The organism is Chryseobacterium sp. CBSDS_008 (assembly GCF_049959325.1).
Taxonomy (GTDB): domain Bacteria; phylum Bacteroidota; class Bacteroidia; order Flavobacteriales; family Weeksellaceae; genus Chryseobacterium.
In genome coordinates this window covers 403,700-865,072 of record NZ_CP188202.1, presented here as the reverse complement: position 1 = coordinate 865,072, position 461,373 = coordinate 403,700, and the positions used below count along the sequence as shown (strand labels likewise).

The window sequence follows — 461,373 nt, the reverse complement described above, 5'->3', positions numbered from 1 at the left end:
CTTTATTTTCAGTTTTCCAGCCTGTAAAAAACTGTCCTGTAAGAGAAATGATCATCAGCGTAATCAGAACTATGCTCAGGCTGTTACGGTAAAAGAAACTTGGACGTGACATACTTTTAGGTTTAGGTTAAGAATTCAATGTTTAAGATTCATGTTTTTGATAAGGAAATATTTTCTGCAGGTTCTTTGTAGTGGGTCCGGTAAGAATTTTTCCGTTGACATTGAATCTTGAGCCATGACATGGACAGTCCCAGCTCAGTTCTCCACTATTCCAGCGAACCTCACAACCGGCATGAGGACATGTGCTTCTGAGAAGGTGTAACGTTCCGTCGTTTTCTTTGTAAAGCGCATAAGATTCTGATTCGTAACGGATTACTTTTGCTTCGCCTTCACGAATTTCTGAAAAGGATTCGATTTTATCCTTAAAAATTTTATCCTTTATAAAATCAAATGCTACTGTTGCGGTTTCTTTCACAAAATCTGAAAATCCGGCTACAGGTTTTATTCTTGAGGGATTAAATAAATCTCCATACTTACTTTTTCCTGTAACAATAAGGTCACGGAGAATCTGTGATGAAAGCGTCCCGAATATCATTCCGTTTCCTCTGAAGCCTGTAGCTGTAAAAATTCTGTCTTTAGCCCCGGGAAGTTTTCCAATGTACGGAAGCCCGTCCACCGGTTCATAGTATTGGCTGGACCAGCTGTAATATACTGTTTCCACTTCAAAGTATTTTCTCACATAATTTTCAAGCCTTGAAAAACATTCTCCGGTATCGTCGGCATGCCCTGTTTTGTGATCTTCGCCACCTGCAATCAATAAATTTTCACCCTCGATATTCTGAATACGGTAATAATGATAAGGCTCACAAAGATCGTAACCAAGTTCCCACGGATATTTATCATTTTTTAAGGTAAATGCCATGGCATAGCTTCTGTAAGGTGCATTTGTGAAGTGAAGGAGATTAACCCCCGGCGGAATATGGGTTGCATATACGATGTGTCTGGCCTTTATTTCTCCTTTTGAGGTTTTTAAAATAACATAATCCTCCTGTTCATCATGGGCTTCACAAAGACAGTTTTCCTGTATGGCTCCCCCCTGCTTAATGAAAGCCTCGCAAAGTCCTTTGATATATTTTATCGGGTGAAAATGCCCCTGTCCGGGAATAAGTACCGCTTCTTTAAAGGGTATCGGAAAAGGAATTTCATTTATATAGCTCATTTCATGACCTACATTTGCGGCACCTTCTACAATATTTTTCAACTGTTCTTCCTGTTTTTCGTCCAGGGCAAAAAGGTAAGCTGATTTTCTTGTAAAATCACAGTTAATGTTGTACTGTTCTATGTTATCTTCAATGATTCTGATAGCGTCAGCGCCGGATCCGGCATAGAGTTTGGCATTTTCCAGACCAAAATCCCGGATAAGCTGGGTAAAGGGTGTATCAAAGAAATCATTCAAATGAGCGGTAGTTCCGCCTGTAGTTCCAAATCCGATATTGGCAGCCTCAAGGATAATGCAGTTTTTACCTGATTCCTGAAGCTTCAGGGCTGTTGAAACTCCGGTAATACCACCTCCTACTATGGCAACATCAAATAATGTGTTGAGATCCGTTTCTGTAGAAAATTTTCTGATTTCTTCCTGCCATATACTTTTTCTTGCACCATCTCTGTACATAACGAAAATATTTTATTGTTAAACTTATCTGATACTCAGTGTATCACTTTCGGGCATTCCTGCTTTACCAGCTGCCGCGGCCTTGTTCTTCTGATCCCTATTCCTGTCCTCATCTTCATCAATATTACATCTGCAGGATGTAAAAGTAAATAAGCCCAGAACTCCTAAAATAAATACTGTTGTTTTCATATTACAAAATGTTGATGGTTTAATATTTTTTTAGCCGTTTACAATCAATCCTCCATTGGGATGAAGTACCTGCCCTGTAATCTGTGCCGAATCCTGACTGGCGAGAAATAAAAAGCTGGAAGCTACTTCTTCCGGGGTTGCATTTCTCTCCAGAGGAGGCTTGTTGGGGTCTTCTTCTTTTTCATCAAATGTTTCTTCAGTAAGTGGTGTAGCAACAGGTCCCGGAGCAACAGCATTGATGCGGATTCCTTTAGGTTTTGCCTGTAATGCCAGTGAACGGGTAAAAGAAACAATAGCTCCTTTTGTTGCTGAATAATCAAGCAGCTCAGGATGTCCCTGATACGCAGAAACCGATGTTGTATTGATGACACAGCTTCCTTCTTTCAGATAAGGAAATACCACTTTCGTTAACAGGATCATTCCTACAATATTGGAATCAAAAGTCTGTCTGATATTCTTCTCTTCAAGATTTTCAATGCTTTCTGCAGGAAACTGAATGCCTGCATTGTTGATGAGAATATCAATTTTTCCGAATGCCGAAATAACTTTTTTCACTGTTTCTTCACAAAATTCATAATCATTAATATCGCCTTTAAAAATGATGCATTTTTTGTTCAGATTTTCAATTTCGGCTTTTGTTTTTCCGGCATCATTGTCGCTGGAGTGATAAATAATAGCAATATCGGCTCCTTCCAGGGCAAAAAGAAGCGCTACTGCTTTACCTATTCCACTGTCTGCACCGGTAATCAAAACAGATTTGTTTTCTAATTTTCCTATCATAGAATATTTTATTTTTCTGTGACCGGCTTTTGCATTTCTGCCATTCTGTGCGCAGCCATACTATCGGTTGACATATTGGCCATTGCTACAGAAAGCTTATTTTTCAGACCCGATACTACTTTATCATCACCGTTCATCAAAGCATTATAGCCGTCAGCAGCAACTTCTTCGGGAGATGCAAGAGTGTCTCTGTCCTCAAGTATTTTGCTCCTGTTCATATCTGCTTTATTGAAGAAATCTGTGTCGGTAGGTCCTGGCAGAAGTGTGGTCACGGTAATTCCTGAATCTTTTAATTCTTCACGAATGGCTTCAGACCATGATAAGACGAATGCTTTGGTACCATGATATACAGAATTCCACGGACCCGGAACTTTACTGGCTACAGAAGCCACATTTAAAATTTTTCCTGATCCCTGGGAAAGGCGGTCCTTTAAAAAAAGCTTAGTCAGGATAATGACTGAAATAATATTTAACTGAACAATGTCTATTTCCCTGTGAATATCCGTATCTTCAAACTTTCCATACACTCCCTGTCCGGCATCATTGACTAATACTGCAGGACTTATTCCATTCAATTTTAATTCTGAATAAAGGGAATAAGCTTCTTCCTGCAAGAATAAGTTTTTGGAAATCGTGATCACATTCACGCCGTATTGTTTTAATTCATCGGCCTTTTTTTTCAGTGCTTCCTGATCTCTGGCTACAATAACGAGATCGTATCCGTTCATGGCAAACTGTTTCGTCAGTTCGTATCCTATACCGCTGGTAGCTCCTGTAATCAGTGCATATTGATTCTTGCGTTCCATATTGTTTATTTTAAGATTAAAAGCCTGTTAAGTTCGCTCTTAAAGCATCCTAAAATAAATTCCGTGTAATATAGCTGAGCATTCAGGGCCTGCGTTTTAGGGTGCAGTTCCAGCTTTTTAGTCAGAATAATCTCACCTTTGTAGGAGAAAGCGAAATAAGCAAAAATTTTATAGCCTGAATTCCGGGTCGGTGTACAATAGCCGGTAGTGGCAATAGACCAGTCAGATTCATACATTTTTGCAACGTTCAAGGCCATTGTTTCTGCAATATTTTCAGAAACGCAGTCACATTCTTCAGCTTCCCGTCTGTTGACTTTTAATAACCTTACTTTTTCCGGTAATGTATAGGCTGTCATTCCTCCCTTATAGAACAGGGAAGCATTCGGCATCTGTGAGAAAGCCAGCTGTAAGCATCCTGAGGTAACACTTTCCGCGATTGAAATGGTTTCATCCGTGGTGACCAGAGACTGGCTTATATATTCAAGAAGATTTTGTTGAAATTCCATATCGTTAAATTTGAGTGATTGGTTGATAATTTATATTAAAAGCCTGTTAGCCTCCAGGGGTCAAGAACGACCTTTACACATCCGTCTTCTTTTTTATCAAAAATTTCGTATCCTTTGCTTACTTCATCAAGAGATAAACGGTGGGTAATAACATCATCAAGAGTGACTTTTCCGGTCACGACATAATCCATAAGCTTGTCTATAATAGGATGAACATTGCACTGTCCTGCTTTAAGTGTAATTCCCTTGTCAAAAATTTGTCCAAGTCTGAAATTATCATAATTAACGGGATAAACTCCCAGAACAGAAACAATGCCACCTCTTCGTACCGCACTCATGCATGCTTCCAGAACTTTGATAGAGCCTTTTTCAAAGTTTAAAACAGCCTTTGCACGGTCTATAAAACTTCTTTCCGGTTCAAAACCTACGGCCTCAATACAAAGATCTGCACCCCGCCCGTCTGTCATATCCCTGATTTGCTCTATAGTACTTTCAGCATCTTTCCACAGAATGGTTTCGCATCCGGTAAGCATTTTGATTCTGTCTAATCTGTATTGAAGAGTATCAATTACAATAACTTTCTTTGCGTTATGAAGAACGGCACTTTTTGTGGCCATTGTGCCTACGGGGCCTGCTCCAAAAACAGCAACGGTTTCTCCTCCTTTAAGCTCTCCCCACATCACTCCGGTATAGCCTGTGGGGAAAATATCAGTAAGAAATAAAACCTGATCATCGCTAAGGTTTTCCGGAACTTTTCTGGGACCAAAATTCGCATATGGAACTCTTACATACTGGGCCTGGCCACCGTCATATCCCCCATACAGGTCGGTATACCCGAACAGGGCTCCGCCTTTTTCTTTAAAAATACCTCCTTCCGGGCCATAATAATCAGGGTTACTATGCTCACATGCGGTGGGAAGATCATGCTGGCAGAAGAAACAGCTTCCACAAGCAATGGGAAAAGGCACTACTACCCTGTCGCCTACTTTCAGGTGACTGATATTTTTCCCGGTCTCTTCTACTATACCCATAAATTCGTGTCCCATTACCATGGGCCGGGCCTGCGGAATTCCTCCTGAATACATGTGGAGATCACTGCCACAAATAGCTGTGGAGGTCACTCTCAGAATAATATCATTTTCATCCAGAATTCTGGGATCTTCTACGGTGTCACAGGTAATATTGCCTGGTGAATGAAAAACGGCCGCTTTCATAATGTAAATATTTAAAGTGATTGGTGTTGGTGTGAAGGGTGTTTTATGATTACGAGTTTCTCTCCTTTTCAAGATCCCAGACTCTGTGTTGAGCAATTGCCTGGATAAATTTATCCACCGGCGCTGCATCTTCCCATGTAACAATTCCCGGATCATCATGCTGTTTTGCTGATACATTGGAATTCTGATAAAGAGCCTGTGTATCTGTTCCGAAGTAAATTGCCTTACAATGTTTATATGCTTCATTGATAAAATGCAGAACATGTTTTATATGTTCAGGAATCATCAGTTCTTTTACAGAATCTGCTCCCGGACAGATAACAAGCGCATCAAAGCATACACTTGCAGTACTTGTAAGAGAATGTTTAGGGATCAGCTCAGAACCATCATTCATTCGTACAGGTGCAACACTTGGGGCAATTAATTCCACTCTGCCACCCTCTGCTTCAATCTTTGTTTTAATATCATTGACAGCGCCGCCATCAGCACCGCTGGCCAGAATAAATCCTATTTTTCTGCTTTTAATGGTGTCTTTAACGGTATCTTTCATGCTTAAGGCTGCAGACATCTTGGTGTTAGGTTCTCTTTCTTCACTCTGAAGTTCTACAATATTGCTGTCTGCCGGTAAGCTCTGATTAGGCCATTCCAGTTTTTTAACTTTAGCGCCTAATTTTTCTGCAACTCCCTGGGCCAGAAGCACATCTACATAAGCCAGTTGTCCTACCATTCTCTCTCTGATCTCCGGAATAGTTACTTTTGACAGTTCAAAAATCAATGCATTCTGAAGGTGAGTTTTTTCCGGGGCTGACTGGCTGTTATAAAAGAGTTTGGCCTGGGAATAATGGTCTACAAAGCTTTTGCTTCTCTCCCTGATTTTAGCTCCGGAAACCCTTTCTTCCTGGGAGGTAAATCCGCCTTCTGACATCATCGCCTGAAAAGGGCATCCTCCGCCTATGGAATTGGGTTCATAACTGCTTTTTCCTTTGACGATCTGCTGTCTCATATGACCATCCCTCTGGTTGTTATGAACGGTATTGAGAGACCTGTTGATTGGTATTTCATGGAAATTGGGAGATCCAAGCCTTGACAGCTGAGTATCAGTATATGAAAATAATCTTCCCTGCAGCAGCGGGTCGTTGGTAAAATCAATTCCGGGAATGATATGTCCCGGGTGAAAAGCTACCTGTTCAGTTTCGGCAAAGAAATTATCAGGATTTTTGTTAAGGGTTAATGTTCCTACAATTTCTACAGGTACTTCTTCTTCAGGAACAAGTTTGGTAGGATCAAGAAGATCAAAATCAAATTTATGTTCATCTTCCTCAGGAATCAGCTGTACCCCAAAATCCCATTCCGGGTAATCCCCGTTTTCAATGGCTTCCCAAAGGTCTCTTTTATGAAAATCAGAATCTACTCCTGAAATCATCTGCGCTTCGTTCCAGGCAACTGAATGTACTCCCAGTTTCGGTTTAAAATGGAATTTCACGAAATGTACCTTTCCTTCTTCGTTGATGAATTTGAAAGAGTGTACGCCAAAGCCCTCCATCATTCTCAGACTTCTGGGAATAGCCCTGTCACTCATCAGCCACATGATCATGTGCATACTTTCCGGCATGAGGGAAATAAAATCCCAGAAGGTATCATGTGCGGAAGCCGCCTGCGGAATTTCATTGTCCGGTTCAGGTTTTACGGCATGTACAAGGTCCGGAAATTTCATGGCATCCTGAATAAAAAATACAGGCATATTATTCGCTACCAGATCATAATTTCCTTCGTCAGTATAAAATTTAATGGCAAAACCTCTGACATCTCTTGCCAGATCTGTACTTCCTTTACTTCCTGCAACTGTTGAGAATCTCACAAAAACCGGAGTTTCCTTTCCCAATTCTGTTAAAAATTTTGCTTTGGTATACTGTGCAAGACTTTTGGTAAGTTTAAAAACTCCATGCGCCCCGGAACCTCTTGCATGCACTACCCTTTCCGGAATTCTTTCATGATCGAAATGAGTGATTTTTTCTCTCAAGATAAAATCTTCCAGTAATGAAGGACCGCGTTCTCCGGCTTTTAAAGAATCCTGATTGTTATTGATTTTCAGGCCCTGATTGGTGGTAAGCTTTTCATTTTCGTTGGATGTACTGTGTAAGTTCAGCTGTTCTGCTTTCTTATTCTGTTCGTTGGTTTTCATATTCATAATCTTTTTTTGTGGTTGGTCTATCTTAAAAAGCAGTTCAATAAAGGGAGAGTTTAAAATTAACCTGCTTTACCTTTCTCCAGGATTTCAAGAAATCTGTTGATGTATTCTTCTTCCTTCAGAACCTTATAGTAAGCTGTTTTAGCATATAACGTGAAGGAAGGGGATTCAAATCTTATTTCAGCATCCATATCATCATTTCCTATCGTATTTTTTGTATGAAATTCGTGGATATGGAGAAGGTATTCTTCTATATAAGTATTAATTGTATGCTTGAGAACATCACATTTTGTATTATTTTTAATCTTTTCCAAAGACTTGATCAGAAAAGCAGTCACTCCATAAGAATTGATAATCGGCGGAAATAAAGACTCATTCTCTATGGCATTATTTTTATCATTCAGTCCGGAATGTTGTAAAGTTTCGTTTTCAAATATCATATTCCAAAATGGTATTAGTTATGAGAAGCATTTAAATATTGCTCAAAATAGTGAAGATCATTTTTATCTTTAATAGAAAGGTAAAACATGATCTGTTCCGGTTCTTTTAATCCGATATTACTGAAGCAGTCGAAGTGAGCAATTAATGCCTGAATATTGTCAATATCAATATCTTTCAGGATAATGAATAAAAGAAAGAGGTTTTCCCTGATTTCTTTGGCATAGACTGCTGCTCCGTCTTCAAAACACTTCCCTGAATGGGTTATTTTTATAAAATCTTTGTGTATCAGCGTTTTTATTATTTTCTGACAGTCCATATATTTTGATTCAATGTTAAAATAAGCTATGCAGAGATTATACTATATGGCTTATGGTATTGTTTAGTCTTCTTGTTCTGCATCAAAATTGATGGATGTTTCAGCAATTTCTGTAAGGTGCCAATCGGTATCTTCTTCTTCCTGAAGTGTTCTTTCAAGAAGATCGGCAGCCTTGTCGTGGCCCATAGTAATAGCCAGTTGAGCCAGTCCGCCATAGGTGGCAATTTCGTAATGTTCTACTTTCTGGGCCGCAATAATCAGTGCTGCATCCCGTGTTGCGGAGCCATCTTCTGTGGATCTGATAACTTCTTCACCTTCTTCAATGATCCCTTTGATGGCCTTGCATTCTTTTTTTTCAGGCTTTTCATCAATAAGCTGAAAAACTTTTTCCAGACGCTTAACATGTTTTTGCGTCTGAAGATGATGATCCTCAAAAGCATCCTTCAGCTCTTCGGCAGTAGCTGCTTCCTGCATTTTTTCCAATGCTTCCAGAATAGCACTTTCCGCATAATAGATATCTTTAAGGGCACTTACAAAGAATGTATGAAGAGGCGCATTTTTCATTTCATCCTCCTTGATCTTTGTTCTATCTGCTGTTCCTCTTTTGGTTGCAGATACCGGACTGTTATTCTCTAAAATTTTATTTGGCATGGTGTGATTGGTATTTGGTTTTTAAAAAGATTACCCCTTATAGATAGCTAAAGAGGCAATCCTGGAAAAAGAATTATGAACTGTGTCTGCCCCCGAATCCGTAACGTCCTGAGGACCGATCGTCTCCGTGGAATACCTGCCCGCTCAATTTTGCAGCTCGTGTGCAGTCTGCTTTGCTCATTGCAGCAAAACTTTTTCCTGAGCTGCCTGAATCTGAGCCGGAAGTATTGTTATTTGTTGATATTGAATTTGAAGACCATCCACCGCCCTGATATGCTTCATCTTCATCTGAATGATATGCTGAAAAATCATCATCTCCTGATCGTGGTTATAACCATGATCATAGCCTAGCCGGTAAACTTTTTCAAGCTTTACCCGTGAATATGTCTGACTTTTTGAATTGCGGCTTCGTGAATTTCTGGTGTTCATAATTCAATTTTATTATTAATATTTGGTCATGTATATTGCAGTCCGTGGCTAATATTAGACGGCAACAGTTGGGTGTCGGTAATTAAAATGAAATAAAAGCAAATGCTTTTTTATGTTCCTATTACTAAGCTATGATCTCAGGAATTATATGAATAATTATATCTCAAATATACGTCAGAATAACTCACTTTTTTATGACTTGGATCATGTTAATGCATATTAATACAAAATTTTCCGGTCTTTTAATGTAATACTTCCTTCTTTTTCCATCTTTTTTAATGTTCTGATCACAGTTTCCACACGCAAACCTGTAAGATCGGCAATCTGCTGCCTTGTAAACTCGATGTGGAAGCATTGCTGGCACTCATTATGGTGATAGCTTTTAAGATAATCCAATAAGCCCAGCAATCTTTGCATAGGGTTTTGAGAAGCCAAAGCTTGCGTCATTTTTAATTTATAATAAATCTCCTGTGAAAAACAGGCATTCATTTCCAGAGAAAGCTCAGGATACTGACTGACCATTTCCAGAAAATTATTTTTAGGAAGTTTTATAATGCTGGATTCTTCAAGGCATATTGAATTGATCGGATAATGCTGGTTAAGAAAAATCATGGCTTCCCCAAAACTCTGCTTTTTGCCTAAAATATTATGAATAAATTCTTTCCCATCCTCATTATAATTATTAAGCTTTACTTTTCCTTCACTGATCTGAAAGTAATAAAGTGCAGAGTCTCCCTCGTTAAAAATAGTTTCTCGTTTTTTATATTCTGTGTTTTCTGCACCAAATGAGTATAGAATACTTTCATCAATGTTCATACAGCTTATCGCTTTCATAGCTTCTAAAATTTTAAATATAGAAAATTACAATAATATATTTAAAATTTTAATATAAGATTTTGCGATTTTCAATTTTTACAATTTTATCTCTTTCCATGTGCTTAATCGTTCTTATAGCGGTTTCCACACAAAGGCCTGTAAGACTTGCCATCTGCTGTCTGGTTAAGGGAACTAAAAATGAATATGGCCGGGCATCTTTTTGAAAGCTCTTAAGATAATCCATCAGTCCTCTGAGCCTTGTAGACGGATTTTGAGAGGAAAGATTTTGCATCATAATAAACTTATAGTAAAGACGCTGCGAAAGAAAGCTGCTCACCTCCATGTATAATTCCGGAGACTTATTCAGCAAATTGAAAAAATGAGATTTATGCAGCCTTAATACACTACATTCAGTAATGGTTTCTGCATTTACAGGATAAGGCTTATCTATAAAAAGAACAGACTCTCCACAGCTCTCACCGGCAGACAGGATATTTTGAATAAATTCTTTCCCTTCCTCATTGTAATTGTTAAGTTTTACTTCCCCTTTAATAATCTGGTAATAATAATTGGGAGAATCCCCTTCGTAGAATATAGTTTCTGAAGGGGTGTAATGTTTCGTTTCTGCTCCCGCTGAAATCAAAATATTTTCGTCGATAACCATAATAGTTGTTTTGAAATTGTTTTCTTCTTCCTATTCTCTTAGTCTTAGTAAAAATATCATTGGGAACTGATTGTAATCTGTATGCAAAAACCGAACCTTAATAAATGGTAAAAAAGTTAAAAAACGTTAAAATAATTATTAATTTTAACCGCTTTTATTTTTATTCACCAAAACTTATTAATTAATTCATTTTATTTTTAATATATCAGGAAATTAAAACTCATATTTTATATTGTAATGCTGATTATTTGACTAGTCCTGAAATAATGATACAAATTAAAGGATAAAAATAAATAATTAAACCAGAGTAAATTTATTTTTGCTTTGGTTTTTTGTTTTATAAGTTTTCATTTTTAATTTGGACTGTTCATGCATTTGATTTGGTGTTAAATAATGATTTGAAAAATGTGGTCTGAACTCATTATAGATGCTAATGGATTGCTCCACAATTTTTCTTCTCATTGAAGTCTCAATATCATATTTATCAATATCGAATTCCTGTTTTAAAATACCATTTACTCTCTCTGCAATAGCATTTTCATAAGGATCAGAGTTCTGTGTCATACTGCATTTTATCTTATGCTTTATCAATATTTTCTGATACTCATTTGAGCAATATTGCAATCCCCTGTCAGAGTGATGAATCAATGATTCTTTATCAGTTTTATTGTTCTTTAATGCCTTTTTCAATGCCATCAGGCTACTTTCCGTATTGAGATTATCTGCAACATAGTGACCTACAATTTTCTTAGAATAAGCATCAGTTATCAGACTTAAGTAACTCGGTTTTTTCCTGTTTCCAATATAGGTAATATCTGCTACCCACACCTGGTTGGGTTTGTTGATACAGTACTCCAAAATCAGATTTTTATGTTTTCTGAATCTATGATGAGAATTGGTTGTGATATGATAGCTTCTCTTTGATGTGATCAATAAATGATTAGCTCTCAAAATATCAAAGAACTTATCCCTTCCTATTTTCAGAGATCTTAAAGGTTCCCTCAAAATAAAATATAGCTTTCGACCTCCTAATTTTGGCATTTTTATGCGGATATCTTCTACGAGGGTTATTACTTTTAATGCTTTGCTTTGTGAGCGTTTATATCCTCGGATACTTCTGTAATAGACTTGTCTATCCAACCCGAACAATTCGCAGGTAAAAACTATGGTTTCTTTTTCTTCACTGCGGAAGTTGGTGATTGTTCGGGTGATGAGTTTTTTCTGATATCAATATCATATTCTTTCTCAGCAAGATTTATCATCATATCAAAAAATATAGCTTTTTTATCAGCAATGTAAGCCTGTTTCTCTAAAAATGCTTTCTGTTTTTCAAGCACTTTAACTTCTGCCTCTAATTCCATGATACGCTGTTCAGGAGTCTTTTTCATGGTAAATGGTGTTTGGTATTCCCAATCAAAGGTACCATATTTTCTCAACCAACTAACAATTGTTGAGCGTGCTTGTATACCATATTTTTTCCGACTGTCTGTAATTCCTGATTTTCCCGTTTCTATTTCTCTTACAATTTGAAGTTTCAAATTCAAACTGTAATCTTTCTGGGTACGCTTGACATAGCGCGTTTCTAAGTTTTCTTCCATAACGATTGTTTTTTTGTGTATCGCTATTTCAGGACGGGACAATTGAAACATAAAAAACCCCATTTCTCATCAGGAAACGGGGTTTTTATGGATAAACAGCACGGTTATTTCTTGTGGCTACCATTCTTTTTAAAATTATTTCGCAAATTTTTTAGTTCCGGCCACACATAGGATTACTCCTATTGTTACCCCAACCATTCCTATGCTCACCTGCTCATGAAGAAGCCAGGCGGCCAATGCCAGCCCAAAGAAAGGCTGAAGCAGCTGCAGTTGGCCTACAGTAGCAATACCACCCTGCGCCAATCCTTTATACCAGAATATAAAACCAATGAACATACTGAAAAGAGAAATATAAGCCATTCCAAACCATCCGTGAACGCTGACATTTCCAATATCATCAGGAAAATAAATAAAAAATAAAGGAATCATAACAGGCAATGCCAGGACCAGCGCCCAGGAAATCACCTGCCAGCCGCCTAAGGTTTTAGATAGTTTGGCCCCTTCAGCATAGCCCATGCCACATAAAATAACAGCAAGCAGCATGAGAATATCTCCGATTGGCGAAGCGGATATTCCTTGCGAAACGGCATATCCAATCACTAAGAGACTTCCTACCACTGAAAAAAACCAAAATACAGGATGCGGCCTTTCTCCACCTCGTAAAACCCCAAACACAGCCGTTGCCAAAGGCAGCATTCCCAGAAATACAATAGAATGAGCCGAAGTAAGATATTGAAGAGCTAATGCAGAAAGAAGAGGAAATCCTACTACACAGCCAAGGGAAACCAAAAGCAAAGGAATCAGATCTTTTTTGACAGGGCGTTTTTCTTTACCCATCCATAATACAATAAGAGCCAACACTCCTGCAACTGCTGCACGAACTATTGTTACAAAAGTTGGACTCATCTCCATCACCGCTAATTTGGTAGCGGGTAACCCACCGCTAAATAGGACTACTCCTATAAAACCATTGATCCATCCGCTTATATTTTCATCTTTTGATATTTCTTTTGTCATCATTTTATTCAAGCTTTTTAATTAATGGTTCAAAATTAGAAAGGATAATTAGATAAACACAGTATCAGTTTTGTATATTTGCATGAGCACAGTTTGAAATATGAGCAAAGAATTTTTATATACAGAAATTGCAGACGGTATTGCCGGACAGATCAGAAATGGTATTTTAAAGGCCGGAGATAAGCTTCCTTCGGTAAGAATGCTATGCCAGGAGCATCAGGTGAGTATGAATACCGCCAAGCGGGTTTTTCTGGAGCTGGAATCCCAGTCTTTGGTTGAATCCAAGCCACAGTCCGGTTATTTTGTAAGCCAGCTTCTCTCTGTAAAACTTCCTTTACCGGAAGTAAGCCGCCCGTCACTGATCGCCAATAATGATGAACCGGATGAACTGATCAGTAAGATATATGAAAATATGGGTAAAAAGAATCTTACCTTTTTCTCTATTGGTATTCCGTCAGGAGATCTTTTACCACAGGCCAAACTTAAAAAAGAAATTGTAAATGCTACCCGGGAGCTCAAAGATGGCGGAACAGATTATGAAGAACTTCAGGGAAATCTGAAGCTAAGAAGAATGATTGCCATACGTTCTTTACAGTGGGGAGGAAATCTGAGTGAAAATGATCTGATCACTACCAATGGTGGTATGAATGCCCTTTCTTTCTGTCTGATGGCTTTAGGAAAACCCGGAGATACTATTGCTATTGAAAGTCCTTGTTATCCCGGAATTCTACAGCTCGCAAACGGATTAGGGTTAAAAGTTCTTGAGCTTCCCACCCATCCTACTACCGGAATAGAAATTGAAGCGTTAAAAAAAGTAATTCCCAAAATAGATATCTGTCTGCTCATTCCCAACTTCAATTCACCTTTGGGAAGCTGTATGCCTGACGAAAATAAAAAAGAAATTGTAAAAATACTCTCTGAAAACAACATTCCGCTCATAGAAGATGATGTGTATGGAGATCTTTATTTCGGATCCAGCCGTCCGAAATGCTGCAAATCTTTTGATAAAGACGGAAGTGTGCTGTACTGCAGTTCTATATCTAAAACTTTAGCACCCGGCTATCGTGTAGGCTGGATTGCTCCCGGGAAATATAAAGACAAGATTATGAAGCTTAAACTCCTTCATTCTACCTCTTCTATTTCTATTGTAAATGAGGCTGTTGCGAACTTCCTGAAATCCGGAAAATACGAAAAACACCTTCAGCAGCTCCGCAGAACGCTGCAGTTCAATTATCAGAATTATGTTCAGACCATTGCAGATTCTTTTCCGGAAGGGACGAAAACCAGCCGTCCGCAGGGCGGATTGTCTTTATGGGTAGAATTTGATAAAAAAATAAAAACCACAGAATTATACGATCTGGCCATCAAGCAAAATATAAGCATTGCCCCCGGAAGAATGTTTACCTTTCAGGAGCAGTTTGAAAACTGTATGAGGCTGTGCATAGGGCTTCCATGGTCGGAAGATACACAAACAAAGCTTAGACAGGTTGGGCAGCTTGCCAGAAAGATTTATTTAAAGTAGAGAAGATGGAGGCTGGAAGATGGAAGTCATTATAGTTTTAAGAATAGCTTATGTCAATTCTTATTAATTTTATTAGGATGTTTAAATATTAACCAGTTCTTTTGTGTTACCAGAACTTCAAGCTTCCTATTCATCTTCCAGCCATTCTTATTTATTATCCGGAACGAAATTTTTTCTTGCGAGTTCTTTTCTTACCCGGCTCAGACTCTCAGGAGTAATTCCCAGGTACGATGCAATCATCCATTGTGGTACTCTCAGCAGCAAATCCGGATACATTTTAATGAATTTCATGTATCTTTCTTCTGCGGTCTCTCCCAGCAAAGAATTGATTCTGTTCTGAAGGCTTCTGATGTGTTTCTGAAGAAGGAAATCACTTCTTTCAATACTGTTCGGAAATTGCTCTACCAGTTTATTAAAGAAATCAGGGTGTAAAAACAGAACCTCTGAATCTTCCACAGCTTCTATATAGTAGATAGATTTTTCATTGAAATAAAGACTGCTTCGGTCAGAAATCAGCCAGCTTTCAGGGGCAAACTGTATAATATGTTCTTTTCCGTTTTTATCAATAGAATACATCTTTATCAATCCTTTTTCTACAAAGAAAATATGTCGGCAGATTTCACCATACTGAAGAAGAAACTGGTTTTTAGGTATTTTCTTTACTTCATAGTGCAGGCTGCATGTGTTCACATTCTGAAGCGGAACATTTAACACTTTGGCTAGATAATTATTTATATTCTTCATGATACGATCTGACTTAAAGAGATATCCTGGTGGGAAGCATTGTTTACAGGTTTTCCGTTCTCTATTACAATCAGCTGCGGACTTTCATGTCTGATTTCAAAATCTGCTGCTATTTTATTGGAAACAGGTCTGTGAGCCAGCAGATCCAGATAATATACATGAACCGGCTGATCTGAATTTTCAACTTCTTTTTCAAAATTTTTCAGAACAGTCCTGCTGATGAAACAGCTTGTAGAATGTTTAAATATTGCTATTCTATTCTGAAATGAATCTTCTATTGCTTTGGCAAGATCTTCTTCAGACTCTATCTTTTTCCAGAACGATTTTCGATCAGGGGTTTCATTTTTTCCTCCGAATATTTTATCAAAAAAACTCATACATTAAATTGTTTTAGATGGTGATCAAGATGTTTGTATTCTAAAAATGTCCAGTCTTTTTCAGTCATTTTACCAAATAATCTGTGATGATCCGGAAGTTGGCCTTTTTCACAAACTTCCCGGAATTTTTCCAGCGTTTTCAGCAGATTGGTTTTTGATGCATCGAAATCACACTCAAAATTAACGATTAGTTTTTGAAAAGTAGGCATGTTTCTGGGAATTCCATTATTGAAAACATACATTTCTATTTTAGTAGCAGACCCTATTGCCTTAAATAAAATATTGATACAGGGAAGTTCCACTTTTCTCAAAGCCACCTGAAGCACCAGATCACAATGCCTTAGCATCTGGCATACGTTCATTTTCCCCCATTTTGCAGGGGAATTTTCAGATAACATGGAAATCCTGCTGACAATTTCCTTATAATATATAGGATTATTAAGACTTTTTCTTACCAACCTTTTTCTATCTTCAGATTTTCGATATGAGCATAATGGTGATTACAATGCCAGGCGTATAAAGCAAGGCTTTCTCTCAGATTATAATTTTTATTGTGCTCAGGATGATGGAAGGTTCTTTCAAACTGTTTATTGGTAAGGCTTTGAAGAAGTGTAACCCATCTTTGATGTGTTCCTTTTAACATTCTCATAGCAGGTTTTACAGGCATATGAAAACTGTCCTGAAGCTCGGCCCATTTCGCTTCATCATAAGGCTTTATAGTAGGATTGTCTTCCGTAAGAGCCAGTTTAAAACGGATAAAACTATTCATATGGCTGTCTGAAAGATGGTTCACAACCTGTCTTACTGTCCATCCGCCTTCTCTGTAAGGAGTATCCAGCTGGTCGTCTGTAAAATGTTCAATGAGGTTTTTTAGCCGGCCGGGAAAATCTTTGATTACTTTGATATAAGTATCCAATGTAATATCACATATATTTTCAGGAACTTCAAACGGTCCTATTGGAAACTTTTTTTTCTCTAAATCACTCATTGCTCAGGTTTTAATTTTAAAAATATGTACCGATTTGCCCGATTTTTATTTTTTGGACAACTTTCAAATATCACGGATGTAAATTTATCAAAATTTCAAGAATATGAAGTGAATAAAGCATTAATTATACAGATAATACTTTATAAAAATGCACTTCTTGGCTAATAATTAAGGCTTCAATTATAAAAACTGAAGCCTTGTGTATGTAAAATCAGGTATTAGTACCCATGTAAATCAATACCTTCTGTCCGTTGCAGTGTTACTTTTCTGCCCATTTTCTTTTGAATCACTCTGAAATGCTGCAATTCATCATCTGTCAGAATACTGATTGCTGTTCCCTTTTCATTGGCACGTCCTGTTCTTCCGATACGGTGAATATAATCCGAAGGTGAGCGCGGTAATTCATAATTGATCACACAGGGCAGGGATTCGATATGAATTCCACGGCCAATTAAGTCTGTCGCCACCAAAATCTGCGCTCCGTTTACTTTGAACTCTTCCAGGTTATTTCTTCTGGCTCCCTGTGATTTCTGGCTGTGAACGGCCACTGCTTTAATTTTATTCTTTTTAAGCTTCTCTACCAGATTATCCGCAGATCTTGTGGATGAGACAAAAACCAGCGCTTTTTCAACTTTCTTTTCTTTAATCAGATATCGTAAAAAAGGTCCTTTATTTTCCGGAGCAACATGATAGGCAAGCTGCTCGATATTATCAATTTCAACCTCTTCTTTTTTAATTTCTATAATGGTTGGGTTGATAGACAGGCGTTCTTTCATTTCAGCAACTTTATCATTCAGGGTTGCTGAAAACAAAGTTGTCTGTTTCACTACAGGCATCAGCGCGAAAAGTTTATTCATTTCCTCACCAAACCCTAACTGAAACATTTTGTCGGCTTCATCGATTACCAGATGCTGAATTCCTGAAATACTCAATGCATTATGATCTATTAAGTCCAGCAAACGTCCCGGAGTTGCGATCAGAACTTCCACGCCAAACATTCCTTTCATCTGCGGATTGATGGAAACGCCACCATATACGGCCATTGTACGGATCTCCCTTTTCAGATTTTCTGTGAAAGCTTTGAAAACTTCATCAATCTGAATTGCTAATTCACGGGTAGGAACTAATATTAAAACCTGAATATGACGTCCTTTTTTAATTTCTGCATGCTGTAATTTTTCTAAAATCGGCATTACAAAACAAGCCGTTTTTCCGGAACCCGTCTGTGCAATTCCCATCAGATCCTTCCCCTGCAAAATTATGGGAACCGCCTGTTCCTGTATCGGAAACGGTTTTAAATACCCCAATTTGTTAACAGAACGAATAATATTGTGTGATAATCCTAAAGACTCAAATGACATAAAATACTTATTTCCTGCAAAGATAAGCTATTGATATTTGGTTTATGCTTCAAATCTCATACTCAGCTGACAAAGATTAATTATTTTAAATTTTAACCTCTTCATTCTTTGAGTATTAAAAATTTACATTGCCGATTTGTCCGATAATTCAGTTTTGGACAAATTTTTGAAGATTAGTTTTGTAAATTTATCAAAAATTCGAGAAATCAAAATATGAAAAAAGCGTTAATAATAGTCGACGTGCAGAATGATTTTTGTGAAGGCGGAGCACTTGCCGTTCCCGGATCCGGTGAAGTTATTCCTTACATCAATCTTTTGATGGAGGAAAATGCATATGACCAGGTTGTCCTTACACAAGACTGGCATCCGGCAGGACATAAAAGCTTTGCAAGCAGCAATGGAAGAAAGGTAGGAGAAAGCATTATTTTAAATGGTGTTCCACAATTTATGTGGCCTGATCACTGTGTCCAGGGAACCTTCGGTGCGGAATTCCACAAAGATCTGAACAGAGACAAAGTAACACACATTGTACAGAAAGGGAAAAATATTGAAATTGACAGCTATAGCGGTTTCCAGGACAATAACCACTTTATGAAAACCGGTTTGGATGATTTCCTGAAATATCATGATATCCAATTGGTAGAAATCGTGGGACTGGCATTAGATTATTGTGTTAAATTCACTGCGTTAGATGCTGTTGCCAACGGATATGTAACTTGTCTTCATTTCAACGGAACACGTGCGGTAAACGTAAAGCCTGATAACGCCAGAGATGCAATCTATGAAATGATTGAAAAAGGGGTAACGGTACTAGGATAATAATGAATTATGATTGTCCTGTTTAGAATATCAAAATTCACAGGCAGATAAAATAAAAAAGCGCAGAAAATTCTGCGCTTTTTATTCTTTACTCTTGCATTACTTTTAAAAGAATTATGAGTTACCTCATTCTTTTAAAGCATTTTAAGGTTGTTTACTTCCAGCTCTGTAAGGATTCTCCAGTGTCCTCTCTTGATATTCTTCTTCGTTAATCCTGCAAACATTACCCTGTCTAAAGACTCTACTTCGTATCCTAATCTTTGGAAAATTCTTCTGATAACACGGTTCCATCCGATGTGGATCTCGATTCCAATTTCATTCTTCGGCTTTCCTTCAATGTATGAAATCTGATCAACAACTGCTACTCCTTCATCAAGACGGATTCCTTCTGCAATAAGACGTAAATCTTCACCGGTAAGTTTTTTATCCAATGTTACATGATAAATCTTTTTAGCATCAAAAGATGGATGCGTTAATTTTTTTGTCATATGCCCATCATTGGTCAATAAAATAACACCTGTTGTAGAACGGTCAAGTCTTCCAACCGGGAAAAGTCTGTAAGGCGAAGCATTAGCTACCAGATCCATTACAGTTTTTCTTGCTTTATCATCTTTTGTTGTAGAAATATAACCTTTTGGCTTGTTCAGAAGTACATATACAGGCTTTTCAGGCGTAATATTCTGTCCATCAAAAACTACTCTGTCTGTTTTCTGCACCTGGTATCCCATTTCAGTTACCACCTTTCCGTTTACTTCCACCAATCCCTGAGTAATAAGGTCATCAGCTTCTCTTCTGCTGCAGATCCCGGAATTCGCGATATACTTGTTAAGTCGGATGCTGTCTTTAACAACGTCTTTTTCAATTTTATTCAGCCTTCTTTTCTGTACAAAAGACTTAGCTCTGTCATCATTTCTTTCCTCACCGTTAGAAGGTCTTCTTCCGTATTTCAGACTGCCTCTTTCATACTTATCCCTTGTATCGAAACTTTTTCCGCCTCTCTTAGGTTTTCCGAAAGATTTCTTCTCATAGCTCTCACTTTTGTTCGTGATATAAGGTTTTTTTTCAGATTTTGAACCAAGATCGTCATTGGAATTTTCGAAACTGTCGGTATTACTTTTGAAAGGTTTCTTTTCAAATCTTGAGTTGGATCCTCTATGTTCCGGGCCTTTTTTTCCTCCATCTTTAGAGAAAGGCTTTTTAAAAGGTTTTGATCCTGAAGAATTTCCAGATCTGGAAGCACGAGAATCATCAGAACTTTTCTTGGTTGAAATTCTTGGTCTCTTTGGTCTGTCTGAATTATTATTATCTCTGCTCATTCTAAAAATTTCTGCAAAGATAGTAATTTAGTTACGAGTTAAAAATTAAGAATCATAACTTTGCATTATAGTTTACATTTTAATTTACATACAAACGAAGATGATAACAATATTAAATGATAATTTTTCACAGCTCAACCAGTTTCTTCACGAGAATTCTTTCAGTAAAATTTTCATTCTTGTAGATGAAAATACCCATGAATACTGCCTTCCTGTTCTTTTAGGAAATATGGAAACAGATCTTGGCTTTGAAATTTTAGAGATCGAGGCCGGCGAGGAAATGAAAAATATCCAGACCGCCAATCAGCTTTGGGAAATTCTTACAGAAATGCAGGCCGATAGAAAAGCACTGGTTATCAACCTTGGTGGCGGTGTAATTACTGATATGGGCGGATTTGTTGCATCTACTTACAAAAGAGGAATACAATTCATCAATATCCCTACTACCCTTTTATCGATGTGTGATGCCTCTATAGGAGGAAAAACGGGTATTGATCTGATGCACTATAAAAATATGGTGGGAACCTTCGCTTTCCCGGAACAGATATTCATTTTCCCGAAATTTCTGGAAACACTGCCTTTTAAAGAATTGAGAAGTGGATTTGCTGAAATGCTTAAGCATGGATTAATCGCCAATAAAAACCATTGGGATCAGCTGATTCAGATCCGTAAACTGGAAGTGGAAACCATAACTCCCCATATTCAGACCTCTATGAATATCAAGCAGAATGTCGTAGACCAGGATTTCCATGAACAGAATATAAGAAAAACACTGAACTTTGGCCATACAATAGGCCACGCTGTGGAAAGTCTATGCTTGCAGCAGGGAAACCCTATCCTTCATGGCGAAGCAGTTGCCATGGGAATGATTGCCGAAGCACATCTGGGATATCTTGAAAACCTTATTTCTGAAGATGATGCAAAAATGATTATTGAAAACATACAGCGGTACTATCCGTATCTTGATATCAGTGATTTTAAAGATGAAGATATCACAGCCTTATTATTGAATGACAAAAAGAATACAGACAGTAAAATAAACTTCTCCCTGCTTTCAGGAATTGGTTCCTGTACCTATGATAACCAGTGCAGTCAGAAAAACATCCTTGAATCGCTCACATTTTATAGAAAATTGAATGATGCTTAACGGGTTTTTAGAAAAAAATATCCGCTTTAACGGTTGTTTTTGATAAAATCATCAATTTAGATTTCTTCTAAACAAATGTTTGTTTATTTTTCAACATCATGTAAATCAGCAACATAAATATAAAATCACTTACGTACTAAGTGATTTTTTTATTGATTTTACTCATGAAAAATATTTTGGCAAGCAATTTGAAAGATACTCTGCGTTCAACTGAAAATGCTGAACAGTAGTAAAATTTAAAATTAAGAAAGAGTAAAATTAAAAAAATTAAAGTTATGAAAAAGTTAATTTTAGGATTAGCGTTAACTGCAGGAACATTCGCATTCGCTCAACAGACAGGAAACACATCTACTAATCCGGTTTCATTTGGTGTAAAAGGGGGAATGAACGTATCTTCACTTTCAAAAGACAGTGGTCTTGATGATCAGAAATCTAAAATAGGATTCAACGCAGGTGTATTTGCCAATATTCCATTAGCAGCTTCATTCAGCGTTCAGCCGGAGGTGCAGTATTCACAGTATGGTAATAAATCAGATTATACTTTAGCAGGAACAAAATATTCAGCTTCTACTAAATTAGATTATATTACAGTACCGGTAATGTTCCAGTACAACCTTATTCCAAACCTTTATGTGGAAGCAGGACCAGAATTCGGTTTCATGGTAAGTGCTAAAAACAAATTCAAAAATGAATCAAGCGGTCAGTCAAATACCACAGACAATTACAAAGACAACTTAAATACATTTAACTTTGGTATCGGACTTGGTGCTGGGTATTACTTCACTCCGAACTTAGGTCTTACAGCAAGATATGTTGCTGGTTTAACTGATGTGGCAAAAGACAGACCTAGCGGATCTGATGCTGTCAGAAACAACCTATTTCAGGTAGGATTAGCTTATAAATTCAAATAAGCGTATACATTCACTAACAAATTTTATATTCAATAGAAAAGATCAGATTAATTTTTAATCTGGTCTTTTTTTTACGGTAAAGTATTGAACCTTTGATAAAATATAAAAAATACTTCCCAAATAATTGATTTATCGATCTGTTAAAGTATAATAAAGTCTTTATCGAAGGGGTTTCACGGCATATAGTTTGTTGCTTTCCGAGCGTTAAACAACTTATAATAAAACTAATCTATGAAAAAGATTTTTTTAGGCCTGGCAACTATTGCAGGTACTTTTATTTTTGCTCAAAGCACTTCCACTTCAAATGATGCAACTGTTTCATCAGCACCTTCTTCCTCTACCATCAGATTCGGTTTGAAAGCAGGACTTAATGTTTCCAGCCTTTCTAATATGGATATGAATTCAAAAGCAGGATTTTATGGCGGGGCTTTTGTGAACATCCCTGTCGCAAAAGACTTCTCTGTTCAGCCTGAAGTATTGTACAGTGGTGTAGGCGCCAAAGAAAAGGGAGGCAGTAATGCAAAACTTAATTTAGAGTATCTTTCAGTTCCTGTAATGTTTCAATACAATGCACTTCCTAATTTATATGTGGAAGCAGGACCGCAATTTAACTTTTTAATTGATGCTAGGCTAAAGAAAAGTGCTTCTACTGGTGCTTTCAAAGATGCAACTAAATCTTTTGACTTTGGAATCGGATTGGGAGCAGGCTACTACATTACTAAAAACATTGGTATAAACGCAAGATATGTTGCCGGATTGTCTGATATTGTGAAAACAAAATATCAATACGGATATGACAGAACCGGATCTGTGAAAAACGGTGTATTCCAGATAGGGGTAAATTACAAATTCTAAAGCATTATCAGCTTTTTTCATCAGTTTTTATAATTAAAGTAAGGCCGGGCTCATTTTGAGTCCGGTTTTTTGCTTAAAAGAAGAAAAACTGCTTTGAATAGAGATAAATAAGGGATCAACAGGATTTTTTAAAACTTTGGCACGGTGTTTGATTCTTAATGAAATGTTAAATAAAACTTAAAAACTATTAAAATAAAACTTATGAAAAAGATTTTTTTAGGTCTTGCACTAATAGCAGGTACTTTCGCATTCTCTCAGAAGACTTCAACTTCTACTGCTTCATCTTCTCCAGTTAGATTCGGAGTAAAAGCAGGTCTTAATATCTCTACTATTTCTAACAGCGATTTAAATTCAAAAGCTGGATTTTATGGTGGTGTTTTCGCAAATATTCCAGTAGCACAAGATTTCTCTGTACAGCCAGAAGTATTATACAGCGGCTTGGGTGGTAAAGCTAAGTCTAACAGTGATATAAAATTAAATATGGATTATATCGCAGTACCGGTAATGTTACAGTATAACCTGATTCCTAATCTATATGTAGAAGCAGGTCCTCAATTCGGTTTCCTTATCAGTGCTAAAGGAAAAGGTAACGGTGCATCTGTAGATGTTAAAGACAATTTGAAAACTTTTGATTTCGGAATTGGTCTTGGAGCAGGATATTATTTCACACAAAATATCGGAGTGAATTTAAGATATACCGCAGGATTATCTGATGTTCCTAAAAACAATAACGGTGATGCTTCTAGAAACGGAGTATTCCAGATAGGTTTAGCTTATAAATTCTAAGGACTCAGGTAGGCTTTAAAGCAGGCCTTTTAATCAATACAAGCCGGATTTAATGGAAATCCGGCTTTTTTTATGTATTTAATTTTTTTGGCAAGAAATTTGCCTCTTGAGTAGTGATTGTACTCTATCCGGCATTTCCAATGTTGCGGTTTCTGTTTTTACAGGAGGTATATATGGATTCACCTGATAAACCCAGCTGAATTTCAACACAGAAATATAACTATTACCATAAACTTTAACGAGAACGACATCCAATTGGTTGGCATTTAGAGCCACACAAAATATTGAAAAATGTTTTGTGTATTAATTAAAATACATTTTGATTTCAATAGAAAAAGTCAGGTTTATTAGTTTAAGCCTGACTTTTTCGCTTATCGTATGAGTTTTATCACTTTTCCCTTTTGTGGCAGGTATTTTGCGGCAATGAAGCAAATTTAAATTAAACTTTTAATCATGAATAAATTTTTTGCAGCAATGGCCTTAGCTACGGGTCTTTTTGCAAGTGCACAGGAAAAAACTCAAACTGCAGCCCCTTCATCTCCTGTTACATTCGGGATTAAAGCAGGCTTGAATGGTTCTACGCTTACCAGAGGAGATGGTTATGAGTATGATAACAATGAAAAAATGAAAGCAGGATTTCATGCAGGAGTATTCGCAAACATTCCTGTTTCTGCTAAATTCAGTATTCAGCCGGAGCTTCTTTTCAGTCAGTTAGGATCAAAATCAGATTATAATTACAGAACAAGTTCAGGCAGTTATAGAAGAAACCAACACTATGATTACAGCACAACACTAAATTACCTTACACTTCCTGTAATGGTGCAATATAATATTCTTCCCCAGCTTTATGTAGAGGCTGGCCCTGAATTTGGGTATTTGTTAGGCGGAAAAACAAAAGGAGATTTAACCACTATTGAAACTACCGGAAATTCAGTAACGATTGACCATACGGAACATGTTTCACAAAATATTTCAATGAGTCTCTTTAACCGATTCAATGTTGGATTAGGTATTGGTGCCGGATATTCTTTTACTAAAAACTTTGCTGTTACAGCCAGATTTACAGCTGGTATTACTGAAGTTTATAAATACAATCAGGAAGACAAAATCAGAAATAATGCGCTTCAGTTAGGAGTAGCTTATAAGTTTAAATAGAGATATTGATTATTTTCAATTGATACCGGGCTTAAAGTCCGGTATTTTTATGTCTGGGTTTTCTAAAAAATATTCCTGATTTTAAATTTTCATCAATTCAATTATCAACAAAAAAGCATTTTTGGCATTAAACTCTTCACAAAAATACAGAGCCTGACAATACATTTATTCATTAAAAAGGGATAAATGATTAAAAAAAAACTTTCTTAAAACCACGCAAAACCCCTTATAAACAGGAGTTTTTCAACTTTGGCAAGCAATTTGCAAAATAATCCGAGTCTGGTAAGAAATCATCCGACACACAAATAGTAAAATTAAAAAATAAAATTATGAAGAAGTTATTTTTAGGATTGGCATTAACTGCGGGTACGCTTGCTTTTGCTCAGGAGACAGAAACGAAAACAGTCAATGCATCACCTTTAAAAAAAGATGTTCAACCCGTTAGGTTCGGAATCAAGGCCGGAGGAAACTCAGCTTATTTCAGTGAGCAGAAGTTTGGTATCAACAGCCAGCAACTAGGTTTCCACGCAGGTGCATTCGTTAATATTCCAATTTCAAAACAATTCAGTATCCAACCAGAAGTATTATACAACCAAATGGGTGCAAAAGATGTACTTTCTTCTACAGAAACTGATAATGGAGTTACGAATGTAAAGACTAAAGAAGAAGGCAGAATAAAGATGAATTACATTTCAGTTCCATTAATGGTTCAAATGAGACCTACTGATAAGTTTTATATTGAAGCAGGACCTGAATTCAGTTATTTCATTAATGGTAAAACTAAAGGAGAAACTACTGTAGCAAGTACTACAGGAGGTGTTACTACCACTACTACAAGTTCAAATACTGAAGATATCAACAAAGATGATATCAATAGATTCAACTTTGGATTGGGTCTTGGTTTAGGATATGACATCACTCCTAATATCGGTATCAGTGCAAGATATGTAAACAGTTTGACAAAAATTGAAAAGAGCAGACCTGCAGCTGAAAACAACAACAGAGTGTTTCAGTTAGGGCTGAACTATAAATTCTAATTAGAAGAACCAATTTTTTTAACCGAAGTGCATTAACCTGCACGCATAAAATAGCCGGAAGAATTTCTTCTGGCTATTTATTTTATGCATTTGAGTCATCTCAATTGTTATTCAAATATTCTCGGGTCATCACTGATTACACCATCTATTCCCATTTCTTTTAATTCCTTTAATCTTTCTTTGGTATTCACTGTCCATGGGATTACTTTCATCCCTAATGAATGGCATTCCTGTACCAATTGAGGTGTGACAAGATGATGATCGGGACTGTAAATTGTTGGAGTAAAGCTTAGGAATTTCATATCTCCAGCTACTCCACTCAGATGATCAGGATACATTTTGAATTTTTCTGCAGGAATGTTTTTAAAATAAGCCTGCTGCTGAGCCCGTTTTTTATCATCTACTTTTTCTACCAGTAAAGCAGTCATGATCGCAGGATATTCCTTATGGACGATTTCCAGTGTTCTCGGATCAAAAGACTGGATAATCACTCTATCCTGGATCTTCTTTTCTATAATAACCTTCATCATAAGATCAACAAATTCTTTGGGTTCCGGATGCAATATATTATCGGAGAAAGGACGCGTTTTTGTTTCTATATTATAAAAAGGCAGTGGTCTTTTCAGCTCGCGGGCATAAGCCTCACATGCGTCTATTACATTCGAAAATAGTGGTTTCCGGACCTTTATTTTCTTTTGATCCGGATAATTAGCCAATTTCTTTAGACCTACATCAAAAGTTTGAATTTTGGCATAGGGCATTTCATAAATTTTATAATAGAAGCCGGAGTCTTTTGGAATATACGTTCCATCCGGCTTTGTTACCAATTCAGGAGAAAGAAAAGCATCATGGGAAAGAATTACCTTTTTATCTTTCGTGATGGCCAGATCCATTTCCAGTGTTGTTACGTTCATTTTTAAGCCATTTTTCATGGCCGGGATTGTGTTTTCCGGATAAAGGGATTTTCCTCCGCGGTGTGCCTGCTTATCAAAAGTCTGTGAAGAATATAATTGGGCCCATACCAGAAGAACACCCGTAAAGAATACGCTTTTCATATTGAAGTTTTAATCTGTCAAAATTAAAACTCTACTGTATATTGTATAATACTGGAATATTAAGCTTTTGCTACATTTATGAAACAAAATAGCCGGTTGTTATAAAACCCGGCTATTTTATTTACTATTTCAATAAAGAGGTTAATTGAATAAATCTACCTCTTCTCCTTTTCCTACAGGGTACTCTTCTGTAAAACATCCAAAACAGTGGTTGGCTGATCCTAAAATATCTTTCAGGTTATCGATGCTTAAAAACTCTAAAGAATCTACACCAAGGTAGTTCTTAAGTTCTTCAGTTGTCATATTGGCAGAGATAAGGTCATCTTTAGACGGAGTATCAATTCCAAGATAACATGGTGCAATAATTGGCGGAGAAACACTTCTGAAGTGGATCTCTTTTACACCTGCATCTTTTAGAATTTTAACAAGTCTCTTAGATGTCGTTCCTCGAACGATAGAATCGTCAATGATCACTACTCTCTTATCTTTCATCTCAGAGATGATAGGGTTCAGCTTAAGGTTCACTACCCTTTCTCTCATTTCCTGTGTAGGAACAATGAAGCTTCTTCCAATATATCTGTTTTTGATCAAAACCGGGCGGAAAGGTATTCCGGAAGCTTTTGAAAAACCAATAGCAGCAGGAACCCCGGAATCCGGAACTCCGATTACCAGATCAGCTTCTACAGGAGCCTGTTCCCAGATTTTTTCTCCGGATTTTTCTCTGATCTCATATACATTAATGTTTTCTAAGGTAGAGTCAGGTCTTGCAAAATAAATATATTCAAAAGAACAGATTCTCTGCTTTCCTTTGGCCTCATCCATCATATAAGAATGAAGCTTGCCGGGTTCGTTTTCATTGGTATAAATGATCTCACCAGGAAGGATATCACGTACATACTGAGCGCCTACAGCGTCTAATGCAACAGATTCTGAGGCCACTACATAAGACTTTTCATCAATAGCACCCAATACCAGCGGACGGATACCGTTAAAGTCTCTGAATGCAAAGAATTTATTCCTTGTCATTCCTACTACTGAATAAGCGCCTTCAATCTTTTCCATGGTTGCTTTAATAGCACCGCGAAGACCCAGGTCAAGGTTTTTCTGGATCAGTCTCAGGATGACTTCAGAATCGGAAGTCGCTCTGAAAACAACGCCTTCAGCCTCTAATTCCGCTTTTAATTCTTTTGCATTGGTAAGATTACCGTTGTGTGCTATAGAGAGTATAATCTGGTCATATTCGTTTTTCGCGAAAAATGGCTGGAAATTATATTTCTTTTTATCTCCTGCAGTGGTATAGCGGGTATGCCCGATTGCAGAATTTCCCATAAAAGTTTCAGGTTCCTGAATGTCTTTATAAACATCTAAAACAAGTCCTTCGTCTTTCATGTTGGTGATTCTTCCATCTTTTAAAACGGAAATACCACAAGCTTCCTGGCCTCTGTGCTGTAAAGCAAAAAGTCCAAACTGTGAAAGCGAGAATGTATCCAGATCATTATCAGAATACAACCCGAAGATCCCACATTCTTCGTTCGGAGCATCCAGTCTTTCCTCTTCCTGAGTTCTGAAAAGATTCCTTCCGTAAGTCTGGGTTTCAAACTGTTTTAAATATTCACTTTTATGAATGTCTAAACTTTTCATTTCTATTTTTTCTAATTGTAGATCTTAGAAGTCAGATTTCAGATTTCAGACTAAAGCCAACTTCAAATTTTAATTTTGCTTGAATTAACAAATTATTTCAGCGCCAACATCTGAAATCTGTTATCTGAAATCTTATTTCTGTAAAAGATTTTTAAGACGGTTGTAGATTTCTACATAAGCCTCAGTAACTTCTCCCAGGTCTCTTCTGAATCTGTCTTTATCTAATTTCTTCATGGTATCTTTGTCCCAAAGTCTGCAGGTATCAGGGGAAATTTCATCTGCTAAGATGATTTCACCGTCTGAAGTTTTTCCTAATTCGATTTTGAAATCTACCAGAATGATATTGATTCTATCAAACAGGTCGATAAGGATGTCATTGATATCTGAAGATAACTCATACATCTCGTCAAGCTCTTCGTAAGTAGCTGCTCCCAAGAAAACAGCGTGGTGATCATTGATAAGCGGATCTCCCAACTCATCTTTTTTATAGCAGATATCGAAGATCGTTACCGGAGACTTAATTCCTTCTTCTACTCCTAATCTTTGTGCCATACTTCCTGCAGAGTAGTTTCTTACTACCATTTCCAAAGGAATGATAGAAACTTTTCTTACCAGCTGCTCTCTTTCGTCTAGTTTTTTGATGAAATGAGTTTTGATCCCTTTTTCATTTAAGTATTCAAAAATAAGGGTTGTGATTGCGTTGTTCATTTCCCCCTTAAGGTCTACCTGACCTCTTTTTTGAGCGTTAAATGCTGTAGCATCGTCTTTGAAACGTACTACTACTTCATCAGGATTATCGGTTGCAAATACCTGTTTTGCTTTCCCCTCGTACAACATTTCTTTCTTTTGACTCATAATTTTACTTTCTAAATTGTAGTTAGATTTATTGATTTATTGTATTATTATTCCTGTTAAGACAGCCAGTCCAAAACTCAGTAATGTACCAATTAATACATACTCTGTAAGTTTTCTCTGTTTTGCCTGTGCAAGGTCGCTGAACCTGAAAACAGATTTGGCAGCCACCATGAAACCTACGCCTTCCCAGTGATTCACCATGATAAAAGTGAAAACCAGCAGGCGTTCTAAAATTCCGATATATTTCCCGGCACTTGATAAAGATTCGGTTTGAATAGTGTTGGGGCCATCCGGAGCAGGTGTCCATGATGACAATAAGATTTTGATAAAAATAGAAGCCGGTGTTGTCAGAAACAATGCTGCCATCATTATCTTTAAAAATTCCTGATTCTGTAAAAACCCGAAACTGAATTCCTGGAAATAATAGGAAACTCCTGCAATCACCAGAACATGCAGCAGCTGATCAATGAAAAACCATCTTTTTTTATTTTTTACATTCTGGAAAGTAAGCTTGGCAGCATCAATAATGAAGTGAGTAACTCCCACTAAAGCCGCCACCCACCAAAGCTGCAGATCCCAAAGGAAAATAAGGCTTAAAATGGTGTGAATGAGAACATGAAAGTATAAAAACTTACTTTTTAGTTTATGGTTCTCCTTATCCGCAACCCATGAATTTGGCTGAAGTATAAAATCTCCGAGTAAATGTGCCAATATGAGTTTGATGAAGATCATGCTTATAGTTCTGAAATTTTCTTTCTGAAATACTGATTGGTTTCCACGATGAGCTCATAGTTGGCTCGTTTCAGTCTCTGGCTTACAGAAGACTGTGAAATAGCAAATCTCTTAGCAAGATCTTCCTGTGTGATATCCTGATTCATGATCATTTCATGAATAATCTCCGAAGTAGCCATCGTCCAGTTATCAAAATCTTTGGACGACCATTTCAACAGAATATTAAGATCTCTGTCTACCGGGTCACTGGAAGTTTTGATCGCAACGGTATGTCCGTCGTTTTTAAGGTCATTAAGCAGTCTTCCGGAATGCACATAAGCCGTACCGTTAGATTCTGTGATTTTCTCAGAAGAAAAACTTTCCTCGCCAATACCTATAGCCATTCTTACATCTAAATTTTCGAGACTTTTAATAAGAGATTTTATGGCCAGAAAACGCCAGAAAACATCATCAATATTGCATTTGAACTGGAACTCATCTCCTCTGTAGATTTCCCATGTATGAGGAGCGCTTCCCCATCTTTCGAGAAGATTTTTAAGTCTGGTAATCCAAACTTCAGTGTCCGCATGCTGTGAATTTATAATATCACCGGTAATGACCGCTATCATACTGCAAATATAAGCATAATTACTTATATATAAAAAATATAAGCAGAAACCCTTATAGATATTGATTATTAGTGAATCAGCTTATATCAATGATGCAGTAAGCATAAGGTTTTTAAGGCATTGTATAAAAGCTGCAAAATTATCAATAACCAAAATCAAGTGGGAATTTTTAGTATTTTTTTATTTTAACTCTACTTTTTTGCACTTTTTATGGTAAGAAGCTATTCCTGCTATCCGCTCATACTCCCCGCTCCAATCTTTCCAGCTTCTTAACCTTCAACTCTCCCACTATGCTCCGGGGTAACCGCTCCTATCAGGGCTAGGACAGTCATTGCGAGTAAAGCGAAGCAATCTTTTAAACTATTATACACAATATAAAAATAAACCTAACAGGTTTTAAAAACCTGTTAGGTTTGGCTTGTTATAAAAATAATAGTATTTAAATCTGATATTTATTTTTTAATAAACTGATGTGTCTTTTCATCAAGCTTCAAGAAATAAATTCCCGTTGGGATACCTTGCACTGAAATATTTTTCTTATACCTGAATGGATCTTTTTCCGTGTAAATCACTTTTCCTGAAAGATCAATGATCTGAGCTGTTTTCACTTTCTCCGTTTCTCCTTTTACATAGATATTATCATAAACCGGGTTCGGATAGATGGTAAATTCATTATTGGCAGCAATCAATTCTGCGGCAGACAGGGTGCCACCCAGGTTCTGACAATAATCGGAGGGATAAGAATCCCATTCGCTGATATTAAATGTATTGGAGGGCTGGCTGATGGTGCTCTTTCTGTATAAAGATACATTCCCGTTGTTATTGATAGCATATTTCACTCCGATAGCATCTACCGTTACTGTTTTATTATACGCAAGTTCCACATAATTTTCTCCCGCAAACATCATAGGATCAGAAGCCGTCACAAATTTTGCCTGATCAGGGGTGTAGCATGACAAAGTACCTTTTGGATTCAGAATAACAAAAGTTTCATTGTTTCCTACTTTGCCTTCCAACTCATATGTATCCCCGCTGTAGATGGCATTTGTAGAACTGTTTTTGAACTGGATGTTGATCCTGTAATTATTTAAATTAACCTCATGTCCGGTTTTATTAACAATTTCCAGAGCGTTATTCTTAACGAAATCTGTATTGGTCCCTGATATATATTTTGTAATCATAAGATCCGGAGCAAATGAATCCGAAGCAATTGTTGAAGCTGTAACTGTATTACTGAATGGAGACTCCAGATAGGCTTTATCAAAAGCTTTCACAGTAAAAGTATAAGTTGTTGACGGGCTCAGGTGGTCTATGCTTATAGAAGTTCCCTTTGTAACAGCTACAGGTGCTGCTGATCCGTTCATATAAACCCGGTATCCTAAAATATCTGTGTCAGGAGAGGCTATCCAGTTCAGATTGATAAAATAAGCATTCTGCTGGGTTGAAACCAGTGATCCCGGAGCTGCCGGAGCAATATTGTCCGGAGTTTCTGACCAGATCATATCAATCCACTCTGGATGATCAATAAAGGGGTTTCTGTTTTTTTGTATGGTATAGATGGCATTATTCCGGTCAATTTCTCTTTGGGAAACAGGATCTGCAGTACTCCACTGCTTCAGCATTGCGATATAGGGAAGATCAATGGCTCTTTCTTCAGTCCCATCCAATGGGCATTGATCTGTAGCCGGAGTAAGATTGGCAGATGTAGTATACGCTGTATTGAATGAACCTAATTTTCCTTCGTATCTTACTGCAAAGTACAATAAGGTCCTTGCAATGTCACCTTTGAATTCATTAACAGGCTCGTAAACCCTTCCGGTATAAGGATAATTCGGAATGGCTGCGTTAGAGATTCTCGAAGTATTGGTAAAAATATAATGATTCGTATTGTTTCCTATTCCATAAGGATAGTTGCTCCTCCGTTGGTTAATATATGCATCAGCAGGAATAATAAAATTCAGATCCGAATACATAGGATAATCGCTGATGGATGAGTTTGTACTGAATGTACTCTGCGGTATCATATGCTCCCTGTTATACCCTTGGCCTTCCATACTGACACCTGCCACCATCTGACCCGCAGTATATTCATATGCATCCGGACCGGAAGGGATTTCTGAATAGATATCCAGCAGGTATTGAGTATTGGATGCATCATGATCATAATATTTATCAAGATCAGTTTGTCCGTACAACACTTTAAGGTCGTCATAATGCCAGTTAACCATTTTTTCCGAAATAATATCGTGGAGTTTTGACTTCAGGGCATACCCCGTCAATCCGGCCGTTCCGTTATAATATCCTGCAGGAGCCTGCGCTGAAAAATAAGAGGAAATTAAAACGATAGGAAGTAGAATTTTTTTCATACCTTAAAAATTGGGACACTAAAATAGTGAAATAAAAAATCTAAAAAGCTGAATATTTTATTAATAAAGTATTAATTATCAAAGTATAAAAAATTGAAAATTAAAAGCATTGCTTTCCAATATTATCCATAAAATAATTTTTCTTTAGCATTCCGTCAATTTGGTTATCTTTGGGAACTAACTATTATTATATGAATACAGAGACTATTGACAACATCAAAATGATAGCGGAAACGGCTAGAGAATTTGCAGAAAAGAATATCAGACCGAATATTATGGAATGGGATGAAAGCCAAACATTTCCAAAAGACTTATTCCACCAGTTAGGTGAGATGGGTTTTATGGGAATTGTAGTTCCTGAACAATATGGAGGCTCTGGTTTAGGCTATCATGAGTATGTTGCTATTCTGGACGAAATTTCTCAGGTTGACCCCTCTATTGGTCTTTCTGTAGCAGCACACAACTCTCTTTGTACCAATCATATCTATGAATTCGGAAATGAAGAGCAGAGACACAGATGGCTTCCCCAGTTAGCTTCAGGGAAAGTAATTGGTGCCTGGGGACTTACAGAACATAATACCGGTTCAGATTCAGGAGGAATGTCTACTACTGCTGTGAAAGATGGCGATGAGTGGATTATCAACGGCGCTAAAAACTTCATTACCCATGCTATTTCAGGAGATATTGCCGTAGTAATGACAAGAACAGGCGAAAAAGGAGCTAAGAACAACTCAACAGCTTTTGTTTTAGAAAAAGGAATGCCTGGTTTTACTTCCGGGAAAAAAGAAAATAAATTAGGAATGCGTGCTTCCGAAACTGCAGAATTAATTTTTGATAATGTACGCGTACCGGATTCTCACCGTTTAGGTGAAGTTGGTGACGGTTTCAAGCAGGCAATGAAAATATTAGATGGTGGTAGAATTTCTATCGCAGCATTAAGCTTAGGTACGGCAAGAGGCGCTTACAAAGCAGCTCTAAAATATGCAAAAGAAAGACATCAGTTCGGAAAACCGATTTCAGACTTTCAGGCAATCAACTTTATGCTAGCAGATATGGCAACAGAAATTGATGCTGCTGAACTTCTTATCCAAAGAGCTTCCACTCTTAAGAATGCAAAACAAAAAATGACCAGAGAAGGAGCAATGGCAAAACTCTATGCTTCTGAAGCTTGTGTGAGAATTTCAAACAATGCGGTTCAGATCTTCGGAGGATACGGTTATACAAAAGATTTCCCTGCTGAAAAGTTCTACAGAGATTCTAAACTTTGCACCATTGGTGAAGGTACTTCTGAGATTCAGAGACTGGTTATCGGAAGAGACATCACAAAATAACTTTTAAAATCCCAATACAAATGATTAAACAGGCACTTTTAGGTGAGTTTCTGCATGAAGCCGAAAACACCAGAAAAATTTTACAGGCAATCCCTGACAGCGCATTAGACTGGAAACCGTCTGAAAAAAACTGGACAACCGGCCAGCTGGCCTCTCACATTGCTGAAGTATACAATTGGTATGAACCCACTTTCAATCAGGATACTTTTGATATGGGTGCATATAAGTATGACAAAGGAGATATTTCCAAAGCGGAAAATATCTTAACAAAATTTGAAGAAAATGTTGCCAACGCACAGAAAGCTCTTGAAAACTCTGATGAAAATACTTATTTCAATGAGTGGAAAATGGAAATGAACGGAAATATACTTTTCCCGCCATCACCAAAAATCCAGGTTGTAAGAGGCTTTCTTTATAATCATTTGTACCATCACAGAGGTGAACTGGTTGTTTATTTAAGATCAACCGGCAATAAAGTTCCCGGACTTTACGGTCCTACTGCTGATGATAAAATCTAATTAAGGATTAATAAAATACAATAAGCTGTTTCAAGATGAAACAGCTTTTTTTGTAGACAAACTGTAGAACGTATGGCAACCGTTGTAAAAATCAATTTAATACTATTATTTAAATATAATTAAATAAATAACAAATTACATGTCTCATTTTAATAAATTAATAAAAAAAACACAGCTATTTTATTTTTTAAAAAATTAAAATTCACTTCATCATTTTTACTTTTCTTTATTAATAAGCTTTTTCAATTATATTTAATGTATTGCATAATATTTTAAAGCAACATTCTAAATATTCCTTAAAAAATTTTGTTTTTGATAATATATTTTTTATTAGCTTTGATATTCCACAATCAAATTTAATATTTAATATGAAAAAACAATTAACGCTGATTGGAATGCTCCTAATTTCGGGTATTTCTTTCGCTCAGACTGACCGTCTTTGGTCTGAAGGTTCCAGAAAAACTTCATCAGAGATTTTTGAAAACAAAACAGGCATCAGCAATCCTAAGGTCTACAGCCTTGATATCAACGGATTGAAAAATGCCCTGGCAAAAGCTCCCAAAAGACTGGCTGCAGGCGAAAAATCAGAACTCATCATCTCTTTTCCGAATTCTGAAGGCAGAATGGAAAATTTTAAAGTGAGGGAGAATTCCAATTTTGCCCCTGAGCTGGCAGCAAAGTATCCGGATATCAAATCCTATGTAGGACAAGGTCTGGATGATCCTAACTCCACAGTCTATTTCAGTGTTTCCCCACTAGGACTGTCATCTATGGAGATTTACGGTGATAAATCAGCAGTATTCATTGAGCCCTACACGAAAGATCTTTCCACGTATGTAGTGTACAGAAAATCTGATAAAAAAGATGATCTTAACAAATTTGAATGTACGGTTGTAGATGCTGCCCAGAAAGGAGTTTCTAATTCTGCTCTTGCGGCAAGACCAAATGCTGACGATGCTAAACTGAGAACATTCAGACTGGCATTATCCTGTACAGGAGAATACACTGCTTATTTTGGAGGAACAAAAGCTCAGGCTCTCGCTGCTATGAATACCACAATGACCCGTGTAAACGGTGTTTTTGAAAAAGATTTCGCAGCAAGAATGGTTCTGATCGCCAACAATGACGCTGTTATCTACACCAATGCTTCTACAGATCCTTACTCCGCTGCTTCAGGAATGAGCAACTGGAATTCTCAGCTGCAAAGCACTTTAACTTCTGTAATTGGTGAGGCTAACTACGATATAGGACACTTATTCGGAGCTTCAGGAGGCGGTGGAAATGCTGGCTGTATTGGCTGTATCTGTACAAACGGATCAAAAGGAAGCGGATATACCTCTCCGGCAGATGCTATTCCTTCAGGAGATAATTTTGACATCGACTATGTAGCCCACGAAATGGGACATCAGTTCGGAGGAAATCACACTTTCTCAATGAACAATGAAGGAACAGGCGCTAATATGGAACCGGGATCAGGATCAACAATCATGGGATATGCAGGAATTACCAGCCAGGATATCCAGCCTCATTCTGATGCGTTTTTCCATGCGATAAGCATTCAACAAATTACCAATAATATTAAAGCGAAAACCTGCTCTGTTAATACCAACACAGGAAATTCAATTCCTACCGCCAATGCAGGTTCAGATTATACCATTCCAAAGGGAACGCCATTTGTGCTGACCGGAACAGGAACAGATGCTGACGGGGATTCCCTTACATACATCTGGGAACAAATGGACAATGCTTCTTCTTCTCAGACAGGAGCAAGTTCTGCAGCAAGTGCTACAAAAGCTTCGGGACCTAACTTCAGATCCTGGACTCCTACTACTGCACCTGTGAGATATTTCCCAAGAATGGCTTCTGTTTTAACAGGTGCAACTACTACAGCTGGCTCTGAAATCACTGTAGAGGCCCTTTCTTCTGTTGCCAGAACATTAAACTTCAGATTTACTGTTCGTGACAACAAGGCCGGAGGTTCAGGAAATAACTCTGATGACGCTGTAATTACTGTTAACGGAACGGCAGGACCATTCAATATAACTTCGCAGAATTCAGCAACAACATATGCCGGAGGAAGCTCCCAGACTGTTACCTGGAATGTGGCCGGAACTACAGCAAACGGTGTGAATGCCGCCAATGTAGATATCCTTTGGTCAACAGATAACGGAAATACATGGACTACTCTTTTGGCAGGAACGCCGAATGATGGTTCGCAGGCGGTAACTATTCCGAATTCAACTACTACCACAGGAAGAATTATGGTTAAAGGATCCAACCACATTTTCTTTGATGTTAACAATGCCAACATCTCTGTAAATGCAGGTTCCGGAACTCCTGACACAGTAGCCCCTACAGCTCCTACCCTTGCAGCTTCGGGAACTACGGCTACAACGACCAATCTATCATGGTCAGGAGCTACAGATAATGTAGGTGTTACCGGATATGATGTATATCAGGGAACTTCATTAATCGGTTCTACCGCTACTACTACTTATACAGTAACAGGACTTACTCCATCAACAACGTATTCTTTCTCTGTTAAAGCAAAAGATGCGGCAGGAAATGCTTCTGTTTCCAGCAATACAGTAAGTGTTACCACTCTTTCAGGAGGAACGGTTACTTATTGTTCTTCTTCAGCATCTAATACAGCAGATGAAAGAATTGGAAATGTAACGTTTGGAACTATCAACAATACTTCTACAGGTACTGCAGGGTATGAAAACTTCACTTCTGTTTCTACCAATGTTACAAGAGGAAGCGCTTATACAATTTCCATAACTCCGGTTTGGACTTCTACAAAATACAGTGAAGCATACGCTGTTTATATTGATTACAACGGAGACGGAGACTTTACAGACAGTGGAGAATTAGCATGGACAAAAGCAGGTTCTACAACCAGCCCGGTAACAGGATCTATTACCATTCCATCTACAGCAACTGTTGGATCAACAAGAATGAGAGTAATGATGAAATACAGCTCAATCCCTACGTCTTCTTGTGAAGCCTTCACGTATGGTCAGGTTGAGGATTATACCCTTAATATTGTTTCTTCAGGAAAAGGAGATCTTCAGAATCCAAGAGATCTGATTACAGATATTAAGCTTTATCCAAACCCGGTGAGAGACCTGCTTTATATTTCAAATACGACTTCAGAAGATTACAAAATCTTCGATATGGGTGGAAAACTGATTGACTCAGGAAAGCTTCAGAGAGGCTCTGTGAATGTAAGCAATCTTATCAAAGGTGCTTATATGATTCAAATCGGAGAATCAACCAAGAGATTTATTAAAAATTAATAGACTTTTAAAATTAAACAATGTGAAAAGCTGTTCTGCATGGAACAGCTTTTCTTTTTTTGTAACGTTTTGTATTGTTTCAAACAGCCCTTGATCTATGGGGTATTTCCGACAAAAGCATGTTGATAAAATGTAGTTCCATTTTTTTTTATTAATTTTGATCAAAATACATTTGCGTGAAAAAACAACTATTGATGACGGGAATGCTTGCATTGTCGGGCATGTCATTTGCACAGACCTATCGTTTATGGACCCCGAGCTCTTCAGGAATATCCTCTCCTGTTTTAGAAAACATGTCACGTTTTGAAAATCCACAGCTTTATCATTTAAATATAAACGGATTAAAAGATGTATTGGCAAAAGCTCCCAAAAGATTAACAGAGAAATCTGAAACAATCATTTCTTTCCCTGATTCGACAGGGAAAATGGAAAATTTCAAAGTATTCGAAAATTCTAATTTTGAACCTGAACTGGCTGCCAAATATCCGGATATCAAATCCTACATGGGTGAGAGCCTGGAAGATCCGGCTTCAAAAGTTTATTTCAGCATTTCTTCCCTGGGGCTTTCCTCTATGGAAGTTTACGGGAATAAAGCTGCCGTTTTTATTCAACCCTACACTAAAGATCTTTCAACCTACATCATCTACAAAAAGTCTGACAGAAAAGACGTTTTGAATAAACTCGAATGCAGGGTTTTAGATACAGCCTCAAAAGGAAACTCTAGCGCCATTGCCAATAAAAATGCTGATGACTCCACCCTGAGAACGTTCAGGCTTGCGCTCTCATGCACCGGAGAATATGCCTCTTATTTCGGAGGAACAAAAGCTCAGGCATTAGCAGCTATGAACAATACAATGACCCGGGTAAATGGTATCTTTGAAAATGAATTTGCAGCGAAAATGGTCCTGGTCGCCAATAATGACGCTCTTATTTATACCGATGCAGCCACAGATCCTTATTCTCCGTCTTCACAGATGAAGCACTGGAATCTGCAGCTGATGAATACGTTAAGCTCTTCTATCGGAAATGATCATTTTGATATCGGTCATCTTTTCGGCAGGGATGGCGGCGGCGGTAATGCGGGATGTATCGGATGTATTTGTGATAACGACATGTCTACTTATGAAGACCAGGGTATTACCTATCCCAGCAGCTACAAAGGAAGCGGATATACTTCACCGGCAAATGGTATTCCTTCAGGAGACAGCTTTGATATCGATTTTGTAGCTCATGAAATGGGCCATCAATTCGGAGGCAACCATACATGGTCATATGACATTCAATCAGGATTAAAGCCTGTAGAGCCGGGTTCAGGATCTACTATCATGGGATATGCCGGCGTTACCAATTATGACGTTCAACAGCATTCTGATCCGTTTTTCCATGCTTTGAGCATTGAGCAGATTACCAATAATATCAAAACAAAAACCTGTTCTGTCAACTCCCCTACAGGAAATACAATTCCTACAGCCAATGCAGGTCCTGATTATATGATTCCCAAAAGCACTCCTTTCATGCTTACCGGATCCGGAACTGATGCAGATGGAGATCAGCTTACTTATATATGGGAACAGATGGATGAAGGAACAGCTTCTGAAACAGGTGCCAATTCTGCGGCAAAAGATTCAAAAAATGCAGGGCCAATATTCAGGTCATGGACGCCTTCGGGTTCTCCTGTGAGATATTTTCCCATGATGTCTTCTATCTTAACAGGTGCGCTCAAAACTTCAGGAACTGAAATAGATGTTGAAGCCCTTCCTGCTGTAGCCAGAACTTTACATTTCAGATTCACCGTTCGGGACAACAAAGCCGGAGGCGGAGGAAATAATTCTGATGATGCAGAAATAACTGTTAACCCAGCCGCCGGACCATTTATGATTACGTCACAAAACACAGCGGTTTCCTATATAAAAGGAAGCTCACAAACGGTTACATGGGATGTAGCAGGAACCACAGCCAACGGAATCAATACAGCCAATGTAGATATTCTATGGTCAACGGATAATGGCAGTTCTTGGACAACATTATTGACTGCAACACCTAATGACGGCTCACAAACCATTACAATTCCTGATATTTTAACCAATTCGGGGAGAATCATGATAAAAGGAAGCAATCACATTTTCTTTGATATCAATAATGCCAATATTTCGGTAAAAGCTTCTGACGACAAGCCAACGGACGAAAATTCGTCCACAGAAATCATATTGTATCCGAATCCTGTAAAAAACATCCTTACCCTTACCCATACCAGTAATGAAGAATATAAAATCTATGACATGGCCGGAAGACTGGTCAGTGGAGGAAATCTTGAAAGCGGAACGGTAAATGTAAATAAACTAACCAGCGGAACTTATGTCATCCAGATCGGAAGATTTACAAAACAATTCATTAAAAAGTAAAAAGAATATAATGTAATCAAAAGCTGCTCATCCGGAGTGGCTTTTTTTATATGTAAAAATGTAAAATATCACCTTAATGAGTTTATTATTACAACAAATTCCGTAATAACATTTTATTTTAAAGAAAAATCACTACTATTTGAGTTTTTTAATTTAAATTTATCGAATAACAATATTTTATTGTACCGTTTGCCCAGATTGTATTGAGGGAGCTCTGAAGCGTTTTTAACGTCTGATGCAGTTGCTTCTTTTGACTCTATTCTGATTTTTCAACAATCTACTGCCAGAAAAGTGTATTACGATAATTCCAATCTGAATTTTCTTTTTACAGACTGGCAAACAGTAATAATATGCTTATCAGTATTTCATATACTATTCTTTTGTAAAGAAAAACGATGTTTCAAAAAAGGTACCCTTCAAATACCTATATGATTTTAAAATAATTTAAAATTTTTTATATGAAACATTTATTTAAGTACCTCTTTTTTTTAGCCATTACTTCATTCTCGGTTGCCTGTAGCTCAGACAATGATGATATAATTGATGTTAATCCTGACGTTACCAGTGTATTCTATAAAAATGCTGATGAGCTGGCGGTAACTTACGATACAAACAACAGTGTAAGCCAGTCCATCAAAAACCAGGCATATGATCTGTACAAACGAGGAAAATGGAGCGAACTGGAATCACTTTTTAAGGCTAATAATCTGAATGGAGGATGGCCGCCGGCAAACGGAGGTTATAATATTATTGACGATGTTCCTTTACAGGTTGGGCAGAAGTTTGACAGATATAGCGGAGCTGTCGGGAGTTATAACGGAACCGGTGTTCCTACTTTAGGCGGAAGTTTTACAAGTCCGATCATCAATGGATATGTGTATACTTTCACTCAAAGAGCTTTAAATCAACCTGAAGATAAATACGATTTTTACTATGAAATTGATGTATTGAATAATTCTATGCAGTTTAAAACCCAGACAGCAGACATTATTCCGTGGTTCGGCCAGACAGGAAAAGGAAAACAGACCATGTGGAAAATCCCTGTTGATATCAATACCGGTTACCAGAAAACATGGAATAAACTGGCAGAGGAAGGGTATATAAAAATCACCATTAAGAAAAGTCCAAGCGGAAAATATCCTAACTTAGCAGGCACAGTTATTCAGCCATAAATCAACTCAGATGTATTCAATATCAGAAAAAATAAACATTACCGGAAAAGCGCTTGTTGAAAAAAATACCTTCATCAATGATGAGGCTCTTCCATCAGCAAAAACAACTTTCATCTGCTGTAGCTGCGGAAACAAAAATACACTTAAAATAGCCCCGTACGAATCCGGGTTCCCCATTCTGCAGGTCTACAATGAAGATAAGGTGCTATCCAAAAATGAATTATTACAACACGGAATCGTGAACGGCACTTCTCAAAGCATGTTTCATTTCGGCGAACTGACCGTTAATAATCTGCCTACTTTATATTTTGGGGTAGATTGTTCTTCCTGTCACTCCAACTATATCTGTGTATTCAGCTATGGAGAAAAGCAGCCGGGATTGATGATGCTGAATATTTCCGGTGTCTGGAAATATGAATAATTGTAATAACTGAATAGAATTAAAATATTTCAAAATAAAACCACAATTTTTATAGTTGTGGTTTTATTGATTTTTGCAGATTAAATTTTGTTTTGAAAAATTTTCACCAATTCTTTATTCACACATTTAGTCCTGTACATTTCACATTTTAGAAATCCTTTTCTATCTTTGTGAAAATAAAAAAATTCATGGATAAAATTGATAGTCTGAACCAAGTAGCAGAATTCCATACTACTTTCAAAGCCCCTATTTTAGATACCCCACAAATCCCTTCTCCGGAAAGATGTAATCTGAGAGTGGAGCTTTTACAGGAAGAATTAAATGAACTGAAGCAGGCCATTGCAGATCATAATATTGTAGAAATTGCTGATGCTTTATGTGATCTTCAGTATGTTTTAAGTGGTGCTGTACTGGAATTCGGACTTGGCAGCAAATTTGTAGAGCTATTCAACGAAGTTCAGCGCTCCAATATGTCGAAGGCATGTGATAATGAAGAGCAGGCGAAGGAAACTGTTGAATTTTACAAAGAAAAGGAAGTAGAATCTTTTTATGAAAAGTCGGGAGAAAAATTTAACGTTTACAGACAGGCAGATCATAAGGTATTGAAAAACAAATACTACTCTCCTGCTGATTTAAAATCAATTATCGAGAAATAATATGAAAAAATTTATTACCAATATTATTGCCTTTTCAAGCTTATTTTTAGCTGCACAACAGCTAAGTGCTCAAAAAGTAGTGGTAAACCGTGAGGTTGAAACTCAGAAAGATGGCAAAATGCTTTTGGGAAACCAACTGAAAGAGCAGTTTTTAAAAGCTCCTTATGCAGATTGGTATGTAAAAGAGCATGATGAGTATGTTCTTGACCAAAAAGCAGTCAGTGAATTAAAAAAAGAGAAGATCGGCACGTATGATATCATTGTTTTCATGGGGACATGGTGTGAAGACAGCCACAGGGATTTTCCAAGACTGATGAAAATATTGGAAGCCGTAAATTATCCGGAAAATAAATTAAATATTATTGCTGTAAACCGTAAGAAAGAATCTCCTACAGGGGATGAAAGTCTTTACAATCTTCAGAAAGTACCTACCATTATCGTGAAAAGATATGGAAAAGAATTGGGCAGAATTATAGAAATGCCTACTACAGGGTATATTGAAAGAGATTTAGTTGAAATTCTTAAAAAGAATGATTCGTCTGTCATTAAAGAAATTTTTAAATAGATTTTGAGAAATTATAGAACAATATTGTCCTTCGCAGCCGGTGCCGGCGCTATGGTACTTCTGTTTTTTGGCCTGAAGTCTTGTCTGAACCTTGGAACTAAAACTGAACAGTCGGATTATTATATTCTGACCAATCAGATTTCCAAGATGAATAAGATGGTGGTGATGGAACAGAATACCTCCAGCATGCAGAAAACCAAAATGGGTTATGAAGTTTTTGGGAAAGAAGTTTCCAGCAACAGCATTATTACTTATACCAAGACCAATGCACAGGTTTCTTATGATCTCAATAAAATGAAGATCGAAGTAGATTCCATCAATAAAAAACTGATCATTACCGAGCTTCCTGATGCTGAAATAAGAATTACCCCGAGCGTTGAAATTCAATCGCTGGATGATTCTTTCATTAACAGAATTTCTGAAAAAGACATTAAAAATGTTACACAGAAAGCTAAAGAAACGGCGGAAAAATCAATTGACCAGAATCAGCTGAGAAACGAAGGCCGCAAACAGCTGATGGAAAACCTGAATAATATTTTTGTTTTGGCCAAGGCATTGCATTATGAAGTAGAAGACAAAACCGGAAAAATTGGTGTTTTAGGACTTTAGGATAAAATATTTCCGTTTGGCAAACACTTTGAATGATAATATCCATATTCTTGAAATTAAAATTTAAAGTCATGGATTCAAAAGGAAACACCAAAAAGAAAGAATCTGCCAATACCGCAGAGACCCAAAAGCAAAATCAGGATTTTCAGGATATTCCTGCAGCTTCGAAAAAGACCAATCCACCTGATATTGATAAAGAAGATGTTCAAAAGTCTTCCAAAAATAAATCAGGAAAAACGGATAATACAAAATCAAAATAATAAAAATTATTTATAATTTAAAAAATGAAAAGTTCCGCCTCATTTGAGACGGAACTTTTCGTTCTAACTATCTAACTGAACTTTTGTTTCTATACAATGGTTGACTTTCCGATCCTGATATTTTCAAAATTGTAATAGGACTTTTCGGAATACCGGATATGATCGGCAATAAAACTTCCCACTTCACTCGTTGAGTAATACTGCTTGGAATTAAGATCAATCGTAACATATTTGTTTTCAATGGCATGTTCTACAGATTGTCTCAGTTTTTCGGCTGCAGTCTGCAGATTAAGATGATCCAGCATCATGGCAACACTTAAAATAGAAGCCACAGGATTGGCAATTCCTTTGCCTTTCGCCTGTGGATAAGATCCATGAATAGGCTCAAACAAGGCATTCTTCTCTCCTACCGATGCAGATGGCAGCAGCCCGATAGAACCTCCGATCACACTTGCTTCATCTGAAATAATATCTCCAAACATATTTTCGGTCAGGATAACATCAAAATGCTTAGGATTAAGGATCAGCTGCATGGCAGCGTTGTCTACAAACATATAATCAAGCTGTACATCAGGATATTCGGGTGCTATTTCCTGACAGGTTTTTCTCCACAATCTTGACGTATCCAGAACATTGGCTTTGTCAATAAGCGTAAGCTTTTTCTTTCTTTTCTGAGCTTCCTGAAACGCCATATGTGCAATCGGAATAATATCTTCGCGGCTGTATTTGCACACATCATAGGCATAAGCTCCTTCCGGATCTGTAAATTTTTCGCCAAAATAAATTCCGCTTACCAGTTCTCTGAAAATCTGGATATCTGCACCTTCAATAATTTCTCTTTTCAAGGGACTTTTATCAATCAATGACGGATATGTTTTCAATGGACGGATATTGGCAAACAATCCCAGTTCTTTACGAAGTTTCAATAATCCTTGTTCAGGTCTTACTTTTGCTTCCGGATTATTATCAAAAACCGGATCGCCAATAGCTCCGAAAAGCACTGCATCAGATTCTTTACAGATTTTTAGGGTTTCTTCAGGCAAAGGATTTCCTGTTTTGAAAATAGCTTCTGCACCGATTAATCCATAGTTAAAATGGAATTTACATTGAAAAGCTTCAGCAATAGCATCTAATATTTTAATGCTTTCACTGATGATTTCCGGCCCGATCCCGTCTCCTGGAAGAACCGCGATTTTAAAATAATTGTCGCTCATTTGCTTTTTGTGTTTTTAATTCAAATTCTGTGATCGTCTGCTTTCTGCTGATTAAAAAATCAATATCATCATAACCGTTCAACAGGCATATTTTTTTGTAAGAATCGATTTCAAAAGTCTCTGTGGTATCTTTAAAACTGACAGATTGCAATTCAACATCAATGGCAATTTCATTATCAGGATTTTCGTTGATTCCTTCTAAAATTTCTTTTAAAAATCCTTCGGAAACTTTTACAGGAAGAAGGCCGTTGTTCAGGGCATTTCCTTTAAAGATATCGGCAAAATAACTCGAAATAATAACTTTAAATCCATAATCTGTTAATGCCCAGGCGGCATGTTCCCTGCTGCTGCCACAACCAAAATTGTTTCCAGCAACAAGAATTTCACCACTGAATTTAGGATTGTTTAAAACAAAGTCAGCATTCGGTTCTCCTGTATGCATATTAAACCTCCAGTCTCTGAAGAGATTTTCCCCGAAACCTTTTCTGTCTATACTTTTCAGGAATCTTGCCGGAATAATCTGGTCCGTATCTATATTTTCTGCCGGCAATGGAACTGCGCGGGATTTTAAAACAACTAATTTTTGCATGTATTCTATATTGTTTAGACTTAGAACCACAAAAGGCACAAAAGCTTTTTACTTTTTAGGCTCCTCTTCATTTAAAGAAATTTCATATAAGAAGTTTACATAAGGATAAAAATCAAAGATTTTCAAAAAGCTTACGTACTCTTGTTCTGCAACCAGATGGAACCTTCTTCTTACTTAAGTATTATCATCTTTTGTGTCTTTGTGGTTAAGTTCCTTTTTAGTTTAAGCTTTCAAAAGCTGAGATTTTACCTTCTATAGCTGCTTTTGCTGCAGTAAGCGGACTGGCAAGAATCGTTCTTGAACCTTGTCCCTGTCTGCCTTCAAAATTTCTGTTGGAAGTGGAAACACAATATTCCCCTTCAGGGATCTTATCATCATTCATCGCCAGACATGCCGAACATCCCGGCTGACGGATCTGAAATCCTGCATCATTGAATATTTTATCCAAACCTTCCTCATAAATCTGCTTAACCACCTGTTGGGAGCCTGGAACAATCAGTGCTTTCACCGCTTCTGATTTGCTTTTCCCTTTAATATACTGGGCTGCAGAACGGAAATCTTCTATTCTTGCATTGGTACAGCTGCCTATGAAAACATAATTAACCTTGATACTGTTAACTGTCTGTCCGGCTTCCAGTCCCATATATTTCAATGCTTTCTCTTCAGATTCATTCTGCGGCGCCGGAATAACTTCCCGGATTGAAATACCCATTCCCGGATTGGTACCATAAGTAATCATCGGATAGATATCCGAAGCATCAAAACTGAGTTCCTTATCAAATACAGCACCTTCATCGGTCTTCAGGGTTTTCCAGTACGCTGTTTTTTCATTCCAGTCTTCACCTTCAGGAGCAAATTTCCGGTCTTTTACATATTCAAAAGTCGTTTCATCGGGAGCAATCATTCCTCCTCTGGCACCCATTTCAATGCTCATGTTGCAGACTGTCATTCTTCCTTCCATTGACATTTCCTCAAACACATTCCCTGCATATTCACAGAAATATCCGGTTCCGCCGTCTGTTCCTATTTTTGAAATGATATAAAGAATCACATCTTTCGGCTGAACATTTTCATTCAGTGTTCCATTAACGGTAATTCTCATAGATTTTGGCTTGTTCAGCAGCAGACATTGGCTTGCAAATACCTGAGCGACCTGGCTTGTTCCGATTCCAAAAGCAATAGATCCAAATGCTCCATGGGTAGACGTGTGGCTGTCACCGCAGACAATGCTCATTCCGGGCTGGGTAATCCCTAATTCCGGAGCGATGATATGAACAATACCCTGGTACTGATGTCCCAGTCCGAAAAGTTCAATATTATTTTTCTTACAGTTTTCTGTAAGCTGTTCTACCTGATTCCTTGAAAGCTCATCCCGGATAGGCTGTTCCTGATGCAAAGTGGGTACATTATGATCCGCTGTTGCCACAATCTGTTCCGGCCTGAATATTTCCAGATTTCTGGACTCCAGCTCTGCAAAAGCCTGAGGACTGGTTACCTCATGAATAAGATGTTTGTCTATATAAATGATCTGAGGTCCGTCAGGAATGGTTTCTACTACATGCGCATCCCAAACTTTATCAAAAAGTGTCTTTTTACTGCTTTTCATTTTTTACTTTATTTTGATTTAAATCAAACCTATCCTATTTTTCTGCTGAAAGAGTCCATCATCATACTCAGATCATTGTTGTCTATTTCTTTTTTGAGGTCAGCGATCTTCAAAAACTCCTGATACAGATAGTCAAGTTCATTTTTGGTCACTTCATAACCGATATGCTTAAAACGGTAAGCTAATGCTGAACGCCCGCTTCTGGCAGTAAGAACAATCGAAGAGGCATTCACTCCTACTTCCGCAGGATCAATGATTTCATAAGTTTCCCTGTTCTTAATTACCCCATCCTGATGAATTCCTGAACTGTGTGCAAAGGCATTGGCTCCTACAATAGCTTTGTTGGGCTGCACGGACATTCCCATCAGATCAGACACCATACTGCTCATTTCATTGAGCATTCTGGAATTGACATTGGTGTACAGGTTCAGGTCTTTATGCTGTTTTAAGATCATGACGACTTCCTCCAAGGCTGTATTGCCTGCTCTTTCTCCTAATCCATTGATTGTACATTCAATCTGGCGGGCACCGTTGATGGCTCCGGAAATAGAATTGGCAGTAGCCAGTCCAAGATCATTGTGGCAATGGCATGAAAGCACAGCCTTTTCAATTCCTTTTACATTTTCTTTCAGGTATTTTATTTTCTGGCCATATTCTTCCGGAAGACAATATCCTGTTGTATCAGGGATATTCAGAACAGTAGCTCCTGCTTTGATAACTGCCTCGCAGACTCTTGCCAGGTATTCATTATCTGTTCTTCCGGCATCTTCAGCATAAAATTCTACATCTTCCACATAAGTTTTCGCATATCTTACTGCTTCTGCAGCCCTTTCAATAATCTCTTCTCTTGTGGAGTTGAATTTGTATTTAATATGAGAGTCGGAAGTTCCGATACCGGTGTGTATTCTTGGTCTTTTGGCAAACTTCAGCGCTTCTGCTGCGGTGTCGATGTCTTTCTTATTCGCCCTTGTCAGTCCGCATACCTTAGCATTTTTCACAAGCTTTGAAATTTCTGAAACAGACTCAAAATCTCCGGGACTGGAAATCGGAAACCCTGCTTCAATGATATCAATCCCCAGCTCATCAAGCTTTTCTGCAATAACCAGTTTTTGTTCCGTATTTAATTTACATCCCGGAACCTGCTCCCCATCTCTCAGTGTGGTATCAAAAATTTCAATTTTCTCAGAACTCATAAGTGAAGTTTTTTACTTAATTTTGATTCAAAACTACTGCTTGCATTATTTTTTTATTTTCACTTTTCCTGAAAATTACAATATTCAACAGTTGAAAAAACAATCATACTTATCTATTAATCAGTATTTTAATTTATAAAAATTTACAATGGCAGAATTGCAGAAAGATTTTTTGTTTGTATTGGTAAAGTCATTGACCACCTCTGAAAAACGACAGTTTAAGCTGTATGTAAACCGTCTTGGAATTAACGTAGATGCCAAATTTCTATTGTTATTTTCCGAAATGGATAAGATGAAGGAATATGATGAAAGTATTATTATTGAGAAAAAAATCTCCACAAAACAGCAGCTTTCCAACCTTAAAGCCCATCTTTACAAACAGATCCTGGTGAGTCTCCGTATGAACCCGAGTCACCAGAATTACAGAATCCAGCTTCGTGAACAGTTGGATTTTGCCAATATTCTCTACCAGAAAGGGCTTTATAAGCAGGCTTTAAAAATATTGGATAAGACCAAGCAGACCGCACTGGAACTGGATGAGAAAAGTATTGCTTCGGAAATCATTGATCTTGAAAAAGTAATTGAATCACAATTTATTACACGAAGTATTGAAGGACGGGCCGAAGAACTTATCAGGCAATCCCAGGAGATCAGCAGGCAGAACCGCTATACTACAAAATTATCTAATCTTTCCCTTAAATTATACAGTGAAATGCTTACCCACGGCTATGTAAAGAATGATACAGACCGACAGGCAGTCATGGATATTTTCAATGCTGAAATTAAAAACATCAATCCTGAAAAACTGAATTTCACTGAAAAACTATGGTATTATAAAGCTCACGTGTGGAAAAACCAGCTGCTGCAGGATTATAAATACACGTTAAAATATGCTTATCAGTGGGTAGATCTTTTTCATAAGAAACCTGAAATGATCTACAGCCATCCGGTTTGGTATATTAAAGGAAATACTTATCTGCTGAAAATTCTGTTTTTGTATGGCAATATTGATATGCTGGAGAAATATTTCCAGAATTTTAATACAATGGTGCATGCGGAAAACTTCGTTCAGAATGAGAATCTTCAGTCCCTTATTTTCCTTACTCGGTACAATACACTGATGAATATCCACTTTGTAAAAGGAGAATTTTTTACCGGAACAAAACTTATTCCTGAAGTGGAATTAAAAATGGATAAACTCAGAGAAAGAATTGATGAACACCATTTTATGATTCTCTACCTTAAAATGGCGGCCATGTTCTTCGGCAGTAAAATGTTCGAAAAGTCTATTGAGTATGCTATGAGGATAATAGAATCTAAAGGGAATGTACAGGAAGATCTGCTGTTCCATACGCGGATTTTGATTTTAATGGCAAAATATGAATCCGGAAAGGATGAAGATTATGATGAATTTATTGCATCCACGTTGAAGTTTGCTAAGAAAATGAAGAAACCGGAGGAGTTCCACTTTGAGAGCATCCAGTTTTTCAAAAACCTTAATAATCAGATATTGGATAAGAGACAGAAAGCATTTGAAAGTTTTAATAACAAGCTGGAAGAGTTTTCGAACAATGAATATTACAGAAGGTCATTATTCTATATTGATATTCATGGATGGATCAAATCTAAAGTTCAGCATGTAGACGTTATTGAGATTATCAAGCAGAAAGTAAAGTACAAAAGAAAACATTAAATAAAAATTCACAAACCTAATTTACAATATTTTATCATATTTTATTTAATGTAAAGTAAAACATCAAACGAACCATTTTTTTATATAATCTTACAGATTCAGATATTAACAGGTCGCTCCTAGGGAGCTTTATTTTTAAAGGTATGTCATTTTTTCTATTAACAGTAGATCCCGATGGGATCAAATCCAGCTCCAATAGGAGCTAACTGTTAACAGGGCATATTTGTTATAAAATTATAGCTCCGGAGGAGCGACCTGTTAATTATACTTTGATTTAATCAGACAAGAATGTTTTTATTTATACATATCCTTTATAAAATTCAAGGCATTTCTATGGCTGATTTTTTCTGCCAGTCCGGATGAGAAGCGTTTTTCAATTTCTTTATTGATCATATTGAAAGCAGACGCATCATCATATCCCTGAAAGAAAAAAGGATGGCGGGTTTTATCAGGATGGTTTTTGCAAAAGAAAAAATCTGCACCATACGCAACAGCATCTTCTGCACCCAGATCAAGGCCGTACTGAATATGTTCATATAATATTTCGGGATTTTTCTCATCTACACAGTTGCGGATAAAATTGAGCCCTATTAATCCCTTTCTTTTAATAACTTCTTTTGCCAGTTCATCAGGAAGGTTTCTTTTTTTATCATGTACATGTCTGTAGTTAGAATGACTTGCCAAAACAGGAATTCTGTAGTTTCTCTGATCTATATAATTAAGAATCCCATAGGCAAGCTGATCACTGGTATGAGCCAGGTCAATAGCGATATTCTTTTCTGAAATATAATCAAGCAGGATTTTTCCGTCATGTTTCAGTCCGGCATCAGAATAGTTTCCTCCTCCAAAGCGGTTCTCAGTATGGTGGGTTATTCCGAGATAAAGAATCCGCTGTGTTTTTTCAATGATTGCCTCCAAATTTTTAAAACCAGTTTCCAGAGTATCATCTTCGCCACAAAAGCCGGATGCGTTTTCAATGGAAGCAATTATTCCTACTTTATCTTTGTTCTCAGGATTTTTATAGTTTTCACCGTCAAATAAGAAAAAACTTTCATTCTGCAGGAGATCAGAAAATATTTCGCTCTGTTTTGCTCCATAAACCGTACTGTTGTCTCCTGTTGCCGAGTATATAGCCATCACCTGGAGCTTTACATTTCCTTCCTGTAAATAAGGAAGTGAACAGCCAAGCTCTTTATCATCAGTTAATGAGCCGGGCTGCAGTAAATAGCATAATAAATCGCAGTGCAGATCTACATTTATAGCATTCATATTAAATTATAATTTATTTGTTTATAAAGACTTACAGAAAGAACAAGATGCTTACTATTATAATTACAAAGAATAAAAACGTTAACGTATTTTTCTGTGAAAAATGAAATATGAAATTCAGCTATACGAAAATGATCAGTCTCTTTTTCATTTTAATATTAATTCTCATTCTAAAATATAGGCTAATATAGTATTTTATCTAAAAAATGCGTATTTTTGCATCTTAAAATTTCTTAGTAAACAATGATAAAAATTACACTTCCAGACAATAGTGTCAAAGAATTCGAAGGAGCAGTTACGCCCCTAGATGTGGCAAAATCTATAAGCGAGGGATTGGCTAGAAACACCATTTCCGCAATCGTTAATGACAAACAAGTAGAAACAACCACACCTATAACCACGGATTCTACGGTACAGCTTTTGACCTGGAATGATGATCTTGGAAAGAAAGCTTTCTGGCATTCTTCGGCCCACCTTTTGGCGCAGGCAATCCTTGAGTTTTATCCTAATGCTAAGCTGACCATCGGTCCTGCTATTGAAAGCGGATTCTATTATGATGTGGATTTCGGAGACGAAAACTTATCTGAAAAAGATTTTGAAAAGATTGAAAAAAAGATCTTAGAAAACGCTAAGAAAGGTTCTACCTTCTCTCTTTATCCGGTTTCTAAAGAAGATGCTTTAAAAACATATGCAGATAACCCTTACAAAGTGGAACTGATCTCCAATCTTAATGACGGAGAAATCACTTTTGTAACGCATGATAATTTCACAGACTTATGCCGTGGCGGACACATTCCGAATACAGGGATTGTAAAAGCGGTTAAAATTTTAAATGCAGCAGGAGCTTACTGGAGAGGTAATGAAAAGAACCCTCAATTGACAAGAGTATATGGTATTTCTTTCCCTAAACAGAAAGATCTTACTGAATATCTTGAAAGATTGGAAGAAGCAAAAAGAAGAGACCACAGAAAATTAGGTAAAGAACTTGGTATTTTTGCATTTTCTGAAAAAGTAGGTGCCGGGTTACCACTTTGGCTGCCAAAAGGAACTGCTTTAAGAAGAAAACTGGAGAATTTCCTTTCTGATGCCCAGAAAAAAGGAGGTTATGAATTTGTAATGTCTCCACATATCGGGGCAAAAGAACTGTATGTAACTTCAGGACACTGGGATAAATATGGAGCAGACAGCTTCCAGCCTATTAAAACTCCGAATGAAGGAGAAGAATTTTTGCTGAAGCCAATGAACTGTCCCCACCACTGTGAAATCTATAAAACTTCACAATGGAGCTACAGGGATCTGCCTAAGAGATATGCAGAGTTCGGTACCGTATACAGATATGAGCAAAGTGGAGAGCTTCACGGTTTAACAAGAGTTCGTGGATTTACTCAGGATGATGCCCACCTTTTCTGTACTCCGGACCAGCTTTCTGAAGAATTTGAAAAAGTAATTGATTTAACGCTTTATGTTTTCAAATCTCTGGGTTTTGAAGATTTTGTAACCCAGGTATCATTAAGAGATCCTGAAAACAGAGAAAAATATATCGGGTCTGATGAAAACTGGGAGAAAGCAGAAAGTGCGATCATCAATGCTGCTGAAAAGAAAGGTTTAAAAACGGTAGTTGAATACGGAGAAGCTGCATTTTACGGCCCTAAGCTGGATTTCATGGTGAAAGATGCCTTAGGAAGAAAATGGCAGCTCGGAACCATTCAGGTAGATTATAACCTTCCGGAAAGATTTGATCTTCATTATATCGGAAATGATAACGAAAAGCACAGACCGGTAATGATCCACAGAGCACCTTTCGGTTCTATGGAGCGTTTCATCGCTATTTTGCTGGAAAACACCGCAGGAGATTTCCCGCTATGGCTAAGCCCAGATCAGTTTATTATTCTACCGATCAGTGAAAAATATGTAGATTATTCAAAAAAAGTTTCACAATTTTTGGAAAATCACGATATTAGCGGTCAGATTGATGACAGAAACGAGAAGACAGGTAAAAAGATCCGTGATGCTGAATTGAAAAAAATTCCATTCATGCTTGTAGTGGGAGAAAATGAAGAGAAAGAAGGCACGATTTCTGTAAGAAGACGTGGTGAAGGAGATCTTGGAGTGATGAAGCTGGAAGATTTCGTTGCTTACTTCAAAAAAGAAGCAGCCATATAAATTTTAAATTAAAAGATTGAAGGATTCAAAGATAAGATTAAAGAATTAATGGAATCTTTAAATATTTAAATCAATTAAATTAGTAATTAACCAATAAAATTATAATACAATAGCACAAAGATTTAACAACAGGGGCCCACAAAGACGTCCGGTACAAGAGGACTTACACTTGATCAACGATAAAATTCGTGTGAGAGAGCTTCGTTTGGTGGGCGATAACGTAGAGCCAGGAATTTATCCAATTGATAAAGCAAGACAGATTGCTGCAGATCAGGAATTGGATTTAGTAGTAATTTCTGATAAAGCAGAACCTTTTATTGCAAGAATATTAGAATATAAAAAATTCTTATATGAGCAAAAGAAAAAACAGAAGGAACTTAAAGCTAAGCAGGTAAAAGTGGTAGTAAAAGAGATCCGTTTCGGACCTCAGACTGATGACCATGATTATGAATTCAAAAAGAAGCATGCTGAAAAATTCCTTGAAGAAGGTTCTAAACTGAAAACCTACGTATTTTTTAAAGGACGTTCGATTATCTTTAAAGACCAGGGAGAAATCCTGCTTTTAAAACTTGCTCAGGAATTAGAGCACGTAGGTAAAGTAGACCAGCTGCCTAAGCTTGAAGGAAAAAGGATGATTATGATGATGAGTCCTAAAAAACCAGCAAAATAATTAAGTCATTATTTTAATATAAAAACCTCAAAGTAATTTGAGGTTTTTTTATAGTGAAGTTTTCATGGAAAGGGTATAGAAGATCTAAAAAAAAGCTGATCCGGATCAAGCGTCGAAGTTGGGAATCTGACTCATGCAAATGTAAGTTTCATGGTATCTGATGCTATATTATAAAGGTGCAAAAATGAAATCAATCTTACTGACTCCTTCTAAACTTATATCAATATATAGCCTGCTTTACAAGTAAAATGATTCTATATTATTTTGTGTTTTTATACAAGCAAATCATTTTAAATGTACACTTTTTTAATAACTAAGGATTCTCTCCCAACTTATATGACTGCCCTGCAACTCCATATTATCCTCCCCCCGGACCAACTGTCAGTTTCTAAATAAGATTGTATTATCCTTCAAAATCACCACAGTCATGCTCCTTAAAGAGAGGCAGTGTTTTTTTGGTGGTAAAATATCTTGATATTCTTTTATTATTTAATTTCAGCTTTTCACCTTCTATAAGCAACTCGTAAACAGGTGCTTTATCGATTTGAGTTAAGATATATTTTCTTTCTGATGTTTTAATAATAGTTTTATTTCCTTCGGTAAAGCATGAGAAAACATCAATTTTAAAAGTGTCCTTTTCATCGCAGATATTAGTCCATATCATTTTATCTTTTGTGATGGATAAGCCTGCCAGATCACATGAATAACAGTTACCTGAGAACTCTATGCCGTATTTTTCGTATACATTTGTACTTTTACTATCCAATAGATCAATAGGAACGAGTGCTGAAAAATCACCTGGTATAACAGCTTCCGGGATATGATTCTTTACCGGACCGGATGCAGCGGAAGTATCTGTTTTTACCTCTGTGGAAGCTGCGCTGTTCACTTTTTTTTCTGTAGCAGGTGAACAGGATGCCAGCAAAACGAGTACAGCTGAACAGCTGATTATTACATTTTTCATCTCTATTAAAAAAATTTACAGTCTTAATTTATCTTTTGCAAAATTGTAAAAAATATACCATTCAACATATCCCGGTTTTCAGGTATTTATTATCTGTATCAAACGGAGATTATCATTATTTTTTCATATCAAAAAACCCCTGAAATCAGCCAGTGCGTGCAGTGAAAAAGTCTAATATCTTTGCTGCAATTATTTATAAAGAGATACAATGAAAAAATTAAGTCTAACAACCCTTTTTTGTTTACTGAGTTTTATGACTTTCGCACAATCGTTAAAAGTAGTTATAAAACAGGATGGAAAAGTGATTCAGCCGGTGAATGATGTTTATGAACTGAAGAAATCTGCTTTCCTGTTTGAAATTACCTCTGTCAACCTGGAGGGCTTTTTAGTTGGGGCCACTACGAATAAGGATATTTATGCAGGAGCTGTGGGGATTTTCAATACCGAGGTTCCGTGGTTTCAGAATACGGGTATGGCTGAGGAGTTATACAACAAAGACAAAGAACTGTTTCTGATGGACTCTGCGCCTTCATATTGGTATTATACAGATGCAAAAGATCATAGATTCGATAAAAATCCTAAAGGCAATATAAAACAATGGTCTGCAACACGTACTGTTACAAGGTTTTATGATATTATGACAGATCAACCAATCAATTTAAAAGATTTTGACGGCAGTGTTTATTTACTAATGTACAAGCCCGTATATAATGACGAATATGATCTGACAGGAAAGAAAAACCTATTCCAGGCCGCGCTGAAATTCAGGGATTAATGAGTACACACCCAATTATTTGATTATATAAAAAAGGCCTGCTTCCATATGAAAGCAGGCCTTTTATTTTACTCGATGATCAAACCGTATTCTATAGCCAGTTTTATGGCAGAGCTAAGGTTGGAGGTCTGGAATTTTTCAATGAGATTTTTCCTGTGGCTTTCTACGGTGTGTGGGCTGATAAAAAGTTTTTCTGCCATTTGATTGGTGGTAAGGCCTTTCGCTGCTTCCCCGAGAATTTCCTTTTCTCTTCGGGTCAACCTGGGAACCTGATGTAATCCGTCTGCCTGTTTTTTCTCCAGAACCGCCCGGGTTTGTGAGCATAAAAAACGATTCCCTTCATATACTGCCGTAATGCCTTCAAGGATCTCAGACACTGAAGCATTCTTTTGAATATATCCCAAAGCGCCCTCGGCCAACGTGCTGTTAATTACAGGCAGTTCATTGTGAACACTCAGGATAATAATCCGGAGATTTCCGTGCTTTTTCTTTAAAGGCTTTATAAGTTCAGTACTGTTGATGTCTGCCAGATTGATATCCAGCAACAAAATATCGATATCTTCTTTTGCAAGGCCTGCATTCATTTCTGAAACGTTTCTGAAACAATTTACAACATCTATGGTATCACTGTTTCCTAAAATATTCTTCAGTCCTTCTAAGAGAAGTGGATGATCATCTGTTATGGCTACTTTTATCATGTTTAATGAATAGGGATTTGAAGTTCTATACTGGTACCGATATTCAATTCGGAAATGATATTCATCGATCCTTTTAAAAACTGTACTCTTAATTCTATATTATGAAAACCGGCTGTTTTTCTCACATCTAAACTTTGACGGTCAAAACCTTTACCGTTATCCTCTACCGTAAGGTTTATTACATTTTCTTCTTCACTTATCTGAACAATAATTTCGGAAGTATGGGCATGTTTTATAGCGTTGTTGACCAATTCCTGAATAATTCTGTAAATGATCAATTGTTTTTCCTGTGATATGGAATTGCTGTAGTTGATAAATTCCGTATGGATTTCTAATGCGGAATTGGAAATGCGGGAAGCAAACTCCTTAATGGCTGCTTCCAAGCCGTATTTCATTAATAAATCAGGCATTAAATTATGCGCTACACGTCTTAACTCTTCTACAGCACCGTCGATCTGATCTATTGATTTTGAAATTCCTTCCTCTATATTTTCGGATTGATGAGGATTTAAATAGGACAGCTGATGCTTGGTTCCGGAAAGCAGGCCTCCCAATCCGTCATGAAGGTCCCGGGCCAAGCGGCCACGCTCCTGCTCCTGCCCTTCCAGCAATGCGGTAAGCGTGGATATTTTTGAGTTCTGTTTTTCTTTTTCCAGGGCTAAAGCATGCAATTCATCGCTTTGCTTCATAGACTTAGCACGCTGTTTATAGGCATACAGCAACAGCAGAATCAAAACAATGAAAAAGACGATAAAAAATATATAGTAGGTATTGATCTTTTCTTTGAATGCCAGAAGCTTTTTAAAGTTGTTGATATCATTATTTTTCTGCCGGGTTTCTAGTTTTGCCAAACGAAGCTGCTGTTCTTTTTTCTCGGATTCAAGTTCTGAGAATTTCAGTCGCTCACGCTGATTTTCTTCCACCAGCTTTAAATTGTTATACACCTGTTCACGTTGTGCCCGGAGTATGTTGATTAATTTAATTTCCTGTGCTTTCTTATCACTTTCAAGCTGCAGCTTTATATATTTCTGTTCCTGCCGTTCTTTATCAAACTGAGATTCCAGTCTTTTGGTAATATCCAGTTTTTCCTGATCGTAAACACTTTTATATTGATCAACATAGCGTTTATAATAAGTGAGTGCTTCTTTATAATTCCCTTGTTCTTCGCTTATCCTGGATAAAGATTCAAGAATAGACAATTCTATATTATGATCTCTTACCGGACTTTTTTCAATTTCCATGGAGGCTTTCAGAAAATAAGACTTGGCTAAGTCATAATTTTTATCCTGGATGGCCAATTCTGCCAGGATTCCAAATGACGAAGCAATATGAATGGCATCTCCTATTTCCAGGCTTACAGTATTGGCCAGCCTGGCATATTGCATTGCTTTATCCCTATCAAAATCAGTATACAAATTAGCCAAATTGATGGCAGCATATGAAAGGCTGCTCCTGTTAAGCATTGCATTTTTATTTTTATTAAAAGTCGCGATCGCCTGCAGATAATATTGCTCTGCTTTATTTCTGAACTCAGTATTTGATGCCTGTTGGGTGTATTTTTGTTCATATACGTACCCCATACGCATATACGCATCGAAGAGCAGGTTAGGATCATTTTGTTTAGATGCTAATAACAAAAACTGCTTACTGTATTTTTCTTCCAGCTGATATTCATTGAGGTTAGAATAAATGGTGGACAATTCTTTGGCTGCATTGCCAAATCTCCCGTACAGCGTGGAAGTGATCGGCGAGTTTTCGTAATAATCTATAGCTTTCAGATAGGCGGCAACCGCTTCTGTCGCTTGATTATTACGTGTCAGAATCCAGCCTTTTGCATAGTGATAGTAGCCTTTAGCCTCATTACTATTCGTTTTTGAGCTATAAACCCTTGCCATATCGAGGCTTTTCAAAGATTCAGCAGCTTTATTATCAAGCCGGTAGTTCATAGCCTGCACAGCATATAAAATGGTGGCGTATTTTCCATCATTCTGTTTGACTGCCATGGAAATGCCGTTTTTTAAAATCTGATAGGATTGAGGTTTCAGGTTATGAAAAAATAAGGCAGTAGCGTATCTGGGAGTCAGACTGAGCTGCTCCGTTATATTATTTGAAGTCTGGCTGTATTCCCTTTCCAATTTGCTTAAAACATCCTGCGCCTGAACAAAAAACGGACAAATAAGTAAAGTAAATAAAAATAGTAACCTGTTTATCAAACCCTTATCTTTAGTAGTTTTAATATTATTAAAAACGTAAATATAAATAAATACGGTTAATAGATTTCTATGCCTTTTTCTACGGCTAAAGAAGGACTTTCATTCATCACAAAATGGCTGGTCTTTCCTTCTGTGTGTCTATTGCCTTTATAATCCGATCACCAAAAGTTCACCATGAATTTAATTTGTCAGATCAATATTATAGAGAATAGAAATTATAGGGGGTTTGCCATTCAAATCGGACATCTATACCTGCCCTATTGATGTACATTAAAATTTCTTTTCATGTATCACTTTTTTTTCGTAATTTTGCACACTATTATTCCTAATGTCTTAGGAAACCATAAACAGATATTGATAACAAAAACAATAAAAAAGCAGAACAATGCCAAAATTAAAAACGAAATCAGGTGCTAAGAAACGTTTTGCTCTTACCGGAACAGGTAAGATCAAAAGAAAAAACGCTTACAAAAGCCACATCTTAACTAAGAAAGAAACTAAGCAGAAGAGAAATCTTACTTCTACTTCTTACGTAGCTAAAGTGGATGAGAAAAGCGTTCAACGTCAATTAGCAATTAAGTAGTTTTTATAAATCTATATTCGGTTTATAAGAATTCAAACAAATTCACAATTTTAACCCTGAAACGGAGCCTATAAGAGTAAGACAATTGCCGCCCTTTTCAAAAAAAACAATTTAAATTATGCCAAGATCAGTAAATGCCGTAGCTTCAAGAGCTCGCAGAAAGAAAATTTTTAAGCACGCTAAAGGTTTCTTCGGAAGAAGAAAGAACGTTTGGACTGTAGCTAAAAACGCGGTAGAAAAAGCAATGCAATATGCTTACCGTGGTAGAAAAGAGAAAAAGAGAAATTTCAGAGCACTTTGGATCACTCGTATCAACGCGGGAACTAGAGAGCACGGAATGTCTTACTCTCAATTTATGGGAGCTCTTAAAAAGAACAACATCGAACTTAACAGAAAAGTTTTAGCAGATTTAGCAATGAATCATCCTGAAGCTTTCAAAGCTGTTGTAGATCAAGTAAAATAATGTAGAATAGATTTTGTTATCAATATAAGTCCCGGGTTTTCCCGGGATTTTTTTGTTGCTTACATCTGAAACTGACAGGGGCTTTCTTTACTTTAATATTCCCTTTGCAGTATAAATGCCTCTGCAATGTTCTGCATTCCAATTTTTTGATAGAATCCTGCAGCATCTGAATTTGAATGTAAAATTAGTTTACACTCTTTGCCAGCTGTTTCTTTTGTTATTTCAATTAATTTTTTGCCAATAGCATGATTTCTATAGCTTTTGTGTACACAAATATCCGAAAGATAACAACAGTAACTAAAATCGCATAATGAGCGTGCAATTCCCACCAGTTTATTTTCATCCCAGGCAGAAACAATAATATCAGCATTTTCAAACATCTTATGCAGGCGCTTTCGGTCAGTCATATCAATTAACGGTAAATAATCAGAATCATACAATAACTTAATAATTGTATCCATTTCAATACCTGTATTTATTTTATAAATGATATCTTTCATAGTATGTATGCTAATGCTCAAATTTATATATTTCCTGAATACCAATTATTAAACCTGTTCTAATTTTTAAAAAAAATCATCTTGGAAGCGACTCAGTAAATACATGCCAGACTGGTATAATAACAAATTATATAAAAGTCATATAATTATCAAAAAAATACGTGAATCTATGTTAGTTCGCTTTATTGCCAATAATAAATGATGATTTATTATTATATTAGCAATCTCTAAAGAAAGTATCAAAATGAAAAAAGTTACAGCTTTTTTATTCACCTGTATGGCACTGCAAAATATGAGTGCACAGAGTTTTATTCAAGCTTATAAAAACAGAGCGGATATGGTTACTCAAACCAATATCAATACAAATCTTCAGGATTTTGCAGGGCTGGGTGTTAAAAAAACAGGTACAACAGCTAATAATAATGCTTTGGACTGGCTTAAAAGCAAATACCTGTCCTACGGATATACCGCAGCCGACCTTTCAGAAGATACTTTCACCTATGCAGGCAATACATCAAAAAACTTAATCATCACTAAAACCGGGACACTTTATCCTAACAAATATGTTATCATCTGTGGGCATTATGATACGATTGTAGGGGCCGGGGTAAGCGATAATGGCAGCGGAACTTCCATTATTCTTGAAGCCGCAAGGATCCTGAAAGATGTTCCTACAGAATATTCTATCAAGTTTATCCATTTTTCAGGGGAAGAACAGGGCCTTGTAGGAAGCAGCCATTATGTAGATAATGTGGCTTATCAGGGAAACACCCGAGTTCTGGATATCAAACTTGTTTTAAATATCGACCAGGTAGGAGGCCTGATAGGAAATAATAACAATACGATTACCTGTGAAAGAGATACAGGCGGTGTATCATCTAACAATACAGCCTCTAATGCTGTAACACAGGAACTGATGGCCTGCACTACGCTTTATTCTCCTCTTCAGACCAATCTTTCTTACGCCTATAATTCTGATTATATACCTTTTGAAGCCAAAGGATATACCATTACCGGATTTTATGAAACTATTGAAAGTAATAATCAGCATACCGTAAGTGATACTTTTGCCAATCTGGATCCTGTATATGTTTTTAATGTAGGAAAAGCGGCTGTGGGAGCCTTACAGCATTTTGCCGTTGCTTCTACAAACAATAACCTGCTAAGCACAAACGAATCATCTGTACAAAAATCCGGGGAAGCCGTCAGAATTTACCCTAATCCTGCCCAAAATCTTGTTACGGTAGAGTTTCAGCAAAAAGTAAAGCAATTCAACATTGAGATAAACGATATGGCAGGCAACACTGTTCTAGCCCTTGAAAACCAGGAAAAAATAAACACTTCAGGGTTAAAAAACGGCGTTTATACCTTTACCATTAAAACAGAAAAAGGAAATACAACAAAAAAAATAATTATTAATAAATAATGCCCGGCCAGGTATTCTTAATTGAATTTTCATTCAAAAATAATTTACAATAAAACATATTAAAGAGAAAACCTTTGAAGCGATTCAGAGGTTTTAATTTTTATCAGTATTAACATTGAAGCATTTGCAAAGCATTCCGGATTATTGATATGATACTCATAATAAATTTCAATTTATTTTAAAATATTAAACACCTTATTGTGATTTATTTACTACATTCGTGTACCAAATAATATCATAATATGAAAAAATTCACAACACTTTTATGCACTGCACTGATGATGCAGAGTATAGTGGCACAAAGTTTTATCCAGGCTTATAAAGACAGAGCGGATATGGTTACCCAGGCAAATATTACGGCAAATCTTCAGGATTTTGCCAGTTTGGGAGTAAAAACTACCGGTTCACAAGCCAATGTCAATACGATGAACTGGATCAAAAACAAGTACCTTTCTTATGGTTACACAGCCAGCCAGATTGTAGAAAGCCCTTTTACTTTCGGAAGCACAAGTTCAAAAAATTTAATCATTACCAAAACCGGAACACTTTACCCTAATAAATATGTCATTATTTGCGGGCATTTTGATACCATTTATGGTCCGGGAGTGAATGATAACGGCAGCGGAACTTCTATTATTCTCGAAGCGGCAAGAATTCTGAGAAATGTTCCGACCGAATATTCTATAAAATTCATCCATTTTTCCGGTGAGGAACAAGGACTGAGAGGAAGCAGCCACTACGTGAATAATGTTGTATATCAGGGCGGCGTCCGTAAACTGGATATCAAACTTGTTTTCAATCTGGATCAGGTAGGTGGTGTGAAAGGAAATAACAATAACACCGTCTATTGTGATGAAGATCAGGGAGGTCTTTCGAGCAATAATGCGGCCTCTGCGGCAGTAACCCAGCAGCTTAGAAACTGCACGGCACTCTACTCTCCTCTTCAGACAGCTGTGGATCCGGCAGAAGATACCGATTATATTCCTTTTGAGCAGAAAGGTGAAATCATCACCGGTTTTTTTGAAAGAATAAGAAGCACTTACCCGCACTCCTCCAAAGATACCTTTACCAATATGGATCCTGTGTATGTTTATAATATCGGAAAAGCTACCGTAGGAGCATTACAGCATTTTGCAGCGGCCTCTTCTACCATGAGCAAACCTGCTTCTAAAAACTCATTGGAAGCCGTAAAAATTTATCCTAATCCAGCCAGTAATGTTCTCAATATTGAGCTTCCAGATTTTAAAGAAACGAATTTCAGCTTTGAAATCAGCAATTCTATGGGAAGATCGTTGCTGAAAGTAAATAACGAAAGAAATATTGATGTTTCAGGACTTCAGAACGGAGTGTATATCGGAGTTTTGAAAGCAGGTGACGAGACTCTTGTAAAGAATATTATGATTGAAAGATAAATATCTTGAGATTCCAAGTAAAAGAAACGGCAGGAGGAACTCTCCTGCTGTTTTGTATTTCAAAAGCAAATGTTTCATTTATCCCTGTCCTGAAGAATTGCTTCTATTTCCTCTAATGAGAATCCTTTTGCTTTTAATAAAATCAGGAAGTGATACAGAAGATCTGCAGCTTCATTTTTAAAGAGTTCCTCGTTATTATCTTTTGCCTCAATAACAAGTTCTACGGCTTCTTCCCCTACTTTTTGAGCCATTTTATTGATTCCTCTCTGGTAAAGTGAATAAGTATAAGAACCTTCAGTTTTAGTATCTATCCTTTGAGAAATTTTTTCTTCCAGTTCATATAGAAATCCTTTGGTATCTTTTTCTCCAAAGCAGCTGAAACTTCCTGTGTGGCAAACTACATTCTTTGGAACCGCTTTGATTAAAATGGTATCCTGATCACAGTCGATGTCAATACTTTTTACGGTTAAAAAATTACCCGATTCCTCGCCCTTTGTCCAGAGTCTGTCTTTGGAACGGCTGAAAAAAGTAACAATACCTTCTTGTTTTGTTTTTTCAAAAGCTTCTTCATTCATGTAGCCCAGCATCAAAACCTGCAATGTGCTGCTGTCCTGAATGACTACCGGAACAAGCCCATTATCTTTATTAAAATCTATTCTCATCGTACTTCTATTTTTTGAGTTTTTAACTGTTGTTTTAAGTCCCGAATGCCTATTTCGTTAAAATGGAAAATACTGGCAGCCAATCCTCCTGTAGCTTTTGTTTCATTAAATACTTGAACAAAATCATTCACAGTGCCTGCTCCTCCGGAAGCAATCACAGGAATGTTTATATCGTCTGAAACAAGCTTTGTAATCCGAAGATCAAAGCCATTTTTCGTGCCATCTCCATCCATCGAGGTCAGCAGAATTTCTCCTGCTCCAAGAGTTTCAGCTTGTTTTGCCCATTCTACCGTAGAAAGTCCTGTGGCTTCTCTACCTCCTTTGACGTGAACCAGATCTTTATCACCCACCTGTCTTGTATCAATAGCCACCACAACGCACTGGCTTCCAAATTCTTTGGCTAAATCAGAAATAAGTGCCGGATTTTTTACCGCCGAGGAATTGATACTAATCTTGTCTGCACCTGCTTCCAAAAGCTTTCTAACATCTTCCACAGACGAAATTCCACCTCCCACTGTAAAAGGGATGCTGAGCTCTTTGGCAATCTCTTTTACCAGGTCAACAAAGGTTTTTCTGTTCTCAATAGTGGCCGTAATATCAAGGAAAACAAGTTCATCAGCACCTTCCTTTTCATATTTTTTGGCAAGTTCTACAGGATCTCCTGCATTTTTAAGGTCTTCAAAATTGATCCCCTTCACGGTAGCTCCATCTTTAATATCCAGACATGGAATAATTCTTTTTTTAAGCATTTTCAATAAAATTCTGAAGTTGTTGTAAGCTTATTTTTCCCTCGTAAATTGCTTTTCCGATGATTGTCCCCGCACATCCTATATCTTTCATTTTATACACATCAGCAATCCCTGAAATCCCTCCGCTTGCCACCAGCTGAACGGATGTTTTATATAAGATTTCAATATAAAGCCCTGTTGATGGACCTTCCAGCATACCGTCTTTTGCAATATCAGTACAAATGGTGGTTTGTATTCCTTTTTCCTGATACTGAAGGATGAAATCAATGATGTCATTATCACTTTCTTCGAGCCATCCGGAGGTTTTAATTTTCCTGTTTTCGCAATCAGCACCAAGAATAATTTTCTCAGCACCATATTTTTGAATCATTTCATAACAGAATTCAGGATTTTGCACTGCAATACTTCCCAAAGTGATCTGTTTTGCCCCGGAGTTAAAAGCTGTTTCAATATCCTCCTGGGTTTTTAAGCCTCCTCCAAAATCGATATGCAGCGAAGTAGAATCGGCAATATTTTCCAAAACCTTCTGATTGACAATGTGCTTTGATTTTGCCCCATCAAGATCTACCAGGTGAAGAAACTGAATGCCGAAACTCTCAAATTCTTTTGCCACTTCTACAGGATCTTCATTGTATATTTTCTTTGTGTTATAATCTCCTTTTGACAGACGCACACATTTACCGTCGATAATATCAATAGCCGGAATTATTTTCATCATTATAAATTTATAAAGTTTTTAACGATCTGATTTCCTATTATTCCCGATTTTTCAGGGTGAAACTGCACTGCATAGAAATTGTCTTTCTGCAATGAGGCACTAAACGGCAGGATATAATCACAGACAGAAGTTGTAAAGCCCGAAAGCTCACAATAATAGCTGTGAACAAAATAAACATCACTGCTCTTTTCAATTCCTGAAAACAGCGGTGAAGCCTGCCCTGAAAGCGTATTCCATCCCATATGCGGAACAATATCCTTTGCTGGAAATTTTCTGACATTGATATCAAAAATTCCCATTCCTTCAGTATCCCCTTCTTCATTTTCCTTACACATCAGCTGCATACCCAGGCATATTCCCAGAACAGGCTGTTTAAGACTTGGAATTAGAAGGTCAAGCTCTCTTTCCTTCAGCAGTTTCATAGTGGATGAAGCTTCTCCCACCCCTGGAAAGATCACTTTATCAGCTTTTAAGATCTGCCCGGGATCATCGGTGATTATAGAATCTACATTCAGTCTGTTGAGAGCGTTCTGAACAGAGTTTACATTTCCTCCGTTATATTTTATTATGGCAATCATATTTATAAACTTCCTTTTGTAGAAGGTAAACTGTAATTAGTATCTGTTTGATTTACCGCCATTTTAACGGCTTTTGCAAAGGCTTTAAAAATGGATTCAATTTTGTGGTGTTCATTATCACCTTCTGCTTTGATATTCAGATTGGATTTCGAAGCATCTGTAAACGATTTAAAGAAGTGAAAAAACATTTCCGTAGGTACATCTCCAATCTTTTCTCTTTTAAACGGAGCATCCCAAACCAGCCAAGGTCTGCCGCCGAAATCAATAGCCACCTGAGAAAGGCAGTCATCCATCGGAAGCAGAAAACCATATCTTTCAATGCCTTTTTTCTTTCCTAAGGCATGTAAAATGGCTTCTCCCAGAACAATTCCTGTATCTTCAATGGTGTGGTGCTCATCTACAGCAAGATCACCTTTTACTTTGATGGTTAAATCCATATTTCCATGTCTCGCAATCTGATCCAGCATGTGGTCAAAAAAATGAAGTCCGGTTGAAATTTCTGACCTCCCGTTTCCATCAAGATTAACTTCAATTTCAATATCTGTTTCATTGGTTTTGCGGGAGACTTTAGCCTTTCGCATTCCGGATTTTAAGAACTGATAAATCTCTGACCAATTTGTTGTAGACAGCTCAGCATCACTATTTAAGTTTTCATTAAGATAAATAGCTTTAGAAGCCATATTTTTAGCCAGTTGCACATCCGTACTTCGATCACCAATTACATAGGAATTCTCAAGGTCATAATTCCCATACCTATATTTCCCAAGCATTCCGATTCCTGGTTTTCTGGTAGGAAGATTTTCAGATTCAAAGCTTTTATCAATTAAAATATCACTAAAAATGATCCCTTCATTTTCAAATGCCTGCAGCATTTTTGCATGAGGTTTTATGAAATCTTCTTCAGGAAAACTATCCGTTCCCAACCCATCCTGATTGGTTATCATCACCAATTCGTAATCTAACTCATTGACAATTTTTGCAAGGTTTTGAAAAACCCCGGGATAAAATTCAAGCTTTTCCAGAGAATCTACCTGAAAATCCGTAGGCGGTTCAATAATCAATGTTCCGTCCCGGTCTATAAATAATACTTTTTTCATTGTTGAATACTTTTCAAAAGGTTAATTAATTTTTCATTTTCTGCACGGTTTCCTACATTAATTCTGATACATCCCTGAATAACAGGATCTCTTCTGCTGGTTAAAATTTCCTGTTCCAACATTCTTGTATATACTGAATCAATATTTTTCATTCTGATCAGAAAGAAATTGGCATCTGTGGAAAAGACTTTTGAAATACATGCAATTCCTTCAAACTGCTGTTTCAGCCATGTTCTCTCTTCCAGAATACGGTTTACATTTTCCTGAAGCCTGTTTTCTTCCTCCAATGTCTTTAAAATGAGTTCCTGACTCAGAACATTCACATTATAAGGTGCTTTTACCGTATTGATCAGGCTGATAATCTCTTCAGACGCATAAGCCATACCTACCCTTGCTCCGGCAATTCCCCATGCTTTAGAAAAAGTTTGTAATACAATCAAATTAGAATATTTTTCCAAAAGCTCCAGACTTGATTTTTTCCCAGAAAATTCAATATAAGCTTCATCTACCACTACAATTCCGTTGAAATTCTGAAGGTAAAATTCAATATCATCTACACTGTTTCCCGTAGGATTATTAGGTGAGCATAAAAAGAAAATCTTAAGTAAAGGATCTGCTGTCGCTTTTAAAAAATCATTCTTTACGATTTCAAAGTTTTCATTCAGATTCACTTTCAAAACTTTATTTTCATTGATGGCTGCATAGAAACCATACATCGCAAAAGACGGATTCATCATCAGAATAGCATCTTTTTTAGGCTCACAGAAAATTTTAATGATAAGGTCTATCAGCTCGTCGCTTCCGTTTCCTATGGCAATCTGTGAGGGCGAAACATTTTTGAGCCCCGCAAGCTTGCTTTTAAGCCTTTTCTGGGTAGAATCCGGATAGCGGTTGCATTCCCCGAATGGACTTTCATTGGCATCCAGCATAACGGGAGCATTAAATTCATTGTGATCCCTGAAACTGATGTAGGGCTGTAATTGTAATATATTTTCTCTTACGAATGTTTTGATACTGTTATTTTTCATTGTATTGTTTATTTAAAACTATTTTTAAACCTTTAAGATGGATTAAGTTATTAAGAATAATGAAGAAAATATCTTCCGATCTTTATTAAGCCGTCAGCTTAATTCAAATATTTTTGAATCTTAACTTTGCCTAAAAGCTTCATTTACTTAATGGTTCAAATTGTTTTTTTGGATGAACGCAAGGGCGCAAAGTCTTTTAATTCTTTAATTTTTTTAAGGCGCAAAAAAATCGAAGATTTTCAGCAAGGAAATGAATTTTAATTTCTGGTTTTAATTATATACTATTCAATTTTATCGGAGATAAATCCTTGCGCCCTAAAAAATATATTTTCCAATATTATTTTGCGTCTTTGCGTTTTCCAACATTTATTATTTTAATCTTATGGACACCGCATTTTTGTGAGCAAACAATCCTTCCGCTTCTGCCATGAGTTCTATTGTTTTTCCTAAATGCTGAAGTCCTTCTTTTGAAAGATGCTGGAATGTTATTTTTTTTACAAAGCTATCCAGTGACACTCCGCTGTAATTCTTCGCATAAGCATTCGTAGGAAGTGTGTGATTCGTTCCGCTGGCATAATCTCCTGCACTTTCACAGGAATAGTTTCCAAGGAAAACAGAACCTGCATTCTGAACCTCCGGAATATATTTTTCAAAATCATTGATCGCCAGAATAAGGTGTTCGGGAGCATAAAGATTACTGAATTCAAGAGCTTCTTCCAGAGAACTTACTAAAATAAAAGAGCTATTTTCCAATGCCTGACCTGCAAATTCATTTCTAGGTAAATCTTTGATCTGCTGACCAACAGACTCTATTGTCTCTTCAAACACTTTAAGGTCAGTCGTCATAAAAACAACCTGACTGTCACTGCCGTGTTCTGCCTGTGAAAGAAGATCTGCAGCACAGAATTCCGGAACGGCTTGTTCATCGGCTATAACAAGAACCTCACTTGGCCCGGCAGGCATATCAATGGCCACTCCATAACGCTGTGCATATTCTTTTGCTGCTACAACAAACTGGTTTCCAGGACCGAAAATTTTATTGACTGCAGGAATACTTTCCGTTCCAAAAGTCATTGCTGCAACAGCCTGTGCTCCACCTGTTTTAAAGATTTCCGAAACGCCACAAAGTTTTGCTGCATAAAGAATTGCAGGATTAATATTTCCATTTTTATCCGGTGGTGTGCAAAGGACTATTTCTTTACATCCCGCCAGATTTGCAGGAACCGCCAGCATCAATACAGTGGAAAATAAAGGAGCTGTTCCTCCCGGGATATAAATCCCAACTCTTTCTACAGCACGGTTTTCACGCCAGCAAACTACTCCTTTTGTTGTCTCTATTTTCTGAATTTTCTGCTTTTGAGAAGCGTGAAATTTTGAGATATTTTCTTTTGCCTGCTGAATGGCTTGTTTTAATTCATTTTTAATCTGATTTTCTGCCTCCTGAATTTCGGCATCAGAAACTTTTATGTTCTTAGTTTCTGCTTTATCAAACTTTTTGTTGAATTCTATTAAAGCTTGATCGCCGTTTTTTTCAACTTCTGCAAATATTTCTGTAATCAGACCTGAAATTTCTTTCTGCTCCAAAACCGGGCGCTTAACCAGGTCTTTCCAAGTGTCTTTTGTGGGATATCTGTATATTTTCATTGTATTATTTTTAAACCTTTTTTGAATCATTAAGATTCTTTTAAGTTGTTAAGTTTCATTAAGATCATAGCTGAAGCTATTTTATTGAAGTGCCTGACACCCTAATAACTCAATTTTTTTATGAACGCAAAGGCGCAATTTTTTTAAATCTTTACTTTTTTAAGGCGCAAGAAAATCTAAGATTTTCAGCAAGTGCGTTAGTATAGTTTTGTGATTTAAAACGGCATTCAATTTATCGCAGATAAAATCTTTGCGCCTTAAAGCAGTATCAAATTCATTTTTATTGCGCCTTTGCGTTAACCAACATTCGCTATTATTATTTTTCTAAATAACCATTTTATCAATTGGAATGATTAGAATGTCCTGAGCGCCATTTTCTTTGAGTTCATCAATGACATCCCAGAAACGTTCTTCATCAATAACAGAATGAATACTGCTCCAGCCTTCTTCTGCCAATGGAATGACTGTCGGACTCTTCAGTACAGGAAGAACTCCCGCTACTTTCTGGATTTTTTCGTTGGGAACATTCATCAGAATGTATTTTGAATTTTTTGCTCTTAAAACGGACTTAATTCTGAAGACAAATTTTTCAAGAATGGCTTCTTTTTCAGCTGATAATTGGGGCGTTTGAGCCAAAACAGCTTCCGATTTCAGTAAAGTGACTGTTTCTCTTAATCCATTTTTGAATAAAGTACTTCCGGAACTGACAATATCACATATCCCATCTGCCAGACCTATATTAGGAGCGATTTCTACTGAACCAGATATAACGTGAATATCGGATAGGACCCCTTCTTTCTCTAAAAAGCTTTTGAGCGTGTTAGGATACGAAGTAGCAATTTTTTTACCTTGAAAATAAGACAGCTCATCGGTTTCTACTTCTTTGGGAACGGCCAGTGAAACGCGGCATTTTGAGAACCCAAGCTTCTGGATTGTTTTGATATTTTTAGCTTTTTCAATCAGAAGATTTTCGCCAACAATGGCTACATCTACCACTCCGTCTTCCAGATATTGAGGGATGTCTGAGTTCCGGAGGTACATGATTTCCATCGGAAAGTTATCTACTGAAACTTTAAGCTGGTCTTTACCGTTGTTGACAAAGATTCCGCAGTCTTTGAGAAGCTGAAGAGATTCTTCGTAAAGCCGGCCGCTTTTTTGGATTGCAATTTTTAATTTACTCATTTTGCCTTTTTTGGGTCCGAGCAAATAAAAACTGATCTATTGAAATTTCTGAGGAGAATTCAGGAAACAAAAAAACCGCCTATTTACTCAGACGGTTTTAATTATTTTTGATTTTAGCACAAACTTATATCAATCAATTCCGCCTAACAGAGATGATGATGATAATGATGTAATGCTAAAAAAATTGGTTTCATTGTATTGAATTATGATGCAAATGTAGGATTTATTTTTAAAATGCAAAGTTTTTTCAGATAATTTTTTGATAGAACTTTATCAGTTCCTTTGCAATAGGTTCGTCATTAAACTTCTGAACAAACTCGAAACCCTTTTCCTCACGGCGTTTTCTCTCGGATTCATTTTCCCAGAGAAATTTGAGTTTGGACCGGATATCAAGATCGTTATCAGGGTTGATGTATACGGAGTCTTTTCCTCCTGCTTCGGGCAGACAGCTGGTATTGCTGGTAACGACGACAGTTTTGGAGAAAAGAGCCTCAATTACTGGAATTCCAAAGCCTTCAAAGAAGCTTGGATAGACAAAAATATCGGCCAGTTTATAGAGACAAGCCAGCTCATCCATGGAAACACCTTCCAGGAAGAGCACCTGCTTTTCCATTTTGTTTTTTTTCAGGAACTTTTCTATTTTCTGGTAATATTTGGTTTTTCTTCCCACTACAACGAGCGGAATTTCTGTACCGCTGATTGCCTTTACAACATTCAGTAGATTTTTGCGGTCTTCGATGGTTCCAACATTCAGTATAAACCTTTCCGGAAGCTTAAATTTCTCTTTTACTGCCTGCATCATTTCCGGAGACTGCTGTTCTTTAAAAGCGTGATGACATCCCTGATAAATAACTTCAATTTTATTCTCAGGAACTTTTAAATACTGGATAATATCTCTTTTGGTCTGTTCTGAAATAGCAATAATTTTGTCCGCTGAACCAGCCGCTTTTTTGAATTTCCAGAAATGAATTTTCCTGTCAAAAAAAGAATAATACTGCGGATATCTTACAAAGATCAGATCATGAATGGTAACGACCTTTTTAATAGGTTTTGGATCCCATTGTAAAGGAAGTTCACCGGATAATCCATGGAAAATATCAGCTCCCTGTTTTTGGGCATCTTTACCCATTTTCAGCTGGCGGGAAAGGCTTCCTTTTGAGGTTTCAATAAATTGAACATTAGGACGCTCCAGAATCTCTTTTCCGCGCTCGGATTTGTTTTTGTTGAGCAACAGATATTCATTGTCCGGTTCGTATTCAGAAAGGATTCTTACAAGGTCTCTCGAGTAATTTCCAAGACCGGATGTATTGTGGAAAAACCGTTTTGCATCAAAGGCAATCTTCATCGTTCTATCTGTTTTTGAAATTCCTGGAATGTACCGAATGTATATCCCTTTTCTTTTAACCAGCCTACAAACGAATCAAATCTTTCCACCATGTCTTTCCCTGAGTTTTTTACCGTAAATCCAGGAAGTTTAAATGCTTCATCTTTTATTTCTGCAAATTCCCACGGATGGAAATAAATGTTCAGATATTTATCTTTTTTCAAACTGTCCGAAGCCAGCTTTTTGTAGAAAAATAAAGGAAAATTGTGAAAACTTAGCCAAAATAAAGGAATTCTGAAATTAGGAGAAACCGAAGCCGGAACCTGAGTTACATTTCCTTCTTTGAAATAGGTTCTGGATACTTTTAAATTATTATATCTTCCCGGCAAAAAAGTAGGATTGATGGATGAATTGTATGAATATCCTGCTCTTTCCACTTCTTTTTCGTCTACAGGCATCATTCTCGGCATTCTTAATCCGGTAACCTTTGTAGAAAATAATTCTTCCAGTTTTTCTCTTGATTCCTTCAGATGCTTGTCTTCAAATTCTGAATGAAACCAGGTGTGAGAAGCCAGTTCGTGACCTTCATTTAACAACCTTTCGATAAGATGTCTGCTGTTTTCTGCAAAAACTACTGTAGAAAAGAAAGTAGCTTTGGCATTATGTTTTTTAAGGATATCGAGAATTCTCTCTAATCCTGTCTGTGAAATTGAAATCTGCTTTTCAAAGGGAATTTTACCCTTATATTCTAATGGCATATCAAATTCTTCAATATCAAAACTCAATAAAACCATTCTAAAAATTTTTGTTTTTAATAATATAATTAGGTCTGTCTTTCACCTGTTTGAATATTTTACCTAAATAAATTCCCATAATTCCTAAGATAATAAGCTGCAGTCCTCCAAAAAAAACAATGGTCATAATCAAGGATGCCCAGCCTGAGATCTCCGTTTTGGCAATAAAGGAATGAATCACATACGCTCCATATCCGATCACAGAAAGTGCTGAGAATAAAAATCCCAGGTATGCTGCCAGATAAAGAGGTTTCACACTGAAAGCAGTGATTCCCGTAAAGGCAAAAGTAAACATCTTTTTAAGGTTGTAGCTGCTTTTCCCTGAGAGCCTTTCTGCTGCAGTAAAGTCGATTCCTGCTTGTTTGAAACCCATCCAGCTCGTTAATCCTCTGAGGAACAGGTCATCTTCATTAAAATTTCTCATAACTTCCACAGCGCCGGCATCCAACAGTCTGAAATCTGAACCGCCCCCTTTCGTCAAATTAACGTCTGACAAACTTGATAAAAGCTTGTAGAATAAGTCTGATGTTTTCCTTTTAAAAAATGAAATCTCTTTGGGATACGTTCTAAAGGTAAAAACTACGTCATTGCCTTCTTCCCATTTCTGAATCATTTCCGGAATAAGCTCCGGCGGGTGCTGAAGATCTCCGTCCATAGAAATGACTGCATTTCCATAGGCATTGTCCATTCCTGCTTTTACTGCAGGCTGGTGTCCAAAATTACGGGAGAATTCGATGAATTTCACTTCATCATATTGTTTGGAAAGCTCTTCTAATTTCTGTTGGGTATTGTCTCGGCTGCCATCATTGACAAATATGATCTCAAAGTCGTAATTATGTAAGCCATCAAAAACTTCTTTTATTTTCTGATGGATCATAGCGACATTTCCCTCTTCGTTATAGGCGGGAATTACAATTGAAATTTTCTTCATATGTATTAATTCAGGCTGTAATTTTTCTCAAAATCTTTAGTCAGAAGTTCATAAGTTACCCTCAACCAGATTACAATACAAGGTACGGCTTTTAATGAATATTTGATGATATAGTTTTCTTTTACAAATTTCGGGAACAGATCCGAAGTTGAAAAACATGTAAAAATAATAACGAAAACCAGCAATCCTATGATAAGCGGTGTTCTTTCTTTCTGAAGGAAAAACCATATCAGCACCCCTACCACTGCAATAATATACGTTGGAGATTCTGAACTGGAGCTGAACAATACCAGAAACAGTAATGTGGAAGCCAGAATCATCAGCTGGAAAGCATAATGCTTATACTGCTTTATTCTGATGTAAGGTAAAGCAAAAAGTGGCAATCCACCTGCTAAAAATACAAGATTGGAGATGGAGGCGTCTCCCAAGACTCTTCTCACAAAGCCCATCAGTGAGATATCCTGCATATTTCCCAACACCTGGTTTTCATTATTCTTCTCTACAATAGACTGAAACCAGTCTGAGTAGCATTGAATTACAAACTGCGGACTTGAATAGGTCATTGGAAGTACAAAAAACAGTACTGCAATGGCTACTCCTGAAAGAATAAATTTAGTCTTGTTTTTAATAAAGAAAAACTGCGTTAATCCTACAATTCCGTAGATTTTCACAAATATTCCTATTAAAATGGCGGTTACAGACTTTACTTCTTTTCTTTCATAAATGTATACTGCAGACAATAGCAAAAGACCTGTCAGCGCTACATTAAACTGCAAACTTAAAGCCGCTGTAATGTATTCCTGAAGGCAAAGTAATCCGAAAATTGCTTTTTTACTGTCTGAAAACGGCAGCTTATAAATTCCATAAATGAAGATAAAAGTATTGGCGATATTCCACAATGAGATTCCCAGCCAATCCGGCATCATGGCGAATGGAGCAATCAAGGCACTGAAAAATACGCCGTAATGATTTAAATCAAAATAAAGATCGGGATAATGGATAAATAAGTTTTTCTGATGAATAGTATTAAAAAATACGTTTTTAAAAATCAGATAATTATTGATCGCATAATCTCCTCTCAGGTATTTGGAAATTGCTGTAACAACTGATATAATAAGATAAACCCCAAATATGTATTTAGGGTTTAAAAGTATTTTAAGAAATTTTTCTTTCAAGATTGTGGTATTAGCTTAGAATATTAATCTTAAACGGCTACATTATTCTCTCTTAATGCATCATTCAGGGATGTTTTCTTATCCGTAGATTCCTTTCTCTGACCAATGATCAGTGCACATGGAACCTGATATTCTCCAGCCGGATACTGTTTTGTATAGCTTCCTGGGATTACTACTGAACGGGCAGGAACCCTTCCTTTGATTTCAACTGGGGTATCTCCCGTAACGTCGATAATTTTTGTAGAAGCCGTTAATACTACGTTGGCACCCAATACTGCTTCTCTTTCTACATGAACTCCTTCTACAACGATACATCTTGAACCGATAAAGCAGTCATCTTCAATGATTACCGGAGCAGCCTGTAATGGTTCCAATACACCACCGATACCAACTCCACCGCTTAAGTGAACGTTTTTACCGATCTGTGCGCAGCTTCCTACTGTTGCCCAAGTGTCAACCATTGTTCCTGAATCTACATAAGCACCAATGTTCACATAAGATGGCATTAAAATAACTCCCGGAGCAATATAAGCACCTTCTCTCGCCACTGCATGTGGTACAACTCTCACCCCTTTTTCAGCATAGTTTCTCTTCAAAGGCATTTTATCATGAAATTCAAACGGGCCTACTTCAATAGTTTCCATCTTCTGGATCGGGAAATACATTACTACGGCTTTCTTCACCCATTCATTTACCCGCCATCCGTTTTCTGTAGGTTCCGCAGTACGAAGTTCACCTTTATCAACTAAAGAAATAACTTCTCTGATCGCCTTTTGGCTGTCTTCATTCTGCAATAATTCTCTGTTGTCCCAGATATTTTCAATAGTTTGTTGTAACGACATGTTTCTTATTTAAATTAGTTTGAAAAATTATACTGCCCAAAGATACAAAAAGTTCAGCAAAACAGTTTCTAACATGATGCTTTTAATAAAGGCCCAGCATATGCTTTACCCTCTTTTTGCAGGTCAGATAGATTTGTCCGAAAGAAACTCTGATTCAAGCCGGATGTGAATCTGCATCAAATACTTCCTGTCAGAAGAAAAGAAAAAGCAATTACAGTGGGGACAACAAGGAAAAATCCGATAAGGCTGATGCCAGTTGAATGTCGTTTTTGATTTAAACGGTCTTCCTTCTACTACGCTCAGGATAACAGCCCGTTTCTATCAATATTTTTAACTATTGAAACTTTTTACAGTACTCTTTGAGCATGCAGGTAGGCTTTATTCCAGTACTTTTCGTTCAGGGATGAGATAATCACGCCTTTTGAGGTGGAAGCATGGATAAATTTCACTTCTCCGTCAGGACCAATATCGTGAACAATTCCTACATGTGATACCCTGCTTCCTCCTGCTGTTGCAAAAAACAGCAGATCACCTGGTTTTACATCTCTGATATCAATATTCTTTCCGGCTTCTGCCTGATCAGAAGATCTTCTGGGAAGACTAAAATCGTTTTCTTCAAATACTTTTACCGTAAACCCGGAACAGTCAAATCCTGATGATGTACTTCCTCCGAACCTGTACGGTGTTCCGATGTATTTTTCAGCATCCTTCAGAATATCGCTGACAGATCGTGGTACGCTACCATTAAATTTTGAATCCAGTTTTCTTAGGTTCTCAGATTTGGCAACTGTTTTTGTATTTGATTTTTTACTGCCGGAAACACTTTTCGAGGATCCGCAGGAAGCCACGAAAACAGAAGCTGCGAGTACAACAACAATCTGCTTTATCTTTATTTTTTGTTGAAATAATTCCGTTCCCATACTCTTCTGATTTATAATTAATTAACAAAATATATGGCAAATATACATTTTATCTTTTAATTATACTATAACTATACTACAACTGTATTATAAATATATGTTAAAATTTTAATTTTCATTATTTATTGGTATATTTGATTTCTATTTTTAAGATATGGCAACCTATGAAAGCGTAATCAAGATCACAGGAGCTGTTGGCGACCTGGTATTTTATAATCTGAACGGCAAAAATGTGGTTCGGAAGAAAAGCGGGTTCAATAAAAATGCTTTTAAAAAAAGCCCGTCGTATGAGAAGGTACGGCAGAACAGTTCGGAATTCGGGCACTGCTCCAAAATCGGAAAGGCCATCCGGAACAGTTTAGACAGGTATATCAAAGAAGCAGGTGATCCCCTCCTCTACCAGAAATTTGCAAAAGTAATGACAGCCATCAAAGATTTAGATACAATTTCTGAAAGAGGAAAACGAACGGTTGAGAATGGTTTAAAAACCGAAGAAGGGCGAGTACTTTTAAGAGAATTTCAGCTGGGTACAACAAACAATGTTTCGGGTTGTGTAAAAATTCAGGATCAAATACTGCATAAGAGTAGCGAGTGTGCTTCAGATCAGGCAGTGATTGTCACTATCAAATTGGATTCAGAAAATTATATGGCTGAATATGCCGAAGAAATGATTACCTGGAATCAGGAACAGAAAATTTTTTTTAAAAAGTATTTTTCAGAAGATGACCTTCTGCTCTACTTTGTTGTACTGAAGAATGAAAATGATGAAATTATCCGGATGGGATTTATTTAAATAAAAAAGTCTGCAGTAGATTCTGCAGACTTTTCATTTATTTCTTTTCTCCTTTCCAGGTTCCTGATTTGGCAGGTGTAGGAAGTGAGTTGGACCAGTTTCCGTTTCCTTTTTTATCTGTAGAAGATAAGGTTCCTCTGAATTCTCCTTTTGAAGGAAGTCCTAATGTTGCATTCAGATCTCCTGTTTCACTTAAATTCCCGGAAATATTATAGTTTTCATTATTAACATCGGAATGCATTGTTCCTACCACTTTACCACTCTCATCTACCACAAAATTCCAAACTCCTTTATCATTTCCTTCATAAGAACCAGACCATGTTCCTACATAATCATAAATGGTATCATCATCAGAGCTGCAACCGATAAATACAAACGCCGTTAATAAAAGTAAAAAAAGTTTCTTCATAGTTTCAGTAGTTTTATAACCTAAAATCCTGTTATTCTCATGTACTTTCCTCCTAAAAAATCCAGTCACAGAGAATATTGTTTAATATTTATTATTTTTTTGTTCCGTGCAAATCTACTAATTTTTTTATTCAAATTATCTGAATTTTAATCAGTAACCAATATGTTTATTAAAAACCAACATATTTTGGCTAAAATACAAATATTTTTCAAACAAATACAAGGTGTTTAAATTTTGAGTTATTTTAAAAGATACCTGAAAAATATATGATAATGTTCAATATTTGTTTACAATTATTTATATCCTATTTCCGATGTATTTCATTCCTATTTTAAAGATATTTCTTACCTTAGTGAAAAATTTAATCTTCTCAATACATAACATGAAAACAAAAGCATTCTTTTTGGCAGCATGTGCTATTTACACTAGCACAATAGCATAGGTAGAGATTAATACTTCTATTCCAACTCATACAATAGACATCAATGGGCTGCTGAGAGTAAGAGGTCTTTCAAATGCTGAAAAAAAAACTGTTGCAGCGTATGCAAGGAGTTCTGACCTTAATTTCTCCTGAAAAAATTTTTGCTCCGAAAGCATTATTAAACACATCAATGTCATCTGCTGAACAAAGACAGACCATTTATGAAGGAAAATGTTTCCAGCCTATTGACAACGCTTCATCCTGTACGGTTTCAATAAACCATTATACATCTTGTTCCGGATTCACCAATCCTGTTGATACCCAGATTGTAGTAGGGCAAGGAATTAATACCGGCAACGGACAGTTTTCAGGAGCATGGGAAGCCAGATATATTGATAATAAAGGATTTGCCAATATAACTCCTGCTGCCAATCAGACAGCTCCTGATTATCCAAGAATTTCTTATCCGAGCGCCAATACAGTAAATTATTTAGGAAGCGGTAGTTTTGCCGGACAATGCAACGCTGATCTGGTAACAACCATCAACCAGACTACCGGAGACATAAAAGTAGAGTCTGTGAAACGAAGCATGTATGCACATCTTGTGTATCTTATTAATATTGCCCGTTCCAGATCTTTATAATACCTGATATCTGTTTTCAAAAAGGCAGCCGCAATATAAAGTGCAACTATTTTTTTTATGAATAATCCTTTTCAAGGGTTTGGTTTATTTTATATTCCTTACATGCAACAGGTTTATAAAAAAGTTATCCAACAGAAAAAACCCAACAAAGAGGTTAAAACTATTGGATAATGAAAAACTTATCCCAAATGTATGAAATACCCTTCCCTTGTTTTATGAGTACAGTCATAATCAGCTCCTATCATTTTAAAAGTGATTATCAATTGTCCCATTCGAAAAAAGTGATTTTTGACTGTTTACTGCAATCACACCGGTTTGCTTTGCTAAAAAAGCTGCAAAGAATTAACTTTACAGCTCCATTTTCATAGTATGTTTTTAGAATCTTTTTTAGTCGGATGATTATCTGTGATTTAGTTTTGGAACTTTACAAAATCCAGATAAAAAGAAGGGTTTCCGCCATTAAATCCGGTCGGAACTACTAAATTGGTCTTGTGAGCAAAGATAGGGTAAACCCCGGGGGCTGCGAAATACAATACCCGGGTCTGATCTCTGGGCACAAAATTAATAGGATCAGGGCCGCCTGAGCCACAATATGCTTTCCATACTTCCCCTACTCCAGGAATATAAAACCAGTAGTCATTACAAGTAGAGGTAATGGTAATTCCGGAACGGAAAAAATACCATCCTTTGGCGGGGATATTGACAGAAATTCCTGTCGGCAGATTATCTGCACCTGAGTTTCCGGTAAAAGGATTGATTAATGTTCCCGTATAAGAAGTCCAGTTATCAGCAAATGCAGTAGTAACGGTAGAAGACCATGTTGCCAGTCCGTTGGCATCACTTGTAAGGACATAGCCTAGCTGCTGGGTGCCGTCTTTGATCTGCAGGGCACCATTGGTAGTACCGTTATCAATAACAATTTTTGCGCTGGAAGCTCCTGCCGGTACGGTATTGGTTCCTACCAGTACTTTTCCTGTTCCGTTGATGCTTAGATTGTTTCCTGCTGTTGCAATATCAGTGGCTTGTGACAGAGTTCCTCCCAGTTTTACATCTGTCCCGGATAAAGTCAGACCGTTGCTTGCTGTGATATTGTTGTTAATAATTGTTGTACCACCGTTCCCATTACCTCCCGCGAGTTCCGTAACAGTCATAAATCCGATCCCCGGATTCAGCTGGGCTGTTCCGGCTCCTCCCAATCTTACTTTTACAGAAGTATCCACTACAGGCCTGTAAATAGCATAGGCTTCCGGCTGGCCGCCTATTGTATTGGTCGGGTAATTATTGATGGCATCCACAACTCCGGTGGTACTGGAAGGAAGAACAGTATTATTGGAAGCATCTACCCAATCATAGACAAAGAAACCGCCTGCCAGCGAGAAATCTGTTGCATGAAGCTGACAACGGAGCACATAGGTTTTTCCGGCTTTAAGGTTGAAAACACCTGCGTTATATGTAATGTTATTGGATGCAATTACGGATCCGAATGTCACATCTGATCCTGTAGATACTGTTTGAGCGGCATTGGGTTTTACAATGATATAATCTCCTGTAGATGTTGTTCCTGTTGAAAGAAGCTCCCAGGTAGAATTCGCTCCTGTAAGTCCTGTACTAATCAGCTCGGCACTCTGATTGGCCGCTATAGAAATGCTGGCACTGCCATTAATTGTTTCCGGAGCTGTAGCATTGACCGTAATCTTAAAGTTGGTGTTATTTTTAATCCTGTAAATCCTTCCTTTGAAGTTTCCGGCTCCACTGACGGAAGGCGGCAGATTGAATATAGCATCAGAACTGCCATTATACGAAACATGAAAGTCTGATGATGTTAAATTATAAGAGGCTGTATTAACCGCTTTGTAATTGGCAGCTAATGATCCGTTAATATCCATGGTAGACCCCGGATTTACAGTATTGACTCCAACATTTCCTGCCTGGGCAAAAGCAACGGCCGGACTTATAGCCATCATTGCTAAGATTAGTTTTGTAGAAATTTTAAACATTTATCATTATTTTATTTACATTAATAAACCCTATTGTTTAACATAATGTAAAAGTATCAGAATAAATTCTACAGAATACATCACAATGCGTAGAAAAAAACTAAGCGATTTGTAGAAAATTTTCTACACCTAAAAACCAGCTTCTGTGGTGGGAAATAAAGTAATATTATGACATATATGCTTCATACAGTTTAATAAGATCTGCGAGATTATTTGTTTTCAGTTTCTTATGGATTCTTTTTTTATAAGTACTGATCGTAGACATCTGAATGTCCATTTCATTTGAAATTTCCAGATTGCCATTTCCTTTTACCATCAGCAAAAAAATCTCATACTCTCTTTCGGACAAGCTTTTTATAGCATCAAGTGTGGAAGGCTGCAAAAGTTTATTAACAATACCATGTGGATAATAGTTTCCTTCTGAAAACATTTTCATCACTGCTTCAGCAATGGTATCTACTTTACTCAGCTTATTAATATATCCATCTGCTCCTTTTTTGATATATTGTATAGCAATATCTTCTTCATAAGCAGAAAAAACAAGTATTTTCAAATCAGGATCGAGTATTTTAATTTCTGAGATCATTTTTTTATTTCTGCTTTCAGGCATATTGATATCCAGAATAAGGAGGTCGTACTTCTGTCCGGAAATTTTATCAAGAGCTTCCGGATAATCAGCTGCCGTATCTATGAAAACATCAGGAATACGTGATTCTAAAATGATGGTTGTTCCCGTTAATACAATATCATGATCATCTGCTATAAGGATCTTTTTAATCATTTTTTTGATTTTTTTAAAATTAATTGGAAAGAGGTACCTTTTGTTGTGTTTCTTGTGATTATAATTTTACTTTCTATCATCTGCAGCAACTGCAGTATCAGATGGAGTCCCATGCCGTATTTCTGCAACAATAGTTTCTCATTTTCAATATTTTCCTGGAGCTTAGTATAATATTTAATTTTGTGTTCATCCATTCCGATTCCTGTGTCTTTAATTTCAAGAACAACTGCCTCCGGTTCATCTGAGCCACTTATCATAATAATTCCGTTTCTGGTATATTTTACGGCATTATCCATGAGGTTGTGAATGATAACCGCCAGAATATTTTTGCTGATTGTGATCATTACCTTTTCATCCACATTATTTATAATTATGGTATTATGATTGGCCGCAATCTCATCAAAAAGAATTTTCTTTTCTTCCACCAGGCTGTAGAATGAATACAATTGGGTTTCATCAGTTCTGTATTCACTATATATATCAGCATATTCTTTCAGGGTTTTGGTAAAATTGTATAACTGGTTTGATGATTTATAGATAGAATTCAGAATCCTTTCCGTACGCTGCATATTCATTTCCTGATGGTCTAAAGCTTCTTTGCTGGTTAATGCAATAAATTTCAGTGGTGTTGTAATATCATGGGTAATTGTTCCGATAAGCTTCTTCTGCTGTTCTATTTCTTTACCCAGCTTTATTTGGGTTATTTCCAGATTTTCTACAGTTTCTGACAGAATTTTGGTCCTTAACCGAATTATTGATTCCAATTCACGGTTTTTCTTTTTATGAAAACTTGTCCGCCATTTTATGGATAGATAGAGTAATAAAAGTACCAGGAAACCTATACATAATTTAAACCATACAGTTTCGTAGAAAAAAGGCGGAATAATAATCTTAATTTTTTTTAAAGTATATTCCTGCCGGTCAGAAACAAGCATTCTGACTGTAAGAAAATGGATTCCGTGGCCAAGATTATTCAGTGAAACTTTCCGGTCTTTTCCTATGGGGATCCATTTACCGCTCTCCTCATCATGCAGCTTTGCCTCAATGACAATATTATCAGGATTGGCGTAGTAAGGAACATCTATAAAAACGTCAACCCTTCTGTTTTGCCGGCTAAGTTCTAGGGTATTTTTAAACAGCTTTTCTTTGTCATCCACTACAGCACGTTCTATATACAAATCTGCAGGATAATAACTTTTAATTTTTAATGGATTAAAGAATACAAGTCCGTTTAACGACGGCAAAACAAAATCACCGTTTTTAAGCTTGTTCCCGTTTATATTACTTCCACCATTGAATTCATTTGTATTAAAGCCTGCCTCTTTTGAATATTTATAATAATTCAGTTTAATATTCCGATTCTGTGCATATTTTAAGAGCATACCTTCCCTGATTTTGTACAGCCCATTATTGGTAGGAATCCATAAGCAGCCATTCTGATCATCCATAAGCGTATGTGGTGAAAGAAGGTTACCTTCAGGATCAACAGGCATTTTTATAAGACGGTTGTTTTTTAAAAGATAGAATCCCCTGCCCAAAGTTGTTATCCATAAGTTTCCATCAGCTGTATAGACAATGTCCCGGATTGACAATTCGTTTTTTCCGGATATATTATATATTTTGTTCTGGCGGGTGGATATTTTATACAACCCTTTTGTAGTGCCTGCCAAAATATCTCCGTCATCCATTAATAAAATTTTGGAGGGTTCGTGTGCAAACAGATATCTTTTTTTTAAAGATTTGTAAGGCAGGTCTTCATAAATGCTTAGTGTACCTGTGAATTCTACATTTCCTTTTTTTTGCTTTACCGCCAGTATATAATACTTTCCATTGGCGAAGAAAAAATCTTTCACCGTCTCTTCCCGTGTTGAAATGACTTTAAAATCTTTAAAATCGGAATTTTTCTCATAAGCGAAAAGAGTCTGGCCTTTTCTGGCTATGAGATTTCTGTATTTGTCAAAACTTAAAAAATAGGATATATTTTTTTCAGATTTTCCATGCCTTACCAGCCCGTTCCGGCTATAAATTTCACCTGCAGGACTAATGACACAGGAATCATTGTAAGGGCGGGTAGCATAAAAAACTGCTGATTTCAGTGAATTCTTTTTAGAGGATATGAAATCTGTTAAACTCACAATTTTTAATCCGTCAGTACTGCTTCCCAGATAGAGTTTTTTATATTTTTCATCATAATAAATGCTCATCAGGGTGCCTTCACCCAGATCATCCATCCGGAGCAGCTTTGATAATTTGAGTGTGCCCTTACGATAGAGGCATCTGTAAAGAGTATCATGATTCAGAACAAATCCCTGTCCATTTGTCCGGTTCCAGAAGATTTTACTTCTGGTATCAGCCATAATAGGCAGATCATAAGAAGCAGTCATTCTGCCTTCTTCTATTTTTCTTACTTTTTTAGAAGTTCTATCAATATAAAACAGAGATTCACCTATGGCAAAGGCATTAGGGTCGTTTTCATAAAGTGGCTTTACATGGAGCGTCAGCCGGGACTTTGAAACATGGTTTTCATAAATAAAAGAACTGCTGGATATTAAATATCTTCCTTTTTTGAAATCCATGAAGAAGCATACTCCCGGAGATGGACTATAGCTATAGTTTGAAATGCACAAATGGTAATTGATATTGTCCCTGACAATAATTGTTGGAAATCTCTTTATATTATTAATTACCTTGGGAACTTTCTGATGAATCAGTACTGTCTTCCCATTATCTCCTTTTGTAAAAATGCTGTCTTTTTCGGAATCACCATAAAAATAAGTAAACCGCTGGCTATTCAGAGGAAAATTTTTATGGACAAGAAATTTAAGTCCGTCATATCTTACGACACCGTTTTCTGTAGTTAACCAAATAAAACCATATTTATCTTTAATAATATCTTTTACACTATTCTGAGGAAGCCCATTATCCGTATTGAAAAGCTGAACAGTATACCGCTGAGAATAAATCGAAAGAAAAACAAACAGAAAACCAACTGCAAGAATATTTCTATACAAACCAATCATTTTTACCAATACTGTAAAGATAAATTATTTAATTAATTTATTCACTAAAACAGTATTCATTCTTTTAAAGGCGGGGATATTTTATTCTCATCATTCCATATACTGATCATAATCAGTTTATGGATTTCAGAAATATGACGGAAAATACAGATGATTTTGACAAATTGTGAGTAAAACTTTTACAGTCATAAGAAAAAAGTAAGGCATTAGCTGTTCGCAGGCTTTTAGTCTGTATTCAGAATGACAGAGCCATAATACTAAGATAGCAGGATTAATGTAAAATTGTATAATTACCTAAAATAAAACACTTATGATAAAAATTTAATTGATAATCTCTCCTTTGCTGTCTGCCAGCTTTTCACGAAACTTTTGAAGGTCTTCCGGTGTTGGCCTGGTCCATTCTGCAGCTTCTCCGATAATTTTCAAAGGCATTTCAGAACGGTAAGAACGGGTAGGATTTCCGGGAAATTTCTTATCAGTGACGTTCGGATCGTTTTCAAAATTTCCTGTTGGCTCCACAATATACACACGCTCTGCACCCTCTCCTTTTGCCAAAGCAGCAGCAAGGCCTGCACCGTTTATCAAAGCTGTGAAGTAAATATGGTTCATCTTTAATTCTGACTTATAATTAGAATTTCCACCTGCAGTCAAAAGATCTCCCATCTTTAAATCTGCTTTTGTTCCGTGGTAGAAAGGTCCTTTATCGGACGGATGGTTTTTTAACAGCACTGCCAGGTCAGAATTTTTTTCCGACATTTCTGCATCTCCCAGCTCCGCATAGCATTTAGAAATATGCTGATAAAGAGAAGGCAGCGCACTTTTTACGGTATCATCATTTATTTTTAAAGCAAACTGTAAAGAGGTTTCGAGCCATTTTAAACGATCTGCAACCGTTTTTTGATGACGGGACACATAATGGGCAGCCAAAAATTTTTCATGGTCATCCGTAGATTCCTCCCAGGCCTGTAAAAATAGTCTTGCAGCCTCTTCAGCCATTCCATTTTCTTCCATACTCATGCCTTGCAGACATAGTTTAATCACATTATTGAAAGGTGAAAATTCCATACTTTATTTTTTAATGATTTGCGAATCTATATATAACAAATTTATATAAATATAACGAAATGGAAATCACCTTACAGGACTGTTTATTCTAAACTAAATTAATTATTCGTTAATAATGAACGAAATTAAACTAGATTAATTTCAGTGAACTTTAACCTTCTTACATTTGCTAAAGAATTAAAATAGCAAATACATTAATCATTAAAAATTTAAACTATGAGTACATTAAAATTAAAAGACGGAACTGAAATTTTTTATAAAGACCAGGGAGAAGGACCTGTATTGATGTTTCACCACGGATGGCCATTATCATCTGATGACTGGGATGCACAGGTTATCTTTTTCCTGCAGAGAGGGTACAGAGTAATTGCACACGACAGAAGAGGCCATGGCCGCTCAAGCCAGAACATTTATAACCATACTATTGAGCAATACGCTTCCGATGCTGCAGAGCTTGTTGAGTTTCTTGATTTGAAAGATGTTGTTCATATAGGACATTCTACAGGTGGTGGCGAAGTCATCCGTTATGTGAATAAATATGCGAACGGCAGAGCGAAAAAAGCAGTATTGATCAGCGCCGTTCCGCCTGTTATGGTGAAGAGTGAAACTAACCCTGATGGAGTTCCTATGGAAGTTTTCGACAATATCAGAGAGCAGACATTAAACAACAGACAACAGTTTTATTTTGACCTTACCTTCCCTTTCTATGGCTACAACAGAGAAGGTGCTGACGTTAAAGAAGGAATTCAGAGAAACTGGTGGAGACAAGGAATGATGGGAGGAATTGTTGCCCATTATGACGGTATTAAAGCTTTTTCTGAAACTGACTTTACTGAAGACCTGAAAGCCGTTGACATTCCTGTTCTGGTACTGCACGGCGAGGATGATCAGATTGTTCCGATTGAAAACTCTGCTGTAAAATCAGCAAAATTATTAAAGAATGGTAAGCTGATTACCTACCCTGGCTTCCCTCACGGAATGCCAACTACGGAGCATGAAACTATTAATAAAGATCTTCTGGAATTTATCCAGGCTTAACAAAACCATACCCTATTATAAAAAGGTGGACTATTGCAGTTCACCTTTTGTTTTATGCATCAAATTTTCATCATAAGAATAAAAAATGTAATAAAAACATTTCCCCTGAAATGAGTAAAGTCGCCGATGATTCAAGGAATAATAAAAAATCCGGCATCGTAAATTCTGTTATTGATGTGAAGAAGTCTTAGAGCCATGTTGAACGCAGTATCTACCCCATTGTTTCACCAAATATGCTGATAAACAGGAAGCGTAGAAAATCACTATATAGTACCAATATATACTACAATTATACCTGAATATATTCTGCTCTAATCCTACTTAAACATAACCAATCAATCTCAATAGGAAAATATTAATTCAAAGTATAGGGAAAATACCTATGTGACTTTCAACCATTTTTAAGTATACTTGTATCATAAAAAAAACAAATTCAATGATAATTTATTATGCCAAATCCGGGCAGTCCCTTGCTGATCTCTGTAATGAAATAAGGCTTGAAAATCCCGAGTATTTAAGGGATTATCATAATCAAAAATGTTCTAAATTGGAACGCTTTGATGGTGATATTCTTCAGGGAATGAAGCTTTATATTCCATCATCAACTGAAATCCTTGAGCTCAATAAAAAAATCAGAGATAATAATCAAAGCTTTTATGATTTACCAGCTAAAGGAAAATTCCCTTTTGACTTTAAACTCTGGGAAGGTGCTTATCAAGTTACCCAGACGGCCTATTCTGATAATACAATCCTTGCAAAGTATGAAAACAAAGTAAAATTAGATCTTGAAGGAATTAAAAATGGATATTATCATTTCCTCTTTTCAGCATTTGATTTCAGAAAAAATGAGAACATTTCAGATTCCAAAGTGGACACCCTTGCCAAAATGTGCATAGGGATTATCTATCCAATTCGATATAGTATAGATCCTGAAGGAAAACTTATTAATATAGTACTGACAAAGAAAACAGAAGATATTGTTTCTGAATTGGATACCATAAAGAACTTTTTTCCAGATCTATATTCCTGTGATTATATTGAAAAGATGAAAGGTATCATTGAAAGTCCGGAAATCATTTCACAGAAGTTTAAAAATACACTATTTAACTCTTTTATGTTTGGGATATTCTATAGGACTCAATTAGGAAATTGGGTTACTTCAAATGTTTACTATGATGGTTATCCCTGGATCTTTGATGCTCAGCCAATACAATTTGAATTTCAAAACATATTATTATCCAAAGATATTGTAGATGATGAAAGAGTAAAGATTCAGCAAAAAGGTACTTCTATCGATAATCGAAATCTGGAAGACTTATATATTACAGATTCCAAGTTTGATCAGAAAACAGATATAGAAAAGAAACCTATAGATTGTGAACATTTTGCAGAATATCTTTTTAACCGGGAAAATTTATCATTGTATAAAATTGAAGCAAGATTCCAATATTTCGGGCATGAAAATACTCAGAGAAAAGATTTTTTATTAGAAAGAATTACAGATAATTATTAAATTTGAAAACCACCAAAAACACAATACGATGTCAGAAAATTCATCCCCTCACGACGGTAAATATTTCGTGATCCAAAAAGGAAAAGCACAGTGCAATCAAGGCAATCAGTTTCCACAGTTTAAAGTAACCTCACACCAAAAACATTATTGGAATAATAAAGATGGACAAGCCGATTATCTTGCCGTTACAGAAGATGATCTACAATTCACACCATCTGGTCCCAGCTTTGGACAGTGTAAGCTCAAACCAAGTTCAGGAGGTTATTTACCCTGTGCTTTTGCTGCTGCAGGAAAATGGCAAAAACCCTATAAAAAAACCAAAGTCATGAATAAGAGCTGTATTACAGAACTTTCTGAACTTATGTGTTCCACGGGTGGTAAAATAACCATAAAAGATCATGGACAAACTGCGGAGATAACCCAGCAGAATATCAGGAATGCAGATCCAAAACAGCAGCAGAATATTAACCCGTTGCTTGACTACAAAGAATTTCAGGATGAGCAGGAAGAAGATGTAAACATCTGCGAATAAACACAAACACAAATATGGGAAAATTAACAATCATCGGAAATGACAAGCCTGTGATCGGAAAACAGGAAATGTATTCTGTTTCTACAATAAATGGCTGGCTGAATCCTTTACAACCTACTAAAAGTCCTTTGCAGGTATCCAAGACACATTGGGAAGTTATGGTACAGACCAAAACAGGCTGGAGAAAAGGAGGAAGCGATAAAGAAGGCCAAATAGTTCCGTATATTTTCGGACAGAAAAGTTTATTGCATAAGGGAATAAAGATCATTGTACGTCAGGGCGAAGACTATGGAGAACTGATTGTACATCCACAACGGGCTAAAGAATCTAAAATAACCAGGGTGGAACTTCTGGATGCCAATTATAAGCCTATTCCCAAAGGTAAAAAGTTAAGCTACAAAGACACCATTATTGCAAGGGCATACTGTGTAGAAATGTTTGAGATGAATATTGCTTTTACCCTTTGGGAAGATGATGCTCAGGGTGAAGGACACAACCCCACAGTAAATGCTTTGAATAAGATAAATCCTGTACCTGTTCTTAGCAGAGTGAATGAAAAAGGAATGGCAGAAGCTGTTTTCAGATTACCCTTTTACACGATGGCTGTACTGATTGCCAATGCACGCACTGCATCAGGTGATAAAAGCGAGGAAGCAACTCATGAATATTACGTAACGGCTGATGTAGTGAGCAAACATATCCAAAAAGCAAGTCCTAACGTTAATGTAGTTAACCCTACTCATATTCCAGAACCTCCAAGAAAAAAAGAGGTTCCTAAAGGGCATACTCCCACACCGGCAAAGCCTAAAACAATTCCAGTTCCAGAGAAACCCAAACCTGATGGGAATTCAGCAAAATTCCCAGTCACCACAGGCGGAAAAAAAAGTGATGACCCACAAGGAAAGATCCTGAGTGCTGAATTTGTTGATGGAAAAGGAAACAGACTCCACTCTTCCAAAGTAGGAACAGCTGTAGCTGTAAAAATCATGGCAAAGGATATGAAGAATAAAAAAGTAAAGATCAAAATATGGGAGGAAGACAATTTCAGCTGGACTCATGATTTAATTTATGAAAAAGATTGTGTATTGGCAGGTGATTCTAATTTTATAGGGGTACAGCTTACAAAGCAAATGTTTGACAAAGCCAGAGATGGTGGCACTGATAGTAGTAGACAAGATTATTTTATAGAAATAATACATAATGATACTTCTGTAAAATCTGCGGTGATGCCTGTGAGTGCGGATGCTGTGCCTACTGAGGCGGAAAGTGGAAATAGTGCAACAATGGTGAAAGAACCGAAGCAAGGGAAAACTCCTTCTAGTTGTATTTGTAAAGAACAATATAAAGATTTAATTTGGGGAGGAAAAGTAAGTTGTGAATTTAGGAAAAAGGTGGTACAAATAGCTAAAAGATTAGGTAAAGATCCAAATCTATTAATGGCAGGAATGGCGCTGGAAACAGGAAGAACATTTTCACCAACCGCAGGAAAAGGAAAAAATTACGTTGGATTAATACAATTTGGAGATTCTGCGGCAGAATCCGTTGGAACAACAAGAGCTGATTTATTAAAAATGACCGCAATACAGCAATTAGATTATGTTGAGAAATATTTAGCAAAAAAGAAAGATAAAATAAACACCCTTACAGATTTCTATTTATCAATATTAATGCCTGTTGATGTTGGAAAAGGAAATCAACCCAACCATGTTGTTTTTGATAATCAATACCCTTTGGCATATAATAAAAATGGGAAATTGACAGATTTAAGTAAATCCAGGCATTACGGCTACAGACAAAATCCATCTTTTTTATATGAAGGGAAAATACATAAGAATATAAAAGTAAAAAAGAGTTCGGGTAAAGTACAAGCATTTAAAGAACTATATGATGAAATGAAAATATGGTATGAAAACGGTGAAAATAAATATGATGGTCCAGGTAAAACTTATATTTGGGAAATAGAGAAGAATATTACAAAATTTTATGAAGAAGGAAAATTAAATACCGCAAAAACGTTTGAGTGCGAAAAAGAAAAATCCGAGACAAAACCTATTTTGGACAAAGGAACCTGGAATATTATAATTACTGAACAGTACACAGGAAATAACTGTACACATTTAGAAAAAACAAAAGTTAGATCTAATTGTAGAAGGGGGAAAATTTTTGTATATAATCATAATCAAGAAATTGTATTAACCATTAAAGATTGTTTATTAGAAGGAATAGCAGGTGAAGATCATATGAAAACTAATGCTGACGTTCCTTTCGGAGAATTTCAAATAAATGAGAGTACCCCATTTTATTCTTCTGATAAAGAGAACAGAGAATCTTATGGACCAAATCCACGTTTAGTTTTTGAACCAATTCATGGTAATAGTGATGAAGCAGCAAAAAGCAAAAGGAGTGCTATTAGGATTCATGGTGGGAGACAGGAAGGATATGAAATAAAACAGTTAAAAAGAACACAAGGATGTATAAGAGTTTGGGATAGTGATGCAAAAGCATTATATGATTGGTGGGTGGGTTATAAAAAAAGTAATCCAAACGTTAAACCTGGAAAAGTAACAATAAAAAAATAGTATGAAAAAATATATTAAATTCTTTTTATTATTTTTTTTGCCTTTGATAGTAGGATGCAAAGACAAGAACAATACAAATATTGAAAAAAATAAAGAAATGGAAAAAATAGTACATATAGATGATAAGTTAAAAGATGGAGTAAATATTTCTAAATCATTTATAGATGGTTTAGATTTTAATAAGTATAAATACAATGGAGAATATATAGAGCAAATAAGTATAAGTTCACTAGAAGATAAGACATTTAGAGAAGACTTTTTTAAATATCTAAGTAATCGAAATTTTGACAAAAATCAATATGAACAGATATTTTTTATTAAATTATTGTTAGTCAGAATACAACAGCTTGATGACATAAGATCTTATAACCTCTTGTCACAAGTTTATAATAATGAGAATTTAGGGTATTACCTAGAAAATTATGAATTATATTTATTTCAATTGTTTTTATATAAACCTTATTTTTTTATTAAAGGAGAATATAAATACAAACAAGATCAGCTTACTGAATATATTATTCAAAGTTTACCCTCTGCTTTCTTAACGAATGAAAAATACTTTAAAGACAATATAGTTGAAATTCAAATCAACGAGGACGCACTATTGATAAGTGAAAACTCTATAGACCGTTTTACAATTGAACAATTAAAAAAGCAAATAGAACAAAAATCAAGTAAAATTGAAGCTTTTTTTTCTCCCTCGTACGATACAGAATGGAAGAGTAAAACAGTTGTTTATTATAATTTATATAATTACATGAATGAAATCACAATTACTAATCTTGATAAGAATGAACTTTTACTTTATAATGTGAAATATAAACCTTTTTTTAAAAGCTATATAATCAAGGTCGAAAAAGAATATTGGAAGATTCAAGATCCAGATGGCTATACCAATTTAAGAAAAGATAAAAACATCTCCTCAGAAATTCTGCAAAAGGTAAAATCAGGAGAACATATTGAGGTTTTGGATAATACTGGAGATTGGTTTTTGGTAAAAACCAATGAAGGAAAAGAAGGGTATATTCATAAAAGCAGGATAAAATCAAAGTGATGTATTTAGTAAGAAGCTAACCAGAAGAAATTAATCATCTGAAAAACTTTCAACAGAGTCAAAAAATTATTTAAACATTAAAATTAATAATGATCTGAATGTATCAATTGGTGAACCAGCAACTTTTCGATTTGCTTCCGCTCTTTCATCCTTGAACCGGTTTGGCTCGTAAAGCGACATTGAATAAACCAATCATCTTTTGAGTTGTTACTAAAAAATCGGATCTCTTACATCCGAAGTTTAAATTTTCATACGTATTAATTTTGTTATTGATTAATACGCTTCCAAAAGTATAAATTTAATAAAAGCCCTTCTAAGAAGGGCTTTCCTGTAGTGGAGAATACGGGATTCGAACCCGTGACCTTTTGACTGCCAGTCAAACGCGCTAGCCAACTGCGCCAATCCCCCGTATTATTTAAAGCGGTACAAAAGTAAGTATTTAAATGATATGTGCAACTAATTTTATTAATTTTTATTGAATAAATGATCTGATACTCGATCTTACCCGTGGATTTGATAAATTTTTGAACCTTCTATCACCAGCCGAAACAAAATTTTTAAAGAATTTCAGGATATAAAGATGGATTTCAGGCATTATTCATACCCTGCATATACTTTCAGCCGTTATTTTATTGCAGGACAATAAGTGAAAAATTTTCAGCCTTCACTTTGTCTAACATGACCAAGAGGTTAAAAAAATAAATACATGATTTATAAATGCAAAAAGATATATCAATTAATCCTTCTTTAATAGTATATTGTACTATGAAACCAATTATAGATCTATCCTTGTCTAAAATAGATTAACCATTTTTTATTGAAGCTTATTATATGTACGTGATCACAGAGCAATTAAAGAATTTAGGATTTAGTATCAACACATTAAGTAATATTATACAGAGAAATAATAATAAAAGAAGTTTTAATACACTCGAATATTTCTGTATTTACATCATTATAGAAGATATAACACTGGAGATCGAAAATATTCCATATCCCATAAAAGCCGGCCATATAGCATTTGTAGGACCTCAAAAACAAATTGTATTTGGTGAAACGAAAAGGGGCGAAATTTATATAATCGCATTTTCATCAAGTTTTTATGAAAGATCTGCAAAAGACAGTATGTTTATCAATTCAAGGCTTTTTTTTAATTATGATTCTGATGTTTTTATTGCCCCTTTTGAAAATATTAAAGAAATGAACGTGGTTTTTATGGGAAGAATGCAGAGTTTTCAGCATAAAGATGAAAGCTTATACATTTCGGCAGCCCATAACGCTATTGAAAGATTGATTCTGGATGCTTTTCTCTATATCCCGGCTGAAACACTGAAACAAGATATCAAATTTGATTATCTCCACTACGTAAACAGATTTAAAGTTCTTCTGCAGAGAGACTATAAAAAGGCTAAAAAGGTTTCCTACTATGCCGGTGAGCTCAATATCACTCCGAGAAAATTAACTGAAATGACAGAATATGTTCTGGGAAAAACTGCCAAACATATAATTATTGAAAAACTCATTAATGAATGCAAGAAATCTCTTAATTTCTCAAGCAATAATATTTCTGAAATTGCTTATGAACTGGGATTCAGTGATGAAGGCAATTTTAGCAATTTTATTAAGAAACATACAGGAAAAAATCCCTCAGAAATGAAATAATGTAAAAATAATATTGTATTTTTGGATAAATAACAGATCAGTGAAAAATTAGCATATGTTGACAAGATGTATTTTTTCAGTAATTTTCTTTTTTGTTTCAATGAGCATGTATGCTCAGGTGGATGATGTTCATGTCAATATAAGACTCCACCCTATTCAAACGCTGGCTCTTGGGGGTGACAGTGAAATAAGTGACGATGCTGCCGGTGAAAGCATGGAACCGGAGGTAAATTCCGTGGTCATTTCAAGTCCATCTGGTTTTCAGTTAGGAATTCAACAGGATGATGAAGGAGAATACCACCTCATCAAAAGTCAGCATGGAGTTGTAGAAAAAAAATTCATGATAAATCAGAAAATAGATAAAATTATAAAGCAATTTAAAGATAAGTCTACTTCTATGATGTTAACTTTAATATCTCAATAAGCCGATCTGGAGCCTGTTTTCTATGTATTAAATATTATTTTTTTTAATTTTCAATCTTTTGTTTTTAGTAAATTGACAATAATATAATATTGATTTAACAACATTAATAATTTTTCCAATTTTTTATTAACTTAAAATCGCCTATTTATTTATAAAATACTTTTTATTAGCAAGATTATTTCAAAAACCAAATTTACAAATCTTTAGTACTTTTTTACAAAACAAGTACTTAGAGCCCGCTATAAATTTGCACCTGAAAAAAAACAAGAATTAATACACTAATAAAAACTCCCGTTATTTTATGAAGAAATATATTGTGGCTTCTATAGCACTATTTGGTTTTGTAACTTTAAAGGCTCAGCAAAATGTAACCTTAAATGTAAGACTTAAGCCTATCCAAACTCTTATTGTAAATCCAGCTCAAAAGGTTGTTAACCTAGACTATAAAACCAAAGATGACTATGCCAACGGAGTATCATCTGTAAATGCTGATCATTTAAGCATTTATAGTACCGGAGGCTTTCAGGTTAAAGTAAAGAGTGCTAATGCAGCATTGCAAAGTGGCGCTAAGAACATTCAGACCAATACAATTCAGATTAAGGCAAGTGCTGGAACTGAAGTTCTTAACGGAGCTCAGTATGCACAGAATGTACAGCTTTCCGCTAACGACGCAATATTGGTAACATCAGCAAATGGCGGTGTAGATAAAAAAATTAACATCGAGTATAAAGGTGCAGGTGCAAATGCTTACCTTGACAATTATATTGCGGGTCAGGATCCTACCGTTTATACAACTGAATTAACCTATACTATTATTTCACAATAAGTATTTAGATATTATATAAACTATACGGATAAAGTGTTACAAGTTGTAGCACTTTATCTTTAATTTAGTAGCAAAGTATAATAATGAACCGGTTTTATATAATCACTTTACTCTCTTTATTTTTTTGGTGTTCTGAAGCCAAAGCTCAGACAGGGGTATCTGTATCTCCTCCAAGGCTTTATTTTGAATCTGACGCAGGGAAAAGTTCCACCCAAAAAGTAACAGTCACCAATGTAAGCGCCAAAAATTCTTTGGATATGGCCGTTAGCCTCGGTGATTGGGAATATAATGAAACGGGAGAAAACAAAATGTTTCCGGCCAATACACTGCCTGCATCTTGTGCCAGCTGGGTATCCATAAAAAATGAAGATACCTATTTTACCTTGGGTCCGGGTGAAAGAAAAGATATTGATGTAACCATTACTCCTCCAACTATATCAGATCAGATGTTAGCCCATACTGCGGTTCTGTATGTCAGCCAGATGAATCCTGTGAATGATGTGGATAATAAAGGAGCCAACATTAAGGTAAGTATCCGGTCAGGAATTAAACTCTTTCATAAGTTTACGGCAAAAGCTGATAAAAAAATTGAAATCCATAACCTGACATTGGCTAAGTCAAAAAAAGACCTTAGCTTATTATTTGAAAATCAAGGCAATATATGGACAGACGGAAAAATACAAACGGAACTTGTCAATACAGAGAACGGAAATAAGGTATCCCTTGACCAGATTATTTTCTATACGATGCCCGGCAATAAAAGAGAAGTGAATATTCCGCTTCCTGCATCACTTTTAAAAGGGAAATATACGGCATCAGTAATGATTGATTATGGTGATAACAATAATCTGGAATTGGCAGAACTGAATTTTACCTATGAATAAAAAACTAGGCCTTCTCATACTATTGATCTCCATGCGCTGTTTTTCACAAATTTCATACAGCTCCTGGGTAAACGGTTATCTGCAGATTAATTCTTATAACGGTAATACAAATCCCGATGCCTATACGCTTACATTATCGGGAAATGGTAATTTCAATGTCCCTTACTGGAGAATATCAGTAAGGCTGAAACAACCTGTTACATCCAATAAGGGAAATTATATTTTACCCGCGAATAAAATTTCTTTTCAGCCGGTTTCATCATCAGGAAAGGCTTACCCAAACCCCGTTCCATCTATTCCACAAATTGGCATGCCTCTTAATGTGATTTTGAAGGAAGGACAGGAAGTTTTCTTAATTCCGCAGTCAAATGCAGCATTATTTAACCAGCCGGCTCAGCCAAACGGTTATTATAACCTGCAGATTAAATATAGCCTTACTCTGGCAGGAGGATCTTATCTTTCGGCCTATCCTGCCTGGATCACTTTTATTGCGCCATTACAGTTTACGGCCTATGATCAGTACAACAATATAATTGGCACTGCAGATCATAATTTTCAATTTCAGATCGGCACACTTTCAGGTAGCCCTACAGATATTCCGGAGCTGTCTATGCAATTTGGAGCTTCGGCTATGAATGCGAACCTTGAGTTTAAAAATATGCAGGACTATGTAAATGGGGCCAATGTCGCCTATTCTAATGCATTGATTGTAAAAAGTAATACTAATTATCAGATCAAATTAAAATCCCTTCAGCCTCAGTTCAGTTCTTCTTCCGGAAATTCACTTCCTCTGGATTCTGTACTGCTTAACCTTATACCTGTTTCTGGTAACATGGGTAATGTATATACTGTTTTGCTGAGTACAGTACCACAGCTTATTGCTAATGGCGGTTCTACACAGAATGCTGAGGTGTATTATGATATGAAATATTCTACCCAGGCTAATGATGAAAGGTTTATCAATGCTAAAGCAGAAGACTATACCACAACTCTTCAATTTGAGATTACTCCTCAATAATTAATAATGCTTCATAACAAGGTGCTCAGGAAAATACTGCTTTTTTTTGTGATCCCGCTTTCTGTTTGGGTTTCAGCTCAGGCCGATACAGGTATAAGCATGGAGATCCGTAACGAGCATAATCCGGGTAATCCTAACATTATAGATATTCTGCTCGTCCTGAAAAACAATGAAAACAATCATTTTAAAGGGAGAATTGATGTTAAAACGCCCAAAGGTTTCAGGACAATTTCTGACAATAATTCTGAAATAGAACTGAATGCCGGCCAGAACCTGTTTATTCCCATTAAAGTGCTTACCAGCAACTCTATAGTTTCCGGTAAAGCGGATCTCACCTTCACCATTACTGATGAAAAATATCATCAGGTTGTAAAAAAAATACTTTCCTACGCGGTGACGGAGAATAACACTATGAAGATAACTGCTGAAAACCCCGTTGTCTACATGGGAATGCAAAAAGATTCTTTGGAAGTCCGGGCAAGGGTTTCCAATTTAGGAAACAAAAAGCAGCATGTCACCATTGTATTTAAAATTCCGGAAGCTGTCCAGAAAAACCTTTTTATTGAAAAAAAAGGCACTATTGATGTCCAGAAAGACTCCGTATTTATTTTTCGGTTTTTACCTTCAGGCAATTTGCTCAGAAGTTCCCAGTTTACGGTTAATATTGCAGGTTTCAGAGAACCTGATAAGGAAATTTTTGGCAATGCATCTGTATCTGTACAAAATGTTTCTTCTACACAGCGCTATCAGGACGTTGAGTTTGATCTGTTTTCAAATTACAGCAAAAATACCATTACGGCCAGTTACAGACGCGTCGGCAATGCTACAGATATGTATCAGCTGATAGGGTCAGGCGGCTTTAATGTTCCTTCAGGCTATATGTTTATCCGGGGTAATATTTATACCCTCAACAACCAAAGCGATCCTGTGGTGAGTAATACCTACGTATCCTATCATAGAGAAAAAAGTGAATTTACCCTGGGGAATATCAGTAAGCTTATGGAGCTTTCATTATTTGGAAGAGGTGCAGAATATAGCTATACCTCTTTAGACAAAGAAAAGAAAATAGAAGTAGGTTTCGTAGATCAGAGTTTCAGCCTTATCGAAAGGAATTCTTTTCTAAAATATGGATATGGATTTTATGCCAAAGGAATTCTTGGCGTTCAAAATGCCTCAAAGAATTTCTCAGCAACATACATCTTCAAGAAGGACCCTTATGAAAAAGCTAGTCATAATGTATTGGGGACGGATATTCAATATACTTTCAACCAATACTGGAAAATGAATTCCCGCATATACAGCGGGCTGAGTTTTTATGAAAATTCAAATCTTACCCAGCCTTCCATGGCTTTAGAATCACAATATTCAGGAAGTATTAAAAAATTCAATCTGAATGGAAATTATTTCTACAGCACCAACTATTATCCCGGAAACAGAAGAGGCATATTACAGATACAGCAGAATATTACAACCCAGATTTTTGAAAATCATTATTTGTATGCGAATATTATGATTTCTAACTTCTCTCCAAAATTTTATTCTTTTAATAATGATTTTAAATCAAATACGACGAGAGGAGATATTGGAATCAACTTTGCGAAAAGGAAAAATTTCGGATTTGCAGCGGGCGCACAATATCAGCAGGAAAACTCTAACTCTTATAATAACTTTTTTGATACTTCTGGAAACCTGGAGATAAAAAAGCTGGAAGCATTGAGAGTCATCCAAAATCTAACCTGGATAAGCAATAATAAAAAGCATTCTACATTACTGGCACTGGAAGCAGGATCGGCCCGATACCCTGATGCTGATCATGCACAATATCAGATGAAGGCCACAGGAAATTATAGTTACAAATGGTTTAATATAAACGGAATATATCAGTATGGCAGCTATTATCTTTCTGAATTTGCTTCCTCAAGAAACATCAGTCAGGATATCACTTATAAGAAGTTTTCACTCTCCGCATTTTTTAACAAGAACCTTTTTGGCGAAAAGCTTACTATTACTTCAGGATTATCATATACTGATGATGTCTTATATGGTAAGTCCCCGTCGGGATTTGTTAACCTGAAATATACAAAAGAAAGATATGGAGTATTCCTCAATTCTTCGTGGTACAATTATTCTTCCAGCAATTTTAACAACAATTTTTTTACCGTTGAAGCAGGAGTTACTCTTAATTTCCAGCCTAACAGACTGATAGCGGCCAGGAAAGGAGAAATATCAGCCGTTGTATACTATGATCACAATAATAATAATATTTATGATGAAGGTGATCAAAGTGCTGAAAATTATATTATTATGATCAATAATGTTTCTTTCAAAACAAATAATGAAGGCAAAATTGTTTATAAAGCCATTCCGTTTGGAAAATATATGCTAAAACAAGTGATTCAACAGGGCTGGTATTATAATGAAATGGAATTTGAAGTGAAAAAACACAGCTGTTTTCTACAAATTCCTCTGCACCAGAACGGAACAATGCTGGGAAAAATAAATTATGAATTTGATGCTAAAAAGGCATTGGAATTTGAGCCTAAAACGGCAGGAATTATTTTCAACATCTATGATAAAGATAAGTTTATACAGCACGTAGTGACAGATGACAATGGCGAAATAGGATCTTTCCTCGGATCCGGAGATTACAGAATACAGCTTGTTGAAAGCTCATTACCCGCTCATACATACTGTGAGAAAATAACCCGGGATTTTACAGTTCAGGCGGGAAAAATAATAAACCTCGAACCCTTTGTCATTAAAGTTTCTGAGAAAAAGATACGGGTCAAGAAATTTGGAAATTAGACAAAGAGAAAGACCTACCCTGCTTCGGGTACTATCTAAAATCATATTGACTGGCCGTTATCATAAACTCTATGGAGCTATAAATTAATTTGCCTAATTTTTTAATAAAAGGTTACAGCACTGTATACTTTTCATACAACAGGCCAGCTTTTTTCTTTACAATAATTAAAGTAATTAAATCATCACAAATCAAACAGGATATACTCATGGTCCCATACCATCTTTTAATCCTGACATTGATCCGGTCCTCTTCTTCTATCCATTGGTACATCTTTTTCTTAAAGTACCTTACAGCATGATCCTTCTGCTTTCCTTCCAGTGAAAATAAATCTTTCAATTCTATTGTAGTTTTTAATTTAAAAAGGCTTTATATAGGCCTTTTTTCATGAATCAGTTTATTATTCCAAATATAGTGAAATAAATGAATATGTATTATTAATTTAATCATATAAACATATTAACAGAAATAATTTCATATTGATTTTGGATATGTTTCCTCAGAAAGAAAAGTTGACAGCATCTTCAGAAGGTCTGAAATTGGAATGCATTGCCGCCGTAAAATAATCGCAGAATACCTGATAAACCGCAGAATGAGTATCCGTTGCCCGGATTCCCAGCTGTGTATATACAGTAAGAATCTGAAGGGATAATTTCTGAACCAGCTCTACTCCATATCTGTGGATCTCATTTTGTTGATCTTCAGAAATACTTTTGTGATTCCCAAGTATATTTTCTACCTCATTTGCCATGTTTACTATTTTGTTCAGATGCTTTTCAACAGACGCAGTAAAATTTTTAAAATTGAGCTCAGGACGGATACGTTCTGCTTCTTCAATAAAATGAGAAGCCATTCCCAGGTAATTGGCCAGCAAAGTTAAATCTGCAAAAACCCGAAAAGGAATGCTGTCCAGAATATCATTGGTAAAAAAATGATCATACACAAAACTACAGTTTTCATTTACTATCACATTTTCAACGGCAAAAGAATAAGTACTGGTGGCTTTCATCCCCATGGACTTCCAGTTGGGAATAATTTCTGCCTGATCTTTCGGAACTATGAATGAACGAATAATTTCGCGCCCATCACGATCCGTTACAGGTTTCCCGTTTTGTGTGATTTTAGCATTCAGTGTAAAATGGGTCAGATATGGCGCTCCGGTTGCAAAATTCCAGAAACCATTGATAAGGTAAGTATGATCCTTCAGCTTTTCAGCAGTTCCGCCAATCATGCCGCTTCCGCCAAAACAGGTTGTGGGATGGGTAAAAAGTAAATGTGCCGCTTCAGGTTTGATATTTCTGGAAAAATAATTGGCTCCTGCACAAAGGGTCAGCATCCAGCCAAAGCTCCCATCGGTTTCTGCCCATTCGAATAATGCTTTAATTCCTGTTTCAAAACGATAGCCGAGTCCACCATATTGCCGGGGAACCCAGATCTTAAGCAATCCCTCTTCATAAATATATTGCATTACTTTATCAGAAATTGAAGAAGCTCCGTGAAGTTCTTTCCGGATATCTTTAGTGCTGAGCATCTGCTTTGTTTTTGATGAGTTTTTGCCATTCTATATAACCGGAGATCGCCACTAAAAATAAAAATGACGTTAAAACAGCATAGAGATATAATTCCTTATGAATCATTAATGGAATGGAAATAATATTGCTGATATTGAGGATCACCCAGTTTTCAATTTTCCGTCTCGCCATCAGCCACATCCCTGCCCAGGCAAAGGCACTTACCAAAGAGTCCCATACCGGAACATCCGAATCTGTAAAATGAGTGAGAAAAGACCAGAATAAAATAAAGGTTCCCAGGACAATTCCTCCCGCAATCCATTTTTCAGCGGTTGATGTCACAGAGATCTCCATTTCGGATTTTTGCCTCCCGAATTTCCAGTAAAGCCATCCGTAAATGCTCATGACCAGATAATAAAGATTTAATGTAAACTCAGCATACAGCTTTGAGGTCAGCATCACATACAGCGTAAGCAGAATACCTGCAGTCCCGAAAAGATAATTGTTGACATTGTTTTTGCGGGCCAGTAAAACCTGGATTACTGAAAATAAGACCCCGAACCATTCAGGCCATGTGATTTGTTTTAAAATTTCCTGCATCATATTAATTTTAGAAATCAAATGATGAGATGATAAGTAAGCAATCCCTACGCCGGCATTATCCGGATCAGGTGTGGAAATATATTCCTGGGTATCATCTCAGCCACTGTATCCGCAGCACCCCATTGTTGGGGCAAAGGTGCAGTTTTTTCCTGAAAAATAAAATACATGAGGCTTTTATTTTTGAAATATATGATCAGGATTATAAAGAGTCTGCCCGGTAAGTTATAATTTAGTAAATCATTATATATCAAATCTAAAAAATTATAGTATGGATCATCAGCAAGAAATACCGGTACTCAATGATTTACTTCACATTACCAATGACAGAATAGAAGGCTTTGAAAAAGTTGAAGGAAAAGTTTGGGAAATGTATCCGGATGTAAAGGATGAATATGATCATATGATTTCGCAATCGAAAATTATGAAAAATGAACTGGTCAACCTCATCACAGAAAAGCAAGGTGTTCCGGAGGATTCAACGTCCCTCGCAGGAGCCATTCACAGAACATGGATCGACATTAAAAATTCGTTTACCATGGGAAATCTGATAGAGTCTACATTAGAAAATGTAGTATTTGGAGAAAAAGCAGCGATAGAAGCTTATCAAAATGCGCTGGATACAGGTAATCTTAGTGAAAAAAGCACAGAAGTTGTCTCTGAACAGCTTCATAACCTGAAAGATTCTTACAGGCAGTTTAAGAAAATTGAAGAATATAAAAAGAAAGAACAATAAAATAATAAGCTCCTCACAGAGGAGCTTATTATATGAATAACATATCCTGTCTTATAATGTAAATCATAAGACCAGTACATTTCTGATATTACTGTACTGCACTTTTAGCTTTTTCGGATTCATGTAAATGATGCTTTAATGTAGGCAGGGTCTTACTGGCAAATGATTTCAGGGAAGCTTCTTTTCCTTCTGAAGCTTCTTTATTGAAGGCTTCTATATCTTCTTTATGATCACTGACCATAAGATCTGTATACTTTTTGTCAAAGTCTTTTCCTTTCTTAGCTTTCAGATCATCATACATCTTCTGTTTTTCTGTATCTAAGCTTGCAGGTAAGGTATACCCTATTCCTGATGCCCATTTCTTAAGTTCATCATTCGCTTTGGTATGATCTGTTACCATCATAGCTCCCAAAGATTTTACCGCTGAACTTTCAGCATTCGTTGCGGCCAGTTTTCCCATCATAACTTCCATCAAACCTCCTATCGCTGCAGCATCTGCAAACTTTTTGTCCTGATCGCTGAGCGTGGAGGCCTGGTCTTTTGGTTCTGACATTTTGGTAGAATCGCTTACCGTCATCCCGGATTCTGCAGGAGCAGATATTGTTGTGCTTTCCTTAGACTGACTGTCTGCTGTCGGTTCATTTTTTTTGCAGGCTATTAAAGCAGCAGCTGCAAAAATTGTTACTACAAGATTTTTCATAATAATACATTTTAAGTGATGATCTATATAAAGTCTAGCTGACTTGTTTATAAATGCAACAATTTTTTTGCCAAAAAAGGTTTATTGCAAATATTAGAACGTATCGTAAACCATTACGTACCGAATTCCTGCAGCGGATGGACCAACCGGAATGTAAGATTGATACGCTCTTTCATAGGGGTAAGAGATTTAGCAATGCGATGTTCCCAATGTTCCTGCAGATCTCCTTTCATTATCAATAATGAACCATGAGGAAGAGGCAGGCTGTATTTGCTCTGATGATGATCTTTTTTCCGGAAGTCAAAGTTTCTGGTCTGCCCCAAACTCACCGATGCAATCACAGGACGTTTTCCATATCTGCTTTCCTTATCCCGATGCCATGCAACAGAATCGTTATGATCTCTGTAAAGGTTTAGCAATACGGAATTGAACTGATACCCGAAGGTCTCCTCTATTTTCTGCTTTAAAGAAAGCAGCTCAGGAGTCCAGGAATTGGTTTCCAGCTCACCGGTACCCGAAGGATGAGCATTTCCCGGATCACCATACCATGCGGTTAAGCGTGGGGTCAACACCATCTTATCATACATCTTCTGGGTACGCTGCTTCCAGGGAGCGGTTTCAAGCACATGAGCCTTAAGCCGGTCGGCTTCGTCCTGATTCAGGAAATGCTCTCTGTATTCCAGCAGGTCTTTTGGAAATTCATACAGTTCTTCCGGATTAAATAAACTAAGCTGCCCCATTGTTATTACTATTTTCTGCTAAAGCAAATAATTCTTTCAATATATTGATACAAAACATATCTGCAAATATATTAAATATGATACATAAATTAACAATGCCTTTTCAACAGGAATTTAAAATGATTTGCAGCAGCAGCAGAATAATGGCGGTCAATATCAGAAATATTAATAAAGAAGGATAAGAAAGGAACAAGCACCGGAAACCCTTACCAACAAAAAAGGAGACCCAAATAAACAGGGTCTCCTTTTTTATAATATGCATAGCTTCTACACCGCTTTGCTGTTAAGGTTGGTATCTGCAACTTTTGTTAACAGTTCATCGCATTTTTTTTCTTCTTCCAATGTGCTTAAAAGATTTTTAAGGCATTCCTCTTCTTTCAATACTTTTGCGAATGCTGAAAGTGTACCATAGGTAGCAATTTCGTAATGTTCAACTTTTTGTGCAGCTGCAATGATACCCGCATCTCTTACTGCTCCGGGTTCCGTCTCTTCCATAATGCTTTTCCCTTCATCCAGCAATCCCTGCATGGCATCACATTTTTTTGCCTGGGCCTTTTTACCTAATGCCTTAAAACATTCTTCCAGCCTTTCAACATGACCTTGCGTTTCAGTAATATGCTTATCGATAGCTGTTTTAAGCTTTTCATCGGTTGCATTTTTCATCATCACAGGCAGTGCTTTCAGTAGTGCTTTTTCTGCCCAGTAAATGTCTTTCAGAGAATCTTCAAAAAGATCTTCCAAACCTTTGGCTGCATCTTTTTTAGCCGGAGTTTTTGCGGATGTCTTCGCTGTTGTTGTTTTTTTGGCCGGTGCCTTTTTGGTTGCTGTTTTAGTTTCCATAATATAATATTTTAGTGTTTGATTGGTGATAAATCTGCAACTATAAGACCATTTTTGTCTGAAATACAAAGATGTGGTATCTAAAATTGCCTTCCGGAATAAATATTTTAAGATATAATCAGGAACAGCTGTTTGCCGAAAATGGTTCTGCAGCCTAATAACTCTTTATGGTGTCTGTTTTTTTCACCCAAACACTTACAGAACCCGAATTTACCTTAAATACTGCTTTTCCATTTTGATCAGTATGAATTTCTTCGTGGCGGTTCTTTAAGAAATCAATATAGCCCGAATCTGCATGTTCTTTTCCCAGTTCTATCTCTTTGTAGCCTTCTTCGCTGTTAGACATGATCACAACGCAGCCCGGATGCTTTTCATTTCCTGTCCGTACAAAAGCCACGCAGTTTGGATGGTCAAAATAATCGATCTGCTTACCGTAGGCAAAAAGCTTTCTGGCTTCCAGAAGATCGGGAAGAACTTTAACTTTCGGCATGATAACATGCACTTCCTGGTCTTCTTTTACATCAATATATTCTGCACCAAAAAGATCAGGATAAAATACACAGGGATAAGCCTCATCGGTAAGAAGAATAATAGCATAGGCCAAAGGCTTGAACCAGTCTTTCACAAAAGATTCCAGAGCCTGAAGCTGCTGCGTATCATGATTTTCCACAAAAGAAACTGAGAAAACCGGCTTCTTTTCCAAAAAGCTTCCTTTTAAAATCCGGCTGAGGTCATAGTCCTTACCTTCCTCTGAAGCCCTGAAGAAATTATAATGCAGCGGGGCATCAAAACAGGAAATAAGATCTTTCATTTTATCAGAAAAATATTCAATTTTCTCAGCTTCATCTTTCCAGAATTCCCCCAGAATATAGCATTCGGGGTTTATTTCTGTTTTAATGTAGCTAATCCATTCTTTCAGAAAATCTGAAGAAATATGTTTTAAAGCATCCAGCCGTATACCATCAACTTTCGTTGTATCCATATACCATCTGATCCAGTTTTTCATTTCCTCCACAACATAAGGATTACGGTATTCTATATCAGCTCCCATCAGGTAGTCGTAGTTACCGAACTGGTGGCTTACGGCATCCGTCCATTCCTCACCATATTCATTATGGATTTTAAAGATACCCTTTAGCTCCTCGCCTTCTTTTATTACATAATCAATACCGCTGAAGCAGCGATAATCCCATACAAAGTCCGAATAAACGCCGTTTCTTCCCGGAAAAGTAAATTTCGTATAGGCTGAAACCTGCATATTTTCAGAGATTCTTTCATTACGGTTTTCTTCATTCAGCTGATGCACCATAATCTTTTCTTCTTCATCTCCTCCCATCCTATGGTTTAAAACTATATCTGCATACACAGACATTCCCACTTTATGCGCTTTTTCTATAGCAATTAAATATTCAGCTTTCGTCCCGTACCGCGTCGGTATGCTCCCTTTCTGATCAAACTCTCCTAAATCGTAAAGATCATAGACATCATAGCCCCGGCCTTCCATATTGAGACTGCATTTATTGGCAGGTGGCAACCAGACGGCAGTAAAACCTAAATCTCTTAAATACTCTGCTTTTTCAACAAATTCATTCCAAAGGTTTCCCGGATGGTACCAGTGGAAAAACTGTATAATAACTCCGTTCATATTCAACATTATAATTAACCGTTAACAATTAAACCACCATTCGGATGAAGAACCTGTCCCGTGAACTGTACTGAAGCGTCTGTCGCAAGAAATAAAAAGCTTGCAGCCACTTCTTCAGTAGAGGCATTACGTTCTAACGGCGGTTTATTCTGATCTTCATCTTCTTCCCCGAATGTTTTTTCTGTAAGCGGTGTGGCCACGGGCCCGGGTGCCACGGCATTTACGCGTATTCCTTTGGGTTTAGCCTGAAGTGCCAGTGAGCGGGTGAAAGAAACAATAGCTCCTTTGGTAGCAGAATAATCCAGTAATTCTTCATGGCCCATATACGCGGTGGCAGAGGTTGTATTAATAATAACACCACCTTTTTTTAAATGAGGAAATACAATCTTTGTCAGCAGGATCATTCCAATAATGTTTGAATCAAAAGTCTTGCGAATATCTTCTTCCCTGAGGTCCTCAATATTGTTACAGGGAACCTGTGTTCCTGCATTATTAACCAGGATATCTATTCCACCGAATTTTGAAACGACCTCATCAACAGCAGACTTACAGAATGCACTGTCATTAATGTCTCCTTCGAATGAGAGAACTTGGTGACCCAGATTTTCAATTTCCTGGCTTGTTTTCCGGGCATCTTTGGCATCATGATAATGTATAAATGCAATATCAGCTCCTTCTTCAGCAAACAAAAGAGCTATGGCCTTACCGATTCCGCTGTCTGCTCCTGTAATAAGGACAGATTTGTTTTTCAGTTGTAAATTTTTCATAAGTTTATTATTGAATAGGTTTATTCTTTGTTTTTACGGTGCTTATCCAGCTCCAGCTTAAAGCATCCCAGAATGAACTCACTGTAATAAAGCTGAGCGTTAACAGACTTTGTTCTGGAGTGCAGATCTAGCTTTTCTGAAAGAACAACCTTTCCTTTATAGGCTATGGCGAAGTAAGAGAAGAGCTTTCCCTGTGATTCGTCTACCGGAGTTGCATATCCTGTTACGCCAATAGACCAGTCTGTTTTGTATAATTCAGCTGCGTGTAATGCCATCGTTTCAGCAATATGAGGAGATACGCAGTTATATTCCTGCGCTTCCAAAGCATCTACACCCAGAAGATTTACTTTTTCTTCTAAAGTATATGCTGTCATTCCTCCTTTAAAGAATTGAGAGGCATCTTTCATCTGGGAAAAGGAAAACTGTAAAAATCCGGCAGTAACACTTTCAGCTGTTGAAACAGTTTCATTACGTGAAAGCAGATATTCTCCGATGCGCTTAAACAGTTTTTCCAGTTCTATGACAAAATGCACTAACGATTTCACTGACAATGAATCAGCGTGAGCAATTTGTGAAGATTTTAAAATCATTGATTATATTTTTATAATTTCCGGACTTCTCAACTATTTTTTTGTATCGTCCTTTGTATTTTGTTGTTCTTTGGACAGCTGGCCCAGCTTCTCATAATATTTATGTAGCCTGTCAAGCTCCTCTTCCGTCAGATCTTCAATATCAACCAGCCGGTTACTGGCTTTTTCATAGGATGCTATCAGTTCATTAAGCTTTATCTGAATAGCTTTGGAATCTTTGTTCTGAGTTTTTTGAATCAGAAATACCATGAGGAAAGTGATAATGGTGGTTCCTGTATTGATAACGAGCTGCCATGTTTCGGAATAATCGAAAAGAGGTCCGGAAACCGCCCAGACAATAACCAGTAAACTTGCAGTAATAAAAGCACCGGGACTTCCGGTTATACAAACAACACGATCCGAAAACCTTTCAAAAAAATTCTTTTTCATAAATAAATATTGTTTTAAATATGATACAATTTATCAAAACAATAGTGTAAAGTTTATGATTCAAGTCACTACAGCCTGTGATATAGTACATTTTCAGCAACAGCCAGTGGTTCTCACCGAAAATATAAGGCATCACATAATTATTATATTCATTTAAAACAAAGCCGTTTTTATCCATCTTGGATTCTGTAACAAATTGTAAATTAGTCATCTGAAAGAATTAATACATTCAAAAAAAAACATTAATAATGCTTTATCTGCACACAATATGAAATCACTTCCTCAAGATTTAATACTGAATTCAAAAATAATTATCCATCTTTGCAGCCTTAAAATCAAACACGCTAGTTTATTTCATGAGCATTATTTTAAAAAAGCGACTAATCATAGCGCTTGTATTACCTACGGCAGCCTTGTATTACGGGCAGAGTACGAAGGATTCATTAGAAAAATCCAAATCTATTGACGAGGTGATGTTGGTGGGTAGAAACCTGTCCCAAACAGCCAAAGAGAGAAAAACTCCTGTTGCAGTTTCCAACATTAAGGCGGCAGAAATTCAGGAGAAGCTGGGGAACAGGGAATTCCCGGAAATTATGAAGTCTACCCCATCCGTGTATGTTACCAAAGTAGGCGGAGGATTCGGAGACAGCAGAATCAACATGAGAGGTTTTGACGGTGCCAACATTGCAGTGATTATCAACGGCCAGCCGGTGAATGATATGCAGGGAGGTACGGTGTATTGGTCTAACTGGACAGGATTGGCAGATATTGCCAGCAATATTCAGATTCAGAGAGGGCTGGGAGCATCTAAATTTGTTGTTCCGTCTGTAGGAGGAACCATCAATATTGTAACCAAAGCCACCGATGCTGAGCAAAAAGCAATGATTAAAGGAGAAGTTGGAAATGATAACTACTCGAGGATATCTGCGATGTACTCTTCCGGCTTAAAAAACAAATGGGGAACAACCGTATTGCTTTCCCGCTGGCAAGGTGACGGATACATCAATGGAACAAAAGGTGAAGGCTACTCATGGTTTTTCTCAACAGGTTTTAAGCCTAATGAAAAACATGCATTCAATTTAATTGCTACCGGAGCACCACAGGTACACGACACAAGAAGATCTTCAGCTACCGGGGCAAATGTAGCAACACTGCAGCAGTTTGAAACCTATGGAAGAAGATACAACCCACAAACGGGGATGCTGAACGGATCTCAGTTCAACCTGGCCCCGAACTTCTATCATAAGCCTATTGCATCATTAAACTGGGACTGGACGATGAATGACAATCTGAAATTATCCACAGTTCTTTATGGTTCATGGGGACGTGGCGGCGGCGGTACCGGACTTAACGGTTCTATCAAAAATGCATCCGGACAAACCATGAATTTCATGAATTATGGTGCAGGCGGAGACGGTACGATCAACTGGGATATGATTTACCGTTATAACAGAGGCGGTATGGTAACTGATTATAATGGAAATACCTTCCAGAAATCAACCTTTACTGCCCCTGCAGGTTCTCCTGGTGATTATAACGGACAATACGTATCAACACTGAACGGAACCAACGGTATCGTTAGAAAGCAAAGTATCAACGCTCATGACTGGTATGGAGTTATTGCAGACCTTAATTACAAAAAAAACAACTGGACTTTTAACGGAGGTATTGATCTTAAAACGTACAAGGGAGCTTTGTATGACATTGTGACTGATATGTTAGGATCGGATGCATTATTTGTTCCTGGGACTGCAAATGCTCCAAAAGGATACTATATTAATCAAACTGTAAAACCGGAACCGCTTACCAAACTTAAAGATGCCCAGAAAGTATCGATACACAACGAAGGTCTGGTAAAATGGGCAGGGATTTATGGAATGGTTGAATACAGCTCTGAAAAACTAAGTGCATCTGTTCAGGGATCCCTTTCCGAGCAGTATTACAAGAGAAGAGACTATATGCTGTATACTCCGGGAAACCAGGAGACCAAATGGTATCACAAAACGGGGTATATTGTAAAAGGAGGTGCCAATTATAATATAGATGATCATCATAATGTATTTTTCAATACAGGGGTTATTTCAAGACAGCCGTTATTCAATGCTTTATTCCCGTCAAACCAGAATATTTATAACGATGCCAAGAATGAAAGAATCTTCTCTGTGGAATTAGGATATGGCTTTAAATCACGTTATATAGATGTGAACATCAATGCTTACAGAACACAGTGGGATGACAGATTTATCTCAAGGACATTCAACGCAACAGCTGCGGATATTGCAAAATTCCCACAGCTAAGCCTTGGAAATGCCTATTTCTACAATGCACTGAATGTAGGTCAGCTGCACCAGGGAATCGAACTGGAAGCCAAAGCAAGACCTTTTGCTAACCTTAGGCTGAGAGGAATGGTATCACTGGGTAACTGGAAATATAAAGGAAATGCCAACTTCAACATCCTTGACGTTCAGAACAACCAGGAAATAACAGGAGCTACAGGAACAATCAATATCAAAGACCTGAAAGTTGGAGATGCTGCTCAGACAACAGCAAGCATCGGAGCTGATTATAATATCACCAAAGCTTTCAGTATTGATGCCAACTGGGAATATTATGACAAGCTGTATGCACAGTTCAACCCGATTAATTTCCTTACTGAAGCGGCAAGAGAAAAAGGAATTGTAAAATTGCCAAGCTATCATTTATTTGATGTAGGAGCCTCTTACAAATTCACATTGGATGCGAAAAAATCTTTAACTCTGAGAGCGAATGTATACAACTTATTCAATAAATATTATATTTCTGAATTAAGCTCCAATATCTTCGCAGGCGATAAAATTGCCAACGGTCCGGATGCCGGAAAAACTTACCAGGATGCTGGCAGAGTGTATCAGGGTGTTGCAGATGGCAATACAGGATTCCTTGGTTTTGGAAGAACCTGGTCTGTAGCAGCGACTTTGAGATTCTAATATAAGATTATCCTGATAAATAGAATAAATCCGCCAGTCTAGACTGCACCCAAAAGTTTAGACAAAATTAAACAATATTATTATATGAAAGAGTTCGGTACTGTACCGGGCTCTTTCCTTTTAGATTAAGTCTTATCCTGTCGTTATTGTAGTAATTGATATACTTCTTTATTTCTTTTTTGAGCTCATCAATGGTTTTAAATTTCTTAGTATAGAACATTTCAGATTTTAAAGTTCCAAAGAAGTTTTCTATTACCGCATTATCCAGGCAGTTTCCTTTGCGGGACATACTTTGGATAATGCCTTTTTCTTTTAACAGCTGCTGATAGGCCTTCATCTGATATTGCCAGCCTTGATCAGAGTGGATGATGAGGTTTTCAGTATTCTTAATTTTTCTGAGCCCTTTTTTGAGCATATTCACAACCTGCGTAAAGACAGGTCTTTCCGAGAGATCGTAACTGATAATCTCGCCATTGTAAAGGTCAATTATCGGCGAAAGGTACAATTTACTGCCCGAGACATTAAATTCTGTCACATCAGTGGCCCATTTTCTGTTTGGCTGATCTGCCTTAAAGTTCCTCTTCAGAATATTTGGCGCTATCCTGCCTTGCTCTCCCCGGTAAGATTTGTATTTTTTAACCCTAACGATACTTTTCAATCCCAGGGTCTTCATCAGTCTTAAGACCGTTTTATGATTAATTACAATTCCTTGTTGATTCATAATCAAGGTAATACGATGATATCCAAACCGACCCTTATGCCTATGATAAATTTGTTTTATCAAAGTTTTTACTTCTCCATATTTATCCTTTTTATCAAGATCTTTCTGATGGTAATAGAAACTGCTTCTGGCCATACCTGTACAATCCAGCAGGAGCGACAGGTCATATTTTCGCCTTAATCCTTCGATGGCCTCTGCTTGTTCTTTTTGAGAGTTAAGGCGTCTAACTTTTTTAGAAAATCAATTTCAGCTCGCAGTCTTTCATTTTCCAGTAAAAGTTCTTCTTCCCTGGTCAATGGCTTATCCGACTTTCTTTTCTTACGTTTGTAATCACTCATAATCCTGGGTCTTCCTTTGGGGGTATTCTTTAACCCTAAAATACCACTTTTTTCGTAATCCCTCTGCCAGCTCAATACTGTAGACTGAGCTGCGATATCGAATCGGATACATGCTTCCCTTTGTGAGATACCTTCTGTTTCGATGGCTTTTAAAACTTTAATCTTGAAATCCAGGGAGTAGCTTCTGTTTTTTCTAGGTTGTAGTCCTGAGATTCCGTACTTGTTATAAAATCCAAGCCATTTGCGAAGATTAGATTCATTAAAACTCTTTTCTAATGCAATTGATTTTATGGAACGATGGGAACCTAAATGAAGTTCAATACATTCCAATTTGAAATCAATACTAAATTTTTCTTTCTTATACATAAAAATGCCCCTAAAAAGCGTCTAACTTTTTGGGGGCAGTCCAATTTTGAGGGATTTATTCTATTATAGTATTGTCTATTGTTTTTTCGTAACAATTGAAGATTCCTTTTCGGAAGCGAACTGTTCCTACAAACTTATATCCTTTTTTAGTATAAACAGCATTCGCAGTATCTAATTATTTAATAATTGACTACATCTATTTTTCTATCAATAACAGATATTTACCTTGAATTCTTAAGCTGCATCGCCCGCTGATAAAAAGACTGATTGGCAATTTTTTCTTCAGCTTCATTGATCGCTTTCAGGAGATTATTTTCATTATCTGCGATCTCACTCAATACTATGGTGACCAACTCCCAGACCGGTTTCATTTTTTCAACCAGCTCAATACCTTTAGGAGTCAGCAGAAATAATCTTTTACGTTCATCATTTTTATCTTTTTTCCATGCTAAAAGCTTGAGCTTTTCAAGTTCTTTGAGCAGGGTTATGGTGGAGGGATGGGTATACCCTATCTCATTCGCAATTTCAACCACACTTGCTGTTTCTTTCTTGTATATGGTAAAGATGACCGGAAACCATTTGAGTTCAAAATCTATCCCAAATGCTTTGTAGATCATAGCACCATCTTTTCTTAATTGTTCACTCAGACGGTGCAATCTGGTGGAAATAGCAAGAATTCCTGCTTCGTTGATAACATTCATAGAGTCATATTTAAATGATAAAAGACATCATCGGAACCCATCAATGGAAATAAAGCCGGAAGTTTTTCTTTCTCAATCTTTTCAAATTCATTCCGTTCATAAAATCGTTGAGCAGCCTTCAATACCGTGATGGTTCCCAAATATAAATCATCTATTCCATTTTCATGACAGAAAGAAATTAAGACTTCCAATAATTCCTGTGCAATATTCAGTTCTTTTCCCCGAAATTCTTTTTTTACAAACATCTTCCGGATCGCTCCAGCTTTTTCATCAAATTTGACCAAAGCAATGGTTCCCACCAGCTCTCCCTCTATAAAGGCTCCCCAAAAGTTTCCTCCGGCTCCGGTATAAAAACTTTCAATCTCAAAAAGATCCGGCTGATCATGAATTGTCAGCGGAACATTAAACTCTTTTTGCTGAATTGTAAGAATAAGGTCAACAGCCTGCTCTGAATAAGAATTTCCTATAGGATGTATTTGCAATTTCATAGTGCTTGACTTTAAAAGTACAAAACTACGTAGTTAAATACATATATACAAATTAAATTTTTCTCTTATATTTAATAAATAAAAATTCACATTATGATGACATTACCTTTTTTAACATTCGCACTAGCATTCTGGCTGGGCTGGAAAAACCGCAGAAAACCGGCAATAATATTAGTCGTAGTAAGTATTTTACTTGTTATTGTAGTAGCAAAGTATCATATAACAAATGAACTGAATCTTCAATTTTAAAAAAAACTATTATGAATAATCAAAATATTGCTTACATCAATTTCTTGGGAATAATAATCGTTTCCGCTATTTTATCAGGTGCTTATTATTTTCAATTTGTAATGCATGAATACCCATGTCCTTTATGCTTATTACAACGGCTATGTTTCTTTGGGCTTATGTTCGGGCTCTTTTTAAACCTCAGATTTGGATTTAGTTCAGTACACTATGGGTTGTCTATCCTGAGCGCATTGCTGGGAGCTGGAATTTCTTATCGACAAATATTACTCCACATATGCCCAAGCCCCACTGACCATGGTTTTGGAACTCCTGTGTTCGGAATGCATCTTTATAGCTGGGCTCTTGTGGCCTTTCTCTCCGCAATACTGGCTATTGCCCTTTTACTTCTGTATTCAGGCCAATTTGAAAAAAAAGAAAATCATCAGCATAATCCTGGTTTCAAGGTATTAGCTAATCTGGCTTTTGGAATCTTTTTTTTACTGGCCTTAACGAACGGCCTGGCTACTTTTTTTGAATGTGGTATCGGCTTTTGCCCGGATGATCCGGATTCCTACATGCTCTTTAATGGAGAATGGTGGTAATCGGGTCATGAACAAAAAAAAGAGTTGCAGGAAAACTGCAACTCTTTTTTTTTAAAGGATATATAAATTATTTCCAGCCTCCGCCTAAAGCCTGATAAAGCTCTACGGCAGCTTTCATTTTACTGTATCTGGCATTGGAGATGTTAAGCTCTGCATTCAATGAATTTACACTGGCGTTCAACACTTCAAGATAGTTGGCCATACCATAGTTCACCAATTCCTGAGAATAGTCAACCGATTTTTTATAGGCGTCCAGTTCTTGTTGCTTTAATTCAATAAATGAATCCTGAACGGAGAAAACTCTTATAGCGTCTGAAACTTCTTTTCCGGCAGTCAGAACTGTTTTTCTGAAGTTCAGATAAGCTGTTTCCTTATTGGCCAGGCTTACGTCATAGTTGGTCTGGATCTGTCTTTTATTTAGAATCGGCTGAGCCAGTCCCGCCACTATATTCGCAAACAATGAGTTTACACTGAATAAATGGTCAATATCCACAGACTGAAGCCCACCGCTTCCTGTTAATTTTAACGTTGGATAAAACTGAGCTTTGGCTGCATTGGTTAACTCAAAAGCATTCATTAAGTTAAATTCAGCTCTCATTACATCCGGGCGGTTGGCCAGAAGTTGAGAAGGATATCCCAGCTTCAAATCGATCGGAAGCTTTTGCCCTTCCAGTGTAGATCTTTCAATAGCATGAGAAGGCTCTCCCATCAAAAGACTCATCGTATTTTCAAGCAGCTGAATTTGTGTATCAATATCAATCAGTAATGATTTGGCATTGAAAACAAGTGCTTCGCTTTGCTGTACTGCAACTTCAGTCACTGTTCCGGAAATTTTTAAAGCCTTTGTAGCTTCCAGGTTTTTCTCTCTTACCGCGATGGTTTCCGTAATAATTCTCTTCTGTGCATCAAAAGTCAGCAATTGATAATAGGCAGAAGCAATGGAAGACACAAGGCTGCTCTTTACGGCTTTGTGGGCAGCAACAGTTCCTAAATAGGTAGCTAACTGCGCTTTTTCCTGTGCTTTTAATTTCCCCCAGATATCTGCTTCCCATCCGATACTTGCCGTAATGTCAAACTGGTTTACATAACGTCTTTCTCCAATGATTTGCCCAAACTGGGTATTGATAGACTGTGTCTGGAATGTATAGTTAGGTCCTACGGAAAGTGTCGGCTGATAGGCGGCTTTACTTTGTTTCAGATAAGCTTCCGCAGAATTGATACTTTCTAAGGCAATTCTGATATCCAGATTGTTTTCCAGGGCTTTAGAAATATGTCCCTGCAGTATAGGATCGGTAAATATTTCTTTCCATGAAATATTGGCGATGCTGGCACTGTCTGAAGGAAGCATATCGGTGCGGAAAAGCTTTTCGTCAACTACGTTCTTCGGTCTCTCATACTCTTTTCTGGCCATACACGATGTGATGGCTCCCAGTATGATTGCTGAGAAAGTTATTCCTTTTATGATGTTTAATAAACTCTTCATTATTTTTAATTAGAAGTTAGAGTTTAGAAGTTAGAAGTTAGTTTTTAGACTCATCTCTAATTTCTAACTTCTAATTTCTTAAATCTTAATTTTATTCTGCTAAATTGATTTCTTCTTTTTTGATAGGTTTAATTTTTTCCTGCAGTGTCTCAAAGATGACATACAAAACCGGAATTACAAATAATCCTAAAATAGTTCCTATCAATAGTCCTATAGCCGCACCGGTAGCAATAGACCTGTTCCCTACAGCACCAATTCCGCTTGCTAATACCAGCGGCAACAGACCGAAGATAAAGGCGAATGATGTCATTAGGATAGGTCTTACCCTGGCTTTAGCTGCATTGATAGCTGACATTACAATGGTTTCACCATGATGCCTTCTCTGAACAGCAAATTCTACAATAAGGATGGCATTCTTCGCAAGTAATCCCACAAGCATGATCAGGGCAATCTGGAAATAAATGTTATTTTCCAGTCCCATCACCTTCTGTCCTAAGTAAGCCCCCATTACCCCTAAAGGAAGAGAGATTACAACAACGAGAGGAAGGATATAACTTTCATACTGTGCAGAAAGAATAAAGTATACAAAAATTAAACTCAATGCAAAGATCAGAAGGGTCTGGGATCCTGAATTTAATTCTTCTCTTGTTAACCCGGTAAATTCTACAGCATAGTTTTGATTCAGTGTTTCACTTGCTACCTGCTGTACAGCCGTAATGGCATCCCCGGAACTGTATCCTTCAGAGTTTGCTCCCGTTACTTTCACGGATGTAAACAGGTTATAACGGCTTACAGATTGTGGTCCGTATGCTTTTGTTAATGTTACAAACTGTGAAATCGGAGACATTACACCTGAACCTGTTCTTATATAGAGTTCGTTTAGATTTTCAATATTCTTTCTGTTCTCAGGAAGAGCCTGAACCATAACCCTGAACTGTTTTCCGTACTTGGTAAAGTCGGCAGTATAAATACCCCCGATATAGCCCTGCATGGTAGCCAGGATATCGTTTACAGAAACCCCGAGCTGTTTGCTCAGAGGAACATTAATTTCCATCTGATACTGAGGATATTTGGTATTGAATGATGTTTGTGCAAACTGAATTTCCGGTCTCTGCATCAGCTTACCGATGAATTCATTTGTTTTATTATCCAGATCAGCATAATCCCCACCGGATTTGTCCAGCAATACCATTTCAAAACCGGCACTGCTACCAAAACCTGGTACACTTGGAGGCTGGAAGAATACTACTTTGGCATCAGGAACGGCTCCCACAATTCCAAACAATTTTTTCGTGATATCTTCAGAGGTCTGTCCGCCTGCTTTTCTTTCTTCAAATGGCTTCAGTTTAACAAAAGCAAGACCGTTATTACTCCCGTTTCCGGATAAGAAACCTCTACCTGTAGAAATGGTAACGTTTTGCACTCCCGGAACCTTCATAGCTTTAGCCTGAAGCGTTTTCAAAGCGTTGTAAGTTCTTTCCATGGAAGCACCCGGAGGAAGCTGAACATCTGTAAAGATAATCCCTCTGTCTTCTGTAGGTACAAATCCTTTCTTCATACTGCTGCTTGCCCAGAATAATATCCCTCCGGTAATGGCAAAAATAATCAGGGTAACCCATTTATGTCTTAATAAGAACACAAATCCTCTTCCGTAACGTTCAGTAGTAGTTTTAAAAGCAATATTAAACTTATAGAAAAACTTCTGAAGCAGGTTTAAGTTTTTGTACTCTTTATGATGTTCTTCGTGAGGTTTTAGGAATAATGAACATAAAACCGGACTCAGCGTCAATGCATTAATAGCAGAAATGATGATCGCTATGATCAGTGTAATACCAAACTGTTGGTAGAATACCCCTGTAGGACCCGTAATGAAGGTCACGGGGATAAATACGGCTGCCATTACCAGAGTAATAGAAATAATAGCTCCTGTAATCTCATCCATTGCTTCTACCGTAGCTTTTTTCGCATCAGAAATACCGTGCTCCATTTTCGCATGGACGGCCTCGACGACCACAATGGCGTCATCCACCACAATACCGATCGCCAGTACCAACGCAAATAAGGTTAATAGGTTCAGTGAATACCCGAAGAGATTCAGGAAGAAAAATGCCCCTACAATAGATACCGGAACCGCAATGGCCGGAATCAGTGTAGACCTGAAGTCCTGAAGGAAAATATATACTACAATAAATACCAGGATAAAGGCTTCGATCAGAGTATGGACTACTTTTTCAATAGAAGCTTCCAGGAATTCGTTGGTATCAAAGTTAAACGTATACTTGATTCCCTGTGGAAAAGTTCCCTCCGCAGATTTCAGATATGTCTTGATATTTTTAATAATTTCCTGTGCATTGGACCCCGGCGTCTGGAAGATCCCCATACTGATGGAAGGATTGTTTCCGTTCTCCCCGATTCCTGTGTAAGACTGTCCTGCCAGTTCTACTTTGGCAACGTCTTTCAGCATCAGGTTTTGTCCGTTTGGAAGAGATTTGATGATGATATTATCGTACTGTTCTTTATCGTTGAATTTACCTACGTATTTGATGATATATTCAAAAGAGCTTCCGCTGTTTTGCCCGATAGAACCCGCTGCAGCTTCCCTACTTTGCTCATTGATCGCGTTGGTAACGTCAGTTGGAGTTACGCTGTAGGCAGCCATTTTCGCCGGATCCAGCCAGATTCTCATCGAGTAGTTTTTACCCCCGAAAACATTCGCATCCCCCACACCATTTATCCTTTTCAGGTTTGGAATAATATTAATATTCATAAAGTTCTGAAGGTATACATCATCAAGGTCTTTGTTTTCAGAATAGAAAGACATATACATCAGGGCACTGGTCTGCTGCTTCTGGGTAACAACCCCCGAACGCGTTACTTCGGATGGCAGAAGAGGCGTTGCTCTGGCCACACGGTTCTGTACGTTTACCGCTGCAATATCCGGGTCTATTCCTTGTTTGAAGAAAACCTGGATCTGCGCAGAACCATCGTTTCCGGCACTGGAAGTGATATAATCCATACCTTCCACCCCGTTGATCTGTTCTTCCAAAGGTACTACCACACTCTTCATTACCGTCTCAGCATTGGCTCCCGTATAGTTTGCGGAAACACTCACCGTAGGCGGTGCAATATCCGGATACTGGGTAACCGGTAACGAGATCAGTCCCAGCACACCGAGAATCACAATCAAAATTGAGATTACGGTAGATAAAACCGGCCTGTTAATAAAGTTCTTTATCATTAGAATTTCGGTTTTATTGATTCAACAAGACTATCCATTTTTACGGGTTTCGGCTTTACTGCTGTTCCTGGTTTCAGTCCTCCGATACCGGCTGCAATAACTTTTTCACCTTTATTAACTCCTGATTTGATAAGCGCTAAATTGTCGATTCTGTCAATAACATTGACTACAACATTTCTGGCAGTATCTCCTTTTTCCACTTTATATACGTAAACAATACCCTGCTGCTCGTAAGTAGCACTTTCAGGAACTACCAATACATTATCATAATGCTGAGGGAATCTGATGGTTCCGCTGTTACCGTTGCTTAATAATTTCTGGGCATTAGGGAATGCAACTCTGAACTGAATGGTTCCCGTTGTTGGATCAATCTGTCCTGTAATCGCTTCAATTTTTCCTTTTTCAGGATAAAGGCTTCCGTTTGCAAGCTGAAGCTCTACCATGGGTAAGTTTCTGATTTTCTCAGGCATAGAAGCTCCCGGAGCTTTTTCAAGAAAATTGAAGTATTCTTTTTCATTCATGGCAAAGTAGGCAAAGATCTCAGAAGTATCAGAAATCGTTGTCAGAGGGGTCTGATCAGACGGTCCTACCAAACTTCCTACTTTTAAAGGAAGCCTTCCGATCACGCCTGAAATAGGTGCACGGATGATGGAATATTCAATGTTGGCTTCTACTCCTTTGTAATTGGCTTCAGCCTGTCTTTTGGCTGCATTGGCCTGTTGTAATTGAGCCTGAGCCTGAGCCAGCTGAGCCTGAGCGGTCTGTAACTGTACGTTGCTGATGATATTTTTCTGAACCAGCGGTTTTAGCTTGTTCACTTCAACCTGAGCTGCATTTACAGAAGCCTGAGCCGCTGCAACACTGGATGCCGCAGCACCGATTCCTGCCTTAGAAGCGGCTGCATTTTCATTCAGGATATTGGTCTCCAGACGGAACAATGGCTGTCCTTTTGTAACATATTGTCCTTCATCTACCAATACCTGGGTAATGTATCCCTGTATTTTTGCACGTACATCATTGTTTACCCTACCCTGAATGGTAGCCGGAAACGTCTGATAACCTACTATATTTTTTGACTCCACGGAAATAACAGGATACGGCTTGGCACCATCCTGTTTTGGAGCTTCTTTTTTGCAGGCCGTGAGTGAAAGCGCTGCAATGGAAAGTATAACTAGCTTATTATTCATTTTTATAGTTTATTAAGAGATTCCTGAATATTTTCTATGTTTTTATTTAAGAGTGCTTTGTAAACTTCTATTCTTTCATTGTATCCATCGTCTTTACTTGTTTTAAAATTGTTTAAATCATCTAATAGTCGTAATTCGTCCTGCATTTTCTGGACAATTTTTTCGAATCTAATTTTTTTGTATTCATCATTGATGAAAAAATACCGTTTCCGCTCATCCATTTTGTTATGGTCTACGATAAGCTGGGCATTGAGCAGTAATGAAATACTGGTGGAAACAGAGCTTTTGCTTGCGGAGAGCACTTCAACAAACTCGTCAAAAGTAATTCCTACTTTCTCATAGTCAAAAAGAAGGTAGGAATAAATTTTCGATGCTAAAGGGGGTAAGCTGAACACGGTGCCATAGAATTTTACGGCATCCTGAAAAATTTTTTCATCAATTTCTATACTTTTATGCATAATATAAAAATTTGAACAAAAGTAAAAATTAGTTCAGAACTAAACGAACAAACCTGATAGAGTTTATAAATACAAGATGTTTTAAAAATTCAATGAAAGTTGATTTAACTTTTGGTCTAAATTATAATCTTCTCAAAAGCTTTTCTCATTCCGTCTCTCAAAAGAACTTCTCCGCAATAAGAATACCCTCTGCCTTCAAGGATTTTTAACATCGCGATATTGTCATGGTTCGTATCTACTTTAATACTCTGAATACCATGGGATTTGGTGAATTCTTCGATATGGTCGAAAAGTTTTTTCACCATTCCCTGTCCTGCAAATTTTTCATCAACGGCCACTCTGTGAACAACCACAAACTCACCATCGCTGAGCCATTTACCCTCAATCGTGCTGTAAGCCGGCTCATCATTCAAAATCAGGGCTGCATATACCGCAATCTCCCCATTTACTGTAAGAACGTGTCCGAAGCCTTTGGCGATATCACTTTCTACCGTTCCAAGATTGGGATATCCGTTCTGCCACTGGGTGCTTCCATCCTGTCTCCTTCTTTCTATAGATTGCTGGATGATTTCCCAAATATTATTTCTTTCTTCTATTTCCGCTTGTCTTAGTTTAATCTCTGGATTCATGTTGTTGATTTTGATTAAAAAGTATAAAGTTAAAAAGCTAAAGTCTGAACTGTTTCTCTTTGATTATCTGAACTAAAACCTAATTTTTATTAACGCAAAGATTTTATTTATAAAAACTTAAGATTTTAAGTGAGCAAAGATTTGCGACTTCGTCGTTGAATAAGCGAATGGCTACCCGCTCGCTTAATGAGAATCAATGAAATTGATTCCTTCTTTGCTTCCTTAAAATATAATATAGAGTTACTAAAACTTTGCGTCAAATTTAAAACTGACCAATACAAGCTTCTGGTTCTGATATAAAATAACAGTTCTTCAAGTCATCTTTTAAACATTTAGTTTTTCAATAATTTAAAGATTATTTTAATTAAAAAACCGAAAACTAATTAAAATTAATTTTCGGTTCGAAGTAGTAAAATTTAAAATTATGAAATTGTTTATTGATTTTCACTTTGTTGAAGGTAAGCATCAATAATTTCAAATGCTCTTTTTTCTTCTTCCAGATCTACCATTACCTTCAGCGAGGTTGCTGTGGGTGTTGTGGTAAACGTAAGATAATTATTTTCAACGGTGTTTGTAATTTGTGCATCATCCAATTTAGACTTAACCAACTGAATTTCTGAAGGGTTATCACTTTCATAAACTGATACTCTCGTACTTCTTTCCATATCCTAAATGTTTGAGTACCTAAATGTACGATGTTTTTTTTAAAATTACAAATTCCGGATTTTAAATTTTATTAATATTGTTTTCAATTTTGTCTAAAGCAAGCTGAATTTCTTCTTTTGTAACATTCAGATGAGGTCTGAAACGAAGAGACTGATCACCGCATGGAAGAATGATTAATCCATCGTTGAAAAGCTCGTTCATCAGGTGGTTTCTCTGTTCTGCAGTGGGCAGGTCTACCGCACACATTAAACCTCTTCCTCTTGCATTTGACATTTTTTCAGGATATTTTTCAGCAAGAGCTTTTAAACTTTCCAGCAGGAAGTCTCCAACAACTCTTGCATTCTCCACAAGGTTTTCTTTTTCGATCACTTCCATTACCAGCTGGAAACGAAGCATATCGATAAAGTTTCCTCCGAATGTAGAATTGATTCTTGAGCTTTCTCTGAATACATTGTTCGGAACTTCATCAAACTTTTCTTTATTAGCCAGTACCCCGCAAACCTGCGCTTTTTTCCCGAAAGAGATAATATCCGGTTTTGCTGTAAAATGCTGGAATGCCCACATTTTTCCTGTAATGGCAATCCCTGTCTGAACTTCATCAAAAATAAGTAAGATTTCGTTATCATCGCAGATTCTTCTTAATCCCAACAGGAATTCGTCTCTGAAATGATTGTCACCTCCTTCAGCCTGAATAGGTTCTATGATGATACAAGCCACTTTATCAGGGTGCATCAGAATAGCTTCTTCAATCTGAAGTAAAGCAAGGTTTTCATTTTTGATGGTTTCTTCAAGATTTTCTTCAGTGATCGGGAACTTTAATTTTGGATTTAAAATTCTCGGCCAGTTGAACATTGGGAAATATTGGTACTTTCTCGGGTCAGAAGTATTGGTTAAGCTCAATGTATAACCGCTTCTTCCATGGAAAGCCTGTTTGAAGTGAATACAAATTCCTGCCTCAGTCTCCAGCCCTTTTTCAAAATTTTTGCGGGTTTTCCAGTCGAAGCATGCCTTCATTGCATTTTCAACGCCCAGGGTTCCGCCTTCGATAAAGAAAGCATATTGTAATTCTTCAGGAATAACCACTCTTTCGAATACTTCAAGGAAATGAGCATATTCTTCTGAGTAAACATCAGCCAGAGTTGGCTTATTTACCGCCATTCTTCCCAGCCATTCTGATCTTTCTACAAGGTAAGGGTGATTGTAGCCGACAGATGCTGAAGCGAACATAGAAAACATATCCAGGTATTCTTTGTCTGTAAGTTTATCATAAAGCCACGATCCGTGTGATTTTTCAATATCCATTACAAAATCGAAACCGTCTGCCAGCACATGCCTTCCTACTGTTTCTTTTACTTTATTTACTTTTATATCTAATGTCTGTTCCATAATAAATTGTTGTGTGATTTAATAAGTGAATGATTAAATGATCCGGATAATGAACTAATTAATCCTTCAGGTTATTAAGTTTTTATGTTTTTTGAGTGCTTTAAGTAAAGCTTTTATAAATCAAATTTAATCCCTTGTGCTAAAGGAAGTTGTGCGGTATAATTTATAGTATTGGTTTGTCTTCTCATATAGTATTTCCAGGCATCAGATCCTGATTCTCTCCCGCCTCCGGTTTCTTTTTCTCCACCGAAAGCACCGCCGATTTCGGCACCTGAAGTTCCGATATTGACGTTGGCAATACCACAGTCTGAGCCGGCATGGGAAAGGAATAATTCTGCTTCCCTTAAATTCTGGGTCATGATCGCAGAAGACAATCCCTGAGGAACATCATTCTGAATAGCGATCGCTTCTTCCAGTGTTTTGTATTTGATCAGATATAAGATTGGCGCAAAAGTTTCGTGCTGAACAATCTCGTAAGAGTTTTTCACTTCCGCAACGCATGGCTTTACATAGCAACCGGATTCGTAATCTTTTCCGGTCAAAACTCCGCCTTCAACCGCAAATTTTCCACCTTCTTTTTTACATTTCCTGATCGCTTCTTCATATTGGTTTACAGCATCAGTATCAATGAGAGGACCTACATGGTTATTCTCATCCAATGGATTTCCGATTTTCAGCTGACCGTATGCTTTTACCAATCTTGTTTTTACTTCGTTATAGACACTTTCGTGGATGATCAGCCTTCTTGTTGAAGTACATCTCTGGCCTGCCGTTCCTACAGCTCCGAAAACAGCTCCGATGATCGACATGTCGATATCAGCTTCTTTGGTAATGATGATCGCATTGTTTCCTCCTAATTCAAGGATGGATTTCCCGAATCTTTCTGCTACTTTAGAAGAAACCATTCTTCCTACTCTTGTGGAGCCTGTGAAAGATACCAGGGCTACTCTTTTATCATCTACCAGTTTCTGTCCAATTTCGTGGTCTGATACCAATACACTTGAAATTCCTTCAGGAAGGTTATTTTCCTTAAGAACTTCCATCATGATATTCTGGCATGCAATGGCACAAAGCGGTGTTTTTTCAGAGGGTTTCCAGATGGTAACGTTACCACAGATCCATGCTAATGCTGTATTCCATGACCATACGGCTACCGGAAAGTTGAATGCAGTAATGATTCCTACGACTCCCAGCGGGTGGTATTGCTCATACATTCTGTGTCCAGGTCTTTCGGAGTGCATAGTATACCCCTGAAGCTGTCTTGAAAGTCCTACTGCAAAATCACAGATATCAATCATTTCCTGAACTTCTCCAAGACCTTCCTGTAATGATTTACCCATTTCATAGGAAACAAGTTTACCCAGATCTTCTTTATATTCTCTTAATTTTAAGCCCAGCTGTCTTACGATCTCTCCTCTTTTGGGAGCCGGGATCAGCCTGAATTCCTGAAATGCTTTTTGAGCAGTTTCAATTACTTTGTCATAATCACTTTCTCCGGAAGTCTTTACTTTAGCGATCAATTTTCCGTCCACAGGAGAAATGCTTTCTATCACCTTTCCTGAAGCGAAATATTTCCCGCCCACTGAAGTCCCTTTGTTCTCTTCTTTAATCCCAAGGTTTTTGAGTGTTTTTTCGATTCCGAAATCCTTTACTTTTTTTGACATAAAATCTTACTTTTCGTTCTCTCTAAAGATAAAAATATTATGTGAACCTCAAAACTTTAATTTTTAATAGGCTTTTTATTTGGACTAATTATAAACATGCTTATCTTTGCAGGGCAATCATTTTGATAATCACCAATGGAAAATTCACAAGAAAATAACTCAAAGCTTAAAAAGTGGTTCAAGCGTGTGGGATGGGCAGGACTTGCTTTCTTTACCATTAAAGGCTTGATTTGGCTCGTCATATTCTACGTTGGAGCAGATAGTCTCCAGAGTTGTATACAATAAAAAAAGCAGAGAAAATTTCTCTGCTTTCTTTTTTACTCTAAGGGTAACTAAATTATTATTTCTTTATTGAAATGCTAAAAAAAGAAACCTTTTTTATATTTCCTGTAATTTTAAAAGGAGAAGAAGTAAACGATTCCGGTGAATTGGCTTCCCAAAAAGGATGTTTTTCTCACAGATTTTTCCTTTTAATTATTCTTTATTCTTCCTTCCTGCATTGACCAGGCTCTGATGCAACAGGTATTCTATCTGTCCGTTCACACTTCTGAATTCATCATTGGCCCACTTTTCAAGGAGTTTATAAGTAGACTCATCTATTCTTATCACAAAGGATTTTTTACCCTTGCTTTCCGAAGAGTTTTGAGCTTTTTCTGATTTCATTTTCTAAATTCTCTAACATTATTTCTGACTTTTTCAGTGCAGAATCCGTCTGCACTAAAATCTAACGGTTAATTTTCACTTTTAATTATAAAGTGTTCCTGCATTTAATACAGGTGTTGCTGCTTTTTCACCGCAAAGAACTACCATTAAATTACTTACCATAGCGGCTTTTCTCTCATCATCCAATTCAACGATATTGTTTTCCGACAGTTTTTTCAATGCAAGGTCTACCATTCCTACGGCTCCTTCCACAATCTTGGTTCTTGCAGCAACGATAGCTGTCGCCTGCTGTCTCTGAAGCATTGCTCCTGCAATTTCCGATGCATAAGCCAGGTGTGAAATTCTTGCCTCCTGAATTACAATCCCCGCTTTTGAAAGACGGTCTGTAAGTTCCTGCTCCAAAATGGAATTGATTTTATCACCTCCTTCTCTTAATGTGATCGGAGCATGGTCATCTTCTAAATTATCATAAGGAAAGCTCATTGCCAAATGACGTACCGCTGCTTCACTCTGCATTTTCACAAAGTCAGAATAGCGCTCTACATCAAAAGCAGCTTTGTAGGTATCTCCTACTTTCCATACGATTACCACTGCAATTTCAATAGGGTTACCCATTTTATCATTCACTTTCAAAGTCTGACCTTGTAAATTTTCAGAACGTAATGATATTTTCTGTGATGAATACAGAGGATTGATAAAGAATAATCCGTTCTCTTTTACGCTTCCCACATATTTCCCGAAGAAGTTTAATACTCTCGAGTGATTAGGCTGAATAATCATTAAGCCTTTTAAAAAAAAGCACGAAAGAAGAAAGCAAAGCATTGCAATAACCACATAGGCTACACTTTGATCTACTCCACTGATAAAAAAGTAAACTGCTGCAACAAACAAGACAAGGCAGATAACCAGGGTAAGATAACCCGACATGGGTTTTAATGTTTTTTCCATGATTGAATTTTTATTTTGATATTATTTTGATATCATAAAGATAGTAATGAATTTTGAATTATGAGTGAAAAATTTTGTTTTTTTGAGCGAGGGGTCGAGATTCGGGTATTTTAGTTAAACGCGGGGTTCGCAAGGTTAATAATTACTATGCGCTTTATTTTTGTTCGCAAAGCCACTTCGTTTAGCTAGGACAACACTTTTTCTTGCTTAGTAAAAGTCTTTGCGAACGATATTTCATCACAATACATACTATTGCAAACTTAGCGGTTACAAGATATTTACCTTAAAGCTGGGCACAGCATGAACAAAAAAAATCCCGGAAAGTGAATTCCGGGATTTTAATTTATAGTTTCAGTATTTTATTTCTTTGTTAAAGCTTTAAACTTGATATAAGAAACAGCTGATAAAAGAATCATTGTTCCTATTCCGATATATACCCAGGCTGGTACCGGTACCGGATCGCCTGCTGCATAAGAGTGCAGTCCGCTTAAGTAGTAATTCACCCCAAAATAGGTCATTACCATTGAGCAGAACGCAAACATTGTTGCTACATGGAACGCCCATCTGCTTCTCAATCCAGGTACTAATCTCATGTGCAGTACAAAAGCATACACCATGATGGAAATGAAAGCCCATGTTTCTTTCGGGTCCCAGCTCCAGTATCTTCCCCATGATTCGTTTGCCCAGATTCCTCCTAAGAAGTTGCCCACCGTTAACGCAAACAATCCGATGGTTAATGACATTTCAGAAACAATTACCAATTCCTTTAATGTAGTATCGTGGTGAATTTTATAGGTCTCTTTATTTGAAATAATATAGAATACCAATGAGATTACAGCAATAATCATCGACAGTGCGAAGAATCCATAACTTGACGTAATAATAGCTACGTGAACAATGAGCCAGTACGATTTCAATACCGGAACCAGCGGCGTGATCTGTGGATCAAGTGCGGATCCTCCGTGTGCAAATCCCATCATGATAACCGCCACCATAAATCCTGCTGCCGGAATCAGTGCATTGGCATTTCTGTACAGGATTAAACCTGCTGTAATACCTACCCATGAGATAAAGATAATGGCCTCATATCCGTTACTCCAAGGAGCGTGACCTGAGATATACCATCTTGCAACAAGGCCAAGGAAGTGACACAGATATCCAATTAAGCCAACCGCAATGATTACCTTAATGATTTTGTTTAATACTTTATTTGATTTGAATAACTCAACAAATCCTAAGATCAGAAGAAGACTGCCGATAAGCGTGTAGAAGATCAACAATTTGAAGTTGATATCTACTTTATTCATGAATACTTCAAGATCTACTTTAGATTTAGCAGGAACTACTGCTTTACCCCATTTCTGCTGATAGTCTGAAAGCTTTGCCAATTCAGCATCTGCTTTGCTCCAGTCACCTGTTTTTTGTGCTGTAAGAGCTTCCGCAAAATAAGGCCCCATTACCTGCTGAGACTCCATGTCCGGTTCGAATTTCTGGTCTAACCATGAATGCCATGTGTGATTGGCATCATTTTTCACAGGAACAATTCTCATAAACTGACCACTGAAGAATTCATTGAAGATCTGCACTCTTTCATTTACAGCAATTACTTCTTTATCATAATTCGTCTGCTCAGCCGGTTTTTTACGGAATGCAGTATTGTAGTCGTGCTCTAAGATATAGGTAAGATTACCGTTTGCATCTGCAGGGAAAAGGTTCATCAAAGAAGTATACCCATCTTCATCTGCTTTTGTTTTATTCTTCAGCTCATCACCTCCTTTCGTTCCTACTTTAATCATCGGAACCATTGTCCAGCTTGGTGTGTCTGTATTGATGGAAAGGAACCATTGGTTGGCCGTAAGAGACTTTCCGTCCGTTCCTTTGAATTCGTCTTTTTTGTACAGCTTTCTTAAAACATCTAATGCCTCTGTATTGATAGGGACAATTCTTCCTTCAAAATTCTGAACTAAAAGATATCCGAATTTATCTGCATGTTCTTTGCTGATTTTGTTTCTTGCAATGATCTCATCCGGAGAAATAGATCTCATTTTCCCCATCGGAGTTGCCAATGAATTCTGCTTTGGAGCAGCGCCATCAAGTGGCTGTGCAGGAGCCTGAGCATGAGAATGATTGTCGCCTTCCACATGAATATGTTCTCTGCTTCCATCTGTTGTTCCGTGGGTTTCTATTTTCTGTGCATTTAAACCTAAGCTTAAGAACAATAAAAGTATACCTGCTGCTTTCTTTTTGTTAACGTCAGCCAACATTTTATTTAATTTCCAGAAGTGAGTACCTTTCCAGAAGAAGATCACAAACATTCCTAAGAATAGAAGCCCATATCCGATGTAAGAAATCAAAGTTCCCCAATAATCATGGTTCACAGAAAGAACGGTTCCCATTCTGTCCGGATCAAAACTCGACTGGAAGAAACGATATCCTTTATGGTTAAGAACGTGGTTCATATATATTTTATAGGGAGTTTCTTTACCTTCATCAATAATTTTCACATGGCTTTCGTAAGCACTTGGAGATGAACTTCCAGGATATGTTTCCATAATGAAGTCATCCAGTTTTAATGCGAAAGGCGTGTTGTATACTTTAGGTCCGAAACCTACCATGATATTTAAACCATCCATGGTAACCTGCTTGTAAGCATTTGGGTTCCCTTTTTCAACTGAAAGGTCTACAATTTGTTTTGTTTTTGGTCCCTGAAGTTCAATCTGAAGCATATCAGGAACATTAGCATCTTTCTTTCTGTCGCCTTCAATAGCCATCAGTCTCCCTTTTTTAAGACCTTCAGGAACTACCAGCTTCAGTTCGTTGATGGTATATAAACTTCTTAATGCCAGCGGCTGGAATTCATCTTTCACGGTACTTCCTGTAGCCTGCGTAGCCATGGTCATATAGCTTGCATCCACAGGAGTTTTGATAAATAATTTTCCACCTTCATTTTTGAATTCAACAGCTCCTTCAATCGCTCTGTTGAATGTCACCAAAGTTCCGTTGATAGATTTTGTTTCTCCCGGTTTGATGTAAATATTTTGTCTCCCGGTAGTTCCGGTAGAAACCAGATGAAGATACTCAGCACCATTTGGTTCAGCGATAAGGCTGTCTTTTTTTCTTTGAATGTATTCCTTTGCAAATACCTTCACTTCTTTTCCGTGGAAGTCATAAGTTGCTTTTAAATCTTTGTGCAATGGAGACATCAGATAAGGAACATCCTGATAATTCAGCACATCCCCTTTTTCTTCGATCTGAATTTTAAAGAAATTTTTATCGGTTACGATTTCGTTGGATGTTTCACCTTCTCTGATGTGCATTTGTCCTTCGAAACTGATATATCTGGTGATAGCACCACCAATAAAAATAAAAACAAAGGCAAGGTGGAACACAAGAACCGGCCATTTATCTTTTCTCCACAGTCTGTATCTTCCGATATTCCCTATGAAGTTAAGAATAAGCAGGACCATGATCATTTCGAACCATTTAGCCTCATAAATTAATGCTTTTGCTGTAGGAGTTCCGTAGTCGTTTTCTAAGAACGTTGCATAAGCCATCGCAAATGCGTACACCAGCAACAATACAGCCATTGTCCTGGTTGAGATAAGAATATCTTGGAGCTTCTTCATGATTTATTGTACTTGACATGCAAAAATAAGCATGATAAACCATAAAGAGCTTAAAAAAAGCTGTTTTTTGTCACTTTGATCCCCGTTTTGCTTATTTTGAAGCATTCTTAATAAGCCTGTAAAAATTAGGGAAAATTTAATTTTACAAATTATCAGAATATGGATTCATAATACCTATAGCGGCAATTGAGACCTTCTATTCCCAATCTCTTTAAAAAAATCAAAACATTGATAAACAGGCAATAAAATGTTTGGCAGTTATTTTTTCAACCTGTGCGGTAAGCCAGACGGTATGTTTTTATATACAACCTAAAGTTACAGAGACCTATGGCCTGACTTAAGCTTTTTTAAAACTTCATTGCAGTAATGTCCAAACCTTTAATATTGTTATTTTTTTTCACTTATATAGATTTAAATAAGAAATTTTGTTATCTTTTTAAATAAAATAAATGATGATCAGTTAAGATAATTTAACGGTATCAGATTTGGATAAGCAAAGAAAATAGCCTTATTTTATTGTGTGATAACAAAAAGTATTTTTAAAACAAATAACCCTTGTAAAAGCAGGATTACCAAAATGTTTTTTGGCTAAAAAAGATTTATTTAGTGTTGAATAAAACATTAAATTTGCGACATTGATATTATGGATAAAAAGACACAAAAAAAACCGACTGAATCGCCTGAGAAAGGCAGAATTTTATCTAAGCCACGTATTTTTTCGGGGCTTACTTTTATACTTTTATCGGCTGTTCTTGCATTCTCATTCATTTCTTATCTGATGAACTGGAAAGCAGATCAAAGCCAGGCAGGAACTATGCTGGACAAGAGCATAAAATCTTCAAATATCTTTGGCAAGGTAGGTGACTGGCTTGGAAATATTTTCATTTTTGAAAGTATTGGTATTGCGTCATTTATCATTGCATTTTTGCTGCTTGTAGTGGGTACCCTGATTCTTAAAAAGAAAATATTCAAACCCTGGAAAACGATCGGACATTCTTTATTTTTTATCTGCTGGCTTCCTATTTTTATGGGAGCACTTACTAAAGGACAGGGTGTTTTAGGAGGAGTGTATGGATATCAGATCATGGATTATCTTAATTCCATCATCGGAGCAGTAGGTTTGTGGACGGTATTGGTAGCAAGTATTCTTTTATATTTTATTCTGGAATTCAATCTTCGCCCAAGTTTAATCAAAGCAAAACTGGATAAGATCAATGAAAATACCATCGGAAAAGTAAAATCTATGATGCCGGACTCTAATGATGATTTCGAGGCAGACGAAGAGCTGAAGGACGAAGCAGAGGAAGTGGAGGAAGAAACCGCATCCAGAGTTACAGTAAGTGATATTAGCAATAGTTCATCCCAACATCCGATGAAAGATCCGGAACCTGTAAGTGTTCCGAAAGGATTTCCTGAAGTTCCTGTTTCTTCCGATATAGAAACTATTACCACTCCTAATCATACTTCCTTTGATACGGAGCCAAAAGATATTACCCAACCGGTAAGTTTGAACCTTTCTGCAAAGCCAATTGTTCCGGTTTCAAGTCCTGAGGAAGCATTTGACATCAGGCCATCTGCTCCGGCTGTAACAGCTGTACCCGCACAGGAAAATATCAAATTTAATGTTGAAGTAGCTCCTGTTATAGATATTCTGGACGATTCTGACAGAAAATCCCAGGACCTGGTGGAAAAGCATGGTTTATATGACCAAAAGCTTGACCTTCCTAATTTCCAGATGCCGCCTGTAGATCTGTTGAAAGATTATGGTAACGAAGAAATTTCTATCAACAAGGAAGAACTGGAAGAAAATAAAAATAAGATCGTTGGACTTCTGAAGAACTTCAATGTAGGAATTGCAGAGATCAAAGCTACAATTGGTCCTACTGTTACCTTATATGAGATTGTTCCGGAAGCAGGAATCAGAGTGGCAGCCATCAAAAAACTGCAGGATGATATCGCACTGAACCTTTCTGCTTTAGGAATCAGAATTATTGCTCCAATGCCGGGAAAAGGTACGATTGGTATTGAAGTTCCGAGAAAAAATCCTACCATGGTTTCTATGCGTTCAGTGATTGCTTCTCAGAAATTCCAGAATACAGATATGGATCTTCCGGTAGTTTTTGGGAAGACCATCTCTAACGAAATCTTCATGGCTGACCTTTCAAAAATGCCTCACTTGCTAATGGCCGGTGCAACAGGTCAGGGTAAATCTGTAGGGATCAATGCCATCCTTACTTCCCTGCTTTATAAAAAGCACCCAAGTGAACTGAAGTTTGTAATGGTGGATCCTAAAAAAGTGGAACTTTCATTGTATTCAAAAATTGAAAGACATTATCTGGCAAAACTTCCTGATGCGGAAGAAGCAATCATTACCGATACCAATAAGGTAATCAATACACTGAACTCTCTTTGTATTGAGATGGATACCCGGTATGATCTTCTTAAAAATGCGTTTTGTAAAAACCTGAAAGAATACAATAAGAAATTTACGGAAAGAAAATTAAATCCTGAAAACGGACACCGTTACTTACCTTATATCGTGCTGGTGGTGGACGAGTTTGCAGACTTGATCATGACAGCAGGAAAAGAAGTTGAATTACCGATTGCCAGGCTTGCCCAGCTTGCAAGAGCTGTAGGTATTCACCTTATCGTTGCCACACAAAGACCGTCAGTAAACGTAATTACCGGTATGATCAAAGCCAACTTCCCGGCCAGAGCTGCCTTCAGAGTAATTTCCAGCGTAGACTCGAGAACCATTCTTGATTCTCCGGGCGCTGATCAGCTGATCGGAAAAGGAGATATGCTTTATTTCAACGGAAATGAGATTTTAAGACTTCAGTGTGCTTTCGTAGATACTCCGGAAGTGGAAAGACTGGCAGAGTTTATCGGAGAACAGAAAGGATATGCTTCAGCTTTACTGCTTCCTGAATATGTTTCTGAGGACTCAACAAGTTCAGTAGGCACTTTTGATCCGAACGAAAAAGATGCCCTGTTTGAAGAAGCGGCAAGAATTATAGTTTCTACCCAGCAGGGTTCTACATCAATGCTTCAGAGACAACTGAAGCTAGGTTATAACAGAGCCGGAAGAATTATGGATCAACTGGAAGCAAGTGGTATCGTTGGAGGCTTTAACGGAGCTAAAGCAAGAGAAGTCCTGATCAGTGATCTTCATTCTTTGGAACAGTTTTTGGAAGATCTGCGTAGTTAAAGGAAAAATGAACAGTTTTAACCTTAAAAGTTAAAAAAAATCTAACGTTTATTAAATTAAGAAAATGAAAAATATTATTTCAAAAGTTATATTAGGAAGTTTTGTTGTAGGTGCAGTAGGTATGGCCAATGCTCAGAAGATTGATGCTAAAGCTAAAAAAATATTGGATGATATTACGGCCAACTACAATTCTAAAAAGAATTCTTACTTCAAATTTTCTTTTGGAAGCGGTCTTAACGGTCAGGTAACGAAAACAGAACCCGGTATTTATTATGTTGCCGGAGAGAAATACAAACTGAAGATTATGGATACAGAACAGATCTTCGACGGAAACAAAATTTACAATATCAATGCTGATGATATGGAGGTAACCATTGCTAAACCTAACGGAAGCAGCACCATGTTCTCCCCTATCAACTACCTTACGACGTATAGAAGCGATTATAACGTAACATACAACGGTAAAAAAATGGTCAATGGAGTCAATGCTGATTTTATTAAGCTGACCCCTGTAAAAGCAAACGGAATAAAGTTTGTGTATCTTTTTGTAGATTCAGCGAAAAAGCAAATGGTAAAGCTTGAACAGCACGGAAACAACAAAGATGTTGCTGTAATCGCTATTAAAGAATACAAAGAGAATCAGGAACTGGATCCTAATATGTTTGTTTTTGACAAGAATAAGTTTAAAAACTACATCGTTACAGAACTTTAGAAAGTTGAAAAAGCAAAGCTGCCCATTGGCAAATTTGCTTTTTTTATGATCAGCTTAAAAAAAAAATAACAAAATATAAAAGCCACAAGTAAACTTTGTGGCTTTTTGATTAATTTTGGCGCATGTTAAAAATACTAGACCGATATATCATAAAAACCTTCTTTGGACCGTTTTTCTTTATATTCAGCGTATTGTTTTTTATTTTTATTGTAAACATTATCTGGGTTCAGTTGGGGCAATTTATGGGAAAGGGATTAAGCTACTGGCAGATCCTCAAGCTTCTTTTTTATCTGGGGGTAAACGTTATCAGTATGGTTCTCCCGCTTACCATCCTTCTGGCGAGCATTATGTCATTCGGAGAATTTGGAGAACGTTATGAACTTGCAGCAATGAAGGCCGCAGGAATTCCTTTAACCCGGGTAATGACTCCCCTGCTGGGAATTTCAACAGCACTTGCTATCATGCTGTTCTTTTTCTCCAATAATATTATTCCGGATTTTCAGAAAAAAGCCAAAAACATGCTTTTCAATATTGCCCAGACAAAGCCGGCAATTAACTTTACTCCGGGACAGTTTATTGATCAGATTCCCGGTTATATGGTAAAGTTTGATAAGATATATGGGGAAAACGGAGAGAATATTGAAGGCGTTTTCGTACATAAAAAGGCCAATGCTTACGAAAATCAGCAATCAGTTGTAGCAGAAAAAGGAAAATTTGTTCCGGCTGCCAATAAGAATTTCCTGAAACTTGTGTTGTATAACGGATATGTATTTGAAGATGCATTCGCCGGCAAAGGTGACAATGTAAGACAGAAACAGCCTGATCAGGCCATAAAGTTTGATACGTTAGTTTCTCACTTCGACATCAGTGAAATCATCAATAAGGCTATTGAAAAAGAACAGATCACGGATGACTACCGTTTCCAGACGTATAACCAGCTTGACGGAACGATTACCAAAACAAAAAAAGACAATAAACAGTTCTTTGATAATGTCGGGAATGAGGTCCTTAATCAGACCAATTCCGTCATCACCTACATGGATAAAGGCAATAAACATAAAGCCGCGCCCAAAACACAGATAAAACTGGATACAGTAAAAAGTGACAAAAAACTGGAAATCATTTACAACTCCTACAGCAGGCTGGACAACCTGAAATCAACACTGGAATCTAAAAAGAATGAATACAGTTCAAATGTTAAATACTTCAGCAAAGTTGTGATTTACCAGCAGAGAATCATTGCTTATTCAGTAACCTGTATCATCTTTTTCCTGATCGGAGCGAGTTTAGGTTCCATCATCAGAAAAGGAGGAATGGGACTTCCTGTCATCATCGCTATTGTTATTTTCATTATCTTTTATGTAATGAATGTAGGAGTGGAAAACATGTCCTGGAGCGGTAAGATGAATCCTTATCTTGCGGCCTGGCTTCCTAACCTGATCCTTCTTCCTTTTGGAGTATGGATGACGTACAAAGCCCTTACAGATTCTCAATTGTTTGATGCTGAAAAATACAAGGCCCTCTTCAAACCGATCACAAAAAGGTTTACAAAAAGTAAAGAGCATCAGAGATACCAATAATCCTGATATGAAAATAATATTAAAGGCTTCGGGGAAATTCCGGAGCTTTTTTGTTTTACAGATGATATCAATAAAATGACAGGTACAACAATTAAGGGCCTTTCAATTGAAAACCTTTTCTGAGGCATTAATTTTTTTGTATTTTTATCAGACACTAAATAATCTATCTTATGAAAAAACTATTTCTGACAGCCAGTCTGCTTCTTATATTTTCATGTAAAAATGACAAAGATAAAACTGGCCATAAAGAATCCGTTTCTAAGGATAGTCTTGTGGTAAAAAAGGATTCAGTGCAGACCAGCAGAGAAGATCCTATTGATCAGATCAAAAAAGAATATGCCGCCCTACAGGCTCAATTGGCAGCTAAAAAGCTGAATTCTTCAAAATTGACTTATGACTGTAACGATGAACCTTCCGGAGAAGTTATTTTTTATTCCGATAAGGATGGAATTAAAGTTATAGAGCATTTTTACGCAGAACATAGTCATTTCTCGGCATCTGAAAAGTATTTTGTTAAAGATGGAAAACCATTTTTTATCTTCAGACAGGAAACTGTATGGAATTTTGCCGGCGGAACACCAGAAAAGCCGGTTACGAAGGATGATATCACTGAAACCCGAATCTATTTGAAAAATAACCAGCCTTTGAAATGCCTTGAAAAGAAATACACCATAAAATCCGATCAGAAAGAAAAAACAGTCCCTGATAATATTCCTGGTAAGGAAATTCAATGCAATGTAAATGATGTAATCAAAACCTATCAAACATTATTAAAGAATAAAGACCGGAAAGGACTAATACAGTGTCTGTAAAAAGCAAAGAGACTTCCTCAGAAGCCTCTTTTTTATTTTTAAAACTTGTAAACCAAAGCATTGATATTCATTCCAGCTCCTACTGAAGCAAATAATACCACGTCGTTTTTCCTGATTTTATGGTGCTCCAGCTCATCCTGCAAAATCATTGTCAATAAAGAAGGAATGGTAGCGACACTGCTGTTTCCTAATTTATGAATAACCATAGGCATAATATTTTCCGGAACCGGCTTTTGATATAACTGATAAAACCTGTTAACGATAGCTTCATCCATTTTTTCGTTCGCCTGATGAATAATTATTTTATTCAGCTGGTCAATGGAATATCCACTGCTGTCAAGACACTTTTTCATCGCATCAGGAACATTCACCAGGGCAAATTCATATATTTTCCTGCCATCCATTTTGATGTATCGTGTATCCGGACATCTTTCGTTGTTATAGGATTTTCCAAAATACAGGTAATCTTTCTCATTAAGCGTATGAGAAGCCGATAAATGAGACTTTATTCCGGAATCATCATCATTATTCACCTCCAGAACAGCAGCTCCTGCCCCATCAGCATAAATCATACTGTCTCTGTCGTGAATATCAACCACACGGGAAAGTGTTTCTGCTCCAATGACCAAACATCGTTTTGCAATGCCTGATTTAATAAATGCATGAGCCTGAATCACGCCCTCAATCCATCCGGGGCAACCAAACAGGACATCGTAGGCAACACAAAAATTATTTTTGATCCCTAATAAATGTTTTGTCCTTGCAGCAAGGCTTGGTACCGCATCAGACTGAACTGTTCCGAAACGGACATCCCCAAAGTTATGGGCAAATATTATATAATCTAATGTTTCAGGATCTATTCCTGCATTTTCTATTGCTGAACGGGCTGCAATAACTCCCAGATCCGAAGTAACCTGTGTATTATCAGCATATCTTCTTTCTTCAATACCTGTAATTTTTTTTAACTTATCTGTAATGGAAGCATTATCATCTTTTAATAATACACCTTCTTCATTAAGAAAAATATGTTTATCAAAAAATAAATTGGTTATTGTTTCCGACGGGATATAGTTTCCTACACCAATAATTTTAGTCATCGCTTTAGCATTTTGATTTCCAGATCATTATATAATAAATCGGAATGATCCTGTAAATATAACAATTAAAAGCTAAAAATCAATATTTCTTTTTATGCAAAGAATACTGATTATCACTGGTAAAATGCAACATTCTATCATTCAATAACTTTAATTTTCAAAAAAAATAAAAAAAAATGCTGTTAAAAAATTCTTCAAAAGCCCACTCAGCTTTTGGCTTCTATCACAGGTATTCTTACAGCACAAAAAAAGAGGCATCCGCCGGAAACCTCTTTATTATTTTCAAACCTGAAATTATACTTTCATAATTTCAGCTTCTTTTGTCTTAAGATGCTCATCGCAAAGCTTAACATATTTATCAGTATAAGTCTGGATTTCATCTTCCACTCCTTTTATTACATCTTCAGAAACTCCGTCTAACTTTTTAAGTTCTTTCAAACCGTCCTGTCTGGCGTTTCTTACCGTTACTTTAGTGTTCTCAGTTTCCACTTTAGCCTGTTTTGCAAGCTCTTTTCTTCTTTCTTCTGTTAAAGGCGGAACATTCAGGATAATGTTTTCACCGTTATTAGAAGGAGCAAAACCCAGATTTGAATTGATGATCGCTTTTTCAATCGCATTGATGGCAGTTCTGTCCCAAGGTTGAATAGAGATGGTCATTGCATCCGGAACAGAAACATTCGCAACCTGGTTGATAGGAGTCATTGCTCCGTAATATTCTACCATTACATCCTGAACCATTGACGTAGAAGCACGCCCTGCTCTAATTCTTTGAAATGCGTGATCCAGGTGCTTTACAGCTGCATCCATGTCTTGTTTTACAGATTCTAATATAAGATCTAATTCTTCCATTATTATATTAAAGTTTGATAAATTGCACATATTTTCATATCCACTGACAATCAAATAGTTAATCTTTATAAATCGCCTGTTTTCAAGCTGTTTTTTACTATTTTTCACTATTCAGTGCTGCAAAAATAATGATTGTTTTCGATATTTTGGTAACTGCACTCTGTATTTTACTAAAACTATGATATTTTTAAAATCGGACATTTCACAAAATTATTTAGTTTTGTTATACGGTGTTGAACTCAACGGAGAAAGAAAAGACGGCTATAAACCGTCTTTAAAATTCAAATAATCAATAATTAATACTTCAGGATTTAGTTTAAAGCAAATATAACAAAAGCCTTCTCAAGGAGAAGGCTATCATTACTACTAAAATAGAAGATATTTAATTACTAAATTTCAATCTTATTCTTATACCTTTTGCGGCAGGTATACAAAGATAGCTTTCAGTAAAAATGTGTACTGCTACTACATGCTTACCTTGAGATGTCCATTGGTCAATATAAGTCTTAAAATGATGATAAACAGTATTAGCCGCATCATTCGTCATTGGTGCATTATAAGGGAAAATATCTCCGTAGTATAACGCATTATCCTCGTCTTGCCCGTACGAATACTCGGCATTATTATCATAAGGGGTAGGATCGCTTAGGTAATCTCCATATGCATTATATCCATAGTAAATTGTTGGACCGCCTAGAAAGGGACCGTTTATAGACGGAAATAAAGCCTGCGCAACAAATTTATCAAGGTATATCTGGTTTCTTCCCCACATTGGAGTTCCTTCCTTGTACAGTACCTCGTAATTACTGATATACGGATAGTTTGGATTTACGTTGATAGGATTAATGAAGCTGGTCGAACCACACTTAAAAGTAGTAGGATCACCAGATGACCCTTTTTCGGAACCTCTTTTAAAAGCTTGAATTTTTGCTTCAGAAAGTGTAGATTTTTCATGTTTCTCTATTTCTTCATTTGTTGAACAAGAAAATAGCAATACACTGCTTGCTAGCAGAAGTAATTTTTTCATAGTTAATAGTTTAGTTAAGTCCCAAAGATATAAAAATTATTGAATCCATAAAATACCATGAGGTTTTTATTTATTTCCATCAAAGAAACAGGCATTATTTTTTCAGATCCACACTTGCTTTTTTCTCCATTTCAGAATTGATTTCCGCTTGCAACGTCCTTTATTCCGGCTTTCTCCATAGTTGCTTTTTGGATGAACAATGGTTGCTTGTTAACATTTTGTAGAACTTAGCGCCGTTGTTGATAATAAGGAGTAATAGCCGGCTTACCGTCGAGATCATATTTCGGAATAATGATTGTTTTCGAATCATAGCTATTTCCATAGATGGATTTTGTGTACTTGCCTTTGTTTGAAAAAGAAAGTAGTGTTTATCTTAAAAATTCAACTTATAACGAAGAGAATTCAGGTACAAATACCTATAAAATATTTCGGTTATTTCTGCTTATAGGCATATCCTTTTTTATGGCTTATTTTACGATATCATTTAGTGAAGTTTTTTTGATCCGCTACATAGCAGGTTCCAATACGAACTATATGTTATGATGAATGGAATAACTCACGAAAGAGAATTCCCTGAAAATTTAATTCTTAATCACTTTATACACTAATTTTAAACCAATCACATCATGACAAATCCATCTTTAGATGCTTACCAACAGGTTTTTGGTATGGCAGGTCTTGCAAACCGTGCCGGAGGCTACAATGGTACCGGCACCGAATTGCAGCAACAGCTTCAATATGATTTATCTTATTATTTGAGCAATGTTCCCCCGGTTACCATAATGGGCCAGACAGAACCTTCGACGCCCAACTCTTTAATTCCTCCTCTGCTGGGAAACTGGAACCTTGTCTGGGGACCTGCTCTCATAGAAGAAACAGATGAAAATGGTAAACCAACAGGAGTTGCTGACAATGCCCTGTATGTAGCACAATGCGATGCTGTAGCATTTCCCGGAGGTCCTACGCTGCCCACGTATGTTGTAGCCATTGCTGCAACCAATCCATCTTCCCTCTATGACTGGGAAACAGAAGATTTCTCAGTAGCCGAAATAGTCAACTGGACAACTTATGATCCTTTCAATTTCACGCCTTCACCTTATAATGGTACTGACCCCTATATTTCAAAAGGAACCGCTACCGGAATAGGGATACTTCTTGGACTTACAAGCCCGGATACTGCAGCTTCGCCCAATACTACCTTACAGCAGTTGCTCTCCGGTTTAAACCCGGATCCGGATACGGCCATCATTTTTTGCGGACACAGCCTTGCAGGGGCATTATCACCCACTCTTGCCCTTTACCTGAAAGAGAATAAAAACCTGGATGCATTCGGAGTGGCACTGGTGTATCCCACTGCCGGACCAACGCCCGGTGAGGCAGCTTTTGCCAGCCTGTTCAATACTACATTTCCGCCGCTGCCTGCCGGCTGGTATTCCCAAACGGGAGATTACCAGAGCTGGAACACGATGCATTGGAATGATCTGGATGTTGTACCTCATGCCTGGCCAAAAGCAGACCTGGAACTGATTGCTGATCTATACGGCCCATCTCCTGACAAGCTGACCGCTTTTGCCCTAGATGCATTACAGAAAGTAGCTATTGCTGAAGCTTCAGAATCAGGAGCAGCCTATACCAGGATCCGGAACCAGTCACTTCCGGGACAGCTTCAAAAGATGGACGGTTCTGTACCCATTACTATTCCCCCACAGTCTTTGTATGACTATGTACAGCAGTTATTCCTGCAGCATGTAACCCTGTATTCAGGCAGCCCGGCTTCGGACAATGCTCCTGCGATAAGCGGGCTGATTCTACAGCAGCCACTTCCCCAACAATATCCACCACAGCTGGTACCGGGAGTAAGCCTGGTGACAAAAGACGAAATGATCCTAAAAATAATACAGCAAATCATCGGCTGGATTTCTTCTCATTATCTGGCAGACCAAAACCAGTTGGTGAATGAGAATACCGGCTATAAAAATGATGAAATGTCTATAAATCTTTCAGGAAATACCAATCATTAGCATTGGCTGGAGAAGGTAGTTTAAAAACAAAACACCTGTCACAGTAGTTACTGCAACAGGTGTTTTATATTTTTTAGTGGTAAATGGATTATAAATCAACCAAAGTACCTACATTTTCTCCGTCTACGATTTTTTCTAAATTTCCATCTTTATTCATATCGAATACAATGATAGGCAATTTGTTTTCGTGGCTTAAAGTAAACGCAGTCATATCCATTACTTTAAGGTTTTTTTCAAATACTTCGTCAAAAGATAATGAGTTGTATTTTACAGCATCTGCGTTCTTCTCAGGATCGCTGTCGTAAATTCCGTCTACTCTTGTTCCTTTTAAGATTACATCAGCACCAATTTCGATTGCTCTTAAGGTAGCCGCTGTATCTGTAGTAAAGTAAGGGTTTCCTGTTCCCGCTCCGAAAATCACTACTCTACCTTTTTCAAGGTGTCTTACCGCTCTTCTTTTGATGAAAGGTTCAGCCACTTTGTCCATTTCGATAGCAGACTGAAGTCTTGTCTTGATTCCTGCATCTTCCAATGCTCCCTGTAAAGCCATCCCGTTGATGACAGTAGCCAGCATTCCCATATAATCTCCCTGCACTCTATCCATTCCTTTTGCAGCCCCTGCAACACCACGGAAAATATTTCCTCCTCCAATTACGATCGCCACTTCACAGCCTTTCTTAACTACTTTTTTGATCTCAGCAGCATACTCCTGCAGTCTCTCGTTGTCAATACCGTATTGTCTGTTTCCCATTAAGGCCTCACCGCTTAGTTTCAGAAGGATTCTTTTATATTTCATCTTTTATTTTTAGTAACTTTTTATTAGTATGGGTTTCCCCGGAATTTGATTTTGCAAATATAATCATTAAAGATATTGATGAAAGAAAAATATTTAAATAGAAATAATGTAAGAAATATTTTGAAAAGTACGAAAAAGGATTATTTTTGCATTAATTATAAATTGAGTTGAAGAAAATTATCATTTTTTCATTATTTCTATCAGGAATTGTTTCTTATGCGCAAACAGGAACAAATGTTTATCCATTCTTAAACGTACCTGTATCTGCAAGACAAGCCGCTCTAGGCGGTGATGCAATTTCGGTAAGAGATTATGATGTTTCCTTTGCTATTGCAAACCCTGCCCTGTTAAATAAAGATTCTGACAAACAGCTTTCCGTCAATGCAACGGCTTACCTGGCCGACTCAAAATACGGAACTATTGCTTATGCCAAAGATTTTGAGAATGGTCATATGGCCACCATCAATGCAAGATATATGAGCTATGGAAGTATTCCGAGAACAGACGAAAGCGGTTTTGAAAACGGAGAATTCAAAGCTTCAGATGTAGCCATTGGCGCAGGCTATGCCTATCAGTTTGAAGAAGACTGGACTATTGGTGGAGGGCTTAATTTCGTTACCTCAAAAATTGACAACTATACTTCTTCCGCGATCTCAGGAACTGCGGGAGTTACCTATCATAATAAAAAGACCAAAGAAGTGCTTTCACTTGTGATGAGGAATTTCGGTTTTCAGCTGAAATCTTTCAATGGGACAAGAGAAAACCTTCCTTTCAGGGTTGATCTGGGATATACCAAAATAATAAAGAATTTCCCTCTTGCGATTACCATTACAGCACACGATCTTCAGAAATTTGATATTTCTTCGGAATATAATCTAGACGGACAGAAAGTGAATGCCGGCAGAAAAATTGCAGACCACTTTTCATTGGGAGCAGAACTGTTTCCTGAAAAAAACTTCAACATCAGGCTGGGATATAATGTAAAAAGAGGAAATGAACTGGCTGTTGCAGATCAAAGAAACTTCTCAGGACTTTCTGCAGGATTTGGAGTTAAAGTTTCCAGATTCCGTATTGATTACGCCCATGTAAGATACCACAACTCTTCGAATGTCAACCAGATAGGAATTTCCATGGACCTTTCCAGCCACAGAGGAGAATAGTTTCCCGGCTGAAAATTTCTTAATTATTCCGAAAATTTACTACTTCCTCTTGATTTTTAAGAAAAAATCTTGAAATTTGCAGTATGAAAAAACCTGTAATTGCTATCGATGGGTACTCGTCTACCGGAAAAAGTTCTATATCAAAAATCATTGCTGATCAACTGGGACTTATTCATATGGATACAGGAGCGCTTTACAGAGGAGTTACCTGGTATGCTCTGCAGCATTGTCTTAACGAAAACGGTGAAATTGACCTGAATATACTGTTTTCATCTTTTGACCAAATCAAGCTTGAATTTAAAAACAACAACGGCACCCTTATTCTTTTTCTTAATGATTCTGACATTTCTAAGGAAATCCGTACCCATATTGTATCTGACAATGTAAGTCTTGTGGCCAAACAGAAAGAAGTAAGAGACTTTTTACTGCAGTCACAGCGCACTTTGGCAGAAAAAGGAGGTGTCATTATGGACGGACGTGACATTGGGACAGTAGTTCTGCCAAATGCTGACTATAAGTTCTTTCTTACTGCCAGTATTGATGAAAGAACCAACAGAAGGTTTCTGGAGCTGAAAGGTATGGGAATAGAAGCAGACAAAAACCAGGTAAAACAAAATCTTATAGAACGTGACAAAATTGACAGCGAGCGTGAAATAGCCCCATTGAAGCAGGCTGATGACGCTATTGTTATTGACAATTCAAAATTAACCAAAGAAGAAACTATACAGCTTATTTTATCTCACATCGAAAAGATTTAACAATTTTTAATAGCTTTCAGGCCTCCTTTGGTATACAAATTGTAAGTTTTATTACTGTAAAAACTAATCTATTATTAATTATTAAAAAACTTAAAATGTCTAGAAAAGGAAATAATACAGCAGGTATATTGGCAGGACTTCTTGCAGGTGCTGCGGCAGGTGTAATCTTAGGAATGTTATACGCACCGGAAGAAGGTAAAGAAACCAGAAAAAAAATCAAAACTAAAGCGAATGATCTTAAAGATCAGGCAAAGAATAAATACGGAGAGGTTTCTGAAAAAATGAAAGACCAGTACAGCAATATTTCTTCTACTTTTAAAGAAACTGCAAACAGCGTAGCACATACTGTGAAAGACGGATATGACAAATACAAGGATCAGATTGTTTCCAAAACTGCAGATTTAGCAAAAGATGTAGAGGCGGAACTGAATGATCTTAAAAAATAAGTAATTTATCTTTTTTAAGTAAATTACAGAAAGGAACTTTTGTGCGAAAGTTCCTTTTTTTGTAACTTTAAAAAAAAACAATGATAGAAACTATTAAAGAATACGCCTCTAAGAGAATAGATCTTCTGAAAATTGAAGCGACTGAAAAGTCGTCTCTTTCTGCCGGGCTCATTACTTACTTTGTAGTACTGCTTGTTGCTTTTGCTTTTTTTATTATCCTTTTCAATTTTGGAATTGCTTTCCTTATTGGAAAAGCACTGGATAATTACTCTTACGGATTCTTAATTGTTGCCGGATTTTATGCTGTGGTAATGGCAGTTGTCATTGCCTTTAAAGGTAAAATTGTCAACGCTGTTGCAGATCAGGTTATTAAATTTTTAAATCATTAAACTATGGGCAGAAAATACGAGAGCATAGAAGAATTAAGAAGAAAGAAAAAACTGCTTCAAGGTGAAATAAGTGATCTGGAGAATCTTCTTACCTTCAAAAACACCAAGGAAAGTTTAAGTGCATTTACCAATGGCTTAAGTGACCAGTATCTTCAGGAAAAAGTAGATGAAGACGGTGATGAAAAAGTGGTTCTGAGAAAGGACGTTATTGCCAAACAGCTTACTTCAGAAGTAAAAGATTTGCTGATCAATAAAAATACGGCTGTAGGGATTGCAAGCTCGGCCTTCAGAGGTGGAAATATTACAGACAGCCTTGTTAAACTTGGAGTCACTGCTATCGTAGGAAACTATGCCAAAAAGAATATGAAAAGCTCCAACTGGAAGAAAAAGCTCATTGGTGCTGCGTTGATCTACCTTGCTCCTATAGCACTGAAATATGTCAGAAAAAAGATCGAAGTGTATCAGAAAAATAAAAGTGTTTCAAGTATGGAACAATTGATATAGAAATAAGATATTAGAAACTAGAGGTTAGATACTATTCAGTACTATTTTACAATAATTCTAACCTCTAGTTTCTAATTTTCTATTTTGAAAATAGCTGTCCTAAAATAATCCCTGCAGCCATTGATACATTCAGGCTTTCTGTAGACTGGGATTTTCCAAACCTCGGAATGCTGATACTTTTTTGTAGAAGTTTTTCTGTTTCCGGCCTCATCCCATTTCCTTCGTTTCCTAAGATCAGATTTATTTTTTGGGGCTTCTCAAAAGTATAGAGGTTCTCCCCTTCCATATCGGTTCCGATATTTACATTCTCCGTTGCAGAAAGATATTCCACAAGATCTGTATAAACCACATTTACTCTGGTAAAAGAACCCATTGTCGCCTGAATCACTTTCGGATTGTATACATCTACGGTATCTTCACTGCAGATAATCTGCTCTATTCCGAACCAGTCTGCCAGCCGTATAATAGTTCCCAGATTTCCGGGATCCTGTATTCCATCCAGAACCAATTGTATATTCTTATCCTCCAGTTTTTCTTCCTGAGCAAGGTAACACACCGCTACGGAATCTTTTGGTGTTTTAAGAAAACTGATTTTTTTTAATTCATTTTCAGAGATATGGGTAACAGGGATATCAGTACGGTCCAATTTTTGTGGATCGGTTGACAATATTTCTTTAACTTTAAAGTTAGAATTAAAAAGTTCACAAATGATTTTATTACCTTCAACCAAAAACAAATTGTATTTTTGTCTGAACTTCTTTTTATCTAAAGATTGTAAAACTTTTATTGTATGAGCTGTAAGCATTATAAGAATTCTCCTCAAAAATATTATAAAATTATCTCATTTGCAACATTTGTTGGTCTCCTTTATGCTTGTAGTACTACAAAAAAAGTTCCTGATGGTGAATACCTGCTTACCAAGAACAGTTTAGAGTTCGAGGATAAGAGAGTATTTTTTGACGAGGAACTCAAGGACTATATTCAGCAGAAGCCCAATAAAAAGCAATTCCTTTTCATGCCGTTAAGTCTCCTTCTGTATAATATGGCTGATCCAAAATACGACACAATACTTAACGAATATATGACTTATCCCGGTGAGATGAGAAATCAGAAGCTGAGAGACTCTTTATTCCTTAAATATAATATGAAAAGCAGTGTTGGAAAAAGTCTGCTTTTCGACCGTCTATTGCACAACTGGGGAACACCGCCGGTAATCCTTGATCAGGCAAGAAGCGAGAAAAGCGCTGAATCTATCAAAAAAAGACTTACCTACAGAGGATATTGGGATGCTGATGTGAAATTCAGTCATACGCTGGATTCCGCCTCTAAAAAAGCATCTGTTAATTACTCCATCAAGCATAACGATCCTACCCGCATCAAGGATTATTACTATGATATTCCGGATCAGGGAATCAAAGGTTATTACAACTATAATCTCAATAAAAGCCTTGTGAGATCGGGGCAGATTCTTGACCAGACCGTTCTTGAAAGAGAGGTAACCAGAATTACCGACCTTATGAGGGAGTTTGGTTTCTATAGATTCAATGCCTCCAATGATGAGGTATATTTCGTTGCAGATTCCCTTAAAAGCAGAAAACAGGTTCCTTTAACATTGGAAATTCATAAAGATTCCCTGGATACTCCTTACAAGATTGCTACTTTTGGAAATATTGACGTTGCCATTGTAGATGAACCCGGTGATTATCCTAAAAATACCAAAAAAGACAGCTTAAGGAGGATAAGATTCCATACGATGAATGATAAGTATAAACTTTCATCTATATGGAGGGCTATAATTCCGGATAGTAAAAAGGTTTTTGACCAGACCAAACTGGATGTAACCAAGAGAAATCTTTTGGCGATGAACAACTTTAGCATCGTTAAAGCAAGAGACTCTCTGAGACAGGGAGGAATGACTTCTCCTAATGATAGTATTGTGGATGTTTTATATGTATTAAAGCCACTTCCGAAATATGAACTTAAGGTAGGAACTGATATCAATTATTCACAGGTCCTGAACCTGGGGATCTCTCCTTCCGTTGACCTTACCACCAGAAATGTTTTCCGGGGGGCAGAAAACCTTTCTACGAGCCTTTCAGGAACATTCGGATCGATCAGAAGTACGAAAGATATCAGCAAAAGGGTTGCTGCCTACGAAATATCGGCACAGGCATCCCTGAATTTCCCCAGACTGCTGCTTCCATTTAATTATTATAAGTTTATTCCTAAGCGGTATACGCCTACTTCATCTATTTTACTGGGAGCATCTATACAGAATAACATTGGTTTGGGAAGAATCATTTTTAATACAGGATTGAATTACCAGGCAAGTGTTAATGATCAGGTATATCATAAGCTTACGTTGTTCAATACCCAGGTCAGTCTGACAAAAAATAAAGATGCTTATTATGACTATTTTGTGAATGACGGAAGGGTAAAAGATGAGGTTTTCGGTGATTATTTTAAGTTTGACCAGGAAACAGCACAAACCGGACAAGAGTATAAAGACGGGAAGCTCAGCGTAGATGAGGTTTCTAAAAAGATTATTGAAAACGAAGCTTACCGTGGAAGTCTCAATCAGCAGGGAAGAGATCTTTTGACAGCGTTCAGAGGAACATTGGTCAACAAAGACAGACAGACTCAGGATGTTCTTATTTCTTCGATGATTTATAACTTTGTATATAGTGAAATTGGGAAAAAAGAATATCCAAATGCATTTTATTTTAACGGAAAAGTTGAGCTTGCAGGTAACATCTTAAGTTTATTCAACAAAAAAGATAACGGCGGAGGTATTGTTATCGGTCCTCAAAGAACTATTTTTGGACTGCCTTATGCACAGTTTATAAAATTCGATATTGATACAAGGAAATATTTCAGATTTAATGGAAACCAGACATTGGTGCTTCGCCAGTTTATCGGAGTAGGAATACCTTATGGAAACTCCCAGGATATGCCGATCATCAAATCTTACTTCAATGGAGGTTCCAATGATATCAGGGCCTGGGTGGCATTTGGAGGATTAGGTCCTGCAGATTCTCAGGTGGATGAAAGAGTTCGTACCTATATGACAGACAATGTAAAGCTTACCACTAATATTGAATATAGAATTCCTTTCAATAAAACCTATGAGGGAGCTTTATTTACCGATATCGGAAATACATGGAGCCTTCGTAACTATAATGACGGATACGGAGATGAATTTAAATTTAATAAATTCCTGAAACAGGTGGGGATCGGAAGCGGATTCGGATTAAGATTGAATATTGCTTATATCACAGCCAGAATTGATCTTGCCTACAAGATCTATGACCCCAATAAACCTGAAGGCGACCGATGGAGATTCAAGTATTTCCAGCCTTTCAAACCAACAGTGAATATTGCGTTCGGATATCCTTTCTAATCCGGAGAAACGCCTAAGATAAAATAGACTACAGCAATCACACGGGCGAGGACTTCCCTCGCCTGATTCCTGTAAAAGCTTTCGGGCTTTGTGACATCCTGCGCATCAAACCCTAAAGCATTCATATCATTATTTCTTGCAAAAAACAACGCTCTGAGGTTGTGGTAGCCCTGAGATACAATAATGACATTTTTCTTTTTATAAACATCCTTACAACGAAGAATACTTTTATAGGTATTGAATCCTTTCGGATCTTCCATAATAATATCTTCCGGAACACCTTCCTGATAAATCAGGTAATTTTTCATGGCTGCCGGTTCATTGTAGCCTTTGCTTTTCTCGCCACTTACTATAATTTTCTTGATTTTCCCATGATGATAAAGAAGCGCCGCGGCATCCATTCTTTTGGTAAAATAAGGATTGGATTTTCCTGATCTCATTTTCGGAGATGTTCCCAGAACCAAAGCGATTTCCCTGGGCGGAATTTTTGAAATTTTGGTATATGTTCTCCCATTGGTAAGCCCGAAAACCCACGCATTACATAAGCATATCATCAGAATTCCCAATTCCAGCGATATGAACCCAAGGTTAAATATGTTCTTAATAACTCTCAACTAAGATCAAAGTTAAGCTTTATTTTTTTACTTTTCACTATAGACATGCAGGCTAAAATATGTCCCTGACCCTCCTCTTTTTCGGTAAGGTACTCGTTCTCCAGCAGTTCCACTTCACCTTCCTCCAAAGAACATTCACAGCTTCCACAGATTCCGGACTTACAGGAATAAGGCACAGGAAATTTCTGAATCAAAAGCTGCTGAAGGATTTTATCCTTATTATCAGGAAGCTGGGTCTTATATTTTTTCCCCAGCATGGTAAATTCAACTTCAATATTTTCAATCAGAGGAAATTCTTTTTCTACAGGATAAATATCATCATTAAATTCCTCAAAAAGTTCAAAATGGATATTCTTCTTTGGAATTCCGTGGTGATAGCAGGCATTGGCCAGCGTCTTGATCATTTCTCCCTTTCCGCAGATCAGCACCTCGTCTACCGCATCCCAGATGGTAGATTCTTCATCTGTATCATCCAAATGAAGAATCTGATTGATAATAAGATTCAATTTTTTTTCATCCAGCCGCCCGTAAAAAAACTGATCAGCTGTTTTTTCCTGTGAGAAAAAGTAAAATATCTGCAGTCTGTCTCCACATGTTCTCGCCAGATTATCCAGTTGATCCCGGAACACCAGACTATCTGAACTTTTATTTCCAAAAAATAAAAACAAACGGGTTCTGGGCTCGTTATGAAGAATATTTTTAAAATGACTCAAAATAGGTGTAATTCCTATACCGGCAGCAAAAGCAACGATAGTTCTGAATTCACTCGGTTTAGAAACCAATGTAAATCTTCCCGCAGGTTCACTCACCCATAGCATATCACCTGCATGATAGTTTTGAAATAACTGGGAAGCAGCTCCTTCAGAAGAATTGATCTTTATTCCCAGACATATTTTACCCTCATAAGGTGCTGACGTCATTGAATAATCATTAATAACCTCTTTCCCATGGGATTGAAATTTCATACTGACGAACTGCCCGGCTTCAAATCTGAAATTTTCTTTTAGATTCTCAGGAATATCAAACTCCAGAGAAAAAGTATTTTTGGTCAGCTCTTCCTTTTTCGCTATTTTTAACGGATGAAACTGTATCAGTTTCCCTTTATAGATTTGTTGTTCCATAACTTCAATTCAAAAATAGATAAAAAATAATTTATGAAGAAGATAATTTTCTCCACGTTACTTCTTACTGCACTGTACAGCTGTAAAAAAGAAGGTCAGAAAACCGAAAATACGGCAGCTGCAGACTCCGTTTCTGTATCTCAAAATACAGAACCAGAAGGAAGTACAGTTCTTCCCAAAGAACTTTCTCCCGAAAATGTAAGCCAGCATTTAGCAAAAAATAATGACACGTTATATGTTACTAATTTCTTTGCAACCTGGTGCGGTCCATGTATGAGAGAGATTCCAAGCTTTAAAAGTAAAATGGAGGAATTAAAAGGGAAGCCTGTAAAATTCACTTTTGTAAACCTTGATGATAAAGCTGAATGGGCTGGTGCTGTTAAGAATTTTGCAGCAGAAAACAAGCTTGGTGGCAGTATTATCTTGCTGGATGAGCAAAAATTAGATCAGAATTTCTTTCATAACAACTTCAAACAATGGGATGGAGGTTCTATACCTTTTACTTTCATGAGAAAAGGAGATAAAACCGATGAATATCTGGGAATGATGACGGAAGATGTATTGAATTCAAAAATCGATTCTTTCTTAAAATAAAATAGACTGAACTCTTTCTGAATCATGTCAAAAAGATTTAAAATCCTGTGTTTATTATTCGTGATTGCAATTATTGTAAGTGCTGTCATTAATCTGAACACAGGATTTTTAAGTTTAAACTTCCAGGATTTCTTTCAAGATTCTGCTCATAGCCAAATTGCTGAAATCCGTATCAACAGGGTTCTTGTCATGATGCTGGCCGGAATTTCAATTCCTACTTCAGGTTTTCTGATGCAGGAATATTTTCAAAATCCGCTGGCTGGCCCCGATATACTGGGAATCACTTCGGTCGCCAGTCTATCAGTTGCCTTTTATATTTTCTTTTCTCACAATATTTTACTGCCTGAATTTTTGCAGAACAGTTTCCTTAGCTTATCAGCTATTGGTGGAAGTTTGCTGCTAATGTTGATTCTTTTGTCAATGTCGAACAGATTTCAAGACAAATCTTATCTTATTATTTTTGGATTTCTGGTATCTGCTTTTGCCGGAGCAATTGTATCCCTGCTGCAATTTTATGCAGAAAATCAAAGTTTGAAAAACTATATTTTATGGTCTTTCGGAGCCAATAATATGGTAACAAGGAATCAGATTTATGTATTGTTCATCATAGTTTTAATAGGTATATTTATTTGTTTCAGAGTGATAAAGCCGCTTATTGGAAACTCACTGGGCAATTCCTATGCACAAAGTTTAGGAGTAAACCTGAAACAGCTGAAACTTTTAATAATTGTTGCATCTTCTCTCCTATCGGCTTCTGTAACTGCATTTCTAGGACCTATTCTCTTTATCGGAATTATTGTTCCCCACTTTTGCAGACTGGTCTATAATCCTTCAAAATTATGGCAGCAATGGGTTCTTAATATGTTTCTGGGGATGCTGATCATGTTATTTTTCTCGGTGATTGCAGAAAAAACACAGATTCCTCTGAATGTGATAAGCTCCGTATTTGGAATTCCTGTCATTCTGTTGATGCTTTTGAAGCAGAATAAAGTGTAGTTTTTGTTGGAAAACGCAAAGGCGAAATAAAAATGAATTTGACATTGTTTTAAGACGCAAAGATTTTATCTCCGATAAAATTGAACACCGCATATTCTAAACAAAAAATATCCGCAACCCCTTGCTGAAAATCTTTGATTTTCTTGCGTCTTAAAATATAACACAAAATATTAAAAATATTTGCGTCTTTGCGTTTACCCAACAACATACATAAATAAAATATTTTAAGGTATAATATCCTTTTCCTAACAATTCATATATTTAAACTTAACAAAGCACCACAAATGACAGAAAATGAATTATCAAAGTAGTTTTTGAGACAGGATTAAAAATTCATAGAAAGCTTGGAGCAGGATTGTTTGAACATGTTTACGAAGAATGTATGTTTTATGAATTAACAAAATCAGGTTTCCATGTAGAAAAGCAAAAATTACTTCCTATTATTTATGAAGATTTGAGAATAGAAAACGCTTTCAGACTTGATATGATAATTGAAAACAAAGTGATTCTGGAAATAAAAGCAGTTGACTACATAAGTCCTACTCATAAAGCTCAATTACTAACCTATTTAAAAATGTCAAATTGCAAATTGGGTATGCTGCTTAATTTTCAATCTGATGTTTTCAAAAACGGAGTAACAAGAATGGTGAACAACTTATAAAAATAAAACAACAGAAAAATTTAACAAAGTCAGAATCCTTGCGCCTTAAAACATTATTTTTGTAAAACATTTTCCGCCATTGCGAATAATCAACAACATGCATCTACAGATAAAACAGGCAAATATCGGCTACAAAACAATACTAATCTCCAATGCCAATGCAGATTTGAAGCTTGGTGATGTATGCCTGCTAATTGGTAATAACGGAGTTGGAAAAACGACATTAATCAAATCTATCCTGCATCAGATTCCTTTAATGAATGGAGAAATTGCGATCAATGGGAAAAATGTAAAAAACCTTTCCGTAAAAGAAATTGCGGAGAATATTGCAATTGTCTTTTCAAAATCGGTTATACCGCAGCATTATACGGTTGAAGATCTTATTTCTTTGGGAAAATACATTTACTACCCTTTTTATTTTGAGCTCAAAAAAGAAGACCGTGAAGAAATTGTTCATATTATTGAAGAACTGGATCTGACCCAATACCGATATACTCTTTTGAAAAACCTGTCGGACGGAAACCTTCAGAAAGCATATATCGGGCGCGCTATTACTCAAAATTCCCCTATCATCATTCTGGATGAGCCTACTACCCATCTTGATGAAAAAAACAAGATCATTATTCTAAAAACCTTGAGAAGACTGGCTAAAGAACAAAATAAGCTCATCCTGTTTTCGTCTCATGACTGGCGGCTGGCCAAAGAGTTCGCAGATAAGATCTGGTATGTAAAAGAAAACCATCTGTATTCAGGCATTGTTGAGGACATTTTACTGCAGCATGATGAACTTACTGGCGCATCATTATTTCAAATCAACGAAACTTTTATTCCGCCACTTATCGCTGCACCGCAGTTTCACAAGGAAATGTTGTATTCTCTGCTTCAAAAAAACTTCCAAAAAGACCTGTCTGACCTTAATTTCAAGTTTCAGAACGATTTTTGGGTAATTACTAAAGATTCGGACACTTATCAATGTGAATCTTTTGAAAAAATCATCAATTTAGTTTCAAACATTCATTAATACTACATTTTATTTGATTAATTCACATACTATGCATGCATAGTATTATGCTAGTCATATAATTTAATCTGTTTATTTCCAGCCTATTAACAAAATTTAACGTTAATAAATACTATGCATGCATAATATTTACTAAATTTGGGTAAAACCATTGGCGCAAAAATGATGGATAATAATAAGGAAAAAATAGAAAACGTAGATTTAATTTTAAAGCAGACCTGGCTGGCTGTCTCTAAAATGTACACAGAATTAGCCCAGGAACATGATTCCACAGCGGTACAGGCACTCACTCTTCTTAAAATTGACCCTAAGGAAGGAACCCGGAGTACCAATCTTGGTCCAAAGATGGCTATTGAACCCACTTCATTAACAAGAATCATCAAACTCCTGGAAGACAACGGATATATCTATAAGGAAAAAACAACCACTGATAAAAGAGAGGTTATCATCAAGCTTACAGATAAAGGATTAAACTCCAGAAATATGTCTAAGGAAGTCGTTGTGAACTTCAACAAGAAGGTGATGGAAAAAATATCTCCGGAAAAGCTGGAAGCTTTCAAAGATGTAATGGGTGAAATCATGAAAATAGCAAACGAATTACTAAATAACAGAAAATAAATTATGATGAAATCTTCGGGTATCATATAATCTTATAAAAATAAAAATTTACATATGAAAAGAAGAATCAAACATGTAACGGTTCTTGGTTCAGGAATTATGGGAAGCGGTATCGCAGCTCACTTCGCCAACATCGGTGTTGAAGTATCACTCTTGGATATTGTTCCTTTTGAACTTACTGAAGCTGAACAGAAAAAAGGTTTGACCAAAGATGACAAGGTAGTAAGAAACAGAATTGCTGCCGAAAACTTTGAGAAACTTAAAAAAGCAAGTCCTGCACTTCTTTATTCACCAAAGTTTGCAGACAGAATTAAAATCGGAAACTTCGATGATGATTTGCCGAAAATAAAAAATACAGACTGGATCATTGAAGTAGTAGTAGAAAGACTTGACATCAAGAAGTCTGTATATGAAAAGATTGAACAGTTCAGAAAACCGGGAACGTTAATTTCATCTAATACATCCGGTATTCCTATTCATTTCCTTACAGAAGGGAGAAGCGAAGATTTCAAAAAATACTTTGCAGGAACACACTTCTTCAACCCTGTAAGATATCTTCCTCTTTTAGAGATTATCCCAACTAACGATACAGCTACTGAGATCATCGATTTCTATATGAATTACGGAGCGAAATTCTTAGGTAAAACAACTGTTTTAGCTAAAGATACTCCAGCTTTCATTGCCAACAGAATCGGGGTATTCTCTATGATGGATCTTCTTCACAATGTTCAGAAATTAGGACTTACCGTTTCTGACGTTGATAAATTGACAGGTCCCGTAATCGGGCGTCCAAAATCGGCTACGTTCAGAACAGCTGATGTGGTAGGTCTTGATACTTTGGTAATGGTAGCCAACGGAGTTCGTCAAAGCGGTGCAGAAGCGAATGACTTCAATGACGTATTTGCCCTTCCTCCTTATATCCAGAAAATGATGGATAATAAATGGTTAGGCTCAAAAACAGAACAAGGTTTTTATAAAAAAGTGAAAAACGCAGAAGGAAAATCTGAAATTCACGGATTAAACCTTGATACTTTAGAGTATGAACTTCAGGGAAAATCATCATTCCCTACTTTAGAATTAACAAAATCTATCGACAAACCGATTGACAGATTCAAAGTCTTAATTGGTGGTAAAGATAAAGCCGGTGAATTGTACAGAAAATCGTTAGGAGCATTATTCGCTTATGTTTCGCACAAAGTACCTGAAATCTCTGACGAAGTTTATAAAATTGACGACGCTATGAGAGCCGGTTTCGGATGGGAAAACGGACCATTTGAAATCTGGGATGCTGTAGGGGTTGCCAAAGGTATAGAACTGGCAAAAGATGCAGGATATGAAGTTTCAGACTGGGTAAAAAATGTAGAAACTTTCTATAAAGTAAATGATGAAGGACAAAGCATTTATGTTGACAAAAATTCAGGAGAATACAACAAAATTCCGGGTCAGGATGCCTTTATTATCTTAGACAATATCAGAAAAAACAAAACACTCTGGAGCAACTCAGGAGCTGCAATTGAAGATTTGGGAGACGGTATCATCAACTTTGAGATCCGTTCAAAAATGAACTCTCTCGGAGGCGAAGTTCTTGACGGATTAAACAGAGCGATCGATTTAGCAGAAAAAGAATACGATGGATTAGTAGTTGGAAACCAAGGAACGAATTTCTCTGTAGGAGCCAACCTTGCGATGATCCTTATGATGGCTATCGAACAGGATTGGGATGATTTGAATATGGCCATCGCCTACTTCCAGAAATCAATGATGAGAGTACGGTACTCTTCAATTCCTGTAGTTGTAGCTCCTCACGGAATGACTCTAGGCGGAGGATGCGAGATGACCATGCATGCCGACCGAGTGGTTGCAGCCGCAGAAACATATATCGGTCTTGTAGAAACCGGTGTTGGGGTAATTCCTGGCGGAGGTGGAACTAAAGAATTGACTTTAAGAACTTCCAGAGAATTCCACAACGATGATGTTAAAAATAACAGACTTCGTGATGCCTTCATGAATATCGCAATGGGTAAAGTTGCCACTTCTGCTTATGAAGCTTATGATATGGGAATCCTTGAAAAAGGCAAAGATATTGTTTCCGTAAGCAAAAACAGACAGATTGCTGAAGCTAAAAAAGTGGCAAAACTATTAGCAGAACAAGGATATACCCAGCCAATCGAGCAAAAAGTAAAAGTTCTTGGTAAAGATGCATTAGGAATGTTCTATGTAGGAACAGACCAGATGTTAACCGGAAACTTCATCTCTGCACACGATAAGAAAATTGCAGATAAACTGGCCAACGTAATGGTAGGTGGAAATTTATCTGAACCGACAGTCGTGACTGAACAGTATTTATTGAATCTTGAAAGAGAAACCTTCCTTCAGCTATGCGGAGAGAGAAAAACTCTGGAGAGAATTCAGTATATGTTACAAAATGGGAAGCCATTAAGAAACTAACGGGAAGCTCCGTAGGAGCGAACTGTTAGTAGCATGAATAATTTAAAAATTGGAGAGCCTCGTAGAGGCGGCCTGTTAATCTTATGGCAAATACCTACACTCAGATTTATATTCAAATTGTTTTCGCTGTAAAAGGAAGACAAAATCTGATTTCAAAAGAAAACAGAGAAGAATTACATCAGTTTATAACAGGTATTATTTCCAATAGAAACCAAAAATTATTCGCAGTTTTTGCAATGCCAGACCATGTGCATATTCTTGTAAGTATGAATCCGGCACTTTCGGTTTCAGATTTAGTAAGAGATATTAAAGCGGGTTCTTCAAAATTCATCAATGAAAAAGGATGGATGAATGGAAAATTCAATTGGCAGGAAGGGTACGGAGCTTTTTCTTATTCTAAAAGCAGTGTTGATTCTGTTGTAAAATATATTTTAAATCAGGAAGAACATCATAAAAAGAAAACATTTAGAGAAGAATACCTGGATTTTATGTCAAAATTTGAGATAGAATATGATCCAAAATATTTATTCGAATGGATTAATGATTAACAGGTCGCTCCTACGGAGCTCCTCAAAAAGCAAAAACAAAAATCTATGAACAGTTTACCTCTACGAGGCAAAAACTCTAAAAACAATTTAATTTAAAAAAAATGAAAACAGCATACATAGTAAAAGGTTTCAGAACTGCCGTTGGAAAGGCTCCAAAAGGAAGTTTAAGATTTACAAGACCTGACGTGATGGCGGCTACCGTTATTGAAAAATTAATGGCTGAGCTCCCACAATTAGATAAAAATAGAATTGATGACCTTATCGTAGGAAATGCAATGCCGGAAGCGGAACAAGGGCTTAATGTGGCGCGTCTGATCTCTTTGATGGGATTAAATACCGATAAAGTTCCGGGAGTAACTGTAAACAGATACTGTGCTTCAGGAAGTGAGGCGATTGCTATTGCTTCTGCAAAAATCCAGGCTGGTATGGCGGATTGCATTATTGCAGGTGGTACGGAATCTATGTCATACATCCCTATGGGAGGCTACAAGCCGGTTCCGGAAACGGATATTGCAAAAACAAATCCTGATTACTATTGGGGAATGGGTTACACGGCGGAAGAAGTTGCAAAACAATATAATATTACCAGAGAAGAACAGGATCAGTTTGCTTTTGAATCTCATATGAAGGCTTTAAAAGCCAATCAGGAAGGAAAATTTGCCAATCAGATTGTTCCGATTCCTGTAGAATACAATTTCCTGGATGAAAATCAGAAAATGCAGACTAAAAAGTTTGATTTTTCAGTTGACGAAGGGCCTAGAGCAGATACTTCTTTAGCTGGTTTAGCAAAATTAAGACCTGTATTCGCCAACGGAGGAAGCGTAACGGCTGGAAACTCTTCTCAGATGAGTGACGGAGCGGCTTTCGTAATGGTAATGAGTGAGGAAATGGTAAAAGAATTAGGACTGGAGCCTGAAGCAAGATTAGTGGCTTATGCTGCTGCCGGATTAGAGCCAAGAATTATGGGAATGGGACCTATTTATGCTATTCCAAAAGCTTTGAAACAGGCAGGTCTTGAATTAAAAGACATCGACTTGATTGAGCTTAACGAAGCTTTTGCTTCTCAATCCGTTGCCATCAAGAAAGAATTAGGTTTAAATCCTGACATCTTAAACGTAAACGGTGGAGCTATCGCCCTTGGGCACCCGCTGGGATGTACAGGAACAAAACTTACCGTTCAACTTCTTGACGAAATGAGAAAACGCGGCAACAAGTACGGAATGGTTTCTATGTGTGTAGGAACCGGACAGGGAGCGGCTTCTATTTTTGAACTCCTTTAATTAATTATAGATTTTAAATTATAAATTTTAGATGCTATGAGTTTCAAAGAAGATAATTTGATACAAATAAAAACTTTTGATTTTGCTTTAAGAATAATTAAATTTTATACTGAATGTAAATCTCAAAATGAGTTTATCTTATCAAAACAAATTCTTCGTTCTGGAACTTCAATTGGCGCAAATGTAGAAGAAGCTATAGCTGCTCAATCTAAAAAGGATTTTATATCAAAACTTTCTATTGCTAATAAAGAAGCAAGGGAAACAAAATATTGGCTGAAACTTTATCATTCTTCAAATCTTGTTCAAATTGAGATCACTCCATATTTAAAAGATATTGAAATGATCATTAATATTTTGACTAAAATCATCAAAACATCATCTGAAAATTTATAAACAAAATCTAATTTAAAATTTATCATCTAAAATTTAAAATAATAACAAATGAGCAATATACTTAAAGGCGGGGAATTCCTGATCAAACAAATTCCTGCAAACGAAATTTTCAGTCTTGAAGAACTGAGTGAAGAGCAAAAAATGCTTCGTGATTCTGCGAAAGAATTTATAGATAGAGAAGTGATTCCACATCATGACCGTTTTGAGAAAAAAGACTATGAATTGACCGAAAAAACAATGCGCCAGTTAGGTGAAATGGGACTTTTGGGAATTACCGTTCCTGAAGAATACGGCGGTCTCGGAATGGGATTTGTGAGTACGATGCTGGCTTGTGATTATGTTTCAGGAGGAAATGGCTCATTAGCAACGGCTTATGGAGCACACACCGGAATCGGGACGCTTCCAACTCTTCTTTACGGAAGTGAGGAACTAAAAAAGAAATATCTTCCGGATTTAGCTACGGGAACAAAATTTGGAGCATATTGCCTGACAGAACCGGATGCCGGATCTGATGCCAATTCAGGAAAGACAAGAGCAAAATTGTCTGATGACGGAAAACACTACATCATCAACGGACAAAAAATGTGGATTTCCAATGCAGGCTTTGCTGATACCTTCACTTTATTTGCTAAAATTGATGATGATAAAAATATCACAGGTTTTGTCATCAACCGTTCAGAATTAGAAGATCCAAACAGCTTATCTTTTGGTGAAGAAGAACATAAATTAGGGATTCGCTCCTCTTCTACTCGTCAGGTTTTCTTTAATGATATGAAAGTTCCTGTCGAAAATATGTTAGGAGAAAGAAACAATGGTTTCAAAATCGCTTTGAATGCATTAAATGTTGGTAGAATTAAATTAGCTGCTGCAAATCTTGACGGACAAAGAAGAATTTTAAACCATTCTATTCAGTATGCAAACGAAAGAAAACAATTTGGAGTTTCCATTTCAACTTTTGGGGCAATCAGAAAGAAAATTGCTGAAATGTCAACCGGAGTTTTCGTAAGTGAAGCTGGTTCTTACCGTTTAGCAAAAAATGTAGAAGATAAAATTGCTGAATTGGTTGCCGGAGGAATGGATCACCAGCAAGCTGAATTAAAAGGGGTTGAAGAATTTGCAGTTGAAGCTTCTATCTTAAAAGTTTTTGTGTCTGATCTTACTCAAAATACAGCTGATGAGGGAATTCAGATTTATGGTGGAATGGGATTCTCAGAAGATACTCCAATGGAGTCTGCTTGGAGAGATGCAAGAATTGGAAGAATTTATGAAGGTACCAACGAAATCAACAGACTTTTGGCCGTAGGAATGCTTATCAAAAGAGCAATGAAAGGTGAATTGGACCTTTTATCGCCTGCAATGGCAATCAGCAAAGAATTGATGGGTATCCCTTCATTTGAAGTTCCTGATTATTCAGAATTCATGAGTGAAGAAAAAGCAATTATCGCGAATCTTAAGAAAGTATTCTTAATGGTTTCCGGAGCGGCTCTTCAGAAATTCATGATGGATATTGAAAAACAGCAGCACTTATTATTAAATGCTTCTGAAATCCTTAACCAGATCTATATGGCAGAATCTGCAGTATTAAGAGCAGAGAAACACTTCTCTCCTGATTCTGTGGAGGCAGCTATGGCTCAGCTGAATCTTTACAAAGCTGTTGAAAAAATCATCACTGCCGCTAAAGAAGGAATCATTTCTTTCGCCGAAGGAGATGAGCAGAGAATGATGCTTTCCGGATTAAGAAGATTCACGAAGTATACGAACCATCCGAATGTAGTAGCTTTAACTGAAAAAGTTGCAGCTCATTATATTGAGAAAGGAGCTTATTAGTCCTTAAATAACATAAATTTTGATTGAGCGTCTCATTTTTGAGGCGCTTTGTTTTTAATCCATATGTAGTATAGCTAGCATTGAATTTTCAGGCCTTTAATAGTTTGATTCAAAAAAAATTATTATTTTTATTATAAATTAAACACATGAGAACTTTATTATTTCCACTCCTCCTCATTTCAGCTGCTCTGACAGCACAAAAAAAAGAAAACTTAATTCCCGTTCCCAAAGCAGATACCGCGAAGCTGGGAAAGAATGAAAAACTGCACGGGTATTTTACATTGAAATCTGAGCATCCACGAAAAGAACTGTATAAAATACTGACTGTTATCCCTAAAGACACCGCTCTTTATCTGGCTTTAAAGGAACCTTCAAAGGATGAGTCACAATATAAAATTTTAAATGCCATTACGCCTGAAAAACTACAGGCAGATCCCAAAAAACCAATACCCTCCAAATAACACAAACTAAAAACTATTACCATGGGAAAATTTATCATCTCTAAAAGAACAAACGGGGACTTTCAGTTCAATCTTAAAGCAGGAAACGGACAGGTTATTTTAACCAGCCAGGGATACAGCACCAGGCCATCCTGCGAAAACGGAATTGGATCTGTAAAAACACACTCACAGGAAGACTCAAAATTTGAAAGAAATATGGCCAATGACGGCAGATGCTATTTTAATCTCAAAGCAGGAAATGGACAGATTATAGGAACCAGCCAGATGTATGAATCCGACAACGGCATGGAAAACGGAATAGAATCTGTAAAAAACAACGCTTTACATGCTCATATAGAGGATGAAACCCACTTGTAAAATTCATCTGAAATATTCTTTATAAAAATGCTTTACTTTTTAAGGCATTTTTTATTTTTGTAGTCTATTTTTCATTAGAATGACAAAAGAAGAATTACTGAATAAAGCAATCAAAATCGCCGATAAGGCTCATAAAGGACAAACCGATAAATACCATGCGCCATACATTGCGCACGTAATGCGTGTGATGAACTATGGTAAAACACTGGATGAAAAAATTGTAGGAGTGCTGCATGATGTCGTAGAAGACCATCCACAGGAGTTCAGCCTGGATTATTTAAGATCTGAAGGGTTTCCAGAATATATTATTTTCGCTATCAGCTGTCTTACCAAGCTTGATCCGGAAGAAGATTATGACGAATTCATTAAAAGAACAGAGAGGTCTCTCCTTTCCGTTGCGGTAAAACTGAATGACCTTCGCGACAATATGGACCTTAGAAGAGTTAACAGAGAGCTTACTCCCAAGGACATTAAAAGATTCAATAAATATCTGAAAGCCTACCGCTATCTGATAGAAAAATATTAATAAAAAACACATGACTAATAACCTACCCAAAATTTCATCAGCTTATCAATCTAAGCTGGTTTCTGCCATTGTATCCGTTTCAGTTTTTTTCCTGATCTACCTGATACTTATTTTGGTCTCTCTGCTTATGGTATTCCTGTTAGGATACGGAGCCGTAAAAATGCTGAGCGTGTATGTTAATTATTTTACCCTTTTAGGGGCGGCAGGACTCTTGAGTGTGGGTATTTTTGTTTTTATATTTCTTGTTAAATTTATTTTCAGAAAAAACCATTACAGTACGCGTCATTTGCTTGAAATTAACAGATCTCATCAGCCTGAGCTGTTTGCTATCATTGATGAAATTGTTGCTGAAACAAAAGTGATGGCTCCTCAAAAAGTTTTCCTTTCTCCGGATGTAAATGCCAGTGTAAGCTATAATTCTATTTTCTGGAGCATGTTTTTGCCGGTAAAGAAAAATCTCACGATTGGCGTTGGGTTGATCAACACTACAAGTGTAGGAGAATTACGGACAATCCTGGCCCATGAATTTGGACATTTCTCCCAAAAAAGTATGAAAGTCGGTGGTTATGTAAATCAGGCAGAAAAAATAATTTTTGAAACCGTTTACAATAATAAAGACTACGAAAACTTTATCCTGGAATTTTCGGGAGGAAATGCTATTTTTAAAATCTTTGGTCTGGTTTCAGTTGGTTTCATTAATGCATTTCAGTCTGTCCTTAAAAGTATGTCCAATTTTCTTTTCAAAAATCATGCATCCCTGCAGAGAGAAATGGAATATCATGCAGATGCTATTTCAACCTATATTACCAATCCTGAGGAGCAGTCTTCATCTTTATTAAGGCTGGAATTAAGCGATGTTGCTTTTAATAGTTCTTTTAATTTTTATATTGAAAGCAAGCAAAAATATCTTCCCAAAGACCTGTATAAGAACCAGTTTTCTTTAATGAAAATCTTATCCGAAAGGAATAACCATCCCTACATAAACGGACTTCCGAAAATAGATGCTGAAGATCTTACCCGCTATAATAAATCCAGAATAGAAATTGAAGACCAGTGGACCTCACATCCTGATATTTTAAAAAGAATTGAAAGGGTTAAAACAAACGAAACCAGACGTAAAGCTGCAGACCACAGATATGCAAAAGAAATTATCAGCGGATATGATAAGATCTGCGAAATTATGACCTCAAAATACCTGACTTTACACACGGTGAAAAACGTGGGCGAAGTGATAGAAGATGAAACTTTCATCAAGCTGTATCTGGATCACAATATCTATCAAACCTTCAGTTCAGATTTTAACGGATATTACGAAAGACATAATCCTGTTATCGAAAATATTGAATCTGTTATTCCCGATGCTGTGTCTCACCAGGATGGAGATCTTTTCAGTGACAAAAAGGTATCTTTAGTCTACGAAAAAACAGGAATAGAGATGGATATTCAGACCCTTCAATACCTGGCTTCCCATCCGAAAGAAATAAAAACATTCAGATTTAACGGCACTTTATACAAAGCAAAAGATGCTGCTGGCCTTATACCTCAACTGGAAAGTGAACTGAGCAGAGTAAAAGAAGAGCTTCAGGAAAATGACAAAGCAATTTTTCAGCATTATTATCATGTTTCCAACGAGGATATTAAGAAAGAGCTTGTTAGTAAGTACAAGAAACTTGCGGTATTAGACAGAGAATTCGATGTATTCCAAAAAAGCCTTAATGACTTTACGGTATACCTGCAGTTTATGGCCGTTACTTTACCCTTTGAAGAAATCCGCAAGCACAGAGCCAAGCTTTTGAAAGCAGAAGAACCTTTTAAATTAAAGACTAAAGAGCTGATCGAAAATTCTGCTTATAAAGATGCTTTAAAGATTGAAGATAAAATCATCTTACAGGAATTTGTAAACTCTGAATACATCTATTTCAACAAAGACAAATACCTCGAACATGAAGTAAATGCCATATCATCAGTGATTGAAAAATATCAGACATTGCTGAATGATCATTATTTTAATTCTAAACTGGAGCTGTTAAATTTTCAGGCAGATCTAAATAGCAATTAATCCGCACCCGGGAAATCGTAGGTCTTCGTGTGGTGGTTTGTTCCGTCAATGTTAATATTTAAAGCAAGATAAACAAAATGTAAATTTTTGTTTCCCTTTGCTTCAAATTCACGCTGCCACAGATATCCGCTTACAATTCCGAAATAATCATCAATCTGATAGCCGAAACCGCCATAGACTCTGTTTCTGGCAAAAGTAGGCTTCATAGGGGATACAAAGAAAACTTCATCATAGGCATTGGCGAAAACAGTACCTTTTTTGATCGTTTTGGAATTTAATGGAACACTTACATTCAGACGATACCTGTAACGCATTCTCTGGGAAGTCTGATCAGTTTTCGGTTCGTAAAACCAGCTCTTTTCAGCACGGAAACGGTTTTCAAACTTCACGATGCCCTTTTTAACATCGATGACGTCCTGAAGCCACACCCTGAATTCCTCTCTGCTTAAGCTGTGGTCTTTATAATTCACATATCTTCCAAGTCCAATGAAAGGTTTATGATCTTTGGTAAGATTATACCCCAGACCTCCTTTTATTTCATAATAATCAGGATAGGTGTAGTCTTCATTACCACGCATCTGTCCTTCAGCATACAGAAAAAATTTTGGATGAAACTTATAGGTCAGAGTCACTGCATTGAAGCTGGAAATGTGTTCCTGCGCTTTAAAAAAAGAAATCCCAAGTAGTAATCCTAAGCCTATAAGACGTTTCATAAAAAAATTTTTGCAAATGTATATTTTTTAACAATTTGTTAATATTAACTTTCATTAATATTGAATTAATACCTACTTAATATTAATTGTATATGAAAACCCAATATGGAACCACCTTTGTGGCATTGCTACCCCAAATGCTTCCGTATAATTTGTGTTCGTAATATTAGTGACCAAAGCATAAACCGAGTAGTCTTTCTTCGCAAAACTCAGCTTCTCATCCACAAGATTATAAGTTCCAAGATTTACCCTTTCGTTGTAACGGTAAACAAGCTCATTGGTAAAGTATTTCAGGAATTTTACCTCTAATTTAGATATAAACTGGTGTTTCAGATTGTCCAGGATATATCTTGAAACCAGGCCGGTTTTTTCTTCATACTGGCTGTCGATATACGTATATCCAATTGTATATTTTAACCAGTCCATTGGTCTGTGGCTCCACTCTGCCTCAATCCCTCTGGTTTTAATATCTCCTACATTTTCTGCAAACCACACTTTATCTTTCACATCATTTTTCACCCAGTCAATAGAATTACTGGAATTCCTTAAGAAACCACTGATTTTAGCTAAAATCCTGTTGTTCTGATATTGATATCCAACCTCTGATGAAACTGCATTTTCAGGCTGCAAATCCGGATTCCCCTGTTCTGTTCTGCTGACATAATACAGTTCGGTAAAAGTCGGAATACGGTGTACTTTTGCAATATTTCCATAGATTTTATTATGAGCATTAAAGTTATACCCCACATCCAGTCCGGGATAGAAGAAGTTTCCTTCCTTAGAATAATTAGCCCATGAGATCCCTGGACTGATATTCAGTTTTTTATCCAGTAATGAGAAATGATGTTCAAAGAAAATCTGGGAAACAAAACGGTTTCTGTTGCCTAAATTACTGCTCGCCAGAAATTCTTTTCTAAGCTCAACACCAATTCCGGTTGTTCCCAATCCCCATTGGTAGCTTGAATTCACTTCTCCTCCTGCATTATTCCCGATATGCATATTTCTGTAAAAATCAGGATCCCATCTGTCATAAAGGTACATATCCTGTCCCCTTCTCCAATATACATTTGAATTAAGCTTTAGTTTCCCGAAAGTCTGCTGATGAGCTACACTTACGATAGAAGCCTGCGTTTCCTCATACTGCTTCGTAGCAGCACTGGAAGCATAAAAACCATTGGCTCCGAATTTCTTTTCCGAAAAACCTGCCTGCACTCTGACGTCGCCGTTTTTAATATCCAGTTTCCCCTGATAAAATACATTCCTGATTTCATAATCGGTATTGAACATATACCCGTCCGAAGAAGCAGAATTGGCCTGAAGAGAGTTCGTGAATTTTTCATTTCCCATCTGCGCATTGAATCCAAGACCATACGTACTGTAATCTCCTCCCTCAGCACTGATCTTCACTTTTTTTCCGGGAACAGCTTTGGTAACAATATTAATAACACCGGCATAAGCATTCTGCCCGAAACGTCTGGCGGCCGGTCCTTTTATAATTTCTATCTTTTCTACATCATCCAGATCTACCGGAATATTCATATTATTATGACCGGTTTGGGAATCGTTCATTCTTATTCCGTTCAGCAACAGGAGAACCTGTTCAAAAGAACTTCCACGGAAACCGATATCACTCTGCACCCCATTGGCTCCTCTCCTTCTGATATCCATACCCGGTACCTGCTGAAGAATCTCATCTATGCTTCTGGCAGGAGAATTCACAATATCTTCCCTGGTGATCACACTGATGTTCTGATTGGCACTTTTATAGGGTGTCGAGATGAATTTTCCCTGAAATTCAATGCTTTCAATATCTGTTGTCCTTTCTTGTGCATGTACCCAAAGTAAAGATCCCAGAAAAAAAGCACTTCCTATCTTTTTGATCATAATCGTTTCCGTAGTTTTCTTAAATAACAGGTTCCAAAAGTAAGGGAGTTCACCAAGACAGGCAAATGATAGTTGTCATAAAAAAGATGCAGCGCTATGCTGCATCTTGTGAGGGAGTAATTTCTATCTTTTTCTCATTAAATGTGTAACCAGATCTCTGAATAATTTTCTCATTTCTATATTACATATTTACAGGTACAATTTTAAATAATTTTATAACATAAAACAATAGTTAAATAAAAAAACATAATATATTTTAAAAAATTATGTAAAATACCGTAAAATAAAACAGTAAAACGAGAGTAATACCACAAAAAATACTTATTTTTTATTTCTTACCATCATAAGAGCCTGTTTAAATTTTTTTTCAATAAAACTTTTACAACAGATAATTTGACCATATTTTCCGATGTTTCCATTAAGAAACTCATAGTTTCTACACAGTCTTCTGTCATTATCAAACCATGCAAATGTGCGCTCCAATCCATCTCTTATGAACAGGTTTCAAAGCTTATAGTAGTTTTATTAAAGCTTATTAAGTTCTATCGGATTATTTCTCTTATTAAAATTTGCTTTTGCTCGTTCTACACTTTCCGGAGAAATTGTTAATCCACTCATAGAAGCTTCATTTATAATGTTTTCATTAATATTCTTAATAACTTTTAGATATTCTTCCTTTGTTAGCTGCTTATGTTTTTTCAAATAATTTTCACTAAAAACCGTATTATCATTAGGAAAATTGCCTTTTTTTATACTGATCAATTCAAAATTATAATCATCTTTAGTATCTGAAATTTGAATAATTAAACCTGGTAAACCATTAAATTTATATGGTCCTTCGTTTATTGATATTTCTGTAGTGTACCATGCAATCCAAGTTCTTCCAGCATATACTGTTTCAGCCTTAGAACAACTATAATCGCCAATTTTCTTTTTCTCACTAATCAGTTTCCAATTAAAATTCGGAGTTTCCTGATAGCTAAAATAGTATTTTAATATGTTGTCGTAAAAAGAAATGTTTTTAATTCCACTATCTTTTATTACTACTGATCTAAACCTAGTATTAGGTGTATTAGCAAAATTAAAACCTATGCCTTGTTTTTTTTGGATAGAATTTAATATAGAATCTCTCTTTAAAAAATTATCACTTACAAAGTAAGATTTACCATTTTCAACAAATAAGGTAAAATCTTCTATTTTACTATTTAAGGTATCTGTTGAGTCAGGAACATATTTTAATCTGTATCCAAATGAATATTTTTTTTGTTGAGAAAAAAACACTGAAGAAACAAAAAGAAAGACCAGTAAATACTTATATTTATATGAGCTCATTGAATTATTATAGAAAAGCACTATTTATAAGAATAATTCTTTTCTTATTTTTTAATTAGTTACCACAAAAAAGACTATCTCCATCCCAAGCATTAGACAGCATTTCCATCACAGTTGCACCACATGCCCAGCCTGATACTCCACAACTATAGGAAACAGGAACACAAGCAGCAGTAGTTTGAGCTTTAGTAGTTTCTTTTTTGGGAGCTTCAGCTTCTTTTTTTGATTTTTCTTTGATAGTAGTTTCTTTCACAACTAAATTTTCAGCGCTTACAAGACCCGCAACTCCAAAGGCTGCTAATAAAATTAATTTTTTCATAATTGTATATTTATAATTAGGTAGTAAATGTAAAGAATTAATTCGATCACTGTATAGGGAAATTTATTATGTTAAATTGCTTACATACAGTTTTTTACAGAGGTTAAAAAAAATAGCAATTGTTTTTTAACTTTTCGTAGACCAACCTATAAAATCCAAAGAGATAATTTCTGAAAAAAGATTTTTGGTGCCATAGATAAAAGCAATGAAGTGTCTATCTCTTTGGACTGTATAATTAAAAAATTAACTAAAAAGCTTTATAAGAGCTGTTTAAATTTTGCTCAATAAAAGTTTTTTAAGGTATTCAAAAAAGTTCCCAACAAAATTTTCGCTAAAAATTCGTAATTTTGTGGGTCTTAATTTTACGAATGAAAATATTCTTTTTTATCTGAATTTTCTGACCACATTCTTTAAAAATGTCGTTATAAATATGATGAATTCAGGAATATACTGAAATGTTCAATTAATGACTGCCCGGAATATGCTGAGGCAAAACACCATTACTGAAAGCATTAATGCTATGCAGTTACTTTTATGAATAAACAAAATATGGCTAACACAACAGAAATAGACATAAAAAAACAGATTTTTGTTAAGAATGCACATCTTAACAATCTGAAACATATAGATGTCCTGATCCCAAAGAACAAACTGATCGTTATTACCGGGGTTTCAGGAAGCGGTAAATCGTCTTTGGCTTTTGATACTATTTATGCAGAAGGACAAAGAAGATATGTGGAAAGTTTAAGTTCTTATGCGCGTCAGTTTTTGGGGAAATTAGAAAAGCCAAAAGTAGATGACATCAAAGGACTTGCACCTTCTATCGCCATCCAGCAGAAAGTAATTTCATCCAATCCCCGTTCTACTGTGGGAACATCTACCGAGATCTATGATTATATGAAGCTTTTATTCGCAAGGATCGGGAAAACTTTTTCTCCCATTTCCGGAGAAGAAGTAAAAAAGGATTCTGTTTCGGATGTGGTAGATTTTATTAAATCATCCAAAAAAGATACTTCTTTTTTATTGACAGCTCCTTTGGAATATGATGCTGACAATTTTAAGGAAACTTTAAATGTCTTAAAACTGGCAGGTTTCACCAGGCTTGAAATCAATGGAAATGTGGCAGGAATTGAAGATCTGGAAAGCTTTGGTTTTGTACCTGAAAAAGGAATGACCATCAACCTTGTCATCGACCGTTTCTCCTATGAGGAAGACGAAAGCTTTTTACAAAGGCTTGCAGACTCTATTCAAATGGCCTTTTATGAAGGGCGCGGCTACTGCTCATTAAAGAATACAGATACCGGAAAAGTAAAAGAGTTCTCTAATAAGTTTGAACTGGATAGAATGGAATTCCTTGAACCGAATGTACATTTCTTCAGCTTTAACAATCCTTACGGAGCATGTCCTGCATGTGAAGGATACGGCAAGGTAATCGGAATTGATGAAGATCTTGTAGTTCCCAATAAAACATTGTCCGTCTATGAAGATGCCGTTGTCAGCTGGAGAGGAGAAACCATGAGTGAATGGAAAAAAGACTTCATCAAAAAAGCAGGTGACTTCCCTATTCATAAACCTTATCACCAGTTAACAAAAGAACAGAAAAACTTCCTTTGGAAAGGTGATGGAAAGAGCAGCTTCCCATCCATCAATAATTTCTTCAGAATGCTTGAAGAAAACCTGTATAAAATCCAGTACAGGGTAATGCTTTCCCGTTACAGAGGGAAAACACTCTGCCCAACCTGTGAAGGATTGAGACTTCGTGAAGAAACCAGCTGGGTAAAAGTAGACGGACACAATATCCAGTCGATGATTGAACTTCCTTTGGATGAGCTTGCTCCGGTAATTAATGGATTAAAACTATCAGATCACGATAAAGAAGTGGCCAAAAGACTGATCTACGAAATCACCACCCGTCTGGAGTTCTTATTAAAGGTAGGATTAGGATATTTAACCTTAAACAGAACGTCCAATACGCTATCAGGAGGAGAAAGCCAGAGAATCAATCTGGCCACCAGTCTGGGAAGTTCTTTGGTAGGTTCTATTTATATTCTGGATGAGCCTTCTATCGGACTTCATTCTAAAGATACGGAAAACCTGATCGAAGTATTGAAAAATCTTCGCGACCTGGGAAATACCGTGATTGTTGTGGAACATGATGAAGACGTGATGAGAGCCGCTGACTATATTATTGATATTGGTCCGGAAGCTGGTTATCTTGGTGGTGAACTGGTATTTGCCGGAGATTATAAAGATCTTAAAAAAGCCAATACCCTTACTTCAGAATACCTTACCGGAAGACTGGAGATTGAAGTTCCGAAGAAAAGAAGAAAAGCAAAAGAATGGATTCAAATTAAAGGAGCCCGTCAGAATAATCTTAAAAATATAGATGTAGATGTTCCTTTGGAAAGTCTGGTCGTCATTTCAGGAGTTTCAGGAAGCGGAAAATCCACGCTGATGAAAGAAATTCTTACCAATGATATTCAGATTCAGCTCGGAATGGGTGGCAAAAAAGGAGATTATGATTCTGTAGAATTCCCGAAAAAACTGATCAAGAATATTGAACTGATTGATCAGAATCCGATCGGAAAATCATCCCGTTCAAACCCTGTAACCTATCTGAAAGCTTACGATGACATCCGTGATCTTTTTGCCAAACAGAAAGTAGCCAAAATGATGGGCTATAAACCTAAACATTTCTCTTTCAACGTAGATGGCGGAAGATGTGATGAATGCAAAGGAGAAGGGGTAATCAATGTTTCCATGCAGTTTATGGCAGACATTGAGCTTGAATGTGAGGTTTGTAAAGGAACGCGATTCAAAAATGAAATCCTTGAAGTAAGATTTGATGAGAAAAATATCTCTGATATCCTTCATATGACCGTAGATGAAGCCCTGGAATTTTTTAAAGATAACAATGAAGATAAAATTGTAACGAAACTAAGACCTCTGCAGGAAGTAGGTTTAGGCTATCTGCAGCTGGGACAAAGCTCTTCTACCCTTTCCGGCGGTGAAGCACAGCGTGTGAAACTGGCTTCATTCCTTGTAAAAGGGGTAACAACGGATAAGACGTTATTCATCTTTGATGAGCCTTCTACGGGACTTCATTTCCATGATATTCAGAAATTACTGAAATCATTGCAGGCATTGATTGACCTTGGACATTCAGTGATTGTTATTGAGCACCAGCCTGATATCATCAAATGTGCCGATTATATTATCGATATCGGTCCGGAAGCAGGAAAACATGGTGGAGAAGTGGTTTTTGCCGGCACACCTGAAGATCTGACCAAAAATAAGAAATCTTATACGGCGAAGTACATCAAAGAAAAACTTGAACAATAAATAAAACCGGCTGTTTTTGAAAAACAGCCGGTTTTTTATTGAGACGTACGCTACAAACCTTTTTACGATTTAGCAGCATTAATTAAGCCCGAAAATACTATAAAAGCTATTGACCTGGGCTGTGGAACCGGAGAACAAACCTCCATTCTGACAGAAAAATTCACAGGCTCTACATTTTTAGGAATCGATTCATCAGCAGAAATGCTTGAAAAATCGAAGAAGTATGAAAATGAGAATCTGCATTTTAAGCTTCAGACCATTGAAGAAGCTGTACCATCTGATCAGAAGTGGGATCTTATCTTCAGTAATGCCGCGTTACAATGGACAGATGATCACGAAACGTTATTTCCTAAAATTATTGGATCACTTTCACCCGGTGGCCAGTTAGCCATCCAAATGCCTGTTCAGAATGAAAATATATTGAATCAGATTCTGATGCAGATGGTGGATGAAGAGCCTTATGCATCACAGTTAAATCATTTCAAACGCGATTCTCCGGTACTTTCAATGGATGATTATGCACAGATACTGTTTGATAACGGAGTTCAGGATATTGAAATATTTCAGAAGGTTTATCCTATCATTGCAGATGATTATGAAGATTTATATACTTTTATTTCAGGAACAGCATTGTTACCTTACCTGGAACGTCTGGAAGGAGAACAGAAAGAAAATTTTATCTCTGAATTTAAATCGCGTATAGTCCAAAGGTTTACAAAATATCCGGCAATATATGCATTTAAGCGCATCCTGATGTATGGCTGTAAAAAATATTAAAACAGAAACAACCGTCTCAAAATTCAAATAGTTAGAGCTTTGAACGTTGTTCAAAGAATTTTATTACTGACTAATGATTTGAGATTCTTCATTACATTTTATTTCATTCAGAATGACATTTCTGAGACGACTGCTTCTGTTGATCAATTAAAACACTTTACTCTTTCACATTATACAAAAACGGGCTTTTCCTGATATATTCAGAATCCTCGATCTGAGAAGCCAGAAATTCTGCCAGATCTGCAGCACTGATGCCTTCACCTTTGCAGTCTGTGAGGCTTGTTTCCACTGGAAAGTTTCCCTCTGTAAGATGAATCAGAGGGAGTCTTACCAACGTCCAATCCAGGTTGCTATCCAAAAGAAGTTCATATTCTTTTTGCTTATCTGCCGTTGTCTCAGGATAATTCTGGTACATCCAGTCTGTGGCCATTTTTACCTTTTCATTTTTATGATCGAACGGTGTATTTACACTCAAACCAGTAGTTACAATATAGCGGGTGATTCCATAATGGCTCATTGCAGAGATGATATTTTTTGCAGCATCACTGAATATAGACTTCTCTCCTTTTGGCTGCCCTAAAGTACTCATGACAAGATTAGTTCCTTCAATCAAAGTATGGATAGCTGCTTCATCCCTCGCGTCTCCTTTTACGACTTCTATTAATGGACGCTGAAGGGTAAAATTTTCAGGATGTCTTACTAAAATTTTGAGAAAATATCCTTTCTCAAGAAGATGTTTTACCAGATATTGTCCGGATTTTCCTGTTCCGCCGATTACGGCAATTTTATATGTTTTCATAATGATTTTTTAATATTAAATATCAACAATCAGAAGCCTATAAGTGCTAATGACTATTGAAACCGCAAAACAAATTGTCTTTGCTTTAGTTATGGATAATAGGTATTTTGGGTTCAGAAAATTGAACCTGGGATGATCAGGGTAAAAATAACACCTGAATAGGAGTAATATGTATTACGAGATTTTAATGAATTAAAGTTACTTATTTTTCATCATTTAAAAAATCAAAAAATTTATGATTTTGACAACATTTATTAAAAGAGAAAGTTTTTAACTTTGGTAACCATCTTACTATCAGTATTTTCCACAAATAACATTTACACCAATAAAATATATAATATGGAACCATTTACAGTAAACATTCCCGAACCGGTTATAGACGACCTGAAAAACCGCTTACAAAATACCCGATGGCCCGGCGAGCCTGAAGATTCCGGCTGGAACTATGGCACCAGCGAAGCTTATCTGAAAGAACTTATCCATTATTGGATGCATGATTACGATTGGAGGATCAATGAGCAGCAACTGAATCAGCATCCACAGTATACAACCCGGATAGACGGAATTCTGATTCACTTCCAATACATCAGAGGAAAAGGCCCCAATCCCAAACCTTTAATTCTTACTCATGGCTGGCCGGACAGTTATTACCGTTTCCATAAAATCATCCCGCTGCTTACAGAGGGTGAACAAACTTTTGACCTCATCATCCCTTCCATTCCCGGATTCGGATTTTCTGATAAAACAGCGGTCAACAGTGAAAAGGTGGCAGATCTGTGGAAAATACTGATGACTGAAGTACTTGGATATGAAAAATTCTGCGCTGCGGGAGGGGATATAGGCATGGGAGTTGTAAAATCACTGATTTCAAAATATCCTGAAGTAATGGAAGCCGTTCATCTTACAGATGTAGGATATCCAACCGGTCAGGAAGATCCGGCAACAATGAGTGAGGAAGAAAAGAAATTCGCACAGTTTGTCCAGCAATGGTGGTATAGTGAAGGCGCCTATGCCATGGTGCAGTCTACCAAGCCTCAATCTCTTGCTTATGGACTGAATGACTCTCCTGCCGGACTGGCAGGCTGGATCATAAGCTTTATCAATGCCGGAGCTTCTCCTGAACTGATTGAAACTGCATTGGGAGGAAAAGATGAATTGCTTACCAATATAATGATTTACTGGGTCACTCAAACCATAGGTTCTTCTGCCAGAATGTACAAAGAAGATGCAGCAGCTTTATGGAGCGGTACACAGATTCATCAAAAAAGCAATGTTCCTGCAGGGGTACTTGTATTTCCGCGGGAGGCTCAGTTTCCAAGAGAATGGGCAGAACGTTTTGTGAATGTTAACAGCTTCAAAAAGATGGACGAAGGCGGGCATTTTGCAGCCCTGGAATTACCTCATATATTTGCAGATGAATTAAGATCATTCTTTTATTCTGTTAAATAAAAATCAAACCATGAAATACTCTGTATCCGTTATTTTTACAATTCCCCTGATGATCATAAGCTGTACCGTACAAAAAAAGAATACTAAGCACAGGGATTACGTTGTACAATTGGATACATTAACCCTGTTTGATCAAAGCAGAAACCGTAAAATTCCTGTTGCCATTTACCAGCCTAAAACAAATAAAAAGATTCTCCGTCAGCAACTGATTATTTTCAATCATGGATATGGCCTTAATAAAGGCGGAGATTATTTTGTGTATTCTTATTTAACGGAAAAGCTGGCTTCAAAAGGCTATTTCACGGTAAGCATTCAGCATGAACTTGCGACAGACAATCTAATACCTGTAGAAGGAAAGCCGCAAATCGTGAGAAGGCCCTTCTGGCAAAATGGCTCAGCCAATATTCTGTTTGTCATTAATGAACTTAAAAAAACAAATCCTGAACTTGATTTTCGGCATCTTACATTAATCGGGCACTCCAATGGTGGTGATATGGCGGCATTATTCAGCAATCAGCATCCCAATATGGTCTATAAACTGATCACCATGGATAACCGGAGAATGTTCCTGCCGAGAACTTCCATTCCTAAAATTTATACCTTACGTTCCAATGATTATCCGGCGGATGAAGGAGTACTCCCTACTGAAGAGGAACAGAAAAAGTATCATATGACTGTGCAACCTACTCTTATCAATCATGGACATATGGATAATAAAGGAAGTAATGAAGAAAAGCGGATCTTAAATGATTTTATTTTACAATATCTTTCAGAATAGAAATACTATTTAAAAAGACCGCAAACTGTTAATCCTTCTGAACCACTAAAATTTTGTTCTCAAAGAAAGACAATATGGATATTGAGACGGAAAAACGTGGATTTTAAACCAGCTCAAGAGTTATCCACAAAAAAATGTGGATAACTTGTGAATTTTAACATTTAATTCATATTTCGTATTAAATTTATTACTATATTTACTATGTAATAAACATCGAAGTGGAAACTTTATTTGCTTTTCTTACTACTATTGAAATTGCAATTAAATTTGAAATAAAAATTTAAGCACAGCATTGTCGGCTGTGCTTTTTATTGTTGTCTAATTAAAAAAATGAGATGTTTTATCTACTGAATCTGCCTCTAAAGGGCAGATTCTTTTATCGATAAAGCCTTTTAGATAAAGTTTTCTGAAAATTACTCCTGTCAAACCTGTTTCACAGAATAATTTGTAATTTTACTTATAAACAGGCCCCATAGTTCAATGGATAGAATAGAAGTTTCCTAAACTTTAGATCCAGGTTCGATTCCTGGTGGGGCCACTATATAAGCAAATAATTTAAATCTGCTGATAAAACAGAGCTACAAGATCTATCTACCATTTTTCTAATAAGGAACCTGTCCTTTCTTCAGCTTAAGTACCACCTGCCGAACCTGTGGCAGCAGCAAAAGGACTATTATAACCCCTAATATCCCGGCAAGCATCAGGTTATAATAATCACGGGTAGCATTTACCAATACCTGTTCTTTTACCAGACCGCTTATATATCCGGCAGAAGAATTTTTTGCTGTATACATATCATTTCCTGCATTCATATACGTCTGATAAACATTCTGCAGAACAATGGAAAGCTGGGGATCTGTTTCATTCATATTTTCACGTATTTTCTCTGTGGCCGAAGCTTTAGTATATAGCTGAAGTTCATTATTAAGTGCCAGGCTTGACGTAAAACCGGTAAATCTTGCAAGAATACCGACCAGTGATGCATTGACAGCAATCTTTGGAGGTGCTGCAGAAGTCGTAAAAGATACAATTGGAACAAATAATACCCCTGTTGCAAAACCATAGATAAACAAAGCGGGAATAAAATCACCTGTCTCTCCCCCGACGCTTACAAACAGCAGCATATAGACATAAAACAAAGCCATCATTCCAAAACCTGCAATAATAATCTTGATCAGGTTATAACCCATGAGAACAAAACGGGAAATCACAAACATCCCGATCACGGTTCCTGCAATGACTGCTATCCATATGGGAATTGTATTGAGTGGATCATTTCCCAGAATGATTTCCAGATATCCATAAGCAAGGCCGGTACTTCCTTTAAAAATATAAAAAGTAAAAAGCAGCAGCAGGCCAATCACAAAATTCCGGGTTTTAAAAATTTGAAGGTTTATTAGAGGACGTTTAAGTTTGAGTTCCCTGGTTATAAAAACAAAAAGGACCAATATGTTAAACAGACTTAAAAAAGTAACCAAGGGACTGCCGAACCATCCCAGCTGCCTGCCGTATACCAAAATGTATCCTGTTATGAGAATAAAAGTGATATAGAAGAGATATCCTATCCAGTCTACCTGGTAAAGCGGAATTTTTTTATAAAATCTTGCTTTCCCATTCATTGTAACCATTACCATGCCTGTTACAATTACCAACAGTACAATTAATCCGTAAAACAACCAGTTGAAATCAAAAAAATAAAGCATTATGCTGTAATAGACTGAATATAGAGGAACCGAAATCTGTATGCCGCCGTACAGAATGGTATATCCTATTACCCGTGCCCGTACAGATTCTAAACGTGGAAATATCATGTTCAATACGATTCCGGACATCAGAGCACAGGTAATTCCCTGAATGAACTGAACCGTTATCAAGATCGTCCAGCTCCTGGTATAGAAACATATCAGTGAACATACCGCATTCACAGCAAGCGCCGCCAGAAGATATTTACGGGGAGTAAAATACTTCACCATACGAAAATCCAACGCCAGAAAAGCCACTGTAGATCCATAAATAACAACCATAGCATATTGAATATCCGTAGATTCCACTCCGTAAAAACCCATTATTGTCGCAGGATGGGTATACAAGGCAAAACTATAGAGGCAGGTCATCAATATCGTAAATATCACTGATCGGGCAATCCATTCGGGTACCCACTTTTTAAAAACAGGAATTCTATGTGCTTGCATCATTAGTCATTTATAACATCAACATTGGCGTTCATGCCTGCAGAAAGCCGGGTTAACTTTTCGGGAGTATCGGTCAGTTTTATCCGGACAGGAATCCGCTGTGTAATCTTCACAAAATTACCTGTGGCATTATCAGGCGGCAGAATCGAATAACGCGATCCGGTTGCCGGAGAAAAAGATTCTATAATTCCATTCCATTTTTCACCCGGAAAAGCATCTACCTCAACCCATACTTTCTGCCCCTGTTTAAAATTACCGATCTGTGTTTCTTTAAAGTTAGCAATTACCCATTTCGGCTCTGAGCTGTTGACCATAAAAGCCAGCGTCTGTCCGGGCTGCACCAGCTGTCCTTCCTGAATGGTCTTTTTGCCGATCTGTCCATCGAAAGGAGCTGTAATAACGGTATATCTGATATCCAGCATCTGTCTTTCCAATAATGCTTCTTTAATTTTTATTTCCGCCGCTATTGCTGCACGCTGTGCTTTGAGATCATTAAGTTTAGACTCAGCAACCCGTAATGAAGCTTTCGTCTGCAGGTAATCAGACTGATTAGCTGCCAGTGAAGCCGTTACATGATCAAATTTTTGCTGTGTTGTGGATTCATCAGCCAGCAGATTTTTATAGCGTTGGTACTCATGCTGCTGCTGTTCCAGTTTCGCCAGGACACCGGAGAGCTGTGCCCTGATAACTTCGATGCTCCTGCTCTGGGTTTCTTCATTGGCTGTGAGAATCGGCAGTTTTGCCCTGGAGCCCATCAATTCTGCCAGTGCGGCATCTCTTTTCAGTCCGTATTCATCCAGTTCAATTATGGCAAGGGTATCTCCTTTCTTAAGCTGCTGGTTATCTTTGTAATAAATTTTACTTATGTACCCTCCTACTTTCACATTTACTGGTGACAGGTAAGCATCAATCTGAGCATCATTAGTATGCTGATAACGGTATCCTTTCCAGAAGTAAATACTTCCCCATATTGTTAATGCGGCTAATAATGCAATTCCCAACCATTGGGTTATTACCACAACTATTTTATCTGTTCTATTGGTATTCATATTGTTAAATTCTTAAAGTATTCCCATGATGGCCATTAATCTGATATGGCTTAGGTTGAGTTCAGCCCGGGCAGTGGCCAGATTGAATTTTGCTTCAAGCAGGATGTTTTCAGCATCCAGCAAATCTGTTAACAGTGATTCCTGATTCAGGTAGCTGTTCCTGATCACCCGAACTGTTTCCGAGCTTTTTTCAATATTTTTTTCGGCCATTTCCACACGCTCAGCTGCCTGCTGTTCCTGTAAATACGCCTCATTAACCTGAAGCGTGAGTTCATCTTTTTTTATGACGGCTTTTTCCTTTTGCTGCTCGGATATATTTTGGGCACGGGCAATGGAATGCCGGCTTTTATACAGATTGTCAATGGAGAACTGTACCTGGATTCCTGTCTGGCCAAATCCCCATAAATCATTAGAATAAGGATAGAAAGAAATCTGGGGAAAAGTGTAATTGTACTTCGAATACAAAGAAACTTTCGGCAGTAAACCGGCGCGTATCTGTTTAGTATTCATATCACTCAAAATTATATTACGGTTAGCAATCTTATACTGCGGAGAGTTGCTTAAGGCAATATCAACATACTCAGAACGGTTTTCTGCTATAATTTCAGGTCCAACCCTATTCTGGTAAGAAATATCAAAAGGAATGTTGCTTTCACGCCCCATCAGTATATTGAGCCGCTGTCTTGCAAGATCTATTTTCTTTTCCATGTCAGAAAGGCTCAGCTCCAGCTGTGATAACTTGACCGATATCCTTAATACATCACTTTTCATTACCACACCATTTTTATATAGGTTTTCTGTAAGGGTAAGCTGTTTTTTCTCTGCTGAGATTTCAGCCGAAATAAAGGTCCGGAACTGCAAAAATTTATAAAGATCATAGTAGACAACCGCTGCATTATATTTTATATTATTTTTCTGCAGATCAAACTCATACTGTTTTATCGTTTCTTTCTCCTGCTTGATTTTAATATTCCTTTTTTCTTTACCTCCGCTGTACAGATTCAGATTTAAATAATACCCTGCACTATATCCGTAACGGGAAACGGATACATTTTGCGGGGAGGAGAAAAGCCCGTTTTCGTACACAAGAAATTTTGAATTGAATCTGAAGTCTCCACCAACGGAAAGCTCGGGCAAAAGTTGATCCCTTGCTTCATCAGTCTCTAGTTTACTTTCTTTCCGATTCAGGACTGATAACTTCAGCTGCCTGTTATGGAGTGTTGAAATATTCCATATTTTTTCCAGTGTCAGCAGCTCTGTACTGTCTGAAATTTGTGATTGTACCTGTTGGGAACAAATAACAGCGACCATACTAAACCAAGCTGTCAGGTTATAATGTTTCATGGGAAGACCTATTAAACTGTGGTTGATTTCTTTGGTTGATTTTTCTGTGTTTCCAGTGTTGCATGAATGCTCTTACTTCATCCATTATATATGTTAAATCAGTTATGGGAATGAAAGGATTTAAATACATGGAATTGAAAATAAATTTACTCTTCTGCACCTCGCTTTCTGCCAAATATTTTTCAACGGAATCCATTTTTACAGGATATTTATTCATTTTTTGCATGATTACAGGAATTTTTTAAATTAAAAATCTTATTATATCTTGTTTACAAAATTATTTTAAGGACATTCATATCATTTTATATAATAAGCCTAAATTTTGTTTATTTTAGCCAAATGGATTTTCTGGAAGAGCTTAACAGAATTGTAGATCAGTATGACGAATCGATTTTAGTGATGCGGCAGCAGACCGAGCAGCGTCTGCCTGCCCACCAGCATAAAAAAGGACAATTGCTTCTGGTATTAGGAGGAATAGCCTATCTGCAGACCAGTGAAAAAGATTATTATATTCCTTCCAATCATTATATATGGATTCCTCAGAATTTTCCGCATAACCTGATGTACAATGCACAGGATCTGCATATTATTAATGTTTATTTCCCGGAGGCTCATGGGGAAGAATTTTATAATAACCTGGGAATTTATCCTGTAAGCAGGCTGCTTTCCGAAATGCTTTCGTTCAGTGAAAAATGGCAGGGAAATTTTTTCCCGGGAGACTGGGAATTTGAATTTCTAAAAACATTATGGGGTCTCCTGCCAAAAGAGAACTTACAAAGATTTTCAATACAGCTTCCAACCACAGATGATGAGCGTCTTAATGAAATAACAGCTGATCTCAGGAAAAGAATCAGCGAGCCGCTTACCTTGCAAGATATTGCTGAAAAATTTGGCCTCAGTGTAAGAAGCCTTACCAGATTATTTCAAAATAAGCTGCATATATCATTTATCCAGTATATCAAAATGCTTCGTATTATCAGAGCGATGGAGCTCATTAAAAACACCAACTTAACGGTTACAGAACTGGCTTATGAAGTAGGATATTCAAATATTTCTGCCTTTAGTAATACTTTTTTCCAGCTGACCAATATGCGTCCCACAGAATTTAAAGCAATGCTGTAAAATATAAATAAAAGGAAATTTTCCAGAAATTTGCCGCTGGATAAAGGATTAATCGTTCAGGCAGGAAGCCTTGATACAGAGGGTTTATATGTCTATGTTTTGTTATGATCCTGCTCATATATTTGCAGAGTTTATATACCGAAATTTGATTAACCTTAGTAATCAAACAATCACACCCATTAAAATATCAATTCTTATGAAAAATTTAATCTTATCAATGATCGCAATCAGCTTCATTACGGCCTGTAAAAAGAAAGAAACACAAAATAACATATCTGTAAGTGATTCGGTCAGTATTCAAAGAAATTATTCTGATACTACATCCTCCACCTTCAAGGATTCACTAAGTGCAAATCATGACAGCATCAATACGAAGACCCATGTCGGAGGCAGAAAAACAAGCAATAACAATACAGGTAACGGTACCGGCAACATCAATGCTGCAGTATCAGACAGTGCCCACAATCTGCAAGGCAGATCAAATCATGTCAACAAATAAATTGAATTGAAGTAAAAAATAAAAAACTGAAAAGATAAAAACCTCCTGAATCATCAGGAGGTAAAAAGTGTAAAATGAATTATAAGTTATGTGATATTTGGTGTCCGTTAAAAATATTCCTGCTTTTACACAGGAATATTGTAGTTCCCATAATAGCTATTACTTGAATAGTTGTAATCACAACATCAACGAATATGCCAAATTAATCACTTATGAATGAATAATTACTTTTTGTGGTATCTTTTTTTATAAAAGACTCCAATGGCATCAGGAGACAAAAGTCTGGGCTTCAGAATATGAAATTTTCAAGTCAGATTTAATATATCCTGGAGGTCTACAGATATGAATGCAGTCATAATAGGTTGGGAAACGATAATTCTGTTTTTGCCGGAACTTACTTGTTTAAAATGATCATTCTACAGTTCAAAATAAAACTGCAATGAGATGAAAATAGCGTTTTCACAAATAATAATTATGAATTATTTCTTCTCATCACGGTTTCTGTAGATCCTTTTTATAAGTTTATAAATTTCAAACCATAATACGGAAACAGAAGCAGTAATCCCTGCCAGTGCCAGCTCTTGTATGGAAAGAGGAGCCACACTGAAAAATTCTGAAACCGGCGCTATATAAAGGATCACAAAAAGAAGAAGAAGAACCAATACAGAAATTCCTGCAAGCAGTAAGTTATGATTCTTAAAACTCTCAAGCATGCTGTAGTAGAAAGAACGGTTCACCAGGCTCAGCAGTATATTGGAAAATATAAGGGTACTGAAAACCAATGCCCTTGTTTTTGCTTCATCGTTCCCATAATCAGCAGAATACTGGTATATCCATACTATTCCTGCGGTAATAACCAACCCCTGAATAATACTTATGGCCAGTTCTCTCCAGTTCAGGAATGTATCCGTAAGTGCCCGCGGAGGTTTCTGCATAGCATTTCTTTCTATAGGTTCATTTTCATAGACAATAGAACAGGTAGGCCCCATGACCAGCTCAAGAAAGATCACGTGCACCGGGGTAAATATATGGGGAAATATCCAGCCCAGAAACAGGGGTAAGGAAACAGTAAGTATAATAGGGATGTGAATGGAAATAATATACTGAACAGCTTTTTTTATATTAGCATAGATTCTACGTCCGGCAGCTATCCCTATAACAAGTTTAGCCAGATCATCATTGGTAATAACCAGTGCAGCAGCAGATTTGGCAATTTCAGTCCCTTTATTTCCCATTGCCACCCCGATATGAGCGGCTTTTAAAGCGGGGCCGTCATTTACTCCATCCCCCAGCATTGCTACTACGTGACCCTGTGCTTTCAGCGCATTCACCACCTGGAGCTTTGCTTCCGGAAACATTCTTGTAAATAAGGTGGTGTTTTCAGAAAGTCTTATTATTTCTGCTTCTGAAGATGCGGCAATTTCATTTCCATTCACTGGCGGAGTATGGTTTTCTATTCCTGCCTGCATGGCAATAGCACTGGTGGTATCGGCATTGTCTCCGGTGATTACTTTTACTTTAATACCTGCATCGTAGATCTGTTGAAATACTTCTTTTATTCCTTTTTTCGGAGGATCATAAAATACGGTCAATCCTAAAAAATCAAATGTAAAATCCTGCTGCTTAACAGGAAAGTCATTGCCTTCAAATTGAGATTTAGCAACTCCGAGAACTCTGTAACCTTTTTCGCCGAAGTCCTTTATAATCTTTCTGATTGTACTTTTTTCTTCTTCTGAAAGACCGGAAACATTGATGATTGCTTCAGGAGCACCTTTAGCAGCTATAATCCTGTTTTTTTGTGCATCCTCAAAAAGATGGGTCATCATGGGCGGTTTACCTTCCAGCGGATATTCGTGAAATAACTGATATTCTTTTCTCTTATCAGGCTTCCGGGTCTTCTCATACACTTTATGCAGTGTAACCTCCATAGGATCAAAAGGTACAGGTTCGCTGCTCCACATTGCGTAATCAATAAGCTCATCCACTTCTTCTGTTTCCAATTCTTCCTCCTGATAAATCCTGTTGGAGCGGTAAGCATAAAGGTACTTCAACTGCATGGAATTTTCCGTAATTGTACCTGTTTTATCGGTACAGATTACGGTAATGCTTCCCAGCGTCTCTACAATGCTGCTCCGCTTGATAATGATCCCTTCGCGCATAAGTTTCCATGCTCCCAAAGCCATAAAAGTAGTAAAAGCTACAGGGATTTCTTCAGGAAGTACAGACATCGCCAATGTAAGCCCGCTCAGTAAGCTTGTTACAAAATCACCTGTTTTGACGAAACTGAAGATACATACTGCCAGAAAGATGATGATTCCGATAACAGCCATTCCTTTTACAAAATTCCGGATCTGAATCTGTAATGGAGATACTTCTGCTTTTATACCCAGTATAGACTGGCCAATTTTTCCGACCCTGGTTTCTTTTCCAATGCTTTCGACCTCAAAAACAGCAAGCCCTGAAACAGTAATGGTTCCGCTGTACACGCTGTTATCTTCTGATCTGCTGTCCTTGAAAACAGAAAAACTTTCTCCTGTAAGCGATGATTCATTAACAGAGAAATCGTTGCTGTGAACAATTCTTCCGTCAGCATTGATGAGATTTCCTTCTTCGGTAATGCACAAATCTCCAACAGCTATTTCAAAAGTGGGAATACGAATAACCTTGGAGTCCCTGATTACTTTGCTTAAAGGTTCATTAAGCTTTTCAAGTTCTTCCAGAGCCTTCTTGCTTCGGTTATCCTGATAAAAAGAAATTGCTGTAACCCCTACAATAGCAGCAAACATAAACAAGGCCTCTCCATAATCTCCCGTAAGTACATAAATAAAAGAAACACATATAAGCAGGATCAACATTGGTTCTTTCAAAATATCCATAAGCAAGTCTGCCCATGATTCTTTCTTAACTGCATCCAGCCGGTTATATCCGTATTGTTCTCTGGAAGCTGCTACTTCAGCTTCTGTAAGGCCTTTCAGTTCTTCAGGTATATTGTAATTCATACGAAAAGGATATCGTATTAAATTTACTGATTGTTTTTGTTATATCAGAATATTCTTCCTGTTTTTTTAAGAGACTGGAACTCAATCTGATTTCCAATGCTTTTACCGCTAACCTTTTCTGACTTTCAGCATCATAGATTTTACCCTCATCTAAAATGATTAGGGAAAACAGAGTAAAATTAATAGAATCCCGGCCGCTGCCAGATGAAATTAAGACTTTTTTATTGTAGAGAAGCTTTATAAAAGGCTTTGTTCGATCTTAAAAGGATTAGTACCTTTCTAAGGTTAAAAATTCAAAAACGGTTAATAGTAAAACGACAAAAAGCAGATATAATTTCGTGCTAAACTCTGCCTGCAAGTTTTAAATGCTATACATCTTTAAATGAAATACTCATCATATACTGTATTGATAAGGTCATCAGAATGGATATTTCGTGAAAAAATAGGATAATGAAAACGATCCAGCTTATTAAGAATACGTATAAGCTCCATCTTTTCGTTATGGCTAAGATCTCCTGCAACAATTTGGGTTGCCTGGCGAATCTTTTCCATTTGTCTTTCCAGAACCAGCAACCCTTTTTCAGAGATACGGATGAGCTTGCTGCGCTTATCCACATCAGATGCGGTCTGTTCGATAAGCCCCTGATGCAGCAGCCTGGTAATGATGAGCATACCGACAGGTTTTTCATGAATATTCTTCTTGATAAGTGCCATCTTCGTCATCTCTCCGAAAACTTTCAGATTAATTAAATAAATAAAATCTTCCTGAGTAGAAAACTCAGAATCTGAGATGGCAGATTTTGAATAGGTTTTCGCATAGCGGTTAAGATGAACCAATAATGTACTTATCGCACTTTCCGGCGTTCTTCCGTTTTCCTTGCCTTCCCAATAAGGGTCTTCAATATGATCTGCAGACTCCCCTTTCTCCTTATCAGAAATCCATGTTTTGAAGCCCTGAATAGTTGCAGGATAAGAGTTCGGATGCGTTTCAACATCTGATTCAAACTGCTCAAGCAGCGTCATACAATCTTTTATAAGAGGATAATTCATTTCAGTCAAAATAGTTTACAAATATACTTTTATTTATTCTTTTGTGTAATTAGGAGCAGCAGATCACAGAATCATTAACAGCAACTAAATTATAAATTTATTTTTTACCGCTAAGCCTTCTCAACATTCCTTTAAAGATAAGCCCATGAAACGGCAGTACCATAAACCAATAAAGCCTTCCCCACAAACCTTTTGGCCGGAATACAGCTTTTTGCCAGATTTTATTTCTGTAAATTTTAAACATCAGCCAGGCTTCCCCGGGGAGTTTCATTTCAGCCAATAAAATAAGTTTCCCTTCTTTACGGTTGGCATACAGCACTCTCCAGAAGTCGAGTGCATCACCTTCCTGAAGATCCAGAGGATGCCTCCGGCCTCTTCTTAATCCCGGACCGCCGACGAGCTTATCAAGAAAACCCCTCATTTTCCAAAGGCTCTGTCCATACCATCCATTAGATCCACCCAACTGGAAGACCCGGTTCAGACATGCTTCCCTGTCATCATATTCTTCACTTCTGAGGTCTGTAAAGCATCCGTATTTCGGTACATCCTGATATTCTTTTAATGTAGAATCGCTGCGGCTGCTGATAAAGCTGTCTTTCCAGCTGGATATAATTTCATTTGCCTGAATTTTTGCCAGCGTTCTTTTCAATGCGGTATCATAAGAAAACGGCTGTATACCGGTAATTAATTTGATTTCAGCCAGGCTTTCAGGTCTGCAGATGACTTCTATTCTCATGCTTCCAACCAAAGCCTTTGCCAGATTGTACGACGTTGAAGTAATAAAATAGAGCCAGTATGAAGAAAGCTTCGGAGTCATTACCGGAAGGGTAAAAATTGTTCTTTTCAGGCCTCTTACTTTTGCAAACTGCAATAACATTTCTTTGTAGGTCAGCACATCATCGCAGCCAATATCAAAATTTTTCCGGTAGGCCTTCTCTTTAAATAAAACAAAAATCAGAAAATCCAGAACATTGGCAATACCTACCGGCTGGCATTTTGTATAGAGCCATTTGGGAGCCACCATTACAGGAAGTTTTTCTACGAGATCTCTGATGATCTCAAAAGAAGCACTTCCCGAACCAATGATAATACCGGCCCGAAGTACCGTTGCAGGAACCCTGCATTCCATCAGGATTTTTTCAACCTCGTGCCTTGAGCTTAAATGTTTTGATAATTCTTTTTCATTTACCAGTCCTGAAAGGTAAACAATATGCTTACATTGTGTTTTTTCTATATAATCAGAAAAATTGGAGGCGCATCTTTTTTCCGAATCTTCATAATCTTCAGTATTGCTCATGGAATGCATTAAATAATAGGCACCGGCAATGTCTTCAGGAATATTCTGCAGGGTCTCAGGCTTCAGAAAATCAACTTCTATGACTTCAATCAGTTCATCATCAATATCCATACTTCTGGTAAAACGATTGATATCCCTGCAGCAGCAGACCACCTTATAACCTTGTGCGGCAATCACACTGATCATTCTTTTACCGATATAACCGGTAGCGCCGGTAAGCAGTATTTTTTTCATAATTATTGGATTTGATGAGCATTACAATTTACAGCTTATATTCTTTCCAGCAGATGGCCAAAGTAGTCCTTCTTTTTAGACAGATAGCTTTCATTCACTTCATTGGAATCAATTTCCAAAGGGACTCTGCTGTTGAGTATAATGCTGCTTTCTTCAACCGATTTGATCTTATCCGGATTATTGGTTAACAGGTTAATTTTTTTTACATTTAAAATGTCCAGCATTTCCATTGCCACATCAAAATTCCTTCCGTCGGCCAGCAAACCCAGCTTCAGATTAGCCTCAACGGTATCCAATCCCTGTTCCTGCAGTGCATAGGCCCGCAGCTTGTTGATGATTCCTATATTTCGTCCTTCCTGGCGGAGATAAATAATCATTCCCCCGTTTTCAGACATATATTTCATAGCGGCCTCCAGCTGCTGCCCGCATTCACATTTTTTAGAATGAAAAACTTCGCCGGTAATACATTCCGAATGAAAACGAACGTTGACGATACTATCAAAATCTGTGTTTTCTGCCACCCACACTAAATGCGGGGTCCAGTCTTTTTCATTTTCCGAAAATGCGTACACTGTAAATATCCCATAATCGGTAGGTATATTGGTTTGTGCTTGTATTCTGAGCATGGTTTAAAAATTTTTAGTCTTCAATTATAAAATGTAGTTCATTACTGCTTTTTTTCAAATGGGCTTTTTTTATCCTGGCTCACCCAGATAAGCTTTGAAGTATCATATCCGATTTCACGGGCTTTACCGATAAAGCAGTCTTTAATATTTTCAGGTATTGATTTTTCGCGTGAAAGGATCCACAAATATTCTAAGTTTTTTCCGGCCACCAAAGCATATTTGTAATCTTCCAGTGCCACCACATTGTATCCTGCATAAAAAGGCCCGAAAAAGCTCACCTTCAGAGCTGCAGTGTTCTTATCTTCCCTGAATTTTGCTGTTCCTTCAGCAGAGACCCACTTGTTCTTTTTAACATGGTATCCACTGTTTACCACATGTACGCTTCCGTCTGAATTAAGGCTGTACTGAGCCATTGCATTGTCAAGATCTTTTTCAAAGCGATAATCAAATCTTGCGATTTCATACCATGTCCCCAAATATTTGTTGATATTAAAGTTTTTAACGGGTTCTGCTTTTTCAGGCATAGAAGAACAGGATACAAGCAGGCTGATCCATCCAAAAGTCATTATGACCGTAAAAATTATTTTATTTTTCATTTTTATTCAATTTTTTAAAGAAATAAATAGTAAGTAAAAACTGGCTGTAACCATAGACCGCATCTTCAACAGGAATGGTAATCATTCTTATTCCCAGGAACGCATCAGGATTATAATTTACGACAGGCGAAGAAATTACAGATCCTGTCAGTATTCCGTTTACAGCAAAAAAGCCGGGCATTAAAAGAAAATAAACCAGACTGGCTTTCCCTATCCATTCTTTGTGAGCAATAAAATGCAGGTAGCAAAGTGTGGATATTGTTACCATAACTGTCAGCAAAGTATATATTTTATGATAGAAAAGAAGTCCCGTAACACCAAGGATAATGACAGAGGTAAAGACAATAAGATTATTAAAGTGACTGAGCCAATCCAGGCTAAAAAACTTATCCATACAATAATAAGTAAAAACACAGGCAAAAGGAATGCAGTAAAAAAACAGCCATTCTTCAACGGGAAGGCCTGCTACTTCAATCCCTAAAGTGTATTTAAGGTCAAACCACCATACTCCCATTCCGGTAAACCATATATCCCATGCAATAAAGGGAACAGCCACAATGGTAGACGACAAAAGAAACGTGCCGAATAGCTTGTTAAATTGTATTCTCCTGTCAAAAGAAGCCAAAAAGCAGATAATGACAGTAAAAAAGTTGATCAGTATGTAAGTGTAAGGCATCATTTTTTGTTAAAATACATTTTAAAATATTTGAAAGGAACCCAAAGAAAGCCAAAGCATTCTCCGTCTTCCTTGCCAAGGTGCTTATGGTGCTGTTTGTGGGCCCGTCTTATCGCAAGCAAATAAGGGTTCTGAGTTTTTGTAAAAACCTTAGCTCTCTGATGGATAAAAATATCATGAACAAAGAAATAAGCCATTCCGTAAAGACTGACTCCCAGCCCGATAAAAAACCAATAGCTGAACTGCTGTTTTACTCCCAGATACAACAGGGCTATGGCAGGACTGGCAAATATGAAAAAGAACAGGTCATTTCTTTCGAGCTTTCCTTCATTGCTGTGGTCATGATGATCCCGGTGCAATCCCCACAAAAAGCCATGCATAATGTACCTGTGGATAAGCCATGTTGCTCCTTCCATGGCAATAAAGACACACAAAACAATCAGCAGGTTCATATTAATTATTGTTGCGGTTAAAAAGATTATTTAAAACATTATATCTGAAGTCAAATATGCTGTTCAGCTTTTTTTTCACAAATAACATATGGGCTATCCGGCCTAAAAGCCCCAAAGGAAGCTCATACTCTACAGTATCTTTCATCAATACTCCTTTTTCATTGGGAATAAACTCGTGAAAATGGTTCCAGTATCTGTAGGGACCTTTCTCCTGAAAATCAGTAAAACTTTTATACTCTTCTACCTGGCTGATAATGGTCTTCCACGTCATCGGAATACCCAATACAGGAGAAACACGGTAATTGATTTCCATCCCTTTAAAAACAGGTTCATTATACATGTCTGAAAGCACTGTGAAATTCATACTTTCAGGTGTTATTTCAGATAAGTTATGAGGTGATGAAAAGAAATTCCATGCTGTTTCAATATCGCAGCCCAGCTGCTGCTCTCTATATAATCTGTATCGCATTTTTTTTAACAATTGAACTTTCAGTTATACATTTTACATCCGTTATAAATAAGCAGATTTATAGCGGATATAACTTTTGAATGCCACCAGCAGCTTCTGTGAATTGGCAATTCTTATCCTCTTCTGTAAAATATGATTAGAACTTGTTTTCTTTATTTTTTCAAACAGTGACAAATAATATTTGTAAGCCAGGTAAACTCCAAACATCGAGGAACCCGGAAGTTTTCTTATTCCTTTCAGGGCTTCTTTAAACTCCTCCTCGATTTCTTTTTCTATCTGGGCTTTCACAGAATTATCGAAAACAGACATATTCAGAGACGGAAAGTAGGTGCGTCCCAGGATCTGGTAGTCATCTTTAAGATCCCGTAAAAAATTTACTTTTTGAAATGCAGAGCCGAGCTTCATAGCAAATGGTTTAAGCTCTTCAAACTGCTGTTTATCGCCACCTGTAAAAATCTGCAGACACATGAGCCCCACTACTTCTGCTGAGCCATAGATGTATTCATTATACAGCTCCGAGTTATAATCAATTTTATGGAGATCCATTTCCATGCTGTGCAAAAACTGGTTGATCAACGGCACATCAATATCATACCGGCGAACGGTTTCCTGAAATGAATGCAAAATAGGGTTAAGCGATATCCCCTCTTCCAGCGCATGGTATGTTTCCTTTTTTAACCTTTTCAAAAGCCTTTCTTTGTCATAGCCATGAAAACTGTCAACAATTTCATCTGCAAGACGTACATAGCCGTAAATGGCATAAATAGCGGGTCTTATAGATGGCTTCAATGCCAATATTCCTAATGAAAAACTGGTGCTGTATTTCTTCGTAGTATGTTTGCTTACGTCATAAGACAAATCATCAAACAATTTTTTCATATTATTTTAGTTTAGTTTACTAACTTCAGCTGCTACGATCTTCCCGGAAATAACAGACGGCGGCACTCCCGGTCCCGGAACCGTCAGCTGCCCTGTATAAAAAAGATTCCTGAGTTTTCTGTTTCTTATTTTGGGCTTTAAAACAGCCGTTTGTGATAAGGTGTTAGACAGTCCGTAGGCATTTCCCTGATAAGCATTATAATCTGAAATAAAATCACTTACACAATAGCTTTTTTTAAATTCAATTCTGGACATAAGATTGTCTGTGCCGGTATGTTTTTCAATCCTGCCCAACATTTCTGTAAGATATTTTTCCCTGGTAGATTCATCATCATGGATTCCGGGAGCCAGAGGCAGCAGCAAAAAAAGGTTTTCACCATCTTCAGGAGCTACATCCGGATCCGTTTTTGAAGGACAGCAGGAATAAAACAGCGGTTTTGCCGGCCATTTTTTATTTTTATAAATACAGTCTATGTGATTATCAAGTTCATTTTCGAAGAATAAGGTATGGTGTTTCAAGGCTGGGATTTTTCCTTTGATTCCGAGGTAATAAATCAGGCATGAAGGCGCAAAGGTCTTGGCTTCCCAATATGCATTATTGTAATTCCTGAGGGATTTTGGAATTAATGTTTCCGTATGATGATAATCTGATGAGGCAATCACTGCATCAAATTCATGGTCTTTACCATCTATTCTGATGGAAGTCACATTACCATTGTCCGTATTAATCTTCTGAACAGTATGATTGAAATGAAAAACAGCACCTTGCTTCTCGGCAACATTCTGCATGGCCAGAACGAGCTGATAGAACCCTCCCATAGGATATTGGGTTCCTAAAACATATCCTCCGTAATTCATCAGACTGTAGAGAGCCGGAATATTCTCAGGTGAAGCTCCGAGAAATATAACAGGAAATTCCATCAGAGATCTGAGTTTCGGATCAGTAAAGTAGCCGGAAACATATTTCCTGAAATTACTTAACAGATCAAGCTTTAAGGCGCTGCCTGCTATTTTCAGGGATGCAAATTCCAGCCAATTGTAGCAGGGCTTGGTGACAAATTCTTTCATTCCAACTTCATATTTATATTGTGCAGACTGCATAAATTTATCATACTGCCTGGCTGCCCCATGCTCTATCTTTTCAAATAGCTCCCGGATTTCAGCATTCTTCTGCGGTACGGAAACTTTGTCTTCTGAAAAAACCATTTCAAACTGAGGATCCAGAGAAACCAGCTTAAAAAAATCGTCTGCACTCATATCAAAATCATTGAAGAAGCCTTCAATAATATCAGGCATCCAGTACCAGCTGGGGCCCATATCAAAAACATATCCTTCCTTTGTTTTAAACTGTCTTGCACGTCCTCCGGGTTGATTATGCTTTTCAAATACATGTACCTCATTTCCGGATTTCGCAGCATAGGCAGCAGCAGAGAGCCCGGAAAACCCAGAGCCTATTACCGCTATTTTTTTTCTTACTTTTCCCGTGCTCATTTTATTTATTTTATAGTTTTGGCAGATAATTTTTAATAACTCAATTCAGTTTTTTATGCACGGTATCCAGCAAGTGGATGGCTTCTAAATTCGCACGATAAAATGAATAATGGAATTCATCCAGTTTAGAAAGTATGGCGATAAGCAGCATTTGCTCTGAATGCGTCAGATCCCCTAATACAGCCTTTGAAGCTTTACGGATTTCATCCATATGATTATCCAGCATATTAAGCCCAAGCCCGGTTATTGTAAGATATTTTGTTCTTTTATCTTTTTCAGAAACAGCCTGTTCTACCCAGCCATAATGAATTAAGCGATTAATAATAAGTATTCCGGCAGATTTTTCGTGTACATTATGCCTGATGAGCTCCATTTTTGACATGGCTCCCAAAGACTTTAGACTTAAAAGGTAAATGAAATCATCCTGACTGGAAAACATGGAATTACTGATTACCGTTCTGGAATATGATTTAGCATAGCGGCCGATTCTTACCAGAAGCGTATTGATTATACTTTCCGGCCCCCTTCCCGCTTCTTTTCCTTTCCAATCAGGTTCCTGTGATATATAATTTCCTTTGTGAGAGTTGCTTATCCATTCTATAAAGCCCTGAAGGTCGTTACTGTAAACAGCGTTGCCTGTATTCTCTTCTACAAATTGTTGAATCAACTCTACCACTGCTTTTATAAGTTCGTAATTCATATCAAACAAATTAGTATACAAATATACTTATAAATCAATATAAAAGTATATAAATATACTTAATTTTATTAAGTTTAATATAATATATTGTTTATCAGGTGTTTATTTTTTAAGTTGTTTAAAAAAATAGTATACTAATAAACTTATTGGACACTTTAAAAAGATGATACAGGTATAAACCCAAAAATGGAGTTCATGGGATATTCTTTAGGTAATGTAAACAGGGTTTTGCCAGAGGTATATAAGATTCTTCTTTCGTCAGAAATCAAAGGTTCGACGTAGTCAATGACAATGGTGTAAAATTGTATATAGTCGCCTAAAATTATAATAAAGCTTCAGGCCAAATTGATGTCAATAATTATTTCGGTGATGACGATGACAATCCTTCGGTAACCATTACGTATTCTCAGAAAGAAGCCGAATAGGGTTATGATAAGTTATGGACAAAGCTCCATAATAAATGATTATTACTCCGGCTTTATTTGGGAAAGATCAAGTCCCAGTTTTGTAAATTCTTCCTGTCCTTTTTCAGTAATGTAATATTGCCGGTCTGCAGGATGATCTTTGGCAATCCAGCCTTTTTCAACAAATTGTTCCAGCAGAAGCTGGCCCAATTTTCCGCCAATATGTTCATAGCAGAGTTTAGCGGGTTTTCTTCCGGGAGATTTATTCATATTCGTATTGGTTATAGTTTTTATAGGGATATCAGTTCAAATGCAGGTAATCCTTAATCGTTTTCAGCACTCCAAAGCTGTCGTTGGTACACGCCTCAAAATGGGCTACTTCCTTTACGTTTGGGTGGGCGTTTTTCATGGCGTAAGAATATTTGGCATTCTTCAGCATTTCTATATCGTTCATATAATCTCCGAAAGCCATCGTATTTTCCGGGGAAATACCCAATGATTTCTGCAGTATTTTCAGAGCATTTCCTTTATTGATATCCTTATTCATAACATCCAGCCAATGCGCTCCTGAAACTACTACTTCCAGACCGAATTCTTCAAATTTTTTCAGAGCCGGATACAGATATTTTTCAGAGCCATCAGGATGATATACTGCTATTTTGAAGGCGGTATCATCAATTCTTTCTGTAAGATCATCCTTTTTCATATTTTCAGTATAGTACTTTGAGAAAAAGTCTACAAACTGCTGATCATCAGTTTCGTAATAAGCCATCTTTTTGGCTGATAATACGGCTTTAGCACCCGGTATTTCACGGACAGCTTTAATAATTTCAACGATATATTTGTATTCCAGTGTATCAGCGAAAAGCTCCTGGTCTTTATAGATAACGTAACCTCCGTTTTCAGCAATAAAACCGATCTCACTTTCTATTTCTCCGAAATAATGGGTAATTCCCGGCATCTGCCTTCCGCTTGCGGGTACAAACAGAATGTTTCTTTTTTTAAGTTCTTTGTAAACATCCGAAAATTCAGGGCTCATTTCATGGCTGGAATTGAGAAACGTCCCATCCATGTCCGTCACAATTAATTTAATCTGTTCCATAATTTTATTGGGAAAAACGATATTCTGTATTTTGCAGAATCATAATTCGCTTATTCTTTTCAAAGATATTGATTTTAATATTTTTTCTTGTAATGAATGGTGGGAAGATTTCTTAATATGGCTGCACTTTGCTCCGGGGTGATGTCCCGCTCAGGTTCTGCCAGCATTTCGTATCCTACCATAAACTTTTTAATTTCCGCACTTCTGAGCAGCGGCGGATAAAAGTGCATATGAAAATGCCATTCCGGATGATCTTTACCGTCTGTGGGAGACTGGTGGATTCCTGCAGAATAAGGAAATGACACCTCAAAAAGATTGTCATAGATTGTGGTCAGGTCTTTGAGAACAGCTGCAAAAGCTTCTTTTTCTTCCTCAGAGAATGCTGAAATATTTTCTCTTTTCTGTTTACTGATAATCATCGTTTCATATGGCCATGATGCCCAAAACGGCACCAATGCTGCAAAATGTTCATTTTCTGTGACAATACGTTCACCAGCCGCGATTTCCTGCTCAAGATAGTCTTCCAGCAATGTTCTTTTATTCCTTTCAAAATAAGATTTCAGCTGATCCTGGGTTTTCTGAACCATCGCCGGAATGGATGACTGTGCCCATATCTGACCGTGCGGATGAGGGTTACTGCAGCCCATGATGCCCCCTTTATTTTCAAAAATCTGAATATAATTGATATGCTCCAGAGCAGCCAGTTCATTGAACTGTTCCTGCCAAACATCCACCACATTCTTTATGTGTTCCACAGGCATTTCCGGTAAGGTAAGACCGTGATGGTCAGAAAAACAAATTACCCTGTTGATTCCGCGTTCCGGAAGAAGGGTAAAAAATCCGGAATGCTCTTGAGAAAAATCAATTTCCTGATTAAGCAATGCTCCAAAATCATTATCAAATACATAGGTACCTTTGTATGCAGGATTCCGGCTTCCGTTAGCCCGCATATTCCCGGAACACAGATAGCAATCCGGGTCGTATACAGGACGGTCTTCTTCTGTCGTTATTTCCCTCTGCCCCTGCCATGGCCTGTTGGCACGCTGCGGAGAAACCAGTATCCATTCATTCAAAAGAGGATTATATCTTCTGTGAGGGTGCTTTTTAGGATCAAATAATGTATTCATTGGTGTATTCTTTTATCCCGTCGGAAATTGTAACATGATAAACTTTCATCCTGATATTGAAATGTTCCAGATATTTTTCACTGATGATCCGGATCACTTCTTCAGTTTTATTTTCTTCTATCAGGTTGATGCTGCAGCCTCCGAAGCCTCCGCCCATAATTCTTGCTCCCAGCACTCCTTCCTGCTGTAATGCATTTTCCACTAAAAAATCAAGCTCACTGCAGCTGACTTCAAATTCGGTTGAAAGCCCGGCATGGGTTTCTGTCAGAAGTGTTCCCAGGTATTCAATATTTCCGGCTGAAATAGCTTTTGCCGCCATTTCCACCCTTTGAATTTCTTTCAGCAGGTAGAGACATCTTTTGTATGAGGTATTTCCCATTTCTTCTTTTACCCTATCAAGCATATCCATCGTAAAATCCCTGAATTTTTCTATTTCCGGAAAATTTTTTCTTAGGATTTTTTTGCCGTGTTCAACTTCTTTATGCCTGTCATTATAACCGGAAGTCAGATGGCTGTGCTTTACGCAGCTGTCGAAAAGTAACAGACTGTATCCTTTAAGGTCTGCATCAAAATATTGATGTTGCAGAGAATTGCAGTCGAGCATGATCACTTTATTTTCTTTTCCGAAAACGGAAGCAAACTGATCCATAATTCCGCACTGAACTCCGGCAAAAGAATGCTCCGACTTCTGCCCGATCACCGCAATATCTTTTTTAGAAATCTGAAGATGAAAAAGTTCATTGAGGATAAATGCAAATCCACATTCAAGCGCTGCTGATGAAGAAAGTCCGGCTCCCATCGGAATGGTACTGCTGAAGACAATTTCCATCCCGCAAAACAGGTTTTCCGGCTTCTGCAGCTGGCTGAAAACGCCCAGGATATAATTCATCCACATCTGCCCGACCGGTTTTATCTCCGTTGTGATATCAAATGTATATTCTTCTCCGAGGTCTTTGGCTATAACGGTACAAAAGTTGGTCCCGGGGAGTTTACGGACAGCAAAGCAGATGTATTTATCTATAGCGGCAGGAAGTACAAAGCCGTCACTATAATCTACATGCTCGCCGATAATATTAATTCTTCCGGGAGAAAGGAAAATATGTTCGGGTTCTGATTTGAACCTGGTTTTAAACTTTTCTACGGTTGGGTTGATTAACTGTTCATGCATATCCATCTTTTCTGATCAACAGATCTGTGGGGTGATCTAAAGTATTAAAGGTGCTGGTTTATAATCAATAAAAACTTTACAGATCATCACACTATTATAAGTGTTAAATTTACATTTATATTTTGATAAATCGGCTTTTACCCAAAATATTTTCAAATTTCCGGCCAATTTATTCTATGAAATAATTAAATTCTTTTCTGTATTGAGAAGGGCTTTTTCCTATATATTCTTTAAAAGTCTTATTAAAATAGCTGAAATTATTGAACCCGGATTCAAAACAGACTTCCGTAATGCTTAAAGGCTGTTCAGCAAGAAGCTTAAGCGCATGGGTAATCCTGTATTCATTGACAAAGCGGGTAAACGTTTTATTGGTGATTTTTTTAAAATAACGGCAGAAAGACGGAACTTTCATATGGGCGAGATCAGCCATTTCTTCCAGAGTGATGTCCTCTTTGAAATGGTCTTTAACATAATTAAAAATGAGATTAATCCTTTCATTATCCTCAATCTGGGTCTGAAGATAGTATTTTCCGGCATTTAAAATCCTGTAATCTTCAGTAAGTGCCAGCTCATCCAATATATTCAGCAGCCTGCACAGCTTATCTAAAGAGGAAGCATCGTGCATCTCAACAATTTTTTTTCCGACTGCTTTCTTCACTTCTTCGCCAAATACGATTCCTGCCTTTGATTTTTCAAGCAAAGCAGTGATCCGTTGCATTTCCGGTATGCTCCAGATGTTTTCTCCTAAAAAATCCGGCTTAAACTGGATCACCATTTCGTAATCGTTATGGGTATTTTCATTGGTAAGCCCGCAATGCGGAAGATTGCTTCCGATGAGAACAAGATCACCCTCTGAAAAATAAGAAATACTGCTTCCTATCTGTCTTTTTCCGGATCCCCTGCAGACAAAAATCAATTCAATTTCAGGGTGGTAATGCCAGACATGGGATTTTATATTCTCATTGGTGAAAAATTTCAGGCTCGTAAAACTACTTCCTATGCCAGGCCGTATAGCTTCAAAGGAAGGATGCAGATGTTTCATAGACTAAAATAAATACATTAATACACAAAATTAACAAATAATATATTAATAAAACAAAAATTAGGTTAATTTAGAACATATATATGAAAATTTCATTGTAGCCTGGCCGACGTTACTGTTTTAGATTTGCAGTATCAAACATTCTAAAAGCCTTAACCCATGAGCACATTATTAAAAGCCGTATTTTTTGCAGGAGCCTTATTGTTTTCAGCAAATGTAATGAGTAAGGACAGAGATTTTTCCCTTTCCTTTGGAAACGTACAGGACAAAACACTGAACTTTGAGCTTTCAAATGCTAAAAGTGTCTCTGTTTTTGTCTATAACACCGCACATGACGAGCTGTTTTTCGAAAACCTTGCAGATGGAGACCATGTGACCAAGACTTATGACTTTCAGAGCTTTACGCCTGGGACCTATTATCTGGTAGCAGAATCAGAAGTAAAGATCGAAAAATACAAGATAAAAATTAATGCTGATAATGTAATGGAAGTGGAAAAAACACCTGTAAGTGCTGTCCATAAGCCTGAATATACTATTTCCGGACATATGGCAAAGCTTCACATGTCTGATGTAAAAGGACCTGTAAGCATTTCAGTATATGACCTTTCCAATACAACATATTATACTTCGAACAAAAAATATGATGACGGCAAAGTGGATATCACTTTTGATCTTGACCCCAAAACGGCAGATCAATACATCATCCAGGTTGAAGAAAACGGAAATGTTTTTAATAAGATAATTTCTCTCCGATAAAACGGAATATACAGATAGATTGACATATCGATCAGTCCAAATTATTTTGGATTAAAATTTTACTTACAGTTTATTGTTTTGAGGCAGCTCCATTTCCGGTCAGGAAAAAGAGCTGCCTCAATTTTTAATTGTGATGGCCCATGTTCAGTTTAATCTTCTTCAGATCTTCCAGTTCGTGAACAGGACGTTCTATATCATAAGGTATAGGTTTTTTGGAAAAAGTCTGGAAATACAGCAGGCAGGCATCTTTCCACCATACCGCATCTTTTGACTGAATTCTGAGCTTTGACTGAACATCGGCAAACCTCTGTTTGTCTATATAAGGTTCCATCCTATCCCATGTTTTCTGATAATCCCTTACCTTTTTTACTCCTGAATCATACGTATAACACAGCTCATCCCATAGTGTTTTTCCGTCTTTCATTGTATAATCCCACGGAACGTGATGAAACCATAAAATAAGGTTTTCAGGACAGGATGAGATATTTCCATACCTTTCATTAAGCGGCGGAAAATACTGTGAAACAGCATTACTTCCTGTTTTTGTCCTGTCAAAACCTAGCCCTTTAGCATCAGCCTGATGGTAATAGACAGGTGACCAGTCCGGTCTTCCGCCTTTATAATCTCCCCACGGTTCAGGGCCGTAGTGATGACCTCCTGCAAAGATGTGGTGCAGTCCTAAAGGCATCATATAGTCAACAGCGGTTTCCCTGGATGAAAGCATGATCTCTTTTACCGGATTCAGAAAGTTCTGATCGTCTGTGAAGGTCATTTTAATCCATTCATCTGCAATCTGTTCTGAACTCAGTTGATGGTTCCATGCTAATCTGCCGAATGCATACCAGTTGGCCTGTGCAAAATGATGTCCGGTCCAGTTCGTATCTTCCCCGATATTGGCAACGGCTGAAATGGCTGTCATTTTTGCAGGTCTTAAGGTGCCGTCTGTAATTTTAGCAATGGTGGATCCCTGGCCATCAGAATAAGTATCGCTGTCCAGTGTTTCCTTGAATAAAGGAGCCAGAAAAACGAGATGATTTGAAAAGCCCAGATATTCCTGGGTGATCTGAAACTCTACCATTTCAGAAGTCTTTTTTAAAGCACCAAAAAGAGGGTTAAACGCTTCGCGGGGCTGAAAATCAACAGGTCCGTTTTTAATCTGAATGATCACATTATCCCTGAATTTACCATCCAGAGGAACAAACTCCAGATAAGCCTGTTTGGCCCTGTCGTCTTTGCTTGGACTGTAGACAAAGGCTCTCCACATCACAATCCCGTTGTAGGGTTTCAGGGCATCTGCCATCATATTGGCTCCGTCTGCATGGGTTCTTCCGTAATCCTGAGGTCCCGGCTGGCCTTCGGAATTGGCTTTCACCAAAAATCCGCCGAAATCAGGAATCAATTTGTAAATTTCAGTAGCTTTATCTTTCCACCATTTTTGTACGTCTTTATTCAACGGATCTGAATTTTGTAATCCGCCCAGCACTTTGGGTGAAGAAAAATTCACGGAAAGATATACCTTGATGCCATAAGGTCTGAAAATATCTGCCAGAACCCTTACTTTTTTAAGATAGTCTTCCCTAAGCATATTGGGAGATGCATTCACATTGTTCAAAACAACGGAATTGATTCCTACAGAAGCATTGGCTCTTGCATATTCTTGGTAACGTGGAGAAATTTTTCCAGGTAAGTCTTCCCATTTCCAAAGGGATCTTCCGGCATATCCTCTTTCAATGCTTCCGTCGAGATTGTCCCAATGATCCAGAACTCTTACATCGTATGATGGTTTTTCTACCGTATTCAAATGAGACAGGTCGGCTTTTGTCTGCTGTAATCTTAAAATATGATAGACTCCATACAACAGTCCTATTTCTTTGCCCGCAGAAATAACAATTTTTTCAGGCGTGGAAACAATCCTGTAACCGTCTTTCAGATTTTTCTCTTTGTTTTCGGTACGAAGTTCCACCGTTTGTCCCTGCCAATGGCTGCTCAGCTCTTTTCTGACAATAGTAAGTGTTGGACTACTGCCTTTGGAAATAATTTTATCTGCCGATATTCCGTTTTTTGCAGGAAACCGAAGCCAGAGCTGACTTCCATCCTCCGCGAAAATCAATAACGGAATCATCAGAAAAAAAAGGGTATAGAGTCTCAGATATCGCATTGAAAAATTTTAAATTATTAAAGATGGCTTATGACTGGTCATCAAGACCTTCAATCGTTTTGATTTTACCTTCGTTATCATATTCCAGTTCAATCACTTTCATACTTCTCAGCCATGTTTTACCGCCACTCGGCACAGAATCATGGAAAAACAGATACCATTTCCCTTTGAATTCCACAATGCTGTGATGGGTAGTCCACCCTACCACCGGAGTAAGAATTTCACCCTGAAAAGTAAACGGACCATAAGGATTATCTCCGGTTGCATAACAAATCAGGTGCGTGTCTCCTGTTGAATAAGAAAAATAATATTTACCATTGTACTGATGCATCCAGGAAGCTTCAAAAAAGCGGTGCTTATCACCATGAAGCAGTGGTTTCCCGTTTTCATCAATGATGACAACATCTTTAGGAGCTTCGGCAAATTCAAGCATATCATCACTCAGCAGAGCCACCTTTGAGTGGATTGCAGGTTCATCATTTTCGGGAATTACAGCAGATTCAAGTGCTTTATTATCTCTGTAGCGCTGTAATTGTCCGCCCCAAATTCCTCCGAAATACATATAATATTTTCCTTTATCTTCAAAAATGCACGGATCGATGCTATAACTGCCCATTATCGGATGTTTTTCAGGGATGAAAGGACCGTAAGGTTTCTCACTTACGGCAACGCCTATTCTGAAGATATCATTCTGATCCTTCAAGGGAAAGTACATATAATACTTCCCGTCTTTGAAAGCAACATCGCAATCCCAAAGCTGTCTTCCCGCCCATGGAATATCTTTTACCGAAAGTATCACACCATGATCTTTAATTTCTCCGCTGTCTACATCATCCATTGAAAAGACATGATAATCATTCATATCGAAGTGATCTCCGTTATCGTTTTCTTCAATTCCGCTTTCGCGGTCGTGAGAAGGATAGATATAGATTTTATCCTCAAAAACGTGAACGGAAGGGTCTGCCATATAATCTTCCGGGAATAAATATTTTGATTTTTTCATTAGTAAAAATTCTATTGATTTTAATTTTTCTCTGCCAGCTTTATTATTTTTTGTACCACAGGTTTCTCCTGGTCTTTCCTGTCAAAAAGTAACGGGTAATCTGTTCTTCCTTTCACCGGGAAATCATTTTTCCAGGATTGTTTGTCGGTAACACCCCATAAGGTTACTCTTCTTATTTTATCTTTATGTTGTAAGAACAAACCAAAGAAATCAAGATAACGTTTTTCCCACTTCATTTCTACTTCCCTGGGAAGACCTTTGGTATAAGGATTCATTTCTTTCTGGTAGGCAACGGTATCTGAAACATTGGCAGAGCTTCCCCATGGAGAAGGCAACGCGCTAATTTCCAGCTCTGTTATATTGACTTTAACACCGGCATTGGAATAATCTACAATTGCTTTTTCATATTCATCCATAGAAGGGTTATCCATTCCGACGTGTGACTGCATTCCCACCCCATCAATGCGGATTCCTCTTGATTTAAGTTTTTCAACCATTGTAATGATTGCTTTTACCTTTTCAGGATACCATTCATTATAATCGTTATAATATAGTTCTGCATTGGGATCCGCTTCCTGCGCATACTGAAATGCCAAAGGAATAAAATCTTCACCCAGGATTTCGTAAAATTTACTTTTTCTATAAGATCCGTCTTCAAGAATGGCTTCATTTACCACGTCCCAACCTTTTACTTTTCCTTTGTAACGTGAAACTACTGTTGTAATGTGGTTTTTCATGCGTTGTTTCAATACTTCCGGAGAAACATCCTTTCCGTTACTGTCTGAAAAAAACCATTTTGGCAGCTGGGAATGCCAGATTAACGTATGTCCGATGATGAACATATTATTCTTTATCCCGAAATCAACAAATTTATCGGCATCAACAAAGAAGAACTTTCCTTCCTGAGGCTGCAGGAACATAGATTTCATACAGTTTTCAGCAACAATAGAGCTGAATTGTTTTTTGATAATCGCCGCTGCTTTCTGATCTGTACCGTCAATCTGGGGAAGACTCATGGCAGTTCCGATATAGAATTTATCCTGAAATGCTTTTTTTAAAGTACCGTCAGGCTTCTGTGCCGACAGCCCGGAAGCGGTAAGAGCCGCCAAACCCATTAAAATACGTTTCATATTGTTAGTTTTATTTTCTTCTTTCAGCCAGATCTTTTTCAATCTGAACTTCCATTTTTTTGTTGATTTTATACAATAAAAGCAGTCCGCAGGCAATGAAAAACGGAATGGACGGGAAAATACTCACAAGCATTTTAGCCCCTGCTGCCACCGTTTCAGGCTGAATCACCTGCTCATTTCCATGTACAGAAATGTATCCGTATTTTCCTATGATCAAAGCTACCAGAGAGCTTCCGATACTAAGACCAACTTTCAATCCTACCATCATGGCAGAGAAAATAATGGCCGTTGCCCTGCGGTTGTTCTTCCATTCCGAATAGTCGGCCACATCAGCAATCATAGCCCATAAAAGCGGTGTGCTGATTCCATAAAAAAGTCCGTGTAAAATCTGTGACAGGAACATAATTCCCACTGCTTTCGGAGGATACAATATAAAAGACAGGATAAACAAGGTAGAAATGAATAATGAGGCAATAAAAGTATCCCTTTTTCCAAACCGGTCCGCCAGTTTTTTAGAGAAGGTAATCCCGACGATCATCATCACAATTCCTCCTGCATTGAACAATCCGAATCCTGCAGACTTTGGATCTTCCCCGAAGAAATTCATCCCTGCAGAATTAAAAAATGCTGTAATAGGTGAAATAAAATTTTTGAGGGCATTTTCATCCACATAGTTGTTAAAATAATATACATAAGATCCGCCTTTCATGGCCAGCGTGATAAATATAAATGCAGTCACCGTCAGCATAATAATCCATGGTCTGTTCTGGAATAAATCTTTTAAATCCTCTTTCAGACTTGACTTCTGCTCCGGCTTGGGAATGATTCTTTCTTTGGTGGTAAAAAAGGTGATCAGCAGCATTACAGATCCAATCACAGCCAGCCATGTCATAACGGTCTCAATTCCCTGTGCCTTGTCTCCATGTCCTACATATAAAATGATAGGAAGCATAAATACCTGTACAAAGAACTGTGCAAACATTACTGCTACAAAACGGTATGAAGAAATACTGTTTCTTTCTCCCATATCTCCCGTGATAACACCGCTCAAAGCAGCATACGGTAAGTTATTGGATGCGTATAATAACAATAATAACGAGTAGGTAACCGCAGCGTAAATCATCTTGCCCTGATAGGAAAAGTGAGGCGTGCTGAAAGCCAAAAGTGCCGCAATACCAAGGGGTACAGCAGTAAATAAAATCCATGGACGGAATTTCCCCCAGCGAGAGCTTGTACGGTCTGCCAGCGCTCCAATGAGCGGGTTAAAGCCAAACCCGGCAATTAAACCTACGGTAAGGGTGATGACAGAGGCATCCTCTGCTTTGAGTCCATAAATATCTGTATAAAAATAGGTCAGGTAGGTGACTAAGGTCTGAAAAACAAGGTTGGCCGCCAGATCTCCCAGGCTATACCCCACTTTCTCTACTACCGATATTTTTTGCGGTTGATTATCCATTGATTTTGATAAGGTTCTATGTTAATTAATTTTTTTCTGTTGTAAAAGGTGAAGCTGGAAGCCCGCTTTTGTTTTTAAGATTCCCATCAGGGTTATCTGCCCAGTCATAACGTACATTGACAGGATTATCTATCTGATCATTCCATACAATAACCTTATTACCTTTTGCTTGTGCTTTTGCCCATTGGTAGCTGCCATCTTTCTGCTGTATGGCAAAACCTTTCAGTTCTCCCTGTACCAGGTCATCCGTTCCAGGTTTAAAGGATAGAATAATGGTATTCCCTTCTGTTTTCATCGACTGATAAACGGGTCCGTCAGCTATGATTTTTTTGCCTTCTCCGATTTTCAGGGCCTGTAAAGCCAACCTGTCTCCTACTGTTTTTTTATTAAGCGGATGAATGTCATTCCATTCTCCCACATCAATCGTTACTGCAAGGCCTGTATAAGGAACATTCAGGGAAACCTGTCTCTGCTGTTCTCTCAGCTCAGCCCAGTTGCTTTCAAGAGGTTCATCTTTTTTCTCCATGAAGTTAGCCAGCTGTACAATGAAAAACGGCAGATCATTCCTGTTCCATTTGGAGCGCCAGTCGGAGATCATTGTCGACAGCAAATCTCCGTATTCTTTTGGTTTTCCTGTATTGCTTTCGCCCTGGTACCAGATAAATCCTTTGATTTTATAATTGATCAGCGGATTAATCATGGCATTGTAAAGCCCTACCGGTTTCCAGCGGATAAATGTTTGTCCGGGAGCCATTTTTTCCATTTTGGCTCCTATTTTATATTTCCACTCGCCTTCAAGGTCTGTTTTTTGTCCGTCGATTTCAAGGTAATAAGGTTTATCAGCGATAAACTGCCCTTTTCCGCTGCCATTGATGACTCTTACTGTAATAATATTCTTTCCTTCTTTTAAAACACCTTTCGGGATGTCGTACCAGCGTGGCGGATATTCGTAGGTTACATTTCCTACTTTAATTCCATTGATATAAGTAATATCGGCATCTTTTATCCTTCCCAGATTGAGAAATGCTGTTTTCTGGTCTGCTCCTTTAGGCAGGATAATTTCTTTACGAAACCATACCGAACCGTCGAACGGACCTTCCTGATCCTCCCATGATCCTGGAACCATCATAGTTTTCCATCCGGAATCATTGGCGTTGTCTTTTTCCCAATGTTGATTTAATCCGATATCACTTTGATCAAGCTCCTCGTACCATGCTTTGCTTAATGATCTTTCCTGGGATTCTGTAGATTGTATCAGGTCATCATTTTTCCATTTTTCTGCTTCAGCCAGATATTCCGGATACTTTTTTAAAGACTTTTCATCCATCCAGGCCTGAACCGGAGATCCTCCCAGGCTGGTATGAATAATTCCTACAGGAACTTTATTTTTTTCATTCAGTTCTTTGGCAAAGAAATAAGCAACCCCTGAAAAATCAAGAATGGTCTGAGGATTGGTACTTTCCCACTTTCCTCCGTCAAGATCATTTTGCGGAGCTTTAAAATTGTATTTCTGCGGAACCGTGAAGAATCTTATATTCTGATTATTGGCGTTTTTAATTTCATTTTCATAAAGAGGCGTCAGCCTGCGCATCGGAAGTTCCATATTGGATTGTCCTGAAGCTACCCAAACATCACCAATAAGAATATCCTTAAGAGTGATCTCATTAATCGTCATGATAAACGGCCCTCCGGGTTGAAGTTTAGGAAGCATAAAGGCCCAGTTTCCACTTTGGTCTGCTGTGGCGTTATACATTTTATTGATAAACTTAATTGTAACTTTTTCTCCTGCATCGGCATATCCCCAGATTTTCAGATCCTGATTCCTCTGAAGAATCATTCCGTCTGAAATCAAAGCAGGCAGCCTTACTTTTGCATCAAAACTGCAAATGGCTGCAAGAAAAAACAATAAGTATAGGATTCTGTTTTTCATGGGAAAAAGTCTGTTTTTAAAATTGTTTCAGTTTTATTTCTTTTCGTAATTATCTGTCAGTAAACGAACTTCAATGATCTTAGCGGTCATCAATTTTTCTTCTGCCAGGAATTTTACGGTAAGATTTTCTTTGTTCTTTTCTGAATCCGGTATCGGAACGACCAGATATTGAGGTGAACTTCCGGACTTTCCTTCCAGATTTTGGGTAATGATTTTTTTACCGTTGATCTCAATATTCAGCGTACGGCTGGTATTGGCATCAAAATAAAGCAGATAAAGGAATGAAGCATTTTTTCCGTTATTTTTCAACTGGTAACTGAACCAGCCTTTGGCATCACGGAAATGGCGGTCTTCCATATATCCTGTGCCGGAATCTTTGCTTTCTATAAAATGATCTGATTCCGGCTGCTGTTCGCCCAGCTGGATCTTATCTGTGGTGATCATATCCAGTTTCCTGGTTTCCTCTTCTTCTTTTGCCCTTTGCTTCAGCATATTTTCTATTCCGTTTTTATCAGCTTGCGGCCAATACAATATATATCTTTCTGCCTGAATACTGTAAAACGGCACAAGATCTAGACCTTTCCCGAATTTTTCAGACGGGTAAAGTCCTGTAACGGCAAAGTTGAGCGGTCCATTGTTGGAAGGCTTAACATGATTGACAACTTCTGAAGAATTTCCAAGGATAACGGGAATTTCGTTTAAAGGAATCTGCGGACCGTGAGCAATATGGCCTCCTCTGCTATCGTCCGCAAGAAGTCCCTGCTGGTTTTCGGTTCCATAAGTTGCGGCAAGCACTACAGGTCCATATTTAAATGCATAATAATTGGAGCGGTCAGGCAGCTGTTCTGCTGAAAGATGCATCGGTAAAATCATTTTTACAACATCTCCTTTTTTCCATTTTTTAGTCAGGGTAAAATAGCCGTCGGAACTGTGCTGTACTTTTTCCTGTTTTCCGTTGATCAGAATTTTTACTTCCGAAGGTGTGGTCCATTCCGGGCATCTCAGTTTTACATCAAATTCTGATTTTCCTGCAGCATCGAAAATCAATGTTGTTTCAGGAACTTCCGGAAAGTTATTGACCTGACGAAGTACTACTTTTTGCTGTTTCCATGTCAGTGTGGAAGGGATAAATAAATTCACATATAGATCCTTATCTGATTGTGCATAAATCATTTCCCCATATTTGGCATGATTTTCCATTCCGGACCCTACACAGCACCAGAAGCTGGTCTGAGGTTGTGAATAGACCCGGTAATGCCCGGGACGCATCGGGGTAAAATAGACAAAACCTCCCTGATCATGATTTTCCGTGGAAAGGATATGATTGTATAATGCTTTTTCATAATAATCTATATAGTAAGATTCAGGCATTGTTGCATAAAGCTCTTTGGTCAGCTTCAGCATATTATAGGTATTACAGGTTTCCGGGCCTTCAATACTTTTGATCATACTGCTGAAATCATTCACAGGGTTAAAATGCTCACTGACGCTATTTCCCCCGATAACAGATGACCTTTTCTCTGTAATATTATGCCAGAAAAAATCAGCAGCATTGCTCCAGGATGTATTATTTTCAAGATCGGCAATACGTTTGTAGCCGATTACTTTTGGAATCTGTGTATTGGCATGGAGGCCTGTAAGCTTGTCTTCTCCTGCCAAAAGAGGGGTAAGAATTGCCTGATGGGAGAAGCGGTGAGCCAGTTTCAGATATTTCTGGTCATGGGTAATATCATAAACATCAGCAAAAACTTCGTTGAGACCTCCATGTTCACTGCGCAGCATATCCTGTATCTGTTCATCAGAAAGGTCTGAAACTTCATTTGTCATCCAATCTGTAAGCCTTATAAGCATTGTCTTTGCTTTTTCATTTTTTGCATACCACCAGGCATCGCGTAATCCTGCATACAGTTTATGAATATTATACAAAGGTACCCACCGGTCATTCAAACCGAATCCTGAAGCACGTATGTTTCCCTGTTTTATTTCTTTCCAGATCTTTTTTCCATCGGGAATCCCTGAAATGTATCCGTCCGGAGAGGTATTCTGGCAGCGTTCCAGTTCACTGATCATATAATCAATTCTCTGTTTTATTGAGCTATCTCCTGTAGAGGCGTACATCAGGGATAATGCGGAAATATAATGTCCACCTATGTGGCCGTCCAGCCCTGTATTTTCCCAATTAGGATAATTATCTGCCTTGGGCTTCAGTCCGGCTTCTTTAAGATAAGGAGCCAATAATCTGTCCGGCTCCATCGCCATGAGATATTTCCTGTCAGCCATCATGGTTTTATTAAAAATACTCTCTGATAACTTTACAGTTTCCAAAGGGAAATAATGAATTTTCTTCTTTACCTGAGCTGAAGTAAATGAAGCAAAACACAATAAAAGAACTGAAAGTTTTGGGATCATAGATAAATGTTAATTTAACATTTCTAAAATAATGGAAAGAATCAATATATGAAACATTTTTGGAGCCTGCTTCGGTCATTTCTTTATTTAAAATCTTTCATAACGCCTTAAAAGCAACAAAAAACACAATACCTTATCATAAAAAATAAGATAATCAACTCACAGAAAAACAAGACTTTTAAACCGTACGATTCTCTATGAAAATGGATTAAGAATATATTGAGATAAAAATGTCAATGATATCACCAATACCTTATCGTATTTTTAACGTTAAGCTATTTTACTTAATCATTATCAATCAAAAACTTGATTTTAACACAATTTTAACATTCAATTCATATACGTTTAACCTGATTTCAGTGATATTTTCACTTTTGGACAGCTGTTTCGCCTCCCGAAATAGGACCAAAGAGTAATTTTATAAAAAATAAATGCTCTATATATTAAAAAGTGTGCAAATCACATTTATGTAAAAATTGTATCTATAAAAGCTTTACCTTTGTATTAAAATATAAAAGATGACTGAGGATTACTCCCAATATCCCAAACACCTTGTCGCTGTTGACTGTATCATTTTCGGTTTTGACGGTGAAAATCTTAAAATCCTTTTAGTAAAAAGAAATTTTGAACCACAGAGGGGCGAATGGTCGCTGATGGGTGGCTTCATTGGCAGTGACGAGACCTCTGATGAGGCAGCCAACAGAGTTCTGTTTACATTGACCGGTCTTGAAAACATCTATCTTGAGCAGCTGAAATGCTACACGGAAATTAAGCGTGAGCCGACGGCCAGAATCATGTCGATCTCTTACTATGCACTGATCAATATTGAAAAAGATATTAAGATCAATGAGCAATACAGCGCAGAATGGGTTGAGCTTCAGAAAGCACCTGTCCTTATTTTTGATCACAATGACATGGTAAAAGATGCAGTAGCCAGGCTGAGAAGAAGAGCTTCCACCGGACCTATAGGTTTTGAGCTTCTTCCTGAAAAATTCACGATGAAAGACCTACAGAATCTTTATGAAGCCATTTTTGATGAAAAATTTGATAAACGGAATTTTACGAGCAAGATCAATAGTATGGATATCCTTGTCAATACCAATAAAAAAGACATGACCTCCTCCAGAAAAGGGTCTTTCCTTTACCGCTTTGACGAAAAAAAATACAACAAAAAAATCTCCAGGGGATTTATGTTTAAGATCTAATATAAACAGCCTGTATAATTTGAGGAAAACTTTGTAGAAAATTAACAGTTTGTAGTTGTAAAAGATTCTGCATAGCCTTATTAAAATCTCACTTTTGTGAGATTTTTTTTGTGTTCTTATCGAAAATTTCATGCAAACCAAACAGTTCTTTCGTCTTTTTTCAGAACTATTGTAATAAAAATATATGATAAGGTTTTTTCTTTTCCCCTACCACACAAAGCATTATAATTATATGATTCACAATTACATTTATGATATGTAATTTTTTGTTAATTTTTAATAAAACATTGATTTATATTTAACATTATATGTATTTTTATATAAAACTAATAACCATATTTAACAATATCTCAAATTTTAATAAACCCCATACTTACATACGTGAGAACCAGAAAAAGAGAAGAAAAAGATTTTCAAATCGGAAACTGAATAGAAATGGTTCCATTGTTCTACCGAAACCAGTGCTGAAGAATTAGATAAAGAAGGCCGGGAGACAAACAGGTTAGTCGGCTTAATAGAATATAACCACAATTCTTATTCAAACCTAGCGTCAATAAATTAAAAAATTTTACTTATCTGCCCAATACTCCTGTGCAGGGTTAGGGAATCAAGATATTGATGGCTAAAAACTAAAACCAAACCCTTTAAATATATCAATTATGAAAACAAACAAAATGTGGCTACTTCTAGCCTCTCTTCTGTTAATCATCCTTTCAAGCTGCTCCCGGATAGAAGAAAAATTTTTACAAGAAGAATCTGAACAAAACCTAAGTGCCAGCGCTAGCGCAAGAGCATTGGCAGCAACACCAATGCTGCATGTTGGAGGCAAATACCTTAAAGATCCCTGTGACAACAATGTTGTCTTACATGGTGTTGCCATAACTCCCAGTCCCTGGTTCAATGGCTGTCAGTATGGTGCCAATTCCGGCTACTGTACCTGGGACAATTACAATGTTCAGGGAGCTCTGAACTATAACAAAGCAGTTATAGACAAGCTCAGCAGCGCCGCCGATGGCTGGTATCTCAATTACATTCGCCTTCACATCGATCCGTATTGGACTAATAATCCCGGTCCGGCCATCCCAGAGAACGATATCTCCAGATTCAGTTATAACCGTTTGGTAACTTATACGGATCAGGTGATCATCCCACTGATCAACCATGCCCGAAGCCTGGGAATGTATGTCATCCTACGTCCACCAGGCGTATGTCCAAATCGTATTGCTGTGAACGATGCCTATCATAGCTATCTTAAAACCGTATGGACCTTTTTGTCTCAGCATCCGGGTTTAAAAAATGCCGATAATGTGATGTTCGAATTAGCGAATGAACCTGTTGAGATCCTGGGGACTAATGGTACTTGGGGCAGTGTAGGAAATGAACATTTTGCAGCGCTTAAAAATTTCTTTCAGCCGTTGGTTAATATCATCCGTAACAATGGAGCCAATAACGTTTGCTGGATTCCGGGTACAGGCTGGCAATCTCATTATCAGGGGTATGTCAATAACCCGGTCACTGGGGGTAATATTGGCTACGCTGTTCACATCTATCCTGGTTACTGGGGAGGTGTCAACAATTATCAAGCCTTTCAGAATGCATGGAATATCAATGTTAAACCTATTGCAGATATAGCACCAATCGCCATTACTGAGACCGATTGGGCACCTCAGGGATATGGTACCTTCGGTATCGGTACAACAGGTACGGCAGGCGGAAGCGGATTTGGCGCCAATTTAAAATATATCGTGGATCAGTCGGGCAATGTAAGCTGGAATGTTCTTGCCCCGGATAATCTCCTCCACAAAGGTGATCCTAATGCAGGAACAGCCTACAACAACGATTGGGAAGCCTGCGCCGCACCAGTTAAACAGTGGTTCCAGCAATATGCATCCTCCAATTATCCTGTTGGAAACTGTAATACAAACAGTAGCCTGGTCAACAATGGTATTTACGAGATCGAGTTTCAAACCGATGCCAATAAAGTACTTGATCTGAAATCAGGCGAAGATGCCAATGGCGCAGTGTTAAGACCATGGACAAGAAATGGTGCTGCTGCACAGCGGTGGGTTGCCATTGATGCGGGCAATGGATACTGGCGTTTTGTGTCTAAAGCCAGCACAACAAATCGTTGCATTGATCTGGCCAGTAACAGCAATACACTGGGAACTTCAATCAGGCTTTGGCAGAACTATGGTAATGATGCACAGGCCTGGCAGGTAGTTGCTGTCTCCAATGGTTACTACAAAATTCTATCAAAGGTGGATGCGACCCGCGGTTGGGATATTCCCAGCTGTACCATGGACGGTAATTCAAACTTACACCTTTGGGATTATTACGGTACATCCTGCCAATTGTTCAAATTCAAATATATTGGGATGAACTGATATCAATAAAAAATAGGATGCCTTTCAGCATCCTATTTTTTTATATGTGAAAAGTCAATTTTGCTCCGCAAGTCAATGGTGAATTCTAAATTGACAAGTGAAACGGATTCACTATTGACCATTCACTTCTGTCATGCACTACATTTATCTTTTATGTGAAAAGTCAATTTTATTCGCAAGTCAATGGTGAATTTCTAAATTGACAAGTGAAACGGATTCACTATTGACCATTCACTTCTGTCATGCACTACATTTATCTTTTATGTGAAAAGTCAATTTTATTCGCAAATCAATGATGAATTTCTAAATTGACAAGTGAAACGGATTCACTATTGACCATTCACTCCTGTCATGCACTACATTTATCTTTTATGTGAAAAGTCAATTTTATTCGCAAGTCAATGGTGAATTCCAAATTGACAAGTGAAACGGATTCACTATTGACCATTCACTTCTGTCATGCACTACATTTATCTTTTATGTGAAAAGTCAATTTTATTCGCAAATCAATGGTGAATTCCAAATTGACAAGTGAAACGGATTCACTATTGACCATTCACTTCTGTCATGTACTACATTTATCTTTTATGTGAAAAGTCAATTTTATTCGCAAGTCAATGGTGAATTCCAAATTGACAAGTGAAACGGATTCACTATTGACCATTCACTTCTGTCATGTACTACATTTATCTTTTATGTGAAAAGTCAATTTTATTCGCAAATCAATGATGAATTTCTAAATTGACAAGTGAAACGGATTCACTATTGACCATTCACTTCTGTCATGCACTACATTTATCTTTTATGTGAAAAGTCAATTTTATTCGCAAATCAATGGTGAATTTCTAAATTGACAAGTGAAACGGATTCACTATTGACCCTTCACTTTTATCATATATTCTACCAAAACCTCACATACAAAGCGGTCAGTAAAAGCAGCGTCACCACGATCAAAACTAAAGTTCTGTTGTCCACTTTAAACATCGTCACATCAATGGCAAATGCTTTAGGGTTTATCTTCGGACCTGCGAGGCTGATCAGGATCATAGCAATTATTGTGATAAAGAATGACCATCCCATATTGATCAGGAAAGGAATTTCGGTAATAGTATGGACTACTCCATTTTCCAGCTTTTCATAAGTGAAAGCTGTGTACATCCATGTCTCTTTCCCGAAAATTTCTACGGCAAAGCTGTTGAAGAAGATCGCAAGGACAAAGCCTAAGATAACTCCTACCAAGGCCGCTGTACCAGTCGTTCTTTTCCAGAACATTCCCAGAAGGAACATGGCAAAAACTCCAGGACTGATAAAACCTGTATATTTCTGGATAAATGTGAACCCTCCTTCACCACCAATTCCTAAAACATCTGTCCAGGTAAAGGCCAGTGCAGCCATCATGGCGATAATGATCACCCATCTTCCGGTTCTCACCATCTGGATTTCGGTGGCATCTGTTTTAAGGTATTTCTTATAGATATCCAAAGTGAAAATGGTTGAGATACTGTTCACTTTCCCTGCCAGCGAGGCTACAATCGCTGCCGTCAACGCTGCAATGGCCAATCCTTTAAGCCCAACAGGTAAAAATCCCAATATTGCAGAATACGCTCCGTCTTTCACTCCGTTGAATCCCGGAAGATGTCCTTTGGAATATAAAACGTAAGCCGCAATTCCCGGAAGCATTACAATCACAGGCATGAACAGTTTCAGAAAACCGGCAAATAAAATTCCGGTTCTTGCCGTCTTCAAGTCTGCCCCCAAAGCTCTTTGGGTAATATACTGATTACAGCCCCAATAGTTCAGATTGACAATCCACTGACCGGCAAAATACATGGCCAGACCTGGCAACACCACATATTTCTGTACTTCCAGGTTCTGAGGCATTGCCAACGTGGTAGTTGTAGTGGTTGGTTTTTGAAGAATCAGCTTAAAATGCTGCGGAGCTTCATTGATCAGGGTATTGAATCCTGCCAGCGCATTTCCTACAGCTGCTCCGTTGATTCTCTGATCCACAATCTGCAGTGCCATATAAACGGTTGCAAAACCTCCGATAATTAGAACAGCCACTTGTATAACGTCTGTATATCCAATTACTTTCATACCACCGAGACCGATCAGAAGGGCCATAAGCAAAAGACCAATCATAATACCGTGAAGATGTTCTCCACCCAGTAAAGTATCGATAGCAAGAGCACCAAGGTAAAGGATGGAAGTAAGATTCACGATAACATACAGAAACAGCCAGAATACCGCCATGATCAGCGATACGGATTTATTATACCTTCTTTCCAGAAACTGGGGCATGGTATAGATCTTGTTTTTAAGGTAGATCGGAATAAACCAGACCGCAATGATGATCAGTGCAAGGGCAGCAATCCACTCATAAGCGGCAACAGCAATTCCGACAAAGAAACCTTCACCACTCATCCCGATAAACTGTTCGGCGGAGATATTGGAAGCGATTAAGCTGGCTCCGATAGCCCACCAGGTCAAAGAACCTTCCGCCAGAAAATAATCTTTACTTCCTGTAGACTCAGATTTTTTCTTTTTATAGATCCATAATCCGTAGGAAGCTACCACTACAAAATAGATCAGGAATATAATGATATCAATAGTTGCTAATTTTCCCATAGTTTACTTTTTAACGGAGAATTTATAGATTGTTTTAGACTTGTATTTCTGTCCGGGCTTCAGCTCTGTGGAAGGAAAAGAAGGCTGGTTGGGTGAATCCGGGAAATGTTGTGTTTCTAAGCAGAATCCCGTTCTGAATTCATTTTTACCACCGGTTTTGGTATCGAACTTTCCGTCAAGAAAATTTCCGGAGTAAAACTGCACACCGGGTTCATCTGTGAAGACCTCCATCAGTCTTCCTGTTCCCTGGTGATACACTTTAGCGATACTTCTTAGTCCTTTTCCATTCAAAATCCAGTTATGGTCATATCCTTTTCCTTTTTTCAGCTGATCATCGTCTGCACCGATATCTTTTCCGATCGGTTTTGAAACCGTGAAATCAAAGGGAGTTCCTTTTACTGATTTCTGCTCGCCGGTAGGAATCAGAGTTTCATTTACAGGTAAAAACTTATCTGCATTGATCTGCAGTTCATGGTCTGTAATCGTTTTTGTAAAATTCCCGGAAAGGTTAAAATAAGAATGCTGGGTAAGATTCACCACTGTGGGCTTATCGGTTTCTGCTTCATAGGAAATTTCCAAAGCATTATCATCTGTAAGGGTGTAGAAAACAGTTGTTGTCAGTTTTCCCGGATATCCTTCTTCACCGTCTGCACTGGTATAAGATAATTTCAATGTCGGAAATTTTGCATCTTTTACCTGCTCAATATTCCAGAACCTGGTATGAAATCCTTCTTTTCCTCCGTGAAGGCTGTTGGGACCGTCATTTTTATTAATTTCATATGTTTTACCTTCCAGCGAGAATTTCGCGTTGGCAATTCTGTTGCCATACCTTCCGATCAAAGCACCGAAATAGTAAGGATTGCCCTCAAAATATCCTTCAGGTTTTGTAAAGCCAAGGACTACATCCTCGTATTTCCCATTTCTGTCTGGGGCAGTTAAAGAAGTGATAATTCCGCCGAAGTTGATGACCTCAACTTTCATCCCGTTTTTATTGGCTAAAGCGTATTTTTTAATAGAATCGCCTTTTGGCGTAACTCCGTAGTCTGATGTTTGAACATGTTCCATTTTTCCTGAAATATCCTGTTTATTATTTTCTTTTTTGCAGCCGAAAATAATTAAAAATAATAAAATAAAAATGCCATTATGTGTTGCTTTTTTCATAATTATTTACATATTTTTTACAATTAACTAACGATAATACATTTCATTCCAACGAAGTGTATTTTTAAAGTCACGCATTCTGGTATCTTCATCAATGACTAATGATTCAATTCCTGCTATGTCAGCAAAATCTTCCAGCTGTTCTGCCGAAATATTTTCACTGTAACATGTATGATGTGCACCACCTGCCAGTATCCAGGCTTCTGCAGCGGTATATAAATCAGGCAGCGGCTTCCATAAAACTCTTGCTACCGGAAGCTTTGGCAGTTCTTCTGTAATTTCTAATGCCCTGGTTTTGTTGATCAGCAGCCTGAAATGGTTTCCAAAGTCCATCAGGGCAGCGTTCAGGGAATCAATATTTCCTCTGGAGTTAAAAACAAGACGAACGGGATCTGCTTTCCCTCCTATTCCCAACGGATGAATCTCACATGAAGGTTTCCCGGCTGCCAGAACAGGATCTACTTCCAGCATGTGAGAACCTAAAATGGAAGGATTGGAAGGATCCAGATGATAGGTGTAATCTTCCATAAAGGCATTTCCCCCCTCAAGGCCCTGCCCCATTGTTTTCATGGCACGTACCAATGCCGCGGTTTTCCAGTCTCCTTCGCCTGCAAATCCGTATCCTTTCTGCATCAGGCGCTGTACTGCAATTCCCGGCAGCTGTTCCAGCCCGTGAAGGTCTTCAAAGGTATCTGAAAATCCTTTAAATCCTCCGTCTTTTAAAAACTTTTCAAGCCCTAATTCAATTTTTGCCGCAGTGTGCAGTGAACTTCTGTTAGCTCCTCCTTCCAACAGGGATGCTGCCATATGGTAAGAAGATTCATATTCTTCCATCAGGCTTTTTATTTCTCCTTCACTTACAGAATTGATAACTCCTACAAGATCACCGATCCCCCAGGTATTCACTGAAAAACCGAACTGTGTTTCAGCTTCCACTTTATCACCATCTGTAACGGCTACAAATCGCATATTATCTCCGAAGCGTGCAAATTTAGCTCCCTGCCAGTCGTCCCATCCGGCAGCAACACGGCTCCAGTCACCGATCTGTTTCTGAACTCTTTCTTCTGACCAGTGCCCTACCACTACTTTTCTGTTCTTTCGGAGCCTGCTTACCATAAAACCGAATTCACGGTCTCCATGAGCGGCCTGATTGAGATTCATAAAATCCATGTCCATGGTAGACCACGGAATATCTCTGTTGAACTGGGTATGCAGATGCAGAAGAGGTTTCTGTAAAATTTTCAATCCTCTGATCCACATTTTAGCGGGTGAAAAGGTATGCATCCAGGTAATCACCCCTATACAGTTTTCTGCATGATTGGCGGCTGCAATGGTTTCAAATATCTCTTCGGTGGTTTTTACCGTTGGCTTTACAATGACTTTTACCGGAATGAAAGAAGATTTTTCAAGTTCTGCCACCATTTTTTGTGAGTGGTCTGCTACCTGAGCCAGTGTTTCAGGTCCGTATAAATGCTGACTTCCTGTGATGAACCAGACTTCTTTGGTATTGAGAGGTGTTAACATAATTTTGTTGATCGTTAATAGTTGTTTATGTTGAAGTGTTTAGTGTTTAAATTACTGTCCGTAATAGGCATTCCTGCCGTGTTTACGTTCATAATGTTTTTTGATGAGTGAGTCTTTCAGACGTTCTGCATCAGGATTAATCTGTCTGGTGAGATACGCCATTTCGGCAATGGTCTCCAGTACTTTACTGTTGTAAACTGCCTTCTCTGCATTTTTCCCCCAGGTAAACGGACCGTGATTGCCGATCAGAACCATTTCTACTTCTTCGGGTGAGAGTTTTTTTTCTTTAAAACAATCCAGAATCTGTATTCCTGTATTGTATTCGTAGTTTCCTTCAATCAGCTCATCCCGCATAGGCGGAGCGCAGGGAATATCTGTCGTAAGATGATCTGCATGGGTGGTTCCGAAAACAGGAATATCCATTTGTGCCTGTGCCCACGCCACGGAATAGATGGCATGAGTGTGTGAAATTCCACCGATATTTTCCCAGTTTTTATAGAGGTATGCATGGGTTTTGGTGTCAGAAGAAGGTCTGAGCTTTCCTTCAATGACATTCGCGTCAAAGTCCAAAATCACCATATCTTCCGGCTTTAAAATATCATAGGGAACACCGCTTGGTTTAATGGCAAAAATGCCCTTATCGCGGTCCACAGCGCTTACATTCCCAAAGGTATAGACCACCAGCTTCAGGGCATCAAGCTGCATATTGGCTTCATAACATTCTCTTTGGAGTTCTTTATAGGTATTCATTTTGAGTATCATTCAAAAGGTTAATATTCAATAATCAGGAGTTCTGAAGTTCTTTCCTGTTGTTTTTCAGTTTGGTATTATATTCTACAAAATCAGCAAGCTTCTGGTATTGCTGCATTAGTTCTCTGTAGTGCTGTACTTCTTCCGCTTTCGGCTGGTATTCCGCTTCAAATCCGGAGCCCATTTTCTGGCTTGCTTCCTGAACGGTCGGATAAATTCCTGCTGACACGGCCGCATAAACAGCAGCCCCTAAAGCAGGAGTCTGGTCCGAAGCAGCCACAACAATCGGCATATCCAGAACATTAGCGAGGGTCTGCATGATAAACGGCGATTTCCTTGCTACTCCTCCGATTCCGATCACTTTATTGATTTTCACACCTTCCTCTTCAAAACGGTCAACGATCTTTTTAGCTCCAAAGCAAATAGCATTGACCAAAGCTTTGAAAATATGGGGAGCTTTTGTTCCCAAAGAAAGCTGGCTGATGGCTGCCTTAAGTTCCTGGTCTGCATCCGGTGTTCTTCTTCCGTTGATCCAGTCCAATGCAATCGGAACGGTATCTGAAAGGGGAATTTTTTCTGCTTCAAGGGTCAATTTTCTGATAAGTCCTGCCTCCATTTCTTCTGCAAGCTTTGTCTTCTGCTCATCTGAAATACTTTCCGACTGCATCATCACCTGGTGAACCGGCCACATCAGGATATCTTTATACCATGCCAGCACATCTCCAAAGGCGGACTGCCCGGCTTCAAGCCCTATCAGTCCGGGAATCACAGAGCCATCAACCTGTCCGCAGATTCCTTTTACGGTTGTATCCCCAATGGCTTCCCGTGAGGCTACCATAATATCACAGGTAGAAGTTCCCATGATCCTGATCAGTGTATTTTCTTCCACCCTTGCTCCCACGGCTCCTGAATGAGCATCAAAAGTTCCTACGGTAATAATCGTTTTGGTGGTAAGACCGGTTTTTGCGGCCCATTCTTCATTCAGATAGCCTGCAATTTCATCTGAAGTATAGGTTTCACGGTATAATCTTCCTCTGAGCGCTCCCAGAGAAGGGTCGAGCCTGTTGAGAAATTCTTCGGAAGGCAGTCCGTCCCATGAGTCATGCCACATGGCTTTGTGGCCGGCAGCACAACGGCTTCTTTTAAAGGTAGCCAGATCTTTATGATCTGATAAAAGAAAGGTCAGATAATCACAGTGTTCCATCCAGGTGTACGCAGCATTTTTTACTGCTGCATCTGCTCTGCTGATATGCAGTATTTTAGCCCAGAACCATTCTGAAGAGTAAATACCGCCTTCATATTTTGTATAATCTTCACCACCCCAGGTTCTTGCAAGGGTATTGATTTCTTCGGCTTCCCGGATAGCGGTATGGTCTTTCCATAAAACCATCATGGCATTGGGATTTTCTTCAAATCCCGGAACCATTGCCAGGGCTACGCCTTCACTTGTTACAGGCAGTGGTGAAGAGCCTGTAGTATCAATACAAATACTAACGATCTGCTCCGGTGGTATCCTGCTTTCCCGTACTACTTCTGAAATAGTCTTTTCCAATCCTTCCATATGATCTGAAGGATGCTGTCTGAAACTGTTGGCTGAGGGATTACAAAATTTACCTTCCTTCCATCTCTGGTAGTAGCTGACTGAAGAAGTTATTTCGGAACCGTTTTCAGTATCAATAAGGACAGCCCGTACGGAATCTGTACCATAGTCCAGCCCGATAACATATTTTTTCATGGCGGTGAAACGTTTTTGATGATTGAGATTTTAAATTCTCCTGATGAGATAAAAACAAATATAAGATTCTATTTTAAATAAATGTAAAAAACACACTTATTTTTTATAACATACTATAAAACAGATTATTAAATTACTTTCACCTTTAAAACAACTAAAGAATTGGCAGGAATTTCTGTTGAAATTTCACCTTTTTTGACTTCAGAAATCTCTTCTTTAGGTTGTATGGGTTCAGCATCGAAATTATTTTCACTGGAAAGCTGTGGGGCAGACAGAAGAATTTTGGTTACTTTTTTACCGATTTTCAGAGTTCCGGGGTTGATATGTACCGTTTTAGCCTGAGTATCAGTATTGACCATTTTAATAATAATCTCATGAGTTTTTGCATCCTTTACTGCTGTAGCATATAACTTCTCCTGGCCGGATACCGCTTTTCCATTGCTTCCTATTTTCAGCACATCCGTTCCTTTATTGTTGGAGAATAATTTCTGAACATAATAATTGGGAGTGGCGTAGGATTTCAGATTATTGAACCAGATGAGGTCAGGCGTCCACTGCCAGCCGTCAGCATGGGCAAAAAGCGGTGCATAAGAAGTCATATAGACAACGTCTGCATTTCTTTCAAGACCGGTCATAAAAGCGGCTTCTGAAAGGGCCGTCAGCCAGCTATTTTTATTATCAGGTTTTACTACTCCTACTGATTGGGCAGCATATTCTCCGGCAAAGACTTTAGGTCCGGAACGGTCATACTGATCGTATCTGCCTGCATTTTTCATAAACCAGTCGGGAGAGTTGTAATAATGTTCATCTACAATCTGTGCATTAAGCTGCTTCAACTCTTTCCAGCCATATTCGAAGAACTCGCCGTCAGGTGATGGTCCGCTCCCGGAAATAATCTTAATGTCAGGATATTTTGTGTGAATGGCTTTTTCAAACACTTTATAACGTTCGATATAATCCGCTCCCCACTGTTCATTTCCCACTCCGATAAATTTTAAATTAAAAGGCTTTGGATGTTCCATTTCAGTGCGGATTTTACCCCATTTTGTTCCAGAATCCCCGTTGGCAAATTCAATCAGATCCAGGGCATCCTGAACGTAAGGATCAAGGTCTTCCATTTTCACCAGCTCTGCGGTATTGAACTGGCATGCCATTCCACAGCTCAGAATAGGAACAGGTTCTGCGCCCAGATCTTCGGAAAGCTGGAAATATTCATAAAATCCCAGACCGAAAGACTGTCCGTAATCCGGTGTAAGACGATGTGGAAATCCTGTACTCCATTTATTGATAAGGTATTCACGGTCTTCCACATTTCCTATTGTTTTTTTCCACTGATATCGTTCTGCCAGCGTTCTTCCTTCTACAATACATCCTCCCGGAAACCTCAAAAATCCGGGCTGTAAATCATACAGTTTCTGAACGAGATCTTTTCGTAATCCGCCTTTTCTGCCTTTCCATGTATTTTGAGGGAAGAGGGAGATCATATCCATGTTCACAATACCGTTTCCGGTAAATGTGATCCGCAGTTTTGCTTTTTCTACAGTTTGTGGTGATTTGAGAACTGTTGCATATCTCTGCCATCCCTTTTCTTTTATGAGTGTGGAAACTGAAGAAATCTCCTTACCGTTTTCATCAATAAGACTTGCATTTACCGCTGCAATATTTCCTGAAACATTCTCCAGATCAAAACTGAAATCATATTGTTCTCCCTGATGAAGGCCTATTCCTCTGAGTCCTTCATTTTCCAGAAGATAATTTTTATCATTGAGAACGGTAATTCTCGCATAATTTTTATTGGTTTTGGTATGATCGGAATAAATGGTCAGAAACCCGGAATCAAGGTTAGGAGAAAGTGTTTTTGTATTGGGCTGCTTCCAGCCTGTGAAAGGTTCGTCAAATTCAAAGCTGCGGTTTTTAATCAGTTCAGCGTATATTCCTCCGTCTGCTGCAAAATTGATGTCTTCAAAGAAAATTCCGTACATGGTGGACTGTATTTTAACAGGTGCTGGGCTTTCTTTCAGATCAAGATTAAAAGTACGGACTGTATTATTCTGAGCCGAAAAGAAAGCGGCACTGAGGGAAATCGCGATGGAAAATATTTTATTTTTTGTGGTCATAGATCGTATATTTTGAAAATTACAGCATCATTGCAATGATCTCAATTTGTCCTGAATCAATTTTTATTTTACTGTTAACGGTATGCTTTTCAATCCTGCATCATCAGAAGTTCCGCCATAAAAAATGGTATAGTCGCCGGGTTTTGAAACCAGATCATCTGTTTTTTCATCGTAGAACGCAAATGAATCTTTAGAGAGGGTGAGCTGAATATTTTTTGTTTCTTTAGATCTGATTAAAGTCCTTTTAAAAGCTCTTAATGTTTTTACCGGCGCCTGGATATCATTATTTCTTTTAATATAGACCTGAACGACTTCTTCGCCATCCCTTTCTGAAACATTGGCCACAGGAATTGTGATGGTCACATTTTCGTTGGTCCTGATCGTATTTTTGCTCAGTTTTGAATCTCCGTAAACAAATTTTGAATAGCTCAGGCCATGCCCGAATGGATAAAGAGGTTTTTCCATCATATAGCGGTAGGTTCTCCCCTGCATATCATAATTTTCAAATCCCTGGTGTTTGCTTGTCCTTGAAAGGGAATTATCAAGCTGCTCTATACTTTTATAAAAGGTAATGGGTAATTTTCCGGAAGGATTATAATCACCTGCCAAAACATCTGCTACAGCAGTTCCTCCGGATTGTCCGCCATACCAGGCGTTCAACAGGGCGTCATAATTTTTCTCATCCTGTTCCAATCCCAGAGCGCTTCCGGTGCAAAGAACAAAAACAACAGGTTTGCCGGTTTTTCTAAGCTCCGCCAAAAGGTCCCTCTGGACTTTAGGAAGGGCAATCGAAGTTTTGTCACCTCCTCTGAAGCCTTCTGCATTCACCATCATCTCTTCACCCTCCAGGCTTGGAGAAAGTCCGCCTGCAAAGACAATGACGTCTGCACTTTTCACCTTTTCTCTCACCGAAGCAAAATTAACAGGGTCTTTTCTGTAGACTTCAAAGGTGATGCTCACATATTTTCCTTTTTGTGTATGACGCAGTTCTATCTGGTATTCTTTTCCTTTTTCCATTTTTACAGGAAACTCTGAAGGATGTCTTGCGTCAGGTCCTTTTCTTGTTGCAATTTCTTTTCCGTCTACGAAAAGTGTATAGATATCAGAGGTAGACGCAGAAAATATAACATCTCCTGTATAAGTACTTTTGAAAACGCCTGAAATGATCGCTGAGGTATTTTCTCTTCCTACATTGGGTGCCAGCTGGGTTCCTCCAAAACTGTTGTAGCTGATTGCAGTAGAATTCACTGAGATGTTTGCCGGCTGGCCTTTGAATTCATTATTATTAAAAAACGCTACTTTCATTCCTTTCACGCCGTTTTTCTGACTGACAAAATTCTGATAGAGTGACGTTCTGGATGAAGGATCTGTTACTTCGCTTCCTTTTTCGTAGATAATTTCAGTATTTGGAAATTTGGTTTTGATTCCGTCTAAAATCGTTACAATGGAAGAAGGAGTTCCGTTATAGTTTCCTAACTGCATCAATCCGTCATCAGCATTTGGTCCTACAACGGCAATTTTTTTAATATTCCTGTTGAGAGGCAGAATATTCTTTTCGTTTTTCATCAGCACAATTGATTTTTGTGCCATTTTCAATGCCTGTTTTTTATGTTCCTCAGAATCCACTACTGAATACGGAATGGTATTCCAGTGAACGGAAGATTTCGGATCAAGCATTCCCAATTCAAACCAGCCTTTCAGGATCCTGCGCATCGATGCATCGATATCCTTTTCGGTAATCAGTCCACTTGCCAGAGATTTGTTCAGGTTGTTATAGGTATCTCCGCATTCCAGATCCGTGGAATGTTTCAGGGCATCTGCTGCGGTTGTTTTTTCGTCAGGATGGGTTCCGTGGTACTTTTTCTGAAAGAAATCGGCCAGTGCCCAGCAGTCTGAGACCACCATTCCGTCATACTTCCATTTTCCACGGAGAATTTCAGTAAGCAAAGTATTGTTTGCACAACATGGCTGTCCGTCAAAAGCATTATAAGCACACATTACTTCTCTTACATTACCTTCCTGAACCAATGCTTTAAAAGCTGGCAGATAGGTCTCATACAGATCTCTTTTTGAAATTTCTGCATTGTAGGAATGGCGGTTCCATTCCGGACCGCTGTGTACCGCAAAATGTTTGGCACAAGCGTGGGTTTTAAAATATTTTGGGTCGTTTCCCTGTAAACCTTTTACGGCTGCAACACCCAGAACAGAGGTCAGATAAGGGTCTTCGCCATAGGTTTCCTGGCCTCTTCCCCATCTTGGGTCACGGAAAATATTGATATTGGGTGTCCAGAAGGTCAGTCCTTCGTATCGTCCTGTTTTTAGAGCTTCATCAAAAGATCTGTTGTATTTTGCCCGTGCTTCATCAGAGATCATTTCAAAGGTTTTAAAATGCTCCGGAACATCCCATGTGGCTGCCATACCGATCGCCTGAGGGAAAACAGTAGCTGTTCCTGCTCTGGCAACTCCGTGAAGTGCTTCATTCCACCATCCGTAGGCGGGAATTTCCAGACGGGGAACGGCCTGGGAGTTATCCATCATCATTCCTATCTTTTCTTCTGTGGTCAGTAAAGTAAGAAGGTTCTCTATTCTTTCATTAACCGGAAGATCCGGGTTTCTGAATGGGTATTTATAATGGCTCTGGCCAAAAAATAAAGGGGCTGCCAGTGTTGCACATAGGATTAATACAATTCTTTTCATAGGTAGTATGGTTTCAATAAAGTCCGAAAAATGATTGTTGATTTTGTGATTAATGATTTTCAACCCACTGATTTTACAGATTTTTACGGATAATTATGTTTTCATTCTTATTTTATACAAATTGCCAGTATTATTCAGCAACAATGCAATGAAAAACAAATATAACGTTCTATTTTAAATAAATGTAAATAACACACTTAAATTAATGGTAAATCCTACTTACTTTTGGTTTTCATCTACTAAATTGTGGAAATAAAGCCACCAAAGCAATGCTCATGATGGCTTAGGATTCAATTTACTCTTTGATAAATTTTTGTTTTACCACTGTATTACTTTTTTGAGTAACCTCAATAAAGTAAACACCAGTCGGGAAATCTGCCACATTCATATGGTTTTTCCCTGAATGTATTTTCAATCCGGATCTGATAACGCTTCCTTTTGCATCAAAAATGGTAGCAGCTGCTTCTGACAAATCAGAATCAATGAAAAGGTCTGCTTTTACTGGATTAGGATATATTTTCACGCCTTCTTTTTTAACTCCAACAGAAATATTGCTGGTGCTTAACATTCCAAAGTTTAAAGGAAGAACGTTGGCTGAATAGGCGTTTTCTTCTGTAAGATATGCTTTGAAAGATCCTATTACAGGTTCATTTCCGGCAATTATTTTATAGAAGCCTGTTACTCCGTTCTCTGTTTTCAGCACATAGGCATTGGCCGGAACTTTGATGCTTTGATAGACTCCGTTCATCTGGTTGACGGTGATTGCTTTGGGTGTGGAAACATTTCCTGAGCCGTTGAAAGTAATATTTCCTGTTGCATTGATGATTACCGGAGTATTTGCAGGAATGATTCCGTTGGAGATGGCGGTACAGCTGATATTGCTTGCTCCGGGTGACATCATATAAGCAGTAACTCCGGATGGAATATTAGCCTGGAATGGTAAAATCAGTACGTCATAACCATTAAATGTACGGCTGTAAGAAGCTGTATTGGCTGTGAAGTTAAACGGCACCTGAAAATCCTTACCCTGGCCGGAAAGGACAAGATTTGAACAAGTTGTGCCTGAAATCACATTATTGGCAGATGAGCTTACATTCGAATTCACATAATAGATACTGTTGGCATTGGCACTCATAGGCTGCCAGTTATTGGAGGAAGTAATTCCTGCTGCATTTCTGAAGTCTACGGAAGTGTAGTAGCCGTTTTCCAGCGCATCCATCAGATAGCTGTCGCTTGCAGAATAGGTTCCTCCGAATTTGGAAGCAATTTCATTACCCACATTGAAATAAACATCTCCCAGATTAAGAGTCAGCACAGAGCTGTAATTGGAATTTCTCAATCCCAGGATTCCTTTGCAGCCGTCTGTCAGAACCTGTCTTGAAATATCGAATGTGATATCGAAATTTCCTCCCTGTGGAAAATTAATCTTTCCGTAATTATACGATTTCGTCACGCCCTGGCTGTTGATATAATATAAAGTTGTATTGTCCGAATAGCTTTGTCCTGCCGTTGTATAGCTGTTTACATGCAGGACCAGTTTATTGTACCTGTCATTAAGCTGAAGATATCCGTTAGCCGCAGTCATATTATTACTGATAAGAGGGCTTGGATTAGAGAACGTCACCGTTGTGTTGCTGATATTGAATCCTGTCCCAAAAGCTGTACTGGTGGGAGTTTGTGTTTCCATTTTATTATAATGAATATCGCCGCCCGTCATGAGAGAAGCAGGTCTGTCACCGCTTTTATTGAAAACAAAAGTCATGACACTGGAAGGGCTGATATCAGCAGTAGGCCGGAACGTTGCCGTACTTAAAGAAAGAGGTGTACTCACCATATTGGATTGTGTATTGGTCAGTACTTTTGTTCCTGAAGTCGTGTAAAAAGGCAGGTCAACCTTCAAGCTATAGGAGTTCTGAGAAGGATTGATGACCATAAGAACAACCTGATTCCCATCCTGGGAAATATAGGAAGAGCCTTGTAAAACACCGGTTTTGTCATCCCATTTTGCTTCTATTCTCGTTTTTCCAGTTGTGTATTTGGCATAATGAGAAAGGATGTAGCCTCTTTTGGTCATTACACCTGCGGTAGTTCCGTAAGTTCCGTCACCCATTAATCCGTAATAACGTTTGGCAGAGTAATGGATCCATGCATTGATATTACCTAATAGTGCATTGTTGACACTGCTGGCAAAAGTAAATGCATCTGTATTCCAGCTGAAATCACGTGCCGGCTGGGTGGATGAAGAGTTCCAGTTGATCAGGTATTCTGTCTGCCAGATTTCTTTGTTATAATTCTGGAATTGCTTGTACGTAGACTGGATGAGCCCGTACTGATGTCCTCCGTATACTTCAAAATTAGCCATTGCCGAAGGATCCAGCAAAGCACTGGCAAAATTATCTGTAAATCCTACACTTTCCGGGGCAATGACTTTACAGTTGATGAGTTGTCCATAATTTTTAACAAATGTGGCAATTTGGGCCGGCGTCCAGATACATCCCTGATACTGAGCCATTTCATCCGGTTCATTCTGGATGGAGATATAATCAAGCTCTACTCCGTTGTTCTGGAGATAGGTTACAAAGCTGTTAAGATAAAGGGCATAATCCTGGTAATTTTCCGGCTTTAAATATCCGATCTGCTGTACTCCGTTGGCATCAGTATACACTGCATTAACATGGTTATTGGTTTTCCAGGCTGCAGGCATTGTCCACGGAGAAGCAAAAATGGTAAGTCCCATAGATTTGGCGAGCTGTGCTGTAGCCAGTACAGAACTCCAGTTGCTGCTGTTTTCGGGAATATACAATCTCATTATGTTATACCCGCCTTCGCTGGAAGCTCCCCAAAGATTCTGAATCTCTGATGTAGACATGTGATTATAGGCAAACTGGGGACTGCAGACAAATCCTCCGAATCCTTTTATTTTCTGATAAGGAATATTCTTATCAATTTTTACGGTAGTAAGCTGTCCATGCAGCATCAGACTGCAAAACAGAGCTATAGAATGAATGGTTACAAGACTTAAAATTTTTTTCATAATGGTTTAGTTTTAGATAGTCGTGATTTTGATTGAAAACAATTAAAGTAAGGGCAATAAATCCCCATCAAGACAGTTGATTTTCAAAAACTATCAGGAAAATACCCTGAATGATATCAGGCGGCGATCTGTTCAATAAAGTTGCTTACAAAATCATCCGCTGTTTTTTCATTCTCTGTGAGGGAACTGTATTTCAGATTGGAATGTGAATTAAGATGAGTGTTTCATAATTAAAGTGTTGTTTGTGATGGGTATTGGGTCATTCAGTGAAACATTTCGCTTTCGGGAGCGCCCAGGTAAGAAGGTTTTAAACCTCCGGTGTTGATCAGGAGTTTTTCCAGGACAATACCGGGTTCCAGCACTCTGAAACGTAACGTATGTTTTCCAGCCTGCTGAACCGAATGTTTTGTAACGGATTTAATAATATGTTCGGACTGCCATCTTCCCAATTCTCCTTTGTAATGGCCATTGAAGTTGACAATTTGCGGAGTTTCATTATCAAAAGAAATTTCGTAGCGGAGTCCTTTATTATGATTAAAATTTAAAGTCGGAGCTAATAATAACTGGACTTCAAACTCCCCTTTTGATTCAAAATTGATATCATATTCCAGCCAGATGTTTTCATCAGCTTTTGGGTAGGCATTCTGCGGAAATGTGGTCACCCCGGATTTTGTTTTTCCGAAATCAGGAATCACTTCCCAACGGATTCTATCCGATCCTTGCATTCTTGCAAAATTTTCCGCTTCAATGGACACGTAGCCGTTTTTTTCCTGAAATACTTTTTCTTTGGAAGCTTCAGCTTCAGAAATATAGGTGACTTCGGGCATTATATTTTCTTTTCCATCCGCCCAGCTTTTGTAGCCTATCCTCATCTGATCCATCATATGTTTCCATTTTCCTCCGGCGATCACATTATTATATTGATTGTCCAGATAAGCATTTCTCTCAAAACACTCTTTTACCTTATCAGCGTAATAATTTGCTTTTAAGTCATATTGAGCTGCCAGTTCCCTGTTTTTTGCTACCGCATAGTACATTTCATACAAATTGCTGCATGCATCGATAGGATACAAAACCAGCTGATAATAAGCATCCTGATATTCTGCTGGAATCTGCTCTTTTAAACGTAAAGCTTCTACGGCCAATGCTCTGTAATCGTTTAAAACCGTTTCAAATTCATGGTAATTTTCAAGGCTGTACGTTTTGCTGTCAAGGGTTTCAGGAGTTACTCTTCTGTTGTATTTGGCATACAGATTAATCATTCCCGCAATTTCTTTGGCATGCTTTTCACCGAACTGCTGAGCTGCCCATTTCTCCGTATATTCGAAAAGATTTTTAGCATTAAACTGTTTTGGATCCCAGGCCATTTCCAGAAAAAAGCTGATCGGAAACTCCATGGGTTTTAAGTCTCCCACATTAACGATCCAAAGCTTGTCTACCTTGTGTTCATAGGAAAGATTCATCTGTTCCCAGACTCTCTGGATGGGACTGATGTTGATCCACTTGGAGTTTCTTGGTCCGCCCACATAATCGAAATGGTAATAGATTCCATAGCCCCCTTTATGCAAAGGTTTTGAAAGGTCCGGAAGCTTTCTAACATTCCCCCAGTTATCATCACAGAACAGCAGGATCACATCATCCGGAACACGCATTCCTTTATCATAGTAATCCTGAACTTCTTTATACAATGCCCAGACCTGAGGCGTTTTCTCCGCTTTCTTTCCGGTAACGTCTGCAATGATTTTGCGCTGGTCTTTTACAATTTTCTCGAGCAGGGAAATATTGGTTCCCTCTCCCATTGCCTCGTCGCCATCACCACGCATACCTACGGTAACGAGTTTTTCCCAGTTTTTGCTTCTTTCGAGTCCGGATTTCCAGAATTTCTGTAGAACTTCCACATTTTTAGCGTAATCCCAGACATTCGGGAGGCTATTTTTTTTGATATACCTGTGCCAGTCGGTTTGTGCCAAAGCCATAGGCTCATGGTGGGAAGTTCCCATGACAATACCCATTTCATTGGCCAGTGGCCCGCTCAGAGGATCATCGTCATAAAATGCTTTTCCCCACATCGCCGGCCAGATGTAATTTCCTTTAAGGCGCAGGATCAGCTCAAAAACTTTTTCGTAAAATTTACTGTTTACCCCGCCAAATGTTGCCCTGGCCCATCCTCCGAGTGAAGGTTCCTCATCGTTAAGAAAGATTCCCCGGTATTCTACAGCAGGCTCACCATCGGTATACATTCCTTTTTTAAAGTATAGATTATCTTTTTTCTCAACCGGAACATCTGCCCAATAATACCATGGTGAAACACCTATCTGCTGAGACATCTCATAAATTCCGTAAATCGTTCCCCTTTTATCGCTTCCTGCAATCACAATGGCTTCAGAAACGCCCGGAAAAGGATTGCTGATGTTCTGAATGATATACTTTTCCTTTTTCCCTATTAATGCTTTTCCATCAATCTTTTTTTGTCTTATAAGATCATCAATGACGGATTTTGTCCCTACAGTTCCGATTATAATTAAAGGAGACTGCATTCCTGAAATCTGGTTAAGAATAACCGGCTGTTCTCCTGTTACTTTCTGAAAGTCTGTCTGCAGATTTTTTACAGCCCTCATAATCCCCTGATCTGTTCCTGAGTTAGCAAAGATCGAAAGATTGAATGCTTTTTCTTTTAAAACAATATTTTCAGGAGTTTTCTCAGTGTTGATGAACGGTTCTGCAGCATGAATTTCTAAACAAAACCCAAACAATACAGCAAGAAAAAATATTTTTAAATAATTCATAATCAATTCTTTTTAATTTTCAAAAGCTTTGTAGTCTTTTTACCAATTCAAACCTTACAGGTTTTAAAAACCTGTAAGGTTTACTTCTTTAATTTTTCAGTACAAAACCACCCTGCGGCTGAATTTCAATCGTAAAATCACCTTTTGCACTCACTTTTACTTCTTTCTCTGATGTATTTCCTTTTGCATCATCATTGATAAGTTTCAGGTTTTTCCCGGCGAACATCGGCAGTTTTATTTTCAGTTTCCGGGATTGCTTCTCGGCATTTACGCCTGCCAAATACCATTTATCCGCATGTCTTCTCGCAACCACGGCATATTTCCCAGGATAACCGTCTATGAAAACTGTTTCATCCCAGAGTGTCGGAACTTCTTTCATAAAGCTGAGCTGAAATTCCGGAGCATCGGTCAGGTTATTCGGCATGATCCCAAACATCTGAACGGGATTCTGAAACAGTATTGCCGTAGCCAGCTGAAAGCCGTCCGTAGTATGTCTTTTATTTTTATCCCTGTTGGATTTCGTTAAATATTTGTTGAGGAAAGTCCCGCCAAACTCCATACTGCCCACTGTATTTCTGATGAAAGGATGAAGCGTGGCAAAAAAAGCTTCTTGTTTCCGTACATCTTCTGAGAAATAGAGCATTTCTGAGGCAAGAACGGCCTCACTTCCAGCATAATTCGGGTACATTACTTCCCAGCCTCTCGGTACGGTGGCTCCATGAAAAATAATGGTTAATCCAAAATCATTGGCATCCGACAGAATATCTTCGTAAAGACGCATGGTTTCCTGTTTGTCTCCTCCGAAGAAATCCACTTTCAGTCCTTTTACGCCTGCTTCTTTCAGCCATTTCATTTCTTTTTTCCGTTCAACGGATGAATTCATTTTGTTTCTAGGTCCCATCGGTGCATCATTCGCAGCACCGTTGGAATTGTACCAAAGCAATACCCCGACATTTTTAGATTTTGCATATTGAACAAGCTCTTTCATGCGGTCTTTACCTATATTTTTATCCCAAAGCGCATCCATAAGAATAAACTGATAATTCAGCGCAGCAGCAAGGTTTATGAATTTCACCTGATCATCATAGTTCATACTGTTATCCTGCCACAGAATCCAGCTCCAGGTAGATTTTCCGAACTGATACTCCTGTGAAGGCTCATACATCGGCTCTACCACATCAAAAGGAATCGTGGTCTCCACGATGGGTTTCAAAGAACTGCCCACTGTAATTGTTCTCCACGGTGTTTTTCCGGGAAGGGAAACAGCTGCTCCGGTACTTCCGAAACCGTTATTTTCAGCAATATTCGGATATGCTACTTTGTAAAGGCTTTTTTCTGCTGTGGTTTCAAGGTGTGAAGCACAATACGTACTGTTCACTCCTGTCTCGGAAAGTAATACCCAGCCTTCATTTCCGATATGGAAAAGACCAGGGAAAACGTATCCGTAATCAGATGGTATTCCCAGCTCAGCATCAGCTTTATAACCACTTTCATAACTTGGCGCTGTGCGGGCAAATCCCGTCATCGGCTTCATCATAGGTGAAAGAAAAGTAGTCGTCTGTGACGGAAATCTGTACCCTGTGGTTTCTGACTGTACCACAACACTCAGCCGTTCTTTCATCGGTGGCACATGGTAGCGGAAAGCAATATTGTTGTTACTCACCTGAAATTCGATGCTTATCTGATGCTGGTCTGCATTGATGAAATTAGCCGATAAAGTATTGGCTTTGTAATCAATCTCATATTTTTTGATTTTTCCGTTCGTATATTTCTTAGAAACGATATCTTTTTTGCTGTTCACAAACTTCATATTCTTTGAGAAATCGGACTCATTGGTGACTAAGCCTAACGGGGATTTTTCAAGCATTATTTTTCCCTGAAGGATAACATCATAGAAGGCTTTCCCATCTTCTGAAAAAACATGAAGCTTCAGATGCCCATCAGGGCTTGAAATTTCTGCTACCTGCGCAAAGCTTTTGCTGATCAGGAACAGGCTGAATACGATATATAAAACTTTTTTTCTCATAATTAATTATTTTCAAGAAAGGTCCAGTAATCGAAATACATAATATCTGTCGAGGCTTTTCCATTGAATACAAAGTACAGATCATGAATACCGGTAATCTTTTCAGTAAGCTGAACTTTTACGGTTTCCCAGCGGTCATCCCCACCGGTCAGTGGAACTTTTACCGTTGCCACAGCCGGACCGTCCACAGCATCCAAATGAACGCTCATTGTTACGTCACTGTTATGGGTAGTTCCCACTCTTGCGGAAAAAGCATTTACTCCTTTTTCCCGGAAATCCACATTTTTCACACTGGTAAAAGCTCCATTTTTCTTTGCTTTGATGAAAACACCAGCCTCTTTATTCTGATAGGATTTTACATTTTCCGACCATGCAATCATTTCTGCCTGATTGAATGCATACGGATTAACTGCTGCAATAGCTTTTGTAGTTCCGTTGGTCATTTTAAAAGGTGAAATAGAACCGTCTTTATTGAAAGTAAGTTCTTCCAGGCTTACCGATCTTGTAAATCCGCTTCCGCCCGGCAATGCTCCATTGTGATAAAAGAAATACGTTTTCCCCCGGAAATCAATAACACCGGGATGATTGGTAAATGACTTCCCTTCAGCAGGCATTACAATTCCTCCATATTTCCACGGTCCCTGTGCTGTTTTGGCGGTAGAATATCCTATGAATTCAGGAAGCGGACCACCCGGCCAGAAAAGATAATACAGGCTTTTTCTTTTGTACAGCCACGGGCCTTCTTCATATTTTGTTGGTCTTTCCGGATTGGGCTTTCCATCTCTTTTTCCAAATGATTCTTCTGTCATCGGGACTTCTACAATATTCCCGGAATAGGAGATCATATCTTCATTCAGCTTTACGTATTTTAATTTAGGATTTCCCCAGTACATGTTTGCCTGTCCGTCATCATCCACAAAAACGGTGGGATCAATATCTCCCCATTCGCTCTGAACAAGAGGTTTTCCCAGCGGATCATGAAAAGGCCCAAACGGACTGTCGCCAACAGCAACACCGATCGCGCCTTTGTTATTGGTTTTTGACCACATCGGAACATACATAAAAAACTTTCCGTTCCTTTCTATGCATTGTGCAGCCCAGGCATCGCGTTTTGCCCAGTCGAAATCTTTATACGAGAGGATTGTTCCGTGATCTGTCCAGTTGACCATATCATTCGTGGAATATACTTTCCAGTCGTTCATGGTAAACCAGGTGGAATCGTCTTCATCGTGTGTGGTATACACGTACAGCCTGTCATTGTAAACCATCGGTGCCGGGTCTGCAGTATAATTGGTCTGAATAATAGAGTTCTGGGCAGAAATATCCCAGCCTGCCAATAGAAATAATACTGTAATATATTTTAATTTTTGCTGAATCATAATTATATCATGTTATTGTAACGGTCTTAATTTATAGTAAGCAACACCATGTGTCAGAATATCTCTAGTTCTTAAACTTCCACCAGTCAAAATAGAAAAGGTCGCTATCACCTCGGAATACAAAATAAAGATCATGAATGCCTATGATTGCTTTCACGGGTGTCTGAATGGTTTTGAAAATGTCACCTTCTCCTTTTCCTGTTACTTTTACAATTCCTAAAGCCGGTCCGTCAGGCGCATCGGTACGAACTTCTATATTACCACCATATAATGCTGCCACTGAAACCTCTATAGATTGGGTTCCTTGGGAAAAATCCACTCCTTGCACTTTAATATAATCACCATTATTAATGGACGAAACTACTATACGGTCAGTAATTTTTTTTCCTGTATCATAAGGATTGTTTCTTTCCCATTCGGTTAGTTTCTCGATTTTCAGACCTTTGCTGAATGCAATGGTTTCTGCCTCTACCTTATTGTAAGGATTGAGGGTAGTGATTCTTTTTACACCCTCAGGATTCCAGAAAGGCAGCTTCTGAATGGTCCCGTCAGCATTATATTTCATTTCACTTACGCAGACCGAACGGCGTTCATAATGCTTACTCATAGTCTGCTTTCCTATATTATAATTGAATCCGAAAACATAAGTTTTCCCTTTATAATCAATAATTCCCGGATGGTTTCCGTTAGAACGCCTGTCACTGTCCATAATCATTCCCTTAAATTCCCAGGGACCGGTTGCGGATTTGCTCATCGCATAGCCCATCCCTTCCGGACAACAAGTAGAGGCATAAGCCAGATAATAATGGTTATTTCTTTTCCAAACCCAGGGTCCTTCCTGATAATGAAACGGGTCCGGCGAACCTTTCACTTTAGCTATTGAAGGATCTTTTACGATATCTCCATTTACGGAAATCATATCTTCATTCAGCTTTACATACCAAAGATTAGGGTTCCCCCAATAAAGATAAGCCTGGCCATCGTCGTCAATCATAACAGTTGGGTCTATATCATCACTTGAATTTTTAACCAAAGGTTTTCCTATCGGATCTTTGAACGGGCCATACGGACTGTCAGCCACTAAAACCCCGATTCCTCTTTGTCCCGGCATCGGGCAGTACATATAAAACTTACCGTTTCTTTCAATCACCTGAGGGGCCCAGGCCCCGTTTTCAGGATCGGTCCATTTGAAATCTTTTAAAGAAGCCACTATTCCGTGATCAGTCCAATTGACCATATCAACAGAAGTGTACAGCAGCCAGTTTTTCATTTTAAAACCAAATGCATCATCTTCATCATGACTGGTGTAAAGAAAAACCGTGTCTCTGTAAACCATCGGTGCAGGATCGGCCGTGAATCGGGTCTGGATAATTGGATTCTGGGAGAAACAGATTTGGAAAAATCCCAATATCATTATTAAACTTAAATTTTTCATATTCAATATTTTAAGCTTATTTACAATGGTCATTTATTTTTTTACCAGAATTAGAGCTTTTAACCTGATATTTTATTCTGACTTCAGCATTAGATTAATATCTTCCTGCTTTACAGGTTTGAAAAGCAGCTGTGAAAACAGATACAGATCATTTTTCCATACCTTGAAATCATGACCGCCCGGCTCTACATAAAAAATATGCGGAATCTTATTTTCTGTAAGATAGTCACTCGTTCTTTTGCTGAAAGGCATCAGTCTGTCCTGATCCCCGCATGAGATCCAGAGAAGTTTTAATTCTTTAGCTTTGGATGGATCCGGGAGAAGCTGCTGAGGCTCTTTGGTATTCGGAGCTGCTGAAAAAGCACCTACCCAGGCGAACCTGTCCATATTTCCCAATCCGAAATTCAGGGTTTGTCCGCCGCCCATAGAAAGTCCGGCAATGGCTCTGTCATTTCTGTCTTTTTTAGCAGGATATTTTTTTTCAATAAAAGGAATCAGATCGTTCAGCAGGTCTTTTTCAAATGTTGCAAAAGCCTCTACTTTATCTTTTGCCATGATATCTCCTGTTGCTCTGTCGTCTTTCATTGCCCTTCCGTTGGGAAGTACAACGATCATTGGACTCAATTTTCCTTTGGCATACAGGTTATCTAAAATAATTTGCGGAGTTCCGTTTCGGAACCACTCTTTTTCATCTCCGCCAATGCCGTGAAGCAGATATAAAACAGGATATGTATTGCCTTTTTTAAATCCCGGAGGTGTATATACCAAGGCTTTACGTGTAGTTCCAACCGTCACAGACGAATACTGTATGGTGTCTATTTTTCCGTGTGGAATTTCTTTTTTTTCTCTATCAAAATCCTGCGGTACTTTTTTCTCAAAAGCCTGTGCAGAAATAAAAACTCCCGACAACATGAAACCTACTGCTAATACAACTGATTTATTCATGATTTTTTATTTGTAGTTTTAACACTTATTATTTCGGATAAAAAAATAATAGCAAGCTATTTAAAGTTTTATATTGATTATTTTTAACCACAAAAGGCACAAAAGTTTTAAACACTTAAGCTTTTCAGAGCTAAACCTTATGCGTAATAAGTACACCTAAGCTTTGGGAAAATCTTTGATTTTCATCTTATGTGAACTTTTCTACACAATCATTTTAAACTTACTTAAGTGAGCTCAAGTATTTTAGAATGAAACCCTTTGTGACTTTTGTGGTTAATAAAGTTTAAACATCTGAATACTTATTTTATTTATCTGTTTACAGCAAACTTTTCCCGGCTAATTTTGTTATTTTCATTCTCGGCTTTATTGACTCTGAAAAAATCCACATCTACGAATCCTCCGGTATTTTTAGTGGCATAATTGAAAACTGCAAATTTTGATCCCATAAAAAATCTACGGTAATCAAAGATCATTTTATAGTCTTTTGCCATTTCCGTCCAGTTCTTCTGATCGGTGCTGTAATAAAAATCTGCAAGATCTTTCCCGAGGTTAAAATCGGTATCAATACGAAGGAAAACCGTATCCGAATTGAGAGGAATCTTTTTTTTCTCTTCTTTTTTAACCCCTGTAATGGCTTTTATTTTGCTGTCCAGACTTACTTCATTAGTTGAAAAAACAATGAATTTTTCTTTACCTTCCATAGCAATTGACAAGATCCCGGAATCGCCGTTGAAAGCACTGAACCCTGCAACATCACCATCTTTCATTCCTTTAAGATCCATTGCCACAACTGCTGATGAAGTGGGACCTTCCATTCTCTGGGTTAAAGTATTGGGTGCTGCGTACAGATTGTCTACTACCCTGCTTGTTTTAAGTCTCATAAAGCCTTTTCTTTCGGATAGAGACCACGCTTCATTCACCGGATTATGATTCCACTGCCACTGGATTTTCATTTTTTTATCAGAGAACTCATCACTTTCCACCAGATGATTTTTTGCTTTGAATGGCGGAAGAGGAATTTCTCCTTTCAAAGGAACTTTTCCATTATCTCCCAACACCGGCCAGTCGTTTTCCCATTGAACAGGCAGCAGCAGCGGAACACGTCCTACTCCGTTTCTGTCCTGGAAAATAAGGGAATACCAGTTTCCGTTTTTATCATCGATTAAAGCACCCTGACCTGCATAGGAAAACCCTAAGAAATTATCTTCCAGGATTACTTTTTTCTCGTAAGGGCCTGTCACTTTATCTGCTCTGTAGACTACCTGACGGCGTTTTTCATTTCTGGGCCACGAAATCATCATCATATAATACTTTCCGTTTCTTTTGATGATCTGATTACCTTCCAGAAGTCCTGTTTCCGAGGCACCTTTCTGAAATACCTCAGTTCCATCCGGATTTCCGATGACCTCTTTAAAATCGGGGCTCAGTTCAAAAACTTTATTGGAAGTGAAAACGTAGATTCTGTCATCATCATCGAAAAACAGGGAGGCATCATGAAAATGCCGTGTTCTTGTAATGAGTTTCCATTTCCCTTTTTCAGGATGATCTGTCACATAGAAATAAGATTTGAAAGGTTCATCATTCGGAGAGAATAAAACGTAGTATTTCCCTTTATGGTAGCGGATTGAAGAGGCCCATTGACCTCTGCCGTAAACGGTTCCGTTTAATAAATCATATTTTGAGTTGTCATTTAAGGTATCGAAAACATACCCTGACATTTCCCAATGGACCAGATCCCTGGAATGCATCACCGGCGCTCCGGGCATTAAATGCATGGTGGTACTGATCAGGTAAAAATCATTTCCGTTTCTGGTAATGGATAAATCCGGTGCATCTGCCCATATGATAGGATTTGTAAATGCTGTACCCTGCTTTCCGGAAGGATTTACCTGGGCTGAAATAAAATTCAGCCCGATAAATCCCAATAAAGAAACTATATAAGATTTTTTGATTTTCAAAATGTACTGTGATGTTTGGTTTTACTCTTTTTCAATTTTAAAAGGAAACACTTCGACAAGCTCAGTGTGACATTGCTAATATTAACTTAATTCGGTACAATATCATTGGAAAATGTACTATACAACCCGATAAGGCTTCCTGTAAAGCCCCCCGCTACATCAGTAGAAAGAATATCTCCTGAAACCGGTCCGCCCAGATTTTTATAGTTCTTGCCATCCAGTGAATAATTAAAGCTATGTTCATCTTTATCGGCAACAACCTGTAGTTTAACCGGTTTAGATAATGAAATCTTCTCGCTGGCGATCAGCTTTGATTGTCCTTTTTCTGTTCTTTCCAATACGATGTAAAAATCTTTATCTTTTTTCGTGATTCCGAAAACATAATTGAATCTTTCACTTTGATAACAGGTAATTCCTGCCAGCTCTTTTCCTGATTTAGGTTTGAAATCAAGGGTTACAGAAGTTTCAAAATCTTCGTGCTGCAATCTGTGGAATAATGCCGAAACCGGAGCCAACGATTTGATATTAGTCTCCATAGGATTCACTTTTACGCCATTTTTCGTGGCAGTAATGAAATTCTCACGCGGTCCGCGCATCGCAATCCATCGGAAATCGAGATTTTTATCCGTTAATTTATCGTTATAGGTAAAGTTTCCGTTGGGGAAAAATCCGTTTTGCCCGGTTTGATTCTGAATGCCTTGTGGCATTTTCAATTTGGGTTTCATCGGAACCAGGCCATTTTGAAACACAGGATACGTTCCGCTCCAGTCTACAGGAAGAATGAAAGTTTCACGGCCTTTGGTAACACGGTTGTTGACATTCGGACGAATTGCTAAAAATACGCCATACCATTGTGCGTTAGGACCTTCTACCAAATCTGCGTGACCTGCCCAATCCACTTTTTCCTTTCTGTCTCTCGGAAAATATCTTTGCGTAAGAATCGGATTATTTTTAGCGGGAACAAACGGTCCTTTCGGAGAATCTGCCATAAAAATCACTTCACTATGGTTGCCTCCGGTTCCGCCTTCTGCACACATCAGGTAATATTTTCCTTTGTATTTGTACAAATGCGGACCTTCAATCCAAATGGGTTTTTGAGAAAGGTCGACTCCACCGTTTACAATAATTCTGTCTGAACCTGCGACAACCTGGTCTTTTTCCAGATCATAATCCCACATTTTAATAACGCGGTGACCATTGTATTGTTCGGTTCCTTTTGGTGGCGCATCGTTATGAACAATGTAAGCTTTTCCATCATCATCAAAGAAAATAGCCGGATCAATACCGTCAAAATTCAATTTCTGAACTTCACTCCATCCTTTTGCAGGATCTTTGGTTTTTACGACCATATTTCCAATACCTCCGGCAATCTGGGTTGTGATCATATAAAAAGTGTCGTTGTGCTTATTGTATTTTATATCGGGAGCATAAATCCCCTGTGAAACACCACCTTTTTCCACCTTAAGCTGAGAAGGTCTGTCGAGAACGTGTCCTACCTGCTTCCAGTTTACCAAATCTTTAGAGGTGAAAATCGGGACGCCCGGAAACATTGAGAAAGAAGAGTTTACCAGGTAATAATCTTCCCCTTTTCTGGTAATGCTGGGATCAGGATAACAGCCCTGAAGAATAGGCGAATAGAACTCATTCGGTTTAAGAGGATTGTCATTATATATTTTATCGTTTCCACGGTAGGTAAAATCGGAGAATGTCTGGGCTGAAATAGTAGTTACTGTAAGCAAAGCCGCTGCCGCAAGAACATGGGTTTTATTCCTGAAAAAAATTAAATCCATTATATTCTGTTTCATTGTTATTCTTTTTTATAGTTTTTAGTATGTATTTTTTTGAATAGGTGTTATTGTTCTTTTAACGCTGAGTCCGCAAGTTTTTTAACTATTATATTTTTAAGGTTCGCAAGGGCGTTATACTCAGCAAAAGGTATTCGTATTTTATTGTTATAATTGATTACAGGTCATTATATATAATTTTTATACGGTTTTCTTCCGGTTGATGATTTTAATCAATCCCCACGCGGTAACATATGATATTCCGGCTATAAAAAATATGATGTTATAGCCTCCGTTGATATTTCCTGATTTTTTAAAGGCATCGAGAATAATTCCGATAAACAGCGGAAAAATAATTCCTGCCGCTGAACCGAGCATCCCACCAAATCCTATGACGGAACTTACATAATGATTAGGAAGATGATCCCCGACCGTAGTCATAAGATTGGCTCCCCAACCCTGGTGTGCGGCTGTTGCAAAGGCAATTATGATTGTGATCATCCACATATTATTTACATATTTTGAGAACATGACCGGAACCACCATCAATGCAAACAGCAACATCGTAATGCTTCTGGCTCTTCCGATCCCCCAGCCTTTTTTAATCAGAAATGAGGAAAGATAACCTCCGCCAATACTTCCGATTGTGGTTCCGCTGTAAATGATAAACAACGGAAGGGATGGTTTTGTTAAATCCATTTTGAATACATCCGAGAAATACGCCGGCAGCCAGAACATGAAGAAATACCAGATCGGATCGGTTAACATTTTACCGATGGCAAATGACCATGTTACTTTATATTTCAGTAATTCCGATAAAGGAATTTTCGTTTTCTCTTCAGCTTTTTCAGCCTGATCGCTTTTTATATACTGCAGTTCTTCCTTGCTGATACTTTTTGTTTTTTCCGGTACGGAATAGAATTTCCACCAAAGGATAATCCAAACCATACCTAAAGCACCGATCCAGACAAAAGTCTGCCTCCAGCCGTAATGTCCAAGAATGAACGGAACTAGCAGCGGTGCTAAAATAGCTCCCACCGTTGCTCCGGAATTGAAAATTCCGGTTGCCAGTGCCCTTTCTTTTTTAGGAAACCATTCAGCCACTGATTTGATGGCAGCAGGAAAGTTTCCGGCTTCACTGATTCCCAACGTGCTTCTCGCCACAATAAATCCGATGGTACTTTTGACAAATCCATGTCCTATAGAGGCGAAACTCCATACAATAAGAGAAACCGCATACCCGATTTTGGTTCCTACCCTGTCTATAAACCTTCCCATTGCCATATAGCCAATGGCATAAGTCGTGGTAAATGCCATGACGATATAGCTGTAATCTTTTTCATCCCAGCTGAATTCTTTTTCCAGTACGGGTTTCAGCAAGCCCATTACCTGACGGTCAAGATAGTTGATCGTAGTGGCGAGAAAAACGAGAGACAGCATCCACCATCTTATATTGCGGTTTTGAGGAGCCTGCATTTAATTATGATTAAGTTGTTGTAATAAATTCTTTGTTTTCAGCGTCAGTTCTTCTTCGTTAATATCTTTTCCGATGAGAGAGCTTCCCAATCCTGCCGCTATGGCGCCTCCATTAAACCATTCTCTGATATCTTCAGTTTCAGCATGGATTCCTCCGGTTGGCATGAAATTCATTCCCGGGAAAACAGGCTGTACCGATTTGATGTAGTTCTTCCCTAAAGCATCAGCCGGGAATATTTTAACCAGTTTTAAACCATTCTGATAGGCAATATTGATATCAGAAGGAGTAAAGCAGCCCGGAATCAGAAGGATATTTTTTTCGATAGCATGTTTTACCAATGCTTCACTGATGACCGGTGTAATGATGAAATCTGCTTTTACGTTAGCATAATCATCCATTTCCTGTATGTTTTTTACTGTCCCGATTCCCAACAGAAGTTCAGGAAATTCGGTATGGGAAATTTCTTTCAGTCCTGTAAAATTTTCCAATGCCTGATGACCGCGGTTGGTGTATTCAATCACCCGGATTCCTGCTTCGTATAAAGCTTTTAGGATATTTTTTGAGACTTCAAACGATTCGTTATAAAACAACGGAACGATTTTCTGGTCTTTTATTTTTTGTAGTATTTCACTCATAATGTTTCGATATTAATACTTTCATCAATAGTATCTCCCTTTACAAAAAGCTTTTTAAAAGCAACTTTTGTCGCATCCTCAAGGATCTGCTGATCAGGATTTCCTTTTAAAATTCCATGAATTACGGCTGCCATAAAAGAATCACCGCTTCCTACCCTTTCTTCAATTGTATCTGAATTATATTTTTCTGAAATCAAAAGCTGTTCACCAGTAAATAAGGTGGCAAAATAATTGACCCGTTCTCTATTTGTAAAGCGGAAGGTATTCGCAACTTTTTCCACCTGCGGGAATTGTTTCCGGATTTCCAACGCTGTTTTTTCAGCCTGCTTCAGAAGGTTTTCATCGTCAAAGTTGCCGTTAAGCTCATATTCAACGGGAATATCCAGGAACTGCTCAACGGACCAGATATTTCCCATGAGAACGTTCACGAATGGCATCAGCTCCTTAATTTTATGAGGATTCTGGTTTTGCCAGAGCAACGCTCTGTAATTCAGGTCGAGAGAAACCGTAATATTTCTTGTTCTGGCTTCCTTCATGATATATAAACATTTACGGAATGCATTGTCACTCAAAGCCGGCGTGATAGTGCTGATATGCAGCCATTTTACTCCTGAAAATATTTCATCATCACTGAAAGTTTCAAAACCCGACTGGGTAAAAACAGACGGAAAGCGGTCGTAAACCACCGAAGCATTCTGCATATCTCCATCGGAAGAAAGATAAAATGTTCCTATTCTTCCGTTATTTTTTTCTGCAAGGACTTCTATACCTTTATTTTGAAGTTGAAATTCCAGCTGGCTTCCCACAAAATTCTCCGGTAAAGCGGATAGTAGCTTTACAGAATTTTTCCACTGGAAAAGTGCTGCTGCCACATTATATTCAGCACCGCCCACATACATCTTCAGAGACTGCTCATTCAACCAGTTTCCTTCGGAATCCGGGGCAAAGTGGAGAAGCAGTTCCCCAAAACATAGTATTTTCGCTGAATCGTGCATGGTATTAGATTTCAAAATAGTTTTTTGTATTGTGATAACAGATATCCTGGATAATTTTTCCTACCCATTTTTCATCATCGGGAAGAAGACCTCTTTCCATTTCATTCCCGAATAGGTTGCATAAGAGCCTTCTGAAATAATCGTGTCTTGAGAATGACAGCAGGCTTCGGGAATCGGTCAGCATGCCGACAAAAGTGCTGATCAAACCGATATTGGAAAGCGTATTCATTTGTTTTGTCATGCCATCGAGCTGATCGAGAAACCACCAGGCTGCTCCAAACTGTACTTTGGATTTGATGCCACCTTCATTGAAATTTCCGGCAAGAGTTGCCAGGACCTCATTAAATGCCGGGTTTAAATTGTAGATAATGGTTTTGGCCAGCTTTCCTTCCGTATTCAGCCCATCAAGTAAAACGCTCAATCGTTGTGCGTAATATGGTTCTCCAATGGCATCATAGCCTGCATTGGCACCTATTTTTTTGAGCATTTCTGAATTGTTGTTTCGGGTTGCCCCTACATGAAACTGCTGTACCCAGCCTTTTTCTGAATACATTTTGCAAAGCTCTTTCAGCAAATAGCCGCATAACGCTTCGGGATCGGAAAATGTTGAAATATTACCCTTCAGGAATTCGGAAAACTCTTTTTCAAGACTATGATTCCATTTCGTTGTATCCGGAAAATATTCGAAGCCATGATCGGCTACTTTTGCTCCTGCTTCCACAAAATAATTGATCCTGGACTGAAGAGCATTCAAAAGGTCAGAAACTGACGTGATCGAAAATCCGCAGACTTTTTCAAGCTTTTTAATTCCTGAAAGATAGTGTTCCGGATTAATCATATTGATATAGAAATCTGGGCGGAAAGCGGGAATAACAGCTGTTTTAAATCCACTGTTTTTTAAAGCTTTATGATGAACCAGATCATCAGCAGGATCATCCGTAGTACACAAGGCTTCTACCTTAAAATTCTGAATGATGGATTGTGGTAAAAAACCAGGTGTCTGCAGACTTTCATTCATCTGATGATGCACCGTATCTGCATTATTGGGTGATAAATATTCGTTAATACCAAAAGGATTTCTGAGTTCCAGATGTGTCCAGTGAAATAATGGGTTACGAAGAGTATAAGGCACCACTTCTGCCCATTTCCTGAATTTTTCGTGATCTGAAGCATTTCCGGAAATAAACTGCTCATCAATACCAAAATTTCTCATGGCTCTCCATTTGTAGTGGTCACCATCCAGCCAGATAGCCGTTGGAGAACGGAAATTCTGATTGGCAGAAATAACATCAGGCTCCAAATGATTGTGATAATCGATCACCGGCATTTCCTTCGCATAACCGAAATACAGATGCTCTGCCTTTGCTGATTCAAGCAAAAACGACTCTCCGAAAACACCTTTATTTTTAATGGAATTACTCATTATTTATTTTTACAATCCTGAATTTTAATTAACTTGTTTAAACTCTGCAAAACCACAAAAGTCACAAAAGCTTTATTTTAAAACACTTTAGCTCACTTAAGAAAGTTTAAAATAATTCTGCAGAAAAGTTCACATAAGATGAACATTTCGACTTCGCTCAATAGGCAAAGATTTTCAAAAAACTTAGCTATGCTTATTATGCATAAAGCCTGGCTCAAAAAAATTTAAGTGGTTAAACCTTTTTGTTAAATAATCAATATAACAGGTTAAACAGTTCTCCTCTTAACATCGTAAGACTTTAAAAAATCTGCATTAAAAAAACAGAACCTTGAATGAAACCATTAAGGTCCTGTTCACTGTATATGAAGAAATTAATTTTTATACTCCACTGAATGCGCTGAAGCCCCCGTCAACAGGAATCAGTGCTCCTGTGATGAAACTTGCTGCATCGGAACACAGAAACTGTACAACCCCATTCAGTTCTTCCACTTCTCCAAATCTCTGCATGGGCGTTTTGGCCATTACTTTTTTACTTCTCTCCGTTAAGCTTCCATCCGGATTCAAAAGAATCGCACGGTTCTGATCTCCAATGAAAAAACCAGGTGCCACTGCATTCACCCGTATTTTATCTCCGAATTTCAATGCCAGATCTGAGGCCAGCCATTGGGTAAAATTGGTAATTGCCGATTTGGCGGCAGAATATCCGGCCACTCTTGTAATGGCTGAATAGGCAGCCATGGAAGAAATATTAATAATGTTACCGCTCCCCTGCTCAGCCATTGTTTTTCCAAAAACATAGCTCGGATAAACGGTTCCGTTGATATTGAGATCGGTAACCTCAGCCCATCCTTTCATATTCATATCAAAAAATGACTGTTCGGGAGACAAGGTAGCTGCCGGAATATTTCCACCCGCTATATTGAGCAGAATATCAATATGTCCATATTTTTCCTTTATTTTCACTGAAGCCGCTTCAAGGCTTTCAATATCCATCACATTGGCTTCTACAGCAAGTGCATCCCCGCCTAAATCTGTCAGTTCTTTTACCCGGGCATCCAATGTTTCCTGGTTTCTTCCCAGTGCAACAACTTTTGCTCCGGCCTCTATAAAACTTTTGGCAAGGCTGCCTCCCAAAACGCCCGAAGCCCCTGTGATGACTGCTACTTTGTTTTCAATACTAAACAGGTCTTTCATTTTACTTTTTCTATTTTATTACAAACGCAGATTAATTTTTTTGTGATTCCGACTGTACTGCAGCCATTACGCCTTCGATCTGACCCAATGCTAGCATTCTTCCTAAAAATGAATAGCCGGGATTATAACCTTTATCAACGTCCTCGGTTAAAAGTCTTCCGTGGTCAATTCTCATCGGAAGGTTAGGATTTTCTTTTTCAAATACACGGATTACTTCAATGAGTTTTCCTCTTCCTCCCAGATGGTGAGCCTCGATGAAATCGCCGTTTTCAAAAACATTTGTACTTCTCAGGTGAACGAATTTGGTACGGTGGGCAAACTTCTGAGCCAGCTTGGGAACATCATTCTGAAGGTTGGCACTGAGAGATCCGGCACAGAAGGTCAATCCGTTGTGAGGATTATCAACCGCTTTCAAAAGCCAGTCAATGTCTTCTTCATTCGTCACTATTCTGGGTAGTCCCAGTAATGAAAACGGGGGATCGTCTGGATGTACACACATCTGGATATTCCATTTTTCACAGACAGGCATTATTCTTTCGAGGAAATATTTCATATTTTGGCGAAGCTGGTTTTTATCTATACCATCATACAATGCCAATAAACTTTTGAACTTTTCTACAGGATTCAATTCACCTTCTTTAATATTTCCGTTAACAAATCCCTGTGTTTTTACAATAACTGAGTCTATCAGATCATTGTTATCTTTTTCTGTTAACGTATTTTTTAATTCTTCTACTTTTTGAAGGATCTCTACGCTATAATCTTTTTCTGCTCCTTCTCTTTTGAGAATATGAATTTCGAAGTACGCAAACTTGGCTTTGTCAAAATAAAGTGATGACGAACCGTCTTCCCATTCGTGAAAAAGATCGGTTCTTGCCCAGTCGAGAACAGGCATAAAGTTGTAGCAAACTGTTGTAATGCCTGCTTTACCCAGATTTTCAAGGCTCGTGATATAATTTTCTATTAAAGAGTCACGGTCTTCACCGCCGTATTTGATGGCTTCGCTCACGGGAAGACTTTCCACAACAGACCAGCGAAGTCCGTGGCTTTCTATATAGTTTTTATAATCATTGATGGCCTCCGGATTCCAGATTTCTCCGTTTGGGATATCATGCAGGGCAGAAACAATTCCTTCTACTCCGATCTGACGGAGTGTACTTAGTTTTACTTTATCTTTTTTGCCAAACCAACGCCAGGTTTTTTCCATAGTTTTGAAATTTAATTCAGATAAACAAAGCAGGTGCTTACACACCTACTCTGTTGTTGATATGAATGTAGAATGAAATTAATTGTATCCGGGATTCTGGTATTTTGCCTTAATATCAGCTGATACTTCCATTGCATCAATCTGGTTCTGAGGAATCGGTCTCAGATAATGAAAAGGTTTTATCGTTCTTGTCACCGTTTGTGGAGTGTGATCTCCATAAGAAGCTCCTCCAATCTGATAACTGGCAGCATAATCTCCCCATTTCTGTGTACGTACCAGATCATACCATCTGTAGAACTCTCCGTAATATTCACGGGATCTTTCTGTCAGGATATAATCAATGGTAATTACAGCAGGTGTGGCAGCAGTCATTGCAGCACTGTTATCTGCTACGTAAGCGGTATTCTGGGCATTATTGAACTTCCATTTTCCTGCACGGGCACGGATGACGTTGATAAGATCTCTGGCTGTCATAGCTCCTGAAGCCCCTTTTACGGCTGCTTCTGCGGCAATAAAATAGAATTCTGAAAATTTGGCAACACTGAAAGGACGGGTTAATCCTGCATTCGGATATCCTAAGCCGTTCGGGTCATCGGTACGGTAAGTTCCAATTTTCCATAAGCCCGGGTATACAATTCTGCTGATTCCGTTCGGTGCAATGACCCAGTCTGCTCTCCCTGGAAGGGTTCCTGCTCCTACACCGCTTTGTCCGGATCCTGTAGGGTAAGAAGGCGCCTGGCTGTCATCATTCAGGAAGCTTAAGATAGCTCCTCCGGGCTGTACAGGTAAATTATTGGCGTTATAAAGCACAGGAACTGACGTTAACCCTGTTCCATTCTTGTTCCAGTTTCCTCTGTAAGTGGTTACAAAGGTTCCGTCATAACGGGAATCATTGGTTTTATCTGCAAAAGTATTTTTAATAACGCCTAAAGTAGGACACATACGCACCCATGGACGTCCCAAAGGCTGTGCTGCTTCTCTCTGTACGGGGCTAACAACGTCTGCCCCTAACCATGCGGTTGTTCTGCTGCTTTTAATCGCCGTATAATTCCAGGTTTGCATCCATGCTGCAAAATTGTCCGGAGCCCAGCCTGACCCAAATCCTACAGGATCACTTTCATTGTAGTATGTACTAGACTGTGTATGGTCTGCATACAACATAGATTCTGTATTTCTGTCATTGGAACCTACATTGACATCATAGAAGGTAGGCTGAAGCGCATAGGGTCCCGGATTATTGATTCCTTCCATCGCAATATCATAAGCCTGCTGGAAATACCACTGGGCATTGTGTCCGTCCGGGTCAGTTCTTGTCGCTTCAGGATAAGTTGGAATCCCGTTGGGATTCTGCAGCCACCATCCGTAGGTAAGATAAGCTTTGGCAAGCATCAGTCTTGCTACATTTTTAGTGACACCTCCGGTTACCCTTGGTGAGGCAGGCAGATTTTCTATTGCTTTTTTAAAGTCAGCAAAAACCGTTTTTGTGTATACTTCCGGTACGGTATTTCTTGCAGAAGTTGTGGATGGCAGGTTGTTGTATTTCAATTCTCCTGCTCCTAAATCCAGTGGAACTCCTCCATAGGTCTGCACCAGCATGAAATAGTAGAATCCACGGAAGAAACGGGCTTCAGAAATCATAGATTCTGCAATTCCGAATCCTGGTCCTTTTTCAATGATACCGTTGGCTGTATTGATATACGGGAACACAGAGTTCCAGACCATACTTGTAGGAAAAGTATTGGAATTGATAATACCGTTTCCGGACATATCCAGTTCTTTAAAGTTCCCGTCAGCACTTTGTGCCCAGGTAGATTCGTCGGTTCCGTTCTGACAATTGCTCATAAAGTAGCCATTGCCGTACAGTAATCTCATCTGCCTGTATAAAGCCGTAAATCCCTGATTAACACCATCCGGTGTATTAAAATAATCAGCGGTATATATTGATCTTGGCTGTTCATCAAGAATTTCATTACAACCTGTAAATGTTAAGGATAAAAAGATTGCTCCTAATAACAGTTTTTTATTAAAATTTATCATGACAATACAGTTTTAAAAGGTTAAGTTAAGTCCCATTAAGTAGTTTCTTGTGGAAGGGTTATTGGTTCCTATAACAAGCTGGCGGCTCTGATATCCACTTACTGCCTGGTTTTCATTTCCGAAAGAGTTCGGTTCCGGATCCATTCCTGAGAACTTATGATAAGGGGAGAATAGTACAACAGGATTGGTTACGGTGAAGTAAATTCTTAAGCTGGTAATTTTCAGATCCTTTAAAAAATCTTTGTTGACATTATAGCCTAAGGTAATGGTACGAAGCTTAAGATAAGAAGCATCAAACATCGCCAAAGTAGAAGAATATTTTGGATTGTCACCGCTCAGATGGCGTCCCGGACGAGGAAAATAAGCTCCTGTATTGTCTTCTGTCCAGTAATCTACATCTACGTTATTTCCTCTTCCTGTTAATCGGTTAAGATAACTTGCAGATCCGTAAATAGTACTTACCAGGATTCCTCCGTGCTGAAAAGCTCCAACTGTGCTCAGTTCAAAATTTTTGTAAGCAAAACGCATATTAAATCCTCCCTGGAATTTCGGAGCCGTATCAAAAATCTGTCTGTCATCCGGTCCAATGGCTCTTACAGGTGTTCCGTCAGCATTATAGCCTCCGGTGTAAAGAACTTTGATAGATCCTATTACATCCGCAGCAGTTCCGGGTTCCAGAATATTCTGATAAGGATCGCCTGCCTGCCAAAGACCTATATACTGATAATCGTATAATGAATTGATATTATGCCCTACAAACCATGAGTTATTGATGTCTCGTTCTGTTCCTGATGCAAGCGATAAAATTTTGTTTTTATTGGTATAGAAATTAACTCCTGCTTCCCAGGTAAATCCATCCGGATTATCAAAAATAACCCCGTTTAAAGAAACTTCCACCCCTTTATTTTCTGTTTCTGCCACATTGGAAACAATGGAAGACCATCCGCTTGATGCCGGAAGACTTTTCTGTGTTAACAGATCATAGGTATGGGTTTTGTAATACTCCACGCTACCAGTAAGACGGTTGTTCAATATCCCGAAATCTACTCCGTAGTTTTGTGTTTTTGAATATTCCCATCCCAGGCTTGGGTTAGGTGGCTGATTTCCATAGATTCCTGTACTTCCTGCACTTCCGTAGTTATAAGGAGCTACGTTAAATCTTCCCATCGTAGAATATGGATCCACTGCCTGATTGGAAGTCTGTCCCCATCCGGCTCTGAATTTAAGGAGATTAATCACTTTGATATTCTGCATGAAAGATTCATTGGTAACATTCCATCCTAATGATAATGCGGGATAGGTATGCCATTTGTTTCCCGGAGCCAGCCTCGAAGATCCGTCGGCACGAAGGGTTGCCGTCAGCATATACTTGTTATCATACGTATACATGATTCTTCCCATCGCTGAAAGCAGGCCGGTTTTCCAGTACACCTGGTCTTCAGGTCTTACCGTAATATCTGCCTGCGGCGACTGTCCTAAGTTATAATACTGGAAAAAGTCTGCCGGAACATTCTTTGCACTCATGTATGAGCTTGTATACTTATTCTGTTCTGCGGAATATAATGCTACGGCGTTTACCTTATGCTTACCGAATGTGCGGTCATACGTTAAAAGGTTTTCCAATACCCAATGGTAGGTCTGGTTATTCCCTCTTCCTGCAGATGACGGCCCCAGTGGGTTTGTATTAAAGATTCCTACACCGCTGTAGTTTCCGCTGTTTGAGGTACGGAAATCCAACCCTACATTTAATCTGTATTTTAATCCTTTGATTGGAAGACTGGCTTCTCCGTAAAGGTTGTTATAGGATGCAAAAGATTTGGTTTCATCAATGTATTTATCTGCCAGGCTTTCTAAGCTTCTTCTGGTATAAATCCATGTCTGGTCGATACCGCCAGCTGTACTCATTACTCTTTTCGGAGTTCCGTCCGCATTGTAAGGATTAGCAATAGGAGAATATCCTAAAACAGCTCCCGGGTTTACCCCATTTCCTTCCGAAACTGAATAATTGGTATTGGTAGTGAAACCGAACTTAAAGATAGATCCCACCTGCTGATCAATCGCCATACGAAGAGCAAATCTTTCATAACTTTGAATAGGAATTAATGCATTTTGCTTGAAATATGACAAGCCTACATTATAATTTCCTCCTTCTGTTCCGCCGGAAACTCCTATATCATGACTGGTCATCATCGCCGGTTTATAATACAGGCTTTGCCAGTCTGTATTGACGCTGCTGTTTTCATCAGCCCCGTTGGAATACAAAGGTGTCGTATTTCCTGCAGGAATCGCGTAAGCACGAAGCTTTGCAAACTGTGGCCCGTCCATCATAGGATATTTTGAAAACAAGGTCTGTACTCCTGTAAACGTATTGTAACTGAATTTGGGCCTCTGCCCTTTGGCTCCTCTGTTTGTCGTAACAAGGATAACACCGTTTGCCCCTCTGGATCCGTAGATGGCTGTAGCAGAAGCATCCTTCAGTATGTCAATACTTTTGATATCACTTGAGCTTATATCTCCCAGTGATCCCACAAAAGGAATACCATCCAGTACAATCAACGGGTTATTATCCCCTGTCAGCGATCTTGTTCCCCTGATACGGATCTGCATGGCAGCACCCGGCTTTGTAGAGGTTTGTGAAATATCTACCCCTGCTGTTCTTCCCTGTAATGCCTGGGTAATGTTGGCAGAAGGTACTTCACGCAAAGCATCTCCTTTAACAGTAGCAACGGAACCTGTCACAGCTTCTTTTCTCTGGGTTCCATATCCTATCACAACAACTTCATCTATTTTATTTTCCTTAGCTACTGTATCTTTTTTAACCTGTGAATATGCTATGCCGGAAGGCAATAAAGTCATTGCAAAAAATAATGCCGCTCTATTGCTTTTATTGAAATAAAATCGGTTCATAATTATTATTTTAGTATTAGTTGTTGAATAAAAGGCTGTTTAATAATTATAGTTTATAAAAATCCTTAGTGTTTATAAGCCTTTTATTTTTTTATTATATATACATATTCACGATGGCTTCAAACAATTCCTGTTTCCCGCTTTTTGGCTGTGGTTCGCCGGTTTCGTGAGCTATTCTCTGAAGGTCTTCCAGTGTAAGCGTACCTTCTTCGAATGCTTTTCCATTTCCGTTATCAAAAGAAGCGTAGCGGTCTGTTCTCAGTTTTTTGTAATCCGAATTTTCAAGAATATCAGCTGCAGCAAGAAGGCCTTTGGCGAAAACGTCCATCCCTGAAATGTGGGAAATGAACAGATCTTCAGCATCAATAGAATTTCTTCTGATTTTGGCATCAAAGTTTACCCCTCCGGTTCCCAGACCTCCTGCCGGAAGCAGTACCAGCCATGCCTGAACCATATCGTAGTAATCGATAGGGAATTGGTCGGTATCCCATCCGTTCTGATAGTCTCCTCTGTTCGCATCAATACTTCCTAAAAGCCCGGCATCAACAGCAACCTGAAGCTCATGCTCGAATGTGTGACCTGCCAATGTAGCGTGGTTTACTTCGATATTCAGTTTAAAATCTTTGTCTAATCCGTAATGTCTAAGAAATCCGATTACGGTTTCAGAATCGTAATCATACTGATGTTTGGTAGGCTCCATTGGTTTTGGTTCAATCAGAAAAGTTCCTTTAAAGCCCTGCTGGCGTGCATAATCTCTTGACATGGAAAGGAAACGGGCCAGATGGTCCTTTTCACGCTTCATATCCGTGTTTAAAAGACTCATATACCCTTCTCTTCCGCCCCAGAAAACGTAATTTTCACCTCCCAGTGCGATGGTTGCATCAATTGAATTCTTTACCTGCGTTCCTGCACAGGCTACTACATCAAAATTCGGGTTGGTAGAAGCTCCGTTCATGTATCTTTCATGGGTGAAAACATTGGCTGTTCCCCACAACAGTTTAATTCCGGTTTCCTGCTGCTTTTGTTTTGCATACTCAACAATAGTCTGCATATTTTTCTCATAGTCTTTCCAGTTGCTGGCCGGGTCTACCAGGTCGATATCATGGAAGCAGTAATAATTGAAGCCCATTTTAGACATGAATTCGAAACCGGCGTCCATTTTGTGCATGGCTCTGGTTACCGCATCATTTCCGATATCCCATGGGTGGTGGATGGTAGGTCCTCCGAACGGATCGCTTCCGTTTGCACATAAGGTATGCCACCATGCCATTGCAAATTTTGTCCAGTCTTTCATAGGTTTTCCCATCACGATCTTTTCAGCATCATAATAGCGGAATGCCAACGGATTTTTGCTCTCCTTCCCTTCAAACCTGATTTTTTCAATACCTGTAAAAAACTCTTTTGTACCTGTTAAAGTGTTCATATTTATTTGATTATTTTTAATTTGTTTTAATTTTTTGCGTAGAGATCCCCTTCTCACTGATTCTTAAAAGTCAGTAAGAGGATGAAAAATGCTGTTGTAATTCTTCTAGATTATTTCGTTAAGATGATGTTTCCATCTGGCATAGGCTTCTAAATATTGTTCTTGTTTTTCATGTTCAGGCTCTATCACCGCTATTTTTTCAAGTGAAGAAAATGCTTCTCTGGAATCTAAATAAAACCCTATTCCCATTCCGGCTGCTCTTGCCGCTCCTACCGCTCCATCGGTATCATAAAGTTCAATGACCGCATTGCTGACACTGGCTAGCGACTGGCGAAAAATCGAACTTAAAAACATGTTGGCATTTCCTGCACGGATCACCTGGATATCCATTCCGATATTTCTCATGATATCCATTCCGTATTCGTAGGAGAATACAATACCTTCCTGCGCTGCACGCAGAATATCTCCTTTTGAATGGATATTGAAGTTAATTCCGTGAATAGAGCAGCTTGTATCTTTATTTTCAAGCACTCTTTCCGCTCCGTTTCCAAAGGGAATAATACTTAATCCTTTTGAACCTATAGGTGAGAGTGAAGCCATATCATTCATATCACCGTAAGATGAGAGCGAGGTTGCGAAATTATGCTTTAACCAGGAGTTTAAAATACCGGTTCCGTTGATACACAATAAAACTCCCAACCTGATCTGTTCCGGCGTGTAATTGACATGGGCAAATGTATTGACCCTGGATAATTTATCATATTCCAGCTGGTCCAGCACTCCATAAACCACTCCTGAAGTTCCTGCAGTAGAGGCAATTTCTCCGGGATTAAAAACATTCAGGGAAAGTGCATTGTTGGGCTGGTCCCCTGCTCTGTATGAAATAGGGGTACCTTCTTTTAACCCAAGCTCCTCAGCTGCTTGTCTGGAAACCACAGCCTGAATACCGAATGTAGGGACAATTTCCGGGAAAAAACTTTTGGGAATTCCATAGTAATTAAGAATATCTTCTGAAATACAGTTGTTTTTAAAATCCCAGAAGATTCCTTCTGATAAACCTTCGATAGTCATTCCTATCTGTCCGGACAGTCTCATCGCAATATAGTCTCCCGGAAGCATTATTTTATCTATTTTTTCAAAAATTTCCGGCTCGTTTTCTTTTACCCATGCCAGCTTTGATGCGGTAAAATTCCCTGGTGAATTTAAAAGCTGTGACAGGCATTTTTCCTCTCCTATTGTTTTGAAGGCTTTCTCACCATACGGAACAGCACGGCTGTCACACCAGATAATTGACGGCCTTAGAAGGTTCTGGTCTTTGTCTACCAGAATCAACCCATGCATCTGCCAGGTAATTCCGATTCCTTTAATATCTTCAGCATGTACTCCGGATTCATGCATAACAGCTTCATGTGCCAATTTCAGATTGATCCACCAGTCGACCGGGTTTTGTTCTGCCCATCCCGGATTTATAGCAGTGATTTTCATTTCTTTTTTTGGAGAAAATTCAGAAGCAATCACTTTTCCACTGGATGCCTCAATGAGACAAACTTTCACAGAAGAGCTGCCAATGTCATAGCCTAGTAAGTACATAATTTTTTAAAAAGGTTATTTTATAAGTTTTGTATTGTTTTTCTTGTAAATCTTAGCATCAAATCTGTAATATCTTGCTGCACGGTGTGATACATCTTTTTGAATTTCATCCAGGGGAACAATATAAGGGAATGAAGATATTTTTTTATGGAAATTCTTAATGTCAATATTTTTTTCACTTAAAGCACTGTAGAGCTGATAGAGCTGCCTGATGGTAAATCTTTTCGGGAGCAGCTCGAAAATAATGGAGAAATCTGATTCAATCCATTTTCTAATCTCTATCAGGGATTCATTGATAATTTTGTTATGATCAAAAGGCAATACCGGAACCTCATCAATAGGATACCAGTCTACGGTATCATATTTTGTACTGTTGATCTTATGATCTATTTTGCAAAGGGAAAGATAGGCCACTGTAATAATTCTGTCTATATGATGCTTGTATTCTTTATCCATCCATTTTATATCATGTACATTGCTTGCCCTCATAGGGTCAGCAAAGCATCTGAACTGCTTAAGAACCATTTTTTTAATCCCTGTAAGTTCATGAAGGACTCTTTGTGCGGCATCATCCACATCTTCGTCACTAAAGATCAAACTGCCCGGCAGCTTAATTTGTTTTTCCAATGGAATGTCATCAACATGGCGCTGCACTAATAAGATATTCAACCGGTTTTCATGGTCGAATCCGAAAACAACACAATCTACAGAGACATACGTATGAATAAAGTTCTGATTCATTAGTTCGTTAACATTTTGGTAACATTACAAATATAAAAATTCATCTGAATAAAAAAAACAAATCCACCATTATCTACTGCATATCAACATATTACATATCGATTTTTTATGATATGAATTGTATAAAAAATATGATAAGGTTATCATGAATTTAACACTTACTTATTTCATAAGACATGAATTCACAATTAATTGCAATGCAAATAAGTGCCAGAAAAAAATTCTGTTTTCAAAATAAATAGTATGATAAGAAGAACTTATTTTTTTTTAAAATAAGATGAAAAAAAAATGTAAAAACCACACTTTTAATTAACAAAAAGCAATCAAAAACCTGTTTTACATTACCATTTTTTCTACTCTATTCATGAAGAATTACGAAATAAGGAATTTAGGAAGTAAAAATACCCGGACTTTACAAGCATTATAAATCCTAATTGAATGAGCTGTTACAATAAATGATGTTCTTTCATTTATATTTATATAATGTTATAGGAAATCAGCAATAATATTGTTTTAATATGCGGATACAAAAGGTTATTTGTCTGACACAATCTATATTATGAAAATTTTTCCAAAAAAAACCTCCCGAATCATCGGAAGGTTATACTGTAATTTGTCAGAAATATGAAATTTCGATGGGCAAATATAACTAAGGATGTATACCGGCGGGTATGATTTGAATCATACTGCTAAGAAAAACGGTTATTATGTATAAATACTTCAGCTTTTCTTTCTTATTACTTTAGATTTACCAAAAGTAACTTCATCTTACCTATCAATTGGTGATGCCGGTAACTTTTTGCCACCGGACATTTTGCTGGTATCAAATTGTTTAGGCCAGTGCTTTTTTGTATTCGGATAAAGCTCTTTCCCGGGCAAAAGTATGTTCTACTATTGGTGAAGGATATGCTGGTGTATTCCACTCCGGGAGCCATTTTTTGATATAGACCAATTCTTTATCAAATTTTTCCATCTGAGCGGTGGGATTAAAAACCCTGAAATAAGGTGCCGCATCACAGCCGCTTCCTGCTGCCCACTGCCAGTTCCCGTTATTGGCAGACAGATCATAATCATTCAGTTTTAAGGCAAAATACGCTTCCCCCCATCGCCAGTCGATCAGAAGATGCTTGCATAAGAAACTTGCCACAATCATTCTTACCCGGTTATGCATGTAGCCTGTCTGATTGAGTTCTCTGATTCCGGCATCTACGATCGGGTAACCTGTAGTTCCTTCGCACCAGTGCTTAAACTCTTCTTCATTATTCCGCCAACGGATATTGTCATACTGACTTTTAAACGATTGATGAACAACCTGAGGAAAATGATACAGAATCTGCATAAAAAATTCACGCCAGATCAGCTCTGAAAGCCATACAGCATTATGTTTCAATGCAAAAGCCACGCATTTTCTGATGCTGATGGTGCCAAAACGTAACGCAATTCCAAGCTGTGTGGTATGCTGTAATGCCGGATAATCACGAAACTGATCATAGTTATCTATAATGGAAGCATCCAGAACAGGTTCTGTGAAGGTTAGCCCTGTTTTTTTGAAACCTGTTTCCTTTAAAGAAAGAATGGCAGCATACTCCTGGGGGAAAAGGTTTTTAAGATTTACATTAAACGATTGGTAGTGTTCAGGCGCTAATGCTTCCCGCCATTTCTTTGCAAAAGGGGTGTAAACCGTGTAGGGTGAGCCGTCTTTTTTAATAATCTGGTCTTTATCAAAAATTACCTGATCTTTATAGGCTTTAAAAGGAATATGCTTTTCTCTGAAAAAATAATAGATTCCCTTGTCTCTTTCAATCGCCTGAGGTTCATAATCCCTGTTGCAGAAAACGCCTGAAACATCATATTCTTCAAATAGTTTTTTGAATATCTCTATAGGTTTACCACAGTAGGTATTAACTTTTGAATGGTACTTTTTCAAGGAAATATTGATATTCTCCAAAGCCTGATGGATATAATCAACCCTGCGGTCTTCTTTATCCTCCAGCTTCCCGAGAATATCGGTATCAAATATAAAAATGGGCATTACAGGAGCATCAGATTGAAGTGCATGATGCAGACCTGTATTATCTTCCAGCCTTAAATCACGTCTGAACCAGAAAAGGGTAATGGTATTTTTCATAGGAGTTCGTTTCAGTTTCATTGATTATTTCCTGTTTATAGAAATGCTTTCATAACGAAGGATAAATATACAGATTTTAACCTATAAATAATTTTAGTAATCCGGATTGTATGGCGTTATCATTGCCATTTTTATGATGATATGAATTAAAATTTTCCGACATTTGCTCAGATTTAATTGAATAGAAACTCACGGCAATGGAAGAATTTGAAGTACCGGTAACTTATAAGGGTGAAGAGCTGCTTTTCAACGGAAAGCTTGCCACTTTTTCTTATGGATATAAATTATATGTGGATGTTGACGGCACAGAAGTCGTTATTGAACGTGATGATCATGGTGACCTAAGAGCTCTTTTACCGGACGCAGCTTCAGAAAAAACAGTAGATAAAGGCCTTATTGAAGCGATTATTGAGGTGTTTAAAGAACTTCAGGTTTTATAATTCATTATGAATAAAAAAAGATCGCCTCAAAAGTCAAATAATAGAGTCAACTATATAGTTAACTTTATATTTTTTTTACCAGGAATTAAAAATTATTGAAAAGGCTGAAACATAAAAGCTTTATTTGAAATTCTTCCTGTATTCGCCGGGAGTAACTCCCCTATGTTTTTTAAAAAGTTTGGAAAGATGACTCTCATCACTGAACTGGAGTTCATAAGCAATTTCACTTAGCCGTACGCTGCTGTATTTTAAATAGGTTTCCACCAGCTTCAATCTGTAATCCAGCAGATAATCCTGGTAGGAAACTCCCGTCTGCTGTTTAAAATATTCCCCGAAATAATTCCCGGAAATTCCAAAATGACCGGCAATAACCTGAATTCCGGTTTTCTCACGATCTTTTATATGCTGCTGAATATAAGCAACGATCTTCATGATAGAAAAAGCTTTCCGGTTTTCCTGAAGCCCAGATGTTTCACTTTGAATGATATTTCTGGCTATCAGATTCAGAAGGATCGACATGCAGTTGCGGATAATAAGATAATCTTCCGCTTTATTTTTGAACTCATAGGCGATCTGCAGGATAAGGGTTTCAGCAAATTTTTCATCATTTTTATCCCTGAAGACACATCCAGCTCTCGCATGATAATTATGGCTGATGTATTGAAGTTTATACAAATTCTCGCAACTTTCAATACGGTCTGCCTCCAGCCGGATTTTATCAATAAAATCAAGCGGACACCGGATACTGATAAATTCTGCAGCTTCACTCCTGAAACAATATGTTTCCTGCTGTGGAATGATGAAAAGTTTACCCTCTGTAAAATTAATACTGCGGTCATCATACACCAGGGTACCTGTCCCTTTAACAATATAAATGAATGAGAAAAAAGTCTTTGTTTTAAATACGAAGTCTTCTTCTTTCAGTTGTATTTCCCTTACATCAATTCCTTCAAGGGGCAGTCCTTTCATAACACACTGTATTTTCCTCCAAAAGTACAATTTTAACAGAATATAAGCGGGTAATTTTGCCTAAAAAAAATATGAATACCTATCCGAAACGATGGCAGGCACTTAATTTTCTGATTGCAGGTGCTTTTCTCTCACCGCTGGATTATTTTATCGTCAATATGGCTTTGCCTTCTATTAAAAAAGCCTTCAACGCCAGTGATCATGAGCTACAGATGGTTATCGCCATTTACGGCCTTACCTATGCTGCACTTGTTGTTTGCGGGGGACGCCTTGGAGATATTTACGGCCGTAAAAAGGTTTTTATTACAGGATTATACACTTTCCTGTTTTCATCCCTGGCCTGTGCTTTTTCACCGGATGTTACCCGGCTGATTATTTTCAGACTGTTCCAGGGTGTAGGAGCATCACTGCTAGCTCCACAGGTATTGGCCTCTATAAAAGACATTTTCAGCAGTGACGAACAGCCTAAAGCAGTAAGCCTTTTCAGTTCTGTATTTGGCCTTGCTTCAGTAATCGGACAGTTGTTTGGAGGACTTCTCTTAAGCATGCATTGGGGACATTTTTCATGGGAAATGGTATTTCTTGTAAATGTGCCCGTTACGGTGATCTGTATTACGGGAATTCATTTTACGATGAACAACAGTAATAAAAAAGAGCAAACAGGTATTGATTTTACCGGAGCTTTATTATTAATTTTTGCTTTGCTAATGCTTATCTGCCCTCTTATTTTCGGACAGAAATTTGAATGGACCTGGTGGATTTTCGGGATTCTTTTTGCAGGAATTTTAGTATTCATTTCGTTTTTAAAATATGAAAAGAGACAAGTGCAAAAAAGCCGTCCGGTACTTATAGATCCTGGATTGCTGCAGCAAAAACCTTTTGCATTCAGTCTTCTGATTATTTTCTTTTATAATTTCACTGCGGGTTTATTCATTTGTTATCCCTATTATCTTCAGCAGTTTCTTCATCAAAACTCAATGCAGACAGGTTTAGCGATAGTTCCTTACGGACTTGCCTTTTTCCTAGCTCCTCTGGTAACTTCGCGGATAAAAATGACCACAGCAAAAATGATCTATACAGGATTGGGATTATTGATGACCGGTTTTATAACGAGCGCACTGGTTTTTCATTTTCAGCAAAAACCATCTTTAATCACTCATATCACTTTGTTTATCGCCGGATTCGGACACGGTACCATCATGCCGGTTATGATGCGGACAGCCATTTCTTTGGTCTCCAGGGATAAAGCAGGCCAGGCTTCAGGACTTGTAAGTATAGGTATTCAGATTGGAAGTGTTAGCGGCGGAGCTATTATCGGTACTTTATTTTTTAATCTCATAGAAGTTCTGGGATTTACGGAAGCATTTGCCATAGCTGCAGGAATGATCGGAATTTTTCAGCTTATCGGACTATGGGCAGGAAGCAGATTAACGAAAATTATCAATTAAAATATAATTTAAAACAAAAAAATATGATACATTTAAATATGAACAGCACAGAAAAAATAACCTGGGAAATAGTAGAGTTCCATAAAAATATCGAGAAATGGTTTCAGGGGAAAACAGAAAACCGCGAGGCTCTTTACAGTAAGCTGTTGTCCGGATTCTCACCTGAATTTAAGATGATCAATGGAAATGGTGATGCAGTCACCTTATCAATGCTTTCAGAATGGCTTCCATCGGTATTTGGAAAATTTCCGGGGCGAAATATTCAGGTGGAAAATATTGAAGTGAATTATTCGGATGATCACGGACTTGCCACCTATACTGAAACGCAGGTAACAGGAGAAATCACAACCCAAAGAACATCATCAGCTATTTTTCTGCTGAATAAAGAAAAAGCCCTGTGGCTTCATCTTATAGAAAGCTGGATATAACATCTTTATACCTGCTGAACCACCATTAACAGCCCTGATTATCTGAGGATATGCAGGGCTGTACACTTTACCAAACACTTAAGGGGTCAAACTTCCCCAAAAATACCAGTTACGATTTTCTGAATACCTTCATCTGCCCGGCCATAATCGCCAGTAGAATTCCAAAACAGGCAAAAAGACCGTATGAATACCTGAGATCAAAACTATCCGCAATATATCCGATAAGAGGCGGCCCCATAAGAAACCCCAAAAATGAGATGCTGGAAACAAATGATAAGGCAATGCTGGGAGCTACCGTACTCACCTTTCCTACCGTACTGTACACAGACGGTACACTCAGTGAGCTTCCAAGACCAATAATCATAAAAGCAATAATACAAATCCAGAGTTCCGGGAAGAAAACACTTAGAAAAAGCCCTCCGCTCATCAGTAAGCCACAACATTGCAAAACGATCTTTTTCCCATATCTTTCAATGATTTTATTCCCGATAAAACGGCCTAAAGTCATCATTAAGATAAAACTTGTATATCCCAGTATCACAAGGTTTTCAGGTGCTTTAACTATAGTCTGAAAATAAACCCCGCTCCAGTCGAACATTGCTCCTTCAATCACCATGCTCAGGAATCCTATAATTCCCAATCCAACCAGTGTAGGGTTCACAGCCTTGAATATTGACCGGGTTTGAGGCTCTGCTTTATGGATAATATTGGTAAGATTTCTTTTACTGTAGAACCAAAGTATTCCTACCAGAATGAAAATAACAACAAAATGGTAAAAAGTTCCTACATGAAGATTAATCATTAATAACCCTACTACGGCTCCTGTAAGTCCTGCAAAGCACCATGCTCCATGATATGATGACAGCAGGGTTCTTTTGGTCATAGATTCTATTTCAATCGCCTGTGTATTGATCGCGATATTGCACATATTCCCGGATACTCCAAAGAAAAACAGAACAACTGCCAAAGTCCAGTACGAAGGCGACAAACCAATTAATAAAAGAAAAAAGGGATACAGTAAAAAACACTTTTTAATAATCCCACTGCTTCCGTAAATGCTGATCAGTTTACCCGCCAAAACCATCGTTGAAAGCTGCCCGACAGGCATCAGAAGCAACAGAGTTCCCAACTCTGCCTCAGTGATCGAAAGAGCATTTTTGATGATAGGAATCCGGCTGGCCCAGGAAGAAAAAACAAGTCCATGGGCAAAGAAAAGTAAGAAACAGGCTGTCGGCATTTTTGCATTAAAAGATTCTCTCTCGTTCATGATAACAGGGTGATAAAATTCTTTTGCAAAGTTAGATACGCACACCCGTTAAAATATAGTCCGTTTTTGTCATTTTTGCGTTCCATTTTAACCAATAAGCAAGAATATATTTTTGCCAACCCTTAAATCCGGTATCTTTTCTCTTTATGAATTATTATTTTCTGAATAAAAAACACCCGGCATTTGAACCGGGTGATTGATATTTAATTAAAAGACTGTCTGTAACTCAGAGGTGTTTTATCTGTTTTCTTTTTAAACAGCTTATTGAATGACTGCGGATGCTCAAATCCCAGTGCATAAGCTACTTCAGATACAGAAAAGCCTGTAGTGGTAAGGTATTCTTTGGCCTTTTCAATCAGTTTTTCATGAATATGCTGCTGGGCATTCAGGCCGGTAAGGTTACGAAGCATGTCACTCAGATAATGGGGAGAGACATTGAGCGTGGAAGCCAGAAACTCAACGGTAGGAAGCCCTTTATTTAATGTTTCCTGCTGGTTGAAATAATCTTCCAGCACCGTATCCATTTTGGTCAGCAAATCATGATTAACGGCCTTTCTGGTAATAAACTGCCTTTTATAAAAGCGATTGCTGTAATTGAGAAGAACGTCAATATAAGAAACAATAACATCCTGACTTACTTCGTCAATGGCCGTATTCAATTCATATTCAATGCTATCCAACAGTCCTGTTACCGTATTTTTTTCCTGATCAGAAAGATGCAGTGCCTCATTGGTATCATAAGAAAAGAAACCGAAGTTCTTAATATTCTTAGCTAAAGGATAGCTTCTGATAAAATCCGGGTGTACGAGTAAAGTATAGCCGCAGTATTCCGCATTCTCATCGGTTGAAAGAACCTGTCCGGGGGCAGTGAACATCATTCCTCCCTCATTGAAATCATAATATCCCTGGCCATATCCCATTTTCCCGTTGGTAGAATATTTATAAGAGATTTTATAAAAATCCAGAATAAAGCTTCTCTTCAGCATATCTTTTTTGATGCTCATGGTCGTATTATCCACAAGACTTACCAATGGATGAAGCGGTTTGGGAAGCTGTAATATATTGTGCAGTTCCGATATGGATGAAATTTTCAAAGGGATGCTGTCTTTCTTTTCCATGATATAAAATTATAAATTATTGAATGAAAAGGCAGTATAAAGTAAATTTATTTATACTGTCTTTCAAAATACTGATTAAACAAACTGTTTTCTAAACTCTTCTCTGAATGCCTCATCGCCTAATTCAAGACGTTGTGCATAGATCGCTTTGGCATCTTCTCCTGCCACATATCTCAACTGCTTTTTGCCGTCTGTAGCAGCCTCATACACTACTTCTGCAATCTGTTCAGGTGTAGAAGCAGCTTCCATCATTCCTTCCATTTTAGAAAACAGAGAATGGGTCATCTCTTCATAAGCAGGACTTGATGCTGAATCCAGAGAACGGCTTACAAAATCGGTCTTGATTCCTCCGGGAGAAACCGTTTTAATATCAATTCCCAACGTATTAAGTTCAAAAGCTAAACTTTCGCTCCAACCCTCAAGCGCCCATTTGGTAGCGTGATAAGTAGAACCTAAAGGGAAAGCAACCAGTCCTCCTATAGACGTTGTAGAAATGAACATTCCTTTTTTCTGCTCTCTGAAGTAAGGAATAAATGCCTGTGTAACGCGTATAACCCCTAATAAATTCGTGTTCAGCTGTTTTACGATCTGATCATCAGTAAGGGCTTCCAAAGGTCCTATTAAGCCATATCCTGCATTATTGTACACTACATCAATGTCTCCAAGCTCCAGCGCCTGTTGTACGGTAGACTGTATCTGTTCCGGATTGGTAACATCCAGCGGAAGTACAGTTACGTTCTCCAAAGCGGCAAGGTCGGCGGCTGCTTCAGGGTTTCTCATGGTAGCGATAACTTTCCATCCGTTGTTTTGAAATAATTGGGCAGTTGCTTTACCTAATCCTGTAGAAGCACCTGTTATAAAAATTGTTTTCATTTTTTTTTGGTTTAAAATTACAGGACAAAGGTCTGCATTACAGGAAATACCGGAGTTGCCAAAATGGGGTAAGCTGTAGCCAAAACGGATTCTCCAATACATTTGTTTTTTGTAAGTTTGTCACCATCTATTTTTATGGCAGAATATATTCTTGACAACATCAATATCAGTACACTTTCCGTATACGACCTGCTGAAACATACCTCAGACAGTACATTTATCGGGATCAGGGATTTTCGTGAAATCTATCCCGTTGCTATTGAAAATAATTCAGGAATATTTACAAAACAGTCATCATTACAGGATTTTCCGATGGTTACCATCAGCAAAATAGGCAGTTCACTGCTTTGCTCCTGTACCTGTGATCATCCTAAAGACCAGCTTTGCTCTCATCAGGCAGAAATTATCCACTGCATTATTGAGGATAAAAATTACCTTTTGTTTTTTGATGAAACTCTACGCAAAAAAACATTGCTGCCTAAAGCTAAAGGATATGGTCTTGAAAACGAACCGGATCTGGATCAATATTTTAAGGTGGAATATGCCGATGGTAAACTTGAAATACTTCCCAAGATCAAGGAAATGCTTCCTGTAGATGATGTGATACTGGCAGGAGCTCTTCTTTCCCAGCTTCCTTCTAAACTGGATGAACTGGCCGTACTGGAAACAGGTAAAAAACAAATATTGGTTATCGGTAAACACCGTTATTACAATCATATGACCTTTTCGCTCATGGAGGCAGAAATAACACAGACAGGGAAAATAAAAAATCCTGTCACTCCTGTAGATGCCATGCAGCTGATATGGAAAGCAGAGAAGCCAAAAGACATCAAATTTTATACTGCCATTACCTCTTTCCAGAATAATTACAATGAAGATTACAATCCATCAGAACTGGAAGCTTTAAAGCTCATTGTACAGAATCCTCTGGAACTGGAAGTCTATTATCACGACCGTGAAATTGCTGAAACAGTTTCCGCAAAGTCACTTTGTCAGGTTGAATTAAACACTTTAGATGCGGAGGTTCAATTATCTGTATTTAAGAAAGATCCGTTTTTTGAAATAACCGGAGAATTGCTGTTTAATGACATTTCCATTCCTTTTAAAAATATTGTTCTCAGAAATGAATATTTTGTATATAACCGAAACATTTTCAGCTTTGTAGAAGATCCGGACATGCTCAGAATCATCAGGTTCTTTAAGGCTAATAATGAGATTTTGCTGATTCATTCTTCAAAATATGACGCGTTTATGAAGAATACCCTCTCCAATTTAGAAGATCGTATTCATATTAATTACAGCTATATACAGACCGCAACAAAAGTACAGCTTGAAGAAAAAAATTATCAGACTGAAAAAGTCATTTATCTCCGCCAGCAGGAGAATTATATAGGTATTACGCCCGTCATGAAATACGGAGATGTAGAAGTTCCGGTCTATTCCAGAAAGCAGCTTTTTGATACAGATCAGAATGGAAATCCGTTTAAAATAGAAAGAAATGAATCCGCAGAAGCCCGCTTTACTTCTTTGGTGATGCAGCAGCATCCGGATTTTGAAGAACAGATGGACGGCTATCAGTATTTTTATCTTCACAGGGATAAGTTCCTGGATAACAACTGGTTTCTTGAAGCATTTGAAACCTGGCGGAATGAAGGGATCATCATACTCGGTTTTAACAAGCTGAAAAACAACAAATTAAACCCTAACCGGGCTAAAATCAATATTCAGATTACCAGCGGGCTGGATTGGTTTAATGCTCAATTAAAAGTAGGATTTGGCCCAAAAGAAGCATCCTTAAAACATCTTCACCGGGCGATCCGGAATAAGAGTAAATTCGTTCAGCTGGATGACGGCAGCATGGGAATTCTCCCTGAAGAATGGATGGAAAAAATATCCGCTTACTTTCAAGCAGGAGAAATTGATGAAGAACTTTTAAAGATTCCGAAAATCAATTTTACAGAGGTTACTTCGCTGTTTGAAAAAGAAGTTCTGACCCAAGAGGTTCAGGAAGAACTCACTTCTTATTCCACGAAGTTTTCCAGCGTGAAGAATATCCCGCAAGTAGCTATTCCCGCTGCACTGAATGCTGAGCTAAGGGATTACCAGCATGACGGACTCAACTGGCTCAACTTTCTTGACGGTTTCAACTTCGGAGGATGTCTTGCGGATGATATGGGATTGGGAAAAACCATTCAGATCATTGCTTTTATTCTTTCGCAAAGAGAAAAAAGAGGACAAACCACCAATCTTATTGTGGTTCCTACTTCCCTGCTTTTCAACTGGCAGGAAGAGATCAGCAAATTTGCGCCTTCTATAAAAGTTCTGCTTCATTATGGTGCAGACCGACCAAAAACAACGGCTCATATGCCTGATTACGAAGTTGTTCTTACTACATATGGAATGCTTCTTTCCGATATCCGGTTTTTGAAAAATTTTAATTTTAATTATGTATTTCTGGACGAATCACAGGTTATTAAAAACCCAAATTCGGAAAGATACAAAGCAGCACGCCTGCTTCAATCGAGAAACAGAATTGTACTGACTGGTACGCCTGTCGAAAACAGCACTTTTGACCTTTATAGCCAGCTTTCCTTTGCCTGCCCCGGATTGTTGGGTAGTAAACAGTATTTTAAAGATATTTATGCCGTTCCTATTGATAAATTTGAGTACAGTAAGCGTGCAGTGGAGCTTCAGCAGAAGATAAAGCCATTTATCCTCAGAAGAACGAAGAAACAGGTTGCCAAAGAGCTTCCGGAAAAAACAGAAACAGTAATCTACTGTGAAATGAATACGGAACAGCGCAAGATCTACGATGCTTATGAAAAAGAACTTCGTGAGTTTATTGCAGCTAATGATGACGATGATCTGAACAAAAACAGTATGCATGTTCTTACAGGGCTTACAAGGCTCAGACAGATATGTAATTCACCCGTTTTGATGAAAGAAGGATATTCTGGTGAAAATGCTGTTAAAATCGAAATTTTGATGGAACAGATCCTTGGGAAATCAAAAGATCATAAAATCCTTGTTTTCTCTCAATTTGTCGGAATGCTGGATCTGATAAAGGCAGAATTGGAGCATCACAACATCCAGTTCGAATATTTAACGGGACAAACTAAAGACAGAGGAGAAAAAGTAGCTAATTTCCAGAAAAATGAAGATATCCGTGTGTTCCTTATCAGCTTAAAAGCTGGTGGTGTCGGTCTCAATCTTACTCAGGCAGATTATATCTACCTTGTGGATCCGTGGTGGAATCCTGCAGCTGAAAACCAGGCCATAGACCGTAGTTACCGTATAGGACAGACCAAAAATGTAATTGCTGTAAGAATGATCTGTTCCAATACTGTAGAGGAAAAAATACTTACGCTTCAAAATAAGAAGAAACAGCTGGCTCAGAATCTTCTTGCCACTGACGGAAAGAAACTTCAGGGATTTTCTAAGCAGGATCTTATGGATTTGCTGGAATCTGGTTCATAATACACGCCTAAAAATATATAAATCAGATAATTATACAAAATAAAAAAACCGACAGGTAAAGGACCTGTCGATTAAAAAACAAAAATTGATATGGATATGATTTAGATATGATGTGTCTATTTTTTAATCATCTTTTCTGTGATAAGCTTTTGATTCTTCGTCTTTAATTTTGATCAGATAAGTTCCCGGGACAAAACTGTCCATAGATTAATCGTTCCGAAATTTACATTGCTAATCATATTGCTATCAGCTCCATACTGAAAAGCCGGTGTACAATATTGCACCTGTGCATTCATCAGCAAAGCAAGTACAGTACCGGAAAGAGTAATTATTTTTTTCATTTTCTTCGTTAAATTTCTTGGGACAAATTTATATTTATTTAGAATTAATAAAAATAACAATGTAATGATATTTGTCAGTTTAGCAAAAATAGACGCTTATCAATTCTTTAGTGTTTACTAAATAATTTGATTTACTAATGGATAATCAATCCATTACAAAATAAAAAGATCCTTCTCAAAATTTGAATTCAAGAAAGATCTTTTCTAAATAAAGGAGGAAAACTAAGACTTTCAGCCTTATTAGCTTATATTTTCAATGAGAACTGCGGAAGCACCTCCTCCTCCATTACAGATGGCAGCAATTCCATACTTTCCTTTTTCCTGGCGTAAAACATTCACCAGAGTGGTCATAATTCTTGCTCCTGAAGCGCCAATTGGATGTCCTAAGGCAACGGATCCCCCATATATATTTACCCTGTTAAGACCATAACCAAGGATTTTCTGATTGGATAAAATCACGGAAGAATACGCTTCATTAATTTCGAAAAAGTCAATATCAGATAGTGTAAGGCCAGTTTGTTTCAGCAGTTTTTCAATCGCTACAGAAGGTGAAGTGGTAAACCATTCCGGAGACTGGGCTGCGTCTGCATAGGCAACTATTCTGGCCAATGGCTTCAGATTATGATGTTCTACAGCTTCAGAAGATGCTAATAGTATCGCTGCAGCTCCATCGTTCAAATTACTGGAATTGGCAGCTGTAAGAGCTCCGCCTGCCTCAAATGCAGGTTTCAGCAGAGCAATTTTCTCTGGGATCAGTTTGTCAATATCTTCATCTTTATCGACGATTGTAGTTTCTTTTTTTCCTTCAATTGATATCTGGATCAATTCATTGCTGAATTTACAGTTTTTTGAGGCTTCCTGTGCCCGCTGATATGAAAACAAAGCGTAGTCATCAAGTTCCTGTCTGGTGAGTCCATATTTTTTCACACCCAATTCGGCGGCACTTCCCATATGAAAATCATTATAAACATCCCATAGCCCGTCTTTAATCAATCCATCAGTAAGGTTGGTATCTCCCAGCTTTGTTCCCTGACGGATTTTGACATAATGCGGAACATTGCTCATGCTTTCCATTCCTCCGGTCATGACAACATCGTCAAGGCCAAGTTGAATCTGCTGAGCTCCGATCATGGCTGACTTCATTCCGGATGCACAGACTTTATTGATGGTTGTGGCATCTTTATCAACGGGAATATTAGCAAAAATCGCAGCCTGTCTCGCTGGTGACTGCCCAAGTCCCGCACTCAGTACATTTCCCATATACACACTGTCTATATGCTCCGGAGCAAGTCCGACACTTTCATAAGCATGCTGAATGGCTATTGCACCCAGCTGAGGCGCAGTAAATCCGGACAGGCTTCCTAAAAATCCACCAACAGGAGTTCGTTTTGCTGATACTATAAATACTTCTTTCATAGGTTTATTTTTAAATATACCGATCAGTATATTTTTAATTAAAAAAAATCCTCTTTTTCTTTCAAGGAATATAACAAAGATAATCAAAATATACCAATCGGTATATTGCTAACAAATAAAAAACTTACTTTTCCCGTAAGTTTATGTTCTGCTTAGCTGATCCAGTTTTTTCAGCAGTGTAGGTATCCTGTAATCGCCATGCATCTGTGCTACTTTTAATTGAACTTCATCCACATTCATTCCCCTGGCGGTTACAAAAAGCGGTGTTTTACTTTCTCCACGTACTACACTTCTTCGCTGGGAATCCGGAGTTGTAAATTCATTTTTTGCAATCCCAACTATAGGATATTTTTCTTCCAATTCTTTGTACAGGTATCCGCCCAGACCAATTTTCCCATCATTATCCAGGGTAACATATCCATCAACGATAATAATATCTCCTAGCTTTAATGTTATTTTCTCCAGCAGGCTTACAATGCAGGGTAATTCTCTTTTGTAAAAAGCTCCGCTTTCATATGCTGAACTTACAGAGGTTTGTTCTATAAAGGTTTCCACTTCTTTATCAGATGCCCAGTCCTCAAATGCAAGACACACGGTATTGGCATAATCCTCATAATAGTAGGTATCGAATGCGTAAATCATATTTCTTTTTCCTTAAAAAACTCACCAAAATGCCACAATATTCCAGACGGATCATGTACAAAACACTCTTTTCCCCAATCCATCATTCTTACAGGAGTAAGTCTTACATTTTCATATTTATCTGTAAGTTCTAAAGCCAGAAGTTCCTTCCAGAATTCATCGGTATCTGAAACCTCCATAAAAATCATGGTATTGTCTACCCAGTCTTTTGCATAGTAATCCTGAAGATAAAAGCCAATTTCTTCACGGATAAACAATGATAATTTGGGTTCCAGAACAACTTCTTCAAATCCCAGATCCCTGTAAAAATTTCTGCTGATTTCAAAATTCTGTGCCCCGATAAAAGGCCTTATGGATTTCAGTTTTGGTGTCATATTTTTTTATTTTTCCAGTTTTCAGAGGTCATTTCAAACTTGATTTCTCCTTTTCCATGGGTTCCGGCGTCCTTCCAGCCAGATTTTCTGTAAAAGATTTCAGCCCTTGTTCCAGGTGAGGTCCCCAGCCATACGGAATCTTTATTTTGTTCAAAATACCAGTTGAGCATGATGTCATGAAGTTTTCTGCCGATTCCATGGTTTTCAAAATCAGGATGTACAAAGAGTGCCCAGATATTATTTTCTTTCAGATCTGCAATGGAGAAACCAACAATCTGACCTTCCACCTCACATACCCAGCCCTTTCCTCTTTGGAACAGAAACTCTCTACAATCTTCATCAGTAACCAATCCGGGATCCGACAATGTGTTTTCTTTCACAGAGTTTCTTACAATCTGTATCTGTGGAATGTCTTTTAGTTTTGCCTCTCGGATTATGGTTTTCATGTTGATTGTTTGTTGGTAAACGCAAAGGCGCAAGATATTTTTAGGATGAAGTTTTTAAGGCGCAAGGATTTTATCTCCGATAAAATTTGATCATGTTCAAACTGCTGTAAATAAAAGATACTTTATGCCTTTGGGCCTACCAATGTATTTCAATGTAATCTAAAATTAATACTTATTTTCTGTCAACCACAATTCTTTCTTCTCTGTTGGCAATATCCCAGGCTGTTGTGAAAACAAGCTGGGTTCTTTTCTCCAGCAACTGATAATCAATTTTTTCAGGATCATCCCCTGGTTTATGGTAATCTTCATGAATACCGTCAAAGAAAAATGCCACAGGGATATTATGCTTAGCAAAATTATAGTGGTCTGAACGGTAATATAATTGTTCAGGATCATTCAGATCATCATATTTATAATTAAGTTCCAGGTTATTGGTTCTTTTGTTGGCAGCTTCGTTAATTACTTTAAGCTGAGAGCTTAGCATCTCTGAGCCAATCACATAGACATATTGTTTTCCTCTGTTGGCAGGGTCATCACGCCCGATCATATCAATATTAAGGTCAACAACGGTATTCGCTAACGGAAAAACAGGATTTTCGGAATAATACTCTGAACCAAACAGTCCGTGCTCTTCTCCTGTAACATGGAGAAACAGGATTGATCTCTTAGGTCCTTTGCCTGCTTTTTTAGCCTGCTGGAAAGCTTTGGCAATTTCCATTACAGCAACAGTTCCGCTTCCGTCATCGTCAGCTCCGTTGTATACTACTCCATTTTTTATTCCTACGTGATCATAGTGTGCTGATACAACTACAATCTCATCCGGTTTTTCACTGCCTTCAATAAAGGCTAGGATGTTTTCAGAATCGGGAAGGTTTCCTCCGCCTCTTTTCTTCATAAATTCAGACGGAACTTTCTGATAGTAAGAGTTTAATGCTTTAGGTCCTGAAATGCCCAGGTTTTTATAGTAATTAACCATATACTCACCCGCTTTTTTCTGTCCTTTGCTTCCGGTATCACGTCCTTCCATATCATCTGCTGCAATGACATACAGGTTTTTCTTTAAGTCTGCTGCATTGATCTCTTTGTAAGCATTGTTAAATGCTTTGTTATGTTTTGTAGAAACAGGATGGGAAGCATTCCCGTCAGACATTTTTGCCGTTCCGCAACTGGTCATTACAGCCATTGCAAACAGCGGAATAAGTACTTTTTTCATAAAGAATAAATTTCTTAAAAGTAACAATTTTTATTGAATCTCAATATGAGTGATCCATATGACGAAATAATATATAATGCATTACAAATTTAACAACACATAAGTTTTAAACATAATTCGGTATTAAAATTTTGTTATATTTGATTAAAATACAAAATAGGTGGATAAAATTTACGGATTTACTCATTATTCTTTTTTTACAGAAATGTCCGAACTGGCTGTCAGACATGGAAGCTTTGATCTTTCCCTCGGTCTTCCCGATTTTGATATTGATGAACGCCTTAAAACATTTTTAAAAGAAGCCGCTGAAAAAGATACCCATCATTATGAATCTCTTGCCGGAAATCCTCTGCTGATTGAAAGCATTATCCGTTTCAACGCAAAAAGAACCCATAGAATTCTTATTACAACTCAGGAAATTACCGTTGTTCCATGTGCGACTTTTGCTTTATATACTTCCCTCAAATCAATTCTCAATCAAAATGATGAAGTCATCATTATCCAGCCTTCTTACTATACATACGGGCCTGCTGTTGTGATGAATGGCGGAAAACCCGTCTATTATAATCTTGATGGTGATTTTGCTATCAACTGGGATGTTTTCAAAAACTGTATTACAGAAAAAACAAAAGCAATCATCGTCAATTCTCCCCAGAATCCAACCGGAAAAATATGGAAAAAGGAAGATTGGTTTCAATTGTATGAACTGATTAAAGACCGTGATATTTATTTAATTTCCGAAGAAATATACGACACTTACTGCTACGATGACGCTGAACATTACAGTTCTTTTATTCATCCAGGGCTTCGGGAAAAGACTTTTTGTATTTTTTCTTTTGGGAAGATGTTTCATACTTCCGGATGGAAAGTGAGTTATATGCTTGCTTCCGAAGCTTTAACGGCGAAATTCCAATGCCATCAGCAGTATATTTCTTACAGTGCCAATGCTCCGGCTCAATATGCTGTAGCAAAGTTTCTTGATGTATTTGATCCAGGGCTCAATAAAGAGATGATGCAGAAAAAAAGAGATATTTTTAATGAACTGATCAAAGAAACTCCTCTTTGTATCGAACAACAGGCGGAAGGAAGTGTTTTCCAGGTTGCCAATTTCCGCAATGTTTCTAAAACAATGACGGATGTGGAGTTTTCAAAATGGCTTACGATTGAGAAAAAGGTTTCCTGTCTTCCTCTTTCTGCTTTTTATAATTCAAGACAGAATTCCGATTATATCAGGTTTAGTTTTGCTAAAAAAGATGAACTGATTATTCAGGCTTTGGAGCATTTGAAAAGGAATCTTTGATTTTTTCACGTATTTATTTTTTTCCACAGATTTTCACAGATGATGGTGGATATTTTTCGCCTGTATTTATTTTTTATCACTTGAATAGATACGAAAAAGCACCGCCTCGGCGATGCTTTTATTATATTTACTTGATTAAAGAGCGAGTACTCTTACATCAATTCTTCTGTTTTTTGCTTTGCATTCGTCAGTATCATTAGCTTCACATACAGGATGTTGAGATCCATATCCTTCTGCTTCTATTCTGTCTGCTGAAATACCTAACTCAAGCAGCTTCAATTTTGCCGTCTGCGCTCTTAGATTGGATAACTTCAGATTACTATCCTCATTACCGCTGTTATCTGTATATCCGCCTAATTTAATTTTCAGATCCGGATAGGCATTTAAAATTTCTGCCAACGTATTCAGTTGAAGTACAGATTCTTCTTTCAGATCACTTGAACCGGTTTCAAAATAAAGATTTTCAATCGTGTACCACTTATTGGGGTCTAATGCAGATTTATCTTTTTGTTTAACCACGTTATAAAGCTGATAAAGCTGACTTCCGTCTCCAATAGCAATGGTTTTCCCTCCATCCAGTTTTATTTTTTGAATATTTCCTGTTTCATATACAAAGTCACCATTTTCATTAAGGTGTCCTTTAATTTCTCCCGGAACAACAGTAATGATTTTCGTATCTCCATTTACACCTGTTACAGCACCGGAAATCCCTGTAAGACTCTCAATTTTCGCTCTTCTGTTAGCCTCAATTTTATCTTTATGGATTACTGCTAAAGTAGGCGCAATAACCAATGAAACGATTGACATTAATTTGATCAGAATATTCATCGATGGCCCTGAAGTATCTTTAAACGGATCTCCCACCGTATCTCCTGTTACAGATGCTTTATGAGGCTCTGAACCTTTGTAATAAGTCTGACCATTAATATCAACGCCTTTTTCAAATGATTTTTTGGCATTATCCCAGGCACCTCCTGCGTTATTCTGGAACATTCCCATCAAAACACCGCATACTGTAGCTCCGGCCAGGAATCCTCCCAGTACTTCAGGTCCGAAAATAAATCCAATTAAAAGCGGAGAAATAATTGCTATAGCACCCGGCAACATCATTTTTCTGATGGATGCATCAGTAGAAATAGCCACACATTTTTCATATTCAGGCTGCGCTTTCCCTTCCAGAATTCCCGGAATTTCACGGAACTGTCTTCTTACTTCTTCTACCATCGCCATAGCTGCTTGTCCCACAGCTGTAATTGCTAATGATGAAAAGATAAACGGAATCATTCCTCCTACAAATAGCCCGGCAAGAACATCTGCTCTGTAAATATCAATACCATCAATTCCTGCAATTCCTACAAAGGCTGCAAATAAAGCCAGTGCCGTCAACGCTGCAGAAGCTATTGCAAATCCTTTTCCGGTAGCAGCCGTTGTATTTCCTACAGCATCCAGAATATCTGTCCTTTCACGTACTTCTTTAGGAAGCTCACTCATTTCAGCAATACCTCCTGCATTATCCGCGATAGGTCCAAATGCGTCAATAGCAAGCTGCATCGCTGTGGTAGCCATCATTCCTGCGGCTGCAATAGCCACACCGTAAAGTCCGGCACACAGATAAGAGCCATAGATACCACCTGCAAGTACAAGAATCGGAAGTAATGTGGATTCCATACCCACGGAAAGCCCGCCGATAATATTGGTTGCGTGGCCGGTAGAAGATTGTCTCACAATGCTGGAAACCGGTCTTTTCCCCATTGCTGTATAATATTCTGTAATAATACTCATTAAAGTACCTACAACCAGGCCTACCATGATCGCTCCAAACACGCCCATTTTAGTAAACTCATGACCTCTGAGAACCATTTTTTCAGGAAGAATATAGGTTACCAGGAAGTAAGAAGCAATAGCAGTAATCACAATGCTTCCCCAGTTTCCAAGATTTAATGCATTCTGCACGCTGGAAGTGGATGAATCTTCATTATCATTAATTTTCACAAATAGGGTTCCTATCATTGAAAATATAATTCCTGTTCCTGCAATCAGCATAGGCAGAAGAATCGGGGCAAAACCTCCGAAAGCGTCATCCGAAATGGTTTCTCTTCCTAACACCATGGTTGCCAGAACCGTCGCAACGTAAGACCCGAAAAGGTCGGCTCCCATTCCTGCTACATCTCCTACGTTATCGCCTACATTATCGGCAATGGTTGCAGGGTTTCGGGGATCATCTTCGGGAATTCCGGCTTCTACTTTTCCTACAAGGTCAGCGCCCACATCGGCAGCTTTTGTGTAGATACCGCCTCCTACTCTTGCAAAAAGCGCTATGGATTCTGCTCCCAGAGAGAATCCGGTAAGAATTTCGATTGTCCTTTCCATCTCGTGGGAATCTACTGTGGCATCGGGAGCAAAAATCTGTTTAATAATCAGGAATAATGCTCCCAATCCTAAAACAGCAAGCCCGGCAACGCCCATTCCCATTACAGAACCTCCTGTAAAAGATACTTTAAGGGCTTTTGACAGTGAGGTTCTTGCGGCTTCTGCTGTCCTGACATTTGCTTTGGTCGCAATTTTCATCCCGATAAAACCTGCCGATGCGGAGAATATAGCTCCTACTACAAAGGCAATTCCGATGCTCCAGTGTGAGTTGGCATTAGTTGATCCCATCACTGCCAGTAAAATGGCAACTACAACAACAAAGTACGTTAAGATTTTGTATTCAGCTTTTAGAAAAGCCATTGCACCGTCTGCAATATGACCGCTGATTATTTTCATTTTTTCATTTCCGGCATTCTGTTTATTGACCCAGTTGCTCTGAAGAAATGTGTACAGTAAAGCTACGACACCAAAAATTGGCACTAACATAAATAGATCCATAGTTTAATATTTTTTTGGTAATAGAAAATTAAATATAATAAATAATTACCATCAAAGCATTAAAAAATTTAACAGTCCCAAGTTTATTATTAAAAAGAATAACAATACAGCGTTTACATTCTGATGCTTAAAACCTTGAGAAAACAAAGTAGTAAGGAACCGGGAGAATGATTGAACGGGGAAAAATAGATTTAAACCCATAAAAATGTAATAGAGAATTAAGATAAGATTGCTTCACATTCTGTTTGCTATGACAGCTTTATTGAAGTACTTTTAACTAAAAAGGATAAACAGAAATCTGTTTATCCTTTTATTGTATTGAATTAAGAGAATCTTATCCTCCGAATTTATCTGCATAGTCTGTTTGAGAAGCTTTGATCACTTTTCTTGCATGCTCAGCTCCGTAAACCTCCTGAATTCTGCATTTTGCAGGCTCATCCGGTAAGTTTTTATACGTAAGGAAGTAGTGCATTAATCTTCTTACTTCAGCTTCCGGTAATTCAGCAATGTCTCTGAAGTGTCCGAAAGCGTGGTCATTAATCATTACTGCAACAATTTTATCATCAGCTTCTCCACCATCGATCATTTTGAAACCGCCGATTGGAATAGCTTCCATCAATAAACCTCCCGCATGGATGTTGTGAGAACTTAAAACACAGATATCAAGAGGGTCATGATCTCCCATTGTAACATCAGTAGCTCCTGATTCTACAGCAAGTCTCATCACTTCTTTATCACAGTATGTTCTTGGAACAAAACCATATAAAGCAGGGATAATGTTAGAGAATTTCTGCGGCCTGTCCACCTTTAAATATCCTGTTTCTTTATCTACTTCATATTTAATAGTATCTGAAGGAACAATTTCCACAAATACGTTTACAACATTTGGCGCATCTTCTCCTGCAGAAATTCCGTGCCATGGATGTGCTTTAAAATTTGGAATCATTATTTATCTGTTATTTTTTAAGTTATTATTAAAATTTCTTTTCTTAAATCTTCTATGGTTTCAGCAATATAGTCGTTGCTTTCCATATAGTTCATGATGAAGATCGTTTTGAACTCATCCAGCTGAACTTCTCCTTTCAACCCGTCATACGTTTTATGAAGCAGTTCTATAATTGCATTTTTTGAGTCTACAATATTCTTCCATGAATTTTTTGTAATGTATAGCTGCTGGGATGAGTTATACTCAAATTCTTCATTGATTGATTTTTCTGTCAGGAAAATAAATTCATGAACAGCGAGTTCCCTGTCGAACCTCTGGATAAGGTTTGAAGGCTTCATCCTGTCCAGAAACAGGGTCATTCTTTCATAGGAATGGGCCTTATTCTCTGAATTCGACTTCACGCTAAGTAGTTTGATTTCCTGGTTTTTAAGAGTAATGTATGAATGTACAAATTGTCTGAGCAAAACCAGAAAAGGAATTGCAATAATCAATGCAAATGCATAGGGTAAATATCCTGAGAGACTCGTCATAATTTTAGACTGCAAAATTACTAATTATTTTCCGTCTTCTAAAGAGTTTTTAAATATATCCACTCTAGAACTTTGTATATAAATTAATGCCAGTATAATTACGAGATAAAAGCCCAGCATCATCCTGTTTGCCATAGACGGAAAAACCAAAAATCTGAGCATAACGGTTCCATAAACAACAGCAAAAAATAATGCCTGAGCTAGGTTCTTTTTATTGCGGAATGAAAAATGATTCGCCAGAATAACCACAATAAAAATCAATAGAACCGGAAAATAGGAAGCGTTGAACTCCAACATTATTTTACTTTTAATGAAGTAAATATAATCTGAAAAAGAAAACGGGTCAGGCTGTGATACGGGATAAATCTGAACTTTAGTAAATTGATTCATAAAGAGTGTAGACCACGAAACCTGATTAAAGACCTGTATTAAAAAGAAGGAAAGAAATAAATATCCATATGATATCAGCAATGGGCCTGTTTTCAGCTGGAGCCTGTTTCTATAAAGATAAATCAGGGCATACAGGAATGAATAAAAAATAAAATATTCCGGCCTTGTGAGTACACACAGCATGGCAAAGATTCCTGCAAAAAACAAATTTCTTTTCATTAAAAATACATAGAAGCTTAGAAGCAGCAGCATGCATGATAAAGAATCCGCAGAAACATGTCTGGCCGCCTCTGGAAGTGGTTTGAACAGCGAAATTAAAACTGTAAGTATAAATGCAAGAGAATAATTTTTAAGGGTTTTTATCAGAAAGCTGAAAATCAGAATAAGTATCAAAGCATACGAAATAACTGAAATTAAAGAGATGGAGACAGAAGCACTGAAACCAAGCTTAAATAATGACCAGCTGATAAAATTATAAAAAGGTTTCACCGCAAAAAGCTGCAATTCTTCTTCATAGGCTTTTGGATTTTCTGACAATACTTTGTAATAAGTACTTTCCCCTTCCGCTACTTCTTCCACCATAGTATCTACAGGACCTAATCCCGCAAAATCAGGGTTCTTTTCCCGCAGTTCATCATATACCTTCTTATGAATTTCTTCAATTTTCATTTCAGGGTATTCCGTTCTATAAACGAGCCCCATATAGGCTTCCATATCAGTGTTGTAATAATGATTGGCATACAGGTAGTATGACATGAAGCATACATAGATTGAAAATATAAAAACAAGAATATTCTTCTTTTTTTCCATACACTGATATTATAAGAATACAAATGTAAAAAAACTATCTTTTAAATTTGTATTGCTAAAAGGCTTAGAAGAGCAGATCTGCTACAGTTCAAACAAGGCCGGCCTTTGGGTTACTTCGTGATAGCACACGCTATTTTCATCAAAGAAATGGTATACAAGGCTTTTTCTCGTTCTGTTTTTATCTGTGTGGGGTTCTCCGCCGTGAAGAATATTGGCATGCCAGATTAATAAATCCCCTTTTTTTGCTTTAAAGACTTCTTTCTTCAGCCCTAATTCTTTTACTTTATCTTCAAGGAAAGTTTCATAAGCTCTGTAGCTTTTCTTACCAATTTTTAAAGCAGTCCCTTCATTATCATAATCAGAATTCAGGAAATAAGGAAGTTTATGGCTTTTAGGAATATAATGCAAAGCTCCGTTAGTTTCATCTACATCTTCCAGGGCAATCCATACTCCCAGTAATCCTCCTAGCGGATAAGTAGTCATATGAATACTGTCTGAATGGGTTTTCTGCTGGCTTCCGTTGATAAAGTTAATGCTTTGGAAAAGTTTTGATTTTCCGTCAAGCAAAACAGACAAAAAGTCTAACAGTTCTTTATCACTGCCTATATTTTTAATGATTTCTGAATGATGGATAGCGAACATGAGTTTTCCTCCGTAAATAAATTTCAGGGTGCCGTCTTGCATCAGTTTGTCAATTTCCCTATTGATTTGATCTGCCGTTTCGGGAGTGAGGAAATTTCTCAGAATCATATATCCATTATCATCATACTGGAGAGCACTTTCTTTATTTTCATCAGTAAGCTTCTTAAAAAATGGAGTCTCCTTAAGTTTTGCGTAATCCAAAGTTCTTCCATTCGCCGGAAGATGCGCAAAATCTTTACTCGAAATACTTGAAAAATAGCTCTTATTGATTCCGTATTTTTTATACAGTGGAATATTATGCTTTAGTTTACTCTTTTTAAACAGGTTATAAAGCATGTATGATAATTTGTACTGGCGAATCTGTTGTAGCATAACTGTTTTACTAAGAATTTTATAAAGTTACGGAATATTACTTAATTAGAACCAATCTAAACAATGCTTTTCATCATAAAAAAGGCTTACCTCTTACTATCAGATATCCTAATTTTTTAAAAAGGTTTTTCTTTGAATTCTCAATAATTCCGTAAGGTCTTAATTCCGGACGGAATCCTCTGAAAAATTCTTCAATATTGGGCAGCTCTCCTCCTTCAAAATCAAAAATATGGGTTTCGATATTTTCTTTAATAATATGATCAATCAATACGGATGCTCCTGACAATTTCACATACTCTTTATCATTAAAATTACCTAAGAGTGCCACCATATTACAGTCTGTATAGGTAGCAATCACATTTACAATCTTATGCTGGTAATAAAAAGCTGTAAATTGAAGATATCCCAGTTTATGAAAGCTTTCAAAGATCCTCATAAATTCGCTCAGATCATTGTCTTTACTCAGTCCTATCGTGTTGGCTTCAATAAAGGTTTTTGCTTTGTCATAAGAGATCATTTTGATTTCTGATTCTTTTAAAATAGCCTCGTCTAACCGAAGTTTTCGTTTTCTTTTGGGTGAATATCTGCTGTATACTTTCTCATAAGCATCAGGATATAATAAAAAATTTTTTTTGATCCTGATTTTTGTGCGGAGCTGATTGAGATCATTGAACGGATATGCCCTTATCATATAATTTTTCTCCAGATATTCTAAAAAAGCCTCATTAAGATCTACATTATCTTTCCAGGAAAAAACTCCAAGCTGCTGACAAAGTTTCGGATTGTGTACAATTTTTATCCCGTATTTCCTTACAAAAGGGACAGGCATTACTGCTTCATAATCTTTATAAACCAGAACTTCCCAGGGCATTGTTGAAGTAGTGTCTAAAAAATCTTTTGTAGCAGAATATTTTCTCTGTTCGGAATTTTCTAAACATTGAGCATATTTTACAAAATCAATTTCATGGTATTTTAATCTTCTAATCATAATAACCCTGAATCTGAGAAACTTAAATAAGAATCCTGAGTAACAATAATATGGTCTAAAAGCTGAATACTCAAGGTATTTCCTGCTTCTTTTATTTTTTGTGTAATATTCATATCCTCCCGGCTTGGCGTTAAGCTTCCCGAAGGGTGATTGTGGGCAATGATAATGCCTGTTGAGAAATGATCCAGTGCTGTTTTATAAAGAGTTCGTACATCTACAATAGACTGACTGATTCCTCCTTGTGTTAGCCTGGAAATATGAATCACTTTATTGCTGTTATTAAGAAAGATTGCCCAGAACTCTTCTGTTCTCAGATCAGCAAGCTGGTTTCTAAGAACCGCATAAGCATCATGACTGTTGCCTATGATTATCTTTTCAGGGATTTCCTGTACCGCTCTTCTTCTTCCGATTTCTAAAGCTGAAATGATTGAAATAGCTTTTATAGCACCAATTCCTTTAAATTTCATCAGGTCTTTAACAGAAAGAAGGCTTAGCTGATTCCAGCTGTTATTGACAGAATTTAAAATCTTCCGTGCCAGCTCTATAGCGTTTTCGTCTTTATTTCCACTTCCCATAATAATAGCTAGCAGCTCAGAATCAGAAAGTGAGCTTTTGCCTTTCTGCAAAAACTTCTCTCTGGGTCTGTCATCTGCTGCAAGAAATTTTATAGCCATGGAAAGAGATTATTATAAATTAATAGAATGCATATAAAATTATCGGCTTCTTTGACTGGTCAATGTATTTAGCGGTTTCTCTAAAAGCATTGATCGAAAGCATGGGACATCCTAAACTCAGACATGTCCGGTTATTGGATTCAACATCCGGAATACATCCGTAAGAATGAAGAACAATGGCTCTCTGTACAGCATTACTGTTGGTAGAATCCAGTCCTGTTAAACGGTAAGCTTTTCCAAATTTTCCTACATAGCTTTCTCCGATGACATATTTCCCAAGAGATGACTGGTAGGATCCTTCAATGTTGCTAAATTTCAAAGCGTCCGATTTTGGAATGACAGAACCTGAGCCATGAGAGACGACAGCCTCTTGTACAACGATATTCTTTTTCAGATTATAAATGAAGTAACGGTATTTCCCGGAAGGTATTTTAAAATTAATAAAAACAGCCAGTTCCTGGTTATATTCTTTTCCTTTGATATAATTTTTAACCTCCGAAATCCTTGTCTGAGGAATGTGCAGTAGGTTCAACTGCCGGGATTCAGCTTTTGAACATGAAAGTAAAATTAAAAAAAGAAAAATAAAAGGTTTCATCATCCTGTGTTCTCTACTGCTATTCTATGATCATTCCGTCTTTCATAACAAGCTTACGGTCTGTAATTTCTGCAAGATTCGGGTTGTGGGTTACAATCACAAATGTTTGATTGTATTTGTCTCTAAGATCAAAAAACAACCGGTGAAGATCGTCCGCGTTCTTGGAATCCAGGTTCCCTGTGGGCTCATCGGCAAAAATAATTTTGGGAGAGTTGATTAAAGCTCTTGCTACCGCTACTCTTTGCGCTTCTCCACCTGAAAGCTGATTGGGTTTATGCTGCAGTCTTTGTTCTATTTTTAAATCTTCAAATAGAGCATACGCCTTTTCAAGTGCTTCTTTTTCATTGGCTCCTGCTATTTTTGTAGGAAGCAATACATTTTCCAGCGCTGTAAACTCCGGAAGAAGCTGATGAAACTGAAATACAAAACCAATATTCTGATTTCTGAATTTCGACAGCTGTTTGTCATTCATATTAATAAATGACTCTCCTGCTATTTCGATTTCAGTATTATATTTTCCGGATTGGCTCGGGTGATCCAGCGTTCCTAAAATTTGAAGCAATGTAGATTTACCTGCTCCTGATTCTCCTACAATAGAAACTACCTCTCCTGTTTTGATGTGAATATCAACTCCTTTCAGTACTTCTAAATTCCCATAAGATTTATGGACATTTCTTGCTTTAATCATGATTCAAAAATAGTGAATTGCCTGCAAATAAAAAACCGCTTTTTGAAGCGGTTTATATTTTATTTTACTTTTAGGATGATTAGATTTTCTTAATCCATTTATATCAGTCTTTTTCATTAATTTTTTTAATTATTTCCATCTTATTTAAGCCATAAAACTTATATAAAAAGTATGATTTTCTTTTTAGAGTTTATTTAAAACCTATAAGGTTTATTAGAAATCTGCATTTTAATTTATCAAAAAACAAAAACCTCCCGGATTGAGAGGTTTTAAATATTTTCAATTCAGAAAATTACAGTAACAACGTTAACGGACTTTCCAAATAGGTTCTTAATGTCTGTAAGAATTGAGCACCTGTAGCGCCGTCTACCACTCTGTGGTCACATGCCAATGAAAGTTTCATGGTATTTCCGACTACGATCTGACCATCTTTCACGATTGGCTTCTCGATAATTGCTCCTACTGAAAGGATTGCAGAGTTTGGCTGGTTGATGATACTTGTAAATGTCTCAATCCCGAACATTCCTAAGTTAGAAATAGAGAATGTGGATCCTTCCATTTCGTTAGCTTTAAGACCTTTACTTTTAGCTCTTGAAGCCATATCTTTTACGGATGCAGAAATCTGAGTATAGGTCATCTGATCTGTATTTTTCAATACAGGCACTACCAATCCGTCCGGAATAGCTACCGCTACTCCAATATTGATATTTCCTCTGTGGATGATCTTATCACCTGCCCAGCTTGAATTTACCTGAGGGTGTTTTCTTAAAGCAATGGCAGTCGCTTTAATGATCATATCATTGAAAGAGATCTTGGTATCAGGTAAAGAATTGATTTCTTTTCTTGCTTCAATTGCTTTATCCATATTGATCTCAACCATCAGATAATAGTGAGGCGCAGAGAATTTGCTTTCAGAAAGACGTTTCGCAATGATATTTCTTACCTGAGAGTTTGCAGTTTCTGTATCTTCGCCCTGTACGAAGCTTACTGCAGCAGGAGCAGCGCTTGCTGCCGGAGCCGAAGAAGCCGGTGTCGCAGCTGGCTGATAGTTTTCAATATCTTTTTTAATGATTCTTCCGTTTTCACCAGATCCCTGAACACTGTTGATATCCACTCCCTTATCCTGAGCCATTTTCTTAGCCAGTGGAGAAATTGCAACTCTGTCAGAAGATGAAGAATTAGCAGCCGGAGCAACTTTTTCTTCTGTTTTAGCTTCTGGTTTTTGTTCAGCTGGTTTTTCAGCAGACTGAGCAGCCACTTTTGGAGCGCCTACAGCAGAAACATCAGTTCCTGCAGGGCCAATAATTGCCAATACGGAGTCTACGGGAGCAGCACCTCCTTCTTCTACACCCTGCTTTAATAGTACTCCATTGAATTCAGATTCGAAATCCTGTACTGCTTTATCTGTTTCGATCTCAGCAAGAAGGTCACCTTCTTTTACTGTATCACCTACATTTTTATGCCATTTAGCTACCTTACCTTCTGTCATTGTATCAGAAAGTCTTGGCATTGTAATAATTTCTACTCCTGCCGGAACCTCTGCCGCAGCAGATTCTGTTACAGGCGCCTCAGCTTTAGGCTGTTCTTCTGATTTTTTTTCTTCAGAACCTGCACCCGGAGCAGCTGCTCCGCCTGTTAATCCTGAAATATCTTCCCCTTCATTTCCGATAATTGCTAAAACAGAGTCTACAGCAGCAGCACCGCCTTCTTCTACACCTATGTATAAAAGGGTGCCTTCTACTTCAGATTCGAAATCCTGAACTGCTTTATCAGTTTCAATTTCAGCTAAAATATCTCCTTCTTTTACTTTATTACCTACTTTTTTATGCCATTTTGCCACCTTACCTTCCGTCATAGTGTCGGACAGGCGGGGCATCGTAATTACTTCTGCCATAATTTATTTTAATTTGAAAATTTAGCAATCTGAAAATTTGAAAATTAAAAAAGGACATATTCTATCACATTTTCAAATTCTCAAATTGTCAAATTAACTCATTATCTTTTAGTTTTCTAATTTGTCTAGGAATGGATAATCTTCCTGAGCATATACATACTCATAGATTTTTTCAGCATCCGGGTATGGAGAATTTTCCATAAATTCAATACACTCTTCAACAAAGTCTCTTGACTTATTATCCATAGCTTCCAATTCCGCTTCTGTAGCCCATCCGTTTTCTAAAATTCTGTGTTTTATAAGTTCGATCGGGTCATCATTTTTATGAAGAGCTACTTCCTCTTTAGATCTGTATGGCTCGGCATCAGACATAGAGTGTCCTCTGTAACGGTAGGTTCTTGCTTCAATGAAAGTAGGTCCGTCACCTCTTCTTGCTCTTTCAATAGCTTCGTAAGCAGCTTCTGCTACTTTCTCAGGATCCATTGCATCTACGGCAAGACAAGGCATTTCGTATCCTAATCCTAATTTATAGATATCTTCGTGGTTGGCAGTTCTTTTCACAGAAGTTCCCATTGCATATTGGTTGTTTTCTACAACAAATACGACAGGAAGTTTCCAGTTCATTGCCATGTTGAAGGTTTCGTGTAAAGAACCCTGTCTTGCAGCACCATCACCAAAGAAACAGATGTTCACTGCTTTTCTGTCGAAATATTTATCTGCAAAAGCAATACCTGCACCTAATGGAATTTGTCCTCCAACAATACCATGTCCTCCGTAAAAACGGTGTTCTTTACTGAAAATGTGCATAGATCCACCCATACCTCCGGATGTTCCTGTAGCTTTACCACAAAGTTCTGCCATGATTCTTTTAGGATCCACTCCCATCGCCATTGGATGGATGTGGCATCTGTAAGCAGTAATCATACTATCCTTTGTCAGATCCATTGCATGTGTAAATCCGGCAGGGATAGCTTCCTGGCCGTTATACAAATGTAAAAATCCTCTGATCTTTTGTTTTAGGTAAAGAGAACGGCATTTGTCTTCAAACCTTCTCCACATTGTCATATCTTCATACCACTTCAGGTATACCTCTTTAGAAAATTCTTTCATGTGTTAGCTCTTGCTTTTTTATGATGAAATAGTTGAGCAAAATTATGAAAAAAACTTTGTTTTTATTCTATACATAGATAACTTTTCAATTTTTCTGTAAAATCTATTTGCGGGCTGAATGGATTATTCTTAATTTTCGAGCCCTGCATACTTTCATACAACAGTATTCTCTCTGCTGCTTTCCAACTATGATATATATAAAACACTCCTGTTTATCATGGTTTTATAAAATAGTAAATCAGAATGAAACATCTGCATTTCTTCATACTCACTCGTCTGTATCTTTCATTTTTAATTATTGTTAACATACCTTTTTGGTTATTCGAATGGTTTCTTTTTTCATTGGGCAAGTCTTATGATTAACATTCTATACTTTATGACATTAATTAAATTTAACAATATGGTTTAAAGTTGAAACATTTCCAATTCCTCAAAAATACTGATAGCTAAACATTTACAAAACCATTCTATTCAAGGCACCTCATGGTTTTCATTTATTTTTGAAGTTATATTGGTATATTTGATCTTTAAATTTTATTATGGAAGAAAAACAGTCTTCATTACTACACAAAATTTCAAAAGTCATCTCTGATTTTTTTAATCCGCTGGTCTCTCTGATTATTTTTTTTGTATATATGAGCATCAGCAAATATTCCTTTAAAGATTCTGTTCTGTATTTTCTTCCTGTATCATTAATGATTATCATTCCCGTTATTATATGGCTGGTATGGAATGTGAAAACAGGCAGATACACCAACATGGATGTATCCAACCGGGTTCAAAGGAAAACACTCTATATATTTATTGCCACCTGTGTGATTGCCTATCTTATTTTTAATTACATTAAAAACGGATATATTGATCTTATTATGCTGTTTATTTTAATTCTTCTCTTTGCCCTTCAGATCAGCAATCTTTTCATCAAAAGTTCGATGCATACAGCATTTAATATATTTGTGGCCGCACTGTTTTTCTCTCTTGACTGGAAAATGGGTCTGGTGTGGCTGGGAATTGCTGTTTTGGTGGGAATTACCCGTGTGATTCTAAAAAGGCATACCGTAAAAGAAGTATTTATGGGCGCTGGAATAGCTTTTATGGTATCTTTTATTTATCTTTATTGCAATATTCAATTTCAACATTAGAATACTCTATGAAAATAAATCATCTTACTGCCGCAGAGGAAAACTTTATGAAGCTGTTTTGGAAAATGGAATCTTTCTATCTGAAGGACGTTATGGAGCAGCATCCGGAACCGAAACCACACCAGAATACGGTTTCCACTTATTTGAAAATATTAGTTGAAAAAGGCTATCTGTCAACAGTAAAAGAAGGAAGAATCTTCAAATACACTGTGCTGGTCCCGTTGGAAGAGTATAAAAAATTTCTATTGAAAGAACTTTCGCATAACTTTTTCAAAAATTCAGGGAAGGAAATTCTGGAGCTTTTATTAAGCGAAAAATTAATCTCCAAGGAAGATATGAAAGGTTATTTTGATCTTAAAATCGAAATAAAACCGACCAAAACTGAAGAACCGAAGTTTGAAGTCGCTGAAGAAATCTTAAGTCCGAAAAAAGAGAAGAAAACGAAAGCAAAGGAAAAAGAAAAAGACAAGGACAAAAAGAAAAAAAAGAAAAAAGACTAAATCTGAACCTCAAAACACCAAATCATGAAAACAAAATTCCAGGAAACTGTAAACCGGGCTAATGAAGTCATTTTCCGATATCCTATGATTTTGGTAATGGCTTTATTAGCTTCTATTGGTGCCATATGCATTGTTGAAGCGGAGCTCAATGAAATTACCGCCTACATCAGATTTACTATTTGTGCCTGCCTTGGAATTTCCCTGATGTTTGCATTAAAAATGCTGTCGCAGAGAATCGGCAAAGAACTAATACTGCATATATCCGGTATTATTTTTCTTACAGTGTTTTATTATATTCTGCCGGATAAAAAGAACAATTTTACAGAAGTCTACGGTTATATCATTGCTGTTACGGCTCTTCTCTCCCACTTACTGGTTTCTTTTATTCCGTTCCTGGAGAAAGACAGGGAACTTAGATTCTGGCAGTATAATAAAAATCTTTTTGTCAATTTCTTTCTTACAGTTATCTTTACAGGGGTTTTGACCGGTGGTGTTGAGCTGGCGATCTTGGCCGTTGATAAGCTTTTTGATTTTAATTTTCATCACAGGATTTATACAGACACATTCTTTGTTCTGGCTATTTTGGGAAGTAGTTTTATTTTTCTTTTATTCAATGATAAAGGTCTGAATAATCTTGAAAAAGACGGCACCTACCCCGTTGTTTTAAAATTTTTCACTCAGTTTATTCTGATTCCGCTGCTGCTTATCTATGTGGCTATTCTTTATTTCTATTCTGCTAAAATATTAATCAACTGGCAGCTTCCCAGAGGTTGGGTTTCTTACCTTGTTTTAGCGTACAGTACTGTTGGTATTCTTGCATTGCTGCTGGTACATCCGCTGAAAGAAGAAAATGCAAAATCCTGGGTCAGGATATTTTCAAAGGCATTCTATTATACGATTGTTCCTTTAATCATTTTGCTTTTTACGGCTATTTTTACGAGAATTTTAGAATACGGCTATACAGAGCCGAGATACTTTGTTCTGCTGCTTGCACTATGGCTGCTAAGCATTGTTGTTTACTTTATTTTCAGCAGAAAAGCAACGATAAAATTTATTCCGGTAAGTTTATTTCTGTTTGGGGTTTTTGCATTGATTTCCCCTTATCTTAATGCCTTCAGTGTTGCTAAAAGAAGCCAGAAAACAGAGCTGATCAATATTTTAAATCAAAATCAGCTGATCAGTGCCGGTAAGATTAATTTTCAGAAAAAAGTTACCGATACAGTCCATAATGAGATTGCTGATAAATTTCAATTTCTGGCTGAAAGAAAGCAGGATAAATTTTTATCTGCCCTTCTGAACGAAAAAGATCAGGCTGAATTATCAGATCACATTACTGCCGGGACATTCTATAGTATAAAATATGATATCCAGAACAAATTTTCAGATGTAAATATCACCATTAAAAATAAAGAATATGAAGTGAACAGGCTGGTTCTTATTCCTGAAAACCAGATGATAGAAACCGGAAATTATCAATATCTATTGCCGTTCCATCGTTATAGCAGAGGTCCTCAAAAACTGAATAATGACCAGTTTGAGCTCACGGATAAGCTGACAGAAAATTCATCATTAAAACTAAGCTTAAATTCCCGGGAAGAAATAGATTTCGGACCTCAGATCATTAAGCTGTTTGATGAAACCAAAAATAAAACCGGGAATGTAAAAGTTCCTGAAATCGCAATGGAATCTGATTTAGGCAAATACCATGTCAGACTTGTTTTCAGCGAAATTACAAGAGAGAAATATTCAGATAATGATGTTGTCAGTATTTATTATGAAAATGCTTATTTATTTATAAGATTAAAATAATAATACAAAAAAGACTGCATTTTAGGGCAGTCTTTTTTGTTATTTTAAGCATCTGGTTATCTCTGGGTTCCTGAACTCCAGATTGGAGAATAATCTCCGTAAATGACAAGGTTGCCGTCATTTTGTACAGTTAACTTTGTCCCTCCTCTGCGAGATGTATTAGAGCTCCATACAGACTTATTATAAGAATCATATACTACAAGATTTCCGTCATTCTGGAATTCTGCTCTGCTTCCTTTATTATCTGTTCCGGTTCCCCAAATCGGATCACCATTATTGTTTGACAATACTAAATTTCCATCATTCTGAAAAATCAGGTAATAATTACGGTCAGGAGAAAAAAGCTTTTCACCTCTGCGGAATTTATGCCCCGTATTTACTGAACCTCCTCCACGGCCATACCCGTTGTCATTTTTGTTTCCATCCTTAGAAGCCCAGACAGGATTAGACCTGCTATAAATAACAAGATTTCCATCATCCTGAACTGTCAATTTATCAGCCCTTCTTCCGTTGGTATTAGAACTAAAAGCAACCCCATTTCCTGGTGTATATACTACCAGATTTCCATCTTCCTGAAAAATAGCTTTCACTCCTCTGTTGGTAGTTCTTGCATCCCAGATGGAAGCACCGGCTCTATTATATAAAACCAAATTGCCGTCATTCTGAAAAATTAGATAATACCGGTTGTTACCCGCCCAATACTTTCTGTTTTGCTCCAATGTCTGACCAGTATAAATGTTTTGTGCATTGATTAATAACCCGCCAAACATCATCATTAATGCCAATAAATGTTTTTTCATTATAATTATTTTTCGATTGATTGATAATTCCCTAAAATTATGCCAAAACATCATAACTATTTTCCTCAATTCTAATTAAATGATTTACTGAAAATTAAATTCCATAAAAAAAGCGGCTTAAAAGCCGCTTCATATTTTTTACCAACGATTTCCGCCGCCGTTACCTCCACGGTTGTTTCCACCACCGTATCCACCACCGTTACCACGGTTGTTTCCGTAACCACCACCTCTGTTGTTGTCAAAGCTTCTTCTTGGTTTTTCTTCTCTTGGTTTAGCTTCTGATACGTTTAGAGTTTTTCCGTTGAGTTCTTTTTGGTTAAGAGCTTCAATAGCTTGCTTTCCTTCTTCATCACCCATCTCTACGAAACCGAAACCTCTGGAACGACCAGTTTCTCTGTCTGTAACGATTTTAGCTGATGATACATCTCCAAATTCTGCGAATAGATCGTGCAACTCATACTCTTTAGTTGCGTAATTGATGTTTGAAACAAAAATGTTCATTTTAAATAAATTAAAAAATTAATAAAAATTTGGTATATAAAAGAAAAACAACATAAATTAATGAACAAATATTGATTCCAAATATAAACGTATGCAAGATACAATTAAAAATTTCAAATCAAAGCTTTTTTTAAACATTTCTCACATTATGTTGAATCCATATAATAAAACCCAAATAAAACACACTATAAAATACTGAAAATCAATAAATTAATTAAAAACATAATATTTAGTTAAAATATTTAAAATATCTTATATAATTTAAATAATACTATGCATTTATAAGCAAATCTACCCATTAAAGTTACTTAAAATTTTAAAATCACAACCAAATATGAAACAACATACAACCAATTATACCAATACTCTTATTGAAATTGCCGAAGACAGTCCTGTTTTCAAAGCGCAGAACCCTCCTGAAAAGAAAGAAAAAACACTCGCCAATCTACAATATGAGATGCTCATAAAGAAACCTTATCAATATTCTTCAGATGATATTATTTTCAACTGTTATGCCATTAAAAATGATATTCCTGAAAAGGAAAAACAGAATGAAAGAGAAAAATTCTTTTCCAAAGGCCAGCCCTGCCTCCGATGTTCTCCGCTAGCAAAAAAATACGGATTTGGATTTCATCATAATTCAGAAGGAAAAGTTGCATTGGTTCCCGTAGAAAGCAAAGAATATCAAACTTTACTGAATGACTCTTCCATTGCAAAAACCAAGGCAATGCGCTCCAAAAGAAAATGATGAGAAAATGAATGATTCTTTTCAGATCAATAAATACAATTCTTTTGAAAGATCAGCTTTTAACACTAAATTTGTGCTGCAAATAGTAAAAGATGAACTACCATACAAGAAAATGGGTAAAACCCGAAGATTTAAATCCCAACCACTCCCTTTTCGGAGGAAGACTGCTGCAATGGATTGATGAAGAAGCAGCACTTTATGCTATTATCCAGCTTGAAAACACAAAAGTGGTAACAAAATTTATCTCTGAAATTAATTTCGTAAGCTCTGCAAAACAGGGAGATATTATAGAAATAGGAATTGAAGCTACTCATTTCGGTTCTTCTTCTATTACTTTAAGATGTGATGTAAGAAACAAAATGACGCATCAAACTATTATAACTGTAGAAAAGATTGTAATGGTAAACCTTGATGCCGAAGGCAACCCTGCTCCTCACGGTAAAACTCAGATTGAATTCGTAAAAGACAGGTTAAACAGCGGCCTATGAAAATTTTCATAAAAAATATGGTCTGTAACAGATGCATTGCAGCGGTGGAAAATATTTTCCGTAATGCAGATGTAAAGGTAACTGGTATACTATTGGGGGAAGTAGAAACCGAAGCCGATGTTTCTCCTGAAAAAATGCTGGCCATAGAAAAAAAACTGCTGGATACAGGTTTTGAAAGAATCATGGATTCTGCGCATCAGACTGTAGAAAAAATCAAAAACCTGATTATTGTAAAAATCAGCGACCTTGATATTGCGGAAGATTTTCTGCTTTCTGAATTTTTAAGTTCAAAGCTTCATAAGGACTACAGCGCTCTTTCAAAAACATTTTCACAAAACGAAAATATCACATTAGAACAGTTTTTTATTCTTCAGAAAATCGAAAAAGTAAAAGAACTGCTGTTATATAACGAATTCAATCTTACTGAAATTGCAGGAAAACTCGGCTATAAAAGTGTTCAGCACCTTTCTTCCCAATTCAGAAATACAACCGGATTCACTCCTACTGAATTCAAAAAATTAAAAGAGCACAATCGCAAAGCGCTTGACAATCTATAAGTAAGAGAGTTTGAGCATTTGGGGCGAAGAAGTTTAATATTCCTATTTCTCTTACCAACTCTCAAACCCTCAAACTCTCAAACTCTCACACCCTCAAACTCTCACACCCTCAAACCCTCAAACCCTCAAACTCTCAAACTCTCACACCCTACAACTCTCCCACTTCTTATACCTCCAACCTAATTTTATAACTATTATCCTTAAATTTATAACAACCTTAGGTTTCCATTTTGGAAATTTGTAGTATAAATTTAAGAATCATGGAACAACAGTATAAAATACTCGGAATGACCTGTTCCGGCTGCCAGAAAAAGATTTCAAATCAACTGAACAGTATTGATGGTGTTCAAGCCGACGTAAATCTCGAAAATAATACCGCAACAATTACCTCTGATCACGAAGTAAAACTTTCAGATTTAAATGATGCTTTGGCAGCAATAGGAAACTACAGACTTGAAGATCCTAATAATCATGAGGCAGCATTTGTAAAACCCCAGGACCGCGTATCTCCGTCTTCAGTATACTATTGTCCGATGGAATGTGAAGGAGATAAAGTATATTTCAAACAGGGAGAAAGATGTCCCGTCTGCAAAATGTACCTGGTCCCCATTGAAGAAAAACTGGCCAAAAATCCTGATCATAAGCCAACCTTTTCCTCAACCAACCTTCCTGAAAATTTTAAAGACAGTATTGGGAAGTATTATTGTCCAATGTTTTGCGAAGGGGATAAAGTATACGATGAAAAAGGAGAATGTCCGGTTTGCCACATGGATCTGGAGCTGATCAATGAAGAGCTTGCACAAAAAGCAGGCTCACATCAACATCATTCTCACTCTCACCATCATCATGACCATCATGAAGCTCCTAAAGTGACCGATGAAATGGCAGGCAGATATTACTGCCCGATGTATTGCGAAGGCGATAAAACCTATGATTCCAATGTAGGGTGCCCTGTATGCGGTATGGATCTTGTAAAATATCCGGAAAAGAAAACCGCAAAATACACCTGCCCCATGCATCCGGAAATCATTCGTGATGAACCGGGAGACTGCCCGATCTGTGGAATGGACCTTGTGAGAATGCCCGACAGTGGTGAAGATGAAGAAGATGAAACCTACAAAATATTAAAAAGAAAGTTCATTACCTCATTGGCATTTACCATTCCTGTTTTCATTCTTTCAATGGGTGGAATGTTCATCAACTTCCCTTTCTCTCATCAGACTCAGGGATTTATTGAGCTTGCCTTAACCCTTCCTGTCATGTTTTATTCCGGATGGTTCTTATTGAAAAGAGGATGGGTTTCCTTTAAAACATGGAACCTTAATATGTTCAGCCTTATTGCTTTGGGTGTAGCTGCTGCATTTATTTTCAGTATTGTTGCTTTGATTTTCCCGGACATTATTCCGCATGAAATCCGCGGCCACAATCATGAAATCCCGTTATATTTCGAGGCAGTCTGTGTGATTTTAACCCTTGTTATTTTAGGCCAGCTGATGGAAGCTGCAGCTCATAAAAAAACAGGAAATGCCATTAAAGAACTCATGAACCTTTCTCCGGATGAAGCCAATCTTATGGTAAATGGTGAAGAAAAAAGAGTCCTGCTTTCACAGGTAAAAATGGGAGATCTGTTAAAAGTAAAGCCTGGTGAAAAAATTCCGGTAGACGGAAAAATCATTGAAGGAAACTCTATCGTAGATGAAAGCATGATTACCGGAGAACCTATTCCTGTTGAAAAAAACACAGATGATAAAGTATCTTCAGGAACCATAAACGGCAATCAGGTATTCATCATGAAAGCGGAAAAAGTAGGTGATGAAACACTGCTTTCACAAATCATTAAAATGGTCAATGAAGCCAGCCGCAGCAAAGCTCCCATCCAGAAGCTTACGGACAAAGTTTCAAAAGTATTTGTTCCTGCAGTCATCCTTATTGCGGTGCTTACTTTTATTCTGTGGCAGTTTTTCGGTCCGGAAGGAAAAAGAAGTTTATTTGCTTTCGTGAATGCTGTAGCAGTGCTGATTGTAGCTTGCCCCTGTGCGCTTGGACTGGCAACCCCAATGTCCTTAATGGTAGGAATTGGAAAAGGCGCTAAAAACGGAATCCTGATCAAAAACGCAGAAGCCCTTGAACAGATGAATAAAGTCAATGTTCTGATCACGGATAAAACCGGAACTTTGACGGAAGGAAAACCTTCGGTAGAATATATTGAAACAATAACCGGAGATCAGAAACAGATTTTACAGCTCGCCTTTTCATTGAACCAAAACTCTGAGCACCCGCTTTCCAATGCCGTTATAAAGAGGGCAAAGGAAGAAAATATAACTGCTGAAAAGGTAGACCGGTTTGAAAACATTTCCGGAAAAGGAGTGAAGGGAAATATTAATGGCAAGACAGCCTATTTGGGGAACGAAAATCTCTTGACCTCGCATCAGATCCGGATTCCGGAAACTTTAAAACAAAAAGCAACAGAGGTACAGTCGAAGGCTCATACGATTTCTTACATTGCACAGGATCAGCAGGTGCTTGGTTTCATAAGCTTTACGGATAAAATAAAAGAAAGCTCTAAAAAAGCGGTGAAGCAGCTGATGAGCGAAGGAATAGATGTAATTATGATGACAGGTGACAATGAGCATACCGCCAAAGCAGTAGCTGATGAATTGGGAATTAAACATTTCAAAGCCGGCTGTCTTCCTGAAGATAAGCTCAACGAGGTAAAAAAACTGCAGCAGGAAGGTAAAATCGTAGCAATGACCGGAGATGGAATCAATGATTCCCCTGCCCTTGCACAATCTGATGTAGGAATTGCGATGGGAACCGGAACAGATGTAGCCATTGAAAGCGCTGAGATTACTTTATTAAAAGGAGACATCCTAGGGGTAGCAAAAGCAAAATTATTAAGTGAAAAGCTTCTTAAAAACATAAAAGAAAACCTGTTCTTTGCTTTCATTTATAATGTACTGGGAGTTCCGGTTGCGGCAGGATTATTGTATCCATTTTTTGGAATTCTGTTATCACCGATGATCGCAGCTGCTGCAATGAGCTTCAGTTCCCTCTCTGTGATTCTGAATTCATTGAGATTAAACTCCGTGGATCTGGATATAAAATAATTATTATGAAAAAAGAAAATCTTTACATAGGGTGTTCGGGATTTTACAATAACGACTGGAAAGGGTCTTTATATCCCGAAGATGCCAAAAGTAAAGATTTTCTTTCTTTATATTCAAGAATATTCAACTCAGTAGAGATCAATTCCACCTTTTATAGAAAGCCTATCTCTAAAACATTGTTGAAGTGGCATGATGAAACACCTGATGAATTCAGGTTTTTTATTAAAATTCCAAAATCCATTACCCATCAAAACCGGCTTGAAAATTCCAGGGAAGAAATTGCTGTATTCTGCGATCATATTCAAACCGGTCTGAAGGATAAGCTTTCCGGGTTTCTATACCAGCTTCCCCCTTCCTTTAAAAATACGGCAGAAAACACAGAACGTATTATCAATAACATAGACCATGCATTTCTGAATGTAATCGAATTCCGGCACAGCTCATGGTGGCAAAAAGAAATCTTTGATCTTTTAAAAAAACATAACATTGTTTTTTCCGGCGTAAGTTTTCCCGGCGACCTTCCGGAAGAGGTGATTACAAACCACCCGGAAATACTTTATTACAGACTTCATGGGAAACCTGTTCTTTACAAATCAGAATACAGTGAAAATTTTTTAAATGAGCTTGCTGAAAAAATTAAAGATAGCCGGCAAACTGCATTTATATTTTTCAATAATACCTGGGGAACAGCAGCTATTAAAAACTCGCTTTATATAAAGAATATTTTAGGATAGCAATCTCATTACTCATTTTTGTCTTTGTTAAGATAAAATAATTCCCAATTAAATGAAGAATATTAAAACCTCAATGAATATAGAGAAAAGCTATCGGTTTCACATTTATAAATGTTAAAATTTAAAGAAAATCAAAACATAAATTTACAATACATTAGGTAATGGAAATCTCCTTTATAATAAAGATCTTAAAATAAACTTAAAAAGAAAAATACCTGCACAAGCTGGCATATAATTTGTTAACTTTTCACTGTTATTTTTAACGATTTTTAACAATTTAAAATTCCATTATATTTATGAGAAAAATTTTTGCGGGAAAGTCAAAAAATATGACTTTTCTCGGGATGGTTGTATTGATGAGTGCAACTTCGGCTTTATTGAACAGCTGTAATTTCAAGAATGAAGTGAATAATGACCCCGTCGTCAGTTCACAGGAACATCCTGCCGCAGAAATAGTCCCAAATATGGACGACGAAAGCGTAGATCCGGATAAAAGAGTGATCTACCTTACATTCGATGACGGCCCCAATCAGGGAACCGAAAATCTTTTAAAAATTCTGGATAAAAGAAATGTGTGCGCAACAGCCTTTCTGGTGGGGAAACATGCATATGGAAGCAAAAAACAGAAATATGATCTGCAGCTTCTTAAGCAAAATCCCCTGATAGAGCTGGCCAATCACAGCTTTACCCATGCCCATAACAAATACACCGATTTTTATAAAAATGCTGACGCTGTAGTGCACGATTTTGATATCGCCAAAGACAGCCTGAAGCTTTCTGATAAAATTGCAAGAACTCCGGGAAGAAATATCTGGAGACTGAACAATATTAATGTAACTGACATTAAAAGCTCCACTGCAGCAGCAGATGGTCTTAAAAAGGCAGGTTACAAAATAATCGGCTGGGACCTTGAATGGAGACCTTCAAAAAAGATGACTTTAAAAGGGAGCCATGAAGCCATGATCAAGAAAGTAGACAGTATTTTCTTAAACGACCTTGAGAAGACTTCAAGACACCTGGTTTTCCTTACCCATGACCAATATCTGAGAGATGCAGATTCTATCAACGAACTGGATATGTTCATTGAAAAACTGCAGAAGAGCAATAAGTTTGTATTCCGGAAAATTTCTCAGTATCCTAAGATCAATGAGGTACTGAATTAATTTTACTGTAGAAAGTACCACGTAAAATGCATTATGGCTGGCAACTGTCAGGGAATTTTCGGAAATTTGCATGTATGAGTATTAAAGAAAATTATAAAGCTATAAAAGATCAGCTGCCATCCAATGTCCAGCTGGTTGCCGTTTCGAAAACACATCCTGCGTCTGCCGTTCAGGAAGTCTATGCGCTGGGACATAAAATTTTCGGGGAGAATAAGGTTCAGGAACTGATGGAGAAATCTCCTCTTCTTCCTCAAGATATTCAATGGCACCTTATTGGTCATTTACAAACCAATAAAGTCAAGTATATCGCTCCTTTTATAGACACCATACAAAGTGTGGATTCTGAAAAACTATTGGCCGAAATCAACAAAGAAGCAGGAAAGAATAACAGAGTCATCAAAGTTCTTTTACAGGTAAAAATTGCTGCGGAAGAAAGTAAGTTCGGGCTTGAAGTTTCAGAGGCTAAAGATCTTTTCCAACAATATACTGAAGGCCATTTTCCTAATGTGGAAATTACAGGTTTAATGGGAATGGCAACATTCACAGATCATGAACAGCAGATCAGAAATGAATTTCTGATTCTGAAGGCACTTTTTGATGAATTAAATCAATTAAAAACACTCAATACCTTATCAATGGGAATGAGTGATGATTTCCCGATAGCCATTGAGTGCGGTGCTAATTCTGTAAGGGTTGGATCTGCCATTTTTGGAAAAAGAGACTATTCAAAATAGAATATTTAGGTATAGTTTTTGCTAATAATTGAAACAAAAAATTTAAATTTGCAACTATGCAAAAAATCCTTATAGTAGAAGACGAAAAAGCAATCTCGGGAGTACTTCACAGTATTCTTTCGGATGAACTAACCGATTATGAATTTGTTATCGCCGAAGACGGCCTTGAAGGTTACAAACAGGTAGAAAAAGAAGATTTCGCACTGGTGATTTCTGATATCAAGATGCCTAAACTTTCCGGAACCGAACTTTTGAAGCAAAGTCTTGCATTAAAACCAGAAACTACTTTTATCATGATCTCAGGCCACGCAGATATTGATTCTGCCGTTTCCTGTTTGAAAGAGGGCGCATATGATTTTATCTCAAAGCCAATTGATATCAACAGACTTATTACAAGTGTGAAAAATGCATTGGTAAAGGAAACCCTGAAAAAAGAAAACAAAAATCTTCAGACTGAAAATAAAACCTTAAAGAAAAAAGTAAGCAAAAAATACCAGATGATCGGTACCTCTCCTGCGCTTCAAAAGATCCAGGATATGATTGAAAAGGTAGCCGTTTCTGACGCCAGAGTACTGATTACAGGACCTAACGGTGCCGGAAAGGAATTGGTTGCCCACGCAATCCATAATCAAAGTGACCGCGCAAGAGGTCCTATGATAGAGGTAAACTGTGCTGCTATTCCATCTGAGCTTATTGAATCTGAGCTTTTCGGGCATGTAAAAGGATCTTTTACCGGTGCTATTAAAGATAAGCAGGGAAAATTTGAGCAGGCTACCGGTGGTACTATCTTCCTTGATGAGATTGGAGATATGAGTCTTATTGCTCAGGCTAAAGTATTGAGAGCCCTTCAGGAAAGCAAAGTTTCTCCTGTAGGTAGTGATAAAGAAATCAAAGTTGACGTAAGAGTAATTGCGGCAACGAATAAGAATATGCAGAAAGAAATTGAGGAAGGGAAATTCAGAGAAGACCTTTACCACAGACTTTCTGTGATTGAAATTTATGTTCCGCCATTGGATGAAAGAAAGGAAGACATCAAATTATTAGTTGAGCATTTTGCAGGTATGATTGCTGATGAGCACGGTACTGCTGTGAAAAAGTTCGACGATAAAGCTATTGATGCTTTAAAAGCTCTTTCCTGGACTGGAAACATCAGAGAATTAAGGAATGTTGTTGAGAGATTGATTATTCTTGGTGGAAACACTGTTTCTGAAGGCGACGTTGCAAGTTTTGTAAGGAAATAATAAGCTATTATTTACCATATTATAAAAATTTGCAGTGTTGCCACTGCAAATTTTTTTTTTTGCCCTATTTAAATTATAAACTATATGAATCTTAAAATATTATGAACTTTTTAAACAAAAAATATACGAAAGAATGCCTGACGCTGGCTCTGCCTGTGATGCTTACCCAGGTGGGACAGGTTTCGGTAAACTTATTCGACAATATTATTGTCGGAAAACTATTGGGTGCCGATGCACTGGCATCTGTATCATTGGGGAATGCTGTATTTTTCTCCATATTTGTATTAGCCCTGGGCTTTTCATTCGCCATCCCGCCGTTGGTTTCGGAAGCACATTCGAAAGAAGATCATGCTACGATCAATTCTGTATTCAGCCACGGTTTTATCATCAATATGTCTGTAGGAGTTATTCTGATGGTCATTCTCCTTTTAGGAATGCCACTCCTCTATCACTCCGGACAGCCTGCCAAGATCATTCCTGATACGGTAAGCTTTTTAAGCATCATGGTAATCAGTATGATTCCGTTTATGGCATTTCAGACGCTTCGTGAAGTTTCTGAAGGATTATCTTACACAATTGGCGTAACGAAAGCAACCATTATTGCCAATATCATCAATATTGCCCTGAACTATGTTTTCATCAAAGGACTTTGGGGAATTCCACCAATGGGAGTAAAAGGATCAGCCTTAGCGACGCTTATTTCCAGAATTTTCATGGTTGTTTTCCTTTATTTTGTATTGCTTAAGGAAAAAAGAACAAGACGTTATATCAAAGATTTTTCTTTAAAGATCCGGGATTTCTCAAAGCAGATGTTTGATAAAATGGTAAGACTGGGATTGCCTACCGCTCTGCAGATGTTCTTTGAAGTTACTGCTTTCGCAGGGGCTGCATTTATCTGCGGACTGATCTCTGCTCACGATATTGCTTCTCACCAGATTGCTTTAAGCATGGCTTCATTTACCTTCAACTTATGTGTTGGATTCAGTGTTGCGTCTACCGTAATGATTGGCAGAAAACTGGGTGAACAAAACTTTGTTGAACTGAGAATAGTAGGAATAAACAACCTGAAAATTGCCTTTATTTTCATGTGTATCTGTGGACTGGTGTTTGTTTTAGGCAGAAATATACTCCCTACTTTCTTCACAAAAAAAGAAGAAGTGGAAGTTATTACCCTGGCAGCAAAACTGATGATTATTGCCGCTTTATTCCAGCTTTCTGACGGGATTCAGGTGACTGCTTTAGGAATGCTGAGAGGGCTGCAGGATGTAAAAATTCCATCAATTTATACTTTCATCGCCTATTGGGTGATTACTATCCCTTTGGGTTATTTCTTCTGTGTTACCCTGGAAATGGGAGCCTTCGGAATGTGGATCGCCCTCGGAATAGGATTGACAATATCCGCAGTTTTCCTGGTGAAACGATTCCTGAATATGTCTGCAAAAAGAATGAAGCAGCATGCATAATATCAAAAAAGCTGTTTCAATATTTGAGACAGCTTTTTTATTCTACATGATTATGCGTATATATTAAACACAAATAGCACAAATTAATTCACAAATAGACACAAAGTATTTATTTTCTACTCAATTTAATCTATCCTCTTTCCTAAAATTTTCAGGCTTCTCTCTACCCCATCCAGAATGGCCACATCAGGAAGACTTCCCCAATCTTCAAATCCAAAGTGCCTGAACAGCTTCAAACTGGGTTCATTATGAAGGAAAATAAGCGCTACCAGATTTTTTACTCCAAATTTTCCGGCGTTATCAATGCAATACTGAAGAATGGTTTTTCCATATCCTTTTCCTCTGCTGCTTTCATTCAGATAAATACTTACTTCTACCGTACCATTGTAGGCAGCCCTTTCATGGAATGAACTGAAACTCACCCATCCGATGATTTGATTGTTAGCGTCTTCCACTACCCAAAGAGGCCTGCTCTCTGGATTGTGTTCTTCAAACCATTTTAGTTTGCTTTCTACAGAGACTTCTTCCATGTCTGCAGTCACCATTCGGGAAGGAATTGTTGAATTATATATAGCTACGATTGTATTTAAATCTGCCAACTCAGCATTTCTGAAATTTAATTTTTCCATGAATAAGATATTCGGCTTATTTTAATACAAAAATACTAAATTTTAAAAACAACCCTTTGAAATTTAATCATCTTATCTAAATTTTAATCTTAAAAATAAATACACCCCCTGAAATAATATTAATATTTATTTTAATTAATTTGAATGTTCAATAAAATTATTTCAAATCTTTTAAAATTCTGTTTAAACTTCTCACCGCAATTCCCAGATAGGCTGCCATATCTTCTTTAGAAATCTGGATATTCTGCTTAGACTGCATTTGCAACAACTGCTTTAAAGTATGTTCTACTGTATATAATTGTTGATAGGACGCTCTGCTGGAAGTATTGATAATCCGCTCCGCAAAAGACTCTAAAAGAAGATTGTTCAGAACAAGATCATTTTTGATCAAAGATTTGAAAGCTGGAATTTTTACCGCATACACCGTTACTTCCGTGAGCGCTTCAATGCTGCACAGACATTTTATATTCTTGATTAGTTCCACTTCACCTATCACTTCCCCCCTTCCCAGAAATTCTACGATATATTCTTTTCCATTTTCTTCAACGAAATAACATTTAGCAATCCCTTCTTTAATCAGCATTACATGGGAAGGTTGGTGATCCTGTACCAAGATTTTATCTCCTGCAGAAAAAGATTTTACTACAATATCATCACTACCGCTCTGCTTTGCATACAGCTCATTAAGATAGTTTAAAAATGTATAATTCGTTCTTAACATATTCAACCGGGACAAATGTCCTTTGCTTACTAATTTTTTATACTGAATTTTGAGGTCAGAAAATTACAAAACAAAAATGAATAATCATATTACCACCATTGCCTTTGACGCTGATGACACCCTTTGGATTAACGAACCTTATTTTCAGGAGATAGAAAAAGAGTTTTGCATGTTATTGGAAAACTATCTTCCACAGCATTCAGTATCTCAGGAATTGTTTAAAACAGAGATGCAGAATCTGCATTTATATGGTTACGGAGTAAAGGGATTTATGCTGTGTATGATCGAAACCATCAGTAGGGTTTCCAATAATACTGCATCACTGGAATTGGTCAATAAAGCCATTCAGTTAGGCCAGGAGCTGCTTCAGAAACCTATTGTACTGTTGGATGGAGTTATAGAAACTCTTGAAAATTTAAAGGGAAAATACAGGCTGGTTGTCGCTACAAAAGGAGACCTTCTGGATCAGGAACGTAAGCTTAAAAATTCAGGATTACAGGACTATTTCCATCATATTGAAATCATGAGTGATAAAAAAGAATATGATTATAAAAAACTTTTGAAACATCTTGACTGTAAACCAGAAAATTTTCTGATGCTGGGAAATTCTATAAAATCAGACGTTTTGCCGGTATTGGAAATCGGTGGTTCTGCAGCTCACATTCCTTATCATGTTACGTGGAGCCACGAACAGCATGATGTTAATCTGGAACATCCGAACTTTATGGAGCTTAAGAGTATTGATGAAATTTTGAAATATCTTTAAAATGTAAACCATTAAGTTTTATGAAGAAAAGAAGATTATTAAGACCTTCGCTTTTAATCAAAAAAAAGAGACTGTTTATGGTAAACAGTCTCTTTTGTTATTTATTTCTTCAAGCATTTTTCAAGGAACTGATCCTGTTCCCATAAAAGGTGAAGGATATTTTCTTTAGCCTGGTATCCGTGTGCTTCTTTGGGAAGAAGAACCATTTTTACCGGAGCACCCAGATTTTTCAATGCCTGGAAGTATCTTTCAGTCTGTAAAGTGAAGGTTCCCGGATTGTTGTCTGCATCCCCGTGAATCAGAAGAAGCGGTGTTTTCATTTTATCAGCATGCATGAACGGAGACATTGTGTTGTAGATCTCAGGAACATCCCAATAGTTTCTCTGCTCGCTCTGGAATCCAAATGGCGTCAAGGTTCTGTTATAGGCTCCACTTCTTGCAATACCACATGCAAAAAGGTCAGAATGCGTCAAAAGGTTGGCCGTCATGAAAGCACCATAAGAATGTCCTCCTACAGCTACTTTTTTTCTGTCGATATACCCCAAATGATCTACTGCATCAATTGCAGCGGCAGCATTGGCTACCAATTGCGGAATGAAAGTATCATTAGGTTCTGTTTTTCCTTCACCGATAATCGGGAAAGCGGCATCATCAAGAACAGCATACCCTTTTGTTGTCCAGTATACAAATGATCCGTAGTATGGAAATGTAAAGTCATTCGGGTTTTGGGTATTCTGTCCTGCAGTATTTTTATCTTTATATTCTGTTGGATATGCCCAAATAAGTAACGGAAGTTTCTCTTTTTTCGCTTTTCTGTCGTAATTGGCAGGAAGATAAAGGGTGCCTGTTAAGGTAACGCCATCATTTCTCTTATACGTAATCACTTCTTTGTAAACGTCTTTGATACTTTCAAAAGGGTTTGCGAAGTTAGTTACGGCTTCTGCTTTATTAGATTTAATATTCTTTTTGAAGTAATTCGGATACTGGCTTGGAGACTGCTGGGTTGTTAAGATTTCGCCTTTTGAAGGATTCAGAATATCTACAATTCCTTCTTTAGCATTTTTAAGGTTGGAAGTATACAGTCTTTTCTTTTTCAATGATTTAACATCCATTTCGTCGATAAACGGATGCTGGCCATCTTTGGTAAAACCTTCTCCAATCAGGTAGGCTTTTCCTCCTTTCATATCTATTACGTATCTTCCGTATTGGTTTTTCGTTGTGTTGAAGTTCCCGGGATCACTGTATACATCCTGAGAATTTCTGTCATCAATAACTTTTGACTCTCCATTATTCAGGTCAATCAGGAAAGATTTTGTATTTCTTGTGTCGTACCAGCCTTCAGAAACAATGGCATAATGATCATTAGTCCAAACTACGTCCTCATATCTCTGTTTTGTTTTGAAGAAAGACTTCGGAGCTGCTGTAAATGGGGCCTCCCAGGTAAATATCTCGTCTCTGTAATCTGCTTGCTTAGACTGATCGCCGCCATCCAAAGCTTCTGCATAGGTAAGAGTAGCGGGAGCATCACTTCTCCATGCCATATCTCTTTTCCCGGTTCTTACAGACGAGAATCCTTTCGGCATTATTTCATTCAAGGGAACATCATTCACTGTTTTCACAGTATTTCCTTTCATATCATATACAACTGTTGTTGATGGAAACCTGTTCAGTGGAACGATATAGGAAAACGGTTTTTTAATCACTGTAGTCATCAGGTAATTCCCATCGGGAGAAAAGCTTAAACCGGCATACATATCCTGGTCTTTCAGTTTCTTAAGATTTCCTGTAAGATCTACATTATAAATTTCTGAAGCAGTAAGGGTTTCAAAGTTTTTTTCATCCTGAGGATTTTTCAAAAGATCCTGATAGGTTCTGTTCTGGGAAACCTTACCATCTGCTGTTGAGACAATCGGGCCTGTAGGGAGATCTTTAGTACCATCTATGAGAGCCGCTCTGTTTTGCGGAAGTGTTCTGATCAGGAAGCTCTGAGAATCATTATACCATACATAAGGCATTCCTAAATTGGCATTCAGATTATCAGCAGTAATTTTTTTGGCAGAAGCCGTTTCCATATCTACAATCCAAAGCTCTACACCTTTATTTGTTGTATTGGTAAAAGCCAGTTTCTTTTCATCCGGAGAAAACGAAACATAGGCAATTTTCGGATTGGAAGGCAGATTTTTTACCTGAATCTCATTTTTATCATTGATTTTTCTGATTTTCAGATTATTTGAGTAGGTCATACTGCTTGAAATATTGGTAACCGGATTGATTCTAAGGCCACCAAGTTTCATTTCATTCTGACTGAGATCCTCCAGGGTTTTGTATGTTGGACGATATGTAAAAACTACCCAGTCTTTTTTGCTGTTCATCAGAACACTGGGAGGTCTTTCATAATCTGCCAGTTTTAAAATTTCAGCAGAAGGTTTCTGGTACGTAATATTTTCCTGTGCATCATAAAAATTGAGAAATGCCAGAAGGCAAATAGTCAGCTTTATCTTCATATAAATTCATTTTCTACGAATGTAGTAAATTTTAAAAGAATTTTAACACTAAAAAATAAGACTCTTTTTAGTGTCATATTTATTTTTTTGTTACATTTAATCTTCCAAATTAAAATAATATGAAAAATTTAAGAAAATTATCAAAAGTACATTTAAAAACAATCAACGGAGGAAGTGCTCCATTATGTGATGCAGGCTATATGGCTTGCAGAGTAAGAGACGAAAACGGAAACCTAATCTGGGAGTGCTTACCTCACTGCAATTATTAAGAACAGAAAAGGCACTTCATTTCTGAAGTGCCTTTCTTATATTTTGTGTTGTTCTTATAAGATTACCAGTCTGAAGCTCTTTTTCTTCTTTCGATCATATGATCTACCGAAAATTTTCCGGCTCCGGTCACCATAAGTAAAAGATAAACGGAAAGGTAGATAAAAGCCATTTCTCTTTTTTCAAAAGGATCTGCACCATGCACTGCAAAAGCAGCTATAATCATGGTAAAAATCAGAAAGCCTAAAGAAATTCTTGTAAAAAGCCCCAGTATAAGAAGTATTGAACATACAAATTCAGCAAAAACAGTAAGAATAAGAGATATCTGTGGCCCCAGTCCCATAAAATCAAAAAACTCGATTTTACCACCTTCCAATAGCATCTGAAGTTTTGGGAAACCATGAGAAAGCATTGCAAAACCAATAAACACTCTCACTGCTAATAAAATAATATCTTTAGCTATTGAGCTTGAATTTGAATTATTATAGTTCATGTACTAAAAAATTTATACTAAGGTAATAAAAATGTTTTAATACAACGGGATTACAGCAATTTTAGTTTATCTGTAACCGAAGTTTTTAAGATCCCTGTCGTTCTTTCTCCAGTCTTTTTTCACTTTTACAAATAAGTTTAAATGAATTTTTTTGGTGAAAAACTTTTCCAGATCTAATCTTGCTTCAGTTCCCACTTTTTTGATGGCTTCTCCTTTGTGCCCGATAATAATTCCTTTCTGAGTATCTCTTTCTACATAAATAATAGAATCTATAAAGATAATTCCTTCTTTCTCTTTGAACTGCTCAGTCACTACTTCTACCGAGTATGGAATTTCCTTGTCATAATTCAAAAGGATTTTCTCACGTATTGCCTCGTTGACAAAGAATCTTTCGGGTTTATCCGTGTACTGATCTTTATCGTAGTAAGGCGGATTTTCAGGAAGCAATGATTTTATTTTAGGTAAAATAACTTCTGTATTGAAAGCATTCAATGCCGAAATAGGCAGAATTTCAGCTTTTGGAATTCTGTTATGCCACTCTTCTACCAATTTTTCAAGGCCTGCCTGATCAGTCTGGTCTACTTTATTTAATAACAGCAGTACAGGTACGGGGATTTTATTCAGCTTATCAATTAAAAATTCTGATGGTTCAGCTTTATCAGTAACGTCTACAATAAACAGGAAAACGTCGGCATCCTGCAAAGAGTCCTTTACAAAATCCATCATTTTTTCCTGCAATCCGTATTTCGGATCCAATACTCCCGGAGTATCAGAAAATACGATCTGAAGGTCATCTTCATTATAAATACCAAAAATTCTGTGGCGGGTTGTCTGAGCTTTCTGCGTCACAATCGCCAGCTTTTCTCCCATTAATTGGTTGAGCAAGGTCGATTTTCCCGCATTGGGCTTTCCAACTATATTTACAAATCCAGCTTTGTGCATAAAAAATAATATTACGAATTGCAAAGTTACTAAAACAAAATTGGTCTTTACGGTTAATCTCAATAATTAAAAGAAAAAAGAGAGTTATATTTTGGAATATAGCAGTATGAAAGGAATTTAAGGAGAACCACTCTTAGATTTAAAATTTGTGAGTTCTATTTATTATGAAAATAATTCCACCACCCCGTCAAAAATTCTTTGAATTTTCGCCACCCCTCCGGAGGAGGGGAATTTTTGCTCTTCCCATTGTAATTTTGATGATAAATAAGTTGAATTCTGATTATATTCATTACAAGATTTCTTATAAAAATTACCGATAATTTTGTATTGCATTGTCTAAAACTGATATTTTTGAATATTAGAATTCATTTTTATGAATATAGACGAGATTCTTGATCAGATTTACATCCTTCCTGAGATATCAAAAAACAGTTTGAAAGAACATATCACTGAGGTTTCTCATCCTAAAGGCTTTTGCCTGATGGAAGCCGATAAAGTGATTCCCTATCTTTATTTTATCCGTAAAGGGATTGCGCGTGCCTATTCTTCAACCGCAGATAACGATATTACATTCTGGTTCGGAAGTGAGGGCCAGTGTATTCTCTCCATGAAAAGCTATGTAGAGGATAAACCCGGATATGAAAGCATCGAATTGCTGGAAGACTGCGATCTGTATAGAATGGAAACAGAATGCCTCAGAAAACTGTTCAATGAGGATATTCATATTGCCAACTGGGGGCGAAAACTCGCAGAAGCGGAGATGATAAAATCTGAAGAACTGATTATTTCAAGACAGTTTAAAACTTCGCTGGAGCGATATAAAGATATTATGGCCTATCAACCTGATCTGCTTAAAAGAGTTCAGTTGGGGTATATTGCTTCGTATCTTGGGATTACCCAGGTAAGTTTAAGCAGAATCAGGGCGGAGATAAAGTGAATTTTAAAATTGAAAGATTGAAGGATTGAAGGATTGAAAGATTTAAAAATTCTATTCTTCGTTTATTTTTTGGCTAAAGCCAAAGGAATTATTATTTATTCTTGAGAGCGGACTAAAGTCCGCCCCTATTGATAGGATAACCATTTTTCGTCTAACTTCCAGCCCCCAGCTTCCATCTTCCTTAAAACCCTCTCACATTTTCATTTTTTAACAATTGTAAAATTTTTTCTCCCGTCAAATGCTGAAATTTGCAGTAGAAAAATTTAAAAAATGAATTGGTTAATATTAGTTATTGCGGGATTATTTGAAGTTGCCTTTGCATCATGCCTGGGAAAGGCAAAAGAAACATCAGGAACTGAAATGTACCTGTGGTATACCGGTTTCCTGATCACAATGACAATCAGCATGCTCTTACTGATCAAAGCTACCCAGACACTGCCCATAGGTACTGCTTATGCGGTATGGACGGGAATCGGGGCTGTAGGAACTGCTTTAATGGGAATTATTTTCTTTAAGGATCCTGTAAGCTTTTGGAGGGTTTTCTTTATTGTAACGCTTATTGGTTCTGTAGTAGGCTTGAAAGCGGTATCTTCATCACACTAAAATGTGCATCAACTTCTATCAATATTTAAAAATGGAACCGTCTTTCGTAATGAAGGCGGTTTTTTAGTTATGACAACAAATTCTCTTCCAGATTACATATAAAAAACCTGTCATTTTCTGACAGGTTTTGTTTTATTTTTTGTAAACTACAGGTAAGATTTCATTGTGTCTTAAGCCGTATTTTTTTATTTCTTCTTCAGAGAATTTCTGTGAATAGAAGTTGGGTTCTGTTTCGAAGCCTGCTTTTCTTAGGCGGTCAAAATAATCCATTCCATACCAGCGGACGTGATCGTATTGTCCGAAGTGTTTCTGACGTTCTTTCGGATCTTTGATGGTAAAATCTTCGTAGGTCTTTTCCAATGAATTTTTCATCGGAACCTGAAGAATTCCCCATCCGCCGGGCTTTAGTACCCTGTACAGTTCACTCATTGCCTTTGCATCATCTTCGATATGCTCCAGAACATGGTTGCAGAAAATAATATCAAAACTTTCATTTTCAAACGGTAAATCCAGGATATCGGCCTTCACATCTACAATCGGAGAATATAAATCTGCCGAGATATAGTTCAGGTTACTCATTCTCTTGAACTTTCTTAAAAATTCCTGTTCAGGAGCAATATGCAGAACTTTATAATTTTTAATGAAAAAATCAGTCTCATTCTGAAGATACAGCCACATCTGACGGTGTCTTTCCAGGCTTAATGTTCCCGGAGAAAGAGCATTTTCTCTCTGTTTCCCATATCCATACGGAAGGAATTTCCTGTAAGATCTTCCATCAATAGGATCATAAAACTGATCTCCTTTGAAAAACTGATAGATAAGCGGTCTTGCCCAGATACTCATTTTAATAAGCATGGGACGTGGAATTTTATTCAGTAAAAGCTTCGTTACCTTTTTCATTAAAAATCCAGTTGGAACTGCTTTTCTTCATCACTTACAATGCCTAACGCTTCATATACATACTCAAATGTTGAAAGCAATACCGGTTTACCATTGATTACAGCTACATCATGTTCAAAGTGAGCAGATGGCATATTATCTAAAGTCGTTACCGTCCAGCCGTCATTATGGAACTTCACTTTCTCAGTTCCCATGTTAACCATCGGCTCTATAGCAATTGCCAGTCCGTCTTTAATGACTTTTCCGCTTCCCTGTCTTCCATAGTTGGGAACCTGCGGATCTTCGTGCATTTTTCTTCCTAAACCGTGTCCTACAAGTTCTCTTACCACTCCATATCCTTCTTTTTCACAATGTGCCTGGATTGCGTGGGAGATATCTCCTATTCTTTTTCCTCTCACACACTGCTCAATTCCTTTATATAGGGATTCTTTAGTAACCTGCAGTAATTTTTTAACCTCCGGCTTTACTTCTCCGATTTCAAAAGTATAGGCATGATCACCTACGAAACCGTTAAGAATAACTCCACAGTCTACGGAAAGAACATCTCCTTCTTTTATTACATCATTGTTTGGGAAACCATGCACTACCTGCTCATTCGGAGAGATACAAAGAGAGTTTGGAAATCCTCCGTACCCTAAGAATGCAGGCTCTGCACCATGATCTTTAATAAAATCATGAGCCAGTTTATCTAAATATAAGGTTGTAATCCCTGGTTTAATTTCTTTTGCCAACATTCCCAATGTTTTAGAAACCAGTCGGGCACTCTGCTTCATCAGACGTAATTCGTCTATCGTTTTTAATTGAATCATTGTATTATAGATGTTAGATATTAGATGTTAGAAGCTAGATTAAAGCATTACGCTTATTTTTGCTTCCTATCATCTATAGGCTTTCTATCATAAATTATAAAGAATCAGAAGCACCTGATATTAAAAAACTAACGTCTAATTTCTAGCTTCTAATTTCTATATTCTACCAAAAAAGTCCTTTTTTCTTTTCTTTTTTCAGTTTTGAATAGGCAAGAACTTCTTTTCCTTCTACACGGAATTCTATTCTTTCCTGGATGATATTGTAGATCTCACCCCAACCCGGAAATCCTCCTAAGTTTCTGTCATCAATAAACCAATCTGCATCTAATTTTCTGGATTGATTTTCAGGATCAAAAACTTCCCCTTCAAAGCTTGAGTTCACAGCATAAAATTCTATTCCGTTTTTCTTGCAGAATTCTACAGCTTCATCTAATGTTTTTCCGTGTCTGTACGTCCAAAGTATAAGTCTGTACCCTTCAGCCTGAAGCCTTCTCAAAGTTTCGAATGCAAAAGTTTTCGGTTTCCCAATTGCCGGATAAGCGTCATCAACAATAGTTCCGTCAAAGTCAACAGCAATTTTTTTATTATTTAACATTTTGTTCTTTTTTTAGCTTTGCAAAGATAAGAAATAAAAAGAGTGCCCAAAAGAAAGGCACTCAATTACTTTTATATTTTAAAATCTTATTAGCTTTTCACCCAGCTGAACTGGAACTGAAGATCCGGAGTAGAAACCCTGTCCGTAATCTTCTGTAGTCTTGAAGGAAGCTTCATCAGGTATTCCTGAGCCTTTTCTGCTTTTTCTGTAAGTCCTTTTACATGCTCAATTTTCCATTCATCTAAAAGGTCTTTCATAATATTGATATAATCCTGGCCTGTATACACCATACATCTTTGTGCAGCATCTGAGAAATGTCCCCAAAGTTCACCCGCTTTCTGTCCTGACTGTCTCATCAAGTGGGCAGGCATTACAATTTTCTTACGCATCATATCTTCGAATGCAAGAATCATTTCCGAAGGGTCTATTTCAAGGATTTTAGCAACGAAATGTTTGTATGCTTTAGCGTGTCTTGCTTCGTCTGCTGCAATTACACCACACATTTTTGCCAATTTTCCGTTTCCTGATTGTTTTGCCAGTGTACCTACTCTTCTGTGGGAAATATTGGTTGCGGTTTCCTGGAAGCTTGTATAAATGAAATTTCTGTAAGGGTCCATACTTGTACCCAGGTCAAAGCCATCATTGATAAGGTACTGAGTAGTGATCTCAACCTCTCTCATGTTTACTCTTCCGCACAGATAAAGATATTTGTTTAATAAGTCACCGTGTCTGTTTTCTTCAGCAGTCCACGCTCTTATCCAGTTGGCCCAGCCTACTTTTTCTTCCTGATTGATCCCGTCAACTCCCATTAACCAGGACTCATATGAAGGAAGTGCTTCCTCTGTAATACAGTCGCCGATCAAGGTTACAAAAAGATCATAAGGCATTTCACGGGCAAAGGTCTGAATTTCCTCTAAGTCGTGTTTAAATTCTTCGCTTGATGGATCTGGCAAATAATCGGAAGGCTGCCATATTTTTTCAATTGGCGTTAAAAATTTATCAAGAAAAGAACCTACTTCCTTTTCCAATATTCCCATTACTTCCTTCCTTACAAGCTTTTGATACATTTAATATTCAGTTTTAATTTACAAAGATATGATTTATTTATTATTTAACGCATAATAAAGTATGCAGCTCATACTTTATCTGACAAAAGTCATAAAAAAAATACCACTATAAAAGTATAACGGTATTTTTTTAACATTATTATTGAATTTTAGTTAACCAAAACTTCTCCGGTCATAGCATCTGGTATTTCAACCTCCATCACTTTAAGGATTGTAGGGGCCACATCGCCCAGTCTTCCTGGTTTCAGATTCCATGTCTGGTCTTTATCCATTACGATAAAAGGAACCAGGTTCGTAGAGTGCTGTGTATTAGGAGTTCCGTCTGCATTGATCATAACATCGGAATTTCCGTGATCGGCAAGGATGAAAACAGCATATCCGTTTTCATAGGCAGCTGTTGCTACTTTTTCAATGCACTGATCTACCACTTCAGCCGCTTTCACAGCTGCTTCAAAAACACCTGTATGCCCTACCATGTCTGTATTGGCAAAATTTAAGCACACAAAATCAGCAGTTCCCTGTTCCAGTTCCGGTATGATGGCATTGGTAATGTCATATGCTGACATTTCCGGTTTTAAATCATAGGTAGGGACATCTTTCGGGCTCGGGCACAATAGTCTCCTCTCGCCTGCAAATTCCAGCTCTCTTCCTCCTGAGAAGAAGAAAGTAACGTGGGGATACTTTTCTGTTTCAGCAATTCTGATCTGGGTTTTTCCATTTTTTTCAAGAATTTCACCCATGGTTTCCGTCAGTACGTTTTCATCAAAAACAACCTGAACATTCTGGAATGTTTTATCATAATTCGTTAATGTGATATAATAAAGGTTCAGCTTTTTCATACCATATTCCGGGAAATCCTTCTGAGAAAGCACTTCTGTAATCTCTCTCCCTCTGTCTGTACGGAAGTTGAAGCAGATCACCACATCATTATCAATGATTTTTGCTACCGGCACCACATTTCCTGTAGCGGTAGTGTTCATTAAAATAATCGGTTTCAGGAATTCATCGGTAATGTTGTTATCGTATGAGGCTTTAATAGCAGCCAAAGCGTCTGTTGATTGCTCACCTATACCTTCTACAAGGGCATCATAAGCCAGCTTTACACGTTCCCATCTTTTATCTCTGTCCATTGCATAGTATCTTCCCACCACCGTTGCCAGTTTTCCCGTAGTAGCTTCCATATGCTTCTGAAGCTCATCAATAAATCCTAATCCTGAGTGTGGATCACAGTCTCTGCCGTCGGTAAATGCATGAACAAAAACGTTCTCATTCAACCCGAATTCTTTGGCAGCAGTAAGCAATCCTTTCAGGTGATTGATATGTGAGTGAACGCCTCCATTGGAAACCAATCCGATAAAGTGTATTTTTTTATTTTCTTTCTTAGCATATTCAAAAGCGTCCTGAATCACTTTTTCATGGCCCAGAGTTCCGTTTTCAACCGCCATATTCAGTTTTACCAGGTTTTGGTAAACCACTCTCCCGGCTCCCAGGTTCATGTGTCCTACTTCAGAATTTCCCATCTGTCCGGCTGGTAAACCTACAGCTAATCCGCTCGCTTCAAGCGTAGTATGCGGAAATTTTTCAAAACAGCTGTCTATGAATGGTGTATTTGCTTTATCTATTGCAGAAACGTCCGGGTTTGTTCCCAATCCCCATCCGTCAAGAATGGCCAGTATTGCTTTTTTCGACATTTTGTAAAACTTTTGTTATACAAATTTACCTAATTTCCTATGAATAGAAGAATTTGAAGTGCTGAATTTTATTGATTACTGATGATCAATTAATTGCTTTTAAAGTTATAGCATAAAAATTGTCTCAATTTGTACACACTCACCCCTGCCAATGTTCAAAACCCTGACAGGGCTGAAAAATTAAAATTTCGTTGCTCATTTCCGTTCATTAATCGGTAAATCTTTTTAATTTTGCGGTATGGATTTACGAGATCAATTAAAGAATCTTTTTCCTGATCATGACGAGCAGGATTTTGAGATGCCTGAAGAGCAATTCAAGCAGAAAGAGCCTTTGGTATGCAAGTTTGAGAAGAAAGGAAGAAACGGTAAGCCTGTAACGATTGTTGAAGGCTGGGAAGGCAGTGAAGAAGACCTGAAAAAAATCTCAAAGAAAATAAAAACCACCCTGGGTATAGGCGGTTCTGAGAAGGATGGAACGATTATCATTCAAGGGGATAACCGTGACAAAATAATGAATATCCTTAAAGAAATGGGATATAAAACCAAACGTGTTGGCGGATAGCTCTAGAAATAGATCTGGGTTTCCGGCAGTAAGGTTTTTAAGTTTTCAATGGTAGATTTTTCTATGGGATTTCCTGTAAGAATCAAAGTTTTCAGGTTTTTCAGCTGTTTGATTTCTACAGGAATATCTTTCAGATTATTGTTGGCCAGATTCATGCTGACTATATTTTTCAGCCCTTTTACTTTGGGTGAGAGTTCTGTGATATTGTTTCCGCTTACATTCAGAAATTCAAGATTCCTCGCTTTGAAAAGATTTTCCGGAAGTTTGACAATGGCATTCTGCTGCAGCTCAAGATATTTTAAATTTTCTGGAAAAGATAAATGTCCAAGGTCATTGATCTGATTGTCCGAAAGGTTCAGAAATTTCAGGTTTTTGATCTGATCCAATCTGTCTGCAATAAAGCTGATCTGGTTTCCCTGCAGGTTTATTTCTTCCAATGCCGGAATTTCCATAAGCGCTTCAGGAAAAGTATTCAGGTTGTTGGCATCAAAATGTACAGCTTTTAGGTTCTGAAGCTTTGCAAGATTAGGATTAATGCTTGTCAGGCTATTCAGATTCATAGAAAAGGTGGTTAGTTTCTTAAGGTTGCTTACCTCATCCGGAATATATTTAATGCTGTTTTCATTCACATTTAAAATTTCCAGCTCGGTCAGTGCAAAGAGTTCATGATCCATTTTCTCAAGCTTATTGGCCATGATATTCAAAAAGAATAATGAATCCAGTTTCACGATCTGAGGAGGAATATTGAATAATCCCTTCTGCCTGAAACTCATACTGTATACTGCTTTCTTACTGCTTAAGGCATCTTCAATATTAGTAAAAGTGGGATATTTCACCGGGTCAATCTGTGCTTTAAGCTGAGAAAGTGTAATGATGGAAATAAGTAAGAAAAGCTTTTTCATAAAGATAAATGTCTGCCGGCAGCCAAGGCCACCGACAGACAGGAATTATAAATAATTTATTTCTTTAAAAGTTTAACTGTCTTCTGAAAACCTCCTTCAGCTTCAATATTTAAAACCAAAACTCTGGATCCTTCCAACTGTTGTGTGAAATCAAGGTCCAATACTTTGTTGGTTCCGTTGAACTTTTTCGTGTAAACGATTTTCCCGTCCAGGCTGTAAGCTGTCACAGAAATATCTTTCAATCCTTTTGCAGAATTGATTTTTACCAGTCCGGAAGTTGGGTTAGGTGCTACCGTTACGGTATTTTCTGCAGTATGGTTTTCTATAGTTCCTAAAGAACCTTCAATTCCTAAGTTATTTTTAAGAGCAATAACAATCGTTGCTGATTTTCCTTTATAATCAATGGTATTCCCTGTAGCATCTACATCTGTAGAGATCGTTGAATCCGGATGCTGAATAGAAAAGAAACCGAATTTATGATCTGGTGTGAACGTAAGACCTGTAGGTTCTGAACCAGCCGGCATAGAAGCAAATAGTCTTACTTTAGGGTTGGCCTGTGTGTGATCAGGAGCAATTACCCAGATATAGTTTTTACCTCCGTCCTGAAGCACCCAAAGGTTTCCAAGCTCATCAAAAGTAAGGTTGTCATTTCCGTCCCCCCAGGCTTCAGATTTCATTCCCTGAGCAGTATTGAAAGAATATACGGAAGAACTTCCCCCTACAAATGTTTCTACCTGAGAAGCTGTAGTTCCGTTATCCTGCAGACGGTATACCCTGTCTAATCCTTTTGCAGTAAAATAAATTTTACCATCCAATGGACTGATATCAACATCTTCTACTCCATTGAATTTCGTACCACCTAAGGACAGCGCATTTGTATTGGTATTATTCTGATCGGCTTTTTCTTTGTTCGGAACCTGAATCCATGTTGCTGTAGTTCCTGCCGGATCTCCTGCAGCGGTTAATCCCTGATCCAGTTTCAACACATAAAGGTTTCCTGAAGAGAGATCATTTGGAGTATCCATTACATATTTGTATACCATGTGCGTTCCGCCGTCTTCCCCGTAATAAGCGGTTGTTCCTGCATTATTGATCACCACGTTTTCATGGTTCATGATTCCCATCTGCCATAGTTTTCCTTTGGAACCGTCAGCATTTTTAGAAATCACCTGTGCCGTTGCCGGGTCAATTTCTACCAGCCAGCCATAATCTTTGTACCCATCATTGTTCACATCATTGGAAGTCACAGATTCTTCAGCTGTCACTACCGTTCCCCAAGGGGTAATACCTCCGGAACAGTTTCTGATAGTTTGTACCAGACTTGGATCTGAGAAACTTACTGCTCTTGATTTTGTAAGCTGCCAAAGTTTTGAGGTAGGATTATAGTTAATTTCTGCCATGGTAACTCCTCCAGGATTCGTTTCATGATTTACAGAAAGGTATCCGTTTGTGCTGCTTCCTGTTTTTGGAACATAAGCGGTAAAGTCATTCTGGCCACCTACCAATCCTCCGCCTTCAGTATAGCTGTCCCCTTCTTTTAAAATAAGCTGATATTTATGTTCAGCAGGGATAATTAACTTATTTGTTTGTGCTGTAGGAACAATGGAAGTAAAGCAGCTGATATGTGTTCCGTTACAAGTTACAGGTGTTGTTGTATTGGTGGTTGTTTTCAGGTAAGCATCAATTCTTAAATCTGAACTGGTGGTGCTTCTGTTATGCAGTTCAATAGAAAACCTGTTGACACCGTTTACAAATTTTGATTTAGGAATTGAGAAAATATTATAAACACTCTCTGCAGCCCCATCAATCGTTGTGCTTGAAAAAGTATTGAATGTAACAGCACCTGCAGGCATATTGTCTCTTACGACTTCTTCTCCGTTAAGATATACAATGATACCGTCATCTCTCATTATCCCAAGTTCCATTGTATCGGAAAGTGTTGAAAGATCCACTGTAAAATCTTTAGCAAAATAAGCTGTGGTAAGCCCTGAATTGATCGTCGTAGTTACGGGATCCCCATATCCTAGAGGGCCGTTTCCTACTGCCCAGGCTGAAATATCATATGCTGCAGCATTCCATCCTGCCGGCTGGGCCTGATTGTTATCTTTGTAGCTCCATGACGCATTCTTATTGAATATCAGAGTCTGCGCCTGAAGACCAGAACTGGCCAGGATAGCCAACGCTCCCACTGTGAGTAGTTTTTTCTTCATTGTTATTTGATTTATTAGACGTTGCAAAGCTATTTTTTTAGAGCTTTCTCTCTGTTAATAGGACTTTAAATATAGATCAGCAAATATTAACTTATCAAAAACCTAATGTTAAGGGGATTAATTTTTTGTTAAATAGTGCGGGGATTCTAGGGTTTGAGTGTGGGAGAGTTTGAGAGTTTGAGAGTTGGAGTGTTGGAGTGTTGAAGTTGCGGAGTACAAATTGCGAGGTGCGAGGTTCGGACTCGTACGGAAAGTATTAGGATAAAAAATAGTTTACAATCATATGTATGAATAGAAATAATCCATCTCCATCTCCAACTATCCATCATAAAGCTCGAATCACACGAGCCCTAACCCAAATCCTGAATCTCCACTCTCTCACTCTCCCACACTCCCACACTCAAACCTCGTAACCCACCTATTTCGCTTTACTCACATCGGTAAGGGCGTTCAGAAAGGCTATAATCTGTTTTATTTCTGTTTCCGTAAGATTTAATTTATCTGGCGCAAGGGTTTGGTTTTTCATTTTCAATCCTAATCCTTCTCCGCCTCCTTCGTTATAAAAGTCCAGCACTTCTTCCAGTGTATTGAAAGCTCCGTTATGAAAATAAGGTTTGGTCAGCGCACTGTTTCTTACGGTTACCGTTTTGAATGAGTAATCATAAATCCATGATTTTTCTTTTTTAACCGGGCTGTTTCCTCTTCCTAAATCCTGATCAAGCTCTACAGGAAGCTGTTTAATGGGCTTCGTGGTTATTCCCAGCACCTCAGATTCATTTTCATTAAAAAACGGCGGCACCAATCCTGAAAAGTGAGGTGCAAAATGACAGGTTGCACAATTGGCTTTTCCCATAAACAGGTTGAATCCTTTTTTCACCTCATCGGAAACATTCTTTTCATTCCTCATAAAACGGTCAAAATCGCTGTCAAATGAGTACAGTGAAGCTACGTAAGAACTTAATGCTTTCGAAAAATTTTCTTTACTGATTTTCCCGTCCTTAAAGGCATTTCGGAACGCTTTTTTATACTCAGGTTTTGTTTTTAATTTCTGGATAATGCTTTCATAGCTGGTGTTGAACTCCTGCTCATTATAAATAACGTGTTCTGCCTGCTGCTCAAGATAGAAAGCACGAAGATCATAGAAAAACCTCTTGGCAAAAACAGCATTATATAAAGACGGAGAATTTCTCAAAACGGTTTTTCCTTCCACATTACTTTGTGATTTTGCCTTCAAATCTGTAAAAGCATTTTCCTGAAGGTGACAGGTTGCGCAGCTCATTTTCCCGTTACCACTTAAGTTCTGATCATAGAAAATAGATTTTCCAAGGTTTCTGGGTTCCGGATTATCTTCTGAGGATTTCAATAAGGTATAAAAATACGGATCTAAAAAATCACTGCTGAAAAAGTTTTTGTTTCCCACATTCCAGCCGGAAAACTCTTTAAGATCATCAGGTCTTCCGTCCCATTTTCCAAACTCTTCATACAAAGGCTGTACGTACTTTTTATAAAACTCAATTCTGTCAAAAGTTTCAAAATCGGTATTTTTTGAAAGATAGTTGATTGCTTCTGTTAATATTTGATTTGCCTTACCCGTATTATAATTTTTAAAATAAGGATCATCATTAATGTATTTCTGCATCCCGGAAAGGGCATGGCCTGTTTCTTCGGAAATGTTCAGGGAACCTGGTGTATCAAAGCCTGAAACACCAAGGGAATAGATCCTGATCAGCTCTATACGCAACGGCAGTGTTTTGTTGTTTCCTTTGCTCAAGCCATTTTTTAAAGCACTTAAATAAAAACTGGAATAGCTGTTGTATAAAAAGGTAGTAATGGTCTTAATCTTTTCTTTCTCCTTCCCTGCTTCCTCTGAAAATATAAGTTCATCCAGCACCTGCAGCCCTTCAGGAGGAAGCGTATATGCTGATGTACCGGCAGCTTCAATATGGAACAAAGGCGCTGCATTGAGATGGGTTTTTGTAAATTCAGGATAATGATACGCAATATAAAATTCTACTTCCTTAAATGAATTTCTTGTACTGCTCAGAGATTTCTGCAGTTCTTCCAGGGAAATACGGTCTTCTGAGAACTTATCAACATCTGATTTCAGCTGTTCAAGCCTGATTTTAAAGTCGGACAACCCTTTATTGATAAATGTATTTTCGCTTTCTTTTCCTTTATAAACGGGATTAAAAGACATTACTGCAAATCCTATCAGAAGGATAACTACAAGCAGTGGATAAGATCTCATGAATTTTTAGCGGCAAAGCTATCAATCCCATATTATCTCAGTTTTAATAGCAGATTAAATAATGTTTATATTTCTGATATCATATTTTTCACTAATTTTAAACCCCGAAATCAAATTCATTATTCTAAGAAAACGGTTTTCGAAATACCGAAAAATAATGGCGGGAGATTATTGGGAGAGGATATTTTAATTTAAATTCAACACATCAAAAAAACTAAATAAAAATATGAAAACAAAACTATGGTTTGCTGTTGCGGCAAGTTTCCTTTCTCTGACCGCATTTTAGCAGAAAAAGAAGCAGCCGGAAAAACAATCCGGAAAGCAGGAAATGGCTGTATATGCTGAGAAAAGAGGTTCTGATTATTATCTGGTGCGCGTGGAAAAAGATAAAGAAATTCCTAATGTGTATGTGTACTCCAACGGAACTATAGATCCTAAAAACATTGAAAAAACGGTCATTACCGTTTATGAGTAATGAGCGGCCAGAAAAGAATTGTAGAAGAATACAATGACATCTACGAGGTTCTGGCATCTCCTTATAAAGATGCTATGATTAAATTAAAAAAACAAAAAATATACATATTATGCTAAACAAACTTGCTGCCTCAGAACTTGTTCTGAATGAAGACGGAAGTGTATACCACCTGAATCTTTTACCTGAAGATATTGCTGACAAAATCATCCTTGTAGGTGACCCGGACAGAGTGGCAAAAGTTTCAAAATACTTTGATACCGTAGAGATCAAAAAAAATAAAAGAGAATTCTATACGCATACAGGAACGCTTCGCGGGGAAAGAATTACCGTAATGTCAACGGGTATCGGAACTGAAAACATCGATATCGTAATGAATGAGCTGGATGCTTTGGTAAATATTGACCTTAAAAACAAAGAGTTTAAGACTGAACATAAAGCCCTTGAGTTATTCCGTATGGGAACCTGCGGAAGTGTAAACCCTGATGTACAGGTTGACAATATGCTGGTTACCCAAAATGTAGTCGGATTAGACGGATTGATGCACTTTTACCAGGACTACAACTTCGAAAATGAGTTTTCTAAAAGCTTTTTGGAAAAATTCCCTTACGAAAAAATCAAGCCGATGCTTTATTTCTCAGACTGGGCAGCAGAGATGGGAGATTATTACAAAGATGCCAAATACCACGGAAATACGGCAACCTTCCCCGGATTCTATGCTCCACAGGGAAGACAGCTTCGTTTAAAGGCAGTAGATGACCAGTTCTTAGAAACATTGAACGATCTTGGAATTACCAATTTCGAAATGGAAACCTCTGCGATCTATGCGCTGTCCAAATTATTAGGACACAAAGCCATTACCGTAAATAACGTTATTGCCAACAGAAGACGTGGTGAGTTCTCTGCAGACCACCATGCTTCTGAGAAAAACCTTATTGAATGGGTATTGGAAAGAATTATTAAGTAATTATTTTATTTACACAGATAAAAACCTCTGGAATCGTTTCCGGAGGTTTTTTTATTAGGTTTTGGCTGAAGCCAATGGAATTTTCATCTATTCTTCAATAGCATTATTCTTCTTACGAAAACTTAAATTTAAACACATTATGGATTACCACAATTAAATAAGAAATATCCTTTATAAATTCATTTTTGAATTTAAAACTTTTATTATGGCAAAAACGTCACCGTGGCATAGCATTGAAAGAAATGTACACCACAACAACACAAGTTGTACAGAAGGAAATAACATTGAAGCAAAAAACAGAAGATCAGGAACTGGTGGGAAACCACTATGTACGCACTGTTCAAAACTAAGTTAAACAAAATGTTATTTTATTAAGGAACTCATCCGTACAGGATGAGTTTTCTTTAAATTAAAATATTCATTCAAACTTAATGAAACATTCTCGGATCCGGATACAGAAACATATAATCCAGCTCTGAAATAAGCTTTGAAGATAAAACCTTCTTTCCTTTCACCTCAGACTCTTCACTATCCGCTATATTTTTCTGGGCATTAATCACCTGGCTTTTTGCGGGATGAAGAGGAGCTGTCACATTATATAATTTTGCTTCTGTTTTCTTTTCAATCATTTCGAAGATAATTCCACTTATATCAGCATAATGAATATGGTTCACAGCGTGATCAAGATTCCCTACATTATAATTTTTCAGAAGCCTGTTATCGCCCATCAGGCCGCCGAGTCTCAGAATGTTAAGCTGAGGATATTTACTTCTAAGCATTCTTTCTCCTGATACATTTTCCAATGGAATATCATCTTCTGTAAACTCTTTCGGAACATCAGGATAAACTCCTGTAGAGCTCATCAGAAACATCTGCCCTTTAAAATCACCGATAAACGCTGACAAATTCTGAATCCTGTTATACAAAGAACTCACACAACAGCTTTTTTCAGAGACAGGAATTGTAATAATCAAAACATCCATATTTTTAATCTCAAACCATTGGGAGTAAGGTTCTGCCATTTGGTAATCCGGGAAAACAGCAGTTATTGCCTGTATTCCTTTATCATTAAGCTCATCTGCTTTACCCATTGTTGTAGTCGTTGCTGATAGGGTGTGTTTTCCTGATAAGTTAGATGCTATTCTCTCACCCAGCCAGCCATAGCCTATAATTCCTATTTTCTTCATATTTCAGATACGGATTGTGTGGATAGTATTTCGTCTAAAGAAGCCATCAGCTGAGCCTTTACCTCGTCGCTCAGTTTCATACAGTCCTGAACGGCTTCGGGGATATGTTTCGCTTTATCCTGAATCTCTATTCCGTTTTTTGTAAGATTGATCAGTACTACTCTTTCGTCTGCGGAACTGCGGGTTCTGATGAGCAGTCCATTCTTTTCCATACGTTTCAGCAGTGGGGTAAGTGTTCCGTTATCCAGATGAAGATGTTCACCAATCTTTCCAATGCTCATTTCGCCATACTCCCATAAAACTGTCATTACAAGATATTGAGGATAGGTCAGTGAAATTGCATCCAGATAAAGCTTATACAAGCCGGTGATATACCGCGAAACTGCATAGGTTTTAAAACATACATGTTCTGATAGAGGAATCATTGTTTTTTTTTTACCCGACAAAGATAGCTTATTTATTTTGTGCACAATATTTTTGTTTACAATATATATTTTCAAAAATTGAAGCAATAAAAGGTATTCTATAACTGAATATGTTTTCAAAATAATGTTGATTTTTCGATTAGCGTTCTATATTATTAACAAAAAAATCACTAAAATTGAATAAACATTGACAATTATTTTCTGACAAAACAGTTTTTTAAATGGTCATTTACCATTCCGGTAGCCTGCATATGAGCATACACCACCGTAGAGCCTACAAATTTAAATCCTCTTTTTTTAAGATCACTGGAAATACGATCAGACACCTCTGTAGTTGCCGGAACATCTGACAGCTTTTCAGGACTGTTATCAATAGGTTTTCCACCAATAAAGTCCCAGATATATTTGGAGAAACTTCCAAATTCCTTTTGAACTTCCATAAATTTCTGAGCATTGATGACTGCTGACAGAATTTTAAGCCGGTTTCTAATAATTCCGGGATTATTCATTAATTCTTCAATCTTTTTTTCAGAATATGCAGCTATTTTCTGATAATCAAAATGATCAAAAGCTTTCCTGAAGTTTTCCCTTTTAGACAAAATAGTATACCAGCTCAATCCGGCCTGAAAGCTTTCTAAGATCAGGAATTCAAAAATTGTTTCGTCGTCATAGACGGGTCTTCCCCATTCTTCGTCATGATATTTTCTGTAGCGGTCATCTTTTTCACACCAGCCGCAGCGAATTTTTTCCATCGTTATCAAATTTTATATTTTAAAGTTACTACAGATTTGGAAAAATATAACAAAAGATTATGAAAAGTTTAACAGAGGTGTCCTGTTTTAGGAATGGTTATTGTTTAATTACTTATACCAAACTAAAATTATACTATTATGAACAATTCAGAGTACAACAAAGCGGAAAATGCAGTAAATAATGTAGAAGGTTCTTTGCAGAATGCAGCGGACAAAACCAAATGGAAAATCAATGAATTGGCAGACAGGGCCAAAGATTATATCAACGAAAAGAGAGATAATGATCAGGAAGCCAGCCAGGAAGACTGGCTAGACAGGGTAAAAGCTAATGCATCCGATGCGTGGGAGGATATCAAGGATAAAGCAGATGAAGCATGGGAAAAAACCAAAGATGCGGCGGAAGATGTGAAGGCAGAATGGAATAAGAAAACCAATTAGTATTTCAGTCATATAAATATTTTCAATAAAATGGAGTCTTAAATTGATAAGGCTCCATTTTTTATTATGCCATAAGCGCAATTATTGTTACATTTGTATTATAATAAACATTAAAAAATTATGTCATACGGTTTACTTAAAGGCAAAAAGGGAATTATTTTTGGAGCCCTTAATGAACAATCTATCGCATGGAAAGTTGCTGAAAGATGCCATGAGGAAGGTGCTGAATTTATTCTATCTAATGCTCCTATTGCTTTGAGAATGGGAGAACTTAATGGTTTAGCAGAAAAAACAGGTTCTGAAGTAATAGGTGCTGATGCTACTTCTATAGAAGATCTCGAAAAACTTTTTGATGCCGCTGTTGCAAAATTTGGGAAAATCGACTTTATCCTTCATTCTATCGGAATGTCTATCAATGTGAGAAAAGGAAAACATTATACAGAAATGAACTACGATTGGTTGGAAAAAGGCTGGGATATTTCCGCTGTTTCTTTCCATAAGGTAATGCGTGTAGCATGGGAAAAAGACTGTATGAACGAATGGGGAAGCATTTTGGCGCTTACTTATATCGCGGCTCAGAGAACATTCCCTGATTATAATGATATGTCTGACAACAAGGCTTATCTGGAGAGTATTGCAAGAACTTTCGGAAACTATTGGGGTGAAAGAAAAGTACGTGTAAATACGGTTTCTCAGTCTCCTACAATGACTACCGCAGGTAGTGGTGTGAAAGGTTTCGGAGGATTCCTTGGATATGCTGAAGATATGTCTCCGCTAGGAAATGCTACCGCTCTTGAATGTGCAGACTACTGTGTCACTTTATTCTCTGATCTAACTAAAAAAGTAACGATGCAGAACCTGTTCCATGATGGTGGTTTCAGCAGCTCAGGAGTTACCCAGAGAGTAATCAGTAAGTATGATACTGAATAATCATTTATCTGAAAAATAACGGACTGCAAGTTCGTGAATAAAATAAGACCCGTGAAAGCTTTCACGGGTCTTCTGTTTTAATGTGGGCTTTATTGTACAGAGAAAAACCCGGCGGCCTCGAAGAGGCCGCCGGGTCTGTCAAAAATAATATTAATATGATACTATAAAATTACAGTCTGTATAGAGTGTGCAGGAGCATTCAGCCTGGCAGCCATTCCTTCAATCCATAGATTTGTTTCGATATCGTTGTCTGAATCATTCATGATAACGGTTACCAGCTGTCCGTTTTCATTCATAAAAGCAGAAGATGTCAACGCTGCTCTGTTGGAAGAACTTCCGATTCTCTGTGCATTCGGCTTAATATATTTTGAAACATGCCCTATGTAATAGTATTCATAGGTGTAGAAAACTTCCCCTGTTTTAGTATCTGCAATAATCGGGGCAAAACAGAAGTTTCCTTTATGGTTAGGTCCTCCGGTTTCATCCAGCAGAATATTCCAGTCGGTCCATAAGGCATTTCCTTTGTTGAAATCATTCAGCATGTTTTTACTGTACAACTCTCCTAAACTTACATCATAGATTTTATCCATACTGAACTGTTCTTTACAGCCTTCAGTGAATGCCAGGAATTTATCCGGAAAAGCTCTGTGTGTTTCTGCCAGATTATCAAAAAGCTGTGTTTTGTTGTTCCATGTTTCATACCAGTGATAGCCGATACCGCTGGCATATTTTGATGTTTCCGGATCGCTTAAAGTAGTGGTTGCTCTTTGGTAAATAAGATCTCTGTTGTGATCCCAGATCATGACTTTTTTATCTTTATAACCGTTTTTCCACAGGGTTGGCCCCAGGTTCTTTTTCAGGAATTCACCTTCTTCTTCGGCAGTATAAATGCATGATTCCCAGCTTTGGGTTGCCATGGGTTCGTTCTGAACCGTCAGACCCCAGATATTAATTCCTCTTTTTTCGTATTCTTTGATGAATCTGATATAATAATCAGCCCAGGTCTGATAGTATTGATTTTCCAGCCTTCCGCCTTTATACAGGCTTTTATTGGATTTCATCCAGGCCGGCGGACTCCATGGAGAGAAATAAAAGGTGAAGTTATTCCCAATCGCCTTCTGTGCTTCTTTAATCATCGGGATTTTATACTTCTCATCATGAGCAATATTAAAAGTCTTCAGCGAAGTATCATTATCTTCTACATAAGTATAGGAATCACTGGAGAAATCACAGGAGTTCATATTGGTACGAACTACAGTGTATCCCAAACCGTTTTTTCCAAAGTAGGCATCCAGAATTTCCTTTTGCTTGTTCTTTGGCATTTTATAAAAAGTTTCTGCCGATGCATCGGTAATAGCTCCACCGATTCCTATCAGCTTCTGATATTTAAAATGGGGAGCCACAAAAATACAGGCCTCTGTTTCTTTGGGCTGTCCGAATTGTTCAAATTTAACGGCTCCTTTATCTACCATCTTTTCATTCGCTTTCGAATTGGTAAGGATCACTTTAGCTGTTTTTCCCGCATTTTTTTTCCAATAATTCTGAGCATTGACATTGATGACAACGCCTACTACAAAACAACTTACAATTAATTTTCTCATGATTTTTTCTGTTTCCGGACCATATGGCCCTCATTTTCATTATTTATTTTGATAGACTCTTACGTAGTCTATGTAATACTTCTGTGGAAAAACAGCATCATCAATGCCCTCTTTTCCACCCCAAAATCCACCCACTGCAAGATTTAGAATGATAAAGTAAGGTCTGTTAAAAGGCCATGCTTCATCATTTTTCTCTTTATTTTCATAGGTGAAAAATTTCCGGTCGTCTATATAAACATCTATTTTTTCCGGTGTCCAGTCTGCTTTATAGACATGAAACTTTTCGCTTACATCCTTTACAAAAAGGGTGTCTGTCTTCTGTGTTCCCTGGATATGATTGTACTTTTTGGTATGCACAGAAGCATGGATGAATCCCTGGTTATAACCGACATGCTCCATGATATCCAGCTCACCGTCATCCGGCCATTTCTTCATATTTTCACTCATCATCCAGATGGCAGGCCACGTTCCGCGGCCTTTTGGGAGCTTTGCCCGTACTTCAATTGTACCATACTGAAAAGCAAATTTTCCTTTGGTTAACAATCTTGCGGAAGTATATTTTTTGTTTTCCCAGTTTTCCTTTTTAGCTTCGATGATGAGATTTCCCTTTTCCATTCGGGCGTTCTCAAGCCTGTTTCTGGTATAAAACTGAGCCTCTTCATTTCCAAAACCGCTTCCTCCGGTATCATAATTCCATTTTAGTGAATCCGGAAGGCCTTTACCATTAAATTCATCGCTCCAAATCAGCGTTCTCCCGGCATCAGGCTTATTTGATGCACAGTTGAAGGCGGAAAGGAAGACAATTCCTCCTGCACAAATACTGATTATATTTTTGAATTTGATTTTCAAGTGTAATAGGTTAAAATTTTGGCTAAAGCCATTTTCTGACGTTTGTTTGAGCGGGCTTCCTTCGTCTAGGCTCTGGATTATAGCCCACCTCTATTGAATTCAATTTCATTCAATTATTTTGTCCAGGTAATTCTTTTGGTCTGAACATGTTGAGAGTCTGTCCCAACCATGATATCGAATTCTCCGCCTTCCCAGTCAAAATTCAGCTCATCATCAAAGAACTTCAGATCTTCCGAGGTCAGTTTAAAATCTACTTTTTTGCTTTCTCCTTTTTTAATAAATACTTTCTGGAAACCTTTCAGCTCTTTTACCGGTCTTACCACCTTTCCAAAAAGATCCCTGATATAAAGCTGCACCACTTCTTCTCCATCATACTTTCCTGTATTGGAAACGTTAACACTGATGTTTAATGTCTGATTTCCTGTAAGGGTTGCAGAGCTTAAAATCATATCAGAATATTTGAAATCCGTATAACTTAAACCATATCCAAATGGGTATTTGGGATCATTATCAAGATCTATATACGCTGAAACATAGTTTCTGTCTGTATTATTTTTTGCAGGTCTTCCCGTGTTATAATGATTGTAATACACCGGAATCTGACCTTCTGTTCTCGGAAAGCTCATCGGAAGTTTTCCGCCAGGATTCACTGTACCGAACAAAACATCTGCAATAGAGTTTCCAGCCTCTGTTCCCAACCACCATGTGTACATAATTGCAGGGATATTGTCTGATGCCCAATTGAAAATCAGAGGTCTTCCGGCATTGATCATCAGGATGATTGGCTTTCCAGTCTTGGCAATTTCTTTCAATAAATCTTCCTGCACTCCCGTAAACCCGATATTACTTCTGCTTTTTGCTTCCCCGCTCATCGCATGGCCTTCACCCAGCGTCATAATCACAACATCTGCCTTTTTTGCCGTTTCTATAGCTTCTGCAAACTGGGTTTTGTCCTGGTCATCCACATTACAGCCTTTAGCATAGAGTAAAGTGGCGTTTTTATCCAGTTGATTTTTAATTCCGTCAAACGGTGAAACGATTCTTTGGTTATCATCTTTAAAAGCAATAGACCAGAAACCGTGATTAGCTACTGTTTCTTTACCGAAAGGACCAATCAGGGCCACTGTTTTTACCGTTTTTGAAAGGGGAAGAATATTTCCCTGATTTTTAAGCAGTACGATACTCTTTGAGCCGAATTCTCTTCCGAATTTTCTATTCTCCTGATTATCAGTCTGCTCTTTCTGTCTTTTTTCATTACTGAACCTGTAAGGATCATCGAAAAGCCCCATTTCGAATTTCTTGGTTAAAATCCTACCCGTGGCATCATCTATCAGTTTGGGATCTACTTTTCCTTCTTTCACCAGTTTTGGAAGTTCTGCCATGTAGACACGGCTTTCCATGTCCATATCACTTCCTCCCTGTATTGCTCTTTCTGCGGCTTCGTTAGCATCTTTTGCATAGCCGTGAGGTACCATTTCTCCAATGCTTCCCCAGTCTGAAACCACAAAACCTTTATAATTCCATTTCCCTTTTAAAAGGTTTCTCTGAATATATTGGTTGGCGGTTGCCGGAATTCCGTTAATATCATTGAAAGAATTCATAAAAGTGGCTACTCCTGCTTCTGCTGCAGCTTTGAATGGTGGAAGATACGTTTCATTCAGCTGTCTGAGGCTCATATCAACGGAATTGTAATCTCTGCCGCCAACTGCCGCTCCATAGGCTGCAAAGTGTTTTGCACAGGCCATTACCGCATCAAGACTTCCCAAACCTCTGCCCTGGAATCTTTTGATCCTGGCCAGTCCGATTTTTGTTCCCAGATATGTATCTTCTCCGGAACCTTCCATTACTCTTCCCCATCTCGGATCTCTGGCAATATCTACCATGGGAGCAAATGTCCAGTGAATACCATAAGCAGAAGCCTCTGTAGCAGCAATTCTTTCTGATTTTTCTATCATTCCCAGATCCCAGCTTGCTGCCTGTCCTATATTCACCGGAAATGTGGTACGGTAGCCATGGATAACATCCTGTCCGAACAGTAAAGGAATTTTCAGCCTTGACTGCATGGCGAGTTTCTGAAAGGCTCTGGTTTCTTCTGATCCGGCAACATTCAGCATGGAACCTACTTTTCCCTTTTTAATTTCATCCAAAACGGCAGCTGAATTGGAATGCTGTGGTCCGGTGGCATATTCAAACCCGCTGTACTGAACCATCTGTCCTACTTTTTCTTCCAGGGTCATTTTAGACAGCAGCTCTGCTACTTTCTGATCGATTGTTTTTTGTCCGTAGGCATTCAGTCCAAATGCAGAAAATGCCAGTAAGAAATAAACTCTTTTCATAGTATCAAATTAAAAATATAGGTTGCTGTAGAACGTCCTGAAATTGTTACAGCAGCGGTTTTCCCGGCAAATTTAATATTAAAATTCTCATCTGAAGGGCTATCGTTCTGCACAATTAAAACTATTTTCCCAAATTGAGTCTTAAAAGCCGTAGTTGAAAGCTTATCCGTCTGTGTGGACGCGATACGCTGAGATCCTGCAGGAATAAATTTTGAAACGTGTGCAATGATATAATAGGAAACATTCCTGGTGAAATTCTCACTGTCGGAAACTGTAATGGCTCCTTTACATTCTGTGCACCCACCGTCTGTATGCGGGGCAAATTGCGGATCGTTGGCAAGGTTCCATTCCAGAGCTATTTTGCTCCAGTTTCTCATAGAACCGATGATTACATTTTTTGTGTGCCAGTTCAGATCTTCAGTAAAAGTGCCTTTTGAACCTGTCCATTGCTCGGTAAAATATAAGTTTTTATTAGGGAAAGCATCATGTACTGTACTTAAAGCAGAGATGTCTCCTTCATACAGATGAAAAGCAGACCCGTCTATATACTTATTTGCTTCAGCATCTTTTAAAATATCAATGGCATATTCAGGTTTGTTGCAATTGTGATCATACACCACAATTTTAGTGGTAATTCCACTGGCTTTAAAAGCCGGGCCAAGATGGTTCTTAATAAAATCTCCCTGCTGCTCAGACGGCATATACAAACTTGGGTTATTTCCAGGGTGCAAAGGTTCATTCTGAGGAGTTACCGCATCGATAGTGATGCCTTCTTTCTTCATTCCCTGAATATATTTTACAAAATACCGGGCATAGGTTCCATAGAATTCAGGCTTTAAACTTCCTCCTTTTGATTTTCCGTTGTCTTTCATCCAAACCGGAGGAGACCATGGTGCAGCAATGATTTTAATAGAAGGATTAATCGTTACAATCTCTTTCAGCATAGCAATCAATGCTTTATCTTTTGCCAGACTGAATTTTGAAAGCGAGGCATCGATCTGTCCTTCAGGCAGATCATCGTACGAGAATACTTCTCCATCAAGATCAGAAGCGCCAATACTTAGTCTTAAATAGCTGATGGAGATTGAGTTATTATCATTTCCAAAAAGTTCGTTAAGCAGTGCTTTTCTTTTGGAAGGCGACAACCGGTTGATTACCTCAACACTTCCTCCTGTTAATGTATATCCGAAGCCATCAACATATTGAAATTTTTGGGTGTCATCAATTTCAATATTTTGAAAGCTATTGGAAGTATTTACAAATTTAACCGGAGTCTGCTGCTGTAATTTTACGTTTTCATCACCTTTTGTAAGCCAGTACTGCACTTCATTTCCTTTATTGGAAGTAAGTGATGTACACGACAAAGAAAAAAGGGCCACACCACTAAGCAGTGCGGCACCTCTAAAGAAACTATATAAGTTGTGAAACTTCATGTGTTAATAGCCAGGATTTTGTTTTAAAGCGGTATTCGGCAATTCATTGAAAGGAATGGGAAGAATTTCATTTTTGTTGGCTTTAAATCCTTTGAAGGCAAGCTTAGAAGGAGCATCTCCCCATCTGACCAGGTCAAACCATCTGTGTCCTTCTCCTGCAAGCTCTCTTCTTCTTTCATCTTTGATGGCCTGTAAAGAAACGGGAACCGGTGTTAAGCCGACTCTTGCTCTTACGGCATCTAATAAAGCCTGAGCTCTTGCACCTGTACCTCCTAAAGCTTCTGCTTCCATCAGGTAAGTATCTGCTAATCTGATAGCGATATAATTTTGTCTGAAATTCAATTCAGCAGGCCCTGGAAGTGAAGTTTTTAAAGCATTTGTAGGTAAAAATTTATTAAGGAAGTATCCGGTATCTGCAAACGCAGGGGCATATGTAACTTTCCCCTCAGTCACCAGCTTTTTTGCATTGAAAACGGTAACATCCAGTCTTGGATCATCCTGCATAAAATTGACAAAATTTTCTGTCACCGTATTAAATGCCCATCCGGAATAGATGTCCGGCGCAGTATTATTAGGGATATCTGTTAATGAATAAGAACGAGGACCTACCATCACATTGATAGAGTTCCCTTCATCTTTCCCTTGTCCCCAGAATCCCCAGTCGGAGCTTCCTTTATTGGTATGCATTACTTCAAGGATAGATTCTGATAAGAATTTGTATTTATTGGGATCCTGGTCAGTTTCTAAGGCAACTTTAAATAAATCTGCATAATCTGCCACAAGCTTGTATCCATACTGGCTGGTTCCTCCTGGCGTACCATTTACCATAGCAAACTGTGCAGCAGCTTCAGGCATTTTTTTATCATAAAGATAAATTTTACCCAATATAGCTCTGGCATTTCCCTGCGTAATCCGTCCTTTATCACTGATGCTTGGCGTTATCATAAGGTCTGGGATAGCAGCAATGATATCGCTTTCTATCTGTGCATAAACCTCACTTGGCTTGGCCTGTGGAACATTCCAGTAATTATCATCAAACTTTATGGTATTAAGAATCAAAGGAATATTTCCAAACATTCTCAGTAATTCAAAATAATATAAAGAACGAAGAACTTTAGCCTCTGCGATATATCTTTTTTTAAGATCCTCATTCATATTTGCCCCCGGAACTCTTTCTATCAAAAGATTAGCACGTGCAACTCCCTGGTAGTAATCCCTCCAATAGCTGGCAGGCATTGTATTTGGGTTGATCATATAATTGTTCATTCCCTGGATACCCGCTCCGTCATTAGAACTTCCTCCACCGGAATAAAAATCATCAGATCCTGCATTAAAGAAAGTAACGGTATTTTCAAATCCCGCCGAATATTTTCTTAGACCATCATATACAGAAATCAATGCACTGAAAGACTGCTGCTCATTCTGAAAATACAAATCTGTATTAAAAGATCCTGAATTCTTTACATCATCCAGATAGGAATCACTACACCCGATATTGGTAAAACTAAGACCTGTCAGAAACGCTACGGCAAGTCCTTTATATATAAAATTCTTATTTTTCATTTTGTTGGTCATTAAAATTGAATATTAGCTCCTATTAAGAATGTTCTGGCTTGAGGGTAATACGCTCTGTCTACGCCGATAATATCCTGCTCAGAGTTATTTCTACCGGCGATTTCCGGATCATATCCTGTATATTTTGTGAAAGTAAGCAGGTTTTCTCCTGTGATATACAGTCTTACTTTACTCATTCCAAAGCGTTGGGTAACATCCTGAGGAATGGTATAGCCTAACTGAACAATTTTCAGACGCACATAATCTCCTTTCTGAAGGTAATAATTAGACATCCATGAATAGTTATGGTTAGGATCATTACGGGTGATTCTTGGATTATCATTAGTAGATCCTTCACCTGTCCATCGGTCTAAAATTCTCGTCTGGTAATTGGCATCAGGAATATCCAGTCTTCTTAATCCCTGGAAAATCTTGTTACCCGCCTGCCCCTGTGCAAACATCATCAGGTCAAAATTCTTATAGCTCATATTCACGGTAAGTCCGAAAGTATATTTTGGTATAGAGCTTCCTAAGTTTACTTTATCATTGTCATCTATTTTACCGTCTCCATTATTATCCTGCCAGATAAAATCTCCCGGTTTTGCATCCGGCAATAATTTTACACCGTTGGCATTTACATAATTGTCAATTTGGGCCTGATTCTGGAAAACTCCACTATATGTTTGTCCGTAAAATGATCCGTAGGGTTGTCCTACTGCTACTCTGGATACCGCTCCCATGGTCTGGAAAGAAGCCAGGTTGAAATATTCAATATCATCCTCTAATCTAAGCACCTTGTTCTTTATGGTAGCAAAGTTACCATTCACCGAAATGCTGAAATCCTCCCAATTTTTCTTGTAGCCTAGTTCAAGCTCAACCCCTGAGTTTTCCATATCTCCTACGTTTGACCAGGGTAAAACAGGAACTCCTACATAACCAGGAATATTGATTTGTCTGAGGATATCGGTTGTTTTCTTTTTATACCAATCTGCTGTCAAGGTAAAATTGTTGAACAATTTCAGATCTGCAGCAATATTCAGCTGGCTGGTCTGTTCCCACTTCAGATTAGGGTTTTCCAGAGTACTTTTCGCATACCCAATGATAATATTATTACTGGAGTTGGTATAATTACTACCGGAAACCATGAAACTTGCAAATCTGAAATTATCCATTTCGTCATTCCCTAACACGCCGTAACCTCCTCTTAATTTTAAGTTATTAACCACTTTATTCTCCGGCCAGAAGTTTTCCTTATGTACATTCCATCCCAGTGACATAGACGGGAAAGTTCCCCAATGCTGGTTGGTAGCAAATTTTGAAGAGCCGTCTCTACGGATTGTTCCTGTAAACAAATATTTGTCGGCGTAATCGTAAATAATCCTACCGAAATAAGATGCTTTACGGGTTTCAATTCCATCCCATCCTTTCGCAGTAATATTATCCTGGGAAATGTCGAAGTTGAAGGAGGCATCCTGCCAGTTATCAATAGGAAGGTTACTATAGGTCAAACTGGTTCCCCCAGCAATGTTGTATCGGTAAACTCCCTGACCTACCATGACATTGATATTGTGATCACCGAACTTATTCTGATAGGTCAATGTATTTTCCATACTCCATTCAAATTTATTTTCCTCCACCTTGTTCAGACTATTGAAGTTGGTATTGTTAAAATTGGGACTTAAATAATATTTCGGTGTAAAAGAGCGGCTTCCCCAATAGGATTTTTTCCCATTTAAGCTTGTTTTGAATGTAAAATGATCCAGAAACTTAAGCTCTGCAAAAACATTTCCCACGAAATCATCTGACCAGTTATTATTACCCTGCTGTATATGGCGGAAAGCCTGAGGATTGGTCATTTCATTGTTTACATATCGGGAAATTCCGTAAGGACGGCCCTCAGAATCCCGGATGATATAAGGATTGGTATAACCACTTGGATCTACCATTGACCAATCTGTCACGACAACCGGAGTCGTAGGATCCAGGTTAACTGCTGAAGCCAACGGTCCTCCGAATTCTTCGTTTGCACTTACTCCCTGAGACTTCACGTGCGTATAGGCAAAGGTTTGCCCTATAGTTAGATAGTCTGTCACTTTATGGGTTGAGTTAAATCTTGCGTTGATTCTTTTATAAAAAGAAATATCACTCAATACAATACCAGACTGATCAAAATATCCGAAGGAAGTATAGTAGGTGGATTTTTCATTCCCTCCTGTAATGCTTACTTCGTGAGAAGATTTTTCACCTGTTCCGAAAATAGCATCCTGCCAGTTGGTTCCTTTTCCAAATGATTCAGGATTGGTAAATCTAGGAGTTCCTCCATCGTTTACAAAACCTTCGTTAATGATTTTTGCATATTGTGTTGCATCTAACAGATCCAGTTTTTTGGATGCATTTGAGAAACCATAGAATCCGTTGTAAGAAAGAGTCAGTTTTCCTTTTTTCCCTTTTTTGGTTGTCACAAGAATTACCCCTTTCGCTGCAGAGACTCCGTAGATTGCAGATGAAGCTCCGTCTTTAAGTACTTCTATACTTTCTATATCCGACTGGTTAAGCCATCCGATATTGTCTACAACAATACCATCTACTACCCATAAAGGACTGTTGCTTCCCGCTCCAAAACTGGTAATTCCCCTTACCCGTACAGTAGCAGCAGCACCAGGCTGTCCTGAGTTGGTCACTACCGAAACACCAGCTGCCCTTCCCTGTAATACCTGTTCTGGTTTACCAGATGGAATACTTTCAATGTCGCTTGCTTTAATACTCGCGATAGCTCCTGTGACATTACTCTTTTTCTGAGTTCCGTAACCAATGACTACCACTTCGTCTATTTTGTTTTCTTTGGCAAGTGTGTCCTTCGCCTTGTTGGTCTGGGCACTGAAGTTGGCCGTAAAATAGAGGACGGCAACCACTCCTACGCTTCTTGATATTCTTACATTCATATACAGTTATTGTTTAATTCTCAAATTGAGACAATAAAAATATATTTTTTTTCAATTAATTAACATTCTATTCATAAATATTTTAGTTTTTCTTTTATTTTTCAGGGTTAGAAGCCCTATCTTCGCATCAATATTTCATAAAATTTCAAAAAAAAACAATAAAGAAATCTCCCAAAATGATCATCAAGCCATCTAAAATTTCTTTTCCCCTGAAACTTACCTTTCTCATTTTTTCAATGGTTTTAAATTGCATGGGACTGATCATTCTGCAGTTATCCGAAGAAAAAATCACGTATGGGGAATTGGGATTTCTGGAGTCTTTCAAGGATTTACCGATCGCCTTTATTTCTCTTTTTGCGGTACGTTTTATTAACAAAACAGGAACAAAGAAAGCCTTGATTTCAGCTTTGATCATTGTAGGATTCTGTTCCTGCCTTTTGCCCTTTGTGGAAGTCTTCTGGTTTTTTAAACTCTGGTTTGCCATCGTCGGAGCCTGTTTTGCGATCGGAAAAATCTGTGTTTTCGGGATCATCAGGAATAATATTTCAGATGAAAAATCACTGGCAAAAACGATGAACAGTGTAGAAGCTTCTTTTATGATCGGAATCTTCGTAGTTAATACCTGTTTCGGATGGGTGGTATCCAGTGCATATTCTGAATATTGGAAATTCTGTTTTTTATTAATAGCTGTTTTATCCGCATTAACAATTTTCCTGTTATCAAAAATCACAATTTCCGAGGCCAGACCTCTTGAAAACAAAAATATTTTTTCTGAGCTTTCCGGCTTCACGTCCCCGGCGATACTATTATTCCTGGGTGTTATATTTTTCATTGTTTTTGTAGAACAGGGATTCAACTCATGGCTTCCTTCTTTTTATAAAAACCATTTGAAGGTCAATTCATTTTTTGCCCTTCAGGCTACCTCATTCCTGGCGGTATTTTCTTATGCAGGAAGAACGGTCACAGCCAATATCATCCGAAGATTTTTTTTACCCAACTACTATATTTCATGCATGGCTTTCATTATTGCTTTATTGGTGATTATTGTAGGGGTGCAGTATTTTGAATCAGCAGATTCAAGAGTAATTCTTTTCTTATTTCCGGTGATCGGTTTGTTTTTGTCACCACTCTACCCTGTCATCAATTCAAAAATGATTGCTCAGATGGATAAAGAAAAAGTAAACCTCTTTACTTCCCTTATTGTTATTTTTTCCTCTCTGGGCAGCTCTGTAAGCTCTATTATTATGGCTGTTCTGTTTGAAAAACAATTATTAAATTTCTATCCGTTATATATTTTATCTTTCGTAATTCTTCTTTTTGTGACTAGTTTGGTATTTTTTAACGTTTCAAAAAGAAAATAGTTTTATTTTTACAGCCATGAAAATCAAAGACACAAAAAGTAAAGAGACGCTTCGGGAACTTATCGATACAAAAGATTTTGTTGCCCATATATCTGTTGACTGTACTATATTCGGCTTTCATAATAATATTTTGAAAGTTCTTCTTTTAAAGTATCACGATCTGGATCTGTGGTCACTTCCGGGTGGTTTTGTTTTCAATGATGAAGATTTAAGGGAAGCGGCAGCAAGGGTATTGTTTGAGAGGACACATCTTGAAGATATTTTTCTGAAACAGTTTCACACGTTTGGAAGAATTGACCGTACGGAAAATAATGTACATCAGATCCTTCTTAAAAACAAAGGCATTGAAGTACCACCGGATCACTGGATTTTTCAGCGGTTCATTACAGTAGGCTATTGCAGCCTTATTGACTTTTCTCTGGCTAATACCTTCCCCGATGCTTTCAATGAAAGCTGCGAGTGGTTTGAAGTCAGCAATCTGCCTAAGATGGCTTTCGATCACGACAGAATTATTGAAACCGGGTTAGAATACCTGAGAATGAATATCAATACGGAAGTGGCGGCCAGCAATCTGCTGCCTGAAAAATTCACAATGAAAGATCTTCAGTCTCTTTATGAAACGATTTTAGGACAAAAATTCAGAAGAAATAACTTCCAGCGTAAAATTTTAAGCTTACATATTCTTGACCGCCTCGAAAAGCTTTACGACGGTTCGGCCAATAAAGCTCCCTACCTGTATACATTTAAAAGCAAAGTTCACAACGCTACCAATCAGTATCCTATATCCAATGATGAGGAGGCTTAAAATACAGAATTTATCTTATAAATAAAGGAAAACACCATTATCTGTCTGAAAACCAATATCTATATAAGTTTTTAAAAAAATTTTCAAGACACCACGAAAAATGTTACTTTTAACCAAATCAAAAAATCATGTCATATTATCCTCTTACAAGCATCCCTGATTATTATGGAATTGATGCTTTACTTACTGAAGAACATAAACTAATACGCCAATCTGTAAGAGACTGGGTTGAAAGTTTTGTAATGCCGCAGATAGATCAGGCCGCTCAAAACCATACAGATTTACCTAATCTGATGAGAGAATTGGGGAAAATCGGGGCACTGGGACCTTATATTCCGGCTGAGTATGGCGGTTCAGGATTAGACCAGATTTCTTATGGTCTGATTATGCAGGAATTGGAAAGAGGTGATTCTGCAGTACGTTCTGCAGCTTCGGTACAGAGTTCGCTGGTGATGTTTCCTATTAATGAATTCGGTTCTGAGGAACAGAAAAAGAAATATCTTCCCAAGCTTGCGGCCGGAGAAATGATCGGGTCTTTTGGTTTGACAGAGCCTAACCACGGTTCTGACCCGGGCTCTATGGAAACTTATTTTAAGGATATGGGAGATCATTATCTTTTGAATGGAGCCAAAATGTGGATCACCAACTCTCCTCTATGCGATATCGCTGTGGTATGGGCAAAAAATGAAGAAGGAAAAGTACAGGGATTAATTGTTGAAAGAGGAATGGAAGGTTTCACCACTCCTGAAACTCATAATAAATGGAGCTTAAGAGCTTCAAAAACCGGGGAACTGGTATTCAATAATGTAAAAGTTCCGAAAGAAAACCTTCTTCCCGGAGTAACAGGACTGAAAGGTCCTTTATCTTGTCTGAATTCTGCAAGATATGGAATTTCATGGGGTGTAATAGGCGCTGCTATAGATTGTTACTGTACGGCTGTTCAATATTCTAAAGAAAGAAATCAGTTTGGAAAACCTATTGGTTCTTACCAGCTTCAGCAGAAAAAACTGGCAGAATTCTTAACGGAGATTACAAAAGCCCAGTTATTGTGTCTACAGCTAGGAAGCCTTAAGAACGACCATAAAGCAACTCCGGCTCAGATTTCAATGGCTAAGCGTAACAACGTGAAAATGGCGATTGATATTGCCAGAGAATCAAGACAGATCCTTGGCGGTATGGGAATCATGGGTGAATTCCCGATGATGAGGCATGCAGCTAACCTTGAGTCTGTAATTACGTATGAAGGAACGCATGATGTTCATTTACTGATCACTGGATTGGATATTACAGGAATCAACGCTTTTTAAGAAATACAAAAAATATATATAAAGAGTCTGGCCTTCGGCCAGACTCTTCTATTTTACTCACATTGCAGGGAATTTATATTCGATGAATAGTTATTAATATTATAATATTTTTACTTTTTCTCTGAAGTCATTACCTTAATCCCACACAAAAACTATCGATATGAAAAAAATTACAACTTTTTATTAAGTCTTACAGCCCCATTCTACTTTGCACAGCAGGCTGGTGATCTTGTAAGCACCGAACAGAAACTTGATTTAACACCACAGGAGTGTATATCTGGTACAAGTCACACTTTCCAATGGAAAAACAATGAATAAAAAAGTAAAACTCTAAAATCAATCACTATTCTATATCATTTCAAGTTAATTTTGGCACTTCAGCAATGGAGTGCTTTTTTTGTATCAATACCAAGTAAGCTTCTTTACAACAGGCAATAATAATGGTATTTAAATTTTAACTTTAAAAAATATTATCCTTAAAACTTAAAGCCTACACTGAAATATATTCTTGAAAAATCAAGCTGGTTGTTTCTGGAAACATTTAAACTTATGGGGCCGATAAGAGATTCATAGCCCAGATTCAATCCGTAGCCAAACATACCAAAACTGTTATTAAAAGGAGAATATTCCTCACTTACCTTTCCATAACTGAATGAAGGGGTGAGATAGAGCTTTTTCATGATCCTGTACTGAAGCGATACTGATGTTTTAGCCACAGAAGTCATAGGAAGCTCTTTCTGCCGAAGCCCGTTGAATTCAGGGCTCAGAAGATCATAATTGTACTCACTGCCACCTAAGTTGTACTTCTGATTCAGGAAAAGATAAGGCACCTGATCCTCTCTTTGTGCTCCAAAACTTGTTCCCAGAAAAAGATTCACTTTTGCTGCAAGCCTTCTTGTAATCGGATAGGCAAAATTTTCATTCAACGTAAAAGAAACCAGGTTTTTAGGTTGATAATAATAAGAATCTTTAGGGTTCAGTATGGGATATAAAAGCGGCTGTACGGTCTTCAGGTCATACAATTCATACTGGTCTCCATAATAGAATCTTGTACTCACCTGCAGATGGTTCCCTTTCGTAAAGAAATATCTTTTGTTGAGATTGTTCTGTTCAAACTTCAGGAAGGTGTTGAAATTACTGTGATCATACAATTTTTTACTGTAATTATCCACTTTTGTCTGATCTACTTTATCCAGCAAACTATACATTCTTTCTGTGTTAAACTCCGCTCCGAGGGAGAAATAAGCATTTGGACTGATATTATAATTCAAAGCGATCTTTGCAGTTATATTTCTGTACATATGGTTAGGAAAACTGTCACTTCCGTCACTATTTACATCATACAGCCTGAAATTCAAGTCATTACTTTTAAGGTAAATCATTTTACCTTCCAGGTCCAGCCACAAACGCTCTCCACTGTCCAGGAACTGCTGGTAAGCAACTTTGGCTTTAAAGCGTTCAGAGATATCTACCGTTGCCAAAAATCTTGATCTGTTCAGAAGGATATTCCTGTAGGTATAGTTGATGATAATCCCCACCGATTGTTCTGTATCATAATGCAAGGCCAGTTTAAAAGCTCCTTTTTTGGCTCTTTTTACAAAAATATTCATTATAAGACCTTCATTTTCATTGGTATAAGTATAATACACCTTCACATACTGACGCATTCCGAATACTCTGTCTATGGCTTCATTTACTGTTTTTGCATCATAATATTTCCCTTCTGTCAGTCCCATCTGCTTTTTAAGTACTTCAATTTCTGCAGCATCATTAATGGGAGTTCCGTCTTCTTCATTGAAAGTAAATTTTGTAGTAGGCAGTTTTACTTCCTCTATTACCTCGTGCTCATACTTGATTCCGGCTTTTCGCTGTGCTCCTGCCAGAGCTACAAACTCAGGAAGGTGTTTTCTCGCCTCAATTTCTCCTATCCTGATGATCCTTCTGAATCTGGCAAAATCCTTCGTGGTAATATCCCCCAGAGGATCTACAAAGTCCACGAGAATATCAGACAGTTCTTTCTGGTGTTTAAAATCTTCAACAGAACGGATGGCATGAGTCTGATAGATCATCTTCATCGGATTCTCAATCTCTTTTTTGGTAAAAAGCCTGAATCCGGTATATCCTCCGATCACAAAATCAGCTCCCATCTCACGAACCTCATTGGCAGGATAATTCCGGTCTAATCCTCCGTCTACCAAAAGCTTTCCATCAATATAAACAGGTGCAAAAGCTGCAGGAATTGCCAATGTAGCACGGATTGCCAGCGGTAATGAACCTTCTTTCTGCATCACAAGGCCTCCGTTTTCAATATCGGAAGAAGTAAGCTGTACCGGAATTCTCAGTTTGCTGAAATCATTGATATGTTTTGCATTAAAAGTAAGGGTGTTAAGAACCTCTCCCATGTACTGCCCTTCAATATAGGAGCTTGGAAGAGTCGGAAATCCTCTCACGACAGGAAACTCAAGGATGTATTTGTCATATTCATCTTTTTCGCTGATATTGACTTTATTGTAGGGAATTTTATTACTTAAAATCCTGCCCCAGTCTACTTTATAAATAGTATGTTTCAGCTGGTCAGCATTATATCCCATCGCATATAACCCACCAAGAATTCCTCCCATACTGGTTCCTGTAATATAATCTACCTTGATTCCCAATGAGTCGATCATCTTGAGGATGCCAATATGGGCAAATCCCTTTGCTCCGCCACCGCTGAGCGCAAGACCAAATTTTGTGTCTTTGGTTATATTCTGAAGCGCAATATCCAGTGAATCATTCTTTTGCTGGGACTTGATAACAAGAGAGAAAGCTATTAATAGGAATACCAGTATTTTTTTCATTTGTGATTTTAATGTATCTGATTTGAAACTTTAAAGGAGTAAAGATACATAAAAATGTCGCCTGCCTGATAAGCCTGTTCTGTGAAGTGAATAAATGCATTTCAGACTATTATCCAAAACAAATAAGCTATTGATATTCAGACAAGAATGACATTACCCATTTATATTAAATATTTTAATATGTTTTGATGGTTTCTACAAAATTGATATCCGGGTTCAGGATTTCGAGGATCAGGCTTTTAACAGATTTCATGGCATCGTCAATATTTCCTTTATCAAACTGTAACGAAACCATCCCTTTTTTGGCGTCCGCAAAACTCCAGATTCCTGTCTCAATCGGGAATCCCCAAAACTCAGGAAGATGCTGTACCACATAATGGTAAATACAGAGCTGAAGTGCCTGTTTTCTGTCACTGTTATGGAAATATTCAGCAACATTACCTTCATCAATTTTTACAGTAAGATTTTTAATTCTGGCGGTTTTATAATCAATAATCCTTAGAGTTCCGTTCAGTTTATCAATACGGTCGATGAATCCGAAGAAAGAAACCTTATCATTTCCATCGAGAGGAAAATCTATGTTTTCAAACCTTCTTTCTATATCAATAATCTCAAGTTTGTTGCCCTGTTTTATCAGTTCAAGATCATGATTAAGGACATTTTCAATTACTTTTTTAGCAATAGCCTTATGGATATAATTCATCCCTTTTTCATAGAATTCCGGTTGATGCTTAAGCTTTTCAATCGCAATATTTATATATTGATCTATCGCTTTAACTGAATTCTTCAAGTCACTTTCTTTTAAAACCTTACCCTTCAGCACCTCATATACTTCTTGAAGTGAATAATGGACTAAATTTCCATAATTCTTTATCGACAGCTCTTCTTCAATTTCATCAGTTTCCGAAGTATTTAAAATCTTGGAAAGGTAAAAATCAATCGGATTATAGAGATAGCTTGTAAGATGAGAAGCAGATACTTTTTCTTTCCATTTTTGAAGCCGGTCCTGTACAATCTGAGTCTTGGAAATTTCTATGGGCTGGGTGGCAATGGGCTCAGATGAATTCTCAATAATCAGATGTTCAATCTCATGTGAGCTCTCCATTTCAATCTGGGTAATGAAACGGCTTTTTTCTCCGGTATTTACTCCGGAACTTAATGCATTGTACAGCATATGTACATTCTTTGCATCCTGAAGCAGGCGGTAAAAGTGATAAGCATAAATGCTGTCATTTTCCAGGAAAGTATGAAGATCAAAGAATCTTCGGATATCAAAAGGAATATAGGTATTCTGAGAATTTCCAAGGGGAAGTTTTCCTTCATTTACGGAAAGCAGAATTACATTTTCAAAATTCAGGAGACGCGTTTCCAGCAGTCCCATGATCTGTAGTCCTCTCAAGGGTTCTCCCTGAAAATCGATGCTCTCCGAGTTGATATGCTGGTTGATCAGGATTTCCAGCGTTTCCATTTTGATCTCAATATTGTAAGGAGTCAGCTGGTTTTTGATAATTCTGAAAGCATTTTCAAAGTGAGATACATTTTCGTACTGAATATCATCTATCTCAAGCCATTTTACCTGCTGGCAGAATGCAATAAGCATATCCAGATAGGCATTTGTACCTGCTGCTTTCTGAAGAAGCCCAAAATAGGACAGTCGGCTCAGCAGTTCATGCAGAAGCTTATGGGAAATATAAACAATATTTCTTTCTTCTATTTTAGCTTTAAAGTCATTGATAATCTGCTCGTCTTCCAAAGATTTAGGCAGTTCTTCCAGGATTGGGAAAATATCCCTGTAATAATAGGAATATTTATTTTTTTCCAGTTGTTTCTGCAGGTAGAAAAGACGTTTGACAGCATTGGAAAATGACAGGTTTTTCAATGGGAATCCCATTGTAATATTCAAATTGTCAACACCATGCATTACGTCGAGACTTGCAGGAAGAAGATTTTCATCCAGCAATACTACCGCTGTATTGGAATAGGTTTTATTATTGATTTCTTTAAAGATCTCAGGCAGCACTTTGGTTTGGGTTACATTCCCCGACACTTCATAAACCTTAATTTTTTTAGGCTGGTTAAAGTCGTCTTCTATCCATTGAAAAGCCCTGTTATCATCAAATTCTTTCCAGGTTTTATGATTTCTCAGAAACTTTCCGGCTTCCTGTCTTTCGTCATTGAAATAATAACGGTCTGCCTGAAAGAAACATTGAGCTTTATTCCACTGTAAAAGGCTTCTTACCAGTTTTTCCTCTACCGGAGTAAAGGCATTAAACCCACAGAATATAAACTCGTCTTTGGTATTTTTAGCAAAATCAGTAATCCTGGCTTTAGCCGCTTCATGGATCATTCCGGAAGTTGCCCAGTTTTTTTTCTGCAGTCTTTCCTTCAAAACAGGGAGAAAAACGTTCATATTCTGCCAGAAATTAAGGAATTTCTTTCTTGGGACATTATCATCCTCACCGAGATCCTGGGCCCATTCTTTGATCCTTTCCTCATCAAACATGTATTGCAGAACCGCCTGATCACTGTCCGAGAACTTGAGAATATCATCCCAATCCTTCTGCAACGTAGGAAACCACTTCAAAAAGTCCGAAAAATCATCTCTCGGAATAAGATTAAGGCTCCTGTAGACATCAAATGAAAAAAGCCACAGCGGAATTCCCTGAATGGGCTGCTGGTCGGCAATTGTATTGATAAGTTCTTCTATGGTAAAAAAATTGGGAAGAAACCCTGAATAATTATTTTCCTCAAGGATCTGCCTGATAAACACGATGGGACGTTTTCCGGGCAGAATGATATTAAACGCAGAAAGATCCGGGTTTTGTGCTAACAGTTCATGGATGATCTTATTGAGGAATTTCAAAGTACTTGATAGCTTTTTAAGTTGTCTAGTTGTTCAGAAATCAAATTATTATATTCTGTCTGCTTTTCTTTATCAATTCCATGACGGGTTTCCCTGTCGTAGGCCATCTGGAAGCTCTGATAATCAGCGGATATCCCGTTGTAAATTGCTTTGAAGTATTTGTTATAATCACCTGAATTTCTGATTTTCTCAGCAACTGCCTTTCTGAATTTCCTTACAAATAATTCTGCAATATCAAAATGTTTCTGCTCGTGCAGCAGGATGTAGTCATTCATTTTTTTAACATCCTTCCAGGATTTTTCTTCATGGAATATGGTCGTAATGCTAATTGTAACAGGCGCCTTTGGGTCGGAAGATTTTGCGGCAGAAAACTCCCAGCCACAATGGGTATATGCCGCCACATCAGGGTTACTTTTCTTACTGACCGGACTTTTAAAATTATCCCACGTCAGTTTTTTGCTGTCCTGCCAGATCAATTTCTGCCCGGATAGAGCCTGTATGGCCAATAAACACAATATAAAAGTCAATCTCATTATTCCACTACAATTGTTTTGGTAATCCAGTTATTTCCGCCATTCCAGAATTTAAAAGTATACGTTCCTTTTCTCTGGGGACTGAAGTTGATCTGGCTGGCTCCTGCATAACTTCCCTGAGTACAAGGTCCGTTTGTAATATATTTGTAGGAGGTAACCGTTCTTTCCAGATTGGTGTTGTAGATATAATCATATCCGTAAAAACCTTCACAGTGAGACGGATAGGTGGAATATGTTTTTATGCTCTGTATCGCAAAAACATCCATGGTATCATTAACAATCTTTACGCTGTCTATTTTGATCTTATCAATAGATTCAATCGTATGATAATCGTCATCATTACATGAAACCAGAAGCCCGCCGAACACGAATACTGAAAATCCAATATTTAAAAGTTTTTTCATAACCTTTAATTTTCTGATTATTAACAAATATTAGCAAAAATTATTCCTTATTTATATAAAAATCAGGAATTAAAATTACCTTTTGATACATAAACTACTTTTTTAGTATCAAAAAATTCTTCATCAAAATAGTGCTTAAGGTTGAAAATTTCACATTTAATTCCGGCCAGTTCTTCTGCGAGATCACCGCCTTTTAAATATAAAATTCCGTTATGTTTAGGGTTAAACTGTTCTTTTTCAAATTTCCCTTTCAGCCATCTTAAGAATTCCGGCATCTGGGTTACTGCTCTGCTGACAATAAAGTGGAATTTTTCTTTCAGCTTTTCTGCTCTTCCGTGGATAGCCGTTACATTGGTCAGTCCTACTCCTTCTGCTACAGCCTGTACTACACTGATTTTCTTTCCAATAGAATCAATCAGGGTAAATTCTGTTTCTGGAAACAGAATTGCCAGAGGAATTCCCGGAAAGCCACCTCCGGTTCCGATATCCAAAACTTTGGTTCCCGGTGCAAATTCCATCACTTTTGCAATTCCCAAAGAGTGCAGAATGTGCTTTTCATACAGCGATTCCATATCTTTTCTGGAAATTACGTTGATCTTTTCATTCCATTCATTATACAGGTTTTCCAATTGCGAAAACTGTTCTTTCTGTTTTTCAGTAAGATCCGGGAAATATTTTAATAGTAACGATGCAGACATGTGAATTATTATAAACCGCAAAAATAAGTTTTATTTCTCTTGTATTCAAATCTACTTTTCCTGATTTATCATTGAACTTTGCTTTTGGCAGGAATCATTATTTTGCAATCCCCGGAATTACAGGCACACCCAGGTTTCCGGAATGGCTGACGCTTTGTACGGCAAAAATATAGTTGTCTTTCGAAAGCGGAACCTTTATAGAAAGCTCTGTAGTAAATATTTTTTTCTGCCACACCGGACTGTCCGTTTCCCTGGCCAGCACGTAATATCCTGCCGGAGTTCCGGATGTTGGCTTTTTCCAATGCAATGCTGTGGAATTGGTGAGCTCTTTTACATCCATTTCTACGTTCTCAGGCTTTGAAGTGGATTTAGCAAGATTGGCCAGTACCGCAATATTGGCAGCAACATTCTTCTTAAGATATTTAAAATCTATAAATTCAGGCAGATCACCATATTGCTTATTGTTTTCCACTCTGATGTCCTGATGCTGATGATCATAGTTCTCGTAATATTCGGTAAGCCGTACTGACGGAAATCCATTATTGACAAAGCTGGTATGATCACCTCCACGCAGAAATCTGTCATTTCTGTAGATCAGCTTTATTTCAAGTCCTTTCACATATTGTTCTGCAGTTTCTTTGATATATCTCGCCAGCTGCCTGGACTCACTGTCATTTTCAAAACCCAGATTCCTGATGGCCATTGCTTTTTTGTCGAGATCTTTGTAAGGCAGGCCTTCACTGAATACACGAAGCACACGGGTATTGATTTCTCCTGTTTCTCCTGCTTTAGGATTACCGATCATATCATTATTCAGGACGGCATCCAGTTGTAAATTTTCTCTTTTTATTTTCTCAGCCAACTGCCTGGAGCCTAACAACGACTGTTCTTCACCGGAAAATGCTACAAAGATAATTGAGGCCGGAAATGAAGAGCTGCTTAATATTCTGGCAGATTCTATAACAGCACTTACTCCGCTGCCATCATCATTGGCGCCGGGTGCCGGGGAAGTTCTGTTCATCACATCGGTCACTCTTGAATCCAGATGCCCTCCAATCAGAAAAATTCTTTTATCATCGGGATCTGCTCCTTTCAGAAAAGCAACTGCATTTCCCAGATTGACAGGTGTATCAACTCTTTTTCCGTCCGGCTGCAAATCTTCCTGCTGAAGGTATACTACCATCCTGCCTCCGGAATTTTTCGAATAATCGGTGAACTTTTTAATAACCCAGTTTCTTGCCGCTCCTATTCCCTGCTTAGGATCATCTGTTGTACTTAAAGTATGCCGGGTTCCAAAACTTACCAGCTTACCGATGTAAGACTTTAATGAGTCTTTATTCACCTGTGAAACATACTTTTTCACTTCATCATCTTTTGAATATCTCTGAGAGAAAGCAGCACATGAAATCAGCAATAAGAAAACGGAATATTTCATAGGATAGGTCTTAGATGGTTTAAAGATACAAAACCCAAAGTTGTAAAATCATTCCCGATAAGGATTTATTTAATCTTTTTCATATAATTAAGTTTTGTGACAAAATAAGATTAACCAGTCTTATTCATCAGAAGAAAATATTATTGTTTCCCAAAAAAACATTTAACAAAACCTGACAAAAATCTTCAAAGCCATCCCATTTTTATTACCCCTGCAAAACGTTTTTATTATATATTTGTTAAAATTCAAAAAATACATGGATAAACTTTCAGATAGAGTAAAAAGATTAGGATACTCACAGACATTTGTCATGTCAAATAAAGCCAGAGAAATGAAAGCCAGCGGAATAGATGTAATCAGCTTAACTCTTGGCGAACCGGATTTTGATGTTCCGGACAATATCAAACAGGCCGCTTTCGATGCTATCAATCAAAACTACAGCCATTACTCTCCTGTTCCCGGATTCCTGGAATTGCGTGAGGCTATTTCACATAAATTAAAAAGAGATAACAACCTTGAATACAAATCTACGCAGATTTGTGTTTCAAATGGTGCCAAGCAGGCTATTATAAATGTTCTTGCCGCAATTATCAATGATGGCGATGAAGTTCTTCTTCCTGCTCCTTACTGGGTAAGCTACGACGAAATGGTAAAAATGATGGGCGGAACTTCCGTGATGCTTCCTACGTCTTATGTTACCGATTTCAAAGTCACTGCAGAACAGCTTGAAGAGGCTATAACAGAGAAGACCAAGGCTGTGCTTTTCAGCTCTCCATGTAACCCGTCAGGAGGATATTATACCTATGATGAATTAAAATCTATCGCGAAAGTTATTGCCAAATATCCTCAGATAACGGTCATTTCTGACGAGATCTACGAGTACATCAACTACGAAACAAAAACAACTTCTATCGCTCAGTTCCCTGAAGTATACGAACAGACAGCTGTAATCAACGGAATGTCAAAAGCATTTGCAATGACAGGATGGAGAATCGGATATTCTGCTTGCCCGGAATGGCTGGCTAAAGCATGCGAAAAAGTACAGGGGCAGATGACCAGCGGCGCAAATACCGTGGCACAAAGAGCGTCTATCACCGCACTGAAAACAGATCCTTCCGAATACAGATATATGATTGATGCATTCAAAAAAAGAAGAGATCTTGTGTATGAGCTGATCAAAGAAATCCCAGGATTCAAAGTAGTGCTTCCAAAGGCGGCATTTTATTTCTTCCCGGATATTTCGTTCTACATCGGAAAAACACTAAATGGCACTGAAATTAACAATTCAGATGACTTTGCTATGTTCCTGCTGGAAAATGCTCATGTAGGATGTGTAGGTGGTCTCTCTTTCGGAAGCCCGGAATGTATCAGATTCTCTTATGCTGCTTCTGAGGAAGATTTAAGAGAAGCAATGAAACGAATCAAAAATGTATTGGAACCATTCAATTAATCAAATAACCATCAAAAATAAAACACAGCAGCAATGAATCTGTTAAAAAAACTAACCATCGCGACGAGTATTGCCGCCGCAAGTTTCTCAGGATATGCTTTTGGCCAGGATTTCCAATGGAAAGAAGCTACCTCAAACGGCTACAAATACAAATATGTAACGAATGACCCTACTTCCGCAAGGTATTACACCTTAAAAAACGGATTAACAGTTATTCTGAGTCCTACGAATAAAGATCCTAGAATTCAAACCTATATTGCAACAAAAGCCGGAAGTAAAACCGATCCTGCAGATCATACCGGTCTTGCCCACTATCTTGAGCATATGCTTTTCAAAGGAACGAATCAGTTCGGGTCTAAAGACTGGGCAAAAGAAAAACCTCTTTTGGATCAGATTGATGCTCTTTACGAAAAGTACAACCAGACTAAGGATGAGGCTAAAAGAAAAGAGATCTACAAAGAAATTGACAGGGTTTCAGGAGAGGCTGCCAAATTTGCAATTGCCAATGAATACGACAAAATGATGGCTGGCATGGGAGCTGACGGAACCAATGCCTTCACCTCTTTTTAACAGACCGTATACACAGAAGATGTGCCGGCCAATGTTCTTGACAAGTTCCTTGCTGTACAGGCTGAAAGATTCAGAGAGCCCGTTTTGAGATTATTCCACACAGAGCTTGAGGCGGTATATGAAGAAAAAAACAGATCTCTTGATGACGATGGAGATAAAGTTTTCGATACAATGTTTGCCAATCTTTTCCCTAACAACAATTATGGAAAGCAAACAACCATCGGAACCATTGAACACCTGAAAAACCCTTCTCTACATGCAATCAGAGAATATTACAACAACTACTATGTTCCCAATAACATGGGAATCATCATGTCCGGAGATTTTAACCCGGATGAAGTCATTGCGAAGATAGACAAGGCTTTCTCTTACATGAAGCCTAAGACGGTTCCGGAATATAAAGTGGGACAGGAGAAGCCTATCTCCGCTCCGATTGTAAAAGAAGTGGTAGGACCGAATCCTGAAAATGTAATGCTTGGTTTCAGATTCCCAGGAGCATCTACGAAAGATGCAAGAATGCTGAACCTTGTTGGAAATATGCTTACCAACGGACAAGCAGGATTGATTGACCTTGATCTGGTAAAAAAACAAAAGCTACTGGGTGCTTATGCCGGATCTTATGCCTTAAAGGATTATTCAGTTTTACTTTTACAGGGTAAACCTACTGAAGGACAGTCTTTGGATGAAGTAAAAAATCTCCTTCTTCAGGAAATTGATAAATTGAGAAAAGGTGAGTTTTCTGATGACCTGATTCAATCTATCGTGAACAATGAAAAGAAAGGGATCATTCAGAAGGATGAAAAATATTCAACCAGAGCAAGTATCCTGATGGATGAATTCACCTCAGATATTGACCACAAGACATCGCTGGAATATGTAGACGAAATCTCCAAACTTACGAAGAAAGATATCATGGATTTCGTATCCAAATATCTTCAGAACAACAACTACGTTGCGGTTTACAAAAGAAAAGGTGAGGATAAAAGTATTGTAAAAGTTGACAAACCAACCATTACACCGGTTTCCGTAAACAGAGAAGATCAGTCTCCTTTCCTCAAAAAGATTGATGAAATGCCTGAAAACCCTATCGCTCCGGTATGGTTAAATTATGATAAAGATATTGCTAAAAATAAATTAGCTGATGTAGATGTACTTTCTGTAAAAAATACAGATAATGCGCTGTTCAGAATGTATTATCATTTTGATTCAGGAAAATGGAACAACAAAATCCTTCCTTTAGCAGCAGAATATCTTCAGTATCTGGGAACTAAGGACAAGTCTTCTGAAGTGATCAGCAAGGAATTCTACAAACTTGCCTCAAGCTTCAATGTGAGTGCAGGAAACGAAGAAACTTACGTATCATTGGAAGGTTTAAATGAAAATTTTGATAAAACAATTGCTTTATTCGAAGATCTGATTAAAAACTGCCAGGCAGATCAGAGCGCTCTTGATGCTTACAAAATCAGACTGAAGAAGGCCAGAGCAAACGCGAAGCAGAATAAAGGAACCATCATGGCCGGATTGAGAAGTTATGCTCAATATGGTGCGCAGAATCCTTTCAATAATGTATTGAGCGATGCTGAACTTGATGCATTAAAAGCAGAAGACCTGATCAATGTTCTTCATGACCTGTTCAATTTCAAGCATAAAGTATTGTATTATGGTCCGAAATCAGGAAACGAAGTTGTAGCATCTTTAAAACCTGTCCACAAGCTCCCTGCAACCCTGAAAGAGCTTCCTAAGTCTAAAACTTTTGCTCAGATTCCAACTGATAAGAATAAGGTATTATTCGCTCATTATGACATGGTACAGGCAGAAGTTTTCTGGGTACGAAACGCTGACCAATACAATCCGTCAACGACCCCTACCGTAAATTTATTCAACAGTTATTTCGGAGGCGGAATGGGTTCTATTGTTTTCCAGACGATCAGAGAATCCAAGGCACTGGCCTACTCTACCTATTCTTACTTTGCGCTTCCAAGCAAGAAGACAGACAAAGATATGATCATGGCGTATGTAGGAACACAGGCAGACAAATTCAATGAGTCTACAACGGCAATGAACGAGCTTTTAACGACACTTCCAAAATCTGAGCAGTTATTCGAAACAGCGAAAAGCGGATTGAAAAAATCTATTGCTTCTGAAAGGATTACTCAGGACGGAATCATCTTCTCTTATCTGAAATCCCAAAAACTCGGAAACAATTTTGATATGAGAAAAACAGTGTATGAACAAGCACCAAAGCTGTCATTTGCAGACATCAATTCTTTCCACGATAAGGAAATGAAAAACAAGAATTATACTTATTGTCTTGTGGCTTCTCAAGATAAAGTAAATGAGGCCGATATGCAGAAGTTAGGTGAAGTTAAAAAACTTAATTTAACTGAAATATTTGGTTATTAAAATTAACAAAAAGCCCTGATATCAGGGCTTTTTCATTTAACAGCCCATCAAAAACAATTATAGATTTTATTTATCAATATTTGTTTGTTCGATAGATAAACCTTTCTTATATTTGCATAAGAAATTTAAATATAAAAACAAAAAATTATGTCTTTAGTAGGAAAAAAATTCCCAAACTTAACAATTGACGCAATGTCTGAGATGGGTGATGATTTAAAAATCAACATCCTTGATGAAGCAGTAAACAACCAGCAAAAAGTTCTTTTGTTCTGGTACCCTAAAGATTTCACTTTCGTATGCCCTACAGAGCTTCACGCTTTTCAGGAAGCTTTAGGTGAATTCGAAAAAAGAAACACTAAAGTAATTGGTGCATCTTGTGATACCAACGAAGTACACTTCGCTTGGTTGAACACACCAAAAGATAACGGAGGAATTGAAGGAGTAACTTACCCACTTTTAGCTGATACTCACAGACAATTGGCTAATACGTTAGGAATTGTTGACCAGGATTTCGAATACGATGAAGATGGAAATGAAGTTTTCACAGGTTCTAACGTAACTTACAGAGCAACTTACCTTATCGATGAAACCGGAAAAATCTTCCACGAAGCGGTAAACGATATGCCTTTAGGAAGAAATGTAAAAGAATTCTTAAGATTAATTGACGCTTACACACACGTACAAAAGCACGGTGAAGTATGCCCTGCAAACTGGGAAGAAGGAAAAGAAGCTATGAAAGCCGACAGAACTTCTACAGCAGAATACTTAGCTAAGAACTAATATAATGTGTTAATTTGAAAATGAGATAATTGGAGAATTATCAAAAATTATCTCATTTTCTTCTTTACAAAGCATTAGCACATTCTCAAATTAACAAATTTTCAAATTACAATCATGTACACAGAATTAACCGAAGATACATTACAAAATATAGTGAATGACAACGAAAAAGTAGTTGTTCAATATGGCGCAACATGGTGCGGAAACTGCAGAATCATGAAGCCGAAATTCAAAAAATTAGCCGCTGAAAATGATTCTATTCCATTTTTATATGTAGATGCTGAAAAGCTTCCTGAAAGCAGAAAATTAGCAAAAGTAGACAACTTACCTACTTTCGCCATCTTTAAAAACGGAGAACTGGTTAACCAGGTTCAATCTAACCAGGCAGAAAGTTTAATTAACCTTTTTAATGAATTAGCATAATGAAATTACCCGTAATCAGACAGTTTTATCAGAATCAGACTCCTGAAAACCTTGAAAAAACATTAGAAGTACTGGAAAGTTTCTGCGAATTCAGAGGAACAAGCGAAGAAGATCTGAATGTTGCAGGAGAATTGATTACCAACATTTGCGGAGCTCTGGAAGTTCATGCCAATGTACAAAACGGAATGAGTGAAAAAGATGCTTTAAACTCTTTTGCTCAGAAGGTTTTAGGATCAATTGACAAATAACATCTTACGATTATTTTTAATCAAAAGACTGTAAAAACACAAAATCTACAATACCTGAGGTTTTCCTCATTACTATACTTTTTTCTATTCTTTAAGAATCTTTCATTTCAACTGAAAAATGTACTTCAAAGGACTTTAACCGGTCACATGAGGCGGGAAGTTGCATGAAAAATGGTAAAAGAATAACCAATTAAAATCCCGGTGAATTTTCATCAGGATTTTTTTGGCTTTGGTTTAAAACACGAATAACACAAATGTTTTCACAAATTTCACAAATACCAATACAACAGTTCAAAAAATTGATTCATCAAAAATATTCTCAATCATCCGTGAAAATCCGTGAAATGCGTGGTTTAAAAACAGCTTTAAAATTATTATAAATTCGGCTAAGAAGATATTCCATAAGACAAACGGGCTTCCTCCGTCTACGCTCAGGATTATAACCCGTTCCTATTGAATTTAATTTGTGTTATCCGTGAAAACATTTGTGACATTTATGTTTAAAAATCATCTGTATTAAAAAAAATCCCGATGAAAAATCACCGGGACTATATTTTAAAAAATAAGATTTATCTATTAGTTTCTTCTGCTCATCAAAATACTCAGGATATACCAGAATAAAAGCATAATGGAAGCAAAAAGCTGCAGCGCCGCTCCTACATACTGATTCGTTCCGTATGAGTCTTTCAGCTTACTGGTCTGATATAGAATGGTAGCTGAAGCTAAGATGACCATTCCTACTGAAAACCATAGTCCAAGGTTAAAGCCAAAGATCATTCCACCTACAATCAGTCCGATTGAAATAAATCCACCGATTACAATGATATTTCTTAAGAAAGAAAAATCTCTTTTAGAAGTAAATGCTACTGCAGAAATACCTGCAAACATAGCAATCGTTAAAGTAGCAGCCTGGAAGATCACATTCGTACCGCCTGTCATATTGGTTGCCATAAAAAGAAGAGGCAGGAAGATAATCGCTTCCAAAAGAATATAAAACCCTAATCCTAAATATTGAGTAGATTTACTTTGTGAAAGCGACCATTTAGAAGCCAAAACAGAAGCCAGCCAGAAAACTCCGATAATCAGCAGCCAGATGTATCTCTGACTAAACATCATCGCAATAAGTTCTACCGGAACGGTTTTCAATAATACAGTTTCAACTCCAATAAATGCAAGAATAGACAAAGCAACATGCAAATAGGTCTTCTTGTAAAAATTCACCTTCTCCACGTCCGAAGAATGAGCGACTAAAACATCTGTCATCATAGTTAATATTTTTTTAGTTAATCGAAAATAAATTTAATCTTATTGCACAGGCAGCACACCCAGAATTTTTCCGTCGTCCTCAAATACAGCTGTAATAACTTCTTTAGAAGATGATTCTCCTGCGTATTTGTATTTAATACTTGGATGATTGACTCCATCCATTGTTTTATAATATCCAGCTTTTAGGATTTCGAGTTTTTTACTGGGATCAATACCGGCTTTGACCTTTTTAAGCACCTCGTCCGTCACAATTTCCTTTACCTTCTCAGAAAGCAGCCCGTCAATGGTTTTACGGTCAGAAGCTTGTAAAGCCTCAACAAACGTAAGGAAGTTATCGTTGTACAAACTCACTTTTTCCTTACTTATAGTAGCCTGCTGCTCCTTTTTAGGACTGCTCTCAACTTTTGCACCTGTTACTTTCTGAGCAAAAATCAACTGTCCTCCAATAAGGACAAGTCCCAGCAATATTTTTTTCATAGTATTCATTTTTGTTCTGGTAAAATAAGTGATGGAAGATACGAAAATCAGACCAGTTCCAAAAATTTCATGGTATCTACATTATCTGCATACGTATCAAGTCCCGGATTTTGTGCTTCTCCAAAAGGTATGGCATTCAATCCCAACTCCTCCTTAGCCACCACACACTGGATATTTTCTTCATTTTCTGCAATAAAGTTTTTCACGTCATCCAATGATTCATATCTGCTGAAATTAATCACAGAAAGCGGACTGAACAGTTTATCATCTTCTTTTAGCATCACAAAATTATTATCCCAGAATTTATCCTGATTTAAAAGATAAACTGCCCTGTTATAATCATAATTATTGGCATATTTATTATGATTGATAATATCCTGGAATGCTAAAAAGTTTTCAAATAATCTGTCGATCAAAAAATCCTGCGGAATAAAAATTCTCGTTACATTTCTGCATCCTAATCCAAAATACTGGAAAATATCTTTTGCCAGCAATTGCAGTTCTTCATTCGTTTCATCGCCTTTCAGCACGGCTACAGAAGTTCTGTTCTTACGGATAATACTTAAATGGTTCTTGAAATAATATTCCAGATATCTCGCTGTATTATTGCTTCCTGTAGCGATAACGGCATCAAAATTTTCTAATTTTTCTACAAATTCGAAAGCTACATTTCCATCGGAAAACTCATTCCATTTTTTTAACAAAAACGGAATCATGTATTTATCCTTTGAAGATAACTTAATTACAGGGATGTGATTGCTTACAACAACAGACATTACATCATGAAACCCTACTAAAGGGATATTTCCGGCCAGAATAAGTCCAACTCTTTTTGAAATTTTAGAGATTGAATAATTCCCAAGCCAGTTATTAATATTTTCTTCACTTAAAAGATCAGCCCATTGCTGCAAAGCAAATTTCTGATTATCAATGGTAAACCACGGATTCTCTATTTCAGACCTTTTTAATAATAATTCAATATCAGCATCATCTTCATTATGATATTCTGGTTTCTTCGCTAAAAACGCTTTTATATAATCACTTAATTTAATAAGTCCTAAAACTTGATTTTCGGTATTCATAATTACTTTAAAATTGGGGAATATTTTGTAATTTTGTGCAAATTTAAAAAAAATTAGCGATGGCTATTAAAATAACTGATGAATGCATTAACTGCGGGGCTTGCGAACCGGAATGCCCGAACAATGCAATATATGAAGGAGCTGTAGATTGGAAAGCTTCTGACGGTACGGCTCTTCAAGGTACCATTACTTTACCGTCGGGACTTACTGTAGATGCCAATGCACCACAGGAACCTGTAAGTGATGATGTATACTTCATTGTAACAGATAAATGTACAGAATGTAAAGGATTCCATGAAGAACCTCAGTGTGCAGCAGTATGCCCTGTAGACTGTTGTGTTCCTGACGAGGATCACGTAGAATCTGAAGAAACGCTTCTTAACAAAAAAGCATTCTTACACGGCGAATAAAAAATTCCGTCTCATCATCTGTGAGACGGTTTTTTTGACCCAAAATCCAATGTAAATCAAAATAAAGCAGAAGGAATTCTCAATCCGGAAGCAACCAAAAAAATAAAATATGAACAAAAAGCACAACTTCAGCGCAGGGCCATGTATTTTGCCACAGGAGGTATTTGAAAAATCAGCACAGGCTATCCTTGACTTTAATGGTATTGGATTATCTCTTCTTGAAATTTCTCACAGAAGTAAAGATTTCGTTGCGGTAATGGACGAAGCGCGTGCCATTGTAAAAAGATTGATGAATCTTGGTGATGATTATGAAGTACTTTATTTAGGGGGAGGTGCCAGCCTGCAGTTTGCAATGGTTCCCTATAACCTGATGAAAGTAGGTGGAAAAGCAGCTTACCTGGATACAGGAACATGGGCAGCCGGAGCCATCAAAGAAGCTAAAAAAGTAGGAACGGTAGATGTAGTAGGCTCTTCAAAAGAAGAAAACTATTCTTTTATTCCTAAAAATTATACCGTAGGTGCAGAATATAATTATTTCCACTGCACTTCCAACAACACTATTTATGGAACTCAGATGAAATCTTTCCCGGAAGTGGATACACTGATGGTGTGTGATATGAGTTCTGATATTTTCTCAAGACAGCTGGATTTTTCCAAGTTTGATCTGATCTATGCCGGTGCTCAGAAGAATATGGGACCGGCAGGAGTTACTTTAGTGGTAATCAAAAAAGAAATCCTGGGTAAAACAGGAAGAGAAAATATGTTTTCTATTCTGGATTATTCCCAGCACATCGCTAAAGAATCTATGTACAATACGCCGCCGGTATTCCCTGTATATGCCTCTTTACTTACCCTTCAGTATCTTGAAAGAAACGGAGGAATTGCTGCTGCAGAACAGAGAAATGAAGCTAAAGCCAAGCTTTTATATGACGAAATCGACAGCAATCCATTGTTCGAAACTTTCTGCGTAAAAGAAGACCGTTCATTGATGAATGTTTCTTTTAAAATCACAGACGAAAGCAAAAAAGAAGAATTTGACAATGCATGGAAAGCAGCAGGTATCAGTGGATTGAACGGACACAGAAGCCTTGGTGGTTACAGAGCAAGTTTATACAACGCCTTACCTATTGAAAGTGTACAGGTCTTGGTGGATGTAATGAAGTCAATAAAATAGCTTATATTAGGCGACCGAAAAATAAAAAGATATCAGACAAGTGGTGTCAGATAACAGACCTCAAAATCTAGCTTCTGACATCTTCAATCTAACATCTGTAATAAAATAGCTCATGAAAGTTTTAGCAAACGATGGTATTTCAAAAGCAGGAGAAAACGCTTTTAAAGAAGCCGGAATTGAAATTCTGGACAATAGAGTGGCTCAGGATCACGTTATTAATTTTATCAACGATAATAATGTGGACGTTCTTCTGGTAAGAAGTGCAACAAAAGTGCGGCAGGATCTGATAGATGCATGTCCCGGCCTTAAAATTATCGGAAGAGGCGGTATCGGGATGGACAATATTGATGTGGAATATGCCAAAAGTAAAGGCATTAAAGTAATCAATACACCCACAGCATCTTCAAAATCAGTGGCTGAACTGGTTTTCGGACACTTCATCTCACTGGCAAGATTCCTTCATGAATCCAACAGACTGATGCCTCTGGAAGGGGAAACCCACTTCAATGCAATGAAAAAATCATTCAATAATGCATATGAACTTTCTGGAAAAACATTAGGAATAATCGGCTTTGGAAGTATTGGTCAGGAAGTGGTAAAAATAGGAATTGCTTTGGGAATGAAAGTAACGGTTCTGACAAGAAGCCCGAAAACAGAAATTCTTACGCTGAATTTCTTCGACGGGCAGTCTGTGAGTTTCGAAATCACGTCCACCAATGATATGGATGCATTCCTTAAAGATGCCGATTTTATCAGTATCAATACGCCAAAAACGAATGAGTATATTATAGATACCCCTCAGTTTGAAAAAATGAAAGATGGCGTCTATATTGTAAATACCGCAAGAGGAGGTGTCATCAATGAAGTGACACTGATTGATTTTATCGAATCAGGAAAAGTTGCCGGAGCTGCACTGGACGTTTTTGAAAACGAACCAAGCCCGGAGCTGCCGCTGCTGATGAACCCTGCATTATCGCTTTCACCTCACGTAGGCGGCAATACAGTGGATGCGCAAGAAAAAATCGGTATCGAACTTGCAGAACAAATTATTAAGCTACAAAAAGAAACTATAAGATAAATATGCCTGTTTTTAAACCTTTCCGTGGAATAAGACCTCATAGAGACTTTGAGAGCACTTTCCCTACCCATCCACTGGATAATTTCACCCAGGAAGAGATCGCAGAGAAAGCTCAAGTTGAAAATACTTACATCAATATGATTAAACCTTATGTTGTAAGTAAATCTAAAGATATTGACCGGAACCTGCGAAAGATCCGTTCTACATTTGAAGAACTCCTGGAAGAGAAGAAATTGGTCCAGGACAATTCATCCTACTATCTTTATGAGCAGATCTATCCCAACAAACAGATGTTCAGAGGACTTCTGGGATTGGCAAGTATTGAAGATTTCTGGAATGGAAAAATAAAAAGACACGAAAGCACCATCCCCCAGAAAAAGGAAAAACTGGCTCACTACCTTGAAAAAGTAAACCTCCAGGCAGAACCTGTACTTCTTACCTACCCTGCCAATTCTAAAATTGAATTGCTGATGAACCATGAGGAAAAAAATGTTCCTATCTTCAATCATGTGGATTCTATGGGAATCAGACATAAAATCTGGAGAATAGACAACCGCCTTAAGCTGCAGCAGTTTAAAGAAGTAATTGATCAGATTGATTCATTTTATATTGCCGATGGACACCATAGAATTGGTTCTACAGCAATAAATGCCAAATACCATAAGGAGAAAAACAAGAAACATAATGGTACAGAACTTTACAACTTTGTATATAGTTTCATTGTCTCCAACCAGTCTATAAAAATTCACGATTATAACAGAATTTTACATGATCTGAACGGTATGTCTCCGGAAAACTTCCTGAAAGAAATTGATAAGTATTTCCTGATTCACGAAAAAGGTGAAACATTGTACTATCCTTCTCAGAAATTCCATATTTCAATGTATATGGACGGGAAATTCTATTCACTTCACGTAAAACATGATCTCCGTTCCAAAGAAATGTCCCTGGACAACCTGGATCATCATCTTTTAGATAAATATATTTTCAAAAGTATCCTGAAGATTGAAGATCCGGACAGCTCTGAACTTATTTCTTATGTAAAAGGAACTTCCGATATCAAAGGAATCAACCTTTTAAAAGAAAAAGTAGACAGCGGCGACGGTAAAGTTGGCTTCGGAATTTATCCTGTAAGTTTTAATGATATGATTAAAATTTCAGACCTAAAATTAAGTATGCCTCCGAAATGTACATTTATTGAGCCTAAATTGATTACAGCCTTGTTAATGTACGACATGAAACCTTAATAAATTCCTATTTTTTCCCTACTTTTAACAATGGAAAAAGAAAGGTAAATAATAAATGAAAAAAATATTCATTATACTTCCACTCTTTTTGAGTGGATTTTTATTTTCTCAAAAAAAGCCACAAAAAAGTCCGGCAAAAAAAGGAATAACGGCAAAATTCAATTATCATGACGAGTTCAGAAAAATTTCGGATGAAATTATGACCAACGGTAGCGCTTATGACAATCTGGGCGAACTTACCAAAGGCATCGGTCCACGTTTCAGCGCAACTCCTGGTTATACAAAGGCAGTAGAATGGGCAGAAAAAAAATTTAAAGAAATCGGTATTAATATGATCTGGCGACAGGAAGCCAAAGCACCTGTCTGGATCAGAGGTAAGGAATCCTTACAGATAAAAGCAGGAAACGGTGACTGGAAAAACGTTAGAATGCTTTCTTTCGGAAACTCCGAAGGTACGGGTGGAAAAGATCTGACAGGTGAAATTGTTTTAATCAATTCCACTTCAGAGCTTAATGCCATGTCAGTAGGACAGCTAAGAGACAAAATAGTTTTCGTAAATGTGCCTATGGATCCGAAAATAATCAATACAAGTGATGCTTATTTACAGGCTGCAAAATCAAAATTAATTTCCGCTTCTGTCATTGCCAAAACAGGAGCAAAAGCATTAATTATACGATCACTGACAACCGCTAATGACGATACCCCTCATGCCAAAATGATTTACTACGAACCGGATGACAAGGTTAAAATTCCGGCTTTATCCATTGGCGTAAGGTCCGCAGATGAATTGGAAAAGACCTTAAAAAAACAAAAAGTCACTGCTAAAATTAATATGACAGCCCAATCAAAAGGCGACACTACAAATCCGAATATTATTGCTGAAATTCAGGGTAAAAAGGATTCTAAAGTGATTGTTCTTGGCGCCCAGCTGGATTCATGGGACATTGGTGAAGGTGCAGTGGATGACGGAACAGGAGTCGTACAGTGTATCGAAGTTCTGAGAACATTGAAAGCCCTTGGATATGAAAATAACCACACTATCCGCGTAGTCTTATACGCCAACAGTGAAAACGGAGGCCAGGGCCGCGAGATGTATGCTGCCTATGTAAAAAAGAAAGACGAAAAACATGTATTTGCCTTAGGAACAGATGCCGGAGGGTATTCTCCGCGAGGATTTTCTTTGGATATGTCTCCTCAGAGAAGACGATTGGTTTATCCATGGAAAGAATATTTCCTGCCTTATGGTGTTTATGATTTCGACCAAACTGAGGCAATTCAGGATATTTCTCCTTTAAAAAAACTCGATATTCCCTTAGCAGAGCTTGTTGTAGATACACAAAGATATTTTGATTATCATCATTCCGAACAGGATACGTTTGACAAAGTGAACAAAAGAGAGCTTCTTCTTGGAGCAGTTGCAATGACACAGATGATTTTTATGGTTGATAAAAACTGGTAACAATGAAAAAAATATTAGGAACTTCATTATTGCTTTTCGGAATGACTGCATTTGGCCAATCTAAGGAAGATTCCATCCAGTTCAAAAGAATTTCCACTGAAATCCTGAACAACGGAAAAGGATATACAGAGCTGAAAGAGCTTACCAAAACGATAGGTAACCGTTTAAGCGGTTCCGAAGCCTACGAAAAATCAGTACAATGGGCAGCTCAGAAGCTTCGTGATGCCGGAGCTGATAAAGTATGGCTTCAGGAAGTAACGATCCCGGTTTGGGTAAGAGGAAAAGAATCCCTGCACATCCAGATATCTAACGGAAAATGGAAAAGTATTAAAATGCTTTCTCTCGGGAATTCCGAAGGAACAGGAGGAAAAGATGTTTCGGGAGAAATCATCATGGTAAAATCATTGGAAGAATATGACAAGCTTCCGTCAGAAAGAGTAAAAGATAAAATTGTATTTTTCAACTACCCTTTTAATCAGGGAAATGTACAGACTTTTATTTCTTATCGTGATGCAAGCCCCTACAGACGAACTGCTGCTTCATTAACGGCTAAAAAAGGAGGTAAATTTGCGATCATAAGGTCACTTTCTTCTGCTTTTGATGATGTGCCTCACACAGGCAATATGCGCTATGACGAGAACACTTCCAAAGTACCGGCCATAACCATTGGAAACACCTCTGCTGACGAACTGGAAATGCTGTTGAAAAAACAGAAAGTAACAGCAAAACTCAATTCCAACTGTGGAATGAAAGGAGAAAAACGCTCCCACTCTGTTATCGGGGAGATTACCGGAAAAAAAGATCAGAGCGTAATTGTTGTAGGCGGACACCTCGATTCCTGGGATGTAGGCGAAGGTGCTCATGACGACGGGGCCGGAATTGTGCAAAGTATTGAGGTATTGAGAACCTTTAAAAAATTGGGACTACAAAATAATCATACGATTCGCGCAGTTTGTTTCGCTAATGAAGAAAACGGCACAAAAGGCGGAAAAGAATACGGTAAAGTGGTTAAAGAAAACAACGAGAAACATCTTTTTGCCATAGAATCGGATGCCGGCGGCTTTTCACCACGGGGAATTTCCCTGGAAATGAATGAACCTCAAAGAAACCAAATCAAAAGCTGGGTGAATTTGTTCTTGCCTTACGGTGTTTACAACTTTGAAGGTAAATATTCGGGGTCAGATATAGCTCCACTTCATGAAATGGATGTTCCCACTGCAGAGCTGGTGCCTGATCCACAGCGTTATTTTGATATTCACCACACCGAAGAAGATACTTTTGAAAAAGTCAACAGAAGAGAACTGTTACTCGGTTCTACAGTGATGACACAACTTATTTATATGATTGATAAAAATTGGTAAACAATGAAAAAGATACTAGGAACTTCATTATTACTTTTTGGAATGGCTGCTTTTGGCCAGTCTAAAGAAGATTCTATCCAGTTCAGAAAAATTTCTACAGAAATCCTGAACAACGGAAAAGGATATACAGAGCTGAGAGAGCTTACAAAAAACATCGGGCACCGTTTAAGTGGATCTGAAGCTTATGAAAAGGCTGTAAAATGGGCAGAACAGAAACTTCGTGATGCCGGAGCCGATAAAGTATGGCTGCAGGAAGTGATGATCCCGGTATGGGTAAGAGGAAAAGAATCCCTTCAAATCCAAACCTCCAACGGAAAATGGAAAAACCTTAAAATGCTTTCCCTTGGAAATTCCGAAGGAACAGGAGGAAAAGATGTTTCAGGAGAAATAATCATGGTAAAATCTATGGAAGAATATGACAAACTTCCTGCTGAAAAAGTAAAAGATAAAATTGTATTCTTCAACTACCCTTTCAGTCAGTCATTTGTCGAGACCTTCAAAGCATATGGTGATGCAGCAAAATACAGAACCACAGCTGCTTCTTTAACTGCTAAAAAGGGAGGCAAATTTGCCATCGTAAGATCTCTGTCTTCTGCTTTTGATGATGTACCTCATACCGGAGCTATGCGTTATGAAGATAAAGTATCTAAAATACCTGCCGTAGCCATCGGAAGCACCACGGCAGATGAACTTGAAGCATTATTGAAAAACCAGAAAATCACTGCAAAACTCAACTCTAACTGCGGAATGAAAGGCGAAAAACTTTCCCATTCTGTAATCGGGGAAATTACCGGTAAAAAAGACCAGAGCGTAATTGTTGTCGGCGGACATCTGGATTCCTGGGATGTAGGCGAAGGCGCTCATGATGACGGTGCTGGAATTGTACAAAGTATTGAGGTGCTGAGAACCTTTAAAAAATTGGGAATCAAAAATAATCATACCATCAGAGTTGTTTGCTTCGCCAATGAAGAAAACGGAGTAAAAGGTGGAATACAATACGGTAAAACTGTAAAAGAAAATAATGAAAAACATCTTTTTGCGATAGAAACAGATGCCGGAGGTTTTGCACCAAGAGGAATTGCCCTGGATATGGACGATGCCAAAAGAAATCAGATTAAAGCCTGGACAAGCTTATTCCTCCCTTACGGAGTTTACAATTTTGAAGAGCGGTTTTCAGGAACTGACCTTTATCCACTTCATGACATGGGAATTCCGGCTGCTGAACTGATGCCCGATTCTCAGCGTTACTTCGACATTCACCACACAGAAGAGGATACTTTTGAAAAAGTGAACCGAAGAGAGCTTTTACTGGGAGCTACTGCGTTGACACAGATTATTTATTTGATTGATAAAAACTGGTAACAAATATAAAAACCGTCTTTAAAGGCGGTTTTCTTTTTAATATTAATAACTCTTTCATTGATAATGAATTTCACAGTACTCCATTAGTGAAATTAGTGTGAATTTTTTTTTATTCGTGGTTTATTAGATTAAACACAAATGGCACAAATAATTTCACGAATGGCACTAATGCATTAGGAACGGGCTATAAGCCAGAGCATAGACGAAGGAAGCCCGTTTACTTAAAAATCCATTATCCATTGGCTTTAGCCGAAACTTATAAGTATCCCACTGGTTCCACAGATTGACACGGATGCTTGCGTATATTTATCTGTATTATTTGTGATGGGATATTTGCATTACTTGTGGTTTTTAAAATTAAACATAAATTACACTAATGATTTCACCAATAACACGAACTGAATAGTTGATATTACGGATGAGAATGATCTTAGCCAAAAATTATTTTTTTTAACTGTTTGTTGTATTGTGAAATTTGTGCAAGAACATTTGAGTTATTCGTGGTTTATTTTAAATACATAAAAATACTTCTCCTCCGTAATATTTTCTTTGTTCATTATCATTAGCTTTAAAAAATAGAAAATTTTTCTTTGTTTAAGGAAATATTACAATAAAAGCACGCTTCAACACAGCCCTTATCAATTGCGTGAAACAAAGTGCTGGCCGCAAAAACTGAACTTTGGCATAATATTAGCATGTGAATTATTGAAAAAAAATTAAAAAACACTAAGGATGAGAAAAAAGGTTTTCTGTGGATTTTCAGTTTTTCCACTGATTCAAGTTCATATCTAGTATATGAATCCTTTTTTTTCTACGATGCCGTAAAAGATACTGGCCCGTGATTAACTAACCCTCGTTAGTTGTTCACAGCATTTTTGCACCCCGTATCTGACTGGTATCACAATAACCAGGAATCATTTATTGATTCAAAAAACAAAAAAAATATTCCGGACTTTCAGCCCGGTATAGCGATATAAATAATGGCACAGTCATCATGAGCCTTAGCCCAGTAAAGGAATCTATTCTTTTTACCGTGATGAGTATGCTTTTATCTATAAATGTATAACCCTTAAAATGTTAGTAATGATGAGAGATTTTTTTGAAATGATTTTTAAGAGAAATGAAGATGCTGCAAAAATCAACATCTGGAGCCTATTGCTCGTGTTGAGTTTTGCAATCTTTTCTGTATTAGTATACGCCTTAAAACCAAGCTTAAACAGCTTAATTATATATCTGACGGCATTTGCCGCTTATATTGGCTTTGGCCTCGTATTCATCAGTTCCCTTGCAGGAACAGGTATGAAGAAAAGATAACCGGACTATAACTTTCAATTTATTTTTACTTAGAAAACCGCCCTGCTTTGGGGCGGTTTTTGTTATAAATTCAAGCTTAATAAATATGTTTATCCAAATAGTTTATAGTTCTCATTATCGTATATTTCCAACAAAAAAGCCGCCCCATCCGGAGCAGCTCCCGCGATAACAGCAAGTGTTACCATCACATCGTAAAAATTTATTTTTTAAACATATCTTTCATCATTTCATCGAGGATTTTCTTAGTTTCTTCCTCAATCATTTTTCCTGATTTTTCAACGAGCTCTTCCCTGAAAGGTTCACAGCAGGCTTTTATTCCAAAACCTTCATCCGTCTTCACCAATTCAGGATGCAGACCGTGTTCTTTACATACTTCAGATTTTATTTCTTTCTTTATCAGGTCGTAATTCAGATCAAACATATTTTTTATTTTGTTCTTTTAAGCGCACGATAAAGATATAAGAAATAAACGCTGGTTGAAATCCGTGTTTTTACGGTATTTACAGAAAGCAAAAAATCATCTTTCAAGACAGCATTACTTTAATAAAAATTAATGCTTGCTGCTTAAGCCTTTAAAATTTATCCAGAATTTTCTTCGGCAAAACGTTCACCAGTCCTTTTTTGTATTCTTTTTCCAGAATAACAAATTTCCAGGTTTTCTTGTCTTTTGAAACAGCACAGGCTTTCATATTAGCATTGATGAGATATAAACTTTCATTGGCCAGATAATTTACATTATTCGCGCCATATTTGATCGTTAAAGCGCTGTTCATTTTTTGTTTCATCTCATCATTTAATGAACTGACACTGCATTTCAGTTTCAAAAAATAATGGGTAACAGAAAAATATTCGCCAGTAATGAGTTCGGGTTTTTCAATATTACCAAACTTTAAATCCTGTACTTCAATTTTCATGAATGGATTATTGTAAGTCATATTCAAAATCTGTGTCATCTGTTCTTTTGAAACTATAGTGAAGAATTTTGGATATATAGAACTTACTGCTTGATCTATCTGTTTAGATTTAATACTGTTTACAAAATAAGCAAGTGATTTTTTTATCACTGCATCGTCAGGATTTGCCTTGGCCTGAGAAAAAGACATAAACGGCAACAGAACGAACAGAAACAGAAGTGATTTGGTTTTCATTATTAAATGGTTGTTACAAATTTAAGATTGCTTTTTACCGTAAAATATTAAACTTTCCGGATATTAAAATGGGTCGCAACATGTACGCAGATCGTTACAGAATGTATTTGAACTGCATAAAAAAAGCCGTTCCTTCCGGGACGGCTTCATATTATAAAAAATTCAATTATTTTACTTTTACAAGCTCAACATCGAAAACTAACCAAGAGTTTGGCGGGATCACTCCTCCTGCTCCTCTTTCTCCGTAAGCCATTGCCGGCGGGATCAGTAATGTAGCAGTTTCACCTTCTTTCAATAACAGGATACCTTCATCCCATCCTTTGATCACTCTTCCCATTCCGATTGGAATTTCGATCGGCTCGTTTCTTTTGAATGAAGAATCGAATTCAGTTCCGTCTACCAATTTACCCGCATAGTGTACAGATACATTATCACCAGCTTTCGGAGCTTTACCATCAGCTGTTTTTGTGATTTTATAGTAAAGTCCTGATTCCGTTTTCTGCATACCGGCTTTCAGGTTTTCAACTAATTTCTCCTGGTTTGCTTTGAATTCTTCTTCTTTTTTCTTTCTATCAGCTTCCTCTTTAGCGATAAAAGCTTTATTGTTTTCCGCAATTTTAGCTTTTCCTTCGTTGAAAGTTTTAGCTGCATCGTAATGCTTGTACTCGTCACCTTTGCTGAAAACAGAAACTTTTTCTAAAACGATATCTGTTTTAGGCTTATCCTGAGCTCCTTTTTCAACATTGGCAATAGCATCAATTACATCATTCCCTTTTACCACTTTTCCGAAAATCGTATGTCTTCCGTCTAACCAAGGTGTAGCCACTTCTGTGATGAAGAACTGAGAACCGTTTGAGTTTGGTCCCGAGTTCGCCATAGAAAGAATTCCTTTCCCTGTATGCTTAAGATCGTTTTTCTCATCCTCGAATTTATACCCGGGATCTCCCATTCCTGTTCCCTGAGGATCTCCTCCCTGGATCATGAAATCTTTGATTACTCTGTGGAAAATAGTTCCGTCATAGTAAGGAACTCCCTTAGCCTTAGCTTTGTTATCGATTTTTCCTTCTGCAAGACCGATAAAGTTGGCTACAGTTACTGGTGCTTTCTTGTCTTCAAACTTTACAATCATATTACCTTTTGTGGTTTGAAGATTGGCATAAAGCCCGTCATTAAGACCTTCGTAAGTTTCTTTGTCTACGTTCATTTTTTTATAAATTGGGGTACAACTCATCAGCGAAACGCTTGCCGCTGCCAGAATTATATTCTTGTTAAACAATTTCATTTATTATAGAGCTTTTAATTTTATGATTAATGGAATATCGTTATCTATTTTCTTTTCGTCTCCGTAGGTTCCGTATGCCAAAGAAGACGGTACCAAAAGCGTTACTTCCTCTCCATCACGTATAAAACGTAAAGCATTCTCCACTGCTCTCAGTTCATTAAAGTGCCCGAATCTGGCATCTTTCCTTTCAAAAGGCTGGTCGTAGATTTTAGTCTGATCAAAATCATACAGTTCATAAGAATAGGAAATCATGGTCTCATCTTTCCTTCTTTCTCTTTGATCATAGCCTTCCGCCGTTACCCAATAATTAAGCTGCGTAGGGTAATACTTCATAGACTGGCCACTGATCCAATCCTGAATCTGACCGCGTTCTATGGTGTTTAAACTTTTCATCCTGTTTTTAGAAACATCCAGATCTTTTTGGCTTAAAACACCACCTACAGGAGGATGCGCCGTCTGGGTATTTCTGTTGCAGCTCAACAGGCTTATGGCTGATATGAAGAGTATTTTTTTCATAAACTTTTGCGAAAATACACATTTCGCGATCAATTACAAAACTTGAGAAAGAAATCTGTGAATGTAACAACGCATTGATCTTCCTTAAAATTTATTCATTCATTTTACAAATACATAGATACAAAAAAGCCGGGAAAAACCCGGCTTTCATATTGTTATTTAAATACTATTATACTGTTTCTAGCACATGGTCTACGATAACTCTCCATCCGAATGGGTCTTCAGACAAGTTAGTTTGTAAATCTACCAGGTCTTTCTTAAGAATAGCGGCATAGCTTTCTTCATCAGATAATCTTGGAAGCGCCAGTTTTTCACCTTGATATCCTAACGCCTGGAACTGAGTGGTTACCACCGCCGTACCTACGCCCCATACTTCTTTTAGAGAGCCATTCTTCAAAGCTTCAATTACTGTTTTCACAGGAATTGGTTCTACTTTTACTTCGATTCCTCTTTTCTTAGCCAGCTGAATAAAGCTGTCTCTGGTTACCCCGTCAAGGATTTTCTCAGAAGTTGGAGGTGTATAGATGGTATCGTTGATTCTTACAAATACGTTCATTGTACCACTCTCTTCGAAATATTCGTGAGTAGCATCATCAGTCCAGATAATCTGCTCGTAACCTTCTTCAATTGCCAATTGTGTTGGATAGAAAGAAGCGGCGTAGTTACCTGCAGCTTTTGCAGAACCTACCCCTCCGTTTGCTGCTCTTGAATAGTGGTCAGAAATCTTTACAGATACCGGCTCTGAATAGTAGCTCTTCGCTGGCGTTGCAACGATGGCAAACATATATTTATCAGATACTCTTGCTTTTAAAGCTTCCTCTGTAGCAAAAATCAACGGTCTGATATAAAGAGACATCCCTTCCCCCTGTGGAATCCATTCTCTGTCGATATCTACCAATGCTTTTAATCCGTCTAAAAATATTTCTTCAGTCACTTCAGGCATAGCAAGACGCTTCGCTGACTTATTGATACGTTCAAAATTCTTTTCAGGTCTGAAAAGGAAAACCTGCCCGTCTTTGTCTTTATAGGCTTTCATACCTTCAAAACAAGCTTGTCCGTAGTTTACTCCCATCATGGCAGGGGTAAATGGAATCGGACCGTAAGGAACTAATTTTACATCACCCCATTTCCCGTTTTCATACTCACAAATAATCATATGATCTATGAAAGTACCACCAAATGAAAAATTGTTAGGGTCAAATGTAGAAATTCTGGAGTTTTCAGTTTTTTGAATTATCATTTTTTAAAATTTTTACGATGTTCTACAAATTTAACATAATTTTCTAAATATAAAAATTTTAGAGTAAATTTGACAAAAAAATAGCTTGAAAAGAGAAATAAAGACCACTAACGACGGTAGTAAAACATTGTTTATCAATGATTTAAATGAAAACTACCATTCTCATCACGGAGCGCTTCAGGAAGCAGAACACGTGTTTATCAAAAATGGACTAAATTTGATAAATGATTGCGAAATTAATATTTTAGAACTCGGTTTTGGAACAGGTTTGAATGTTTTGGTAACAATTAATGAATATTTAAAAACTGACAAAAATCATGTCATCAATTATTTTTCGCTCGAAAAATATCCCATAAATGAATCCGAAGTTAAGGATTTGGCATACTATGAACTTTTTGATAACCCAGAATTTAAAAATATTTATCAGAAAATTCATCTGGCAGATTGGGAAAAGCCAGTAGAAATCATTAGTGGATTCAACTTAAAAAAGATAGAATGTGATTTTTTCGACCTTAAAGAAACAGATCTGCCCAAAATCAACCTCGTTTACTTCGACTGTTTTGGAGCCAGAGTACAGCCTGACTTATGGGAAAAGCCACTATTTGAACTCGTTTCTGACAAAATGGCCATTAACGGATTATTAACAACCTACTCTTCTAAAGGCAGTGTGAGAAGAATTCTCCAGGAACTGAATTTCCAGGTAGAGAAAAAACAGGGGCCTCCGGGAAAGAGAGAGATGATCAATGCCATAAAATTATAGAATGGAAGCTGGAGGATGGAAGCTGGATGTTTACAACCGACTGTTTTATTAATATTGATTTTTTATTTTAAAATAATAACTGATATATAAAGATACGTTGATTCAACATTATTAAAATAGATAGTATTAAACTTCCAGCTTCGCGCTTCCGACTTCCTGCTTTTTCCAACAAAATTTCTTACATTAGCTATACAAAATATTATACATTATATTATATATGATAGATAAGATCAACATTAGAGTGTATGCGTGTGCGGTAAAAGATAAACAGGTTTTAACTTTATTTGAAGAATATGCCGGTGAACCTTTAATGAAATTTCCGGGTGGCGGATTGGAATATGGTGAAGGTGTACTCGAATGTCTGCATCGTGAGTTTGATGAAGAACTGAATGTAAAAATAAATGTACTGGAACATTTTTACACCCAGGAAAACTTTCTGGTTTCCCGTTTCAGAGAGAATGAACAGCTCCTTACCATATATTATATAGTAGAGATCATTAATGAGGAAGACTTCATTATTATGGATCCATGCATCGAAAAAACAGAATGGATTGATATTGACAGACCGGATAATCCTTTTCCTCTTCCAATAGACAAGATTGTATTCGATAAATTAAAAGAAAAATTCCTGTAAGAATACTTACAGGAATTTATATTATTTTATTTCTTTACTTTAAAATCATTTGCTCCTGGATAAGGCTGCAGATAACCTGAATTCCAATTGGACTGCAGTAATGATTCTATAAATTCATCACTTCTGTTGGTATGCGGGTCATAGCGCTCTTTCAGGTCAATATCAGCCATCTTTCCTTTTACATTCCACCAGAAAGCACTCCATCCGCCTCTTAATTCTTTAATAATCTCATATACATTTTTCCCGGTAGCCCTATTCATAAGCTTCGCAAAAACCTGTCCTTCGGTAGTAGTAAGATCTCTCAGTTGTTTTTCATATTGGTCAGCAAGCATATTCTGTCTTTCTCTTACAAACTTTCTTTTGGCTTTGCTATCCAGGTCATTCATATCTTTCTGGATATCTCTGTACTGCTGCAAAGCAGTAACAAACAACGGATATACTCTGTACAGCTTTTTATTCAGGAAATAATAGTAATTCTTATCCAGCTGATTATTAAACCGGGGTTTATTGACCAAAACTAGTTCATCCAAGACCACTACAGGCTCTCCATTGATTTCATAAACCTTGATCTTCTGCTGCTCATCATAATAATACTTATTACCAAATTCATCCACTTTCAGCGATTCAGGCGGGTATTGATTGAGTGGCTTTGCCACTATACCATCTTTCTGGCCAAAAACACTGACTCCAAAAAAGAAGATAAAAAGGCAGATAATCTTACTAAAATTCATTATTTTTACACTTATAACAACAAAAATTAAACGCAAAAATCATTCCTTTTTATGAAATTTGAAAAGAAATCTTTGAAATTTTTAGAGAAATATTTAAATACATCATCACCAACAGGTTACGAGCACAAAGGACAGGAAGTATGGATGGACTACATCAGACCTTATGTAGACAAAATAGAAGTAGACCATTATGGAACCTGCTACGGGATAATTAATCCGGAAGCTGAATTTAAAGTAGTGATTGAAGCGCATGCTGATGAAATATCATGGTACGTCAATTATATTACAGATGACGGATTGATCTATGTCATCAGGAACGGTGGTTCCGATCAGACCATTGCCCCTTCAAAAGTTGTCCACATCCACGGAGAAAACGGGATTGTAAAAGGGGTATTCGGATGGCCTGCAATTCATACAAGAACCAATCAAAATGAGCCTACTCCAAAAATCGAAAATATTTTTATCGACTGTGGTGCTACCTCCAAAAAAGAAGTGGAGGAAATGGGCATTTTTGTAGGATGTATGATCACTTATCCTGATGAGTTCTTTGAAATGAATGACAGATATTTCGTTTGCAGAGCACTGGATAACAGAATCGGCGGTTTTATGATTGCTGAAGTAGCAAGACTTTTAAAAGAAAATAAAAAATCTATCCCGTTCGGACTTTATATTACCAATTCCGTACAGGAAGAAGTAGGCTTATACGGAGCAGATATGATTGCAGATACCATTAAGCCGAATATCGCTATTGTAACAGATGTTACCCACGATACCACTACCCCGATGATTGAAAAGAAAAAAGAAGGAGATCAGAAATGTGGTGCAGGACCGGTAGTATTTTTTGCTCCAAGTGTTCACCATACTATAAGAGAATTAATTATCGATACGGCAAAGGCCAAGAAAATTCCATTCCAGAGAGCAGCGGCAAGCAGAGCTACCGGCACTGATACAGATGCTTTTGCCCATTCCAACGGCGGAGTACCAAGTGCGTTAATTTCCTTACCTTTGCGTTATATGCATACTACGGTAGAAATGGTATCTAAGGAAGATGTAGGGAATGTGATTAAACTTATCTATGAAACAGTTCTTAAGATCAAGCCGGAAATGAAACTGAAGTATCATTAATTGAGATTTCAGATATGAGACAGCAGATATCAGACTCTAATAAATACATCTTACTTCTGCTCTTTAAAGATCTGAAATCTGAGATCTAGCATCTTATATCTAATAAAAAGTATAAAAAGTAAAAATGAAAACGAAGCTTATTGCTCCATCCCTTTTATCTGCAGACTTCGGGAATCTGCAAAGAGACATTGAAATGCTGAATAACTCTCAGGCCGACTGGTTCCATATTGATGTAATGGACGGCCGGTTTGTTCCTAACATTTCATTTGGTTTTCCTGTAATGAAAACGGTTCAGCAGCATGCTAAAAAATTTGTAGATGTTCACCTGATGATCGTGGAACCTGAGAAATATGTTGATGAATTTATCAATCATGGTGCAGACCTTGTTTCTGTACATTATGAAGCATGTACGCATCTTCACAGAACCATCCACCATATTCAGAGCAGAGGAGCAAAAGCAGGTGTCGTTTTAAACCCTTCTACACCCGTATTAATGCTTGAAGACATCATTGCAGATGTGGATCTCGTATTATTAATGAGTGTAAATCCAGGATTTGGTGGACAGAAATTCATTGAAAATACTTATAAAAAGATTGCTGAAACAAAAGATCTGATCTTAAGCAACAACTCTACAGCACTTATCGAGGTAGACGGAGGCGTAAATCTTGACAATGCTTCCAAATTATTTGAAGCCGGAGCTGACGTTCTTGTTGCAGGAAATGCTGTTTTCTCAGCTGAAAGTCCTGAAAGAACAATCGAGCTTTTAAAAATCTGATACATTATCTTTTATCATACACAAAAGGCAGCCATTGGGCTGCCTTTTCTCTTGTTTGGATTGAAGTCGTCTTGGTTATAATCTTCTTTCAATTGATTGAAATGTTTAAATCTGTCTTGCTAACAGCACAAAGATCTGAATAAAACCATTCGTACACATCCGTAAAAATACCGAATTTTCATAGTACGTATTTTCACTTAACTCCATTATATTTTCATACTTCTCTATTCCAGACACAGGCACAGACCACAAGAATGATAGAAATGACAGAAAAGGCAGTTCTTATATTATTGAGAAAATTCCATCTGCTTTCAAAATTTTCCCGCATCTGCTTAATCACTTCTATTGTCGAATTGGAAATATCCAATTTATCCAAAGCATCATTCATCGGAACATTCCCGGCGACCGTTACTCCAAAAACCCCAATCAGATAAGCGAGTGCAGCCAGCAGGAGAAAAATAAAAACAGGCTGCTGCCCACGAAACAAAAATGCAGATACCGGAAGAAGAATCAGAGTTCCCATAAAACTCATAAAGAAAACAGGGTTCAGAATTTCCCGGTTGATATTCTGCATTGCTTTCAGGTATTCTGCATCAGACAGTTTCCCAAGTCCAAGAACAACCGAACATGAATAAGCATAGAAAAGTCCTCCTATCAAAGCAGTGAGAACAGCGGTAATGATCAATACTAATGTTGTCATTTTCATATAATTTGATTTTGGTTATCAGAATAGAATTAATAAGGATTCCATTTTTTAATGATGTTCTGAGCTGTAAGAATCATTTCAGGATCCCAGTTTTCTGTTTTAAAATAATGAAAGCCCTGATTTTTTATAGCTTCAGCATCGATATTCTCAAAAAGAAGCCTGGTAAGTCTCGACTGTTCTTCATATAAAACCAAATCTTCTAAAGGTTTCTCCGAAAGTTTCATTTCTTTCTTACGCCAGTTATTCTTTTCTTCTAATGTTAAGCCGGAAGCTTCAATAATTGTTTTGACTGTGTTGAAATCATTCAGAAAATCATCCTTTTCCTCTTCTGTTTTTAAAGTATGTCCAAGTCTTTCAATGATAATATATTCCAGATTTTGACATTGTGTAAGCACAGATGGCAGAACAGCAAGGATATCCTGAGGAATAACATCATCATGGGTATCTCTTCTCACCTGCTTTTTCCCATATGCACTCTCCTGCCAGCTTCCGCCGGAAAGATGAATCTCTTTTACTTTATCCAACGGGTACAAATCAATTATTTCCTGCATTTCTAACTCAAAATTACAGGATTGACAGTAAATATTGTGTAAATCCAGAATCAGAAAACCATTTGTATCTTCCGTCAGTTTATCAAGAAATAGCCCCTGTTCTTTAACATCATCTATTGAAAATGAAAAGGCCAGATTTTCTATCCCCACAGGAATATTTACAGCTTCCTGTAGCCTGTACAGCCTATCTTTCCCAATTTCTAAGTTTTTGGCATGCAGTGATACCGGCAATGGAACTCCCTGATGAAAATTTTCAGTATTCATGAAACCGAAATGTTCCGTGATATGATTGTATTTTCTATAACCAGTCTCTTCTTTAAGCTTTTTCAGCCATTCTTCCTGTCTTTCGGTCCATCTTGCATCAAACAAAGAGTAATATACTCCATGACCAATCAAACGGTCATTCTCTGCATAAAAGTTTAACAGATCCCGAAGCCAGTCCGGTTCATAGGTATGATAAAGGGTATCAAAAGACCATTCCAGCACATCCACAGAGTTGGCCTGCAATAACGGCAAAACAGCAGAAACAAAATCTGCTTCTGCCATCATTGATATTCCTACTATTGGCTTTCTCATCTTTTACCCCATTCCGCAGGCCGGACAGCCATGTCCACGGAGTACAAGTGTATCTTTTTTCACAACCGGCTTAGGCGTTCCCGGTTTTTTCTTTTCAACCGTATCCGGAGCAGTTGCTTTCTTTACTTTTTTAACAGGCTTTTTTGTTTTACTTTCCGGTTTAGTGGTCTGTGCAGATACACCGGCCACTAATAAACTTGCCATTAATATTGCTGGAATTTTCATAACTGCTTTTTCGGATAAATTTTACAATAAGCGTTCCATTTATAAAAATACAATAATAAGAAACGTTTTGATAACAATTATTAGTAAATAGCAGAAACTATTTTACAATGTGATGTTTTCTTTATTATATTTAAAGTTAAAATAAAACTATATATGAAAATCAGTCTGATTAAAGCTGTTTTCCTTGGATTGATATTATCCGCTTATCATATCGATGCACAGGCTCAGACCATTGACAACGGCAAAAAAATGGAGTGGTTTAAAAATGCAAAGCTGGGTATTTTTATTCATTGGGGAATCTACTCTGTCAACGGCATCTCCGAATCCTGGTCATTTTTCAATAATTATATTAATCACGAAAATTACATGAAGCAGCTGAATGGTTTTTCAGCTTCAAAATACCAGCCGGAGCAATGGGTAAATCTTATTAAGGAATCCGGAGCAAAATATGCAGTCATTACAACAAAGCATCATGACGGAATTTCACTCTGGAACTCAAAAGCCGAAAAGGCAACCACAATTCCTCAAAATTCCCTGGCTAAAAAGGATGTTTTGAGTCCCTTTGTTTCTGCGCTGAAAAAGTCAGGATTAAAAACAGGGCTTTATTTCTCATTGCCGGATTGGAGTCATCCGTATTATGACATCAATACCCGGACAAAAAAACGTTACGAAATAAAAAATGAACCTGCACGCTGGCAGAATTTCATCAGCTATTACCAAAGCCAGCTCCATGAACTCTCCTCTCAATATTCCCCAGACCTTCTTTGGTTCGATGGAGACTGGGAACATACTTCTGAGGAATGGAAAGCTTCTCAAACCTTGGATTTACTCAAGAAGTACAATTCCAATATCATTATCAATTCAAGGCTCAACCATCACGGAGATTATGATACTCCTGAACAGGGGATTCCGGTAGTTCCGCCGCAAAATCCGTACTGGGAACTTTGCTATACCATGAATGATTCCTGGGGATTTCAACCCTATGACAAAGCATATAAAACACCCAATATGATTGTCAGAACTCTGGCAGATGTGATCAGTATGGGAGGAAACCTTCTGCTTGATATGGGTCCGAAATCAGACGGTACAATTCCTGGGGAACAGGTTGAAATCCTTAAAAACCTGGGACGCTGGACATCGAAAAACCAACATGCCATTTATGAGACTGTCCGTGGAATTCCTTTTGACAACTACAAAGGAAAGTCGTCGTTGTCAACCGCTAAAAAATCTTTGTTCCTTTATCTGGAAGAAACCAAAAACTTTGCAAAGATTTATGGATTGGCAACAAAACCTCTTTCAGCGAAAATCATCGGAGATCCATCCGCTGTCATTACAATGGATTATAATACTGAAAAAACACTGACCTTACATTTCTCCAATGTAACATTTGACAAAGATATCACAGTGGCAGAACTTACTTTTGATACGCCTCCTGTTTTTCTGAAAGAGGTAAAAAAGGAAGAACATTCTCTTGCCGAAATACTCGATAACAAAAATACCCGGGAAGCTGTCTACGACATAGCCAATGCGCTGTATAACGGTAATAACCTACTTACCCATAATGGCCTGACGAGTGATGGACTTGATATGAAAATCAAGAAAACGCCTGCAACAAATCCTGCAACTATGCAGTGGATAAGTAAGCATGCAGAAGCTTTATTTGAAACAGAAAAAGGGCTTCCGGAAGGTCATTTCCCGGGAATAAGTGCTTTGTCAAAGGATAAACAGACTCTTTACCTTTTTGTGGAAGGAACTCCTACCGGTCCTATTGCTCTGAAAGGGATAAAAAATGAAATTGCCAGAATAAGAGTTGTAGGTGAAGGCACAATGCTGCCACATACGATATACAATAAACTGTACTGGAGCGACCGGCCGGGGATTATTTATATTGATATTCCTAAAGAAAAGTTAGATAAACAGATGACTGTTATTGCAGTTTTGCTTAACAAGCCTGTGGAGCTGTACAGTGAAAATGTGGGAGCTGTTGAAAACAATCTTTAAAGTGGCTTGAAATAAACCTGCATAAAAACAAAATCCGGAGAATGTTTCTCCGGATCTTTTATTTTGTAAGACGATTTTCTTAGAAAATCTCTCTTCCTGAAAAATGAAACTGAGCTTCGATTAATGCATTCTCGTCAGAATCTGAACCGTGAACAGCATTTTCTCCGATGCTTCTTGCAAACATTTTTCTGATTGTACCTTCTGCAGCTTCTGCAGGGTTAGTAGAACCGATTAATGTTCTGAAGTCTTCTACTGCATTGTCTTTTTCTAAAACTGCAGCTACGATAGGACCAGAGCTCATGAATTCTACTAATTCTCCATAAAATGGTCTCTCAGCATGTACTTCATAGAATTTTTTTGCATCAGCAACTGTAAGCTGAGTTAATTTTAAAGCTTTGATCTTAAAACCTCCTTCAGCAATCTTACCCAATATAGCACCGATATGTCCGTCAGCAACAGCATCAGGCTTAATCATAGTGAATGTAATGTTAGACATAAATGTATATTTTTTTAATGGCGCAAAATTACAAAAAATATCTTTGATTTTTATTTTAATTTTTTTTTAACATAAAAATAACTTTTATTAAGAAATCATGAAGCAAACTTTGGCACAGTAATTGTTTATTCTATTGCGATTCTCATGTTTAATTTGAGTTTTCATGGTTATTAGTTTTTACCCAGCTTCGGCTGGGTTTTTTATTTTCAAAAAAATACCACACTTTTTTATTAATTACATAATTTTCAGCAACATACAGAGGTATATACAATGATTTTATCATTTTTTTTGCTATTACTGCAATAATCAAAATTACAGCACTATCGTTTTTCAGGCGCACTGAAAATGTGACAAAATTGGAGTTATCGGCCAAAAAAGAAATATCAAAAAGTGGAGTTATTCAAAAACAGTATTTTTTTCACTAAAAATCAAAAAAAATAATTCATAAAAAACAGATGCTTCTCATGAGCATTAAATTTAACCTTCATAGAATTAATTTTTTAGAATATTATTTGACCTGATACAAATAAGATAATACAGATTGTCCGAATTAATCTGTACATAAAAATAAAATATCTGTTGCTGATTATTTTTGAGAAGCTTCCTCTGCCTCGTCCATCAGTTTAATGTAGGTAGCATAACGCGAATGTTGGATTTCGCCAGTTTCAAGAGCATCAATAACGGCACATTTCGGCTCGTTGATGTGAAGGCAGTTGTGAAACTTGCACTCTTCTCTCTTTTTGAAAATTTCAGGGAAGTAATGCTGTACTTCTTCTTTTTCAATATCGATCATTGCAAATTCACGAACCCCGGGAGTATCGATGACATTTCCGCCAAAATCCCAGAAATGCATCTGGGCAAAAGTGGTTGTATGCTTTCCTTTGAGGTGGGTATCTGAAATTTCGGATGTCTTTAAATTCAGTCCTGGCTGCAGAGCATTCACCAAAGTAGATTTTCCACAACCGGAGTGGCCGAAGAATACTGAAGTTTTATCTTTAAGAAGTTCCTGAAGCTGATCCAGATTCAGTTTCGAATAGGAAGAGATTTCGAGGGTATCGTAACCGATTTCCTGATATAAGAATTCAATGTCTTTTACAATTTCAATTTCTTCTTCATGTAAAACATCAATCTTATTGAAAAGAATAAGCGGTGTGATATTATACGCCTCACAGCATGCCAGAAACCTGTCCAGAAATCCTAAGGATGTTTCAGGATGTTTCAGGGTAAAGATAAAGCATGCCAGATCAATATTGGAAGCAATAATATGAGCTTCTTTTGAAAGATTTACTGATTTTCTGATCAGATAATTGGAACGTGGTTCAATTTTCGTGATCCAGGCAATATCATCCTGTTCCAGTTGAAACTCAACAAAATCTCCTACGGCAAGCGGGTTGGTAAGTCTGGTTTTTATTAATTTGAATTTCCCCCTGATTCTGGCCTCGAAAATTTTATTTGTTTCCAATTCCAAAACCTGGTACCAACTGCCTGTAGATTTAATGATTTTTCCTTTCATAGATAATACTGGTGCAAATATACGGAATTAGGGCTTAGCATCGGGAAATAGGTTTAAAAACAAATGTTCCTATTACCCTAAATCCTGATGGCTACGCCCTAATCTTTATTTTTAGCTGAAAATTCAGTAAAAGCTTTAATCTCTCTTATGCTTCTGCAACTTATCTTTCAATCATAATATTATTCTGAACCTCAATAGATTCTTCATGAATTGCTTTGAATACTTTTTCAATGAATTCCTGAGACATTCCGGTCTCTTTTGCTTTTTGTGTAGCGTATTCAGTAATTACTTTCCAACGGTCAGGCTGGAAGATGGCAATATCGTTTTCCTTTTTAAGCTTACCGATTTTTTCAGAAATTTTCATTCTTTGAGAAAGGAGTTCGATTAACTGGAAGTCAAGATCTGAGATTAAAGTTCTGTGTCTTCCCATCTCCCCTTCAAAACCTGCAAGATTGGAGCTTCTTACTTTGAGATTACCGATAAGTTCTGCAAGAACCTCCGGTGTAATCTGCTGTGAAGCATCACTCCACGCCTCATCAGGATTGCAGTGTGATTCAATGATAGCACCCTGGTACCCTACGTTAAGCGCCTCCTGTGTGATATCAGCAAGACCTGTTCTGTTTCCGCAGATGTGAGAAGGGTCAATCAGCATTGGAATATTGGGAAACTGGCTTTTGAAATCAAGGGCAATCTGCCAGTTTGGATTGTTTCTGTATTTTGTTTTCTGGTAGGTTGAAAATCCTCTGTGGATCACACCCAGGTTTTTAATATCCTGTCCTAAAAGCCTTTCCAGCGCTCCGATCCATAATGCAAGATCGGGATTGACAGGGTTTTTCACGAATACCGGTTTATCAGTTCCCCTTAGGGCCATTGCAATTTCCTGTACCGTAAATGGATTCACTGTAGAACGAGCACCGATCCAAAGAACATCTACATCAGCTTCGAGGGCAGCAAACACGTGGTGTGCGTTGGCAACCTCCGTAGCTGTTTTAAAACCGTATTCTTCTTTTACTTTTTTCAGCCAGTTCAAACCGATTACTCCCACTCCTTCAAAACCGTTTGGTTTGGTACGAGGTTTCCAGATTCCTGCCCGGAAAACTGATACATTGGCATTGGATTCCTTAATTCTTCTGGCCGTTTCAAGCATCTGAGCTTCACTTTCCGCACTGCATGGCCCTGCGATCATCAGAGGTTGTGTAAGCTCATCGATCCACTCATTTTTTAAATCATTTAAATTCATATTCTAAATTTTATTGTTTTTTTATATAATTTTTTCGTTGACAGCAATAGCCCTTTGGATTATAAATTTTAATTTATAATTCTTTTCAAAAAATGCCGTTCAAAATTGTTTAAAGGAATCAGGAAAATAATAGGGCTCTACTTCTCCTGTATTTTTTGGAAAGAAATTCAGTTAACAGTACCAGTAAAATCGGTAATAGGTTCTGAAATTTCTATAATAAGAAGCAGAAAAACTAAAATAACCGCTAAAAAAGTAATTAGCGGGTGCAAAAAAAGACAGATATGTGTTAGTCAGTTTTTCCATTTTCTTCTGGAAATGTCTTTGTTTAGCGTTTCTGGTTGTAATTTGTTTTTGTCAAAAACTTATTTTCGACAGAAATATTTGACAAATATATAAAATTATGTCAAATCAAACTTCATTAAATCATCAAGATCTTTCAAAAGTGGATTTTTTTCGATAAATTTTTCAAACATTTTCCTCTTCGTCACTACCTCAATCTTCAGATTTTCAATGTCTCTGACGTATTCTATCTCGATGATATGGTTCTGAACTTTTCTTTTAAAATGATTAAAAAATTCTCCACTTATTTTATCAAATTCTACTTTAGCAGAATCTGACGGGAACAAAACTTTGATTTTATGCTCTTCCGCTTTTTCCAGCTTAAAAGTTTTTACTGCATTAAAAACAAAGTTGTCTTTTACCTGAAGCTGCTTAAGCATAATTTTCCATTCCATCTGCAGATCTGTATCTGTAAAATGGTTTTGAGGAAGATTTTCAGTTTTTACAACAACATTTTCTGCTGTTTCCACTTTATCTTCTTTATTCAAAAAGGAATTGATGCTAAAACCGGAAGATATTACCGGCCTCGACAATGGTTTGGTTGTTTTTATTACTGAAACCTCCTGAACTGTCTGAGAGACTGCAGGCTGTTGTTCTGGTTTAGTTTCTTTTTTCTCCGGAGCTTTTTCCGGTATTTTCACCTCCTGTTTCTCACTGAGAAACGGAGCCAGAATCAGGAACTTTTTTTTTTAGTATCGCCTAAATTAGCTGTCAGTGAAGCCAGCTGCATTAATGCAATTTCAACCGTAAGTCTTGGGTTTTTGGAATTTTTATAATTAATATCCGCATGGTTGCAGATCTCAATACCATCTATCAGCTGCTGGGCGGCCCACTTCTGTCCCTGTTCTACGAATTTGGCTTTTGTCTTCTCTCCTACTTCGATGAGTTCCATCGTAGAGGCATTCTGTGCCATCATCAGATCTCTGAAATGATTTCCTAATCCAGCAATGAAAATGTGGGGATCAAATCCTTTCTTTACAATTTCATTGAATGCGGAAAGTACTTCAGGAATTTTGTTTTCCTTCGCAAGATCTACAATATTCAGGTATTGATCATAATCCAGAATGTTCAATACTTCGGCGGCTTTTGCCAGTGTAATATTTTTCTGGGAAAAGGTAGAAAGCCTGTCGAAGATAGAAAGTGCATCTCTTAATGCCCCATCTGCTTTCTGAGCGATCAGATACAATGCATCATCTTCGTACTGAATATTTTCTTTCTGGGCAATGTTCCTCAGGTGGCTCTGGATATCTTCAATAACAATTCTTTTGAAGTCATAGATCTGACAGCGGGATAAAATTGTTGGAATAATTTTATGTTTCTCCGTGGTTGCCAAAATAAAGATTGCGTGAGTAGGCGGCTCTTCCAGGGTTTTAAGGAAAGCATTGAAAGCGGCAGAAGACAGCATATGAACCTCGTCAATAATATACACTTTGTATTTACCAACCTGAGGTGCAAAACGTACCTGATCTATCAGTTCCCTGATATCATCTACAGAGTTATTGGATGCGGCATCCAGCTCATAGATATTATACGCAAAGCCGTCTTCTGAAACCGAGCCATCTTTCTCATTGATCTTTCTTGCCAGAATCCTGGCACAAGTAGTTTTACCCACACCACGAGGACCGCAAAAAAGCAATGCCTGAGCTAATTGGCTTTCTTCAATTGCATGTTCTAAAGTATCCGTAATATGGGATTGCCCTACAACCGTATCAAACTCCTGAGGACGATATTTTCTTGCAGATACTATAAAATTTTCCATTGGCCAAAAGTAAGAAATATAGTTTTAATTTGAAAATTAAAAGTTTTCAAATTATCAACAAAAAAAGTATCTCTGCTCAAATCGGAAAACTTTCAATCTTTATTTCTTTTTACTGTATGCAAAGTCAATGAGCTCAACGATAGCGCCTTCAATCTCTTTTCTTCCTTCTTCAGTTTTCAGGTCAATCCCACAGAATTTGTTGGCATTATATCCTGTATAAAGATTCAGATAGTAAGCTCCGGAAACAATCAGAGCCATAATTGCCCTATGTCTTGTAGCCACACCATCCCCAAAGTAAGGATCTGAGATATTTCCAAATAAAACCTCTCCTACCTCTTCACGTTGTTCAACCAGTTTCTTAAGAATAGGCTTGCTTTCTGAAAGCTCCCAAAGAATGATCTTCTGAAGTTCTTTGTTTTTCTTCAGATTTTCAAACTGATTAAGAACAACCATTTTGGTAAGTTCATGTCCACCGTCAGAGAAATCCATATCAACATCCTGGTTGACCTGACTCCAGTAATCCTGGGATTTGATATACTCATCGATCAGTTTATCAGTACTTCCAAAGTACTCATAGATCAATTTTTTGTCAAAACCAGCTACTGCGGCGATTTTACTTACTTTTAATCCGGAATATCCTTTTACTCTTAAAATTTTACCAACTGCAGCAAGCAGTTTCTGTTTTGTTTTTTCTTTGTCCCTAATGGGGCCCTGCACTACTTTTCTAGGCATAATTATTATTTTTTCGCAATATGCAATTTTTTATTAATATCATCAAACGCATTAAGCGTTTTGTCAAGATGTTCTTTTTCATGTCTTGCAGTTACACTCATCCTGATACGGGCATCTTTTCTTGGTACAGCCGGGTAAAGAATCGGATTGGTATAGATTCCTTTTTCTATTAGTAGTTTTCCGGCTTCTCCTGTTACATAAGGATCTCCAATTTTTACAGGAATAATTGCAGAACATGTAACGCCAGTATCCAATCCCAGGTCATCAAGGCCTTTTTTGAAGTAATTGATGTTATTCCAGAGCTTTTCTCTCCAGATAGGTTCTTCGTCAATTAAATCAATGGCTTTAACAATTCCTGCGGATGATGGTGGAGCTGTAGCGGAAAAAATCTGCTGACGGGAATGGAACCTGATGAATGCAGCTATTTTTTTATCTGCAATAACATAACCTCCGAGATTTCCAAATGTTTTGCTGAATGTACCTGTGATGATGTCTACTTTATCCAGTAATCCTGCCTGTTCCAAAGTACCTCTTCCGGTTTCTCCAAGGATGCCGACACCGTGTACGTCGTCCACCATCAGAAAGGCATTGTACTTCTTCACAAGATTATAGATCTCATTAATACGGGAGGTATCACCATCCTGGGAATACACTCCATCCACAATAACAAGTTTCGTACGGTACAGATTTTCAGATACCTTCAAAATGTGTTCCAAAGATTCTAAATTATTGTGCGGAAATGTCTTTTTATTGGTAAATGCACATCCTTCGTGTACACTGGCATGTACGGCCATATCTAAAATAGCGAGGTCTTCTTTCTGCATTAAACACTGTAAACTGGCGCTATTAGCAGTATAACCAGTAGTAAATACAACGGCTTCATCTTCTGTTCTTTTGAAAAAACCTGAAATCTTTTTCTCTAAAGCATTGTGGTAATCAAAATATCCGCCGATAAGAGGAGTTGCCCCTGTTCCTGTTCCATATTTCTGTATTCCCTCAATTGCAGCCTGCTTTACTTTTGGGTGCTGTGTGAATCCCAAATAATCACTTGATACAAAACTAACAAATTCTCTGTTGTGGTCTGCAATATTTACATTCAGTATTGCATTGGTTCCTGAAGTGTTCTTCAGCCTGTAATTCATGTGTCCATTAGACTTTACATAGTCTAAATATTCATAAAAAATTTCAGCTCTTTGAGCCATATCATTATCTGGTATATTCTCAAAGTCTTTGATAGTTGCTGTTGTGAAATTGATGCTCATCCTTAATCTTGTTTGTTGTGTGGTTAAAAAAACAAATATATAACTATTTATAAGGCCTAAGCGCCTCTATTGAGATTAAATATTATTAAAGACACAATATTTTATTCTTATTATCTGGAAACCAAAGTATTTGTATCTGTATCAATCTTTTTAACGTTTTCACCTATTGAATTAATTAGTTTTTTCTTACCTAAATTTAATAAAAAAATCAAACAATAAAGAAATATTAGTAAATAAATAATAAAAAAATGTTATTATTTTTCACAAACAGCTCATTTATAAAAGATTATTTTCTTATTATTTTAACATTTTAATTCACTAAACAGCTTTTTAAATCCGAAAATCCGGACGGCCAAATCCCTATCCAGAGACAAAAGCCGGCACAAATCTTCTGACACAACAATATTAAACAAAAAAAGTGGTCAATTTAAGATCTATTTGAATTTCTGAAATTTCCGGGGGTAAAACCGGTCATTTTTTTAAAAAATTTTGAAAAATTGGAAGGGTCATAAGTAAAAATACGGGCAATTTCTGCTATAGATTTATCGGAAGTAATGAGCATTTGTTTAATCTGATCAATAATCTTTTCATCATAAAAAGAACAAGGATGCTGTCCGGTTTCTTTTTTAATGGTATCGGTAAGGTGCTTATGAGATACAGCAAGCTCGCCGGCAATTTCATTCAGCTCCATAAATTCAGGAACCGTTCCGGAAATAACCTCCTGAATATGGTGGTCTAAAAAGGTAAAATACTGATGGGTAATTTCTTCGCTTCTTTTCATCATGCAGGGGTAATATTAACTGTATTCAAGTTATAAAATTAATCATAATGTACAAGACAATATGGTGAACTTTTCGGATATTTAAAGTTGAATATTAATAAAAACTATCTTTAAAAGCTTGGGTAGAATTTTTTACTTTTAACTTTTCCAGAATATTCTGACGGTGTCTGCTAACGGTATTGATACTGATAGAAAGCAGGCCGGCGATTTCTTTGCTCGAATAGCCTTCCCCAACAAATTTTAAAACTTCCAGCTCTCTTGGGCTCAGAATACTTTTATAATCGAGTTTATCTTTCACAACAACTTTACCTTTTACAGCATTAATGATCATAAAATCCGGAGCATGAGATGAAGTCAAAGCGATATTATAAAGACATAGAGCGAGTCTCAGCCTTCCATTGTTTGGTGAGTAAATATAAAACATACGATGCTTTACCCATCTGTACTGATCATTTTTATCTTTCATCCTGATTTTTGAAACTACGCTGTAGGCTGTACGTTCTGTCATTTTCATAGCATCCAGTAATCTGAAAAAGCGGAGTTCATGGATATATTTCTTCAAGCGGTCATCAGGATGTATTTTTTTCAACATCTCTTCTTCCCAGATAGAATCTATTTCTGTAGGGTTTTCACTCTTGCTGAGACCTAGTTCTTCCGCAGCAGCAGATTTATAAATATAACTTTTGTTCTCCTGCATATCGCTCAATACACATACAGCACTTTCTATCTGAGCATATGCAAGCGCTCTTTCCTTATAGATTTCTATATTGAGTATACATTTTTGCGAGGTGTTATCCAGTAATTTATCGCTGAGCTGTTCACGGATTTCCATAATGGTTATTTATCAGTATTGACGCGATTCGGGTTTAGTAATACTTTTGCTAAAATAATAATTTACCCTTAGAACTTATCCAAAAGAGAATGAAGAAATTGATTTTAAGTTTTTGCACCTTATTCCTGATTCAGAAGTTTTCTGCACAGACCCTGGAAAAAATGGTCTGGTTTAATGAACCTGAAAAATGGGAAATCAAAAACAACAGTCTTTCCATGTTTGTAACTCCGCAGAGCGATTATTGGAGAATCTCACACTACGGATTTACCGTAGATGACGCCCCTTTCTATTACGCAACCTATGGCGGTGAATTTGAAGCAAAAGTAAAGATAACCGGCAGCTATAAGGCAAGGTTTGACCAGATGGGGCTTATGCTTCGCACCGATAAGGAACATTATATTAAAGCCGGAGTGGAGTTTGTAGACGGGAAGTATAATCTCAGTACCGTGGTAACCCATAACAAAAGCGACTGGAGTGTCATTACATTGGAAAAAACACCTCCTGCAGTATGGATAAAAGCAGTGAGAAGACTGGATGCTGTAGAGATTTTCTATTCTTTTGATGACAAGAATTATATCATGATGCGAAATGCTCCGCTTCAGGATAATACTCCGGTAATGGTAGGATTAATGGCTGCCTGCCCGGACGGGGAAGGATTCACTGCCGTTTTTGAAAACTTCAAAGTAAAGCACCTCCCGGATGAGCGCAGACTGAAATGGCTTGAAAATCATAAATAACGATTGAATTACACTTCAATATACAGTCAATTTTATTCACCTCCCATCATTTTCGGGAGGTTTTTTTATTTAAAAACCTGACATTCTGAGTGTTGGACAATCAAAAAGAGGCTGTTTACTTGTAGTACAGCCTCTTTTGTTTTTGAGATAAAACCGTTTGTGTTCTTAGAATCATTATTTTGACAATAAAGTTCTTTTAATCGTTATGAGAATATTTTTGCAAAAATATGAATATCCATAAGCTCTGGCAAAGATGTCATGTAGAATTAACCTCAGATTTTTGTCAAATTTTTACTACAAAAACAATTTAAAAAAACTTAAGCCGTTATCAATAAATCTATAAAAAATATACTGAACCATCAATATTTTTCATTTATAAAATTCTAAAACAAATCACAAATACGGTATAGAGTGGGATTTATAGAAGAAATTTTTAAATGAATCCCGCATGAATTTATCACTTATTATTGAAATACCATAATGTTTCAGAAATTTTTTAGCTCCCTGTATGGGGTACACAAGGATCAAACTTATAGAAAATACTGATTTGTCTTCATAATTTCACTATTTTTACACGATCAAAAATAAAACACAAAAGACCAGAAAACTTCAATGATAAAAATTTATTCTCAATCGTTCCTGCCCATTAAAAAAACATTGACTTGTACAAATACTATTATTAACCATCTACTGTATTAGCAGATATAGATCAGTTTGCACATATATGAGAGTTTGGGCATTTATTTTTGCTTGTATATATTTAAACATTTCCGGACAGCGCCACACCTCTACGTGGTACAATATAGACAATGGGCTTCCGCAAAGCAGTGCAAAGGCCATTGTCAAAGATAAATATGGATTTATCTGGATTTCTACAGAAAACGGACTGGTACGGTATGACGGGATTTCGTTTATTACCTTTGATAATTTCAAGGTTAACAATCTGCATTTTGGTGAGTTCATCGGCAATCCGTTTCTGGACAGTATAACAGTTCTTAATAATTTACAGGAAAATAAAATCATTATTAAAAACAGGTTTCCTAAGCTTGCCAAACTCACCCGCAATGATAAAATGACGTGTTCCAATGGTAATGATATCGTGCATCGTATTGCCAATAATATCATTACGGCGGATTTTTATAATGATGTCCAGTATTATATTAAGCTTAAGAATTCTGTTTATCATTTTGCAGAAAAGAATGTTATTATTTATAAGGAGGGAAAAAAGGAAAAAAAAATCGTCCTCCCCTTTACCAACAAAGATCTTAACTATACTTTTGTATTGAATGATACCCTTTTCATTAATGATCTGAAAAAAAGAAAGACCTATTCTATCTGCAATGGACAGCTTTCTGTTTCTGATAAGCCCACCCTTTTTAATCATCCTGATACCAAAATCTACTGGCAGCAGATTACCAATCAGACTTTTATTATTAACCACGATAATATTTATATCGTAGAAGGTAATGAAAAGGACCTTCACCTGAAATTCCTTGTAAATTTTGAGGAAATTGGAAACTACCCTTACTGCTCTATGTTCTATGATAAGGATTTCAACAAATTGTATCTGGGAACGCTCAATAACGGACTGAATGTGCTCAAGCTATCCGGTTTCTATATTTCAAAAAAGGAAACTGATTTTTCAAACAATGTATATTATGCTTCACTCCCATTCAGCAAAAGTACTATCATCGCAGAGGACGGAACAGAGTTTGGGAAAAACGGTGTTGTGAATAAACATCTTTTCGGCTGCAAGGACAATTACCTGATGATGTATGACCATTCCGGAAATATGCTGATCAGAAAGAGAAACTGTATGATCAGGTTTTATAAAAATTCAGGATTTAAAAAGAAGGATTCTATCTGTGTCAACAAAAGGCTTGAAACTTTTATGAAAAGTGGAAATCTTTATGGCGCTGCTTTTACAGGCCTTTCAGGAAGCCAGCTTCAGCTTTATAAAAAGGATTTGTTTTCCAAGCCGGATTTCACTTATAATTTTAAAAGTGCTGTCAATATTTTTTATCAATACAGCCAAAATGAGATCCTGACCGGAAACAGTGACGGGCTCTATTCAGTACATCTGAAAAGCAATACAATCACTCCGCTGCTCAAAAATATCAATGTCAAAAGTATTTTCAGAACGAAGGATAACCTGATCTGGATTACCACCAATAAAAACGGGTTTTATCTTTTCAGAAACCATACACTTATCAAGATGCCGAATGACAGTAATGATTACCTTCAGTCGGCTCATTATATACTGGAAGACCAAAAGGGATATTATTGGATTTCTTCTAATAACGGTATGTTTAAGGTTCCTAAAAAACAGCTGCTGCAATATGCAGAAGACAGAAAAGCACCGGTTTTTTATTATCGTTTTACCAAAAAAGACGGTTTTTTGACGAATGAATTTAATGGAAGTTCAGAGCCTAATGCCTATGCTCTTGAGAATGGAGATTTTGTATTTCCTTCGATGGATGGTTTTGTATTTTTTAATCCGGACAGCATTCAGTCGTATTATCCGGAAAGAAATAAAATCTATATTGAAAGGGTAAAAACCGGAAATTCTGAACCTCAGTATTTTCACCAGAGACTTGATTTAAAAAATGATTATAAAACAGCAGATGTCTTTATCGATATCCCTTATTTTTCTAATCCTGAAAACCTTTATATTGAAGCTCAAATATCGGGCAAAGAAAATACCGGCTGGGAAAAGGTTGCAACGGGAAAAGAATTAAAATACACCATCAGCAATCTGTCTCCCGGGGATTACACCCTGAGTGTAAGGGTATTAATTTCTCCTGACGGGAAATATGAAGTAAAGACCATACGTTTCACTATTCAGCCTCTTTTTTATCAGACATTGCTTTTCAGAGTGTCTGCTTCCATCATTATCCTGATCATAATCATTGTGATTGTTCAGCTAATGACCAATTTTCTAAGGATAAAAAATAAGGCTTTAAAACAGATTGTTCATAATAAAAATTCTGAACTGAAAGAAACATCCCTTCACCTTGAAGTGGTAAAAAGCAATCTGCAAAAAGAAACGGAATACCAGAAAAAGCTGGTGGAAACCATCAGCCATGATATCACTACACCAATCAGGTTTATTGCAATGCTTTCGCAAAAACTCCATGAATCTGACGATGTGGAGCTTCAGAAAAAGTATTTTGACAGTATTTATAAATCTTCGGAACAGCTTTATCAGTTTACACTGAATTTAAAGGAGTACACTGAGCTTTATAAGGCTGAAAATATTTTTGAAGAAAAAGAATACCCTATCAACAGAATCCTGGAAATCAAGAACAGGCTATTCTGTGAAATTGCGAAAGAAAAAGGAACAACCATTACCAATCTTACTGAACATACGGTTTATGCCAAGGTAAATGAAAGTATTTTAACCGCAATTATTCATAATATCCTTGATAATGCTGTAAAAAATACCCTCGCCGGGAATATAACCCTGAATATAACTGAAAATTTACAAAAACCCACGATAATTATTTCTGACACAGGAACTGGAATGTCTGCAGAGCAGATGGACATGTATATGAACCTGTTCAGGAACCCTAAACTGGAAACTCCCAGCTTCAAAGGAAGAGGGCTTGGTCTGCATATGGTCATCCATCTGGTAAAAAAGATCAATGCCGGAATCAGTTTCGTGCACAACCAACCCAAAGGAACTGTTGTAGAAATAACACTCAATAAAAACTAACCTCTATGAATGAAAGAATTTTAATCGCAGATGATCATTACGTAGTAAGAGCAGGAACTTCTTTGGTTCTTGAAACGGCTTATCCGGGGCTGAAAATAGATTTTGCCGAAAACTACGACCAGGTAAAAAATAAGTTGGAAACTCAACGGTATGACCTTCTCATTTTAGATATCGATATGCCGGGAACGCAGTATAAAAAAATGGTCCCTGAGCTTAAAAATATTCAGCATGATCTTAAGATTCTCATATTTTCAGGGTATGACAAAGATGTTGCGATCCAGTATATCAGAGAAGGCGCCGAAGGCTATCTGAATAAACAAAGCAGTGAGGAAGAAATTAAAAATGCTGTGAAAACCGTGATCGAAAAAGGATATTTCTATCCTGCAGAACTCATAGGGCTTATTATTCAGAATAAGAGAAATAACCCTGTAGAAAAGCTGTCTTCCAGAGAATATGAAATCTTCAAACTTCTGGCAGACGGCAATGGAAACCTTGAAATTGCCAACAGACTGAATATTCAGATGTCTACAGTAAGCACTTATAAAAAAAGGATTTTTCAAAAGCTTAATGTCGGAAATATTGCAGAATTAATTAAAATATATGAAATGATGCATTAAGAAAAACGGGACCGGAGTTTCATATTATTCCGGCCCCAGAAAAAACACAAATCTCATTAGGTTTTTAAGCAGCTAACTATTGATTTTGTTGATTTGTTATGTCATCATTGCATTTTTAGAATCATCAGACAGTTTTATTAAAGCGGTCTGTTAATATAGTCTCTGCACAGAAAGATACAGCTCTCTTGTGTTATCAGAAGTATTGGCATCTGTTGTGGTGGCATTGCTGCTTCCTGTCGTAGATTTGTTATCTACACGGAAGGCATAATACACTCTGTACCATCTTGGTTCCGGGTCCTGTATCGTTATATCGAATGTTATGGTCTCATTATTTGTCTGGGTTAGATATACACCATCATCAAACTGCCTGTATGCTCCGGGTGATAATTTAATATTTCCGTTATCAGAATCTCCGGTATGAGTGGACATTTCTGAAACCCAGATTTTCACATCTGATGTTCCTACATTATAAAGTCTCGGATTAAAAGTTGTAACGGCGCCTGTTCCTGCTGAACTGTTGTCAAACTGCGCATCAAGTCTTAAGAAACCTCCCAGAACAGGTAGATCTGAAAGATAGGTACTGGCCAAAGTATTAGCCCCGGAAGTACCTGCAGGTATGCTCGCATGATAGTAAACCAAATCTCCGATGGTAATATCATCATCATTTCCTCCAAATGCAAACTTCCAGGTTGTTCCGTTAAACATATAATATCCGGCCTTATCCACCTTTGCTGTTTTGGCTGAAGGCATCGTCACTGCCTGGGTCACATAGACTAATGCTCCGGTCTGTGCAGCCAAATAGACATTATCTTTAGCCTTCAGCTGGTCTCCCGTCATCCTGGGCGCCATTACCCCATCCGGCACTGTTGCCACATCCGGCTTACCTTCTATCTGTAATGTTACTTTAGGAGAATCCGTATTGATACCTACCTGGGAATAGGCGGCTATTGAAAAACACATCATTATGCCAGTAAGAGTTAATTTTATTTTCTTCATTTTAGTATATTTGTTTAAAATTTCTTGAGTTATTTAAAAAATAAATAAATCATGCAGGTCAGTTGACATATCATCAATCAGCCTTTATTGAGCTAGCTGGTGCAAAGTTATCTGCGTTGATAAATCAATTTTGTGAATAATCAATGAAAAACCGGAAACGGCTCAACAAAACACAAATAAATAACAATCAACTACTTAACCCAGTCATTTTTTGAAATCTGATTGAAATAAAATGTATTGAATGATTTAAAAATTATCCCCTTACCACAAATGACCTCAACAAAAGACATAAAAATTGAACAGTACAAAAGACAGCTGATCTATTATTACAACATCCTGATGTCTGTTATTCTTGCTGTATTTGCTTTAATATTTACTTTTATCATTCCCGATAAAATAATGGCCTGGTATCTTTATGGCGGACTTTTCTTATTGGTTTATACATACCTGATTGTGCGTAAAAGTTATTCTGTAAATGTCATGGTACATTCTTACATTATTATTGCCACTCTTTATAATTTTTATATCATGCTTGTTTTCTGGAATAATTCTATAGCAAGTTTTGTCTGGCTTATTCCGATTCCGCTGGCGGCATATGTTTTTTTTCCAAGAAAGTATGTCTTTATTTACAGCCTGTTTGTTTTACTGAATATCATAACAGGGTATTTTATTTCAAAAGCATTCAGCTTTAATTTTCCTAAACACAGCCCCGATGATGTAAGGATCACAGATACAATTCTTATGATTTCCAACGTAGCCGTAATATCACTCCTGCTCTATTTTAAGGATAAAATAAAACGGGTTGAAATTTACCATGAAATTGAACAGAAGGCCTATCATCCGGAAGCTCACTTAATTCCTGTGCTGGAAAAAATTCCTTTTGCGGATGAGCTGTTTGAAAAAATTGAACTGTTGATGAAAGAGAAGCAGCTGTATAAAGACGTTAATTTCAATATTTCAAAACTTTCTACTGAAATGGATATCAACAGCAGCTATATTTCAAAATCAATCCGGGCAAAAGGATATCCCAACTTTAACAATTATCTGAATAGGCACAGGATTGGATGTGTAAAAAGACTGCTCAATGAAAATGATCTGGAAAAAATTACCCTTATGTATATTTATACGGAGGCCGGATTCTCCAATCAGTCTACTTTCAACAGGGTATTCAAGCAGATGGAAAGCATTACTCCTTCTGAATATATCAGCAGTCTGGAAATGCACTGATTTGTTTCACCCATAAAAACCATTGAATAATGATTTTTAAATCCGAAAAATAATCAGGAAATTTACAGGACCTAATTTTCTGTCAAACCACTGCTTTTAATTGCAACCCATAATGAATTCATCTGAAAAAGCTCTTCAGGGAAGCCGGCGTCTCCGATATATAAAACTGTGTATATTCTTTTCAGGACTTTCGGTTTTTGCACAGCTTTATTTGTTCCAGCCTTTGCTGCCTATGGCTGCAGAACAGTTTGGTGTATCTGTAGGTGATACTTCCCTTCTGGTCTCTTCTTCTACAATAGGGATGGCTTTAGGATTACTGTTTTTCGCTTTTAAAGCCGACAGCTATTCACGAAAAAGCCTGATGGTCTTTTCATTGATTTCATCTGCTGTACTTACTGTTATTTCCACCTGGATTCCTGGCTTAAGCCTCCTGATTGTGATCGGCGTATTAAAAGGCTTTGTGGTATCCGGGGTTTCTGCAGTAACCCTTGCCTATCTTACAGAAGAAGTGAGCGCTTTAGCAGTGCCGGCTACCATCAGTATGTATCTCAGCGGCAACACTATTGGCGGAATGAGCGGAAGAATAATGGCTACTTTATTCGCCGGGGAGTTTGGATGGCGCAATGCAGTGCTTCTTATTGGAATAGAAAGTTTCATTCTGGGGGCTGTATTCTGGAAACTGTTCCCGGAATCAAGATTTTTCAATCCTCAGAAAACGGATTATCACCTTAAAGTAAAGCAGATGAAGTTTTTCCTTACCAATCCTTATATGCTTCGTTTATACTTTACTGCAGCATTACTGATGGGTGTTTTTGTCAGTGTTTATAATTATCTGACATTCAGATTAGAGGCAGAACCTTTTTCATTAAACCATTTTATTATTGCCTTTATCTTCCTGATGTATATTTTCGGGGTTTTTGGAACTATGGTTGTGGGCCGCCTTTCCAGAAGGTTTCCTATGCATAATATCCTCAAGGGTTCTATTTTGTTTATGCTCATCGGGGCCGCCTTGCTGCTATCCGGGCACCTCTATATGCTTATCTTCGGACTTGGGCTTTTTACTTTTTCATTTTTTGCTGCGCATACAATGGCCAGCCAGATGACGGCTTTATATGCTAAACGTGGAAAATCTTCAGCGACTTCCATTTACTGGCTGTTTTATTATTTTGGTTCCAGCATTCTGGGAAGCGGTACCGGCTATCTTCTCCACGCTTATTCATGGAATGTTTTCATAGGAGTTCTTATCTTAACAGTTATTATTGCGCTCCTTTTAACTACAGCCAATGTATCCCCAAAAGAAAAATAAAGAACGAGTACCACATACATACCACATTTTTATTTTTACAAAAAACGCTATAATTCGCTTATTAGTGTACTATTTTAACATATCATTAATTTTTAATAGTAAAAATTTAACCCAAATCTTGACTAAAACAAGCATTATCATTGAGATGCAGGGCATAATATTTGCAGTTTATCCTGTACTATATCACACCTAAAATCAGAATATTATGAACGTAGCAGATCTAAAAATCAAAAACTTAGTCGAGTACAAAAGCCAGATTTATAAGATCACTGAGATCTTTCAGCATGTCGATCAGGCTTATTTTGTAAAAATTGAAAATGATATTCAAAGTATTTCAGTCCCGGCAGATGCCATCAAACCTATTAAAATCACAGAAGAATGGCTTGAAAGACTGGGATTTTCAAGAACTTACAGTTCGGATCAGAGTATAAGATACGAAAGACCCGAACCTTTTATAAAATATGATATAGACCTGAGTTCCAGAAAAATACTGGAAGGCTTGAAAATATACGGAAATGCCATAAAATGTAAATATATCCACGAGTTTCAGAATATTTTCTCAAGCTTATTCGGAAAAGAAACAGCTTTACATTATGGCTATCTGAAAACAGAATCGTAGTTAAATAGTTCTTAGTTGCAGAAGACCACAATTTACAGATTAAATTGTGGTCTTCTTATGTATAATTGCTTCCACATATTGCCTGTTAATAAATCAGAGACTCACGATTCTGTTTATTTTTTAATTAAATAATAATGATAAAACAAGTATCAGCCCGGATTTCATTCCTTATTTTTACAGTAAACTAATCGGATATTTCTGAAGATCCGGTTACCGGAAATGCTAACGGCCCATTGGGAGGCTACCTTATCCACAACAAATCAAAGAGCCGGCAGGTGATATTTTTGAATTCGCAGGAAAACAGGGTGAAACCATTAAGAGAATTGGTAAAGTAAAAGTGCAGGTAACAGTGGAAGACGACCAATCCAATATAATCCGTATCACCGGAAATGCGGTATGTGTTTTCAGAACTACAATGGATCTGAAATAAACCCTGCATTTTATTTGAAAAGCTGCCCCATGAATGAAAATCAGTCGTCATTTACATGAATCAAAAGATGAATATAATGAAAGAATTTTAAACAGTCTTTCGTGCAGTCTACAAATAATATGAACCATACAACAAACCTGTCTTTAGAGTTTCTGGCGAACTTTGTGGTATTAAAATCATCACAATGGTATAGAGCGTTTTGCTTATTTAACAGGGAGAAGTTTGTCTGCATTCAAAAGGGATTTTCAAAAAATATTTGGTATTCCTCCAAGACAATGGCTGCAGCTTCGAAGATTAAAGGAAGCCCACTTTCTGCTCACCCAAAAAGGCAGATCCGTTTCAGATATTTACCTGGATCTGGGATTTGAAAATTTATCCCATTTCTCTTTTGCATTTAAAAAGCAGTTTGGTTATCCTCCAAGCTCACTACAGGCAAAATAGTTTAGACCTCATCCCAAAAAATACATCTGAAAGCAAGGATAACAAGAATAACGGCTGCTATTGCAATTATTTTCACCTTCATATTGCTGACAATATAATATATAAATGAATAGCGAAATCCTTATTCCATCAATGTTCTAAAGGATTACTATAATAAATCGTGCCATGAATATCATGACACGATCCTGGTGATGGTATTTATTTATTTAAATTCTCAAAGTGCATATTCTACCGAGGCTTCTTTAGCCGCAGCAACCATCGCTATTAAAGCTTTTTCGGTTTCGTCCCAGTGTCTCGTTTTCAGTCCGCAGTCCGGGTTTACCCAAAGCTGATTGGCAGGAATTACATGCTGGGCTTTTCTCAACAGTTCGATCATTTCTTCTTTTGACGGAACCCTTGGTGAGTGGATATCGTATACTCCGGGGCCAATTTCATTTGGATATCTGAAGTCTGCAAATGCATTCAGCAATTCCATCTGGGAGCGGGAGCATTCTATGGTAATTACGTCTGCATCCATATCAGCAATATTTTCAATAATATCATTGAATTCCGAATAGCACATATGCGTATGAATCTGGGTAGCATCTTCCACTCCGCTTGCTGAAATTCTGAAGGCTTCAACAGCCCATTTCAGATAGTTCTGCCAGTCGGTTTTTCTTAACGGCAGTCCTTCTCTTATAGCAGGTTCATCAATCTGAATAATTCTGATTCCCGCTTTTTCCAGATCCACTACTTCATCACGGATTGCCAAAGCAATCTGCTTACATGTTTCCGAACGAGGCTGATCATCACGAACAAAAGACCATTGTAAAATCGTAACCGGGCCTGTCAGCATTCCTTTTACCCATTTTTGAGTCTGGGATTGGGCGTATTGGGACCAATAGACCGTCATCGGAGCTGGGCGGGATACGTCACCGAAGATTACAGGCGGTTTCACACAGCGGCTTCCATAGCTCTGTACCCATCCGTTTTTAGTGAATACAAATCCTTCAAGCCGCTCCCCGAAATATTCCACCATGTCATTACGCTCAAATTCTCCGTGAACCAATACATCTATACCGATTTCTTCCTGCCATCTGACCGTTCTCCGGGTTTCTTCTTTCAGCAGCGTATCATATTGTTCTGCGGTAAGCTCTCCTTTTTTGAATTTGGCTCTCCAGCTTCTTACCTCTGTGGTCTGCGGAAATGATCCGATCGTCGTGGTTGGGAATAAAGGAAGCTGTAATGCTTTTTGCTGTTTTTCTTTACGGATTTTGAAAGTGTTTCTTCTTTGGGCATCCTTATCTGTTACTGCGTTTGCTCTTTGCTTTACCTGGTTATTGTGAATCAGAGAAGAAGTTTTTCTACTCTCAATTGCGATTTTATTTTCTTCGAATGCTTCAAGAGTCTGTTCATTTTCTGTCCCGGATGCCAGCTCTTTAAGTGCTACCACTTCTTTCACTTTCTGTTTGGCAAAAGCCAGCCAGTTTTTAATTTCAGGAGTAAGACCGGTTTCAAAATCAAGATCACAAGGAGAATGGAGCAATGAACATGATGAGGCAATCAAAACCCTTTCAGATCCTAATTTTCCGATAGCTTTCCTGATCAATAAGAGTGACTTTTCAAAATCATTTTTCCATATATTTCTACCATCAACTACTCCTAACGAAAGACTTAAGCTTTCCGGAATATGATTCAGTATTTCATCCAGTTGCCCCGGATTTCTGACAAGATCAATGTGCAGTACATTCACCGGAAGTGAAACTGCAAGCGATGTATTATCTTTTAATCCGTCAAAATAAGTGGCCACGATAAATTTCAGTTTCGGGAAACGTTTTTTTATTTCAGCGTATACGGAAACATAGGTTTCTTTTGCCTTCTCTGTTAAATCCAATGCCAGGAAAGGTTCATCAAACTGAATCCATTCAGCACCCTGCTCCTGAAGCCTGGTTAAAATTTCCGTATATACAGGAAGAAGATTTGCGACAAGATCCATCTTATCGAATCCTTCTTCTTTTTCTTTCCCTAATAGCAGATAAGAAACCAGCCCGATAATAACCGGTTTCGCATTAATTCCAGCCTGTTTTGCTCCTGCAAATTCATTGAAAATTTTACCTGAGCTTAGCTTAAACTGTTGGTTTTTATAAAACTCCGGTACGATATAGTGATAATTGGTATCGAACCATTTGGTCATTTCCATCGCTGTGATATCCAATCCGTCTTTCTGATATCCTCTTGCCATGGCAAAGTAAAGATCCAGCTCAGCATTGTTCTTTTTAAGCGCTACTTCATGATAACGTGCAGGGATTGCCCCTACCACAAGGCTCATATCCAGTACCTGGTCATAATATGAAAAATCATTACACGGAATAAGGTCTATTCCGGCTTCTTTCTGGATATTCCAGTTCTGATTACAGATATTTCTGCCTGTATTCAGAAGTTCTTCCGGAAGGATTTTGCCTGACCAATACTGCTCGCAGGCTTTTTTGAGTTCTCTTTTGCTGCCAATACGCGGATAGCCAAGAATGTGAGTTTGCATTTTTTAAACTTTTTAATTAAACTTAATATTAAAGCCCTTTAAAATGCTTCGTCATGTTTTAACGGAAGAAATTTCAGGAAAGTAATGACATAACGGGAAATGCAGTTTCCTTTTAAAGAAAATACATGAATCCGATATATCATCTGTATGACCCAAAGCTTCAGGCCGCGAAAGCATTGTCAATTCAGTAAAGGCAGGTCTCCTGACTTGTAACAGTTTCTGCCATCCTTCCCGCTTTTGGCAGTGGATCTGCAAGGACAAAAACCTTTGGTGTGTTACTTACAGTTGCGCGACAGTTCGTGATTTGCACACGATTCCCTATTAATCTACCTTAAGTAAAACCTTTCCTGTTTGATGAAGTATTTATAAAGAACTGTACTTTTACTTTTAACAGTTGTCCTGAGTAAAAGTTTTTAATTTTGGGTAAAGGTAAGAATACAGAATAAAGTCACAATTGATAAGAAATATTTAAGCAAATTAAACTTTTAAAAACCATAATAAAAGCATATAATTCTATAACTTTGACTGTTTTTATAATTTAAAAGAAAAATATTCTGTGGAACAACTCGATGATAAGGATGTACAGCTGCTCAGGCTGCTCCAGAAAAATGCCAAACTGACTGTTAAAGAGCTTGCGAAGGAAGTACACCTTTCCACTTCGCCTGTTTTTGAAAGGGTGAAAAGACTGGAACAGGAAGGCTTTGTGAAAAGATATGCTGCGGTTCTTGATGCCGAAAAGCTCAACCGTGGATTTACGGTTTTCTGCCAGATTAAACTGAAAATTCACGACCGGTCTGTAGGTTATGATTTTGTAAAAGAAATTTTAGAAATTGAAGAAGTTGCGGAATGCTACAATATTTCCGGAGATTTTGATTTCCTTCTGAAGGTTCAGGTACGGGATATGAAACATTACCAGGATTTTGTATTCAATAAGTTAGGATCTGTAGATTCTATCGGGAGTACTCACAGTACTTTTGTGATGGCTGAAGTGAAAAATAACCATGGATTAACGATATAGATTTATCTTAAAGTTTCCTGCCCTATGCCCTATAAACAAAAATCCGCCAAACATGACAGATTTTATGTTATTTTGAATATTCCAGCCGTTAATTGGCAGCCGGATCAATAAGTTCTGTGGTTAAGCTTAGTGATTTCAACAGGTTTTTACTGTCAAAAAACAAAGTTGCATAATGTTTTCCTCTCTTAAAAACCAGCTTTGATCCTCCTGGGAACTCACTGCCTGAAGATAGTTTCTGTGTTTTTGCATTGTATTTACTGAATTTGGTTTTGCTATCCTGTAATGTACTTTTATTCATGATAAGACCGAAAGGCAATCCTTCTATGATTACAGGTTTATTGTCTGAAGCAGTAAAAAACATTTCATTGACAAGATTATCCTTTCCCAGACTACAGTAAAGCTCCAGCCCAGTATTCATAGGCCACTTTGCATATTTTTCACCATTGGCATCTTCATAAAAAACCGTTTTCACATTCAGTGCTTTTGAGATTTTATCCGTAGTCTGCGGAAAGACAAATTCTGAATTTTTATTCAATAAAGAATTTAAGGCAGCTGTTTTCTGTGAAAATGCGGTTACACTTAATAGTAGAGAAAATACTGTTAGGATGAAAGTTAAAGATTTCGTCTGCATGAAAAATATTTTAAAATTTTAATAATTTGATGACTAAAGGTATTAAAATTATACAATTAACCCAATATAATTCTATCAGGAAACCTTACCATTGAATTCTCATTTTGCTTATTCCTTTTGCTGCAGATTGAACACCGTGCCCGCCGGATCGGTAATCCAGTGCATATTTTCAGGAAGTTCTTCAATTTCGTCACAGGTTTCCACACCATTCGATTGTAAGTATTCTGTTGCTGCTTGTACATCAGGAACCGTAAGCTGTAACCAGGTTTCAGAATGGGTATAGTTGTCTACACAATCCAGCCAGATAATGTTGTGGCCAAATTCTACTTCGTGTGTTCTGGAAACAGTAGGATTCTTTATGGATTTTTCTTCAACATTTAATTTTAAAATATCCCTGTAAAAAGCAACAGTCTTTTCATATTTATTTTTTGGAATTTTTATGGCGATATTAATTCCTGCTTCAAATTTTGTATTCATAATGTTCGCTGTCATCAGATTATTTTAAAAACTCATTCAGATAGTTCAGAATCAATGCGGTCTGCATTATCAGACTCACATGGGTCTGGCCCGGAGCAATAGCCATCTGAGATTTTGGCATTGCACCCATATCTGCAAAAACGTCGCCGCCCAATAACTTATAGGTTTTCGAAAGCTCTGTTTTATCCAGTCCATCATTATCCCCGGCTATGATTAAAACAGGCACCGGAATTTTAGAAATATTATCATCGCCAAGATCGAAAGGCTGCCTTGCTGAAGCCATCATCTGCTCCAGAAACTTTGTCCATTTTGTTTTATCAGGTGCCACGGCATTATACGCAGTATGCATAGGACTGTTTGTAAAGAGTTCGGGCTTCATTCCTTCAAGTGCTTTATTTACTTCCGGCAGCCAGCCCTTAGTTTTATATGTTGATGAAATAATAACCAGCTTGTTCAATCTTTCCGGACTTTGTATCGCCAACTGATATGCCACTTCTCCTCCAAAGCTGTACCCGGCTACATCTGCCTTATCAATTTTCAGATAGTCCATTACTTTTGTAACATCACTGGCTAACGCAGCATGTGATAATTTCCTTTCTGAAAACGAAGTATGTCCGTGACCCTGTAATTCAAGTGCTATTACTTTTCTGTTTTTTGACAGTTCCGGAATCAATTCTCCCCAATTGGTATCAATTGTCATAAAAGCGCCATGCAGTAAGACAATGGGTTTACCATTACCGTAGATTTCGTAATAAACTTTGATCCCATTAACGGGTGCAAAGCCACTTTCAGAAGGCTTTACTTTCTGTCCATATACAAGGGAGACAGCAGCAAGAGCGGTTAAGATCAGAAATGATTTTAACAATGCAGAGGATTTGAATAAATTTTTCATATTATTATTGGATTTGGTCAATTAAACTTTTAATCAAAATTAGCAAGTCATTATGAAATATTACTTGCCACAGGACAAGATTTTACTTAACAACATCAATTCTTTGAATCCTATTTAATAATGGTATTACCGCATTCTTGCTTACATCATATTTTACCTGATTCAGAAAATTAAAGGTAAAATATCAAATAATTCATTGATTTAAAATAAATATTTTCATAATAATTCTATAACAGTTGATAAAAAATGAGTAATTTCGGAAAGAACTAAACCTAAATTATTATGAAAAATTTAAAAAAAATCGAAAGACAGGAATTGAAAACAATTAAAGGTGGTATTGACTGCAGAGGCGGCCAGCTATGCTTAATCGGTGGTAAATGGCAATGTATGCCATACGACGGATGTGGTGGTGGAAACCAGCCTTAGTTTTACGTTTAATGCAATTACTTGACAATGAAAAATTCTAAAAAAATTTCAAGAGACCAGTTGAAAAGTATTAACGGAGGAGCGTTAAGCTGTTCTGAAGCATGCTGCCCACCTCCCGGAATCAAAAGATGTCCCTGGGTGATTTGTGTAGCACCATGTGAGATATTAAGTTAAAAAAAGACTGTATTCTCCAAATAACAGCCTGTCGTTCTTATGAATTGCAGGCTTTTTTATTTTAAATATCAATTTACTTTTGTGTCAGCCCACTTCCTACCTAAAATTGTTGTAACCTGTGCAAACTTTTTAAATTCGTGCTTTTTATTATGATGTTAAAAGATCGTACTTTATTTAAAGTCCATTTATGAAAAAATAGCAAATAATACATAATATCACATGAACATTGTTGCTCAGGGATTTAGACTAAAAATAAAATTATACACATATAAGAAAGGGCGCTGAAAATTCCAGCGCCTCTTGTTATAATATTATATATGTATTTTTTATTTTTTCGAAAAAATACTTTTGAATAAATTAGAAAAAAAATAAGGAGTTCCGATACCCATTTTCTTAGTTACTGGAAATAAGAATTTAATTAAAGGGATTAAGGCAACTAACGCAAATATTAATATGTATATATTATAAGGGCTAGATCCATTAATATTGCTATCTCCTACTAAATAAAAAATAGATAATCCCAAAATAAAAAATACGATAAATACTATTAAATTTCCTTTTTTCATAATTTATAGTTTATAATTATTATACTAAAGCGCAATATGCTGCAATACCAGCATACCAACCTGCTACTCCCCAAGGTCCCGTAAAGCCAGAGACAACTGCACCACTTACTCCAAGAGCAGAACCTGCACTAGCAGAAAAACATTGACTCCACTTTTGACGTGCAACTGCGGCATCCATCTTCGTATATGATTCTAAAAAGATTACATCTACTCCAGTTTTAGTAGCATTAACCGCTAATTTAAGTCTAAACATTTTATTTCCATCTCCATCTAAATATAAAACATCTGAGTAATCACCTTCTTCTACAGGCTGAACAATAAAATCAACAACACCGTCATTCTGTGTTGAGTAATAGATCTTACCAGCTTCATCCACTCCGGTCAAAACACTTGTTTTCTTTTCATTACCAGCAAAATCTAGTTGCTTAGTAAATTCAAAAGTATAATTAGGTGATTCACTTTTTATTGGAGCGATATCAGTAATATCTTTCAATTCGATATCATTTCCAATTCTTGTTCCTGTTGCGAACATATTTGCTTTTGTGCTACTTTCTAAATTTTTGTCTGCAGGAGAATTGCTTAAAATGTCATCATTCCCATTACAAGAAAATAAAAAAAGAGCAGAAAGTACAAATAACGTTTTTTTCATGGTTAAATTAAATTTTTTGTTAAAATTAATGAATAGATATCATCAAATTTCCAAATTATAATTAATAGCAAAATATAGGAGATAGTTATATTGCAGGTTAATTAGTTTTTTAGCGTTTTAGATTAATTCTATTCAACTTTGTTCCCATGTTTCTTTATATTTAAGCATGAGAACAGGCCAAAGATATAAAATTTTCAATACTACACAAAAGAATTTCTCTGAATATAAAATAATTTCTCACCATTAGGTGGGGAAATTTTAATTTGTAATCATAACACTATGGAACCTTGTAAACACGCTTACTGCGCTGTATTTAGATGTGTGTTTAATTATAAATACGTAAAAATAGGACTTTGTAAATTTAACCACCAAAAGATAACTCAAACAAATTGAGAGAGTTTCTTATTGCATTTTGTAAAAGACATATATTACTTCTTGAAGAACTTAAGCATGATAAAGGCAATCTGTTTAATAGACTTTTTTCACTTTATGATGACTTAATAGCCGCTAAAAAGGGCTGAAGTCATCAAAAGAAATATTAAAATTTTTTAGCTTTTTTTATATTCAATTATCCTAATAACTCTATTTCTGTCCATAAAAGTGGCTATAGTCGATAAAAAAACTCCTAAAAAAAGAGCTTTGTGACCCCCAAAGACATAATCATCAAACATTTTTATTGAAGATTTAACCAAATTCTTAATATATGTGTTAAACAATGAGTGCTAAAGTTTTTTTTTGGGGGGGAATTAAATTGACAAATTTTTGAATCATGCTAAGCGATCACGACCTTCTTAAATTATTACTTCCTGAAAACCTCTCAGAAATCTTTATCCCTAGACGAAGCAGCTTTATCTGACGGAGAGTTTTATACCTTTCTTATCTCTAAAAAAGCAAGAGGAGAAAAGGAAGTATTGCAGGCATAATAAAAGGTACTCAGAGTGATTTTGTAATCATACATCTTTAAAGATCAACAGAAAGCTGCGGATGAAGGTCGATGAGATTACTTAACCGATGACTTAGAACAATTTATAACCAGAGAATTCCAAAATCTGTAGTGATGACTAAGCTCGCACATTGGTTTAAAGATATGGAAGAGCCAGGCTTTACTTCCTTTAGGACTCTTAGAAGGACAATAATAAATCATTAGAAGGATATTTTGAGCTATTTTGATCAAAGAAACACGAATGCTGTGGCAGAATCTTTCAATGCGAAAATAAAGAACTTTAGGATGCAGCTCAGAGGCGTAAAAGACAGAACATTCCTTCTCTTCAGATTAACCAAACTTTTTGCTTAGTCCCCAACTTTTGCGCTTGATCCCAAAAAGGCCTCCTGCACTATCATTATGACAAAATAAAAGAGCTACAAATTTTTAATTTGTAGCTCTTTTCTGCGGAGAGTGAGGGTTTCGAACCCCCGGACCTGTTACAGTCAACAGTTTTCAAGACTGCCGCAATCGACCACTCTGCCAACTCTCCCTGAACTCCGGTAGTACCGTTGTTTTCAGTGGTGCAAATATAGAAAGTTTTTTATTATTGGCAAAATATTTTTTCAAGAAATTCGCATTTCTGCCGTTTTGAAAAAACACCATATTTTTAAACAAGAAAAAATACAGGTATTAAAAACTCAGCATCAGACATTTAGCTCCTTAGCCTATTTTTCAATACATATTTTAACCATAATAATATTCAGTTGTGACATCGCCTGTAAAAACCGGATACACGTCCTGCTTCTCCATATGCAGCTCAAATAGTCTTTCACCATTTTTACTTCCACCCCGTATTTTTAAAGAATACCAACCATTTTCCAACGGTAAAGTAATACTGTTTTCATCATTAATTGTGGTAATATCTTTTAAATACCCGATTCCAACAATTTTCACTTCATTGTCAGCGGTCTGAAATATCCAGCCTCTTGATTCCACTGCAATTTCTTCATCATTAAAAATCTTTTCATCATTCGTTGAAACCTGAAAAGCATAATAATCTTCATCTACCCCAATAATGGGAATAGCGATTCCGGATCTGGTTATTTCATCTCCATGTTCATTTTCTACAAAATATTTTAAGATATTATTACCTGCAAGATGATTTTCCTGCAAATAGTTTGCTAAAAGCTGCGGACTAAATATCACGAAACCTTTAAGTTCTGAGAATATTTTCTTCATATATATATTTGATTTGGATTTGGATTAAATTTTATTTATTGTTTCAATAACTTTGGTATTTTTTCACATTTCCTATTGTTTAATGACATTACTAAATTTATATACGACATTTACTTTTTTAATTGTTAATTATCAATCAGCTACCTTCCGTAAGAACTCTCTGAGCAGATTTCTGAAAATCCGTATCATTAAGTAACTTCTTTAGTATTTCATTTCTTTCATCTATGTCAGAAATTTTCCTGATAATGTCAAAAGCATTATAACGTATATCGATATCTTCATCTATGTTTAAAACCATATTTTTTGCGATAGTTCTTATTTGAGAATATTCTACAAAGTTTACCATCGCACTGGTTGCATAGTTTTTAACATCATAATCTTCTGTATTTTCGATAACTCCAATGAGGGTTTTCTTAATCTTGTCTTTTATATGACCCGGAATTTCAGCAATTTCTAAAATTTTCAATGCTTCAATACGGGCCAAATCATATTCTTCTTCATCTTGAATAATATGATCGAATAAGTCCCATTTGGATGGCTCATCTTCAAATTCAATTTTCTTTAAAAATTCTACTCGATCCCAGTCATGTAAATTGAAATACTCTGATTTGATTGACATTATTATAATTTTTTTCAGTTTAAAGCACATCAACTTAATCTCAGTCAACCTGCTTCACTTTAATCACTAACTTCTTCAAGCCAATTAAGATACCAACGTTCAAAAGACATTGTCAAGCCATTATCATCTAGTAAAGGATTTATTCCTCCATAATCAGCTCTGTCATCAGTCCAAATTTTTCCATATTCCCTTCCATTTACAACCAACAGATAAGTACAACCATGTCCAATGTGGCAAATCTGCAAACACCCATTTATATGGCTAGTATCCATATATGGATTTAACTGATTTTCATCCGGACGCTCTCCACTATCCCAATCAATATCAAAAATCCAGTCTTCATTCCAGCTTTCAGAATAAGGAAAAGGTATTGATAAGTCAATCGCAGGTTTTGTTTTAAGCTTAAAATCAACCATTGATTCCTGTAATGATAAAAGCCCATAATCAGGCCCAATGCAACCATTCCCAATTTTTGTAATAAAGTCTCTGTAATCTTCAGGAAACTTAATTTTATTGCTACTCTCAATGGAAAAAACTTCTGACTCAGGAATAACAGGATTAAGAAAAAACTCTTTTGGTATTATTGTATTTAATTTTTCCGGGTTAACCTTAAGGAAATTTAATTTTTCTTTTATGTAATCTATGTTCATACATAAATCTAATTTATGGTAATTCTACATCAGCCGATAGTATTTCGTCAGATTTAGTTATCCAGTAATTTTAATTGGTTTATCTTTTCTTTTGAAATCAAACCAGAATATTTTACTTTGCCCCATACTTTTTAAATAAAAAATGTCCTTGTAAAAAGTTCCCGCACCTGAGTAAACTCCTTTCTCATAATCAGCATCATTCTTTAACATATTAAGCAGTGCATTAAAAAATGATTTAATATTTTTTTCAGGAGTCTTGCTTATCATTCTTAATGCTGTCTGTTCAATATTATCTCCGTCTTCTCTACCTCCAGTTCCCTCTATTGTATAACCATATATTTCATCACTATAGAAACTTATCTTCTGTGAAACGTCAATTAACTTTGTGGATAGAAAAAAACAACTATAACTTTTATTAATGTCAATTTCTTTAACATTATTTTCTAACAAAGTATACCACACTTTTCCTGAATCTCTATATTCAATATATATATAAACTTCATACTTATCTAAAAGAGGTTTAGCATACTCTATTACGTTATCAATTGTATTTAAAATATTTATTTTGTTTGACATTCTACTAATACGAATACAAAAATTTTGAATCTAATTATTCCACTTTAACTAATTGATTTTTATCATTATAAAAATCTGTTTTAAAGGTTTTCGAAAAAACTGCGATGTGTATCTTTGCAGAACCTGGGCTTTATCTTTTTATAATATCTATAAATTAAATAACCGATATATTTTTTAATCCTAATAACTCAATTCCTTCCAAGTCTACATTTTTACATTTTTCTAAAAGCAAATTTTCAATACTCTTCATTTGCTTAATTGTTTCTTTTACATGAATTAAAGAATTACAACTTTGAATAAATACTGTTTTTAATTTACCACACTTTTCAATTCCTTTAATAGAGATAAAAGTTCCACGTATGATACGCAAAAATTCTAAGTTAACAGTTTCGCTTAGAAAAGATAAATCCTCAGTTTTTACATTTCCAATTAATAAACGATTTAGTGACTTTAAGTTTTCCCAACCTTCTAAACCTTTATAGTAGCCAATATTAAGAACTTTCAAATTAGGTATCTTTGATAAATCAAGATTAAAGTCTGTACCAGCACTCCAACGGAAATCTTCCAATTCTGACAAATTATACAAACCTGTAATATTAGATTTTTTAGCGAGCGGAACTAGCCAATGAAAAGTTGTAATAAAATTTCTTCCCTTTAAAAAATCAAAATTTACCACTTGTTTTGTATCAATATCATCAGTCGATATACATACCTCATTAATATTATTTTTTTGAGCATAGTCCAAACCTTCCTCAATGTGATCATAAGAAATCGTTATTCCTTTAAAATGAGATGTTTCACCAAAATCTACTTTATATTTTTCCATAGAATATACTAAAATCAATTATAATTTATGGTAATTCTATATCTAACGATAGTATTTCATCAGATAAAACCTCCAACCTTGGAGTTTTTTCAAATTCTTTAACAGCTTGAAACAGTCCTCTTCACTCAGTTTTTTCCATCCGGAGATTTGTTTTTTAATGATCCAATGTTATCAATATTTTTCTGTATCTTTTGAGGTATGCTGCTCATTTATTCTTCTTCAATTTCATATTTATCAATCTATTTAATAATTCTTACATTCATTCTGTCTTTTATCTCGTCTATAAATTCATAATCATCAATTTTTTTGCACTTTTCAATCAAAAGATCCCTCAGTATTTCCAATTTTTTGATGGCTTGTATATTTTCTAAACTATTGTTTTTCACTAAAGCTAATTCTTCCAATGGAAGATTTTCTATTCCATCCAGCGTTTCTATCTTCGAATTGTATATATGGAGAACTTTCAGATTTTGCAATTTGGAAAGTTCACGAAGGTTCGTGTATACAAACTTTGTAAGCACCAGACTTTGTAATGAATAAGCTTCATTAAAATTAACTAACCCTTTCCAATACTCACTACCGAGATGTTTAATTTTATGGAAATTTGATATATCAATTGAAAACATTTGCTTTTCTAAATAAATCTTTTCGAGGTTTTGCAGAGAATATATTGATTCTATATTTATAACATTTTCTATTGCACTTAAAGATATGATTTTCAAATGATCCGAAAGTTTTTCAAATTCTTTAAAATCTACTTTGGACTCAGTATTCTCGTGTCCTAAGAATCCTCTTACCTGAATTTGAGCAATTTTTAAATGCTTAGCATATTCTGTACCTTCTCTTAACTGATTAGCGTGGATAACTATATATTCACCGTCTAAATTTTTTCTTATCGTTTTATCTAGTAACATTTTATTCCTACTGTAGTAATTTCTTTGTTAATTTATCAATTGGGCAGAGATTCTACTTGGAAATAAATGGTAGGATATGCAAGGTTAGTGGATGGTGCATTCCTTCATTGATATCCCCTTTCTCTTCTAGCAATTAAATGCTTACCACTTCCATTGGGAAAATATTTTTAAATGCCTGAGAGGTAGTATTTTTTCTCCTTTTCCAGAAATTTCTATGTATCTTTACGTTGTTTTTCTATCATTAACAATTTTTTGCTCTTTAATTTCTTCAAATCTCTCCTCAAGCAATGGAATAAATGCTACTGCATCAAAATCCTGAAATTTAGTTTTGTTTTTTAGTATAACTTCTTCAAAATAACTGAAAACATCATCACAAATTGCTTTTCTGGTTTCATCCTCAGTTAACGATTCATATTTATTGGCAACAAGCATTTGATCTATAACCAGTTTATCATCTTTTTTTATATATCTGGAGAATGATTTTAAATTACCAATTTCTATATTTTCAAGAAGAAAAAGCCTTAGAATAGTACCGAGTGTAATATGACTATATTGGGCGTTTAATGTTCTCAATTTTGGTGCTATTTGGTCTTGCCAATAATAATCATTTAATCCATCAAGAATGTAATTGATCACGTTGTTGTTAATAATAGCTTTTTCAACTGTTTCTGCTCCTTGAGATTCAGAAGTAATTTTCAAAAATAAACCCATAATTTATTAGATATTTCAACTTACAAAGTTTATCACCCTTGAATACAATTTATTTGTGTGATAAAAATTTAGAATAAAAAATTTCCAATTATTTTTACATTAAAAAAAGTATACTACTCAATAGCTTTTACTATTCTATTTTCCAAGTCAATAGGAAACCATACTATAGAAAACTCATATTGATTCATATTTTCCCTTGAAATAGGCACTTCCTTTTTTTGTACTAAGGTCTCTCAATCTAAAATCTCCATCAGTTCCAAATACCATTTTAAGATTTCCATAATCAGAATCTTTAAACTTATCATGGTTTTCAGTTTGTCCTATTAATTTCCATCTTTTTTCACAATCCCATCCCAAAATATTTGCAGTGGAGAAAACAGAATACCTAAATTTACAATCTCATCAATATCTGTTTTTGCAGAACCAATTTCTTAAATATTTCTACTAAAACAGATGAACTCGTTTCAATAACTCTTTCAAATGCAAATTCCTTATCTAAATCTTTATCTGATAATTTTGTTATATTTTTTTTAAAGAATCCTGTTTTCCTCATTAAATGCTATGAAGTCATTTTGTGACATGTTGTCAATTATATCTATCAACCTATCTTCTGCAGAGATTTCCTTATCATAAAATGGTTCAAGATATTCTTCGCTTTCATCATCATCTCCATCAGGATTATCCGTAAAAAACTCTTCGGATTTCAGATTATTGATTACATCTAAAGTATAATCTATTATTGATTTTATCTTCGACTCCTCTCCTTTTACAATTTTTATGATGTTGGTGGCAATCATGACAATATTCACCGCAATTGCGGCCTGATAACTACTGTATTCATCATCTTCAGGAGCTAACTGATCTAGATTATTAAACCTCTCAATATCTGAATAATTTAGCTCATTACCCATAAAAATATGACTGAAAACATAGTCTGAAAACTCAGTAAGCTGCGTACTCCCATTCTTAAAACGTTGAGCATAATCATAATCATCATCTTTAATTTCCTCTTCAAAAAGTTGATACAGGTCTTTAATTCTTATAAGTGATGACAGATTAAATTTGATTTTATTTTCTTTACTAAGGTTTAATGATTTTTCTTTAACTGAATTTTCGCTCATGTTTTTTGATAAAATAATTATTATGAAGTACAGAACCGCTCTTCACCCCTATATCAATAAGCTCGGATAAAAATTCTTTAATGACATTACTAAATTTATATATGACATTTACTTTATATTATTTTACTCTCTAATCTTTTGGTAAATTCATCATTGGGAAGAGATCCTACTTCGAAAATAAATGGCAGGAAATGTGAAATTAATGGATGGTTAATTCCTTCATTTGATAATCCTCTCCTTCTTCTGTCAATTAAAATACTTATCATTTCCAATGGAAAAATTTTCCAGCAATCATGATTAAAAGTATCCAGATAGGATTCTCCTTTATTATTTATGTGAAATGCAGCCATTTTTTCTAATACTTCATTCACAACTTCCGGATCTTCACTTAAGTAATTTTTAATAGCAAACTCATAATCTGCATGAACAGATACCTCTAGCATTTTTTCAAAAGAAGTATTATGATTACTCGAAATTAGTGATTTTAGTAATTGAAATACATCAGCGTAACTATAGTATTTATCATATTTTCTTTTTTCAGGAATAATCTTTTCGCTTTCATCTTTCAGGGTTTCATTATACTGAACGTACAGATAATCTAATGTATGATCTAATGCTTGCGGATAAAAGGAATATGCCAATAGAGAAGCAAACACGGTATCCTGAAAAAATTCTCCTTTTAACTCCTGATTTTCTTTATATGCTTTAATAAAAGCTAAATTAAGCCAATAATAAGCATCAAGTAATTTTCTGAAATTATTAATATCAGCCTGTTTATTAAACTCAACGATACTGCTTTCTGATCTTACGTAAAATATTTTTTGCAGAATGCCAGAGATAGAATATTTATTCTCAAACTGCATCCCAAATTCAGTAAAGGATTCAACAAATTCTTCTTTATCATTTTCAATAAAATCATTAACACAGTTATAAAAGAATTCAAAATTATTGTTTTTAGTTCTGCTGTTAAGATTTGATTCTGTTTTTTTAATTTGAATATCTAAATATTTTTTGTAATTCATATATATCTATAAATTTTAACCTGATTATTGGTATAATTTTCCTATTTCGTCCCAATTAGACAGCATTGTTTTTTCGACAAACCATTTTCCTTTTTCTCCTCTTCCCACATAAACATCAACTAAATATTTATCTCCTATATTGTTTCGTATTCTTTCTGCCATTTGTGGTGATATACCATAAGTACCTGCACCTGCTTTCTGATCACTCAATACATCGTTTATAAACGCTGAAGGGTTTGCCTGTCTTTCGGAAAGTTTTCCTACATTACCGGTAATATTAGTTTTCACTTCAAATACATCAAATTTACCGTCATGTCTTAATCCTACAATATCAATACCCTGGTTGGAAGCATTTTGTACGTGGAAAACTCCACCATCAACATATTTACCACTCTCTTTTAAGCCTGCCATTACTTTATCTTCTCCAAAATTACCTAATCTTTGCGCAAAGGTATCTAGTCCGTAAAGATCATATTGACTTAAACTATCCCAAACATATCCATATAATGTTGGATTTCCTCCATTCAAATCTATGGGATCTTTAGAAATATAATTCCCTTGTTCGCTGTCATAATATCGGAACCGGTTATAATAAAGGCCTCCTAATTCTTCATCTTCATATTGACCTAATTGTCTAAATGGAATAAAGCTGTTATCTCCTTTTAAATTCTTAGTTTTTCCAAATATATTATATTCTGTACTCCAAATTAAAGTTCCATCTTCATTATACGATTGTATTGGCCTGCCAATGTAGTCATTAATTATACTAAATTTTTCTTCATTAATTATTTTCGCACTCGGTACATGACTTCCTCTTTCATACACCCAGGTCACCACATTCTCCACAGGTTCTTTTCCAGCGATGACATTTCCGTTATCATCTACAACCGTTACAGGAACTTCTTCAGCATCATAGCTCCATTCATGCAGAAGAACGTTACCATCCCAAATATAACGAGTTATTTTCTTTAGACCAATTTTTGAGGTTCTTCTTCCGAGGGCATCATACTCAAAGCTTACTTCTTTGCCGTCGGGGCGCTTTACTTTAGCCAGCATTCCGTTGGCATTCCAGGAATATGCCCAGTCTCCGGAGGACCATTCCGGGTTTTGGATTTCTGTTGGGGAATCTTCGTTTACATTGGGTAAATCAGCTCTATCCGGCAGTTTCGGGCTGTTCAGCCAATCTGAAGCAATGGTTTTATAATAAGGATGTGTATTGTTTTGTTCTTCTGTATGTTCCGGTCTGACATTGTTAATTGGCCGCTTACTTTTTAATAATAAATTTCCTTCTTCGTCGTAATGATAAAACCAGTTTTTATCCCGCATCAGCTTGCCTCCTTTATCATAAACACGGTCAGTCCTCCGGGTACTTTCATATAAGCATCCCGTAGCATCCGGATTTTTATATTGCACCTCCCCGTTCGAATATTCTGCAGCAACAAGGCTTCCGAAAGCATCGTAATCAAATCTGGTTCTTCCGCCCGTCACCCTGTCCAGCGTATGCAGCAAACGGTTTCCGGCTCCCCAGTCGTAATCTCTATGGAAGGTGGTATTGGTTCCATTCACGGTTACTTTCTGGCTTACCGGCATTCCGATATGATCAAATTCAAAGGTGCTTTCCACCCCGCCTGACATTTCACGGGAATGCATCTGCCCATTCCGGCTGATCTCAAGATTCATCTGCCAGGGTGAGTACACATCCGGAGTAACGGCGGTTACCGTTTTAAGCTGTCCGAGGTCATTATAAGAATAGTCTACTTCTGCTCCCAGGCTGCTTTTTAGACCGATCAGATTCGCCTGACTGTCATATTCATATTGAATGGTATGCTCACCCTGTTTTTCACTGGTGATCTGCCCTAATTTATTTCTCTGGAAGGCCACACTGCTGCTTTCATTATCTGCTTTAACCAATAATCCCGAGGTATCATACTGATAGGCTTCCCAGGTTCCGTCCGGATAATGGGTCTGCGTTAATCTTCCACCCAGATCATACTCATAAAAAATATCTTTTCCGTGAGGAGTCCTGCTTTGGGTGACCATTCCGTCTTTATCTCTTATAAAGAATTTTTTCTGACCGTCAAAGCCTGTTTCCCCGGTGATTTCGTTATTATAATTTCTTTCAAACTGATAAGTTTCCCCTTTTTCATTGGTAATGCTCATCAGGTTTTCATAAGCATCATATCCGAAAACCAGTGTTTCTTCTTTTTTATGGGAAAGAGCATTCCGGCGGACCTGACGTTTCAGACTTCCCATTGGCGTATAGCTCATGAGCCATTCTGCACGCCCATCGGTAGCATACACCGGAAGATCATAGGCATCATAACGGAGTTTTAACGGGAATTGCCCCTGCTCGTTCACTTCAACCACTCTTCCCATTTTATCCCTGTTCCAAAGGGTTCTGTTCAAAGGTCTCGGACTGAATGCCAGCGGCCTTCCATACTCATCATATTTCCAGTACTGTTCGGCTCCGGCAGTATTGGTGAGCTGGGTAAGCTGCCCTCTGTGGTTATATTTATAATGAGTGATGATCTCTTCCCGGATGCTTTTTTCAGGAACTCTTTCGCCATCTGCATATTCATAGTATACACTTTCTTCTGCAGGATCGGTATAGCGGAGCAGTTTTCCCTCTTCGTCATAGCTCCATGTTTCTGAAGCGCCTGAAGGTGAGAAACGGGCAATTATCTGTCCGAATTCATTATACTGATAATGGTATTCTTCTCCATCCGGAGTATGGAAGATTTTAATATTTCCCATTTCATCGTAGGTATAGCCCTGAACTCTGCCTTCCGGAGATCCTGTCATCTTCAATTCGTTGTGAGCTGTATAATCGTACCAGGTTTCTCCTCCTTCTCCGTCTACCTGTTTATAGATCAGATAATTTTCGTCGTAATAATAACGTTCAGTTTTGTTATGCTGCTTCGGATATATAACTTCTGTAAAACCTTCTTCATCGTTATAACTGAGCCTCCCTTCCATATATCCATCTGCTCCTTTGGTATGTAATACCCTTCCTTTTTTGTCATATTTCCAGCTGTAGCTCATTCCATTTCTGTTGATTCTGCTGACAACACGGTTTTCGCTATCATAACTGAAGACAATGGCCTTTTTATGGATGTCCCAGACATGGGTAAGATTACCGCGCCCATCATAATCGTAGCGAACCTGCAGATCTCTCTGATCTTTATAGCAGTAATAAACCTCCGTTACTTTTTTCAGTTCAGGATGAATTACTGTTTCTATACTGAAACCGCTTCTGACATCTTTTATACTTTTCAGGACAATATTGCGGTCTTCATACTCATATTTTCTGATGGTTCCGTCACCATATTCAATACGGATTACTTTATATATTATTCCTTCTGTTATATGATGGAAGCGTTTGTAGGTATAAATATCTGTTCCTTTACGGACAATCCATATACTTGTATCGGGCCTGTACTGCCAGATCTTCTGATCTCTGAAATACGTCATCTCTTCCCCAATTTCAGGAGCAGGAATCAGCATGGCTATATTTTCGTCAGGATGCATCCACCCTGCCACCCGGTCGTTTTCATCAGGTAAAATAAACAGGTCATGATTATTAAACACTCCGTTTCCTGAGGGTCCGAAATCATAAGGCCTGTCACTGTGCCACATATTCCTCCAGGTTAATGGAGTGCTTCCTTTAATTTCAAAATCATCCCATTCGAAGACCATTGCTCCGGTAGCAAAATTTACGGGCTCAAATCCCCATTTACAAAGCTTTTTAGAGAGTGCCTGGGAAACTTTAAGTTTGCTTAAGGGTCCTTTTTTAAGAACACTGTTATTGAATTTCGTTAAGCCGGCGGCCCCCAGTTTTCCCATTTTTTTGGTTAAACTTCTCATCAGGAACATTCCGGCAAGACGCATCAGCATTTCTCCGGGTGTATAAACATGCGGAACAAAAGCTCCTCCTACCAATACAGGTCCGCCCGTATTGATCTGAATATACATACTTGAAAAATTATTGTAAAAAGCAAAATAAGCTAAAGGATTTTTCTTAGGTTTATCCGGCATCGCAGGCAGCATTGTCATTCCGAAAGGGAGTCCCATACAGGTCAGTACCTGCTGCGGCTGGTTCCCACTCATCTTACTTCCCTGCGCCAGAACAGTCTGCGCTCCGTAATACACTTCTCCTTCATGAGGTGCTTCCTGAGGAAACGGAATAATGTATGCCGGAATAAGTGAAGTAATATGTCTGAATGGTATCACCACTCCCATCACACTTGTAGTTGTAGTCGCCTTATGTCTTCCGTGAACAAATATCGAACCTCCCATCGGAATTTTTTCCGGAAGTGAAGGGAATACGTTTCTTACAAACTGCGGAACGGAAATATTGAACGTAATATAATCCATCACGTCGAAAACAATTCCGATAAACGGATGCGGCAAGGGCAGCGGGATAAATATAAGCGGAGTCAGTGTCCAATGGATATCAATGGCCAGTACAATATCAAAATGCTTGCTTGTATGCTGAATAGCTGTTGAGGTGAGAGCGGGTGTATTAACCTTAATCAGCTTTACTTTGCTTTCCGGGGCTGCTTTTTCTGCAGTGACAGATCCTCCGCCTCCACCACCTCCGCCGGCTCCTTCCTGTGGCTGGTTATTGCTGCCTCTGGTAATAGACTTCACCATAGAAACAGGATTCAGGGACTTGGCATTATTCTTCATTCCATTTTTCCATCCCTGCGTGGTTTTATCCCAGCTTACGGAAGTGACATCTGTATCCACATCCCAGGAAGTTTCCGGATTCATATCCGGTTTGGCCACCTTTATGGTCTTTACTGTTTTTTTATTCTGATCTGCCATGATGTTTTTTAATTTGAGATTAACCTGCTTTTGGCCTTTCTACACTCACCTTCCAGTCATCACCAAAATAACTTTTCATTTCACCGTCCAGGATGTTTTTTTTATCCCTGTTTCCTTCATATTTAATAATCAGCATAGAAGCTACAAATCTGAGACTGCTTTGTTCTCTTGCCCGGGGATCCATTAATTTTGCAATGTCCAGGCATTTTTCAAAATACCTTATGGCTTTTTCTTTTGTGAGGACAGAATCATATAATGTTCCGATGATCCTGTTACATTCAATAGCCATTGCATATTCACCAATCGTCTCAGCAACTTCTGCTGCCTTTTCAAATGCTTTTTCAGCTTTACTTTTTTTTGAATTTCCCAATAAATAGCTTCCATAATTCATATACATCTGAACTTCCAGCGGTGAATTGGGGTCTACTTCCGTAAATATCGTCCGATAGGTATCTTCCGCCTTATCTTTTTTCCTGTCAGCAACATAAGCCTGGGTCAGCATAAAGTAAGCGGAAATTTCTCCTTGTTTATTTTTTTGTTCTTTAGCTAGTTTTACAGCAGTTTTCAGCGCATGTTCTGCTTCTCTGTATCTTCCCTTGCTTAAATGGTTGCTTGCTGTAAGAATCTGCTGTTGAAAATCGGTATCAACACTGTTCTTCTTACGATTGGTATGGGCTGCCGTATTCTGCATCAGCTGATGAATATCCACATTTACCCTGAAGCTGTGTGCGGAGGAGATATCTGACAGTGTTCTGTAACTGTGGTGTTCTGCCCAAACCAGTTTTATTTCTTTATTTTCTGAAGATTCACAGATTCTGCACCATTCTTTCACCCATAAAGACAGCTCTTCCCTGTCGCTGATTCTTAACGGAGCAATGTAGAGGTAGATTTTAGATTCCCGTATATTGGGAAATTTTTTCTTCAGCTCCAGTAAGGGATAGAAAGCTTTGTATGCGTCTGTTTTATAGGATTGATCAGGAATATCGAGTTCCCATTCCGGAATATTTCCTTCGCTTTTTTCCAGCATTTCGTAATATTCTTTCCATTCATCCCATAAAGACTGACCGAAAGAATTCATCCCGTTAAATTCCTGATAATGGAGTAAAAAAATATCGTCCCCGTCTTCATCTTCAGACAGTTTTGATTTCATAAACCCATCAAAAAGATCGGTCTCATGCTTCTCTCCTATACAGATCAGCATAGGTTTTTCTTCGTTCTTTGAAACGACCTTCTGCCACTGTCTTTTTAATTTGACCAACTCCAGATCTACAGGATTCATTAATCTTAGTTCAATTTTACGGTTCCACTTACGATATTGGTCTCACTTCCGCCTCCTATATTGATCTTCTGACCACTGCTGAGATTCGCTTCTGTGTCTCCTCTCATGGAAAGCGTGTTGGTACCAATATCTAAGGTATCAGATTTAATGCCTACTCCCGAGGTAGGTTCGCCGTCTTCAGGCCCTACTCCGACTCCGACACTTGATGTTCCGCCAACACCGATATTAATTCCCTGTACAAATATTTCTTTTCCTTTAATCTGAATATTTCCATCTTTATCCATATAAATAGAACTGCTGCCACAATTCAGGGTAATGGAAATCTTGCTGTCTATGGTTATATTCCCGGCACCATCCAGAAAAACTGAATTTTGATCTTTATCTCTTACCGTAATTCCTCCGCCATCATCCAGACTCATGGTATGGCCGCTTTTGCTGCTTAAGCTTTTGATATTATTTCCGGCACCGCCGCCACCGCCAACTCCTCCATGGAACATTCCTCCCATTACAAACGGGCGGTCAGGATGCTGATGGGCAAAATTGACCACAACCTGGTCTCCTTCTTCCGGAACAGCCATAAATCCGCGGTTTTTACTCACTTTTTCACTTCCACCGCCATCGGGAGTCATTACCCTGATATATTCTGTCGTGGTAGAGCCATTTTGCCAATCAAACTGTACCTTAACTCTTCCCTGGTTTAGAGGATCGGCATTGGAAATTACTTTGGCAAATTGTGCATCTGCTTTTGGAGTATGAAATTCCGGGCGGGGGATAAATCCTGTATCAGAAGCTATTGCCTCAAATGTTCCTGTATAATACCCTCTGGCGTCTACCTCATGAGACATCTCTGTGATCATCAGTTTGGTAAAGTAAGTAGTTTCAGTGCTTTCGGCTTTTCTCATTTCAATATCAGCAATACAGCCGGGATAGAGAAACGGTACCGTTGTAATTCCTGAAATAACAAAAACTTCCGCAGCCTTGCTTCCGGCTGTTCCTTTCTGCGATGTTTCCACGTCCATAAAAGACACTGCTTTTATCGGCGCCACTCTCAGCGATGGGGTTGTAAAAGTTTTTTCTGAAATTTCGTAAGCCCTTTTAGCAATATCTGAGGTATGATTAATCTTCGAATTTCCGGCTGTTAATTTTTCGTTCTTACTGCTGTTGTAACCATAGAATGATGGATTCACGTGCTGTGCCTTCATTTTTATTTTGACATCGCTTACGCTGCTTCCATATGTAAGTTTTACCGGTTTTTCCTGAGGAGGAAGTTTCCCGAAATGCAGTACTTCCCCATCATAATAAAACTGTTCTCCATAGGCTTCTGCAATTCTGGCCAGATAGTTATAATGGGTCTCTTCATATTGGGAACTGTAAGAAACGTTGCCGTGGGCTGCATCTACCCTGAAATCAAAGGTGTTTTGTCCTAATCCTTCTTTGATCACCTGATCTGCTATGCTGTTCAGGCTGATTTCCTGCGCCCCGCCAAAACTCTGAATATGAGGCGCTGCATCTAAAAGGACAGTCGGGCTGGAACCGGTAAGAACAATATTTCCCAGACTCCCTTTTTCCTGGCTGAAACCTACTTCAGTGATTACGCCTACAAAGTTCCTTTCGGGACCGTCTTCAACATCTTTATACCTGAAAATCACTGTAATTCTTTTTCCCAGAAAGTTCTGAGCTTCTTCCAGATTATGGTTTTCTGAGCCTCCCAATGTATCGTGAGCCAGCGTAAGGTCGAATTCATGATGTTTTACAGCGCTTTGTTTTAACTGAAAATGTTTGAAATGCTTGATCACTCTTCCGTCAATCACAATTTCAAGCTTTACCACACGATTGATTCCTGCCACCTGGTTTCCAGGGATCGTACCGGCATTATAAATCCCTGAAGTGGGCTGTTTGGACCATACTTTGTCTTCCACCAAGGTGGGAGGATTAGGCTGCTTAACCTGGTTCATAAACATTTGAGATCCGTTTTGAACCATTCCCGTATAGGCCTGGGCCTGGGCCATTTTTCCTGCAGCTTTCTTAATAGTGCCATTTGATTTTTCCTGTACTTCCTGAGCAGTCCTGGTGACCGCCTGATCTGTCAATGTTTCTTTAAGATTATTTACAACGGGAATTTTATCTTTGGAAACAGGCATTTTGGGTGAATGATCGTCCTGAAACATAATTGTAATATTTTGATTGATTGGGTGTCAGATTTTTTAAGCTAAAATTGATCTGAACAACAAGATCAGATAATTTTTATTATCCAAATTCCATCTATGCTGCAGAATCCGGATATGGAGGTCTAAACAGAGCGATAAAAGAAAAAGCAGAGCAGTGAATCTACTTTATGCCCCCTGTTGAATTTCAAGATTTCTCTTGATTTTATTGTTGTAATCTGCAGATTTTAGTCATTCTTAATTTTTTGTAATTGGATTGGTGATATTACAAAGATAAAACGGTAATGGCTATTCAAAAAATTTTCTATACTTAATCTGAAATTTTGTAGTAGTTCTACGACTTTTCATCAATAATTCCAAAACCAATGATTAAAAAAAACAAACAAATACTTCTATATCAATCATATATTTAACATTTTTTAATACATGAAACCATATAATTTATCACCTTAAATAGAAATACATTAAAATTCATACAACTTTTAACAATATAAGCCAGCTGTTATAACAGCTGGCTTATATTTACATTTAAATCCTAAAAATCTTTTTATTGTTTTCTAAGTTCAGATACTTTTTTCATGTAAACGTCGGTCTGATCCAGAAATTCCTGATCAGTCTGCTGTATGGTAATGTGAGGAATGATTCCTTGACCTCTTTTCTGATCCGGAAGGTTCTGCGCATCCTGAATTACATGAACAATAGAAAATCCTGTCTGGATCCCGGTATTGGGAAGTTCATACACCAGCGGAAGATGGCCGTTATGTTCGTAATAACCTCCTACAGTTTCTTTTCCAATTACCACAGCATTGGTATAAGATTTAATCAGGGAAGCCAGATGTGAAGCTGCCGAAGCTACCCTTTGATCTACGAGCAGGTAAAGCTGCCCTTTAAAAGTTCTGTCATTGGGCAGGACAGATGGGTTTTTGTCATCTGCCCAATAATATTTTCCCTGGATATCTTTTGGGTAAAGCTGTTTCAGGTAAGCATTCAGCCCACGTTTGTCCTGTACTCCATTGGAAAGAAAAAGAGGTGTAATGACCAGTTTTTCTTCCATCGGAACTTCATTGAATTGAGTATAAGCATAATGACTGTCACGGAAAGGCCTTTGTGTAAGATAGGAAAATACTTTTTCATAGAGAGCTCCTGTACCTCCGGTATTTCCTCGGAGGTCTATAATCAAATTTTCTATTTTCTCCCGTTCAAGGGTATCCATCATCTGATCCAGAAAAGCACTGAACTTTTTATAGGCGGGATCTTCTTTTCCGGTTGCAAAGTCAAATCCTCTCAAAGACAATCTGTAAATGCCTTCTCCTTCTTTGCTAAAACTATATTTTTCAGACATCAGCTTTTTGTCAAAAGCAAGAGAGTATCTTGTATCCTGAAGTTTTTTGAAGTTTTCCAGGGGTATTCCAGGCAGGGAAATTTCCTTTACAGCTCCATTCCATTGATAGCTGATGACATACTTTTTGTGGGTTCCGAACTCCATATAGAATTTATCCAGCATTCCTCTTTCAAAGCCTGTCGTTTCCTTGTAAGGCATAGAATATCCGTCAGAAAAATAGTATTGGGAAAAACGGCTGATCATCTCCTTTGTCGGAACTCCGTTGATGGAAAGAATTTCGGCACCAAGAGGTACGGCTGTGTCTTTTGAATCCTGAAGCAGGCGTCCATCAATATTCTTTAGGGTGATGGGTAAATATTCAGGTTTCTGAGTGAGATAATACGAGGCATGATTGGGTAAATCTGTATAATTATGACAGCTTCCTTCAAATCCTGTAAGTTTAGCAATGATTTTATAGAAATCAAAAATAGTTTTACTGTTTCCGGCTTCTTCTTCTGCCTGCTGGTAAATGCTGTCTATTTGTTTTCTGCTCCTATACACATAGAGTCCGGAATTTGCTTTTTCCCGGATAGAACGGAATGTTCTGAGATCTTCTACAAACTGATCCGGAGTGAACTGACCATTCAGAACAGATACGTTTTTGGATTCAGTAATAGAGATTTTGGCTGTTTTACTTTTTTCAAGATAAGATTTCGCCCAGATCTTCAGTTCATATTTTTTTCCTTTTTCAGGAGTAAAGTACAGGCGCTCCATACTTTTTATTCCTCTGGAATCATCCTGTTCTTTTATTTTTTTCCCATCCATGAATAAAGCAATTCCCAGATTGGCATCACCGGACTGTACTGAAATCCATGAGGGTTTGTGAGACTGTGGTAAATATTTCAGGGTATCTCCCGGTTTAAGCTCTGAATCGGACTGTGCATATGCACTGTTTAAAAACAGTAAAAAAGGAATGATAAGAGGTCTGGCCATTATTATTTTTTGAATGGGCTAATATACAAATTAACCTCAATCGATTGAAAATTATTCAGCCATTAACCGTGTATACTATAATTTTACACTCCTATTCTGTTCTTTATATGCATAAAATTCATAAATCTGTATTTTTTATATACGGAGTTAAATATTTCCAGAAAAAACCTTTTCCCGGCAATGCTTATTAATACAAAAAATATAATAATTAAGATTTTTGGGGTTAACAGAACTCATTTGTAAAATTAAAAAATCCCCAATAAGTGATTCTGAAATTTGGAAGCTTAATAAATAACCAATATTTTAGTTAAAAAATAACCATGATGAAAACAGGAATCTGTCTGTGTATTATTCTATCAGCCTTTAATAATATCGCGGCTCAATCTGCAAAAATTGATGCTGAAAAACTTCTTGAATATTATGAAACACAACATTATGCTGATGCTGCCAGCTATCTGCAGAGTATATATCCCGGGGATACTCAGGATGTAAAAGTTCTTTCGCAGATTGCCTATTGCAACATGATGGCCGGTAAACTGCCGGACGCAGAGAAAAATTATCAGAAAATCAATAAGATTCAACCGAACAACCTGCCTACTCTGTTCAGTTTGGCCGGTATTAATTCCAGACGGGGAAATGTTTCTGATGCCAAAGCTTATCTTCAGCAGATCATCCAGCTTGACAGCCTTAATTTCAGCGCTTATAAACAGCTGGCTGCCTATGCTGATACGCCTGAGATTAAGCTCAGGTATCTCAAAAAGGCCAATATTCTTAACGCTACCGATCCTGATGTGGCTTATGATCTCTCGGCAACTTACATCGGTCTCAGACAATACCAGCCGGCTTATGATGTTTTGAAAACTGCTATCGCTGCTGATACTGAAAACTTTACTTTACAACAGGCATTACTACCGGCAGCCAATCAGTTAGCCAAATATCAGGAAGTGATTGAAATTGGTGAAAAGCTCCTCAAAAACCATGCTGATGTCAATGTAATGAATGACATGGGGCAGGCATATTTTTATGTAAAGGATTATCAGAAATGCATTATGCTTTACAAAATACTGGAAGACATGGGAGTACAAAATGAAGGCACATTATATTATATGGCACTGAGCTATCGCGAACTGAAAGATTACAACAATGCTGCCATCTATGCACAAAAAACTATTGATGAAGCTGTTTCAAAGCATACCACGCTCTACTATGCGGCACTGGCAGGTATTTACGAAGCTAAAAACCAGTATAATGAAGCTGTAGCCGCTTATAAAAGAGGATTGACTTTTGGAACCAGCACTATTATTTATTACCGCTTAGGTCTTCTTTATGATCTCAATCTGAAACAGCCCAAAAATGCGGTCTTATACTATCAGATGTATCTTAAAAACAGTCCGGACCAGGAGAAGGAAAAAGACCAGATTGCTTATGCAAAAGGAAGAATTCCTGTTTTAAAATAAATTAAAAAAACATACATCCATTTTGTGATTATAGTCACAAGTAGAACATTCGGTAATCCGTTAATTTTGTATTCAACAATAAAAAACAACATTATGGACAATACAATTCAAAACACTGCAGAACAGTTTATTCAATACCTGAATGAAGAAAACTTTGACAAGGCAGAAAGCTGTCTTGATCCTGATTTTAAATTTATCGGAGTACTGGGAAAGAGAGAAGGAGCTTCTGTTTATATCCAGGATATGAAGAAGATGAAGTTTAAGTATGAAATTCTCAGGACTTTTACGTCCGGTGAAGATGTATGTTTCTGGTATAATATCGATATGGGAGAAAAAACAATAGAATCTTCAGGGTGGTATCATATACAAGGTGGAAAGATCCAAACTTTAAAAGTCCTGTTTGATCCCAGACCTCTGCTGGATAAGTAAAAATAACCCGTATTGGGATTCGTGAAGTTTAAAAAGGCGTACAAGGACGTTGAAAGATAGAAAACAGGGCTGGAAGTTGTTATATTACAGCTTAAGTAAAAATCCTCTTCCTTATTCAACATTTTTAAATCCAGCCTGTTTTTTTTCGCCAGACCATATATCCAATATCTTTGTTATCAATTTCCGGAATGTCTTCAGCTTCCGGAATTTTGTTGATTTCTGTCTCGGAAAGTGCCGGCAGATTTACGATTTCACGTGCTTTGTTTAAATTTTCTTTACTTTCTACGGGATAAATTGTTCCTTCGGCGGTCCACTGTGTCCCATATTTCTGAGGTTTGCTCTGAAAAACCTGAATACGGTCATATAAATAAGCTTGATGTATAGGGTTGATATCATTGCTGTTCTCTTCCATCAAGGCATAGCATGCTTTCATAAATTCGGGCTCACCGATAGCGTGCTGAATAATCAGCCATGCAGCATCACTTGCTTTTTCGCCTACTTTTGAGGGCGTAGGGTAACCAATTCCTGCTATAATTTCACGGAGCCGTTTTGCATTGGCCTTATGAACATTTTCCATTTCGGGATGATAAGTTCCGGCTAATTCACCTGCCTTAAGCAGTTTTTCTCTGACAGACAGGTCTTTGCCCGCCATTTCGATCAGTTCTTTTTCAAAAGGAAGATTTTTCATATTATAAATAATAATTGATAAATAATGAATGCTGAATATTCTGCTTCATAGATTTGAATTATATTATAAATAAACTTCATAGCATAACCGAAATTCATACTGTGGAGTTTATCTGTTATTTCTAATGATGTTTTTATAGGTGCTGATACGATCTTCTTCCCGGTGCATATTGCATAATATGAGGAGATCATCCGTATTGTATTTTTCTGATACTTCTTGTAATCTCTCGCCAACCGATTGTGGTGTTTCTACAATAATCCTGTCTAAAACAGTAAAGAACTCCTCTTCATCTTTTGTTCCCAAAACCTTCTGCTCCACAGCTTCAGAAGAGAGCACAGCATTGGGGCTTGCCAATTGCCGGGACTGTAAAAACTGATAGGCCATTCCGTAGGCATTCCGTCTGGCTTCTTCAATTTTGTCTGCTACCGATACAGCCACTGCAACCTGCAAAGACGGCTGGTGAAAATACTGTGCCCTATCGAATTCTCTGAGATAGGCATCCGTATTTTCGCTTCCATTCCCGCTGTTCATAAAAGCGGCAAAAGAATATCCGACTCCGTGCTTTGCGGCTTCTGTGGCAGACGTCAATCCTGAACCCAGCCACATGATTTCGGGAATATGCTCTACATGAGTTGGCTGTGCAATAAGTCTACCATACATACCCTCTCGGTCTGTAATGAATTGAATGATTTCCTCCAGCTTTGTTTCCATATTGGATAAAATTACCGGCTTATGATTATTCAATGCCATTACAGCATCTTTTAATCCTCCGGGAGCTTTTCCCAGTCCGAGAATAAAGCGTCCGGGATATAAGGTGGACAGCATTTTGGTCCATTCCGCAATTTTATAGGCAGAATAATTTCTCATCATGATACCGGCCGTTCCCACTTTGATCCGTTCTGTTTTACTGAGGACAATTGCCGCTAAAAGTTCAGGACTCGAGCTGGCATAAGCTTCCACTCCATGGTGTTCGGAATACATAAGGCTGTGAAATCCTGTTTCTTCAGCCAATGCCGCAAGAGTAAGACTGTTTGCCAGGGCAGATGCCGCATTGCTGCCCATTACAGCAGGTGACTGGTCTAATATGCCTAATTTCAGCTTCATTTATTCTAAAAATTTGAAGTGAAGTTATGAAAAAAGCTTATGCAGTAGTGAATATAGTCTGATTATTCTGCGGTTCTGGCTTGAACACTATAACATAGTGACAGCCATCACAGGCCCAATTGGGTCTTATTATTTTGCATATTAAAAAAGAGAAACTGAAACAAAGCTTTAGTATAAAAAAAACAAAACCTTCCATGTTACGGAAGGTTTCTTTATCATAAAATGATTATGCACATCTGATATCAGCACAGCCGCCACCGCCGCCGTTGCCGTTTTTGTAGTAACATAATGTTGTAGCGCAGCCACATGCTATACACTCACTTTCTGCTGCCGGACGGCCTCCTGTGATTGATTTTAAATTTTGTCTCGCGATTTTCTTTAGATTTTTCATAATAAATAAGTTATTAGTTTGAAACTGCAAAGTAGTAAAAAATCGTAAAACATCTTTAATACAGATTGTTAAAGAGTATTAAATTTGAAAACTTCTTCTAGATTTAAAAGTATTTATTCACAATGTCTATTTTATTCCTGCATGATCCTTTTGACTTCATTAAATTCATTTTCAATAACCGGATCAGGCTTGTATGTTGATAATGAAACAATCACGTTGGTTAATAAAGAAAGTGTAAATCCTGGGATGATCTCGTACCAGTCTTTCAGGGGATGCTGAAGATACACCCATGCCAATACAGTAATTCCTCCGGCCATCATTCCGGCAAAACCTCCCTGCCATGTTGTTTTTTTCCATAAAAGAGACAACAGGATCAGCGGTCCGAAAGCAGCACCAAAACCAGCCCAGGCATTTCCTACGAGATTAAGAATACTATCCTGAGGATTCAATGATAATAGTACCGCAATTACAGCTACAAATAAGACAGAAAGTCTGCTCGCCATAAGTAATTGCCCGGAAGTTGCCTTTTTATTCAGAAAAGCTTTATAAATATCTTCTGTCAATGAGCTTGAAGTCACCAGAAGCTGGGACGAAATAGTACTCATTACCGCTGCCAGAATTGCCGTAAGTAAAAACCCTGCAATAAACGGATGAAATAATATCCGGGAGAAATAGATGAAAATAGTTTCCGCTTCTGTCTTTGAGGCGTCAAACTTCATCATTGTATCAAGATCGAATTTTTGCAGATAAGCAATTCCCACCATTCCTATGGCCAGGGCTCCTGCAACTGTAAAGATCATCCATGTAATTCCGATTCGTCTTGCCTTAATCAGATCTTTTGGCTTATCAATCGCCATAAAACGTACCAGGATATGCGGCTGGCCACAATACCCGAGCCCCCACGCCAGTAAAGAAACAATACTTACCGTTGTTGTTCCTCTGAACAGGTCCAGATACTTAGGGTCTTTTGCTTCAATCAGAGAAAATGTCTCTTCCACGCTTCCGATCTGGGTAATCGCAACAATAGGTACTATGACCAATGCCAGCACCATGATGGTGCCCTGCACAAAATCGGTAAGGCTTACCGCCAGAAAGCCTCCTAAAAAAGTGTACAATACGACAACCAGGCTGGTGAGCAACAGCCCCAGAGTATAATCCATACCGAAGGCTGATTCAAACAATTTTCCTCCGGAAACCATTCCTGCTGAGGTGTACAATGTAAAAAATACCAGAATAAAAACAGAGGAAGTGATCTTCAGCAGCTGGTTTTTATTTTTAAACCTGTTTTCAAAAAATACGGGCAGTGTAATGGCGTTCTGAGCTACCTCGGTATAAATTCTGAGTCTTGGCGCTACAATTATGTAATTAAGATAGGCTCCAATCGTTAAACCTATCGCAATCCAGGAGCTGGAAATTCCGGATAAATACATCGCACCGGGTACGCCCATTAAAAGCCAGCCGCTCATATCAGCAGCCCCGGCAGACAATGCTGTAACAGCAGCTCCCATTTTTCGTCCGCCAATTAAAAATTCTTCCGAATTACTTGTTGATTTTCTATAAGAATATATGCCTATACCTATCATTAATAACAGATACAACCCCACAGAAATCCCTTCATATACTTGCATATTACTATTTTTATGAAGCCGAATATACTCATTTTTCCAAAAAAAACCAGAAATTACTCCATAAGACCAATCATAGAATCGTATCAAATGCAACAGATTAATGTTGATTCCAATATTCTTAATTTTTTGACCAACATCCTTATTTAGATCATGCCGAGTTTTCTTCCTATCTTAAAAAGGATATGATAACAATCATTGAAGCTGTATAGCTGAAGCTGATTATTGTTCATCTATAATCAACCTATTTATTCCCCGTTTTAAATTTTACAAGAAATGTCTCATTTTTCAGAGAATAGCCTTCTTTGGATCTGAAACCTTTATCAGTAAGTACAAATTCATATTCTTTGTTGGGTTTAAGATCTACCCCCAGAATCAAAGTTTTGTTATTATTTTCCATCCCTATAACTTTGGTGATCGGCATATATTCTTTTCCTTTATCGGAAAGGTTGAAAGAATAATATCCGGGCTCCATTTCTTTTGAAAAAGTAATTCGTATTTCTTTTGTATCAGGGTTTACATTTAGAGATCCGTTTGCCGGATCTGTTTTTACAACCTCGGGCGACATCTTACGATATTCCTTCATCAGATCACTTGTTTTTTCTTCGAAAAACCTGGACTGGGTCAGGAAATCTTCAACAGCTTTATCATGATCGTAGTTCAGTCCGATGATATCTTTAATCGCCTGTTTTTTATCTTTTGCATTCCGGTAATATGATTTACAGATTTCATATCCTACATAATATCCTAAGTCTGTACTTTCTCCTTTCTGTCTTCCATTATACAGCCAGTTTGTAAAATTTCCGGTAAACATTTCTTTTTTAAACAACGCTTTAATTTCAGCTTCATGAGCTTTTCCATAAGAGAAATATTTTCTTTCCAAAGGCTTATTCATGACCAGCTCGGCAATAAAGTCGCACGATCCTTCTTTTATAGATTGGCTTAAAACCCTGCCGCGGTCTCCGGTCTGCTGCGTATGGATATATTCATGGATATTCAAAGAAACAATATGATCCAGAGACTGCTTTGCAAAAACACTTTTCAACCAATCATCTTTGAATTCTGATATATCGGTAGACGGAAGTCCGGTAGCCAATTCAGCCCCTACCAGCACCATATCTCCCTTCACTGTTCCTCCGGAATTGAGGCCTCCAATGGTAAAATACATTTCTGCTTCTTTAAGTTCAGGATAGATTTCCTTAAGCCTGACAACACTGGCTTCCAGCTCTTTAATTTTAGTCTTTATCGTGAGGGTGTTCGGCCTGACCGAATTCCAGAACTTAGGATACTTTTCTATATTATTTACAAACACAGTATCATCATAGTCTCTGGCATTCATAAAAGCTTTTAAACCCTGGGTTGCTTTATCGGTATAAAGTGTTTTGAGAATATCCAGTTTTTGAGAATACTCTTTTGTCTTTTGAATGCTGTCATAGGCTGTCCAGAAGTTATCAATATCTGAGGTAAAAATTTTAGTTGATTTCTGTGAAAAAGCACTTGTAAATATAAGCGAGAGAATAATAGTCGAAATACGTCTCATGGTTGTTTTTAAAAGAACAATTATACATACAATTATTGTATTTCACAAACATCTTTTTACAGTGTAAAAACTGGAGGTTGTAAGAAAAAGTCATTATAATAACTCTAAAAACAGGAGTCTGAATATGCTTTTTATTATTTATTTATATTAATTCCAAATAATTTTAATTCTTTCCATTTTATTTTCGTAAATATTTAATACTTTAGCTTAATAATTTGAACGAATGGGAATAATCCTTAAACCAATTGATATTGTAGATGACATTTCACAAGAAGAATTCCGTGAAAAATATCTAAAACCATGTAAGCCAGTGGTAATCAAAAATATGGCAAGAAAGTGGCCTGCTTATCAAAAATGGACGATGGACTATATGAAAGAGGTAGTTGGCGACGTTATAGTTCCCCTTTATGACAGTTCCAAAGCAGATCCCGCAGCTCCTATTAATACTCCTACAACAAAAATGCCTTTCAGCGAGTATGTTGATCTTATTCAAAAGGAACCTACAGACCTCAGAATCTTTTTCTTTGATCCTATAAAATTTGCCCCCAAATTATTGGACGACTATGTTCCGCCAAAGAATCTGATGGGCGGATTTTTAGATAAATATCCAAGTATGTTTTTTGGAGGTAAAGGTTCCGTAACTTTCCTTCACTATGATATTGATATGCCGCATATTTTTCATACGCATTTCAATGGAAGAAAGCATGTGCTTTTGTTTGAATACAAATGGAAAACACGCCTTTATAAGCTTCCTTATGCTACCTATGCACTGGAAGATTATGATATTGCCAATCCTGATTTTGAAAAATTCCCGGCCCTGGATGGTATTGAAGGAATCGAATGCTTCCTGGAACACGGAGATACCTTATTTATGCCGACAGGCTGGTGGCACTGGATGAAGTATCTGGATGGATCTTTCTCTATTTCCCTGCGTGCATGGGATAAAAGCTGGGCTGTAAAAGCACATTCTCTCTGGAATCTTGCGATTCAGCGTAATTTTGATAATTTCATGAAAGGGCGGTACAAAAAAAGGTATATGGACTGGAAAGAAAGAAAGGCTGTAGAAAACGCCAATATCGCTTTAAAAAAAGGACTTCCAAAATAATAAGAAAAATCTTTTTAGATAATGAACGGGTGGATGATTTAACCAGAATCATCCACTCTTTTTTTATTCATCTTTACCATGTAACTCAAAAAATTAATTAAATTGCATAAGACGTTCCCTTAATACATGTGTATATGTTTGAAAAGTTGATAGATAGTTTTGAAAAGCTGTGCCTGCAGATTATTATTGAAATTTTGCTGGTTCCGGTTACCATTTTTAAGTTGTTTCAGGATCCCCGGCGCTGTTATGATCTTTCTGTACATGAGATGGAAAAAGAAGAAGCTGAGCGTTTTCATGACTACCTTTCCCCTATTAAGCTTTCCGTTTATACCTCCGTTATTGTCTCTGTCCTTTTAATGGATTATGGCGGCGAGCACAACATTATTTCAAAGATCAAGGGATTAAGCATGGTAGAAAAGGCCCTGTTTATATTTTTGATGAATAATATCACCGCAGTGGTCTTCAGTGTCGCTTTATTATGGTACAAAAAAGAAAAGATAAATAGCATCACATTCCGGACATTGCTTTTTTCTTTCATTTATACTACGGTGTATACGTCTACTCCATTTTTTATATTAGTCAGTTCGGCTATGTTTTTAGGCCAGACTCTGAATGTGGAATCTTATATGGACCACCTTGACAAGGTGAGTGAATATGGAACACGAGACTATGTGTTTTTCCTGATCCTTCTTATTTTTATTATTGTTGGAATTATTGGTGTCTTTAAGCTTTTCAAAGCATTGCATTATATTCTGAAGAATAATTTCAGCTATCATCCTTACGTTGTATGGTTTTTTACAGTACTCTTCTTTGCTATTCAGCTTTATTACGCAAAAGGGTTTGTTTAAAAAACCAGCACATACCAGTCTGTTCATATTTTATTTAAATTTGTAAAAATCTTATATCATGCCCAAACCTCGCGAAAGAATTGTAAGCACTGCCATGGTTCTCTTCCATAGGCAAGGTTACAACAATACGGGTATCAATCAGATTATTGAGGAAGCTGACGTCTCAAAAGCCAGTTTTTACCAGCATTTCAGATCTAAAGATGACCTTTGTATTGAATTCCTCAATAAAAGATATGATTACTGGGCATCTGAGCTTGAAAAATTCACATCCTCAGCAGAAACAGTATCGGAAAAAATCCTGAAATCTTTTGATTTCCTGATTGATATAAATAAAAGAGAAGACTTCAGAGGATGCAGCTTTCTGAATATTTTATCCGAAATTCCTGCCGGTAAGGAAAAAATTCATCAGGTCATCCGTGATCATAAAAATAAGCTGAGGGAGTGTTTCAAAGAAGATATTCAAAATGATATGATCTCAGCCCATATCTATCTTCTTTTTGAAAGCTCAATACTCACCAGCCAGCTTTACAGATCCAATGAATTGATCGAAAAATCTAAAATTATCGTGCATGATTTATTGAGCACGTTACATTAATTGAAATTTTACGTTTTGGCGACAGCCAGCTCCTGTTGAATTTTAATAACAACATCTTTTATCTTTTATCTTTTATCTTTTATCTTAATAAAGTCATATTAACAATTCTTAAGAAAACCTTAATCTTCTCTTTAACTCTTTTTCCAAACAGTCGTTTAATTTTGTTTCAATTTTTAGCTAAAAAAGGAAAAGTGAAGAAAATTTTTACAACAGTTTTATTTTGTGCCTCTGTTTTTTTCTATGCACAAACCGGTTCTCTTTCCGGAAACATCAACGACGATTCAAAAATAGCCCTGCCGGGAGCCAGGATTTCTCTAAGCCCGGGAAATATCTATACGACTTCTGATGAACACGGAAATTTTGTATTCCTGAATGTTCCACCGGGAAATTATACCATGAAGATCGATTATATCGGCTATGGCACTCATGAATACAGCGTAGCTGTTGAGCCTGAGAAAAATACCCGCCAGAATATAATTTTCGACAAAAAAGAAACATCTATTGCAGCCATTGTTGTCTCGGGAGCTACTCTGAAAAATCAGGCCAGAGCTCTAAACAAGCAAAAAAATAACGCCAATATTACGAATGTGATATCTTCCGATCAGATCGGACGTTTTCCTGATGCCAATATCGGGGATGCCCTGAAACGGGTTCCGGGAGTTACCATACAGAATGATCAGGGGGAAGCGAGAAACCTTATCATCAGGGGGCTTGCGCCAAACCTGAACTCAGTTACCCTGAATGGGGACAGAATTCCTTCCGCTGAGGGCGACAACCGTAATGTCCAGATGGACCTGATTCCTTCTGATATGATTTCTACCATAGAGGTTAATAAAACCCTGACTCCGGATATGGATGCCGATGCTATTGGCGGTTCTGTAAACCTGATCACCAGAGCCTCCCCGAACGGACAGAGAATGTCAGCAACCCTTGCCGGAGGATATAACCCGATCCGTGAAAAAGGAAATTATACGGCAGGATTCGTCTATGGAAACCGGTTTTTAGACAAAAAATTAGGCGCCGTATTCAGCTTTTCATACAATAACAACAATTTTGGTTCGGATAATATAGAACCTGTATGGAGCCAGGCCAACGATCCTGCACAGACTGTTTATGTGAGCAAAATGGGCGTACGTTATTATAATGAACACCGTATCAGGCACAGTTTTGATCTTAATATGGATTATGAATTCAATTCAAAAAACAAGATCTACGCTTCTGCAATGTATAATTTCAGAAATGATAAGGAGACCAGGCTCGCATTGGGATATAAAATAAAGCCCGTCTACAATGCTGATGAAACAGAAATTACAGACTGGAAAGGAAGTATCACAAGGCAGAATAAAGGGGGTGATGCGGATAATGACAACACCCGTCTGGAAAAACAAAGAGTTCAGAACTATGCCTTAAGAGGAGAACATTTATTAGGTTCTAAAGTAGATCTTGACTGGTCTGTAAACTATGCAATAGCAAGTGAAGACAAGCCTCACCAGCGTTATATTGAGTTTGAAAACAGCAAGATGAACTTCTCCTCAGATCTTGGTAACCCTGAAAAACCGGTGATCAATCTTCTTGCCGCAGATAATCTGGGCAGTTATAAACTGAGTGATCTTTCGGATGCCAATAGCTTTACCCAGGAAAAAGAACTGGGAGCAAAAGTGAATGTACGTTTTCCGTTTTCCGTAATTGATGGCCAGAAAGGACGTCTCCGTACCGGTTTCCGTATGCGTCTGAAGAAAAAGGAAAGGGAGAATGATTTCTATGCTTTTACTCCTGTCAATAATATGGGAAGTCTTTTGTCTGTTCCAACCATCAATCTCAACGGTGATAACTTCCAGGCCGGAAATTATGTTCCGGGAACATTTGTTGATCCGGCTTATCTCGGCAGCCTGGATTTATTTAATCCAAATCTGTTCAACGGTAAGCTGAAACCTGAGAAATATCTTTCAAGCAATTATAATGCAAAGGAGCAGATTTATGCGGGATACATCCGTTGGGACCAGGATTTCAATGACAAATTATCCATGATCGTGGGAGCCCGTATAGAGACCACACAAATTGATTACACAGGAAACTATGTAATGAACGAAAAGGAGCTGGTAGGACAAATTAATAATACCAATACCTATACGAACGTACTTCCGAATATTTCCTTTAAATATGTTCCGGTACAGGATCTTGTGTTGCGTGCAGCATTTACTACAGCTCTTGCCCGCCCGAATTATTACTCGCTGGTTCCTTATCTCAACGTTATTTCGGAAGATGAGATCGTTGCCGCCGGAAATCCGAATCTGAAAGCTACATATGCCTATAATTTTGATTTCATGGCGGAAAAATACTTCAAATCTGTAGGAATTCTTTCCGGAGGTGTTTTCTATAAGAATCTGAATGACTTTATTTATACCTATTCCAGAAGGAATTATACCGCAAATGACTTTGCCAATGATTTTGCAGGACAAACCAACCCTATTCCTGCCGGTGAAAGCAACTGGAAATTTACCCAGCAGCGTAATGGTGACAACGTAGATATTTATGGTTTTGAAGTCGCCTTACAGAGACAGCTGGATTTCATTCCGGGAGCCTTCTGGAAGGGACTTGGAGTGTATGTCAACTATACTTATACCCATTCAAAAGCAAAAGGAATTACCAATGAAGATGGTGTGGAAAGAACAGATGTAGGGCTTCCCGGAGCAGCGCCTCATATGTTCAACGGATCTCTTTCGTGGGAAAACAAGCGTTTTTCAGCCAGAATTTCTATGAATTACGCTTCTCATTATATTGATGAGCTTGGTGGCAAGGCTTTTGATGACCGTTATTACGACAAACAGTTTTTCCTTGATGCCAATGCTTCTTACAAAATTACCAGCCAGCTCAGGGTTTTTGCAGAAGCCAATAATCTGACCAATCAGCCGTTAAGATATTACCAGGGAATCCAAAGCAGAACCGCTCAGGCTGAATATTACAGACCCAGGTTTACAGTGGGGGTGAAATTTGACTTTTAAAATAAACATGAAAAACATACATTATATACTGGCACTTTCAGTTCTTCCTTTTGTGATCAGCTGTAAAGGGCAGAAAGAAGCCATAGAAAAATTAAAACCTACTGTTATCACAGAAACAGTGGTTCATGATACAGATGATCCTGCCATATGGATCAATGCTCAGGATGCTTCAAAAAGTATCATCATCGGCACAGATAAAGATACGGATGGAGGTTTGTACGCCTTTGATCTTAACGGAAAAATCATCAATAAGGTTTTAGGATTGAAGCGTCCCAATAACGTAGATATCGAATATGGTTTTACATTAAACGGGAAGAAAACGGATATTGCGGCGGTAACTGAAAGAGAAACCAACAAGGTAAAATTATATACGCTTCCTGATTTGAAAGAAGCCGGAGAAATCTCTGTGTTTGAGGGAGAATCAGAACGCGGCCCGATGGGAATTTCTCTATATAAGAATCCGCAGACGGAAGAAATATTTGTAATTACCGGAAGAAAATCCGGTCCGGCTGACGGCTATCTCTGGCAGTATAAGCTGACCGAAAAAAACGGCACTATCACAGGAGAAGTTATCCGTAAATTCGGAAAATACAGCGGTCTGAAAGAGATTGAAAGTATTGCTGTAGATGATGAAATGGGCTATATCTATTATTCGGACGAACAATTCGGGGTGCACAAATATTATGCAGATCCGGAAAAAGGAAATGCTGAGCTTTCTGTTTTCGGAAAAGGGGATTTTAAATCTGATGTGGAAGGAATTTCGATCTATCCCACTTCGGAAGGAAAGGGATATATCTTGGTTTCGAATCAGCAGAATGACACCTTCAATGTGTATTTAAGAGAAGATCAGACCAAAGGAAGAATTGCAGAAATTCCTGTCTCAACCCTTGAAAGCGATGGTTCTGAGGTAACGAATATTAACTTAGGCCCGAAATTTCCGAAAGGCGTTTTCGTTGCCATGAGCAATGGCAGAGTATTCCACCTTTATGATTGGAGAATAATTGAAAAAGCAATTAATTCAGCTGTGAAGTCCGGCAAATAAAAATAATCTTGAAACCATTAGGCTGACAAGATTTTAAGAGTTTAAGTTGAACTGTATTGTCATTGCGAACCATAGGTGAAGCAATCTCATAAGTGAAGTTCAACTTAATACTCTTCATTCTTCTTAATGGTTTATAATCTTAAAAATTCTTCAACGCAAGGTTATTTTAAATTTCGTAATATTTTAAGAAAGCTAAGAAAGAGTTGATTTGCAATCAACCGATGAAGCTAAATTTTTATCCATAAGCTTTTCAAGCAGCTTGCTGCAAATCTTTGCTAACTTAGAAATAAGAAAGCTTAACTTTTATCTTTGCGTTTTAAAAAAAATCATCAAAGTAAAGCCCATCTTATTACTTTCACTTTTTTCATTCTTCTTATGGTTATAATCTTAAAAGTTTTTCAACGCAAAGGTTATTTTAAATTGGATAATATTTTAAGGTTGCTAAGAAAGAGTTGATTTGCAATCAACCGATGAAGCTAATTTTTTTTCCATGAACTTTTCAAGCAGCTTGCTGCAAATCTTTGCTAACTTAGAAATAAGAAAGCTTAACTTTTTATCTTTGCGTTTTAAAAAAAATCCATCAAAGTAAAGCCAATCTTATTACTTTCACTTTTTTCATTCTTCTCAATGGTTATAATCTTAAAAATTCTTCAACGCAAGGTTATTTTAAATTTCGTAATATTTTAAGAAAGCTAAGAAAGAGTTGATTTGCAATCAACCGATGAAGCTAAATTTTTATCCATGAGCTTTTCAAGCAGCTTGCTGCAAATCTTTGCTAACTTAGAAATAAGAAAGCTTAACTTTTTATCTTTGCGTTTTAAAAAAAGTCAAAGTAAAGCCCATCTTATTACTTTCACTTTTTTCATTCTTCTCAATGGTTATAATCTTAAAAATTCTTCAACGCAAGGTTATTTTAAATTTCGTAATATTTTAAGAAAGCTAAGAAAGAGTTGATTTGCAATCAACCGATGAAGCTAAATTTTTATCCATGAGCTTTTCAAGCAGCTTGCTGCAAATCTTTGCTAACTTAGAAATAAGAAAGCTTAACTTTTTATCTTTGCGTTTTAAAAAAAGTCAAAGTAAAGCCCATCTTATTACTTTCACTTTTTTCATTCTTCTCAATGGTTAATCTTAAAAGTTTTTCAGCGCAAAGGTTATTTTAAATTGGATAATATTTTAAGGTTGCTAAGAAAGAGTTGATTTGCAATCAACCGATGAAGCTAAATTTTATCCATGAGCTTTTCAAGCAGCTTGCTGCAAATCTTTGCTAACTTAGAAATAAAAAAGCTTAACTTTTTATCTTTGCGTTTTTAACTACTTTTCTTACTGTACATGTTTCCTCAGAAACTCTGCGGTGAAGGATACTTTATTTTTTAAAAGCTCCAGCGGGGTTCCTTCAAACAATATTTTACCGCCGAATTTCCCTGCGCCGGGCCCTATGTCTATAATCCAGTCTGCCTGGGCAATAATATCAAGGTTGTGTTCTATAACAATCAGGGTGTTATTCTGATCTACAAGGCTGTTAAAAAAAGTCAGCAATTTTTGGGTATCACTTGGATGCAGTCCTGTACTCGGTTCATCCAGAATAATAACCTGATTGGTATTTTTCAATTCTCTTGTCAGCTTCAGGCGCTGTCTTTCCCCTCCGGAAAAGCTGTCCAGTCTTTGTCCTAATGTCAGGTAATCGAGTCCTAACCGGATCAGCAGATTAAAGTTTTTGAGAAAAGTTTCTTCTTCAAAAAAAGAACCTGCCTCTGAAACCGTCATATTCATGACTTCCGCAATTGTTTTTCCATTGTAGGGATACTGCAGCACATCAGGATCAAATCCCGAGCCTCCGCAGACCTCGCAGGGCTGTTCAATATCATCCATAAAAGCAAGATCAATCCTTTCTATTCCCAATCCTTTACAGTTTTTACAGGCTCCTTCACTGTTTCTGCTGAACAGCTTGTCTGAAACACGATTAGACTGGGCAAAAAGCTTACGCACCATATCTGATATTCCCAGATAAGTAAGCAGATTGGAACGGGCACTGGCGGTAAACAGCGATTGATCTATAATAGTGACATCCGGGTAAAGATCCGGTAAAATACGGTTAATCAGGGTACTTTTTCCTGATCCTGCCACTCCGGTTACTACCGTCATGACTCCGGTCGGAATATTGACGGTTACATTTTTAAGATTGTACAGACTGGCATTTTTAATCTCCAGATGTCCTGAAGGTTTCCTGAATTTTTGTTTTACAGATGGTTTCCTGGCAAAATAAGATCCTGTTTTACCAGCAGAAGTTTTTAAGTTTTTAAATGCCCCTTCAAATACCACTTCTCCTCCTTTTCTTCCGGAACCGGGACCTATATCAATAATATGATCTGCCATTTTGATCAGATCCGGATCATGCTCTACAATTAAGACAGAATTTCCCTTATCCCTGATCTGCTGTATAATGGTTATAATGTTCTGCAGGTCTTTCGGATGAAGGCCGATACTGGGTTCATCAAAAATGTACAACAGATCTATAAGGCTGTTTCCCAGGCTCCGCACCATTTTTATACGCTGGGATTCGCCTCCGGAAAGTGTGCCGGTATTTCTGTCAAGCGTCAGGTACTGCAGCCCGATGGTAATGATATTCTGCAGTTTTGCTGCAACTTCCTTTAGGACAACTTCATATGCCTTTGAATCCAAAGACGTGATGAATTCCAGCAGTTCATCTACGGATAATGCCATGCAGTCTGCTATATTTTTTCCTTTGATCTTGCAGGATAATATCTTTTCATTCAGTCGTTTTCCCTGGCATGACGGACAGGTTTTTGTGATAACAATATGCTTCAGGGCATCTTTTCTGGTAATATTTTCTTTAGAATCTTTTTTGAGAAATGCATTTTCAATCCTTGGAACAATTCCTTCGTATTTTACAGTTTTCCCCCAGTCTTTGTGCGGATGCCGGGGTTTATGTTCCGGGGCATAAAGCAAAGTCTCCCATTCTTTAGCGGTAAAATCTTTAAGCTTTTTATCATTATCGAAATAACCGGACAGTGTATATCTTGTTAAGCGCCATCCTCCCGGCTGAAAAGTCGGGAACCGGACAGCTCCTTCATGCAGAGATTTTTCACGATCTATTAAAGCATTTACGTCCAGGGTCTGAACAAAGCCCAGCCCCTCACATTCAGGGCACATTCCCTGTGGATGGTTAAATGAGAATACATTGGAATATCCTACGAACGGCTCTCCCATTCTCGAAAACAACAATCTCAGGGAAGCAGACACATCTGCTGCTGTTCCCACCGTAGACCTTGCATTTCCTCCCAGCCGCTTTTGATTGATGATGATTGGAACATTCAGATTTTCAATTTTATCTACATCCGGCAATCCGTAATGCTGCAGACGGTTCCGGATAAAACTGTTCTGGGTCTCATTAATTTGCCGTTGCGCTTCGGCTCCAATGGTTTCAAAAACCAATGAAGATTTCCCGGATCCTGATACGCCCGTAAAAACTACAATCTTATATTTTGGAACTTTTATGGAAATATTTTTGAGATTATTTTGCCGGGCATTGGTAATTTCTATATTTTCCATTTTTAAAATGCTTAACTTTGTTAATAATTAACTAAGTTAAGTATATTTCTCATGAAACCAATTGAAAAAGAGTTTTTTAACACATTCACTGATTTTCAATGCCTCATACTTGCCCATATGAACCGGGGTGATATTAACGGGGTAACCGCAGCCCATTATAATATCATTGAATTTATCATGAGGAAAGAAACTGCAACGGGAAGAGAAATATCAACAGCATTTAACATCAGCCAGGCGGCCATCTCAAAACAGTTAAAATTTCTGAGCAGTCATGACCTGATTATCCGGAAGCAGGAGGAATCAGATCATAGGAAATTCAACCTTTCGGTAACGGATAAAGGAAGATTTATTGTAGAAAATTCGGAAACTTTCCGTAAAAATATTACCCGTCAGGCGGCTGCTATATTCACTTCTAAAGAACTGGAAAGCTTTAATTACCTGTTAGGTAAAATGCTGAATCATATAAAGCTGTAATACGAAGCTTTTTATTTATAGGTTCCAAATAAACGGTCCCAGATAGAAGTATAAAATCCGAAGTTTTTACTTTCATCCAGATGATGCTGATTATGAAACCTCGTTGTTCCCACGAAAAAACGGTCAAAAGAAGCCGGAAAAAATTCCCGGTTCAGATGTCCTATTGTTCCCCAGATCAGGTTAAGCAGAAGATAGATTGAAATGGAAATAACAGAAAAATCATAGCTGATGAGCAAAGCCAGCATCATCAGTCCAAATCCTATGGTTTCAAAAGGATGTAGCACAAAAAGGCTCAACAAATTGGTGCTTACGTGTTCATGATGTTTCCCATGCAGGATTTTATAGAAGAACGGTAAATGAGCTGCAAAATGGAACAGATACATCAAAAAATCCATTAAAAAAAGCAAGGCTGCAACTTCCGCCAATATTCCGGCTATTGATTTATTTTCTCCAGGCGTAATCCATCCGTTTTTCCATAAGAAAGCTCCCAGCAGCATCACCAAGCTGTTACATAAGACGGTCATCAGGCTGAGGTAAAAATCGGATCTGGTAACAGGGTGATTCTTTTCCTGTAACTGAGTTTTACGGCAGGTCTTTTCAATGAAAATATATAAACCTGTAGAAAACAGATACAGAAAGACATTAATAACCAGACTGAATATGATCCACTCCGGCCAGGAAAACTGCCAAAATATCTGTAAATAACCGGAAAGTTCTGTTTGATTTAAATTCATAATCCCTTCATCCTTCAGCTTGATGTCATAAAGGTATGAATTTCATCCTAAAACCAACCGATAAAGTATATTCCAGACATTATTTCTGTCTTGCCTTTCTCCTCAATTCCCGAAGCCTTGATATCAGTTTCTTTCTCAAATCATTATGGTATTCCCGGTAGTTTTTGATGCTGTTTTCGAGATTCTTTTTATTCAGCAGGTAGTCTTCGTACAGATTCCCCAGTTCTGAAATTTGTTTGGTTACATCCGAAGGGTGACTTTCAGGATCTTCTGCAGCTTCTATCAGCAGACGGTAATATTCAATACGGCTGGTCAGGTTCATGTGAAGTTTCGGTTCTATTCCCTGCATGATTTTATGATTTTATTTAAGTTTCTGAATAGATAAAGGGGTAAACAGATTTATATTTTTCACTTTTACTATTCGATATATTATTTTTTTACTTTTAAAATAAATGCGCTGTAGGCTAATGAGTTCTTTGTTTTTCTATTTAAATCCTGCTTTTCCAATCATAACAGGAGGTACATCACTCTGGTATACAATCTTAACATTTCCATTCTTTTCCAAAGCTGCAGATTTGAAATATCCACCGTTTAGGGCAGAAGAAATAAGAGTTTCGTTAGGGTCACCTAAAGGTAACAGCGGAAAACCTGCAAACTCATTGGCGGTGACCTGAGGTGCAATTCCCTTGCTGTATTCCCCAGCTCCGTCAGCATTGAATACTTTATAAATTACGGGGTGGATCTGCCAGGGAATTTTTCTCGGTTTACGTTTGTCTTCCACCACAAATCCTGCCATATCTTTTCCCAGTGTAGTATCTCCTATCTGGATAACCTGCATGTACGGTTTGAGATTATTCACCACAATTTCGGATGCGGAAGCGGTACTGTTCGAGGTGAGGATAAAAACCTTCTGTAATCCCAATGCATTGGCTCTTAAAGTGGCAAAATCAAGTGCTTTGGGGTCATAGGCGATCTGTTCGGCAAATGTTCTTTTTACCTCGCCGCCGTTTTTATTTCCTTTAAAAATAATGAATGGCGATACGGATGATAAACCTGAGGGAATTAAAGAACAAAGTGCCGCTGCAGATGATACCGAGCCTCCATAATTGTAGCGGAGATCAAGAATCAGTTCCTGTACTCCCGCCGCTTTAAATGCGGCAAACTTTTGATTCAGAGCCTGGGTCATTCCGTCCGGAAAATCATAGATATACAGATAGCCTGCTTTTTTACCGTTTTTATCAAAAACTTTAGATAAAATGGGCTGTTCAAAAGAGAAACCATAGTAAACGGTGATGTTTTTTTCATCAGTAACTCCTCCGTTATGCCATTTTCCTACCGTAAGTTCTACAACAGTCTGATCTTTAATAGAGGAAGCCATTGCTTCTGCATTTGCGACTGTAATTACTTTTCCATTGACTTTGGTAATGATCATTCCTCTTTCCAGGCCGGCATTGAAGGCCGGAGAGTTTTGAAGAACGAGCTTAACTACAGTAACTACCTGGTTGCCGGCAAGCTGAACAACCGTGTAATCAAAACCATACATGTTCCTTATAGAACGTGGATAGGTGGATGAATCTTCAGTATTCACCATGAAAGAAAACCGATCCTGGGAAGACAGCAGGCTTTTAAAAAAATCTTTGGGGGAAAGATGGTAATCGGGTTTTTCAGGCATCTGATCTGCCCAGTAATAATAGCGTTTCATACTGTCCTGAACCCAGAGATTCACAGATTCTGTACTTCCTTCCGGAAAAACAGGGGCGCTTTCATCATTATTATTCGTGCACGAAATGAGAAAGACTGCGATGGCAATGCATTGAAGTGTTAAAAAGTTTTTCATATGCAATTACAGATATTCTGACACATCAATATCTCCTTTTACGATCCATTCTCCGTTCTCCATTTTTTCCTGAAGGACGATCATATTGGCACCGGTATGCTGTTTTAATTTCACCTGAATTATCTTAGATCCTGCATAAGGCTCTGTAGTTCCCGGTTTGTATAATTCCAGATATACCTGATCCGTTGAGCTGAAAAAACTATAGATTTTCACTGTGGTAAAATTATCTTTTCCGATTTCGTCAAATTCTGCCAGCACTGCTCCGTTTTCTTTTTTCAAAATGCCTTTCACATTTTTTAGAGAGGTTCCGGAAAATTCGCCCAAATTGGGAAAAATGAATTCAAAACCTACTTTTCCAAAATTAACCTGAGGTTTTACAGCATAAGTCTGCAGGTAAATTCCAGGAAGGTTAAAGAAATAGAGGTCTTTATAATCGTTTATATTGTCATAGGTAATATTGTATTTTGCAATTTCAGCGCCTGTTTCATTATTGTAAACAGACAGTTTATTGGTTTCTCCCTGATCGAGAACAAACTGAAGCTGAGTTTCAATTTTATTGGTGTAAGACGTTTCTCCGGCAATGGATACAGGCTGTCCGTTGAACCTCAACTGCAGTACATCAGGCTTGGAGAATCCTTTGATATTAACCTCTCCGGGTTTCTGTACTTTATCATACAGTTCCATTGTATTGCTGTCTGTGCATGAAAAAAGTACGGTAAATAATAATAGTAATGCGAAGATTTTATTCATTTTTCTTCAATTATTTCTTGTAAAACTTAAAAAATATTGCCCAGCCCGTGAGCCGGGCAATATATAATTATAAAAAAACTAGTTGGATATATTCTGGATAATCTTTTAAGACGATCCATTATTTTATATAAAATTTCATGGTGTTTCTACAATCAGATTCTAAGGGGACAGAATGATTATTTTTTTATAAATTTCAGTCTTTCCGTAGTTTTTCCATCAGTAATTTCAGCGATATATACTCCTGATGTAAGCCCTGCTATAGGGATAACCTTGGAATACTGAGTTGTCAATACTTTTTGTCCGGCTGCATTATAAATATTCACCACGGCTATATTTTCTTTTAATACCGGGTTAAGCTTTAATTGCAAAGATTCTTTTACCGGGTTTTCTGCTATTTGTGTTACAATTTTGTTTCTTTTTACATCCTTAGTTCCCAAAAATGCTGTAGCATAAATTCCTATTTCATCAATATTGATATTCTGAATATTATTTCCGCTTGCTTTTCTGTTGGCCCACATTCCGATATAGATTTTCTTCCCTGCAAAAGCAGAAAGATCTACAAGGGATTGTACAAACTCGGTAAGATCTGCAGGAAATGGATTGGCTGAGTCTCCTACCTGTATTTTATAAAGGCTCTGAACGTCGTTACCACCTGCATCTACTGTCATGGCCTGAAAATCCGCTAATGTAGGAACTTCTTTTTGTGGTGTACTTATATAGATAAAAAGGTCTCTGGCAACAATCGTGTGGGTAGATCTCTGTCTTCCGATATTGGCAGCTAGAGTGACTGTTCCTGTAACATTCGTAAGATCAATTTGCGGAGAAATAATCCAGTCATTTTCTGTTGCAAAGCCGGTAGCATTTCCACTTGGAACCAGACTGATAGAATGACGAAGCACGCCGGCAGTTCCATAAGCCAAAGATGTTCCGTTGTGATAGATATTTTGTCCCTGCACCCATCCGTTACCGTTGCTGTTCAGATCATGAAATGTCCATCCCTGAAGATCAGCAGGGGTATCAAAAGAATTTCCCCATACCAGAGACTGCGCTGCAGCCAGATGGGATAAAAACAGAACAGATGATAAAATTATTTTTTTCATAATATTGATTGTTAATGTTTTTGAAGTAAAGGCAAGGAATCAGCATATGCTGTTCCCTGCTTTTTTTAAAAGTTTTTATTATTCTACAATGGTGAAATTGTATTTTGTCCAAAGTCCCTGGAAGTTTCCACAGTTTCTTGGAGATACATTCCAGCTTCCTTCGTTGAAGAATGGCTGGCTCATACCCCATAGTGATGCTGGAGTTCCGGTTAACAGATTAGCGGCAGGGATTCCTGCTGTTCCTGTACCTGTAACTGAAGTTGTAAATCCGTGAACCTGAATAGTGCTGTATGCTGAAGCTGAAGAAAGTTCAGAACCTGTACCTTCAACTTTGATACCCACAGGGTAACCTGTAACGACAGCGTTATTTAATGTTAATCTTCCGTGTCTTCTGATGTGGATACCGTTTTCATATAAAACACCTTTAGAAGAGTTCTTAGAACCAACGATAGTAAGGTTGTTGATTACCGGATGAGTCAACAATGATGTAGAAGAACCTTCTGCGTTGTTATCAAGCTCGATACCGTTAGAATCCGGGCTTGCTCCGCTAAGACTGTGTGTAGAGTTGTAATCTGCCAAAGCTAATGCACAAGTAATTGTTCCTGTATATCCGTTATCGAAGTCGAAGTTATCATCGTCTGCTGCAAAAGACACAAGGTTTGAAGCGTTTACAGTACCACCAAAGAATTCAAAAGAATCATCTTTCCCGAAAGATACCTGAATGTGATCCAAAGTAGTTCCGTTTCCTACTCCTCCTAAGGTAAGACCGTTGATTTCGTTTCCTGAATTCGGCGCTAAAAGGTCGTATCCTGCAAACTCAATACGAACATATTTTAATGTTCCCCCGTTATGAGAAGCATTGGTACCTCCGTAATAGAAATCAGGACCTGATAATCCTTCAATTGTTTTTGTGAAAGGCGTGTTTGTAGGAGCATCTCCTAATATAACAACCCCTCCGAAATCACCAGGAGCAGCCGTAGTATCTTCGTTTCCGTCTAATAATTTGTAGCTGGTGAAAATGATTGGTTGCGCTTCTGTACCTGCTGCATTGATTTTTCCTGTTTTAGCAATTACCAAAACTCCGGTAGCTGTATTGTTTGCGCTTGGCTTAGCTTTAATGAATGTACCCGGCTGAATTGTTAATGTTGCCCCATTTTTTACTGTTACAACCCCGTCTAATTCAACTACTCCACTCCATGTCGTATTTGAAGTAATAGCACCGCTTACACTGGTTACCGGAAGCGCAGAAGCTGTAAGGTATTCAGCAGAAGTAGATTTCATTTCGAATGGAGATGATGAATCCGCCAGTTGATCGTTTTGACAAGCTGTAAGAGATAATGCTGCCACTGCAATTAGAGTTAGTCTTTTCATTGTTATAATTTTTAATAGATCCGGTCGTGTTATTTTATACCAGATCAGTTTTTTATTCAGGAATATCTTCCTCTCTATTCCTTCGATTTGTTTTTTGGTGTTCATCCCATCGCTGCAGGAGGAACTGCATTGCGGGAGTTCCCATACAATCCGTTAATGCCTGGGAAATGCTGTTAACGTCCGGTTTTCTCAGAACTGTACTGCTGTGCGCATCATCAGTATTCTTCAGTTTTTGATCAGGCTCCCGAAACCTGTACGTTTCTATAATTAAGATATCTTTTTACTCTAAGTTTCTATCTCCATACTCATAAGGTTCATTTCCTTATTCTAAAATGGAGAAATTATACTTGGTCCAAAGTCCCTGGAAGTTTCCACAGTTTCTTGGAGATACATTCCAGCTTCCTTCGTTATAGAAAGGTTGGCTCATACCCCATAGAGATGCAGTAGTTTAGAAGCAGGAATTCCTGCCGTACCAGCTCCTGTAACGGAAGTACCAAATCCGTGTATCTGGATTGAACCTAAATTGGAAGCTGCAGAAAGTTCAGAACCAGTACCTTCTACTTTGATTCCTACTGGATAACCTGTTACAACAGCATTGTTCAATGTCAATCTTCCGTGTCTTCTGATATGGATACCGTTTTCATATAAAACGCCTTTAGAAGAATTCTTAGCACCTATGATTGTAAGGTTATTGATCACCGGATGAGTCAACAATGTTGTATAAGAACCATCTGCATTGTTATCAAGCTCAATACCGTTAGAATCCGGGCTAGAGCTGCTAGGACTGTGTGTAGAGTTGTAATCTGCCAAAGCCAGTGCACAAGTGATTGTACCAGTATATCCGTTATCAAAATCAAAGTTATCGTCCTCAGCAGCAAAAGAAACAAGGTTGGAAGCATTTACGTTCCCCCCGAAGAATTCGAAAGAGTCATCTTTCCCATAAGATACCTGAATATGATCTAAAGTAGTTCCGTTACCAACACCTCCTAAAGTCAGACCGTTGATTTCGTTTCCCGAATTAGCTCCTCCATAGTCATATCCTGCAAATTCAATGCGAACATACTTCAATATTCCTGCATTGTGAGATGGGTTTGTACCTCCGTAATAAAAATCATACCCGGATAATCCTTCAATTGTTTTAGTATTAATTGTATTTGCAGGGGCATCTCCCAACAAGATAACACCTCCGAAGTCACCAGGAGCAGCAGTAGTATCTTCGTTACCATCTAATAATTTGTAGCTGGTGAAGATGATGGGCTGGGCTTCTGTACCTGCCGCGTTGATTTTTCCTGTTTTAGCAATTACCAAAACCCCTGTAGGGGTATAGTTTGTTCTTGGTTTAGCTTTAATGAATGTACCCGGCTGAATTGTTAAAGTTGCCCCGTTTTTTACCGTTACAACTCCATCCATTTCAATCACCCCGCTCCATGTTGTATTGGAAGTAATATCTCCGCTTACGCTGGTTACCGGAAGAGCAGAAGCTGTAATGTACTCAGCATAAGTAGATTCCATTTCGAATGAAGTAGAAGAATCCGCTAAATGATCATTTTGACAGGCAGTAAGGGATAGTCCTGCCACTGCAATTAGAATGAATCTTTTCATTGTTATAATTTTTAATAAATCCGGTTGTTTTATTTTTATACCAGATCAGTTTTTAGTATTCAGTAATATCTTCCTCTCTATTTCTTCGTATTGTTTTTGGGTTCATCCCATCGTTGCAGGAGGAACTGCATTGCGGGAGTTCCCATATAATCCGTTAAAGCTGTTAACGTCCGGTTTTCTCAGAACTGTACTGCTTTGCGCATCATCAATATTTCAGTTTTTGATCAGGTTCCCGAAACCTGTACATTTCTATCATTAAGATATCTTTCTATATCGTTGACATACTTATCTAAAAAGTATAATTCACACTAAGACTGAACATTCTTCCGCTGTAAGCTCGGAACATAATTGTGTCAATATTTTTATCATACTTATCCGTTGCTCCGGGAAGAAGATCCCAGGCTTCTCTTATTGTACCTATATTGCTTCCTCCTACCTCTTTTGCAGACAGATAAGAATTATAGTTGTTGTAATATTCCTTTACCCTGTTGAAGATGTTTCTTACATTAAATTTTAATTCAAGATTTTTATTGCGAAGGAATTTATAGGAGACCTGTGCGTCTGCCACCGCATAAGGACGCTGTATTTCTTCTCCTTTGTAAGCATATCCTACGGTGATATACTGATCTCCTTTAGCATTGTATAAAAAGCTCAGTCCCAATCGGTCGCCATCATAGGTCAATCCAAGGTTATAGGCATACGGAGTCTGCCCGTACAATGGACGTTTTACTTCATAGGTTTCATCATTGTCTCCTGTTTTATAAAGATCTATAAAGGATACTACCTTTGTATGATTATAGGTAAAGTTTCCGCTTATAAAAAGCTTTTTCAGAAAGGTTTCGTCTGCTATAAATCCTAAATTCTTTCTTACCTCGGCTTCCACACCCAATAATTTTGCATTTTTTGAATTACCGTTATAGAGATATAGATTCCCTTCACTGGAAATATGCCCTTCACGTTCTATGGGTCTGTCTATATTTTTATAGTAAAGCCCTGCAGAAAATATTTCTCCCAATCCTGGAAACCACTCAAATTTGAAATCATAATTATTAATGACAGAAGAGGTCATTTCTGTATTGTAAATCAAACCGTTGGCCACCGGATCGAAATAAGGAAGTCCTGTTCTTTCATTAAACTGCGGACGGATGACAGATTTATTATAGGCAAGTCTGAAATTGATTTTATTCGTAGGGCTGTAGGTAAAGTTTGCAGAGGGCATAAATTGCCATGGCTTATCCTCAATAGCTGCTCTTTCAATATTCTTATCATCAGTTGTGTCCAGTTGCTGGGAAATAAGGTCATACTTAAAGTACTCTGCACGAAGTCCCCATACCAATCTTAATTTCTTCCAACGGTTATCAAACATAACATAAAGAGCGTGCTGTTTTACTTCTCCTTCATATTTATCGTTTTTATACAATGCCTTGGTTTCCCATCCGATACCTCCCGGTACATATTGAGATCCATTGAACCAATCTGAAAGGGTTCCATACATTGTCAGGTAATTTTTTTCACTATTTGAAACATTTCTGTTTTCATCAACACGAAGAAAAAACTTCTGCTGTTGGTTGGTATTGTTTTTTATAGCTCCGGCATATCCGGTTTTAATGGTGTTTTTAAAACTTCCTGCATCCATGTCCCATTTTACAGAAGCGCCATAGTTGTAATCGGTTTCTTTATTTTCTATATATCCTCTGTAGAAATCTGCTCCGGAATTATAGATCTTATGATAAGTCAGAATTTCATTTCCGATAAAATCATACCGGGTAATATACTGTGTGTAATCTTTGGTGTCAGAAGCCACTCCTGTATGGGCTGCAAACCAGGTTATCTCAGTATTTCCTATTTTATGATTTCCTTCCATTTTATTTTGCAAAAGGGTTTGAAAAATCGGATAGTTGGTATTATCGGTATAAGGTCTGTCTAAATTCTTGATCTGAGCCGGATCATTATTAGGTATGACTCCGTTATAAAAATAATTGTAGGCTAATTCTGCATTGGCAGCCATACCACTATTAGTAGTATACTCATTCCAGCCGGTAACTCTTGTTAATGTATTATCAAAAATATGGGTGTAGGAATTACGGAATGAAATTCTGTTTTTTCCCAGCTGCAGCCCAAAGTTCAACATCCCTGCCAGTGTAGAGTTATAATTGTAGGAAGCTCCGCTGTTTTTGAAGTTATAGAATGGAATCTGCCCGTTTGCATCAGGCATTCCTGTGGTATCCAGCCAGTTTCCTCTTCCCGTATGATCAATATCCAGCTTATTCTGTTCATTTCTGATGACAAATGCGCCGGCAAATCCCCATTTATTATTGTTTTTTAGTGCATATGTTCTTCCTAATGCCAGCTGGATATTAGATCCCATGTCACCTCTGGTTTTATAGGTGCTGAAATTGTCATTGGTAAACTGTCTGGATTGTTCAAAAAACCTTGGATCTGTCCAGATCATCGCTTCTAGTCCTTTGGGAAAATCCCTTGTACCGTCATCATACCCGAAATAATCGTACTTCCCACGTTTACGGGTCAGAAATTCTTTGAAAGCCGACTGATCGTTATATGAAGTTCCTAATGTAACGGTTGTAAAGTTCTCGTTGGGAATATCCTTGGTTCTCACTTCCACATATCCTCCCGCAAAGCTGGCATTCATATCCGGAGTGGCTGATTTGCTTACCACAACGCTTTCTACCATGGCTGTAGGGATAATATCAAATGAAAAGTTCTGGTTATAAGCTTCGGTACTTGGGAGATTGATTCCATCCATGGCAGCGGTATTCCATCGTTCTCCCATAGATCGTACAACTACATATTTATTATCGATAGTGGTAATTCCCGTTACTCTTTTCAAAGTTCCACCTACATCGCTGTCCGGAGTTTTGGAAATCTGTTCCGCTGAAATACCATCGCTCATCTGTGCTGCTTTCTTCTGCTGGGCAAGAAGCCCGGCCTGGGTATCTGCTTTACGGGCTGCGGTAATCACGACTTCTTTGATGTCTGTAATTTTATCGGAAGCTTTGTTTAATGCAAATGAAACTGAATTGGTTTCTTTATTGGTCACAGATAGTTTTTCAACCCTCAGCGTATTATATTTGGGAGCTTTTATGGTCAGGTTATAAGTTCCTGAAGAAAGATCTATGGTAAAATCTCCGTTATTATCTGTTACTGCAGTTTTCTGAGCAATATTCACTTCTGCTCCGGTAATGGGATTTCCCACCTCATCCACTATTTTACCGGAAATTCGTCCCTTTCCCGGTACAGATAAATCAGAACTTTCATATTTTATCGAAATAAGGTCACCATGCAGTCGGTATATCACAGGAAGGCCATTGGTAATATCCTTCAGACAATTATTGACAGAAGTATTTTCGCATTTCACTCCTCTTACCTTCAGCTCTTTAATATCTACCCTGGAATAAGCCAGCCTCATCCCCGTTTTTCCGGCAAACTCTTCTAAAACTTCAATCAACGGTCTGTTGGCAGGTACAGAAAATGTTACTTTCTGAACCAGCTCCTGAGCTTCTGCGGCTACAGTAAAAAATAAGGCTGCTATGGTAATCCCACATTTCAAACTTTTCATACTTAATAGTGTTCTCTTGATTATGATTATTTATTTTTTTTTTGAATAATGATTTATTTCTTAAGGATATAGGTATTTTCTTTTTTCTGGACTTCCAGTCCCAGGATGAAGGCCAGCGATTCAATATTTTCACCGACTGTTCCACCGGTAAAATCAGCAGTGATCTTTTTATGTTCAGCTTCTTTAGGGTACAATACTTTGGTGCTATAGCTGCTTTCCAGCACTGCTACTACTTCTTTTAAAGGAACATCATTAAAGCTCAAAGACAATACTGAAGAAACTTTTCTTGATGAATTTTTCACCTGTTTCAATGAAATAACCGCTGTAGTATGAGCAATCCCGAAGTTGGTCCACTTCTGATTCGGTGTAAGGAAAGAAACGGGAACGCCCGGAGAAGATACAGCCACCTTCCCTTCATAAAGGTCAACTGCTTTTTTCCTGCCTGACTGTGAGATTTTAAATACTGTTCCCAATACTTTAGTGCTGAAACCATCTGCACGAACGATGAAAGGATGTGTTTTAGATTTTGCCACAGAGAATATGGCATTTCCTTTTAAATCCACAACCCTGGTGGATGCAGGGAAAGATTTTTCTACAGTCAGTTCTGCACCTGGCAAGAGAGTAACTACAGATCCGTCTTCAAGATGAACAATCCGCTTTCCGGATTTTGCAAGATAAACATCCGGCTTAATGAACATGGTATAAGTGAAAATTCCTCCCAATGACAGAAGCAGAATAATAACCGCAGCAATTTTATAGAGATGTGTTTTAAAGGTTTTTGCGGGCTGGATAGAAATAATATCTGCTTGAGAAAAGTAATGTTCAAGGCCGGATAATACCCTTTCTTTGGATTCTGTGCTATAAACAGCATCCAGACCTTTTTCTGCCTGAATTTTCCATTGTCTTAAAAGCTCATTTTCTTTTTCGGAAATTGGGTCTTCCGAAACTTCCCGTTCCCAAAGTCTGAAAACAAAGGCTTCAATATTTTTATAGGTTAAATGTTTTTTCATAAAGTCTTTCATCGTATTCACAGATACTTCTATCTATAAGACAGTGAAAATGAAAAACTTCCCTAATGTATTCTTAACGTTATATTCACATTACCACCAAATTGTTAATAATTTCCAAGCTTTTTCACATTTACTCAACATTAGCGTTCTATTTGAGCCCTGTTTTTCAGAAATATTTAATCTTGCCATACCCAAAGTTCACAAAAAGTTAATTTTCCTTTAGGTAATTTTGTATCACAATATGAGCCCAACAGACTATACATTATTAAAGAAAATAAAATCAGGCGACCGCCCTGCATTTATGCTGCTGTATGACCGATACTGGGATAGTCTGTATCGCTTTGTCTTTGTACGGACACGGGATAAAGAAGTCTCTGAAGAAATTCTTCAGAACCTCTGGATGAAGATTCTTGAAAATACAGAGGGTATACAAACCGACGATGCAGAAAGTGCCAAAGGTTACCTTCTCCGCCATCTGCATTATCGGATTATTGATTTTTATAACAGCTACAAAAAAGCTCCTCCTACCCTGAGTATTGATGAGTTTGATATTCCGAATGAAATTGAAATCGCAGATTCTGATTATTTTGAAATCCTTGAGGAGAACGAAATAAGTACTTTATTATCAATGATTGATGAGGTAGTTTCCCAGCTTCCCTCAACGGAGCAGCAGGTTTACGATATGAGAATCCGGAAAAATATGTCTGTGAATGAAACCGCAGAAGCATTGGGATTCAGCAATAAGACAGTGAGTAATAAATTAAGCAAAGCTTTGGGAGAAATCCGGGAACAGCTGAATCCGGAATACCAGTCGTCTAAAAAGCTGGTTTCTATTCTGTTTTTGATGGAGATTTTGACAAAATATTGAACGAAGTTTGGGGTTCAGGATTCTGGGTTGTGAATGACCAATTTGCTGCGCAGCCTCAGGAGAATTCCTGGCTTATTCTATACACACAGCGCTGTCCTCCGGAAATAATATGGTCTATTCTTTCCACTTTGTACTCTTTCCCTATCAACGACTGGAAATTGGATAACTCGGCACGGCAGAAACCCTGGCATTCGGTTGCTGCAGCACATATCGGGCAATGATTTTCAATCAGAAAATATTCCTGGCCTTCTTTTTTCCATTCGGCCATATACCCTTCTTCGCTGCGCACTCTTGCAAGGGACTCAAGGCGCTGTTCCAGTGATTTTGCTTTGGTCAAAACTTTTTCATATCGTTCATGGGTATTCTTTTCCCGGTCGCTGATTAACAGATCCAGGGCATTTTCGCCCAACAGATTTTTCACTGACCTCAAAATCTGAACCGTCACATCTGCATGGGTATCCGGAAACTGGGCCCATCCTTTCTCTGTAAGGGCATAGTAAGTTGACGGACGGCCAACTCCTTCGCTCTTCACCAAAGAACGGATCAATCCTTCCTGAGCAAGATTCAGTAAATGCTTTCTCGCCCCTTCTTTGGTAATCGACAGTTCTTCAGCAATAAGAAGCGATGTAACTTCACCTCTCATTTTAAGAAACATCAGAATTCGATCAGCAGCCGGCTTCCTCATTTGACAATATTTAGGTTGTTTTATTTTTCAACAACAAATATAGTCATTTTCTATAATTCATCAATTTTAAGCTTAAAATGAACATTTACAAGACTTGGGACATTGAAATAAAAGAATCAATAAAACAACTAAAAAGTTGTTTTATTTAAATATATTTTTACCTTTGTAATACATTAAAAAATAAATACGATGACCTTATTTACACTACCCCAGCTGACCTATGCTTATGATGCTTTAGCTCCTTTTATAGATAAAGAAACAATGACGATTCACCATCAACGCCACCACCAGGCTTATGTGGATAATCTGAACACAGCTCTTGCTCAAACCAGCGAAACCAATCCTGACCTTGATTCTTTACTGCAAAGAATAAGTGAATACAGTCCTGCTGTAAGAAATAATGGTGGCGGCCACTACAATCACTCTTTGTTCTGGGAAATTCTTTCTCCCCAGCCTAAGCTTAGTCCTGAAGGCATGCTTCATGATGATATCACAGCTACTTTCGGCAGTCTTGAGGACCTTAAAGCAGAAATGAAAAAAACAGGTTTGTCACAGTTCGGATCAGGATGGGTATGGCTGTATGTAAAATTCAACGGATCACTTGCGATCAGTTCTACTCCAAATCAGGATAACCCGATGATGGATATTCTTTCGATGAACAGAGGTTTTCCTATTCTCGGAATAGATGTTTGGGAACATGCCTATTACCTTAATTATCAAAATAAGCGTGCAGATTATCTGGATGCTTTCTGGTCTGTATTAGATTGGTCTGCTGTTGAGAAAAAATATGAAGAGGCTTTGTCAAAAGTAAGATAATTAACACTAATGTAAATAAGCTATGACTGAGGAAAATTTTATCAATAAAGCAAAGGCTTCAGGAATTATTGCCCTTGATCTCTCAGACTACAAACCGACTACGGAAATTGTAGAGCTGGATATCAAAGATCATCTTTTCATGGGAATGATTGTCAAGGAGAAGGAATTTAAAGAATCAATTGCGGCAGTAGATTTTTCTGTATATAACGAAAAAGCAGTAGGAATCATATGCTCTACAGATGCTATTATTCCACCCTGGGCCTATATGCTGATCATGGAGAAGCTGTCTCCGTATGCTTCGTATGTTGATTTAAACAATGCAGAAACAATTCTGCTTGATCTTTGGAAACGGCGTCTTATTTATGCTGATCTGAAGCACTATAAGAATCAGAAAGTGGTTGTCCGGGCAAGTACCAATCATGATCCTGCGTTGTATTTATTAGCAGCCGGACTGTTGAAACCGCTGGTCAAAACACTGCTGTACGGCGAGGTAGGATTACCCAAAGTAATTTTTAAACAATAAAAAATGAAAGCAATCATATTCAACGGATCGCTGGAAAGAAGAACTTTATCTACTTCCGGACTGATTTCGGATTATTTTTCTGAACGTCTGAAAGCACGGGGAATTCAGGCTGAAGTTTTTACGCTTGCTGATTCCGGTATCCCTTTATTTGATGTCACTCTTCCCAAAACTCCTTTGGCAGTAGAACGGATGACTCAGATGTTCACCGATGCAGATCTGCATATCTGGCTGGCTCCTCTTTATCACGGAAGCATTCCCGGTGTGATGAAAAACTGTCTGGACTGGCTTGAAGTAACCGCCGACAGGTATGAACCTTACCTCACCGATAAAACCGTTGGCATGGTCTGCTGGGCAGATGGTCTGCAGGCGATGCAGGGCATCAATACTATGGAGGCTATTGCCAAATCATTGCGTGCGTGGCCAATCCCATTCAGTGTACCTGTCATCAGATCATCATTATTTGTTTCAGACCAATCAACTCAAATTTCAGAGCTCTATGCCGGTAAATTTGATAAGCTCATCAGCATTGCTGCTTCTAAGAAAATAGAAAGCGTGAATCCTTCAACTTTAATACAGCCAGGAGATTAGCCTGCCAGATGCACTTTACGCCCAGATGTATAGGCTTCTGATAGAAATTGCAGCAGATTAATGATTTAAAAATAAAAATTAGCACACTTTATGATGCTATTAAAAAAACAGTGTGAACTGCTGGAATTAAGTTTAGCTGGGATTTCCGAATCGGTCAGTATTGAAGGAATCTCTTTTTTAAACCTTTAAATTCATACAATATGGCTATAAAAATAACAGATGCCTGTATCAACTGTGGGGCCTGCGAACCTGAATGTCCCAACTCAGCCATTTACGAAGGCGCAATAGACTGGCGCTGGAAAGACAAAACAAAACTTTCAGGACATATTATATTTCCTGACGGTACAGAAGATGATGCCGATGCCTACCACGAAGCAGTTTCAGATGAGGTCTATTATATTGTTTCCGGAAAATGTACGGAATGTAAAGGCTTTCATGAAGAACCACAATGTAAGGCGGTGTGCCCTGTAGACTGTTGTGTGGATGATCCTGATCACCGGGAAACCGAAGAAGTATTATTGAACAGACAAAAATTCATGCATAGTATCTGAATATTCGGCTGAATACTTTAATTAACGCTATGAAGTAAGAGAACGACTAAAAAATTTCTATCTTTTATATTTGATTTCAATTGAGGCGGGTTTTAACCCGCCTTCTTATATTTCTTTTTCATTCGGCTTTAGCCTAAACTTATTTTCTTTTTAATCTCAGTGTAGATTTTTTGAGTAAAAGGAGTTTCTATTCCAAGTTCAGCGCCATATTTTAGCACAGCTCCGGCAAACAATTCCAGTTCATTATCCTTCTTTCCTGAATGAATATCAAGCTGTAAAGAAGTAGGTGTTTCAAAAGGAAATGTTGAGGCTTTTTCGAAAGTGGCACTGATGATATCTTCCTGAAGATAGATTCCTTTTTTATCGGCGATCTGTTTGATTTCTTTCATAATCTCAGCTGCTTCTTTCTTCTGCTGCTCATTTGTACATACAGTTCCGATAGATGAATTATGCTTCGCCGTTACCAATCCGAAACTTGCGATAAATATGAATTTCGTCCAGATATCTGTTAATGAATTGTCTTTAAAATCAAAATCAATTTTACTTTGACTCAATAAATCTGTAATCCATTCCAGCGGGACAGAAAAATGTTTCGGGTCTCTTCCCACAATCATTTTTCCGGCTTTTCCCTTATGTTCCACTATTCCTTTTTCTTTAATATGGGAAGCTACATAGATACAGGTTGGAAGAACAGTATGACCCGGAATTATTTTACGTATC

The 461,373-nt window shown here is 37.5% G+C and carries 406 protein-coding genes, 3 tRNA genes, 1 pseudogene and 1 riboswitch (2 of these 411 only partly in view); of the genes and pseudogenes, 152 read left to right on the top strand and 258 right to left on the bottom strand.

Annotated elements, in window-relative coordinates:
• The 17 genes from ACP3T3_RS03770 to ACP3T3_RS03690 all read right to left on the bottom strand — a co-directional run.
• A protein-coding gene (locus ACP3T3_RS03770; protein ID WP_426478593.1) for a DUF6766 family protein crosses the window boundary here: on the bottom strand, positions 1–112 show its 5' end (the start). 545 nt of this gene lie to the left of the window's left edge; 112 of the gene's 657 nt are visible here — the first part of the coding sequence; its start codon is at positions 110–112; its stop codon lies off the left edge, out of view.
• A gap of 30 nt (positions 113–142) precedes the next feature.
• Entirely contained in the window at positions 143–1,672 is a 1,530-nt protein-coding gene (locus ACP3T3_RS03765; RefSeq protein ID WP_426478592.1) for an FAD-dependent oxidoreductase, read from the bottom strand.
• A 24-nt stretch (positions 1,673–1,696) separates the two neighbouring features.
• Positions 1,697–1,861, bottom strand: coding sequence for a hypothetical protein (locus ACP3T3_RS03760; RefSeq protein ID WP_426478591.1), 165 nt, complete (start codon positions 1,859–1,861; stop codon positions 1,697–1,699).
• Between the two features lie 30 nt (positions 1,862–1,891).
• Positions 1,892–2,641, bottom strand: coding sequence for an SDR family oxidoreductase (locus ACP3T3_RS03755; RefSeq protein WP_426478590.1), 750 nt, complete (start codon positions 2,639–2,641; stop codon positions 1,892–1,894).
• 8 nt (positions 2,642–2,649) lie between these two features.
• Positions 2,650–3,447: an SDR family NAD(P)-dependent oxidoreductase gene (locus tag ACP3T3_RS03750; protein WP_426478589.1), complete on the bottom strand. Its 798-nt coding sequence runs from the start codon at positions 3,445–3,447 to the stop codon at positions 2,650–2,652.
• 5 nt (positions 3,448–3,452) lie between these two features.
• The gene (locus ACP3T3_RS03745; protein WP_426478588.1) at positions 3,453–3,953 is read right to left on the bottom strand and encodes a CinA family protein; all 501 of its coding nucleotides are present in this window, start codon (positions 3,951–3,953) and stop codon (positions 3,453–3,455) included.
• A gap of 35 nt (positions 3,954–3,988) precedes the next feature.
• Entirely contained in the window at positions 3,989–5,167 is a 1,179-nt protein-coding gene (locus ACP3T3_RS03740; protein ID WP_426478587.1) for a zinc-dependent alcohol dehydrogenase, read from the bottom strand.
• A 49-nt stretch (positions 5,168–5,216) separates the two neighbouring features.
• Positions 5,217–7,355 carry a catalase gene (locus ACP3T3_RS03735; protein ID WP_426478586.1) on the bottom strand — a complete coding sequence of 713 codons (2,139 nt, stop codon included), beginning with the start codon at positions 7,353–7,355 and terminating at the stop codon, positions 5,217–5,219.
• Positions 7,356–7,414: 59 nt separating this feature from the next.
• A complete protein-coding gene (locus ACP3T3_RS03730; protein ID WP_426478585.1) occupies positions 7,415–7,795 on the bottom strand; it encodes a hypothetical protein in 381 nt (126 codons plus the stop codon).
• 14 nt (positions 7,796–7,809) lie between these two features.
• Entirely contained in the window at positions 7,810–8,112 is a 303-nt protein-coding gene (locus ACP3T3_RS03725; protein ID WP_426478584.1) for a hypothetical protein, read from the bottom strand.
• A gap of 63 nt (positions 8,113–8,175) precedes the next feature.
• The gene (locus ACP3T3_RS03720; RefSeq protein WP_426478583.1) at positions 8,176–8,763 is read right to left on the bottom strand and encodes a ferritin-like domain-containing protein; all 588 of its coding nucleotides are present in this window, start codon (positions 8,761–8,763) and stop codon (positions 8,176–8,178) included.
• Between the two features lie 177 nt (positions 8,764–8,940).
• Complete coding sequence (locus tag ACP3T3_RS03715) at positions 8,941–9,192, bottom strand: hypothetical protein (RefSeq protein WP_426478582.1); 252 nt, start codon at positions 9,190–9,192, stop codon at positions 8,941–8,943.
• A 219-nt stretch (positions 9,193–9,411) separates the two neighbouring features.
• Positions 9,412–10,026 carry a Crp/Fnr family transcriptional regulator gene (locus ACP3T3_RS03710; RefSeq protein WP_426478581.1) on the bottom strand — a complete coding sequence of 205 codons (615 nt, stop codon included), beginning with the start codon at positions 10,024–10,026 and terminating at the stop codon, positions 9,412–9,414.
• A gap of 49 nt (positions 10,027–10,075) precedes the next feature.
• Positions 10,076–10,672, bottom strand: a complete 597-nt coding sequence (locus tag ACP3T3_RS03705; RefSeq protein WP_426478580.1) for a Crp/Fnr family transcriptional regulator — start codon at positions 10,670–10,672, stop codon at positions 10,076–10,078.
• A gap of 297 nt (positions 10,673–10,969) precedes the next feature.
• The gene (locus ACP3T3_RS03700; RefSeq protein WP_426478579.1) at positions 10,970–11,812 is read right to left on the bottom strand and encodes an IS3 family transposase; all 843 of its coding nucleotides are present in this window, start codon (positions 11,810–11,812) and stop codon (positions 10,970–10,972) included.
• Between the two features lie 23 nt (positions 11,813–11,835).
• Entirely contained in the window at positions 11,836–12,270 is a 435-nt protein-coding gene (locus tag ACP3T3_RS03695; protein ID WP_426476642.1) for a transposase, read from the bottom strand.
• Positions 12,271–12,405: 135 nt separating this feature from the next.
• Positions 12,406–13,290, bottom strand: a complete 885-nt coding sequence (locus ACP3T3_RS03690) for a DMT family transporter (protein WP_426478578.1) — start codon at positions 13,288–13,290, stop codon at positions 12,406–12,408.
• A 97-nt stretch (positions 13,291–13,387) separates the two neighbouring features.
• On the opposite strand from ACP3T3_RS03690, the gene ACP3T3_RS03685 reads away from it, so the two are divergent.
• Positions 13,388–14,809 (top strand): PLP-dependent aminotransferase family protein, encoded by a 1,422-nt coding sequence (locus ACP3T3_RS03685; protein WP_426478577.1) that lies wholly within the window; start codon positions 13,388–13,390, stop codon positions 14,807–14,809.
• A 147-nt stretch (positions 14,810–14,956) separates the two neighbouring features.
• Here ACP3T3_RS03685 and ACP3T3_RS03680 read toward each other — a convergent pair whose 3' ends face one another.
• The 5 genes from ACP3T3_RS03680 to ACP3T3_RS03660 form a co-directional block, all read right to left on the bottom strand.
• Complete coding sequence (locus tag ACP3T3_RS03680) at positions 14,957–15,553, bottom strand: Crp/Fnr family transcriptional regulator (protein WP_089691886.1); 597 nt, start codon at positions 15,551–15,553, stop codon at positions 14,957–14,959.
• Positions 15,550–15,930 carry a bacillithiol system redox-active protein YtxJ gene (gene ytxJ / locus ACP3T3_RS03675; protein ID WP_426478576.1) on the bottom strand — a complete coding sequence of 127 codons (381 nt, stop codon included), beginning with the start codon at positions 15,928–15,930 and terminating at the stop codon, positions 15,550–15,552. The genes ACP3T3_RS03680 and ytxJ overlap by 4 nt, the downstream gene beginning before the upstream one ends.
• Positions 15,927–16,292: a DUF1569 domain-containing protein gene (locus tag ACP3T3_RS03670; RefSeq protein WP_426478575.1), complete on the bottom strand. Its 366-nt coding sequence runs from the start codon at positions 16,290–16,292 to the stop codon at positions 15,927–15,929. Before ACP3T3_RS03670 ends, ytxJ begins: the two co-directional genes overlap by 4 nt.
• Before the next feature lie 89 nt (positions 16,293–16,381).
• Complete coding sequence (locus tag ACP3T3_RS03665; protein WP_426478574.1) at positions 16,382–16,918, bottom strand: YfiT family bacillithiol transferase; 537 nt, start codon at positions 16,916–16,918, stop codon at positions 16,382–16,384.
• A 218-nt stretch (positions 16,919–17,136) separates the two neighbouring features.
• Positions 17,137–18,279, bottom strand: a complete 1,143-nt coding sequence (locus tag ACP3T3_RS03660; RefSeq protein ID WP_426478573.1) for a DEAD/DEAH box helicase — start codon at positions 18,277–18,279, stop codon at positions 17,137–17,139.
• A 213-nt stretch (positions 18,280–18,492) separates the two neighbouring features.
• On the opposite strand from ACP3T3_RS03660, the gene pncA reads away from it, so the two are divergent.
• Complete coding sequence (pncA, locus tag ACP3T3_RS03655) at positions 18,493–19,098, top strand: bifunctional nicotinamidase/pyrazinamidase (protein WP_426478572.1); 606 nt, start codon at positions 18,493–18,495, stop codon at positions 19,096–19,098.
• 134 nt (positions 19,099–19,232) lie between these two features.
• On the opposite strand, the gene ACP3T3_RS03650 is transcribed toward pncA, so the two are convergent.
• The gene (locus tag ACP3T3_RS03650) at positions 19,233–20,414 is read right to left on the bottom strand and encodes a pseudouridine synthase (RefSeq protein WP_426478571.1); all 1,182 of its coding nucleotides are present in this window, start codon (positions 20,412–20,414) and stop codon (positions 19,233–19,235) included.
• Between the two features lie 100 nt (positions 20,415–20,514).
• Here ACP3T3_RS03650 and aroB point away from each other — a divergent pair, with 100 nt between their 5' ends.
• From aroB to ACP3T3_RS03620, 6 genes are all read left to right on the top strand, one after another.
• On the top strand, positions 20,515–21,561 hold the full coding sequence (gene aroB / locus ACP3T3_RS03645; RefSeq protein ID WP_426478570.1) for a 3-dehydroquinate synthase: 1,047 nt from the start codon (positions 20,515–20,517) through the stop codon (positions 21,559–21,561).
• Between the two features lie 275 nt (positions 21,562–21,836).
• A complete protein-coding gene (locus ACP3T3_RS03640; RefSeq protein WP_426478569.1) occupies positions 21,837–22,472 on the top strand; it encodes a porin family protein in 636 nt (211 codons plus the stop codon).
• Positions 22,473–22,703: 231 nt separating this feature from the next.
• Complete coding sequence (locus ACP3T3_RS03635) at positions 22,704–23,327, top strand: porin family protein (protein WP_426478568.1); 624 nt, start codon at positions 22,704–22,706, stop codon at positions 23,325–23,327.
• Between the two features lie 201 nt (positions 23,328–23,528).
• Complete coding sequence (locus ACP3T3_RS03630; RefSeq protein ID WP_426478567.1) at positions 23,529–24,113, top strand: porin family protein; 585 nt, start codon at positions 23,529–23,531, stop codon at positions 24,111–24,113.
• A 453-nt stretch (positions 24,114–24,566) separates the two neighbouring features.
• Positions 24,567–25,268 carry a porin family protein gene (locus tag ACP3T3_RS03625; protein WP_426478566.1) on the top strand — a complete coding sequence of 234 codons (702 nt, stop codon included), beginning with the start codon at positions 24,567–24,569 and terminating at the stop codon, positions 25,266–25,268.
• A 329-nt stretch (positions 25,269–25,597) separates the two neighbouring features.
• Positions 25,598–26,305 carry a porin family protein gene (locus ACP3T3_RS03620; protein WP_426478565.1) on the top strand — a complete coding sequence of 236 codons (708 nt, stop codon included), beginning with the start codon at positions 25,598–25,600 and terminating at the stop codon, positions 26,303–26,305.
• A 107-nt stretch (positions 26,306–26,412) separates the two neighbouring features.
• Here ACP3T3_RS03620 and ACP3T3_RS03615 read toward each other — a convergent pair whose 3' ends face one another.
• From ACP3T3_RS03615 to ACP3T3_RS03590, 6 genes are all read right to left on the bottom strand, one after another.
• The gene (locus ACP3T3_RS03615) at positions 26,413–27,360 is read right to left on the bottom strand and encodes a glycerophosphodiester phosphodiesterase family protein (RefSeq protein WP_426478564.1); all 948 of its coding nucleotides are present in this window, start codon (positions 27,358–27,360) and stop codon (positions 26,413–26,415) included.
• A 141-nt stretch (positions 27,361–27,501) separates the two neighbouring features.
• Positions 27,502–29,001 carry an amidophosphoribosyltransferase gene (gene purF, locus ACP3T3_RS03610; RefSeq protein ID WP_426478563.1) on the bottom strand — a complete coding sequence of 500 codons (1,500 nt, stop codon included), beginning with the start codon at positions 28,999–29,001 and terminating at the stop codon, positions 27,502–27,504.
• Between the two features lie 132 nt (positions 29,002–29,133).
• A complete protein-coding gene (gene purC, locus ACP3T3_RS03605; RefSeq protein WP_426478562.1) occupies positions 29,134–29,856 on the bottom strand; it encodes a phosphoribosylaminoimidazolesuccinocarboxamide synthase in 723 nt (240 codons plus the stop codon).
• A gap of 36 nt (positions 29,857–29,892) precedes the next feature.
• Positions 29,893–30,588: a DUF3307 domain-containing protein gene (locus ACP3T3_RS03600; RefSeq protein ID WP_426478561.1), complete on the bottom strand. Its 696-nt coding sequence runs from the start codon at positions 30,586–30,588 to the stop codon at positions 29,893–29,895.
• Between the two features lie 2 nt (positions 30,589–30,590).
• Entirely contained in the window at positions 30,591–31,196 is a 606-nt protein-coding gene (locus tag ACP3T3_RS03595) for a SatD family protein (RefSeq protein WP_426478560.1), read from the bottom strand.
• Positions 31,197–31,648: 452 nt separating this feature from the next.
• Positions 31,649–33,562 carry an endonuclease gene (locus tag ACP3T3_RS03590; RefSeq protein WP_426478559.1) on the bottom strand — a complete coding sequence of 638 codons (1,914 nt, stop codon included), beginning with the start codon at positions 33,560–33,562 and terminating at the stop codon, positions 31,649–31,651.
• Between the two features lie 191 nt (positions 33,563–33,753).
• Between ACP3T3_RS03590 and ACP3T3_RS03585 the strand changes: the two genes are divergently transcribed.
• The 10 genes from ACP3T3_RS03585 to ACP3T3_RS03540 all read left to right on the top strand — a co-directional run bounded on the left by ACP3T3_RS03585 (position 33,754) and on the right by ACP3T3_RS03540 (position 44,795).
• Complete coding sequence (locus tag ACP3T3_RS03585; RefSeq protein WP_426478558.1) at positions 33,754–34,893, top strand: acyl-CoA dehydrogenase family protein; 1,140 nt, start codon at positions 33,754–33,756, stop codon at positions 34,891–34,893.
• A 20-nt stretch (positions 34,894–34,913) separates the two neighbouring features.
• Complete coding sequence (locus ACP3T3_RS03580; RefSeq protein WP_426478557.1) at positions 34,914–35,411, top strand: DinB family protein; 498 nt, start codon at positions 34,914–34,916, stop codon at positions 35,409–35,411.
• Positions 35,412–35,779: 368 nt separating this feature from the next.
• Positions 35,780–38,710, top strand: coding sequence for a reprolysin-like metallopeptidase (locus ACP3T3_RS03575; RefSeq protein WP_426478556.1), 2,931 nt, complete (start codon positions 35,780–35,782; stop codon positions 38,708–38,710).
• A gap of 176 nt (positions 38,711–38,886) precedes the next feature.
• Positions 38,887–41,112 (top strand): reprolysin-like metallopeptidase, encoded by a 2,226-nt coding sequence (locus ACP3T3_RS03570; RefSeq protein WP_426478555.1) that lies wholly within the window; start codon positions 38,887–38,889, stop codon positions 41,110–41,112.
• Positions 41,113–41,570: 458 nt separating this feature from the next.
• A complete protein-coding gene (locus ACP3T3_RS03565) occupies positions 41,571–42,284 on the top strand; it encodes a hypothetical protein (protein WP_426478554.1) in 714 nt (237 codons plus the stop codon).
• A gap of 10 nt (positions 42,285–42,294) precedes the next feature.
• Positions 42,295–42,705 carry a hypothetical protein gene (locus ACP3T3_RS03560; RefSeq protein ID WP_426478553.1) on the top strand — a complete coding sequence of 137 codons (411 nt, stop codon included), beginning with the start codon at positions 42,295–42,297 and terminating at the stop codon, positions 42,703–42,705.
• Between the two features lie 188 nt (positions 42,706–42,893).
• On the top strand, positions 42,894–43,361 hold the full coding sequence (locus tag ACP3T3_RS03555) for a hypothetical protein (RefSeq protein WP_426478552.1): 468 nt from the start codon (positions 42,894–42,896) through the stop codon (positions 43,359–43,361).
• Between the two features lies 1 nt (position 43,362).
• Entirely contained in the window at positions 43,363–43,926 is a 564-nt protein-coding gene (locus ACP3T3_RS03550; protein ID WP_426478551.1) for a TlpA family protein disulfide reductase, read from the top strand.
• Positions 43,927–43,929: 3 nt separating this feature from the next.
• Positions 43,930–44,535 carry a DUF4230 domain-containing protein gene (locus tag ACP3T3_RS03545; protein WP_426478550.1) on the top strand — a complete coding sequence of 202 codons (606 nt, stop codon included), beginning with the start codon at positions 43,930–43,932 and terminating at the stop codon, positions 44,533–44,535.
• Between the two features lie 71 nt (positions 44,536–44,606).
• Positions 44,607–44,795, top strand: coding sequence for a hypothetical protein (locus tag ACP3T3_RS03540; protein ID WP_426478549.1), 189 nt, complete (start codon positions 44,607–44,609; stop codon positions 44,793–44,795).
• Positions 44,796–44,884: 89 nt separating this feature from the next.
• Here the strand turns inward: ACP3T3_RS03540 and leuB are convergent, their stop codons facing one another.
• The 4 genes from leuB to ACP3T3_RS03520 form a co-directional block, all read right to left on the bottom strand.
• Positions 44,885–46,009 (bottom strand): 3-isopropylmalate dehydrogenase, encoded by a 1,125-nt coding sequence (gene leuB, locus ACP3T3_RS03535; RefSeq protein WP_426478548.1) that lies wholly within the window; start codon positions 46,007–46,009, stop codon positions 44,885–44,887.
• A complete protein-coding gene (gene leuD, locus ACP3T3_RS03530; RefSeq protein ID WP_426478547.1) occupies positions 45,990–46,598 on the bottom strand; it encodes a 3-isopropylmalate dehydratase small subunit in 609 nt (202 codons plus the stop codon). The genes leuB and leuD overlap by 20 nt, the downstream gene beginning before the upstream one ends.
• Before the next feature lie 217 nt (positions 46,599–46,815).
• On the bottom strand, positions 46,816–48,204 hold the full coding sequence (leuC, locus tag ACP3T3_RS03525) for a 3-isopropylmalate dehydratase large subunit (protein ID WP_426478546.1): 1,389 nt from the start codon (positions 48,202–48,204) through the stop codon (positions 46,816–46,818).
• Between the two features lie 29 nt (positions 48,205–48,233).
• Positions 48,234–49,397, bottom strand: a complete 1,164-nt coding sequence (locus ACP3T3_RS03520; RefSeq protein ID WP_426478545.1) for a 2-isopropylmalate synthase — start codon at positions 49,395–49,397, stop codon at positions 48,234–48,236.
• A gap of 148 nt (positions 49,398–49,545) precedes the next feature.
• Here ACP3T3_RS03520 and ACP3T3_RS03515 point away from each other — a divergent pair, with 148 nt between their 5' ends.
• Positions 49,546–51,090, top strand: a complete 1,545-nt coding sequence (locus ACP3T3_RS03515; RefSeq protein WP_426478544.1) for a hypothetical protein — start codon at positions 49,546–49,548, stop codon at positions 51,088–51,090.
• 294 nt (positions 51,091–51,384) lie between these two features.
• Here the strand turns inward: ACP3T3_RS03515 and ACP3T3_RS03510 are convergent, their stop codons facing one another.
• Entirely contained in the window at positions 51,385–52,359 is a 975-nt protein-coding gene (locus ACP3T3_RS03510; protein ID WP_426478543.1) for a dipeptidase, read from the bottom strand.
• Between the two features lie 243 nt (positions 52,360–52,602).
• On the opposite strand from ACP3T3_RS03510, the gene thrS reads away from it, so the two are divergent.
• Both thrS and infC read left to right on the top strand, forming a co-directional pair.
• Entirely contained in the window at positions 52,603–54,522 is a 1,920-nt protein-coding gene (gene thrS / locus ACP3T3_RS03505) for a threonine--tRNA ligase (RefSeq protein WP_426478542.1), read from the top strand.
• 169 nt (positions 54,523–54,691) lie between these two features.
• Complete coding sequence (gene infC / locus ACP3T3_RS03500; protein ID WP_185097810.1) at positions 54,692–55,192, top strand: translation initiation factor IF-3; 501 nt, start codon at positions 54,692–54,694, stop codon at positions 55,190–55,192.
• Between the two features lie 403 nt (positions 55,193–55,595).
• On the opposite strand, the gene ACP3T3_RS03495 is transcribed toward infC, so the two are convergent.
• Positions 55,596–56,156: a hypothetical protein gene (locus ACP3T3_RS03495; protein WP_426478541.1), complete on the bottom strand. Its 561-nt coding sequence runs from the start codon at positions 56,154–56,156 to the stop codon at positions 55,596–55,598.
• Between the two features lie 208 nt (positions 56,157–56,364).
• Here ACP3T3_RS03495 and ACP3T3_RS03490 point away from each other — a divergent pair, with 208 nt between their 5' ends.
• Positions 56,365–56,931, top strand: coding sequence for a hypothetical protein (locus tag ACP3T3_RS03490; protein ID WP_426478540.1), 567 nt, complete (start codon positions 56,365–56,367; stop codon positions 56,929–56,931).
• Between the two features lie 68 nt (positions 56,932–56,999).
• Here the strand turns inward: ACP3T3_RS03490 and ACP3T3_RS03485 are convergent, their stop codons facing one another.
• Positions 57,000–57,629 (bottom strand): response regulator, encoded by a 630-nt coding sequence (locus ACP3T3_RS03485; RefSeq protein ID WP_426478539.1) that lies wholly within the window; start codon positions 57,627–57,629, stop codon positions 57,000–57,002.
• Positions 57,630–57,631: 2 nt separating this feature from the next.
• Positions 57,632–59,842 carry an ATP-binding protein gene (locus tag ACP3T3_RS03480; RefSeq protein ID WP_426478538.1) on the bottom strand — a complete coding sequence of 737 codons (2,211 nt, stop codon included), beginning with the start codon at positions 59,840–59,842 and terminating at the stop codon, positions 57,632–57,634.
• Positions 59,843–60,227: 385 nt separating this feature from the next.
• On the opposite strand from ACP3T3_RS03480, the gene rpmI reads away from it, so the two are divergent.
• A complete protein-coding gene (rpmI, locus tag ACP3T3_RS03475; protein WP_034694453.1) occupies positions 60,228–60,425 on the top strand; it encodes a 50S ribosomal protein L35 in 198 nt (65 codons plus the stop codon).
• A 118-nt stretch (positions 60,426–60,543) separates the two neighbouring features.
• Positions 60,544–60,888, top strand: coding sequence for a 50S ribosomal protein L20 (gene rplT, locus ACP3T3_RS03470; RefSeq protein WP_426478537.1), 345 nt, complete (start codon positions 60,544–60,546; stop codon positions 60,886–60,888).
• 92 nt (positions 60,889–60,980) lie between these two features.
• On the opposite strand, the gene ACP3T3_RS03465 is transcribed toward rplT, so the two are convergent.
• The gene (locus ACP3T3_RS03465; RefSeq protein WP_426478536.1) at positions 60,981–61,388 is read right to left on the bottom strand and encodes a GNAT family N-acetyltransferase; all 408 of its coding nucleotides are present in this window, start codon (positions 61,386–61,388) and stop codon (positions 60,981–60,983) included.
• Between the two features lie 244 nt (positions 61,389–61,632).
• On the opposite strand from ACP3T3_RS03465, the gene ACP3T3_RS03460 reads away from it, so the two are divergent.
• Together ACP3T3_RS03460 and ACP3T3_RS03455 are read left to right on the top strand one after the other, a co-directional pair.
• Complete coding sequence (locus ACP3T3_RS03460; RefSeq protein WP_426478535.1) at positions 61,633–62,814, top strand: M28 family peptidase; 1,182 nt, start codon at positions 61,633–61,635, stop codon at positions 62,812–62,814.
• 242 nt (positions 62,815–63,056) lie between these two features.
• Entirely contained in the window at positions 63,057–64,226 is a 1,170-nt protein-coding gene (locus ACP3T3_RS03455; RefSeq protein WP_426478534.1) for a M28 family peptidase, read from the top strand.
• A gap of 74 nt (positions 64,227–64,300) precedes the next feature.
• Here ACP3T3_RS03455 and hisIE read toward each other — a convergent pair whose 3' ends face one another.
• The 14 genes from hisIE to ACP3T3_RS03385 form a co-directional block, all read right to left on the bottom strand.
• Positions 64,301–64,888 carry a bifunctional phosphoribosyl-AMP cyclohydrolase/phosphoribosyl-ATP diphosphatase HisIE gene (gene hisIE, locus ACP3T3_RS03450; RefSeq protein ID WP_426478533.1) on the bottom strand — a complete coding sequence of 196 codons (588 nt, stop codon included), beginning with the start codon at positions 64,886–64,888 and terminating at the stop codon, positions 64,301–64,303.
• A complete protein-coding gene (gene hisF, locus ACP3T3_RS03445; protein ID WP_426478532.1) occupies positions 64,885–65,637 on the bottom strand; it encodes an imidazole glycerol phosphate synthase subunit HisF in 753 nt (250 codons plus the stop codon). The genes hisIE and hisF overlap by 4 nt, the downstream gene beginning before the upstream one ends.
• Entirely contained in the window at positions 65,630–66,352 is a 723-nt protein-coding gene (gene hisA / locus ACP3T3_RS03440) for a 1-(5-phosphoribosyl)-5-[(5-phosphoribosylamino)methylideneamino]imidazole-4-carboxamide isomerase (protein WP_426479938.1), read from the bottom strand. The genes hisF and hisA overlap by 8 nt, the downstream gene beginning before the upstream one ends.
• Positions 66,353–66,354: 2 nt before the next feature.
• On the bottom strand, positions 66,355–66,933 hold the full coding sequence (hisH, locus tag ACP3T3_RS03435) for an imidazole glycerol phosphate synthase subunit HisH (RefSeq protein ID WP_426478531.1): 579 nt from the start codon (positions 66,931–66,933) through the stop codon (positions 66,355–66,357).
• Between the two features lie 2 nt (positions 66,934–66,935).
• Positions 66,936–68,030: a bifunctional histidinol-phosphatase/imidazoleglycerol-phosphate dehydratase HisB gene (hisB, locus tag ACP3T3_RS03430; protein WP_426478530.1), complete on the bottom strand. Its 1,095-nt coding sequence runs from the start codon at positions 68,028–68,030 to the stop codon at positions 66,936–66,938.
• A complete protein-coding gene (gene hisC / locus ACP3T3_RS03425; protein ID WP_426478529.1) occupies positions 68,027–69,058 on the bottom strand; it encodes a histidinol-phosphate transaminase in 1,032 nt (343 codons plus the stop codon). The genes hisB and hisC overlap by 4 nt, the downstream gene beginning before the upstream one ends.
• Positions 69,059–69,427: 369 nt before the next feature.
• Positions 69,428–70,702, bottom strand: coding sequence for a histidinol dehydrogenase (gene hisD / locus ACP3T3_RS03420; protein WP_426478528.1), 1,275 nt, complete (start codon positions 70,700–70,702; stop codon positions 69,428–69,430).
• A gap of 324 nt (positions 70,703–71,026) precedes the next feature.
• Positions 71,027–71,884: an ATP phosphoribosyltransferase gene (gene hisG, locus ACP3T3_RS03415; protein ID WP_426478527.1), complete on the bottom strand. Its 858-nt coding sequence runs from the start codon at positions 71,882–71,884 to the stop codon at positions 71,027–71,029.
• A gap of 247 nt (positions 71,885–72,131) precedes the next feature.
• Positions 72,132–73,229, bottom strand: a complete 1,098-nt coding sequence (locus ACP3T3_RS03410) for a glycosyltransferase family 4 protein (RefSeq protein WP_426478526.1) — start codon at positions 73,227–73,229, stop codon at positions 72,132–72,134.
• Positions 73,226–74,002 carry a polysaccharide deacetylase family protein gene (locus ACP3T3_RS03405; RefSeq protein WP_426478525.1) on the bottom strand — a complete coding sequence of 259 codons (777 nt, stop codon included), beginning with the start codon at positions 74,000–74,002 and terminating at the stop codon, positions 73,226–73,228. The genes ACP3T3_RS03410 and ACP3T3_RS03405 overlap by 4 nt, the downstream gene beginning before the upstream one ends.
• A gap of 1 nt (position 74,003) precedes the next feature.
• Positions 74,004–74,933: a glycosyltransferase family 2 protein gene (locus tag ACP3T3_RS03400; RefSeq protein WP_426478524.1), complete on the bottom strand. Its 930-nt coding sequence runs from the start codon at positions 74,931–74,933 to the stop codon at positions 74,004–74,006.
• Positions 74,934–74,938: 5 nt separating this feature from the next.
• On the bottom strand, positions 74,939–76,108 hold the full coding sequence (locus tag ACP3T3_RS03395; protein ID WP_426478523.1) for a glycosyltransferase family 87 protein: 1,170 nt from the start codon (positions 76,106–76,108) through the stop codon (positions 74,939–74,941).
• A 29-nt stretch (positions 76,109–76,137) separates the two neighbouring features.
• Positions 76,138–76,950: a 2,3,4,5-tetrahydropyridine-2,6-dicarboxylate N-succinyltransferase gene (locus ACP3T3_RS03390; protein WP_426478522.1), complete on the bottom strand. Its 813-nt coding sequence runs from the start codon at positions 76,948–76,950 to the stop codon at positions 76,138–76,140.
• A 347-nt stretch (positions 76,951–77,297) separates the two neighbouring features.
• The gene (locus ACP3T3_RS03385; RefSeq protein WP_426478521.1) at positions 77,298–77,870 is read right to left on the bottom strand and encodes a C40 family peptidase; all 573 of its coding nucleotides are present in this window, start codon (positions 77,868–77,870) and stop codon (positions 77,298–77,300) included.
• A 154-nt stretch (positions 77,871–78,024) separates the two neighbouring features.
• Between ACP3T3_RS03385 and ACP3T3_RS03380 the strand changes: the two genes are divergently transcribed.
• Positions 78,025–78,663 (top strand): hypothetical protein, encoded by a 639-nt coding sequence (locus ACP3T3_RS03380; RefSeq protein ID WP_426478520.1) that lies wholly within the window; start codon positions 78,025–78,027, stop codon positions 78,661–78,663.
• 37 nt (positions 78,664–78,700) lie between these two features.
• On the opposite strand, the gene ACP3T3_RS03375 is transcribed toward ACP3T3_RS03380, so the two are convergent.
• A complete protein-coding gene (locus ACP3T3_RS03375) occupies positions 78,701–79,072 on the bottom strand; it encodes a hypothetical protein (protein WP_426478519.1) in 372 nt (123 codons plus the stop codon).
• Between the two features lie 515 nt (positions 79,073–79,587).
• Between ACP3T3_RS03375 and ACP3T3_RS03370 the strand changes: the two genes are divergently transcribed.
• The gene (locus tag ACP3T3_RS03370) at positions 79,588–80,136 is read left to right on the top strand and encodes a hypothetical protein (RefSeq protein WP_426478518.1); all 549 of its coding nucleotides are present in this window, start codon (positions 79,588–79,590) and stop codon (positions 80,134–80,136) included.
• 410 nt (positions 80,137–80,546) lie between these two features.
• On the opposite strand, the gene ACP3T3_RS03365 is transcribed toward ACP3T3_RS03370, so the two are convergent.
• The 4 genes from ACP3T3_RS03365 to arr all read right to left on the bottom strand — a co-directional run bounded on the left by ACP3T3_RS03365 (position 80,547) and on the right by arr (position 86,690).
• Positions 80,547–82,133: a hypothetical protein gene (locus tag ACP3T3_RS03365; RefSeq protein ID WP_426478517.1), complete on the bottom strand. Its 1,587-nt coding sequence runs from the start codon at positions 82,131–82,133 to the stop codon at positions 80,547–80,549.
• A 166-nt stretch (positions 82,134–82,299) separates the two neighbouring features.
• A complete protein-coding gene (locus ACP3T3_RS03360; RefSeq protein ID WP_426478516.1) occupies positions 82,300–82,914 on the bottom strand; it encodes a response regulator in 615 nt (204 codons plus the stop codon).
• Positions 82,911–85,934, bottom strand: coding sequence for a ligand-binding sensor domain-containing protein (locus tag ACP3T3_RS03355; RefSeq protein ID WP_426478515.1), 3,024 nt, complete (start codon positions 85,932–85,934; stop codon positions 82,911–82,913). The genes ACP3T3_RS03360 and ACP3T3_RS03355 overlap by 4 nt, the downstream gene beginning before the upstream one ends.
• A 321-nt stretch (positions 85,935–86,255) precedes the next feature.
• Positions 86,256–86,690 carry an NAD(+)--rifampin ADP-ribosyltransferase gene (gene arr, locus ACP3T3_RS03350; RefSeq protein WP_426479937.1) on the bottom strand — a complete coding sequence of 145 codons (435 nt, stop codon included), beginning with the start codon at positions 86,688–86,690 and terminating at the stop codon, positions 86,256–86,258.
• Positions 86,691–87,215: 525 nt separating this feature from the next.
• On the opposite strand from arr, the gene ACP3T3_RS03345 reads away from it, so the two are divergent.
• The 5 genes from ACP3T3_RS03345 to ACP3T3_RS03325 all read left to right on the top strand — a co-directional run bounded on the left by ACP3T3_RS03345 (position 87,216) and on the right by ACP3T3_RS03325 (position 93,715).
• Positions 87,216–88,037, top strand: coding sequence for an alpha/beta fold hydrolase (locus ACP3T3_RS03345; RefSeq protein ID WP_426478514.1), 822 nt, complete (start codon positions 87,216–87,218; stop codon positions 88,035–88,037).
• Positions 88,038–88,473: 436 nt separating this feature from the next.
• Positions 88,474–89,550, top strand: a complete 1,077-nt coding sequence (locus tag ACP3T3_RS03340; RefSeq protein ID WP_426478513.1) for a hypothetical protein — start codon at positions 88,474–88,476, stop codon at positions 89,548–89,550.
• A 28-nt stretch (positions 89,551–89,578) separates the two neighbouring features.
• Positions 89,579–90,082, top strand: a complete 504-nt coding sequence (locus ACP3T3_RS03335; RefSeq protein ID WP_426478512.1) for a DUF4280 domain-containing protein — start codon at positions 89,579–89,581, stop codon at positions 90,080–90,082.
• Between the two features lie 68 nt (positions 90,083–90,150).
• Positions 90,151–92,661, top strand: a complete 2,511-nt coding sequence (locus ACP3T3_RS03330; protein WP_426478511.1) for a L,D-transpeptidase family protein — start codon at positions 90,151–90,153, stop codon at positions 92,659–92,661.
• A gap of 1 nt (position 92,662) precedes the next feature.
• Positions 92,663–93,715 carry an SH3 domain-containing protein gene (locus tag ACP3T3_RS03325; protein WP_426478510.1) on the top strand — a complete coding sequence of 351 codons (1,053 nt, stop codon included), beginning with the start codon at positions 92,663–92,665 and terminating at the stop codon, positions 93,713–93,715.
• Between the two features lie 334 nt (positions 93,716–94,049).
• Here ACP3T3_RS03325 and ACP3T3_RS03320 read toward each other — a convergent pair.
• Positions 94,050–94,123 (bottom strand) — tRNA-Ala (locus ACP3T3_RS03320).
• Between the two features lie 423 nt (positions 94,124–94,546).
• On the opposite strand from ACP3T3_RS03320, the gene ACP3T3_RS03315 reads away from it, so the two are divergent.
• The 6 genes from ACP3T3_RS03315 to ACP3T3_RS03290 all read left to right on the top strand — a co-directional run bounded on the left by ACP3T3_RS03315 (position 94,547) and on the right by ACP3T3_RS03290 (position 101,334).
• Positions 94,547–95,377, top strand: coding sequence for a helix-turn-helix domain-containing protein (locus tag ACP3T3_RS03315; RefSeq protein ID WP_426478509.1), 831 nt, complete (start codon positions 94,547–94,549; stop codon positions 95,375–95,377).
• A gap of 55 nt (positions 95,378–95,432) precedes the next feature.
• A complete protein-coding gene (locus tag ACP3T3_RS03310) occupies positions 95,433–95,801 on the top strand; it encodes a hypothetical protein (protein ID WP_426478508.1) in 369 nt (122 codons plus the stop codon).
• 301 nt (positions 95,802–96,102) lie between these two features.
• Positions 96,103–96,627 carry a hypothetical protein gene (locus ACP3T3_RS03305; protein WP_426478507.1) on the top strand — a complete coding sequence of 175 codons (525 nt, stop codon included), beginning with the start codon at positions 96,103–96,105 and terminating at the stop codon, positions 96,625–96,627.
• Between the two features lie 83 nt (positions 96,628–96,710).
• Positions 96,711–97,511, top strand: a complete 801-nt coding sequence (locus ACP3T3_RS03300; RefSeq protein WP_426478506.1) for a fimbrial biogenesis chaperone — start codon at positions 96,711–96,713, stop codon at positions 97,509–97,511.
• Entirely contained in the window at positions 97,504–98,529 is a 1,026-nt protein-coding gene (locus ACP3T3_RS03295) for a hypothetical protein (protein ID WP_426478505.1), read from the top strand. The genes ACP3T3_RS03300 and ACP3T3_RS03295 overlap by 8 nt, the downstream gene beginning before the upstream one ends.
• A 6-nt stretch (positions 98,530–98,535) precedes the next feature.
• On the top strand, positions 98,536–101,334 hold the full coding sequence (locus ACP3T3_RS03290; protein ID WP_426478504.1) for a hypothetical protein: 2,799 nt from the start codon (positions 98,536–98,538) through the stop codon (positions 101,332–101,334).
• Between the two features lie 112 nt (positions 101,335–101,446).
• Here ACP3T3_RS03290 and ACP3T3_RS03285 read toward each other — a convergent pair whose 3' ends face one another.
• From ACP3T3_RS03285 to pnuC, 3 genes are all read right to left on the bottom strand, one after another.
• A complete protein-coding gene (locus ACP3T3_RS03285) occupies positions 101,447–101,671 on the bottom strand; it encodes a hypothetical protein (protein WP_426478503.1) in 225 nt (74 codons plus the stop codon).
• 160 nt (positions 101,672–101,831) lie between these two features.
• Positions 101,832–102,863 (bottom strand): hypothetical protein, encoded by a 1,032-nt coding sequence (locus ACP3T3_RS03280; RefSeq protein WP_426478502.1) that lies wholly within the window; start codon positions 102,861–102,863, stop codon positions 101,832–101,834.
• Positions 102,850–103,446 (bottom strand): nicotinamide riboside transporter PnuC, encoded by a 597-nt coding sequence (pnuC, locus tag ACP3T3_RS03275; RefSeq protein ID WP_426478501.1) that lies wholly within the window; start codon positions 103,444–103,446, stop codon positions 102,850–102,852. The genes ACP3T3_RS03280 and pnuC overlap by 14 nt, the downstream gene beginning before the upstream one ends.
• 268 nt (positions 103,447–103,714) lie before the next feature.
• Here pnuC and ACP3T3_RS03270 point away from each other — a divergent pair, with 268 nt between their 5' ends.
• A complete protein-coding gene (locus tag ACP3T3_RS03270) occupies positions 103,715–104,179 on the top strand; it encodes a PA2169 family four-helix-bundle protein (RefSeq protein WP_426478500.1) in 465 nt (154 codons plus the stop codon).
• Positions 104,180–104,267: 88 nt separating this feature from the next.
• On the opposite strand, the gene ACP3T3_RS03265 is transcribed toward ACP3T3_RS03270, so the two are convergent.
• The 7 genes from ACP3T3_RS03265 to ACP3T3_RS03235 form a co-directional block, all read right to left on the bottom strand.
• The gene (locus ACP3T3_RS03265; RefSeq protein ID WP_426478499.1) at positions 104,268–104,879 is read right to left on the bottom strand and encodes a DUF4142 domain-containing protein; all 612 of its coding nucleotides are present in this window, start codon (positions 104,877–104,879) and stop codon (positions 104,268–104,270) included.
• 113 nt (positions 104,880–104,992) lie between these two features.
• Positions 104,993–105,619: an alpha-ketoglutarate-dependent dioxygenase AlkB family protein gene (locus tag ACP3T3_RS03260; protein WP_426478498.1), complete on the bottom strand. Its 627-nt coding sequence runs from the start codon at positions 105,617–105,619 to the stop codon at positions 104,993–104,995.
• A gap of 267 nt (positions 105,620–105,886) precedes the next feature.
• Complete coding sequence (locus ACP3T3_RS03255) at positions 105,887–106,459, bottom strand: ferritin-like domain-containing protein (protein WP_426478497.1); 573 nt, start codon at positions 106,457–106,459, stop codon at positions 105,887–105,889.
• A gap of 154 nt (positions 106,460–106,613) precedes the next feature.
• Complete coding sequence (locus ACP3T3_RS03250) at positions 106,614–108,104, bottom strand: alpha-amylase (RefSeq protein WP_426478496.1); 1,491 nt, start codon at positions 108,102–108,104, stop codon at positions 106,614–106,616.
• A 14-nt stretch (positions 108,105–108,118) separates the two neighbouring features.
• Positions 108,119–108,871, bottom strand: a complete 753-nt coding sequence (locus ACP3T3_RS03245) for an SDR family oxidoreductase (RefSeq protein ID WP_426478495.1) — start codon at positions 108,869–108,871, stop codon at positions 108,119–108,121.
• Between the two features lie 20 nt (positions 108,872–108,891).
• Positions 108,892–109,461 carry a CinA family protein gene (locus ACP3T3_RS03240; protein WP_426478494.1) on the bottom strand — a complete coding sequence of 190 codons (570 nt, stop codon included), beginning with the start codon at positions 109,459–109,461 and terminating at the stop codon, positions 108,892–108,894.
• 33 nt (positions 109,462–109,494) lie between these two features.
• Positions 109,495–109,890: a low affinity iron permease family protein gene (locus ACP3T3_RS03235; RefSeq protein WP_426478493.1), complete on the bottom strand. Its 396-nt coding sequence runs from the start codon at positions 109,888–109,890 to the stop codon at positions 109,495–109,497.
• A gap of 356 nt (positions 109,891–110,246) precedes the next feature.
• Here ACP3T3_RS03235 and ACP3T3_RS03230 point away from each other — a divergent pair, with 356 nt between their 5' ends.
• On the top strand, positions 110,247–112,856 hold the full coding sequence (locus ACP3T3_RS03230) for a TonB-dependent receptor (protein WP_426478492.1): 2,610 nt from the start codon (positions 110,247–110,249) through the stop codon (positions 112,854–112,856).
• A gap of 67 nt (positions 112,857–112,923) precedes the next feature.
• Here ACP3T3_RS03230 and ACP3T3_RS03225 read toward each other — a convergent pair whose 3' ends face one another.
• From ACP3T3_RS03225 to ACP3T3_RS03210, 4 genes are all read right to left on the bottom strand, one after another.
• Positions 112,924–113,766 carry an IS3 family transposase gene (locus ACP3T3_RS03225; protein ID WP_426479936.1) on the bottom strand — a complete coding sequence of 281 codons (843 nt, stop codon included), beginning with the start codon at positions 113,764–113,766 and terminating at the stop codon, positions 112,924–112,926.
• Complete coding sequence (locus ACP3T3_RS03220) at positions 113,754–114,281, bottom strand: helix-turn-helix domain-containing protein (RefSeq protein ID WP_426477658.1); 528 nt, start codon at positions 114,279–114,281, stop codon at positions 113,754–113,756. The genes ACP3T3_RS03225 and ACP3T3_RS03220 overlap by 13 nt, the downstream gene beginning before the upstream one ends.
• A 221-nt stretch (positions 114,282–114,502) precedes the next feature.
• Positions 114,503–114,982: a MarR family winged helix-turn-helix transcriptional regulator gene (locus ACP3T3_RS03215; protein ID WP_426478491.1), complete on the bottom strand. Its 480-nt coding sequence runs from the start codon at positions 114,980–114,982 to the stop codon at positions 114,503–114,505.
• A complete protein-coding gene (locus tag ACP3T3_RS03210; protein ID WP_426478490.1) occupies positions 114,979–115,470 on the bottom strand; it encodes a GNAT family N-acetyltransferase in 492 nt (163 codons plus the stop codon). Before ACP3T3_RS03210 ends, ACP3T3_RS03215 begins: the two co-directional genes overlap by 4 nt.
• A gap of 93 nt (positions 115,471–115,563) precedes the next feature.
• On the opposite strand from ACP3T3_RS03210, the gene ACP3T3_RS03205 reads away from it, so the two are divergent.
• Both ACP3T3_RS03205 and ACP3T3_RS03200 read left to right on the top strand, forming a co-directional pair.
• Positions 115,564–115,719 (top strand): DUF5993 family protein, encoded by a 156-nt coding sequence (locus tag ACP3T3_RS03205; protein WP_426478489.1) that lies wholly within the window; start codon positions 115,564–115,566, stop codon positions 115,717–115,719.
• Between the two features lie 11 nt (positions 115,720–115,730).
• On the top strand, positions 115,731–116,300 hold the full coding sequence (locus ACP3T3_RS03200; protein ID WP_426478488.1) for a disulfide bond formation protein B: 570 nt from the start codon (positions 115,731–115,733) through the stop codon (positions 116,298–116,300).
• A gap of 67 nt (positions 116,301–116,367) precedes the next feature.
• Here ACP3T3_RS03200 and ACP3T3_RS03195 read toward each other — a convergent pair whose 3' ends face one another.
• The 11 genes from ACP3T3_RS03195 to ccsA all read right to left on the bottom strand — a co-directional run bounded on the left by ACP3T3_RS03195 (position 116,368) and on the right by ccsA (position 132,248).
• Positions 116,368–117,783: an efflux transporter outer membrane subunit gene (locus ACP3T3_RS03195; protein WP_426478487.1), complete on the bottom strand. Its 1,416-nt coding sequence runs from the start codon at positions 117,781–117,783 to the stop codon at positions 116,368–116,370.
• Between the two features lie 91 nt (positions 117,784–117,874).
• A complete protein-coding gene (locus ACP3T3_RS03190; protein WP_426478486.1) occupies positions 117,875–121,021 on the bottom strand; it encodes an efflux RND transporter permease subunit in 3,147 nt (1,048 codons plus the stop codon).
• Positions 121,021–122,208 (bottom strand): efflux RND transporter periplasmic adaptor subunit, encoded by a 1,188-nt coding sequence (locus ACP3T3_RS03185; protein ID WP_426478485.1) that lies wholly within the window; start codon positions 122,206–122,208, stop codon positions 121,021–121,023. Before ACP3T3_RS03185 ends, ACP3T3_RS03190 begins: the two co-directional genes overlap by 1 nt.
• Before the next feature lie 2 nt (positions 122,209–122,210).
• Positions 122,211–122,666, bottom strand: a complete 456-nt coding sequence (locus tag ACP3T3_RS03180) for a transcriptional regulator (RefSeq protein ID WP_426478484.1) — start codon at positions 122,664–122,666, stop codon at positions 122,211–122,213.
• A gap of 116 nt (positions 122,667–122,782) precedes the next feature.
• A complete protein-coding gene (locus ACP3T3_RS03175; RefSeq protein WP_426478483.1) occupies positions 122,783–123,295 on the bottom strand; it encodes an N-acetyltransferase family protein in 513 nt (170 codons plus the stop codon).
• Between the two features lie 434 nt (positions 123,296–123,729).
• Positions 123,730–123,960, bottom strand: a complete 231-nt coding sequence (locus tag ACP3T3_RS03170; RefSeq protein ID WP_142722501.1) for a DUF2007 domain-containing protein — start codon at positions 123,958–123,960, stop codon at positions 123,730–123,732.
• 61 nt (positions 123,961–124,021) lie between these two features.
• Positions 124,022–125,347 (bottom strand): L-lysine 6-transaminase, encoded by a 1,326-nt coding sequence (gene lat / locus ACP3T3_RS03165; RefSeq protein ID WP_426478482.1) that lies wholly within the window; start codon positions 125,345–125,347, stop codon positions 124,022–124,024.
• 113 nt (positions 125,348–125,460) lie between these two features.
• On the bottom strand, positions 125,461–127,011 hold the full coding sequence (gene amaB / locus ACP3T3_RS03160; protein ID WP_426478481.1) for an L-piperidine-6-carboxylate dehydrogenase: 1,551 nt from the start codon (positions 127,009–127,011) through the stop codon (positions 125,461–125,463).
• Positions 127,012–127,485: 474 nt separating this feature from the next.
• Complete coding sequence (locus ACP3T3_RS03155) at positions 127,486–127,674, bottom strand: Arc family DNA binding domain-containing protein (protein ID WP_426478480.1); 189 nt, start codon at positions 127,672–127,674, stop codon at positions 127,486–127,488.
• An 81-nt stretch (positions 127,675–127,755) separates the two neighbouring features.
• On the bottom strand, positions 127,756–128,622 hold the full coding sequence (locus ACP3T3_RS03150; protein WP_426478479.1) for an SPFH domain-containing protein: 867 nt from the start codon (positions 128,620–128,622) through the stop codon (positions 127,756–127,758).
• 359 nt (positions 128,623–128,981) lie between these two features.
• Positions 128,982–132,248, bottom strand: a complete 3,267-nt coding sequence (gene ccsA, locus ACP3T3_RS03145) for a cytochrome c biogenesis protein CcsA (protein WP_426478478.1) — start codon at positions 132,246–132,248, stop codon at positions 128,982–128,984.
• A 643-nt stretch (positions 132,249–132,891) separates the two neighbouring features.
• On the opposite strand from ccsA, the gene ACP3T3_RS03140 reads away from it, so the two are divergent.
• From ACP3T3_RS03140 to ACP3T3_RS03125, 4 genes are all read left to right on the top strand, one after another.
• A complete protein-coding gene (locus ACP3T3_RS03140) occupies positions 132,892–135,456 on the top strand; it encodes a DNA translocase FtsK 4TM domain-containing protein (RefSeq protein WP_426478477.1) in 2,565 nt (854 codons plus the stop codon).
• A gap of 64 nt (positions 135,457–135,520) precedes the next feature.
• Positions 135,521–136,168 (top strand): LolA family protein, encoded by a 648-nt coding sequence (locus tag ACP3T3_RS03135; RefSeq protein ID WP_426478476.1) that lies wholly within the window; start codon positions 135,521–135,523, stop codon positions 136,166–136,168.
• Positions 136,169–136,290: 122 nt separating this feature from the next.
• Positions 136,291–137,748, top strand: a complete 1,458-nt coding sequence (locus ACP3T3_RS03130; protein WP_426478475.1) for an LptF/LptG family permease — start codon at positions 136,291–136,293, stop codon at positions 137,746–137,748.
• Positions 137,749–137,918: 170 nt separating this feature from the next.
• Positions 137,919–138,560, top strand: coding sequence for a hypothetical protein (locus ACP3T3_RS03125; protein WP_426478474.1), 642 nt, complete (start codon positions 137,919–137,921; stop codon positions 138,558–138,560).
• Between the two features lie 38 nt (positions 138,561–138,598).
• On the opposite strand, the gene ACP3T3_RS03120 is transcribed toward ACP3T3_RS03125, so the two are convergent.
• The 3 genes from ACP3T3_RS03120 to ACP3T3_RS03110 form a co-directional block, all read right to left on the bottom strand.
• Positions 138,599–139,657, bottom strand: a complete 1,059-nt coding sequence (locus tag ACP3T3_RS03120) for a 3-oxoacyl-ACP synthase III family protein (RefSeq protein ID WP_426478473.1) — start codon at positions 139,655–139,657, stop codon at positions 138,599–138,601.
• A 294-nt stretch (positions 139,658–139,951) separates the two neighbouring features.
• A complete protein-coding gene (gene frr, locus ACP3T3_RS03115; protein WP_426478472.1) occupies positions 139,952–140,506 on the bottom strand; it encodes a ribosome recycling factor in 555 nt (184 codons plus the stop codon).
• Between the two features lie 382 nt (positions 140,507–140,888).
• Positions 140,889–141,533: a hypothetical protein gene (locus tag ACP3T3_RS03110; RefSeq protein ID WP_426478471.1), complete on the bottom strand. Its 645-nt coding sequence runs from the start codon at positions 141,531–141,533 to the stop codon at positions 140,889–140,891.
• A gap of 626 nt (positions 141,534–142,159) precedes the next feature.
• Between ACP3T3_RS03110 and ACP3T3_RS03105 the strand changes: the two genes are divergently transcribed.
• On the top strand, positions 142,160–143,554 hold the full coding sequence (locus ACP3T3_RS03105) for a lipase family protein (protein WP_426478470.1): 1,395 nt from the start codon (positions 142,160–142,162) through the stop codon (positions 143,552–143,554).
• Positions 143,555–143,642: 88 nt separating this feature from the next.
• Here ACP3T3_RS03105 and pyrH read toward each other — a convergent pair whose 3' ends face one another.
• Complete coding sequence (pyrH, locus tag ACP3T3_RS03100; protein WP_426478469.1) at positions 143,643–144,350, bottom strand: UMP kinase; 708 nt, start codon at positions 144,348–144,350, stop codon at positions 143,643–143,645.
• 167 nt (positions 144,351–144,517) lie between these two features.
• Here pyrH and porQ point away from each other — a divergent pair, with 167 nt between their 5' ends.
• The 5 genes from porQ to ACP3T3_RS03075 all read left to right on the top strand — a co-directional run bounded on the left by porQ (position 144,518) and on the right by ACP3T3_RS03075 (position 147,607).
• The gene (gene porQ, locus ACP3T3_RS03095; protein WP_426478468.1) at positions 144,518–145,510 is read left to right on the top strand and encodes a type IX secretion system protein PorQ; all 993 of its coding nucleotides are present in this window, start codon (positions 144,518–144,520) and stop codon (positions 145,508–145,510) included.
• Between the two features lie 83 nt (positions 145,511–145,593).
• Positions 145,594–146,268, top strand: a complete 675-nt coding sequence (gene cmk / locus ACP3T3_RS03090; RefSeq protein WP_426478467.1) for a (d)CMP kinase — start codon at positions 145,594–145,596, stop codon at positions 146,266–146,268.
• A 95-nt stretch (positions 146,269–146,363) separates the two neighbouring features.
• Positions 146,364–146,714: a YtxH domain-containing protein gene (locus ACP3T3_RS03085; RefSeq protein ID WP_426478466.1), complete on the top strand. Its 351-nt coding sequence runs from the start codon at positions 146,364–146,366 to the stop codon at positions 146,712–146,714.
• An 80-nt stretch (positions 146,715–146,794) separates the two neighbouring features.
• Positions 146,795–147,103 (top strand): phage holin family protein, encoded by a 309-nt coding sequence (locus tag ACP3T3_RS03080; protein ID WP_426478465.1) that lies wholly within the window; start codon positions 146,795–146,797, stop codon positions 147,101–147,103.
• A 3-nt stretch (positions 147,104–147,106) separates the two neighbouring features.
• Entirely contained in the window at positions 147,107–147,607 is a 501-nt protein-coding gene (locus tag ACP3T3_RS03075) for a phosphoribosyl-ATP pyrophosphatase (RefSeq protein ID WP_426478464.1), read from the top strand.
• Between the two features lie 79 nt (positions 147,608–147,686).
• Here ACP3T3_RS03075 and ACP3T3_RS03070 read toward each other — a convergent pair whose 3' ends face one another.
• Entirely contained in the window at positions 147,687–148,412 is a 726-nt protein-coding gene (locus tag ACP3T3_RS03070; protein WP_426478463.1) for a TrmH family RNA methyltransferase, read from the bottom strand.
• On the opposite strand from ACP3T3_RS03070, the gene ACP3T3_RS03065 reads away from it, so the two are divergent.
• Positions 148,398–151,007, top strand: coding sequence for a BamA/TamA family outer membrane protein (locus tag ACP3T3_RS03065; protein WP_426478462.1), 2,610 nt, complete (start codon positions 148,398–148,400; stop codon positions 151,005–151,007). The genes ACP3T3_RS03070 and ACP3T3_RS03065 overlap by 15 nt on opposite strands.
• On the opposite strand, the gene ACP3T3_RS03060 is transcribed toward ACP3T3_RS03065, so the two are convergent.
• A complete protein-coding gene (locus tag ACP3T3_RS03060) occupies positions 151,004–151,621 on the bottom strand; it encodes a SanA/YdcF family protein (protein ID WP_426478461.1) in 618 nt (205 codons plus the stop codon). The two genes, ACP3T3_RS03065 and ACP3T3_RS03060, sit on opposite strands and share 4 nt — an antisense overlap.
• Positions 151,618–152,742, bottom strand: a complete 1,125-nt coding sequence (locus ACP3T3_RS03055) for a 2Fe-2S iron-sulfur cluster-binding protein (protein WP_426478460.1) — start codon at positions 152,740–152,742, stop codon at positions 151,618–151,620. The genes ACP3T3_RS03060 and ACP3T3_RS03055 overlap by 4 nt, the downstream gene beginning before the upstream one ends.
• Before the next feature lie 33 nt (positions 152,743–152,775).
• Here ACP3T3_RS03055 and ACP3T3_RS03050 point away from each other — a divergent pair, with 33 nt between their 5' ends.
• The 14 genes from ACP3T3_RS03050 to ACP3T3_RS02985 all read left to right on the top strand — a co-directional run bounded on the left by ACP3T3_RS03050 (position 152,776) and on the right by ACP3T3_RS02985 (position 166,531).
• Entirely contained in the window at positions 152,776–153,336 is a 561-nt protein-coding gene (locus ACP3T3_RS03050; protein WP_426478459.1) for a TlpA family protein disulfide reductase, read from the top strand.
• Between the two features lie 24 nt (positions 153,337–153,360).
• A complete protein-coding gene (locus ACP3T3_RS03045; RefSeq protein WP_426478458.1) occupies positions 153,361–154,332 on the top strand; it encodes a FecCD family ABC transporter permease in 972 nt (323 codons plus the stop codon).
• A 355-nt stretch (positions 154,333–154,687) separates the two neighbouring features.
• Entirely contained in the window at positions 154,688–154,993 is a 306-nt protein-coding gene (locus tag ACP3T3_RS03040; protein WP_426478457.1) for a GxxExxY protein, read from the top strand.
• A 97-nt stretch (positions 154,994–155,090) separates the two neighbouring features.
• Complete coding sequence (locus tag ACP3T3_RS03035; protein ID WP_426478456.1) at positions 155,091–156,014, top strand: ABC transporter ATP-binding protein; 924 nt, start codon at positions 155,091–155,093, stop codon at positions 156,012–156,014.
• A 165-nt stretch (positions 156,015–156,179) separates the two neighbouring features.
• Entirely contained in the window at positions 156,180–156,632 is a 453-nt protein-coding gene (locus tag ACP3T3_RS03030; RefSeq protein WP_426479935.1) for a MarR family winged helix-turn-helix transcriptional regulator, read from the top strand.
• 54 nt (positions 156,633–156,686) lie between these two features.
• Complete coding sequence (locus tag ACP3T3_RS03025) at positions 156,687–159,080, top strand: 3-hydroxyacyl-CoA dehydrogenase/enoyl-CoA hydratase family protein (RefSeq protein WP_426478455.1); 2,394 nt, start codon at positions 156,687–156,689, stop codon at positions 159,078–159,080.
• An 83-nt stretch (positions 159,081–159,163) separates the two neighbouring features.
• Positions 159,164–159,628 (top strand): IS200/IS605 family transposase, encoded by a 465-nt coding sequence (gene tnpA / locus ACP3T3_RS03020; RefSeq protein ID WP_426478454.1) that lies wholly within the window; start codon positions 159,164–159,166, stop codon positions 159,626–159,628.
• Positions 159,629–159,729: 101 nt separating this feature from the next.
• Positions 159,730–160,908, top strand: a complete 1,179-nt coding sequence (locus tag ACP3T3_RS03015; RefSeq protein WP_426478453.1) for a thiolase family protein — start codon at positions 159,730–159,732, stop codon at positions 160,906–160,908.
• Between the two features lie 36 nt (positions 160,909–160,944).
• The gene (locus tag ACP3T3_RS03010; RefSeq protein WP_426478452.1) at positions 160,945–161,301 is read left to right on the top strand and encodes a four helix bundle protein; all 357 of its coding nucleotides are present in this window, start codon (positions 160,945–160,947) and stop codon (positions 161,299–161,301) included.
• Between the two features lie 48 nt (positions 161,302–161,349).
• Positions 161,350–163,128, top strand: coding sequence for an acyl-CoA dehydrogenase family protein (locus ACP3T3_RS03005; protein WP_426478451.1), 1,779 nt, complete (start codon positions 161,350–161,352; stop codon positions 163,126–163,128).
• A 146-nt stretch (positions 163,129–163,274) separates the two neighbouring features.
• The gene (locus ACP3T3_RS03000) at positions 163,275–163,589 is read left to right on the top strand and encodes a hypothetical protein (protein ID WP_426478450.1); all 315 of its coding nucleotides are present in this window, start codon (positions 163,275–163,277) and stop codon (positions 163,587–163,589) included.
• Between the two features lie 21 nt (positions 163,590–163,610).
• Positions 163,611–163,946 carry a YegP family protein gene (locus ACP3T3_RS02995; protein ID WP_426478449.1) on the top strand — a complete coding sequence of 112 codons (336 nt, stop codon included), beginning with the start codon at positions 163,611–163,613 and terminating at the stop codon, positions 163,944–163,946.
• A 79-nt stretch (positions 163,947–164,025) separates the two neighbouring features.
• Positions 164,026–164,472: a phosphohydrolase gene (locus ACP3T3_RS02990; protein ID WP_041461800.1), complete on the top strand. Its 447-nt coding sequence runs from the start codon at positions 164,026–164,028 to the stop codon at positions 164,470–164,472.
• 10 nt (positions 164,473–164,482) lie between these two features.
• Positions 164,483–166,531, top strand: coding sequence for a M48 family metallopeptidase (locus ACP3T3_RS02985; protein ID WP_426478448.1), 2,049 nt, complete (start codon positions 164,483–164,485; stop codon positions 166,529–166,531).
• Here the strand turns inward: ACP3T3_RS02985 and ACP3T3_RS02980 are convergent.
• The 4 genes from ACP3T3_RS02980 to ACP3T3_RS02965 all read right to left on the bottom strand — a co-directional run bounded on the left by ACP3T3_RS02980 (position 166,528) and on the right by ACP3T3_RS02965 (position 170,779).
• A complete protein-coding gene (locus tag ACP3T3_RS02980; protein WP_426478447.1) occupies positions 166,528–167,244 on the bottom strand; it encodes a DUF2490 domain-containing protein in 717 nt (238 codons plus the stop codon). The genes ACP3T3_RS02985 and ACP3T3_RS02980 overlap by 4 nt on opposite strands.
• Positions 167,245–167,316: 72 nt before the next feature.
• On the bottom strand, positions 167,317–169,128 hold the full coding sequence (locus ACP3T3_RS02975; RefSeq protein WP_426478446.1) for a TonB-dependent receptor plug domain-containing protein: 1,812 nt from the start codon (positions 169,126–169,128) through the stop codon (positions 167,317–167,319).
• Between the two features lie 525 nt (positions 169,129–169,653).
• Complete coding sequence (locus ACP3T3_RS02970) at positions 169,654–170,460, bottom strand: GLPGLI family protein (protein ID WP_426478445.1); 807 nt, start codon at positions 170,458–170,460, stop codon at positions 169,654–169,656.
• Between the two features lie 55 nt (positions 170,461–170,515).
• On the bottom strand, positions 170,516–170,779 hold the full coding sequence (locus tag ACP3T3_RS02965; RefSeq protein WP_426478444.1) for a hypothetical protein: 264 nt from the start codon (positions 170,777–170,779) through the stop codon (positions 170,516–170,518).
• 549 nt (positions 170,780–171,328) lie between these two features.
• On the opposite strand from ACP3T3_RS02965, the gene uvrA reads away from it, so the two are divergent.
• Positions 171,329–174,121 (top strand): excinuclease ABC subunit UvrA, encoded by a 2,793-nt coding sequence (gene uvrA, locus ACP3T3_RS02960; protein ID WP_426478443.1) that lies wholly within the window; start codon positions 171,329–171,331, stop codon positions 174,119–174,121.
• Positions 174,122–174,202: 81 nt separating this feature from the next.
• The gene (locus ACP3T3_RS02955; protein WP_426479934.1) at positions 174,203–174,898 is read left to right on the top strand and encodes a methyltransferase domain-containing protein; all 696 of its coding nucleotides are present in this window, start codon (positions 174,203–174,205) and stop codon (positions 174,896–174,898) included.
• 157 nt (positions 174,899–175,055) lie between these two features.
• Here ACP3T3_RS02955 and ACP3T3_RS02950 read toward each other — a convergent pair whose 3' ends face one another.
• The gene (locus ACP3T3_RS02950; protein WP_426478442.1) at positions 175,056–175,697 is read right to left on the bottom strand and encodes an NAD(P)-dependent oxidoreductase; all 642 of its coding nucleotides are present in this window, start codon (positions 175,695–175,697) and stop codon (positions 175,056–175,058) included.
• Between the two features lie 339 nt (positions 175,698–176,036).
• Between ACP3T3_RS02950 and ACP3T3_RS02945 the strand changes: the two genes are divergently transcribed.
• From ACP3T3_RS02945 to ACP3T3_RS02935, 3 genes are all read left to right on the top strand, one after another.
• On the top strand, positions 176,037–177,146 hold the full coding sequence (locus tag ACP3T3_RS02945; RefSeq protein WP_426478441.1) for an epoxide hydrolase family protein: 1,110 nt from the start codon (positions 176,037–176,039) through the stop codon (positions 177,144–177,146).
• A gap of 10 nt (positions 177,147–177,156) precedes the next feature.
• Complete coding sequence (locus tag ACP3T3_RS02940) at positions 177,157–177,924, top strand: alpha/beta hydrolase (protein ID WP_426478440.1); 768 nt, start codon at positions 177,157–177,159, stop codon at positions 177,922–177,924.
• Positions 177,925–178,390: 466 nt separating this feature from the next.
• Positions 178,391–178,462, top strand: a tRNA-Arg gene (locus ACP3T3_RS02935).
• Between the two features lie 64 nt (positions 178,463–178,526).
• Here ACP3T3_RS02935 and ACP3T3_RS02930 read toward each other — a convergent pair.
• Genes ACP3T3_RS02930 through ACP3T3_RS02915 form a run of 4 tightly spaced genes read right to left on the bottom strand, consistent with a single transcriptional unit; the run spans position 178,527 to position 182,726 of the window.
• The gene (locus ACP3T3_RS02930; protein ID WP_426478439.1) at positions 178,527–180,119 is read right to left on the bottom strand and encodes an MFS transporter; all 1,593 of its coding nucleotides are present in this window, start codon (positions 180,117–180,119) and stop codon (positions 178,527–178,529) included.
• Positions 180,119–181,165 carry an HlyD family secretion protein gene (locus ACP3T3_RS02925; protein WP_426478438.1) on the bottom strand — a complete coding sequence of 349 codons (1,047 nt, stop codon included), beginning with the start codon at positions 181,163–181,165 and terminating at the stop codon, positions 180,119–180,121. The genes ACP3T3_RS02930 and ACP3T3_RS02925 overlap by 1 nt, the downstream gene beginning before the upstream one ends.
• 12 nt (positions 181,166–181,177) lie before the next feature.
• Positions 181,178–182,509 carry a TolC family protein gene (locus ACP3T3_RS02920; protein WP_426478437.1) on the bottom strand — a complete coding sequence of 444 codons (1,332 nt, stop codon included), beginning with the start codon at positions 182,507–182,509 and terminating at the stop codon, positions 181,178–181,180.
• A complete protein-coding gene (locus ACP3T3_RS02915; protein WP_426478436.1) occupies positions 182,496–182,726 on the bottom strand; it encodes a hypothetical protein in 231 nt (76 codons plus the stop codon). The genes ACP3T3_RS02920 and ACP3T3_RS02915 overlap by 14 nt, the downstream gene beginning before the upstream one ends.
• A 122-nt stretch (positions 182,727–182,848) precedes the next feature.
• Here ACP3T3_RS02915 and ACP3T3_RS02910 point away from each other — a divergent pair, with 122 nt between their 5' ends.
• A complete protein-coding gene (locus ACP3T3_RS02910; protein WP_426478435.1) occupies positions 182,849–183,631 on the top strand; it encodes an AraC family transcriptional regulator in 783 nt (260 codons plus the stop codon).
• A 196-nt stretch (positions 183,632–183,827) separates the two neighbouring features.
• Positions 183,828–184,130: a hypothetical protein gene (locus tag ACP3T3_RS02905; RefSeq protein WP_426478434.1), complete on the top strand. Its 303-nt coding sequence runs from the start codon at positions 183,828–183,830 to the stop codon at positions 184,128–184,130.
• Between the two features lie 479 nt (positions 184,131–184,609).
• Here the strand turns inward: ACP3T3_RS02905 and ACP3T3_RS02900 are convergent, their stop codons facing one another.
• The 16 genes from ACP3T3_RS02900 to ACP3T3_RS02825 form a co-directional block, all read right to left on the bottom strand.
• Positions 184,610–187,129: a cation-translocating P-type ATPase gene (locus ACP3T3_RS02900; RefSeq protein WP_426478433.1), complete on the bottom strand. Its 2,520-nt coding sequence runs from the start codon at positions 187,127–187,129 to the stop codon at positions 184,610–184,612.
• Positions 187,130–187,507: 378 nt separating this feature from the next.
• Positions 187,508–188,179 carry a MarR family winged helix-turn-helix transcriptional regulator gene (locus ACP3T3_RS02895; protein WP_426478432.1) on the bottom strand — a complete coding sequence of 224 codons (672 nt, stop codon included), beginning with the start codon at positions 188,177–188,179 and terminating at the stop codon, positions 187,508–187,510.
• A 97-nt stretch (positions 188,180–188,276) separates the two neighbouring features.
• Positions 188,277–189,710 (bottom strand): SDR family oxidoreductase, encoded by a 1,434-nt coding sequence (locus ACP3T3_RS02890; RefSeq protein WP_426478431.1) that lies wholly within the window; start codon positions 189,708–189,710, stop codon positions 188,277–188,279.
• A 35-nt stretch (positions 189,711–189,745) separates the two neighbouring features.
• Positions 189,746–190,336, bottom strand: coding sequence for a GTP cyclohydrolase II (gene ribA, locus ACP3T3_RS02885; RefSeq protein WP_426478430.1), 591 nt, complete (start codon positions 190,334–190,336; stop codon positions 189,746–189,748).
• 41 nt (positions 190,337–190,377) lie between these two features.
• Positions 190,378–190,932, bottom strand: a complete 555-nt coding sequence (locus ACP3T3_RS02880; protein ID WP_426478429.1) for a lipocalin family protein — start codon at positions 190,930–190,932, stop codon at positions 190,378–190,380.
• Positions 190,922–191,611, bottom strand: coding sequence for a lycopene cyclase domain-containing protein (locus tag ACP3T3_RS02875; protein WP_426478428.1), 690 nt, complete (start codon positions 191,609–191,611; stop codon positions 190,922–190,924). Before ACP3T3_RS02875 ends, ACP3T3_RS02880 begins: the two co-directional genes overlap by 11 nt.
• Positions 191,608–192,060, bottom strand: a complete 453-nt coding sequence (locus tag ACP3T3_RS02870) for a beta-carotene hydroxylase (protein WP_426478427.1) — start codon at positions 192,058–192,060, stop codon at positions 191,608–191,610. Before ACP3T3_RS02870 ends, ACP3T3_RS02875 begins: the two co-directional genes overlap by 4 nt.
• Before the next feature lies 1 nt (position 192,061).
• A complete protein-coding gene (locus ACP3T3_RS02865; RefSeq protein WP_426478426.1) occupies positions 192,062–192,529 on the bottom strand; it encodes an SRPBCC family protein in 468 nt (155 codons plus the stop codon).
• 42 nt (positions 192,530–192,571) lie between these two features.
• Positions 192,572–193,408, bottom strand: coding sequence for a phytoene/squalene synthase family protein (locus ACP3T3_RS02860; protein ID WP_426478425.1), 837 nt, complete (start codon positions 193,406–193,408; stop codon positions 192,572–192,574).
• A gap of 6 nt (positions 193,409–193,414) precedes the next feature.
• Positions 193,415–194,899 carry a phytoene desaturase family protein gene (locus ACP3T3_RS02855; protein WP_426478424.1) on the bottom strand — a complete coding sequence of 495 codons (1,485 nt, stop codon included), beginning with the start codon at positions 194,897–194,899 and terminating at the stop codon, positions 193,415–193,417.
• A gap of 40 nt (positions 194,900–194,939) precedes the next feature.
• Positions 194,940–195,599, bottom strand: a complete 660-nt coding sequence (locus tag ACP3T3_RS02850; RefSeq protein ID WP_426478423.1) for a MarR family winged helix-turn-helix transcriptional regulator — start codon at positions 195,597–195,599, stop codon at positions 194,940–194,942.
• A 467-nt stretch (positions 195,600–196,066) separates the two neighbouring features.
• Positions 196,067–196,273, bottom strand: a complete 207-nt coding sequence (locus tag ACP3T3_RS02845; RefSeq protein ID WP_426478422.1) for an ArsR family transcriptional regulator — start codon at positions 196,271–196,273, stop codon at positions 196,067–196,069.
• Positions 196,274–196,304: 31 nt separating this feature from the next.
• Positions 196,305–197,105, bottom strand: coding sequence for a Cof-type HAD-IIB family hydrolase (locus ACP3T3_RS02840; RefSeq protein WP_426478421.1), 801 nt, complete (start codon positions 197,103–197,105; stop codon positions 196,305–196,307).
• A 74-nt stretch (positions 197,106–197,179) separates the two neighbouring features.
• Positions 197,180–198,232, bottom strand: coding sequence for a UDP-glucose--hexose-1-phosphate uridylyltransferase (locus ACP3T3_RS02835; RefSeq protein ID WP_426478420.1), 1,053 nt, complete (start codon positions 198,230–198,232; stop codon positions 197,180–197,182).
• On the bottom strand, positions 198,216–199,400 hold the full coding sequence (gene galK, locus ACP3T3_RS02830; protein WP_426478419.1) for a galactokinase: 1,185 nt from the start codon (positions 199,398–199,400) through the stop codon (positions 198,216–198,218). The genes ACP3T3_RS02835 and galK overlap by 17 nt, the downstream gene beginning before the upstream one ends.
• Before the next feature lie 169 nt (positions 199,401–199,569).
• Positions 199,570–200,442 (bottom strand): AraC family transcriptional regulator, encoded by an 873-nt coding sequence (locus ACP3T3_RS02825; RefSeq protein ID WP_426478418.1) that lies wholly within the window; start codon positions 200,440–200,442, stop codon positions 199,570–199,572.
• Positions 200,443–200,601: 159 nt separating this feature from the next.
• Between ACP3T3_RS02825 and ACP3T3_RS02820 the strand changes: the two genes are divergently transcribed.
• Positions 200,602–201,198, top strand: coding sequence for a hypothetical protein (locus ACP3T3_RS02820; protein WP_426478417.1), 597 nt, complete (start codon positions 200,602–200,604; stop codon positions 201,196–201,198).
• Positions 201,199–201,322: 124 nt separating this feature from the next.
• Here ACP3T3_RS02820 and ACP3T3_RS02815 read toward each other — a convergent pair whose 3' ends face one another.
• Genes ACP3T3_RS02815 through ACP3T3_RS02790 form a run of 6 tightly spaced genes read right to left on the bottom strand, consistent with a single transcriptional unit; the run spans position 201,323 to position 211,284 of the window.
• Positions 201,323–203,356, bottom strand: coding sequence for an alpha-glucuronidase (locus ACP3T3_RS02815; protein ID WP_426478416.1), 2,034 nt, complete (start codon positions 203,354–203,356; stop codon positions 201,323–201,325).
• A 28-nt stretch (positions 203,357–203,384) separates the two neighbouring features.
• Positions 203,385–204,359, bottom strand: a complete 975-nt coding sequence (locus ACP3T3_RS02810; protein ID WP_426478415.1) for a glycoside hydrolase family 43 protein — start codon at positions 204,357–204,359, stop codon at positions 203,385–203,387.
• Positions 204,360–204,379: 20 nt separating this feature from the next.
• A complete protein-coding gene (locus tag ACP3T3_RS02805; protein WP_426478414.1) occupies positions 204,380–205,489 on the bottom strand; it encodes an endo-1,4-beta-xylanase in 1,110 nt (369 codons plus the stop codon).
• Positions 205,490–205,499: 10 nt separating this feature from the next.
• On the bottom strand, positions 205,500–206,945 hold the full coding sequence (locus ACP3T3_RS02800; protein ID WP_426478413.1) for an MFS transporter: 1,446 nt from the start codon (positions 206,943–206,945) through the stop codon (positions 205,500–205,502).
• A 25-nt stretch (positions 206,946–206,970) separates the two neighbouring features.
• Positions 206,971–208,875, bottom strand: coding sequence for a sialate O-acetylesterase (locus ACP3T3_RS02795; RefSeq protein ID WP_426478412.1), 1,905 nt, complete (start codon positions 208,873–208,875; stop codon positions 206,971–206,973).
• A gap of 33 nt (positions 208,876–208,908) precedes the next feature.
• A complete protein-coding gene (locus tag ACP3T3_RS02790) occupies positions 208,909–211,284 on the bottom strand; it encodes a beta-L-arabinofuranosidase domain-containing protein (RefSeq protein ID WP_426478411.1) in 2,376 nt (791 codons plus the stop codon).
• A gap of 518 nt (positions 211,285–211,802) precedes the next feature.
• Here ACP3T3_RS02790 and ACP3T3_RS02785 point away from each other — a divergent pair.
• On the top strand, positions 211,803–212,489 hold the full coding sequence (locus ACP3T3_RS02785) for an NUDIX hydrolase (protein WP_426478410.1): 687 nt from the start codon (positions 211,803–211,805) through the stop codon (positions 212,487–212,489).
• Positions 212,490–213,148: 659 nt separating this feature from the next.
• On the top strand, positions 213,149–214,873 hold the full coding sequence (locus ACP3T3_RS02780; protein ID WP_426478409.1) for an RICIN domain-containing protein: 1,725 nt from the start codon (positions 213,149–213,151) through the stop codon (positions 214,871–214,873).
• A 900-nt stretch (positions 214,874–215,773) separates the two neighbouring features.
• On the opposite strand, the gene ACP3T3_RS02775 is transcribed toward ACP3T3_RS02780, so the two are convergent.
• From ACP3T3_RS02775 to ACP3T3_RS02645, 27 genes are all read right to left on the bottom strand, one after another.
• On the bottom strand, positions 215,774–217,501 hold the full coding sequence (locus ACP3T3_RS02775) for a sodium:solute symporter family transporter (RefSeq protein WP_426478408.1): 1,728 nt from the start codon (positions 217,499–217,501) through the stop codon (positions 215,774–215,776).
• Between the two features lie 3 nt (positions 217,502–217,504).
• Complete coding sequence (locus tag ACP3T3_RS02770; protein WP_426478407.1) at positions 217,505–218,662, bottom strand: aldose epimerase family protein; 1,158 nt, start codon at positions 218,660–218,662, stop codon at positions 217,505–217,507.
• A gap of 27 nt (positions 218,663–218,689) precedes the next feature.
• Positions 218,690–220,186: an L-arabinose isomerase gene (araA, locus tag ACP3T3_RS02765; protein WP_426478406.1), complete on the bottom strand. Its 1,497-nt coding sequence runs from the start codon at positions 220,184–220,186 to the stop codon at positions 218,690–218,692.
• Positions 220,187–220,237: 51 nt separating this feature from the next.
• Positions 220,238–220,936 carry an L-ribulose-5-phosphate 4-epimerase gene (locus tag ACP3T3_RS02760; protein ID WP_426478405.1) on the bottom strand — a complete coding sequence of 233 codons (699 nt, stop codon included), beginning with the start codon at positions 220,934–220,936 and terminating at the stop codon, positions 220,238–220,240.
• 34 nt (positions 220,937–220,970) lie between these two features.
• Complete coding sequence (locus tag ACP3T3_RS02755) at positions 220,971–222,671, bottom strand: ribulokinase (RefSeq protein ID WP_426478404.1); 1,701 nt, start codon at positions 222,669–222,671, stop codon at positions 220,971–220,973.
• Positions 222,672–222,799: 128 nt separating this feature from the next.
• A complete protein-coding gene (locus ACP3T3_RS02750) occupies positions 222,800–224,788 on the bottom strand; it encodes an alpha-L-arabinofuranosidase C-terminal domain-containing protein (RefSeq protein WP_426478403.1) in 1,989 nt (662 codons plus the stop codon).
• A 63-nt stretch (positions 224,789–224,851) separates the two neighbouring features.
• Complete coding sequence (locus tag ACP3T3_RS02745) at positions 224,852–227,485, bottom strand: beta-glucosidase H (RefSeq protein WP_426478402.1); 2,634 nt, start codon at positions 227,483–227,485, stop codon at positions 224,852–224,854.
• Between the two features lie 295 nt (positions 227,486–227,780).
• On the bottom strand, positions 227,781–230,519 hold the full coding sequence (locus tag ACP3T3_RS02740; RefSeq protein WP_426478401.1) for a T9SS type A sorting domain-containing protein: 2,739 nt from the start codon (positions 230,517–230,519) through the stop codon (positions 227,781–227,783).
• 263 nt (positions 230,520–230,782) lie between these two features.
• Positions 230,783–233,305 carry a glycosyl hydrolase 115 family protein gene (locus ACP3T3_RS02735; RefSeq protein ID WP_426478400.1) on the bottom strand — a complete coding sequence of 841 codons (2,523 nt, stop codon included), beginning with the start codon at positions 233,303–233,305 and terminating at the stop codon, positions 230,783–230,785.
• Between the two features lie 88 nt (positions 233,306–233,393).
• Positions 233,394–235,331: a glycoside hydrolase family 97 catalytic domain-containing protein gene (locus tag ACP3T3_RS02730; protein ID WP_426478399.1), complete on the bottom strand. Its 1,938-nt coding sequence runs from the start codon at positions 235,329–235,331 to the stop codon at positions 233,394–233,396.
• Positions 235,332–235,333: 2 nt separating this feature from the next.
• Positions 235,334–236,710: a glycoside hydrolase family 43 protein gene (locus ACP3T3_RS02725; protein ID WP_426478398.1), complete on the bottom strand. Its 1,377-nt coding sequence runs from the start codon at positions 236,708–236,710 to the stop codon at positions 235,334–235,336.
• A gap of 64 nt (positions 236,711–236,774) precedes the next feature.
• Positions 236,775–238,145 (bottom strand): glycoside hydrolase family 43 protein, encoded by a 1,371-nt coding sequence (locus ACP3T3_RS02720; protein ID WP_426478397.1) that lies wholly within the window; start codon positions 238,143–238,145, stop codon positions 236,775–236,777.
• A gap of 72 nt (positions 238,146–238,217) precedes the next feature.
• Positions 238,218–239,090: an alpha/beta hydrolase gene (locus ACP3T3_RS02715; RefSeq protein WP_426478396.1), complete on the bottom strand. Its 873-nt coding sequence runs from the start codon at positions 239,088–239,090 to the stop codon at positions 238,218–238,220.
• A 308-nt stretch (positions 239,091–239,398) separates the two neighbouring features.
• Entirely contained in the window at positions 239,399–241,048 is a 1,650-nt protein-coding gene (locus ACP3T3_RS02710) for a glycoside hydrolase family 43 protein (protein WP_426478395.1), read from the bottom strand.
• Positions 241,049–241,134: 86 nt separating this feature from the next.
• Positions 241,135–242,853 carry a glycoside hydrolase family 43 protein gene (locus tag ACP3T3_RS02705; RefSeq protein ID WP_426478394.1) on the bottom strand — a complete coding sequence of 573 codons (1,719 nt, stop codon included), beginning with the start codon at positions 242,851–242,853 and terminating at the stop codon, positions 241,135–241,137.
• A 180-nt stretch (positions 242,854–243,033) separates the two neighbouring features.
• Positions 243,034–244,308: an MFS transporter gene (locus ACP3T3_RS02700; RefSeq protein ID WP_426478393.1), complete on the bottom strand. Its 1,275-nt coding sequence runs from the start codon at positions 244,306–244,308 to the stop codon at positions 243,034–243,036.
• Entirely contained in the window at positions 244,309–244,944 is a 636-nt protein-coding gene (locus tag ACP3T3_RS02695; protein ID WP_426478392.1) for a bifunctional 4-hydroxy-2-oxoglutarate aldolase/2-dehydro-3-deoxy-phosphogluconate aldolase, read from the bottom strand.
• Positions 244,941–245,939: a sugar kinase gene (locus ACP3T3_RS02690; protein ID WP_426478391.1), complete on the bottom strand. Its 999-nt coding sequence runs from the start codon at positions 245,937–245,939 to the stop codon at positions 244,941–244,943. Before ACP3T3_RS02690 ends, ACP3T3_RS02695 begins: the two co-directional genes overlap by 4 nt.
• Before the next feature lie 4 nt (positions 245,940–245,943).
• Positions 245,944–247,362 carry a glucuronate isomerase gene (gene uxaC / locus ACP3T3_RS02685; RefSeq protein ID WP_426478390.1) on the bottom strand — a complete coding sequence of 473 codons (1,419 nt, stop codon included), beginning with the start codon at positions 247,360–247,362 and terminating at the stop codon, positions 245,944–245,946.
• 378 nt (positions 247,363–247,740) lie between these two features.
• A complete protein-coding gene (locus tag ACP3T3_RS02680; protein ID WP_426478389.1) occupies positions 247,741–248,556 on the bottom strand; it encodes an SDR family oxidoreductase in 816 nt (271 codons plus the stop codon).
• Between the two features lie 31 nt (positions 248,557–248,587).
• Positions 248,588–249,763, bottom strand: coding sequence for a mannonate dehydratase (uxuA, locus tag ACP3T3_RS02675; protein ID WP_426478388.1), 1,176 nt, complete (start codon positions 249,761–249,763; stop codon positions 248,588–248,590).
• A 78-nt stretch (positions 249,764–249,841) separates the two neighbouring features.
• On the bottom strand, positions 249,842–251,800 hold the full coding sequence (locus ACP3T3_RS02670) for a RagB/SusD family nutrient uptake outer membrane protein (RefSeq protein WP_426478387.1): 1,959 nt from the start codon (positions 251,798–251,800) through the stop codon (positions 249,842–249,844).
• A gap of 12 nt (positions 251,801–251,812) precedes the next feature.
• Positions 251,813–254,707 (bottom strand): SusC/RagA family TonB-linked outer membrane protein, encoded by a 2,895-nt coding sequence (locus ACP3T3_RS02665; protein WP_426478386.1) that lies wholly within the window; start codon positions 254,705–254,707, stop codon positions 251,813–251,815.
• Positions 254,708–254,801: 94 nt separating this feature from the next.
• Positions 254,802–256,130: a xylose isomerase gene (xylA, locus tag ACP3T3_RS02660; RefSeq protein ID WP_426478385.1), complete on the bottom strand. Its 1,329-nt coding sequence runs from the start codon at positions 256,128–256,130 to the stop codon at positions 254,802–254,804.
• 105 nt (positions 256,131–256,235) lie between these two features.
• Positions 256,236–257,720, bottom strand: coding sequence for a xylulokinase (locus ACP3T3_RS02655; protein ID WP_426478384.1), 1,485 nt, complete (start codon positions 257,718–257,720; stop codon positions 256,236–256,238).
• A 15-nt stretch (positions 257,721–257,735) separates the two neighbouring features.
• Positions 257,736–258,461 carry an NUDIX hydrolase gene (locus ACP3T3_RS02650; RefSeq protein ID WP_426478383.1) on the bottom strand — a complete coding sequence of 242 codons (726 nt, stop codon included), beginning with the start codon at positions 258,459–258,461 and terminating at the stop codon, positions 257,736–257,738.
• 832 nt (positions 258,462–259,293) lie between these two features.
• Positions 259,294–260,589 carry a cryptochrome/photolyase family protein gene (locus ACP3T3_RS02645; protein ID WP_426479933.1) on the bottom strand — a complete coding sequence of 432 codons (1,296 nt, stop codon included), beginning with the start codon at positions 260,587–260,589 and terminating at the stop codon, positions 259,294–259,296.
• Positions 260,590–260,786: 197 nt separating this feature from the next.
• On the opposite strand from ACP3T3_RS02645, the gene ACP3T3_RS02640 reads away from it, so the two are divergent.
• A complete protein-coding gene (locus ACP3T3_RS02640) occupies positions 260,787–261,029 on the top strand; it encodes a hypothetical protein (RefSeq protein ID WP_426478382.1) in 243 nt (80 codons plus the stop codon).
• 120 nt (positions 261,030–261,149) lie between these two features.
• Here ACP3T3_RS02640 and ACP3T3_RS02635 read toward each other — a convergent pair whose 3' ends face one another.
• Positions 261,150–261,998 carry a helix-turn-helix domain-containing protein gene (locus tag ACP3T3_RS02635; protein ID WP_426478381.1) on the bottom strand — a complete coding sequence of 283 codons (849 nt, stop codon included), beginning with the start codon at positions 261,996–261,998 and terminating at the stop codon, positions 261,150–261,152.
• A gap of 71 nt (positions 261,999–262,069) precedes the next feature.
• On the opposite strand from ACP3T3_RS02635, the gene ACP3T3_RS02630 reads away from it, so the two are divergent.
• On the top strand, positions 262,070–263,446 hold the full coding sequence (locus ACP3T3_RS02630) for an MFS transporter (RefSeq protein WP_426478380.1): 1,377 nt from the start codon (positions 262,070–262,072) through the stop codon (positions 263,444–263,446).
• 23 nt (positions 263,447–263,469) lie between these two features.
• The gene (locus tag ACP3T3_RS02625; RefSeq protein ID WP_426478379.1) at positions 263,470–263,874 is read left to right on the top strand and encodes a hypothetical protein; all 405 of its coding nucleotides are present in this window, start codon (positions 263,470–263,472) and stop codon (positions 263,872–263,874) included.
• Positions 263,875–263,983: 109 nt separating this feature from the next.
• Here ACP3T3_RS02625 and ACP3T3_RS02620 read toward each other — a convergent pair whose 3' ends face one another.
• The 3 genes from ACP3T3_RS02620 to ACP3T3_RS02610 all read right to left on the bottom strand — a co-directional run bounded on the left by ACP3T3_RS02620 (position 263,984) and on the right by ACP3T3_RS02610 (position 267,132).
• The gene (locus ACP3T3_RS02620; RefSeq protein ID WP_426478378.1) at positions 263,984–265,141 is read right to left on the bottom strand and encodes an MFS transporter; all 1,158 of its coding nucleotides are present in this window, start codon (positions 265,139–265,141) and stop codon (positions 263,984–263,986) included.
• Positions 265,142–265,344: 203 nt separating this feature from the next.
• Positions 265,345–266,259 (bottom strand): helix-turn-helix domain-containing protein, encoded by a 915-nt coding sequence (locus ACP3T3_RS02615; protein ID WP_426478377.1) that lies wholly within the window; start codon positions 266,257–266,259, stop codon positions 265,345–265,347.
• 75 nt (positions 266,260–266,334) lie between these two features.
• Positions 266,335–267,132: an SDR family oxidoreductase gene (locus ACP3T3_RS02610; protein ID WP_426478376.1), complete on the bottom strand. Its 798-nt coding sequence runs from the start codon at positions 267,130–267,132 to the stop codon at positions 266,335–266,337.
• Between the two features lie 135 nt (positions 267,133–267,267).
• Here ACP3T3_RS02610 and ACP3T3_RS02605 point away from each other — a divergent pair, with 135 nt between their 5' ends.
• Positions 267,268–270,609: an SNF2-related protein gene (locus tag ACP3T3_RS02605; RefSeq protein ID WP_426478375.1), complete on the top strand. Its 3,342-nt coding sequence runs from the start codon at positions 267,268–267,270 to the stop codon at positions 270,607–270,609.
• A 173-nt stretch (positions 270,610–270,782) separates the two neighbouring features.
• On the opposite strand, the gene ACP3T3_RS02600 is transcribed toward ACP3T3_RS02605, so the two are convergent.
• The 6 genes from ACP3T3_RS02600 to ACP3T3_RS02575 form a co-directional block, all read right to left on the bottom strand.
• Positions 270,783–270,950 (bottom strand): hypothetical protein, encoded by a 168-nt coding sequence (locus tag ACP3T3_RS02600; RefSeq protein WP_426478374.1) that lies wholly within the window; start codon positions 270,948–270,950, stop codon positions 270,783–270,785.
• Between the two features lie 240 nt (positions 270,951–271,190).
• The gene (locus tag ACP3T3_RS02595; protein ID WP_426478373.1) at positions 271,191–272,366 is read right to left on the bottom strand and encodes an acetyl-CoA C-acyltransferase; all 1,176 of its coding nucleotides are present in this window, start codon (positions 272,364–272,366) and stop codon (positions 271,191–271,193) included.
• A gap of 141 nt (positions 272,367–272,507) precedes the next feature.
• Entirely contained in the window at positions 272,508–273,008 is a 501-nt protein-coding gene (locus tag ACP3T3_RS02590; RefSeq protein WP_426478372.1) for an endonuclease V, read from the bottom strand.
• Positions 273,005–273,382, bottom strand: a complete 378-nt coding sequence (locus ACP3T3_RS02585) for a glyoxalase (RefSeq protein ID WP_426478371.1) — start codon at positions 273,380–273,382, stop codon at positions 273,005–273,007. Before ACP3T3_RS02585 ends, ACP3T3_RS02590 begins: the two co-directional genes overlap by 4 nt.
• Positions 273,379–273,828 carry a GNAT family N-acetyltransferase gene (locus tag ACP3T3_RS02580; RefSeq protein WP_426478370.1) on the bottom strand — a complete coding sequence of 150 codons (450 nt, stop codon included), beginning with the start codon at positions 273,826–273,828 and terminating at the stop codon, positions 273,379–273,381. Before ACP3T3_RS02580 ends, ACP3T3_RS02585 begins: the two co-directional genes overlap by 4 nt.
• A gap of 172 nt (positions 273,829–274,000) precedes the next feature.
• Positions 274,001–275,041, bottom strand: a complete 1,041-nt coding sequence (locus tag ACP3T3_RS02575; protein WP_426478369.1) for a M28 family metallopeptidase — start codon at positions 275,039–275,041, stop codon at positions 274,001–274,003.
• Positions 275,042–275,201: 160 nt separating this feature from the next.
• Here ACP3T3_RS02575 and ACP3T3_RS02570 point away from each other — a divergent pair, with 160 nt between their 5' ends.
• Positions 275,202–276,341, top strand: a complete 1,140-nt coding sequence (locus ACP3T3_RS02570) for an aminotransferase class I/II-fold pyridoxal phosphate-dependent enzyme (RefSeq protein WP_426478368.1) — start codon at positions 275,202–275,204, stop codon at positions 276,339–276,341.
• Between the two features lie 135 nt (positions 276,342–276,476).
• On the opposite strand, the gene ACP3T3_RS02565 is transcribed toward ACP3T3_RS02570, so the two are convergent.
• The 11 genes from ACP3T3_RS02565 to pdhA all read right to left on the bottom strand — a co-directional run bounded on the left by ACP3T3_RS02565 (position 276,477) and on the right by pdhA (position 288,848).
• The gene (locus tag ACP3T3_RS02565; protein ID WP_426478367.1) at positions 276,477–279,209 is read right to left on the bottom strand and encodes a sodium-translocating pyrophosphatase; all 2,733 of its coding nucleotides are present in this window, start codon (positions 279,207–279,209) and stop codon (positions 276,477–276,479) included.
• Between the two features lie 334 nt (positions 279,210–279,543).
• On the bottom strand, positions 279,544–280,155 hold the full coding sequence (locus ACP3T3_RS02560) for an inorganic pyrophosphatase (protein WP_089691215.1): 612 nt from the start codon (positions 280,153–280,155) through the stop codon (positions 279,544–279,546).
• A gap of 17 nt (positions 280,156–280,172) precedes the next feature.
• A complete protein-coding gene (locus ACP3T3_RS02555; RefSeq protein WP_426478366.1) occupies positions 280,173–280,685 on the bottom strand; it encodes a hypothetical protein in 513 nt (170 codons plus the stop codon).
• Positions 280,686–280,709: 24 nt separating this feature from the next.
• The gene (locus ACP3T3_RS02550; RefSeq protein ID WP_426478365.1) at positions 280,710–281,885 is read right to left on the bottom strand and encodes a hypothetical protein; all 1,176 of its coding nucleotides are present in this window, start codon (positions 281,883–281,885) and stop codon (positions 280,710–280,712) included.
• Between the two features lie 81 nt (positions 281,886–281,966).
• Positions 281,967–282,899 (bottom strand): phytanoyl-CoA dioxygenase family protein, encoded by a 933-nt coding sequence (locus ACP3T3_RS02545; protein ID WP_426478364.1) that lies wholly within the window; start codon positions 282,897–282,899, stop codon positions 281,967–281,969.
• Positions 282,900–282,972: 73 nt separating this feature from the next.
• Positions 282,973–283,887, bottom strand: coding sequence for a hypothetical protein (locus tag ACP3T3_RS02540; RefSeq protein ID WP_426478363.1), 915 nt, complete (start codon positions 283,885–283,887; stop codon positions 282,973–282,975).
• The gene (radC, locus tag ACP3T3_RS02535) at positions 283,884–284,561 is read right to left on the bottom strand and encodes a RadC family protein (RefSeq protein WP_426478362.1); all 678 of its coding nucleotides are present in this window, start codon (positions 284,559–284,561) and stop codon (positions 283,884–283,886) included. Before radC ends, ACP3T3_RS02540 begins: the two co-directional genes overlap by 4 nt.
• A 19-nt stretch (positions 284,562–284,580) precedes the next feature.
• Positions 284,581–285,093: a murein L,D-transpeptidase catalytic domain-containing protein gene (locus ACP3T3_RS02530; RefSeq protein WP_426478361.1), complete on the bottom strand. Its 513-nt coding sequence runs from the start codon at positions 285,091–285,093 to the stop codon at positions 284,581–284,583.
• Positions 285,094–285,175: 82 nt separating this feature from the next.
• Positions 285,176–285,844, bottom strand: a complete 669-nt coding sequence (locus ACP3T3_RS02525; protein ID WP_426478360.1) for an ABC transporter ATP-binding protein — start codon at positions 285,842–285,844, stop codon at positions 285,176–285,178.
• A gap of 292 nt (positions 285,845–286,136) precedes the next feature.
• Complete coding sequence (locus tag ACP3T3_RS02520; RefSeq protein ID WP_426478359.1) at positions 286,137–287,738, bottom strand: 2-oxo acid dehydrogenase subunit E2; 1,602 nt, start codon at positions 287,736–287,738, stop codon at positions 286,137–286,139.
• 108 nt (positions 287,739–287,846) lie between these two features.
• Positions 287,847–288,848 carry a pyruvate dehydrogenase (acetyl-transferring) E1 component subunit alpha gene (gene pdhA, locus ACP3T3_RS02515; protein WP_114821875.1) on the bottom strand — a complete coding sequence of 334 codons (1,002 nt, stop codon included), beginning with the start codon at positions 288,846–288,848 and terminating at the stop codon, positions 287,847–287,849.
• Positions 288,849–289,387: 539 nt separating this feature from the next.
• Between pdhA and ACP3T3_RS02510 the strand changes: the two genes are divergently transcribed.
• Genes ACP3T3_RS02510 through ACP3T3_RS02500 form a run of 3 tightly spaced genes read left to right on the top strand, consistent with a single transcriptional unit; the run spans position 289,388 to position 292,299 of the window.
• Complete coding sequence (locus tag ACP3T3_RS02510; RefSeq protein ID WP_426478358.1) at positions 289,388–289,990, top strand: phosphatase PAP2 family protein; 603 nt, start codon at positions 289,388–289,390, stop codon at positions 289,988–289,990.
• An 8-nt stretch (positions 289,991–289,998) separates the two neighbouring features.
• Positions 289,999–290,490, top strand: coding sequence for a BlaI/MecI/CopY family transcriptional regulator (locus ACP3T3_RS02505; RefSeq protein WP_426478357.1), 492 nt, complete (start codon positions 289,999–290,001; stop codon positions 290,488–290,490).
• 24 nt (positions 290,491–290,514) lie between these two features.
• Positions 290,515–292,299 carry a DUF4153 domain-containing protein gene (locus ACP3T3_RS02500; protein WP_426478356.1) on the top strand — a complete coding sequence of 595 codons (1,785 nt, stop codon included), beginning with the start codon at positions 290,515–290,517 and terminating at the stop codon, positions 292,297–292,299.
• A gap of 56 nt (positions 292,300–292,355) precedes the next feature.
• Here ACP3T3_RS02500 and ACP3T3_RS02495 read toward each other — a convergent pair whose 3' ends face one another.
• Both ACP3T3_RS02495 and ACP3T3_RS02490 read right to left on the bottom strand, forming a co-directional pair.
• Positions 292,356–293,099 (bottom strand): PQQ-binding-like beta-propeller repeat protein, encoded by a 744-nt coding sequence (locus tag ACP3T3_RS02495; RefSeq protein WP_426478355.1) that lies wholly within the window; start codon positions 293,097–293,099, stop codon positions 292,356–292,358.
• Positions 293,100–293,237: 138 nt separating this feature from the next.
• A complete protein-coding gene (locus tag ACP3T3_RS02490) occupies positions 293,238–293,600 on the bottom strand; it encodes an RNA recognition motif domain-containing protein (RefSeq protein ID WP_426478354.1) in 363 nt (120 codons plus the stop codon).
• Between the two features lie 334 nt (positions 293,601–293,934).
• On the opposite strand from ACP3T3_RS02490, the gene ACP3T3_RS02485 reads away from it, so the two are divergent.
• The 9 genes from ACP3T3_RS02485 to ACP3T3_RS02445 all read left to right on the top strand — a co-directional run bounded on the left by ACP3T3_RS02485 (position 293,935) and on the right by ACP3T3_RS02445 (position 303,835).
• Positions 293,935–294,348: a DUF6157 family protein gene (locus tag ACP3T3_RS02485; RefSeq protein WP_426478353.1), complete on the top strand. Its 414-nt coding sequence runs from the start codon at positions 293,935–293,937 to the stop codon at positions 294,346–294,348.
• Between the two features lie 92 nt (positions 294,349–294,440).
• Positions 294,441–294,836 carry an acyl-CoA thioesterase gene (locus ACP3T3_RS02480; RefSeq protein ID WP_426478352.1) on the top strand — a complete coding sequence of 132 codons (396 nt, stop codon included), beginning with the start codon at positions 294,441–294,443 and terminating at the stop codon, positions 294,834–294,836.
• Positions 294,833–295,393, top strand: coding sequence for a helix-turn-helix domain-containing protein (locus tag ACP3T3_RS02475; RefSeq protein WP_426478351.1), 561 nt, complete (start codon positions 294,833–294,835; stop codon positions 295,391–295,393). Before ACP3T3_RS02480 ends, ACP3T3_RS02475 begins: the two co-directional genes overlap by 4 nt.
• A gap of 260 nt (positions 295,394–295,653) precedes the next feature.
• A complete protein-coding gene (locus ACP3T3_RS02470; RefSeq protein WP_426478350.1) occupies positions 295,654–298,500 on the top strand; it encodes a heavy metal translocating P-type ATPase in 2,847 nt (948 codons plus the stop codon).
• Positions 298,501–298,505: 5 nt separating this feature from the next.
• Positions 298,506–299,234, top strand: coding sequence for a DUF72 domain-containing protein (locus ACP3T3_RS02465; protein WP_426478349.1), 729 nt, complete (start codon positions 298,506–298,508; stop codon positions 299,232–299,234).
• Positions 299,235–299,530: 296 nt separating this feature from the next.
• On the top strand, positions 299,531–300,397 hold the full coding sequence (locus tag ACP3T3_RS02460; RefSeq protein WP_426478348.1) for a polysaccharide deacetylase family protein: 867 nt from the start codon (positions 299,531–299,533) through the stop codon (positions 300,395–300,397).
• Positions 300,398–300,471: 74 nt separating this feature from the next.
• Positions 300,472–301,131 carry a YggS family pyridoxal phosphate-dependent enzyme gene (locus ACP3T3_RS02455; RefSeq protein WP_426478347.1) on the top strand — a complete coding sequence of 220 codons (660 nt, stop codon included), beginning with the start codon at positions 300,472–300,474 and terminating at the stop codon, positions 301,129–301,131.
• Between the two features lie 56 nt (positions 301,132–301,187).
• Complete coding sequence (locus ACP3T3_RS02450; protein ID WP_426478346.1) at positions 301,188–302,372, top strand: sigma-54-dependent transcriptional regulator; 1,185 nt, start codon at positions 301,188–301,190, stop codon at positions 302,370–302,372.
• Between the two features lie 101 nt (positions 302,373–302,473).
• Positions 302,474–303,835, top strand: coding sequence for an MATE family efflux transporter (locus ACP3T3_RS02445; protein ID WP_426478345.1), 1,362 nt, complete (start codon positions 302,474–302,476; stop codon positions 303,833–303,835).
• A gap of 125 nt (positions 303,836–303,960) precedes the next feature.
• Here the strand turns inward: ACP3T3_RS02445 and ACP3T3_RS02440 are convergent, their stop codons facing one another.
• Both ACP3T3_RS02440 and ACP3T3_RS02435 read right to left on the bottom strand, forming a co-directional pair.
• Positions 303,961–304,464, bottom strand: a complete 504-nt coding sequence (locus ACP3T3_RS02440; protein ID WP_426478344.1) for an N-acetyltransferase family protein — start codon at positions 304,462–304,464, stop codon at positions 303,961–303,963.
• Between the two features lie 157 nt (positions 304,465–304,621).
• The gene (locus ACP3T3_RS02435) at positions 304,622–305,185 is read right to left on the bottom strand and encodes a Crp/Fnr family transcriptional regulator (RefSeq protein ID WP_426478343.1); all 564 of its coding nucleotides are present in this window, start codon (positions 305,183–305,185) and stop codon (positions 304,622–304,624) included.
• A gap of 76 nt (positions 305,186–305,261) precedes the next feature.
• Here ACP3T3_RS02435 and ACP3T3_RS02430 point away from each other — a divergent pair, with 76 nt between their 5' ends.
• Positions 305,262–305,951: an HAD family hydrolase gene (locus ACP3T3_RS02430; RefSeq protein WP_426478342.1), complete on the top strand. Its 690-nt coding sequence runs from the start codon at positions 305,262–305,264 to the stop codon at positions 305,949–305,951.
• 101 nt (positions 305,952–306,052) lie between these two features.
• Here ACP3T3_RS02430 and ACP3T3_RS02425 read toward each other — a convergent pair whose 3' ends face one another.
• Positions 306,053–308,455 (bottom strand): prolyl oligopeptidase family serine peptidase, encoded by a 2,403-nt coding sequence (locus ACP3T3_RS02425; RefSeq protein ID WP_426478341.1) that lies wholly within the window; start codon positions 308,453–308,455, stop codon positions 306,053–306,055.
• Between the two features lie 119 nt (positions 308,456–308,574).
• Between ACP3T3_RS02425 and ACP3T3_RS02420 the strand changes: the two genes are divergently transcribed.
• Positions 308,575–308,724 carry a bacteriocin-like protein gene (locus ACP3T3_RS02420; RefSeq protein ID WP_426478340.1) on the top strand — a complete coding sequence of 50 codons (150 nt, stop codon included), beginning with the start codon at positions 308,575–308,577 and terminating at the stop codon, positions 308,722–308,724.
• A 62-nt stretch (positions 308,725–308,786) separates the two neighbouring features.
• Here ACP3T3_RS02420 and ACP3T3_RS02415 read toward each other — a convergent pair whose 3' ends face one another.
• The gene (locus tag ACP3T3_RS02415) at positions 308,787–309,215 is read right to left on the bottom strand and encodes a DoxX family protein (RefSeq protein ID WP_426478339.1); all 429 of its coding nucleotides are present in this window, start codon (positions 309,213–309,215) and stop codon (positions 308,787–308,789) included.
• Between the two features lie 66 nt (positions 309,216–309,281).
• The gene (era, locus tag ACP3T3_RS02410; protein ID WP_184553200.1) at positions 309,282–310,157 is read right to left on the bottom strand and encodes a GTPase Era; all 876 of its coding nucleotides are present in this window, start codon (positions 310,155–310,157) and stop codon (positions 309,282–309,284) included.
• Between the two features lie 373 nt (positions 310,158–310,530).
• Between era and ACP3T3_RS02405 the strand changes: the two genes are divergently transcribed.
• Together ACP3T3_RS02405 and ACP3T3_RS02400 are read left to right on the top strand one after the other, a co-directional pair.
• Positions 310,531–311,094, top strand: coding sequence for a Crp/Fnr family transcriptional regulator (locus ACP3T3_RS02405; protein WP_426478338.1), 564 nt, complete (start codon positions 310,531–310,533; stop codon positions 311,092–311,094).
• A 270-nt stretch (positions 311,095–311,364) separates the two neighbouring features.
• Entirely contained in the window at positions 311,365–311,697 is a 333-nt protein-coding gene (locus ACP3T3_RS02400; protein WP_077414420.1) for a DMT family transporter, read from the top strand.
• Between the two features lie 132 nt (positions 311,698–311,829).
• Here ACP3T3_RS02400 and ACP3T3_RS02395 read toward each other — a convergent pair whose 3' ends face one another.
• From ACP3T3_RS02395 to gpmI, 5 genes are all read right to left on the bottom strand, one after another.
• The gene (locus ACP3T3_RS02395; protein WP_426478337.1) at positions 311,830–312,597 is read right to left on the bottom strand and encodes a class I SAM-dependent methyltransferase; all 768 of its coding nucleotides are present in this window, start codon (positions 312,595–312,597) and stop codon (positions 311,830–311,832) included.
• Positions 312,597–313,406, bottom strand: a complete 810-nt coding sequence (gene map / locus ACP3T3_RS02390) for a type I methionyl aminopeptidase (protein WP_426478336.1) — start codon at positions 313,404–313,406, stop codon at positions 312,597–312,599. Before map ends, ACP3T3_RS02395 begins: the two co-directional genes overlap by 1 nt.
• 163 nt (positions 313,407–313,569) lie before the next feature.
• Positions 313,570–314,001 carry a BT0820 family HAD-type phosphatase gene (locus ACP3T3_RS02385; protein ID WP_426478335.1) on the bottom strand — a complete coding sequence of 144 codons (432 nt, stop codon included), beginning with the start codon at positions 313,999–314,001 and terminating at the stop codon, positions 313,570–313,572.
• Positions 314,002–314,090: 89 nt separating this feature from the next.
• Positions 314,091–315,068 (bottom strand): acyl-ACP desaturase, encoded by a 978-nt coding sequence (locus tag ACP3T3_RS02380; RefSeq protein ID WP_426478334.1) that lies wholly within the window; start codon positions 315,066–315,068, stop codon positions 314,091–314,093.
• A gap of 149 nt (positions 315,069–315,217) precedes the next feature.
• Positions 315,218–316,759, bottom strand: coding sequence for a 2,3-bisphosphoglycerate-independent phosphoglycerate mutase (gene gpmI / locus ACP3T3_RS02375; protein WP_426478333.1), 1,542 nt, complete (start codon positions 316,757–316,759; stop codon positions 315,218–315,220).
• A 238-nt stretch (positions 316,760–316,997) separates the two neighbouring features.
• Here gpmI and ACP3T3_RS02370 point away from each other — a divergent pair, with 238 nt between their 5' ends.
• Complete coding sequence (locus ACP3T3_RS02370) at positions 316,998–317,321, top strand: translation initiation factor (protein WP_115929733.1); 324 nt, start codon at positions 316,998–317,000, stop codon at positions 317,319–317,321.
• Positions 317,322–317,323: 2 nt separating this feature from the next.
• Here the strand turns inward: ACP3T3_RS02370 and ACP3T3_RS02365 are convergent, their stop codons facing one another.
• The 3 genes from ACP3T3_RS02365 to ACP3T3_RS02355 form a co-directional block, all read right to left on the bottom strand.
• Positions 317,324–318,223 (bottom strand): leucine-rich repeat domain-containing protein, encoded by a 900-nt coding sequence (locus ACP3T3_RS02365; RefSeq protein WP_426478332.1) that lies wholly within the window; start codon positions 318,221–318,223, stop codon positions 317,324–317,326.
• Between the two features lie 56 nt (positions 318,224–318,279).
• A complete protein-coding gene (locus ACP3T3_RS02360) occupies positions 318,280–320,433 on the bottom strand; it encodes an alkaline phosphatase PhoX (protein ID WP_426478331.1) in 2,154 nt (717 codons plus the stop codon).
• A 418-nt stretch (positions 320,434–320,851) separates the two neighbouring features.
• The gene (locus ACP3T3_RS02355; protein WP_426478330.1) at positions 320,852–322,681 is read right to left on the bottom strand and encodes a cytochrome-c peroxidase; all 1,830 of its coding nucleotides are present in this window, start codon (positions 322,679–322,681) and stop codon (positions 320,852–320,854) included.
• A gap of 328 nt (positions 322,682–323,009) precedes the next feature.
• Between ACP3T3_RS02355 and ACP3T3_RS02350 the strand changes: the two genes are divergently transcribed.
• The 3 genes from ACP3T3_RS02350 to ACP3T3_RS02340 all read left to right on the top strand — a co-directional run bounded on the left by ACP3T3_RS02350 (position 323,010) and on the right by ACP3T3_RS02340 (position 324,475).
• Positions 323,010–323,156 carry a hypothetical protein gene (locus ACP3T3_RS02350; protein ID WP_426478329.1) on the top strand — a complete coding sequence of 49 codons (147 nt, stop codon included), beginning with the start codon at positions 323,010–323,012 and terminating at the stop codon, positions 323,154–323,156.
• Between the two features lie 109 nt (positions 323,157–323,265).
• Positions 323,266–324,120 carry a nucleoside phosphorylase gene (locus ACP3T3_RS02345; RefSeq protein WP_426478328.1) on the top strand — a complete coding sequence of 285 codons (855 nt, stop codon included), beginning with the start codon at positions 323,266–323,268 and terminating at the stop codon, positions 324,118–324,120.
• Between the two features lie 205 nt (positions 324,121–324,325).
• Positions 324,326–324,475: a hypothetical protein gene (locus tag ACP3T3_RS02340; RefSeq protein WP_426478327.1), complete on the top strand. Its 150-nt coding sequence runs from the start codon at positions 324,326–324,328 to the stop codon at positions 324,473–324,475.
• A 73-nt stretch (positions 324,476–324,548) separates the two neighbouring features.
• Here the strand turns inward: ACP3T3_RS02340 and ACP3T3_RS02335 are convergent, their stop codons facing one another.
• The 3 genes from ACP3T3_RS02335 to ACP3T3_RS02325 form a co-directional block, all read right to left on the bottom strand.
• Positions 324,549–325,307, bottom strand: coding sequence for a hypothetical protein (locus ACP3T3_RS02335; protein WP_426478326.1), 759 nt, complete (start codon positions 325,305–325,307; stop codon positions 324,549–324,551).
• A complete protein-coding gene (locus tag ACP3T3_RS02330; protein WP_426478325.1) occupies positions 325,304–325,732 on the bottom strand; it encodes a MarR family winged helix-turn-helix transcriptional regulator in 429 nt (142 codons plus the stop codon). The genes ACP3T3_RS02335 and ACP3T3_RS02330 overlap by 4 nt, the downstream gene beginning before the upstream one ends.
• Positions 325,733–325,926: 194 nt before the next feature.
• Positions 325,927–326,484, bottom strand: coding sequence for a DNA-3-methyladenine glycosylase I (locus ACP3T3_RS02325; protein WP_426478324.1), 558 nt, complete (start codon positions 326,482–326,484; stop codon positions 325,927–325,929).
• Between the two features lie 138 nt (positions 326,485–326,622).
• Between ACP3T3_RS02325 and ACP3T3_RS02320 the strand changes: the two genes are divergently transcribed.
• Together ACP3T3_RS02320 and ACP3T3_RS02315 are read left to right on the top strand one after the other, a co-directional pair.
• Positions 326,623–326,922: a hypothetical protein gene (locus ACP3T3_RS02320; RefSeq protein ID WP_426478323.1), complete on the top strand. Its 300-nt coding sequence runs from the start codon at positions 326,623–326,625 to the stop codon at positions 326,920–326,922.
• Between the two features lie 120 nt (positions 326,923–327,042).
• Positions 327,043–327,852: an enoyl-ACP reductase FabI gene (locus ACP3T3_RS02315; RefSeq protein WP_047375319.1), complete on the top strand. Its 810-nt coding sequence runs from the start codon at positions 327,043–327,045 to the stop codon at positions 327,850–327,852.
• 161 nt (positions 327,853–328,013) lie between these two features.
• Here the strand turns inward: ACP3T3_RS02315 and ACP3T3_RS02310 are convergent, their stop codons facing one another.
• From ACP3T3_RS02310 to ACP3T3_RS02285, 6 genes are all read right to left on the bottom strand, one after another.
• The gene (locus ACP3T3_RS02310; RefSeq protein WP_426478322.1) at positions 328,014–329,453 is read right to left on the bottom strand and encodes a glycoside hydrolase family 30 protein; all 1,440 of its coding nucleotides are present in this window, start codon (positions 329,451–329,453) and stop codon (positions 328,014–328,016) included.
• Positions 329,454–329,492: 39 nt separating this feature from the next.
• Positions 329,493–330,302 carry a glycoside hydrolase family 16 protein gene (locus ACP3T3_RS02305; RefSeq protein ID WP_426478321.1) on the bottom strand — a complete coding sequence of 270 codons (810 nt, stop codon included), beginning with the start codon at positions 330,300–330,302 and terminating at the stop codon, positions 329,493–329,495.
• Positions 330,303–330,415: 113 nt separating this feature from the next.
• A complete protein-coding gene (gene bglX / locus ACP3T3_RS02300) occupies positions 330,416–332,638 on the bottom strand; it encodes a beta-glucosidase BglX (RefSeq protein WP_426478320.1) in 2,223 nt (740 codons plus the stop codon).
• On the bottom strand, positions 332,635–334,071 hold the full coding sequence (locus tag ACP3T3_RS02295; protein ID WP_426478319.1) for a glycoside hydrolase family 30 protein: 1,437 nt from the start codon (positions 334,069–334,071) through the stop codon (positions 332,635–332,637). The genes bglX and ACP3T3_RS02295 overlap by 4 nt, the downstream gene beginning before the upstream one ends.
• A gap of 3 nt (positions 334,072–334,074) precedes the next feature.
• The gene (locus ACP3T3_RS02290) at positions 334,075–335,634 is read right to left on the bottom strand and encodes a RagB/SusD family nutrient uptake outer membrane protein (protein WP_426478318.1); all 1,560 of its coding nucleotides are present in this window, start codon (positions 335,632–335,634) and stop codon (positions 334,075–334,077) included.
• Between the two features lie 11 nt (positions 335,635–335,645).
• Positions 335,646–338,567 carry a SusC/RagA family TonB-linked outer membrane protein gene (locus ACP3T3_RS02285; protein ID WP_426478317.1) on the bottom strand — a complete coding sequence of 974 codons (2,922 nt, stop codon included), beginning with the start codon at positions 338,565–338,567 and terminating at the stop codon, positions 335,646–335,648.
• A gap of 251 nt (positions 338,568–338,818) precedes the next feature.
• Between ACP3T3_RS02285 and ACP3T3_RS02280 the strand changes: the two genes are divergently transcribed.
• The 3 genes from ACP3T3_RS02280 to ACP3T3_RS02270 all read left to right on the top strand — a co-directional run bounded on the left by ACP3T3_RS02280 (position 338,819) and on the right by ACP3T3_RS02270 (position 342,040).
• The gene (locus ACP3T3_RS02280) at positions 338,819–339,928 is read left to right on the top strand and encodes an MFS transporter (RefSeq protein WP_426478316.1); all 1,110 of its coding nucleotides are present in this window, start codon (positions 338,819–338,821) and stop codon (positions 339,926–339,928) included.
• A gap of 16 nt (positions 339,929–339,944) precedes the next feature.
• Positions 339,945–340,733 (top strand): NUDIX hydrolase, encoded by a 789-nt coding sequence (locus ACP3T3_RS02275; protein ID WP_426478315.1) that lies wholly within the window; start codon positions 339,945–339,947, stop codon positions 340,731–340,733.
• Positions 340,734–340,861: 128 nt separating this feature from the next.
• The gene (locus ACP3T3_RS02270) at positions 340,862–342,040 is read left to right on the top strand and encodes an acyl-CoA dehydrogenase family protein (protein ID WP_426478314.1); all 1,179 of its coding nucleotides are present in this window, start codon (positions 340,862–340,864) and stop codon (positions 342,038–342,040) included.
• Positions 342,041–342,516: 476 nt separating this feature from the next.
• On the opposite strand, the gene ACP3T3_RS02265 is transcribed toward ACP3T3_RS02270, so the two are convergent.
• From ACP3T3_RS02265 to ACP3T3_RS02240, 6 genes are all read right to left on the bottom strand, one after another.
• Positions 342,517–344,880 carry a patatin-like phospholipase family protein gene (locus tag ACP3T3_RS02265; protein WP_426478313.1) on the bottom strand — a complete coding sequence of 788 codons (2,364 nt, stop codon included), beginning with the start codon at positions 344,878–344,880 and terminating at the stop codon, positions 342,517–342,519.
• Between the two features lie 175 nt (positions 344,881–345,055).
• Positions 345,056–347,743, bottom strand: coding sequence for a PD-(D/E)XK nuclease family protein (locus tag ACP3T3_RS02260; RefSeq protein ID WP_426478312.1), 2,688 nt, complete (start codon positions 347,741–347,743; stop codon positions 345,056–345,058).
• Positions 347,740–348,276, bottom strand: coding sequence for a DUF922 domain-containing protein (locus tag ACP3T3_RS02255; protein WP_426478311.1), 537 nt, complete (start codon positions 348,274–348,276; stop codon positions 347,740–347,742). The genes ACP3T3_RS02260 and ACP3T3_RS02255 overlap by 4 nt, the downstream gene beginning before the upstream one ends.
• Positions 348,276–348,680 (bottom strand): hypothetical protein, encoded by a 405-nt coding sequence (locus tag ACP3T3_RS02250; protein WP_426478310.1) that lies wholly within the window; start codon positions 348,678–348,680, stop codon positions 348,276–348,278. The genes ACP3T3_RS02255 and ACP3T3_RS02250 overlap by 1 nt, the downstream gene beginning before the upstream one ends.
• A 62-nt stretch (positions 348,681–348,742) precedes the next feature.
• Positions 348,743–349,378, bottom strand: a complete 636-nt coding sequence (rsmG, locus tag ACP3T3_RS02245; protein ID WP_426478309.1) for a 16S rRNA (guanine(527)-N(7))-methyltransferase RsmG — start codon at positions 349,376–349,378, stop codon at positions 348,743–348,745.
• A 97-nt stretch (positions 349,379–349,475) separates the two neighbouring features.
• Positions 349,476–350,813 carry a M20/M25/M40 family metallo-hydrolase gene (locus ACP3T3_RS02240; RefSeq protein WP_426478308.1) on the bottom strand — a complete coding sequence of 446 codons (1,338 nt, stop codon included), beginning with the start codon at positions 350,811–350,813 and terminating at the stop codon, positions 349,476–349,478.
• Between the two features lie 256 nt (positions 350,814–351,069).
• Between ACP3T3_RS02240 and ACP3T3_RS02235 the strand changes: the two genes are divergently transcribed.
• From ACP3T3_RS02235 to ACP3T3_RS02215, 5 genes and pseudogenes are all read left to right on the top strand, one after another.
• Positions 351,070–352,263: a pyridoxal phosphate-dependent aminotransferase gene (locus tag ACP3T3_RS02235; RefSeq protein WP_426478307.1), complete on the top strand. Its 1,194-nt coding sequence runs from the start codon at positions 351,070–351,072 to the stop codon at positions 352,261–352,263.
• Positions 352,264–352,296: 33 nt separating this feature from the next.
• A pseudogene (locus ACP3T3_RS02230) lies at positions 352,297–355,236 on the top strand (insulinase family protein).
• Positions 355,237–355,383: 147 nt separating this feature from the next.
• Entirely contained in the window at positions 355,384–356,016 is a 633-nt protein-coding gene (locus tag ACP3T3_RS02225) for a peroxiredoxin (RefSeq protein WP_426478306.1), read from the top strand.
• Positions 356,017–356,130: 114 nt separating this feature from the next.
• On the top strand, positions 356,131–356,439 hold the full coding sequence (locus ACP3T3_RS02220; protein ID WP_002980001.1) for a thioredoxin family protein: 309 nt from the start codon (positions 356,131–356,133) through the stop codon (positions 356,437–356,439).
• Positions 356,439–356,687 (top strand): DUF6952 family protein, encoded by a 249-nt coding sequence (locus ACP3T3_RS02215; RefSeq protein ID WP_002980002.1) that lies wholly within the window; start codon positions 356,439–356,441, stop codon positions 356,685–356,687. Before ACP3T3_RS02220 ends, ACP3T3_RS02215 begins: the two co-directional genes overlap by 1 nt.
• A gap of 576 nt (positions 356,688–357,263) precedes the next feature.
• Here the strand turns inward: ACP3T3_RS02215 and ACP3T3_RS02210 are convergent.
• Genes ACP3T3_RS02210 through ACP3T3_RS02200 form a run of 3 tightly spaced genes read right to left on the bottom strand, consistent with a single transcriptional unit; the run spans position 357,264 to position 359,512 of the window.
• On the bottom strand, positions 357,264–357,953 hold the full coding sequence (locus ACP3T3_RS02210) for a Bax inhibitor-1/YccA family protein (RefSeq protein ID WP_426478305.1): 690 nt from the start codon (positions 357,951–357,953) through the stop codon (positions 357,264–357,266).
• A 39-nt stretch (positions 357,954–357,992) separates the two neighbouring features.
• Complete coding sequence (locus ACP3T3_RS02205) at positions 357,993–358,430, bottom strand: peptidylprolyl isomerase (protein WP_426478304.1); 438 nt, start codon at positions 358,428–358,430, stop codon at positions 357,993–357,995.
• Between the two features lie 47 nt (positions 358,431–358,477).
• Positions 358,478–359,512: an acyl-CoA reductase gene (locus ACP3T3_RS02200; RefSeq protein WP_426478303.1), complete on the bottom strand. Its 1,035-nt coding sequence runs from the start codon at positions 359,510–359,512 to the stop codon at positions 358,478–358,480.
• A gap of 59 nt (positions 359,513–359,571) precedes the next feature.
• Here ACP3T3_RS02200 and ACP3T3_RS02195 point away from each other — a divergent pair, with 59 nt between their 5' ends.
• From ACP3T3_RS02195 to ACP3T3_RS02160, 8 genes are all read left to right on the top strand, one after another.
• On the top strand, positions 359,572–359,922 hold the full coding sequence (locus tag ACP3T3_RS02195; protein WP_426478302.1) for a 4Fe-4S binding protein: 351 nt from the start codon (positions 359,572–359,574) through the stop codon (positions 359,920–359,922).
• A gap of 109 nt (positions 359,923–360,031) precedes the next feature.
• Positions 360,032–361,096: a 3-phosphoserine/phosphohydroxythreonine transaminase gene (gene serC, locus ACP3T3_RS02190; RefSeq protein WP_426478301.1), complete on the top strand. Its 1,065-nt coding sequence runs from the start codon at positions 360,032–360,034 to the stop codon at positions 361,094–361,096.
• A gap of 112 nt (positions 361,097–361,208) precedes the next feature.
• Entirely contained in the window at positions 361,209–362,174 is a 966-nt protein-coding gene (locus ACP3T3_RS02185; RefSeq protein ID WP_426478300.1) for a D-2-hydroxyacid dehydrogenase, read from the top strand.
• Between the two features lie 2 nt (positions 362,175–362,176).
• Entirely contained in the window at positions 362,177–363,421 is a 1,245-nt protein-coding gene (locus ACP3T3_RS02180) for a DUF1015 domain-containing protein (RefSeq protein WP_426478299.1), read from the top strand.
• A 55-nt stretch (positions 363,422–363,476) separates the two neighbouring features.
• On the top strand, positions 363,477–364,880 hold the full coding sequence (locus tag ACP3T3_RS02175; protein ID WP_426478298.1) for a M28 family peptidase: 1,404 nt from the start codon (positions 363,477–363,479) through the stop codon (positions 364,878–364,880).
• Positions 364,881–364,882: 2 nt separating this feature from the next.
• Positions 364,883–366,241 (top strand): M20/M25/M40 family metallo-hydrolase, encoded by a 1,359-nt coding sequence (locus tag ACP3T3_RS02170; protein ID WP_426478297.1) that lies wholly within the window; start codon positions 364,883–364,885, stop codon positions 366,239–366,241.
• Positions 366,242–366,244: 3 nt separating this feature from the next.
• A complete protein-coding gene (locus tag ACP3T3_RS02165; protein ID WP_426478296.1) occupies positions 366,245–367,603 on the top strand; it encodes a M20/M25/M40 family metallo-hydrolase in 1,359 nt (452 codons plus the stop codon).
• 1,083 nt (positions 367,604–368,686) lie between these two features.
• Complete coding sequence (locus ACP3T3_RS02160; protein ID WP_426478295.1) at positions 368,687–368,917, top strand: hypothetical protein; 231 nt, start codon at positions 368,687–368,689, stop codon at positions 368,915–368,917.
• A 199-nt stretch (positions 368,918–369,116) separates the two neighbouring features.
• Here the strand turns inward: ACP3T3_RS02160 and ACP3T3_RS02155 are convergent, their stop codons facing one another.
• The 5 genes from ACP3T3_RS02155 to ACP3T3_RS02135 form a co-directional block, all read right to left on the bottom strand.
• The gene (locus ACP3T3_RS02155) at positions 369,117–369,338 is read right to left on the bottom strand and encodes a hypothetical protein (RefSeq protein ID WP_426478294.1); all 222 of its coding nucleotides are present in this window, start codon (positions 369,336–369,338) and stop codon (positions 369,117–369,119) included.
• Between the two features lie 151 nt (positions 369,339–369,489).
• Positions 369,490–370,065: a hypothetical protein gene (locus ACP3T3_RS02150; protein WP_426478293.1), complete on the bottom strand. Its 576-nt coding sequence runs from the start codon at positions 370,063–370,065 to the stop codon at positions 369,490–369,492.
• A gap of 166 nt (positions 370,066–370,231) precedes the next feature.
• Positions 370,232–371,269 carry a peptidylprolyl isomerase gene (locus ACP3T3_RS02145; RefSeq protein ID WP_426478292.1) on the bottom strand — a complete coding sequence of 346 codons (1,038 nt, stop codon included), beginning with the start codon at positions 371,267–371,269 and terminating at the stop codon, positions 370,232–370,234.
• A gap of 81 nt (positions 371,270–371,350) precedes the next feature.
• Positions 371,351–371,863 (bottom strand): FKBP-type peptidyl-prolyl cis-trans isomerase, encoded by a 513-nt coding sequence (locus ACP3T3_RS02140; RefSeq protein WP_426478291.1) that lies wholly within the window; start codon positions 371,861–371,863, stop codon positions 371,351–371,353.
• Between the two features lie 169 nt (positions 371,864–372,032).
• Positions 372,033–373,103, bottom strand: a complete 1,071-nt coding sequence (locus ACP3T3_RS02135; RefSeq protein WP_426478290.1) for a branched-chain amino acid aminotransferase — start codon at positions 373,101–373,103, stop codon at positions 372,033–372,035.
• Between the two features lie 85 nt (positions 373,104–373,188).
• On the opposite strand from ACP3T3_RS02135, the gene mnmD reads away from it, so the two are divergent.
• Entirely contained in the window at positions 373,189–373,863 is a 675-nt protein-coding gene (gene mnmD / locus ACP3T3_RS02130; protein WP_426478289.1) for a tRNA (5-methylaminomethyl-2-thiouridine)(34)-methyltransferase MnmD, read from the top strand.
• Between the two features lie 217 nt (positions 373,864–374,080).
• The gene (locus ACP3T3_RS02125; protein WP_332387132.1) at positions 374,081–374,497 is read left to right on the top strand and encodes an NUDIX hydrolase; all 417 of its coding nucleotides are present in this window, start codon (positions 374,081–374,083) and stop codon (positions 374,495–374,497) included.
• Positions 374,498–374,523: 26 nt separating this feature from the next.
• Here the strand turns inward: ACP3T3_RS02125 and ACP3T3_RS02120 are convergent, their stop codons facing one another.
• On the bottom strand, positions 374,524–375,228 hold the full coding sequence (locus ACP3T3_RS02120) for a DUF4294 domain-containing protein (protein ID WP_426478288.1): 705 nt from the start codon (positions 375,226–375,228) through the stop codon (positions 374,524–374,526).
• Positions 375,229–375,279: 51 nt separating this feature from the next.
• Here ACP3T3_RS02120 and ACP3T3_RS02115 point away from each other — a divergent pair, with 51 nt between their 5' ends.
• Together ACP3T3_RS02115 and rpe are read left to right on the top strand one after the other, a co-directional pair.
• The gene (locus ACP3T3_RS02115) at positions 375,280–376,353 is read left to right on the top strand and encodes a M42 family peptidase (protein ID WP_426478287.1); all 1,074 of its coding nucleotides are present in this window, start codon (positions 375,280–375,282) and stop codon (positions 376,351–376,353) included.
• Positions 376,354–376,477: 124 nt separating this feature from the next.
• Positions 376,478–377,128 carry a ribulose-phosphate 3-epimerase gene (gene rpe / locus ACP3T3_RS02110; protein ID WP_426478286.1) on the top strand — a complete coding sequence of 217 codons (651 nt, stop codon included), beginning with the start codon at positions 376,478–376,480 and terminating at the stop codon, positions 377,126–377,128.
• Positions 377,129–377,342: 214 nt separating this feature from the next.
• Here the strand turns inward: rpe and ACP3T3_RS02105 are convergent, their stop codons facing one another.
• From ACP3T3_RS02105 to ACP3T3_RS02095, 3 genes are read right to left on the bottom strand one after another with little or no spacing between them, the layout of a single operon-like run.
• Positions 377,343–377,834 (bottom strand): DUF1772 domain-containing protein, encoded by a 492-nt coding sequence (locus ACP3T3_RS02105; RefSeq protein WP_426478285.1) that lies wholly within the window; start codon positions 377,832–377,834, stop codon positions 377,343–377,345.
• Between the two features lie 29 nt (positions 377,835–377,863).
• Entirely contained in the window at positions 377,864–378,961 is a 1,098-nt protein-coding gene (locus ACP3T3_RS02100; RefSeq protein ID WP_426478284.1) for a DUF692 family multinuclear iron-containing protein, read from the bottom strand.
• A 3-nt stretch (positions 378,962–378,964) separates the two neighbouring features.
• Positions 378,965–379,186, bottom strand: coding sequence for a hypothetical protein (locus tag ACP3T3_RS02095; protein WP_426478283.1), 222 nt, complete (start codon positions 379,184–379,186; stop codon positions 378,965–378,967).
• Between the two features lie 153 nt (positions 379,187–379,339).
• Between ACP3T3_RS02095 and ACP3T3_RS02090 the strand changes: the two genes are divergently transcribed.
• The gene (locus ACP3T3_RS02090; RefSeq protein ID WP_426478282.1) at positions 379,340–381,187 is read left to right on the top strand and encodes an alpha-L-fucosidase; all 1,848 of its coding nucleotides are present in this window, start codon (positions 379,340–379,342) and stop codon (positions 381,185–381,187) included.
• A 79-nt stretch (positions 381,188–381,266) separates the two neighbouring features.
• On the opposite strand, the gene ACP3T3_RS02085 is transcribed toward ACP3T3_RS02090, so the two are convergent.
• From ACP3T3_RS02085 to ACP3T3_RS02045, 9 genes are all read right to left on the bottom strand, one after another.
• Positions 381,267–381,683 carry a nucleoside-diphosphate kinase gene (locus tag ACP3T3_RS02085; protein WP_034722935.1) on the bottom strand — a complete coding sequence of 139 codons (417 nt, stop codon included), beginning with the start codon at positions 381,681–381,683 and terminating at the stop codon, positions 381,267–381,269.
• A gap of 586 nt (positions 381,684–382,269) precedes the next feature.
• Complete coding sequence (gene rsgA / locus ACP3T3_RS02080) at positions 382,270–383,196, bottom strand: ribosome small subunit-dependent GTPase A (RefSeq protein WP_426478281.1); 927 nt, start codon at positions 383,194–383,196, stop codon at positions 382,270–382,272.
• A 160-nt stretch (positions 383,197–383,356) separates the two neighbouring features.
• Positions 383,357–384,436 carry a chorismate mutase gene (locus tag ACP3T3_RS02075; protein ID WP_426478280.1) on the bottom strand — a complete coding sequence of 360 codons (1,080 nt, stop codon included), beginning with the start codon at positions 384,434–384,436 and terminating at the stop codon, positions 383,357–383,359.
• A gap of 398 nt (positions 384,437–384,834) precedes the next feature.
• Complete coding sequence (locus tag ACP3T3_RS02070; protein ID WP_426478279.1) at positions 384,835–385,416, bottom strand: hypothetical protein; 582 nt, start codon at positions 385,414–385,416, stop codon at positions 384,835–384,837.
• A 32-nt stretch (positions 385,417–385,448) separates the two neighbouring features.
• A complete protein-coding gene (dnaX, locus tag ACP3T3_RS02065; protein WP_426478278.1) occupies positions 385,449–386,534 on the bottom strand; it encodes a DNA polymerase III subunit gamma/tau in 1,086 nt (361 codons plus the stop codon).
• 99 nt (positions 386,535–386,633) lie between these two features.
• Positions 386,634–387,266 (bottom strand): TetR/AcrR family transcriptional regulator, encoded by a 633-nt coding sequence (locus ACP3T3_RS02060; RefSeq protein WP_426478277.1) that lies wholly within the window; start codon positions 387,264–387,266, stop codon positions 386,634–386,636.
• A 5-nt stretch (positions 387,267–387,271) separates the two neighbouring features.
• Entirely contained in the window at positions 387,272–388,528 is a 1,257-nt protein-coding gene (locus ACP3T3_RS02055; RefSeq protein ID WP_426478276.1) for an aminotransferase class I/II-fold pyridoxal phosphate-dependent enzyme, read from the bottom strand.
• A 427-nt stretch (positions 388,529–388,955) separates the two neighbouring features.
• The gene (locus tag ACP3T3_RS02050) at positions 388,956–389,312 is read right to left on the bottom strand and encodes a helix-turn-helix domain-containing protein (RefSeq protein WP_426478275.1); all 357 of its coding nucleotides are present in this window, start codon (positions 389,310–389,312) and stop codon (positions 388,956–388,958) included.
• Positions 389,313–389,403: 91 nt separating this feature from the next.
• Positions 389,404–390,141, bottom strand: coding sequence for a LuxR C-terminal-related transcriptional regulator (locus ACP3T3_RS02045; protein ID WP_426478274.1), 738 nt, complete (start codon positions 390,139–390,141; stop codon positions 389,404–389,406).
• An 89-nt stretch (positions 390,142–390,230) separates the two neighbouring features.
• Between ACP3T3_RS02045 and ACP3T3_RS02040 the strand changes: the two genes are divergently transcribed.
• The 3 genes from ACP3T3_RS02040 to ACP3T3_RS02030 all read left to right on the top strand — a co-directional run bounded on the left by ACP3T3_RS02040 (position 390,231) and on the right by ACP3T3_RS02030 (position 395,210).
• On the top strand, positions 390,231–390,878 hold the full coding sequence (locus tag ACP3T3_RS02040; protein WP_426478273.1) for a DUF1349 domain-containing protein: 648 nt from the start codon (positions 390,231–390,233) through the stop codon (positions 390,876–390,878).
• A 724-nt stretch (positions 390,879–391,602) separates the two neighbouring features.
• Positions 391,603–394,593 carry a sensor histidine kinase gene (locus tag ACP3T3_RS02035; RefSeq protein ID WP_426478272.1) on the top strand — a complete coding sequence of 997 codons (2,991 nt, stop codon included), beginning with the start codon at positions 391,603–391,605 and terminating at the stop codon, positions 394,591–394,593.
• 5 nt (positions 394,594–394,598) lie between these two features.
• Positions 394,599–395,210: a response regulator gene (locus ACP3T3_RS02030; RefSeq protein ID WP_426478271.1), complete on the top strand. Its 612-nt coding sequence runs from the start codon at positions 394,599–394,601 to the stop codon at positions 395,208–395,210.
• Positions 395,211–395,360: 150 nt separating this feature from the next.
• On the opposite strand, the gene ACP3T3_RS02025 is transcribed toward ACP3T3_RS02030, so the two are convergent.
• A complete protein-coding gene (locus ACP3T3_RS02025) occupies positions 395,361–396,206 on the bottom strand; it encodes a hypothetical protein (protein ID WP_426478270.1) in 846 nt (281 codons plus the stop codon).
• A gap of 237 nt (positions 396,207–396,443) precedes the next feature.
• On the opposite strand from ACP3T3_RS02025, the gene ACP3T3_RS02020 reads away from it, so the two are divergent.
• The 6 genes from ACP3T3_RS02020 to ACP3T3_RS01995 all read left to right on the top strand — a co-directional run bounded on the left by ACP3T3_RS02020 (position 396,444) and on the right by ACP3T3_RS01995 (position 400,229).
• Complete coding sequence (locus ACP3T3_RS02020; RefSeq protein ID WP_426478269.1) at positions 396,444–397,433, top strand: helix-turn-helix domain-containing protein; 990 nt, start codon at positions 396,444–396,446, stop codon at positions 397,431–397,433.
• A 112-nt stretch (positions 397,434–397,545) separates the two neighbouring features.
• Complete coding sequence (locus tag ACP3T3_RS02015; protein ID WP_426478268.1) at positions 397,546–398,739, top strand: MFS transporter; 1,194 nt, start codon at positions 397,546–397,548, stop codon at positions 398,737–398,739.
• Between the two features lie 205 nt (positions 398,740–398,944).
• A complete protein-coding gene (locus tag ACP3T3_RS02010) occupies positions 398,945–399,358 on the top strand; it encodes a hypothetical protein (RefSeq protein ID WP_426478267.1) in 414 nt (137 codons plus the stop codon).
• Between the two features lie 233 nt (positions 399,359–399,591).
• A complete protein-coding gene (locus tag ACP3T3_RS02005; protein WP_426478266.1) occupies positions 399,592–399,693 on the top strand; it encodes a hypothetical protein in 102 nt (33 codons plus the stop codon).
• A 2-nt stretch (positions 399,694–399,695) separates the two neighbouring features.
• Positions 399,696–399,788, top strand: a complete 93-nt coding sequence (locus tag ACP3T3_RS02000; RefSeq protein ID WP_426478265.1) for a hypothetical protein — start codon at positions 399,696–399,698, stop codon at positions 399,786–399,788.
• Positions 399,789–400,010: 222 nt separating this feature from the next.
• Entirely contained in the window at positions 400,011–400,229 is a 219-nt protein-coding gene (locus ACP3T3_RS01995; protein WP_426478264.1) for a helix-turn-helix domain-containing protein, read from the top strand.
• Positions 400,230–400,443: 214 nt separating this feature from the next.
• Here ACP3T3_RS01995 and metE read toward each other — a convergent pair whose 3' ends face one another.
• The gene (gene metE, locus ACP3T3_RS01990) at positions 400,444–402,747 is read right to left on the bottom strand and encodes a 5-methyltetrahydropteroyltriglutamate--homocysteine S-methyltransferase (RefSeq protein ID WP_426478263.1); all 2,304 of its coding nucleotides are present in this window, start codon (positions 402,745–402,747) and stop codon (positions 400,444–400,446) included.
• A gap of 175 nt (positions 402,748–402,922) precedes the next feature.
• Positions 402,923–403,108, bottom strand: a riboswitch (cobalamin riboswitch).
• A gap of 195 nt (positions 403,109–403,303) precedes the next feature.
• Here metE and ACP3T3_RS01985 point away from each other — a divergent pair.
• Positions 403,304–403,765, top strand: a complete 462-nt coding sequence (locus tag ACP3T3_RS01985; RefSeq protein WP_426478262.1) for an Lrp/AsnC family transcriptional regulator — start codon at positions 403,304–403,306, stop codon at positions 403,763–403,765.
• 88 nt (positions 403,766–403,853) lie between these two features.
• Here ACP3T3_RS01985 and ACP3T3_RS01980 read toward each other — a convergent pair whose 3' ends face one another.
• The 3 genes from ACP3T3_RS01980 to ACP3T3_RS01970 form a co-directional block, all read right to left on the bottom strand.
• Positions 403,854–404,396: a hypothetical protein gene (locus ACP3T3_RS01980; protein ID WP_426478261.1), complete on the bottom strand. Its 543-nt coding sequence runs from the start codon at positions 404,394–404,396 to the stop codon at positions 403,854–403,856.
• Positions 404,397–404,504: 108 nt separating this feature from the next.
• Complete coding sequence (locus ACP3T3_RS01975) at positions 404,505–404,888, bottom strand: VOC family protein (protein ID WP_426478260.1); 384 nt, start codon at positions 404,886–404,888, stop codon at positions 404,505–404,507.
• A gap of 4 nt (positions 404,889–404,892) precedes the next feature.
• Positions 404,893–405,765, bottom strand: coding sequence for an alpha/beta fold hydrolase (locus tag ACP3T3_RS01970; RefSeq protein WP_426478259.1), 873 nt, complete (start codon positions 405,763–405,765; stop codon positions 404,893–404,895).
• A 282-nt stretch (positions 405,766–406,047) separates the two neighbouring features.
• Here ACP3T3_RS01970 and ACP3T3_RS01965 point away from each other — a divergent pair, with 282 nt between their 5' ends.
• Positions 406,048–406,191: a bacteriocin-like protein gene (locus tag ACP3T3_RS01965; protein WP_002980068.1), complete on the top strand. Its 144-nt coding sequence runs from the start codon at positions 406,048–406,050 to the stop codon at positions 406,189–406,191.
• A 27-nt stretch (positions 406,192–406,218) separates the two neighbouring features.
• Positions 406,219–406,365: a bacteriocin-like protein gene (locus ACP3T3_RS01960; protein WP_426478258.1), complete on the top strand. Its 147-nt coding sequence runs from the start codon at positions 406,219–406,221 to the stop codon at positions 406,363–406,365.
• A 326-nt stretch (positions 406,366–406,691) separates the two neighbouring features.
• Here ACP3T3_RS01960 and ACP3T3_RS01955 read toward each other — a convergent pair whose 3' ends face one another.
• A complete protein-coding gene (locus tag ACP3T3_RS01955; protein WP_426478257.1) occupies positions 406,692–406,931 on the bottom strand; it encodes a hypothetical protein in 240 nt (79 codons plus the stop codon).
• A gap of 19 nt (positions 406,932–406,950) precedes the next feature.
• Positions 406,951–407,580: a hypothetical protein gene (locus tag ACP3T3_RS01950; RefSeq protein WP_426478256.1), complete on the bottom strand. Its 630-nt coding sequence runs from the start codon at positions 407,578–407,580 to the stop codon at positions 406,951–406,953.
• 1,189 nt (positions 407,581–408,769) lie between these two features.
• Between ACP3T3_RS01950 and ACP3T3_RS01945 the strand changes: the two genes are divergently transcribed.
• Complete coding sequence (locus ACP3T3_RS01945) at positions 408,770–408,874, top strand: hypothetical protein (protein WP_426480022.1); 105 nt, start codon at positions 408,770–408,772, stop codon at positions 408,872–408,874.
• 96 nt (positions 408,875–408,970) lie between these two features.
• On the opposite strand, the gene ACP3T3_RS01940 is transcribed toward ACP3T3_RS01945, so the two are convergent.
• From ACP3T3_RS01940 to ACP3T3_RS01875, 14 genes are all read right to left on the bottom strand, one after another.
• Positions 408,971–409,055: transfer RNA gene (locus tag ACP3T3_RS01940), tRNA-Ser, on the bottom strand.
• Between the two features lie 194 nt (positions 409,056–409,249).
• Complete coding sequence (locus ACP3T3_RS01935; RefSeq protein ID WP_426478255.1) at positions 409,250–409,744, bottom strand: hypothetical protein; 495 nt, start codon at positions 409,742–409,744, stop codon at positions 409,250–409,252.
• A 136-nt stretch (positions 409,745–409,880) separates the two neighbouring features.
• Positions 409,881–410,363, bottom strand: a complete 483-nt coding sequence (locus tag ACP3T3_RS01930) for a hypothetical protein (protein ID WP_426478254.1) — start codon at positions 410,361–410,363, stop codon at positions 409,881–409,883.
• A gap of 59 nt (positions 410,364–410,422) precedes the next feature.
• Complete coding sequence (locus ACP3T3_RS01925) at positions 410,423–411,013, bottom strand: hypothetical protein (protein ID WP_426478253.1); 591 nt, start codon at positions 411,011–411,013, stop codon at positions 410,423–410,425.
• A gap of 57 nt (positions 411,014–411,070) precedes the next feature.
• Positions 411,071–411,589 (bottom strand): hypothetical protein, encoded by a 519-nt coding sequence (locus tag ACP3T3_RS01920; protein WP_426478252.1) that lies wholly within the window; start codon positions 411,587–411,589, stop codon positions 411,071–411,073.
• Positions 411,590–411,743: 154 nt separating this feature from the next.
• Entirely contained in the window at positions 411,744–412,415 is a 672-nt protein-coding gene (locus ACP3T3_RS01915) for a hypothetical protein (protein ID WP_426478251.1), read from the bottom strand.
• A gap of 239 nt (positions 412,416–412,654) precedes the next feature.
• Positions 412,655–413,329 (bottom strand): hypothetical protein, encoded by a 675-nt coding sequence (locus ACP3T3_RS01910; protein ID WP_426478250.1) that lies wholly within the window; start codon positions 413,327–413,329, stop codon positions 412,655–412,657.
• Positions 413,330–413,551: 222 nt separating this feature from the next.
• On the bottom strand, positions 413,552–414,040 hold the full coding sequence (locus ACP3T3_RS01905; protein ID WP_426478249.1) for a hypothetical protein: 489 nt from the start codon (positions 414,038–414,040) through the stop codon (positions 413,552–413,554).
• A 530-nt stretch (positions 414,041–414,570) separates the two neighbouring features.
• Positions 414,571–415,161 carry a hypothetical protein gene (locus ACP3T3_RS01900; protein ID WP_426478248.1) on the bottom strand — a complete coding sequence of 197 codons (591 nt, stop codon included), beginning with the start codon at positions 415,159–415,161 and terminating at the stop codon, positions 414,571–414,573.
• A gap of 113 nt (positions 415,162–415,274) precedes the next feature.
• Complete coding sequence (locus ACP3T3_RS01895; protein WP_426478247.1) at positions 415,275–416,183, bottom strand: hypothetical protein; 909 nt, start codon at positions 416,181–416,183, stop codon at positions 415,275–415,277.
• Positions 416,184–416,207: 24 nt separating this feature from the next.
• Positions 416,208–421,010 carry an RHS repeat-associated core domain-containing protein gene (locus ACP3T3_RS01890; protein ID WP_426478246.1) on the bottom strand — a complete coding sequence of 1,601 codons (4,803 nt, stop codon included), beginning with the start codon at positions 421,008–421,010 and terminating at the stop codon, positions 416,208–416,210.
• 19 nt (positions 421,011–421,029) lie between these two features.
• Entirely contained in the window at positions 421,030–422,289 is a 1,260-nt protein-coding gene (locus ACP3T3_RS01885) for a tetratricopeptide repeat protein (RefSeq protein WP_426478245.1), read from the bottom strand.
• Positions 422,290–422,294: 5 nt separating this feature from the next.
• Positions 422,295–424,457, bottom strand: coding sequence for a type VI secretion system Vgr family protein (locus tag ACP3T3_RS01880; RefSeq protein ID WP_426478244.1), 2,163 nt, complete (start codon positions 424,455–424,457; stop codon positions 422,295–422,297).
• 544 nt (positions 424,458–425,001) lie between these two features.
• Positions 425,002–426,768 (bottom strand): S41 family peptidase, encoded by a 1,767-nt coding sequence (locus tag ACP3T3_RS01875; protein ID WP_426478243.1) that lies wholly within the window; start codon positions 426,766–426,768, stop codon positions 425,002–425,004.
• A 320-nt stretch (positions 426,769–427,088) separates the two neighbouring features.
• Between ACP3T3_RS01875 and ACP3T3_RS01870 the strand changes: the two genes are divergently transcribed.
• Both ACP3T3_RS01870 and ACP3T3_RS01865 read left to right on the top strand, forming a co-directional pair.
• The gene (locus tag ACP3T3_RS01870; RefSeq protein ID WP_426478242.1) at positions 427,089–428,225 is read left to right on the top strand and encodes a tetratricopeptide repeat protein; all 1,137 of its coding nucleotides are present in this window, start codon (positions 427,089–427,091) and stop codon (positions 428,223–428,225) included.
• Positions 428,226–428,318: 93 nt separating this feature from the next.
• Entirely contained in the window at positions 428,319–428,654 is a 336-nt protein-coding gene (locus ACP3T3_RS01865) for a nuclear transport factor 2 family protein (protein ID WP_426478241.1), read from the top strand.
• Positions 428,655–428,778: 124 nt separating this feature from the next.
• Here the strand turns inward: ACP3T3_RS01865 and ACP3T3_RS01860 are convergent, their stop codons facing one another.
• From ACP3T3_RS01860 to ACP3T3_RS01840, 5 genes are all read right to left on the bottom strand, one after another.
• Complete coding sequence (locus ACP3T3_RS01860; protein WP_426478240.1) at positions 428,779–429,342, bottom strand: DUF6624 domain-containing protein; 564 nt, start codon at positions 429,340–429,342, stop codon at positions 428,779–428,781.
• Positions 429,343–429,450: 108 nt separating this feature from the next.
• A complete protein-coding gene (locus ACP3T3_RS01855) occupies positions 429,451–430,446 on the bottom strand; it encodes an MsnO8 family LLM class oxidoreductase (RefSeq protein WP_426478239.1) in 996 nt (331 codons plus the stop codon).
• Positions 430,447–430,672: 226 nt separating this feature from the next.
• On the bottom strand, positions 430,673–430,837 hold the full coding sequence (locus ACP3T3_RS01850) for a bacteriocin-like protein (RefSeq protein ID WP_426478238.1): 165 nt from the start codon (positions 430,835–430,837) through the stop codon (positions 430,673–430,675).
• Between the two features lie 131 nt (positions 430,838–430,968).
• Positions 430,969–432,465 (bottom strand): sodium/proline symporter PutP, encoded by a 1,497-nt coding sequence (gene putP, locus ACP3T3_RS01845; RefSeq protein WP_426478237.1) that lies wholly within the window; start codon positions 432,463–432,465, stop codon positions 430,969–430,971.
• Between the two features lie 241 nt (positions 432,466–432,706).
• A complete protein-coding gene (locus ACP3T3_RS01840; RefSeq protein WP_426478236.1) occupies positions 432,707–434,002 on the bottom strand; it encodes an Ig-like domain-containing protein in 1,296 nt (431 codons plus the stop codon).
• Positions 434,003–434,225: 223 nt separating this feature from the next.
• On the opposite strand from ACP3T3_RS01840, the gene ACP3T3_RS01835 reads away from it, so the two are divergent.
• The 5 genes from ACP3T3_RS01835 (at position 434,226) to ACP3T3_RS01815 (ending at position 440,594) form a co-directional block, all read left to right on the top strand.
• Positions 434,226–435,107, top strand: a complete 882-nt coding sequence (locus ACP3T3_RS01835) for a cupin-like domain-containing protein (protein WP_426478235.1) — start codon at positions 434,226–434,228, stop codon at positions 435,105–435,107.
• 134 nt (positions 435,108–435,241) lie between these two features.
• Complete coding sequence (locus ACP3T3_RS01830; RefSeq protein WP_426478234.1) at positions 435,242–435,955, top strand: hypothetical protein; 714 nt, start codon at positions 435,242–435,244, stop codon at positions 435,953–435,955.
• Positions 435,956–436,013: 58 nt separating this feature from the next.
• Complete coding sequence (locus ACP3T3_RS01825) at positions 436,014–436,550, top strand: TetR/AcrR family transcriptional regulator (RefSeq protein ID WP_426478233.1); 537 nt, start codon at positions 436,014–436,016, stop codon at positions 436,548–436,550.
• Between the two features lie 191 nt (positions 436,551–436,741).
• Positions 436,742–439,552: a TonB-dependent receptor gene (locus tag ACP3T3_RS01820; RefSeq protein ID WP_426478232.1), complete on the top strand. Its 2,811-nt coding sequence runs from the start codon at positions 436,742–436,744 to the stop codon at positions 439,550–439,552.
• Positions 439,553–439,559: 7 nt separating this feature from the next.
• Complete coding sequence (locus tag ACP3T3_RS01815) at positions 439,560–440,594, top strand: phytase (RefSeq protein ID WP_426478231.1); 1,035 nt, start codon at positions 439,560–439,562, stop codon at positions 440,592–440,594.
• Between the two features lie 1,323 nt (positions 440,595–441,917).
• Here ACP3T3_RS01815 and ACP3T3_RS01810 read toward each other — a convergent pair.
• Entirely contained in the window at positions 441,918–444,167 is a 2,250-nt protein-coding gene (locus ACP3T3_RS01810; protein ID WP_426478230.1) for an ATP-binding cassette domain-containing protein, read from the bottom strand.
• A gap of 51 nt (positions 444,168–444,218) precedes the next feature.
• Between ACP3T3_RS01810 and ACP3T3_RS01805 the strand changes: the two genes are divergently transcribed.
• Complete coding sequence (locus ACP3T3_RS01805) at positions 444,219–444,641, top strand: MarR family winged helix-turn-helix transcriptional regulator (RefSeq protein ID WP_426478229.1); 423 nt, start codon at positions 444,219–444,221, stop codon at positions 444,639–444,641.
• An 11-nt stretch (positions 444,642–444,652) separates the two neighbouring features.
• On the opposite strand, the gene ACP3T3_RS01800 is transcribed toward ACP3T3_RS01805, so the two are convergent.
• From ACP3T3_RS01800 to ACP3T3_RS01760, 9 genes are all read right to left on the bottom strand, one after another.
• Positions 444,653–445,375 (bottom strand): sterol desaturase family protein, encoded by a 723-nt coding sequence (locus ACP3T3_RS01800; protein WP_426478228.1) that lies wholly within the window; start codon positions 445,373–445,375, stop codon positions 444,653–444,655.
• A gap of 79 nt (positions 445,376–445,454) precedes the next feature.
• Positions 445,455–445,724, bottom strand: coding sequence for a hypothetical protein (locus tag ACP3T3_RS01795; RefSeq protein ID WP_426478227.1), 270 nt, complete (start codon positions 445,722–445,724; stop codon positions 445,455–445,457).
• Between the two features lie 135 nt (positions 445,725–445,859).
• Positions 445,860–447,212, bottom strand: a complete 1,353-nt coding sequence (locus ACP3T3_RS01790) for a S41 family peptidase (RefSeq protein ID WP_426478226.1) — start codon at positions 447,210–447,212, stop codon at positions 445,860–445,862.
• Positions 447,213–447,218: 6 nt separating this feature from the next.
• Positions 447,219–447,962: a hypothetical protein gene (locus ACP3T3_RS01785; protein WP_426478225.1), complete on the bottom strand. Its 744-nt coding sequence runs from the start codon at positions 447,960–447,962 to the stop codon at positions 447,219–447,221.
• 176 nt (positions 447,963–448,138) lie between these two features.
• Complete coding sequence (locus ACP3T3_RS01780) at positions 448,139–449,062, bottom strand: T9SS type A sorting domain-containing protein (RefSeq protein WP_426478224.1); 924 nt, start codon at positions 449,060–449,062, stop codon at positions 448,139–448,141.
• 78 nt (positions 449,063–449,140) lie between these two features.
• Positions 449,141–450,433, bottom strand: coding sequence for a hypothetical protein (locus tag ACP3T3_RS01775; protein ID WP_426478223.1), 1,293 nt, complete (start codon positions 450,431–450,433; stop codon positions 449,141–449,143).
• Positions 450,434–450,856: 423 nt separating this feature from the next.
• Positions 450,857–452,035 carry a hypothetical protein gene (locus tag ACP3T3_RS01770; protein WP_426478222.1) on the bottom strand — a complete coding sequence of 393 codons (1,179 nt, stop codon included), beginning with the start codon at positions 452,033–452,035 and terminating at the stop codon, positions 450,857–450,859.
• Positions 452,036–452,324: 289 nt separating this feature from the next.
• On the bottom strand, positions 452,325–455,612 hold the full coding sequence (locus ACP3T3_RS01765; protein WP_426478221.1) for a TonB-dependent receptor domain-containing protein: 3,288 nt from the start codon (positions 455,610–455,612) through the stop codon (positions 452,325–452,327).
• Positions 455,613–455,665: 53 nt separating this feature from the next.
• Positions 455,666–456,622 carry a FecR family protein gene (locus ACP3T3_RS01760; protein WP_426478220.1) on the bottom strand — a complete coding sequence of 319 codons (957 nt, stop codon included), beginning with the start codon at positions 456,620–456,622 and terminating at the stop codon, positions 455,666–455,668.
• Positions 456,623–456,863: 241 nt separating this feature from the next.
• Here ACP3T3_RS01760 and ACP3T3_RS01755 point away from each other — a divergent pair, with 241 nt between their 5' ends.
• On the top strand, positions 456,864–457,490 hold the full coding sequence (locus tag ACP3T3_RS01755) for an RNA polymerase sigma factor (RefSeq protein WP_426478219.1): 627 nt from the start codon (positions 456,864–456,866) through the stop codon (positions 457,488–457,490).
• A gap of 55 nt (positions 457,491–457,545) precedes the next feature.
• Here ACP3T3_RS01755 and ACP3T3_RS01750 read toward each other — a convergent pair whose 3' ends face one another.
• Positions 457,546–458,175 (bottom strand): helix-turn-helix transcriptional regulator, encoded by a 630-nt coding sequence (locus tag ACP3T3_RS01750; RefSeq protein WP_426478218.1) that lies wholly within the window; start codon positions 458,173–458,175, stop codon positions 457,546–457,548.
• A gap of 189 nt (positions 458,176–458,364) precedes the next feature.
• On the opposite strand from ACP3T3_RS01750, the gene ACP3T3_RS01745 reads away from it, so the two are divergent.
• The 4 genes from ACP3T3_RS01745 to ACP3T3_RS01730 all read left to right on the top strand — a co-directional run bounded on the left by ACP3T3_RS01745 (position 458,365) and on the right by ACP3T3_RS01730 (position 460,653).
• The gene (locus ACP3T3_RS01745) at positions 458,365–458,991 is read left to right on the top strand and encodes a superoxide dismutase (protein ID WP_426478217.1); all 627 of its coding nucleotides are present in this window, start codon (positions 458,365–458,367) and stop codon (positions 458,989–458,991) included.
• A gap of 22 nt (positions 458,992–459,013) precedes the next feature.
• Positions 459,014–459,514, top strand: coding sequence for a DUF2480 family protein (locus tag ACP3T3_RS01740; RefSeq protein ID WP_426478216.1), 501 nt, complete (start codon positions 459,014–459,016; stop codon positions 459,512–459,514).
• Between the two features lie 3 nt (positions 459,515–459,517).
• A complete protein-coding gene (locus ACP3T3_RS01735; RefSeq protein WP_426478215.1) occupies positions 459,518–460,102 on the top strand; it encodes an NADPH-dependent FMN reductase in 585 nt (194 codons plus the stop codon).
• Between the two features lie 200 nt (positions 460,103–460,302).
• Positions 460,303–460,653: a 4Fe-4S dicluster domain-containing protein gene (locus ACP3T3_RS01730; protein ID WP_426478214.1), complete on the top strand. Its 351-nt coding sequence runs from the start codon at positions 460,303–460,305 to the stop codon at positions 460,651–460,653.
• 128 nt (positions 460,654–460,781) lie between these two features.
• Here the strand turns inward: ACP3T3_RS01730 and ACP3T3_RS01725 are convergent, their stop codons facing one another.
• Positions 460,782–461,373, bottom strand: the 3' portion of a protein-coding gene (locus ACP3T3_RS01725) for a ketopantoate reductase family protein (RefSeq protein WP_426478213.1). 356 nt of this gene lie beyond the right edge of the window; the window shows 592 of its 948 coding nt (coding positions 357–948); the start codon falls outside the window, past its right edge — the gene reads right to left on this strand; the stop codon is at positions 460,782–460,784.

Excerpts from the sequence above, each read along its gene's own strand:
- ACP3T3_RS03670 (WP_426478575.1), bottom strand. The coding sequence starts at position 16,292 with ATGAACGTATGCCAGATGCTAAGGCATTGTGATCTGGTGCTTCAGGTG.
- ACP3T3_RS02855 (WP_426478424.1), bottom strand. The coding sequence starts at position 194,899 with ATGAGCACGGGAAAAGTAAGAAAAAAAATAGCGGTAATAGGCTCTGGG.
- ACP3T3_RS02845 (WP_426478422.1), bottom strand. The coding sequence starts at position 196,273 with ATGAATAAATCTCCCGGAAGAAAACCCGCTAAACTCTGCTATGAACAT.
- rplT (WP_426478537.1), top strand. The coding sequence starts at position 60,544 with ATGCCAAGATCAGTAAATGCCGTAGCTTCAAGAGCTCGCAGAAAGAAA.
- ACP3T3_RS01835 (WP_426478235.1), top strand. The coding sequence starts at position 434,226 with ATGGGAATAATCCTTAAACCAATTGATATTGTAGATGACATTTCACAA.
- ACP3T3_RS02060 (WP_426478277.1), bottom strand. The coding sequence starts at position 387,266 with ATGCCTAGAAAAGTAGTGCAGGGCCCCATTAGGGACAAAGAAAAAACA.
- ACP3T3_RS02165 (WP_426478296.1), top strand. The coding sequence starts at position 366,245 with ATGAAAAAGATACTAGGAACTTCATTATTACTTTTTGGAATGGCTGCT.
- ACP3T3_RS02285 (WP_426478317.1), bottom strand. The coding sequence starts at position 338,567 with ATGAATGTAAGAATATCAAGAAGCGTAGGAGTGGTTGCCGTCCTCTAT.
- ACP3T3_RS03405 (WP_426478525.1), bottom strand. The coding sequence starts at position 74,002 with ATGGTTTTATTGAGTTTTGATATTGAAGAATTTGATATGCCATTAGAA.
- ACP3T3_RS02990 (WP_041461800.1), top strand. The coding sequence starts at position 164,026 with ATGACAAAAGAAGAATTACTGAATAAAGCAATCAAAATCGCCGATAAG.
- ACP3T3_RS03555 (WP_426478552.1), top strand. The coding sequence starts at position 42,894 with ATGGATAAAATTGATAGTCTGAACCAAGTAGCAGAATTCCATACTACT.
- ACP3T3_RS01860 (WP_426478240.1), bottom strand. The coding sequence starts at position 429,342 with ATGAAAAATCTTCCTTTTGAAAAAGAACTGATCGAAATGGCGGGCAAA.
- ACP3T3_RS02735 (WP_426478400.1), bottom strand. The coding sequence starts at position 233,305 with ATGAATTATTTAAAAATATTTTTTCTTGCTGTATTGTTTGGGTTTTGT.
- ACP3T3_RS03370 (WP_426478518.1), top strand. The coding sequence starts at position 79,588 with ATGCTGAAAAAAAAACTGTTGCAGCGTATGCAAGGAGTTCTGACCTTA.
- ACP3T3_RS02475 (WP_426478351.1), top strand. The coding sequence starts at position 294,833 with ATGAAAATTTTCATAAAAAATATGGTCTGTAACAGATGCATTGCAGCG.
- ACP3T3_RS02405 (WP_426478338.1), top strand. The coding sequence starts at position 310,531 with ATGAATATAGACGAGATTCTTGATCAGATTTACATCCTTCCTGAGATA.
- ACP3T3_RS02840 (WP_426478421.1), bottom strand. The coding sequence starts at position 197,105 with ATGGAACAGATTAAATTAATTGTGACGGACATGGATGGGACGTTTCTC.
- ACP3T3_RS01745 (WP_426478217.1), top strand. The coding sequence starts at position 458,365 with ATGACCTTATTTACACTACCCCAGCTGACCTATGCTTATGATGCTTTA.
- ACP3T3_RS02270 (WP_426478314.1), top strand. The coding sequence starts at position 340,862 with ATGTCATATTATCCTCTTACAAGCATCCCTGATTATTATGGAATTGAT.
- ACP3T3_RS03025 (WP_426478455.1), top strand. The coding sequence starts at position 156,687 with ATGAAAAGAAGAATCAAACATGTAACGGTTCTTGGTTCAGGAATTATG.
- ACP3T3_RS01885 (WP_426478245.1), bottom strand. The coding sequence starts at position 422,289 with ATGAATCCTGTAGATCTGGAGTTGGTCAAATTAAAAAGACAGTGGCAG.
- ACP3T3_RS03765 (WP_426478592.1), bottom strand. The coding sequence starts at position 1,672 with ATGTACAGAGATGGTGCAAGAAAAAGTATATGGCAGGAAGAAATCAGA.
- ACP3T3_RS03585 (WP_426478558.1), top strand. The coding sequence starts at position 33,754 with ATGAATACAGAGACTATTGACAACATCAAAATGATAGCGGAAACGGCT.
- ACP3T3_RS02135 (WP_426478290.1), bottom strand. The coding sequence starts at position 373,103 with ATGATAATTCAAAAAACTGAAAACTCCAGAATTTCTACATTTGACCCT.
- ACP3T3_RS02860 (WP_426478425.1), bottom strand. The coding sequence starts at position 193,408 with ATGAAAAAATTGTTTGATGATTTGTCTTATGACGTAAGCAAACATACT.
- ACP3T3_RS03360 (WP_426478516.1), bottom strand. The coding sequence starts at position 82,914 with ATGATTAAAAAGATCCTTATAGCAGATGATCATGATATTGTATTAACG.
- ACP3T3_RS02205 (WP_426478304.1), bottom strand. The coding sequence starts at position 358,430 with ATGAAAAAAATATTGCTGGGACTTGTCCTTATTGGAGGACAGTTGATT.
- galK (WP_426478419.1), bottom strand. The coding sequence starts at position 199,400 with ATGCATGAACAGTTAATCAACCCAACCGTAGAAAAGTTTAAAACCAGG.
- ACP3T3_RS02355 (WP_426478330.1), bottom strand. The coding sequence starts at position 322,681 with ATGAGATCTTATCCACTGCTTGTAGTTATCCTTCTGATAGGATTTGCA.
- ACP3T3_RS01905 (WP_426478249.1), bottom strand. The coding sequence starts at position 414,040 with ATGGGTTTATTTTTGAAAATTACTTCTGAATCTCAAGGAGCAGAAACA.
- ACP3T3_RS02670 (WP_426478387.1), bottom strand. The coding sequence starts at position 251,800 with ATGATAAATTTTAATAAAAAACTGTTATTAGGAGCAATCTTTTTATCC.
- ACP3T3_RS01815 (WP_426478231.1), top strand. The coding sequence starts at position 439,560 with ATGAAAAACATACATTATATACTGGCACTTTCAGTTCTTCCTTTTGTG.
- ACP3T3_RS03695 (WP_426476642.1), bottom strand. The coding sequence starts at position 12,270 with ATGGAAGAAAACTTAGAAACGCGCTATGTCAAGCGTACCCAGAAAGAT.
- ACP3T3_RS02235 (WP_426478307.1), top strand. The coding sequence starts at position 351,070 with ATGGATAAACTTTCAGATAGAGTAAAAAGATTAGGATACTCACAGACA.
- ACP3T3_RS02225 (WP_426478306.1), top strand. The coding sequence starts at position 355,384 with ATGTCTTTAGTAGGAAAAAAATTCCCAAACTTAACAATTGACGCAATG.
- ACP3T3_RS03085 (WP_426478466.1), top strand. The coding sequence starts at position 146,364 with ATGTCTAGAAAAGGAAATAATACAGCAGGTATATTGGCAGGACTTCTT.
- ACP3T3_RS03330 (WP_426478511.1), top strand. The coding sequence starts at position 90,151 with ATGTATTCTGTTTCTACAATAAATGGCTGGCTGAATCCTTTACAACCT.
- ACP3T3_RS03460 (WP_426478535.1), top strand. The coding sequence starts at position 61,633 with ATGAAAAAAGTTACAGCTTTTTTATTCACCTGTATGGCACTGCAAAAT.
- ACP3T3_RS03335 (WP_426478512.1), top strand. The coding sequence starts at position 89,579 with ATGTCAGAAAATTCATCCCCTCACGACGGTAAATATTTCGTGATCCAA.
- ACP3T3_RS02360 (WP_426478331.1), bottom strand. The coding sequence starts at position 320,433 with ATGAAGAAAAAACTACTCACAGTGGGAGCGTTGGCTATCCTGGCCAGT.
- ACP3T3_RS01830 (WP_426478234.1), top strand. The coding sequence starts at position 435,242 with ATGTTTGAAAAGTTGATAGATAGTTTTGAAAAGCTGTGCCTGCAGATT.
- ACP3T3_RS03195 (WP_426478487.1), bottom strand. The coding sequence starts at position 117,783 with ATGAAGAGTTTATTAAACATCATAAAAGGAATAACTTTCTCAGCAATC.
- ACP3T3_RS01970 (WP_426478259.1), bottom strand. The coding sequence starts at position 405,765 with ATGAAAAATTTATTCAAATCCTCTGCATTGTTAAAATCATTTCTGATC.
- ACP3T3_RS01870 (WP_426478242.1), top strand. The coding sequence starts at position 427,089 with ATGATGAAAACAGGAATCTGTCTGTGTATTATTCTATCAGCCTTTAAT.
- ACP3T3_RS03140 (WP_426478477.1), top strand. The coding sequence starts at position 132,892 with ATGGATAAAAAGACACAAAAAAAACCGACTGAATCGCCTGAGAAAGGC.
- ACP3T3_RS02745 (WP_426478402.1), bottom strand. The coding sequence starts at position 227,485 with ATGAAAAGAATTGTATTAATCCTATGTGCAACACTGGCAGCCCCTTTA.
- ACP3T3_RS01900 (WP_426478248.1), bottom strand. The coding sequence starts at position 415,161 with ATGAGCGAAAATTCAGTTAAAGAAAAATCATTAAACCTTAGTAAAGAA.
- ACP3T3_RS03230 (WP_426478492.1), top strand. The coding sequence starts at position 110,247 with ATGAGCATTATTTTAAAAAAGCGACTAATCATAGCGCTTGTATTACCT.
- ACP3T3_RS02600 (WP_426478374.1), bottom strand. The coding sequence starts at position 270,950 with ATGAAAAAAATAATTACTCTTTCCGGTACTGTACTTGCTTTGCTGATG.
- ACP3T3_RS02550 (WP_426478365.1), bottom strand. The coding sequence starts at position 281,885 with ATGGAAAAAAAGAAGAATATTCTTGTTTTTATATTTTCAATCTATGTA.
- ACP3T3_RS02945 (WP_426478441.1), top strand. The coding sequence starts at position 176,037 with ATGGAACCATTTACAGTAAACATTCCCGAACCGGTTATAGACGACCTG.
- ACP3T3_RS03325 (WP_426478510.1), top strand. The coding sequence starts at position 92,663 with ATGAAAAAATATATTAAATTCTTTTTATTATTTTTTTTGCCTTTGATA.
- ACP3T3_RS02275 (WP_426478315.1), top strand. The coding sequence starts at position 339,945 with ATGAAAATCAAAGACACAAAAAGTAAAGAGACGCTTCGGGAACTTATC.
- ACP3T3_RS01920 (WP_426478252.1), bottom strand. The coding sequence starts at position 411,589 with ATGTCAAACAAAATAAATATTTTAAATACAATTGATAACGTAATAGAG.
- ACP3T3_RS03055 (WP_426478460.1), bottom strand. The coding sequence starts at position 152,742 with ATGGAACAACAAATCTATAAAGGGAAACTGATACAGTTTCATCCGTTA.
- ACP3T3_RS02295 (WP_426478319.1), bottom strand. The coding sequence starts at position 334,071 with ATGAAGTTTCACAACTTATATAGTTTCTTTAGAGGTGCCGCACTGCTT.
- ACP3T3_RS02560 (WP_089691215.1), bottom strand. The coding sequence starts at position 280,155 with ATGATTCCAAATTTTAAAGCACATCCATGGCACGGAATTTCTGCAGGA.
- ACP3T3_RS01770 (WP_426478222.1), bottom strand. The coding sequence starts at position 452,035 with ATGAAAAGATTCATTCTAATTGCAGTGGCAGGACTATCCCTTACTGCC.
- ACP3T3_RS02810 (WP_426478415.1), bottom strand. The coding sequence starts at position 204,359 with ATGAAAAAATCAAAATATTTATTCCCGGAAGATTATATGGCAGACCCT.
- hisC (WP_426478529.1), bottom strand. The coding sequence starts at position 69,058 with ATGAAAAATAACAGTATCAAAACATTCGTAAGAGAAAATATATTACAA.
- pdhA (WP_114821875.1), bottom strand. The coding sequence starts at position 288,848 with ATGAAAGAATTTTCTAAAGAGGTATACCTGAAGTGGTATGAAGATATG.
- ACP3T3_RS02045 (WP_426478274.1), bottom strand. The coding sequence starts at position 390,141 with ATGGAAATCCGTGAACAGCTCAGCGATAAATTACTGGATAACACCTCG.
- ACP3T3_RS03720 (WP_426478583.1), bottom strand. The coding sequence starts at position 8,763 with ATGCCAAATAAAATTTTAGAGAATAACAGTCCGGTATCTGCAACCAAA.
- ACP3T3_RS02545 (WP_426478364.1), bottom strand. The coding sequence starts at position 282,899 with ATGCTACAACAGATTCGCCAGTACAAATTATCATACATGCTTTATAAC.
- ACP3T3_RS03680 (WP_089691886.1), bottom strand. The coding sequence starts at position 15,553 with ATGAAGAATATAAATAATTATCTAGCCAAAGTGTTAAATGTTCCGCTT.
- ACP3T3_RS03310 (WP_426478508.1), top strand. The coding sequence starts at position 95,433 with ATGTTGACAAGATGTATTTTTTCAGTAATTTTCTTTTTTGTTTCAATG.
- ACP3T3_RS03490 (WP_426478540.1), top strand. The coding sequence starts at position 56,365 with ATGAAAAAATTAAGTCTAACAACCCTTTTTTGTTTACTGAGTTTTATG.
- ACP3T3_RS02280 (WP_426478316.1), top strand. The coding sequence starts at position 338,819 with ATGGGACTGATCATTCTGCAGTTATCCGAAGAAAAAATCACGTATGGG.
- ACP3T3_RS01895 (WP_426478247.1), bottom strand. The coding sequence starts at position 416,183 with ATGAATTACAAAAAATATTTAGATATTCAAATTAAAAAAACAGAATCA.
- ACP3T3_RS02915 (WP_426478436.1), bottom strand. The coding sequence starts at position 182,726 with ATGAATAAATATCCTGTAAAAATGGATTCCGTTGAAAAATATTTGGCA.
- ACP3T3_RS02870 (WP_426478427.1), bottom strand. The coding sequence starts at position 192,060 with ATGAACCTGCTGATTGTTTTGTGTGTCTTTATTGCCATGGAAGGAGCA.
- ACP3T3_RS02440 (WP_426478344.1), bottom strand. The coding sequence starts at position 304,464 with ATGGAAAAATTAAATTTCAGAAATGCTGAGTTGGCAGATTTAAATACA.
- ACP3T3_RS03220 (WP_426477658.1), bottom strand. The coding sequence starts at position 114,281 with ATGTATAAGAAAGAAAAATTTAGTATTGATTTCAAATTGGAATGTATT.
- ACP3T3_RS02980 (WP_426478447.1), bottom strand. The coding sequence starts at position 167,244 with ATGAAACGTCTTATAGGCTTAGGATTACTACTTGGGATTTCTTTTTTT.
- purF (WP_426478563.1), bottom strand. The coding sequence starts at position 29,001 with ATGAAAAGTTTAGACATTCATAAAAGTGAATATTTAAAACAGTTTGAA.
- ACP3T3_RS02120 (WP_426478288.1), bottom strand. The coding sequence starts at position 375,228 with ATGAATTTTAGTAAGATTATCTGCCTTTTTATCTTCTTTTTTGGAGTC.
- ACP3T3_RS01935 (WP_426478255.1), bottom strand. The coding sequence starts at position 409,744 with ATGAAGAAAATATTCTCAGAACTTAAAGGTTTCGTGATATTTAGTCCG.
- ACP3T3_RS02170 (WP_426478297.1), top strand. The coding sequence starts at position 364,883 with ATGAAAAAAATATTAGGAACTTCATTATTGCTTTTCGGAATGACTGCA.
- ACP3T3_RS03730 (WP_426478585.1), bottom strand. The coding sequence starts at position 7,795 with ATGATATTTGAAAACGAAACTTTACAACATTCCGGACTGAATGATAAA.
- ACP3T3_RS02290 (WP_426478318.1), bottom strand. The coding sequence starts at position 335,634 with ATGAAAAATAAGAATTTTATATATAAAGGACTTGCCGTAGCGTTTCTG.
- ACP3T3_RS02785 (WP_426478410.1), top strand. The coding sequence starts at position 211,803 with ATGACTGAGGATTACTCCCAATATCCCAAACACCTTGTCGCTGTTGAC.
- ACP3T3_RS02790 (WP_426478411.1), bottom strand. The coding sequence starts at position 211,284 with ATGATCCCAAAACTTTCAGTTCTTTTATTGTGTTTTGCTTCATTTACT.
- ACP3T3_RS02585 (WP_426478371.1), bottom strand. The coding sequence starts at position 273,382 with ATGACACCAAAACTGAAATCCATAAGGCCTTTTATCGGGGCACAGAAT.
- ACP3T3_RS02625 (WP_426478379.1), top strand. The coding sequence starts at position 263,470 with ATGATACATTTAAATATGAACAGCACAGAAAAAATAACCTGGGAAATA.
- ribA (WP_426478430.1), bottom strand. The coding sequence starts at position 190,336 with ATGCTCAGAATACAAGCACAAACCAATATACCTACCGATTATGGGATA.
- ACP3T3_RS03690 (WP_426478578.1), bottom strand. The coding sequence starts at position 13,290 with ATGATGACAAAAGAAATATCAAAAGATGAAAATATAAGCGGATGGATC.
- ACP3T3_RS03715 (WP_426478582.1), bottom strand. The coding sequence starts at position 9,192 with ATGAACACCAGAAATTCACGAAGCCGCAATTCAAAAAGTCAGACATAT.
- ACP3T3_RS03755 (WP_426478590.1), bottom strand. The coding sequence starts at position 2,641 with ATGATAGGAAAATTAGAAAACAAATCTGTTTTGATTACCGGTGCAGAC.
- ACP3T3_RS02315 (WP_047375319.1), top strand. The coding sequence starts at position 327,043 with ATGTCATACGGTTTACTTAAAGGCAAAAAGGGAATTATTTTTGGAGCC.
- ACP3T3_RS02435 (WP_426478343.1), bottom strand. The coding sequence starts at position 305,185 with ATGTTAAGAACGAATTATACATTTTTAAACTATCTTAATGAGCTGTAT.
- dnaX (WP_426478278.1), bottom strand. The coding sequence starts at position 386,534 with ATGGAAAATTTTATAGTATCTGCAAGAAAATATCGTCCTCAGGAGTTT.
- ACP3T3_RS02145 (WP_426478292.1), bottom strand. The coding sequence starts at position 371,269 with ATGAACGTAGACAAAGAAACTTACGAAGGTCTTAATGACGGGCTTTAT.
- ACP3T3_RS02655 (WP_426478384.1), bottom strand. The coding sequence starts at position 257,720 with ATGTACTTACTAGGCTATGACATTGGCAGCTCTTCTGTGAAAGTTTGT.
- era (WP_184553200.1), bottom strand. The coding sequence starts at position 310,157 with ATGCACAAAGCTGGATTTGTAAATATAGTTGGAAAGCCCAATGCGGGA.
- ACP3T3_RS02160 (WP_426478295.1), top strand. The coding sequence starts at position 368,687 with ATGATGAGAGATTTTTTTGAAATGATTTTTAAGAGAAATGAAGATGCT.
- ACP3T3_RS01950 (WP_426478256.1), bottom strand. The coding sequence starts at position 407,580 with ATGAAAAAAACGTTATTTGTACTTTCTGCTCTTTTTTTATTTTCTTGT.
- ACP3T3_RS03580 (WP_426478557.1), top strand. The coding sequence starts at position 34,914 with ATGATTAAACAGGCACTTTTAGGTGAGTTTCTGCATGAAGCCGAAAAC.
- metE (WP_426478263.1), bottom strand. The coding sequence starts at position 402,747 with ATGCAAACTCACATTCTTGGCTATCCGCGTATTGGCAGCAAAAGAGAA.
- ACP3T3_RS01730 (WP_426478214.1), top strand. The coding sequence starts at position 460,303 with ATGGCTATAAAAATAACAGATGCCTGTATCAACTGTGGGGCCTGCGAA.
- ACP3T3_RS03390 (WP_426478522.1), bottom strand. The coding sequence starts at position 76,950 with ATGTCGTTACAACAAACTATTGAAAATATCTGGGACAACAGAGAATTA.
- hisA (WP_426479938.1), bottom strand. The coding sequence starts at position 66,352 with ATGAAAATAATTCCGGCTATTGATATTATCGACGGTAAATGTGTGCGT.
- ACP3T3_RS02370 (WP_115929733.1), top strand. The coding sequence starts at position 316,998 with ATGGATTTACGAGATCAATTAAAGAATCTTTTTCCTGATCATGACGAG.
- ACP3T3_RS03340 (WP_426478513.1), top strand. The coding sequence starts at position 88,474 with ATGATAATTTATTATGCCAAATCCGGGCAGTCCCTTGCTGATCTCTGT.
- ACP3T3_RS02340 (WP_426478327.1), top strand. The coding sequence starts at position 324,326 with ATGGCAAAAACGTCACCGTGGCATAGCATTGAAAGAAATGTACACCAC.
- ACP3T3_RS03270 (WP_426478500.1), top strand. The coding sequence starts at position 103,715 with ATGGATCATCAGCAAGAAATACCGGTACTCAATGATTTACTTCACATT.
- ACP3T3_RS01840 (WP_426478236.1), bottom strand. The coding sequence starts at position 434,002 with ATGAGACGTATTTCGACTATTATTCTCTCGCTTATATTTACAAGTGCT.
- ACP3T3_RS03200 (WP_426478488.1), top strand. The coding sequence starts at position 115,731 with ATGAATAATCAAAATATTGCTTACATCAATTTCTTGGGAATAATAATC.
- ACP3T3_RS03030 (WP_426479935.1), top strand. The coding sequence starts at position 156,180 with ATGGATAATAATAAGGAAAAAATAGAAAACGTAGATTTAATTTTAAAG.
- ACP3T3_RS02030 (WP_426478271.1), top strand. The coding sequence starts at position 394,599 with ATGAATGAAAGAATTTTAATCGCAGATGATCATTACGTAGTAAGAGCA.
- arr (WP_426479937.1), bottom strand. The coding sequence starts at position 86,690 with ATGTCGGAAAAAAATTCTGACCTGGCAGTGCTGTTAAAAAACCATCCG.
- ACP3T3_RS01780 (WP_426478224.1), bottom strand. The coding sequence starts at position 449,062 with ATGAAAAAAATAATTTTATCATCTGTTCTGTTTTTATCCCATCTGGCT.
- pncA (WP_426478572.1), top strand. The coding sequence starts at position 18,493 with ATGAAAAAAGCGTTAATAATAGTCGACGTGCAGAATGATTTTTGTGAA.
- ACP3T3_RS02470 (WP_426478350.1), top strand. The coding sequence starts at position 295,654 with ATGGAACAACAGTATAAAATACTCGGAATGACCTGTTCCGGCTGCCAG.
- ACP3T3_RS03650 (WP_426478571.1), bottom strand. The coding sequence starts at position 20,414 with ATGAGCAGAGATAATAATAATTCAGACAGACCAAAGAGACCAAGAATT.
- ACP3T3_RS03375 (WP_426478519.1), bottom strand. The coding sequence starts at position 79,072 with ATGAAGAAACTTTTTTTACTTTTATTAACGGCGTTTGTATTTATCGGT.
- ACP3T3_RS03760 (WP_426478591.1), bottom strand. The coding sequence starts at position 1,861 with ATGAAAACAACAGTATTTATTTTAGGAGTTCTGGGCTTATTTACTTTT.
- ACP3T3_RS03045 (WP_426478458.1), top strand. The coding sequence starts at position 153,361 with ATGTCAAAAAGATTTAAAATCCTGTGTTTATTATTCGTGATTGCAATT.
- ACP3T3_RS03130 (WP_426478475.1), top strand. The coding sequence starts at position 136,291 with ATGTTAAAAATACTAGACCGATATATCATAAAAACCTTCTTTGGACCG.
- ACP3T3_RS03215 (WP_426478491.1), bottom strand. The coding sequence starts at position 114,982 with ATGAATGTTATCAACGAAGCAGGAATTCTTGCTATTTCCACCAGATTG.
- frr (WP_426478472.1), bottom strand. The coding sequence starts at position 140,506 with ATGGAAGAATTAGATCTTATATTAGAATCTGTAAAACAAGACATGGAT.
- leuC (WP_426478546.1), bottom strand. The coding sequence starts at position 48,204 with ATGAAAAGCAGTAAAAAGACACTTTTTGATAAAGTTTGGGATGCGCAT.
- rsgA (WP_426478281.1), bottom strand. The coding sequence starts at position 383,196 with ATGAAAGGAAAAATCATTAAATCTACAGGCAGTTGGTACCAGGTTTTG.
- ACP3T3_RS03315 (WP_426478509.1), top strand. The coding sequence starts at position 94,547 with ATGTACGTGATCACAGAGCAATTAAAGAATTTAGGATTTAGTATCAAC.
- ACP3T3_RS02930 (WP_426478439.1), bottom strand. The coding sequence starts at position 180,119 with ATGATGCAAGCACATAGAATTCCTGTTTTTAAAAAGTGGGTACCCGAA.
- ACP3T3_RS03245 (WP_426478495.1), bottom strand. The coding sequence starts at position 108,871 with ATGAAAAATTTACAACTGAAAAACAAATCTGTCCTTATTACAGGAGCA.
- rpmI (WP_034694453.1), top strand. The coding sequence starts at position 60,228 with ATGCCAAAATTAAAAACGAAATCAGGTGCTAAGAAACGTTTTGCTCTT.
- ACP3T3_RS01880 (WP_426478244.1), bottom strand. The coding sequence starts at position 424,457 with ATGTTTCAGGACGATCATTCACCCAAAATGCCTGTTTCCAAAGATAAA.
- ACP3T3_RS02995 (WP_426478449.1), top strand. The coding sequence starts at position 163,611 with ATGGGAAAATTTATCATCTCTAAAAGAACAAACGGGGACTTTCAGTTC.
- ACP3T3_RS03355 (WP_426478515.1), bottom strand. The coding sequence starts at position 85,934 with ATGATTGGTTTGTATAGAAATATTCTTGCAGTTGGTTTTCTGTTTGTT.
- ACP3T3_RS02820 (WP_426478417.1), top strand. The coding sequence starts at position 200,602 with ATGAGCACATTATTAAAAGCCGTATTTTTTGCAGGAGCCTTATTGTTT.
- ACP3T3_RS03155 (WP_426478480.1), bottom strand. The coding sequence starts at position 127,674 with ATGAAATCAGAAAAAGCTCAAAACTCTTCGGAAAGCAAGGGTAAAAAA.
- ACP3T3_RS02395 (WP_426478337.1), bottom strand. The coding sequence starts at position 312,597 with ATGAAAAAGGTAACGAAGCTTTTACTGAATAAAATTCCACGTCCCATG.
- ACP3T3_RS02610 (WP_426478376.1), bottom strand. The coding sequence starts at position 267,132 with ATGAAAACAATTTTTATAACAGGTGCTTCTACAGGATTAGGTAAAGCA.
- ACP3T3_RS02555 (WP_426478366.1), bottom strand. The coding sequence starts at position 280,685 with ATGACGAGTCTCTCAGGATATTTACCCTATGCATTTGCATTGATTATT.
- ACP3T3_RS02200 (WP_426478303.1), bottom strand. The coding sequence starts at position 359,512 with ATGAATACCGAAAATCAAGTTTTAGGACTTATTAAATTAAGTGATTAT.
- ACP3T3_RS03150 (WP_426478479.1), bottom strand. The coding sequence starts at position 128,622 with ATGGAAAAAACATTAAAACCCATGTCGGGTTATCTTACCCTGGTTATC.
- ACP3T3_RS03565 (WP_426478554.1), top strand. The coding sequence starts at position 41,571 with ATGAAACATTTATTTAAGTACCTCTTTTTTTTAGCCATTACTTCATTC.
- ACP3T3_RS02725 (WP_426478398.1), bottom strand. The coding sequence starts at position 236,710 with ATGATTCAGCAAAAATTAAAATATATTACAGTATTATTTCTATTGGCA.
- leuB (WP_426478548.1), bottom strand. The coding sequence starts at position 46,009 with ATGAGCGACAATTATTTTAAAATCGCGGTTCTTCCAGGAGACGGGATC.
- ACP3T3_RS03345 (WP_426478514.1), top strand. The coding sequence starts at position 87,216 with ATGAGTACATTAAAATTAAAAGACGGAACTGAAATTTTTTATAAAGAC.
- ACP3T3_RS03175 (WP_426478483.1), bottom strand. The coding sequence starts at position 123,295 with ATGAATCCAGAGATTAAACTAAGACAAGCGGAAATAGAAGAAAGAAAT.
- ACP3T3_RS03075 (WP_426478464.1), top strand. The coding sequence starts at position 147,107 with ATGGGCAGAAAATACGAGAGCATAGAAGAATTAAGAAGAAAGAAAAAA.
- ACP3T3_RS03600 (WP_426478561.1), bottom strand. The coding sequence starts at position 30,588 with ATGATCTTCATCAAACTCATATTGGCACATTTACTCGGAGATTTTATA.
- ACP3T3_RS01775 (WP_426478223.1), bottom strand. The coding sequence starts at position 450,433 with ATGAAAAGACTAACTCTAATTGCAGTGGCAGCATTATCTCTTACAGCT.
- ACP3T3_RS02975 (WP_426478446.1), bottom strand. The coding sequence starts at position 169,128 with ATGATCAAAAAGATAGGAAGTGCTTTTTTTCTGGGATCTTTACTTTGG.
- ACP3T3_RS02460 (WP_426478348.1), top strand. The coding sequence starts at position 299,531 with ATGAGAAAAATTTTTGCGGGAAAGTCAAAAAATATGACTTTTCTCGGG.
- ACP3T3_RS01785 (WP_426478225.1), bottom strand. The coding sequence starts at position 447,962 with ATGAATAAAATCTTCGCATTACTATTATTATTTACCGTACTTTTTTCA.
- ACP3T3_RS03725 (WP_426478584.1), bottom strand. The coding sequence starts at position 8,112 with ATGGACTGTCAGAAAATAATAAAAACGCTGATACACAAAGATTTTATA.
- ACP3T3_RS02310 (WP_426478322.1), bottom strand. The coding sequence starts at position 329,453 with ATGAGAAAATTAATTGTAAGTTGTTTTGTAGTAGGCGTTGTCATCAAT.
- lat (WP_426478482.1), bottom strand. The coding sequence starts at position 125,347 with ATGGAACAGACATTAGATATAAAAGTAAATAAAGTAAAAGAAACAGTA.
- ACP3T3_RS03575 (WP_426478556.1), top strand. The coding sequence starts at position 35,780 with ATGAAAAAACAATTAACGCTGATTGGAATGCTCCTAATTTCGGGTATT.
- rsmG (WP_426478309.1), bottom strand. The coding sequence starts at position 349,378 with ATGTCTGCATCGTTACTATTAAAATATTTCCCGGATCTTACTGAAAAA.
- ACP3T3_RS01810 (WP_426478230.1), bottom strand. The coding sequence starts at position 444,167 with ATGGAAAATATAGAAATTACCAATGCCCGGCAAAATAATCTCAAAAAT.
- ACP3T3_RS02665 (WP_426478386.1), bottom strand. The coding sequence starts at position 254,707 with ATGAACCGATTTTATTTCAATAAAAGCAATAGAGCGGCATTATTTTTT.
- ACP3T3_RS02715 (WP_426478396.1), bottom strand. The coding sequence starts at position 239,090 with ATGAATAAATCAGTTGTATTAGCAGTAGGTTTCATGTTGTCGGGAGTT.
- ACP3T3_RS03660 (WP_426478573.1), bottom strand. The coding sequence starts at position 18,279 with ATGTCATTTGAGTCTTTAGGATTATCACACAATATTATTCGTTCTGTT.
- ACP3T3_RS02490 (WP_426478354.1), bottom strand. The coding sequence starts at position 293,600 with ATGAACATTTTTGTTTCAAACATCAATTACGCAACTAAAGAGTATGAG.
- ACP3T3_RS03685 (WP_426478577.1), top strand. The coding sequence starts at position 13,388 with ATGAGCAAAGAATTTTTATATACAGAAATTGCAGACGGTATTGCCGGA.
- ACP3T3_RS02035 (WP_426478272.1), top strand. The coding sequence starts at position 391,603 with ATGAGAGTTTGGGCATTTATTTTTGCTTGTATATATTTAAACATTTCC.
- bglX (WP_426478320.1), bottom strand. The coding sequence starts at position 332,638 with ATGAAAAGAGTTTATTTCTTACTGGCATTTTCTGCATTTGGACTGAAT.
- araA (WP_426478406.1), bottom strand. The coding sequence starts at position 220,186 with ATGTTAACACCTCTCAATACCAAAGAAGTCTGGTTCATCACAGGAAGT.
- ACP3T3_RS03260 (WP_426478498.1), bottom strand. The coding sequence starts at position 105,619 with ATGGGGCAGCTTAGTTTATTTAATCCGGAAGAACTGTATGAATTTCCA.
- ACP3T3_RS02635 (WP_426478381.1), bottom strand. The coding sequence starts at position 261,998 with ATGAAAGGACTGCCCCTTGAAGGAATTGATGTAAGGGAAATACAACTG.
- hisG (WP_426478527.1), bottom strand. The coding sequence starts at position 71,884 with ATGAGTAAATTAAAAATTGCAATCCAAAAAAGCGGCCGGCTTTACGAA.
- ACP3T3_RS02095 (WP_426478283.1), bottom strand. The coding sequence starts at position 379,186 with ATGAAAATTCCAGCAATATTAATGGCAAGTTTATTAGTGGCCGGTGTA.
- ACP3T3_RS03635 (WP_426478568.1), top strand. The coding sequence starts at position 22,704 with ATGAAAAAGATTTTTTTAGGCCTGGCAACTATTGCAGGTACTTTTATT.
- ACP3T3_RS03630 (WP_426478567.1), top strand. The coding sequence starts at position 23,529 with ATGAAAAAGATTTTTTTAGGTCTTGCACTAATAGCAGGTACTTTCGCA.
- ACP3T3_RS01805 (WP_426478229.1), top strand. The coding sequence starts at position 444,219 with ATGAAACCAATTGAAAAAGAGTTTTTTAACACATTCACTGATTTTCAA.
- ACP3T3_RS02875 (WP_426478428.1), bottom strand. The coding sequence starts at position 191,611 with ATGATGCCTTACACTTACATACTGATCAACTTTTTTACTGTCATTATC.
- ACP3T3_RS03170 (WP_142722501.1), bottom strand. The coding sequence starts at position 123,960 with ATGGAAAGAAGTACGAGAGTATCAGTTTATGAAAGTGATAACCCTTCA.
- ACP3T3_RS02185 (WP_426478300.1), top strand. The coding sequence starts at position 361,209 with ATGAAAGTTTTAGCAAACGATGGTATTTCAAAAGCAGGAGAAAACGCT.
- ACP3T3_RS03465 (WP_426478536.1), bottom strand. The coding sequence starts at position 61,388 with ATGAAAGATATCATTTATAAAATAAATACAGGTATTGAAATGGATACA.
- ACP3T3_RS02075 (WP_426478280.1), bottom strand. The coding sequence starts at position 384,436 with ATGAATTTAAATGATTTAAAAAATGAGTGGATCGATGAGCTTACACAA.
- ACP3T3_RS03625 (WP_426478566.1), top strand. The coding sequence starts at position 24,567 with ATGAATAAATTTTTTGCAGCAATGGCCTTAGCTACGGGTCTTTTTGCA.
- ACP3T3_RS03540 (WP_426478549.1), top strand. The coding sequence starts at position 44,607 with ATGGATTCAAAAGGAAACACCAAAAAGAAAGAATCTGCCAATACCGCA.
- pyrH (WP_426478469.1), bottom strand. The coding sequence starts at position 144,350 with ATGAAATATAAAAGAATCCTTCTGAAACTAAGCGGTGAGGCCTTAATG.
- ACP3T3_RS02100 (WP_426478284.1), bottom strand. The coding sequence starts at position 378,961 with ATGAGAAAGCCAATAGTAGGAATATCAATGATGGCAGAAGCAGATTTT.
- ACP3T3_RS03495 (WP_426478541.1), bottom strand. The coding sequence starts at position 56,156 with ATGAAAAATGTAATAATCAGCTGTTCAGCTGTACTCGTTTTGCTGGCA.
- ACP3T3_RS03120 (WP_426478473.1), bottom strand. The coding sequence starts at position 139,657 with ATGACTAAAATTATTGGTGTAGGAAACTATATCCCGTCGGAAACAATA.
- hisIE (WP_426478533.1), bottom strand. The coding sequence starts at position 64,888 with ATGAGAATAGATTTTAATAAAGATAATGGGCTTGTTCCGGTAGTCATT.
- ACP3T3_RS02015 (WP_426478268.1), top strand. The coding sequence starts at position 397,546 with ATGAATTCATCTGAAAAAGCTCTTCAGGGAAGCCGGCGTCTCCGATAT.
- ACP3T3_RS03510 (WP_426478543.1), bottom strand. The coding sequence starts at position 52,359 with ATGAATGCTATAAATGTAGATCTGCACTGCGATTTATTATGCTATTTA.
- ACP3T3_RS03005 (WP_426478451.1), top strand. The coding sequence starts at position 161,350 with ATGAGCAATATACTTAAAGGCGGGGAATTCCTGATCAAACAAATTCCT.
- ACP3T3_RS03300 (WP_426478506.1), top strand. The coding sequence starts at position 96,711 with ATGAACCGGTTTTATATAATCACTTTACTCTCTTTATTTTTTTGGTGT.
- ACP3T3_RS03400 (WP_426478524.1), bottom strand. The coding sequence starts at position 74,933 with ATGAAGAAAATTTCAATTGTAATTCCCGCCTATAACGAAGAGGGAAAT.
- ACP3T3_RS02180 (WP_426478299.1), top strand. The coding sequence starts at position 362,177 with ATGCCTGTTTTTAAACCTTTCCGTGGAATAAGACCTCATAGAGACTTT.
- ACP3T3_RS01825 (WP_426478233.1), top strand. The coding sequence starts at position 436,014 with ATGCCCAAACCTCGCGAAAGAATTGTAAGCACTGCCATGGTTCTCTTC.
- ACP3T3_RS03520 (WP_426478545.1), bottom strand. The coding sequence starts at position 49,397 with ATGAGTTCTGAGAAAATTGAAATTTTTGATACCACACTGAGAGATGGG.
- ACP3T3_RS02325 (WP_426478324.1), bottom strand. The coding sequence starts at position 326,484 with ATGGAAAAAATTCGCTGCGGCTGGTGTGAAAAAGATGACCGCTACAGA.
- ACP3T3_RS02565 (WP_426478367.1), bottom strand. The coding sequence starts at position 279,209 with ATGGATCTATTTATGTTAGTGCCAATTTTTGGTGTCGTAGCTTTACTG.
- ACP3T3_RS03550 (WP_426478551.1), top strand. The coding sequence starts at position 43,363 with ATGAAAAAATTTATTACCAATATTATTGCCTTTTCAAGCTTATTTTTA.
- ACP3T3_RS02595 (WP_426478373.1), bottom strand. The coding sequence starts at position 272,366 with ATGAAAGAAGTATTTATAGTATCAGCAAAACGAACTCCTGTTGGTGGA.
- ACP3T3_RS02420 (WP_426478340.1), top strand. The coding sequence starts at position 308,575 with ATGAAAAATTTAAGAAAATTATCAAAAGTACATTTAAAAACAATCAAC.
- ACP3T3_RS02770 (WP_426478407.1), bottom strand. The coding sequence starts at position 218,662 with ATGAAAAAAGCAACACATAATGGCATTTTTATTTTATTATTTTTAATT.
- ACP3T3_RS02640 (WP_426478382.1), top strand. The coding sequence starts at position 260,787 with ATGGAAGAATTTGAAGTACCGGTAACTTATAAGGGTGAAGAGCTGCTT.
- ACP3T3_RS02175 (WP_426478298.1), top strand. The coding sequence starts at position 363,477 with ATGAAAAAAATATTCATTATACTTCCACTCTTTTTGAGTGGATTTTTA.
- ACP3T3_RS01765 (WP_426478221.1), bottom strand. The coding sequence starts at position 455,612 with ATGAAAAGTTTGAAATGTGGGATTACCATAGCAGCCTTATTTTTTACT.
- ACP3T3_RS02650 (WP_426478383.1), bottom strand. The coding sequence starts at position 258,461 with ATGAATCAGAACTTTATTCATACGTATGTCTCTGTAGATTGTGTTGTT.
- ACP3T3_RS03560 (WP_426478553.1), top strand. The coding sequence starts at position 42,295 with ATGTATTCAATATCAGAAAAAATAAACATTACCGGAAAAGCGCTTGTT.
- ACP3T3_RS03250 (WP_426478496.1), bottom strand. The coding sequence starts at position 108,104 with ATGAACGGAGTTATTATACAGTTTTTCCACTGGTACCATCCGGGAAAC.
- ACP3T3_RS02455 (WP_426478347.1), top strand. The coding sequence starts at position 300,472 with ATGAGTATTAAAGAAAATTATAAAGCTATAAAAGATCAGCTGCCATCC.
- ACP3T3_RS02880 (WP_426478429.1), bottom strand. The coding sequence starts at position 190,932 with ATGAAAAATAAAATAATTTTTACGGTCATAATGACTTTTGGATGGATC.
- ytxJ (WP_426478576.1), bottom strand. The coding sequence starts at position 15,930 with ATGAGTTTTTTTGATAAAATATTCGGAGGAAAAAATGAAACCCCTGAT.
- ACP3T3_RS02050 (WP_426478275.1), bottom strand. The coding sequence starts at position 389,312 with ATGATGAAAAGAAGCGAAGAAATTACCCATCAGTATTTTACCTTTTTA.
- ACP3T3_RS02815 (WP_426478416.1), bottom strand. The coding sequence starts at position 203,356 with ATGCGATATCTGAGACTCTATACCCTTTTTTTTCTGATGATTCCGTTA.
- ACP3T3_RS02055 (WP_426478276.1), bottom strand. The coding sequence starts at position 388,528 with ATGAGCATCAATTTCACAACAGCAACTATCAAAGACTTTGAGAATATA.
- ACP3T3_RS02760 (WP_426478405.1), bottom strand. The coding sequence starts at position 220,936 with ATGAATACCTATAAAGAACTCCAAAGAGAATGTTATGAAGCCAATATG.
- ACP3T3_RS02705 (WP_426478394.1), bottom strand. The coding sequence starts at position 242,853 with ATGAAACAGAATATAATGGATTTAATTTTTTTCAGGAATAAAACCCAT.
- hisB (WP_426478530.1), bottom strand. The coding sequence starts at position 68,030 with ATGAAAAAAGTATTATTTATAGACCGGGACGGAACATTGATTATTGAA.
- purC (WP_426478562.1), bottom strand. The coding sequence starts at position 29,856 with ATGAGTCAAAAGAAAGAAATGTTGTACGAGGGGAAAGCAAAACAGGTA.
- ACP3T3_RS01755 (WP_426478219.1), top strand. The coding sequence starts at position 456,864 with ATGAGCCCAACAGACTATACATTATTAAAGAAAATAAAATCAGGCGAC.
- ACP3T3_RS02240 (WP_426478308.1), bottom strand. The coding sequence starts at position 350,813 with ATGAAATATTCCGTTTTCTTATTGCTGATTTCATGTGCTGCTTTCTCT.
- ACP3T3_RS02835 (WP_426478420.1), bottom strand. The coding sequence starts at position 198,232 with ATGAATACATTATTTGATCCTAAAAAGCACCCTCACAGAAGATATAAT.
- ACP3T3_RS03240 (WP_426478494.1), bottom strand. The coding sequence starts at position 109,461 with ATGATTTTAAAATCTTCACAAATTGCTCACGCTGATTCATTGTCAGTG.
- radC (WP_426478362.1), bottom strand. The coding sequence starts at position 284,561 with ATGGCTATAAAATTTCTTGCAGCAGATGACAGACCCAGAGAGAAGTTT.
- ACP3T3_RS02090 (WP_426478282.1), top strand. The coding sequence starts at position 379,340 with ATGAAAATCAGTCTGATTAAAGCTGTTTTCCTTGGATTGATATTATCC.
- cmk (WP_426478467.1), top strand. The coding sequence starts at position 145,594 with ATGAAAAAACCTGTAATTGCTATCGATGGGTACTCGTCTACCGGAAAA.
- ACP3T3_RS02430 (WP_426478342.1), top strand. The coding sequence starts at position 305,262 with ATGAATAATCATATTACCACCATTGCCTTTGACGCTGATGACACCCTT.
- ACP3T3_RS03205 (WP_426478489.1), top strand. The coding sequence starts at position 115,564 with ATGATGACATTACCTTTTTTAACATTCGCACTAGCATTCTGGCTGGGC.
- ACP3T3_RS01965 (WP_002980068.1), top strand. The coding sequence starts at position 406,048 with ATGAAAAATTTAAAAAAAATCGAAAGACAGGAATTGAAAACAATTAAA.
- ACP3T3_RS01980 (WP_426478261.1), bottom strand. The coding sequence starts at position 404,396 with ATGCAGACGAAATCTTTAACTTTCATCCTAACAGTATTTTCTCTACTA.
- ACP3T3_RS02850 (WP_426478423.1), bottom strand. The coding sequence starts at position 195,599 with ATGAATTACGAACTTATAAAAGCAGTGGTAGAGTTGATTCAACAATTT.
- tnpA (WP_426478454.1), top strand. The coding sequence starts at position 159,164 with ATGGCAAATACCTACACTCAGATTTATATTCAAATTGTTTTCGCTGTA.
- ACP3T3_RS03665 (WP_426478574.1), bottom strand. The coding sequence starts at position 16,918 with ATGAGTGATTTAGAGAAAAAAAAGTTTCCAATAGGACCGTTTGAAGTT.
- ACP3T3_RS02040 (WP_426478273.1), top strand. The coding sequence starts at position 390,231 with ATGAAGAAATTGATTTTAAGTTTTTGCACCTTATTCCTGATTCAGAAG.
- ACP3T3_RS02615 (WP_426478377.1), bottom strand. The coding sequence starts at position 266,259 with ATGGAAAAGAAAGACAGCATCCCTTTGAAAATTTCATCCATATCGGAA.
- ACP3T3_RS02350 (WP_426478329.1), top strand. The coding sequence starts at position 323,010 with ATGGCTGTATATGCTGAGAAAAGAGGTTCTGATTATTATCTGGTGCGC.
- ACP3T3_RS03305 (WP_426478507.1), top strand. The coding sequence starts at position 96,103 with ATGAAGAAATATATTGTGGCTTCTATAGCACTATTTGGTTTTGTAACT.
- ACP3T3_RS02895 (WP_426478432.1), bottom strand. The coding sequence starts at position 188,179 with ATGAATTATCCTCTTATAAAAGATTGTATGACGCTGCTTGAGCAGTTT.
- ACP3T3_RS02425 (WP_426478341.1), bottom strand. The coding sequence starts at position 308,455 with ATGAAGATAAAGCTGACTATTTGCCTTCTGGCATTTCTCAATTTTTAT.
- ACP3T3_RS03485 (WP_426478539.1), bottom strand. The coding sequence starts at position 57,629 with ATGATAAAAGTAGCCATAACAGATGATCATCCACTTCTCTTAGAAGGA.
- ACP3T3_RS02525 (WP_426478360.1), bottom strand. The coding sequence starts at position 285,844 with ATGATTAAAGCAAGAAATGTCCATAAATCTTATGGGAATTTAGAAGTA.
- ACP3T3_RS02265 (WP_426478313.1), bottom strand. The coding sequence starts at position 344,880 with ATGAAAAAAATACTGGTATTCCTATTAATAGCTTTCTCTCTTGTTATC.
- hisH (WP_426478531.1), bottom strand. The coding sequence starts at position 66,933 with ATGATTGCCATAATAAAATATAACGGAGGAAATGTAAACTCTGTTCAG.
- ACP3T3_RS02495 (WP_426478355.1), bottom strand. The coding sequence starts at position 293,099 with ATGAAAAAACATTTATTGGCATTAATGATGATGTTTGGCGGGTTATTA.
- ACP3T3_RS02970 (WP_426478445.1), bottom strand. The coding sequence starts at position 170,460 with ATGAGCTCATATAAATATAAGTATTTACTGGTCTTTCTTTTTGTTTCT.
- ACP3T3_RS03265 (WP_426478499.1), bottom strand. The coding sequence starts at position 104,879 with ATGAAAAATCTTGTAGTAACAATTTTTGCAGCTGCTGCTTTAATAGCC.
- ACP3T3_RS02345 (WP_426478328.1), top strand. The coding sequence starts at position 323,266 with ATGCTAAACAAACTTGCTGCCTCAGAACTTGTTCTGAATGAAGACGGA.
- ACP3T3_RS02750 (WP_426478403.1), bottom strand. The coding sequence starts at position 224,788 with ATGACCACAAAAAATAAAATATTTTCCATCGCGATTTCCCTCAGTGCC.
- ACP3T3_RS03035 (WP_426478456.1), top strand. The coding sequence starts at position 155,091 with ATGCATCTACAGATAAAACAGGCAAATATCGGCTACAAAACAATACTA.
- ACP3T3_RS02485 (WP_426478353.1), top strand. The coding sequence starts at position 293,935 with ATGAAACAACATACAACCAATTATACCAATACTCTTATTGAAATTGCC.
- ACP3T3_RS02780 (WP_426478409.1), top strand. The coding sequence starts at position 213,149 with ATGAAAACAAACAAAATGTGGCTACTTCTAGCCTCTCTTCTGTTAATC.
- ACP3T3_RS02150 (WP_426478293.1), bottom strand. The coding sequence starts at position 370,065 with ATGAAAACCAAATCACTTCTGTTTCTGTTCGTTCTGTTGCCGTTTATG.
- ACP3T3_RS03710 (WP_426478581.1), bottom strand. The coding sequence starts at position 10,026 with ATGAAAGCGATAAGCTGTATGAACATTGATGAAAGTATTCTATACTCA.
- ACP3T3_RS03015 (WP_426478453.1), top strand. The coding sequence starts at position 159,730 with ATGAAAACAGCATACATAGTAAAAGGTTTCAGAACTGCCGTTGGAAAG.
- ACP3T3_RS03235 (WP_426478493.1), bottom strand. The coding sequence starts at position 109,890 with ATGAAAAAGAATTTTTTTGAAAGGTTTTCGGATCGTGTTGTTTGTATA.
- ACP3T3_RS02580 (WP_426478370.1), bottom strand. The coding sequence starts at position 273,828 with ATGAAAACCATAATCCGAGAGGCAAAACTAAAAGACATTCCACAGATA.
- ACP3T3_RS03185 (WP_426478485.1), bottom strand. The coding sequence starts at position 122,208 with ATGAATAATAAGCTAGTTATACTTTCCATTGCAGCGCTTTCACTCACG.
- ACP3T3_RS03515 (WP_426478544.1), top strand. The coding sequence starts at position 49,546 with ATGGCAGAATTGCAGAAAGATTTTTTGTTTGTATTGGTAAAGTCATTG.
- ACP3T3_RS02505 (WP_426478357.1), top strand. The coding sequence starts at position 289,999 with ATGAAAATAAATCATCTTACTGCCGCAGAGGAAAACTTTATGAAGCTG.
- ACP3T3_RS03365 (WP_426478517.1), bottom strand. The coding sequence starts at position 82,133 with ATGTTTAAAATTTCTACAAAACTAATCTTAGCAATGATGGCTATAAGT.
- ACP3T3_RS02800 (WP_426478413.1), bottom strand. The coding sequence starts at position 206,945 with ATGGATAATCAACCGCAAAAAATATCGGTAGTAGAGAAAGTGGGGTAT.
- ACP3T3_RS03295 (WP_426478505.1), top strand. The coding sequence starts at position 97,504 with ATGAATAAAAAACTAGGCCTTCTCATACTATTGATCTCCATGCGCTGT.
- ACP3T3_RS02115 (WP_426478287.1), top strand. The coding sequence starts at position 375,280 with ATGAAATTTGAAAAGAAATCTTTGAAATTTTTAGAGAAATATTTAAAT.
- ACP3T3_RS01855 (WP_426478239.1), bottom strand. The coding sequence starts at position 430,446 with ATGAAGCTGAAATTAGGCATATTAGACCAGTCACCTGCTGTAATGGGC.
- ACP3T3_RS01740 (WP_426478216.1), top strand. The coding sequence starts at position 459,014 with ATGACTGAGGAAAATTTTATCAATAAAGCAAAGGCTTCAGGAATTATT.
- ACP3T3_RS02590 (WP_426478372.1), bottom strand. The coding sequence starts at position 273,008 with ATGATTTACGCATTCGATACCTACTATTATGAGGATTATGCCAATACC.
- ACP3T3_RS03740 (WP_426478587.1), bottom strand. The coding sequence starts at position 5,167 with ATGAAAGCGGCCGTTTTTCATTCACCAGGCAATATTACCTGTGACACC.
- ACP3T3_RS02700 (WP_426478393.1), bottom strand. The coding sequence starts at position 244,308 with ATGCAGGCTCCTCAAAACCGCAATATAAGATGGTGGATGCTGTCTCTC.
- ACP3T3_RS02620 (WP_426478378.1), bottom strand. The coding sequence starts at position 265,141 with ATGAACGAGAGAGAATCTTTTAATGCAAAAATGCCGACAGCCTGTTTC.
- ACP3T3_RS01960 (WP_426478258.1), top strand. The coding sequence starts at position 406,219 with ATGAAAAATTCTAAAAAAATTTCAAGAGACCAGTTGAAAAGTATTAAC.
- ACP3T3_RS02795 (WP_426478412.1), bottom strand. The coding sequence starts at position 208,875 with ATGAAAAACAGAATCCTATACTTATTGTTTTTTCTTGCAGCCATTTGC.
- ACP3T3_RS02255 (WP_426478311.1), bottom strand. The coding sequence starts at position 348,276 with ATGAGATTGACTTTTATATTGTGTTTATTGGCCATACAGGCTCTATCC.
- rpe (WP_426478286.1), top strand. The coding sequence starts at position 376,478 with ATGAAAACGAAGCTTATTGCTCCATCCCTTTTATCTGCAGACTTCGGG.
- ACP3T3_RS02480 (WP_426478352.1), top strand. The coding sequence starts at position 294,441 with ATGAACTACCATACAAGAAAATGGGTAAAACCCGAAGATTTAAATCCC.
- ACP3T3_RS03280 (WP_426478502.1), bottom strand. The coding sequence starts at position 102,863 with ATGCTCAGCACTAAAGATATCCGGAAAGAACTTCACGGAGCTTCTTCA.
- ACP3T3_RS02575 (WP_426478369.1), bottom strand. The coding sequence starts at position 275,041 with ATGAAAAAAGTACTTATTCCGCTGTTTGCAATGGCTGTAATGACCAGT.
- ACP3T3_RS02680 (WP_426478389.1), bottom strand. The coding sequence starts at position 248,556 with ATGAAAGACCTGTTTAGTATTGAAAACAAAGTAGCAGTCATCACAGGG.
- ACP3T3_RS02445 (WP_426478345.1), top strand. The coding sequence starts at position 302,474 with ATGAACTTTTTAAACAAAAAATATACGAAAGAATGCCTGACGCTGGCT.
- ACP3T3_RS03380 (WP_426478520.1), top strand. The coding sequence starts at position 78,025 with ATGGCAACCTATGAAAGCGTAATCAAGATCACAGGAGCTGTTGGCGAC.
- ACP3T3_RS02025 (WP_426478270.1), bottom strand. The coding sequence starts at position 396,206 with ATGAAGAAAATAAAATTAACTCTTACTGGCATAATGATGTGTTTTTCA.
- ACP3T3_RS03410 (WP_426478526.1), bottom strand. The coding sequence starts at position 73,229 with ATGAAGATTGCCTTTGATGCAAAACGGTTTTTCCACAATACATCCGGT.
- ACP3T3_RS03705 (WP_426478580.1), bottom strand. The coding sequence starts at position 10,672 with ATGGTTATCGACGAAAATATTTTGATTTCAGCGGGAGCAGAAACGAAA.
- ACP3T3_RS02125 (WP_332387132.1), top strand. The coding sequence starts at position 374,081 with ATGATAGATAAGATCAACATTAGAGTGTATGCGTGTGCGGTAAAAGAT.
- ACP3T3_RS01800 (WP_426478228.1), bottom strand. The coding sequence starts at position 445,375 with ATGAATTTAAATCAAACAGAACTTTCCGGTTATTTACAGATATTTTGG.
- ACP3T3_RS03595 (WP_426478560.1), bottom strand. The coding sequence starts at position 31,196 with ATGATAGCGGTCATTACCGGTGATATTATAAATTCACAGCATGCGGAC.
- ACP3T3_RS02365 (WP_426478332.1), bottom strand. The coding sequence starts at position 318,223 with ATGAAAAAGCTTTTCTTACTTATTTCCATCATTACACTTTCTCAGCTT.
- ACP3T3_RS02695 (WP_426478392.1), bottom strand. The coding sequence starts at position 244,944 with ATGAGTGAAATACTACAAAAAATAAAAGACCAGAAAATCGTTCCGTTG.
- ACP3T3_RS02720 (WP_426478397.1), bottom strand. The coding sequence starts at position 238,145 with ATGAAAAATTTAAGTTTAATAATGATATTGGGATTTTTCCAAATCTGT.
- hisF (WP_426478532.1), bottom strand. The coding sequence starts at position 65,637 with ATGCTTAAAAAAAGAATTATTCCATGTCTGGATATTAAAGATGGAGCT.
- ACP3T3_RS02900 (WP_426478433.1), bottom strand. The coding sequence starts at position 187,129 with ATGAATTACAATATACCTGAAGAACTGAAAGGCCTTACAGAAGCTGAA.
- amaB (WP_426478481.1), bottom strand. The coding sequence starts at position 127,011 with ATGTCAAAAAAAGTAAAGGATTTCGGAATCGAAAAAACACTCAAAAAC.
- ACP3T3_RS02250 (WP_426478310.1), bottom strand. The coding sequence starts at position 348,680 with ATGAAAAAACTTTTAAATATTGGATTTTCAGTATTCGTGTTCGGCGGG.
- ACP3T3_RS02940 (WP_426478440.1), top strand. The coding sequence starts at position 177,157 with ATGAAATACTCTGTATCCGTTATTTTTACAATTCCCCTGATGATCATA.
- gpmI (WP_426478333.1), bottom strand. The coding sequence starts at position 316,759 with ATGTCGAAAAAAGCAATACTGGCCATTCTTGACGGATGGGGATTGGGA.
- ACP3T3_RS03640 (WP_426478569.1), top strand. The coding sequence starts at position 21,837 with ATGAAAAAGTTAATTTTAGGATTAGCGTTAACTGCAGGAACATTCGCA.
- ACP3T3_RS03615 (WP_426478564.1), bottom strand. The coding sequence starts at position 27,360 with ATGAAAAGCGTATTCTTTACGGGTGTTCTTCTGGTATGGGCCCAATTA.
- ACP3T3_RS01975 (WP_426478260.1), bottom strand. The coding sequence starts at position 404,888 with ATGACAGCGAACATTATGAATACAAAATTTGAAGCAGGAATTAATATC.
- ACP3T3_RS02950 (WP_426478442.1), bottom strand. The coding sequence starts at position 175,697 with ATGAAAACATATAAAATTGCCGTAATCGGCGGAACAGGAAAATCCGGA.
- ACP3T3_RS02085 (WP_034722935.1), bottom strand. The coding sequence starts at position 381,683 with ATGTCTAACATTACATTCACTATGATTAAGCCTGATGCTGTTGCTGAC.
- thrS (WP_426478542.1), top strand. The coding sequence starts at position 52,603 with ATGATAAAAATTACACTTCCAGACAATAGTGTCAAAGAATTCGAAGGA.
- xylA (WP_426478385.1), bottom strand. The coding sequence starts at position 256,130 with ATGAACACTTTAACAGGTACAAAAGAGTTTTTTACAGGTATTGAAAAA.
- ACP3T3_RS02730 (WP_426478399.1), bottom strand. The coding sequence starts at position 235,331 with ATGAGAAAAAAAGTTTTATATATCGTATTCAGCCTGTTCCTGATCAGC.
- ACP3T3_RS02925 (WP_426478438.1), bottom strand. The coding sequence starts at position 181,165 with ATGAATACCAATAGAACAGATAAAATAGTTGTGGTAATAACCCAATGG.
- ACP3T3_RS02330 (WP_426478325.1), bottom strand. The coding sequence starts at position 325,732 with ATGATTCCTCTATCAGAACATGTATGTTTTAAAACCTATGCAGTTTCG.
- ACP3T3_RS02010 (WP_426478267.1), top strand. The coding sequence starts at position 398,945 with ATGAACGTAGCAGATCTAAAAATCAAAAACTTAGTCGAGTACAAAAGC.
- ACP3T3_RS02500 (WP_426478356.1), top strand. The coding sequence starts at position 290,515 with ATGAAAACAAAATTCCAGGAAACTGTAAACCGGGCTAATGAAGTCATT.
- uxaC (WP_426478390.1), bottom strand. The coding sequence starts at position 247,362 with ATGAGTAATTCCATTAAAAATAAAGGTGTTTTCGGAGAGTCGTTTTTG.
- ACP3T3_RS02450 (WP_426478346.1), top strand. The coding sequence starts at position 301,188 with ATGCAAAAAATCCTTATAGTAGAAGACGAAAAAGCAATCTCGGGAGTA.
- putP (WP_426478237.1), bottom strand. The coding sequence starts at position 432,465 with ATGCAAGTATATGAAGGGATTTCTGTGGGGTTGTATCTGTTATTAATG.
- ACP3T3_RS02335 (WP_426478326.1), bottom strand. The coding sequence starts at position 325,307 with ATGAAGAAAATAGGAATTATAGGCTATGGCTGGCTGGGTGAGAGAATA.
- ACP3T3_RS03070 (WP_426478463.1), bottom strand. The coding sequence starts at position 148,412 with ATGCTTACAGCTCATACAATAAAAGTTTTACAATCTTTAGATAAAAAG.
- ACP3T3_RS02825 (WP_426478418.1), bottom strand. The coding sequence starts at position 200,442 with ATGAAACATCTGCATCCTTCCTTTGAAGCTATACGGCCTGGCATAGGA.
- ACP3T3_RS03590 (WP_426478559.1), bottom strand. The coding sequence starts at position 33,562 with ATGAAAAAAATTCTACTTCCTATCGTTTTAATTTCCTCTTATTTTTCA.
- ACP3T3_RS02210 (WP_426478305.1), bottom strand. The coding sequence starts at position 357,953 with ATGATGACAGATGTTTTAGTCGCTCATTCTTCGGACGTGGAGAAGGTG.
- uvrA (WP_426478443.1), top strand. The coding sequence starts at position 171,329 with ATGGCTAACACAACAGAAATAGACATAAAAAAACAGATTTTTGTTAAG.
- ACP3T3_RS01925 (WP_426478253.1), bottom strand. The coding sequence starts at position 411,013 with ATGAACATAGATTACATAAAAGAAAAATTAAATTTCCTTAAGGTTAAC.
- ACP3T3_RS02140 (WP_426478291.1), bottom strand. The coding sequence starts at position 371,863 with ATGAAAAAAATACTCTTCATATCAGCCATAAGCCTGTTGAGCTGCAAC.
- ACP3T3_RS02215 (WP_002980002.1), top strand. The coding sequence starts at position 356,439 with ATGAAATTACCCGTAATCAGACAGTTTTATCAGAATCAGACTCCTGAA.
- ACP3T3_RS03065 (WP_426478462.1), top strand. The coding sequence starts at position 148,398 with ATGAGCTGTAAGCATTATAAGAATTCTCCTCAAAAATATTATAAAATT.
- ACP3T3_RS01735 (WP_426478215.1), top strand. The coding sequence starts at position 459,518 with ATGAAAGCAATCATATTCAACGGATCGCTGGAAAGAAGAACTTTATCT.
- ACP3T3_RS03010 (WP_426478452.1), top strand. The coding sequence starts at position 160,945 with ATGAGTTTCAAAGAAGATAATTTGATACAAATAAAAACTTTTGATTTT.
- ACP3T3_RS02380 (WP_426478334.1), bottom strand. The coding sequence starts at position 315,068 with ATGTATCAAAAGCTTGTAAGGAAGGAAGTAATGGGAATATTGGAAAAG.
- ACP3T3_RS03750 (WP_426478589.1), bottom strand. The coding sequence starts at position 3,447 with ATGGAACGCAAGAATCAATATGCACTGATTACAGGAGCTACCAGCGGT.
- ACP3T3_RS02805 (WP_426478414.1), bottom strand. The coding sequence starts at position 205,489 with ATGAAACGTATTTTAATGGGTTTGGCGGCTCTTACCGCTTCCGGGCTG.
- ACP3T3_RS01750 (WP_426478218.1), bottom strand. The coding sequence starts at position 458,175 with ATGAGGAAGCCGGCTGCTGATCGAATTCTGATGTTTCTTAAAATGAGA.
- ACP3T3_RS01910 (WP_426478250.1), bottom strand. The coding sequence starts at position 413,329 with ATGTTACTAGATAAAACGATAAGAAAAAATTTAGACGGTGAATATATA.
- ACP3T3_RS02775 (WP_426478408.1), bottom strand. The coding sequence starts at position 217,501 with ATGGGAAAATTAGCAACTATTGATATCATTATATTCCTGATCTATTTT.
- ACP3T3_RS02220 (WP_002980001.1), top strand. The coding sequence starts at position 356,131 with ATGTACACAGAATTAACCGAAGATACATTACAAAATATAGTGAATGAC.
- ACP3T3_RS03125 (WP_426478474.1), top strand. The coding sequence starts at position 137,919 with ATGAAAAAACTATTTCTGACAGCCAGTCTGCTTCTTATATTTTCATGT.
- serC (WP_426478301.1), top strand. The coding sequence starts at position 360,032 with ATGAACAAAAAGCACAACTTCAGCGCAGGGCCATGTATTTTGCCACAG.
- ACP3T3_RS02510 (WP_426478358.1), top strand. The coding sequence starts at position 289,388 with ATGGAAGAAAAACAGTCTTCATTACTACACAAAATTTCAAAAGTCATC.
- ACP3T3_RS02740 (WP_426478401.1), bottom strand. The coding sequence starts at position 230,519 with ATGAAAAAAATTTTAAGTCTTGTAACCATTCATTCTATAGCTCTGTTT.
- ACP3T3_RS01850 (WP_426478238.1), bottom strand. The coding sequence starts at position 430,837 with ATGAAAAATCTAAAGAAAATCGCGAGACAAAATTTAAAATCAATCACA.
- ACP3T3_RS02755 (WP_426478404.1), bottom strand. The coding sequence starts at position 222,671 with ATGAAAAAATATGTTATCGGGCTGGACTATGGTACAGATTCCGTACGG.
- ACP3T3_RS02965 (WP_426478444.1), bottom strand. The coding sequence starts at position 170,779 with ATGAAAAAATTAATTTTATTAGCAGCCTTTGGAGTTGCGGGTCTTGTA.
- ACP3T3_RS01865 (WP_426478241.1), top strand. The coding sequence starts at position 428,319 with ATGGACAATACAATTCAAAACACTGCAGAACAGTTTATTCAATACCTG.
- leuD (WP_426478547.1), bottom strand. The coding sequence starts at position 46,598 with ATGCAAAAATTAGTTGTTTTAAAATCCCGCGCAGTTCCATTGCCGGCA.
- ACP3T3_RS02465 (WP_426478349.1), top strand. The coding sequence starts at position 298,506 with ATGAAAAAAGAAAATCTTTACATAGGGTGTTCGGGATTTTACAATAAC.
- ACP3T3_RS02645 (WP_426479933.1), bottom strand. The coding sequence starts at position 260,589 with ATGAAAAATACCATTACCCTTTTCTGGTTCAGACGTGATTTAAGGCTG.
- ACP3T3_RS01875 (WP_426478243.1), bottom strand. The coding sequence starts at position 426,768 with ATGGCCAGACCTCTTATCATTCCTTTTTTACTGTTTTTAAACAGTGCA.
- ACP3T3_RS03080 (WP_426478465.1), top strand. The coding sequence starts at position 146,795 with ATGATAGAAACTATTAAAGAATACGCCTCTAAGAGAATAGATCTTCTG.
- ACP3T3_RS01790 (WP_426478226.1), bottom strand. The coding sequence starts at position 447,212 with ATGAAAAACTTTTTAACACTTCAATGCATTGCCATCGCAGTCTTTCTC.
- aroB (WP_426478570.1), top strand. The coding sequence starts at position 20,515 with ATGATAACAATATTAAATGATAATTTTTCACAGCTCAACCAGTTTCTT.
- ACP3T3_RS03255 (WP_426478497.1), bottom strand. The coding sequence starts at position 106,459 with ATGGAAACTAAAACAGCAACCAAAAAGGCACCGGCCAAAAAAACAACA.
- ACP3T3_RS02920 (WP_426478437.1), bottom strand. The coding sequence starts at position 182,509 with ATGAAACATTATAACCTGACAGCTTGGTTTAGTATGGTCGCTGTTATT.
- ACP3T3_RS01795 (WP_426478227.1), bottom strand. The coding sequence starts at position 445,724 with ATGCAGGGAATAGAACCGAAACTTCACATGAACCTGACCAGCCGTATT.
- ACP3T3_RS03745 (WP_426478588.1), bottom strand. The coding sequence starts at position 3,953 with ATGGAATTTCAACAAAATCTTCTTGAATATATAAGCCAGTCTCTGGTC.
- ACP3T3_RS02690 (WP_426478391.1), bottom strand. The coding sequence starts at position 245,939 with ATGCACGATTCAGCGAAAATACTATGTTTTGGGGAACTGCTTCTCCAC.
- ACP3T3_RS02905 (WP_426478434.1), top strand. The coding sequence starts at position 183,828 with ATGAAAAATTTAATCTTATCAATGATCGCAATCAGCTTCATTACGGCC.
- ACP3T3_RS02540 (WP_426478363.1), bottom strand. The coding sequence starts at position 283,887 with ATGATTAGAAGATTAAAATACCATGAAATTGATTTTGTAAAATATGCT.
- ACP3T3_RS02195 (WP_426478302.1), top strand. The coding sequence starts at position 359,572 with ATGGCTATTAAAATAACTGATGAATGCATTAACTGCGGGGCTTGCGAA.
- ACP3T3_RS02320 (WP_426478323.1), top strand. The coding sequence starts at position 326,623 with ATGAACAATTCAGAGTACAACAAAGCGGAAAATGCAGTAAATAATGTA.
- ACP3T3_RS02155 (WP_426478294.1), bottom strand. The coding sequence starts at position 369,338 with ATGTTTGATCTGAATTACGACCTGATAAAGAAAGAAATAAAATCTGAA.
- ACP3T3_RS03735 (WP_426478586.1), bottom strand. The coding sequence starts at position 7,355 with ATGAATATGAAAACCAACGAACAGAATAAGAAAGCAGAACAGCTGAAC.
- ACP3T3_RS02865 (WP_426478426.1), bottom strand. The coding sequence starts at position 192,529 with ATGCGATACAGATTATATAGAGAGCAGCAGCTGGGCTGCGATATTGAA.
- ACP3T3_RS01955 (WP_426478257.1), bottom strand. The coding sequence starts at position 406,931 with ATGAAAAAAGGAAATTTAATAGTATTTATCGTATTTTTTATTTTGGGA.
- ACP3T3_RS03135 (WP_426478476.1), top strand. The coding sequence starts at position 135,521 with ATGAAAAATATTATTTCAAAAGTTATATTAGGAAGTTTTGTTGTAGGT.
- ACP3T3_RS02910 (WP_426478435.1), top strand. The coding sequence starts at position 182,849 with ATGGATTTTCTGGAAGAGCTTAACAGAATTGTAGATCAGTATGACGAA.
- ACP3T3_RS03290 (WP_426478504.1), top strand. The coding sequence starts at position 98,536 with ATGCTTCATAACAAGGTGCTCAGGAAAATACTGCTTTTTTTTGTGATC.
- ACP3T3_RS03180 (WP_426478484.1), bottom strand. The coding sequence starts at position 122,666 with ATGCATAAAAGTATAGAAATTGATGAAAAAATTTTTCAGGATGCCGTA.
- ACP3T3_RS03050 (WP_426478459.1), top strand. The coding sequence starts at position 152,776 with ATGAAGAAGATAATTTTCTCCACGTTACTTCTTACTGCACTGTACAGC.
- ACP3T3_RS01890 (WP_426478246.1), bottom strand. The coding sequence starts at position 421,010 with ATGGCAGATCAGAATAAAAAAACAGTAAAGACCATAAAGGTGGCCAAA.
- hisD (WP_426478528.1), bottom strand. The coding sequence starts at position 70,702 with ATGAAAATATACAGATATCCCACAAAAGACACTTGGAAAGACCTGGTT.
- ACP3T3_RS02385 (WP_426478335.1), bottom strand. The coding sequence starts at position 314,001 with ATGTTAAATAATAAAAAAATTGCTGTTGACTTTGACGGAACTATTGTT.
- map (WP_426478336.1), bottom strand. The coding sequence starts at position 313,406 with ATGATTCAATTAAAAACGATAGACGAATTACGTCTGATGAAGCAGAGT.
- pnuC (WP_426478501.1), bottom strand. The coding sequence starts at position 103,446 with ATGATGCAGGAAATTTTAAAACAAATCACATGGCCTGAATGGTTCGGG.
- ACP3T3_RS02105 (WP_426478285.1), bottom strand. The coding sequence starts at position 377,834 with ATGAAAATGACAACATTAGTATTGATCATTACCGCTGTTCTCACTGCT.
- ACP3T3_RS03385 (WP_426478521.1), bottom strand. The coding sequence starts at position 77,870 with ATGGGAACGGAATTATTTCAACAAAAAATAAAGATAAAGCAGATTGTT.
- ACP3T3_RS02605 (WP_426478375.1), top strand. The coding sequence starts at position 267,268 with ATGGCAGAATATATTCTTGACAACATCAATATCAGTACACTTTCCGTA.
- ACP3T3_RS02985 (WP_426478448.1), top strand. The coding sequence starts at position 164,483 with ATGACTAATAACCTACCCAAAATTTCATCAGCTTATCAATCTAAGCTG.
- ACP3T3_RS02415 (WP_426478339.1), bottom strand. The coding sequence starts at position 309,215 with ATGAACTATAATAATTCAAATTCAAGCTCAATAGCTAAAGATATTATT.
- ACP3T3_RS01930 (WP_426478254.1), bottom strand. The coding sequence starts at position 410,363 with ATGTCAATCAAATCAGAGTATTTCAATTTACATGACTGGGATCGAGTA.
- ACP3T3_RS03000 (WP_426478450.1), top strand. The coding sequence starts at position 163,275 with ATGAGAACTTTATTATTTCCACTCCTCCTCATTTCAGCTGCTCTGACA.
- ACP3T3_RS02630 (WP_426478380.1), top strand. The coding sequence starts at position 262,070 with ATGAATACCTATCCGAAACGATGGCAGGCACTTAATTTTCTGATTGCA.
- ACP3T3_RS02890 (WP_426478431.1), bottom strand. The coding sequence starts at position 189,710 with ATGAAAAAAATACTGCTTACCGGCGCTACCGGTTATATCGGTAAAAGA.
- ACP3T3_RS03110 (WP_426478471.1), bottom strand. The coding sequence starts at position 141,533 with ATGAAAAAATTACTTCTGCTAGCAAGCAGTGTATTGCTATTTTCTTGT.
- ccsA (WP_426478478.1), bottom strand. The coding sequence starts at position 132,248 with ATGAAGAAGCTCCAAGATATTCTTATCTCAACCAGGACAATGGCTGTA.
- ACP3T3_RS03105 (WP_426478470.1), top strand. The coding sequence starts at position 142,160 with ATGACAAATCCATCTTTAGATGCTTACCAACAGGTTTTTGGTATGGCA.
- ACP3T3_RS02520 (WP_426478359.1), bottom strand. The coding sequence starts at position 287,738 with ATGGCAGAAGTAATTACGATGCCCCGCCTGTCCGACACTATGACGGAA.
- ACP3T3_RS02400 (WP_077414420.1), top strand. The coding sequence starts at position 311,365 with ATGAATTGGTTAATATTAGTTATTGCGGGATTATTTGAAGTTGCCTTT.
- ACP3T3_RS03190 (WP_426478486.1), bottom strand. The coding sequence starts at position 121,021 with ATGATAAAGAACTTTATTAACAGGCCGGTTTTATCTACCGTAATCTCA.
- ACP3T3_RS03210 (WP_426478490.1), bottom strand. The coding sequence starts at position 115,470 with ATGAAATTGCAAATACATCCTATAGGAAATTCTTATTCAGAGCAGGCT.
- ACP3T3_RS01760 (WP_426478220.1), bottom strand. The coding sequence starts at position 456,622 with ATGAAAAAACATTTAACCTATAAAAATATTGAAGCCTTTGTTTTCAGA.
- ACP3T3_RS03620 (WP_426478565.1), top strand. The coding sequence starts at position 25,598 with ATGAAGAAGTTATTTTTAGGATTGGCATTAACTGCGGGTACGCTTGCT.
- uxuA (WP_426478388.1), bottom strand. The coding sequence starts at position 249,763 with ATGGAAAAAACCTGGCGTTGGTTTGGCAAAAAAGATAAAGTAAAACTA.
- ACP3T3_RS03455 (WP_426478534.1), top strand. The coding sequence starts at position 63,057 with ATGAAAAAATTCACAACACTTTTATGCACTGCACTGATGATGCAGAGT.
- ACP3T3_RS01915 (WP_426478251.1), bottom strand. The coding sequence starts at position 412,415 with ATGGAAAAATATAAAGTAGATTTTGGTGAAACATCTCATTTTAAAGGA.